424 protein-coding genes, 9 tRNA genes and 1 pseudogene (2 of these 434 running past the window's edge) are annotated in these 461,373 nt (G+C 38.0%); 201 read left to right on the forward strand and 233 right to left on the reverse strand.

The features are described 5' to 3' along the window. The 3 genes in view from BMW39_RS09835 to BMW39_RS09845 are tightly spaced (at most 47 nt apart) and all read right to left on the reverse strand, a layout consistent with a single transcriptional unit that may run on beyond the window. Positions 1-25: the beginning of a hypothetical protein gene (locus BMW39_RS09835; protein ID WP_034975003.1), read on the reverse strand. 959 nt of this gene lie to the left of the window's left edge; 25 of the gene's 984 nt are visible here — the first part of the coding sequence; it begins with the start codon at positions 23-25; its stop codon lies off the left edge, out of view. A gap of 20 nt (positions 26-45) precedes the next feature. After that, positions 46-573, reverse strand: coding sequence for a hypothetical protein (locus BMW39_RS09840; protein ID WP_034975005.1), 528 nt, complete (start codon positions 571-573; stop codon positions 46-48). A 47-nt stretch (positions 574-620) separates the two neighbouring features. After that, positions 621-1,319 (reverse strand): hypothetical protein, encoded by a 699-nt coding sequence (locus BMW39_RS09845; protein WP_034975007.1) that lies wholly within the window; start codon positions 1,317-1,319, stop codon positions 621-623. A gap of 168 nt (positions 1,320-1,487) precedes the next feature. Here BMW39_RS09845 and BMW39_RS09850 point away from each other — a divergent pair, with 168 nt between their 5' ends. Genes BMW39_RS09850 through BMW39_RS09860 form a run of 3 tightly spaced genes read left to right on the forward strand, consistent with a single transcriptional unit; the run spans position 1,488 to position 3,990 of the window. After that, the gene (locus BMW39_RS09850) at positions 1,488-2,879 is read left to right on the forward strand and encodes an APC family permease (RefSeq protein WP_034975009.1); all 1,392 of its coding nucleotides are present in this window, start codon (positions 1,488-1,490) and stop codon (positions 2,877-2,879) included. 15 nt (positions 2,880-2,894) lie between these two features. Next, entirely contained in the window at positions 2,895-3,338 is a 444-nt protein-coding gene (locus BMW39_RS09855) for a DUF6896 domain-containing protein (RefSeq protein WP_131474306.1), read from the forward strand. Between the two features lie 28 nt (positions 3,339-3,366). After that, positions 3,367-3,990, forward strand: coding sequence for an HD domain-containing protein (locus BMW39_RS09860; protein ID WP_034975012.1), 624 nt, complete (start codon positions 3,367-3,369; stop codon positions 3,988-3,990). Positions 3,991-4,091: 101 nt separating this feature from the next. Here the strand turns inward: BMW39_RS09860 and pheA are convergent, their stop codons facing one another. From pheA to gldB, 8 genes are all read right to left on the reverse strand, one after another. Further along, positions 4,092-4,940, reverse strand: coding sequence for a prephenate dehydratase (gene pheA, locus BMW39_RS09865; RefSeq protein WP_034975013.1), 849 nt, complete (start codon positions 4,938-4,940; stop codon positions 4,092-4,094). A 161-nt stretch (positions 4,941-5,101) separates the two neighbouring features. Continuing rightward, positions 5,102-5,893, reverse strand: a complete 792-nt coding sequence (locus BMW39_RS09870; RefSeq protein WP_034975014.1) for a DUF2490 domain-containing protein — start codon at positions 5,891-5,893, stop codon at positions 5,102-5,104. Positions 5,894-5,948: 55 nt separating this feature from the next. After that, the gene (locus tag BMW39_RS09875; protein ID WP_034975015.1) at positions 5,949-6,392 is read right to left on the reverse strand and encodes a hypothetical protein; all 444 of its coding nucleotides are present in this window, start codon (positions 6,390-6,392) and stop codon (positions 5,949-5,951) included. Positions 6,393-6,424: 32 nt separating this feature from the next. Continuing rightward, positions 6,425-7,495, reverse strand: coding sequence for an endonuclease/exonuclease/phosphatase family protein (locus BMW39_RS09880; RefSeq protein WP_034975016.1), 1,071 nt, complete (start codon positions 7,493-7,495; stop codon positions 6,425-6,427). Positions 7,496-7,503: 8 nt separating this feature from the next. Then, entirely contained in the window at positions 7,504-8,001 is a 498-nt protein-coding gene (locus tag BMW39_RS09885) for a GNAT family N-acetyltransferase (protein ID WP_034975017.1), read from the reverse strand. Positions 8,002-8,269: 268 nt separating this feature from the next. After that, the gene (locus tag BMW39_RS09890) at positions 8,270-9,424 is read right to left on the reverse strand and encodes a cystathionine gamma-synthase (protein WP_034976089.1); all 1,155 of its coding nucleotides are present in this window, start codon (positions 9,422-9,424) and stop codon (positions 8,270-8,272) included. Positions 9,425-9,508: 84 nt separating this feature from the next. Next, a complete protein-coding gene (gene gldC, locus BMW39_RS09895; protein WP_034975018.1) occupies positions 9,509-9,835 on the reverse strand; it encodes a gliding motility protein GldC in 327 nt (108 codons plus the stop codon). Between the two features lie 481 nt (positions 9,836-10,316). Then, positions 10,317-11,300: a gliding motility lipoprotein GldB gene (gldB, locus tag BMW39_RS09905; RefSeq protein WP_034975020.1), complete on the reverse strand. Its 984-nt coding sequence runs from the start codon at positions 11,298-11,300 to the stop codon at positions 10,317-10,319. A 46-nt stretch (positions 11,301-11,346) separates the two neighbouring features. Between gldB and BMW39_RS09910 the strand changes: the two genes are divergently transcribed. The 13 genes from BMW39_RS09910 (at position 11,347) to rny (ending at position 21,176) form a co-directional block, all read left to right on the forward strand. After that, a complete protein-coding gene (locus tag BMW39_RS09910; protein WP_034975021.1) occupies positions 11,347-11,871 on the forward strand; it encodes a GNAT family N-acetyltransferase in 525 nt (174 codons plus the stop codon). 92 nt (positions 11,872-11,963) lie between these two features. Then, the gene (locus tag BMW39_RS09915) at positions 11,964-12,311 is read left to right on the forward strand and encodes a hypothetical protein (protein WP_131474307.1); all 348 of its coding nucleotides are present in this window, start codon (positions 11,964-11,966) and stop codon (positions 12,309-12,311) included. Further along, complete coding sequence (gene nadE / locus BMW39_RS09920) at positions 12,311-13,105, forward strand: NAD(+) synthase (protein ID WP_034975025.1); 795 nt, start codon at positions 12,311-12,313, stop codon at positions 13,103-13,105. Before BMW39_RS09915 ends, nadE begins: the two co-directional genes overlap by 1 nt. A 21-nt stretch (positions 13,106-13,126) precedes the next feature. After that, positions 13,127-13,462 carry a hypothetical protein gene (locus BMW39_RS09925; RefSeq protein WP_034975027.1) on the forward strand — a complete coding sequence of 112 codons (336 nt, stop codon included), beginning with the start codon at positions 13,127-13,129 and terminating at the stop codon, positions 13,460-13,462. 18 nt (positions 13,463-13,480) lie between these two features. Then, complete coding sequence (locus tag BMW39_RS09930; RefSeq protein WP_034975029.1) at positions 13,481-14,137, forward strand: hypothetical protein; 657 nt, start codon at positions 13,481-13,483, stop codon at positions 14,135-14,137. A 20-nt stretch (positions 14,138-14,157) separates the two neighbouring features. Further along, a complete protein-coding gene (gene ribD / locus BMW39_RS09935; protein WP_034975030.1) occupies positions 14,158-15,210 on the forward strand; it encodes a bifunctional diaminohydroxyphosphoribosylaminopyrimidine deaminase/5-amino-6-(5-phosphoribosylamino)uracil reductase RibD in 1,053 nt (350 codons plus the stop codon). Between the two features lie 57 nt (positions 15,211-15,267). Continuing rightward, positions 15,268-15,843 carry a hypothetical protein gene (locus BMW39_RS09940; protein WP_034975033.1) on the forward strand — a complete coding sequence of 192 codons (576 nt, stop codon included), beginning with the start codon at positions 15,268-15,270 and terminating at the stop codon, positions 15,841-15,843. A 67-nt stretch (positions 15,844-15,910) separates the two neighbouring features. Next, complete coding sequence (gene ubiE / locus BMW39_RS09945; RefSeq protein WP_034975034.1) at positions 15,911-16,636, forward strand: bifunctional demethylmenaquinone methyltransferase/2-methoxy-6-polyprenyl-1,4-benzoquinol methylase UbiE; 726 nt, start codon at positions 15,911-15,913, stop codon at positions 16,634-16,636. Position 16,637: 1 nt separating this feature from the next. Beyond that, the gene (gene porT / locus BMW39_RS09950) at positions 16,638-17,438 is read left to right on the forward strand and encodes a type IX secretion/gliding motility protein PorT/SprT (protein WP_034975036.1); all 801 of its coding nucleotides are present in this window, start codon (positions 16,638-16,640) and stop codon (positions 17,436-17,438) included. Between the two features lie 116 nt (positions 17,439-17,554). After that, complete coding sequence (locus BMW39_RS09955; RefSeq protein WP_034975037.1) at positions 17,555-18,502, forward strand: C1 family peptidase; 948 nt, start codon at positions 17,555-17,557, stop codon at positions 18,500-18,502. Positions 18,503-18,685: 183 nt separating this feature from the next. Continuing rightward, entirely contained in the window at positions 18,686-18,988 is a 303-nt protein-coding gene (locus BMW39_RS09960; protein WP_034975039.1) for a hypothetical protein, read from the forward strand. Positions 18,989-18,990: 2 nt separating this feature from the next. Continuing rightward, positions 18,991-19,278 carry a cell division protein ZapA gene (locus tag BMW39_RS09965; RefSeq protein ID WP_034975041.1) on the forward strand — a complete coding sequence of 96 codons (288 nt, stop codon included), beginning with the start codon at positions 18,991-18,993 and terminating at the stop codon, positions 19,276-19,278. A gap of 326 nt (positions 19,279-19,604) precedes the next feature. Continuing rightward, positions 19,605-21,176 (forward strand): ribonuclease Y, encoded by a 1,572-nt coding sequence (gene rny / locus BMW39_RS09970; protein ID WP_034975043.1) that lies wholly within the window; start codon positions 19,605-19,607, stop codon positions 21,174-21,176. A 74-nt stretch (positions 21,177-21,250) separates the two neighbouring features. On the opposite strand, the gene ggt is transcribed toward rny, so the two are convergent. From ggt to BMW39_RS09985, 3 genes are all read right to left on the reverse strand, one after another. Next, positions 21,251-22,939 carry a gamma-glutamyltransferase gene (gene ggt / locus BMW39_RS09975; RefSeq protein WP_034975045.1) on the reverse strand — a complete coding sequence of 563 codons (1,689 nt, stop codon included), beginning with the start codon at positions 22,937-22,939 and terminating at the stop codon, positions 21,251-21,253. Positions 22,940-23,031: 92 nt separating this feature from the next. Beyond that, entirely contained in the window at positions 23,032-23,592 is a 561-nt protein-coding gene (locus BMW39_RS09980) for a pentapeptide repeat-containing protein (RefSeq protein WP_034975047.1), read from the reverse strand. Further along, positions 23,593-24,516, reverse strand: a complete 924-nt coding sequence (locus tag BMW39_RS09985) for a bestrophin family protein (protein WP_034975049.1) — start codon at positions 24,514-24,516, stop codon at positions 23,593-23,595. Between the two features lie 89 nt (positions 24,517-24,605). On the opposite strand from BMW39_RS09985, the gene BMW39_RS09990 reads away from it, so the two are divergent. Continuing rightward, complete coding sequence (locus BMW39_RS09990) at positions 24,606-26,033, forward strand: glycosyltransferase family protein (RefSeq protein ID WP_034975051.1); 1,428 nt, start codon at positions 24,606-24,608, stop codon at positions 26,031-26,033. A 306-nt stretch (positions 26,034-26,339) separates the two neighbouring features. After that, entirely contained in the window at positions 26,340-26,609 is a 270-nt protein-coding gene (locus BMW39_RS10000) for a YtxH domain-containing protein (RefSeq protein ID WP_034975055.1), read from the forward strand. A 51-nt stretch (positions 26,610-26,660) separates the two neighbouring features. Here the strand turns inward: BMW39_RS10000 and BMW39_RS10005 are convergent, their stop codons facing one another. From BMW39_RS10005 to BMW39_RS10030, 6 genes are all read right to left on the reverse strand, one after another. Further along, a complete protein-coding gene (locus BMW39_RS10005) occupies positions 26,661-27,644 on the reverse strand; it encodes an EamA family transporter (protein ID WP_034976091.1) in 984 nt (327 codons plus the stop codon). A gap of 130 nt (positions 27,645-27,774) precedes the next feature. Further along, a complete protein-coding gene (locus tag BMW39_RS10010) occupies positions 27,775-28,533 on the reverse strand; it encodes a T9SS type A sorting domain-containing protein (protein ID WP_034975056.1) in 759 nt (252 codons plus the stop codon). A gap of 74 nt (positions 28,534-28,607) precedes the next feature. Next, the gene (rpsA, locus tag BMW39_RS10015; RefSeq protein ID WP_034975057.1) at positions 28,608-30,413 is read right to left on the reverse strand and encodes a 30S ribosomal protein S1; all 1,806 of its coding nucleotides are present in this window, start codon (positions 30,411-30,413) and stop codon (positions 28,608-28,610) included. 194 nt (positions 30,414-30,607) lie between these two features. Beyond that, complete coding sequence (locus BMW39_RS10020) at positions 30,608-31,957, reverse strand: helix-turn-helix domain-containing protein (RefSeq protein WP_034975058.1); 1,350 nt, start codon at positions 31,955-31,957, stop codon at positions 30,608-30,610. A gap of 286 nt (positions 31,958-32,243) precedes the next feature. Further along, positions 32,244-32,813 (reverse strand): hypothetical protein, encoded by a 570-nt coding sequence (locus BMW39_RS10025; protein WP_034975060.1) that lies wholly within the window; start codon positions 32,811-32,813, stop codon positions 32,244-32,246. Between the two features lie 77 nt (positions 32,814-32,890). Further along, positions 32,891-35,197, reverse strand: a complete 2,307-nt coding sequence (locus BMW39_RS10030; RefSeq protein WP_131474310.1) for a hypothetical protein — start codon at positions 35,195-35,197, stop codon at positions 32,891-32,893. Between the two features lie 165 nt (positions 35,198-35,362). Between BMW39_RS10030 and BMW39_RS19160 the strand changes: the two genes are divergently transcribed. Beyond that, a complete protein-coding gene (locus BMW39_RS19160; RefSeq protein WP_139175295.1) occupies positions 35,363-35,545 on the forward strand; it encodes a hypothetical protein in 183 nt (60 codons plus the stop codon). Between the two features lie 17 nt (positions 35,546-35,562). On the opposite strand, the gene BMW39_RS10040 is transcribed toward BMW39_RS19160, so the two are convergent. Beyond that, positions 35,563-36,207 carry a hypothetical protein gene (locus tag BMW39_RS10040; RefSeq protein WP_034975066.1) on the reverse strand — a complete coding sequence of 215 codons (645 nt, stop codon included), beginning with the start codon at positions 36,205-36,207 and terminating at the stop codon, positions 35,563-35,565. A gap of 189 nt (positions 36,208-36,396) precedes the next feature. On the opposite strand from BMW39_RS10040, the gene BMW39_RS10045 reads away from it, so the two are divergent. Further along, positions 36,397-37,704, forward strand: a complete 1,308-nt coding sequence (locus tag BMW39_RS10045) for a DEAD/DEAH box helicase (protein ID WP_034975068.1) — start codon at positions 36,397-36,399, stop codon at positions 37,702-37,704. Positions 37,705-37,717: 13 nt separating this feature from the next. On the opposite strand, the gene BMW39_RS10050 is transcribed toward BMW39_RS10045, so the two are convergent. Further along, a complete protein-coding gene (locus tag BMW39_RS10050; protein WP_034975069.1) occupies positions 37,718-38,608 on the reverse strand; it encodes an SMP-30/gluconolactonase/LRE family protein in 891 nt (296 codons plus the stop codon). 160 nt (positions 38,609-38,768) lie between these two features. Here BMW39_RS10050 and BMW39_RS10055 point away from each other — a divergent pair, with 160 nt between their 5' ends. Together BMW39_RS10055 and BMW39_RS10060 are read left to right on the forward strand one after the other, a co-directional pair. Continuing rightward, positions 38,769-39,101, forward strand: coding sequence for a MerR family transcriptional regulator (locus BMW39_RS10055; protein WP_034965019.1), 333 nt, complete (start codon positions 38,769-38,771; stop codon positions 39,099-39,101). Between the two features lie 69 nt (positions 39,102-39,170). Continuing rightward, complete coding sequence (locus BMW39_RS10060) at positions 39,171-40,502, forward strand: helix-hairpin-helix domain-containing protein (RefSeq protein WP_034975070.1); 1,332 nt, start codon at positions 39,171-39,173, stop codon at positions 40,500-40,502. A 122-nt stretch (positions 40,503-40,624) separates the two neighbouring features. Here the strand turns inward: BMW39_RS10060 and rluF are convergent, their stop codons facing one another. The 8 genes from rluF to BMW39_RS10100 form a co-directional block, all read right to left on the reverse strand. Continuing rightward, entirely contained in the window at positions 40,625-41,347 is a 723-nt protein-coding gene (rluF, locus tag BMW39_RS10065) for a 23S rRNA pseudouridine(2604) synthase RluF (RefSeq protein WP_034975071.1), read from the reverse strand. 101 nt (positions 41,348-41,448) lie between these two features. Next, the gene (locus BMW39_RS10070) at positions 41,449-42,345 is read right to left on the reverse strand and encodes a T9SS type A sorting domain-containing protein (RefSeq protein WP_034975072.1); all 897 of its coding nucleotides are present in this window, start codon (positions 42,343-42,345) and stop codon (positions 41,449-41,451) included. 222 nt (positions 42,346-42,567) lie between these two features. Continuing rightward, the gene (locus BMW39_RS10075; RefSeq protein WP_034975073.1) at positions 42,568-43,158 is read right to left on the reverse strand and encodes a hypothetical protein; all 591 of its coding nucleotides are present in this window, start codon (positions 43,156-43,158) and stop codon (positions 42,568-42,570) included. A 10-nt stretch (positions 43,159-43,168) separates the two neighbouring features. Continuing rightward, a complete protein-coding gene (gene truB / locus BMW39_RS10080) occupies positions 43,169-43,867 on the reverse strand; it encodes a tRNA pseudouridine(55) synthase TruB (RefSeq protein WP_034975074.1) in 699 nt (232 codons plus the stop codon). After that, complete coding sequence (locus BMW39_RS10085; protein WP_034975075.1) at positions 43,868-45,409, reverse strand: choice-of-anchor Q domain-containing protein; 1,542 nt, start codon at positions 45,407-45,409, stop codon at positions 43,868-43,870. Positions 45,410-45,420: 11 nt separating this feature from the next. Continuing rightward, positions 45,421-46,239, reverse strand: coding sequence for an undecaprenyl-diphosphate phosphatase (locus tag BMW39_RS10090; protein ID WP_034975076.1), 819 nt, complete (start codon positions 46,237-46,239; stop codon positions 45,421-45,423). A gap of 78 nt (positions 46,240-46,317) precedes the next feature. Continuing rightward, positions 46,318-46,623 carry a DUF3098 domain-containing protein gene (locus BMW39_RS10095; protein WP_034975077.1) on the reverse strand — a complete coding sequence of 102 codons (306 nt, stop codon included), beginning with the start codon at positions 46,621-46,623 and terminating at the stop codon, positions 46,318-46,320. A gap of 2 nt (positions 46,624-46,625) precedes the next feature. Next, the gene (locus tag BMW39_RS10100) at positions 46,626-47,525 is read right to left on the reverse strand and encodes a cell division protein FtsX (protein ID WP_034975079.1); all 900 of its coding nucleotides are present in this window, start codon (positions 47,523-47,525) and stop codon (positions 46,626-46,628) included. Positions 47,526-47,687: 162 nt separating this feature from the next. Between BMW39_RS10100 and BMW39_RS10105 the strand changes: the two genes are divergently transcribed. Further along, positions 47,688-48,716 (forward strand): DNA topoisomerase IB, encoded by a 1,029-nt coding sequence (locus BMW39_RS10105; RefSeq protein ID WP_051879945.1) that lies wholly within the window; start codon positions 47,688-47,690, stop codon positions 48,714-48,716. On the opposite strand, the gene BMW39_RS10110 is transcribed toward BMW39_RS10105, so the two are convergent. Next, the gene (locus BMW39_RS10110; protein WP_034975080.1) at positions 48,708-50,195 is read right to left on the reverse strand and encodes a bifunctional ADP-dependent NAD(P)H-hydrate dehydratase/NAD(P)H-hydrate epimerase; all 1,488 of its coding nucleotides are present in this window, start codon (positions 50,193-50,195) and stop codon (positions 48,708-48,710) included. The two genes, BMW39_RS10105 and BMW39_RS10110, sit on opposite strands and share 9 nt — an antisense overlap. A 117-nt stretch (positions 50,196-50,312) precedes the next feature. Between BMW39_RS10110 and mscL the strand changes: the two genes are divergently transcribed. Beyond that, positions 50,313-50,693 carry a large conductance mechanosensitive channel protein MscL gene (gene mscL / locus BMW39_RS10115; protein WP_034975082.1) on the forward strand — a complete coding sequence of 127 codons (381 nt, stop codon included), beginning with the start codon at positions 50,313-50,315 and terminating at the stop codon, positions 50,691-50,693. A 35-nt stretch (positions 50,694-50,728) separates the two neighbouring features. On the opposite strand, the gene BMW39_RS10120 is transcribed toward mscL, so the two are convergent. Genes BMW39_RS10120 through BMW39_RS10135 form a run of 4 tightly spaced genes read right to left on the reverse strand, consistent with a single transcriptional unit; the run spans position 50,729 to position 54,937 of the window. Beyond that, the gene (locus tag BMW39_RS10120) at positions 50,729-51,577 is read right to left on the reverse strand and encodes a GLPGLI family protein (protein ID WP_034975084.1); all 849 of its coding nucleotides are present in this window, start codon (positions 51,575-51,577) and stop codon (positions 50,729-50,731) included. Between the two features lie 26 nt (positions 51,578-51,603). After that, the gene (locus tag BMW39_RS10125; RefSeq protein WP_034975086.1) at positions 51,604-52,440 is read right to left on the reverse strand and encodes a GLPGLI family protein; all 837 of its coding nucleotides are present in this window, start codon (positions 52,438-52,440) and stop codon (positions 51,604-51,606) included. A gap of 53 nt (positions 52,441-52,493) precedes the next feature. Continuing rightward, positions 52,494-54,578 (reverse strand): M56 family metallopeptidase, encoded by a 2,085-nt coding sequence (locus BMW39_RS10130; RefSeq protein ID WP_051879903.1) that lies wholly within the window; start codon positions 54,576-54,578, stop codon positions 52,494-52,496. Next, positions 54,578-54,937, reverse strand: coding sequence for a BlaI/MecI/CopY family transcriptional regulator (locus BMW39_RS10135; protein ID WP_034965001.1), 360 nt, complete (start codon positions 54,935-54,937; stop codon positions 54,578-54,580). The genes BMW39_RS10130 and BMW39_RS10135 overlap by 1 nt, the downstream gene beginning before the upstream one ends. Positions 54,938-55,148: 211 nt before the next feature. Here BMW39_RS10135 and BMW39_RS10140 point away from each other — a divergent pair. The 6 genes from BMW39_RS10140 (at position 55,149) to BMW39_RS10165 (ending at position 58,704) form a co-directional block, all read left to right on the forward strand. After that, positions 55,149-55,224, forward strand: a tRNA-Met gene (locus BMW39_RS10140). Between the two features lie 360 nt (positions 55,225-55,584). After that, positions 55,585-55,660, forward strand: a tRNA-Met gene (locus tag BMW39_RS10145). A 59-nt stretch (positions 55,661-55,719) separates the two neighbouring features. Further along, the gene (locus BMW39_RS10150) at positions 55,720-56,331 is read left to right on the forward strand and encodes an L-threonylcarbamoyladenylate synthase (RefSeq protein WP_034964999.1); all 612 of its coding nucleotides are present in this window, start codon (positions 55,720-55,722) and stop codon (positions 56,329-56,331) included. Between the two features lie 119 nt (positions 56,332-56,450). Further along, a complete protein-coding gene (gene yaaA / locus BMW39_RS10155; protein ID WP_034975088.1) occupies positions 56,451-57,212 on the forward strand; it encodes a peroxide stress protein YaaA in 762 nt (253 codons plus the stop codon). Positions 57,213-57,325: 113 nt separating this feature from the next. After that, complete coding sequence (locus tag BMW39_RS10160; RefSeq protein ID WP_034975090.1) at positions 57,326-58,354, forward strand: N5-glutamine methyltransferase family protein; 1,029 nt, start codon at positions 57,326-57,328, stop codon at positions 58,352-58,354. Positions 58,355-58,356: 2 nt separating this feature from the next. Next, positions 58,357-58,704, forward strand: a complete 348-nt coding sequence (locus BMW39_RS10165; RefSeq protein ID WP_034975091.1) for a DUF4180 domain-containing protein — start codon at positions 58,357-58,359, stop codon at positions 58,702-58,704. 276 nt (positions 58,705-58,980) lie between these two features. Here BMW39_RS10165 and BMW39_RS10170 read toward each other — a convergent pair whose 3' ends face one another. From BMW39_RS10170 to ychF, 6 genes are all read right to left on the reverse strand, one after another. Beyond that, positions 58,981-59,631 (reverse strand): rhomboid family intramembrane serine protease, encoded by a 651-nt coding sequence (locus tag BMW39_RS10170; RefSeq protein WP_034975093.1) that lies wholly within the window; start codon positions 59,629-59,631, stop codon positions 58,981-58,983. A gap of 12 nt (positions 59,632-59,643) precedes the next feature. After that, positions 59,644-62,220, reverse strand: a complete 2,577-nt coding sequence (locus BMW39_RS10175; protein ID WP_034975095.1) for a DNA gyrase/topoisomerase IV subunit A — start codon at positions 62,218-62,220, stop codon at positions 59,644-59,646. Beyond that, on the reverse strand, positions 62,220-62,720 hold the full coding sequence (locus BMW39_RS10180) for a hypothetical protein (RefSeq protein ID WP_034975097.1): 501 nt from the start codon (positions 62,718-62,720) through the stop codon (positions 62,220-62,222). The genes BMW39_RS10175 and BMW39_RS10180 overlap by 1 nt, the downstream gene beginning before the upstream one ends. A 55-nt stretch (positions 62,721-62,775) precedes the next feature. Then, entirely contained in the window at positions 62,776-64,650 is a 1,875-nt protein-coding gene (locus tag BMW39_RS10185; RefSeq protein WP_034975099.1) for a DNA topoisomerase IV subunit B, read from the reverse strand. 161 nt (positions 64,651-64,811) lie between these two features. Continuing rightward, positions 64,812-65,612, reverse strand: a complete 801-nt coding sequence (locus BMW39_RS10190) for a T9SS-dependent choice-of-anchor J family protein (protein WP_034975101.1) — start codon at positions 65,610-65,612, stop codon at positions 64,812-64,814. An 85-nt stretch (positions 65,613-65,697) separates the two neighbouring features. Beyond that, a complete protein-coding gene (ychF, locus tag BMW39_RS10195; RefSeq protein WP_034975103.1) occupies positions 65,698-66,789 on the reverse strand; it encodes a redox-regulated ATPase YchF in 1,092 nt (363 codons plus the stop codon). A gap of 203 nt (positions 66,790-66,992) precedes the next feature. Here ychF and BMW39_RS10200 point away from each other — a divergent pair, with 203 nt between their 5' ends. Further along, on the forward strand, positions 66,993-67,289 hold the full coding sequence (locus tag BMW39_RS10200) for a hypothetical protein (RefSeq protein WP_034975105.1): 297 nt from the start codon (positions 66,993-66,995) through the stop codon (positions 67,287-67,289). On the opposite strand, the gene BMW39_RS10205 is transcribed toward BMW39_RS10200, so the two are convergent. From BMW39_RS10205 to BMW39_RS10235, 7 genes are all read right to left on the reverse strand, one after another. Further along, entirely contained in the window at positions 67,267-69,294 is a 2,028-nt protein-coding gene (locus tag BMW39_RS10205) for a recombinase (protein WP_034975107.1), read from the reverse strand. The two genes, BMW39_RS10200 and BMW39_RS10205, sit on opposite strands and share 23 nt — an antisense overlap. Positions 69,295-69,310: 16 nt before the next feature. Continuing rightward, positions 69,311-69,958, reverse strand: a complete 648-nt coding sequence (gene mtgA, locus BMW39_RS10210; RefSeq protein WP_034975109.1) for a monofunctional biosynthetic peptidoglycan transglycosylase — start codon at positions 69,956-69,958, stop codon at positions 69,311-69,313. 205 nt (positions 69,959-70,163) lie between these two features. Next, positions 70,164-70,237: transfer RNA gene (locus BMW39_RS10215), tRNA-Arg, on the reverse strand. Between the two features lie 33 nt (positions 70,238-70,270). Next, positions 70,271-70,345, reverse strand: a tRNA-Pro gene (locus BMW39_RS10220). Between the two features lie 88 nt (positions 70,346-70,433). Then, positions 70,434-70,507: transfer RNA gene (locus BMW39_RS10225), tRNA-Arg, on the reverse strand. A gap of 32 nt (positions 70,508-70,539) precedes the next feature. Beyond that, positions 70,540-70,614, reverse strand: a tRNA-Pro gene (locus BMW39_RS10230). A gap of 21 nt (positions 70,615-70,635) precedes the next feature. Then, positions 70,636-70,722: transfer RNA gene (locus tag BMW39_RS10235), tRNA-Ser, on the reverse strand. Positions 70,723-70,856: 134 nt separating this feature from the next. On the opposite strand from BMW39_RS10235, the gene BMW39_RS10240 reads away from it, so the two are divergent. The 3 genes from BMW39_RS10240 to BMW39_RS10250 are packed head-to-tail and all read left to right on the forward strand — an operon-like array spanning position 70,857 to position 73,107. Continuing rightward, a complete protein-coding gene (locus tag BMW39_RS10240; protein ID WP_034975111.1) occupies positions 70,857-71,864 on the forward strand; it encodes an N-acetylmuramoyl-L-alanine amidase in 1,008 nt (335 codons plus the stop codon). Position 71,865: 1 nt separating this feature from the next. Beyond that, positions 71,866-72,411 carry a GNAT family N-acetyltransferase gene (locus BMW39_RS10245; RefSeq protein WP_034975113.1) on the forward strand — a complete coding sequence of 182 codons (546 nt, stop codon included), beginning with the start codon at positions 71,866-71,868 and terminating at the stop codon, positions 72,409-72,411. A gap of 30 nt (positions 72,412-72,441) precedes the next feature. Then, a complete protein-coding gene (locus tag BMW39_RS10250; RefSeq protein ID WP_034975115.1) occupies positions 72,442-73,107 on the forward strand; it encodes a hypothetical protein in 666 nt (221 codons plus the stop codon). Between the two features lie 40 nt (positions 73,108-73,147). Here the strand turns inward: BMW39_RS10250 and prmA are convergent, their stop codons facing one another. Further along, positions 73,148-73,975: a 50S ribosomal protein L11 methyltransferase gene (gene prmA, locus BMW39_RS10255; RefSeq protein WP_034975117.1), complete on the reverse strand. Its 828-nt coding sequence runs from the start codon at positions 73,973-73,975 to the stop codon at positions 73,148-73,150. Between the two features lie 130 nt (positions 73,976-74,105). Then, complete coding sequence (locus BMW39_RS10260; RefSeq protein WP_034975119.1) at positions 74,106-75,905, reverse strand: TonB-dependent receptor plug domain-containing protein; 1,800 nt, start codon at positions 75,903-75,905, stop codon at positions 74,106-74,108. A gap of 151 nt (positions 75,906-76,056) precedes the next feature. Between BMW39_RS10260 and uvrA the strand changes: the two genes are divergently transcribed. Continuing rightward, on the forward strand, positions 76,057-78,843 hold the full coding sequence (uvrA, locus tag BMW39_RS10265; protein ID WP_034975121.1) for an excinuclease ABC subunit UvrA: 2,787 nt from the start codon (positions 76,057-76,059) through the stop codon (positions 78,841-78,843). Between the two features lie 335 nt (positions 78,844-79,178). On the opposite strand, the gene BMW39_RS10270 is transcribed toward uvrA, so the two are convergent. Continuing rightward, positions 79,179-79,847, reverse strand: a complete 669-nt coding sequence (locus tag BMW39_RS10270; RefSeq protein ID WP_034975123.1) for a YceI family protein — start codon at positions 79,845-79,847, stop codon at positions 79,179-79,181. A gap of 398 nt (positions 79,848-80,245) precedes the next feature. Here BMW39_RS10270 and BMW39_RS10275 point away from each other — a divergent pair, with 398 nt between their 5' ends. Continuing rightward, positions 80,246-81,127, forward strand: coding sequence for a polysaccharide deacetylase family protein (locus BMW39_RS10275; RefSeq protein ID WP_034975125.1), 882 nt, complete (start codon positions 80,246-80,248; stop codon positions 81,125-81,127). A 141-nt stretch (positions 81,128-81,268) separates the two neighbouring features. Here BMW39_RS10275 and BMW39_RS10280 read toward each other — a convergent pair whose 3' ends face one another. The 3 genes from BMW39_RS10280 to BMW39_RS10295 all read right to left on the reverse strand — a co-directional run bounded on the left by BMW39_RS10280 (position 81,269) and on the right by BMW39_RS10295 (position 86,256). Further along, complete coding sequence (locus tag BMW39_RS10280; RefSeq protein WP_034975127.1) at positions 81,269-82,039, reverse strand: TIGR02757 family protein; 771 nt, start codon at positions 82,037-82,039, stop codon at positions 81,269-81,271. A 157-nt stretch (positions 82,040-82,196) separates the two neighbouring features. Then, entirely contained in the window at positions 82,197-83,843 is a 1,647-nt protein-coding gene (gene pafA / locus BMW39_RS10285) for an alkaline phosphatase PafA (protein WP_034975129.1), read from the reverse strand. A gap of 274 nt (positions 83,844-84,117) precedes the next feature. Then, positions 84,118-86,256, reverse strand: coding sequence for a TonB-dependent receptor domain-containing protein (locus tag BMW39_RS10295; RefSeq protein WP_034975131.1), 2,139 nt, complete (start codon positions 86,254-86,256; stop codon positions 84,118-84,120). A 127-nt stretch (positions 86,257-86,383) separates the two neighbouring features. On the opposite strand from BMW39_RS10295, the gene BMW39_RS10300 reads away from it, so the two are divergent. Together BMW39_RS10300 and BMW39_RS10305 are read left to right on the forward strand one after the other, a co-directional pair. After that, on the forward strand, positions 86,384-86,947 hold the full coding sequence (locus BMW39_RS10300) for a DUF4256 domain-containing protein (RefSeq protein ID WP_034975132.1): 564 nt from the start codon (positions 86,384-86,386) through the stop codon (positions 86,945-86,947). Between the two features lie 9 nt (positions 86,948-86,956). After that, entirely contained in the window at positions 86,957-87,334 is a 378-nt protein-coding gene (locus BMW39_RS10305; RefSeq protein WP_034975133.1) for a hypothetical protein, read from the forward strand. 3 nt (positions 87,335-87,337) lie between these two features. Here BMW39_RS10305 and BMW39_RS10310 read toward each other — a convergent pair whose 3' ends face one another. Next, complete coding sequence (locus BMW39_RS10310; RefSeq protein WP_034976097.1) at positions 87,338-87,712, reverse strand: Fur family transcriptional regulator; 375 nt, start codon at positions 87,710-87,712, stop codon at positions 87,338-87,340. 111 nt (positions 87,713-87,823) lie between these two features. On the opposite strand from BMW39_RS10310, the gene BMW39_RS10315 reads away from it, so the two are divergent. The 3 genes from BMW39_RS10315 to BMW39_RS10325 all read left to right on the forward strand — a co-directional run bounded on the left by BMW39_RS10315 (position 87,824) and on the right by BMW39_RS10325 (position 89,803). Further along, positions 87,824-88,726: an NAD(P)/FAD-dependent oxidoreductase gene (locus tag BMW39_RS10315; RefSeq protein WP_165569341.1), complete on the forward strand. Its 903-nt coding sequence runs from the start codon at positions 87,824-87,826 to the stop codon at positions 88,724-88,726. Between the two features lie 47 nt (positions 88,727-88,773). After that, positions 88,774-89,349 carry a Crp/Fnr family transcriptional regulator gene (locus BMW39_RS10320; protein ID WP_034975135.1) on the forward strand — a complete coding sequence of 192 codons (576 nt, stop codon included), beginning with the start codon at positions 88,774-88,776 and terminating at the stop codon, positions 89,347-89,349. Between the two features lie 64 nt (positions 89,350-89,413). Beyond that, positions 89,414-89,803: a RidA family protein gene (locus tag BMW39_RS10325; protein ID WP_034975136.1), complete on the forward strand. Its 390-nt coding sequence runs from the start codon at positions 89,414-89,416 to the stop codon at positions 89,801-89,803. 55 nt (positions 89,804-89,858) lie between these two features. Here the strand turns inward: BMW39_RS10325 and BMW39_RS10330 are convergent, their stop codons facing one another. Continuing rightward, positions 89,859-90,785: a malate dehydrogenase gene (locus BMW39_RS10330; protein WP_034975137.1), complete on the reverse strand. Its 927-nt coding sequence runs from the start codon at positions 90,783-90,785 to the stop codon at positions 89,859-89,861. A gap of 259 nt (positions 90,786-91,044) precedes the next feature. Here BMW39_RS10330 and pfkA point away from each other — a divergent pair, with 259 nt between their 5' ends. The 4 genes from pfkA to recA all read left to right on the forward strand — a co-directional run bounded on the left by pfkA (position 91,045) and on the right by recA (position 95,498). Further along, a complete protein-coding gene (pfkA, locus tag BMW39_RS10335; RefSeq protein ID WP_034975139.1) occupies positions 91,045-92,031 on the forward strand; it encodes a 6-phosphofructokinase in 987 nt (328 codons plus the stop codon). A gap of 57 nt (positions 92,032-92,088) precedes the next feature. After that, positions 92,089-93,093, forward strand: coding sequence for a type I glyceraldehyde-3-phosphate dehydrogenase (gene gap / locus BMW39_RS10340; RefSeq protein ID WP_034964956.1), 1,005 nt, complete (start codon positions 92,089-92,091; stop codon positions 93,091-93,093). A gap of 116 nt (positions 93,094-93,209) precedes the next feature. After that, complete coding sequence (locus BMW39_RS10345; RefSeq protein WP_034975141.1) at positions 93,210-94,406, forward strand: oxygenase MpaB family protein; 1,197 nt, start codon at positions 93,210-93,212, stop codon at positions 94,404-94,406. 90 nt (positions 94,407-94,496) lie between these two features. After that, positions 94,497-95,498, forward strand: a complete 1,002-nt coding sequence (gene recA, locus BMW39_RS10350) for a recombinase RecA (protein ID WP_034964953.1) — start codon at positions 94,497-94,499, stop codon at positions 95,496-95,498. A 52-nt stretch (positions 95,499-95,550) separates the two neighbouring features. Here the strand turns inward: recA and BMW39_RS10355 are convergent, their stop codons facing one another. The 9 genes from BMW39_RS10355 to BMW39_RS10395 form a co-directional block, all read right to left on the reverse strand. After that, positions 95,551-96,228: a porin family protein gene (locus tag BMW39_RS10355; protein WP_034975143.1), complete on the reverse strand. Its 678-nt coding sequence runs from the start codon at positions 96,226-96,228 to the stop codon at positions 95,551-95,553. Between the two features lie 104 nt (positions 96,229-96,332). Continuing rightward, complete coding sequence (gene sucD, locus BMW39_RS10360) at positions 96,333-97,205, reverse strand: succinate--CoA ligase subunit alpha (RefSeq protein WP_034975144.1); 873 nt, start codon at positions 97,203-97,205, stop codon at positions 96,333-96,335. Between the two features lie 26 nt (positions 97,206-97,231). Continuing rightward, positions 97,232-97,831: a hypothetical protein gene (locus BMW39_RS10365; protein WP_034975146.1), complete on the reverse strand. Its 600-nt coding sequence runs from the start codon at positions 97,829-97,831 to the stop codon at positions 97,232-97,234. 73 nt (positions 97,832-97,904) lie between these two features. Beyond that, positions 97,905-98,807 carry an LpxD N-terminal domain-containing protein gene (locus BMW39_RS10370; protein ID WP_034975148.1) on the reverse strand — a complete coding sequence of 301 codons (903 nt, stop codon included), beginning with the start codon at positions 98,805-98,807 and terminating at the stop codon, positions 97,905-97,907. Positions 98,808-99,036: 229 nt separating this feature from the next. Continuing rightward, complete coding sequence (gene efp, locus BMW39_RS10375) at positions 99,037-99,600, reverse strand: elongation factor P (protein WP_034964948.1); 564 nt, start codon at positions 99,598-99,600, stop codon at positions 99,037-99,039. Between the two features lie 27 nt (positions 99,601-99,627). Then, entirely contained in the window at positions 99,628-100,416 is a 789-nt protein-coding gene (gene lpxA / locus BMW39_RS10380; RefSeq protein WP_034964947.1) for an acyl-ACP--UDP-N-acetylglucosamine O-acyltransferase, read from the reverse strand. 3 nt (positions 100,417-100,419) lie between these two features. Next, complete coding sequence (locus BMW39_RS10385; RefSeq protein WP_034975149.1) at positions 100,420-101,814, reverse strand: bifunctional UDP-3-O-[3-hydroxymyristoyl] N-acetylglucosamine deacetylase/3-hydroxyacyl-ACP dehydratase; 1,395 nt, start codon at positions 101,812-101,814, stop codon at positions 100,420-100,422. Between the two features lie 48 nt (positions 101,815-101,862). Beyond that, positions 101,863-102,885 carry a UDP-3-O-(3-hydroxymyristoyl)glucosamine N-acyltransferase gene (gene lpxD / locus BMW39_RS10390; protein WP_034975151.1) on the reverse strand — a complete coding sequence of 341 codons (1,023 nt, stop codon included), beginning with the start codon at positions 102,883-102,885 and terminating at the stop codon, positions 101,863-101,865. Between the two features lie 73 nt (positions 102,886-102,958). Next, positions 102,959-104,173, reverse strand: coding sequence for an HD domain-containing protein (locus tag BMW39_RS10395; protein WP_034975152.1), 1,215 nt, complete (start codon positions 104,171-104,173; stop codon positions 102,959-102,961). A gap of 294 nt (positions 104,174-104,467) precedes the next feature. Between BMW39_RS10395 and BMW39_RS10400 the strand changes: the two genes are divergently transcribed. After that, positions 104,468-104,854, forward strand: a complete 387-nt coding sequence (locus BMW39_RS10400; RefSeq protein WP_131474313.1) for a hypothetical protein — start codon at positions 104,468-104,470, stop codon at positions 104,852-104,854. 132 nt (positions 104,855-104,986) lie between these two features. Here BMW39_RS10400 and BMW39_RS10405 read toward each other — a convergent pair whose 3' ends face one another. The 4 genes from BMW39_RS10405 to gyrB form a co-directional block, all read right to left on the reverse strand. Further along, a complete protein-coding gene (locus BMW39_RS10405; RefSeq protein WP_034975155.1) occupies positions 104,987-105,835 on the reverse strand; it encodes a diacylglycerol/lipid kinase family protein in 849 nt (282 codons plus the stop codon). 248 nt (positions 105,836-106,083) lie between these two features. After that, the gene (locus tag BMW39_RS10410) at positions 106,084-106,533 is read right to left on the reverse strand and encodes a DUF6526 family protein (RefSeq protein WP_034975157.1); all 450 of its coding nucleotides are present in this window, start codon (positions 106,531-106,533) and stop codon (positions 106,084-106,086) included. A gap of 1 nt (position 106,534) precedes the next feature. Then, complete coding sequence (locus tag BMW39_RS10415; RefSeq protein ID WP_034975159.1) at positions 106,535-107,320, reverse strand: RsiV family protein; 786 nt, start codon at positions 107,318-107,320, stop codon at positions 106,535-106,537. Positions 107,321-107,382: 62 nt separating this feature from the next. After that, positions 107,383-109,317, reverse strand: a complete 1,935-nt coding sequence (gyrB, locus tag BMW39_RS10420; protein ID WP_034975160.1) for a DNA topoisomerase (ATP-hydrolyzing) subunit B — start codon at positions 109,315-109,317, stop codon at positions 107,383-107,385. Positions 109,318-109,777: 460 nt separating this feature from the next. On the opposite strand from gyrB, the gene BMW39_RS10425 reads away from it, so the two are divergent. Then, positions 109,778-110,176 carry a hypothetical protein gene (locus tag BMW39_RS10425; RefSeq protein WP_034975161.1) on the forward strand — a complete coding sequence of 133 codons (399 nt, stop codon included), beginning with the start codon at positions 109,778-109,780 and terminating at the stop codon, positions 110,174-110,176. A gap of 73 nt (positions 110,177-110,249) precedes the next feature. On the opposite strand, the gene BMW39_RS10430 is transcribed toward BMW39_RS10425, so the two are convergent. The 8 genes from BMW39_RS10430 to BMW39_RS10465 all read right to left on the reverse strand — a co-directional run bounded on the left by BMW39_RS10430 (position 110,250) and on the right by BMW39_RS10465 (position 124,287). Further along, complete coding sequence (locus BMW39_RS10430) at positions 110,250-111,683, reverse strand: glutamate synthase subunit beta (protein WP_034975162.1); 1,434 nt, start codon at positions 111,681-111,683, stop codon at positions 110,250-110,252. Next, complete coding sequence (gene gltB, locus BMW39_RS10435) at positions 111,683-116,215, reverse strand: glutamate synthase large subunit (protein WP_051879946.1); 4,533 nt, start codon at positions 116,213-116,215, stop codon at positions 111,683-111,685. Before gltB ends, BMW39_RS10430 begins: the two co-directional genes overlap by 1 nt. Positions 116,216-116,828: 613 nt before the next feature. Continuing rightward, positions 116,829-117,347 (reverse strand): hypothetical protein, encoded by a 519-nt coding sequence (locus BMW39_RS10440; protein WP_034975164.1) that lies wholly within the window; start codon positions 117,345-117,347, stop codon positions 116,829-116,831. Then, entirely contained in the window at positions 117,344-118,636 is a 1,293-nt protein-coding gene (locus BMW39_RS10445; protein ID WP_034975165.1) for an AAA family ATPase, read from the reverse strand. Before BMW39_RS10445 ends, BMW39_RS10440 begins: the two co-directional genes overlap by 4 nt. 21 nt (positions 118,637-118,657) lie before the next feature. Next, positions 118,658-120,358, reverse strand: coding sequence for a lysine--tRNA ligase (gene lysS, locus BMW39_RS10450; protein WP_034975166.1), 1,701 nt, complete (start codon positions 120,356-120,358; stop codon positions 118,658-118,660). Positions 120,359-120,750: 392 nt separating this feature from the next. Further along, complete coding sequence (gene rlmF, locus BMW39_RS10455; protein ID WP_034975168.1) at positions 120,751-121,674, reverse strand: 23S rRNA (adenine(1618)-N(6))-methyltransferase RlmF; 924 nt, start codon at positions 121,672-121,674, stop codon at positions 120,751-120,753. After that, complete coding sequence (locus tag BMW39_RS19495; protein ID WP_034975170.1) at positions 121,674-123,812, reverse strand: glucoamylase family protein; 2,139 nt, start codon at positions 123,810-123,812, stop codon at positions 121,674-121,676. Before BMW39_RS19495 ends, rlmF begins: the two co-directional genes overlap by 1 nt. A 97-nt stretch (positions 123,813-123,909) precedes the next feature. Then, positions 123,910-124,287 carry a c-type cytochrome gene (locus BMW39_RS10465; RefSeq protein WP_034975172.1) on the reverse strand — a complete coding sequence of 126 codons (378 nt, stop codon included), beginning with the start codon at positions 124,285-124,287 and terminating at the stop codon, positions 123,910-123,912. A gap of 87 nt (positions 124,288-124,374) precedes the next feature. Here BMW39_RS10465 and dusB point away from each other — a divergent pair, with 87 nt between their 5' ends. The 4 genes from dusB to BMW39_RS10485 all read left to right on the forward strand — a co-directional run bounded on the left by dusB (position 124,375) and on the right by BMW39_RS10485 (position 130,686). Then, the gene (gene dusB, locus BMW39_RS10470; RefSeq protein ID WP_034975174.1) at positions 124,375-125,364 is read left to right on the forward strand and encodes a tRNA dihydrouridine synthase DusB; all 990 of its coding nucleotides are present in this window, start codon (positions 124,375-124,377) and stop codon (positions 125,362-125,364) included. A 54-nt stretch (positions 125,365-125,418) separates the two neighbouring features. Next, positions 125,419-127,047 (forward strand): M1 family metallopeptidase, encoded by a 1,629-nt coding sequence (locus BMW39_RS10475; RefSeq protein WP_034975176.1) that lies wholly within the window; start codon positions 125,419-125,421, stop codon positions 127,045-127,047. A 94-nt stretch (positions 127,048-127,141) separates the two neighbouring features. Next, positions 127,142-128,650, forward strand: a complete 1,509-nt coding sequence (locus tag BMW39_RS10480) for an FMN-binding glutamate synthase family protein (RefSeq protein WP_034975177.1) — start codon at positions 127,142-127,144, stop codon at positions 128,648-128,650. A gap of 317 nt (positions 128,651-128,967) precedes the next feature. After that, a complete protein-coding gene (locus BMW39_RS10485; protein ID WP_051879904.1) occupies positions 128,968-130,686 on the forward strand; it encodes a tetratricopeptide repeat protein in 1,719 nt (572 codons plus the stop codon). A 1-nt stretch (position 130,687) separates the two neighbouring features. On the opposite strand, the gene BMW39_RS10490 is transcribed toward BMW39_RS10485, so the two are convergent. The 21 genes from BMW39_RS10490 to BMW39_RS10590 all read right to left on the reverse strand — a co-directional run bounded on the left by BMW39_RS10490 (position 130,688) and on the right by BMW39_RS10590 (position 160,584). Beyond that, complete coding sequence (locus tag BMW39_RS10490) at positions 130,688-131,062, reverse strand: hypothetical protein (protein ID WP_034975178.1); 375 nt, start codon at positions 131,060-131,062, stop codon at positions 130,688-130,690. An 87-nt stretch (positions 131,063-131,149) separates the two neighbouring features. Further along, positions 131,150-132,679 (reverse strand): glutamine-hydrolyzing GMP synthase, encoded by a 1,530-nt coding sequence (guaA, locus tag BMW39_RS10495; protein WP_034975181.1) that lies wholly within the window; start codon positions 132,677-132,679, stop codon positions 131,150-131,152. Positions 132,680-132,697: 18 nt separating this feature from the next. Beyond that, a complete protein-coding gene (locus BMW39_RS10500) occupies positions 132,698-133,462 on the reverse strand; it encodes a methyltransferase domain-containing protein (protein ID WP_034975183.1) in 765 nt (254 codons plus the stop codon). Positions 133,463-133,938: 476 nt separating this feature from the next. After that, entirely contained in the window at positions 133,939-135,177 is a 1,239-nt protein-coding gene (gene purD / locus BMW39_RS10505) for a phosphoribosylamine--glycine ligase (RefSeq protein ID WP_034975185.1), read from the reverse strand. Between the two features lie 102 nt (positions 135,178-135,279). Continuing rightward, complete coding sequence (locus tag BMW39_RS10510) at positions 135,280-135,996, reverse strand: pirin family protein (protein WP_034975187.1); 717 nt, start codon at positions 135,994-135,996, stop codon at positions 135,280-135,282. Positions 135,997-136,124: 128 nt separating this feature from the next. Then, on the reverse strand, positions 136,125-137,393 hold the full coding sequence (ilvA, locus tag BMW39_RS10515) for a threonine ammonia-lyase IlvA (RefSeq protein ID WP_034975189.1): 1,269 nt from the start codon (positions 137,391-137,393) through the stop codon (positions 136,125-136,127). Then, on the reverse strand, positions 137,326-138,864 hold the full coding sequence (locus BMW39_RS10520; protein WP_051879905.1) for an ATP-binding cassette domain-containing protein: 1,539 nt from the start codon (positions 138,862-138,864) through the stop codon (positions 137,326-137,328). Before BMW39_RS10520 ends, ilvA begins: the two co-directional genes overlap by 68 nt. 256 nt (positions 138,865-139,120) lie before the next feature. Further along, the gene (ilvC, locus tag BMW39_RS10525; protein ID WP_034975191.1) at positions 139,121-140,602 is read right to left on the reverse strand and encodes a ketol-acid reductoisomerase; all 1,482 of its coding nucleotides are present in this window, start codon (positions 140,600-140,602) and stop codon (positions 139,121-139,123) included. 103 nt (positions 140,603-140,705) lie between these two features. Continuing rightward, positions 140,706-141,296, reverse strand: coding sequence for an acetolactate synthase small subunit (gene ilvN, locus BMW39_RS10530; protein WP_034975193.1), 591 nt, complete (start codon positions 141,294-141,296; stop codon positions 140,706-140,708). A 7-nt stretch (positions 141,297-141,303) separates the two neighbouring features. Beyond that, positions 141,304-143,046: a biosynthetic-type acetolactate synthase large subunit gene (ilvB, locus tag BMW39_RS10535; RefSeq protein WP_034975195.1), complete on the reverse strand. Its 1,743-nt coding sequence runs from the start codon at positions 143,044-143,046 to the stop codon at positions 141,304-141,306. Positions 143,047-143,260: 214 nt separating this feature from the next. Next, positions 143,261-144,946, reverse strand: a complete 1,686-nt coding sequence (gene ilvD, locus BMW39_RS10540) for a dihydroxy-acid dehydratase (protein WP_034975197.1) — start codon at positions 144,944-144,946, stop codon at positions 143,261-143,263. After that, complete coding sequence (ilvE, locus tag BMW39_RS10545) at positions 144,939-145,841, reverse strand: branched-chain-amino-acid transaminase (protein ID WP_034975199.1); 903 nt, start codon at positions 145,839-145,841, stop codon at positions 144,939-144,941. The genes ilvD and ilvE overlap by 8 nt, the downstream gene beginning before the upstream one ends. 470 nt (positions 145,842-146,311) lie before the next feature. Further along, on the reverse strand, positions 146,312-147,640 hold the full coding sequence (locus BMW39_RS10550; protein WP_034975201.1) for an SLC45 family MFS transporter: 1,329 nt from the start codon (positions 147,638-147,640) through the stop codon (positions 146,312-146,314). An 18-nt stretch (positions 147,641-147,658) separates the two neighbouring features. Next, on the reverse strand, positions 147,659-148,174 hold the full coding sequence (locus BMW39_RS10555) for a nuclear transport factor 2 family protein (protein WP_034975203.1): 516 nt from the start codon (positions 148,172-148,174) through the stop codon (positions 147,659-147,661). Positions 148,175-148,181: 7 nt separating this feature from the next. Further along, positions 148,182-150,029, reverse strand: a complete 1,848-nt coding sequence (locus BMW39_RS10560; protein ID WP_034975205.1) for a glycoside hydrolase family 13 protein — start codon at positions 150,027-150,029, stop codon at positions 148,182-148,184. 72 nt (positions 150,030-150,101) lie between these two features. Beyond that, positions 150,102-151,097 carry a bile acid:sodium symporter gene (locus tag BMW39_RS10565; protein WP_034975206.1) on the reverse strand — a complete coding sequence of 332 codons (996 nt, stop codon included), beginning with the start codon at positions 151,095-151,097 and terminating at the stop codon, positions 150,102-150,104. A gap of 238 nt (positions 151,098-151,335) precedes the next feature. After that, on the reverse strand, positions 151,336-153,492 hold the full coding sequence (locus BMW39_RS10570; RefSeq protein WP_034975208.1) for a glycoside hydrolase family 97 protein: 2,157 nt from the start codon (positions 153,490-153,492) through the stop codon (positions 151,336-151,338). Positions 153,493-153,658: 166 nt separating this feature from the next. Beyond that, a complete protein-coding gene (locus BMW39_RS10575; protein WP_051879906.1) occupies positions 153,659-155,095 on the reverse strand; it encodes a SusE domain-containing protein in 1,437 nt (478 codons plus the stop codon). 37 nt (positions 155,096-155,132) lie between these two features. Beyond that, positions 155,133-156,218 (reverse strand): SusE domain-containing protein, encoded by a 1,086-nt coding sequence (locus tag BMW39_RS10580; RefSeq protein ID WP_051879907.1) that lies wholly within the window; start codon positions 156,216-156,218, stop codon positions 155,133-155,135. Between the two features lie 19 nt (positions 156,219-156,237). Then, the gene (locus BMW39_RS10585; RefSeq protein WP_051879908.1) at positions 156,238-157,800 is read right to left on the reverse strand and encodes a RagB/SusD family nutrient uptake outer membrane protein; all 1,563 of its coding nucleotides are present in this window, start codon (positions 157,798-157,800) and stop codon (positions 156,238-156,240) included. 12 nt (positions 157,801-157,812) lie between these two features. Continuing rightward, on the reverse strand, positions 157,813-160,584 hold the full coding sequence (locus tag BMW39_RS10590) for a SusC/RagA family TonB-linked outer membrane protein (RefSeq protein ID WP_034975210.1): 2,772 nt from the start codon (positions 160,582-160,584) through the stop codon (positions 157,813-157,815). A gap of 440 nt (positions 160,585-161,024) precedes the next feature. Between BMW39_RS10590 and metG the strand changes: the two genes are divergently transcribed. From metG to BMW39_RS19310, 4 genes are all read left to right on the forward strand, one after another. Further along, a complete protein-coding gene (gene metG, locus BMW39_RS10595) occupies positions 161,025-163,112 on the forward strand; it encodes a methionine--tRNA ligase (protein ID WP_034975212.1) in 2,088 nt (695 codons plus the stop codon). Positions 163,113-163,214: 102 nt separating this feature from the next. After that, positions 163,215-163,433 (forward strand): hypothetical protein, encoded by a 219-nt coding sequence (locus tag BMW39_RS10600; protein ID WP_034975214.1) that lies wholly within the window; start codon positions 163,215-163,217, stop codon positions 163,431-163,433. A gap of 216 nt (positions 163,434-163,649) precedes the next feature. Further along, the gene (locus tag BMW39_RS19735) at positions 163,650-163,829 is read left to right on the forward strand and encodes a DUF4349 domain-containing protein (protein ID WP_083391928.1); all 180 of its coding nucleotides are present in this window, start codon (positions 163,650-163,652) and stop codon (positions 163,827-163,829) included. A gap of 33 nt (positions 163,830-163,862) precedes the next feature. Beyond that, on the forward strand, positions 163,863-164,039 hold the full coding sequence (locus BMW39_RS19310) for a hypothetical protein (RefSeq protein ID WP_175459332.1): 177 nt from the start codon (positions 163,863-163,865) through the stop codon (positions 164,037-164,039). A 53-nt stretch (positions 164,040-164,092) separates the two neighbouring features. Here BMW39_RS19310 and BMW39_RS10610 read toward each other — a convergent pair whose 3' ends face one another. The 13 genes from BMW39_RS10610 to BMW39_RS10670 all read right to left on the reverse strand — a co-directional run bounded on the left by BMW39_RS10610 (position 164,093) and on the right by BMW39_RS10670 (position 181,847). Continuing rightward, positions 164,093-164,362 (reverse strand): hypothetical protein, encoded by a 270-nt coding sequence (locus BMW39_RS10610; RefSeq protein ID WP_034975216.1) that lies wholly within the window; start codon positions 164,360-164,362, stop codon positions 164,093-164,095. A 94-nt stretch (positions 164,363-164,456) separates the two neighbouring features. Next, positions 164,457-165,977 (reverse strand): hypothetical protein, encoded by a 1,521-nt coding sequence (locus BMW39_RS10615; RefSeq protein ID WP_131474315.1) that lies wholly within the window; start codon positions 165,975-165,977, stop codon positions 164,457-164,459. 10 nt (positions 165,978-165,987) lie between these two features. Next, on the reverse strand, positions 165,988-167,160 hold the full coding sequence (locus BMW39_RS10620; RefSeq protein ID WP_034975220.1) for an outer membrane protein assembly factor BamB family protein: 1,173 nt from the start codon (positions 167,158-167,160) through the stop codon (positions 165,988-165,990). 382 nt (positions 167,161-167,542) lie between these two features. Next, on the reverse strand, positions 167,543-168,028 hold the full coding sequence (locus BMW39_RS10625; protein WP_034975222.1) for a hypothetical protein: 486 nt from the start codon (positions 168,026-168,028) through the stop codon (positions 167,543-167,545). A 466-nt stretch (positions 168,029-168,494) separates the two neighbouring features. Next, positions 168,495-169,259, reverse strand: coding sequence for a response regulator transcription factor (locus BMW39_RS10630; protein ID WP_034975223.1), 765 nt, complete (start codon positions 169,257-169,259; stop codon positions 168,495-168,497). A 234-nt stretch (positions 169,260-169,493) separates the two neighbouring features. After that, complete coding sequence (locus tag BMW39_RS10635) at positions 169,494-171,083, reverse strand: hypothetical protein (RefSeq protein ID WP_034975225.1); 1,590 nt, start codon at positions 171,081-171,083, stop codon at positions 169,494-169,496. A 143-nt stretch (positions 171,084-171,226) separates the two neighbouring features. Further along, positions 171,227-172,360, reverse strand: a complete 1,134-nt coding sequence (locus BMW39_RS10640; protein WP_034976113.1) for an HlyD family secretion protein — start codon at positions 172,358-172,360, stop codon at positions 171,227-171,229. 347 nt (positions 172,361-172,707) lie between these two features. Next, positions 172,708-174,018 (reverse strand): TolC family protein, encoded by a 1,311-nt coding sequence (locus BMW39_RS10645; protein ID WP_034975227.1) that lies wholly within the window; start codon positions 174,016-174,018, stop codon positions 172,708-172,710. An 88-nt stretch (positions 174,019-174,106) separates the two neighbouring features. Continuing rightward, positions 174,107-174,952, reverse strand: coding sequence for a helix-turn-helix domain-containing protein (locus BMW39_RS10650; RefSeq protein ID WP_034975229.1), 846 nt, complete (start codon positions 174,950-174,952; stop codon positions 174,107-174,109). A 228-nt stretch (positions 174,953-175,180) separates the two neighbouring features. Then, a complete protein-coding gene (locus BMW39_RS10655; protein ID WP_034975231.1) occupies positions 175,181-175,873 on the reverse strand; it encodes an AIM24 family protein in 693 nt (230 codons plus the stop codon). Positions 175,874-175,989: 116 nt separating this feature from the next. Further along, positions 175,990-177,387, reverse strand: a complete 1,398-nt coding sequence (locus BMW39_RS10660; protein ID WP_034975233.1) for an efflux transporter outer membrane subunit — start codon at positions 177,385-177,387, stop codon at positions 175,990-175,992. Positions 177,388-177,452: 65 nt separating this feature from the next. Continuing rightward, the gene (locus BMW39_RS10665) at positions 177,453-180,599 is read right to left on the reverse strand and encodes an efflux RND transporter permease subunit (protein ID WP_034975235.1); all 3,147 of its coding nucleotides are present in this window, start codon (positions 180,597-180,599) and stop codon (positions 177,453-177,455) included. Between the two features lie 99 nt (positions 180,600-180,698). Then, positions 180,699-181,847: an efflux RND transporter periplasmic adaptor subunit gene (locus tag BMW39_RS10670; protein ID WP_051879909.1), complete on the reverse strand. Its 1,149-nt coding sequence runs from the start codon at positions 181,845-181,847 to the stop codon at positions 180,699-180,701. Positions 181,848-182,358: 511 nt separating this feature from the next. Between BMW39_RS10670 and BMW39_RS10675 the strand changes: the two genes are divergently transcribed. Next, on the forward strand, positions 182,359-182,916 hold the full coding sequence (locus BMW39_RS10675) for a hypothetical protein (protein WP_131474317.1): 558 nt from the start codon (positions 182,359-182,361) through the stop codon (positions 182,914-182,916). Positions 182,917-182,934: 18 nt separating this feature from the next. Here the strand turns inward: BMW39_RS10675 and BMW39_RS10680 are convergent, their stop codons facing one another. The 9 genes from BMW39_RS10680 to BMW39_RS10720 form a co-directional block, all read right to left on the reverse strand. Next, positions 182,935-183,699, reverse strand: coding sequence for a class I SAM-dependent methyltransferase (locus BMW39_RS10680; protein WP_034975239.1), 765 nt, complete (start codon positions 183,697-183,699; stop codon positions 182,935-182,937). Between the two features lies 1 nt (position 183,700). Continuing rightward, a complete protein-coding gene (locus tag BMW39_RS10685) occupies positions 183,701-184,363 on the reverse strand; it encodes an NAD-dependent epimerase/dehydratase family protein (protein ID WP_034975241.1) in 663 nt (220 codons plus the stop codon). 11 nt (positions 184,364-184,374) lie between these two features. Further along, on the reverse strand, positions 184,375-185,184 hold the full coding sequence (gene map / locus BMW39_RS10690) for a type I methionyl aminopeptidase (protein ID WP_034975243.1): 810 nt from the start codon (positions 185,182-185,184) through the stop codon (positions 184,375-184,377). A gap of 87 nt (positions 185,185-185,271) precedes the next feature. Beyond that, the gene (locus BMW39_RS10695) at positions 185,272-185,703 is read right to left on the reverse strand and encodes a BT0820 family HAD-type phosphatase (protein ID WP_034976119.1); all 432 of its coding nucleotides are present in this window, start codon (positions 185,701-185,703) and stop codon (positions 185,272-185,274) included. Between the two features lie 162 nt (positions 185,704-185,865). Next, complete coding sequence (locus tag BMW39_RS10700) at positions 185,866-186,843, reverse strand: acyl-ACP desaturase (protein ID WP_034975245.1); 978 nt, start codon at positions 186,841-186,843, stop codon at positions 185,866-185,868. Between the two features lie 206 nt (positions 186,844-187,049). Further along, positions 187,050-188,417 (reverse strand): T9SS type A sorting domain-containing protein, encoded by a 1,368-nt coding sequence (locus BMW39_RS10705; RefSeq protein ID WP_034975247.1) that lies wholly within the window; start codon positions 188,415-188,417, stop codon positions 187,050-187,052. Positions 188,418-188,565: 148 nt separating this feature from the next. After that, positions 188,566-189,993 (reverse strand): helix-turn-helix domain-containing protein, encoded by a 1,428-nt coding sequence (locus BMW39_RS10710; protein WP_165569342.1) that lies wholly within the window; start codon positions 189,991-189,993, stop codon positions 188,566-188,568. A gap of 149 nt (positions 189,994-190,142) precedes the next feature. Further along, positions 190,143-191,669: a 2,3-bisphosphoglycerate-independent phosphoglycerate mutase gene (gene gpmI, locus BMW39_RS10715; RefSeq protein ID WP_034975250.1), complete on the reverse strand. Its 1,527-nt coding sequence runs from the start codon at positions 191,667-191,669 to the stop codon at positions 190,143-190,145. A 118-nt stretch (positions 191,670-191,787) separates the two neighbouring features. Further along, on the reverse strand, positions 191,788-192,219 hold the full coding sequence (locus BMW39_RS10720) for a hypothetical protein (RefSeq protein ID WP_034975252.1): 432 nt from the start codon (positions 192,217-192,219) through the stop codon (positions 191,788-191,790). A gap of 116 nt (positions 192,220-192,335) precedes the next feature. Here BMW39_RS10720 and BMW39_RS10725 point away from each other — a divergent pair, with 116 nt between their 5' ends. The 8 genes from BMW39_RS10725 to argS all read left to right on the forward strand — a co-directional run bounded on the left by BMW39_RS10725 (position 192,336) and on the right by argS (position 202,058). Next, positions 192,336-192,668: a translation initiation factor gene (locus BMW39_RS10725; RefSeq protein ID WP_034975254.1), complete on the forward strand. Its 333-nt coding sequence runs from the start codon at positions 192,336-192,338 to the stop codon at positions 192,666-192,668. 230 nt (positions 192,669-192,898) lie between these two features. Beyond that, positions 192,899-194,071 (forward strand): BaiN/RdsA family NAD(P)/FAD-dependent oxidoreductase, encoded by a 1,173-nt coding sequence (locus BMW39_RS10730; RefSeq protein WP_083391918.1) that lies wholly within the window; start codon positions 192,899-192,901, stop codon positions 194,069-194,071. Between the two features lie 267 nt (positions 194,072-194,338). After that, complete coding sequence (locus BMW39_RS10735) at positions 194,339-195,193, forward strand: nucleoside phosphorylase (protein ID WP_034975256.1); 855 nt, start codon at positions 194,339-194,341, stop codon at positions 195,191-195,193. A 248-nt stretch (positions 195,194-195,441) separates the two neighbouring features. Then, positions 195,442-195,780: a hypothetical protein gene (locus BMW39_RS10740; protein ID WP_034975258.1), complete on the forward strand. Its 339-nt coding sequence runs from the start codon at positions 195,442-195,444 to the stop codon at positions 195,778-195,780. A 95-nt stretch (positions 195,781-195,875) separates the two neighbouring features. Beyond that, the gene (locus BMW39_RS10745) at positions 195,876-197,036 is read left to right on the forward strand and encodes a M20/M25/M40 family metallo-hydrolase (protein ID WP_034975260.1); all 1,161 of its coding nucleotides are present in this window, start codon (positions 195,876-195,878) and stop codon (positions 197,034-197,036) included. 270 nt (positions 197,037-197,306) lie between these two features. Continuing rightward, a complete protein-coding gene (locus BMW39_RS10750; RefSeq protein ID WP_034975262.1) occupies positions 197,307-198,491 on the forward strand; it encodes a sigma-54-dependent transcriptional regulator in 1,185 nt (394 codons plus the stop codon). Between the two features lie 112 nt (positions 198,492-198,603). After that, a complete protein-coding gene (locus tag BMW39_RS10755; protein WP_034975264.1) occupies positions 198,604-199,968 on the forward strand; it encodes an MATE family efflux transporter in 1,365 nt (454 codons plus the stop codon). 326 nt (positions 199,969-200,294) lie between these two features. Then, entirely contained in the window at positions 200,295-202,058 is a 1,764-nt protein-coding gene (gene argS, locus BMW39_RS10760; RefSeq protein ID WP_034975266.1) for an arginine--tRNA ligase, read from the forward strand. A gap of 86 nt (positions 202,059-202,144) precedes the next feature. Here the strand turns inward: argS and BMW39_RS10765 are convergent, their stop codons facing one another. Beyond that, positions 202,145-203,038: a hypothetical protein gene (locus BMW39_RS10765; RefSeq protein ID WP_034975268.1), complete on the reverse strand. Its 894-nt coding sequence runs from the start codon at positions 203,036-203,038 to the stop codon at positions 202,145-202,147. A 376-nt stretch (positions 203,039-203,414) separates the two neighbouring features. Here BMW39_RS10765 and BMW39_RS19315 point away from each other — a divergent pair, with 376 nt between their 5' ends. From BMW39_RS19315 to BMW39_RS10850, 17 genes and pseudogenes are all read left to right on the forward strand, one after another. Next, complete coding sequence (locus BMW39_RS19315) at positions 203,415-203,570, forward strand: hypothetical protein (RefSeq protein WP_165569343.1); 156 nt, start codon at positions 203,415-203,417, stop codon at positions 203,568-203,570. A gap of 73 nt (positions 203,571-203,643) precedes the next feature. Further along, entirely contained in the window at positions 203,644-205,299 is a 1,656-nt protein-coding gene (locus BMW39_RS10775; protein WP_034975272.1) for a tetratricopeptide repeat-containing sensor histidine kinase, read from the forward strand. 12 nt (positions 205,300-205,311) lie between these two features. After that, positions 205,312-205,977, forward strand: coding sequence for a response regulator (locus tag BMW39_RS10780; protein WP_034975274.1), 666 nt, complete (start codon positions 205,312-205,314; stop codon positions 205,975-205,977). A gap of 240 nt (positions 205,978-206,217) precedes the next feature. Beyond that, complete coding sequence (locus BMW39_RS10785) at positions 206,218-207,522, forward strand: site-specific integrase (protein ID WP_078677376.1); 1,305 nt, start codon at positions 206,218-206,220, stop codon at positions 207,520-207,522. Then, entirely contained in the window at positions 207,519-208,472 is a 954-nt protein-coding gene (locus BMW39_RS10790) for a hypothetical protein (protein WP_028123572.1), read from the forward strand. The genes BMW39_RS10785 and BMW39_RS10790 overlap by 4 nt, the downstream gene beginning before the upstream one ends. A 196-nt stretch (positions 208,473-208,668) precedes the next feature. Continuing rightward, on the forward strand, positions 208,669-208,974 hold the full coding sequence (locus BMW39_RS10795; protein ID WP_028123571.1) for a DUF3853 family protein: 306 nt from the start codon (positions 208,669-208,671) through the stop codon (positions 208,972-208,974). A 47-nt stretch (positions 208,975-209,021) separates the two neighbouring features. Beyond that, positions 209,022-210,191, forward strand: a complete 1,170-nt coding sequence (locus tag BMW39_RS10800) for a VapE domain-containing protein (RefSeq protein ID WP_028123570.1) — start codon at positions 209,022-209,024, stop codon at positions 210,189-210,191. Positions 210,192-210,440: 249 nt separating this feature from the next. Next, positions 210,441-211,328, forward strand: coding sequence for a toprim domain-containing protein (locus BMW39_RS10805; RefSeq protein WP_028123569.1), 888 nt, complete (start codon positions 210,441-210,443; stop codon positions 211,326-211,328). 136 nt (positions 211,329-211,464) lie between these two features. Beyond that, positions 211,465-211,935, forward strand: coding sequence for a hypothetical protein (locus BMW39_RS10810; RefSeq protein ID WP_028123568.1), 471 nt, complete (start codon positions 211,465-211,467; stop codon positions 211,933-211,935). Continuing rightward, positions 211,932-212,786 (forward strand): relaxase/mobilization nuclease domain-containing protein, encoded by an 855-nt coding sequence (locus tag BMW39_RS10815; RefSeq protein ID WP_051259716.1) that lies wholly within the window; start codon positions 211,932-211,934, stop codon positions 212,784-212,786. The genes BMW39_RS10810 and BMW39_RS10815 overlap by 4 nt, the downstream gene beginning before the upstream one ends. A gap of 5 nt (positions 212,787-212,791) precedes the next feature. Beyond that, positions 212,792-213,355: a hypothetical protein gene (locus BMW39_RS10820; protein WP_028123567.1), complete on the forward strand. Its 564-nt coding sequence runs from the start codon at positions 212,792-212,794 to the stop codon at positions 213,353-213,355. 217 nt (positions 213,356-213,572) lie between these two features. Then, a complete protein-coding gene (locus BMW39_RS10825; protein ID WP_028123566.1) occupies positions 213,573-213,776 on the forward strand; it encodes a hypothetical protein in 204 nt (67 codons plus the stop codon). A gap of 53 nt (positions 213,777-213,829) precedes the next feature. Next, on the forward strand, positions 213,830-214,123 hold the full coding sequence (locus tag BMW39_RS10830; RefSeq protein WP_028123565.1) for a hypothetical protein: 294 nt from the start codon (positions 213,830-213,832) through the stop codon (positions 214,121-214,123). Further along, positions 214,120-215,268, forward strand: coding sequence for a hypothetical protein (locus tag BMW39_RS10835; protein ID WP_028123564.1), 1,149 nt, complete (start codon positions 214,120-214,122; stop codon positions 215,266-215,268). Before BMW39_RS10830 ends, BMW39_RS10835 begins: the two co-directional genes overlap by 4 nt. Beyond that, on the forward strand, positions 215,258-217,117 hold the full coding sequence (locus tag BMW39_RS19320) for a prenyltransferase/squalene oxidase repeat-containing protein (RefSeq protein WP_034975277.1): 1,860 nt from the start codon (positions 215,258-215,260) through the stop codon (positions 217,115-217,117). Before BMW39_RS10835 ends, BMW39_RS19320 begins: the two co-directional genes overlap by 11 nt. Beyond that, positions 217,117-218,292 (forward strand): zinc metalloprotease, encoded by a 1,176-nt coding sequence (locus tag BMW39_RS10845; protein WP_028123562.1) that lies wholly within the window; start codon positions 217,117-217,119, stop codon positions 218,290-218,292. The genes BMW39_RS19320 and BMW39_RS10845 overlap by 1 nt, the downstream gene beginning before the upstream one ends. A gap of 159 nt (positions 218,293-218,451) precedes the next feature. Then, positions 218,452-219,098 (forward strand): annotated as a pseudogene (locus BMW39_RS10850) (ATP-binding cassette domain-containing protein); the annotation flags it as partial. Positions 219,099-219,339: 241 nt separating this feature from the next. Here BMW39_RS10850 and BMW39_RS10855 read toward each other — a convergent pair. Then, positions 219,340-219,410, reverse strand: a tRNA-Gln gene (locus BMW39_RS10855). Between the two features lie 100 nt (positions 219,411-219,510). Here BMW39_RS10855 and BMW39_RS10860 point away from each other — a divergent pair. Beyond that, positions 219,511-220,539 (forward strand): AMP-binding protein, encoded by a 1,029-nt coding sequence (locus tag BMW39_RS10860; protein WP_034975279.1) that lies wholly within the window; start codon positions 219,511-219,513, stop codon positions 220,537-220,539. After that, positions 220,536-220,928 (forward strand): alternative ribosome rescue aminoacyl-tRNA hydrolase ArfB, encoded by a 393-nt coding sequence (arfB, locus tag BMW39_RS10865; RefSeq protein ID WP_034975281.1) that lies wholly within the window; start codon positions 220,536-220,538, stop codon positions 220,926-220,928. Before BMW39_RS10860 ends, arfB begins: the two co-directional genes overlap by 4 nt. On the opposite strand, the gene BMW39_RS10870 is transcribed toward arfB, so the two are convergent. Further along, the gene (locus BMW39_RS10870; RefSeq protein ID WP_051879911.1) at positions 220,918-221,445 is read right to left on the reverse strand and encodes a DUF922 domain-containing protein; all 528 of its coding nucleotides are present in this window, start codon (positions 221,443-221,445) and stop codon (positions 220,918-220,920) included. The two genes, arfB and BMW39_RS10870, sit on opposite strands and share 11 nt — an antisense overlap. A gap of 79 nt (positions 221,446-221,524) precedes the next feature. Between BMW39_RS10870 and cdd the strand changes: the two genes are divergently transcribed. Next, positions 221,525-222,004, forward strand: a complete 480-nt coding sequence (gene cdd, locus BMW39_RS10875) for a cytidine deaminase (protein WP_034975282.1) — start codon at positions 221,525-221,527, stop codon at positions 222,002-222,004. A gap of 363 nt (positions 222,005-222,367) precedes the next feature. Here cdd and BMW39_RS10880 read toward each other — a convergent pair whose 3' ends face one another. The 6 genes from BMW39_RS10880 to BMW39_RS10905 all read right to left on the reverse strand — a co-directional run bounded on the left by BMW39_RS10880 (position 222,368) and on the right by BMW39_RS10905 (position 228,738). Then, complete coding sequence (locus BMW39_RS10880) at positions 222,368-224,098, reverse strand: T9SS type A sorting domain-containing protein (protein WP_034975283.1); 1,731 nt, start codon at positions 224,096-224,098, stop codon at positions 222,368-222,370. A gap of 154 nt (positions 224,099-224,252) precedes the next feature. After that, positions 224,253-225,335, reverse strand: coding sequence for a DNA replication/repair protein RecF (gene recF / locus BMW39_RS10885; protein WP_034975284.1), 1,083 nt, complete (start codon positions 225,333-225,335; stop codon positions 224,253-224,255). Then, the gene (locus BMW39_RS10890; RefSeq protein ID WP_034975286.1) at positions 225,332-225,640 is read right to left on the reverse strand and encodes a type II toxin-antitoxin system RelE/ParE family toxin; all 309 of its coding nucleotides are present in this window, start codon (positions 225,638-225,640) and stop codon (positions 225,332-225,334) included. Before BMW39_RS10890 ends, recF begins: the two co-directional genes overlap by 4 nt. Continuing rightward, positions 225,628-225,939, reverse strand: coding sequence for a hypothetical protein (locus BMW39_RS10895; protein WP_034975288.1), 312 nt, complete (start codon positions 225,937-225,939; stop codon positions 225,628-225,630). Before BMW39_RS10895 ends, BMW39_RS10890 begins: the two co-directional genes overlap by 13 nt. 188 nt (positions 225,940-226,127) lie before the next feature. Beyond that, on the reverse strand, positions 226,128-227,933 hold the full coding sequence (locus tag BMW39_RS10900; RefSeq protein ID WP_034975290.1) for a hypothetical protein: 1,806 nt from the start codon (positions 227,931-227,933) through the stop codon (positions 226,128-226,130). A gap of 40 nt (positions 227,934-227,973) precedes the next feature. After that, on the reverse strand, positions 227,974-228,738 hold the full coding sequence (locus BMW39_RS10905; protein ID WP_083391919.1) for a UbiA prenyltransferase family protein: 765 nt from the start codon (positions 228,736-228,738) through the stop codon (positions 227,974-227,976). 153 nt (positions 228,739-228,891) lie between these two features. On the opposite strand from BMW39_RS10905, the gene BMW39_RS10910 reads away from it, so the two are divergent. Both BMW39_RS10910 and BMW39_RS10915 read left to right on the forward strand, forming a co-directional pair. After that, positions 228,892-234,798 carry an alpha-2-macroglobulin family protein gene (locus BMW39_RS10910; RefSeq protein ID WP_034975293.1) on the forward strand — a complete coding sequence of 1,969 codons (5,907 nt, stop codon included), beginning with the start codon at positions 228,892-228,894 and terminating at the stop codon, positions 234,796-234,798. Between the two features lie 205 nt (positions 234,799-235,003). Next, positions 235,004-237,256 (forward strand): zinc-dependent metalloprotease, encoded by a 2,253-nt coding sequence (locus BMW39_RS10915; RefSeq protein ID WP_034975295.1) that lies wholly within the window; start codon positions 235,004-235,006, stop codon positions 237,254-237,256. 369 nt (positions 237,257-237,625) lie between these two features. Here the strand turns inward: BMW39_RS10915 and BMW39_RS10920 are convergent, their stop codons facing one another. From BMW39_RS10920 to lpdA, 5 genes are all read right to left on the reverse strand, one after another. Further along, entirely contained in the window at positions 237,626-238,315 is a 690-nt protein-coding gene (locus tag BMW39_RS10920; protein WP_034975298.1) for a porin family protein, read from the reverse strand. Between the two features lie 145 nt (positions 238,316-238,460). After that, positions 238,461-239,507 (reverse strand): 3-dehydroquinate synthase, encoded by a 1,047-nt coding sequence (gene aroB, locus BMW39_RS10925; RefSeq protein WP_034975300.1) that lies wholly within the window; start codon positions 239,505-239,507, stop codon positions 238,461-238,463. Positions 239,508-239,522: 15 nt separating this feature from the next. After that, on the reverse strand, positions 239,523-239,828 hold the full coding sequence (locus BMW39_RS10930) for a type II toxin-antitoxin system RelE/ParE family toxin (protein ID WP_034975303.1): 306 nt from the start codon (positions 239,826-239,828) through the stop codon (positions 239,523-239,525). A gap of 17 nt (positions 239,829-239,845) precedes the next feature. Further along, entirely contained in the window at positions 239,846-240,067 is a 222-nt protein-coding gene (locus BMW39_RS19740; protein ID WP_034975305.1) for a DUF2683 family protein, read from the reverse strand. A 101-nt stretch (positions 240,068-240,168) separates the two neighbouring features. After that, positions 240,169-241,572 carry a dihydrolipoyl dehydrogenase gene (gene lpdA / locus BMW39_RS10940; RefSeq protein WP_034975307.1) on the reverse strand — a complete coding sequence of 468 codons (1,404 nt, stop codon included), beginning with the start codon at positions 241,570-241,572 and terminating at the stop codon, positions 240,169-240,171. A 250-nt stretch (positions 241,573-241,822) separates the two neighbouring features. Between lpdA and BMW39_RS10945 the strand changes: the two genes are divergently transcribed. Next, positions 241,823-242,476, forward strand: a complete 654-nt coding sequence (locus tag BMW39_RS10945; protein ID WP_034975309.1) for a YggS family pyridoxal phosphate-dependent enzyme — start codon at positions 241,823-241,825, stop codon at positions 242,474-242,476. Positions 242,477-242,537: 61 nt separating this feature from the next. On the opposite strand, the gene BMW39_RS10950 is transcribed toward BMW39_RS10945, so the two are convergent. The 10 genes from BMW39_RS10950 to amaB all read right to left on the reverse strand — a co-directional run bounded on the left by BMW39_RS10950 (position 242,538) and on the right by amaB (position 251,720). Continuing rightward, complete coding sequence (locus BMW39_RS10950) at positions 242,538-243,671, reverse strand: glycosyltransferase family 4 protein (RefSeq protein ID WP_051879912.1); 1,134 nt, start codon at positions 243,669-243,671, stop codon at positions 242,538-242,540. Beyond that, positions 243,671-244,459, reverse strand: a complete 789-nt coding sequence (locus BMW39_RS10955) for a polysaccharide deacetylase family protein (RefSeq protein WP_034975312.1) — start codon at positions 244,457-244,459, stop codon at positions 243,671-243,673. Before BMW39_RS10955 ends, BMW39_RS10950 begins: the two co-directional genes overlap by 1 nt. Position 244,460: 1 nt before the next feature. After that, positions 244,461-245,390 (reverse strand): glycosyltransferase family 2 protein, encoded by a 930-nt coding sequence (locus BMW39_RS10960; RefSeq protein WP_034975313.1) that lies wholly within the window; start codon positions 245,388-245,390, stop codon positions 244,461-244,463. Beyond that, the gene (locus tag BMW39_RS10965; protein ID WP_034975316.1) at positions 245,390-246,559 is read right to left on the reverse strand and encodes a glycosyltransferase family 87 protein; all 1,170 of its coding nucleotides are present in this window, start codon (positions 246,557-246,559) and stop codon (positions 245,390-245,392) included. The genes BMW39_RS10960 and BMW39_RS10965 overlap by 1 nt, the downstream gene beginning before the upstream one ends. 93 nt (positions 246,560-246,652) lie before the next feature. Further along, positions 246,653-247,465 carry a 2,3,4,5-tetrahydropyridine-2,6-dicarboxylate N-succinyltransferase gene (locus BMW39_RS10970; protein WP_034975319.1) on the reverse strand — a complete coding sequence of 271 codons (813 nt, stop codon included), beginning with the start codon at positions 247,463-247,465 and terminating at the stop codon, positions 246,653-246,655. 79 nt (positions 247,466-247,544) lie between these two features. Then, a complete protein-coding gene (locus tag BMW39_RS10975; protein ID WP_034975321.1) occupies positions 247,545-248,081 on the reverse strand; it encodes a C40 family peptidase in 537 nt (178 codons plus the stop codon). Between the two features lie 193 nt (positions 248,082-248,274). Then, positions 248,275-248,348, reverse strand: a tRNA-Ala gene (locus BMW39_RS10980). 127 nt (positions 248,349-248,475) lie between these two features. Next, complete coding sequence (locus BMW39_RS10985; protein WP_034975323.1) at positions 248,476-248,703, reverse strand: putative signal transducing protein; 228 nt, start codon at positions 248,701-248,703, stop codon at positions 248,476-248,478. Between the two features lie 65 nt (positions 248,704-248,768). Next, positions 248,769-250,091 carry an L-lysine 6-transaminase gene (gene lat, locus BMW39_RS10990; RefSeq protein WP_034975325.1) on the reverse strand — a complete coding sequence of 441 codons (1,323 nt, stop codon included), beginning with the start codon at positions 250,089-250,091 and terminating at the stop codon, positions 248,769-248,771. Positions 250,092-250,178: 87 nt separating this feature from the next. Beyond that, positions 250,179-251,720: an L-piperidine-6-carboxylate dehydrogenase gene (amaB, locus tag BMW39_RS10995; protein ID WP_034975328.1), complete on the reverse strand. Its 1,542-nt coding sequence runs from the start codon at positions 251,718-251,720 to the stop codon at positions 250,179-250,181. Between the two features lie 206 nt (positions 251,721-251,926). Between amaB and BMW39_RS11000 the strand changes: the two genes are divergently transcribed. Next, on the forward strand, positions 251,927-252,109 hold the full coding sequence (locus BMW39_RS11000) for a hypothetical protein (RefSeq protein WP_034975329.1): 183 nt from the start codon (positions 251,927-251,929) through the stop codon (positions 252,107-252,109). Here the strand turns inward: BMW39_RS11000 and BMW39_RS11005 are convergent, their stop codons facing one another. Beyond that, positions 252,110-252,535, reverse strand: a complete 426-nt coding sequence (locus BMW39_RS11005) for a DoxX family protein (protein WP_034975331.1) — start codon at positions 252,533-252,535, stop codon at positions 252,110-252,112. A 65-nt stretch (positions 252,536-252,600) separates the two neighbouring features. Beyond that, the gene (gene era, locus BMW39_RS11010; protein ID WP_034975332.1) at positions 252,601-253,476 is read right to left on the reverse strand and encodes a GTPase Era; all 876 of its coding nucleotides are present in this window, start codon (positions 253,474-253,476) and stop codon (positions 252,601-252,603) included. 187 nt (positions 253,477-253,663) lie between these two features. Between era and BMW39_RS11015 the strand changes: the two genes are divergently transcribed. From BMW39_RS11015 to BMW39_RS11030, 4 genes are all read left to right on the forward strand, one after another. After that, entirely contained in the window at positions 253,664-254,722 is a 1,059-nt protein-coding gene (locus BMW39_RS11015) for a T9SS type A sorting domain-containing protein (protein WP_034975334.1), read from the forward strand. Positions 254,723-254,815: 93 nt separating this feature from the next. Continuing rightward, positions 254,816-255,820, forward strand: a complete 1,005-nt coding sequence (locus BMW39_RS11020; RefSeq protein WP_034975337.1) for a DHH family phosphoesterase — start codon at positions 254,816-254,818, stop codon at positions 255,818-255,820. A 31-nt stretch (positions 255,821-255,851) separates the two neighbouring features. Further along, a complete protein-coding gene (locus BMW39_RS11025) occupies positions 255,852-256,376 on the forward strand; it encodes a hypothetical protein (RefSeq protein WP_034975338.1) in 525 nt (174 codons plus the stop codon). Between the two features lie 233 nt (positions 256,377-256,609). Beyond that, entirely contained in the window at positions 256,610-257,443 is an 834-nt protein-coding gene (locus BMW39_RS11030) for a GLPGLI family protein (RefSeq protein WP_034975339.1), read from the forward strand. A gap of 162 nt (positions 257,444-257,605) precedes the next feature. On the opposite strand, the gene BMW39_RS11035 is transcribed toward BMW39_RS11030, so the two are convergent. The 7 genes from BMW39_RS11035 to tilS all read right to left on the reverse strand — a co-directional run bounded on the left by BMW39_RS11035 (position 257,606) and on the right by tilS (position 263,834). Continuing rightward, positions 257,606-257,971, reverse strand: a complete 366-nt coding sequence (locus BMW39_RS11035; protein WP_034975341.1) for a DUF1304 domain-containing protein — start codon at positions 257,969-257,971, stop codon at positions 257,606-257,608. Between the two features lies 1 nt (position 257,972). After that, positions 257,973-258,755: an alpha/beta fold hydrolase gene (locus BMW39_RS11040; protein ID WP_034975343.1), complete on the reverse strand. Its 783-nt coding sequence runs from the start codon at positions 258,753-258,755 to the stop codon at positions 257,973-257,975. A gap of 3 nt (positions 258,756-258,758) precedes the next feature. After that, on the reverse strand, positions 258,759-259,256 hold the full coding sequence (locus tag BMW39_RS11045) for a hypothetical protein (RefSeq protein WP_034975346.1): 498 nt from the start codon (positions 259,254-259,256) through the stop codon (positions 258,759-258,761). 72 nt (positions 259,257-259,328) lie between these two features. After that, positions 259,329-259,847, reverse strand: a complete 519-nt coding sequence (locus BMW39_RS11050; protein ID WP_034975348.1) for an ExbD/TolR family protein — start codon at positions 259,845-259,847, stop codon at positions 259,329-259,331. 134 nt (positions 259,848-259,981) lie between these two features. After that, positions 259,982-260,365: a hypothetical protein gene (locus BMW39_RS11055; protein WP_034975351.1), complete on the reverse strand. Its 384-nt coding sequence runs from the start codon at positions 260,363-260,365 to the stop codon at positions 259,982-259,984. An 11-nt stretch (positions 260,366-260,376) separates the two neighbouring features. Then, positions 260,377-262,446, reverse strand: a complete 2,070-nt coding sequence (locus BMW39_RS11060; RefSeq protein ID WP_034975355.1) for a protein-disulfide reductase DsbD family protein — start codon at positions 262,444-262,446, stop codon at positions 260,377-260,379. An 83-nt stretch (positions 262,447-262,529) separates the two neighbouring features. Continuing rightward, positions 262,530-263,834: a tRNA lysidine(34) synthetase TilS gene (gene tilS, locus BMW39_RS11065; RefSeq protein ID WP_034975357.1), complete on the reverse strand. Its 1,305-nt coding sequence runs from the start codon at positions 263,832-263,834 to the stop codon at positions 262,530-262,532. 114 nt (positions 263,835-263,948) lie between these two features. Here tilS and BMW39_RS11070 point away from each other — a divergent pair, with 114 nt between their 5' ends. The 9 genes from BMW39_RS11070 to BMW39_RS11105 all read left to right on the forward strand — a co-directional run bounded on the left by BMW39_RS11070 (position 263,949) and on the right by BMW39_RS11105 (position 270,714). Continuing rightward, complete coding sequence (locus tag BMW39_RS11070; protein WP_034975359.1) at positions 263,949-264,785, forward strand: OmpA/MotB family protein; 837 nt, start codon at positions 263,949-263,951, stop codon at positions 264,783-264,785. A 294-nt stretch (positions 264,786-265,079) separates the two neighbouring features. Beyond that, positions 265,080-265,727 (forward strand): O-methyltransferase, encoded by a 648-nt coding sequence (locus BMW39_RS11075; RefSeq protein ID WP_034975362.1) that lies wholly within the window; start codon positions 265,080-265,082, stop codon positions 265,725-265,727. Positions 265,728-265,760: 33 nt separating this feature from the next. After that, positions 265,761-266,477 carry a C40 family peptidase gene (locus BMW39_RS11080; protein WP_034975365.1) on the forward strand — a complete coding sequence of 239 codons (717 nt, stop codon included), beginning with the start codon at positions 265,761-265,763 and terminating at the stop codon, positions 266,475-266,477. 121 nt (positions 266,478-266,598) lie between these two features. Then, positions 266,599-267,324 (forward strand): hypothetical protein, encoded by a 726-nt coding sequence (locus tag BMW39_RS11085; RefSeq protein ID WP_034975367.1) that lies wholly within the window; start codon positions 266,599-266,601, stop codon positions 267,322-267,324. 54 nt (positions 267,325-267,378) lie between these two features. Beyond that, complete coding sequence (locus BMW39_RS11090; RefSeq protein ID WP_034975369.1) at positions 267,379-268,464, forward strand: YARHG domain-containing protein; 1,086 nt, start codon at positions 267,379-267,381, stop codon at positions 268,462-268,464. Positions 268,465-268,494: 30 nt separating this feature from the next. Further along, on the forward strand, positions 268,495-268,623 hold the full coding sequence (locus BMW39_RS19605; protein WP_260261285.1) for a hypothetical protein: 129 nt from the start codon (positions 268,495-268,497) through the stop codon (positions 268,621-268,623). Between the two features lie 85 nt (positions 268,624-268,708). Further along, complete coding sequence (locus tag BMW39_RS11095; protein ID WP_034975370.1) at positions 268,709-269,161, forward strand: hypothetical protein; 453 nt, start codon at positions 268,709-268,711, stop codon at positions 269,159-269,161. Positions 269,162-269,251: 90 nt separating this feature from the next. Then, positions 269,252-270,157: a hypothetical protein gene (locus tag BMW39_RS11100; RefSeq protein WP_034975372.1), complete on the forward strand. Its 906-nt coding sequence runs from the start codon at positions 269,252-269,254 to the stop codon at positions 270,155-270,157. Next, a complete protein-coding gene (locus tag BMW39_RS11105) occupies positions 270,154-270,714 on the forward strand; it encodes a hypothetical protein (protein WP_034975374.1) in 561 nt (186 codons plus the stop codon). The genes BMW39_RS11100 and BMW39_RS11105 overlap by 4 nt, the downstream gene beginning before the upstream one ends. A gap of 28 nt (positions 270,715-270,742) precedes the next feature. Here BMW39_RS11105 and BMW39_RS11110 read toward each other — a convergent pair whose 3' ends face one another. The 7 genes from BMW39_RS11110 to BMW39_RS11135 all read right to left on the reverse strand — a co-directional run bounded on the left by BMW39_RS11110 (position 270,743) and on the right by BMW39_RS11135 (position 279,456). Then, positions 270,743-270,994 carry a hypothetical protein gene (locus tag BMW39_RS11110; RefSeq protein WP_034975377.1) on the reverse strand — a complete coding sequence of 84 codons (252 nt, stop codon included), beginning with the start codon at positions 270,992-270,994 and terminating at the stop codon, positions 270,743-270,745. 166 nt (positions 270,995-271,160) lie between these two features. Next, the gene (locus BMW39_RS11115) at positions 271,161-271,418 is read right to left on the reverse strand and encodes a hypothetical protein (protein WP_034975379.1); all 258 of its coding nucleotides are present in this window, start codon (positions 271,416-271,418) and stop codon (positions 271,161-271,163) included. A gap of 15 nt (positions 271,419-271,433) precedes the next feature. Next, a complete protein-coding gene (locus tag BMW39_RS11120) occupies positions 271,434-273,638 on the reverse strand; it encodes a TonB-dependent receptor plug domain-containing protein (RefSeq protein ID WP_375600489.1) in 2,205 nt (734 codons plus the stop codon). A gap of 442 nt (positions 273,639-274,080) precedes the next feature. Then, complete coding sequence (kdsA, locus tag BMW39_RS11125) at positions 274,081-274,890, reverse strand: 3-deoxy-8-phosphooctulonate synthase (protein ID WP_034975385.1); 810 nt, start codon at positions 274,888-274,890, stop codon at positions 274,081-274,083. A 199-nt stretch (positions 274,891-275,089) separates the two neighbouring features. Further along, a complete protein-coding gene (locus BMW39_RS11130; protein WP_034975387.1) occupies positions 275,090-275,617 on the reverse strand; it encodes a DUF1697 domain-containing protein in 528 nt (175 codons plus the stop codon). Next, positions 275,614-275,742, reverse strand: coding sequence for a hypothetical protein (locus tag BMW39_RS19610; RefSeq protein ID WP_262488120.1), 129 nt, complete (start codon positions 275,740-275,742; stop codon positions 275,614-275,616). The genes BMW39_RS11130 and BMW39_RS19610 overlap by 4 nt, the downstream gene beginning before the upstream one ends. Before the next feature lie 228 nt (positions 275,743-275,970). After that, positions 275,971-279,456 (reverse strand): glycosyltransferase family 117 protein, encoded by a 3,486-nt coding sequence (locus BMW39_RS11135; protein ID WP_034975388.1) that lies wholly within the window; start codon positions 279,454-279,456, stop codon positions 275,971-275,973. A 217-nt stretch (positions 279,457-279,673) separates the two neighbouring features. Between BMW39_RS11135 and BMW39_RS11140 the strand changes: the two genes are divergently transcribed. The 4 genes from BMW39_RS11140 to BMW39_RS11155 all read left to right on the forward strand — a co-directional run bounded on the left by BMW39_RS11140 (position 279,674) and on the right by BMW39_RS11155 (position 282,692). Beyond that, entirely contained in the window at positions 279,674-280,711 is a 1,038-nt protein-coding gene (locus BMW39_RS11140) for a PLP-dependent cysteine synthase family protein (protein WP_034975389.1), read from the forward strand. A gap of 75 nt (positions 280,712-280,786) precedes the next feature. After that, entirely contained in the window at positions 280,787-282,058 is a 1,272-nt protein-coding gene (locus BMW39_RS11145; protein WP_034975391.1) for an aminotransferase class I/II-fold pyridoxal phosphate-dependent enzyme, read from the forward strand. 114 nt (positions 282,059-282,172) lie between these two features. Further along, complete coding sequence (locus tag BMW39_RS11150) at positions 282,173-282,406, forward strand: hypothetical protein (RefSeq protein ID WP_034975393.1); 234 nt, start codon at positions 282,173-282,175, stop codon at positions 282,404-282,406. After that, positions 282,396-282,692 (forward strand): type II toxin-antitoxin system RelE/ParE family toxin, encoded by a 297-nt coding sequence (locus BMW39_RS11155; protein ID WP_034975396.1) that lies wholly within the window; start codon positions 282,396-282,398, stop codon positions 282,690-282,692. The genes BMW39_RS11150 and BMW39_RS11155 overlap by 11 nt, the downstream gene beginning before the upstream one ends. A 40-nt stretch (positions 282,693-282,732) precedes the next feature. Here the strand turns inward: BMW39_RS11155 and BMW39_RS11160 are convergent, their stop codons facing one another. From BMW39_RS11160 to BMW39_RS11175, 4 genes are all read right to left on the reverse strand, one after another. After that, entirely contained in the window at positions 282,733-283,449 is a 717-nt protein-coding gene (locus tag BMW39_RS11160; RefSeq protein ID WP_034975398.1) for a phytanoyl-CoA dioxygenase family protein, read from the reverse strand. Positions 283,450-283,467: 18 nt separating this feature from the next. After that, positions 283,468-283,602 carry a hypothetical protein gene (locus tag BMW39_RS19615; protein ID WP_260261302.1) on the reverse strand — a complete coding sequence of 45 codons (135 nt, stop codon included), beginning with the start codon at positions 283,600-283,602 and terminating at the stop codon, positions 283,468-283,470. Positions 283,603-283,721: 119 nt separating this feature from the next. Beyond that, positions 283,722-283,997 (reverse strand): hypothetical protein, encoded by a 276-nt coding sequence (locus BMW39_RS11170; protein WP_034975403.1) that lies wholly within the window; start codon positions 283,995-283,997, stop codon positions 283,722-283,724. Between the two features lies 1 nt (position 283,998). Continuing rightward, on the reverse strand, positions 283,999-285,534 hold the full coding sequence (locus BMW39_RS11175; protein ID WP_034975405.1) for a serine hydrolase: 1,536 nt from the start codon (positions 285,532-285,534) through the stop codon (positions 283,999-284,001). A 94-nt stretch (positions 285,535-285,628) separates the two neighbouring features. Here BMW39_RS11175 and BMW39_RS11180 point away from each other — a divergent pair, with 94 nt between their 5' ends. The 4 genes from BMW39_RS11180 (at position 285,629) to BMW39_RS11195 (ending at position 291,080) form a co-directional block, all read left to right on the forward strand. After that, positions 285,629-285,946 carry a MazG-like protein gene (locus BMW39_RS11180; RefSeq protein WP_034975408.1) on the forward strand — a complete coding sequence of 106 codons (318 nt, stop codon included), beginning with the start codon at positions 285,629-285,631 and terminating at the stop codon, positions 285,944-285,946. Positions 285,947-285,996: 50 nt separating this feature from the next. Then, the gene (locus BMW39_RS11185; RefSeq protein ID WP_034975411.1) at positions 285,997-286,548 is read left to right on the forward strand and encodes a DNA-3-methyladenine glycosylase I; all 552 of its coding nucleotides are present in this window, start codon (positions 285,997-285,999) and stop codon (positions 286,546-286,548) included. Positions 286,549-286,723: 175 nt separating this feature from the next. After that, positions 286,724-288,082 (forward strand): orotidine-5'-phosphate decarboxylase, encoded by a 1,359-nt coding sequence (pyrF, locus tag BMW39_RS11190; RefSeq protein ID WP_034975414.1) that lies wholly within the window; start codon positions 286,724-286,726, stop codon positions 288,080-288,082. A gap of 181 nt (positions 288,083-288,263) precedes the next feature. Next, positions 288,264-291,080: a M1 family aminopeptidase gene (locus tag BMW39_RS11195; protein WP_034975416.1), complete on the forward strand. Its 2,817-nt coding sequence runs from the start codon at positions 288,264-288,266 to the stop codon at positions 291,078-291,080. A gap of 73 nt (positions 291,081-291,153) precedes the next feature. Here BMW39_RS11195 and BMW39_RS11200 read toward each other — a convergent pair whose 3' ends face one another. Both BMW39_RS11200 and BMW39_RS11205 read right to left on the reverse strand, forming a co-directional pair. Continuing rightward, positions 291,154-291,924 carry a T9SS type A sorting domain-containing protein gene (locus tag BMW39_RS11200; RefSeq protein WP_051879913.1) on the reverse strand — a complete coding sequence of 257 codons (771 nt, stop codon included), beginning with the start codon at positions 291,922-291,924 and terminating at the stop codon, positions 291,154-291,156. 86 nt (positions 291,925-292,010) lie between these two features. Further along, entirely contained in the window at positions 292,011-292,739 is a 729-nt protein-coding gene (locus BMW39_RS11205) for a T9SS type A sorting domain-containing protein (RefSeq protein WP_051879914.1), read from the reverse strand. Positions 292,740-292,937: 198 nt separating this feature from the next. Between BMW39_RS11205 and BMW39_RS11210 the strand changes: the two genes are divergently transcribed. Next, positions 292,938-296,147 carry a hypothetical protein gene (locus tag BMW39_RS11210; protein WP_245750479.1) on the forward strand — a complete coding sequence of 1,070 codons (3,210 nt, stop codon included), beginning with the start codon at positions 292,938-292,940 and terminating at the stop codon, positions 296,145-296,147. 164 nt (positions 296,148-296,311) lie between these two features. On the opposite strand, the gene BMW39_RS11215 is transcribed toward BMW39_RS11210, so the two are convergent. Continuing rightward, positions 296,312-297,133: a sulfurtransferase gene (locus BMW39_RS11215; RefSeq protein ID WP_034976145.1), complete on the reverse strand. Its 822-nt coding sequence runs from the start codon at positions 297,131-297,133 to the stop codon at positions 296,312-296,314. A 186-nt stretch (positions 297,134-297,319) separates the two neighbouring features. Here BMW39_RS11215 and BMW39_RS11220 point away from each other — a divergent pair, with 186 nt between their 5' ends. Then, positions 297,320-298,285 carry an NAD-dependent epimerase/dehydratase family protein gene (locus BMW39_RS11220; RefSeq protein ID WP_034975419.1) on the forward strand — a complete coding sequence of 322 codons (966 nt, stop codon included), beginning with the start codon at positions 297,320-297,322 and terminating at the stop codon, positions 298,283-298,285. An 83-nt stretch (positions 298,286-298,368) separates the two neighbouring features. Then, complete coding sequence (locus tag BMW39_RS11225; RefSeq protein ID WP_034975421.1) at positions 298,369-299,121, forward strand: polysaccharide deacetylase family protein; 753 nt, start codon at positions 298,369-298,371, stop codon at positions 299,119-299,121. 246 nt (positions 299,122-299,367) lie between these two features. Here the strand turns inward: BMW39_RS11225 and BMW39_RS11230 are convergent, their stop codons facing one another. Beyond that, positions 299,368-300,573, reverse strand: a complete 1,206-nt coding sequence (locus BMW39_RS11230) for a metallophosphoesterase (protein ID WP_034975425.1) — start codon at positions 300,571-300,573, stop codon at positions 299,368-299,370. Between the two features lie 78 nt (positions 300,574-300,651). Continuing rightward, positions 300,652-301,731, reverse strand: a complete 1,080-nt coding sequence (locus BMW39_RS11235) for a 3-oxoacyl-ACP synthase III family protein (RefSeq protein ID WP_034975427.1) — start codon at positions 301,729-301,731, stop codon at positions 300,652-300,654. A gap of 178 nt (positions 301,732-301,909) precedes the next feature. Between BMW39_RS11235 and BMW39_RS11240 the strand changes: the two genes are divergently transcribed. Continuing rightward, the gene (locus BMW39_RS11240; protein WP_034975429.1) at positions 301,910-302,506 is read left to right on the forward strand and encodes an IMPACT family protein; all 597 of its coding nucleotides are present in this window, start codon (positions 301,910-301,912) and stop codon (positions 302,504-302,506) included. A gap of 3 nt (positions 302,507-302,509) precedes the next feature. Here BMW39_RS11240 and BMW39_RS11245 read toward each other — a convergent pair whose 3' ends face one another. Continuing rightward, a complete protein-coding gene (locus tag BMW39_RS11245; protein ID WP_034975432.1) occupies positions 302,510-303,217 on the reverse strand; it encodes a zinc metallopeptidase in 708 nt (235 codons plus the stop codon). Positions 303,218-303,328: 111 nt separating this feature from the next. On the opposite strand from BMW39_RS11245, the gene BMW39_RS11250 reads away from it, so the two are divergent. From BMW39_RS11250 to BMW39_RS11340, 19 genes are all read left to right on the forward strand, one after another. Further along, positions 303,329-304,456, forward strand: a complete 1,128-nt coding sequence (locus BMW39_RS11250; protein ID WP_034975435.1) for a GNAT family N-acetyltransferase — start codon at positions 303,329-303,331, stop codon at positions 304,454-304,456. 95 nt (positions 304,457-304,551) lie between these two features. Further along, the gene (locus tag BMW39_RS11255) at positions 304,552-304,737 is read left to right on the forward strand and encodes a hypothetical protein (RefSeq protein ID WP_034975438.1); all 186 of its coding nucleotides are present in this window, start codon (positions 304,552-304,554) and stop codon (positions 304,735-304,737) included. A 119-nt stretch (positions 304,738-304,856) separates the two neighbouring features. After that, positions 304,857-305,228 carry an NADH-quinone oxidoreductase subunit A gene (locus BMW39_RS11260; RefSeq protein WP_034975442.1) on the forward strand — a complete coding sequence of 124 codons (372 nt, stop codon included), beginning with the start codon at positions 304,857-304,859 and terminating at the stop codon, positions 305,226-305,228. A gap of 68 nt (positions 305,229-305,296) precedes the next feature. Continuing rightward, positions 305,297-305,857, forward strand: a complete 561-nt coding sequence (locus BMW39_RS11265; protein ID WP_034975445.1) for an NADH-quinone oxidoreductase subunit B — start codon at positions 305,297-305,299, stop codon at positions 305,855-305,857. Positions 305,858-305,862: 5 nt separating this feature from the next. Continuing rightward, entirely contained in the window at positions 305,863-306,357 is a 495-nt protein-coding gene (locus BMW39_RS11270; RefSeq protein WP_034975448.1) for an NADH-quinone oxidoreductase subunit C, read from the forward strand. 75 nt (positions 306,358-306,432) lie between these two features. Then, positions 306,433-307,656, forward strand: a complete 1,224-nt coding sequence (locus BMW39_RS11275; protein ID WP_034967044.1) for an NADH-quinone oxidoreductase subunit D — start codon at positions 306,433-306,435, stop codon at positions 307,654-307,656. 115 nt (positions 307,657-307,771) lie between these two features. Next, positions 307,772-308,281, forward strand: coding sequence for an NADH-quinone oxidoreductase subunit NuoE family protein (locus BMW39_RS11280; RefSeq protein WP_034975451.1), 510 nt, complete (start codon positions 307,772-307,774; stop codon positions 308,279-308,281). A 78-nt stretch (positions 308,282-308,359) separates the two neighbouring features. Then, a complete protein-coding gene (gene nuoF / locus BMW39_RS11285; RefSeq protein WP_034975454.1) occupies positions 308,360-309,712 on the forward strand; it encodes an NADH-quinone oxidoreductase subunit NuoF in 1,353 nt (450 codons plus the stop codon). Positions 309,713-309,836: 124 nt separating this feature from the next. Then, positions 309,837-310,709 carry a hypothetical protein gene (locus tag BMW39_RS11290; protein WP_051879915.1) on the forward strand — a complete coding sequence of 291 codons (873 nt, stop codon included), beginning with the start codon at positions 309,837-309,839 and terminating at the stop codon, positions 310,707-310,709. 95 nt (positions 310,710-310,804) lie between these two features. Continuing rightward, on the forward strand, positions 310,805-311,833 hold the full coding sequence (locus BMW39_RS11295) for a 2Fe-2S iron-sulfur cluster-binding protein (protein WP_034975457.1): 1,029 nt from the start codon (positions 310,805-310,807) through the stop codon (positions 311,831-311,833). 41 nt (positions 311,834-311,874) lie between these two features. Continuing rightward, positions 311,875-312,939 (forward strand): NADH-quinone oxidoreductase subunit NuoH, encoded by a 1,065-nt coding sequence (nuoH, locus tag BMW39_RS11300; RefSeq protein ID WP_034975461.1) that lies wholly within the window; start codon positions 311,875-311,877, stop codon positions 312,937-312,939. Between the two features lie 129 nt (positions 312,940-313,068). Continuing rightward, positions 313,069-313,626, forward strand: a complete 558-nt coding sequence (locus BMW39_RS11305; protein ID WP_034975464.1) for a NuoI/complex I 23 kDa subunit family protein — start codon at positions 313,069-313,071, stop codon at positions 313,624-313,626. Further along, complete coding sequence (locus BMW39_RS11310; RefSeq protein ID WP_034975466.1) at positions 313,626-314,123, forward strand: NADH-quinone oxidoreductase subunit J family protein; 498 nt, start codon at positions 313,626-313,628, stop codon at positions 314,121-314,123. Before BMW39_RS11305 ends, BMW39_RS11310 begins: the two co-directional genes overlap by 1 nt. A 4-nt stretch (positions 314,124-314,127) precedes the next feature. Then, positions 314,128-314,460 (forward strand): NADH-quinone oxidoreductase subunit NuoK, encoded by a 333-nt coding sequence (nuoK, locus tag BMW39_RS11315; RefSeq protein WP_034975469.1) that lies wholly within the window; start codon positions 314,128-314,130, stop codon positions 314,458-314,460. Positions 314,461-314,468: 8 nt separating this feature from the next. Beyond that, a complete protein-coding gene (gene nuoL, locus BMW39_RS11320; protein ID WP_034975472.1) occupies positions 314,469-316,382 on the forward strand; it encodes an NADH-quinone oxidoreductase subunit L in 1,914 nt (637 codons plus the stop codon). A 7-nt stretch (positions 316,383-316,389) separates the two neighbouring features. Further along, positions 316,390-317,883, forward strand: a complete 1,494-nt coding sequence (locus BMW39_RS11325; RefSeq protein WP_034975475.1) for a complex I subunit 4 family protein — start codon at positions 316,390-316,392, stop codon at positions 317,881-317,883. 86 nt (positions 317,884-317,969) lie between these two features. Continuing rightward, on the forward strand, positions 317,970-319,352 hold the full coding sequence (locus tag BMW39_RS11330; RefSeq protein WP_034975478.1) for an NADH-quinone oxidoreductase subunit N: 1,383 nt from the start codon (positions 317,970-317,972) through the stop codon (positions 319,350-319,352). 356 nt (positions 319,353-319,708) lie between these two features. Next, positions 319,709-320,557 carry a prolyl oligopeptidase family serine peptidase gene (locus BMW39_RS11335; RefSeq protein ID WP_034975481.1) on the forward strand — a complete coding sequence of 283 codons (849 nt, stop codon included), beginning with the start codon at positions 319,709-319,711 and terminating at the stop codon, positions 320,555-320,557. A 58-nt stretch (positions 320,558-320,615) separates the two neighbouring features. Beyond that, entirely contained in the window at positions 320,616-322,469 is a 1,854-nt protein-coding gene (locus tag BMW39_RS11340; RefSeq protein ID WP_034975484.1) for a CocE/NonD family hydrolase, read from the forward strand. Between the two features lie 37 nt (positions 322,470-322,506). Here BMW39_RS11340 and BMW39_RS11345 read toward each other — a convergent pair whose 3' ends face one another. Then, a complete protein-coding gene (locus BMW39_RS11345; protein WP_034975486.1) occupies positions 322,507-323,499 on the reverse strand; it encodes an LLM class flavin-dependent oxidoreductase in 993 nt (330 codons plus the stop codon). Positions 323,500-323,651: 152 nt separating this feature from the next. Between BMW39_RS11345 and aqpZ the strand changes: the two genes are divergently transcribed. Continuing rightward, positions 323,652-324,365 (forward strand): aquaporin Z, encoded by a 714-nt coding sequence (aqpZ, locus tag BMW39_RS11350; RefSeq protein WP_034975488.1) that lies wholly within the window; start codon positions 323,652-323,654, stop codon positions 324,363-324,365. Between the two features lie 49 nt (positions 324,366-324,414). Here aqpZ and BMW39_RS11355 read toward each other — a convergent pair whose 3' ends face one another. The 7 genes from BMW39_RS11355 to BMW39_RS11385 are packed head-to-tail and all read right to left on the reverse strand — an operon-like array spanning position 324,415 to position 329,510. Next, positions 324,415-324,963, reverse strand: coding sequence for a hypothetical protein (locus tag BMW39_RS11355; RefSeq protein WP_245750480.1), 549 nt, complete (start codon positions 324,961-324,963; stop codon positions 324,415-324,417). Positions 324,964-324,972: 9 nt separating this feature from the next. Continuing rightward, the gene (locus tag BMW39_RS11360; protein ID WP_221406034.1) at positions 324,973-325,692 is read right to left on the reverse strand and encodes a DUF5715 family protein; all 720 of its coding nucleotides are present in this window, start codon (positions 325,690-325,692) and stop codon (positions 324,973-324,975) included. A 34-nt stretch (positions 325,693-325,726) separates the two neighbouring features. After that, positions 325,727-326,710 carry a LuxE/PaaK family acyltransferase gene (locus tag BMW39_RS11365; RefSeq protein ID WP_034975491.1) on the reverse strand — a complete coding sequence of 328 codons (984 nt, stop codon included), beginning with the start codon at positions 326,708-326,710 and terminating at the stop codon, positions 325,727-325,729. 22 nt (positions 326,711-326,732) lie between these two features. Next, positions 326,733-327,497: a UDP-2,3-diacylglucosamine diphosphatase gene (locus tag BMW39_RS11370; protein ID WP_034975493.1), complete on the reverse strand. Its 765-nt coding sequence runs from the start codon at positions 327,495-327,497 to the stop codon at positions 326,733-326,735. A 20-nt stretch (positions 327,498-327,517) separates the two neighbouring features. Then, positions 327,518-327,718: a hypothetical protein gene (locus BMW39_RS11375; protein WP_034975495.1), complete on the reverse strand. Its 201-nt coding sequence runs from the start codon at positions 327,716-327,718 to the stop codon at positions 327,518-327,520. Between the two features lie 2 nt (positions 327,719-327,720). Then, positions 327,721-328,338, reverse strand: coding sequence for a DUF3575 domain-containing protein (locus tag BMW39_RS11380; protein ID WP_034975497.1), 618 nt, complete (start codon positions 328,336-328,338; stop codon positions 327,721-327,723). A gap of 2 nt (positions 328,339-328,340) precedes the next feature. Beyond that, entirely contained in the window at positions 328,341-329,510 is a 1,170-nt protein-coding gene (locus BMW39_RS11385; RefSeq protein WP_034975499.1) for a thioredoxin family protein, read from the reverse strand. Between the two features lie 395 nt (positions 329,511-329,905). Between BMW39_RS11385 and BMW39_RS11390 the strand changes: the two genes are divergently transcribed. From BMW39_RS11390 to abc-f, 4 genes are all read left to right on the forward strand, one after another. Beyond that, positions 329,906-330,622, forward strand: coding sequence for a DUF3822 family protein (locus BMW39_RS11390; protein ID WP_034966991.1), 717 nt, complete (start codon positions 329,906-329,908; stop codon positions 330,620-330,622). 139 nt (positions 330,623-330,761) lie between these two features. Next, positions 330,762-331,328, forward strand: coding sequence for an RsmD family RNA methyltransferase (locus BMW39_RS11395; RefSeq protein ID WP_034975502.1), 567 nt, complete (start codon positions 330,762-330,764; stop codon positions 331,326-331,328). 47 nt (positions 331,329-331,375) lie between these two features. Continuing rightward, the gene (locus tag BMW39_RS11400) at positions 331,376-331,789 is read left to right on the forward strand and encodes a glucosaminidase domain-containing protein (protein ID WP_034975505.1); all 414 of its coding nucleotides are present in this window, start codon (positions 331,376-331,378) and stop codon (positions 331,787-331,789) included. A 122-nt stretch (positions 331,790-331,911) separates the two neighbouring features. Further along, positions 331,912-333,498, forward strand: a complete 1,587-nt coding sequence (gene abc-f / locus BMW39_RS11405) for a ribosomal protection-like ABC-F family protein (protein ID WP_034976153.1) — start codon at positions 331,912-331,914, stop codon at positions 333,496-333,498. 33 nt (positions 333,499-333,531) lie between these two features. Here abc-f and BMW39_RS11410 read toward each other — a convergent pair whose 3' ends face one another. Further along, positions 333,532-333,819, reverse strand: coding sequence for a putative quinol monooxygenase (locus BMW39_RS11410; RefSeq protein ID WP_034975508.1), 288 nt, complete (start codon positions 333,817-333,819; stop codon positions 333,532-333,534). 16 nt (positions 333,820-333,835) lie between these two features. Continuing rightward, positions 333,836-334,456, reverse strand: a complete 621-nt coding sequence (locus BMW39_RS11415; RefSeq protein ID WP_034975511.1) for an NAD(P)H-dependent oxidoreductase — start codon at positions 334,454-334,456, stop codon at positions 333,836-333,838. Positions 334,457-334,557: 101 nt separating this feature from the next. Here BMW39_RS11415 and BMW39_RS11420 point away from each other — a divergent pair, with 101 nt between their 5' ends. Beyond that, positions 334,558-335,454, forward strand: a complete 897-nt coding sequence (locus BMW39_RS11420) for a LysR family transcriptional regulator (protein ID WP_034975513.1) — start codon at positions 334,558-334,560, stop codon at positions 335,452-335,454. Positions 335,455-335,584: 130 nt separating this feature from the next. On the opposite strand, the gene murI is transcribed toward BMW39_RS11420, so the two are convergent. The 5 genes from murI to BMW39_RS11445 form a co-directional block, all read right to left on the reverse strand. Beyond that, on the reverse strand, positions 335,585-336,415 hold the full coding sequence (murI, locus tag BMW39_RS11425; protein WP_034976155.1) for a glutamate racemase: 831 nt from the start codon (positions 336,413-336,415) through the stop codon (positions 335,585-335,587). A gap of 62 nt (positions 336,416-336,477) precedes the next feature. After that, complete coding sequence (gene hemW / locus BMW39_RS11430; protein WP_074719333.1) at positions 336,478-337,602, reverse strand: radical SAM family heme chaperone HemW; 1,125 nt, start codon at positions 337,600-337,602, stop codon at positions 336,478-336,480. Between the two features lie 50 nt (positions 337,603-337,652). Further along, positions 337,653-338,606 (reverse strand): PorP/SprF family type IX secretion system membrane protein, encoded by a 954-nt coding sequence (locus BMW39_RS11435; RefSeq protein ID WP_034975519.1) that lies wholly within the window; start codon positions 338,604-338,606, stop codon positions 337,653-337,655. A 34-nt stretch (positions 338,607-338,640) separates the two neighbouring features. Then, on the reverse strand, positions 338,641-339,708 hold the full coding sequence (locus tag BMW39_RS11440) for an RluA family pseudouridine synthase (RefSeq protein ID WP_034975521.1): 1,068 nt from the start codon (positions 339,706-339,708) through the stop codon (positions 338,641-338,643). 52 nt (positions 339,709-339,760) lie between these two features. Continuing rightward, positions 339,761-340,810, reverse strand: coding sequence for a PASTA domain-containing protein (locus BMW39_RS11445; protein ID WP_034975525.1), 1,050 nt, complete (start codon positions 340,808-340,810; stop codon positions 339,761-339,763). Positions 340,811-340,949: 139 nt separating this feature from the next. On the opposite strand from BMW39_RS11445, the gene hpt reads away from it, so the two are divergent. From hpt to BMW39_RS11470, 5 genes are all read left to right on the forward strand, one after another. Beyond that, on the forward strand, positions 340,950-341,504 hold the full coding sequence (gene hpt, locus BMW39_RS11450; protein WP_034975528.1) for a hypoxanthine phosphoribosyltransferase: 555 nt from the start codon (positions 340,950-340,952) through the stop codon (positions 341,502-341,504). 47 nt (positions 341,505-341,551) lie between these two features. Beyond that, positions 341,552-342,130 (forward strand): adenylate kinase, encoded by a 579-nt coding sequence (locus BMW39_RS11455; RefSeq protein ID WP_034966964.1) that lies wholly within the window; start codon positions 341,552-341,554, stop codon positions 342,128-342,130. Between the two features lie 72 nt (positions 342,131-342,202). Then, the gene (obgE, locus tag BMW39_RS11460; protein ID WP_034966961.1) at positions 342,203-343,186 is read left to right on the forward strand and encodes a GTPase ObgE; all 984 of its coding nucleotides are present in this window, start codon (positions 342,203-342,205) and stop codon (positions 343,184-343,186) included. A gap of 42 nt (positions 343,187-343,228) precedes the next feature. Beyond that, positions 343,229-343,714: a DUF6438 domain-containing protein gene (locus BMW39_RS11465; RefSeq protein WP_034975531.1), complete on the forward strand. Its 486-nt coding sequence runs from the start codon at positions 343,229-343,231 to the stop codon at positions 343,712-343,714. 104 nt (positions 343,715-343,818) lie between these two features. Beyond that, positions 343,819-345,066, forward strand: coding sequence for a DEAD/DEAH box helicase (locus BMW39_RS11470; RefSeq protein WP_034975533.1), 1,248 nt, complete (start codon positions 343,819-343,821; stop codon positions 345,064-345,066). A 50-nt stretch (positions 345,067-345,116) separates the two neighbouring features. Here the strand turns inward: BMW39_RS11470 and BMW39_RS11475 are convergent, their stop codons facing one another. The 9 genes from BMW39_RS11475 to BMW39_RS11515 all read right to left on the reverse strand — a co-directional run bounded on the left by BMW39_RS11475 (position 345,117) and on the right by BMW39_RS11515 (position 354,874). After that, entirely contained in the window at positions 345,117-345,389 is a 273-nt protein-coding gene (locus tag BMW39_RS11475) for a hypothetical protein (protein ID WP_034975535.1), read from the reverse strand. 22 nt (positions 345,390-345,411) lie between these two features. Beyond that, a complete protein-coding gene (locus BMW39_RS11480) occupies positions 345,412-346,182 on the reverse strand; it encodes a TatD family hydrolase (RefSeq protein ID WP_034975538.1) in 771 nt (256 codons plus the stop codon). 65 nt (positions 346,183-346,247) lie between these two features. Continuing rightward, on the reverse strand, positions 346,248-347,201 hold the full coding sequence (locus BMW39_RS11485; RefSeq protein WP_034975541.1) for a GSCFA domain-containing protein: 954 nt from the start codon (positions 347,199-347,201) through the stop codon (positions 346,248-346,250). 84 nt (positions 347,202-347,285) lie between these two features. Further along, the gene (locus tag BMW39_RS11490; RefSeq protein WP_034975543.1) at positions 347,286-348,257 is read right to left on the reverse strand and encodes a polyprenyl synthetase family protein; all 972 of its coding nucleotides are present in this window, start codon (positions 348,255-348,257) and stop codon (positions 347,286-347,288) included. A 136-nt stretch (positions 348,258-348,393) separates the two neighbouring features. Next, a complete protein-coding gene (locus BMW39_RS11495) occupies positions 348,394-349,536 on the reverse strand; it encodes an inorganic phosphate transporter (protein WP_034975545.1) in 1,143 nt (380 codons plus the stop codon). 23 nt (positions 349,537-349,559) lie between these two features. After that, on the reverse strand, positions 349,560-350,198 hold the full coding sequence (locus BMW39_RS11500; protein WP_034975546.1) for a DUF47 domain-containing protein: 639 nt from the start codon (positions 350,196-350,198) through the stop codon (positions 349,560-349,562). A gap of 151 nt (positions 350,199-350,349) precedes the next feature. Beyond that, complete coding sequence (locus tag BMW39_RS11505; protein WP_034975549.1) at positions 350,350-352,074, reverse strand: DEAD/DEAH box helicase; 1,725 nt, start codon at positions 352,072-352,074, stop codon at positions 350,350-350,352. A 113-nt stretch (positions 352,075-352,187) separates the two neighbouring features. Continuing rightward, positions 352,188-353,423, reverse strand: coding sequence for a glycosyltransferase family protein (locus tag BMW39_RS11510; protein WP_034975551.1), 1,236 nt, complete (start codon positions 353,421-353,423; stop codon positions 352,188-352,190). A 32-nt stretch (positions 353,424-353,455) separates the two neighbouring features. Continuing rightward, on the reverse strand, positions 353,456-354,874 hold the full coding sequence (locus tag BMW39_RS11515; RefSeq protein ID WP_034975553.1) for an L-serine ammonia-lyase: 1,419 nt from the start codon (positions 354,872-354,874) through the stop codon (positions 353,456-353,458). Positions 354,875-355,272: 398 nt separating this feature from the next. Here BMW39_RS11515 and BMW39_RS11520 point away from each other — a divergent pair, with 398 nt between their 5' ends. Both BMW39_RS11520 and BMW39_RS11525 read left to right on the forward strand, forming a co-directional pair. Next, the gene (locus BMW39_RS11520) at positions 355,273-357,426 is read left to right on the forward strand and encodes a prolyl oligopeptidase family serine peptidase (RefSeq protein ID WP_165569344.1); all 2,154 of its coding nucleotides are present in this window, start codon (positions 355,273-355,275) and stop codon (positions 357,424-357,426) included. 34 nt (positions 357,427-357,460) lie between these two features. Continuing rightward, on the forward strand, positions 357,461-358,006 hold the full coding sequence (locus tag BMW39_RS11525) for a cupin domain-containing protein (RefSeq protein ID WP_165569345.1): 546 nt from the start codon (positions 357,461-357,463) through the stop codon (positions 358,004-358,006). 6 nt (positions 358,007-358,012) lie between these two features. Here the strand turns inward: BMW39_RS11525 and BMW39_RS11530 are convergent, their stop codons facing one another. The 3 genes from BMW39_RS11530 to BMW39_RS11540 all read right to left on the reverse strand — a co-directional run bounded on the left by BMW39_RS11530 (position 358,013) and on the right by BMW39_RS11540 (position 360,053). Next, on the reverse strand, positions 358,013-358,654 hold the full coding sequence (locus BMW39_RS11530) for an alpha/beta hydrolase (RefSeq protein WP_034975557.1): 642 nt from the start codon (positions 358,652-358,654) through the stop codon (positions 358,013-358,015). Between the two features lie 69 nt (positions 358,655-358,723). Next, on the reverse strand, positions 358,724-359,290 hold the full coding sequence (locus BMW39_RS11535) for a YceI family protein (protein ID WP_034975560.1): 567 nt from the start codon (positions 359,288-359,290) through the stop codon (positions 358,724-358,726). Between the two features lie 178 nt (positions 359,291-359,468). Next, entirely contained in the window at positions 359,469-360,053 is a 585-nt protein-coding gene (locus BMW39_RS11540; RefSeq protein WP_034975561.1) for a hypothetical protein, read from the reverse strand. Between the two features lie 217 nt (positions 360,054-360,270). On the opposite strand from BMW39_RS11540, the gene BMW39_RS11545 reads away from it, so the two are divergent. The 4 genes from BMW39_RS11545 (at position 360,271) to BMW39_RS11560 (ending at position 363,935) form a co-directional block, all read left to right on the forward strand. Beyond that, entirely contained in the window at positions 360,271-361,638 is a 1,368-nt protein-coding gene (locus BMW39_RS11545) for a DUF1800 domain-containing protein (RefSeq protein ID WP_034975562.1), read from the forward strand. Positions 361,639-361,650: 12 nt separating this feature from the next. After that, the gene (locus BMW39_RS11550) at positions 361,651-362,847 is read left to right on the forward strand and encodes a DUF1501 domain-containing protein (RefSeq protein WP_034975563.1); all 1,197 of its coding nucleotides are present in this window, start codon (positions 361,651-361,653) and stop codon (positions 362,845-362,847) included. Positions 362,848-362,981: 134 nt separating this feature from the next. Then, positions 362,982-363,404 carry an organic hydroperoxide resistance protein gene (locus tag BMW39_RS11555; RefSeq protein WP_034975564.1) on the forward strand — a complete coding sequence of 141 codons (423 nt, stop codon included), beginning with the start codon at positions 362,982-362,984 and terminating at the stop codon, positions 363,402-363,404. 102 nt (positions 363,405-363,506) lie between these two features. After that, the gene (locus BMW39_RS11560; RefSeq protein WP_034975565.1) at positions 363,507-363,935 is read left to right on the forward strand and encodes a MarR family winged helix-turn-helix transcriptional regulator; all 429 of its coding nucleotides are present in this window, start codon (positions 363,507-363,509) and stop codon (positions 363,933-363,935) included. A gap of 57 nt (positions 363,936-363,992) precedes the next feature. On the opposite strand, the gene BMW39_RS11565 is transcribed toward BMW39_RS11560, so the two are convergent. Next, positions 363,993-365,015, reverse strand: a complete 1,023-nt coding sequence (locus BMW39_RS11565; protein ID WP_034975566.1) for a 3-oxoacyl-ACP synthase III family protein — start codon at positions 365,013-365,015, stop codon at positions 363,993-363,995. A gap of 523 nt (positions 365,016-365,538) precedes the next feature. Between BMW39_RS11565 and BMW39_RS11570 the strand changes: the two genes are divergently transcribed. Beyond that, positions 365,539-366,441, forward strand: coding sequence for a magnesium transporter CorA family protein (locus BMW39_RS11570; protein WP_034975567.1), 903 nt, complete (start codon positions 365,539-365,541; stop codon positions 366,439-366,441). A gap of 5 nt (positions 366,442-366,446) precedes the next feature. Continuing rightward, positions 366,447-367,358, forward strand: coding sequence for an endonuclease/exonuclease/phosphatase family protein (locus BMW39_RS11575; protein WP_034975568.1), 912 nt, complete (start codon positions 366,447-366,449; stop codon positions 367,356-367,358). A gap of 57 nt (positions 367,359-367,415) precedes the next feature. On the opposite strand, the gene BMW39_RS11580 is transcribed toward BMW39_RS11575, so the two are convergent. Together BMW39_RS11580 and BMW39_RS11585 are read right to left on the reverse strand one after the other, a co-directional pair. Then, positions 367,416-368,057, reverse strand: a complete 642-nt coding sequence (locus tag BMW39_RS11580; protein ID WP_034975570.1) for a DUF6266 family protein — start codon at positions 368,055-368,057, stop codon at positions 367,416-367,418. A gap of 221 nt (positions 368,058-368,278) precedes the next feature. Next, positions 368,279-368,548 carry a helix-turn-helix domain-containing protein gene (locus tag BMW39_RS11585; protein WP_034975572.1) on the reverse strand — a complete coding sequence of 90 codons (270 nt, stop codon included), beginning with the start codon at positions 368,546-368,548 and terminating at the stop codon, positions 368,279-368,281. Between the two features lie 259 nt (positions 368,549-368,807). Here BMW39_RS11585 and BMW39_RS11590 point away from each other — a divergent pair, with 259 nt between their 5' ends. Further along, positions 368,808-370,931 carry a Tex family protein gene (locus tag BMW39_RS11590; protein WP_034975573.1) on the forward strand — a complete coding sequence of 708 codons (2,124 nt, stop codon included), beginning with the start codon at positions 368,808-368,810 and terminating at the stop codon, positions 370,929-370,931. Between the two features lie 184 nt (positions 370,932-371,115). After that, entirely contained in the window at positions 371,116-372,561 is a 1,446-nt protein-coding gene (locus BMW39_RS11595; RefSeq protein WP_034976161.1) for an FAD-dependent oxidoreductase, read from the forward strand. A 60-nt stretch (positions 372,562-372,621) separates the two neighbouring features. Here the strand turns inward: BMW39_RS11595 and BMW39_RS11600 are convergent, their stop codons facing one another. The 3 genes from BMW39_RS11600 to BMW39_RS11610 all read right to left on the reverse strand — a co-directional run bounded on the left by BMW39_RS11600 (position 372,622) and on the right by BMW39_RS11610 (position 376,160). Continuing rightward, positions 372,622-373,335 (reverse strand): 3-ketoacyl-ACP reductase, encoded by a 714-nt coding sequence (locus BMW39_RS11600; RefSeq protein ID WP_034975575.1) that lies wholly within the window; start codon positions 373,333-373,335, stop codon positions 372,622-372,624. Between the two features lie 394 nt (positions 373,336-373,729). Next, positions 373,730-374,473 (reverse strand): glycerophosphodiester phosphodiesterase family protein, encoded by a 744-nt coding sequence (locus tag BMW39_RS11605; RefSeq protein WP_034975577.1) that lies wholly within the window; start codon positions 374,471-374,473, stop codon positions 373,730-373,732. 124 nt (positions 374,474-374,597) lie between these two features. Further along, a complete protein-coding gene (locus tag BMW39_RS11610; RefSeq protein WP_034975578.1) occupies positions 374,598-376,160 on the reverse strand; it encodes a M20/M25/M40 family metallo-hydrolase in 1,563 nt (520 codons plus the stop codon). A 311-nt stretch (positions 376,161-376,471) separates the two neighbouring features. Between BMW39_RS11610 and ligA the strand changes: the two genes are divergently transcribed. Further along, positions 376,472-378,472, forward strand: a complete 2,001-nt coding sequence (ligA, locus tag BMW39_RS11615; protein WP_034975580.1) for an NAD-dependent DNA ligase LigA — start codon at positions 376,472-376,474, stop codon at positions 378,470-378,472. A 95-nt stretch (positions 378,473-378,567) separates the two neighbouring features. Further along, on the forward strand, positions 378,568-378,933 hold the full coding sequence (locus BMW39_RS11620) for a DoxX family protein (protein WP_245750481.1): 366 nt from the start codon (positions 378,568-378,570) through the stop codon (positions 378,931-378,933). Positions 378,934-379,171: 238 nt separating this feature from the next. Here the strand turns inward: BMW39_RS11620 and BMW39_RS11625 are convergent, their stop codons facing one another. Both BMW39_RS11625 and BMW39_RS11630 read right to left on the reverse strand, forming a co-directional pair. Continuing rightward, a complete protein-coding gene (locus tag BMW39_RS11625) occupies positions 379,172-379,825 on the reverse strand; it encodes a DUF1349 domain-containing protein (protein ID WP_034975582.1) in 654 nt (217 codons plus the stop codon). Positions 379,826-379,841: 16 nt separating this feature from the next. Further along, positions 379,842-380,402: a sugar O-acetyltransferase gene (locus BMW39_RS11630; protein WP_034975584.1), complete on the reverse strand. Its 561-nt coding sequence runs from the start codon at positions 380,400-380,402 to the stop codon at positions 379,842-379,844. A 92-nt stretch (positions 380,403-380,494) separates the two neighbouring features. Here BMW39_RS11630 and BMW39_RS11635 point away from each other — a divergent pair, with 92 nt between their 5' ends. Further along, positions 380,495-380,983 carry a hypothetical protein gene (locus BMW39_RS11635; protein WP_034975586.1) on the forward strand — a complete coding sequence of 163 codons (489 nt, stop codon included), beginning with the start codon at positions 380,495-380,497 and terminating at the stop codon, positions 380,981-380,983. Further along, a complete protein-coding gene (locus tag BMW39_RS11640) occupies positions 380,980-381,741 on the forward strand; it encodes a response regulator transcription factor (protein ID WP_034975587.1) in 762 nt (253 codons plus the stop codon). The genes BMW39_RS11635 and BMW39_RS11640 overlap by 4 nt, the downstream gene beginning before the upstream one ends. Before the next feature lie 203 nt (positions 381,742-381,944). Here the strand turns inward: BMW39_RS11640 and BMW39_RS11645 are convergent, their stop codons facing one another. The 11 genes from BMW39_RS11645 to BMW39_RS11695 form a co-directional block, all read right to left on the reverse strand. Further along, on the reverse strand, positions 381,945-382,346 hold the full coding sequence (locus BMW39_RS11645; protein WP_034976165.1) for a hypothetical protein: 402 nt from the start codon (positions 382,344-382,346) through the stop codon (positions 381,945-381,947). Positions 382,347-382,464: 118 nt separating this feature from the next. Beyond that, on the reverse strand, positions 382,465-384,045 hold the full coding sequence (locus tag BMW39_RS11650; RefSeq protein ID WP_034975589.1) for a DHA2 family efflux MFS transporter permease subunit: 1,581 nt from the start codon (positions 384,043-384,045) through the stop codon (positions 382,465-382,467). A 79-nt stretch (positions 384,046-384,124) separates the two neighbouring features. Then, entirely contained in the window at positions 384,125-385,240 is a 1,116-nt protein-coding gene (locus BMW39_RS11655) for an HlyD family secretion protein (protein ID WP_034975591.1), read from the reverse strand. Between the two features lie 51 nt (positions 385,241-385,291). After that, positions 385,292-386,593 (reverse strand): TolC family protein, encoded by a 1,302-nt coding sequence (locus BMW39_RS11660; RefSeq protein WP_074719347.1) that lies wholly within the window; start codon positions 386,591-386,593, stop codon positions 385,292-385,294. 34 nt (positions 386,594-386,627) lie between these two features. Then, positions 386,628-387,260, reverse strand: a complete 633-nt coding sequence (locus BMW39_RS11665; RefSeq protein WP_034975597.1) for a TetR/AcrR family transcriptional regulator — start codon at positions 387,258-387,260, stop codon at positions 386,628-386,630. Positions 387,261-387,416: 156 nt separating this feature from the next. Further along, positions 387,417-387,905 (reverse strand): DUF1772 domain-containing protein, encoded by a 489-nt coding sequence (locus tag BMW39_RS11670; protein WP_034975599.1) that lies wholly within the window; start codon positions 387,903-387,905, stop codon positions 387,417-387,419. 83 nt (positions 387,906-387,988) lie between these two features. After that, positions 387,989-388,312, reverse strand: a complete 324-nt coding sequence (locus BMW39_RS11675) for a hypothetical protein (protein WP_245750482.1) — start codon at positions 388,310-388,312, stop codon at positions 387,989-387,991. Positions 388,313-388,450: 138 nt separating this feature from the next. After that, the gene (locus BMW39_RS11680) at positions 388,451-388,801 is read right to left on the reverse strand and encodes a DoxX family protein (protein WP_034975603.1); all 351 of its coding nucleotides are present in this window, start codon (positions 388,799-388,801) and stop codon (positions 388,451-388,453) included. Positions 388,802-388,876: 75 nt separating this feature from the next. Next, on the reverse strand, positions 388,877-389,632 hold the full coding sequence (locus BMW39_RS11685; RefSeq protein WP_034975605.1) for an SDR family oxidoreductase: 756 nt from the start codon (positions 389,630-389,632) through the stop codon (positions 388,877-388,879). 79 nt (positions 389,633-389,711) lie between these two features. After that, positions 389,712-390,275, reverse strand: a complete 564-nt coding sequence (locus BMW39_RS11690) for a TetR/AcrR family transcriptional regulator (protein ID WP_034975607.1) — start codon at positions 390,273-390,275, stop codon at positions 389,712-389,714. A 97-nt stretch (positions 390,276-390,372) separates the two neighbouring features. Beyond that, positions 390,373-391,479, reverse strand: coding sequence for a DNA polymerase III subunit (locus BMW39_RS11695; protein ID WP_034975609.1), 1,107 nt, complete (start codon positions 391,477-391,479; stop codon positions 390,373-390,375). Between the two features lie 333 nt (positions 391,480-391,812). Here BMW39_RS11695 and BMW39_RS11700 point away from each other — a divergent pair, with 333 nt between their 5' ends. The 3 genes from BMW39_RS11700 to BMW39_RS11710 all read left to right on the forward strand — a co-directional run bounded on the left by BMW39_RS11700 (position 391,813) and on the right by BMW39_RS11710 (position 394,820). After that, entirely contained in the window at positions 391,813-393,093 is a 1,281-nt protein-coding gene (locus tag BMW39_RS11700; RefSeq protein WP_034975611.1) for a membrane protein, read from the forward strand. 83 nt (positions 393,094-393,176) lie between these two features. Further along, positions 393,177-393,710, forward strand: coding sequence for an LPS export ABC transporter periplasmic protein LptC (lptC, locus tag BMW39_RS11705; RefSeq protein WP_221406038.1), 534 nt, complete (start codon positions 393,177-393,179; stop codon positions 393,708-393,710). Positions 393,711-393,764: 54 nt separating this feature from the next. Next, on the forward strand, positions 393,765-394,820 hold the full coding sequence (locus tag BMW39_RS11710) for an anhydro-N-acetylmuramic acid kinase (RefSeq protein ID WP_074719334.1): 1,056 nt from the start codon (positions 393,765-393,767) through the stop codon (positions 394,818-394,820). On the opposite strand, the gene BMW39_RS11715 is transcribed toward BMW39_RS11710, so the two are convergent. Next, entirely contained in the window at positions 394,821-395,207 is a 387-nt protein-coding gene (locus BMW39_RS11715; protein ID WP_034975614.1) for a hypothetical protein, read from the reverse strand. It abuts the gene before it with no gap. 37 nt (positions 395,208-395,244) lie between these two features. Here BMW39_RS11715 and BMW39_RS11720 point away from each other — a divergent pair, with 37 nt between their 5' ends. Then, on the forward strand, positions 395,245-395,856 hold the full coding sequence (locus tag BMW39_RS11720; RefSeq protein ID WP_034975616.1) for an NUDIX hydrolase: 612 nt from the start codon (positions 395,245-395,247) through the stop codon (positions 395,854-395,856). 21 nt (positions 395,857-395,877) lie between these two features. Here the strand turns inward: BMW39_RS11720 and BMW39_RS11725 are convergent, their stop codons facing one another. Next, positions 395,878-397,149: a UDP-N-acetylmuramoyl-tripeptide--D-alanyl-D-alanine ligase gene (locus BMW39_RS11725; protein ID WP_034975618.1), complete on the reverse strand. Its 1,272-nt coding sequence runs from the start codon at positions 397,147-397,149 to the stop codon at positions 395,878-395,880. A gap of 85 nt (positions 397,150-397,234) precedes the next feature. After that, entirely contained in the window at positions 397,235-398,839 is a 1,605-nt protein-coding gene (gene gldJ / locus BMW39_RS11730; RefSeq protein ID WP_034975621.1) for a gliding motility lipoprotein GldJ, read from the reverse strand. 160 nt (positions 398,840-398,999) lie between these two features. On the opposite strand from gldJ, the gene porU reads away from it, so the two are divergent. The 3 genes from porU (at position 399,000) to BMW39_RS11745 (ending at position 406,527) form a co-directional block, all read left to right on the forward strand. Then, positions 399,000-402,941, forward strand: a complete 3,942-nt coding sequence (gene porU / locus BMW39_RS11735; protein WP_034975623.1) for a type IX secretion system sortase PorU — start codon at positions 399,000-399,002, stop codon at positions 402,939-402,941. Between the two features lie 44 nt (positions 402,942-402,985). Beyond that, complete coding sequence (porV, locus tag BMW39_RS11740) at positions 402,986-404,116, forward strand: type IX secretion system outer membrane channel protein PorV (protein ID WP_034975625.1); 1,131 nt, start codon at positions 402,986-402,988, stop codon at positions 404,114-404,116. A gap of 155 nt (positions 404,117-404,271) precedes the next feature. Then, the gene (locus BMW39_RS11745) at positions 404,272-406,527 is read left to right on the forward strand and encodes an FUSC family protein (protein ID WP_034975628.1); all 2,256 of its coding nucleotides are present in this window, start codon (positions 404,272-404,274) and stop codon (positions 406,525-406,527) included. On the opposite strand, the gene BMW39_RS11750 is transcribed toward BMW39_RS11745, so the two are convergent. Beyond that, a complete protein-coding gene (locus BMW39_RS11750; protein ID WP_034975631.1) occupies positions 406,503-407,114 on the reverse strand; it encodes a 4'-phosphopantetheinyl transferase family protein in 612 nt (203 codons plus the stop codon). The genes BMW39_RS11745 and BMW39_RS11750 overlap by 25 nt on opposite strands. Before the next feature lie 141 nt (positions 407,115-407,255). Between BMW39_RS11750 and BMW39_RS11755 the strand changes: the two genes are divergently transcribed. The 8 genes from BMW39_RS11755 (at position 407,256) to fabF (ending at position 417,735) form a co-directional block, all read left to right on the forward strand. Next, on the forward strand, positions 407,256-407,633 hold the full coding sequence (locus BMW39_RS11755; RefSeq protein WP_051879918.1) for a hypothetical protein: 378 nt from the start codon (positions 407,256-407,258) through the stop codon (positions 407,631-407,633). Between the two features lie 152 nt (positions 407,634-407,785). Further along, positions 407,786-408,868, forward strand: coding sequence for an efflux RND transporter periplasmic adaptor subunit (locus tag BMW39_RS11760; RefSeq protein WP_034975634.1), 1,083 nt, complete (start codon positions 407,786-407,788; stop codon positions 408,866-408,868). Between the two features lie 94 nt (positions 408,869-408,962). Then, positions 408,963-412,157, forward strand: coding sequence for an efflux RND transporter permease subunit (locus BMW39_RS11765; RefSeq protein ID WP_034975636.1), 3,195 nt, complete (start codon positions 408,963-408,965; stop codon positions 412,155-412,157). After that, positions 412,135-413,580 (forward strand): TolC family protein, encoded by a 1,446-nt coding sequence (locus BMW39_RS11770; RefSeq protein ID WP_034976171.1) that lies wholly within the window; start codon positions 412,135-412,137, stop codon positions 413,578-413,580. The genes BMW39_RS11765 and BMW39_RS11770 overlap by 23 nt, the downstream gene beginning before the upstream one ends. Positions 413,581-413,764: 184 nt before the next feature. Continuing rightward, positions 413,765-414,358 carry a TetR/AcrR family transcriptional regulator gene (locus BMW39_RS11775; protein ID WP_034975638.1) on the forward strand — a complete coding sequence of 198 codons (594 nt, stop codon included), beginning with the start codon at positions 413,765-413,767 and terminating at the stop codon, positions 414,356-414,358. A 46-nt stretch (positions 414,359-414,404) separates the two neighbouring features. Continuing rightward, the gene (locus tag BMW39_RS11780) at positions 414,405-415,406 is read left to right on the forward strand and encodes an NADP-dependent oxidoreductase (protein ID WP_034975640.1); all 1,002 of its coding nucleotides are present in this window, start codon (positions 414,405-414,407) and stop codon (positions 415,404-415,406) included. Positions 415,407-415,416: 10 nt separating this feature from the next. Continuing rightward, on the forward strand, positions 415,417-416,175 hold the full coding sequence (locus BMW39_RS11785; protein WP_034975642.1) for an SDR family oxidoreductase: 759 nt from the start codon (positions 415,417-415,419) through the stop codon (positions 416,173-416,175). Between the two features lie 324 nt (positions 416,176-416,499). Then, the gene (gene fabF, locus BMW39_RS11790) at positions 416,500-417,735 is read left to right on the forward strand and encodes a beta-ketoacyl-ACP synthase II (RefSeq protein WP_034975645.1); all 1,236 of its coding nucleotides are present in this window, start codon (positions 416,500-416,502) and stop codon (positions 417,733-417,735) included. Between the two features lie 3 nt (positions 417,736-417,738). On the opposite strand, the gene BMW39_RS11795 is transcribed toward fabF, so the two are convergent. The 4 genes from BMW39_RS11795 to dnaA form a co-directional block, all read right to left on the reverse strand. Beyond that, complete coding sequence (locus BMW39_RS11795; protein WP_034975647.1) at positions 417,739-418,437, reverse strand: SAM-dependent methyltransferase; 699 nt, start codon at positions 418,435-418,437, stop codon at positions 417,739-417,741. 269 nt (positions 418,438-418,706) lie between these two features. Then, positions 418,707-419,984 carry a dicarboxylate/amino acid:cation symporter gene (locus BMW39_RS11800; protein WP_034975649.1) on the reverse strand — a complete coding sequence of 426 codons (1,278 nt, stop codon included), beginning with the start codon at positions 419,982-419,984 and terminating at the stop codon, positions 418,707-418,709. A gap of 39 nt (positions 419,985-420,023) precedes the next feature. Beyond that, positions 420,024-420,464 (reverse strand): low molecular weight protein-tyrosine-phosphatase, encoded by a 441-nt coding sequence (locus BMW39_RS11805; protein ID WP_034975652.1) that lies wholly within the window; start codon positions 420,462-420,464, stop codon positions 420,024-420,026. A gap of 96 nt (positions 420,465-420,560) precedes the next feature. Further along, complete coding sequence (gene dnaA / locus BMW39_RS11810) at positions 420,561-422,015, reverse strand: chromosomal replication initiator protein DnaA (protein WP_034975655.1); 1,455 nt, start codon at positions 422,013-422,015, stop codon at positions 420,561-420,563. Positions 422,016-422,149: 134 nt separating this feature from the next. On the opposite strand from dnaA, the gene BMW39_RS11815 reads away from it, so the two are divergent. The 13 genes from BMW39_RS11815 to BMW39_RS11875 all read left to right on the forward strand — a co-directional run bounded on the left by BMW39_RS11815 (position 422,150) and on the right by BMW39_RS11875 (position 436,327). Beyond that, positions 422,150-422,566 carry an acyl-CoA thioesterase gene (locus BMW39_RS11815; RefSeq protein ID WP_034975658.1) on the forward strand — a complete coding sequence of 139 codons (417 nt, stop codon included), beginning with the start codon at positions 422,150-422,152 and terminating at the stop codon, positions 422,564-422,566. 23 nt (positions 422,567-422,589) lie between these two features. Beyond that, positions 422,590-423,594, forward strand: coding sequence for a bestrophin family protein (locus tag BMW39_RS11820; protein ID WP_034975661.1), 1,005 nt, complete (start codon positions 422,590-422,592; stop codon positions 423,592-423,594). 68 nt (positions 423,595-423,662) lie between these two features. Further along, on the forward strand, positions 423,663-424,181 hold the full coding sequence (locus tag BMW39_RS11825) for a hypothetical protein (RefSeq protein WP_034967411.1): 519 nt from the start codon (positions 423,663-423,665) through the stop codon (positions 424,179-424,181). 7 nt (positions 424,182-424,188) lie between these two features. Continuing rightward, positions 424,189-425,949 carry a discoidin domain-containing protein gene (locus tag BMW39_RS11830; RefSeq protein WP_034975663.1) on the forward strand — a complete coding sequence of 587 codons (1,761 nt, stop codon included), beginning with the start codon at positions 424,189-424,191 and terminating at the stop codon, positions 425,947-425,949. A 233-nt stretch (positions 425,950-426,182) separates the two neighbouring features. Next, positions 426,183-427,307, forward strand: coding sequence for an alpha/beta hydrolase (locus tag BMW39_RS11835; protein ID WP_034975665.1), 1,125 nt, complete (start codon positions 426,183-426,185; stop codon positions 427,305-427,307). A gap of 84 nt (positions 427,308-427,391) precedes the next feature. Then, positions 427,392-428,798 carry a M17 family metallopeptidase gene (locus BMW39_RS11840; RefSeq protein WP_051879919.1) on the forward strand — a complete coding sequence of 469 codons (1,407 nt, stop codon included), beginning with the start codon at positions 427,392-427,394 and terminating at the stop codon, positions 428,796-428,798. Between the two features lie 115 nt (positions 428,799-428,913). Next, positions 428,914-430,119 carry an ATP-grasp domain-containing protein gene (locus BMW39_RS11845; RefSeq protein ID WP_034975668.1) on the forward strand — a complete coding sequence of 402 codons (1,206 nt, stop codon included), beginning with the start codon at positions 428,914-428,916 and terminating at the stop codon, positions 430,117-430,119. An 88-nt stretch (positions 430,120-430,207) separates the two neighbouring features. After that, on the forward strand, positions 430,208-430,921 hold the full coding sequence (locus tag BMW39_RS11850; RefSeq protein ID WP_034975670.1) for an alpha/beta hydrolase-fold protein: 714 nt from the start codon (positions 430,208-430,210) through the stop codon (positions 430,919-430,921). 90 nt (positions 430,922-431,011) lie between these two features. Continuing rightward, positions 431,012-431,962: an ATP-grasp domain-containing protein gene (locus BMW39_RS11855; protein WP_034975672.1), complete on the forward strand. Its 951-nt coding sequence runs from the start codon at positions 431,012-431,014 to the stop codon at positions 431,960-431,962. A gap of 211 nt (positions 431,963-432,173) precedes the next feature. Continuing rightward, entirely contained in the window at positions 432,174-433,277 is a 1,104-nt protein-coding gene (locus BMW39_RS11860) for a carboxylate-amine ligase (protein WP_034967396.1), read from the forward strand. Positions 433,278-433,378: 101 nt separating this feature from the next. Beyond that, positions 433,379-434,215 carry a type 1 glutamine amidotransferase gene (locus BMW39_RS11865; RefSeq protein ID WP_034975674.1) on the forward strand — a complete coding sequence of 279 codons (837 nt, stop codon included), beginning with the start codon at positions 433,379-433,381 and terminating at the stop codon, positions 434,213-434,215. 142 nt (positions 434,216-434,357) lie between these two features. Further along, positions 434,358-435,539 (forward strand): hypothetical protein, encoded by a 1,182-nt coding sequence (locus tag BMW39_RS11870; protein ID WP_034975676.1) that lies wholly within the window; start codon positions 434,358-434,360, stop codon positions 435,537-435,539. Between the two features lie 83 nt (positions 435,540-435,622). Then, on the forward strand, positions 435,623-436,327 hold the full coding sequence (locus BMW39_RS11875; RefSeq protein ID WP_034975677.1) for a DUF421 domain-containing protein: 705 nt from the start codon (positions 435,623-435,625) through the stop codon (positions 436,325-436,327). On the opposite strand, the gene BMW39_RS11880 is transcribed toward BMW39_RS11875, so the two are convergent. Continuing rightward, the gene (locus tag BMW39_RS11880; protein WP_034975678.1) at positions 436,324-436,977 is read right to left on the reverse strand and encodes an HAD family hydrolase; all 654 of its coding nucleotides are present in this window, start codon (positions 436,975-436,977) and stop codon (positions 436,324-436,326) included. The genes BMW39_RS11875 and BMW39_RS11880 overlap by 4 nt on opposite strands. A 132-nt stretch (positions 436,978-437,109) precedes the next feature. Then, positions 437,110-437,640: a HugZ family pyridoxamine 5'-phosphate oxidase gene (locus BMW39_RS11885; RefSeq protein WP_086045774.1), complete on the reverse strand. Its 531-nt coding sequence runs from the start codon at positions 437,638-437,640 to the stop codon at positions 437,110-437,112. Between the two features lie 247 nt (positions 437,641-437,887). Between BMW39_RS11885 and ahcY the strand changes: the two genes are divergently transcribed. Together ahcY and yiaA are read left to right on the forward strand one after the other, a co-directional pair. Then, on the forward strand, positions 437,888-439,201 hold the full coding sequence (ahcY, locus tag BMW39_RS11890) for an adenosylhomocysteinase (protein WP_034975682.1): 1,314 nt from the start codon (positions 437,888-437,890) through the stop codon (positions 439,199-439,201). A gap of 354 nt (positions 439,202-439,555) precedes the next feature. Further along, positions 439,556-439,948, forward strand: a complete 393-nt coding sequence (gene yiaA / locus BMW39_RS11895) for an inner membrane protein YiaA (RefSeq protein ID WP_034970531.1) — start codon at positions 439,556-439,558, stop codon at positions 439,946-439,948. Between the two features lie 87 nt (positions 439,949-440,035). Here the strand turns inward: yiaA and BMW39_RS11900 are convergent, their stop codons facing one another. Then, on the reverse strand, positions 440,036-440,830 hold the full coding sequence (locus BMW39_RS11900) for a T9SS-dependent choice-of-anchor J family protein (protein ID WP_083391922.1): 795 nt from the start codon (positions 440,828-440,830) through the stop codon (positions 440,036-440,038). A 125-nt stretch (positions 440,831-440,955) separates the two neighbouring features. Here BMW39_RS11900 and BMW39_RS11905 point away from each other — a divergent pair, with 125 nt between their 5' ends. The 5 genes from BMW39_RS11905 (at position 440,956) to BMW39_RS11925 (ending at position 445,917) form a co-directional block, all read left to right on the forward strand. Beyond that, positions 440,956-442,395, forward strand: coding sequence for an aminoacyl-histidine dipeptidase (locus BMW39_RS11905; protein ID WP_034975687.1), 1,440 nt, complete (start codon positions 440,956-440,958; stop codon positions 442,393-442,395). A 94-nt stretch (positions 442,396-442,489) separates the two neighbouring features. Next, the gene (locus BMW39_RS11910; protein WP_034975689.1) at positions 442,490-443,530 is read left to right on the forward strand and encodes a hypothetical protein; all 1,041 of its coding nucleotides are present in this window, start codon (positions 442,490-442,492) and stop codon (positions 443,528-443,530) included. Between the two features lie 15 nt (positions 443,531-443,545). Further along, positions 443,546-444,280 (forward strand): hypothetical protein, encoded by a 735-nt coding sequence (locus BMW39_RS11915; protein ID WP_131474318.1) that lies wholly within the window; start codon positions 443,546-443,548, stop codon positions 444,278-444,280. A 6-nt stretch (positions 444,281-444,286) separates the two neighbouring features. Beyond that, the gene (locus BMW39_RS11920) at positions 444,287-445,081 is read left to right on the forward strand and encodes a hypothetical protein (protein WP_051879920.1); all 795 of its coding nucleotides are present in this window, start codon (positions 444,287-444,289) and stop codon (positions 445,079-445,081) included. 62 nt (positions 445,082-445,143) lie between these two features. Continuing rightward, positions 445,144-445,917, forward strand: coding sequence for a hypothetical protein (locus BMW39_RS11925; protein WP_131474319.1), 774 nt, complete (start codon positions 445,144-445,146; stop codon positions 445,915-445,917). A 225-nt stretch (positions 445,918-446,142) separates the two neighbouring features. Here BMW39_RS11925 and BMW39_RS11930 read toward each other — a convergent pair whose 3' ends face one another. Next, positions 446,143-446,643 (reverse strand): FKBP-type peptidyl-prolyl cis-trans isomerase, encoded by a 501-nt coding sequence (locus BMW39_RS11930; protein WP_034975696.1) that lies wholly within the window; start codon positions 446,641-446,643, stop codon positions 446,143-446,145. A 153-nt stretch (positions 446,644-446,796) separates the two neighbouring features. On the opposite strand from BMW39_RS11930, the gene BMW39_RS11935 reads away from it, so the two are divergent. The 4 genes from BMW39_RS11935 to BMW39_RS11950 all read left to right on the forward strand — a co-directional run bounded on the left by BMW39_RS11935 (position 446,797) and on the right by BMW39_RS11950 (position 450,847). Then, positions 446,797-447,333: a hypothetical protein gene (locus BMW39_RS11935; RefSeq protein WP_034975698.1), complete on the forward strand. Its 537-nt coding sequence runs from the start codon at positions 446,797-446,799 to the stop codon at positions 447,331-447,333. 1 nt (position 447,334) lies between these two features. Beyond that, positions 447,335-448,678 carry a DNA repair protein RadA gene (gene radA, locus BMW39_RS11940; RefSeq protein WP_034975700.1) on the forward strand — a complete coding sequence of 448 codons (1,344 nt, stop codon included), beginning with the start codon at positions 447,335-447,337 and terminating at the stop codon, positions 448,676-448,678. A gap of 38 nt (positions 448,679-448,716) precedes the next feature. Beyond that, positions 448,717-449,295 (forward strand): acyl carrier protein phosphodiesterase, encoded by a 579-nt coding sequence (locus tag BMW39_RS11945; RefSeq protein ID WP_051879921.1) that lies wholly within the window; start codon positions 448,717-448,719, stop codon positions 449,293-449,295. Between the two features lie 91 nt (positions 449,296-449,386). Continuing rightward, a complete protein-coding gene (locus tag BMW39_RS11950; protein ID WP_034975703.1) occupies positions 449,387-450,847 on the forward strand; it encodes a tetratricopeptide repeat protein in 1,461 nt (486 codons plus the stop codon). A gap of 343 nt (positions 450,848-451,190) precedes the next feature. On the opposite strand, the gene BMW39_RS11955 is transcribed toward BMW39_RS11950, so the two are convergent. Together BMW39_RS11955 and BMW39_RS11960 are read right to left on the reverse strand one after the other, a co-directional pair. Continuing rightward, positions 451,191-451,562 carry a VOC family protein gene (locus tag BMW39_RS11955; RefSeq protein WP_034976179.1) on the reverse strand — a complete coding sequence of 124 codons (372 nt, stop codon included), beginning with the start codon at positions 451,560-451,562 and terminating at the stop codon, positions 451,191-451,193. A 103-nt stretch (positions 451,563-451,665) separates the two neighbouring features. Next, positions 451,666-452,172, reverse strand: coding sequence for a DUF6702 family protein (locus BMW39_RS11960; protein WP_311316406.1), 507 nt, complete (start codon positions 452,170-452,172; stop codon positions 451,666-451,668). A gap of 59 nt (positions 452,173-452,231) precedes the next feature. Between BMW39_RS11960 and BMW39_RS11965 the strand changes: the two genes are divergently transcribed. Next, the gene (locus tag BMW39_RS11965) at positions 452,232-452,798 is read left to right on the forward strand and encodes a HupE/UreJ family protein (protein WP_034975706.1); all 567 of its coding nucleotides are present in this window, start codon (positions 452,232-452,234) and stop codon (positions 452,796-452,798) included. A gap of 157 nt (positions 452,799-452,955) precedes the next feature. Here BMW39_RS11965 and BMW39_RS11970 read toward each other — a convergent pair whose 3' ends face one another. The 3 genes from BMW39_RS11970 to BMW39_RS11980 all read right to left on the reverse strand — a co-directional run bounded on the left by BMW39_RS11970 (position 452,956) and on the right by BMW39_RS11980 (position 458,636). After that, positions 452,956-453,324: a hypothetical protein gene (locus BMW39_RS11970; protein WP_051879922.1), complete on the reverse strand. Its 369-nt coding sequence runs from the start codon at positions 453,322-453,324 to the stop codon at positions 452,956-452,958. Between the two features lie 64 nt (positions 453,325-453,388). Further along, positions 453,389-453,859 (reverse strand): Lrp/AsnC family transcriptional regulator, encoded by a 471-nt coding sequence (locus tag BMW39_RS11975; RefSeq protein WP_028122725.1) that lies wholly within the window; start codon positions 453,857-453,859, stop codon positions 453,389-453,391. 127 nt (positions 453,860-453,986) lie between these two features. Beyond that, complete coding sequence (locus tag BMW39_RS11980; RefSeq protein ID WP_074719336.1) at positions 453,987-458,636, reverse strand: translocation/assembly module TamB domain-containing protein; 4,650 nt, start codon at positions 458,634-458,636, stop codon at positions 453,987-453,989. 5 nt (positions 458,637-458,641) lie between these two features. Between BMW39_RS11980 and tsaD the strand changes: the two genes are divergently transcribed. From tsaD to BMW39_RS12000, 4 genes are all read left to right on the forward strand, one after another. After that, positions 458,642-459,658: a tRNA (adenosine(37)-N6)-threonylcarbamoyltransferase complex transferase subunit TsaD gene (gene tsaD, locus BMW39_RS11985; protein WP_034975708.1), complete on the forward strand. Its 1,017-nt coding sequence runs from the start codon at positions 458,642-458,644 to the stop codon at positions 459,656-459,658. 23 nt (positions 459,659-459,681) lie between these two features. Beyond that, positions 459,682-460,095 carry a hypothetical protein gene (locus BMW39_RS11990; protein ID WP_131474320.1) on the forward strand — a complete coding sequence of 138 codons (414 nt, stop codon included), beginning with the start codon at positions 459,682-459,684 and terminating at the stop codon, positions 460,093-460,095. A 91-nt stretch (positions 460,096-460,186) separates the two neighbouring features. Continuing rightward, a complete protein-coding gene (locus BMW39_RS11995) occupies positions 460,187-460,591 on the forward strand; it encodes a hypothetical protein (protein ID WP_034975712.1) in 405 nt (134 codons plus the stop codon). Positions 460,592-460,678: 87 nt separating this feature from the next. After that, positions 460,679-461,373, forward strand: partial view of a DUF808 family protein gene (locus BMW39_RS12000; RefSeq protein WP_034975714.1) — the 5' portion only. The gene runs 208 nt beyond the window's last position; 695 of the gene's 903 nt are visible here — the first part of the coding sequence; the start codon lies at positions 460,679-460,681; the stop codon falls past the right edge of the window.

Genomic DNA, 461,373 nt, shown 5'->3' on the forward strand with positions numbered 1-461,373 from the left:
CATTCACAGATTGAAATTTTGTCATTATTTTTATTCTAAAATTAATTATTCTGTGCTGTAATCGCCATCTTTGCCATCCGTAGCAGCATCTTCCTGAGACACGCAAAACAACCTGTGATGGAACTCATAATCAGATTTTGTTCGCACCGTTGTTGGTGCAGGTTCTAATAAATAAGAGATCACACCTTTCGGGATCATCTGCGTAGCTTTTGGCAAGATCTCGACATCGATAGATTTTTCCTGTACTTTCTCCTCCGGGGGATTTCCGTAAACGTAGGTCACAATTCCTAAAACTTCTGTCGATTCATTGATGACGTAGCATTTCCCACTGCCATAAGTGAAACTTTGGGTAGGAAAAACCATCACTTTTTCCTCGCTGGTAGTACAATTTTTGATGACATAAATTTTCGGGCAGAACATGTAGATCAGGATTCCCAGCGGCACGATGACCAAGAATGATTTGCGTTTGAAATCTTCCTTGTCATATTTGTTTTCCACAAAAAGAAAGACACCATAAATAACAGCCGCCAAAACAGCCAGTGAAATGTAGAATGCAGTTGCAGTAATGATCATATTAAAATTGTTTTAGGTTTAGTTTTATTGAAATTTCTTTTCGAATGTTATAGTGAAAGAGGAATGAAAACCACTCCAGCTAGTTGATAGCCTTGGATCAGAGTGGTCCATTTTGGCATTTCTGCAATTTTTGAGTGCAATGCTTTTTCTGTTTCCTTAGGCAAAGCCAGAAGCGACAGATTTTGCAAAGTTGCTTTTCCATCACTATCAATTTCCAAAGTAAGAACGACATCTTTGGAAGCCAATGTTTTTCTTAAGATTGGAACAAGATTTTTCTCGGACCATTTATTCAACTCCGCAGTACCACCAGGAAATTCCGGATGAATTGGCTGGTTGTTTTTAAATTTTGGAGGCAGATCCTTCGGAAAATCAGCGAGATCAAATTCCTTTTTCACGAGCATCAATTTTCCTTTGTTGTTGGGAGCATAGACATAATGATTGAGTGTTGCAGGTGTTTTCGTTTGGTTGAATTCTATGAAATGTAACTCACTGTCGTTCTTTCTGTAAATGCCAAGATAAGTTTCCTTCGCCAACTTTTTGTCGAAAACCCTTGCAATATGTTCGATCTTTTCATTTTGCTTTCCAACGACTTGATATCTGGTTTGTTCCGATTTTTCATCATTTGAAGTGACATCTGATATTTTAAACGTTGCGCCATTCAAGGTCACTTCTTCTCTGAGATCTTGTGCATTGACATTAGCAATAAAAAAAGCTGAAACCAGGATAGTTGACAAGTATTTTTTCATTTGTGTATAAGTTTTTATCAAAAATAATATTTTAAACGATATTTATGATAAGAATTTCTTGGAAATATTATTTATTTGACATTAATAAAGCGTGTCAACAACTTTTAATTCACTCGCCGTCATCAAAATACCAAAGATGTTTTTATATTTGATGAAGAATAAAAAACTATGGAAAAGAAACTCAAACTTTGGGACGCAGTGATGATCGTGATGGGATCGATGATTGGGAGCGGGATTTTTATCGTGAGCGCCGATATTATGCGGAATCTTGGTTCTGGCTATTGGCTGATAGTGGTTTGGCTTATTACGACCGTGATGACCGTTGCGGCAGCAATCAGCTACGGCGAACTCTCGGCGATGTTTCCAAAAGCGGGCGGACAATATACTTACATCACGGAAATTTTTGGAAAACCGATGGGATTTCTCTACGGTTGGGGAATGTTTACGGTGATTCAAACCGGAACGATTGCAGCAGTGGCAGTGGCTTTCGGAAAGTTCACGGCTTATCTCGTTCCTTCGTTAAATGACGCTGCACCAATTTTCCAAAGTGGCGAATTTCAAATTACTTGGATTCAGATCCTGGCGATTGTCGTGATTCTGTTCCTGACTTTTGTGAATACGAAAGGTGTACAATTCGGGAAGATCTTGCAGAATGTTTTCACTTCTTCAAAAATAATTGCGCTCCTTGGATTGATCATTTTAGGTTTTATTTTGATCGATAAATCCAATTGGAGTTCGAATATGAGTTTTGGTTGGGACGCTTTTCAAAACCTGAAACAAACGGAATGGACGGGAATATCCGGCGCAACAATCCTTGGCGGAATCGCAGCAGCAATGGTTGGTTCCGTTTTTAGTTCGGTTGCTTGGGAGAATGTGACTTTCATTTCCGGCGAGATCGAGAATCCTAAAAAGAATGTTGTGAAAGCCATGATCTTGGGAACTTCGGCTGTGATGATCCTTTATCTTTTGGTGAATTTCGTTTACCTGAATGCGCTCGACAGAGATTCTATCGCCTTTGCAGCGAATGACAGAGTTGCGGTTTCTGCAGCGGAGAAAATGTTCGGAAATGCAGGAACGATCATCATCGCCATTTTGGTGATGATCTCGACTTTTGGTTGCGTGAACGGAATTGTTCTAGCTGGCGCAAGGGTTTTCCAAACGATGGCAAAAGATGGTTTGTTCCTAAAATCAGCCGTTGAAAACAACAAAAACGGCGTTCCAGAAAAATCCCTTTGGATGCAGGGAATTTGGGCTAGTTTGCTTTGCCTGAGCGGACAATACGGGAATCTTTTGGATATGGTTTCCTTCGTGATTGTTCTATTTTATATGTTGACCGTTTTTGGTGTGATTTACCTAAGAATCAAAAAACCTGAAATGGAAAGAGGTTACAAAACCTTCCTTTATCCTTTCACACCCGCACTTTACCTTTTGATTGGAACAGCGTTTTGCATTTTGCTTTTGATTTATAAGCCAGGTTACACGTTGCCAGGATTGGGATTGATCTTGCTTGGGTTGCCGGTTTATTTTTTTATTAATAAGAAAAGTGAGAAGCTTCAGTAATTGAATAAATATTTTATGCAGGAATTACAAGTAGCAATTATTGTCATACAAGCTTTTGAAAAGAAAGCTCTTGAAATGATAGAAAAATTAGCTAAAGAATTTCATATTGACTTATCTAACGAAAATCCATTTAAAAATCTGCTGAGTATTGAAAACAATCTCAGAAAGGGAAATCTGAAAGAAAGCTGGACTTACTGGTTTCATGGCGACGCCTGTGATTTCAAAAATATTGAAACAGGACAATTCCTCCACGTTAAAATTAATAGAGCTGGAAATTTTGGAACAATTGATGAACATTATCTATATGAATTTCTACAAACAAGCAAATCATTAATACACATAAAAGAACTAATAAAGACAGAAAAAAAATTCAGTGAGTTACTAAATAAATTAATAGAGAAAGGAATTCTAGTTAATATTGATGCATTCCCATTCAGAACAATAATTTTAAAACAGTAATATCTAAGTAGTTGATAATTTTATTTTTATGCCTAATAAACTTAATGATATTTATAGAGAACTAATCTCCAAGTTTTCCAATGACGAAAAACTGAAACTTGATTATTGGCAAGAAATTGAAAAATCATATTCTCAAAAAAACAGAAAATACCACAATTTCGCTCATCTTGAGAATATGATTTTTGAATTGGAAAATGTGAAAGATGAAATTTCAGATTTTGATGCTCTGCTATTTTCAGTCTTCTATCACGACATTGTCTATAAAGCAACATCAAAAGACAACGAAGAAAAAAGTGCCGAAATTGCAAAGAAATGCTTAGAAAAAATCAATATTTCTAACGAAAGAATAATCAAAATCTACAATCAAATTCTTGCCACAAAATCTCACAAAAAAAGTGATGATTCTGATACCAATTTTCTACTCGATGCAGATTTAGCAATTCTTGGAAAAGATTGGAATGCTTATGAAAATTATGTTCGACAAATCAGAGAGGAATATTCAATCTATCCGGATTTTCTTTATAAACCTGGTAGAAAAAAGGTTCTAACTCATTTTCTTGAATTTGAAGAGATTTTTAAAACGGATAATTTTAAAGAAAAATATGAGAAAATTGCAAGAGAAAATATCAAAAGAGAAATCTCAATATTGTGATTATTGAATGTACATAACAAAGTAATATGTCATTCTGAAAGAATCTCAACACACTGAAAAAACCGATTAGATTCCTACGGAATGACGATAGATTGAGTTTTCTACCCTTCCAACAAAAACTCTTTATAATTCCCCAAAAACTTCACATCAGCACCAATTGCTTTCAGTTCGTCCACGGAATTAATGTAAAGCACATCATCCCAACCGCCAACAACGGTCACAAAGAAGAAGTAATTTCCTAATTTGGTTTTCAAAGTTCGGGATTCAATTTTGCTAAGGTTCATATTTCGCCACGCAAAAACGGACAAAACCTGATGCAATCCTCCAGCGTGATCTTGTGGCAAAGTGATGAGCATCGCGGTTTTCTTCCCTATATTTTCCAGATGATTCTCGTAAGAATTCTCAGTTTTGGAAATGATGATGAAACGCGTGTGATTCTCCTCAACGTCGTGGATGTTTTCATTAAGGATTTTCAAACCGTATAATTCAGCCGCAAATTTATTCGCAACTGCTGCGATTTTTCTATCTGGATTTTCAGAAACACGCTTTGCCGCCGCTGCTGTGGAAGCAAAATCCTGTTTCGGAACGTCGGGATAATTTTTATTCAAAAAATGAAAACTTTGCGCAAGCGCCTGCGGATGAGAATAGATCTTCTCGATAGAATCTTGATTTTCCTGACCTGGATGTATCATCAAATGATGCGCAATCGGCATTACTGCTTCCGCTTCGATCTTGATTTCGGGAGTCTGATAAAGGTAATCCAAAGTCATAGAAACCGTTCCTTCTATCGAGTTTTCCAAGGGAACCACCGCTTTGTCCACTTCATTGTTCTGAACCGCCAAGAAGCAATCCAAAATATTGGCTTTTGGGATCAATTCATCATTTGGGAATAACTGCGTTGCGGTCAGCTGCGTAAAAGAAGCTTCGGGTCCGAGGAATGCTATTTTCATTTTGCGAAATTAAAGAATTTTTGAACCACAAAAGTCACAAAAGATATCGAAAAACAAAAATTTACCGAAGATCAAAAAAATTAAAACTTTAAAACAGACTCCTTTTTTAAACTTTTTTAGATTTAAGAAGGATAATAGCTTTTGTGACTTTTGTGGTTAAATTAATCTACAATTTTCTTAGAAAAATCAAAATTGAAATTGGCGCTTACGATAAATCCATTGTTGTACTGAAAAACATTCTTCCCTTCAATTTCCCGTCCAAATTGCACAATCTGATTCAAATATCCACCTTCTAACCTAACCAAATTATTGAATTTGTAACCCAGCAAAACGCCTATTCGATTTTGGTCAAAGATATTTTCACCGACATTTTTCCCAAATCCAATCATCAATTCATCATAAGCAGCAACGTAAGGCGTTTTGTCTCCAATCGAATTTCCCTTCAAAGGCATTTGCAAACGGATCATATATCGCGCTCGGTTCAGAAATGGATATTGGTCTTCGGAAGTCAGGTTGGCATTGGAATATCGCCCGACCCAACGCTGTTCTAGCATAAAACGGTGCGACAAATCTACCTTTCCGATTTTGTCAGTAATGGTTGCCATTTCGTAGATCCTGTGTTCTGTGAAATCTTTTCCCATCCCGTTGATCGGAATGTCACCATAAGGAAAAGTCTCTGCCCAAGCATAACCAACGCGCAATTGCAAATTTGGATTTACTTGATAATTAAGTCCCAAACGCAAAAGACTCTGTTGCCAAGTCGTGATGTAATCATTTCTTCGCCACTGATATTCTGTGTGAATGGAGAATTTCGAATCCAGCTTGAAAGTTCCGTTGTACGCGTACCAGCCGATATTATTGTGATCGCTGATTCGGTTTTGCGCTGAAAAAGATGTTGAAATTGAAATCAGAAAAACTGAACTGAGAAATAATTTTGCCTTGGTGAAAAACATATTTTTGAAATATCGATTTCAGCAAAAATAGAAATTCGGAAATGGATAGACAACCTTAATCGGTTTTTATCTTTAAAACGGGTGCGCTGTAATTGTTCGTTTTTTTGTCAGGATCGATGACGCTGGAAGTTTTCAAAAGATCTTCAGCAATCAGGATATTTTCGTCGTGCACAGCGATATCATTAAGGAAAACCAGAGCATTAGCAGGTAATTTGAATCTTTTCTTCGCTTCGGAGATCGTCAGACTTTCGATGGTCATTTTTTCTTTGAGCGTGATGTTGATCAATCCATTTTTTATCAGATCATCAAATTTTGCAGTTTCTGTAGAAGGTGTTTTGTAAACCTGAACCTGCTCGATCTTGTTTGGGTCCAAACTATTCAAAGTTAGATTTCCCATTACCACATTTTGGACAATGACAATTGGTTTTGGTTCCGTTGTCTGTGCGGAATTTAAAATAAATGCGAAGGAAAGTATTAAGCTAAAGATGATCTTTTTCATTATTAATAAATTTAATTTTAAAGATACAAAAATTAATTGGCATCACCTTTCTCGATGCCTTCTTCTATTTTTTCAACCACTTCCTGCTCTTCATCGTCGGAAATTTCCAGTTGATCTTCTGTATCTTCATTTCTAATGACGAGCGAGATCCAAATTGGAAAATGGTCAGAATCTACGGACTTTGTGACATTCATATCCACCAATCTGAAATGTGGACTCACGAAAAAATGATCTAATGGCCAACGCAAAAACCAATATTTGGCGTGAAAGGTATTGAACATGCCTCTGCCGCGTCGGGGATCCAACATTCCGCTGGATTTTAGGAATAATTTGGTGGTTTGTGACCAAGCGACATCATTCAGGTCACCAAAAACGATGGCTGGCTTCCCGTATTCTTCCGCTTTTTTTCCGACCAAAAGAATCTCAGCGTCACGTTCGGTACTTTCTGGATTTTCCTGAGGAACTGGCGGCGTGGGATGAATCCCGTATAATCTGACAATGCTATTGTTATATTCCAAGTCGGCGACGATGGACGGAATATCATCATCTATCAAATAATTGATCTCGTAATTCTTAACCGGAAAATGACTGTAAAACAACAGACCATACGTATTCGCCAATGGAACCTCGATCTTGTATTCATAATCTTTTGTGACCATTTCCAAAGCTTTTCTCCACTCTTCATCCGTTTCGAGAAAGAACAAAACGGTGGGATTATTTTCTTTGATCAGGTCAATTAGTTTCTGGTAATTTCGGTTGTGCTGATAGACATTACAAACCAAAATATCGAGCGTGGTCTCGTCGTCATTTGGCTTTACTTTATCGATCATTGTCTTTCCAAATCTTGTGTAAGGAAGAATGATATATAAAAGATAAAGTGCAAATACCACTTCTAACGCCAAGAGAACTTTGTCGTAATCCGTGGGTTCAGGAATGGCAAATTTCCATAAAACAATCAGAACTATCAGAATCACAAACTTCTGAAAACGAGGATAATCGAAAATCCTAAAGGTCCAAAATGTGTTTTTGACAGAAGGGATCAGAACAGAGAAGATCGCCAATATGGAAATGATCCAGTACAAACAATACGTGTAGTTTTCCATATATAAATTTAGTCTTTGATGGTTTTGCCTAAAATAATGAGACTTTGTTTTTCGTCATCGAGTTCAGCGATATTTTTGAGATTGGCCCAAAGTTCGAAACCGAATTTTTCAAATAAGGTCAAACTTGGCAAATTGTGAGCGAAGATAAATGCAAGGAGATTTTCGATACCTAAGCTCGGGCATTTTTCTATGGATAACTTTAAAATCTGTTGTCCGAAACCTTTGCCTCGGAAATTTTCATCAATGTAAATACTGATCTCAGCTGTTTTCTGATAAGCCGGACGTCCATAGAAATCCTGAAAACTGACCCAGCCAATTGTGTTGTCCTGAGAATCCTGAACCATCCAAAGCGGACGCGTTTCAGAATTGTGCTCATTAAACCAATCAAGTTTGCTTTCGACAGAAACAGGCTCCAGATCGGCAGTAACCAATCGCGACGCCACCGTAGAGTTATAAATTTCTACGATCTTGGGAAGATCATCTAAAGTGGCATCTCGAAAAGTCATATTTTTAATTATAATTGATGAATGATAATTGATAAATGATTATTTGCACTATTAATCGCAAAGCTTTAAAAAGTTGCTGTAAATCTTTTAGGCAGCGAAGTTTTTTATCAATTAAAATTGATTTTATGAAGCTTGCATTCTAAATTTTACGCTTCTTCAATCGACAATGTCGAAAATCTTTGCTTCCTTCTTTATTAAAATTTTATTCTTTAATCTTTGCTTTTTATTATGAGTGATATATAAAGGTTTGATCAATTATCCTCTATCATTAATCATTTATTGAACTAAACGCTTGTTCCAGATCAGCGATCAGATCTTCAGCATCTTCGATTCCGACGCTTAATCTTACCAAATCATCTGTGATTCCAAGGGCTGCTCTTTTCTCTTCTGGGATCGATGCGTGCGTCATCAAAGCGGGAAGATTGGCCAACGATTCTACGCCACCCAAAGATTCTGCCAAAGTGAAAACTTTGATGTTTTCCAAGAATTTAACTGCATCTTCCTTCTTGCCAGATTTGAACGTGAAAGAAACCATTCCACCAAATTCCGTCATTTGACGTGTTGCCAAATCATATTGTGGATGAGAAGACAATCCTGGATAGTAGATCTTATCAACCAATTCATTCGTTTCCAAGTATTTTGCCACTTCAAAACCGTTGTCTGAATGTCTTTGCATTCTCAGCGCCAAAGTTTTGATTCCTCTCAAGACCAAATAAGAATCGTGAGGACCCAAAATTCCACCACTTGCAAACTGGATGAAATGTAATTTCTCGCCCAATTCTGCATCTTTCGCGATTAAAGCTCCAGCGATGACATCGGAATGTCCGCCTAAATATTTGGTTGCAGAATGCATCACAATATCCGCACCCAGATCAAGAGGTTTTTGAATATAAGGCGTTGCAAATGTATTATCAACAGCTACCAAAATATCTTTTCCTTTCACAGTATCAGCCACCATTTTGATATCCACCAATTTCATCAATGGATTGGTTGGCGTTTCTAGCCAGATCAGTTTTGTTTTGTCTGTAATGACATTTTCAAGTTGCTCAACATTATCGAATCCAATGAACGTAAATTTCAATTGGTATTTTTCGAATAATCTGGTAAACATTCTGTAAGATCCACCATAAAGATCATCTACAGCGATGACTTCATCACCTGGATTCAGTAACTTCAAAACACAATCGATTGCGGCCAAACCTGATCCGAAAGCCAAACCTCTAGCTCCGTTTTCGATGCTTGCCAAAGAATCTTCCAATGCTTGTCTCGTCGGGTTTGCACCTCTTGAATATTCGTAGCCAGAGATCAATTGTCCCGGACTCTTCTGTGCGAATGTTGATGTTAAAAATACAGGAACATTGACTGCGCCAGTCGCTGGCTCGTGCTGTTGTCCGCCGTGAATAACTTTTGTATTGAATTTCATATTTCTAATATTTTGTTTGAAGCTGGAAGTTTGAAGCTGGAAGTTTTTTAACATCCATCTTTCAACTTCCAGCTTCCTTTTTTTTTACATTTTGATAGCCGATTTCACTGCAAATTCCTCAGCTACTTCTTCCAGCCAACCAGCAACATCTTCTTCGCCAGTTGCACGCAGATAAGTTTGTCCAAGGGAAACGATGATCTGGTGATAGAAACGTTTCATATGATCCACAGGCATATCTTTTGTCCAAAGATCAATTCTCAAAGCTTCGGAAGTTTTTTCGTCCCAAACGGAGATCATCACGGCTTTGGTTTCTTGGTTTTCTACGCCGCCGTCTTGTGCATTCCACATCATTTTTTCTGGCACGTGATTCTCGTCCAACTCTATATCTACTGTAATTTTTGTTTTACGCATTGTTATATTAATTAAAAAAATTTAAAGTTAAGAAGCAGAATCAATTCTACTCAATTTGTGTTTTTCTATTTTTACATATGATTATATTAACATTAATAATACAGAATAAAGCTATCCCAAAACTTACAAGGTTATATCTATCTATTTCGAATATTAAAACCTTAGCCATCCAATAAATAGAGTAAACTGAGGCTAATAAACAAAATGCAAATAAAATATTATTGGTTTTAATTGATTTAAAGTACACAATTATATTATATATCAAAATGAATATTATTGTTAAAAATAAAGGAAATAAAAAATTCATTAAAGTAAGTTTAGTACTGCTCTCAGGTCTTTGGTTTAAATAATTAAAAAAAAAATAAGCCAAAATTATGTACCAGATTGAATACATTGAAAATAATAAAATGATCAATCTGAAAAATATCTTTTTAATTAAGGCCTCGTTCATCCCAATTATTTTAAAACTCTCCAACTTTCCTTACTTCGGTCTGTATTCCGATCCATTGAAAATCTCTGTTGCGTTCTTCTTCAAAAACACGTCCAATTTTTCTTCGGGATGTGCTTTCAGATAATGTTTGCAAATTTGCCAGCCTGTCCAGATCGCGATCTGAGGCGAACTTTCTCTGTCAACTTCTGTGTAGAATTTTGAAAAAGGTCCTGGCGCAATGAATCTTTCCGATAATCCCGGATCTGCACTGAAGAGCAAGTCACCTTCTACAAAATAATTCCAGATATTGGTTTCGTTGGCAACTGCCCAATTATATTGTTCCTTGGTATAATTCATTTTCAAATGTTCTGGAACATTAGGCAGGAAAGCGTCCTGAAGGATTTGAACTTTCCCTTGATAGACCATTTGATCCAAAAATTTCTGTTGCTCTATCGGAGCAGGAACCAATCTTGCGGCAAAAAAGGCAGAGATCTTTGGAACCAAATTTTCCGGGTTCATCGATTTTTGAAAATAAAGGTCCAAGCCCTTGTAATTCTTATTTCCGTCACCCATAAATCCAGTAATGTCCACGAAAAGCATATTCTCATCTTCTCTCAAAAAAATAGGATCCGTCACATTTTGAGTATCGATCACAGATGAATAGAGATAAATATGAGGCGGCTGGAATTTCGGGAAATATTTTTTGATGTGTGAGAAAAGGTCAATCAAATCTTTATCCAGTTTTGTTTTGTTGATCTTGGAAATCGCTTCTTTGTAGATGCGAACTTCCATCGTATCTTTTCGTCTGTCACCGTAGTCGGCGTCTGGGACTGAACCTTGGAACCAAGGATATTTTTGTTTGAAATCTTCCAAGCTTACAGAAGAATTGTAGAATTCTCCAGAAAGATCGGTGACATTTATTTTCTTGACAGGATTCTTGATCTCAACATCCCATTTGTTTTCGTTTTCCTTTTTGCAAGCCGATAAACTGAAAACAATTATGGCCGAAAAAGAGATATATCGGAAAAACTTCATTATTTTTACATTAAGATTTTCGAAAAGCAAAAATACGATTTAATAGATGAAGCTACCAATAATTACGGAAAGATTAATTTTAAGAAAATTGACCAAAGCGGATGTTGATAACATCTTCCTTTTGGACAGCAATCCCGACGTGATGAAGTATGTAGGTGTTCCGCCTTCGACTAGTAGAGAACAGTCTGAAAAAATGGTCGAGAATATTCTGGATCAGTACGCCAAAAACGGAACTGGCAGGCTTGCGGTCATCGAAAAAGAAACTAACAGATTTATTGGCTGGAGTGGCATCAAACTTTTGACAGAGGAAGTCAATGGTTTCAAAAATGTCTACGAATTAGGCTACCGATTTCTCCCTGAATTCTGGGGAAAAGGTTACGCGACAGAATCTGCAAAAGCTTCATTGGATCTAGGTTTTAATCAACTGAATGCTGAGAAGATCTATGCTTATGCTGATGTTGACAATGAATCTTCCAATCACATTCTCACGAAATTAGGTTTCGAAAACAAAGGCGCTTTTCTTGACAATGGCGACAATTGCTATTGGTACGAATTAGAAAAAAATAAATAATGAGAGCTTGTAATCTATTATTTTTCTCGTTCTTATCGTTGATGTGCGTTCCAGTGTATTCACAAACTAAAAACCAAAACAACAAAATAGTTTTGAATAAAACATTCAGAACATCAGTAGGAAGTATGTGTGTGGAAACCAATACACCGAAACCCTGTGCTGGATATACCGTTTTTCTGGAATTAAATTTCAAAAATGATTTTGTCTTGGTTAATGAAAAGAATGAAAATGCTTGTGGAACCGTTTCTGAAAATAAATATAAAACGAATTACAGTACACAAGGAAATATTGTGAAAGTCGAAAAGTTGACCCGATATGGCGAACCGTTGAAAATCAAACAATTTTTGTACACAAAGAATAGTTTGATTGGAGAAGCAATCGATGTGGACGGACGCAAAACGGAATATGTCTTTGAAGAAATTAAAATAAAACAAAAATAATGCAGACACAAAAAGTAATAGATCATATCGTCAACTGGTTAAAAGATTATGCGACCAAAGCCAACTCAAAAGGTTTCGTAGTAGGTGTTTCGGGAGGAATTGATTCCGCAGTGGTTTCGGTTTTGGTAGCGAAAACGGGATTGCCGGTTTTGGTTTTGGAAATGCCAATCCGTCAAAAAGCCGATCAGGTGGACAGAGCTCAAGACCACATCGATTTTTTGAAATCTAATTTTCCAAATGTGGATGGTTTCCGAGTGGATCTGACGCCAACGTTTGAAAGTTTTGAAAAAACAACAGAAGGCTACAAAGACGACTCACCGAGCAAAAATCTGGCGGAAGCGAATACAAGATCGAGATTGAGAATGGTAACACTTTATTATTACGGTCAGATCAATGGATTTCTTGTGACTGGAACTGGAAACAAAGTGGAGGATTTTGGCGTTGGATTTTTCACAAAATATGGCGATGGCGGAGTAGACATCTCTCCTATCGCTGACCTTTACAAAACGCAGATCTATGAGATTGCCAAAGAACTAGGCATTCTCGAGAGCATTCAGAAAGCTAAACCTACGGACGGACTTTGGGAAGTGGAAAGAACAGATGAAGACCAAATTGGCGCCACCTACCCTGAATTGGAATGGGCAATGGAACAGCAAAAAGCTGGAAAAACCGAAGCTGATTTTGATGGAAGAGAAAAAGAAGTGATGACCATTTATCTAAGATTCAACAGAGCGACACAACATAAGATGAATCCGATTCCTGTTTGTGAGATTCCAGCAGAGTTGAAAAATTAGTTTTCAGAAATATTCTGGAAGATGAATTCAAACATTTTAAATAAATTCAAATTGATCGTCTGTATAATTATTGGTCCTTTAGTTATTTATTTCGTAGCTTCATTTTTGAGAAATCAAAGATTGAAAGAGGTCGATTTTACTAAGGAGAACTTTGGATATACAAAAGGTATTATAACCAAAAAAAGTACTCATAAAGGCAATTCTATTAGTGTAAGGTATCTTATAAACAATAAAATTTTCGAAGAGTCAGATGGCTTTGAAGAAAAATATAATTTTAAAGAAGGCGATAGTATAATATTAAAATATTCAAAAACTAAACCTGAATTAATTATTACAGAATATAATATTGATTATTAACTAAAACTCAAATATAATATGAAAATAAAAAATCTACTTTTTATCACAATTGGTCTGTCATTCACATCAACTTTTCATTCTCAAGAAAAACCTGTCACCGAAGAAATAACAGCTACAACTCCTGCTGAAGTGATTGACCGATTGAATATTGCCGGACCTTTAACCTTCCGTGAAAGTGAATATTTTCTGACCTGGAGCAAGCAAAATTCTCCAACTTGGGCGCAGCAGCAATACATTTTACGAGATGATGATTTCAAAAATTATAAAGAACTCATCAATTTCTCATACTTCGATAAAGAAATCGATATGGACACTGCTGTAAAACAAAAAGTGGAATATGTCGAAAAAAGAAAGGACAGAACGCAGGACAAATACTCTTTCGTAAGCGTTACGGAAAGTCCCGACGGAAAGGAAATAGTAGTAGATTACCTCGTGACCGTGGTTCCGCAAGAAGGCGAATCCTACGCTGAATATAATATCGATCGATTCAAAAGCTTTGACGCTGGCGGCAAAAAATCGTTCTTGATTTTCTCCTATTCCAAAAGACTTGCAGGCGATTTGAAATATGCGTCAAAATCCTTAACCAAAGAAAGAAGCCGACTGATGGAAGGCGTCATCACCATGGCAATTCCGCCGATCACTTACAAACCAACGGCGGTTGAAGCGAAGAAATAGATCTTAGAAGTTAGACATTCATGAAGGACGAAGAGTACATCAAACGCTGCATAGAATTGGCGGAAAAAGCTTTAGGAAAAACTTATCCCAATCCGTTGGTTGGTTCCGTGATTGTCCACAACGACAGGATCATTGGCGAAGGTTTTCATAAAAAAGCTGGCGAACCGCATGCAGAGATCAACGCGATCAATTCTGTAAAAGATGAAGACAAACATCTGATCCCGGAAGCTACGATCTACGTTTCTTTGGAACCTTGTGCGCATTTTGGGAAAACGCCACCTTGCGCTTTGAAAATTGTAGAACTCGGTTTCAAAAAAGTAGTGATCGGCGCAATGGACAGCCATGATAAAGTGAATGGAAAAGGCAAAAAGATCATTACCGATGCAGGAATCGAAGTTGTTTCCAGTATTTTAGAAAAAGAATGCCGAGAACTTAATAAACGATTTTTCACTTATCACGAGAAGAAAAGGCCCTTCATTATTATGAAGTGGGCGGAATCTGCTGATGGTTTTATGGACAAAGATTACAAACCGACGCAGATCAGCAATTCACTTTCGAAGCAGTTGGTTCATCTAATGCGAAGTGAGGAACACGCGATTCTCGTTGGAAAAAATACCGCACTTCATGACAATCCAAGTTTGACAGTCAGAGAAGTTGAAGGTCGAAATCCTACTAGAATTTTGATTGATTTTAATCTTGATGTTCCTAAGAACTTTAATATTTATAATGATGAAGCGGAAACGATCATCTTCAATTCCATTAAAAATTCTGAGGATAAAAATCTGAAATTCATTAAAATAGAAAAAGAAAATTCATTAAACAAAATCTTGGAAGCCTTGTACGAGTTGCAAATCCAGTCTGTGATCATCGAAGGTGGAAGATTTACATTGCAACAATTCATCGATCAAAATCTTTGGGATGAAACTGTGATCTTCAAAAATCCAAATTTGAATCTTGAGAATGGAACCACGGCACCAACATTCAATTTCAATCCAGAAAAAACGGAAAGTTTGAGAGATTGCGAAGTTTTGTTTTTCAGGAATCCAAGGCTTGACCAATATCAGAATGATTAAAAATCGACGCTCGGAAAAAAATCCGTAAATTCGCATCCTTAATAGATTTCAATTGATATGAAAAATCTGAGCGCCTCTACGAAAGGCTTGATTTTTTCTTTACTGGCCATGGGATTTGCGTTCGCTATTTACTTTTTGTTTTTGGCGAAAAAAAATTATTATCTGGTAGACAATCCTACGCCGGAAACTTTCTATTTCAAGATCAATAATGGCTCACAAAACATCCTTTCTGCAGGACAATACGTGAAGGTTGACCTCAATAAAGGAAAAAATAACATCGCCGTTTTTGACCAGAACAAAAAACTGCTTTACGATTCTGCTTTTACCGTCAGCAAGATCCGAGGTCTGTTGAACATTGCGAATAAAGATTACTACGTCAACCACCAATATTACGGATATGGCTTGAACAAAGATTCTCTAATGGCCGCAAAGCCTGGAATCGAGATCGATAAAAAGCACTATCTGGGCGACGTGAAGAAGATCAACAAGCTTTACACAGAAGATTTCTATTACAACCTGGACGAAGAATATGACCGCATCATCAAAAATGTAGCGAAAGTCGAAAGCCGATCCAAGATCTTCAGAAAACAGGATTTCATCAATTATTATAACAATTATTACAAGTTCAAATAGATTTAATAATTAAAAGATCAACCATCAATTATCGGTCGAAGATCATTTATCAACTCTCATCATCAAAATGGAACACAACAACGTAACACCATACAACTCCGAATACAGCAAAAAAAGTCAGGTAGAAGATATGTTTGACAACATTGCGCCAAAATATGACCTTCTAAATCACGTACTGTCTATGAAAATAGATGTGCTCTGGAGAAACAAGTTGGTGAATATGCTAAAGAAAGACCAGCCAAAATTGGTTTTGGATGTGGCCACAGGCACAGGAGATCTTGCCATTGCAGTTCAAAAAGGCACCAATGCAGATGTTGTCGGTCTGGACCTTTCTCAGCAAATGCTGAACGTGGGGATCGAGAAGATCAGAAAGCAAAATCTGGACGGAAAGATCTCTATGCAAAAAGGCGATGCGGAACAACTTCCGTTCGAAGACAATAAATTTGATGGCGTTACCGTTGCATTTGGAGTGAGAAATTTCGAAAATCTGGAAAAAGGATTATCAGAATTACGCAGAGTTGTGAAAGAAAACAAAAGTATTTATATATTAGAGTTTTCAAAAGTAGAAGGATTCTTGGGACCATTTTATATGTTTTATTTTAAAAACATTCTGCCTGCAATTGGGCGTTTGGTCTCCAAAGACAACCGTGCTTACACATATCTTCCGGATTCTGTGAACGCTTTTCCTTTTGGAGAGAAGATGAAAACGATTCTACTAGATACTGGTTTCAAAAAAGTAGAATACACCAAACTAAGTTTAGGAATAGCCACCATTTATAAAGCTACAAAATAGAATGAAGCAGCGAGTAATCAAGATCTTATCATTTGCAGTACTTCTGGGCAGCAATCTGAATGCTCAGACCTATAACAATCTTTTTAGGACCAAAGACAGAATGGACAATCTGGAAGATTTTGATCTAAAGAAATTCAGTTATGGATTTTTTCTGGCTGCCAACAATTTCGATTATAAAATGAATCTCAGCCCTGTTTTTGGGATGGACGGCAGCAAAAGTCTCGTGGAATCAAAAGCGACCTACAGTTTTGGAGCTGGATTGATCGGGAAAATGAGATTGAATGAATTCATGGACCTGAGACTGGAACCAGGCTTACACTTCGTACAGAGAGATTTGACCTTCAATACATTTGACCATGTGAATCAATACGCTGGAGGAACAAATTATAATTTGCCTTTCACACCAATCACCGAGCCAGGTGACGAAATGATCAACAAAATCGTAAAATCTACATACATCGATATTCCGCTACTTTTGGAAGTGCATGGTGATAGATGGTACAACTCTCGACCTTATGCTGCCGCTGGTATCAATTATTTGGTAAATCTGCAGTCGAACCAGACTTCGATGGACGACAATCAGCAAAACACTTTCCGTACGACCACGCATAACTTTGGTTGGAGCGCGGAAATCGGAATCCAACTGTATTTTAGCAGATTCAAGCTAACGCCAGCCATCCGAGGAACCTTCTTTACAAACAACGAATTGGTAAGTGATAAAGAAACAACACCACCTTACTGGACGCCTGCCATTTCTACTATGCAGACCCGCGCATTCATGCTAGTTTTGAAGTTTGAATAGAATAATAGGATACACTTCACTATCGTACAAGATTATACATTCTATACATTTTGATATAATAATATAAAAATAAAGCAATAATTGCTTTATTTTTTTGTTTATAAAAGAAAAATAACATGAGAAAGAATGTACTTTTAACAATCCTTTTTGTATTGATTATTACCGCTTGTGCACGTTTATTAGAAGGTGATCCGCTTCCAGTTGAAGTTGGAGACTACAAACCACCCATTAGCGATACTGTGAAGCTAACGGCCGATGTCGGCCTCAATGACCCAAAATCATTAGGTCTTGCAATTAATTGTAGTGTCAGTGATGGTCCAGAGTATAAGAAGATAGAAATCCTCGACTCACTACCGGTACGTTTTGACCTGAGCAAAGATATGCCTCCTGTGAAATCACAAGGCATTGTGGGCAGTTGTGCATCATTTGCTACAACTTATTACATGAAAAGTTATCAGGAAAAAATTCAGCACAAATACGAGTATAATAACTACGGCAAAGTCATGAGTCCATCATACGTCTATAACCAGGTGAAGGTGTCCGATTGTCCTAGTGGCTCTTGTATTATCAATAATCTAAGTTTATTGAAGCGTGAAGGTGCCGCAACATGGCAAGAATTCCCTTACGATGGCGTCAGTTGTTTTTTACAGCCAAACAGCCAACATAAAAAGCTGGCAGAAAAAAATAAGATAAAAGCTTATTACAATGTCAGCAGCACAGATAGCACGAACATCAATTACACAAAAATAAAAGCAATCAAGTCCTTACTTTACAATAAGATACCTGTTATCATCGGCATGAGTATCGACAAGGATTTCTCAGAAGGTAATAAAAAATCTGACAGCGTTTTCGTCTACAATAGTTATGATGCGTCGAAACCGTATGGAAGGCATGGAATGTTGATCGTGGGATATGACGACAGACTAAACGCCTTCAAAGTCATCAATTCATGGGGAACATCTTGGGGTAACAAAGGATATTCTTACATCAATTACGACTTCTTTGATAACACGAATGAGAATTCGCAGTACGTCCCAGAGATCTATTACGCCGAAGATCTATAACGAAGATGATAAGATTAAATAGTGCACGTTACAGTACTCATTATTGATAATTATCTGATTCTGCTTAAAGTTAATTCATTATAAATCAAACAGAAAGAAAGTCTGGCTCACAAAAGAGAAATATCGTGTTAAATCATCATTAATTTTTCCTATTTTTGTAAAAGTTAGAATTTAATTCTGGTTATGTTAGGCGAATTAGAAAACAACTTTTCTGTTTTAGAGAAAAAGATCCTCAATCTTTATAAGAAGTTTAAGAATCTTTCGGAGAAACATGCAGAGACGTCTGAGGAGCTTCAAAAGTTGAAGGAGGAGTACATGGAGGAGAAACGCAGAAACCAGATCTTAGCAGAAGAAAACAAAGAATTAAAACTTTATTCAGCAATATCCGGAAACGCAGAACACAACCGACTGATGAAAAATCACATCAACAGATTGGTAAAAGAAATAGACATGTGCGTTTCTGAATTACAAAACACCGGCCTATAACTATGGATTTCAGAAGAATAACTATAAATATTGCCGGAAGAAATTATCCGCTGAATGTGCCAGCAGCCGAGGAAGAGACCCTACGCAAGGTTGGCAAGCAGATAGAAACGATGATTAAAGACTTCGAAGCCAGTTTCGATGTAAGGGACAAACAGGATGCACTCGCCATGTGTGTTTTGAAACTCGGGACCAATGCAGAAGTTTATTCTTTAAACAATGAGAAAAATATAAAAAATACAAACGAGCGCGTTACCAAGATCAACGCACTCCTTGAGCAATTGGAAAAGTAAATTTTTCGAATTACAAGCTGCCTACAATAGTTCTAACACAAAGAAGTAAACTCAACAATTAAAAATTACCGGACGAAAGTTCATTCGATGGCGTGCTGCCTTGCGCAGATTACAGAGGATGAAAATCAGTTCAAATCGTGTTTTTATGGAGTTTACTCTATATCTGAACTGTTGTAGGTTTTTTTTATTTTTAAAAAGTACATTTTAAGATGTATCAATATTAAAACTAATAAATAGAATTAAATAAAAGGACTTTGGTCTTCATACAATGTAAGAATTGCATTGTAGTATGAATTAAAAACAAAACTCAACATATATATAAATTTATGGACACAATTACCATTATTATCGGTGTCGTTGCACTTATCGTAGGAGCGGTTGCAGGACTTTTCTTCGGAAAGAGTTCTTTGAACACAAAAGCGCAGTACGTAGTAGAAGATGCTAAAAAGACAGCCGAAAACATTATAGAAAAAGCCAATGTACAAGCCGAAGCTGTAAAGAAAGAAAAACACCTTCAGGCCAAAGAAAAATTCCTTGAACTAAAATCCCAACACGATGCGGACATCCAGTCGAGAGAAAGAAAAATGCAGGAAGCTGAGAAACGCACCAAAGACAAAGAAAACAAACTGAACGACGAGCTTAGCAAAGCTGGAAAATTAGAAAAAGACCTTGAAAGACAGGTTTCCGAATACAACAAAAAACAAGAGGCAGTTCAGAAAAAGCAACACGATTTAGAAGTTGCAACTGCCCAGAAAGTAGAAATGCTGGAGAAGATCTCTAACTACTCTGCTGAGGAGGCCAAATCGGAATTGGTAGAATCTTTGAAAGCCGAAGCAAAAACCAAAGCATCAGCACACGTTCAAAGCATCATGGAAGAAGCACAATTGAATGCGAAAAGTGAGGCTAGAAAGATTGTCATCCAAACCATCCAAAGAATCGGAACAGAGCAAGCTGTAGAAAATTCAGTTTCTGTTTTCAATATCGAATCTGACGAAATCAAAGGTAGGATCATCGGCCGTGAAGGTAGAAATATCCGTGCACTGGAAGCAGCAACCGGCGTAGAGATTATCGTAGATGATACACCAGAAGCAATCCTTCTTTCTTGTTTCGACCCTGTGAGAAGAGAGATTGCAAGATTGTCCCTTCACAGATTGGTAACGGATGGTAGAATCCACCCTGCGAGAATCGAAGAAGTGGTTGAAAAAACAAGAAAACACATCGAAGAAGAGATCATCGAAGTTGGTAAGAGAACCATCATCGACCTCGGGATCCATGGTCTTCACCCAGAATTGGTAAAAGTGGTTGGTAGAATGAAGTTCCGTTCTTCATACGGTCAAAACCTTCTACAACACTCCAGAGAAGTGGCGAACATCGCAGCAACCATGGCAGCTGAATTAGGACTGAATGTAAAAATGGCCAAAAGAGCCGGATTACTACACGATATCGGAAAAGTTCCTGAGCAGGAATCCGAATTGCCACACGCACTTCTTGGAATGCAATGGGCGGAAAAATATGGTGAAAATGCAGAAGTAATCAACGCGATTGGAGCTCACCACGACGAGATCGAAATGACCTCTCTCCTATCGCCGATCATCCAGGTTGCCGATGCAATTTCCGGAGCTAGACCAGGTGCAAGAAGACAGGTTTTGGAATCTTACATCCAAAGATTGAAGGACCTCGAAGCGGCTGCTTTGAGTTTTGAAGGCGTTTCTAGTGCTTACGCGATCCAAGCGGGAAGAGAACTTAGAGTAATGGTAGAAAGTGGGAAAGTGAACGACGAGAACGCACACCAACTATCTTACGATATCTCTGAGAAGATCCAAAACGAATTGACTTACCCAGGACAAGTAAGGGTAACAGTTATTAGAGAAACAAGATCTGTGAATATCGCAAGATAATTTTCAGTTTGATATGATAAGAAAGGCTTCCAGATTTTGGAAGCCTTTTTTATATCTTATATTATGTCTAAAAACTATTCGACTGCAACAGAATCATCGCCTCTCCCATCAGCAACAGCGTGAATCGTTTTATTATCATCGATCACAATCATTTCTGTTTTCCCGATTTGTTTGATCTTTTCGAATTTGTAATTCTTTTGCTCTAAAGCTTTGATGGTCGTTTCAGGGAAGTTATTTTCCACTTTCACGATTTCTGGTAACCACTGGTGATGGAATTTCGGCGCGTTGACAGAGAAGTTGGCATTTTGTTTAAAATCAATCACACCTACAATCGCCTGAAATACTGAGGTTGGAATAGTCGTTCCTCCAGGCGTTCCTACTACGATCTTTATTTTATTATCTTTTAATACTAATGTTGGTGTCATCGAAGACAGCATTCTCTTTCCAGGTTCAATTTTGTTCGCTTCTCCTCCAACGGCACCGAACATATTCGGAACACCAGGTTTTATGGAGAAGTCGTCCATTTCGTTATTTAAGAAAAATCCAGCGCCAGAAACTACGGTTTTACTTCCGTAATAGCCATTGAGCGTCGTCGTCACGGAAACGGCATTTCCGAACTTGTCCAAAATCGAGATGTGCGTCGTTTGCATACTTTCTTTTGGATTGGGATTGATGATATTTCCAACGTCTTTGCTTGGCGTCGCTTGTTTCGGATCATAAGATTTCCAACGGGTTTTCAAATATTCGTCAGAGATCAGCATTTGTGTTTTGTCTTCGATAAAATCTGGGTCACCCATATATTCCGCTCTATCGGCAAAAGCTCTGCGCTCTGCTTCTACCATAATTTGAACAGCCTCTGCGGAGTTTTGTTGATACTTGGACAGGTCTTCATAAGACGCCATTTTCAGCATTTGAGCCAACAAAGTCCCACCACTTGAAGGCAATGGCATTGCAACGATCTGATGTCCTTTATAATCGAAGACCAAAGGCGTTCTGACTTTCGTTTTATAATTTTTAAGGTCTTGAGACTGTACGATGCCGTTTCCAAGTTTCATTTCGGCAAGAATTAAATCTGCCGTTTTACCTTGATAAAATTCCTTTTCGCCACCTTTCTGAATCCTTCTTAAAGTCTCAGCCAATTCTTTTTGGATCAACAAGTCTCCTATTTTCCAATCTTTGTCTTTGACAAAAACTGTTTTATTCTTATTATTTTTAAGGAAATCTGCTTTGTGGGTATTCAGCAGCGTGGCTTCTGGTTCTGTGATGGCGAAACCTTTTTCTGCCAAGGCGATTGCTGGCTCAATTAATTTTGAGAAAGGCAGTTTTGCATATTTCAAGGTTTCAAACATTCCGGAAATGCTTCCTGGCACTCCGACCGCTAATCTTCCGTATTGTGAAAGGTCTGTATTAGCATTTCCGTTCTTGTCCCAATACATATCGAACGACGCCTTGGAAGGTGCTGTTTCGCGGTAATCCAAAGCGATTTTTTTTCCTTCCGCCGTTATCGCGACAAGAAATCCACCACCACCGATATTTCCTGCTTGAGGATAAACAACTGCCAAAGCCAGCTGAGTAGCGATCACAGCATCGAAGGCATTTCCGCCCTGTTTCAGCATTTGAGCTCCAGCTTCACTAGCCAAAGGATGCGCACAGACCACGACACCTTTGTTTTGAACTTTGACCTCTTTGATGATATTGATGTCTGTATATTGCGCAGAAACTGTGATGGATAAGAAGAAAGCTGCGTATAGTATTTTTTTCATATTGATATTTTATTCTAATGGTTAACCAACCTGGATTTCAAAATAAATTTTGATTTACCTTTCCAAGAGAGGGGATTTCTGGTTGGTGGAATTTATTCTATGATAATCTGTAATCGGTCTAATAATCCTGCAAGATTATCTTTTGCAAATTTGGTCTTTTTCAACTGATTTTTATTGGGATCGATGGAAAAATTGATAGCGTTTTTGAGATTGGCGTTGTCCAAAATTGTTCTGGCGAAGACCGCATCTGTCAAAATTGATTGGTCAAAAAATGAGTTTGACAGGTTGGCTTCTGTAAAATCCACTTCTTTCAAACTGGAATTTTTGAACGTTGTTTTCCGAATGTCCAATTGATAAAATGATGAATGATCCAAAATACAATCTTCGAACTTGAAAGAAATATTGAAGGAATGCGCATCCTCAAAACTAAGTCCAATCATCTTGCAATTTTTAAAAACAATATCCCGAAAAGCCGTCTGATGGATCTTCGCATTGCTGAGATCACAATCTTTGAAATCACAATCTGAAAATTTGAAATCGGACAGATTCTGACCAGAAAAATTGATGTCGGTGAAAACACAACTTTCGTAATCTGCTTTTTCAAGTTCAGAGAAATCTGTTTTCGTAAATTTTTGTTCTGAGAAATATTTCATTTAGTCTATAAAATAAGAGTTGGAAACTTCAAGTCTTGGTTGCGGAATGTGCGCCTGTTCGAAGATGGAAAACTCAATCGTTTTGCAAAGCGTGTTGAGTGCGAGATCATTCTCTTCCTCATCAAACGGATCCTGAATTTCATTAATAATTGCATCCAGCGCGATAAAGGTATAACTGATCAGCAAAACGATAATTGGCATCATCCAACCAACCGCATCCACCAAACCAAATGGCAGCCAAAAACAGTACATATAAACCGTCCTGTGCAGCAAAACATTGTAGGCAAAAGGCAAAGGTGTATTTGCAATCCTTTCGCAACCACCGATGATGTTTGATAACTGATTCAGTTGATGGTCGATGGAACTTAAAACAATCGTATCAATGTTCTTTTCCTGATTCTGAGTATTGATCCACTCGCCCATGATGTCAAGCAAAATAATCGGCTTGAATTTTTTATCTTTTATCTTCTCAAAGTTTTCAGGAGACAATAATCCTTCCAGTTTTTCATTCGCCTCTTTATTCCTGAGTTGGAAATTCAGTGCCCAGCAAACCGCTGAGATCATTTTGATGAATTCCTGTTTTTTAATTTTTGAATCGGGAGAATCATCATTAATTAAAGTCAAAACCTGACGCGTCAAAGACCTGGTTTCTATGACCAACAATCCCCAAAGTTTGCGGCCTTCCCAAAAACGGTCGTAGCTGGCAGAGTTGCAAAATCCCATGAAAATCGCTAAAGACAAACCAAGCAACGTGAAGATCGCAGGATTGAGATGGACTTTGTAATCGTAGATGTTCCCTTTGAAATAAAGAACAATTATTGAGAAAATTGTGATGACCAACAATTGTGGAATGATCTTTCGAAGAACAGAACCTTTCCAGACGAACAGCATTTTCAACCAATTGGTTCTTTCTCTAATGATCATGGTAAAATAAATTATAAAAAGTCCTATTTTAGACCTTTCAAAAAAGTATATAAAATTACTGAATAGTTTGATGAAGCCGAAATTCTTAAATGGAAAATTCTAAAAAAGTTTTAATTGTCACCTATTATTGGCCGCCTGCTGGTGGACCTGGCGTTCAGCGTTGGTTGAAGTTCGCCAAATACCTTCCCGAGTTTGGCTGGGAACCGGTTATCTACACGCCCGAAAATCCGAGTTATCCTTTGGTAGATGAGACTTTGACCAAAGAAGTTCCGCAAGATCTGAAAATCGTGAAGACCAATATTTGGGAACCTTATCAGATTGCGGAAAAATTCAGTAAGAGCAATAAGAAATTCAAAGGTGGACAGTTTGATGTTGGGAAGAATCAGTCTTTTGTTTCGAAGCTGTCGATTTTCATTCGAGGAAATTTTTTCATTCCAGATGCCAGGAAATTTTGGGTGAAACCTTCGATTAAATTTTTGAAGGATTATTTGAAAGAAAATCATATTGATACGATTGTCACGACTGGTCCGCCGCACAGTTTGCACTTGATCGGACTTGGACTGAAAAAGGAATTGCCAGATCTGAAATGGATCGCTGATTTCCGTGATCCATGGACAGAAATCTCGTATTATAAACATTTGAAACTGACTTCTGGTTCTGAAAGAAAACACAGATATCTTGAGAAATCGGTTTTTGAAAATGCTGATTTGACACTCGCAACGAGCTACACGGACGCAGAGAATTTCAGAAAATATGGAGCGAATGCATTTTGTATTACTAATGGGTTTGATAAGTTGGAGGATTCGAAAGTTGGAGAGTTGGAGAGTCAGAGCGTTGGAGTGTTGGAGAGTCAGAGCGTTGGAGTGTTGGAGAGTTTGAGCGTTGGAGCGTCTGAGAGTTCACTTCACGAAAGTATTGGAACTCTAAAACCCTCAAACTCTAAAACCCTCAAACCCAAATTTACTTTGAGTTATGTTGGCGTTTTGGAGCAGTTGAGGAATCCGGAGAATCTTTGGAAAGCTTTGATCACACTTTGTGAAAAACATCAGGAGTTTGCTGAGGATCTTGAATTGAAATTTGTTGGACGAGTGGACGATAAAATTTTGAATGAGATCGAGAATTCTGTTTTGAAAAATAACATCTTGAATCTTGGTTATCTGGCGCACGATGACTCTGTGCAGGAAATGGAAAATTCTAATCTTCTTTTGATCACTAATTTCCCGAATGAGAGTTCAAAAGGTATCATTCCAGGAAAGTTGTTTGAATATCTGGCGACGGGAAAGAAGATCATCTCTTTTGGACCAAAAGATGCGGATGTGGAAACGATTTTGGATAAAACAAAAGCTGGGAAACATTTTGATTATTTGGAGAGTTTGGAGATCGAAATGTTTATTTTCTCGCTATATGAGGATTGGAAAAGTGGAAAATCTATTACGAATTCGGCAAACATTAATGAATTTAGCAGACGTGAATTGACGAAGCAACTTGTGGCTAAGTTGGAGAGTTTGTGGGTTTGAGCGTTTGAGAGTTGGAGTGTTTGAGGGTTGGAGAGCTTGAGGGTTGGAGCGTTTGAGGGTTTTGGGAAACTTGTTTGGATGTGAAAGGGTTCTACTCTGCGCAGTGCGTGAGCGATGGTAACGGTTATCCTTTTTGTTTGGGCTGGGAAAAGCTGGGCAACAAAAAGATAATAGTGGACAGCGCGGTCCCAGCATTGGACAAAGCCAGGGAAAGGACACGCCCAAAAAAATATCTGAATATTAAATTGTTGGCACAAATTTTTCTTATCACTGGGTAATTAATATTAACAATAAAAAAATTACAAAATGGGAAATAAGACAAATGGCCTATTGGCATTGTTAGGAGTAGGAGCTTTGGCTTGGTGGAAATACAAAAAATCTTCTCCGGAGGATCAACAAAAGGTAAAAGACACTATCAACAACGCGAAAGATAATCTGACAAAATTCGGAAACGATCTGAAAGATAAAGCGACACAAACAGCAGAACAATTGAAAGATAAAGCTAATGATACAGCGGACCAATTCAAAAATAAAGCTGAAGAAGTGAAGACAGACGTTCAGAACGCTGCACAATAAAATAAAAAAACCGTCTCAGTAAAATAAGACGGTTTTTTTTATGTCAATTTTTTAGTGGTAAGCTTTGGCTGGCTCTACCTCATTTTTAGATGGTAGATTCATCAGGACAATGGCGAAAAGTATCAATACAATTCCGAACCATTGGATGAGAATGACCTCTTCTTTCAATAATACAAAAGCCATCGTGACAGAAACCGGAAGTTCCAGAGATGAGATGATACTTCCCAATCCCAAACCTGCTTTGGGAAATCCGATGTTAAATAAAATCGGTGGAATGATGGTTCCGAATAATGCCAAGACAAATCCGTAAGTCCAGAAAATCGAATAATCGAATGGGCGAATATATTGTGTATTCTCTGTGAAATTGAGGTAGAACAATCTCAGTCCTTCAAAATGCAACGGTCCGATCTGGGCGAAGAATAAAAATAACATTACGACGATCAAACCGCCCGTCAGCATTGTCATACTTTTTCTCAAAACTGGCAAATGCGTTGCAATCGTATTTGAGGTAAACATCGTCATCGTGAAAGATGCCGCGGCCAGAACGCCCCAGAAGATGCCGTGCCAATCGAGCTCGACTTTCATATTGATCAGGTTGGTTGCCAGAATTGTGCCTGCCAAAACGATGATCACAGCGATGACCTTTCTGGCATTCGGAAATTTCTTGGCGATAAAACTTTCAACAACCACGCTGAACCACACGGATTGCATCAACAAAACGATGGCGATGGAAACATTGATGTATTGAACCGCGATGTAATAGAATAAACTGGTGAAACCCATGGAAGTTCCTGCCAACATCAGCATTCTGATCTCTTTGGGAGTTGGTTTTGATAATTGTTTTTTTGAGGTTTTGGTTTGGATGAGATTCAATATCAACAATCCGATGAATCCTAAGACAAACTGTGCTGTCGTGACCTCGGAAGTGGTAAATCCATCTTTGTAGGACATCTTTACAAACGTTGCCAGCATTCCGTAGATGCTCGCTCCGATTCCCACAAACAGGACGCCTTTTAATATGTTTTTTTTCTCCATAACTAATTTTGAGCCGGCGAATTTACGATATAAATTTTTGTTGATAGATTTTGGAATATCCAAGACATTGGCAGAAAGAATATTTAAATCAAAAAAAAACCGCCTCGGAATTGCGAAACGGTTTCATATTTTACTTTTTTATCACTTTACTGTGATTTTTGCTTCCATCTTTATAATCGATGGTCAGGATGTAATTTCCTTTTTTCAGCTCCGATAATTTTATTTCCTTGGAAACGTTATTGATCGTTTTGATATTTTTTCCAGAGAAATCTGATACTGTAATCGACCTTACCGTTTCTGCTTTATCTATATAGATCACATCTGTGAAAGGATTCGGGTAAATTCTAGATTCTTTTTTGGTAACATCTGTGATTGACAGAACACTTTCCTGAGAAATTTTGAAATCATCCAGTAGTAACCAATAATCGCCTGATAACCATTGACCAGAAACACGAAATTTAAAATCAGCATTAGCTGGAATAGAACCTTGTGGAATAGAGCCAGACCAGGTTTTGCAAGAAGCTACAGAGTTTAAAGTTACGGTTTCCAAAGTCTGAAAAGTCTGTCCTCCATCCACAGAATACTCTAATTTCATTGTCCCATTTACCGATCCACCAGAGTAAATATGCGTTTTATATTGGAATGATAGGTTTAGCTTGCCTCCGTTAGAAGCGGTTGAACTATAAGTTGTTGAGCCAGCTGTGCCTCCACTCCAGAACTCCCTGTTCAAGGTGTAAGAACCGACACAGGCCGAGATGACACTGCTGCGAAAGAAGGATACATTGGTAAATGCTGGATATGTGGTATTTTCAAATCCTTCATTAGCATTGATCTGAGCTGAGGAAAAAATTGAAGCAATCAAGCTTGCAAATAGTAATTTTTTTTTCATTTGATAAAATTGTTAAAAATAAAAAGCCACCCAAAATATTTTGGATGGCTAATTTATTAAAAATGAATCAAGGATTACTTACCTTCTTCCATTTTTCTTTTCAATTCTGCCAATACATCGATATCACCAAGTGTTGATTTTTCTTCGTTGTTAGAAGAAGATGATGTGTTGCTGTTGTTGTTAGATCTGTTTGAGTTATCTCTTACATTCTTTTTCTCTTCGTCTCTGAAGATTCCTGTGTGAGAAACTACGACTCTTTTGAATTCTTTGTTGAATTCGATCACTTTGAATTGAGCATCGTCACCTTTTTTGATTTTAGATCCGTCTTCCTTCTCTAATAATCTTGATGGGCAGAACGCTTCTACTTCTACATCTTCGAACTGGATAGATGCACCTTTGTCGTGTACTTCAGTCGCTTTTCCAGCGTGTACAGTTCCTTCAGCGTATTTAGTTTCGAATTTATCCCAAGGGTTTTCAGTCAATTGTTTGTGACCTAGAGACAATCTTCTTGCTTGCGTATCCAATTCTAATACGATAACGTCTAATTTATCTCCAACTGCACAGAACTCAGATGGGTGCTTGATCTTCTTAGTCCAAGAAAGGTCTGAGATATAAATCAATCCATCGATTCCTTCTTCCAATTCTACGAATACTCCAAAGTTTGTGAAGTTTCTTACAGTTCCAACGTGCTGAGAACCTACTGGATATTTAGCTTCGATATTTTCCCAAGGATCTTTGTTCAATTGCTTGATACCTAGAGAGATCTTTCTGTCTTCTCTATCCAAAGTCAATACTTCTGCTTCTACCTCATCACCTACTTTCACGAAATCTCCTGCGCTTCTCAAGTGAGTAGACCAAGACATTTCAGAAACGTGGATCAATCCTTCTACACCTGGAGCGATCTCTACGAATGCACCATAGTCAGCAAGAACGACTACTTTTCCTTTTACTTTGTCACCAACTTTCAGGTCAGCAGAAAGAGCATCCCAAGGATGAGCTTCTAATTGCTTCATACCCAATTGGATTCTAGTTTTCTCATCATCAAAATCAAGGATAACAACTTTTACAGTTTGTCCGTCCTCTAAGATCTCAGATGGGTGGTTCACTCTAGACCAAGAAAGGTCTGTAATGTGGATCAATCCGTCAACACCTCCTAGATCTACGAATACACCGTAAGAAGTAATATTTTTAACAGTTCCTTCAAGAACCTGTCCTTTTTCTAATTGACCGATGATCTCTCTCTTCTGTCCTTCAAGATCCGCTTCGATAAGCGCTTTGTGAGATACAACTACGTTTTTGAACTCAGGGTTGATCTTCACAACTTTGAACTCCATAGTTTTACCTACGAACTGATCGTAATCTTTGATCGGCTTAACGTCGATCTGAGAACCTGGCAAGAACGCCTCGATTCCGTGAACATCAACGATCATACCTCCTTTAGTTCTAGATTTTACAAAACCGTTTACGATCTCTCCAGTTTCGTGAAGTTCGTTTACTCTATCCCAAGCTTTAAGCGTTCTAGCTTTTCTGTGAGATAACTGTAATTGTCCTGTTTTGTCCTCTCTTCTGTCAACCATTACTTCAACTTCATCGCCTACTTTAAGACCTTGGTTGTAACGGAATTCGTTTAGAGAGATCACACCTTCAGATTTGAAGTTGATATCTACGATTGCCTCTTTATCAGTCAATCTTACCACTTTCCCGATGATCACATCGTTGTCTGCAAGATTGTTTAGAGAACCGTTGTAGATCTCTTCCAATTCTTTCTTCTCGCTTCTGTCTTCTGCGTTAAGACCTGATTCGAAAGAATCCCAATCAAATTGTTCTGGTGTTACGTTTTGGTTCAATAGAACCTCTGCTGAATTTGTCTCTTTTGACATTTTCTAAAAAATTTGTATTCTTAATTTACTCAGACTTTGGCTTTGCTGTGAATCCTGAAAAATATGGAAGATGTTAATTGTTAATGTTTTACTTCGCCGAAAGTGCGTTCACAAAAGTGGTGCAAAATTAAGAAAAATATTTGAAACCAACAATGGATTATATTGAATAGAAATATTAAAAATAAAAACGCTTATCAAACTTCGGACAACCAAACATGAATGTCCATATCCGAAGGAATATTGAGTTTTTTTCTCAGTCGAAATTTTCTGTGTTGGGCAGCCTTTATCGTCACAAAGGTATATTCTGCAATGTCCTTGGTAGAGAATCCCAAAAAGATCATTGCGCAAAGCTTCATTTCCGTCATCAACAATTTGGGTTGGATGTTGCCTAGCTTTTGATAATAATCGGGATACACTTCCTGGAAACGTGTCAGGAATTCTGGGTGGTTGTCTTTCGCCAACTGTACGACTTCTTCGAAAGATTCGTTTACTTTTTGCTTGAGCTTTTGGTTTTCAAACTCTTTTTCTGTCAGTTGTATTTCTGTTTGATCAGCATCAATATTTCTTTTTCTCAAATACAAATAGATATAAACAGCGCTAATGAAAATGGCAAAAGATATTATCCAAATAACAAGTGAATAATTATTTTTAACACTCGAGGTTTCTTCTTCTTGCTTTTTAACCATATTGCTAACAGCCAAGTCTACACTTTTCTTCTGTATGTTTCTTAAACTATCATTAAACTTTGTATATTTTTCAAGATAATAACTCTGCTTGGAAGGTTCTCCTAGTGCTTCATAAGTGTCTGCCAAAACTTTGTTGACGTCATTATCATCACTAACTTTTGTTTTTTGTTGACTGACATTAACTTCTGCCTTCAAATAATATTCAAGTGCTTTTTGATAGTTTTTTTCCAGAAAATAATAATCACCGAAAGCCAGATATTCCCGCACTAGAATGTTGTGATTATATTTCTTTTTTAAATCAAACCCCTTATGAAAATAAAATAATGCGGAATCTTTTTTCTTTGTGTATTCTAAAAACACATACCCCTTGATATTGTAAATCTCAGACAAATTATTCACTACAATTTTTGTATGTTTTTTCGGAAATTGTTTCAAGATCGCCTCCTTTTTTTTATAGTAGTAGAAAGATGAATCGGTATTTCCTCCGGTGTAATAGTAATATCCTATGTCTCCATAGCTTTCGGATAAAAAGAATTGACCAGGATAGGTTTTGGTGTCATGCAAAACCTTGATAGCTTTTTGATTATAAGCTAAAAATTGCGTTTTTAATTGTAATACTTCATAATTAAATGCAAAAATCTGATAAACTCGGGCTTTGAATACTTTATCTTTCTTATCAAAATCCATTTTCAGGATCTTATTAAGATAAGACAAACTTTCTCTGTGAAACTCCAATCCTGACATCGCATCTGCCATTTGCAGATAAATATCTGGTAATTTTTGTTTATTGGTTTTTAATGCAAGAACTTCTGCATCTTTCGCATATTTTAAAGTCTTTAGATAATCACTACTAATCATCTCAACCCGAGATCTATAGATGAGAGCATCTATTTTTTTATCACTCTCCTTCGAAGGATCAGTACACGAAATGTAAAGTACAAACACAAAGAGTGACAGTAATTTTAAAGAGCTAGTTTTCTTCAATATCTTTCAGTTATTTGAGCAATCGATAGTCATCTAGATAATAAATAATGAAATGGAATGCTACATCACAAATATAATAAAATCAGCAAACACGTTTGAAAGCAATAAAAAAGCCGCAGATTCAAATCTATCCGCTTTCCCATGCTTTTGCTTTACTTTTCTAAGGTTTCCAGAAAGTCCATTTCTGCCCATTGAAAACGATCAACCGATGACCGGCTGCAGTTGTTCCCTGCAAGAATGCCATCATTCCTGGAGAAGGATTTTTGATCGCCGTATAACTTGATACGATGGGTAAAACCATGGCCTTATCGGGAGAATCCAGAACCAAAACGCCATCTGTCGTGGAATTAGGATCTCCAATGATCGCTTTCCCATTGGTTTGATCCGCAAGTGGTGAGGCTTGCGGTACTTTTACGATGCTTTCGACAGATTGAGAATATCCCGAAATTCCGCTAAGATCTGCCCAGCCTGCATTTTCATTCTTAATTTTCACTTTATACTCTGTGTTTGCAGAAACATCAAAAATGATGGTCCCGCCTCTGGCATTGTTAGCTCCCGTTGGTACAGTCTCTACATAAGGAAGAATGATCCCTTTGTCCCCATCGTTCCCAAATTCAAGTAAAATGGAATTATTGGAAATGCTGTTCACTGTATTTGCTGACCCGATTCTCACCTGCGAAAAAGCAGAAGCAGATATGAGAGCGGATAATATAATGGCTAATTTATTCATGATATTTTTTGGTATTTGTAACCTTCAGAGCTTGGAAGCCCTGAAGGTTTATATTAACATTAATTCAATTAGATCCGCTATGGACAACCGGCAGTGGTGAAACATTTCCAGCCATCTCCGGCTCCAGCTCCTGTATAAATTTTCATACATCCGGCTCCCGCATTTTCATCCGTATCGAAAACCATCATTCCGACTACCGGAGTTGCAATGGTTGTTTCCGGACTGCTGTTTCTCGTAATGACAAATCCTTTGGTTTTACTTTCCAGCACCGTGTAGGCAGAATTTCTTAGGGTTGGCCAATCTCCGTTGTTTGCACCTGCTCTTCCAAGGATAGTGATCCCGTGTTTCACAGGATAGGTTTGTCCTGCCACCAAAGTTGGATCCTCGTAGCAGACGCAACTATTTATAAGTGCGTTTTGAGCAGTTCCGATAGCTTGTCCAGTTCCCGCAATCGTTGGTACTCCATAATTTGCGGAAGCAATATTTGTATCAACATTATTTCCTAAGTTCTGAATAATAGGTTGATTGTAAGAACCACTCGTAGCTCCAGAGTTCCCGCCAGGCATAGAAGAATTGACCAGGTTTGAATTGGTGATTGTCGTCGACGCCCCTTCTATGGCATCAGAACAACCATCATTATCTGAATCAAGATCCAGGTTATTAGGAATTCCATCGCCATCCGTATCTGTTCCACAACTGAATCCCACTGTAGGCGCCTCGGAAAGGTCGCCCCAGGCGTAGCCGCTGGTTAAGTTAGAAACTGTACCTAAATTGGCACCTGTATCCGGATTGACTCGAACTAGATTCCCACTACTGCTCCCAATCAAATTTCCATTGGCGGCAAAAAACAACTGTGACCCACTAATTGGAGAATTGGTATTGATCGTCGTCCATGCAGATGATGGTGCAGTTGTGCTGAGATTTAAACTACTTAGATCAATCCTGTACAAATTTCCATTAGAAGTGATGTAGGCCATGCCAGTATGACTGATTGCAATATCGCCCAGATCAACTCCAACCACGGGTGGTAAAGCGACTTTAGTAAGTGTTGCCGGAGCTCCAGAAGCATTAAATGTCACTCTCCACAACCCTTGGGTATTTCCTGGGAATGCACCGCTTCCGTCATCATCATAAATATAATAATCATTATTGTACATCGCTGCTCCACCAGAGGAACTACCTAGACCGGAAAGAAAACCAGACCCGATGTTCACAACAGAATTGGTCGAGAATTGATAAGCGAAAAGACTCCCTTGTGCTGCACTGTTGGCAAACAATATTCTATTCCTGTAAGCATCTGTTGCCAGGTGATTTGCATCTGCACCGGACAGGATATCACTTGCGATCAATGACGGCGCGTAGGTTGCACCCGTGAATCCAATTAGATCCGCCTGACCAGATATACTTCTTATTCCAAAACCTCTATAGTTGTACACTGCGCCGCCAGCACATTCGGCAGAATCCAAGATCCCATCATTATCATCATCCAGGTCATAAATATCAGGAATGCCATCACCATCAGAGTCAAGTGCCATAGAAATCGTTACCACATTGGAAGTTGCCGTACAACCACTGGTCGTTACCACAGCTCTGTAGTACCTTGTAGCAGTCAATGTTCCTGGCGAGTAGCTTGCTGTATTTCCACCACTGGCAACGTTGGTAAACGTTACATTATCTGTGGACATCTGCCATTGGATTGCTCCTGATGAACCGGTCAAAGTCAGGGCAGCTGGTGCAGTACCCGATACTATTGTTTGGTTGTTTCCAGCTGTTCCTGCATTACAGGCTTCAACGATGCTGGAACCACAAAAGATCATTGTACTTCCTTGATATCCGCCAGCACCATTGATGGTCAAAGTCGTAAAATTGCTTGGTGAAGTGATCCGAAACAATCCACCACCTCCAGTCGGACTAGATTCGGCTCCTACTCCAGACAGAATTTCGTTTCCATTAATTGTTGAGAGACAATTGGCGGGTAGATTGGAAGAGATTGAAACTGGTCCACCGTTCGTATTGAAAATGAAATTTTCATTGCCGCTGTTGGTATTCGCACCCGTTCCAGCCAATGCTATAACAACATTATTAACAAACTTATTAAAAGTAAGGGTCACAGACCACGCACCTCCACTTCCCACAAAGAGTGCTCCTGAAAAAAAAGGTTGTCCGCTACAATTCGTATGGTTAAAGGGATAAGTTACAATGCTTCCAGATGAGCTGGAATTGATTGTGACGCCATTCACAGTAATTGTTCCGTTTGGTGGTATGTTGGCCTGGCCTCCACAACTAATTGTTTGCGCATAAGTCAGATCATGCATCATTAGGAGCAAAATTGCCGTGGTTATAAAAAGATGGGCTCGCCCGAGAGTTGTTTTAATTTTTTTCATTCGTTTTATGTTTTTTTAAGTATATATTGAGACCAATTCCTTTGATGAGAATCAAGCGTCTATTTTTAGGTTTAATATTTCATTCTTGAGCTTATTAGCATTAACATTGCGCTTCACGGCTCCAATCTTGAGGCTCAAAATCGCTTCTTTGACGCTCCATGCTCCATGGTTGGGGTTCACAACGTCATCTTTGAGGTTCAGAACGTCATCTTTGGGGTTCAGAACGTCATTTTTGAGGTTCAAGACGTCATCTTTGGGGTTCAAAACGTCATCGTTGGGGTTCAGAACGTCATCTTTGGGGTTCAGAACGTCATCTTTGAGGTTCAGAACGTCATCTTTGGGGTTTAAGACGTCATTTTTGGGGTTCAAGACGTCATGCTTGGGGAAAAAGGTGGAGGTCTTACCGCGTAAGAATCAGAATAGATCTTGCTATGACCTTGTAAAATGTAGGTTGGCATTTGTGTTTTAATCTGACGTAAAACACATATCTTAGAACAAGTGAAACCTACCTTGACAAAATAGTTCAGAACCTGGTTTTGCGTCTGAGCCACTGCGGTCTGATTGATATGTTGGATAGAAATTGTAATGTCAGATCCTCGCGCGGAAGAGAATGTTTCCTCCATTGGCGAATCGGTCTCGACCGATCTTTGCTTTGCAGACTTGGTCTTGTGTATTGTCTTTTTTTTGCTTCCACCCTTTTGGAATCTCGAGGCGATTATTTTTTTTGGATTTGAGACCCTTACCGTTTCGTAATCGGTTTCAGCATCCAGATCCGAAATATTCACATCAGATGAAAGATAGATTTTTGCATCAGACCTATTTTCATTAATAGAATAATCGGCATTATGATCCAGTACAAAATCCTGTTGTTCGGAATAAATGGTCAAGCCGCCGGAGAACGTAAGCTGTGCCTGGAAACTTTGAATCCAAAATAAAACAAGTGCAATGACGACCTTTTGTACGAAAAGCGGCTGCTGTATTTTACCATCATATGTATCTTTTATTTCCATTCGTATTCTTGCATATTATGCGGGCATAAAGAAACTAAGCTGTCATAAAAAATCAAAAAAAACAGATACTAAACAGATACTAAACTTTATTAAACACCTAGACAACAAACCTTTACATTCGAAAAACCGTAAAATATTTTAATTATTTTTTTCCATTCACAACCCGTTGGTTTCCCTTAAATTTGCAAAATGGAATTACAACCGATTTTTGAAAAACTGCAGATCCAGGATATGAATCAAATGCAGAAATCTACATACACCGCTTCTGAAAACGCAACCGACATTGTACTACTGTCACCAACAGGCTCTGGAAAAACCTTGGCATTTTTATTTCCGGTTCTTAGAAATTTGAAATCAGATGTTAAAGGAATTCAGGCTTTGATATTGGTTCCCGCAAGAGAATTGGCTTTGCAAATTGAGCAGGTTTTCAAATCGATGGGAACGGATTTCAAAGTTTCCATCGCTTATGGTGGTCACGATAAAAAAATCGAGGTCAACAATCTGATCCAGGCACCAGCAGTATTGGTTGGGACGCCAGGAAGGATCGCTTACCATTTGAAGAACGAAAACTTCGATCCGGAAACGATCAAGACTTTGGTTTTGGACGAGTTCGACAAAGCTTTGGAATTAGGCTTCCAGGAAGATATGGAATACATTATCGGCTCTTTGACAGGTCTTGAGCAAAGAATCCTGACCTCTGCAACCGTGATGGACAACATCCCGAGATTTGTGGAACTTAATAACGAAAAGAAGATCAACTTCCTCAAAGAAAACGAGTCAAAACCGAACATCCAGCTTCGCAAAGTGATGACGACTTCCGAAGACAAATTGAACACCTTGTTCCAATTGATCTGCAAAATCGGAAACAAAAGAACTTTGATCTTCTGCAATCACAGAGATGCAGTCGATAGAATATCAGAACTATTAAGAGAAAAAGGAATCCAAAGAGAAACCTTCCACGGCGGAATGGAACAGGATGAGCGTGAGCGGGCTTTGCTGAAATTCAGAAATGACTCGGCGAGAATATTGATCACAACAGATCTGGCTTCCAGAGGTTTGGATGTTCCCGAAGTAGAATCGATCGTTCATTATCAATTGCCGCCGAAAGAGGACGCTTTCATCCACAGAAATGGACGTACGGCGAGAATGAACGCGAAAGGTTTTGCTTATTTAATCATGACCGAGGACGAAAATTTCCCATTCATCAAAAGCAATACGCCGGAAGAAAATGTTTCGGAAAGCAACCGCGTTCCTGAGAGAACTCCAAACCAAACGATCTACATCAGTGCCGGAAAAAAAGACAAGGTGAACAAAGTGGACATCGTAGGTTACCTCATCAAAAAAGGAGAACTTGAAAAAGACGACATCGGTCTGATAGAAGTGAAAGACACCACTTCCTACGTTGCTGTCAATCGTAAAAAAACCATCGAACTGCTGAAAAAATTAGCCAACGAAAAACTGAAAGGCAAGAAAGTAAAAATAGAGATCGCTTATTAATAAGCGATCTTTTTTATTGGATTCCAGTAACATTCATCGGCAGAACATAAACTGAATTTGAGGCCGTGATAAACAAAGTCGAATTTTCTTTTCCACCAAAAGTCACATTCGAGGTCCACTCTTCATCAATCGGAATATTGGTTAATTTTTCACCCTTATTATTGAAGATCGTTACACCTTTTCCTGTTAAATAGAGATTTCCTTGGCTGTCGAGCGTCATTCCGTCCGAACCCATTTCGCAGAACAATCTTTTTTCGGAAAGTTTGCCTTTGCCAAGAATGTCGTAAACATAGGTTTTTCCGGCATCGATATCCGAAACATATAATTTTTTCAGTTTTTGAGAACCGATGATCCCATTGGGTTGCACGAATGTTTCCAGTTTTGTGATCGTTCCATTTTCATTTCGGTAATAAAGATTCTTCTCTTGGATCTCTACTTTGAAGTCTTTCCAATAATCCCTTTCGTACAAAGGATCCGTGAAATAGATGCCACCAAATTTGTCAATCCAAAGGTCATTGGGACCATTTAGCCTTTTGCCTTCAAAACCTTGTGATAAAACTTGGACCTCCTTATTCTTATTGATCTTCCAGATCTCGCCGTTGTCATCAGAACAAGTGATCAGGTTATCGTCTTTATCAAAATAAGTTCCATTGGCTCTGCCTGTTTTGGCAAGAAACAGCTCCACTTTGTTGGTTTTCCAATCCCAGAAATAGATCTTATCATTCGGTTGATCGGTGAAATACACATTTCCCTCTTTGTCAGAAGCAGGACCCTCGGTAAAAGTAAATTGACTCGAAAGTAATGTTGGTGGCACTTCAAATAATCTCCCACCTGTATTCTGAACCTTACAGCTCACCAAAATCAGCAAAAATGCCGCATAACCCAATTTCCAAAAACTTTTCATATATATCTATTATTTTTATTTACCATATGCGATCGCTGTATCTTTATCGTCGTTTCTATTTTCCAATAATGGCGATTTCATAGTGTAAATTCTAAAGTTGCAAGTTACAATTTGTGTAAAAGAATTAAAAATAATTATCTTTGAAAACTCGATACAAAGAATGAAACTTAATCTTCCTGACAAACTCTATTATTCGATTGGCGAAGTCGCAAAGGCTTTCGACGTCAACACTTCACTGATCCGCTATTGGGAACAGGAATTCCCGATCATCAAACCGAAGAAAAACAAAAAGGGAAACCGCTACTTCACACCTTCCGACATCGAGAATTTGAAGATCATCTACCACCTCGTGAAAGAGAAAGGTTACACTTTGGATGGAGCCCGAGTGGCGCTGACAACCAACACGAAGATCTCGGAAACCATCACCATCATTGACCGATTGGAATTCATCAAAGCAGAACTTCTGAAGCTTAAAAATTCCCTAAACGACTAGTTTAAAGTTTTTTTTATTCAATTAACAAATATTTGATTCATTTTATTTAACTTTGGTTAAAACACAAAGATGAATCAGAAATTACCTTTCCAGATCCGGAAAAGGCAGCTTCTCAGCCTTGCTATTTTCGGGATTCTCATTATTTTTTCGCAGTTTGCTTTTTCTATTTACAAGAAGAATCAGCACTACGAAAAACCTCAAATTACTTTCATCACCCCAAAAGTTGAAGAAATCATCCTCACTGAATTCAATCCAAATGATCTGGATGAAAATCAGTGGAAACATCTCGGTTTTAGCGAAAAGCAAATCAAAACCATTTTGAAATATAAAGAAGTAGTTGGTGGAAATTTTAAATCCAAAGAACAATTTAAAAAATGTTACGCGCTGACTCCAGAGAAGTACGAACAACTGAAAAACTACATCTTGCTTCCTGAAACAAACTTTGAAGCTAAAAAAGAGAACTTCAGTTTTAAAACTTTTGAGAAGAAAAAGCTGAACATCACAGGAAAGTTCAATCCAGATCTATATTCTCAAAAGGATTGGGAAAATCTGGGGTTTTCTGCGAAACAAGCGGCGGCAATCTTGAAATATAAAAATTATCTCGGCGGAAGTTTTATCAGTAAAGAAAAGTTGAAAGAATGTTTTATGATCAACGATGAACAGTTTGCGCAGATGTCACCTTATTTGACTTTGCCAGCTAGAACACCAGAAAATCTCATGGCAAAGTTTGAGAAAAAGAAAGAGAAAGAAACCTTTAAGATCACGCACCATTTTGACCCAAATGAATTGAATCTTGAGCAATGGCAAGCTTTGGGATTTTCTGAGAAACAAGCTACCTCGATTTTGAATTATAAAAACAAAATTTTGCGCGGAACTTTCAAGTCATTGGAAGACATTCAAAAATGCTATATGATCTCGCCAGAAAAATTCGAAGAGATGAAGCCTTGGATCAAACTTTCTGTTCCTGACAAAACGACGGAAGAAAAACCGGTGCTTGCAGAGAAGACAGATTTTAGCAAAATAAATCTCAATGATATCACTTTCAAACAATTGCGGGAATATGGTTTTACTGAAAAAGACGCTGCAGGGATATTAGCTTTCAGAAAGAAACTTGGCGGTTTCATCAACAAAAATCAATTGCTGGAAACTTATGAGATCGAAAGAGCTTTGGGAGAGAAACTGATCTTCACTGCAAAATTAGAAAACTCGAACGTCGCAAAATATTCATTATCAAACGCTCCTGAAGATTGGCTGAAGAAACACCCTTATTTTAAGTTCTCTGCCGATAGGATCATCTATTATAGAATCACCAATCCTGAAGATAAAAAGATCTGGAAATTTTTGAAATTAAAACCTGAGTATGAAGAAAAGATGAGACTTTATATTGTTAATGATAAATGATGATTGATAGTTGATAGTTGATAGTTGATAGTTGAAAATTAAGGATAAAAAATCTCGCAGATTTTAAAATCATCTGCTGGATTGGTAAATTTGCGAGAGTTTATCCTAGTTTTGAAATATAATTAATCGAATGTTTTGGTGGAATCTTCTAACAATCCGTTGAGTTCCGTCATTTCTTTAGCTGTGAGGTCGCGCCATTTTCCGACTGGCAGATCCAGCTTGATGTTCATGATACGAACTCGTTTTAGCTTCTTCACCTCGTAGTCCAGATGTTCGCACATTCTGCGGATCTGTCTGTTGAGACCTTGTGTTAGTACGATCCGGAAATTCATGGTATCGATTTTCTCGACTTCGCATTTTTTGGTCACGGTGTCGAGGATTGGAACGCCATTTCTCATTTTTTCCAGAAACTTTTCGGTGATCGGCTTGTTGACCCTCACAAGATATTCCTTCTCGTGATTGTTCCGAGCTCTCAAAATTTTATTGACGATATCGCCGTCAGAAGTCAAAAGGATCAATCCTTCACTTGGTTTGTCCAATCTTCCGATAGGGAAAATACGTTTTGGATGGTTGATGTACTCTATGATATTGTCATTCTCGCGCTTCGTGTCCGTGGTACAGACGATTCCTACAGGTTTATTGAAAGCAATGTACACAAACTCCTCCTCCACTTTTTTGATTGTTTTACCATCTACGAGGATCTCGTCGTCATCAGAAACCTTCGTTCCCATTTCTGGAACTACGCCGTTGATCGTGATCCTGCCTTCTTCCAAAAGTTTGTCGGCTGCTCTTCTGGAGCAAAACCCTACTTCTGACAAATATTTATTGATTCTAACTTTTTCCAATTTATTCTAAATCTTTTGCAAAAATATGTTTTATTAAAACCGAATACAAAAAAAAGCCTCACTTTGAAAGTGAGGCTTTAGGTTTTGTCTAAAAAAATCGATTATTTCTTGATCAATTTTTGAGTATGAGAACCAGTTTCGGTTTGAACTTTCACAACATAGTTTCCTTTGCTCAATGCAGAAACATCCAATGATCTAGCACCATCTTTGGCAGCTTTCACCAATTTCCCGGCAGCATCATAAAACTCCACAGAATTGATCTTTCCAGCTACGTCAAAGTTCACCACATCAACAGTTGGATTTGGATAAACTCGGAAGATGTCTTTTTTGGTAACTTCAGAAGTTGCCAAAGTCGCATCAGCAATTTGGATATTATCAAAGTAAGCATCACTTCCATAATTGTCTATCGCAAAATCCAATTCTGCAATTCCTGTACCTGTACCTTCAAAAGCTCCGCTGTAAACTTGTGAACCGTCTACGAAAACTTTATATTGTTTAGTTCCATAATCGATATCCAATTTTACTTTGTACCATTGATTAGCAGTAAAAGTACCTACTGTTGAGAAATCTTCCAAAGACGGTTTGTAAACATCAATAGTACCTTGATAAGTGAAATCTATTGCAGCTGCAATTCCTTCAGAATCATAAAGAATAAAATAATTATCAGAAAGATTCAATTCTGGAACGTAAACGTCGTAAGAAACTGATGTTTTTCCATAAGAAGGGACATTAGTAATAAAAATACCACCCATTTCTGTATCATCATAATTGATGATCTTTACAGAATTTGAGCCATCAGATGCAAACTCGGAAGTCACCTCGGCAGTTTCTGTAATAGAGACCTCAGAACTCCAGTATGTATCCACATTGTCATTTTGTCCTACAATATCTCCTAAGGTAAAACCTTCGGAAGTTTCAAATGAATACTTTGTTGTCTGTGCATTAGCAGAATAAAAAATTGCTGAAGTAGCAATTAAAGAAAATAGAATTCTTTTCATAAAATTGAAATTTAATTAAACGTTTATTTTAAAAGGATAGCTAAATTACGTAATAATCATGAATACCACAAGGAAATATAACAAAACCTTTAAATTAAACATTTCAAAAAATTTGAAGAAAAGACATTAAAAACAAATTACAGCAAAACGATATTTGGCACTATGGGACAAATTGATACAAAAAACATAAAAGTAAATATTTATTTTTGGTAATTACAGCCTTCAATCCCTACCATAAACTGTATAATTCCTATTGCTAAAAATAGTAGCACTCACAGAAATACCTATGAAATAAGCATTGGAAACATCAGAATTATAACGACAGATAAACAAACCACCTTCTTGGATCAATTGTTTTGAGAAAGAATCCTGATAGCCCAATTTTCCTCCAAAGTAATGGGTATTGTTGATATTCGAGGTGTTGAACTGCTTCCCGTATTCGAATTCGACAACAAACTTGCCTTCATCTTTTCCAAAGATAAATTTTGGCTGAATCGTCCAATTCAGAAGATGCAGATTGTCTGAGACATAATTATACTTCAGTCCAGTTCCTAAAGCAAAAAATGGTAAAAGATGATAGCCGCCGACCACGCCAACGCCGTAAGTAAAGTCATTGGGAAGATAAGGCGCGACGTATTGTTGATAGTATGGAGAATCTTGATTTTGACCATCTTTTATTGAATTTCCCAAATTGTAACCAACCTGAACATTCGGACTTACGTAAAAGCCCATCGTCTTACTTTTATGTTCTTCTGATTGTGCTAATACAGAAGTGGACAATAAAACAGTCAACACCAATAAAGTTTTTTTCATCAGCTATTTATTATTCTGAGATATTGAGATCATCATTGATAAAATCAGAGCTTGCATCTTCTACAGAATAGTCTCCGATCTTTGTCCGTCTTAGCTGTGTCAAATATGCGCCAACGCCTAGTTCCTGACCAATATCGTGCGCCAAACTACGGATGTATGTTCCCTTGCTGCAGCCAACCGTAAAGGAGACAAAAGGCAAATTGATCTCTATATCATTAAGATAATGGATCGTGGTTTTTCTGGATTTCATCTCGACTTCCGTTCCTGCTCTTGCCAGGTCATAGGCACGTTTCCCATCGATTTTGAGTGCTGAAAAAACGGGTGGTTTCTGGTCTATCTCGCCAATGAACTTGGCTAATGTTTCGTGAATCTGTTCCTCAGTAATGTGAGAATGATCGGTATGAAGAACCTCCGGTTTTTCGGTGTCGTAAGATTCGGTCTGGACGCCAATTTTTATTTCTGTCCAATATTCTTTTGGCGCATCTTGGATTTCGGGAATTTTCTTTGTGAACTTACCCGTGCAAACGATCAGTAATCCTGTTGCTCGTGGATCCAAAGTTCCCGCGTGCCCAATCTTGAATTTCTTCGGTAACTCTTTGAATTCTCTTTTGAGCTTATATTTCAACTTGTTGACTGCCTGAAATGACGTCCAATCCAAAGGTTTGTCCAATAGAAATATGTGTCCGGATTGTAGGTTTTCAGCGGTCATTTAATCAACATTAATTTTAATTACTTTATTTTCAATCTGTACAACATATAACCCCCTACTTAGATTAAGCTTTACAATATTACTCGCAATCTTATTTTCAATAATTTTCCGTCCTTGCATATCGAAAACTGCCATAGTTTTATTCACTAATTGTTTATCAAGAATAAGAATTGACTTATTAGATCTGCTGTAAATGAATTTGTTGCTAGTTTTGGCTTCATCACTTGCTAAGATTTCTTCAAATTCTATTGCTCCTAAGTCAACTATACCATTAACTATCCGATCATGTCCTAAAAAATCCTTCTCGTAACCTTCAACAAAAGTATTATTGCCTGCACTAATTGCTGGGGAATTATTTTTAAGTGAGTAATTATATGTAGACGCAGCAAAAGGAGCGCTGCTTGAACTACCGGGAGCTTTAAATAAAGGATCAGAGTCAATTACATTGATTCCTGTACTATATCCATTTTTAACGATTGAATTATATACGAGATTCTGCTGATTAACTTCCAAATTATTACCATTATCCCACACTATGCAATTATATATCATCATAGGACTTGCCTCAGGATATTTGTAAATAGTAGAGGCAAAACTATTTGAAGCACTATTACCAGCAATTGTTGAATTTATAATTTTCACAGCATTCTGCTTTACACTACTTGACGCCAACACATTTGCAGAAATTGCTAAATTACCGACTATCAAAGAATTACTAATTACAAAATCCTCAACAGCTTGTCCTACATTAATAATCCTCCCTTGAGAACAAGTATTTCTAGAGATATCACACCTATCCATTTCCAAATTTTTACCTTGAAAATCCAAAGCAGCACCCAGATTAGCAGAATTACGTTCAAATTGGGAATTACTAATCGACAGATCGGAATTACTACCTGCATAAATAGCACCAGCTAACATGATAGACGAATTCATTGAGAATAAACAACTAGTAGCATTGACACGAGAATTAAATATATATACAGCTGATTTTCGATAGGCCCTGCAGTTACTTACCATTATGTTCGTCAGGAAAATCTTAGCACTATTATTTATCAAAGAAATCGCTGTACCTCCTTCAATATTATCATCAGCCATATTATTTCCTCCATCAATCCTGAATCCATCGAATATGATATCAGCATTGATGCTTTCAAATCTCATTATTGTCTTAGAATTGTCAGAATTGTCATTTTTAACACCAATATCTCCTGATAATATGGTGAAATTACTAGTCTGGTCTCTGTCACTGATGTCAGATTCTACACCAACAAATCCCCCAAAAACATGGACTCCATTTTTCATATTAAATGATGCATCTCTGTCTAATGATGACGTAGGATAATAAGTGCCAGCAGCAACCCATATTTCATCACCTGAGGTCGCCACACCTAAAGCATTTTGAATTGTAGTAAACGCATTGCCCCACGAAAGTCCACTATTATTGCCTTCAGCATTCTGATTGACATAATATCTCTTGGCCGAGACTTTTGATAATGCCACGAAGCAGAAGATAAAGGTTAAAAAGTAATTTTTCATCATATTAATAAAATCTATTTAAACCAATAAAAATAAACCAACAGCGCGATTCCAACCACAATCCTGTACCAACCCCAAGGTTTGAAACCATATTTATTTAATAAACTAATGAAAGATTTGATAGCAATCCAAGCCACGACAAATGCTACAATGTTTCCAACAATGAAGATCGTAATGTGGTCCTGAGATTCCAAGATCATCTCATAACCTTTTTGTGGATGAAGTGTTTCTTTACCCCAAGTTTTCACGAAAACAGAATAAAGCGTCACCGCCAACATCGTAGGAACTGCCAGGAAAAATGAAAACTCAGCCGCAGCTTTTCTGGATAGGCCTTGTGCCATTCCGCCAATGATGGAAGCCGCACTCCTACTCGTCCCGGGCATCATTGCCAAACATTGCCAGAAACCGATGGTCACTGCTTTTTTGATGGTGATCTCTTTCTCATCGTGGATGACAGGATTCTTGAACCAACTGTCCGCGAACAACAAGACAACACCACCCAAAACCAAAACGGAGGAAATGGCGATTTGATTTCCCAAAACGGATTCTATCACGTCGTCTAAGAAAAAACCAATAATCAAAGCCGGCATCACCGCAAACGCCAATTTGTAATAGAATTGAAGATTGCTGAAATCAAAGAACTTTTTGCCATACGCTACAACCACGGAAAGTATTGCTCCAAATTGGATAGAAACCTGAAACATCTTTAGAAATTCGGTTTCCTCAAGTCCCATCAGATTGGCGGCAAAACCCATGTGAGCGGTTGAAGAGATCGGCAAATATTCGGTAAGACCTTCTATGATCGCAATAATGATCGCTTTGATTAAATCCATTGTTCTTAGTTTAATTAAAAAAAACTTTGTCTCAGTATAGAACCAAGACAAAGTTTGTATTTGTATTTTGTTTAAATTTTAATCTTTGTTTCTTTTCAATATCGCAACGATCTGGATCACAAATCCTGCGATGACAAATAACGGAGCTATTCTGATCCTTCTGAAAGAAAAAATATCTTCATTCCAATAGTTAGGGTCGAATTTACCATCTGGTGTTGTGTTCGCATCAGCGCCCATCATCAGGACAAATCCCAGGACAATCATTCCCAAACCGATCAACATCAATTTGAAATTCTTGTTTCCGAAATAGAACGTTTTTCTCTCCACAGTTTCAGTGGATTTGCCGTACTGGTCTGCAGAATATTTGTTTGTTTTTTTAGCCATTTTTAAGAATAATAAAGGTCATCCACGTTGCTTCTCAGGAATCTCCAGGTTGCAAAGATAGTACTTGCAACGGTAATGAAAACACCAACCAACAAAATGATGATCACAAGGAAAACATATTGGTTCGTATCCTGCACGAAAGGCGTTCCGATCTGGCTTGTAAAGTAATACCAAAGTCCACCCAAAGCCAATAGTCCAATAAAGGAACCTATCAAACCAAGAATCAAAGCTTCCTTGATGAAAGGCATTAAAATGAACCTTCTCTTCGCACCAACCAACTGCATTGTTTTGATAATGAATCGTTTAGAGAAAATCTTCAGTCTAATTGAATTATTAATTAAGACAATTGCTACAATCAAGAATAAAATTGAAAATGCTAAGATCCATGTCAGGATCCTGTTCAGATTGTTATAAACATCGATGGTCAACTGGTTGTCATTTGCGACATCTTTCACACCATTGATTGCTTTCAGTTGCTTTACAACTCCATCAATTTTTGCCGGATCTACAAATTCTGGCTTCAAGGTCACCTCTACAGATGCTGGAAAAATATCCTCTTCAAAAAGTGCGTCCGCATCGATTCCCAACTGTTTCTTCGCCAAAACAGTCGCCTGTTGTTTTGAGATGTATCTTGCTTGTTTCACGTAGTTCTGTTCTTTGATCTTGGCAAAAGTTTCCTCCTGGAATTTCAAAGTTTTTGCAGAATCGCGTGGATCGAGATACTCCTCGAAGTAAGCTTCCACAACCAATTGTTCCTTGATATAATCCGAATATTTCTGAGCATTGATCAATATTAATCCAAATAATCCTACAAGGAATAAAACCAGTGAAATACTGATGACCACGGTAATATTACTGGATCTGAGTCTGCTTTTATTAAAATCGTCAACTGTCTTTGGCATCAATAAAATTTTTGCTAAAATAGAAATTTTCGTTTAATAAGCGACCTTTCTCTTTGTTAATAAAATCATAAAAGCCTGAGTTCATCTTTATTTGATGAAGCCTATCGTTAAAATATCAAATCGGCATTTTAATTGTTTAAGGAAAATCACCAAATCAAAATCATGAAAGTTACACGACAGGTTTCCGGCAAGAGTTTTTCCTACATCACCAACAAACAGGAAAAACTAAAAGATAAGGAAAAGATAAAATACATCCAATCTCTCGTCATCCCACCAGCTTGGACCGATGTCGAGATCACCACTAATAAAAGTGCAAAAATCCTCGCCATTGGCAGAGATCAAAAAGGCAGGAAACAATACATCTACAATCCAAAATTTCGCGCACAGAAAGACGCTGATAAATTTGACAGGATCCTTCATTTTGCTGAAAATCTGGAACACATGCGACGCGTGACGGGACAACATCTCAGAAAGAAAAAAATGACACGTGAAAAGGTTTTAGCAACTATGGTAAGACTATTAGATTCTGCCTATTTCAGACCAGGAAGTCCGAAATACACTGAACAAAACCAAAGTTATGGATTGACGACCATTCGTAAAAAACATTTGACAATAGAAGGTGACGAAATGATATTTTCTTATAAAGGAAAATCGGGAAAATTTCAGGAGAAACACATTATCAATTCGAAATTGACAAAAGTGATCTCCGATTTGGAAGAATTGCCTGGCTACAGACTTTTTAAATATTATGACAAAGACAACAATCTGATCACGGTAGAAAGTCAGGATTTGAACGATTACATCCGGGAAATAATGGGTGCGGAATTTTCTGCAAAAGATTTCCGAACCTGGGCCGGAACGATGATCGCAGCTGGAATCCTGGACGAACTAGGAATTTGCGAAGAAAAACAGCAAAAAGAGCTTAAGAAAAGAATCCGAAATGCCATCGTTGGCGTCTCCGAAAAATTAGGAAATACGCCTTCCGTCGCAAGAGATTCTTACATTGACCCAAGAATTTTTGAACATTACAAAAACGGCCACACTGTTCATTACTTTCAAAAAGAGATCAAGAGACTTTTGAAGAAAAATGAAAATCTATCGGAAACGGAAGTCGGCGTCCTCTATATGTTGAAATCGAAAATGAAACCTTCGAAAACCCCACGAAAGCGAACTTCGAAAGCTTCAGCTTGATAAAGATTTGAAAACCTCTCCTATTTTATGGATGAGATCCGTTGGCAACATCGATTCTTTGGAGAATTGTTCAGCCGCAAGATCGCCTGCTTTTCCGTGTAGCCAAACACCGAAGATGCAGGCTTTTTCGATGTCATATTTTTGAGAAATTAAAGACGTTAAAATACCTGTCAGCACATCGCCGCTTCCGCCTTTTGCCATTCCGGAATTGCCAGTGATGTTGTAGTAAACCTTTTTACCAGGAGTGATGACCGCAGTGTGATGGTCTTTGAGAACGATAAAAATTTGTAATTCCTCAGCTTTTGTTCTAGCCAGTTTTAATCTTTCAAAGGAATTCTCAGTTTTTCCAAAGAGCCTTTCAAATTCCAACGGATGTGGCGTGATGACCGAGTTCTTTGGGATTAATCTCATTCCATCAGTTTCCGCCAAGATATTGAGCGCATCGGCATCCAGAACTATTGGATCGTGATAATTTTCTAAGAAATCAAGTAGCGCGTTTTGCGTTTGTTTTTCTTTTCCGAAACCTGGCCCAATGCCGTAAACTGCTTTGTCCTGGATCTCAAATTTTTCTATATATTTTTCTCCACAACCTATGAACATGGCTTCCGGAACTTGAGATTGCAGAATCAGATTTCCACATTCCGGAGCAATTGTGAAAGTCAAGCCACTTCCGGTCTTCAAAGCCGACAATGTTGACATGAGAATCGCACCGATCTTGCCATAACTTCCGCCAACCAAAATACTTTTACCGTACGTCCCTTTGTTACTGAAATCATCTCGTGGTCTATAAATTTCTTTGATTAAATCTTCGTCGATAACGAAATAATAAGTTTTAATGACATCAATAAAATCTTCATCAAGATTAATATCCAAAACGATGATCTTACCACAGGATTTTCCAGTTTCCGGATGGAGAAAACTCTTTTTGTAGAATTGGAAGGTCAAAGTGAAATCGGCTTTCAAAACTGTTGAATTTTCCTCAATGATCTTATCTGCAAACAATCCGGTTGGAATATCGATTGAAATTTTAGGTATTTTTATTTGATTGAGTTTCTCAACGATATTTTTTGTAGCGCCAGACAATCCACGATTCAATCCGTAGCCAAAGAGAGCATCGATGACGACTGTTTTATCATCTCTAATCATCAAATCAGAAAAATCCTTGATATCGACTCCGCTCATTTGCTTGATCTTTTTGAAATTGACATTGGCATCGGGAGAAAATTCCCTATTATTCTTATCAATGAAAACTTCGACGTTATAACCTTTTTCATACAACATTCTGGCGATTGCAAATCCGTCGCCGCCGTTGTTTCCTGTTCCGCAAAAGATCAAAAATTTCTGAGTTGACCTAAAATTGACCTCGATCCAATCTACACAAAATTTCGCTGCTTTTTCCATCAAGTTGATAGACGAAATTCCTTTTTCGATGGTTGCAAAATCGCATTCTTTGATCTGTTGAGCTGTCAGAATTTTCATAATCAATATCATTAATTCTAATCAAATTTAGTTAATAAAATGATTATTGGATGTCAAAAAATAAATCGATTTTAATAAAAAAATTATATTTTTGTCAATTAATATAAAAATACAACTATGGGATTTGTAAAAGAATTTAAAGAGTTTGCCTTCAAAGGCAATGTGGTGGATCTGGCAGTCGGTGTGATCATCGGTGGTGCATTTGGTGCAATTGTAAAATCATTGGTTGATGATGTGATCACGCCTCTATTACTAACGCCGGCTTTGAAAGCTGCTGGTGCAGAAAACATCAAAGAGTTGGCTTGGAATGGTGTGACTTACGGAAATTTCCTTTCCTCTGTTATCAGTTTCTTGGTCATTGCATTCGTTTTATTCTTATTGATAAAAGCGGCTAACAAAGTTAACAAAAAAGAAGAAGCTGCTCCAGCTGGACCGTCTTCTACAGATGTTTTGCTAGCAGAGATCCGCGATGAACTGAAGAAAAAATCATCCATTTAATATAGTACAAAACGCCACTTTCCAGTGGCGTTTTTTTATTTCAACAAATCGAGTTCTAGAATGTTGTTGTTCTTTTTCATTTGCTCTATTGCCTGTCTTTCTTGCGATTTTATCAATTCGGGACCACTCATTTTATTTCCTGCTTCGTCTGTCATGTAGAGTTCACCTTCGCTGGCTTTTCTTCTGAAATTTGCAGTTGGATCCTTTCTGTAATTTTTATAGATGATTTGATACTTTTTGTAGTCAATTGGAATTGGTTTTTCCCATTCGAATGCAAAAATATTTCTTTCAAGAATATTATTTTTAATTCCTTTCAGTTCAAACTTGTAATAGCCTAACTTGTCTTCTAATTTCACAATAAGTCCTGGCAAACCATGGAATTTATAAGGTCCGTCCTGAACAGGAATATCTGCTGAAAACCAAGCAATCCAATGTCTGCCCGCAAAATTTGTTTCTGCTTTCTGAACAGACCAGTTTCCAATACTGTTTTTATCAGCAAGAATTTTCCAATTCATTTTCACCTGTTGACTGGCATTATATAGCGTCATATCCAATGAAACGACATGATTAATTTTGAAATCCGGGTAAGATTTTAAAATTTTATGGGTCACAACACCTTCTTTGCCAGACATCGGAAAAGGCTCATCACTGTGCGTTGCCATATTTTTGCTAAAATGAGCATTCATCAAAGAGTCATTTTGATAGACATATTCGCTGTAATATTTGGAGCCTTTTTTATCAACATCCAAAACCATTAATTCTGATTTTTTTGTCTCCACATCTGTAGAATCTGTCTGGAATTGATAATCGTAATAAAATCTCTGATTCTGCGAAAAGCTTAGAATAGAAAGAAAAAGAAAGATTGATACGAAATGTTTTTTCATGGTTTCAGTTTTTGGTTATTGAAAAATCAATTGATGATATCCAGCTCAATCCTGTTATTATCCTTTTTGATCTGGGCTTTCAAACGATCTTCCTGCTCCTTTGCAAACTTTAAAGCGGTTCCATCTTTTCCTGTCATTATGATATTTGCGCCGCCCATCTGCATTTGTTTGATGCCTTTTGTAGGATCATTCTCATATTCCTTCAAAACTTTTTGAAACTGCTTTGAATTGATGGCCACTTCCTTAGCCTCAAAAACATTGATATCCAGATCACCAGTGATATTTCTGATGCCTTTCAGTTCCATTTTGTGAGAACCGGTTTTGTCTTCTATTTTCACGATCAATCCAGGCAAACCACTGAATTTGTATGGTCCATCTTGAATGGGAATTTCTGTAGAAAACCATGCAGTCCAATGTCTGCCGGCGAAATCTGCTTCTGCTTTTTGGGCATTCCATTCACCAATCTTTTCTTTTTCTGATGAGACCTTCCACTTGATCTTTCGATCGTCGGAAACTTTATAGGCATCCATAGAAAGTCTTCTGTGAATAAAAGTTTTATAATCCGGGTAAGTTTTAGTCACGGAGTATCTTACCACAGGCTTTTTCATCGGCGGCGTAATATTGATAGAACCCGTTGCCTTCAGCTGGCGTTCCAGATCTGCCTTCATGATAGAATCGGAGTTGAAGACCGTGTAGCTGTAATACTTGGAGCCATCTTTTGACGTGTCCAGATACATCATTTCGGTTTTGACATCGGAAACATCGGTAGAGTCCGGAATCAGTTTGTATTCGTAGATAAAACGTTTGTTTTGAGCGAACGTCAAAGTTCCTAAAAGAACAAAAAGTAAAAGTAGTTTTTTCATATTTTGAGATTAAAAAAGCCGGCGAACCGGCTGTAGTGTTATATATATTTGTCTTATTTTGTAGTGACTTCTATCGTTGAAATCCCATTAGGATTTGTTTTGAAAATTTCCATTTTGGAAATATCAGTGGGATTTAAAGATTCTAGCGCTTTATAATCCACTTTTTTTCCATTGACATAAACCTCGGCCGTTTTTGAATTAATTGGTAATGTCTGATTAGCTCTGACAATTTGTTGTGGCGGAGTTATATACAATATATTTTTGTTAGTGGTCAAAAGCTTCAGTTGATCAGGTCTTGAATTGAAAGTCACCGAATAAGGATTGTTTTTACGCGCTTCTTTGTTAAGCTCTTGTTGCTTTTTCTGAAGTTTTTTCTGCTCTTCCAACAATTCGTTTTGCTTCTTTTGCAACTCTTTTCTTTTTTTCTCCAGCTTTTTCAATTCTTTCGGGGACAAATTTGACTTGGCCGAATCTAAAGCACCGTCTGACCAACTAAAATTAAAGTTTTCAGTAAGACCGTCAACTTTTGGAAAAATATAATCGTCTTTGAAATACCTTACAGTACCATCCGAAAATGCATACTTTCCAAACTGATCTGTGATCATCTTTTGAAACTCTGCTTCACTGTAGACCTTTCCAATATCATCGGAAGCTATTTTAGCTAATTTCTCAGCGTCAGCAATTCTTTTTTTGAACTCTGGAGAATTGTAATATGCTTCTGTTTCTCTGGCTTTTTTTTCTACATCGGCGATTTTTTTCTTGAACTCTGGAGAACTGTAATACGCTTCTGTTTCTTTAGCCTTTTTCTCTACATCGGCAATTTTTTTCTTGAATTTCGGAGAATTGTAATAGGCTTCCGTTTCTTTGGCTTTCTTTTCTACATCGGCGATTTTTCTCTTGAATGCCGGAGAGTTATACATTTTATCTACCGCTTCCGCATTGTCCGCCAATCCTTTGATATTGTTTTTGTAATTGTCAGAGCCTACAATATTTTCCATTTGACTGGCAAGCGTTTCCATATCTTTCTCCAAAGCTTTGTATTCAGGTGTCTCCCCTTTCTTAGCTTTTTTAAGTGCTGATAATTCTTTGCCCTTGTCAGCCATTTTTTTACTGATTGCCGACATCTTCAAATGGTCTTCCTGCAAAGCATCGGAATAGACGCGAGTTTGTCTCTGATGCTCGGTCGACAAACTATCTAGCTCAGAAGTTTGAGGTTTAATTGTGTCATTTTTAAGCTCGTTTACCGCTATTTCTATAGCTTTGTTCGTTTCTGTGATCTCTTTATTTTTCGCATTTACCATATAGGCAAATACCATAAAGAATAAAATTGGTAGCGCAAAAAGTTTGCGTGCGTAGCTGTACTTGGTTTGGTTTTTTGTAAGCATTTTAAGTCTTTTTTTGAGGTTAGATGATAAAAAAGGACTCGTGACAGGAAGTACCGACCCGGAGAAATGACTCTCCAAAAGCATCTGCGCAAATGCTCTTGTATCGGATTTTTTCACTGCCTTGTTGTCCGCCAAGTATTCGTGAATAAGATTGATTTCTTTGTTGATAAAGTAAAAAACGGGATTGAACCAGAACACGGATTTTACAATCTGCATCAGGAGTTTGTCCCAACTGTGTTTTTGTTGGATGTGGACCATCTCGTGCTTCAAGATCTGCTGTCCTACAGGCGAGTCCAATTGGATGGATTGCTTCCAGAACAGATTTCGGAAGAATGAAAATGGTGCGTTGTTTAAGTTAGTCTGATAAAATTTGATGCCTTCTATCGTCTCGTTCGGAAACTTATTTTTGATAGACTGGATCTTCGCAATTCCTAATATTAATATAACTAAAAGAATGATTGAAACCACTCCAATAATTGCATAAAGAATTTGATAAATAGTGAGATCATTGGTTGAGTTTTGTAGTTGATTTTGATTGAGTTGACTTAGCAACAAGTAAAAATTCTGATTGGTCTCGATGGTGAAGTACGAAACCTTTATCAGTGGCAGGACCAAGCTGATAATAACCGTCAGTAAAAGGTAAAAACGATTGTAATGGTGAAATGTTTTATCCTTTAAGAATAACAAATAGTAAGCAAACATCACCCCTGAACCCAGGATCATCTTGCCCAAATAAAACATAAAAGCTTCCATTAGTCCTTATTTTTGAGTTCATCCAACAAAAGTTCCAGATCTTCTACGCTGATCTCATTTTTTTCTACCAAAAATGAAACAGCATTGGTGTAAGAACCTTCGAAATAGTTTTTCACGAGACTTTTGATCGATCTTCCGCTGTAGTTCTCTTTACTAATGAGTGGGAAATATTCGTGTTGTCTGCCAAAGGTCTTATGACTTACAAAGCCTTTCTCCATCAGGATCTTAAGGATTGTAGAAATGGTATTGGTGTGCGGTTTTGGCTCGGGAAACAATTCTAAAACGTCTTTCAAGAATCCTTTCTCTATTTGCCAAAGATATTGCATCACTTGCTCTTCTGCTTTGGTTAACTTATTCATAATCTTTACTTTTAAAAACAATCAATCTTATATCACTAAAAACTTAGTAATACAAATTTAGAATTAATTTTCTATCGTACAACTATTTTTATAGTTAAAAGAAGTTAAAAACCATAACCATTTGAAAATCAATTAAATTAATTATTATTTATAAATTTCGGTTGATAAACTTGACTTGTATCGAAAAAGATGTATCTTTGCACCACAATATCGCGAGGTAGAGCAGTAGGTAGCTCGTCGGGCTCATAACCCGGAGGTCGCACGTTCGAGTCGTGTCCTCGCAACCAAAAAAAGAGAATCAAATTTCTGATTCTCTTTTTTTTGCATTTTATAAAAGGATTTCTGTGAATTAATTTTTAGTCTAAAAAAATAAAAACCCCAATTCACTTGACTTGTATTAAAAAGCTAGATATTTTCACTATAATATCGCCAGGTAGAGCAATAGTTAACTCTTCCGGCTCAAAAGCCGAAGGTCGCACGTTCGAGTCTTGTCCTCACAACCAACTAAAAGAATCAAATTTTTGATTCTATTTTTTTATGCCTTCCACAAAAGGACTTCTGTGGATTTAATTTTTAGCCTAAAAAAAAATAAAAACCCTAATTCACTTGACTTGTATCAAAAAAGCTGTATATTTGCACTACAATATCGCGAGGTAGAGCAGTAGGTAGCTCGTCGGGCTCATAACCCGGAGGTCGCACGTTCGAGTCGTGTCCTCGCAACCAATCTAAGAGAATCAATTTTTTGATTCTCTTTTTTTTATTTAAAATTCGTAAATTTGACCATGGCAAAAACCCTAAAAATATATCCAGAAAACCCACAGGAAAACCTTATCAACGAAGCTGTTAAGGTATTGCAGAACGGTGGCGTTATCATCTACCCTTCCGATACGATTTACACGATCGGTTGTGATATTTACAATCACAAAGCGATGGAAAGACTTGCCCAGATCAAAGGGATCAAATTGGATAAGCACAAGTTCTCTATCATTTGTAACGACCTTAGCCATCTTTCCGAATTTACAAAACCGATAGAAACGGCAACTTTCAGATTTTTGAAAGCGCATTTGCCTGGGCCTTTCACGTTCATTTTGGAAGCCAATAGAAATTTACCGACATCTTATAAAGGTCATAAAACGGTTGGAATCCGGGTTCCTGATCATATTGTTCCGCAAATGATTGTCGAAAAATTGGGTCATCCAATCGTTTCAACGTCCATTCACGCTGATGATGAGATTTTGGAATATTCTACAGATCCAGAATTGATTGCTGAGAAATATGAAAAATTGGTTGACCTCGTCATCGATTCTGGTTATGGTGACAACACCGCCTCCACAATCGTTGACCTGACTTCTGGCGAACCGGAAATCCTGAGACAAGGGAAAGGGATATTATAAAGGTCTTCGAGAGCCTCAAACTGACAACTTTGGGAAAGGGATTCTCTAATTCCAAGTTCAAAATTCAAAGTTTTGAGTTAAAGACTTTGAATATTAAACCATAAACTTTAAACCATTCAATGAAATTCGTTACTTCTCCAGCAAAATTGATGAACATCGAAAATTCGACGGAATTTTTGAGATTTACAACTCCGAAATTCATCAAGGATTCTGAATTTATCCAATCCCATTTAAAAGAGAAATCTCCAAAATATCTTTCTGAATTGATGGAAATCTCTACCAAATTGGCTGATGAAAACTGGGAACGCAATCAAAAATGGAGCGCAAAACCTACGGCAAAAAATTCAGCGCCGGCAATGTTTGCTTTCACAGGCGAAGTTTACCGAGGTTTGGATGCCAAAACTTTGGACAAACAAGCGGTAGAATATCTTCAGAAAAATTACAGGATCCTGTCTGGGCTTTATGGATTGTTGAAGCCGTCAGACAAAGTGATGTTGTACAGACTGGAAATGGGACGACCATTCAAATTTGATTCTTACAAAAACATCTACGAATTCTGGACCGAAAAAGTGACGGAACAACTGAATTCTGAACTTAAAAAGGGAGAATTGCTCATAAATCTGGCGAGTACAGAATATTTCAAAGTCATTGACAAAAAAGCGTTGAAGGCGAAAGTCATCGATTTTGAATTCAAGCAAATACAGCCAGACGGAAAATTGAAAACCATTGTGGTCTACACGAAACACGCTCGTGGATTGGTTCTGCGTTTCTGCGCCGAGAAACAAGTGAAAACTTTGGATGAAATTAAAGCTTTCAATTACGAGAATTATTTGTTTGATGAAAAACTTTCTACTGAAACTAATTTGGTTTTTACGAGATAGAATTTTTCATCACAAGATTATAAATCGCATATCAATTAGAAGTCGCAAATTATTTTGCGACTTTTTCGTTTTGTCAATCAATTAATTTTTGCGACTTTGCGACAAATTCCATTATGAAGCTTTCCGAAATCAAGATTCTTTTTCAAGCAGAACTTTCTGAACTCTATTCCAAATCTGAGATTGAGGAATTGTTCTCGATTTTCTGTGAACATTATTTGGATTTGAATAAGATTGAATTGCGATATAGTTTGGAAAACGAATTATCAGAAAGCAATTCCAACAAATTTTCTGGAGTTATTTGTGAATTAAAAACAGGAAAACCTTTTCAACAGATCCTTGGTGAAACGGAATTTTATGGAATGAAATTCTTTGTGAATGAACATGTTTTGATCCCAAGACCGGAAACGGAGGAACTTTTGGAGTTGGCTATAAAAAGGATTCAAGATTCAAGATTTGAGATCCAAGAATCAAAGGTCTTCGACTCCGTTCAGACTGACAATTTAGAAACAGAAAGTCTTCGAGAATCTCAGGCTGACAAAGTGGAATCAGAGCTAACTCCTCAGCATGAAACTGATGACGATAATGAACGCTCTAACTCTCAAACACTCAAACACTCAAACACTCCAATAAAAATTCTCGACATTGGAACCGGAAGCGGAATTATTCCGGTTGTTTTGAAGAAACACTTTCCGGAAGCGGAAGTTTCGGCGATCGATATTTCTATTGATGCTTTGGAAGTGGCGAAAAGGAACGCGGAATTTCACAGGACAGAAATTAATTTCATCCACCAAGATTATTTGAATAAAGTCTTTGACTCCGCTCAGACTGATAGCGAAAGCTATGATGTGATCATCAGCAATCCGCCTTACATTGGCATTGAGGAAAATCCTGAGATCGAGGATTCTGTAAAAGGTTTTGAGCCAAACTTGGCGCTCTTCTCTCCTACTTCGGACGCTTTGATCTTCTACAAGAAAATTGCGGAAGACTGCAAAGATCATTTGGCGGAACATGGACTTTTGTTTTTAGAGATCAATCAGAAATTGGGGAAAGAAACTTTGGAATTGTATCAAGAAAGTTTTTCCGAAGTTGAGCTTTTGAAAGATATTTCGGGGAATGACAGGATGATCTTTGGGAGAAAATAAGGATGGAAATAAGAACACATATCACCAACGAAGAGAAAATTGCAGAAGTTGTTTCTGAGGAAATCATCATCAATTCTGTGGAAGATGCGCTGGATCTGGTGGGAAATCTTTATTATCAAGGTTTTGATAAACTGGTGATCTCTGAGAAAAATCTGACGCCTGATTTTTTTGATCTAAAGAACAAATTGGCTGGAGAAATTTTGCAAAAGTTTTCAAATTACAGAGTTCGTTTAGCGATTGTTGGTGATTTTGGAAAATATGAAAGTAAGAGTTTGCGGGATTTCATTTTGGAAAGCAATAAAGGAAGACAAATCAATTTTGTTGGAAATCTTACTGATGGACTTTCTTGATCGCTTGCAGAACTACCCCGTCAATTCGCCTTCTGCGCCTTGCCACCCCTTCATAGAAGGGGAATTTTTTTGATCTTGAAAGAAGGGAAAAGCGTGAACATAGCCCCGATGGGAACGGCATCCTTTTTCTCGGTGGCTAGGGCTGAGCTTTGGCACCGAGAAAAAGATATAGTGGACAGCGGGTTGGAAACGTGGAACAAAACTTTAAACGTCTTGCTCCTAAACCACCCTGTCAATTGCGCCTTCGACACATTGTCACCCCTTCAGGGAAGGGATTTATCCGATTCTCTTTTTCACGAAGATCTCGTACGCCAAATAGATCAGTGGTAATGCCATAATTCCAATGGGCAAAGCATTCTTCATCGCAAATTCTGGGTAGACGATCACCGCGTAGACCAATCCGAAAAATGCGCCACCGAGATGCGCTGCGTGACCGATATTGTCATTGGCTCTTGGATTGAGCATCATGTAAACAGAATATCCGAAATAGATGGCTCCGAAAAGATAACCTGGGATGAACCAGATCTCAATCTCTTTGGGCGCCAAAGCTACGGCTGCAAACAAAATCCCCGAAACGCCTCCACTGGCTCCAATTGCTGAATAAAATGGCACGTTGCGGTAATGGTACAGGCAAAATAGATTTCCCAGGATCATGGACCCGAAGTAGATGATCAGGAATCCGTAGACGTGAAATCCCATCAATGCAATCGGTGCGAAGATGTAGAGCGTGTACATGTTGAAGAACAAGTGCATGAAGTCGCCATGCAAAAATCCGGCAGACAGAAGTCTGAGATATTCTTTTCGTCTTTGGATGGCGCCGACCTCGAATTTGTACTTCTGGAAAAACTCCGGCTGCTGAAACCCAATGTAACTGATGACACAAGTGACTGCAATGATGATGACAAGGCTATATAATGAACTGTCCATTTTTTTTAGATTTTAATTGTTTTCTTCGTCAAAAAGACTTCCGATGGTTCCGCCGTCGTCGTCCAGATCTTCGTCTGATGTTTCTTCCATTTCCGGCTCTTCTTCTATGATTTCCGGTGGTTCTGGAATGGTGATGTTGATATTTTTGACTTTATCTTTTGTCAATTGATTTCCAATCGCTTTGATTCCTTTGACTGTGATAAATTCGTCCAGGTCTACTGTTTCTGGGTCTTTTTGTTTGTCTTTGATCTTCGGGAAAACGAGTTCTGCAATGGCTCCAACCTCCGTGGTGACAAATTCCAAGAAGGATTTCGGATTCTCATTGTTGAAGAACGATTGAATATTTGGTGTAGCTTCCAGTAGGAAACGTTTCACAAAATATTTGTCCTTTTCGCCATCGAAATAGATGCAGGTGATCGCTTGTTCGGGTTTCCATTTTTCGAGGATCAGATATTCGTCGTCGAAACGGTTCATGAGATCGAAGGAAACCAACTTGGCTTCGCCTTGAGAATTGATTGTCAAAATTCTGTCGTCGCCTTTGAAACTTCCGAGCAAAGTTCCGCGTCCGTCGGCATTGAGACGTCTTACGGAATCATCGAACCAGATCTTTCTTGGTGCTAATGTGGAAACGCCTTCTTCTTTCAAATCGACTTTCTTGACTGCATATTTTGTCACCAGATTTCCTTTGGAATCACGGCCTTTGATGGCAATTTCTGAGAAATCGATATCGATCTTGTTCTTTCTGACTCTGGCATTTGGTTTTAATAGAACAGAAACCACTTCTGCCTCGCCATTTGGATTGGCGGAGAAATATAGCATTTCCGAACCTTTCTTGTCAGACGCCAATTTGTAATCTGTATTTCTCGTAACGCCTGTTACAGAGAAACGTTTCATATAATAAGGACCTTCACGGCCTTCGCGATAGATCGAGTTGTAAACGGTGCGTTTATCATTCTTTTTCCAGATCGCAACGTGGACGATATTTTTGCCGATGAACGTTTTGCCTTCCACTTTCACCACCTTCATTGTTCCATCTTTTTGGAACGTGATGATGTCGTCTATATCAGAACAATCGAACAGGAACTCGTCTTTTTTGAGTGAAGTTCCAATGAAACCTTCCTCCCAATTGACGTAGAATTTTTCATTAGCGACCGCCACTTTACTCGCATCGATCGTATCGAAAATCCTTAATTCGGTTTTTCTTTCTTTTCCTTTTCCGTATTTTTTTTGGATATTGGTGTAATAATCAATTGCATAGGCTATCAAGTTTGCCAAATGGTGTTTGACCTGCTCGATCTTTCCTTCTAATGCGATAATATTTTCCTTGAATTTATCTAAGTCGAAACGTGAAATTCTTTTGATCCGAATTTCCGTCAATCTCAGAATATCTTCTTCTGTAACGGCTCTCAGCAAATGTTTGGTGTGCGGTTTCAAGCCTTCATCAATGGTTTTGATGACATCTTCCCAAGACTTGACTTCTTCAATATCGTGGTAAATCCTATTCTCGATGAAAATCCTTTCCAATGAGGAGAAATGCCAGTTTTCCTGCAACTCGTGCAGTTCGATTTCCAATTCTTTTTTCAATAAAGAAACCGTATGATCGGTATTGTGTTTCAGAATATCCGAAACTGAGAGGAACATGGGTTTGTCTCCAACGATTACGCAGGCATTTGGAGAGATCGGAACTTCGCAATCTGTGAAGGCGTAAAGAGCGTCTATCGTTTTGTCTGGCGAAACATCGGGATGTAGATGGATATTGATCTCCACCAGATCGGACGTGTTGTCCTCAATTTTTTTGATCTTGATCTTCCCGCGCTCATTAGCCTTAATAATACTATCGATCAGGTCGCCTGTATTTTTGGAGAAAGGCAATTCTGTAATCGTGAGTGTGTGTTTATCTTTTTGAGTGATTCTGGCTCTGGCTCGTATTTTTCCGCCACGTTTCCCATCGTTGTAATTGGTAACGTCCAACATTCCTTCTGTTAGAAAATCTGGGAACAACTCAAACTTTTTGCCTTTGAGGTGAAGAATGGAAGCTGTGATCAACTCGTTGAAATTGTGAGGCATGATCTTGGTGGAAAGTCCTACGCCAATTCCTTCAACGCCTTGTGCAAGCAGTAATGGGAATTTTACAGGAAGGTCGATCGGCTCATTGTTTCTACCGTCGTAAGATTTTGTCCACTGCGTCGTTTTTGGGTTGAAGACCACATCCAGAGCAAAAGGTGTCAGTCTCGCTTCAATATATCTGGCTGCCGCTGCAGAATCTCCTGTGTAGATATTTCCCCAGTTTCCCTGAGTATCGATCAGCAATTCTTTTTGACCCAATTGAACCATGGCATCGGTGATTGATGCATCGCCGTGTGGATGGTACTTCATCGTGTTTCCTACGACATTTGCCACTTTATTGTAACGCCCGTCTTCAAGCTCACGCATCGAGTGCATGATCCGACGCTGAACCGGCTTGAATCCATCAAAGATAGAAGGAATCGCCCTGTCCAAGATCACGTAAGACGCATAATCCAGGAACCAATCTTTATACAGTCCCGAAACTTTCTTCAGGCTTTCTTCGTGATGTGTACTTTCTTCCATTAATCTATTACTGTATTATCATCTTTACTGGTTTCACCATTGGTTTTTACAACTTTGTTCAGAGAGAATTTCAAATCTTTGATTTCCTTTTTTGTCATAAATGTAAGATCATATTTGAGAATGACAACATTGCTTTTCTTACTCGAAACATAAACATATAATGTACTGAACATCAAAACATTGACCACATTATATTTGATCAACTTATACTTTGGAAATTCATCTTTTGCATTGTTTTGTGAAAGTAGAAAAAGAATGTGGCAATTTCTAAAATTAAGCGCTTCGCCATCACTGTCATACTCAAAGATCGGCCTTCCGGATAAATATAAGAACAACAACATCACAGTCGGAATGAATAGCAACACCCAGGATTTATCGCCAAGAACATCAAACTTATTAATTTCAAGAATGAATGCAATCAACCATAATACTAGAATAATGCCCGCGAGTGAATAAATAAAACTATAAAAAGGCGTTTTATTCCTGTTACTTAATCTCATTTTTTTTCTTGTGTTGTGTTGTCTTATGTTGTGTCTTGAATGATGCTTGGTCCTGCTATTCTACAACCACTTCTTTCTTATCTATATCATTATCTTCGACGACCAAATTGTCCAAAATAAACAACTGTCTGTCGGGCGTATTCTTGCCCATATAAAATTCTAAAAGCTGCGCAATGGTTTGATCCTTCCCCAGAACAACAGGCTCCAATCTGATATCTTTTCCTATGAAATGCTTGAACTCATCCGGCGAGATCTCTCCCAAACCTTTGAATCGTGTGATCTCTGGATTTTTCCCTAATTCCTCCAATGCCTTCAATCGCTCTGCATCAGAATAGCAATATCTGGTTTCTTTCTTGTTTCTCACCCTGAACAAAGGTGTTTGCAAGATGTAAAGATGTCCATTCTTGATCAGATCGGGAAAGAACTGAAGGAAAAACGTGATCATCAACAATCTGATGTGCATCCCATCCACATCAGCATCTGTAGCGATGACGACGTGATTATAACGCAAATCTTCCAAACTTTCTTCTATATTGAGTGCCGCTTGCAACAGGTTGAATTCCTCGTTCTCGTAAACCACTTTTTTTGTTAATCCATAGCAGTTCAGTGGCTTTCCTTTCAATGAAAAAACAGCTTGTGTTTCCACATCTCTGGATTTTGTGATCGATCCAGAAGCAGAATCTCCCTCCGTAATGAAAATCACGGTCTCAGATTTTCTGGTGGCCTTCTGATCGTTGTAATGATGGCGGCAATCTCTTAGTTTCTTGTTGTGCAGAGAGACTTTTTTGGCACGTTCTCTCGCCAGTTTTTGGATTCCGGACAATTCCTTTCTCTCACGTTCGGAAATCATGATCTTTCTCAGGATCGCTTCTGCCGTTTCGGGATTTCTGTGGAGGAAGTTGTCCAGTTTATTTTTAAGTGAATCGATAATGAACGTACGGACCGTCATTCCACCTGGCTCGATCTCGTTTGATCCTAATTTTGTTTTGGTCTGAGATTCGAAAACAGGTTCTATTACCTTAATAGAAACCGCCGCGATGATCGACTTTCTAATATCGGCTGCTTCAAAACTTTTATTATAAAATTCTCTGATCGTTTTCACAAACGCTTCACGGAAAGCATTGAGGTGCGTTCCACCTTGCGTCGTATTTTGTCCGTTGACGAAAGAGAAATAGGTCTCAGTCTGAGATTTGTCAGAATGCGTAATGGCAACTTCGATGTCTTCTTCTTTCAAATGAATGATCGGATAAAGGATATCACTTTCCAATTCTTCTTCCAAAAGATCTTTCAAACCATTTTCGGAATAGAATTTTTCACCATTGAAAAGAATCGTCAAACCAGGATTCAGATAAGCGTAATTACGAAGCATTCGCTCCACATATTCTTTTCTGAATTTGAAATTGATGAAAATTTCCTCATCCGGAATGAAGCTGATCTCGGTACCATTTCTGTCGGATGAATCGGCTTCCGGATAATCTATTTTGATGATCCCTTTGGAGAATTCCGCCATTTTCACACGGTTTTCTCTTACAGATTTCACTCTGAAGAAACCTGACAAAGCATTGACCGCTTTTGTACCAACACCATTCAGACCTACAGATTTCTTAAAAGCCTTGCTATCGTATTTTCCACCGGTATTCATTTTGGAAACGGCGTCCACCACTTTTCCCAATGGGATTCCACGACCGTAATCGCGAATGGTGACTTTGCCTTCGTCCACTTTGATCTCGATACGTTTTCCGGCTTTCATCACAAACTCATCGATGGAATTATCGATGATCTCTTTCAGGAGAATATAGATCCCATCGTCCGCCGAAGAACCGTCGCCCAGTTTTCCAATGTACATCCCAGGACGCAGCCTGATATGCTCTTGCCAATCGAGGGTTCTGATATTGTCTTCGGAGTAGTTTACAGGATTAAGTTCGCTCATAAAGTGGATGCTAGCCTTGTTGGAAATCGGTAACTTACAAAAATAACGAAATGAAATTTAATTTGAAAGTTTTGTGAATTAATTTTAATCGATGTTGATAAATTTCTTACGGAAAAAAGCCAGACGATTTGCCTGGCTTTGATTCTAATTGAAATATAGATCTATTTTTTTATCAATTTTCTAGAGATCACTTGGTTTCCAGTGTAAACATTGATGATGTATTGCCCTGCAGGAAGTTCCTTAACGACAATTTCAGAACCTTTTGATTCTTTTACTATTTTTCCAGTCATATCAAAAACTCTTACGTTATCGATATTTTCGACGCCTGAAATTTTGACAAACTCTGTTGCTGGATTAGGAGAGATCTTAAGCGATAATGCTGCAGATTCAGAAACTGCCATTCCTGCATTATCCTTAATTTCGATATCATCGATTCCCATGTAAAAAACATCGGTGCAATCGTAATGTCTGAAGATCAATTTGACGTTCTGTCCTTTGAAAGATGAGATATCAACATTGATGACCTTTGCAACCTCAGTGTAACCTTGGTCAAAAGTCTCCTCGAAAACAGGCGTCTCAGTTCCCTCAAAAGTTGAATTCGCAGGAATTACATAGACCGCATAATGCTCCTGAAAAAGCTCTTCGTCTCCCGCTGCCGCTTTGAAAGACAAACTTAGTGCATCTGAATTGGGTAAGGTGATAGCACGACTTTCCAAAACATTGTCTGGCGTAAAGGCATCAATATACCAAGAAAAAGACACCGCAAGATTTCCTGAGAAATTTGGCAGTTCATTGAGTTCCGCATTTAGGATCTCCCAATTTTCACCATCTCCATCTCTATCATACAGTTTCCATTGCGCCACAGAGGCTTCATCTTCAAAATCTTCTATAAATACCGTTGTTTGTGCTTGACTATTGAACGCAAATGCTAAAGTTGAAGCAAATAGTAATTTTTTGATCATAAATTTTTTATTTAAATTTTGCTAAAAGTACAATAAAAAAACGCTTACATTTCTGAAAGCGTTTTAATAATATCTTCAAATGTCTTTAAACATTAAATCTAAAATGCATGATATCGCCATCTTGAACGACATATTCCTTACCTTCTACCGATAGTTTACCAGCTTCTTTCACTTTCGCTTCGGAACCGTAATTCATGTAGTCGTTGTATTTGATCACTTCCGCACGGATGAATCCTTTTTCGAAATCTGTGTGGATCACGCCAGCCGCTTGAGGCGCAGTCCAACCTTGACCGATGGTCCAAGCTCTAACTTCCTTCACACCAGCTGTGAAATAGGTTTGCAATTTCAAAAGTTCGTAAGCTTTTCTGATCAATCTGTTGACGCCTGGCTCTTCTAATCCAAGTTCTTCCAAGAACATTTGTCTCTCTTCAAAGGTTTCTAACTCATTGATATCAGCCTCGATCTGAGCAGCCAAAACAACAACCTCTGCGTTTTCAGATTTTGCCATTTCCTCGATCTTTGCGATCCAGTCGTTTCCGTTTTTGATGGAATTTTCGTCCACATTACAAACGTACAAAACAGGTTTGTTGGTCAACAGTTGAACTTCATCCAAGATTGATCTTGCAAAATCGTCTGCAGGAAATTCTCTGGCATTTTTTCCTTCTTCCACAAAAGTCTGAAGGTTTTGCAAAACCTCGTAAGTCAAAAGATCTTCTTTCTTACCAGATTTCAGGAATTTTTTAGCTTTATCTACCGCTTTCCCAATGGCTTCCAGATCTTTCAATTGAAGTTCGATATCGATGATCTCTTTATCTCTGATCGGATCCACAGAACCTTCCACGTGGATGATATTCCCATTATCGAAACATCTTAGCACATGAATGATCGCTTCACACTCTCGGATGTTTGCCAAGAACTGATTTCCCAATCCTTCACCTTTGCTCGCACCTTTTACCAATCCGGCAATGTCCACGATCTCTACGACTGCAGGCAAAACGCGCTCTGGATTGACGATCTTTTCTAATTCAAAAAGTCTAACATCCGGAACAGAAACAGTTCCAAGATTTGGTTCTATGGTACAAAACGGATAGTTTGCAGATTGCGCTTTGGCGTTGCTAAGACAATTAAAAAGGGTTGATTTTCCTACATTCGGAAGACCTACGATTCCACATTTCATAACGAAATTTTTATTTATTTGTTTGAGTTATGCAACCTTTCGGTTTCATAATTTTCTGTTCAATGTTGATGGTTTAATATTCTGAGTTTAAACCTTGAATTCTAAACTTTGAACATTAAATTTTAAGTGTGCAAATATACTGATTTTTGCGTTTGAATTTTCTACTTTTACAATCTTAATTAAGATCAGGAAACAAACTCAAAATGGCCAGGAAAAAACGCGAATATCTATCTTCGGAATTAGTGAATTCTTTCGCCAGAATCTATGGTTTTGAAGATAAATTGAAAGCTTTTGAGGTCAAGGATTTTCTTGAGGATTATCTTTCCAGTGATCTTTACGCCGAGATCGTGAGCGTGAATCTGAAAGAACAGGTCTTGATCATCAGAATAAAATCGCCACTTTTGAAGAACGATTTCCGATTGAGAAAAACTTTTTTTCTGAAAAAGTTTCGTGAAGTTTTGAAGGACGATTCTCTGATCAATGATTTGTTGATCCTGTAGTGATCTCATCGATCATCCGCTTGCTTCTCTCGTCCAATCTGGATTTTATCGGGAAGAAAAATCGGAACGGATTTCGCACAAAATATCGGAAGATCTCACTGAATATTTCCCGCGCCTCGCTCATCTCCACTTTTCTGGAACGGAATGCCAACAACATAGACAATCCAAAACTAACGGCAAAGTTGAAAAAACCGATCACGAAAACCGTGATGAATGAGATCCAAAATGCGTAGGAAGTGATCACAAAATCTTTACCATATAGTCCAAGTGCAAAGTTACCAGCTGCAAACGTAATATGCCTAATATCGAGATCCAATCCCAAGAAAAGTCCTATAGGCGCAGTGGCACCAAGAAAAACACCGAACCAGAAATTGGAAACGATCCCAGCCCAATTGTTGGAATAATAGACCGACAAACGCTTTGCGATCCGCTGCCCAAAGAAATAATTGATAAAAGGATTTTTTGCAATCCGCTTAGGAATCTGGAAGAAGACCGCATTGTTACTGATATTCCCTGAAATGACACCCGAAATAAATAGAAAAACCCCAGCAATACAAGCATGCAAAATAGCTTTGGATTGAAATGGATCCAGATCATAAAGCAATCTACTCGACTTATCAAAAGCAAAATTCTGTTTGAAAAGAATCTCCAGGCCGTAAATAATGATCAAGGAAACTGGAAAAGACATCAACACATTGCCTACAAATGCAATAAATTGAGATCTGAACAATTGGGAAACAACATGCGCAAACTCAATGTAGGTATTCCTGCTATTACCATCGGACAACACCTTTGCCATCGTAGCTGCAGTCATCGCCGGCTGTTTTGTAGCCAAAGTGAAATGCATCAAATAGATCATGACAAAACCCATGGCATAATTCATAGAATAGAGAAAAGCGTGGGCAAAATCACTGGCAGGAATGTAACTGTAAAGCATCTTCAAAACACAAAGCGCTCCAACGATGACGCCGCCGCCAGATGCTTTCCAAAACATTTTCATGTAGGCTCTAAGCGTGGAAGTAATATAATGAGTTCCTGTTTCTGCAGTGTGATTGGTGATCAGATGCGACATCAATCTTGTACTGTCCGAAACCAAATCGCGAAGATTGTTCTTATGCGATTTATACTTTAGAATATTAAAAAATAACTGCTTGGAATTGATCAAATAATCCCGGTCATCATCTATCACAAATAATTTGATAATGTCGGACATTCTATTCAGCTGTTGTCTAATCTTCAACAGTGCCTGATTGGTCTTGCTGGAAATCCCATATTTTGCAGAATTCTTGAATGCAATATTTACGAACTCCAGACATTGATCCATGTAGATCTTGGTCTGTTTGTAAACCTCATCTGTTGAAGTGAACTTGAAATCCGAATTTTGGTTGAAGTCGGCATTGATGACATCCAATTCATTTTGCAGAGCCAGAAAAGGATTGTCAAAATTACGATATTCTGGTGCCATCTTCATGACATCGACATCCAAAGCATTTCCGATAACTCGCCAAGCCAGGATATTAAGCGAAAATAAAAGTTCTTTCTTAACATGGGGATTGCTGATAAATCTATCGATCTTCAACAACTGAAAGAGTTCATCCAACTTATCCTCCGGCGAATTCTGGAAAAACTGAAGGTCCTTTTTCGGTGTTACCAAAACATTGTCCACCAAATACCAAATGGTGTTTTCGTTTTCTATTGGCGGTAAAACCTTGTTAAGAACTCTTTTTTTAAACTCAGGATAGAAAGCATTTTCGGATAAGATATCCGCTTCCGTCAATGACAGATTGAATGGCTTATCCTGAAAAATATTATGGATGTAAAAAGTCAGATTATCCTTTATGGTATCATTATCTTTGAGATACGCTGTGAAAACACCTAAGTCTTCTCGCTTGAGGCTTGTGATAATTTCGGATAAAGGCTGCAAAGACAAAGTCTCATTTCTTTCGCTGAAATAATTCTTTAAAATAGTACTGAAACTGTCTTTTCTAATTAATCTAATTGGCATCTTAGCACAAAAGTAATCATTTCAGAACAATGTTATTCATCTGTCTCATGATCCACTTATGTTTTTTGTTGAGATACGCACTTGGATTTTTAGGATCATATTTCTTGGGATTTGGTAAAACTGCTGCAATCCAAGCCGCTTCACTTTTAGTCAGATCTTTTGCTGGTTTGTTGTAGTAATATTGAGCAGCCGCTTCCACACCAAACACGCCTTGACCCATTTCTATGACATTCAGATATCTCTCAAGAATAATATCTTTTCCCCAAATCTTTTCGATGATGAAGGTGTAGATCGCTTCCAAGCCTTTTCGCAACCAACTCCTACCTTGCCAAAGGAAAACATTTTTTGCAGTCTGCTGAGAAACCGTACTTCCGCCACGCACGACTTTGCCCTTCTTATCATTCTTTTGCATCGCCTTTTCTATGGCTTTGTAATCAAAACCGTTGTGGTTGAAAAATGCTTGATCTTCGGATGCCAGTACCGCTTTTTTGATGTTGGTTCCCATATCATCATAGGCAATATAATCCCGTTGCATTTTCCCGTACTTGAAGACACTTCCCAACTGTGTCCATGTAACAGGCGGATTGAAAAATATACCAAAGATCACGAAAAGTATATTGGCTATAATAAGGATAAAGACCAGTTTTTTGATAAGCTTCCACATACTGCAACAAATTTTCAGCGAAAATAAAACAAAAAAATATTTTATCCGATCAAATCTCTACAAAGAATTTGAGATCTATTTACATTTAGAAATTGGGAAAATAAATCTTTATAATAAATAATGTCGGTAAAGTAACTTCGACAGGATTCAAACCTATAACCTTTTAAAAACAAAAAACCTCACAATAAAAATTGTGAGGTTCTTGTGAGCGCGTCAGGATTCGAACCTGAGACCGTCTGCTTAGAAGGCAGATGCTCTATCCAGCTGAGCTACGCACCCATTTGTAATTTTTTCGAAAATCACTAAAAATTGTCGGGGCGGCAGGATTCGAACCTGCGACCTCCTGGTCCCAAACCAGGCGCGATGACCGGACTACGCTACGCCCCGAAAATTAAAAATATTTAATATCACCTAGCGAAATAAATATCTAGCTTTGCGATATAAAAAAAAGAGACCAAGAATGATCTCTCTTTTGTGAGCGCGTCAGGATTCGAACCTGAGACCGTCTGCTTAGAAGGCAGATGCTCTATCCAGCTGAGCTACGCACCCATTTGTAATTTTTTCGAAAATTACTAAAAATGTCGGGGCGGCAGGATTCGAACCTGCGACCTCCTGGTCCCAAACCAGGCGCGATGACCGGACTACGCTACGCCCCGATAAGTCATCTTTTTTAGCTGCGGAGAGTAAGGGATTCGAACCCTTGGAACCGTTTCCAGTTCGCTTGTTTAGCAAACAAGTCCTTTCGGCCTCTCAGGCAACTCTCCTTGCAGTTTCAGTGATATATTCTATCCCGTTATTGCGAGTGCAAATATAGAAGACTTTTGCGTAACTACCAAAAAATTTTATTTATTTTTTTTCTTATTTTTGACTCATTAAATATAACCCAAAACAGACACGAATGCGTAATTCATTATATCTCATAACATTAGGATCATTAATCATTTCCTGCGGATCCCAACAAAAAACTGTAAAAAGTAAAACTCCGGTAAAATCTACCACGCCAGTTGCAGTTGTTCCTATAAAAAAACCAGAAATCAAACAGGATGAAGGCGACTATTACAAAGTCAATATTGCGGATATAACGAAAAATGACAACACGATAAGTTATGGTTCTATAGTAAGCGCCAATCCGGCAGGATACAAAGTGACCAAAACATATTTTCCTTCTGTCGGGCAGAATTTCCGCCAACGCTATGTAATTTTACATCATACAGTATTAAATGATGAAAAATCAATCTCAACTCTTACACAACAAGCTGTAAGCGCCCATTACCTTGTGAATACATTGCCAGATAAAGAAATCTATCAATTGGTGGATGAAAACAAGCGCTCTTACCATGCTGGAATTAGTTTCTGGAGAAAGGACCAACAATTAAATGATACTTCCATAGGAATCGAGATCGTGAATATGGGTTACACCGTCGATTCTACAGGTCTGCGGGTTTTCACGCCGTATCCAGAGGAGCAAATCAAAAAAGTAGCCGCTTTGGTGAAGGATCTTGTCGTTAGATACAACATCCAACCAACCAATGTTCTTGCTCATTCCGACATTGCCCCAACCAGAAAACAAGACCCAGGTCCACTTTTCCCTTGGAAGAGACTTTACGACGAATATCAAATCGGGATGTGGTACGACGAAACCGCGAAACAGACTTTCCTAAATCAAATCTTAACAACCAACGAAATTACTTTACAATATAATAATCCTGAATTTGTTTCCAGAGTTCAACAACAGTTGGCTCAGTTTGGCTACGCATTGAATGTGAATGGCGTTTGGGACAAAGCTACAAAGCAAACGATTGAAGCTTTCCAATTCCACTTCCGACCAATGAATTACAGTGGGATTATGGATGCGGAGACTTTGGCAATTTTGCAGGCTTTGATTCAGAAGTATCCGCAGAAGTAAGATGAATATTATTTTAAAAACTGAAAGATTAAATTTAAGACCGATTTCTGAAAACGACATTGAAAATATTTTTGAACTACAATCTTTAGAGCAAACTTCCAAATTCAATACTTCGAAATCCCCGAGTGACATTAATGAAACCAAAATTAATGTTGAGAAATGGATTGCGGAAAACAATAAAGAAAATATCAAGCATTTTACATTTGCAATCGAATTGATTGATGAGGAAAAATTCATCGGGTTAATTGGATTGCATTTAGGGAAAGAACATTATAAGAATGCCGAAGTTTGGTTTCAATTGGATTACAGATTTTGGAACAAAGGTTACGCAACAGAAAGCTTAAGAAAAATTATAGACTTTGGTTTTGAAACCTTGAAGTTGCACAGAATCGAAGCCGGTTGTGCTGTTGATAATATTGGCTCATTCAGCGTTTTAGAAAAAGTGGGGATGTTGAGGGAAGCACACATGAGACAATTATTACCTTTAAAGTCTGGTTGGTCGGATAATTACGGATATGCGATTTTATCAACTGATGAGAGGAAATAAATACTGTGAAATTTAAAAACTAATAACAAAATGAATTTTCTGAAAAAATTATTTACCTCACAAAAAGAACTGAATTTAGAATTTTATCAATGCGAAAATGGATTACATAAGCTAGGAGGGAAATTCCCATCTAACTTTATAATTCCAAAAAATGATTTCCTAAGTGGGTTTCAATATGTAGGTTTTATAAATAAAGGCGATAATTATTTTGATTGGATTCCTTTCGACATTCATCTTATTTGTCCTATTTATTTGGATATAGAAAATGTATTTTTAGATTATTCAAATCCTTTTGCTCCGATAATTATTGAGCCTAAAAACACAAGCGAAATAACTTCGGCTTTTGATGACTTAGAAAAAAATTCTATAGTTGAATTTCAAGAAACAAAACTCTCAATTCGAGAATTCGAAGGAATTACAGATGATAATGAATTTGATATATTAGGGGTTGCTGGAAAAGCAAATTTCTTACAACACGAAGACATTCCTATTTGTCCTAAAAGTGGAAAGAAAATGAGATTCCTATGTCAATTTTTAACTTTTAATAATATTGCAACCGAATTCACAAATGTAGAATGTGAGGATAAATATATGCAACAATATTTTGAACATATGAATTTCTGGTGCGATGGAAGTCTATATGTTTTTATTGAACCAGAAAGCAAAACTTTATGTTATTACATTCAAAATACTTAAAAATAAAAAGCCTCAGAAATTAAATCCTGAGGCTTTGTTTTTATTTACTCAACAACAAAGAAACCCACTCTTCTCTCTGGATTTTCTTTTCAAGCTTCAGATTTTGTTCTGTGCAAACTTCCAGAATATCTTCCACATCGAAGAAGCAAAGTCCGGACAACAGTAGTTTTCCGCCATCTTCCAAAACGGAAACATAAGTCGGGATATCGGAAATCAAAATATTTCTGTTGATGTTTGCCAGGATGATTTCGAATTTTTCTTTGCCAAGATTGTCAGCCGTTCCCAGCTCGATATCCAATTCTACATTATTTCGCACTGCATTTTCTTTGGAATTCTCTACAGACCATTCGTCGATGTCGATGGCAACGGTTCTCCCCGCTCCTTTTTGTTTGGCGAAAATAGCCAACACCGAGGTTCCGCAACCCATATCAAGCACTTTTTTGTCCGCCAAATCCATATCCAACATTTGCTGAATCATCAGGTGCGTCGTAGGATGATGCCCAGTTCCAAATGACATTTTTGGCTGAATCACAATCTCGTGCATATTCGGGTCGGAGTCGTGAAATTCGGCTCTGATAAGGACTTTATCTTCCACATTGATGGGTGAGAAATTCTTTTCCCATTCTTCGTTCCAATTGATGTTCGGCATTTCTTCGTAGGTGTATGAGATCTCGACATCATCATTTTGAAGGAGATAGATATTTTTCAACTCTTCTTCTTTGAAAAGGTCTTTTTGAATATAGCCCAGGATGCCGTCATACTCTTCTGTGAAGCTGTCAAAACCGATTTCTATCAGTTCTGCCATCAATATTTCGTTCCAGGGTTGTAGAGGTTTTATTTTAAAATTGAATTCAAGGTAAACTGCCATTGTTTAATTTTTTGCAAATTTAGGTTAAAACCACAAAGTCACGAAGTTTTTCACAAAGAACACAAAGAATTTTTACGTTTAGAAAACTTGTGAACCTTGTGCAGAACCTTTGTGTCTTTGTGGTTAAAAATTAATTCATTTTAATTTGATACGTAAATCCGACGTGAAACCACCTTCCCGGCATAGGAACCAAGTTTGTTTCCACATATTTTGTATTCGTCAGGTTGTTGATTAAAACATAAAAATTAAGGTCTTTGTATCGAAAATTGATTTGCTCATCCAAGACATTATAACTTCCAAGATTCACACGTTCCGAATATTTATAAATCAATTGATTGCTGAAATATTTTAAGAATTTCACATCCACTTGCGCTACAAACTGATGTCTCAAATTCTGCAAAGCGTATCTGGAAAGTTCCTCATTTTTATATTGATTATCAAGATAGGTGTAGCCCAAACGATAATTAAGGAATGAGAACAATTGATGTTTAAATTCAGTTTCAAAACCTTTAAGATGAATCTTTCCTACATTTTCCGCTTTCCAAGGACTTTCTGGCGTTTCTTTCAGCCAATCGATTCCATTATCTGTATTTCGGATGAAACCACTGACTTTCGCCAATATTTTTTCATTTTGAAATCGATATCCTAATTCCGATGAAATGGCAGACTCAGGAACCAAGTTTGGATTTCCAATTTCCGCCGGACTCACGTAATACAAATCGGTGAAAGTCGGAATCCTGAAACCTTTGGAAACTGCACCGAAAACTTTATGATTGGGATTGAAAATAAAACCAACATCCATTCCCGGATAGAAAAAATCCTGCCCTGAATAATTCGCCCAACTCGCGCCAGGATTGACTTCCAGTTTTTGATTGAAGAATTTGAACTGATGGTCAAAAAATACCTGCGTCACATCCCGTTCTCTGTCGCCGAGATTACTGCTCGCTAGATATTCTTTTCTGTAATCCACGCCAATTCCTGTGGTTCCAAGTGACGATTCGTAAGTCGCATTCACCGTTCCGCCGACATTATTTCCAATGTGCATATTTCTGTAATAGGACGGATTTTGACGGATAAAAAGATACATATCCTGCCCTCTCCGCCAATAAACACTTGAGTTCACAGACAATTTATCAAACCTTTGCTCATACTGTAAACTTACCACAGAAGCCTGTGTTTCCTCATATTGATTGATGGCGGTTGGCGATGCGTAAAATCCATTGGCTCCAAATTTCTTCTCAGAAAACCCAGCCTGCAAGCTTAGACTTCCATCATTCAGCTTTAATTTATTTTGATAAAAAAAGTTTCTGATTTGATAATCTGTATTGAACCGATAACCGTCCGAAGCGCCATTGCTAATGGTAAAAAGATTCGTGAATTTCTCAGAACCAAAGGTTGCAGAAGCTGACAAATCGTAAGTTTTGAAATCACCGCCTTGCGCTTTTATCGTCACTTGCTCTTCGGAAGATGATTTGGTGACTATATTAATAACACCTGCGTAAACATTCTGTCCATAGAGTTTTGCCGATGAACCTTTCATAATCTCTACCCTTTCCACCGCCGAAATATCAAACGGAAGGTTGAAAGTGTTATGACCAGTCTGAGAATCATTCATCCTGATACCATTTACCAAAATCAAAACCTGCTCAAACGAACTTCCCCGAATCGTAATATCGCTCTGAACACCGTTCGAACCTCGTCTTTTGATATCCAACCCCGAGTGAAATTGCAACAATTCATCGATGCTGGTCGCAGGACTGTTTTGGATTTGTTGCTTGGTAATGACCGTCACATTTTCGTTCACATCATTATACGGAATCGATAAAAACCGACCTTGCAAATTCACCTCATCGATTTCGTTTTCTTTGTTCTGCGCAAATCCATTGATTGACAAAACGACAACCGACAAAGCCACAATTATTCTCTTCATAGTTTATTTCCTTTCAGATAATCGGGCGCAAATATAGAGATTAGCCTGAGTTAAGTCGCTAAATTCATTAAGAAAATCTTAATAGTTTAAATCCAAAATCATATTCCAATTCGATATAATTTTCCGTAATTTTGTAGGTCTCATTTTTACTATGGCTACAACAACCGACATCGATATCAAGAAATTTCTTTTCGTTAAAAACGCGCACCTTAACAACCTGAAACACATAGATGTTCTCATCCCGAAGAACAAACTGATTGTGATTACGGGCGTCTCGGGAAGTGGAAAATCCTCACTGGCTTTCGACACCATTTATGCCGAAGGACAGAGGCGTTATGTGGAAAGTTTGAGTTCCTACGCGCGTCAGTTTTTGGGTAAATTAGAAAAACCAAAAATCGATGATATCAAAGGTTTGGCGCCGTCTATTGCGATTCAGCAAAAGGTGATTTCGTCCAATCCGCGTTCAACCGTTGGAACTTCTACGGAGATTTATGATTATATGAAGTTGTTCTTTGCGAGAGTTGGCCGAACTTATTCCCCGATTTCCGGCGAAGAAGTGAAGAAAGACAGCGTGACGGACGTCATCGATTTCATTAAAAATTCGAAGAAAGATTCGACGTTTCTGCTTTTGGCTCCTCTGTCATTTGATGCGGAGAATTTTGCCGAGCAACTGAAAACCCTGAAAGTTTCCGGTTTCACAAGATTAGAAGTGAACGGAAATGTAGCTGGAATTGAGGATTTGGAAAGTTTTGGATTTGTGCCCGAGAAAGATATGACGATTAATCTGGTCATCGACAGGTTCAGTTATGAGGAAGATGAGAGTTTCCTTCAAAGATTGGCAGATTCTATCCAGATGGCTTTCTACGAAGGTCACGGCTATTGTTCTCTGAAAAATACAGACACCGAAAAAGTACGGGATTTCTCGAATAAATTTGAATTGGATGGCATTGTTTTCAATGAGCCGACTGTACATTATTTCAGTTTCAACAATCCTTACGGCGCTTGCCCGACTTGCGAAGGTTACGGAAAAGTGATTGGCATTGATGAAGATTTGGTGATTCCGAACAAAAACCTGTCGCTTCACGAAGATGCAGTCGCGTCGTGGCGTGGCGAAAGTATGAGCGAATGGAAAAAGGATTTCATTAAAAAGAACAAAGACTTCCCTATTCATAAGCCTTACCACCAGTTGACCAAAGAACAAAAACAGTTACTTTGGAGAGGTGACAAAACGAAAACGTTCCCAAGCATTGATAATTTTTTCAAAATGCTGGAGGAAAATCTTTATAAAATCCAGTACCGCGTGATGCTTTCGCGCTACCGTGGTAAAACACTGTGTCCGACTTGCGAAGGATTGAGATTAAGAGAAGAAACGAGCTGGGTGAAAATCGATGGACACAATATCCAATCGTTTATCGAATTGCCTTTGGATGAATTTCTTCCATTAATAAAATCCTTAAAACTCAACGAGCACGACAGAGAAATTGCCAAACGACTGACCTACGAAATCGAAACCCGACTGGAATTTTTGACGAAAGTTGGTCTCGGATATCTAACCTTGAACAGAACTTCGAATACACTTTCCGGTGGAGAAAGTCAGAGAATCAACTTGGCGACCAGTTTGGGAAGTTCTTTGGTTGGTTCAATTTATATTTTGGATGAGCCGAGTATTGGATTACATTCCCGAGATACAGAAAATCTGATTGGCGTTTTGAAGCAACTTCGAGACCTCGGAAATACCGTAATCGTTGTCGAACACGATGAAGATGTGATGAAATCTGCGGACCATATTATTGATATTGGACCTGAAGCTGGTTACCTCGGCGGTGATTTGGTTTTCAACGGTAGTTATGACGAGATGATGAAATCCGATACGCTGACTGCTAAATATCTGAGTGGCGAGATGGAAATCGAAGTGCCTAAAAAGCGTAGAAAGACTAAAGAATATATTGCCATCAAAGGCGCTCGTCAAAACAATTTGAAGAACATCGACGTGAATGTTCCATTGGAATGTTTGACCGTCATCACAGGCGTTTCCGGAAGTGGAAAATCGACTTTGATGAAAGAAGTGATGACGAATGCGATTCAAATCCAACTCGGAATGGGTGGAAAAAAAGCGGATTATGACTCCGTGGAATTCCCTTCAAAACTGATTCAAAATATCGAATTGATTGACCAAAATCCAATTGGAAAATCGTCCCGTTCCAATCCAGTCACTTACCTGAAAGCTTACGACGACATCCGTGACCTTTTTGCGAAACAAAAATCAGCGAAAGTTCAAGGTTTGAAGCCAAAACATTTTTCCTTCAATGTGGACGGCGGACGTTGCGACGAATGTAAAGGTGATGGTGTAATCACGGTCTCAATGCAGTTTATGGCCGACATCGAGCTTGAATGTGAACACTGCCACGGAACACGTTTCAAGAAAGAAATCCTTGAAATCAAATACGACGAGAAAAACATTTCCGACATCCTTCATATGACGGTTGACGAGGCTTTGGAATTCTTCTCAGAAAACCACGAGGAAAAAATTGCGACTAAGATAAAACCTTTGCAGGACGTTGGTTTGGGTTATCTTCAACTCGGGCAATCCTCTTCTACCCTTTCGGGCGGTGAGGCGCAGAGAGTGAAACTGGCATCGTTCCTTGTGAAAGGTGTGACCACGGAGAAAACGCTTTTTGTTTTTGATGAGCCATCAACAGGATTGCATTTCCACGACATCAAAAAATTATTGAAATCGCTTCAGGCCTTGATAGAATTAGGACATTCGGTGGTCGTGATTGAGCATCAGCCAGATATTATGAAAACGGCAGACTACATCATCGACATCGGTCCGAATGCCGGAAAATACGGTGGCGAAGTTGTTTTTGCCGGAACGCCCGAGGATTTGGTGAAGGTGAAGGAGTCGGCTACGGCGAAGTATGTTGCGGAGAAACTATAAAACAACAGACTTATCCACAAAAAAATGTGGATAACTACAAAACTTTAACATTTAGTTTACATTTCGTATTGTTTTTCTTTCTAAATTTACATCAATAAGATTAAGGAAATCGTTATGAAAACTTATCTATTTTCAATCAGAATCACTCAAATTTATTTGATATAAAAATCAAAGGATAGCACCGTCGGCTATCCTTTTTTGTTGTTGTTTAACTAAAAAAATGAGATGTCTTTATCTACTGAGCCGGCTCCTAAAGGGTCGGTTCTTTTGTGTCTATCAAATAAAAAAGACTGTCTCTTTCGATACAGTCTTCTCCTTTTCACTTTTAAAATCTATTATTTAGCAGCATTTACGTTGATGCCAATTTCGATGTCTTTGCTAATCATCCATTCAGCTGGGTCGGTTTCGTCTGTCCCGAATTTAATTCCCCAATCGGTTCTGTTCACTGTAAATTTGGCTTCTACAGCCGCTTTACCTTCCGTCACAGTCACTTTTGCAGGGAAAGAAACGTTCAGCGTTTTTCCTAGTAAAGTCAAGTTTCCGCTCACTGTTTTGTTAGAACCTGCTACAGCATCTTTTGGAAGTTCTCCCGCCAAGTCCGCTACAGAAGTGATTTTGAAATCAGCAGTTGGATTTTTGGTCACGTTGAAGAAATCTTCATTTTTCAAGTGTGCTTCCAGGTCAGCCGGCTTTTTGTCCGCTTCAGTTACAGACGCTGGGTCTACTTTCAAAGTCGTCATATCGATTACGAAATCTCCGGAGGTTACAGCATTGTCAGCAACCGTTATTTCGCCAGATTTCAAGTTCAAAGTTCCCCATCTTGGTGCGAAACCACCTTTGTGGAAAGCTTTCCAGTTCACGTTGGACGTCGCCAAATCTACTTTGTAAGCATCTCCGGTTTTCGCTGCAACTTCTTGCGCGTCTTTCACAGTTTCTTTTTTGTCATTACAAGCAGTGAACAATAATGCCGCTCCTGCAAATGCCAATACGGTTAATTTTTTCATAGAAAATTATTTTGATTAAACTTTTTTAGTGCAGCAAAAATAAGACCTTAAACAAAGAACAGACGTTGATGTACATCAAGAAAGGTACTACTTATATTTATTTGGGCAGCTTTTCCGCCTTACACTCCCGCTATTTTTTGCCCTCGCCAGATTGCAGCCGCAAAAAAAATGAGCTCCGTTCAAGTCGGGCTGCGAAAGATTCCACGTTTTAAAGCATCTTAAATTTTAACACAATTTCAAAATATCAATAAAAAGCAAATACAAAAACATAAATAGTTGATTATCAATTAATATTTATTTTTAAAAACAGTCTAAACTAAAGGATTTCGGCATCCAATTTGATTCTAAATTTTAACTTAATTAACATTTTTTAACAACTTTAAATTCCATTATTTACAATGAAAAAAACTTTTGCGGAAAAATCAAATCTGTTGGTTTTTCTTGGGACTGCTGCCTTAATCTCTACAGCAGTATTTTTTTTGAAATCCTGTAACAAAAAATCAGAAAAAGAAGAGGCACAAATTTCAAAAGATATCAATTCAGAAAAAATCGTCCCCAACTCAGCAAAAGTTATCTCCGCAAAACCCGATGTTCCCGACGACCCTAACAAACGTTACATTTACTTGACGTTCGATGATGGGCCTAACAGAGGAACGAGCAACCTTTTGAAAATCACCGATAAATATCAAATTCCCATCACAGCTTTTGTCGTTGGAAAACACGCGTACGACAGCAAAACCCAATCAAAAGAATTGAAGGAACTGGAAAGTAACAAACTCGTTGAGATTGCGAATCACAGCTACACGCACGCCTTGAACCGATATTCTGACTTCTACAAAAATCCGGAAAATGTGATTCACGACTTTGACAGAGCAAGAGACAGCCTGAAATTCAAAAACAAATACGCCAGAACGCCCGGACGAAACATCTGGAGAACAGCAAACATAAACAATACCGACATCAAAACTTCAAAATTAGCAGCAGATGAATTACAACAAGCCGGCTATGTTTTGGTAGGTTGGGATTTGGAATGGAAACCAACGAACGCGATGAAACTGAAAGGCACTCACAAGGAAATGACAAAACGTGTGGACAGCATCTTCTTCAACGACTTGGAAAAGACTTCCCGACATCTGGTCTTCCTGACGCACGACCAATATCTTCAGGACGATGATTCGGTTCGGGAATTGGATTTGTTCATTTCAGATTTGCAGAACAGCAACCGTTTTGAGTTCCGGAAAATCTCGGAATATCCTAATATTAATGATATTTTGAAATAATTTTTAAACCACAAAGGCACAAAGGTCTTTGCAAGGTTCACAATTTTTATTCTTTATGTTTTAAATTGGTTTTATCATATTTCTATGACAAAAAAACTTTGTGTGCTTCGTGAAAAAACTTTGTGTCTTTGTGGTTAATCTTTATTCAAACTCTTTAGAAACGCCCAATCCAAACAAAGCAAAATCGTAAATCGCAGGGTCAGCAGAATTATATTTTCGAAGAATCAAATCCAATTCTTCCACAGCTTTCCAATCGTTTTGTTTTCGGGTTAAGATTCCTAATTTTCTGGAAATATTTGCCGTATGAACATCCAATGGAACAGATAAAAATCTGGCATCAATGTTTTCCCAAATCCCAAAATCGACGCCTTTTTTATCTTTCCGAACCATCCAACGCAGAAACATTATCAATCGTTTTGAAGCCGAATTTTTGTAAGGTGAACTCACGTGTTTCTGTCCGCGGTGTTGTTCTGAAACGAATTGGTTTCGGAATCGTTCAATCGAATGATAGAAATTGGTTTCATCTTCGTTGATGAGAAACGCGTCTTCGAGACTTTCAAATTGAGAATAAATGCGTCGGAAATTTCTCAGAAAAAAAATAAAATCTTCGTGGTTGAAAGTTCTGTGAATTGCTTTCTGTGGAATCTTATCCAAATCACTTTCTATAAAATTCATTACAAAATCGTAAGGTGAATTTCCCATCAATTCCATCATTTTATTAGCGTCATTGATGATTGATTTTCGATTTCCCCAAGCGATACTTGCGGACAGAAAACCTGCAATCTCGATATCTTGCTTCAAAGAAAAACGATGCGGAATCTGGATTGGGTCATCATTTATAAAATCCGGTGAATTGTAGAGTTCTGCTTTCTCATTGAGCAAATCGAAGATGTCTTTTTCTTTTAAATTCATAATCAGTTGCAAATTTCTGCAAAAAAATTGTCATTCTGCAAGAATCTCTACAAAGGCTGTTTAGATTCCTACGGAATGACAATATTGGGTTTTATATTTTATTTAAAAATTAAAGTTGTAAATTATAATCTAAATTATAATCATTAACTTCTATTTTCTATCTTCCAATCACTTCAGTAATAGGATTTCCGATATTTCCACTTGGGAATTCGATGTGAAGTAATGCGGAAACGGTTGGTGCGATATCGGTCATATTATAATCCTTGTTGCTTTCGCCGTGCTTGATTCCCCAACCCATAAAAATCAATGGAATGTGAGAATCGTAGGAATTCCAAACGCTGTGCGTCGTTCCTTTTTTAGCGTAGGTTGGTAGCATTCCGTCGTGGGAAACGATTTGGATATCGCCACTTCTTTGCCAGTTGTAACCATTGATGGCTCTGGTTTTTATAGGCTCTGGAATCGCAGATGAACCGATTTTTTTCAAATCAACGGCGTACAAAACTCTTGGGTCTTTGTTCAGACTGTTGATGATGGTGGTCTTGATATCATCTTCGTCCAGTTTTTTTTCCTTAATCAAACTTTGATTTAAATAGATTTGATAATTATCAATTCCCAAAATCACTTTAGAATTCGCATATTTCTTTTCTAATTCTGCACCGAGATTTTTTTCCATTCCGTCGTCATAGAAACCGCCGAGAATTTTGTTAGTTCTCAAGAAACCTTCTGCATTGGCGCCGCCGTGGTCAGCAGAAAGGAAAACCAGATAATTGTCCTTCCCTACTTTCTCATCCAACATTTTGAAAAACGCGGCCAAATCCTTGTCCAATCTGATGTAAGTATCTTCAACCTCGATGGAATTTGGCCCATAAGAATGTCCTACATAATCCGTCGAAGCTAAGTTAATTGCAAGGAAATCCGTTTCAGTTCCTTTTCCTAAAGTATAATTATCCAAAGCTGCCTCAGCAAACTTCAGAGTCAAAGTATTTCCGAAAGGCGTGGTTCTGATGACACCTTTCTTTGTCGCGTAATCCGTCAATAGATTTTTGTACGGAAAAACCGGGTCTTTCGCTGTTCCGACCGGATATTCCCATTCTACATTATCGGCTGTGCTTTCTGTATATTCACCAATTGGCAAAGTTGTTTCCCAACCGTTTGCCAATAGTTTTTCAGGAACTTTTTGACCATTAAAATCATTGACCCATTTTGGCAATTCGTTCATATAATATGAACTCGTGATAAAGTTGCCTGAAGAATCATCAAACCAAAAAGCGCCTGTCGGATTGTGTCCAGCCGGCAAAATAGAAGCTCTATCTTTCAAAGAAACGCCAACGACTTTTGATTTGAAGTTGCTTGCGATTCTCAATTGGTCTGTAACCGTAGTTGACCAAAGATTTTTGGGAGAGTGACTTCCGATTTTTTTGCTGTCCGACCCAACTGGATTCACACTGTCATCTGCTGTACAATAGACATTTTTTCCGGTTTCTTTATCCGTCCAATCGTTTCCTGCAATCCCGTGAATCGATGGAACCGACCCTGTGTAAATAGAAGTGTGACCAATCGCCGTCACCGTAGGAATGTACGGAATATGAACATTGTTGAGAGAATAGCCTTCGCCCAAAAGTCTTTGAAATCCACCTTTCCCGAATTTCTTTTCGAAGCGGTAAAGATAATCCCAACGCATCTGGTCAACGACCAATCCTACAACTAGTTTTGGTCTTTCTCCTGAATTGATTTTTGTTTTCTGAGCATTTACATTTCCGAATGTAGCCACCGCCAACACGAAAATCTGAATTTTTCTGAACATTTAATTTTACTTTTTATTGAGCCCAAATTTACGGCTTTCAAAAGTTTTGGGATGTGAAATTTTATTAAAGTTTCGTGATATTGTGAAAATTAAACACAAAGCGCGCAAAGCTTTTTTTGAACTTATTAAAAATATTTTTAAGGTTCGCAAAGACATTTCACTGAGCAAAGACTTGGATTTTATTCTAAACAAAAAGAACGAGCAATTGCCCGTTCTCATTAATCATAAATATTTTAAAAGCTAACAGCCAAAAGCCACTGCCAAAAGCTATCTGCTATTTGCTTCCGCCAGAGTTTTTCTCAACATCGGTTTTGGTATTTTCTTTTACTTTTTGGTTTCCGAAACGTTTTACGAATGTGAGCGAGAAACCGTACCAATCCCATTTGTTGCGGTTTTGGAATGTTCCGATTTGGCTGTAAGTCGTCATATCCATAGATGGTCTTTTGAAGATGTTCATCAACTGCAAACTGGTTTCAATCTGAGAGACCGGGAAAATCTTGGTGACAGAAATGTTGTGGAAGAAGTTGTATTGATTGGCTACAGAGTTTCCATTATTTTGATTATCAACACTCATCCAAGCGCTGATGTTGATGTTTTTATTAAACAAATTGGTGTACGACAAATTGGTAGAACCTGAGAAGTAATTGATATAATTGCTTTCCGGGCTCAATCTGTTTCTACTGTTGAAATCGCTGTTGTCAATGTAATACCAGCCAATTCCAAAGTTCACGTTCAACTTGTTTTTGAATAGATTCTGATTGGTGTTTGCAAAAACGTAAAGTTTCTCCACTTTCCCTTTGAAGTTGTCTGGAAAACTGATTGTTCTGCCGTCTTCCTCCAAATAATTAGTCCAATAATCCTGGTCTGTGAACATATATCTCGCGGAGATGAAGTATTTTTTATGAATCCCAAACTTCAAAGCAATCCTGTCGCTTGGATTGGGTAGAAGTTCGGTGTTTCCACGGTAATAAAACCCATTGTTTGAAGGCATTTCGAACGTGTTAAACTCCGAATACCACGGTCGCCAGAGATTTCGATTGTACGTCAAACTCAAGTCATAATTTGGTGAGAACGCATATTTTATCAAGAGATTTGGCAAGAACGTTCCGTAGGAATCAGTTCTCGCATCAACGCCATTTTGGCGGATTTTGTATTTGATATATTCGTAGCGAAGTCCGATTCTGGTTTCCAATTTCTCGAAAAAAGTCCGGCTGTAATTGGCATAAAGCGAGTTGATGTTTTCCGTGTATTTAAAAATATTGCTGTCGACCTCCAAGCCATTATCAAAAAAATAACGATAGTTGTTCGGAATCACATTGTTGTTGAAATTCGCTTTTCCGCCGACTTCAAAACTTCCGCCTTTGCCGATTGGCATTGTGTAATCCACCTTGGCGAAGTAATTTCGGTTTTGAGAATAATTGTCGATAAATCTCTGCTCGGTGAGAGAATTGCTTTCATCAAATCTATCAAAATTGGTCGTGCCTTTTTCAGAATCGTAGTTGGTTCCAATGTTGACGTCCAGAATCCGATTTTTCTCCTTGTCATAATATTTATAGAACAAATTGGTTCCCAAAGTATTATTGATTGTGGCCGAATTCAGATTTTGAACAAATCCATTCTGAAAAACGTCGCCCAGATAATTGTTGACTGTTGAATTGGTCGTAGCACCTCGGTCACCACGGAAATATTCTAAGACGAGACCGACGTTATTTTTGTCATTCAACTCAAATTCCGACGTGGAGGAAAACGATGGACTTTTCCCCGTGTAAGCACTTTCCGCATCAATCAGTTGCAAAGAATTGTCTTTGTAATAAGTGTTTCGGCTGGAGTTTGAGTTGATAAAAACATTGTCGCTGTAACTTCCTGTAAAGGTCTGCGTGAAGTTCTTTTTATGATAATTAAGGTTCAAACTTCCGTACTGGTTGTTCTTTGTATTCTGAGTATTTGTTAGGGAAATACTACCTTTCAAACCTTCATCATCACGCTTTTTCAAGACGATGTTGATGACGGAACCAGTGGCCTCATAACGCGAAGACGGACTGGTGATGACCTCGATTTTCATCAAGTTGTCAGCAGGAATTGTTTTAAGATATTCCTTAAGTTCCTTACCTGTGAAAACCGATTTTCTATCATTAATGTAAACCGTCACCGATTCGCCTTCCGCTTTCACATTATCATTGTTATCGATGCTCACCAAGGGCGTCATTCTCACGATGTCCCAAGTCGTATTTCCTGCAAGAATAGAGCTGTTTGCGACGTTGAAGACCGTTCTGTCGGCTTTGTTCTCGACAGTCGGTTTTCTGGCGACCAAAGTCACGGCTTCTATTTCTTTGGATTTGATGGTATCATTTGTAGTTTGCGCTAAAAAAAGCGTAGCTGTGAGTAATCCCAGAGAGGAAAACAATATTCTCATTTCATAGTTTTCTTATTAGACAACTATCGGAGCTGGAATGTTACATCGGAATTTCAATTTTTCTTAATATCGATATTTATTTTGATTAAATTTGAAGCAACGTTTTGAAAACTAAACCATTGAAAAAATGAGCATCAAAAATAAATTATCACCAGACGAACAATCAGAATTGATTGATATTCTAAAAACCCGTTTCGAAAAAAATCCAGCGCGCCACGAGAATATCAAATGGGAAAACGTTCAGAAAAAATTGGAATCAAATCCGGAAAAACTTTGGTCACTCAGTGAAATGGAACGAACCGAAGGCGAGCCAGATGTTGTTGATTATGATAAAAAGTCAGATGAATATCTCTTCTTCGATTGTTCCACAGAAAGTCCAAAAGGCAGACGAAGCCTTTGCTACGACCGAAAAGCATTAGATTCCCGAAAGGAAAACAAACCGGCAAATAACGCCATAGATTTGGCCAATGAAATCGGCGTCGAGATTTTGGATGAAGTACAATATCGCCATTTGCAATCTTTAGGAAACTTTGATTTGAAAACGTCGAGCTGGGTGAAAACGCCGGAAGATATTCGGAATTTAGGCGGTGCAGTTTTCTGTGACAAGCGATACAACACGGTTTTCCTTTATCACAACGGCGCGGAATCGTATTATTCGGCGAGAGGTTTTCGTGGTTTTGTGAAGGTTTGATTTTGATTGATGAAAAAGCCCATCGAATTTAATTATTCAGATTTTGATTTCGTGAAAAATATTGCGTTGACTTTTCCCGACACCGAGGAAAGTGTTTCTCACGAGGGAACGCCTTCTGTGAAAGTCCGTGGAAAGTTGATGTGCAGACTTCACGACAATGGAGAATTTATCCCAATCAGAATTGGTTTTGACTCACGGGATTATTATTTGGAAACTTATCCAGAGATTTTTCATTTGCCTGAGCATTTCAAAAATTATCCCTACATCTGTTTGTGGAAAGACTGTCACGACAGGAAATTGGTGATTGAAGTCCTGGAAATCGCGTGGCGTTCTTTAGCAACGAAAAAACAGATTAAGGATTTCGAAACTGGAAATTCTTTAGATTAATTATTACGCGCAATCCTTACAAACACCCGTTAACACACAATTCACACTTTCCACTTCGTAATCTGCTGGCAAAGAAAACTGAACCGGAACCGGCAGACATTCTATCGTTTGACAAACTGTGCATCGGAAATGAAAATGATGGTTAGCTAATTTTTTAGCGTCACATTTGATGCAAACGGCGAAGTATTGTTTCCCATCTTCCGCTACAATTCTGTGGAGAATTCCGTCTTCGCAAAATCGATTTAAGACTCTGTAAATCGTGGCTCTGTCCATTTCCAGATTGATTTTCCCCTCGATGGCGTCTTGGCTCATCGCCTTTCCTGTGGTCGTCAACAGATTCAAGACGGCTTCTTTTGCGGGTGTATTTCTTCTTTTCATTTTTATTAATGCGATTCTGTTGCAATAATAAAAATTAATCTTAACTTTGGCAAGAAATAATTGGCTTTTGGCAGTTAGCATTTAATTAAGGATATAAATAGAAAAATTAAAATGGAAAATCAATGCGATGTTATCATAATCGGAGGCAGTTACGCCGGACTGTCGTCGGCAATGTCATTGGGAAGGTCATTAAGAAAAGTTTTGGTCATCGACAGTGGAAAACCTTGCAATGCACAGACGCCACATTCCCATAACTTCCTGACGCAAGACGGAAAAACGCCGAAGGAAATTTCGACCATCGGGAGAGAACAAGTTGGGAAATATAAGACGGTCGAGTTTTACGAAGGTTTGGCGACAGCAGGCATCAAAACAGAAAATGGATTTGAAATCACAACTGAAAACGGCGAGAAATTCTCATCCAAAAAACTGATTTTCGCAACTGGAATTGTGGATGAAGTTCCAAACATCAAAGGTTTTGCTGAGTGTTGGGGAATTTCATTAATCCATTGTCCTTATTGTCACGGCTATGAATTTCAGAATAAAAAAACGGGAATCATTGCGAATGGCGACCGCGGTTTTCATATTGCATCTTTAGTAAATAATTTGACTAAAGATTTGACGATTTTCACAAGAGGAAAAGCCGACTTCACCGATGAGCAACTTGAAAAATTAAATAAAAATAATATTCAAATCATTGAAACCGAAATTGAGGAATTAAAATATCAAGATGGAATGGTAGAAAGCCTGATTTTATCCGATGGCAAAGTTTTGAGCTTCGAAGCGGTTTATGGTGCGTTTCCATTCACACAACATTCCATCATTGCCGAATCTTTTGGTTGCGAGATGACAGAAATGGGTCACATCAAAATCGACCAATTTCAGAAGACTAATGTTGCAGGATTATTGGCTTGTGGTGACAATTCCAGCCCGATGCGTTCGGTTGCCAATGCGGTTTACACAGGCAATCTTGCTGGCGCGATGGTGAACGCGGAGTTGACCGCAGAATCATTTTAGACCATTAAAATTGAATCTTTATATTCGCAAATCAAAACCTTAATGGAATGAACATCCTGCGAAATCACATCGAAAAAATAATCACCCTCACAGACGAGGAATTTGAGTTGATTGATTCCTGCTTTCATTCTAAAAAGTACAGAAAAAAGGATTTAGTCATCAAAGAAACTGATTTTGTAAGCCAAGTCTATTTCATTGTTTCTGGCTTAATGAAATTGTACATCATAGACCGCGATGCCAAGCAACATATCATCTCCTTTTCTATGGAAGACTGGTGGGAAACGGATTATATGGCATTTTACACCGAGAGCAAAGCCACGCAGTTTTTGCAATGTTTGGAAGATACGGAAGTGCTTTGTCTGTCATTTTCAGATTATCAAAAACTTAATGAGGCGATTCCAAAACTTGAACATTTTTTCCTCAAAAAAGCAATTGGAGGACATATTGCCAATCAGAAAAGAATTTTGTCTTTGCTCACTTTGACGGCAAAAGAAAAATATGAACAGCTCCTACATTCCTATCCAAGCCTGTTGCAGAGAATTCCAAAGACGGTTTTAGCAAATTATCTCGGCGTGTCTCGTGAGACCTTGAGTCGGTTTTTTGTGGAATCGAAAAAGATGTGATGTACATCACACAAGATATTTCGGGCATCGGCGGAACTTTGCTCCATCATTAAAATTATTTAAAATGGAAAAAAGAATCATCAATCCCTGGAAATGGCAAGACGCAAGAAACTATGCACAGGCGGTAGAAGTCAAAAATGTACATAGCACGCTTTACGTTTCGGGCCAGACTGCCATAGATGAAGATGGAATATCAAGTAATGCTGATATGCAAACGCAACTTATCAAAACCTTGGAGAATCTTGAAAAGGTTATCCACGAAGCTGATTTTGAATTGAAAAACATCGTTCGTCTCAATGTTTATACCACTGAGCATTCTGAATTGTTTGAAAACTTTGATGTTCTCCAAAACTGGATTTCCACGAATGGAATTCAACAGGCGACAACTGTGATGGAAGTCAAAACATTATTCGAAACTTTGAAGGTGGAATTGGAAGCCACCGTTGTAAAATAAAAAAAAAACCGTCCTAAGTAATCAGGACGGTTTTTTTTATATCAAAATCTAAAGCTTAGAACTTCAAATCTCCGTTCACATCTCTTACAGCTTTTGCAGCCTCCGTAAACTTCGCTTTTTCGTCTTCTGTCAATGTAATGTCTACAATCTTCTCAACACCATCTTTTCCGATGATTGCCGGAACACCAAGACAGATGTCGCTTTCGCCATATTCGCCGTCAAGCATCAATGAACAAGGAATCATTTTCTTTTGGTCGCAAAGGATGGACTGAACCATTACAGAAACCGCCGCGCCTGGTGCGTACCAAGCAGAAGTTCCTAATAACTTGGTCAATGTTGCTCCACCAACTTTGGTTTCTTCGATTACGTTGGCTTTTTGCTCATCATTTAAAAATTCTGAGACTGGAACACCATTTCTAGTCGCTTTGCTGAAAAGTGGTAACATTCCCGTGTCAGAATGCGCCGCGATCACCATTCCATCCACGTCTGAAATTGGAGATTCCAAGGCTTCTGCCAATCTGTATTTGAATCTGGCAGAGTCCAAAGCACCACCCATTCCGATGATTCTCTCTTTTGGAAGACCAGATGTTTTGTGCACCAAATAGGCCATTGTATCCATAGGATTGGAAACCACAATGATGATCACATCTGGCGAATGCTTTACCAAGTTTTGAGTCACCTCTTTCACGATTCCAGCGTTGATGCCGATCAATTCTTCTCTCGTCATTCCAGGTTTTCTTGGGATTCCGGAAGTGATCACAGCTACTTTGGAACCTGCAGTTTTGGAATAATCTCCAGTTGTTCCGGTAATTTTGGTATCAAAACCGTTAAGAGAAGCCGTCTGCAGAAGGTCCATTGCTTTTCCTTCTGCGAAACCTTCTTTGATGTCCACCAAAACAACTTCTGCTGCAAAATCTTTCATTGCAATGTATTCTGCACAACTGGCTCCTACTGCGCCTGCGCCAACTACGGTAACTTTCATAATGTATTTATTTGTTTGTTTTTTGATATTATGAATCGGTAGATCTCACAATATTATTATCTGATTACTTTAAAATTTCATTTTGTATTGTTCGTAAATATAATAAAACTTGGAAAGCCTGAGAAAAAATTAATTCTAATATTTGTCATATTTCGTATCAATAACTGATTAACCTATGATATAATTTACAGCATAATATTAAAGTCGTTCTTTAATGTGATTCCTATTTCGTAAATTTGCTTTGAAAAAAATTGAAAATATGTCAGAAAACAACATAAAATCTATTGCGGTTTTGACTTCCGGCGGCGATGCTCCTGGGATGAATGCTGCACTTAGAGCTGTTGTAAGAACAGCAAATCACTACAAGATAGACTGTTATGGTATCCGAGAAGGTTACAATGGTCTTATTGCAGGTGATATTATAAAGATGGGACCACGTTCTGTCAAAAATATTATCAATCAAGGTGGAACGATCCTGAAGTCTGCCAGATCAAAGGAATTTATGACGCCGGAAGGTAGAAAAAAAGCTTACGATCAATGTGTCAAATTAGGTGTTGACGCGATAGTTTGTATCGGTGGAGACGGAAGTTTTACAGGTGCAAAGGTTTTCAATGAGGAACACGGCATCAAAGTAATTGGTGTTCCAGGAACCATTGACAATGATATCTTCGGCACAGACAAAACCATTGGGTATGACACTGCGCTTAATACAGCGATGGATTCTATCGACAAGATCCGTGATACGGCAACTTCCCACAACAGAGTTTTCTTTGTGGAAGTGATGGGACGTGATGCAGGTTTTATTGCGCTTAACAGTGGAATCGCAACTGGCGCGCTTGATATCCTGATTCCAGAAAGAAAAGACAGCTTGGAAGATCTCTTCAACACGTTCAGAACTGCTGAAAAAGTAGGAAAATCATCCAGCATTGTAGTGGTAGCGGAAGGTGAAGAACTTGGAAACATCTACGATCTTGCGAAAGCGACCAAAGGAGAATTCCCAAACTACGACATCCGTGTAACCATTTTGGGCCACATCCAAAGAGGTGGATCACCGAGCTGTGCAGACAGAGTACTTGCGAGCCACTTGGGTTATGGTGCCGTGATCGGTCTAATGGAAGGACAGAACAAAGTAATGGTCGGAATGCAGTCGAACAAGATCGTCTACACACCAATAGAAGAAGCCATCAAAAAACATAACGAAATAGACAAGGACCTACTGAAAATAGCTGAGATTTTGGCGATGTAATTCCTTATTTTTTCGTAAATTTATAGTAACAAAAAAAACCTTAATATTTTAAATAATATGTCAACAATTAAAGTAGGAATCAACGGATTCGGGAGAATCGGACGTTTGGTATTCAGAGCAATGACTGAAAGAGAAAACATCGAAGTTGTAGGGATCAATGACCTTATCGATGCAGAATACATGGCTTACATGCTAAAGTACGATTCAGTTCACGGAACGTTCAAAGGAGAAGTATCAGTTCAAGGTAACAACCTTGTGGTAAACGGAAAAACAATCCGTGTAACTGCTGAGAAAGACCCTAACAACCTAAAATGGAATGAAGTAGGTGCAGAATACATCGTAGAATCTACAGGATTATTCTTGTCTAAAGAAACTGCACAAGCTCATATCAATGCTGGCGCTAAGAAAGTGATCCTTTCTGCACCACCGAAAGATGATACGCCAATGTTCGTAATGGGTGTAAACCACAAAGAATTGACAAGCGACATCGCTATCTTCTCAAACGCATCTTGTACGACTAACTGTCTTGCACCTCTTGCAAAAGTGATCCACGATAACTTCGGGATCGCAGAAGGTCTTATGACAACTGTACACGCTACAACTGCAACTCAGAAAACTGTAGATGGACCATCTGCAAAAGACTGGAGAGGTGGTAGATCAGCATTGAACAACATCATCCCTTCTTCTACAGGTGCTGCAAAAGCGGTAGGAAAAGTGATCCCTTCTCTTAACGGGAAATTGACTGGAATGTCTTTCAGAGTTCCAACTGCTGACGTTTCTGTAGTGGATCTTACTGTAAAGTTGGACAAACCGACTTCTTACGAAGAAATCTGTGCTGCTATCAAAACTGCATCTGAAGGTGACCTAAAAGGTATCCTTGGATATACAGAAGATGCTGTGGTTTCTCAGGATTTCGTAAGCGATTCTAGAACTTCTATCTTCGATAAAGAGGCTGGAATTATGTTGAACCCAACCTTCGTGAAATTGGTATCTTGGTACGACAACGAATGGGGCTATTCTAACAAATTGGCAGATATGCTTGTACATTCAGCTTCTTTGTAATCTGAATCATTCAATAAAACTGAAACCTTTCAATTCATTTTGGAAGGTTTTTTTATTTTAATCAATGATAAAACTCACCGTCCAATTTTGGAGCAATAATTGTAACTTTATCCTAGATGGACAAATCAATTCTACAACCTCGATTCAGAGATTCAGCACATTTCAAAAACTTTTGGGAAACCGGAAACGGCAAACAACTCATCGAATTTTCCGGCGCAGAAGTCAGCTTCAAAGATTTTGATAAATTTTCTAAATATTATTATGATGTTGATGAAATTGGAGATGAAATCGTTAAAGACATTTACTTCACACAACCATTTCCTGAAGCTTCAAAACAAATTGAAAATTATATCCGAAATGGCGTTTCTGAAAACGATGATGTTCCAGAAAGTGTCAAATCACTTTTTGGACAAACACAGTCAGTTCCAGATTGGGTAGATTTTGAATTGATAAAAAGTGGCGCCGAACTCTGTATGCGTTGCAATGTGGATTCTTTGATTTCACTGAGAGATTATTGCTTAATTGGTGGATATGATTACGCTTATCTCAACAAACCATTGATTGTTACTGAGGCATTGAAAAAAGGTGCCGTCAAACGCCTATCCGAGACATTGGATTTTTGGGTTAATGTTACCCGACCCGATTCACTTCTCACCCACCAAAAAGGTTATGAGTTTGCTATCAAAACAAGGCTCATCCATTCCTACGCAAGAATTTCCATCAAGAAACATTATAAAAATTGGGATACGAAAAACTGGGGAGAACCCATCAATTCCTGGGATATGATGGCAACTTACATTGGCTTCAGTCTGGTTTTTTTATACAGTTTGAAAAAATTGGGAAACAACTTTTCTGAGCAAGAGGAAAAAGGTCTTTTCCACCTTTGGAAATATGTCGGCTATTTGTTAGGAATTCCAGAGGAACTTCTACCCGATGACAAAAAGCAAGCGACAGAATATTTCTATCTATGGACTTCTGTGCAACCTTCAGCGGACAAAGATTCCGTTTTATTAGCACATTCTTTATTAAATGAATCTTTGGAAAATCCAATCCTTAAATTTGATTTTCAAAGACGAAACCTACGCTATCTGCACATCTGTTGCACTTGGTTTTTGTTAGACGATGAAGTTTGCGAAAGATTGGAAATTCCGAAAGTGAAGAACAAAAACCTATTTCCTGTTTCAAAAAAGATTTTCAACAAAATCTATGAAAAAACAATCAGCCGAAAAGCACGAATTAAGAAGGGAAACAAAGACCAAATGAAAGTTCTGACAGATTATTTGAACATCACAAAAAATTCGAATTTTCATTAATTTTCAATTGATAAATTAAAACCGCAAACTAAAATAATATTGGATTTTGATTTTAAAATTCCGTATTTTTGAGAATAATTTTTTGACATAATGAGTACAAACGACGATAAGAAAAAAGCACTACAACTGGTGCTGGAAAAACTAGATAAAACCTACGGAAAAGGAACCGTAATGACTTTGGGCGAGGATTCTGTGGACCACACGATAGAAGTAATTCCATCAGGTTCATTGGGAATTGACCTGGCTTTAGGTGTTGGTGGCTATCCGAGAGGAAGAGTGATTGAGATCTACGGACCAGAATCTTCCGGTAAAACAACATTGACCTTGCACGCCATCGCAGAAGCTCAAAAAACTGGTGGAATCGCTGCTTTCATAGATGCAGAGCACGCATTCGACAGAAGCTACGCTGCAAAATTGGGTGTGGATCTGGAAAACCTGATCATCTCTCAACCAGACAATGGTGAGCAAGCGTTGGAAATTGCAGACAACTTGATTCGTTCAGGTGCAATTGACATTGTGGTGATCGATTCCGTTGCCGCTTTGACGCCGAAAGCAGAGATTGAAGGTGAAATGGGAGATTCGAAAATGGGTCTTCACGCAAGATTGATGTCTCAGGCTTTGAGAAAATTGACAGGTTCGATCTCAAGAACAAAATGTACTGTGATCTTCATCAACCAGCTTCGTGAAAAGATCGGTGTAATGTTCGGAAATCCAGAAACGACAACTGGTGGAAACGCATTGAAATTCTACGCTTCTGTGAGAATTGACATCAGAAAAGCAAGTGCACCGATCAAGAATGGTGACGAAGCCGTTGGAAGCCGTGTAAAAGTGAAGGTTGTGAAAAACAAAGTAGCACCACCTTTCAAAATGGCTGAATTTGACATTATGTACGGTGAAGGAATTTCTAAATCTGGAGAGATCTTGGATACTGCGGTAGATCTTGCTGTAGTTAAGAAAAGTGGATCTTGGTTCAGCTACGAAGACACCAAATTGGGTCAAGGCCGTGATGCTGTGAAAGACGTATTAAAAGATAATCCTGAACTTTCTGAGGAGATCGAAGGTAAAATCAGAGAGATCATCAAAAATAAATAACATCAACGTTATTCAAGACAAAAGGCTGTGAAATTTCACAGCCTTTTGTTTTTTATTTGAAGAAATAAGTTAATCCCAAACTTATCACTTGTTCTGATTTTTTCTTTTGCGCATCAGGATCCATAGTCCACGCCTCTACGAGATTTGGATATGTATTTGATAAACCAATATCATATTTGAAGGCGATCTCTAATTGTCGTTTATAGCTGTAACCTATACCAGCACCAATTCCAAAATTGAAAGAATTCGCCTTCCCATTGATATCTGGATATTCAGGATTGATGACATTCGGATCATAATATTCTCTACCTACAGGAACATTTTTGACTTTTTGACTGAGCAAGAAATTAAATCGAGGTCCTATCAATCCATAGAACTCAGATTCAGCTTCCGAGAAGTAAGCTTTGAAGTTGAAAGGTACACTCAAATAGTTATTTGCATATACGCCATTGTACGAAGGACTTCCTTTGGCATCTTTTGCCTTTCCAGTTTCACCTGCACCAAAATATAAAGCCTCCGCTTGAATGTAAAACTGCTCGCCTGTTCCCATTGGTACCTGAGCTGTAACACCACCTAAGACAGAAAATCTTGGTCCTGACGGATTGTGCGCGTTTCTAACTCTGGAATAGGTTCCTCCGGCAACAATACCAAATTCAGTAGACCTGAGATCGATCTGAGCTTGTGATAATAAAGAAGAGAAAACTAGCGATGCAAAAAGGATCTTTTTCATGTGTGTGTTTTAAATATTTTCTGGCTCAAAATTAAACAAAAAAAATGAGAAGCTCAGATAGAGCCTCTCAAAATATATTTAATAAAAGATCTTAGCAGATCATATTATGCTAAAACTTTTGCTACAGTTACTCCAATTTCTGCTGGAGAATCTACAACGTGAATTCCGTTTTCTGCCATGATAGCCATTTTTGCTTGTGCAGTATCATCATCACCACCTACGATTGCACCTGCGTGACCCATTGTTCTTCCTTTTGGAGCCGTTTGTCCAGCGATGAAACCTACAACTGGTTTTGTAGAACCACTCGCTTTGTACCATCTTGCCGCTTCAGCTTCCAAAGATCCACCAATCTCACCGATCATTACAACCGCTTCCGTTTCTGGATCGTTGATGAACAATTCCAAAGCTTCTTTTGTAGTTGTTCCAATGATTGGATCTCCACCTATTCCGATAGCTGTAGAAACGCCGAAACCAGCTTTCACAACTTGATCTGCTGCTTCGTAAGTCAAAGTTCCAGATTTTGAAACAATACCAACTTTTCCTTTTTTGAAAACGAAACCTGGCATAATTCCGATTTTCGCTTCGTCTGAAGTGATGATACCCGGACAGTTTGGACCGATCAAACGAACGTCTCTATCTTGGATATAATCCTTAACTTTTACCATATCAGCAATAGGAATCCCTTCTGTGATACATACAATAACTTTGATACCTGCCTCAGCAGCTTCCATTACAGCATCTGCAGCAAATGCAGGTGGAACGAAAATAATACTCACATTAGCGCCTGCTTTCTCTACAGCTTCTGCCACAGAATTGAAAACTGGCTTACCAAGGTGCTCAGAACCTCCTTTTCCTGGAGTTACACCACCAACAACGTTGGTTCCGTAATCGATCATTTGACCTGCGTGGAAAGTACCTTCGTTACCTGTAAATCCTTGTACGATAACTTTAGAATCTTTGTTTACTAATACTGACATTTTTTATTGTAATTTATTATTTGTTATTATTTTTTGTCTTTGAGAGACTCATATTTTTTGATGATAGACTCCATCACATTATCTATGCTATTTTCAGCATTTCTTAGTGAACTGCTTTTAGTTTCTTCTATAAAACTTTCCATGTCTGGCTCGTCTTTTAAAAACTCTTGCAATTTCTTTTTTGGAATTCCTGTAAAATATCCAATTGGAATACCAGTATTTGTGGTCTTATTAAAAAGGAAATCAACACCAGTTTCCCCACCCGTACCAGCTGTATAACCTCTGTACCAATCTAAAACTTTTCCGTTGAAAAGATGCTCATTCAGAGATTTTTTATCTTGAGAATTATTAACAAAAACTCTTCTTTTTCCACTAAAATCTTCAAATGAAATTTCTTTTACGGTCGAAGCTTCAATATTTACTTTTTTATTGTCCTCAGTTATACTTTTGATCTTCGTTGTAAAGCTACTTCCGTAAATCAAAGTTGGGTCAAACATATTGGTAGCTACTTTTACTCTTGTCCGCAATGTATCGTTGTCTAAAGTAATAATTCTCGCATTCACAGTTTTTTGACCAAATGTGAACGAAAATACTAAAGATGATAAAAGACCTAGGTAAAATCTCATATGTTTATATTGAACCGTAAAAATAAGATTTTTAGTTTAATAAATTTTTATTTTTAGATTAATAAAATATGATTTACTTCAGATTTTTGAGTTTAACCTCTTTTCTGAGATAATCTCGGAATTCTTCGGCAATTGGGCCAAAGTAAGTTCCTTTTTTCAGATCTCTGTTCACTCCACATTTTGCTAGTAGAACAGTTCCTTTTTCGATTCTTACACCAGAAGCCATTCCGACTTGTCCCCAGATCGTCACTTCATCCTCTATGATGCAGCAGCCTGCGATTCCGGTTTGAGAAGCGATAAGACATCTTTTACCAATGATCGTATCGTGACCGATTTGGATCTGATTGTCCAGAATACTGCCTTCTCCAATGATTGTTGGATCCGTTACGCCTCGATCGATGGTGCAACCGTTTCCGATCTCTACATTATTTTCGATGATGACGTTTCCGACAGAGATCAGTCTATCGAAATTTCCATTGAGTTTTCTGTAATAAAATGCGTCACCACCTAAAACTGTATTGGCCTGGATGATCACATTATCACCAATAACGGTTCTGTCGCCAATCACAACATTCGGGAAAATGTGGCAGTTCTTTCCTATTTTTACATCGTTTCCAATGACGACTGAAGGATGAATAAACGTTCCGTCTCCCACTTCCAGGTCGTGAAGTTCTTCTCTGAAGTTTGAGATCCTTGTGAAGTGTGTATTGATCTTGTTAAAATCCCTGAAAGGATCATCGGAGACCAAGAGAGCTTTTCCGACCGGGCATTCTACTTCTTTGTCAATTAGAATGATCGTAGCGGCAGAATTGAGCGCTTTGTCGTAATATTTTGGATGGTTGACGAAGACAATTTCTCCGGCTTTTACCATGTGGATTTCGTTGGTTCCTAAGACTGGAAAATCTTCTGGGCCGATGTATTTAGCATTGATGATATCAGCAATGGTCTTGAGTTGTTGTGGCTGATTGAATGTCATAGTGAGATGTTAGAATTAAGACATTTGATATTAGATGGAAATCGTCTTTGTGGATACGAATCTGCAGCCCGACTTGAGTGGAGCTCTTTTTCTTTTTGCCTGGGACAAAGCCTGGGAAAAGAAAAAAGCGGGAACGGAAGGCGGATAAAGCTGCCCTAATAATTATTTGGTTTTAAAATAAAAATGGAAGTGTGAAGATCAACTTCAGACTTCCATCCTATATTTTGTTTTATTTTACTCTTTCAAGGTAAGAACCGTCCTCTGTACTGATCTTGATCTTGTCGCCTGGCTCGATGAATAATGGAACCATTACTCTTGCGCCTGTTTCTACGATCGCATTTTTCAGTGCGTTGGTCGCTGTGTTTCCTTTCACGCCTGGATCTGCTTCTACCACTTCCAGATAAACGGATTGTGGAAGTTCGGCAGAAAGTGGAGATTCGTCCGCTTCCTTCAAGATGATGGTGATCTCTTCGCCAGCTTTCATGAATTGTGCGTTTTCAATCATTTCCTTATCAAGGTAAAGCTGAGAGAAATCGTCGTTGTTCATAAAGTGGAATCCATTCTCGTCATCATACAGATACTGGAATTTTCTTGTGATCACTTTTACTTCGTCGATCTTGTGACCTGCGGAGAAAGTGTTGTCCAAAACTTTTCCATTGGTTACAGATTTCAATTTCGTTCTTACGAAAGCAGGACCTTTTCCTGGTTTTACGTGTAGAAACTCGATCACTTTGAAAATATCATTGCTGAATTCGATGCAAAGTCCTTTTCTTATATCGTTGCTTGTTGCCATTAGTTATATATAAACTTGTATTATTTTTTATTCTTTGTTAGATCCGTAACCTTTTACAATACCTCTCGGAGAGTTTTGGATGAATTGGATGATCTCATCTCTTTCCACCGTTGGAAGCATTTCTTTCTCGATGAATTCAATTGCTTGGGTTGTATTCATTTTCATTTGGAAGATGGCTCTGTAGATCTTTTGGATCTCGAAGATCTTGTCATTGGTAAAACCTCTTCTTCTCAATCCTACAGAATTGATTCCTGCATAAGAAATTGGTTCTCTTGCTACTTTTACATAAGGTGGAATATCTTTTCTGATCAATGAGCCTCCAGAGATCATCACGTGTTTTCCGATCTTTCCAAACTGTTGTACGGCAGAAAGTCCGCCCATTACCACAAAATCTCCGATCTCAACGTGTCCAGCGATCCCGCAACCATTTGCAATGATGACATTGTCACCTACGATGCAATCGTGCGCTACGTGTGAAGTTGCCATGATCAGGCAGTTGTTTCCAATTTTTGTATATCCCAAAGCTTTTGTTCCTCTGTTGATCGTCACACATTCTCTTAGCGTAGTACCGTCTCCGATAATCACCTGAGTGTCTTCACCATCGAATTTAAGATCCTGTGGAACGGCTCCGATCACGGTTCCTGGAAAAATCTTGCAATTTTTACCGATCTTAACATTTTCCATAATGGTCACATTAGGACCGATCCACGTATCAGAACCAACTGTAACGTTGGCACCAATGGTAGTGAATGGTTCTATGGTAACGTTTTTGCCGATCTTTGCGCGAGGATCTACTGCCGTAAGCTGATGAATCATAGATTAATTTTTTGTTTTTGCAACTTGGGCCATCAATTCTGCTTCTACAACAACGCTGTCACCAACGTAACCGTAACCCTGCATATGGACGATTCCTCTTCTGATCGGCTCTATCAATTCAATTTTGAATATCAGCTGATCTCCTGGAACTACTTTTTTCTTGAATTTCACATTGTCCATCTTTACAAAGTAAGTGGAGTAATTTTCCGGATCTGGCACATTTGCCAGAACCAAGATCCCACCAACCTGAGCCATGGCCTCGATTTGCAAAACACCTGGCATTACTGGTTCTTTCGGGAAGTGACCTACGAAAAATGGCTCGTTCATAGAAACATTCTTCAGTCCTACCACGTGGGTCTCTGACAATTGTAAGATCTTATCAACTAGAAGAAACGGTGGTCTGTGAGGCAATAATTTCATAATGCCATTGATGTCAAAAACAGGTTCTGCTTTGAGATCAAAATCAGGAACATTTTTTCTTTTTTGCAATTTGTATTGTCTGTTTAGTTTTTTCGCGAACTGCGTATTTACGAAGTGTCCAGGTTTGTTGGCAATCACCCTACCTTTGATCCTTACACCAACCAAAGCCAAATCTCCGATCACATCCAATAGTTTGTGACGGGCAGCTTCATTTGGGAAGTTAAGTGTAAGATTGTCGAGAATTCCGTTTGGACGGATAGAAACTTCGTCTTTACCGAAAGCTAATTTCAGTTTTTCTGTGGTTTCCGGCGTCAATTCCTTATCAACATAAACGATAGCATTGCTGATATCACCACCTTTGATAAGATTTGCATCCAGAAGTTGCTCCAACTCGTGCAAAAAACTGAATGTTCTCGCTGGTGCAATCTCGTCCTTAAACTCGGAAAGATTTTTCATACTTGCATTCTGAGTTCCCAAAACTTTGGTCCCAAAATCTACCATGGTCGTGATCTCGTAATCGTCTGCTGGAATGACTGTAATCTCGGAACCTGTGGAAGGGTCGATGTAGTTCATCACTTCCTTCACCACAAGATATTCTCTTGCAAGATCTTGTTCCTTAACACCAGCTTTCTCAATAGCTTCTACAAAATATTTGGAAGATCCATCCAAGATCGGTGGCTCTGCACTATTCATTTCAAGGAAGGCATTATCAATATCCATCCCGACCAAAGCAGCCAAAAGGTGCTCGCAAGTGTGGATTTTGACCCCTAACTTTTCCAGAGTGGTTCCTCTTTCTGTAGTGGTTACATAATTGACGTCAGCCTCTACCTGAGGATGACCTTCTAGATCTGTTCTTACGAAAACAAATCCGGTGTTTTCCTTAGCCGGTTTGATTGTAAGATTAACTTCTCTACCTGTGTGAAGACCGATACCCGAAAGTTTGATCTCTTCTCTGATTGTTTTTTGTTTATCACTCATTGTAATAGTTTTGAGGCGGGAAGAACTGTGTCTTGGCTCCTGATACCTTTACTCTGATTTTTTATTTTCTAAATCGTTTATTCTCTTGACTATGTCGGTAAAATTACGAAAATGTACGTAATTTCTTCTGTAATCGCTGTAATTGATTGCTGGCGAACCATAAAGTGTCTCACCATCTTTCGCCGCGTGGTTCACGCCACTTTGTGCTTGGATCTTGACTTGATTGCCAATTTTGATATGACCAACGATTCCAACTTGACCTCCAATTTGATTCCAGTCTCCAATGATCGTAGAACCTGCAATCCCAGCTTGAGCGGCAATCACATTGTTTTGACCAATCTTGACATTGTGAGCAATTTGAATCAAATTATCGATCTTAGTTCCTTTGCCGATAACCGTTGAACCAATGGTTGCACGGTCGATACTGCAATTGGAACCAATCTCTACATCATCCTCTATAATGACATTTCCTAATTGTGGAATTTTCTTGAAACCTTCTGCCGTTGGTTGGAAACCAAATCCATCGCCACCAACAACTGTATTGGAATGAATCACGCAATTATCACCAACAATACAATAATCGTAGATTCTTGCACCACTATCAATTTTACAGTTCTTTCCGATTTTCACGCCTTTGCCGACGTAAACGTGAGGAAAAATTTGTGTTCCATCACCAATATCTGCTTTTTCCGAAACATACGTGAATGCACCAATGTAAACATCCTCTCCTACTTTTGCAGTCTCGTGAAAGAAAGAGCCAGGCTCAATACCTGTTCTTCTGCCTTGCATTTCCTGGTACAGATTCATCAACACCTGGAAAGAAAGATAGGCATCTTCTACCGCAATAATTGCTGGTTTGTAATCTTTGTTTTCTACGATTAAGCTTTCTGAAACAATAAGAACTGCGCATTCTGTATTCTCCAAAAATTCTAAAAATCTGGATTGTCCAATGAAAGACAAATGTCCCTTCTCTCCATTCTCAATAGGAGAAACGCCTGTGATGACCGTTTCGGGATTTCCGATGATTTTCCCGTTTATAAAATTTGCAATTTGTTGCGCAGTAAATTCCATAGTTTGCAAAGATAAATATTTTATTAATTAACCATTAATTTTTTATGACGAATCAAACTTACTTTTACTTTACCTACAAAATCTCTCTGGGGAAATAAACAATGTATTTCTTGGTCGCATTTTCCATACAGCCAAACAAAATCTGATTTTCCGATTCTTCCAATTTGAACGTTTCACCCACTTTATTCATCAGATAAATCGGCTGTTTTTCAGTATCATACGGCAACAGCGTTCTGGAAATCTGGCCAACCAATTCTTCTGCATTATGGATATTAAAATGTTGATTGGTCTTGTCAATTTTTTCTTGAATAAATTCTTGAGAAAATGGTTTTGATGAAATGATACTTTTCGGAAAATCTCTATAAATTACCACTTTGCAAAGCTTAGCTAAAATAAAATCAGGATTCTCCGTCCACTCTTTTATCGCCTGGAAAACATCCATATCATCGAGCATTGTGAATCTTCTGATGTCTTCTTCCGTGGCTTCATCAAATTTATTTTTAATCAAAAAATATTTCAGGTTTGATGGCGCATCTAGTTCCAAATTCTGAGAAACCAGATATTTGGCTCTGTTTAAGATTTGGACCAAAACGTGTTCCGCCAACGCCGCCGTTTTGTGATAATAAACCTGCCAATACATAAACATTCTGGCAGTCAAATAATTTTCGATGGAATAAATTCCTTTTGCATCGATGACCAATTTTTCGTTGCTCACGTTCATCATTGAGATGATTCTTTCCACATTCACGTCGCCTTCCGAAACGCCTGTGTAAAAGCTGTCACGCTTCAAATAATCCATCCTATCAACATCCAACTGCGAGGAAATCAATTGGTTAAAAAACATTCTGTGGTATTTTCCCTGGAACATTTCTATCGCCAAATCCAATTTTCCATCAAATTCCTCATTCAGTCTGGTCATCAACAAAATCGAAATCTTCTCGTGGTGCCAATCGTCCATCAACATGTTTTCCAACGCGTGGGAAAACGGACCGTGACCAATATCGTGCATCAAAATCGCCAACATCGCCGCTTCTTCTTCCTCTTTTGAAATCTTGATTCCTTTCAGCTTCAAAGTTTCCAATGCTTTGAACATCAGATTCATTGCACCAAGAGCGTGGTGAAATCTGGTATGTTTTGCGCCGGGAAAAATCAGTGAAAGTAAGCCGGTTTGGGAAATGCGTCTTAGTCTTTGAAAATAAGGATGTTCTATGACGTCAAACAGAATCTCGTGTGGAATTTTGATAAAGCCGTGAACGGGGTCGTTGATGATTTTGAGTTTGTTCTGCACCTATTATAATTGATAAATGATTATTGATGAATGATACAAAAATAGGGAAATTGGATGATTTTTTTATAAAATTAAATTGTATTTGAAATTTCATTCATAAATTGATTTGTATATTTGAGTAACTCATCAAATAAGCAAAAATCAAATGTCCATAAGTTTATTGAACGTTTTAATTATTCAATCTTTCCAACTCTACTTGGAAGTTTATTTACTCTATATTTAACCGAAAAGGTAAAAGGACGAGTTAAAAGTAGTTTTGATTCAAAGTTGGAGAATATTAAAAACTCTAATAATATGGAACTTTCAAAATTTCAAGCAGAAATAAATTCTTTAAAAAGTCGTGAAAATTTTAAATTCACAAAACTTCACGAGAAGAGACTTGTTGTAATGGAAGTAACATATAAACTAATAAATGAGGTTTTGAATGAACTTCACAGATATGTGAATCCATTAAAAATGCTTGAACAAGGCAAAAATTTTGTGGAAAATGATAATATACTACAGGATATATTTTTAAAGAAACACTCTGAATTCACAACCCATTATATAAATAACAGGTTTTATTTTGACACTGAAACAAAAAAAATAATTGACAATTATTTGAGCGATGTTAGAGAAGCATACGATTTGTATAATGAGCAACATTCATTTAGACAAATGGGAGAAAGACCGGATAGATAAATGATGAGAAATGCTTCAAAAGCTTTTAAAAATATTGAACTAAAGATTAATCCAATAAAAGAAAATATAGAAAATAGATTTGCAGAAATTTTAGAGAAATAATTGAGAGCAATTAAGTAATTATATTAATTCTCAAACCAAAATCCTCAAACTCTTAGGCAAAACCTTGATAGAAATCGGGGATTTTATCTTTTTGAATTCGCCGTCGATGTGCCAATTTTTGGTGTTGACTTCAAATTCCACTTCTGAAACGGGAAGATAGGAAACGTAATCGTCGTCTTTCAAACGTTTTGTGAACATCCGATACGCGAAAAACGGTGAATAATAAAGCGGAAACTTTTTGACCAAAACCAAATCTACCAAACCATCACTTTTGCTTGCCATTGGCGCAATGTAGGCATTGTTCCCGAACTGGCGCGTATTGGCGACATTTACCATTAAGTAAGTTCCGTTATAGGATTGAAATTTGGAATCGAAAAACCTAATCGTGATTGGTTTATAATTGAAAAAAGTCTCGATGGAAACTTTTATGTAATTTTTGAAACCGCGATTGGTCTTTTCAAATTCCTTCACGACTTTTCCATCAAAACCAGTTCCTGAAACGTTGATAGAGAAATGTTCGTTCACTGTAAACGTATCGATTTCACGGAATTTCTCATTTTTAATTTTATCTAATAATAAGGAGATATTTTTGCTAAAATTAGTTTCGTTGGAAAATCCGTTTCCTGAACCTGCAGGGAAAACTGCCAGAATTTTTTCTGAATTAATGAGCTTCTTCGCCACTGTAGAAATCGTTCCATCGCCACCAACAGCCACAAAAACATCAACTTCACTCCAATGTTCATCAATGAAAGCATCTGTATCTTCCAGGGATTTTGAAACCAGAAACAGAGGATTTTCCACTTTTTTTGAAAGCTCGTCCAAAAAAGGCTGGTAGTTTTTCTTTGCGGAAAATGGGTTGATGATGAAGGCTACGTTCATAGGTTCAAAAGTAAAAATACTCCGAGGATTTCAGAGTATTTTGTTGAGTTATTTTATTTTTAATTTAAAAAATTGATCGCTCCTCTGGAGCTTTGCATATATTGTTCGGTTCTTTTCTACCAATGGTTTCTCCGCTCTGCGGTTCTATTTTTTAAGGTAAATCTAAGAGAGGTCCTTCTCTGGAACTTTGCTAGTTATTTTTACAAACACTCTCCGCTTTGAGATTCTATTTAGATAAAATATTTTTATTAAATCCTTCTATTGTCGGACTTCCAATGATTGATGTTTTCTTTGATTTTGGAAGCGGACCAATCGTTTTCGCTTGCTTTGCTCATTAATTCAACCAAATCTTCGTCTTCTGAAAATCTGAGTGCGAAAATTTGAGAATCAGAAAATTGATATGGTAAACTTTCAAGTCTCGTGCCTGTCAAAGTAAAATATCGAAGTTTGAATTCATTGATGATAATCCTGTCCTGCAGACCAACTGCATAATGTTGCCTCAACATATATGATATTAAAATTATCAAAATTGAAGCGAAAGAAATCGCAGTCCAAATCCATACAAACTCCTCGTTGACATTGATGTTTTTCCATAATCTGTAAAGTGAAAAAACAAGTAAAACTAAACCGGCCGGATAAATCACAAAATGATGAAGCGGATAAAACTTGCGATAATTCTTAAGATTTTGATTGCCCATTTTATTTGATTTTATATTGTTGGATGAACTCTGGTTTCAGTTGGTCCTTGATGTCTTTGAAATTTAAAGTGATGTAAACTACGCCAGCTGCATAAGCCGTGATTTCGTATTGGTTGTAAACGAATGTGATTTTATTCTGGTCAAAAAAGAAGTTATTATTTAGTTCAATTTTATCAACCAACAACATTTCTTTTTGCTCTGGCTCATCAAAATGATTTTGAAGAATCTTGTTCCAATTGACATCAGTAGGATTTTTGAAAATATCGTTTTGTGAAATCACTTTGTAATTTTTCAAATCAAAAGCTTTGTAACTTTCGAAATAATAGCCGTGTGCGCCGCCAGAATATCCGTTTCCTGCATATTGCAAAGTCAAGACATTGTCTTTGTTAGAAATCAGTTTCATTGCGGACATATCTTCCCAGGTCTGTTTGAACTCTGGCATAAAATCCTGTGATTCATCTTTTTTCAAAGATGCTGCTTTTAGTTTCTCAAGTACGGCTGACAAAGCTTGCTTAGAATACTCTGGAGAAGTGATATTGGCCGGTTTGTAAATACTGTCAAGCAGTGTTTTGTTGGTAATATCCGGGAATAATAAAATTTGTTTTTCGAAGGATAAAGTCAATGTTTTTGCAACTTGTACAGAATCCTGAACTCTCAGGGAATCGATTGCGAATTCTTTTTTGGTTTCAATGCTATCGGATTTCGTGTTGGAAACTTTTGTGTTTTCTGTTTTATTACAGGACGAAAGTAGAACTGCGAAAGATAAAATTGCGATTAAGTTTTTCATAAATTTAATTTTTAGAATGATAACAAAAAACCTTCCAAAATTGGAAGGTTTTAAATTATAACTTAAACGTCTATTCTTGCGTAGACTGCGTTCTTTTCTATAAATTCTCGTCTTGGTGGAACCTCATCGCCCATCAACATTGAGAACGTTGAATCTGCTTCTACTGCATTTTCAATCGTTACTTGTTTCAGGATTCTGTTTTCAGGATTAAGAGTTGTTTCCCAAAGTTGCTCAGGATTCATCTCCCCAAGACCTTTATAACGCTGCACCTCAACACCTTTTCCGTCCGGAGCCAATTCCAAAGTGAATTGTTCACGCTCTTTCTCGTTGTAGGCATAGATTTTTTTATTTCCTTTTTTCAAAAGATACAAAGGCGGTTGAGCGATGTAGATGTATCCATTCTCAATCATCTCATTCATAAAACGGAAAAAGAATGTCAAAATCAAAGTCGAGATGTGAGAACCATCGATATCCGCATCGGTCATAATGACGATTTTATGATATCTTAATTTACTCATATTCAAAGCTTTGGAATCTTCCTCTGTTCCTACAGAAACACCAAGCGCTGTATAGATATTTTTAATCTCCTCATTGTCATAAACTTTGTGAAGCATCGATTTCTCAACATTCAAAATCTTACCTCTCAAAGGCAAAATCGCCTGGAAATGACGGTCACGACCTTGTTTCGCTGTTCCACCTGCGGAATCTCCCTCGACAAGGAACAATTCTGACTCAGCTGGGTCTTTGGAAGAACAATCCGACAATTTCCCTGGCAATCCGGAACCACCCATTGGTGATTTTCTCTGAACCATTTCTCTCGCTTTCTTCGCTGCCTGTCTTGCTTTCGCCGCCAAAACAACTTTCTGAACGATGATTTTTGCTTCGTTTGGATTTTCCTCAAGGAAATTAGTTAGCATTTCGCCAACGATTTTATCAACCGCACCGGAAACTTCGGAGTTACCTAATTTGGTTTTGGTCTGACCTTCGAACTGAGGTTCCATTACTTTTACAGAAACCACGGCAGTCAATCCTTCACGGAAATCGTCGCCTGTAATCTCCACTTTTTCTTTTGCAGGAATCCCAAGGTCATCCGCATATTTTTTAAGCGTTCTTGTCAATGCTCTTCTGAAACCTGCCAAGTGCGTTCCACCTTCGTGGGTATTGATATTATTAACATACGAGTGCAAATTCTCTGTAAACGACGTGTTGTAACGCATCGCCACTTCCACAGGAATCCCCTCTCTTTCGCTTTCCATAAAAATCACGTTCTCCATAATGGATTCGCGGTTTCCATCGATGTATTCTACGAATTCTCTAAGACCACCTTCCGAATGGAAAATCTCTGACTGGAAACTTCCGTCTTCGTTTGGATGTCTCTCATCAATCAAAGTAATGGAAATCCCTTTGTTAAGGAAAGACAACTCTCTAAGTCTGTTCGCCAAAGTATCGTAGTTGTAAACCAATTCCTGGAAAATAGTTCCGTCCGGCTGGAAGAAAACCTCGGTTCCTCTTTCTTCCGTAGTTCCGATTTCGGCAACATCCGCCAACGCTTTTCCTTCAGAATATTTTTGTTGATACAGTTTTCCGTTACGGCTAACAGTTGCCACCAACAAAGTAGAAAGTGCATTCACACAAGAAACCCCAACCCCGTGAAGACCACCGGAAACTTTGTAAGAATCTTTGTCAAACTTACCTCCAGCTCCGATTTTGGTCATTACCACCTCAAGCGCAGACTTCTGTTCTTTCTCGTGGAAATCAACCGGAATCCCACGTCCGTTATCTTTTACAGAAATGCTTTCACCTTCGTGAATAGTCACTTTAATTGTGTCGCAATAGCCTGCCAGCGCCTCATCAATCGAGTTGTCCACTACTTCATAAACCAAATGGTGAAGACCTCTCACGCCAACGTCACCGATGTACATTGATGGTCTCAACCTCACGTGTTCCATTCCTTCCAGGGCCTGGATGCTACTCGCTGTATATTCTTTTTGACTCATATTTTTTATATTAAAGACATAAGACTCAATCTTTCAAATAGTTAGCTTGAGAATATTTCTTTTTAATTTGTTAAATTATCTTGTTAAAATGCTTACAAATATCGTGATTTTTTTCGAGATATGAAAGGATTAAATTGAGGCAGAAAGCAGAAGTTTTTAACAGGGAAGCTTGAGAATTAATTTAAATTATTAGTGTCAATTGGAAAACGAAAATCTAAAGTATATTCTTTTAATATCAATTTTTTATTACAAGAAATTTAATCATAATCATCAATTTAAATCACTAATCTGCCAATAATCTCTTTTTATTTAGAATAAAGTAAAGCAAGCGTTTTATTATTTACAATTATTAATCAAATAAATTATTTAAACAACAAATAAAAACAGAGTAAACTTAAATTTTTCACATTGCATATTGAAAAAAATAATATATTTACGAAACAAACAAAATAAAATTTTTATGAAAAAAGCAATCTTTTTATTAGGTGCTTTCGCAGCACTTTCAATGACTTCTTGCAAGAAAGAAGAAGTAAAAACGACCGAGCCGGCCGCAACCGTAGGTACAACCGAAGCAGCTGAAAAAGTAGAGAATGTTGTAGAATCCTCTGACCTTCCGAAATTCAGCGACCCTGCAATCACAAAGTTTGCTGAAGAGTACAACACTTACGTGAAAGATATGATGGCTGCAAGTAAAGCGCAAGATGCTACAAAAATCCAAGAGCTAACCGCAAAAGCGCAAGAATGGGCAACAAAAGCGCAAACAGCGATGGCGAAAATGACGCCGGAAGACCAAAAACTATGGACAGAATATTACACCAAACTGTCGCAAGATATGACCAACGCGGCGATGGGTAAATAATCTAACCCACTTCAAAAAATTAAGCGAGTCCAGAATCTGGACTCGCTTTCTATTTTAATTTTAACGCTGACAATCAGTTTTCCTGACTCAAAAACTCATCCACTTTCTGCGCACATTTCCGCCCTTCAGCAATTGCCCAAACCACTAGACTCTGCCCCTTTCTCGCATCGCCACAAGAGAAATATTTCGTCTGATTGGTTTTGAATTCCTTATCATTTCCGATGAGATTTCCTTTCGGGTCGAGGTTGATATCCAAATCTTCCACCAAACCCTTGTGCTCCACGTGCGTGTAACCCAACGCGATGAAAGCCAAATCGCAATCGATGACAAATTCTGAGTTTGGTTTTTCCGTATAGAGATTCCATTTTCCGTCGGCATCTTTTGTCCATTCTGCTTCTACCAATCGGATTCCAGTTAGATTTCCGTTTTCATCTTTCACAAACTCTTTGGAATTGACAGACCATTTCCTATCAACGCCTTCCTCGTGAGACGACGTGATGTGCAAAGTCATTGGCATTGTCGGCCAAGGCATCGTAGCATCACGTTCGGTCGGTTGCATTGGTTTATAATAGATTTGATAAACCACTTCCGCACCTTGACGATTTGAAGTTCCAATACAATCCGAACCCGTATCTCCACCGCCAATCACAACTACTTTTTTCCCTTTTGCATCAATATCGTTTTCATTAAATGAAATTCCACTGACTTTTTTGTTGCTTTGAGAAAGATAATCCATCGCGAAATGGACACCTTTCGCATCACGATTCGGAATCATCAATTCTCTCGGAACCGTACTTCCCAACGACAAAACAACAGCATCAAAATTCCGATTGAGGTCTTCCACAGAATAGTTGACACCGACATTGACATTCGTTTTAAATTCAATTCCTTCTTCTTTCATCCACTGAACACGGCGTTCCACGATATTTTTATCCAGTTTAAAATCCGGAATTCCAAACCTCAATAAGCCACCAATTTCAGGGTCACGTTCAAAAACCGTGACTTGATGTCCCATTTGATTTAATTGATAGGCCGAAGCTAAACCAGCTGGTCCAGAACCAACAACTGCCACTTTTTTATCTGTTTTGAATTTTGGAATAATTGGTTTCGCAAAACCTTTTTCGAAGGCAATTTCGATGATATTTTTCTCCACTTCTTCTATCGCAACCGGCAAACTATTGATTCCCAAAACACAAGCGCCTTCGCAAGGTGCAGGACAAATTCTTCCCGTAAATTCAGGGAAATTGTTGGTTGAAATCAATAATTGATAAGCCTTTTCCCATTGCTCCTTATAAACCGCTTCATTGAATTCCGGAATCATATTCCCCAGCGGACAGCCACTTTGGCAAAACGGAACTCCACAACTCATACAGCGCGACGATTGTTTGTGAAGATAATCTTCGGAAATCGGTTTGTAAAATTCTTTATAATGCTGAATCCTTTCTTCCACAGGAAGTTTTTTCGGCAACTCTCTATCATATAATAAAAATCCGTCTGCTTTTCCCATTATTTCAATTCATTTATTTTATTTTCAATCGCTTTTTTGTAATCTCGAGGATAAACTTTGATAATGTGTTTCAAATTATTTTCGAAGTCACTTAATAAATATGAAGCGAGTTCACTATTTGTCATTTCGAAATGTTCTTTAATCAAATCATTAATAATCAATTTATCGTCTTCCGTAATCTCTTCCAGGTTTGCCATATCAGGATTGAAATTCTCTTCCAAAGACCTTTCAATATCCCAAACATAGGCAATTCCGCCACTCATTCCCGCCCCGAAATTCCTTCCGACGCCACCAAGTATCAAAACTGTTCCGCCAGTCATATATTCGCACCCGTGGTCGCCAACGCCTTCCACAACAGCCGTTGCACCCGAATTCCGAACTGCAAAACGTTCACCTGCCATTCCCGAAACAAAGATTTTGCCCGAAGTTGCGCCATACAAAGCGACATTTCCGATGATGCTATTTTCGTGAGCTTTGATGACAGATTCCTTATCGTGATAAACCGCCAGCTTCGCTCCCGAAATTCCTTTACCAAAATAATCATTGGCATCGCCTTCGAGAATCATCGTGATTCCTTTATTACAAAACGCACCGAAACTTTGTCCGGCTGTTCCTTTAAAATTGAATTTCAAAGAATCGTCGGGCATTCCTTCTGAATGATATTTTTTGGTCAATTCGTGCGAGAGAATTGTTCCGACGGTTCTATCTGTATTTTTAATTTGGAAATCAGCTTCCGCAGTTCCATTTTCTTCGATTGCCAACTTCGAAGCTTCCAACATTTCCCAGGAAAGGGAATCATCGATACCGTGGTCTTGATTTTCATCTTTAATGATTGGCAAATCAGTTTCAGGCTTGAAAAGAATTGGACTTAAGTCAATATTTTTATGTTTCCAGAATGAGATATCTTTTTTCGTGGTCAGACATTGAGATTGCCCGACCATTTCGTCAATCGTTTTAAAACCTAAACTCGCCATTATTTCTCTAACTTCCATCGCCAAAAAAGTGAAATAACTGACCAAATGTTCTGGTTTCCCTTTGAACTTCTTGCGAAGTTCTTCATTTTGAGTGGCGATACCGACCGGACAAGTGTTGAGATGACATTTTCGCATCAGAATACAACCTTCAACAATCAGCGCAGAGGTGGAAATCCCCCATTCTTCCGCGCCAAGCAAAGTCGCAATCACAATATCTCGACCAGTTTTTACCTGGCCATCAACTTGAACTGTCACGCGCTGGCGAAGTTTATTTTTAATTAAAGTCTGCTGCGTTTCCGCCAATCCCAATTCCCAAGGCAAACCTGTATGTCTCGTCGAACTTAACGGAGAAGCGCCAGTTCCGCCGTCATAACCGGAAATTAAGATATGGTCAGCTTTCGCTTTTGCAACACCGGAAGCAATCGTTCCGACGCCAGCTTTTGAAACCAATTTGACCGAAATCCTTGCGTGGCGATTGGCATTTTTTAAATCAAAAATCAATTGTGCCAAATCCTCAATCGAATAAATATCGTGATGCGGTGGTGGCGAAATTAATCCAACGCCCGGTGTGGAATGTCGGGTTTTTCCAATCCATTCATCCACCTTGAATCCTGGCAATTGTCCACCTTCGCCAGGTTTTGCACCTTGCGCCATTTTGATTTGAATCTCTTCGGCTTCCGCTAAATATCTTGCTGTGACTCCAAATCTTCCCGAAGCGACCTGCTTGATTGCCGAACGCATATCATCGCCATTTTCATTAATGGTGTAACGATTTTCATCTTCGCCACCTTCGCCTGTATTGCTTTTCGCACCGATTCTGTTCATCGCAATCGCAAGTGTGGTGTGTGCTTCCCAGGAAATCGAACCGAAAGACATTGCGCCCGTTGCAAAACGTTTCAGAATATTTTCCAAAGGTTCAACTTCATCAATTGAAATCCCTTCTCGGTCATTTTTAAAATCCATCAAACCTCTTAATAAAGAAGCCTTCTCGGATAATTGATTAACGGTTCTGGAATATTTTTTGAATAAATCATAACGGTCATTCCACGTCGCCTGTTGCAAAAGATGAACAGATTGTGGATTGAACTGATGATATTCATTTTCCGGTTTCCATTGATAAATCCCACCTGGTTCTAATACTTTTTGCGGAAGTTTTGTTCCGAACGCATTGAAATGTTTAACTAAAGCTTCTTTGGCGATTTCATCAAAACCAACACCGTTTATTCTGGAAATTGCGCCTGTAAAGCAAGTATTGACAACGGTTTTATCAATCCCAATGATTTCGAAAATCTGTGCACCGTGATAAGATTGCAAAGTCGAAATTCCCATTTTGGAAAATATCTTCAACAATCCATCGCCGACTGCTTTTTTATAATTGTATTTTAATTGGTCTAGGTCTGCTTCTTCACCAAATTCATTCTTACGAAACATCTCTCTGATACTTGCCAAAGCCAGATAAGGATTGATAGCCGTAGCTCCGAATCCCAGCAAAGACGCAAAATGATGAACTTCCCAAACATCACCAACTTCCATTACCAAACCGACTTTTCTGCGAACACCTTTGCGAATCAAATGGTGATGAACAGCCGAACAAGCCAAAAGTGAAGGAATCGTCGCGTGACCAGAATCCATCGAACGGTCGGAAAGTACAATCACTTCAAAACCGTCGTCTACCGCATCTGTTGCGTAACGGCAAATCCTGTCAATCGCTTTTCTAAGATTTCCATCTTTTCCGTCAGACTTGAAATAAGTATAAATCGTTTTCGACTGGAATTTCCCTGTATCAACACTTCGAAGTTTTTCTAGTTGTTCATTATTAAGAATTGGATTATCGAGTTTTATAGAATGGGCAAAATTTTTATCCTCTTGCAAAAGATTTCCGCTCCCACCGATTATCGTCGTGAGAGACATTACCAATTTTTCACGAATTGGGTCGATTGGCGGATTTGTAACCTGAGCAAATAATTGTTTGAAATAAGAACTGAGATGTTGTGGCTTTTCACTCAAAACGGCCAAGGGCGCATCGAAACCCATAGAGCCAATTGGTTCCTTTCCGAATTCCGCCATTTCTTTGATAATGACATCCAAATCTTCTCTGGAATATCCAAACGCTTTTTGATATTTGAAAATATCTTCTGACTGCAATTTGTTGAAACGGATTTTCGGACTTGGTAATTCGTTGATATTGATATTCATTTTATCCAACCAATCTCGGTATGGTTTTGAAGTACAAATCTCTTTCTTCAGCTCTTCATCACTAATGATTTCGCCCTTTTTCATATCAACCAAGAACATTTTTCCAGGCTGAAGACGACCTCGCTTGATGACTTTTTGAGGGTCGACCGGCAAAGCGCCAGACTCAGATGCCATAATCACGCGGTCATCCGACGTAACACAATATCGCGAAGGGCGAAGTCCATTTCTGTCAAGCGTCGCACCGATGATGTCGCCATCGGTAAATGAAACGGAAGCCGGACCATCCCATGGTTCCATCATACAGGCGTGGAATTCGTAGAAATCTTTTTTGTAAGAATCCATCTGGTCGTGGCCATCCCAAGCTTCGGGAATCAACATCATCATTGTATGTGGAAGTGATTGCCCTGAATGATAAAGCAATTCCACCATATTGTCCAAATAAGAAGAATCGGATTGTCCCGGTTTTGTGATCGGCAAGATCATATCCATTTCCTGCGCTGTGAAATTGGGACTTTCAAATGTTTTTTCGGAGGACCGAAGCCAATTGAGGTTTCCACCAATTGTATTGATCTCGCCATTGTGCGCTAAAAAACGGAAAGGTTGCGCCAAACTCCAAGTTGGATTTGTGTTTGTGGCAAAACGGGAATGCACCATTCCAAAAGCGGAACGAAGTCGCGGATCCGTGAGATCTTTGAAATAATTCCTGATCTGAACAGAACGCAATTGTCCTTTATATATCAATTTTTTGCACGAGAACGAAGCGACATAGAAACCAATGGGATCATTGCTGGTCACACTCATGATCTGATGTGAAATATAATTCTTGAAAACAAAGAGTTTTCTTTCCAAATCTTTTTCCGTTTCAGTATCGTAAGGACGTTCTACAAAAAGCATTTCCATTACAGGTTCGACACTTTTCGCCAAATCACCAAGATCCAAATTGTTGACAGGAACCGGACGATAACCTAAGATCTTAAGACCTAACTTCTCAGCAGATTGCTCAATGATCTCTTTGCATTCCTGTCTGATGAAATTGTTCTGTGGAAAAAAAAGCATTCCGAGTCCATAATGACCAGGTTCCGGAAGGTCGATTCCGTAATTGAGCGCTTCATCGTAGAGCAACTCGTGTGGAATTTGAATTTGGATTCCGGCGCCGTCGCCAGTATTGCTTTCGTAGCCGGTTGCGCCCCGATGCTCCATATTTTCGAGCATCGTAATGGCGTCGCTGACAATCTTGAAACTTTTGACACCCTTAATATTAGCGACAAAACCAACGCCGCAGGAATCGAATTCTGTTTCGGGCAAATAAAGTCCTTGGTTTTTGGGATTTGAATTTTGAGAAATTTCCTTGGCTCTTTTCATCTTCATTCTTTTTGGATATTACCAAATTTAATGAAAAAAGAAAGAAAAATGATTTTAAATTACCAATTCAACAATTATATAAAACATAATTAGAATTAAAATCAACAAAATAATATAAATTTTATCGATAATTTACATTTAATTAATATTAGATGGTTATTTGTTAAAATTAAATTAATATTGAAAATATTTAAATGACTGAAAATGAATACATTATTCAAAAAGCATTCATTTTAATTAGAATATCTTCTAGAGAAACTCTTTAAAATGACAATAATTTTTGAGAATGAAATTAATTAAAACATACCCTTTAAAAATATGAGGTACAAATTTTAAAATTCAGTTTATCATAAAATTCCTATAACTTTTATGTGGTAGAAATTAAAAAAACTAAAAATTAAAACAGAAAACAAAAACGGTGTAGAAATTAACAAAATGCTAATTCAACATACATATCATCAAATTGATATTAAATCAATAAAAAACCCCACTTTTACAAGCAGGGTCATTAATATTATAAAGAAATCATTAAATTAATTTCATCCACAAAGCCTCATCAATCTTATCAACTTTTACCAAATTATTTTTAGTTAAAGTTTTTGAAGCCTTTAATTTAATCAAACAAAATATAATTACCTTCAAAAAGATCAATATTATATTTTAATTTGAACAATACTTTTTTTTCGGACGTACTAGACTGCGGAACTTTTCTTTTGGTATAACCTCTTGGATTTACACTTTCAAAAACTGCTAAAGCTTCTTTACGTTCAAAATTCTCTAAAAATTCTTTGTAATATTTAAAAGTATTTTCAAGCTGTTTATATATTTTCTTTCTATGGTTTGCTTTATTTTCTTTAGTAGCTTTTATTTCTACAAAATGAATTTTATTAGAATTGAAAACAACAAAGTCACATTGTCCATTTTTCTCACTTAACATTACACAATTATCATTTTGGACAAAATGATAACTTTCATTGATAGTATTTTCTATGTGAATGTGATAAATTTCATTAGCGCTTACAAAAACACCTTTCTTTGAAACCTCATCATCGTAAGCAAATTTATGTCTATCAGATATTTCTATAGAACATAACTCTTTCAAGGGAAATATATCATTAAACTCAGCTATCATAAAGCTAATAGTCTATCAAATTCATTTGAAAATTTGTCAGTCACATTATCTATAATATTGGATTTTATCTGCCCCAGACTATCATTCATAATTTTATAAGATTTTCCATTTCTCAACTCATACACATTAAAAAACTCGGGATTAATCCAAGATTCTCTTTTTATAATTTTATGAACTTCATTTGGTTTTTCTTTTCCTTTTTCGAAAGCTAGCAATAAATTATTAATTGATGCTAAGATATATGGACTATGAGTGGTCATAACCATTTTTTTTCTTTGATAATTCTTGACTTTAAAATCAAAAATATTTTTGACTAAATATTTAATTAGTTCATACTGTGTTTCCGGATAAATATTTAGCTCTGGCTCTTCCACAACATAATTGAAGTAATAATTTTCTTTTAAAGTATTTGCATACTCTATCAGCAAAATAATAGGTATAATACTCTGAAGCCCCGAAGCGGACTGAAGTAAGTCTGTTTTTTCTTCTTTATTATGATATATATAAGAGGTTTTACCTTCTCTTTTATAACTATATTTTTTATCTATTAAATTTAAAGGAATTTCCTTTACAACGTTTAGTGCTTTTTCATACTCTTGTCCAATTTCTAAAAGATGTTTTGGTATTTTAACATCATTATTAATTAAACCCAAGGTGTTTTCAGCTATGATATGTAGAAAATTTCTTTCTGATGGAATATATTGAGAATCATAATACTTATAAACTCCTTTATCCTCAAAGCTTTCTTCAATAATTTTAAATACATCTTCTATGTCACTTTCCGTGATCGGTGCACTTAAGCTCGTATCAATAGCTTCATAAAAAGCATCTAAATCAGGATGAGTTAATCCAGTAGCCAAGAGATCCATCATAATCAAACCTTTTACATAATCTTTAATCTTCTCCTTATCAACTTTTCCAGTTTTAGTATATTCTTTGACTATATTTTTTTTATATAAATTTCTGAAATTTATTTTATAATAACTTTTACTTTCATATTCAAAATGAAAATTATATCCAATATTTTTGTTTTGTTTTACAATTCCTTTGTAAAAACAGATAACAGTTTTTTCATTCAAAAACTTGTTCATTCCATATTTTGCCAACTCTTTTTCAAACAAGACATCTTCATTCTCTCTAAAATTTTCATCCTCAAAAATTGCAATTAATTTAGCAATAGTACTTTTACCAGTAGCTTGCTTGCCAATAAGACATAGGAAATCCCTGACCTCGATATCAACATCTTTCAGAGGTCCAAAATTTTTAACAATAAGTCTTGCTGATTGCATCTTGATTTTTTTACTAAATTACTAAACTAATTTCATCCACAAAACCTCATCAACTTTGTCAACTTTTACCAAATTATTCTTAGTTAAAGTTTTTGAAGCCTTGTCCCATTTCTTTCCGGACAATTGAGAACGGTTTTTAACTTCATTAAGCTCTAAAGGCTCTTCCTGAGAATTAAGAATCTCGAGAATCACTTTTTCGTCTTCTCCCAACTCCACTTTTGGAACCACTTTCTCTGGTCTCATTTGGGGGAAGAAAAGAACTTCCTGGATCGATGGATTATTGGTCAGGAACATGATCAATCTGTCCATTCCAATTCCCATACCAGATGTTGGCGGCATTCCGTATTCCAAAGCTCTCAAGAAATCTTCATCAATAAATTGCCCGGCTTCATCATCTCCTTTTTCAGCTAGTTTCAATTGGTCTTCAAAACGTTCTCTTTGGTCAATTGGGTCATTAAGCTCAGAATAAGCATTCGCAATCTCTTTACCGCAAACCATTAATTCGAAACGCTCGGTCAAACCTTCCTGCGTTCTGTGTTTTTTGGTCAAAGGCGACATTTCCACAGGATAATCAGTAATGAATGTTGGCTGGATGAAGTTTCCTTCACATTTCTCTCCGAAAATTTCGTCGATTAATTTTCCTTTACCCATTGTTTCATCAACATCAATTCCGATAGATTTGGCAAAATCGAACAATTCCTGCTCTGACTTTCCAGTGATATCAAAACCTGTATATTTTTGAATTGCTTCTGTCATAGAAACTCTTGCATAAGGCGCTTTGAAATCAATCTCCTGGTCACCAAATTTGGCTTTCGTAGTTCCGTTTACAGCAATTGCGCAATGTTCTATCATTTTTTCAGTGAAATCCATCATCCAGTAATAATCTTTGTAAGCAACATAGATTTCCATTACTGTAAATTCCGGATTGTGCGTTCTGTCCATCCCTTCATTCCTGAAGTTTTTTGAGAATTCATAAACACCGTCAAATCCTCCAACAATCAGTCTTTTCAGATATAATTCATTAGCAATTCTTAGATATAAAGGAATATCCAAAGCATTGTGATGCGTAATGAAAGGTCTTGCCGCAGCTCCACCTGGAATAGCCTGCAAAACAGGAGTTTCAACTTCAATATAACCAGCATCATTGAAAAACTGACGCATTGCGGTGTACATTTTTGTTCTCTTCACGAAAGTTTCTTTAACGTTTGGATTCACAATTAAATCTACGTAACGCTGTCTGTAACGTAATTCTGCATCGTTGAAAGCATCGTGCACGACTCCATTTTCATCAGTTCTTGGCTGAGGAAGCGGACGAAGTGTTTTGGTCAAGATTTGAAAATTGGTCACCTTCACGGTCATCTCGCCAACTTGTGTGTTGAACAATTCACCTTCCACGCCGATGATATCGCCGATGTCAAGAAGATGCTTGTAAACCTCGTTATACAAAGTTTTGTCTTCACCAGTGCAGATCTCGTCTCGGTTAAAATAAACCTGGATCTTGCCTTCGGAATCCTGCAATTCTGCAAAACTCGCCTTTCCCTGAATTCTTCTGGACATCAACCTTCCAGCAATCACCACCTTTTTTCCTTCTTGGAAATCCTGTTTTATAGACTTCGTGGAATCGGTGATTTTGTATTCAGCGGCCGGGAACGCATCGATTCCCAGGTCGGTCAGTTTTTGCAATTTTTCGCGACGGATAATTTCCTGTTCTGATAATGACATTTTAATTCAATTTTTTGGAATTGCAAAAATAGTGATTTTAAAATGTTTATGGAAGTTAAATTTTGGATTGACTCAAAACTGAATTTAAACGCAAAGCCCGCTAAGTTTTCTTTAAAATTATTGAAAACATTTTTAAGGTTCACAAAGACGTAAAACTCATCAAAGATTTATAACAAATTTTGTCATTCCATAGGAATCTAGACCGCTAAGATTGACTTCGTCGAACCACTTCGTTAGGTTTCCCACGAAATGACAAATCTTGAAGTTTATTTTAACTTTCGATTATATGTTGAATCTGCAGCCCGACTTGAGTGGAAATCCTTTTTTTGCGGCTGGAAATGCGATGGCAAAAAGATTGGGAACGGAAGGCGGATAAAGCTGCCCAAATAATTCTAAAACCAATCTTTCCTACTGTCTTTCGGGACAAATGTCCAAGCCAAAATCCGGCTGATTTTCTGACCTTGCGCCATATCGATGGTTTTGAATTCTGGGACATTCAGGTTTTTCAACAAAGTTGTGAGCTGGTGAAGATTGTCTTTCTTGGAAACCAATGTTGTGAACCACAAAACCTGCGACTTGAACTGGACACTTTCGTTTATCATTTTCTTGATGAAAGCTTCCTCGCCACCTTCGCACCAAAGTTCGGATTGGTTTCCGCCGAAATTGAGAATCGGTTTTTGAACTTTGTTATTTCTGAGATTTTTAGTTTTTCTGCGATTGCCTTGCATCGCGTCTTCTGCGGATTCGTGGAAAGGCGGATTGCACATCGAGAATGCGAATTTGTCTTCGGATGACAATATATTTTTAAAGATAAAATTAGAATCTGGTTGGAATTTCAAATGAATATTTTCTGATAATTCAGAATTGCTGTCTAAAATTTTTTGAGCGTTTTCCAACGAATCTTTATTAATATCTGTTCCCAAGATTTTCCAACCGTATGAACTATTGGCAATCAAAGGATAAACGAGATTGGCTCCCGTTCCAATATCCAAACCTTTCACTGAATTTCCAGCTGGAATTTCGCCATTTTCTTCTGCTAACAAATCCGCCAAATAATGAACGTAATCCGCACGACCAGGAATCGGCGGACAAAGATTGCCTTCCGGAATATCCCAATTTTTGACATTGTAATATTTCAAAAGTAAGGCTTTGTTGAGTAATTTCACGGCTTTTGGAAGACTAAAATTAATCGTCAAAGTATCGTAATCATTTTTGAAAACGTAATGTTTGAGTTCTGGAACGGAGACAATCAATTCTTCGAAATCGTAGGAATTGCGGTGGATGTTTCTGGGATGGAGGCTGGATTTTTCGGTCATTATTTTTCTTTATCTAATTTTTGGATTCCGGTTTTTACATCTGGGTGGCTCATAAATAGGTTCCAAATCAGACCAGTTCTGTGATTTTCTATCATCACGGTCATTGGCGCCTGATTGAGTCCTAAAAATATAGGCGAACACCAATTGTTGTTCAAATCAAACGAATCCCGGAAACCATATTCGCCCCAAAGGAAATCGCCGTAATTGAGGTAGAAATTCTTTAAAACCGCCATAGATTCGGTTGGTGTGTACGGAAAAGAGGCGATTGCTCCGGTTGGTGTCAACTTTCCTGTATCTTCTCTTTCGGTTGGTTCATCTGGATTGTAGCCTTTTGGACCGTCGGAAGCGGTCAAGCCCCAACCATCTTTGCCGTAACCTTTTTGTTTTTTCGGATTTTCGACGCAATATAGATAATTAATTTTGGCAATGTTCTGATTGTTCTTGAAATAGTTGGTGTATCTATCCGTCAAAGCGTGCGGGTCGTAGCCCATAAATGAATAATGTACAAAAAACAACGGCCCACCATTGTTGACCCCAACATCCAACTTGATTCCGTAGTAGGAATTTCCGTTGGTGTACATTGCGCCTTCGTTGGAATTTCCCCAATCTTTTCTATAATCCTGCGCAATTTTGCCCTGACTTGCCCAGCCGGAATAATATAGACTGGCAGGCACAGAATGCGTGGGAGAAGCAATAGCCATCAAGTAAGTCACCATCGTCTCATTCCAGCCAATCAGATTATGATTGATGACCCAACCTTGGTCTGGCGACCAGTGCCAGTATAGATATTTGCTGTCGGGCTTTTGGCGGAACCAATCCCACTCGATGCCTTTCCAGAATTTGTCGATTTTTGTTCTGATGTTTTTTTCCTCGGCGTTGTCTTTGTTAAAATATTGATGCGCCACCAATAATCCCTGAACGAAGAAAGAGGTTTCCACCAAATCTGCTCCATTATCTTTAGTTCCAAAAAAAGGTTCTGTCTTTCCGGTTTTTCCGTCGATGAAATGGGCAATCGCACCGTGGTATTTGTCGGCTTTCTCTATGAAGTTGACGATTTTTGTAAAACGTTCCACGGATTCTTTTCTTGAAATAAATCCACGTTCTGTTCCTGCAATCAAAGCCATCACACCAAATCCAGAGGCGCCGGTTGCAATCATATTTTCTCTTCCGTTTGTGTTTTCTTTCGACAGTCCGCTTACGGTTTCTGCGCCGTCCCAATAGTAATTGAATGAGGCTTCCTGAACCATCGTCATCAGTTCTTCATCGGTCATATTTTTGGTTTCAGTCGAGACAACTTCTGACAATTTTGATTCATTGAAAAACCTGTCGAGGAAACTGATTTTGTAGGCATATTTTTTTCCGGTTTCGTTAGTGAAATCTGCAAATCTATCGATATAAGCATCTTGGATTCCGACTGGTTTGAAATCTTTACCATTTTCGGAGCGGTAGATTTTGACATATCGGATATTGTCATTTGTTAGTGGATTCCATTTCAGGTCAACGTGTTTCATATAGCCTTTAGCTGATGAAATCGTAGGCGTTTCAGAAATGCTTTTCTTTTCTTTTGAATCGATGAAGGCAATATCATCCAGCCAAATTTTATTATTTGATTCAGAATTTTCGGATTGAGAAAAAACGAGCGCTTTTATCAATTTCGGATTATCTTTCACAGAAGCATCAAGGTTTGAAATATCGATTAGAATATGTTCCCATCGATTCTTTTTAGTCAATTTAATATTAATTGATTTCGAAAATGTTCCGTCGGTTTTTTGAAGTTTTAAAATTGGTAAAACATTGGCATCATTTTTTTCTGACTTGATCCAAAAACTTAGAAAATTAGCTTTGTTAAAAAAATCTTTTCCTCTGACTTCCTCATATTCTATCGATGCATCCCACTTTCCGTTTTTTGCATTTTTGTAATCCAACAAAAGAGAATTTCCCGGAGAATGGAATTCATTTTTATCCACCAACAATTTGGAATTCTGATTTTTTATGGCTGAATTTCCAGAAAATTCCACATTTCCATAAAAGAAATTGTCCTTCATCAGGCTGTTTGTGAACAAAGTATAATCGTATTGATGTTCCTGAGCGAAAATTGAGGCAGAAACAAAAAGAAACGATTTAAAAATAATTTTCATAAAATGTAATTTTATTAAAGTTAATCAAAATCTCGAAATGAGACATAAAAAAAGACAGCTGAAAACTGTCCTTAATTTTTTTTCTTGATTTCAAATTCTACTTTAAAGATAAAATATATTGCGCCATAAATTTCGCATTTTCCTTGCTGAATCCGTGCGCAGGCATTGGAACATTTCCCCAAACGCCAGAACTTCCATTGATGATCTGATCTGCAAGCAGTTCTACATTTTCGGGCGTGTTCTCATATTTTGCTGCAACTTCCTTATAAGACGGACCAATCAAGGTTTCGTTTACTTTGTGACAGCCGAGACAGTCAGAACCTTCTATCAAAGATTTCCCTTCTGCAATCGGGTCTGCAACCACTTTTGGTGCTGGCACTTCTTCCTCAACAAGAACATCTTTTTTGCCTGAGTTTTCGTTTTTGGAACAAGACAATGAGATCGCAAAAATCATCATTAACATTACCTTTTTCATAGTTTTCTATTATAATGACAAAGTTATTAATTAAGGAATTAAGATTCATTTTAAATTAGTCCCAAAATGAATCATTATCTTTGCAGAATGGTAAAAATTGGCAACATAGAACTTCCTGATTTTCCGCTTTTACTGGCGCCGATGGAAGATGTAAGTGATCCACCTTTCAGAAAACTGTGCAAAATGTACGGCGCAGATTTGATGTATTCGGAATTCATCTCTTCCGAAGGCTTGATCCGTGATGCGATAAAGAGCCGCAAAAAGCTGGATATCTTCGATTATGAAAGACCTGTCGGGATTCAAATCTTTGGTGGTGATGAGGAAGCAATGGCGATGTCAGCAAGAATTGTGGAGACAGTGGAACCAGATATTGTTGATATCAATTATGGCTGTCCTGTAAAAAAAGTTGTCTGCAAAGGTGCTGGCGCAGGGGTTTTAAAAGATATTGATCTAATGGTTCGATTGACAAAAGCTGTCGTGAATTCCACCCATTTGCCTGTGACCGTGAAAACGAGATTGGGTTGGGATACAGATTCTATCAACATTGATGAAGTTGCCGAAAGATTACAGGATGTCGGCATCAAAGCTTTGACCATCCACGCCAGAACGCGTTCTCAGATGTACAAAGGTGAGGCTGATTGGGAACATATCTCCAGAATCAAAAACAATCCAAACATAGAAATTCCAATTTTTGGAAACGGCGACATCGATTCTCCGGAAAAAGCTTTGGAATATAAAAACAAATACAACTGCGACGGCATTATGATCGGTCGTGGTGCGATCGGCTATCCTTGGATCTTCAACGAGGTGAAACATTTCTTCGAAACTGGCGAGATCTTACCGGAACCAACAATCTCTGAAAGACTGGAAGCTGTGAAAAATCACGCCCTTTGGTCCGTGGAGTGGAAAGGTGAACGACCTGGAATTGTGGAAATGAGACAGCATTACAGCAACTACTTCCGTGGAATTCCGCATTTCAAAGAATTTAAAACTAAGTTTCTTCAAGCATTGACACTTGAACAAATTGATGAGATCATCGAGGAGACCAAGCATTTCTATTTGGAAAATGCATTCTAATTGTAACTTTTAGTACTTAGGTCAACACTTATTAGACCTCAAAAAAAATTAAAAATGAAAAAGTTAATACTTCTTTCCATCCTTATTTCGGGCGTTTCGCAAGCTCAGTTTTTCGAAGATGCCAAAGCAACAAAAATTGATACTTTAAAAGGTTCTAATACAGAATTCCGAAATTTTTGGGATGTCAAGAAATATGATATCGTACTTGAACCCAATTTCCAGGCAAAAAGCATCAAAGGCAGCAACAAGATCAGCCTGACCATCGAGAAAGATGTAAAAAACCCTACCTTCCAGATCGATCTTCAAAAGCCGATGAAAGCCGACAAGATCACCGCAAGTTTTCCTATCTCTAGCCAAAAGGTGGATGGCGATTTCATTTTCCTATCAACCAAAAAGAACTTTAAAAAAGGAGAAACCTACACTATCGACATTGATTACTCAGGAAATCCTTTGATAGCGAAACACGCACCTTGGGACGGCGGATGGATCTTTACCACAGATAAAAACGGAAATCCATGGATGACAGCTGCAGATGAAGGCATCGGTGCGAGCATCTGGTTGCCTGTCAAAGATATTTGGAGTGATGAGCCGGACAATGGGATCACTTTCAAGATCATTACACCAAAAGACCTTGTAGGTGTTGCAAACGGAAGATTAATTAAACAAGAAAATATTGGCGACAAGAAATCCTGGACCTGGGAAGTGAAGAATCCTATCAACGACTACTCCATCATTCCATCTATCGGGAAATATGTCAATTTCAAAGATACCTTCGACGGGGAAAAGGGAAAACTGGACCTTGACTATTGGGTTTTGGATTACAACCTGGACAAGGCAAAAAAACAATTTGAGATTGTGAAACCCATGATGAAGGCTTTCGAATATTGGTTCGGACCTTATCCTTTCTATGAAGATTCTTATAAATTGGTAGAATCTCCACACCTTGGAATGGAGCATCAGAGCAACGTAGCGTACGGAAATCAATATCAGAATGGTTATCTAGGAAGAGACCTGTCTGGAACTGGTGTTGGTCTAAAATGGGACTACATCATCGTTCACGAGTCCGGGCACGAGTGGTTTGCGAACAACATCACGGCGAAAGATCAGGCCGACATGTGGATCCACGAAAGTTTCACCATGTATTCTGAGCCACTTTTTGTAGAGAAATTTATGGATAAGGCTTCTGCGGAAACCTATATTCAAGGTGTTCGAAAAGTGATTTCCAACGACAAGCCGATCATCGGAACTTACGGCATCAGAAACGAAGGCAGTGGCGATATGTATCCAAAAGGTGCGAATATGATCCACACAATCCGTCAGATCATCAATAATGATGAGAAATTCCGTCAGATCCTGAGAGGACTTAATAAAGATTTTTATCACCAAACAGTGACTACGGAACAAATTGAAAAATATTTCTCTGACAAATCCGGAATTGACCTTTCAACTATTTTCACCCAATATTTGAGAACGATCAAAATCCCGACTTTGGAATACAAACAAACCGGAAATCAACTGACCTACAAATGGACCAACGTGATCCCTGGACTGAAATTACCAATACGCCTGACGGACGGACAGGAATTGACACCAACCGAACAACCGCAGACCATCACTTTGAAATCTGACAAACCAGTGGAAGTCAACAAGAATTATTACATCAATGTGAAGCAAATCCAATAAGATTTCACTACATTTAAATCATCAAAACCATTTCAAATTTTATCTTTGGAATGGTTTTATATTTAAGACCAAATTAAAAACTCAAAAATTTATTATGAGGAATAAATTCATTTTCTGGGGAATCGTCCTATTAATTGTCACATGGACTACAGCTCTTTTGATTAAAGCCCATTATTGGATCCCAATACTGCTGACTTTTTTATACATCCTTGGAATTTACAACACGTACCAAACAAAACACGCCATTCTAAGAAACTTCCCTGTTTTAGGCTATTTCCGATACATCTTTGAAGAAATATCGCCTGAGATCCAACAGTACTTTATTGAAAGAGAAACGGACGGAAAACCTTTTCCTCGACATCAAAGATCTGCGGCGTACAGACGCTCTAAAAATGTAGGTGACACTGTACCATTCGGGACACAGCTGGAAATCAATCACAGGAAATACGAAGGCATAAAACATTCCATCTACGCAAAGCATCCGAAAGAAGAATTACCGAGAGTGACCATTGGTGGACAAGATTGCAAACAGCCTTACAACGCTTCGCTTTTCAATATTTCTGCGATGAGTTTCGGAGCATTGAGTGACCGTGCTCAGCAAGCTTTGAACCGTGGGGCGAAAAAAGGAAATTTCTATCACAACACAGGCGAAGGTGGCATTTCACCACATCACCTGGAAGGTGGTGACCTTTGCTGGCAGATCGGTACAGGCTATTTTGGCTGCCGAGATGATGAAGGAAATTTCAATCCGGAACTGTTCACCAAATATGCGAATCTTGAGAACGTCAAAATGATCGAGATCAAATTATCACAAGGCGCAAAACCAGGTCACGGTGGTGTTTTACCAGGCGTGAAAAATACGCCTGAGATTGCGAAAATACGTCACGTAAAACCTGGCATCACGATTCTTTCGCCACCGTCACACAGTGCATTTTCAAATGCTGAAGGTTTGCTGAAATTTGTACAGCAACTTCGAGATCTGTCTGGCGGAAAACCGACAGGCTTCAAACTTTGTATTGGCGATACACAGGAGTTCGAAGATATCTGTGAACAAATGAACATTCTGAACATCTTTCCAGATTTTATTACTGTTGACGGTGCAGAAGGCGGAACAGGTGCCGCGCCGCCAGAATTCTCAGACGGTGTGGGAATGCCTCTAGAACCTGCTTTGATCTTTGTCAACAGAACGTTGATCAATTATGAAGTACGAGATAAATTGAGGATCATCGCCAGCGGAAAAGTTTTGACGTCACTTGACATTCTGAGAGCTGTGGCAATGGGTGCTGACCTTTGTAATAATGCCAGAGGTTTTATGTTCTCACTTGGCTGCATCCAAGCTTTGCGATGCAATACCAACACTTGTCCGACGGGCGTGGCAACGCAGGACAAAATGCTGATCAAAGGCCTTGATACCAATGATAAAACGGAACGTGTTTATCAATTCCATAAAAATACCTTGCACACTTGCAATGAGTTGATAGCAGCCGCAGGAAGAGAAACTTATGACCAAGTTGATGCCTCAATGTTCATGCGAGGTGATGAGTTTGAGCATTTGTCTGACACTTACTTCCCAGATATTCTGGAGAATGTGAGAAAGAGATAAGCACATCTTTCACAATGAAGAACAAAGACCTATTCAAAACATGAATAGGTCTTTTTTTGGCTTCGGGAAATTCAGTTCTGTGTTTTGGGACAAAGATGAAGCTCTGATGGTTATTGTCTTTTCAAAACTATAGATTCATCAGAATATACACAAATAATAAGAGTGGACATTGGATGGACAAATTAGCAATACAAATAAACTCCACTGATTACCAAAACATTACTAAACATACTCTTATAAAAAAAGACAACTTATCATTTTAATTCTAAATAAAAAATGCTTGAAATTTTGTAGATTGCATTAGCATAAATCATTATTTGAAACACATCTATTTTTTCTTATTGCTATTTCTAATCTTCGAAAATCTATTTTCGCAGCAAATTGTCATCAAAAATAACCTAGATTCAAAGAGAAAACTAGAATCTGTCATTCTTCAAAACAAAAATTTTGGAAAGGACACGCTTGCTCTAAAAGCTTTCCTATCGCCACTCCTCAAATCATCTGACAAGGATTTGCACGTGATTTACTACAATCTCCTCGCCAGTGGTTTTGCCTCTGCCAATGAAGCTCTGAATACCAGCAGTAACCGTTACTTTTCAAAATCGCTAGAAATCGCAAAGTCTAATGTTAAGCCAGGATTGGAAATCTGGGTATTGGTCAATTATGCTTTCTACCTGTATGATTATAAAAAAACATCAGAAGCGCTACAGGTCTATCTGGATGCGGACAACAGGATCAGGGACACAGACCATCATTCTATCGTGCTACCAAGTGACTGTTTCAAAAAAATAGGTTTCTTTATGGGAACAATTGGCGACACTACCGAAGCCATCGACTATCTCAAAATGGCACAGCAATTTGCAGATCCTAATTCCAAAGAACTGGCCGCAATCATAGACAATATTGGGTTTTATTATTTAGAACTCGATCAATTTGAAGATGCAAGGAAATATTTATCCCAAGCAGACAAAATCTCTAGATCGATCAATGACCAGATCCGCTATGCAAAGGTTTTAGGAAATATGGGCTTGTTGGAATATAAAACAGGAAATCTTGAGAGAGCCATTGAGTTTTTAAAACAAGACCTTGCGATCTCAGAAAAATTTCAAAGTCATTACAATACCAATTACGCCAGAATATTATTAAGTAAAATCCTTATTGACAAAGATCAGATCAATGAAGCAAAAGTATTGTTGACTGAAGCTCAGAAATTTGCTGAATCAAAACCCAATCTAAAAAAAGATGTTTTTGAAATCGAAGAACTGAAACTGAAAATTGCGCAACGCGAAAACAATCCTCAAAAAGAGTTATTAGCCTTAAGAAAACTCAAGTTCCTAGACGAACAACTCATCAATAGTGACAGCAAAAAAAATCTGGAACGTAGTAACATCCGCGCCCAAAAGGAACGTTACGCGAGCAAACTGAGTCTTGCAAACGCTCAATTTGAAAAAGAACAATTCAAAAGCAAAGCGGTGATCGTGATCTCCATTCTCTTGTTTTGCCTTATAATCTTACTCATCATTTTCCACAAAAAGCAACTCAAAACAAGTCAGGACAAATATGACAAAACGGTTCTTCGACTGCAATTGGAAAAGGTGCAATCTGAACAAAAACTATCCGAGACCAGCAACACGCTATCATCCTACAGCACTTATCTCTACGAAAAAAATGAGCAGATCGAAAAGCTCAACAATGAACTCTCCAAAACCCAAAGATCCGCCTCCTATCTTTCTATCGAAAAGGAAAAACAGCAGTTGCAAAAACTATTGGATTCCCATCTGATGACGGACGACAACTGGCGAAAATTCAAGGAGGTTTTCCAGCAGGAATATCCAGTCTATTTTGAAACTTTGGTGAATGACTTTCCGAATCTCACAGAATCGAATCTGCGGATCATCACATTGATGAAATTGGGATTGTCCAACCAAGAGATCTCATCATTACTCGGAATTACAATCGAAGCGGTGAAAAAATCCAAGCAGAGATTGAAGAAAAGATTTGTTGAGAAATATGAAGATTTGTTTGTGGGGAATTAATCTATAGATTTCTCTTTTTTGGAATTTTGAATAATAAAATCAATGCCCAAATCTGCAAAACTGTCTGTAAAATATTAATGATTCCGACCACAGTATTGTTTTCCAAATTTTGAATAACAAACGGAATTCCCACGATTCCCAAAAATAAAATTACCGCAAGTAAAAACTTAATCCATTCCGTTCCTTTGCTAACAAGATAACCAATTCCAAAAACGAAACCGACAGAAATTAAAGCTGTAAATATCTTCAGTCCATTGTCTAAAGTATCATACATCCAAATTACATTTCCAATTCCAAGTGCTCCCGAGAGATAAATTAAATCTGCTGCTTTTTTATAATTTGGATGGATTTGGGATTCCTGATTACTTTCATTCATCAATAATAATTTTAAAGGTCAAATATAATATTACCACAAACAAAAAACCAGTAAATAATTACTGGTTTTGATATTTATTAATAGAATTTACTCCCACTCGATCGTCGCAGGTGGTTTTGAACTGATGTCGTAAGCTACTCGGTTGATTCCACGAACTTCGTTGATGATCCTGCTGGAAACTGTGTCCAAAAACTCATAAGGCAATCTGCTCCAAGTTGCAGTCATAAAGTCGATGGTGTTTGCAGAACGAACGACTGCTGTGTATTCGTAAGTTCTCTCGTCGCCCATTACGCCTACAGATTTTACCGGAAGCAAAACAACGAACGCTTGAGACACTTTTTCGTAAAGGTCATTTTTGTACAATTCCTCGATGAAAATATCGTCTGCTTCTTGTAAAATTCTTACTTTTTCTGCATCCACTTCACCCAAAACTCGGATTCCCAAACCTGGACCTGGAAATGGATGTCTGTAAACCAATTCGTGTGGAATGCCTAATTCCTCTCCTACTTTTCTCACTTCGTCTTTGAACAATTCTCTCAAAGGTTCCAACAATTCAAATTCCATTTCTTCTGGCAATCCGCCAACGTTGTGATGCGATTTGATCACCGCTGAAGGTCCTTTGACAGACTGAGATTCTATGACATCTGGATAGATTGTGCCTTGTGCTAAGAATTTTGCACCTTCAATTTTTTTGGATTCTTCGTCGAAAACGTGAACGAACTCGTTGCCGATGATCTTTCTTTTTTGTTCCGGATCTCCAACGCCAGCCAATTTGGATAAGAATCTTTCGGAAGCTTCTACCAATTTGATATTCATATGGAAATGCTTACCGTAATTTTCCATTACTTTTTTGTCTTCGTCTTTTCTCAAAAGTCCAGTGTCGACGAAAATGCAATTCAGTTGGTCACCGATGGCTTTATGAATTAGAACGGCAGCAACAGAAGAATCCACACCTCCGGAAAGTCCTAAAATCACTTTGTTGTCGCCAACTTTTTCCTTGATTTCTGCAACCGTTTTTTCAATGTAATTGGTCAGTTTCCAGTTCTTATCCGCTTTACAAATTTCGAAAACGAAATTCTCGATCATCTTTCCACCTTCCTCAGAATGAGAAACTTCAGGGTGAAATTGAACACCATATATTTTCTTTTCAGGATTAGAAATCGAAGCAATAACGCCAGATTTTGCATTGAGTTCAAAACCTGCTGGCAATTGGGAAACCTCATCGAAGTGGCTCATCCAAACGATGGAATTTTGGTAAACACCTTTCAGTAGATCATTTTCTTTTACGATTTCCAAATGTGCTTTTCCATACTCGCCTTTCTCGCCTTTAGCTACTTTTCCACCCAAAAGATGTGCGGTCAATTGCATTCCGTAGCAGATTCCAAGAACGGGAATTCCTTGTTCGTAAATCTCTTTTTCTACCAAATGGGCGTTCTCTGCATTCACAGAACTTGGTCCGCCAGAAAGGATGATTCCTCTTGGTTTTTTCTCCAAGATCTCTGACAATGGCGTGTTGAAAGGTAATATTTCTGAATAGACTTCCATCTCACGGATCCTTCTTCCGATGAGTTGATTGTATTGGGAACCGAAGTCTAAAATGATAATTCCGTTGTGCATATAGTTGTTGTAATATTTTTAAAATTTTGCGTAAATAACTGTTCTTTTGAATGGATAGAAAACCGGCGAACCTGGAAACACTTTTTTAAGTTCTGCCTTGTAATCCGCTTTGTAGTTTTCTCTCAATTCTTCTGGTAATTTTTCTAAAAAAGGAATGATGGCTGTTCCGGAAGCCCATTCGAAAACGGCATCTGAATTTTCCATCACGTGTGGATAGACTTTCTCAAACACATTGATGTCATTTCCGTGGTTGTCATATAAAATCTTGGCGTACTCATCAATATTCAAAACTGGATATTCTCTGACCCAAGCTTTGAATTCTTTTTTATACGGTTCCATTTCTGCTACTTTCGATAGCAATTGATGTACGATAAAATTATGATTGGAAGGTACCTGAACTGCCAATTGTCCGTCTTGATTTAGTTTTGAAATGAGGTTTGGAAAAAGTTGCTGATGTTCTGTGCACCATTGCAAACTGGCGTTGGCGATGATGAGATCAAATTTCTCATCCAACTCCAACTGTTCTTCGACGCTTCTTTGAAAGAAATGTAGATTTTCTGTGGAATGTTTTTCTGCCTTTGCCAACATCTCGGCTGAAGAATCGATTCCAGTAATGTTTGGATTCTCCAGATAACCAAAAATCCCCGAAGTCAGTTCGCCTGTTCCGCAACCTAGATCGATGACAGACAAATTCGGTTTTGAATCTACGAGATTCAAAAGGTCAAAAAAGGGCGCTGAGCGTTCTGTTTTGAATTGGTCGTATGTTTCCGGATTCCAGGGCATCTTTTTATGGTTGATGGTTGATGGTTGATAGTTGATAGTTGATAGTTGATAGTTGATAGTGAAGTTAATTCTTGTTTTTTTAAACGCAAAGTCCGCAAGATTTTTTTGAACTTATTGAAAACTTTTTAAGGTTCGCAAGGACACTTCGACAAGCTCAGTATAAACTACAAACTCATCAAAGCTTTTAACTCACCCTGTCATTCTGTAGAAGTCTCAACAAATTTTGGTTAGATTGCTACAGTGTGACAACATTATGTTTTGATTATAATTCTATAATTTTAATATCTGTAAATGTTCTATTGATTAACAAAACTTCAATTTTTGTAGAAACCTATAGCCCCGATTGCAACGGCATCCTTTTTTGCATCTTCAGGCTTCGACTTCGCTCAGTCACCAAATGCAAAAAAGATATAGTGGAAAGCGGGATCAAGCTCCTAAAAAAAAGAGACGTTAGTTGCCCAACATCTCTTTATATTTTAAAATTTCGCAATATCGTCTCGGTAAAAGGCGTAGTCGAACTGAACCGGAACGGCGTCTTCGTACACTTTTTTGCGTGCCTCGTCATAGGTGTCGCCCAAAGCAACGATGTTCAACACTCGTCCGCCTGTGGAAACCACTCTGCTTCCTCTGTAATCTGCGCCAGCATAGAGAACTTTGCTGTTCTTTACTTTTTCTACACCTGTGATCTCGTAGCCTGTCTCGTGGTTTTTTGGATAACCGCCAGAGCAAACGACCAAGCACACTGCTTTTTTGTCTTTGAACTTCAGATCCAATTCTTTTCCATTAAGACAATCCTCGATGACATCTACCAAATTGTTTTCCAAAAGTGGCAAAAGCACCTGCGTTTCCGGATCGCCCAATCTCATATTGTACTCCAAAAGGTAAGTTCCGTTTTTGGTGATCATCAATCCGAAAAAGATAAATCCTTTGAAGTTAAGGCCTTCTTTTTTAAGACCTTCCACGGTTGGATTCATAATATTCTGGATGAAATCCTGATTGTGAGCGTCTGTAAATTCCGGGCTTGGTGCCACAGAACCCATTCCGCCAGTGTTTGGCCCTTTGTCGCCGTTTCCAGCTTTCTTATAATCTTTTGCTGAAACGAAAGGGAATATCTCCTCACCGTTTGAAACTCCGATGATTGAAGCTTCAAAACCTTGAAGAAATTCCTCAATCACCACTTGGATCCCTGCATCTCCGAAGATCCTTTTGATCATAAAATCGTGGATCGTACCTTCTGCTTCTTCCAAATCCTCAGCAATCACAACGCCTTTTCCACCAGCAAGTCCACTTGCTTTGATCACGATAGGAAATTCCTGTGTCTGCAAATATTCTTTGGCTTCTACATAAGAGTCAAAAATAACGGCTTTCGCTGTTTTGATGCCGTAGGTCTGCATAAACTTCTTGGAGAAAGACTTGCTTCCTTCCAATGACGCAGCTTTCTTAGTTGGACCAAAAACTTTGAGATCAACTTTTTTGAATTCGTCAACAATCCCTTCTACCAAAGGTGCCTCTGGGCCAACAATCGTTAAATCGACTTTGTTTTTGATGGCAAAATCTCTCAATGCCAATATATCGGTTTCGTTGATATTTTCTCCTAATTTTTCGGTAGTGGCGTTTCCGGGCGCAAAGAACATTTTTGTAATCTTGCTATCTTCACTCAGCTTCAATGCTAAAGCCGAAGCACGGCCACCATTGCCAACAATAAGTAATCTCATTTGTTTCAGTTTAACTTTTTAAAGTGTCAAATTTAAGATTTTTTGAGGACAAATCTTATACCGAGTTCGAGGTATTTTTCTTAAAAAAATATAAAGTTTGGATTACTCTGGCAATTGCATCGGAACTTCCATCAATAAAACTTCTGAATCCTTGATGGCTTCCAAGACAAAACTTTCTGTGTCCCAAATTCCGAATCCGTCTCTCTCATTCAAAACCTGACCTCCAATTTTTGCTGAACCTTTGATGACAAAAGCGTAAACGCCGTTTCCAGATCTGTTGATCTTATATTCTTTGGAAAAACCATTGTCAAACTTTGCCAAATTGAACCAAGCATCTTGATGGATCCAAACGCCTGCGTCATCTGCATTGGGTGATAATATCTGCTGAAAGTCATTCTTAACAGAATTTTCTTCGATGCTCACTTGGTCATATCTCGGTGTGACGTCGGTTTTGTTTGGGATGATCCAGATCTGAAGAAACTTCACAGGTTGTTCCGTTGCATTTTCTTCGCTGTGCATAATTCCCGTTCCTGCAGACATTACCTGGATGTCGCCATTTTTGATGATCCCAGAATTGCCCATATTGTCACCGTGACGCAACTCGCCTTCCAGAGGAATGGAGATGATCTCCATATCGCGGTGCGGATGTCTTCCGAATCCCATTCCGCCTTGAACAAAATCGTCATTCAAAACGCGAAGGACGCCGAAGTTCATTCTTTCCGGATTTTGATAACCTGCAAAACTGAAGGTGTGTTTGCTTTTCAACCAACCGTGGTCTGCGTGTCCTCTGCTGTCTGATTTATGATAAACTGTTTTCATTTTTTTAATGATTTAATTTGTTAGACTTTTTTATTGACACAAATTTCCAGCTTTCAAAATCCTTGCGCATTGATGTACGATAAGAACGGAAAACTCCGACCATTGCCGGAGTTTTCTTTTTTTTAAAATTAAATCAACATATTAAGGACGTCAGGATTATCATTAAGGTACGATTCAAAATAACCGAGTTCTTGCATCCTTTGTTTTAAGCCGTCAAAATCTAAAGGATTGGAAAGCTCGATTCCGACGATAGCCAATGCGGTTTCCCGTGAGTTTTTCTTGGTATATTCGAAGTGCGTGATGTCGTCATTTGAGCCGAGGACATTGAGGACAAAATCTTTCAAAGAACCAGGACGTTGTGGGAATTTGACCATAAAATAATGCTTTAAACCATTGTACAGCAAAGCGCGCTCTTTGATTTCCTCCATTCTCGTAATGTCGTTGTTGCTTCCGCTTACGATGCAAACCACATTTTTCCCTTTGATTTGATTTCTATATTGTTCCAAAGCCGAGATAGAAAGGGCTCCGGCCGGTTCCAGAACAATCGCATCTTTATTATATAGTTGCAAAATCGTTTCACAAATCTTGCCTTCATCCACAGAAATACAATCTTCCAGTGCAGTTTTACAAATCTCAAAAGTCAAATCACCAACCCTTTTCACAGCCGCACCATCGACAAAACTATCAACTTCCGATAATTCTGTATTGATGTTGTTTTCGATGGATAATCTCATTGAAGGTGCACCTTTTGGTTCTACTCCAATCAACTGAGTTTCTTTTGAAAGTTCCTTGAAGACCGTTGATATTCCTGAAGCCAAACCGCCGCCTCCAATTGGAATGAAGATGAAATCGATATTCTCTTTTTGCTGTTCCAAAATTTCCAAAGCCAAAGTCGCCTGACCTTCAATAATCTGAACGTCATCAAATGGATGAATGAAAGCGGCTCCCGAAGTTTCTGCAAATTCAAAAGCTGCAGTTTTTGAAGCATCAAAAGTATCGCCAACCAATCTGATTTCAGCGTAATTGCCGCCAAACATTTCGACCTGTTCAAGCTTCTGTTTCGGTGTGGTGACCGGCATAAAAATCGTTCCTTTGATTTGAAGTTGCTTGCAGGAAAAAGCCACACCTTGCGCGTGATTTCCCGCACTGGCGCAGACAATGCCTTGAGAAACTTTGCCTTCGTTGAACAGCGTTTTGATTTTGTTATAAGCACCTCGCAATTTGTACGACCTCACAGGTTGCAAATCTTCTCTTTTAAGGAAAATATTTGCTCCAAATTTTTCTGACAATCTCGCATTATATTGCAAAGGCGTGTAGTTCACAACATTTTCAATACTTTTCCGGGCTTCTTTTACCGCTTCCAGCGTTGGAAATATGAGCGTTTCGTTCATCTTCATTTATATTTATAGATTCTTTGATTTTGGTTTTAATTTTTGTGGTTCCGTTTTCCAGAACGAGTTTGTGGCTGAGTTTTTTTGGCAATTGTGATTCAAAATGTCCGACGTAAATCAACGATTGTCCCTGACTTGCCAAATCATCAATCACCTGATTGAAATATTTCGTCTGTTCATTATCCATTCCCTGACAAGGCTCATCCAGAATCAGAAGTTTTGGCTTTTTAATCAATGTTCTTGCGAGTAAAGCCAAGCGTTGTTTTCCGAGTGGTAACGTATTTAACTTCTTATTTTTATCGGTCTTCAAATCGAAGAAATAGAGAATCTGTTCCAATTGTTGCTGTTGGTCAAAACTCAATTTCTGATACAAACTCATCGAATCGAAAAAACCAGAAGCAATGGTTTGTCCGACGTTCGCATTCATATCGAAATACCAGTGCAACTCGGGCGAAATCATTCCGATTTTTTGTTTAATATCCCAAATACTTTCTCCACTTCCCCGCTTCTGTCCGAAAAGATGAATTTCATTAGCATAAGCCTGCGGATGGTCGCCATTCAGTAAACTTAATAATGTAGATTTTCCTGAACCATTCTGACCTTGCAACAGCCACTGTTCGCCGGAATTCACTTCCCAATCGATGTTTTTCAGGACTTGTTTTTCGCCGTAGGAAATATTGACATTTTCTAATTTGATTAAGTTTTCTCTCTGACTTTCATTATTGTTTTGAAGAAAAAAAGGAAGTGATTTTGATGTTCTTTCCTTGCCTTTAGAAAAGTCTTTTGGCGAATTTCTGTGAACTAATTTTCCATTTTCTATCTCAACAAAATATTGAACATTTTCGGGATATTCGTCATCATTATTAATAAAAATCAGTGTGACATTTTCTTGAATTAAATCATCAAACGCCTGATTCAAGAACTGTCTTGATTTCACATCCAAACCTGTGTAAGGTTGGTCGATAATCAGAACCTGAGGTTTTAACCAAAGCGCCTTTAACAATTGTAATTTTTTATGCTCACCGCTGGAAAGTTCTATCAGTTGTTGATTTTTGAAATTTTCAAATCCAAAAGATTCTAAGTGTGATTCTAAAATTTTAAAATCCAGATTTTCTTCTTTTGCGAAATGATTGAGTTCCGCAAAAACAGTTAATGTATCATTTTTAGCAGATTGATTATAACGTTGTTGATAGTAAAAATTGCGGTCACCTTCCAGATTGCTGAACTGAAACCAGTTGGAAACGTACAGAATTTTCCTTGCCAACTTTGAAGTTTCATCAAAACTGACCTTAACTTTTCCTTCGAAATTTTTGATTTCGCCGGAAATGATTTTGGCTAAAGTTGTTTTTCCGCTTCCACTCAGACCGCCAAGCATCCAACATTCGCCGGAAGATATTTCCCAGTCAAAATCTTTCAGTACGACTTGGTTGCCGTACTGAAAGTTTAGATTTGAAATTTGGATGATTGGGGTTGACATTATTTTTGGATTAATTTTGAACACAAAGGGCGCAAAGATTTTTTTTTATTTTTATTGAAAATATTTTAAGGTTCACAAAGGCGTAAAACTCATCAAAGATTTTAATAGTCAGTTTGAATTTAGAACAAACTTTATTTTTATGACAAATCCCATAGCCCCGATTGCAACGGCATCCTTTTTCTTTTCCGTTAACTTCGGCTACGCTCAGGCAACGGAAAAGAAAAAGATATAGTGGAAAGCGGGATTAGCTCCTAATTTAAACTGTTTTGATAGACTTCATCGCCGTCATTGCCTGACGTAATTTTTTGCCGACAACCTCAACGGGATGATTTCTCAAAATATCGTTGACGTGAACCAATTGCGCGTTGTCAACCGATGTATTTTTCCCTTCGTTAAAGTCATTTCCGACCAAATCTGTGTCCACTGATTTCATAAAATCCGCCAGCAAAGGTTTGCAAGCCTGGTCGAAAAGGTAACAGCCGTACTCTGCGGTGTCGGAAATCACGCGATTCATCTCGAAGAGTTTTTTTCTGGCAATAGTGTTGGCAATCAAAGGCGTTTCGTGAAGCGATTCGTAATAAGCGGATTCCGGTTTGATGCCGGCTTCAACCATCGTTTCGAACGCCAGTTCCACGCCGGCTCTGATGAAAGCTGACATCAAAAGATAGTTGTCAAAATAGTCCTGTTCATCGATTTTCACATCGCCGGCAGGTGTTTTTTCGAAAGCAGTTTCTCCTGTTTCTGCACGCCATTTCAGGAGGTTTTTGTCGCCGTTTGCCCAGTCTTCCATCATTGTTTTGGAGAACTCGCCGGAGATGATATCGTCCTGATGTTTTTGGAAAAGCGGACGCATAATGTCTTTCAATTCCTCGGACAATTCGAAGGCTTTCAGTTTGGCAGGATTGGAAAGTCGGTCCAACATTCCGCTGACACCGCCGTGTTTCAGGGCTTCTGTGATAACCTCGACGCCGTATTGAACCAATTTGGATGCGTAACCTGCGTCGATTCCTTTCTCCACCATTTTGTCGAACGAAAGGATAGAGCCCGTTTGTAAAAGTCCGCACAAAATGGTTTGTTCGCCCATCAAATCGGACTTCACCTCAGCTACAAAAGATGATTTCAAAACGCCGGCTTTGTGACCGCCAGTTCCTACGCAATAAGCTTTTGCCTCTGCCCAGCCTTTGTCTTGCGGGTCATTTTCGGGATGAACGGCAATCAAGGTTGGAACGCCGAAACCACGCAGATATTCGGCACGAACTTCGGAACCTGGGCATTTTGGAGCGACCATAATTACCGTAATATCTTTACGGATTTGCATTCCTTCTTCCACGATGTTGAATCCGTGGGAATACGATAAAGTCGCACCTTGCTTCATCAAAGGCTGAACGGCATTAATCACGGAAGTATGTTGTTTGTCGGGCGTCAGATTGATGACCAAATCTGCTGTCGGAATCAGTTCTTCGTAAGTGCCGACTTTGAAGTTATTGTCGGTTGCATTTTTCCACGAATCTCTCTTCTGGTCGATGGCTTCCTGACGCAATGTGTAAGAAACATCCAGTCCGCTGTCACGAAGATTCAGACCTTGATTGAGGCCTTGAGCGCCACATCCTACAACTACGATTTTCTTTCCTTTCAAAGCAGAAACGCCATCAGAAAACTCTGAACTGTCCATAAAATCTGCCTGTCCTAACTGATGCAATTGGTCTCTGAGTGATAAGGTATTGAAATAATTTGCCATATTTTTTTTGTAAAATGTAAAAAGTACGATGTACTATGTAGTGAGAATTACTGTACTACTTTTTAGGATTAATATTTTTTTAATTTTAAATTTTTCTTTGAAACTACATTGTGAAGACGTCGTCTCGTTTGTCCAGGAATTCATTTTCTACGATTTCGGCGGAAGGTTCTCTTTTTTCAAATTCGAGGACTTTATCGTGGATTCCTTTGCTGTTTTTGATGATGGCGATTCTTGCGCCTCGTACAAATTCGATGAGTCCATACTTGTTGAGTTCTTCAGTTAATCGGTCGATTTCTTCACGATGTCCTGCAGTTTCGAAGACGATGTAATCCTGACGAATCACAACTGTAGATGCGCCGTATTGACGAAGCAATCTTTCGACGTAAACCTTTTCTGTCACCACACTTGCCGGAACTTTGTAAAGCGCCTGTTCCTGCCAGACAATCTCGTCGTCTGTGTTGAAATAAGCTTTCATAATGTCAATCTGCTTCTCGAGTTGTCGACAAAGTTTTCTTACGACCTCATCATTTTCATTAATGACAATCGTAAACCTGTGAATGCCATCCACCTCGGAAGGCGACGTGTTCAAACTCTCGATATTGATTTTTCTGCGTGAGAAAATTCCTGATATTCTGCCGATTAATCCTACAGAATTTTCGGTGTATAAGGTGATGGTAAATTCTTGTTTTTCCATTTCTTTTTTATTTAAGTCTGATTTCGGAAACCGATGAACCTTGCGTTACCATTGGGAATACATTATTTTCTTTTCCAACCATTACTTCCAGAAGATAAGCGCCGTCGTGGTTGAGCATTGTTTCCAAAGCAGGTTTTAGATTTTCTCTTTCAGAAATCCTTTGTCCATCGATGTAATAAGCTTTTGCCACTGCGACGAAATCTGGACTTGTGATATTCACGAAAGAATAGCGTCTTTCATTGAACAATTGTTGCCACTGCCTTACCATTCCCAGAAACTCGTTGTTGAGAATCATAATTTTGACCTTCGCTCCGAACTGCATAATCGTTCCCAACTCCTGCAAGGTCATTTGGAATCCGCCATCTCCGATAATGGCAACAACTGTTTTTTCCGGTGCGCCATACCAAGCGCCAATTGCAGCTGGCAAACCAAATCCCATCGTTCCCAAACCACCTGATGTTACGCTAGATTTTGATTGATTGAATTTTGCATATCGGCAAGTGACCATCTGATGCTGGCCAACGTCTGTTGCGATGATTGCGTCGCCGTTCGTTAAATCATTCAGAACTTTGATGACCTCTCCCATCGTCAAAACTTCAGATGTTGGATTGAGTTCTTCCTGGATAACTTCTTTGATTTCGTCTTTTTCCAATTCACGGAATTCGTTTAGCCAAGCTGAATGGTCATTTTCTGTGAGAAGCGCCGTCAACATCGGTAAAGTCTTTTTGCAATTTCCCCAAACCGGAACTGTGGTTTTCACATTTTTATCGATTTCGGCTGGGTCAATATCAAGATGAATGATTTTGGCTTGTTTCGCATATTTGTCCAAACGTCCCGTCACTCTATCATCGAAACGCATTCCGACCGCAATCAGAACATCGCATTCGTTGGTCATTACGTTTGGTGCGTAATTGCCGTGCATTCCCAACATTCCGACGTGTAAAGGATGAGTTGTTTCCAAAGCACTTAATCCCATTACAGTCGCTGCGGCTGGAAGATTTGTTTTTTCAATAAATGCTTTGAATTCCTCTTCTGCTTTTCCTAAAATCACGCCTTGTCCGAAAATGACAAATGGTTTTTTGGCTTGGTTAATGAGTTCTGCAGCTTGCTCGATATATTCGTTTCTAATTTCCGGTTCGGGGCGATAACTTCTAATATGATTGCATTTCTTATATCCCAGATATTCGAATAATTGGATTTGAGCATTTTTGGTAATGTCAATCAAAACCGGACCTGGACGACCTGTGCTTGCGATGTGAAATGCTTTGGCAATCGCTTCAGGAATTTCTGTAGCATCCGTGACTTGGTAATTCCATTTTGTGACTGGCGTTGTGATGTTGATAACATCTGTTTCCTGGAAAGCATCCGTTCCCAAAAGTGATGCGAAAACCTGACCTGTGATGCACACAATCGGATTGCTGTCTATCATTGCATCGGCCAAGCCTGTCACCAAATTCGTGGCGCCCGGACCACTCGTTGCAAACACAACGCCCGTTTTCCCAGAAGTTCTCGCAAATCCCTGAGCTGCGTGGATTGCGCCTTGCTCGTGGCGAACCAAAATGTGTTTCAGTTTGTCGGAATAGTCGTACAGAGCATCATAGATTGGCATAATTGCACCACCAGGATAACCGAAAACAGTATGTACATTTTCCTGCAACAACGCTTCTAAAACAGCTTTTGAGCCACTGATTTCTATCGCTTTCTGAGACTCTGATTCTGTGTTTTTTATTTTTGAAATGGTATCATTCATTTTAAAGTCTTTTTATTTTTACCGTAGATTTTCTCTACAATTACTTATCTTGAATCCTTTGAATTCTTTGAGATTAATTATTTTTAGAACGCCATACGATTGCAGCCCGACCTGAGTGGAAATCCTTTTTTTGCGATGGAAAAAGCCAAGGCAAAAAGATTGGGAACGGAGGGCGGAAATAGCTGCCCAAAATAATATTTCATCTATTATAATTTTACAAATCGGTGACGCAACCTTGTGATGCGTCTGCTACAGATTTGGCATATTTGTACAACACGCCACGTTTTACTTTATAGTCTGGTTGTTGGAATTCGGCTTTTCTTTTATTAATTTCTTCGTCTGAGAGAAGTGCGTTGATGGTATTTTTTTCCGCATCCAATTCTATCACATCGCCATCTTTTATCAAGCCAATCAATCCTCCAGAAAAAGCTTCCGGCGTAATGTGACCAACAACAAAACCGTGCGTTCCTCCGGAAAATCTGCCATCTGTAATCAAGGCTACATTTTTGCCTAAACCAGAACCCATCAAGGCAGACGTTGGTTTGAGCATTTCCGGCATTCCTGGTGCGCCTTTAGGACCTTCGTTTTTTATAACGACGACGTTTCCTTCTTTGATTTTTTTATCTTCGATGCCTTTGATGAATTCTTTTTCGCCGTCGAAAACGATGGCTGTTCCTTTGAAATAATCACCTTCTTTACCTGTAATTTTTGCAACAGAGCCTTTCTCAGCAATATTTCCGTACAAAATTCTGATATGGCCTGTCGCTTTGATTGGGTCTTTGATATCGTGAATGATATTTTGTTGTCTATCGATAATCGAAGTGACGTGTTCCAGATTTTCAGCAATTGTTTTTCCTGTTACTGTCAAACAATCTCCGTGAAGCAAGCCTAAATCCAACAGATATTTCATCACTGCCGGAACGCCACCAACATTATGAAGGTCTTCCATCAGGTATTTTCCGCTTGGTTTGAGGTCAGCCAAAAATGGTGTTTCATCACTTATTTTTTGAAAATCGTCTAAAGTCAAATCATAGCCGATGGACTTTGCGATGGCGATAAAATGGAGAACTGCATTGGTACTTCCACCAAGAATCATAATCAACCTCAACGCATTTTCGAACGCTTTTGGCGTCATTATATCGGATGGTTTGATGTCTTTTTCCAAAAGGATTTTTACGTAATGTCCAGCGAACTGGCATTCTTCTTTTTTCTCTTTGCTTAAAGCTGGATAAGATGACGAATAGGGTAAACTCATTCCGAGTGCTTCGATTGCTGAAGCCATTGTGTTGGCTGTGTACATTCCGCCGCACGCACCGGCGCTTGGACAGGAGTTTTTTATCACACCTTTGAAATCTTCGTCAGAAATTTTACCTGCGATTTTGTTTCCCAAAGCTTCGAAAGCGGAAACGATGTTCAAATCCTGACCTTTGTAATGTCCAGGCGCAATACTTCCGCCATAAACCATTATCGAAGGTCTGTCTAATCTCGCCATTGCCATCAAAGAACCCGGCATATTTTTGTCGCAACCCGGAACGGTAATCAATCCGTCATAATATTGACCGGCACAAACTGCCTCGATAGAGTCTGCAATGATGTCGCGACTTACGAGCGAATAACGCATTCCGTCGGTTCCATTGGTCATTCCGTCGCTAATTCCGATGGTGTGGAACATTAAGCCAACTAAGTTTTGCTCTTTGACTCCTTTTTTTACGATTTCCGCCAAACCATTCAGGTGCATATTGCAAGTGTTGCCGTCGTAGCCCATACTTGCGATTCCAATTTGTGCCTTGTCGAAATCCTCTTCTTCAAAACCGATTCCGTAAAACATTGCCTGAGTTGCAGGTTGCGTCGGGTCTTTGGTAAGTGTTTTGGAATATTTATTAAGTTCTACGTTACACATATTGCAGGTTTGATTTCAGGTATGAATAATCTTCTTCTAACACCAAATGACGATAAGCTGTCTGAACTTTCGATGCTAAACTCTCTTCCCAATTCAGTTTGAAAGGAACATCATCAAGAGAACCCAATGCTACAATTTCGGCTGCTGTTCCACAGAAAAAACCGGCGTCTGCACCTTTCATTTCTTCTGGTTTGAAGAATTTTTCCTCGTAAGGAATTCCCAGTTGGTCACAGATTTCAAAAACTGTTGCTCGTGTGATTCCGGGAAGAATGCTTCCTTTCGCAGGTGTGAAAAGTTTGCCGTCTCTTTCGAAGAAGATATTAGCGCCGGAACTTTCTGCCACATTTCCATCGGCATCCAAAACCAGAGCTTCATCGAAACCTTTGTCCTTTGCTTCCTGACAAGCCAAAATCGAGTTTACATAATGACCGCTCACTTTTGCTTCCACTTTGAAAGCTTTCGGATTTGGACGTTCGAATGATGAAGTCATAATTCTCATTTGATTGGCCATATAACCATTGTCCCAATTCCAAACTTCAATGACGAGAAAACTTTTTTGTCCCTTTGACAGAGCCATATTGGGAGAACAAATGACGAGTGGACGAATGTATGCGTTTGATAAATTATTAATTTCCAATAATTTGTAAGTTGCTTCCACCATTTCTTCGGTAGAATAATCGAAAGGCATCATCATCGTTTGGGCAGACCTTCTTAGTCTGTCGTAATGTTCTTCCGCTTTGAAGATTTTGGTTCCATTTGCGGTTTTATAAGATTTAATCCCTTCGAAAACAGCATATCCGTAGTGTAGCGATTGACCGTACAAATCGGTCTTGGCTTCTTTTGCTTTTACATATTCCCCATCAAAAAAGAGAACACTGTCGTCATTGTAATACATTTTGTATCGATTTTATATTTGTTTGTTAGATTTAGGAAAATAAAAAACCATCCTCGCAGTGAGAATGGTCTGTATTATTTCAATTCAATAATTAGTACAAGCCATCACTCACCACCGGAATCCGATAATGACAAGAATGACAAGAATAATGATTGTGCTATTCATCTGTTTGTTTTCAACGGTACAAATGTATAAACTAATTCCAATAAACATTGATTTTTTCACAAAAATTTCTTTTTAAAAGTATTGAAAATATATAAAATATTTGATTTTATACGATATTCGTCAAAACCGAAATCTGAGATAAAGTATTGATTTTCAAGTTTTGAAAGCTAAAAAAAATACGATGCCTAAAATTTTACTTTGAATCCAAAATTTTTGTTTTGAATTTTAATTTTTGATGAAATTTTAATCATTAAAAACGAAAAATCCACCGATTGGTGGATTTTTCGCTTTTACTTATATCAACTCTAATTATTTTCTTGAGGAATCTTATTTTCTCTAATAATAAATACACTAACAGCGCCTAAGAAAAGTAATGCTCCTGCAATGCCTAGCATTGCAATAGAGCTTCCCATCGCAAGATATTTAAACAAAATACCTCCCAATATTGCAGCAACAATCTGAGGAAGACAAATAGTTCCATTAAACAAACCCAAATATGCTCCCATGTTATCGCCTTTCAAAGCATTGGTCAAAAGAGTAAATGGCAAGGCCAACATAGCTGCCCACGCACATCCAATCAATAAATAGGGAATGAAAAGAAGATACTGATTGTGTACAAACATTGTGGAAACAAATCCAATTCCGCCTAAAACCAAACTCACAACATATGCCATTTTGTAAGATTTGAACTGTGGAATTACCATTGCCCAAATCACAGAACCAATTGCCTGAACCGCAAACACAACACCTACCCAGTTACCCGCTTCCTGATAAGCGGAAGATTTGACATCAGTCGTATTCCAAATAGTTTCCGCAATTCCTCCATTTGTGTAGGTCCACATATACATAAACGCCCCCCAACTGAAAAACTGAACCAAACCAACAGACCAAAAAGCAGATGGCGCTTTGGCTAGTAATTGGAAAACATTTGGTGATTTTTTGGTTTCTGATACTTCTTCGATGCCGTGGAATTCCGCATATTCTTTCGGAGGCATTTCCTTCACTTTAAAAATTGTATATAGAACACAAAGAATTAGAATCGCAGCTCCAACGTAAAAGGAATATATCACAGAATCCGGCACTACTCCTGCTTCCGCAATATTAGAAATTCCGATATAGGTAAAAATGATTGGGAACAGATAACCTACCAAACTTCCAGCATTACACAGAAAACTTTGAATAGAATAGGCTTTTCCTTTTTGCTTTTCATTAACCATATCACCAACCATCATTTTGAATGGTTGCATTGCCATATTGATAGATGTATCCAAGAGCATCAAGGATATAAGTCCAAAAACCATCGCCGCAGAAACAGCTAGTTTGAAACTTCCTGCATTAGGCAATAGACACATTACGATGACAGAAATGATAGAGCCAATTAACAAATACGGAACTCGTCTTCCAAGTCTATTCCACGTTCTATCGCTCATTACACCAACAATTGGCTGGACTAACATTCCCATCAATGGTGGTAAAATCCAAAAGTAACTCAAATTGTGTGGATCTGCTCCTAAGGTTGCAAAAATCCTGCTGATATTGGCACTTTGCAAAGAATACGCAATTTGAACTCCAAAAAATCCAAAACTGATATTCCATAGTTGAGAGAATGGTAAATCTCTTTTATTTAAATTCATTATTTTAATTGTATTTTTTTATTTTAATTTCTGAATCAACGCATCCTCAATTGGTGATTTGATTTTCACTACTTCGTCCACGACTTCATTTGGAACCGTTACCGACAGAACATATTGTTTCACTTTCCATTTTCCACCGATTTTTTCGACAACGCCGGAACCTCGGCAGATTTTCATCTGGGTATCAAGGATTTCATCAAACCAAGCGTAATTTCCGTCTTTGCTGAAATAGATATTTCGTTTTAAAGATTTGAAATTCCAAGTTGTTTTTTTATCGAAAAATGGTTTTGCCCAATCTTTGAATTCCTTTTTGTTCCATACTTCAGTCGCGTCTGTGCCGATGAAAGTAGATTCTTCCGCAAAGCAATCGAAGTATTTATCGAAATCTGCATTGGCGGCAAGGGTGTTAAAATCGTCTAATAATTTGTTGATATTCTTCTTCTGAACATTTTCGTAGAAACCTTTTTTCTGGGCAGAAAGTGAACCTGAAAATATTAAAAACGTGAGGATGAAAAGTGAAACTATTTTTTTCATTTTAATTTTATTTAAGTTCTAAAATTAATGAAGATTTTCCAGCGACAGACAAATTTGTTTTCAAATCAAAATCTTTGTCAGAAAGGATGTCCTTTCCTTTTGTCAAATTATTCAGACCTTCGGAAAAGCGCTTCAACTCCAGGTTTTGAGTTTCCTTATTATTATTGATAACCACCATTACTCTTTTGTTATCGGTGTAACGGAAATAAACATAGACATTATTATTCGGAATATAATGCAAGGTTTTCCCTTTGTGAATCGCTTCGTTTCCTTTTCTCCAGTTCAGGATTTTTTTGGTGTAATCGAAGTATTCACTTTGAGACGCCGTTCTACCGGATTTTGTAAAAGCGTTGTTTTTGTCGCCAGCCCAACCGCCTGGGAAATCCTGACGAATCTCGCCGTCGCCGCCTTTTCCTTTGTCGCCCGCCATTCCGATTTCGGAACCGTAATACAGTTGTGGAATTCCACGAACGGTCAGGATTAAACTCATCGCCAGTTTGTAATCTGCAACATTTGGATAAGTTTGATTCAATCTGTTCGTATCGTGATTTTCTGCGAAGACCAAGATATTATTGATGTCGGGATAAAGGAAATCATTCGTAAAATTGCCATAAACTCTTTGCATTCCTGCGTCCCATCCGGGTTCTTCTTTGAAAGCCTGACCAACAGCATCAAACAATGTAAAATCCATTACAGAAGGCAAATGGGAATTATAACCTTCAATCGCTGCGATTTTGGAATCCTTCTGCCAATACGCCATTTGAGCCTGGTCTTGCATCCAAACCTCACCAACGATATTGAATTTCGGATATTCGTCTGTGATGCGTTTTGTCCATTCTGCGATTCCTTTTTTGTCGTTGTAAGAATACGTGTCAACTCGAAGTCCGTCAAGTCCAGCAAATTCTATCCACCAAATTGCGTTCTGAGCCATATAATTAACAACCATTGGATTACCTTGATTCATATCCGGCATTGTGGTGTCAAACCAGCCGTCCATACAAGCGGCTTCGTCCACTTTTGCAGCGTTGGTGTCGAATTGTGTGGTCATTCTGTAATTGCTTCTCTGGAAACCGTTTTTCCCTTCTTCCCAATAATGAATCCAATCTTTGGAAGGCAAATCCTGAATAATCCAACTTTTTGAACCCCAATGATTGGTGACATAATCCATCACAAGTTTCATTTTGCGTTTGTGAAGTTCGTCCGCCAGATTTTTGTAATCATCATTGGTTCCGTAACGCGGGTCGATTTTGTAATAATCGCTTTGTGCGTAGCCGTGATACGAATAACTTGGTTCGTTATCTTCCAACAAAGGTGTGTTCCAAAGTGTGGTAACGCCCAGTTCGCTAAGATAATCGAGGTTTTTTACAATTCCGGCAATATCGCCGCCGTGACGGCCGCCCGTTTTTGTTCTGTCAGATTTCTCGGCTGTGTCTGGCGTGTTGTCATTCTTCGGATTTCCGTTGGCGAAACGGTCCGGCATTACCAGATACATTACGTCTGACGAAGTGTAAGAATCTCTGTTGGCAGAATTCTGTTGTCTTTGTTTGAATTCGTAATCGATGGTTTTGACGGTTTTGTTTCCGTTTTTGAAATTCAGTTTTGTTTTTCCGGGCTGAATTCCGCTTGTGTCGATGGTTACGAAAAGGTAGTTGGGATTTTCAACTTTTTTGACTTCTTTGATTTTGATGCCGTTGGAGAATTCTGGTTGAAGGTTGTTGATGTCTTTTCCGTACACCAAAAGCTGAAGTTCCGGATTCTTCATTCCGCTCCACCAGAATGCGGGTTCTACTTTCTGAACCTGAGAATAGAAAATGGAGGAAAGGATGATTGAAGAAAATGTGATTATTTTTTTCATAAAATAATTTTTAAGGTCTATATTAAATTTAAACAAAATTCAGATACTATTGAAAATTAAATTATTACAAATTTAAATTACAGAGACATCTGCTGTTTTTGCGATTTTGTTGGCGAGCCAACTGACGTAGAATAATTGGAAGCTGTGATAAATCATTACCGGCAGTAAAAACAAAACTTTCTGCTCATCCGGAATTCCTAAAACCAAGAGGAATAAACTTCCGTGAACCAATGATTTCTTTGAACCACAGAATGTAGTCGTGATGACATCTTTTGGTTTGAAGTTCAGTTTCTCGGCAATGAATTTCAAAATGTAATAGGTAGCGAAAAACAAAAAGACAACGCTTAAAGCCAAAGCAACAAAAACAAATGAAGGCACAGAAACGAAGATGTTTTCTATAAATGCTGTTGAAAAACTTTCGTAAACAATCAATAAAATTATCAGTCTGTCGAATTCTGAAATGACATTTGCATATTTGGTTACCCATTTTTTGAAGATTGGATTAAGCAAAATTCCTAAGATAATTGGGAGCAAAACTTTCAATAATAGTTGCTGGATGATTTCAGATTGATTGCCACCTTCTCCATTAGATGTCAAGAAAAAGCTCATTAAAAGTGGCGTCATCGCGATTCCGATAATTCCAGAAATCGATGCATTGAAAATCGCTGAAGTGACGTTTCCTTTTGCAATGGAAACCATAACGACCGATGATGAAACTGTGGAAGGTAAACTTGCCAAAAAGAATACAGAAAGCCAGATGTTGTAATACGATGTGTCTTTTAAAAACGGATAAAACATTAGCGCCAACAACGGAAAAATAATGAAAGTTCCCGATTGAATCAGCAAATGTAGTTTCCAGTTGGAGACGTCTTTTACAACTTCTTTTAGATTAAGTTTGAGTCCGTAAAGCAGAAAAATTCCTGCGATTCCCCAATCTATGAATCCGGCCAGATTGAAATACTGGTTGTAGGATTCGTGGAAGGGAATGACTTTCGCCAATAGGACCATTCCTATCAATAGGAAAAGAAAAATGTTTTGTTTGTTGAAAAGTTTGGAAATCCAATTCATATCAGAGGATTTTGAAAAAAAATTTAAGAAAAACTTTGTCAAAGCGTTAAACTCTGACAAAGTTTTGATTGAAGTAGAAACCCATAGCCCCGATTGCAGCGGTTACCCCACAGCAAGCCTTGGGAAAAGCTTTGGCGCGAGGAGTAATAGCGGAAAGCGGGAAATAGCTCCTAAAAAAACTACCCCCGAGTTCCGAACGAGTTCGAAAATCTCGCCTTCAGGGAAGGGGAATTTTTTATTATTTTATGGGTTTCAGGGAAATGGCGTAACCACCGCTTCTTACTAAGTGGATTGGAAGTTTGGTCTTGCTGTCCACTGTCTTTTTGTAGATTTTGTAACTCTGCGGATTGTTGATGTAATCGGCATCTTTACCGTCTTCGTAAACCGTTGCTTCGTACTTTTTGCCTTTGTCAAGAAATGAGAAATCTACGGTGTAATCTCTTGGATTTTCATCGGTCACACCGCCTACGAACCAGTTTTCGGTTCCTTTTGCTTTACGAGCCGTGTGGATGTAGTCGCCAGGTTCCGCTGAAAGGATTTTGGTATCGTCCCAATCTGCCGCAACGTCCTTGATGAACTGGAATGCGTCCATATGTTTGGCGTAGTTTTCTGGTAAATCTGCCGCCATTTGAAGAGGCATATACATCACGACATAAAGTGCCAATTGCTTAGCCAAAGTCGTCTGAACGAAACGCTTGTCGCCTGGGAAATAGTAGTCCAATTTGGTTTGGAAAATCCCCGGCGTGTAGTCCATAGAACCACCCATCCATCTTGTAAAAGGCAGAATTGTCTGATGGTCTGGCTTGTTTCCGCCGAACGCTTCGTACTCTGTTCCACGCGCGGCTTCAGCAGAAATATAATTTGGGTAAGTGCGGCTTTCTCCACCCGGACGAACGGATTCGTGGGAGTTGACCATAATTTTGTAGTCGTTTGCTTTCTCTACAATTCTGTAATAATGGTTGATGGTCCACTGCGAATAATGATGCTCGCCTCTTGGGATGATGTCGCCCACGTAACCTGTTTTCACGGATTTGTAACCGTATTTGTTCATCGTTTCGAAGGCTTTGTCAGACCATCTTTCGTAGTTTGAAGCGGAACCTGAGGTCTCGTGGTGCATAATCAAATCTACGTTTTTGGAATGTGCATAGTCATTCAACATCTTCAAATCGAAATCCGGGTAAGGCGTGATGAAGTCGAAAACGAATTCTTTGGAATGTCCAAACCAATCTTCCCAGCCTGTGTTCCAGCCTTCTATCAACAAGCCTTGGAAACCATTTGCCGAAGCGAAGTCGATGTATTCTTTAACTTTTGTATTGTTCGCGGCGTGTTTTCCGTTAGGTGTCAATTTAGAAAAATCGGTTTTTCCGATGTGAACATTTTCTGCTGTAGAGTACGCCCACTGGGATTTTCCGATAATCATTTCCCACCAAACGCCCATATATTTGGTTGGTTTGATGTAAGATGTGTCTTTGTATTTTGTAGGTTCGTTCAGGTTGAACATCATTTTGGAATCCATTAACACTTCCGCTTTTGGCGAAACGATGATGGTTCTCCAAGGTGTTGTAGAAGGTGTTTGGATGTAACCTTTTGCACCTTGTCTGTCGGCGGTCAAGTGTGTTTTGAATTTGAAATTCTGAGCGTCCACTTCCAAATGAGAAGCCGGATAATCCAGAACTGCCGCCTCGCCAACATTCACGTAAAGAGGTTCTTTGCCTTCTTTTTTCAACATCAAAGGTGACTGAACTGCATTTTTGATTAAAGTCTGAGAAGCGTTTGAGTCAAAAGCTTTTGGCCATTGCGTTGGAATCTCGGAGATTTTTGTAGTTTGATATTGGTATTCCTGAGAATCGTAATCTGCAACAATCCACCAAGCCTTCATATCTGTTGGGAAATCGATTTCGGAATCTTCCTCTCTGATGACGAAATAATTCAGGTTTTTCTGTTGAGGAAACTCATATCTGAAACCTAGTCCGTCGTTGAACAATCTAAATTTGATAACGATGCTTCTGTCAGACGAAGTTTGGTTAAGAGTTACCGCCAATTCATTATAATCATTGATGTAATTCTTTTTCTCGCCGAGAATTGGTTGCCAGGTTTCGTTTTTGGAATCTCTTTTTTCGGCAGTTTTTGTAAAGCCATTATTAAGGTCAAAACTTGCATCTTCCGGCTTGGCAATTTCGGAAGCGAACTTGATGGATGAGTCCTTGAAAAGTCTCAATCCTAATTTGGAATCTTCTACAACAACATTTCCATTGTATTTTAAATTATAAAATGGAACGCCGTTCTTCAGTTGAAAATTTGCTTCGAATTTGCCGTCCGGAGACTTCAAACTTTGGGCATTGATCCCTGTAAACATCATAGAGAGCAGAGCTGCTCCAATGGTGAATTTTTTCATTTGATTAAAATTATTTTTTAAGGCCAAATGGAATCGCTTGGAATCGTTTGCATTTCATACAAATTTGTCGTAGCAATCTCATTTTTTCTAAGGTTTATATATGTTCTACAATATAAAAAAAGTGTTGCAACTAGGCAACACTTTATGATAATTACTCAACTAAAAATTAGTTCATTTTTGTGAGTTTGTAAGTTCCTCTTTTCAAATCAACTGTAATGGTGTAAAAACTATCACCACCGTTGAATTTAATATTACCGTTGTGATCTTTTGGACCTATAAATCCGGTATTACCAGCTGATGTAATATTACCGTAATCCAAATTGCCCCAAGCCTGTTGCCCGATAAATTTAAATTCAGCATTATCAGGAATTTGTCTGATCATTTCAAACTTTCCATTTCCAATCGGATTGAATTGTTCTGCAACTTCTGGCTTCCAATCTTGTATAGAACCAACAAGATAAAGGTTAGGGATATCCCATTCTGCCGTAGTCGCTGTAACAGTCAAAGATTTAACTCCGAAATCTGCATCAACTACTACTTTGTAGATTCCCGCAGCTCCTGTGAATTTCATGTTTTCATGATCTCCAAACTCAACATTCGAGGATACCGTTTTGAAATATCTTTTTTCTGCATCCGTCGCAGGCAAATCAATACTGTAATTCAAAGGATTCCAATCTGCTTGTCCTAAAAATCTGAAGTTATCTGGCTGTAGATAAGTGTAGATCTCCGAGATATTATCGTGCTTGTACAAATTGATTGATCCTGCAGCATCCCATCCAGCAGCTGAAGCAGCTCCTACAAGGAAGAAATTAGGATAATCTACTTGGTAAGGTGTCACTTTGAAAGTTACAATTGCAGACTTCAAAACGATAGAACCACCTGTGGAAGTCGTAGAAGCAGTTACTCTAACATCGATATCGTTGGCCTGACTCATCGCTGCACCAGAGTTTACTACTGCAGTGTTCAGGTCTTTGTTTGTAACCGCCAAAGATTTAACATTGGTCACCTCTCCTAGTGAGGTAAAAGTTGTAGTCCCTGCTTTCGCTACTTCTACCAAATACTTAACATCGACGCCATAATTAGAATAGTCATTCCAAGTGATTGTCGTTGCAACCGCAGTTTGATCGGCAGAATTAAGTACCAAAGCACTTCCTGCTGTTGGCGCAGTGATGATCGGTCCCGCAATCGGATAAACAGTAACTGTAAAGTTGATCGCATTCGAAATTTCTGATCCAGATTCTACTCTTACATACACTGTCTTTGAAGCATAAGGTGAGAACCCAGCTTGAAGAAGCTTACCATTAAAGTCACCAACTGTAGTAAGAAAAGTGTTTGTTGAAGCTGTTCCTAAAGTTACTTTGTTTGCAAAATCCTCTGTTGAAGAAAAAACAACTGTGTATTCTGATGCACCAGTTTTGTCCCAAGTTAAAACGAAAGGATTGTTCTTCATAGTTTCATACAGCACATTGCTTCCTAGAGAAGTGTCATGCAATTTGAAGCTGGCCTCCGGTGTCGTCCAGTCCCTGTCGGCATCATTATCACAGGCAGTGATAACGAAAGCCGCAACTAGAGCCACTATAAAATATTTAAATATATTTTTCATAAAATGTTAATTATTATTTAATGGAATATTTGTGAGATTATTCAGTAGGGATCAACGTGTAATTTCCTGTAACATCATTGAAATAAACATCATAGGTCCATTCTGCTGACAACGGAATATCTGCTCCGCCAGCTACGCCTACTCCAAAATACTCACTGTTTGTACCCCAGTTCACATCCCAGGCATTATTAGCTCTGAATTTGAAAACGCCTGTTTTCATGCTTATTTTTTTCGCCATCCATAAGTGCGCATCAAAAGTTGATTTAGTAAGCTGAACATCCGCACCATCTGTAGAGGTTCCGATCATTGAAATTTTCTCGTAAGTTGTTCCAGGATTGGTTACCGGCACAAATGTGTACGTAAGATTCGCAGTATCCACAGTCAGTTTGTAGTAACCTTCTGTCAGAACTTTGATATCTCCCGATCCTCCATCTGTACTTAGCACACCTGTTGCTGAGCCTAGACCAAATTGAGCAGTCCAATCACCTTTAACTTTGATCATTTTGAAGCCTCCAGCTTTAAATAGTCCGGTAAACTCGTATTTGCCGGCTTCTGATTTTTTCAGCATTGGAAGCAAATTACCGTTGGTTGCAAAATTATCCCATCCACCAGCAGTTGCATCGCCGATCAGATAAAGATCGGTATAAGTATAAATCGGTCTGGCCAAATATGGTTTTACTGATAATGATGTAACATTTGATTTTTGCAACAAATCACTATTTGTTCCTGTAAACGATGATACTCGGAAATACATCTTTTGAACAACATCTGGAACCAAACCTATCAATTTTGCCGCATTATTCATTTCAAGCGTAGTAAATGATTTGAAAGTTTCTAATGTAGACACTACTAAAACTTGCGGATCTGTAAATGTTTCAGAAGCGCTTATTTCAACTTGGTATTTTACTTCTACAGGAACAGTAAAAGTAGCTGCGTCCCAATTGATCGTAAGTGCTGGGTTTGCTGGAAAATTGGAATCTAAAACCAAATTCTGAGCAGAAAGATCCATCACTATCGGAGCAGACTGATTTTCTATGGTTATAATTTCACGATCTTCACAAGACGATAATCCCAAAATGGTTACCGTCGCCAGAAAAAAGTGTTTTAATATATTATTTTTCATTATTTATAAAATTAAGGGATTAATAACCAGGATTCTGTTTCAGATTTGGATTTACAGCCAAATCATTATTAGGAATTGGGAAAATGTTACGGTATTCGCCAACAGCCGTACCTTCTTTAACATTTCCTTTCCATGGCCATAGATAGGCTGAAGATGTGAATTTTCCGAAACGGATAAGATCCGTTCTTCTTGTCATCTCCCAAGATAGTTCTCTAGCTCTTTCATCAAGAATAAAATCCAGATTAAGTACAGAAACCGTAGATGCGCTGGCTCTGGTTCTAAGTGCGTTCACATAACCAACAGCAGTACTCATACTTCCGCCACCGCCTCGGACAACAGCCTCTGCATACATTAGATAAACATCAGCAAGTCTGTACATTGGGAGATCTGTATCTACCCAGTTTAAATCTTGACCAGCAGAACCATTGCTTTTAATATTTTTATATTTAATAAATGCATAACCGTCGTTAAAGTTTCCTAAATCATTGATTTCCAATGTTTGTCCATCTGTATAGAAACGACCTCTCTTGTCACTTGGTTCAAACTTGTTCACAAACGCTTTCGTCGTTCTAAGACCACCCCAACCACCGTTTACGCCAAATTCGGACGGAACCATTGAGCCCCCGATTGAAGCGTGAACCAAATATGAAGTTCCACCATTGGTCTGTGTTCTTGCGCCATCATAGACCACTGAAAATATATTCTCAGGATTGTTAAGATTATTATCTGCTAAAAACAGATTGGCATACGTTGGATGTAAACTGAATCCTGCCGCAATCACTTTTTCACAATTAGCAATTACATCTGCATTTCTTTCGGTTCCGTTGTAAACTTTCGCATTGAGATACAAACGAGCCAAAAGACTCCATGCAGCAGCTTTATCCAGTCTGCCGTATTCATTTGTTCTTGGCGCTTTTAGTTCAGCTTCAGATTCTTTCAATTGTGCTTCCACATAGTTAAAAAGATCTGCTCTCATAATCTGTTTGGGTAATGTTCCAAATGTACTTTCATCTACAAATGGTACGTTTCCGTACATATCCAACAGATGATAATAAGACTGCGCTCTTAGAAATTTAGCCTCGGCTCTCATTGCTTTCGCTTCGTCCAGGTTAGCCCCGGAAATTCCGTTTGAACTGAGTTTTTCATCAGTGGTATTCTTGATAAATTCATTACAATATGCTATTTCAGTATATAATCTGAAATACATTGCATTATTAAATTCATTTGCAGGTGTCCATATCATTTTGTGGAACTCATGCAGGGAACCATCGTTCCAAGCTATCACAGATTCATCAGTCGTGATAACCTGCATCGTGTAAAGCAAACGTGTGTAGATAGAAAAACCACCATCGATACCAGAAATATCACCTGCACCGTCACCGCCTTCTTGTCCACCTACTGCTAATCCACCGTATAATTTTGCTAACAAATTTTTATACTTCCCAAAGTCCTTATATAAACTGGCAGCAGTTTCTTCTGTATTTGGTACTTGCTTCAAGTCGTCTACACAAGAACTTACAGTTAGTGTAAGAGCTAAAAATGCTGTTGCTATAGATGTTTTTTTTATTCTGAAATTTTTCATTTTCTTAAATTATTAAAATTGAAAGTTTAACCCTAATGAATAGATCTTTGGTCTTTGATAAAAACCATTATCAATATTTCCAAAAATCTCTGGATCTACACCATTATAATCTGTGATTACAAATACATTTTGAGCCATACCGTAAACTCTTATTTTACTTCCCTTGTTGAATACATCTCCAAAGTCATAGCCTAGAGTCAGGTTATCCATTCTGAAGAATGATGCATCTTCTACGAAAATATCGCTCCAGAATTGGACATTTTTAAAGCCATACTCTGCCGAAGTGGTAGAAAGATTCTGCATAAAATCATTGGAAGTGACACTTAGAACATTAGAGTTGGAAGCAGCATTGTTGTAGACATAATTTCCTAAAACTGCTCTTACTGATGTTGAAAGATCCCAATTTTTATATTTGAATTTTGTTGAGAAACCAAAAGTCGCATCAGGTGTCGTAGATTTATAATAATACTTGTCATTAACATCTGTCCTTCCATCGCCATTTCTGTCAACATATACACCTTCTAATGGTTTTCCATTGATATCGTAAGCTTGTTGATACACCTTAAAACTGAAAGGAGTGTAACCAACGGCATGAGCCTGCACTTGATTACCAACACCTCCGGTGATATCACCTGTTGAAATAAAATAACCTTCTGCAACATCATCAAAATGTTTAACTGTTGGATTGTAATGTGCCACATTAAAACTGAAGTCCCAAGTAAAATCCTGTGTTTTGATAGGGTTTACATTAATCAAAAATTCAATACCATCCGTTTTCAGAGTTCCTACATTCTTATAATTCCTGTTTGAAAACTCTCCCGCTGGTATGTCAATATAGGCCTGAAGTTTTTTAGTGTCTTTTTGAAACCAATCTATTGATCCTGTAATTCTGTTGTTCCAGAATCCAAAATCTAATCCTGCATTTACAGTTTCTGTAGTCTCCCAAGTCAATTGGTCATTGTATTGCGTTGGACGGTACATCAAATAAAACTGTTCTGCAAATCCATAAGAAGCGCCCGGATTAGAAACATTATAGGATGCAAATGAATTATAATAATCACCTATTTCTGCGTTTCCAGTTTGTCCCCAACCTCCTCTCAATTTCAAATCAGAAAAAAGATTTGAATCTTTTAGGAAAGCTTCATTTTTAATTTTCCATGCTCCGGATGCTGCAGCGAATGTTCCCCACATATTGCTGGTATCATCTGTACCATTGTAAAATCTTGAAGTACCATCCCTTCTTATAGATCCTGTTAAGATATATTTGTCTGCAATTGTGAAAATACCTCTTCCGTAGAAACTTAGCATCACAAGATCATCATTTACAACGTTGCTTGGCACCAATGGTTTTTCTAAATTGCCGTAAAAAGTGGTTGCAGTGGGCTTTTTAGTATTAAATGCTTGATACGAATATCCAGCCATCACATCCACTTTTGTATCAATAGCGGATATTTCTTTCACGTAATTTAGGTAAGTTTCTAAAAGCGTATTGGATTTTGTTTCTTGATAATCTCTGCGCGAGCTGATGTCACCAGATCTTACCACTCCAGCATAATTAGGGAACTGTGTTACCGCGCCATTTCCTTTCTGGTAATCATAGCCTGCATTTACATTAAAATGTAGATCTGGAAGGAAATGCAATTTATAATCAAGCTGTAGTCCACCAATTGCGCGGAAAACAGTTGAAACATCTCTCTTACCATACAACAAACCTAAAGGATTGAGAGTTCCATTTACGTTCATTGCATCGGTAAAAACACCATCCGATGTTGGTAGATACCATTCCCAATAGTTACGTACTCTATTGCCTTTTTCAGAATAATCATAAATAGATTGTGAAGGATCAAATTGTTGCGCTGCACGAACAACACCACCATCATTAAATCTATTCTCCGTCATAGATCCTTTGATATTAGCGTTCACACTTAAGTGATTATCGAAAAATTTGGGAGTCAGATTCAAACCAACAGATGTTCTTCTAAATTCATTGGTTTTTACAATACCATTTTGTTCTGTGTAACCTATAGACAATCTGTATGGCAACTTTTTGATACCACCAGACAATGAGATATTATTATCTGTTCCCCAAGCTGCCTGATAAATTTCGTCCTGCCAATTGGTATTAGCAGTACCAAGCATATTGATATATTTTTGCTGGGTCGCATTCTGTTTCACATATTCTCTGAATTCATCAGCTGATAACACAGATTGGTTTGCCATCTTAGTGGAAACAGATGCTACACTAGAAAAATTAACCTTTAATTTCCCCGCAGAACCTTTTTTGGTCGTAATTAAAATTACACCGTTAGAGGCTCTGTTACCATAGATAGCAGCAGCGGAGGCGTCTTTCAAAACATCAAATGATTCGATATCATTAGGATTGATTAGTGCTAAAGCATTGGAAGCTCCAGAAATACCTCCAAAATCCATCGGAATTCCGTCTATAACAATTAACGGATCATTACTAGCTGTTAACGAAGCACCACCTCTGATTCTAATGGTTGCTCCAGACCCTGGATTACCACCATTACCAGTTACAGTAACACCCGGCGCTTTACCAATGATCAACTGATCTGCTGATGTAGAACCACCATTAAAATCTTTTGAAGTAATCGAAGATATTGACCCTGTTAGATCCTCTTTCTTCTGCTTACCATAACCGATCAGCACAACCTGCTCGATCTCGGTTTCTTTTTTCGCCGTATCGGTGGTCTGTTGTGCATGTAGCATTGATCCGAGCAATAGGAATGCGGGAGCAATTTTTAGTACATTATAGTTTCTCACAAAAAATAATTTTTTTAAGGTTTATATTATTTTCAAATTTGTTTCAGAACCACACTGGATCCTGTTTCGCAATTTATAAAAAAAACAACATTCTGTTAAAATATTTTTAAAATTGTTATTATCACTCATAAAATATAATAAAAATCATCAAATAACAGACTTCAAAACATTAAAAATCAGCATTTTATAACAATTAACATTTTTTTATCAAATGTGAAATTTTAACATTTTTTCAAACGATTGTTTAACGTTTTCTTCTCCTAAATTAACCATTATTAATCCTATATTAATGAAAAATGAAATTAAAACCAACAAATGTTAAAATTTGAATTATTGATATCCAAACACTTTTTAATATTCTTGATCAAATTAATAATAAAAGAACTGACCCGATTTTTACAGGGAAAATTGTATTTTTGCAAATCTAATTTCAGATTATAATGTCAGACAGAAAATTGATCACCGCAGCGTTGCCTTATGCAAACGGACCGGTTCATATAGGACATTTGGCGGGAGTTTATATTCCAGCAGATGTCTACGCAAGATTCCAAAGAAGATCAGGGAAAGATGTTGCTTTCATTTGCGGAAGCGATGAGCATGGCATCCCGATCACCATTCGTGCAAAAAAAGAAGGCGTGACGCCTCAAGATATCGTAGACAAATATCATGGTATTATCAAAAAATCATTTGCCGACCTAGGTATTTCTTTCGACGAATATTCCAGAACGACCTCAGCAAAGCATTACGACGTCAGTCAGGATTTTTTCAAGACACTATATAATAAGGAGAAATTCACGGAAGAAGTTTCCGAACAATATTTTGATGAGCAGGCCAACGAATTTTTGGCAGACCGATATATCGTGGGAACTTGCCCGAATTGTGGCAATGTGAATGCATACGGTGACCAATGCGAAAATTGTGGTTCTACCCTTTCTCCATCAGAATTGATCAATCCACACTCGATGTTGAGCGGAAATGTTCCTGTACTGAAAGAAACCAAAAACTGGTATCTACCTCTGAATGATTACGAAACATTCCTAAATCAATGGATCATCGAAGGTCATAAAGACGATTGGAAAACCAATGTGTACGGACAGGTAAAATCTTGGCTGAACGACGGTCTAAAACCAAGAGCAATGACGCGCGACCTCAACTGGGGCGTTCCTGTTCCATTGCCGAATGCAGAAGGAAAAGTACTTTACGTTTGGTTTGATGCGCCAATTGGCTACATCTCTTTTACCCAGGAATGGGCGGAGAAAACCGGAAAGAACTGGAAAGATTACTGGCAAGACCCAAAATCTGACCTGATCCATTTTATCGGAAAGGATAATATTGTTTTCCATTGTATCATTTTCCCTGCGATGATGAAGGCGCATGGCGATTACATCATGCCAACCAATGTTCCCGCATTCGAATTTCTAAATTTGGAAAACGAAAAAATATCGACATCAAGAAATTGGGCGGTTTGGGCACACGAATATGTAGAAGAATTCCCTGGACAGCAGGACGTCTTGCGTTATGCACTACTTTCTTCGGCGCCGGAAACTAAAGATAATAACTTTACTTGGAAGGATTTCCAGACGAAGAACAATTCAGAACTGGTAGGAATCTTCGGAAACTTTATCAATAGAGTTGCGGTTTTGATCCACAAATATTACGACGGCGTTATTCCAGCTGGAAATGCAGATGCTGAAGAATTGTTGGAGATCAAACGATCAGCTGCAGAGATTGCTCAGTATCTAGAGAACTTCGAGTTCCGAAATTCTTTGACAGCGTTGATGAACCTGGCAAGATTTGGAAACCAATATCTTCAGGTTGAAGAGCCTTGGAAAACCATCAAAGACAATCCTGAGAAGGCGGCACATTCATTATTTGTTGGCGCTCAGATTGCTGTGGCTTTGGCTCAGTTGTCAGAACCATTCATGCCATTCAGTTCAGAGAAATTGCTGACGATGTTCAATCTTGAAAAACTCAACTGGAGTGATATTGAAACTAAAGATATTTTGATTGAAACTGGACATCAGATTAACGAAGCTTCTCTTCTTTTCTCAAAAATCGAGGATGCGACGATAGAGTTCCAAATTCAAAAATTGGAGAATACAAAAGAGGAAAACAAAAAAGCAGTCGCTCTTCAAACCGTTTCTCAATCGGAAGGCGCAGAAGCTGAGGCTCAAATTCCTAAAATTTTGTTACCTGCAAAAGATGAGATCCAGTTTGATGATTTTACCAAAATCGATTTGAGAACCGCAACCATTCTTACTGCAGAAAAAGTAGAAAAAGCAGATAAACTTCTGAAATTCACAGTTGATACTGGCGTTGACGTAAGAACGGTGGTTTCCGGTGTGGCAGAGAGTTTCAAACCAGAAGAATTGATTGGAAAGCAGGTGATGATCTTATTAAACCTTGCACCAAGAAAGATTCGTGGCATTGTTTCTCAAGGTATGTTTTTATTAACGACAAAAGCGGACGGAAAATTAACTTTTGTAACGCCTGACGAAGATGTTGCCAACGGCATTGAAATAGGGTAAAATTAAATTTTTACTGAATAAATTAAAAAGATCTTTTAGAATCACTAAAAGATCTTTTTTTCGAATAATTATTGTTATCAATTCACAAATTAAAAACAATCTATGCGAAATTTATATTTATTAACTTTAATTCTCTTTATTTCTTGCGGAAAACAAGATCAATATAATGAGGCATTTTCTATGGATGCTGCTCTAGTTTCTGTAATGGACGAAAAAGAAGTTGATAACCAACTTCCATCACCAATCGTATTTCAGAAAAATCAGCTTCTCCATCTGCACCTCAATCAACATCAAGCAAAATCATCAAGAACGGAAGAATAGAAATAGAAGTTGGAGACATTGATAAGTCTTAAAAAATAATTTCAGAAAATCTTAAAAAAAATAATGCCTACAAACAGGGCGAATTTTTCAACAACAGCGAAGATCAAGAAATGCTGAAGATGACGATCAGAGTTCCAAATCAGAATTTTGATAACCTTCTGCAATCGATGGATCATGGCCTTGGAAATATTATTTCAAAAAATATAGGATGTCTCTATCAGGCTTGAAAACAAATTAACATATTTAGAAAAGTACAGAGATCTTCTCAAAAAAAGCAATTCTACAAAAGACATCCTTGAAATACAAGAGAACATCCGTGCATTGGAAGAGGAAATAGAATCGTCAAAAGGAAGATTGAAATTCATAGATGATAAGGTAAAATACAGCATCATTTAACTGACTTTAATAAAAAACAAACCAAGAGATTCTGTGACTTCAAAAATTGGATTCGGAAGTCAGTTTGCAGATTCGGTTGCTGCCGGATGGAATAATTTTATAGGATTTGTTCTGGGATCGATTTCATATTGGCCATTTTTATTAATCATACCAATCCTGATCATCCTATTCAGAAAATGGAGAAAGCGAAAAGTACAATCTCCAAAATGAGATAAAAATTAAAATCGCTGAAGTTTTGAACCTCAGCGATTTTTTTAATTTTACTAATAAGGATGCGGACCAATATCTTCTGTATCTCTGGCAATCGGGACGCCTTCCGGATCTAGAATCATCGCTTCCTGAATATCTGTCTGATGAAGTGTAGAACCACTCGCGATCATCCTATAACCATTTTCATATTCTGTAAAATAGCCGCTGGGAAATGCATGGTAGCCATTTGGCAAAAGGACTTTTGTCTGACGCTGAAAACCCCAGCCGACAACCTTCTGATTAAGAATGTACTTTTGAAAAGCTTCATTGAAAGTCATATTCATAAAAATAGTTTTTATTTTAGAAATTTAGCCAAAAGTAATCTGAACTTCTTACTACTAGAATAACCTGATATTTTTACATATTAATGTGCTGAAATTACTTTTCCGGCCAAAAATTAAAACTTATACCTCCTGTATATTCTGGATTTTTCAAATTAACAAAGGACACACCACCATTGATGGCAATTCTTCGCCCCAGTTTTATCAGAAGCCCAACATCGGTAGAAGCTCCATAATACGATTCATCTATTTGTAACACTTCCGGCTTATTGTACTCCACCATACGCTGATTAGAAAAAGTATTCACTAATGCAAATCCAACTCCAGCATAAACAAATAAAGGCTTATAAATGTGATAGCTCGTACCAAGCGATAGCATAAATTTACCTTGTTCTTGTTTAGTTGCTTCACTAAGATATGTATATGTAGTTCCATTTCCGGTAGTGTAGACATCCCTATTCTTAGATACACCCTCACGTTCAGTGTAGGTAGTGAATGCTTTATCTGATAATCTAAAAAGCATAAAGAAACCGAAATTATCCGTTGTCTGAAAAAAACTCAGACCATAAGGAGAAATCTCGCCATACTGATAGCCTATAAACATTGCTTTTGGACTTTTACGCTCCAACTTCTTTTCCGCTTTAAAAAGAGAAGCATTACCTGTAGAATAAGCTAATTTTCTATAATATCTGGCATCTGAAGGGAATGAGTACTGGTAAGCTAAATAGATATCATAATAACTTTGATCGTCGCCATTTTTAGCCGCTTCTATTTTGCTTTCCAGCGATTTATCCAGTACTGCTTTATATTCCATTTTCTGAACATACTCTCTACTCTTCCTCTCTGACTCTTCAGCTGAAGGTGTGAAAAGATCGAACACACCTTTTACTACATCCTGATATGCTTTTTCTTCCTGTTGCTTTCTGGCAGCTTCTGCCAAAAATATATTGTTATAAATAGTAGCTTCGCTTTCAGACGAACTTGAAGATGTGGATGTGGAAGATGATGATGATGATGATGCCGAAGTCCCAGAATCAGCTGTTGAACTAGTAACGGATTCATTTTTTTGAGATTTTTTCTCCTGGGATTTTTTCTCGCTTTCCTTTTTACTTTTTATCAAGTCCTCAGTTTCACCTTCACCGCCCAAATTAGCATGAAAACTATTATAGCCGGAGGGCACGTTAAAATGACTCAAACTGTAATTTTTCACGTTTACCTTATCTATTATGTAGGTCCTATCACACGTTCCATTTGCATCACAAAAACCAGAAACATCATAATTATTATATCCATCTGTTACTGTAACAGCTACTTGCATAGCATAAGGGAGTTGATTGCTCTGAGGCCACGAAGAAAGACCAATATCACTCAAGGAATACATTTCTCCATAAAAGTTATACTTTGAGTAATTAGGCACACTGATTTTAGGATTGAAAAATCTGATATACACAAGTCTTTCGTCTTCTTCAAAAGTGTAAGAAACCTGCCATTTGACATCTGTATAATAAGAACCGGTTGATGATCCGCTATTTTTATATACACCGCTTAATGTCTGTGCATTTAGCATGCTTATAAAAATTACTAAACTCAATAAGGATAATAAGAATTTTGTCTTCATCGTATTTATTTTAATTTGTTTTTAACTTCTTCTGAATCTCCTTCGCTGCATCTATTTTCTCTTGGTCCGGCAGATTGCATTTGTAATGATTTTCAATCGCTTTTTCTCTTGCCATTTTTTCTGCAACTGCTCCATCGGACTCAAAATCCAAAGCGTAAAGCTGTCCGTCATTGGAGGAAATCAGCCAGATGGTTCTTTCATCTAAAATCAGTTGATACGGTTTCCAATTTGAGAGAGAGACATCGCGCAGAAGTTTTTTGTTTTTAAAATCATAATGGATAAGGTGATTTTGGTAGACTATCCAAATCGTTTCATCACCAACTTTCACAATCTTCCTTAACGCATGATAATCCTCCAAATCAGGGGAAACCAGAGTTTCCAAATCAAGATTCAAAACAACTTTCCGCCCTTTCCCTATAATCAAAAGACGTCTTTCGTCCAGTAGGACTGTATGCTTTTCTGTGCTTTCTTTTGTAAAATCCCAGCCACTCACTTTCTTTCTTCTTAAAAATTTTTCCGTGATTTCTTTGCCGTCGTGGGTAGGAAACTCATAGTGGTCAACGTTGTACTCCGTTGAATCGATGGTGATAGTTTTCTTGGACTTACTTGGGATTTGTTTCCCATTGTAATCCATTTCTGTCCATTGTTTATCCTCTACATCCAAAATGATTTTATCTTTCAAATAAACAGTTTGTGCAGTTCCCATACCCAGCTGTTTTTCCCAAACGATTTGGTTTTGATCAATATCGTAAGCCAGCATCTTAGCCCCATCCATCAAACCCGTGAAATACATTGTACCATTTACATAAAAAGGCTTTGACCAAATACTTTCGAATGGCAGCTCTTTTATCAGTTTACCAGTTTTAACATCGTACTGCGCCATACTGCTGCGCTCGCCCTTTTTTGTGGCGTAAAAAAAAGAATCTTTGTAGAAATAGGGAGATGTATTGGAGTCTAGTCCTACCTGAATCTCCCAAAGTGTTTCATAATTATTTTTACTTAAAGCCCTCAGCCGGTAGTTTGTCATATTGACAATAATCGCATTCCCCACCATCGTTATAGAATTGTAGATATCTTCATCTTTCGTACTACGAACGACTGGCTCAGATTTGTAGATCCGGGTCTGCGAAAAAGTTTGGGTAGCATAGAAAATCAAAATGAACAGAGTCAATTTAGTTTTCATGAGTATTAGTTTTAGTTCTAGCAAAGCTATGCAGTTACAAAACACAAAAAAATACTCCAAAAGGAGTATTTTTTAAGGGTTAATTATCCGTGGTTAATTGTTATGAAACTGTGAAAAATTTAGCTATAGAAGTATTTTACGACCATTATTTAATGATCCGCTGGTATTTGTAACATATCCGTCGGGGTCTTCTACTGGTTGGTCGGGGTTCTGAACCTTGCGTTCGGGGTTCAAGACCGCAACTTTGGGGTTGGACAACCCCGTCGTTCGGGTTGCGGACGGCAAAATGGGGGTTCGGAACCGCAAATTTGGGGTTAGACAACCCCACCGCCGGGGTCCCGGACCGCGAGCTCGGGGTTCGGAACCGCAACAGAGGCATCTTCTACACCTTTGGATAAACAGGTTTGTCTTTCGGTGCCGGTTTTAAGAAGAATTGCTTCAGCTCTTCCATCTTGGTTTCGAAACCGGGTGCGCCAGTTCCAGCCATAAAACTTGTGTAACCATAATCTGTAAGCGATGCCTGATAATTGTCGTAGTCGTGCAAGATCTTGGCATTTTCCAGTCTTTTCATCAGACTTGCAAGTCGGTTGATGATGTTTTCCATCAGAAGACGGCTGGCATAGTCGTCTGCAAACTCGTCCCAGTCTACCTGATCCGTATCAAGCTGAGGTTGGTTTTGGTGGAAATCATTCACTTTGTTGACAAGCAATTTATTCTGCTCATTGATGCTGCCGTATTTTTGACGGTCATCTGGCGTAAGTGATACATTGATGGTTGACAGTGCACTTTCCAATGCAGTGACTGCATCTTTTGCCGCAGTTACCTGTGCTGCGGAAAGGTGGTTGTTGTTTAAATTTGTAATTGGCATTTGCGTCATTTTTTAATGCTAATAATGATATCAGCTCGTCTGATATCTTGATTTTAAAATTAAAAAATATTACACTACAAACTAATTTTTACATATATTTTTCACCACAAAAACAATTATTAAAACTTATTTACCTAATAAAATCATCAAATAAAAAATAATATTTTTAATAAAAACCAGAACATAATTGAAAAACAAATGCATTGAAAAGTATTATTTTAGATTATGATTTATAAATTACTAAATCAAAAAAAAGTTTTTTTCCAAAAATTTTCTGTTCGCACACAATTCATTTGAATCATAAGTGTGAGTCATGCTATTATTACTAAAATGGCTTTAAAGATTAAAATAGCTGTATTAAAATTAAAAATTAGTAGATCTTATCACAAAGTTATATCGTTTTAAAAACAAAAAAAAATACACCAAAAGGAGTGTTTTTTCTGAAAATATTTGATAGAAAAATGAGTTACAGAATCCCCTGCTGAATGCAGTTTTTAATAAGCTGTGCGGTATTGCTACATTCAGCTTTTTCCAAAATATTGCTTCTATGTTTCTTCACCGTGAGCGGACTGATGACAAGTTCCTGACCAATTTGCTCATTGCTTTTTCCGTTACTTATGAGCCTGATAATGTCTATCTCACGTTTGGAAAATTCGATTGTATTCTTTCCGTTGTCTTCCAGACTGATATTCATAAAGGATGGCTCACCATTAAGACCAATTAATGAAATTTTGTAGGTATTATGATTACTCAGATGGTCGATATGGGTATGGATATTTAGCGATTTTCCGTAGCCGCCATCTTCATCCATCGTCAACATCAAAGCCTGATGGTTGAACAATCCATAATTTCCATTTCTCAACTTGGACCTGAAACAGTAACTGATTTTGTACGTGAGTAGTTTTTCACGGTGAATGTTATTAGAAAAGAATTTGGTCAAAAATGCTTCCGCTTTCACCACAAAATCCACGTCTTCAGGATGCATTGCTTTCAGAACATCATCAAAAGTTGCTTTCCGGCCTTCAATATCATGAATATCATAAATTGAATCACTCACATTGGAAATTGACATATCAAAAAAATCGATGATGTAATAATAAAAAGGACCACTGTTCATAATTGAGTTGGTCAATTCATCAAATTTGATTTTATTGTAAGCAGAGAATTTTTTAGGTTTGGCGACAGACCACACTTCGTGTAGATTCTCTAAGTTTTTTAGATTTTCTTTCATAATTTTAGTTTCAAGTAAAGATAATATTAATTATCTAATATTTCAAAATAAATTAAATTTAAATATTATTAATCATAAATAACATTAAAAACGAATTAATATGATAACGTATAATGATTATTATAAATTAAACAACAATTTAATATTTTAAATCCAACTTATCAATTTGCCTAAAAAAGTAAAGCCCCGCTTTGAAAAACAAAACGAGACTTTACGGGTAAAAACAAGGTTTCTTTATAAGGCCGGACCGGTGGCGCCTTTGAGGTCTTCTTCTAATTTTTTTCTTTCACGGGCTCTGCGTCTGGCGATAACCGATTTTCCGTTGAGGATTCTGATGACTCTTAAATATTCTGTCCGTTTTCCGAAATGATGGGTGATTACATACAACATCACTCCGAAACCGGCAACGATAATATAGCCAAATATCTTTTTGTTGGCGGAGATGATGGCGTTGAGCTGAATGGTTTTCATATTGATGGCAACCGTTTGTGGCGTGATGGTCATTCCGTCCATATAGACTGCCAAATCTCCTAAACTGACGATTTGAAACTGATACTGAAACCACGAAAACAGGGCTGAAAAAAATCCTACGGCAAGGAAGGTTCGCCATACCAAAACCAATCCGATGGCCGCCAGCATTTCGTTGAGTTCCAATTTGTCTAACGTGTAATACCAGACCGAGATGAAGAGCGAACACATTCCGTAGCCTTTCAGGAACATCGGTAAGTACCAGTTTTCGTAATTAAATTCCAATACCATTGAAAAATACATTATAATCGCATAAGCCGTCATTGATGCGAAGCCTGAAAAGATGAACATTTTGAGCGGTCTTTCTTTTTTAAACCAAAATACAGCGATAACTCCGGCTAAAAATAATCCGGGCGTCATCATCACATTCAGTTTGGCATTCGTCAGTTGGTCGTAGCCCAAAACTCCGACAGAATAGATGTTTTGAAGCGATGTTGTTCCCAAAAACATTCCCAGCCACAGGAGCATAAACAGTCCGTTCAGCACATTGCTTTTGGTAAAAATATGAAAGGAAATATACGGTCTTTTCAAAGTCAGCTGTCGGATGGCCAATAAAGCGAAACTCACAAATGCGGCGATGCTTGCGTTGATAATGTTTTTTGAATTGAGCCAATCCTGCTGTTTCCCAAACGAAAATACGTACGCGGAAAACATAAACGTTGAGACAAACAAAATGACGCTGAGCCAATCGATGTAATGCAACGGAACTTTTAAAGCAAAATATTTATCGTGCATCAAAATCCAACACAATAATGCCAGGACGAAACACAACACCGCTGCCAAAATAAAGAACTGCTGGAAGTTGTACAGTATTGAAACTTCCACGGCATAATAAGCGGAAACCTGATTTAATATTAAAACAAATGTATAGAAAACGCCGTAAAAAATCCCACGTCCGCCCAGCATTGCCATTAACGGTAAAAATAATTCAATGGTAATCATCATTTTTAAAAATCCGATAACCAAAGAGGTCATTACAATAACCATCGGTTCGAAAGTGGTTGCGTTGAAATAACTTAGTGCACCGAGAAGCACCAATAAAATCACCAATTTATCACGGACTTTGAACCGCATTTTCATTCTTAAAACCACAGGCATACACGCTCCCATCCCAATAGTGGTGGCATAATTTGCCCATAGGAAATATTCTTGCATCACGCCGGTTCCGCCCACCATAAAACTGATGTTTCCGGTGTAAACGCCTCCCAACGGCATCACCACGATAAGCAGTAAAACCATCATCAGAAGCTGTACGGGTTTCGGAACCCAATCGCTGAAAAGACCTTTATTATACATAGTTTTAGGTTTGTAAGAGCCAAGTAAAAAGGCAAAAGAGCCAGGGTGTTGGAAGTACTTAATAATTAAATCATCGATTACTAAAACTTTCTCTTTAACAAAATCTTTTTACTTCGACCGCACTACTTTTTACTTGATTCTTTTTACTTTTTACTTGCTACGCTCACATTCATATTCATCCCCGCGCTCAGTTTCGTCACATCTTCTTTTTTATTGGCATCTGTAAACTCGATTCTTACGGGAATTCTTTGTTGTACTTTGATGAAGTTTCCGGTTGAATTATCCGTTGGAACGCTTGAATATCTTGAACCGGTTGCGGCTGAAACTGCGGTGACTTTTCCTTCAAACTGTTTTCCGCCTAAAGCATCTGCAGTCATCATTAGTTTTTCACCGATTTTAATATTTGGCATCTGGCTTTCAAGGAAATTAGCGGTTACCCATTTTTGATTGTTTAAAACGATGGTAGCAACCTGCTGTCCAGGCTGAATTAACTGCCCTTCAGAAATTGTCCTTCTTCCCATCACGCCATCGTACGGCGCAGTAATTACTGTATATGAAAGATTGATTTTCGCCATATCCAAAGCAGCTTTTGTTCTTTTGATTTCGGCATCGTTGATGCCTAATTTGCTTTTCACTTCGGTTGTCGAAAGGTTGGCCGACTGCTTCTGATTGACCAAAGTTTCGTAGGCTGCTTTTTGCGCATCGTATTCTGTTTTGGCCTGGTCAAATTGCTGTCTCGTCACCGCTTCTGCTGCCAAAAGGTTTTTGTATCGGCCTAAATTCTGTTCGGCATTCCACAATCTTGCTTTTGCTCCGGCGATGTTGGATTCCATCACGCTGACGTTGTTGGAAACGGTATTGATTGAAGAACCTGTAGCCGAACGTTGAGCCAAAGCATTCTGATAAGCCGCTTCCGCCTGTCCGAGTTGCGTAATGATTTCACGGTCATCCAAAATGGCCAATGTATCGCCTTTTTTCACCTCCTGATGCTCAATGAATTTTATTTCTTTAATATAAGCCGAAACTCTGGTGTTGATTGGATTGATAAATTCTTCCACCTGAGCCGCTTCCGTATAGGTTTTGTCGCCGATGTGAAAGTACTGACGAATCAGCCAAAACAATCCGAAACCTATCACCGCAAAAACGATAACGTTTGAAATGATGGCTCTGATTTTATTCTTTCTGTTTTGTTTTTTCTTGGCTTCAGCACTTGAAACCACAGGTTTTACCGGCGCTTGTGGTTGTGTATCCTGAGTATTTTGTTCCTTGTTTTCCATTGTTTTTATATTTTTTTGAACATAAAGTTCAGAGAGTTTTTTTATTAAATGTTTTGAGCTTCGCAATGCTTTTTTTTAAAACGCAAAGATTTCATTTGAAACCGCTTAATTTTAAGAGTGCAAAGGCAAATAAATTTGCTTCGCGAAGCTTACGTACAAGCTTAGTAAAATCAACTTGTTGAATTTATGTTTATTTATTTTTTTCTATTATTACTTTTAGTCATTTAAAAATTGTTCAAAATTATTTCCCCAGCCCTAAAGCGTAATTTTGACCAATTTTCAAGAGAATTTTTCCTCCCTTTAGGGTTGGGGCAAAGAAAAATTCTTTTGAAAATTTACATTTGAAATCAAAGTGTTCCAGTAGATTTCAATAAGTTAAAGTATTGATACAGCACATTGATTTCCCCATTCGCAAAGTCTAGTTCTGACTGAAGTTTCTGGTTTTGCGCATCAATCATTTCTGCCTGTACCGCCAATTGATTGAGGTACTTTGCTTCAGTGATTTTATAGTTTTCTTCCGCCAGTCTTTTCGCATCATTTAATATATCGGCCTGCTGAATCGCCTCCTGATATTTTACATACGAAGCATTGACATTCATATCAATATTCTGTTGGGTCAAAGTCAAAGCGTCATTAGCCTGCATTTTCTGGAATTCGCCCAGCTTTACTTTTTCTTTGGTTTTATACAGATTATCGATGTTGTAACTTAAAGAAATTCCACCTTGCCAACCGCTCGCATACATATCCAATACAGGATTTCTATTGGTAATCGGTCTTTGCAGACTGTAACCACCGAAACCTGAAAGCGTCGGCATTCTGTCTGTTTTAATGATTTCAATATTCTTGTCCGCAACACCGATATTGGTTTGTGCAGATTTCAATTGTGGATTGCTGTCGTGAGCGAGATTTAAATAATAATCCATCCCAATTCCCGATTCTTTATTTTCTAAATTTTCGACCGGAATAATTTCGGTGTCGGCAGGCAATCCTAAACCGATATTTAAATTGTAATTGAGGATTTTTCTGTTGTTCGCTAAAGTCAAAATGCTTTGGTCTAGATTTTTAATAGCCAGTTCCCCACGGATGACTTCATTTCTTGTTACCATTCCCTGTTTGTAGAAATCGTTGATGTTCTTCAAACGTTGCTGAGCCAGTTTTTTATTATTATCAAAAACCGATTGTTGGTTGATGATTTTATAAACATCCAGATAATTTGAAATCACTAAAAATTTTACATCCTGCTCATTCTTTTCTAAATCCAGTTCAGAAAGCTGTTCACGAAGTCCGGCCAATTCGATAGATTTATTAACCAATCCACCTTTGAAAATCAGTTGAGTAGCCTGCACACCATACGTACTTCCGTAATGAGGCATCGGAATCGCGGTTGAGTTGGAAAAATCTTTGTCGATTGCCACCACATTTCCCAAATAAAATTGAGTTGTTGAAGCTGTGATGGAAGGGAGTTTCTGAAGTTTTGTAATATCAGTCTGTTGTTTGGCAATATTGATATTCTGTGCCGAAACCTTCAATTGGTAGTGGTTCTGAAGCGCCAGTTCGGCAACTTCATTTGCTGTCATCTGTTTTATTTCTTGTGAAAAAAACAGCGCGGGAAAGATAGCCATCACGAGTGACAGTGCTGTTTTTATGTTTTTTGTCATTTTACCTTGTTTAACGAAGCAAAGTTACGACGGATGCAATCTCAAACAAATGTTTGAGATTTGGAAAAAGATGTTCAAATGTAGTATTCTAACTTTCGAACTGATTTCGGTACTGTGAAGGACTTACTTCTAAATGTTTTTTAAAAAAGTGGGAAAATGAATACTGGTCGCTGAAACCAAGGATGGTAGAAATCTCTGAAACAGGCTTATTAGAAGAGTTCAATAACACTTTTGCTTCATTGATTACAATTAAAGCAATAATCTGACTCGCCGACTTTCCTGTAATAGTTTTTACCACTGACGAAAGATGTCTGGTTGTAATCGACTGTCGTTCGGCGTAGAACTCTACCGTTCTGTCATTATGATGATGAGAAGCCAAATCATTGAGAAAAACGAAAACAATTTCCTCCTGTCTCGACATCTGATTCATTGAGTTGCTGTCCTCACTGGATATAATTCCTGCCATTTGGTAACAGAAAACCGAGAAAAGGTGCTCCACCATTTCCTTTTTATATGTCATCTCTGTCTGAGAATCGAGAATATATTTTAAAAAATTGACACTTTTCCAAACTACATCCATATCATCCTGATGAAAAGGAACGCCCACATTCATCTGCTGACGGAAATATCGGTACGTTATTAACCGATTAAATTTCAAAGACAAAGCCGAAATAAATTCCCGTTTGTAAGAAACCATCCTCGACTGAAAATCGTCGCTTACAGAAATGAGTTCGTAAACGGTCTGCGGGTCGGTCACCATAAACATATTAGCCGACAGTTCGAGGTCGCTGAAATGCTGTCGCAGTTTGATAGAACCGCTTCTGATAAAGATAAAAGCAGGATTATCGGGACGGAAAGGTTTGTCGGCGGAGATTCTTTCAAAGATATTGTGTTGCGTAAAAATCTCAACCCCGAATTTTTCTAAAGCAGACATAGGGCAAATTTAACGATTCTAATTTTTAAAAGAAATTAGAGATTAGATTTTAGAAATTAGAGAATTCATTTGTTTTAATAAGAAAAGTCAAACAAAAAACCTCAGAGAAAATTCCCTGAGGTTGTAGTCATTCATAGCCCCGATAGTAACGGTTACCCCACAGCAAACCTTGGGAAAAGCTTTGGCGCGAGGAGTAATAGTGGATAGCGGGATTAAGCTCCTAAAAATTTATTTTGTTACGATGTAAACTTCCTCGTATGGCTGAATCAACACCCAACCGTTGCCGGAAAATTTCATTTGGAATTCTTCGCCACTTCCTCTGCCGATGAGGCTTTTGAGGGAAACGTTGGTTTTAAGTTCTGGTGTCAGGTTTCCGGACCACGCGACTGTTGCGTTTGGGTCTGTGAAAACTGGCGCATCTGGCGTTACCAAAAGCGTCAATGGATGGCCGTGCGTGGTGATGGCGATGTGGCCGGTTCCCGTAAGTTTCACTTGGAAAAGTCCGCCTGCCATTACACCTGCAATGCTTTTCAGCATTTTGATGTCGCTTTTGATGCTTTGGTCGTGCGCCAAAACGTCGTTTCCGTTGACGGAGATGGATTCATTTTCTAGGTAAAGGATTCTCACTTTTTTGCCGTTGTCTGCAACGTACAATCTGCCGGTTCCTTCGGCTTTCATCAGTTTTGTGCCTTCGCCCGAAATTGCTTTTTTGAGAAGGTTGCCCAGTCCGCCGGAAAGCATTCCTTGTCTTTCGAAATTGACGTTTCCAACGTAGCCGACCATACTTCCGGCCTTGGTCCAAACCGCCTGATTGTTTAGGTTGATTTCCAAAAGTTCTGGTTTCTCCAGCTCGAAATAGTCTTTTTCCTGTGAATTTTCTTTGGTCTCGTTGACGAAAGCTTCGATTGAAAATTTGCTCATACTTTATTTTTTTTGGTCTTACCAAACTACTGATTTTTTTGATAGGATTGATATTAAATAAAGAAAAACCCAACAAAACTGTCAGGTTTTAAATATAATAGGTAAAAATTTGGTCTCTAAAATTGTCCGCCACCAAGCGCTCTGTAGAATTCGGTAACGGCTTGCAATTGTTGTAATTTGTCATTCACGCCGGAAAGTCTTGCTTGTAATAAGGATTGCTCGGACGTCAACACATTCACGTAATTGGTATTGGATGAGTAGGTTAATAACTCCTTGTTGTATTCCAACGCTTTTTCCAAAGACTGGATTTGAAGTTGTCTTGTGGTTTCTTTTTCTTTTGCTTTTTGATAAGACAGTAATGAGTTTGAAACTTCGGAACCAGCCGTTAACAAGGTCTTTTCAAATGTATAATAGGCCTGCATTTTTCGGGCTTCCATTATTCTGACCTGGGCTTTTCTGGTTCCCATTTGGAAGATATTCTGCGTTACCGTTCCTCCAAGCGTGTAGAACAAAGAATTGGTGAAAAAACTTTCCAAGGTTCTGGATGACAAGCCCAAAGTTCCTGTGATGCTGATGGTAGGATAAACCTGTGCCATTGCCATATTTTTGTTTTCGAAAGCTTGTCGGAAGGTCAATTCTGCAGCTTGAACATCGGGACGGTTTTTCAGTAATGATGCCGGAACGCCGGTTTTCAAATCGGTGTAAACGACTTGGGAATCGATGGAATTTCTCTCGATGGATTGCGGATTGTCATTCATCAAAATAGTCAAGGCATTTTCTGTCTGCTGGATTTGCAATTCCAAATCCGGAACGGTCAACTGCGCTGAATAAAGATTGGCCTTGCTCTGCTCCACGTCTGCTCCAGTCAAATAAGCGGCGTCCATCAAAAGCTCGACAGTTTCCACATCTTTTTTACGGAGTTCGATGGTTTGTTTTGTGATTTCCAATTGTTTATCCAAAGAAATCAATTGATAATACAAACTGGCGGCCTGAGCAACCATTTGTGTCTGGACAGCACGTTTCGCTGCGTCGGTCTGAAGAAATCCTGCGTACGCTGAGTTTTTAAGCGCTTTGATTCTTCCCCAAACATCTATTTCCCAACCAGTGGAAATCCCCAATCTGTAAACCAACAAATCAGGCATTACAAAATTACCACCTTGCGCTGCGCCACTATTTTTAGTTTCCGTGATAGAAGCAATACCATCTACACTTGGAAGATTTTGAAGTTTGGATTGTTTAAAAACTGCGCTGGCTTCCTGAATCCTGGTCACGGCTATTTTTAAATCCAGATTGTTCTGAATGGTTTTATTGATAATCCCTTGAAGTTTTTCATCGGTGAAAATCTGCTTCCACTGCACATTTGCGACAGACGTGCTGTCGTTGTTGGTTTTTTGTCGGAAGAGATTGTCTTTTCGGCTTTGCTCGACCTCTGGAGTTTTATAAGTATCTGTGACTTTACAAGAGTAAAAGAAACCAGCGACACCTGCTAATATGATTAGATTTTTTAAATTCATCTGTTAGATTTAATTTTAAAGAGGTCATATGGAACGCTATGCGTTTCATTGTTCTCAACTTTTGGTTATTCGCTTAGTTCGCCTTCGTATTTATCAGACACTTTTTTGCTGCTCACTTTCTCTTGCAAATACATAAAGATTGCAAACAAAATCGGAATAAAAAATACCCCGAATATAGTTCCGAAAAGCATTCCTCCAATCGCTCCAATTCCGATGGATTGGTTACCTACCGCTCCTGCTCCAGTTGAAATCGCCAATGGAATCAAACCGAAAATGAACGCGAATGAGGTCATCAAAATCGGACGAAGCCTTTGTTTAGCGCCACTGATTGCTGCGTGTGCAATGGTATAACCTTTTTTCCTTGCATCTAGGGCAAATTCTACAATTAGAATCGCATTTTTCGCCAAGAGTCCGATTAGCATTATTAATGAAATCTGCGTGTAGATATTATTAGAACCACCAATCCAGCTGCTGAACATCATTACACCAGCCAAACCAACCGGCAATGACAGCATTACCGCAAAAGGTAAAATATAACTCTCGTACTGCGCTGCCAAAAGGAAATAAACGAATACACAACACAAGATGAAGATGTAAACCGTTTGTCCTCCCGCGGTAACTTCCTCTCTCGTCAATCCAGAAAACTCGAAGCCGTAACCTTGAGGTAAAGTTTCCTTCGCCACTCTTTCTACGGTGTTGATTGCGTCTCCAGAAGAGAAACCAGGATTTGGTGTTCCGTTCAGAGAGATTGCTGTAAATAGATTGAATCGGCCGATTGCCTGCGGTCCGTAAACTCTTTTTGCTGTGATGAATCTGCTCAAAGGAGCCATTTCGCCATTTGCATTTCGAACCTGAATCATATTGAAACTTTCCAGATTTTCTCGGTCTTCGAAAGGCGCTTGATAAATCACACGATATTGTTTACCGAAAAGATTGACATTGGAAGCGTAAACACCACCGTAATAACCTTGCATTGTCGTCAAGATATCATTAACAGAGAATCCTGCGGCTTTCGTTGCGGCAATATCAATATCAATCATATATTGCGGATAGTTCGGATTGAAAGATGTGAACGTTCTTTGAATGTCCGGTTGCTGATTCATTTTATCGATGAAATCATTGGTCACTTTGGTCAAGTCGGCGATGCTTCCACCTTTCTGGTCCTGAATCTGCATTTCGAAACCGGCGGCATTACCAAAACCTTGCAAAGTTGGTCTTCCGAAGAAGGTCATTTTTGCATCCTTGATTCCTGCAGTTTCTTTGTACATTCTCGCAACGAAAGATTGAAGGTCGGTGCCTTTATCGGTTCTGTCTTTCCAGTCTTTTAGTTTTACGATGAGCATTCCGTTGTTGGAACCACTTCCACTTATCATTCCACGACCAGAAACTTTAAAGATGTGAAGCACTTCCGGTTGTTTTTTGACGATGTTTTCCACCTTTTGCATCACTTCCTTCGTCCTGTTTTCATTAGAACCGATTGGAAGCGAGATATCCATAAAAATCCCACCCATATCTTCACTTGGAACGAAGGATTTCGGTGTCGTATTCATTAACCAAACGAAGATTCCAGCGAAAACCGCGAGACCTGCGAAAGCAATCCATTTTTTCTTTAATAAAAATAAAATCCCTCTCGTATATTTCTTGACCATCGCATCAAAAATGATGTTGAAATTGGTAAAGAATCTTTCGAGGAAATTCTTTTTTTTCTCTTCGTGAGAATGAGGCTTAAGGAAAATCGCACATAGAGCCGGACTTAATGTCAATGCATTTACGGCTGATAAGATAATCGAAATCGCCAAGGTCAATCCAAACTGTTTGTAGAAAACCCCGGCCGAACCAGAGATAAAACTCACCGGAATGAAAACCGCCGCCATTACCAACGTAATACTGATAATCGCACCACTGATCTCGTCCATCGCAGTTACCGAAGCTCGAAGTGGTGATTTTTCGCCGTTTTCAAGTTTACTGTGAACGGCTTCTACGACCACAATCGCATCATCGACCACAATACCTACCGCCAAAATCAAGGCGAATAGCGTCAATAGATTAATGGTAAATCCGAAAATACTTAAAAAGAAAAACGTTCCCACAATCGCCACCGGAACCGAAATCGCCGGAATCAAAGTCGAACGCCAATCCTGAAGGAAAAGGAAAACCACGATGAATACAAGGATAAACGCTTCAAACAATGTGTGAATTACCTTTTCAATGGACGCATCCAAAAAGTCGTTGGCGTTGACTAGTGCAACATATTTCACACCTTTCGGAAAAGATTCCTGTGCTTTATCAAGAACCGCAATCGATTGGTCGATCACTTCCTGCGCATTGGAACCCGCCGTCTGCGCCACTGCCATACCGATGGAAGGACTTCCGTCTGTAAAACTGCTTCCTGTATAATCCTGCGCACCGAGTTCTACTCTGGCAACGTCTTTTAACTTTAAAGTTTGTCCGTTCTCAGTCGCTTTGATGATGATATTGTCAAATTCTGGAAGTTCGGTCAATCTACCTTTATATTTCAAGGTGTATCGGAAACTCTGGTCACTTTCGTCACCTAAACTTCCCGGCGCGGCCTCGATATTCTGTTCAGCCAAAAGTGTGCTGATATCGGAAGGAACCAAGCCATAGGAAGCCATCTTGTTTGGGTCCAGCCAAATTCTTATCGAATAATCCTTGGAGCCGAAAACCGTCACATCACCAACACCCGTTACCCTTTTGATCTGTGGAACGATGTTGATATTGGTGTAATTTTGAAGGAAGGTCATATCGTAATTCGGGTTCTCACTATAAAGCGAGAAGATCAAAACGTTGGAACTTTGTCTCTTCAAAACCGTAACTCCCGCTTGCGTCACCTCTCTTGGTAAAAGTGAGTTGGCTCTGGAAACCCTGTTCTGAACGTTTACCGCCGCGATATCTGGGTCAACACCCTGCTTGAAATAAACTGTCACCGAACCAGAACCGTCATTGGTGGCGGAAGAGGTCATATACGTCATTCCCTCTACCCCATTGATCTGCTCTTCCAGCGGAACAATAACACTTTTGAGAATAACATCGGCGTTTGCACCTTGGTAACTTGTATTCACCACGACCGTTGGCGGTGCAATATCTGGATATTGGGAAACCGGTAAGGTCACAATCCCCAAAACACCGAGAATCACGATGATAATGGAAATTACGGTGGATAATACCGGACGTTCTATAAATTTTTTAAACATATTTTTTAGACTAAAAGAAAAAAGAGGAAAGATAAAAGACTTCCAAAATTAAAAGCTTTCAAATTCTCACTTTAGACATTGATGAAATAATTTGAAAGGCTACTTTCTCGCGATCACGTTTTGAAGCGTCGTTTCCTTTGGGACAACCACGGTTTCATCTTTCAGAAGACCAATGCCTTCTACCACGATCTTATCACCTTGTTTCAATCCTGAAGTCACGGCGTAAGTCATTCCGTCTGGAAGATCTTCAACTTTGATCTCGGTAGATTTCACTTTGTTATCAGCGCCGATCAGATAAACCAAAACTTTACCTTGAAGTTCGTACGTCGCTGCTTGTGGAATGATGATGACATTCTCCATATTGTTCGGCAATTGAACCGTTGCACTGTAACCACTTCGGATCAACCCTTTTGGATTTGGGAAAGTGGCACGCATTGAGAACGAACCTGTGTTCGGGTCTACCAATCCGCTGATGGATTCTATTTTACCTTTTTCGTCGTATTTGCTTCCATCGGAAAGAAGCAATTCTACCAATGGAGAATTTTTCAATTTTTCCTTAATTGTCGCACCTTCTGCGTGTTTGAAGAATTCCAGCTGTTGTTTTTCATTAATTGAAAAATAAGCGAATATTTTTGAAACATTCGAAACCGTAGTTAAAGGTTGTGCTGTAGCTGTGCTGATGTAACTTCCAGCCTTGTACGGTAAAGTCCCAACCACACCACTCACAGGACTGTAAAGTTTCGTGTAACCTGCATTCACTTGAGCGTTAGTCAATTGAGCCTGAGTCTCTGCCAATGAGGCTTTCGCAGATTTGAGCGCCAATTCTGCAGACTGTAGTTCGTAAGCGGAGATGATCTTTTTGTCAACCAAAGGTTTGGTCTTAGTGACTTGCATTTGTGCGGTCGCAACTGCTGCTCTTGCGCTGTTTACTGTTGCCTGTGCTGCTAAAACTGATTGTTCGTACTGAGGATTTCTAATGAGAAAAAGCAATTGTCCTTTGCTGACCTGGCTGCCTTCATCGACGTAGATCTTTTCTACGAAACCGTCTATTTTCGGACGGATCTCTACATTTTCAATCCCTTCCAGTCTGGCAGGATATTGTGTCAAATTTTCAGCGGGACCACTTTTTGCAACGATATATTGATATGGTTGAGGCGGTAATTCTTTTTTCTCGTCTTTGTTCTCTGACTTGGAACATGATGTCAAAAGACCTAAAACAACAAAAAAGCTAAGCGCGATATTCCTCATAAATACTAATTTTTTAGATGTGTTTTCAAACAAACGTTCAAATTTATTGATTAAATATAAAATACACATTATGTATCCAATAATAAAATCTATCAAATATAATCAAGAAAAACTATTATTACTGAAATCCAATCAGTTAAAAAAATATTTTAATGAATATTTAACATAATACAATCAAACAAATGTTTGAAACACTTTTGTCGATTTGATTTAAATGGTAAAGAAAAACAACTTTGGTTTGCTTCAAAAATGATCTCAAACGTGCATCACAAATTTGGTACTTTTAATTACAACAAAAATATGTTCTAATTTTCACAAGCAACTTACCTGAATTACAGACTGGATTACCAATTCTACTGATTAGTTTTTACTAAAAATAGATTGCAAAGTAAGTGAATTGGTGGAGTCGAAATTTATTTTGATATTTGATACCATAAAGATTTATGATAACTTTGACATAGTAAGAAAAGTAATTTTCGTAATTTGACTAAACAGAAAATCTATGGCAGGAATGAATAAGAAAAATAAATATTTACCAATCTTCTACACGCTCAATTCCTTCTACCTTTCCTTCCTTTACTTCAGGTTATTCTGGACCTCTGATGGAGAGGAAACGCCGGAATTATTGATCTACAAGTATATGTTGTACTCGGTATTTTTGGTTTATCCGCTTTTTATTTTTTCCATTCTAATTTTCTCGAAAAGCTTCAAAGGCGGAATGTTTCTGAAATTTCTAATCTTTGGTCTGGTCTCTTTGGGTGCAATCGGCTACTTCTACACATTTGATCTTTTCCAGCAAGAAGAATTGACCTGTGGCTATCTTGTGATGTTGATACAATGTCTGATCCAATCTCAAACGGTGAAAGATGAGGAAATGGTTGCCAGAGTTGCAGGCGTTTATGCGGGAAAATTGCTCTTGTGGTTTTTCATCCTTCTGTTGTCCATGCTCTACCTCATCAACTCAGATAAAGATATTTTGATGAATATGATGTTTGGCGGAATCTATTATCTATGCGTCGGGATCTTCGATTATTGGGTCAACCGTTCGACGTTTCTGACAGAGAAGTAATTAAAGTGAAAACAGTGACTATTTCCTTACGACAGGAAGAATCTCATTTTTGTTAAGACCAAATCTCTTGATCTCCGCGTCCGAGTATTTTTGAGAATAGAAATTAGCATCAGCTTCAAAACCAACACTTTTCAATCGATCGAAATAATCCATTCCATACCAACGCACGTGATCGTACTGCCCAAAGTGCTTTTGACGTTCCTTAGGATCTGTAATTGTGAAATCTTCGTAAGTTGTTTCGAGCGAATTTTTCATCGGAACTTGCACGATTCCCCAGCCTTTTGGTTTCATCACTCGGTAAAGTTCGGACATTGCTTTTCTATCATCAATAATATGTTCCAAAACGTGGTTGCAGATGATGACATCATAAGTATTATCTTCAAAAGGCAAATCCAAAATATCCGCTTTCACATCCACAATTGGCGAGAAAAGATCGGCCGAAGTGTAATCCAGATTTTTCATTTTTTTGAATTTTCTCAAAAATTCCTGCTCTGGTGCAATGTGAAGAACCTTTAATTTCGCTGTAAAAAAATCAGTTTCGTTTTGAAGATAAAGCCACATTTGGCGGTGTCTTTCTAATGACAAAGTTCCTGGCGAAAGCGCATTCGCACGTTGTTTTCCGTAGCCGTACGGTAAAAATTTGCGGTAAGATTTACCATCGATCGGATCGGTGAAATTATCACCTTTGAAAAAGAGAACAATCAACGGACGCAAAAAAATGCTTAAGTTAATAAGCATTGGTCTTGGGATTTTGTTCAGTAAAAACTTGGTGAATTTTTTCAATTTATTTTTTCGATAACGATTTAATATCAGCTACTTCCAGAATATTTTTATAATAGCCTTTTGTAACACTGTTCACCATTGCTCGTCCAACTTCATCGAGTGTACAAACGGATTTTGGTAAGATTAATTTGAAAATCGGAGTCAGCAGCAACAAGATCTTGAAAAATGGTTTGATATTTTTCTGTCCTTTTACAGGCTCCATAAAACCGGGACGAAAATTATAGACCGCTTTGAAAGGTAATTTCAACAAGTCATTTTCAGTTTTCCCTTTTACTCTAGCCCACATTATTTTTCCGTTTTCGGAACTGTCGGTGCTTTGTCCAGAAATATAATTGAAAACCAGGTCTGGATTTTGCTTGGAAAGAAATTCGGCAACAGATAATGTCATGTCGTAAGTCACTTTCGTGTAATCTGCTTCGTTCATTCCAACAGAACTTATACCAGCACAGAAAAAACACGCGTCAAAATCTTTTACCTTCTCAATTATTGAATTTAAATCAAAGAAATCTTTAATTAGAATCTCTTCCAATTTTGGATCAGAAATCGAATAGGATTTTCTGTTGAGAATCAATACTTTTTCTACATCCGAATTTTGAAGACATTCCAAAAGAACACCTTCGCCAACCATTCCTGTAGATCCGGTAATTATAACTTTGATTCCCATATATTTTGAAATTAAAAATCCAGCTGAAACGCTTTTTCCTCATCCGATTTAATTCCCAAAGCTTCGTAGATGTAATCGTAAGTGGAAAGCAAAACCGGTTTTCCGTTGATGATGCAAACGTCGTGTTCGAAATGTGCAGATGTTTTGTTGTCCAAAGTCGTCACTGTCCAACCGTCATTGTGAAACTTCACTTTCTCGGTTCCAAGATTGATCATGGGTTCGATAGCAAGTGCAATTCCGTCTTTAAGAACTTTTCCACTTCCAGGTTTTCCGTAGTTTGGAACCTGAGGATCTTCATGCATTTTTCTACCAACGCCGTGACCGACCAATTCACGGACCACGCCGTAGCCTTCTTTCTCACAATGTTTTTGGATCGCGTTGGAAATATCACCAACACGTTTTCCTCTCACACATTGTTCTATGCCTTTGTACAAAGATTCTTTCGCAACTTTTAACAATTTTTTGTCTTCAGCAGAAACTTCCCCGACTTCAAAAGTGTAAGCATGATCGCCCACAAATCCGTTCCAGAAAACGCCGCAATCTACAGACAAAATCGTCCCTTCTTTTACTGGTTCTGTGTTTGGAATGCCGTGAACAACTTGGTCATTCGGAGAAATGCAAAGCGAGGCAGGAAATCCGCCATAACCTAAAAATGCTGGTTCTGCACCGTGATCTTTGATAAAATCGTAAGCTAATTTGTCAAGATGTAAAGTTGTAACGCCCGGCTTTATTTCCTTGGCCAACATTCCCAAAGTCTGGGAAACCAATCTTGCACTTTGCTTCATCAACCGAAGCTCCTCTATTGTTTTGAGTTGAATCATTGTTCTTTAATATACCAATGTATGAATGTAATAGTGTAACAATTTTCCATTGGTAGATTGTTACATTATTAAATTGTTAGATTTATTTTACCAAAAAAGACCTTTCTTCTTTTCTTTTTTCATTTTTGAGTAAGCAAAGACTTCGCCTCCAGCTACTTGAAACTCAATTTTCTCATTGATGATCTGGTAGATCTCGCCCCAACCTGGGAATCCGCCAAGATTTCTATCGTCTATGAAAAGGTCGGCGTCCAATTTTCTGGATTGTGTTTCGTGGTCGAAAACTTCACCTTCGAAACTTGAGTTCACTGCGTAAAATTCCAAGCCGTTCTTTCTGCAGAATTCTACAGCATCTTCTAAAGATTTACCGTGTCTGTACGTCCAAAGAATCAGTCTATAACCTTCACCTTGAAGTTTTTTCAGGGTTTCGAATGCAAAGGTTTTTGTTTTGCCAATTCCCGGATAAGCGTCGTCCACTATGGTTCCGTCAAAATCGATTGCTAATTTTTTATTACTTTTTATCATCGTTATTATTAAAAAAAATAAGTCTGCAAATATACGAATTATATAAATTCCTTTTGAAGATAGAAACTAAGATATTAAACCAAACAAAATACATCGATTGTAATCTTAGTATTATTGCTCATCATTCATGAAAAATGCGCTGAGACAGCGCATTCTATTTTAACTTTTCACCCATTTGAAACTGTAAGGCAGTTCCGGTGTTTTGATCCTGTCTGAGATCCTTTGCAATCTGTCTGGCAGTTTCATCAGATAATCTCTCGCTCTTTCTGCTTGGTCATTCAGGTTTTTCATTTGGTCGATTTTCCATTCATCCAAAAGATCAGATAGAATATTGATATAATCTTGCGCTGTGTAAACCATAGCTCTCTGAGCAGCATCGGAAAAATGTTCCCAAAGTTCGCCGGCTTTTTGACCAGATTCCCTGAGCAGATGTGCTGGCATCACGATTTTCCTTTTCATCATATCTTCGAAGGCGAGCATCATTCCGCTGGCGTCCATCTCGAAAATCCTTGATGAGAAATCCTTGTAAGCCTTGGCGTGTCTAGCTTCATCTGCTGCGATGACGCCACACATTTGTGCTAATTTTTTATTTCCGGACTGCTTTGCCAAAGTCCCTACTCTTCTGTGCGAAATATTGGTTGCGGTTTCCTGAAAACTGGTGTAAACGAAATTTTTATAAGGGTCTGAACTGGTTCCGATGTCGAAACCATCGCTGATGAGATGTTGTGTTGTGATCTCCATCTCGCGCATATTCACGCGACCGCAGAGGTAAAGATATTTTCCGAGAAGGTCGCCGTGACGGTTTTCTTCTGCGGTCCAGGCTCTGATCCATTTGGTCCAGCCTGTATTTTTTTCTTGATTTACGCCATCGAGGTTCATCAACCAAGATTCATAAGTTGGTAATGCTTCTTCTGTGATGCAATCGCCTATCAATGTTACGAAAAGATCATAAGGCATTTCTCTGGCAAACGTTTGCAGTTCCTCGATTTCATCTTTGAAATTATCGCTGGAACTGTCCGGAAGGAAATCCGAAGGTTGCCATATTTTCTCGATCGGTGTAAGATATGACGCGATGAACTCGTCCATATTCTTTTCCATCGATCTCATTACCTCTATCTGTAACTCTTTTTCGTGCATTAAATTGAATCTTATTTTATGGTTTCAAATATAGCAAAATCATACCAATGCCTATTGATCTACCGAAGTTTGTGATACTTTAAGAAATTAATTAGAAGGTGAAAATAACTTTAAATTTATAAATAATTTTAAAAAATTACAACTAATAATATAAATAAAAACCAGCAAAAATGCTGGTTTTTATTAAAAGATTATGTGTAAACAAATTATTGTTTTATAATCTTTACGGACTCTGTTTTACCGTTTTTAAGCATCACTTTACCAATATAATTACCTGAAGTAAGATTTGATACATTAATTTTATTGTTACTAACCGTAGCATCTTTCACTAGCTGCCCTGCGGTGTTGTAAATCAGAATTCTTTCTGCTTCTTGGTTGGAAACGATTGTCATTTCATTCTTCACAGGATTTGGATAGAAACTGAAATTGTTTTTATTGAAATCATTTACTGCCAAGCTAGATTTGGAATATCCAATCGCCTGAAAAACATAATTATATCCATCATTGATCTCCCAAGATTCTCCGTCGTCATAAGAAGTGTAAGAATATCCGCCGATGCCATCTTGAGACGTGGCTTCCCACTGCAGATAATCCGTGAAAGGAACCTGCTTTGCCTTAACCTCAACAAAATATTTTCCTTGGGTCAATTCCACAGCCTGAGGCAATTCGAAATCCAGATCCACAGCAACCACTTCCAATGGATATCCTGGAACTGGCCAATAACCGAAATAATTCTCAGTCTTCGGACCAATATTATCAAAAGAAAACAAAATTTCTCCTGGCGCATCCTCTACAGAAGAACGGATGTTAATTGTCGCATTCTCAATATTTCCTAATTGTAATGTTGAAATTTTAAAGTTTGTAAGCGTAAACTTTGTATTGTCGGGAACAATGATATCATCTGCCAGTGATCTTCCCGGCATGCTGGCTCCGACTTCATGCGCTTCGGAAACATTGCCTTGACTGATTGCTGTGCCATAATCGGGTTGAGTTTCGCCAGTGGAAGTACAAATACCTGAAACCTGGAAAACATGATCATAATAAGAATAACCGCCAAACCAATCGTCGGAATCAAATTTCGAATAGCCAAATCTGCCTAACTTGGTAGTTTCCTGATTATTGATTTCCCAGCTTGCAGAAGTAGCATCTCCAGGCTTCGCTTTTACGGACAGGTAATATTTTCCTTTCGGCAGATCGAATGTTGAAGGAAGATTCACACTGATCTCATACGCTGAATTATTTTCCAATGTATATTTGAAAGTTTGAGAAGCGGGAACCACATTTTCAAATGACTTGATGAGATCTCCGGGCCTGCCAGCATTGTCTTTATAAAAATAAAGATTGACATAAGTGAGATCGGCCGAACCTTTCAGCGCATTAAACTTCACATTATTCACAGTGAGGATCTTCCCAAACTCCACATCAAAATCTGAAGCAGATGTATATTCGTAGTTTCCGCCTGTGGTAATATTTTCGCCATTTCCAGTAGTGTCAGATGAAACACCATAAACGCAGTTTTGAGAAAATGACATCACACCGGACAGCATCATCAAAAAAATCAAATTTTTCTTCATAAAACAGATATTATAATTATTAGATGCTAAACTAGTTTACATTATCATCAAATCCAACGACAAGGCTTTCAAAATCCTTGATTTTTAAAGTGGAAATTAACTTTAAATAACTGATTTAATATTACTTAAAATTTAAAAACTCAATTTATCAAGTTTGAGATTTCGAAGCTTCACGGATGAAGACGGAAGGTGAGATCCCGGTGATATTTCTAAAAACGGTCGCAAAAGAACTGTGCGAAGCGAAGCCACATTCCTCCGCGAGATAACTTATTTTATAATTTTGATACTCCTTATGATTATAAATTTTTTGACAGATGTAAGCGATTCTCAACTCATTAATGTAAGTATTGAAATTCTTGCCTTTGTATTTATTGATGACTTCGGAAAGATAACTCGTATTGGTTTTCAGCTGTAGGGCAAGACTTGAGATCGTGAGTTTTGGATTGGTAAATTTTTCTGATTCCTCAAATTTCTTGAGTTTGTCCAACAGGTCCTGTTCTACCGAATTAGGAATCTGGAGCGTTACTTCTTTGGGTGTCTTCTCCAGAGATTCTGGCAACCTGCTTTTTTCCGCGTTATCAGATTCTAATTTACTAATGATATTCTCAAAAACCTTCCTTTCCTTTTTTCTGCGATATAGCAAATAAATAATCGCTCCAGCCAGAAACAAACCAAAGATAATTGCTATGACAACGACGCTCTTTTTAGAACTATCTGCGTACGAAATAGCTTCCTTGTAATCTTTCTGCTCTGCATCGATGGCAGAAGAGATTGCCTGCATTTCTTTTTCCTTGGTTGACTTGTCCAGCTTAATATATGCCTCATTGTAGAAAGAATATTGAGATTGGTCTTCCAAAAATTTGTAATTCTGCGAAAGATTATAGTAAATATCAGAAAGAAGACGCTTGTCCAGATTATTTTTATGTTCCAAGACAACCTTCAAAGTATCAATTGCCCTTTGATATTCTTTCCTGCCAGAGTAAACCTGAGACAACGAATTATATATAAAATGGTCAAGCTCTTTGTTATAATTATTTTTAATAGCCAAAGCCTTTTTCAGATAGATCTCTGCAGAATCATTTTTCAGATAATGATAGGAGTTTCCGATATTGTACAAAGAGCGTCTGTGGTTGTAAACAGCCTGATCATCTGGATTTTTCACCAACTCAATTTCGTGTAGAGATTTTTTGTAATATTCGTTAGCTTTTTGATAGTTTTCTTCGTCAAAATCGATATTTCCGATTTCCAGATAAGAGAGTGTTTTCAGAGATCTTTTCTTATCACTTTCTGGCAGTTTATTAATTTGTTTGATGGCATTGTCCAGATAGAATTTGGCTTTATCATTTAAATTGAGTTGCACATATTGGTGAGCGATGGATCCATTCATCCTTGCAATCAGTTCATAATCGTCGGTTTTCTCTGCATATTCTTTGGCTTTGAAAAGCAGTTCGGTCGATTTTTTCAGGTCATTATTTTTGAAATAGGAAACCGCCGAAGAAGCCAATTCCTCACTTTTCTTTTTATTGTAAGCATCATCATTGGACAAAATATTTTGGCCGGATGCTAGACTTACCATCAAAAAACAACAGAAAAAAAATTTGTTGAACATCTTCATTTTATGAATTGACGAAACTAATTTACATCAAAAAAGCCGGCTGTAAAAACCGACTTTCTATTTTAAATTTTCTTTGCCAACCCTACCGCGAGGAAAAGTTATATTTTATTTTAATTGGCTAGAACATTTCCTGTCATCTCTTCTGGAATATCAACGCCCATCACTTTCAAAATGGTTGGTGCAACGTCGCCTAATTTTCCTGGTGTCAAATTCCAAGTATGTTCTTTATCCATCACGATGAACGGAACCAAATTGGTGGAATGTTGCGTGTTTGGAGAGCCATCTGGATTGATCATCACATCCGAGTTTCCGTGGTCTGCCAAGATGAAAACCGCGTAACCATTGTCGTAAGCCGTAGTTGCTACTTTTTGGATGCACTCGTCCACAACTTCCGCTGCTTTGACAGCCGCCGAGAAAACGCCTGTGTGACCTACCATATCTGTGTTTGCAAAATTAAGAACCACAAAATCTGCTGTTCCATTTTCCAATTCTGGAACAATTGAGTTTGTGATGTCGTAAGCGGACATTTCTGGTTTCAAATCGTAGGTTGCCACGTCTTTCGGACTTGGGCAAAGCAATCTTCGTTCTTGAACAAATTCTGCCTCGCGACCGCCTGAGAAGAAAAACGTCACGTGTGGATATTTTTCTGTTTCAGCAATTCTGATCTGGGATTTGCCTGCAGATTCCAAAACTTCGCCCATTGTTTTTTGAAGGACATTCTCATCGAAAACAACTTTTACATTTTGGAAGGATTTATCGTAGTTTGTCAAAGTCACATAATACAGATCCAGTTTTTTCATTCCATATTCTGGGAAATCGTGTTGTGTCAAAACTTCTGTGATTTCGCGACCTCTGTCTGTACGGAAATTGAAGGAAATCACAACGTCGTGGTCCTCAATCTTACCAATCGGAAAATGGTTTTGAATCGCTACTATCGGTTGGATAAACTCATCCGTCACATCTTCGTTATAAGAATCCTGAATCGATTGTACAAAATCTTTGGATTCTTTCCCAACGCCGTTTACCATCAGGTCATATGCCAACTTCACGCGCTCCCAACGTCTGTCTCTATCCATCGCGTAGTAGCGACCAATCAAAGATGCCAGTTTTCCCGTGGTTGCATTCATATGCGCCAAAAGTTCCTCGATGAAGCCTTTTCCAGATTTTGGGTCGCAATCTCTGCCGTCTGTGAAAGCGTGAACGAAGACATTTTTGTCCAAGCCAAACTCGTGCGCGGCGGTCAATAAACCTTTCAAGTGATTGATATGAGAATGCACACCACCGTTGGAAACCAAACCGATGAAATGTACTTTTTTATTGTTTGCTCTTGCGTATTCGAAAGCGTTTTGGATGACGTGCTCTCTGCCTAGACTTCCCGTTTCCACCGCCATATTAAGTCTTACCAGATTTTGGTAAACGACTCTACCGGCGCCAAGATTCATATGTCCAACTTCGGAATTTCCCATTTGTCCGGCGGGAAGACCAACGGCCAAACCACTTGCTTCGAGGGTTGTGCTTGGAAAAGTTTGAAGGGCGTAATCTATAAAAGGCGTTTTGGCTTGTTTGAGAGCGGAAACTTCGTCATTGAGACCGATTCCCCAGCCGTCTAATATTGCAAGGATTGCTTTTTTTGACATTTTGATTTCTTATTTTGTTTATACAAATTTACGAAATGAAAATGCGTTCTAATAAATTTTTGAGGATTTTTTTGGATTGATTAATTTAAAATTCAAATATAACTAAGACCAGCAAAGTCTATTTTTTATATTTAGTAAAAATCAAAATTCCTTCAAAATTCCCTCTTTTTGTTCCTTGTAAAATAATAGAATCTTTATTCATAAAAAGGATTTTTCTATTAAACTTTTGATAATAACCAGTCTTAGTATTTAAGACAGATTCAATAGAAACAGTAGAATCGCTTGTCACAAACCATCTTTCTGTATTCCACATATTATCTTTTGGTAGTAACTCTAATTTACCGGTCGAACTTACATTAATATAATCTTTCATTTTTCCATCACTGTAAAATTCACGAACACGATATGGATAAAATTGATGAGAACTATCAATTGAATAACAATACCATTTTTTTCCTTTAATATCAGAAAATGTTGTGATTATTTTATCTTCTTGTGATTCACACGAAGAAATAATTAGCAATAAGATTAAAAGAGTAAATATTCTCATCTTTTTTGTCTCGTTAAATATGATTTGATTTCAAATTTACATAATCAAACTAATATATTTAATTTCCCAGAATAATAATTATCACTACCTTTAAAACCCTTATTTAAATTGACATAATGGACCTAAGAGACCAACTGAAAAACCTTTTTCCTGGGCACGACGAGCAGGATTTTGAAATGCCAGATGAAGAAAAAGAAAACTTCAAACAGAAAGAACCGCTCGTTTGCAAATTCGAGAAGAAAGGCAGAAACGGAAAACCCGTCACCATCATCGAAGGCTGGGAAGGCGACGACGAAGGCCTGAAAGAAATCTCCAAAAAAATCAAAACAAAACTCGGCATCGGTGGCTCGGAAAAAGACGGCGTCATCATCATCCAAGGCGACAATCGCGACAAAATAATGACCATCCTAAAAGAAATGGGCTACAAAACAAAACGTGTCGGAGGTTAATTTATAAACGATAAATGATAGGTGATAAATGATTTTTGCTATGTGGGTTAAACACAGAGGCACAAAGATTTTTTTCACAATCAATCACTTTTTAAGGCACAAGGAAAATCTTTGATTTTTATTTTTAGCGAAGCTAAACTTTGTGCCTTAAAACACAAGACATTCCTTAAAAAAAACTTGTGCCTTCGTGTAATTTTCAAACCCCTAATCTCCTTAGAAAAAACTGTCTTTTGAAACAAATTCCTGATAATCATATCATCATTATTGGCGCTGGTCCAGCGGGATTGATGGCATCACAAATCCTTGCTGAGAAAGGCTTCAAAGTTCAAATTTTCGAGCAAAACAAAGCTTCGGGAAGGAAATTTCTGGTGGCTGGAAATGGCGGTTTCAATCTGACACATAGTGAGGAATTAGAATTTTTTATCGAAAAATATGATGCGCCGGAAATTCGGGAGATTGTAAAAGGTTTTGATAATAAAAAGGTGGTGGATTGGCTTTCCGATTTGGGAATTACGACTTATGTTGGAAGTTCTGGGAAGATTTTTCCTACTAAGAATTTCAAGCCGATTCAGGTTTTGAAAGCTTGGCTTGACAGGTTGGAGCAACTTGGCGTTGTCATTCATTACGAACATACTTTTATTGATTTTGACGAGAATTTTGTGACGCTTAAACATAAAGAGAACGAACTTAAAGTTGACTATTCAAAATTGATTTTGGCGATGGGTGGCGGTTCCTGGAAAAAGACAGGTTCTGATGCGAAATGGATTGAGATTTTAAAATCCAAAAATATTGAAATCACGCCTTTAGAATCCGCAAATTCTGGTTACAACACAGACTCTAAATTTCATCAACTGCAAGGTCAATATCTTAAAAACATAAAAGTTTCTTTTGAAGGAAATGATAAAATCGGAGAAGTGGTTTTTACAAAATATGGCATCGAAGGCAGTCCGATTTATTATCTGAATCGCTTCACGAGAAAACACGATTTCCCATTAATCATCAATATCGATTTAAAACCAAATCTCTTAGAAGCAGAAATCCTCGAACAATTGAACGGAACTGAAAAGATAAGTCAGGTTTTGAAACGGAAACTAAAACTTTCAACAACCGCGCTCAACCTTCTGAAAACTTTAGACAAAGAAACTTACACAAACATAGAAATTCTATCAAAATTAATAAAGAAATTCCCGATTGAGATTCTAAGCTACAGACCAATCGATGAAGTGATTTCGACTTCTGGCGGTGTTTCATTTTCAGAATTGAATGACAAACTTGAACTAAACAAATTCCCAAACGTTTTCTGTGCCGGCGAAATGATAGATTGGGAAGCACCGACTGGCGGTTATCTTTTGCAGGCTTGCTTCAGTACAGGATTTTGGGTGGCAAATGAGATTTCTAAATAGTTATAATTAAACCACATAGACACATAGTAAACTACATACAAAAAGAGAAAATAGAAATTTCTTAAGACTATTTTTCCTTTCAAAACTATGTGCCTATGTGGTAAAAATATCTTTGAAAAGAAATATAATTTGTTTTTTGCAAAATTAAAAAGCGTCAATCCTTTTGCGGATGGAGAATTTTGTTAACTTTAAAACCTTTTTAATTTCAAAAATTAATGCCTCTTACAATCATTAATTTTTTAATCTTTTAAATTATAAATCAACAATATGATCAACAAATTAGCAGATTCCGAACTGGTCCTAAACGACGACGGAAGTGTTTATCACCTCAATCTTCTTCCCGAAGACCTTGCCGAAAAAGTAATCTTGGTGGGCGATCCGGACAGAGTTCCAAAAGTTTCAAAGTATTTCGACACGATTGAAATCAAAAAGAATAAAAGAGAATTCTACACGCACACCGGAACTTTGCGTGGCGAAAGAATTACCGTGATGTCAACCGGAATCGGGACTGAGAATATCGATATCGTGATGAACGAGCTAGATGCTTTGGTGAATATCGATTTGAAGGCGAAGGAATTCAAGACAGAACATAAGGCTTTGGAACTTTTCCGTTTGGGAACTTGCGGAAGTGTGAACCCGGATATCGAGGTCAATAATATGTTGGTGACAGAAAATGTGGTCGGTCTTGACGGACTTTTGCATTTCTATCAGGATTACGCCTTTGAAAATGAATTCAGCAAAAACTTCTTGGCAAAATTCCCTTACGAGAAAATCAAACCAATGTTGTATTTCTCAGATTGGGCAGAGGATATTTCTGATTATTACGCCGATGCAAAATACAGAGGAAACACCGCGACTTTCCCAGGTTTCTACGCACCACAAGGTCGCCAGTTGAGACTGAAAGCTTTGGACGACCAATTCCTTGAAACATTGAATGACCTTGGCGTTTCCAACTTCGAAATGGAAACTTCCGCGATCTATGGTCTTTCAAAATTGCTAGGCCACAAAGCTTTGACCGTCAACTGTGTCATCGCCAACAGAAGACGTGGAGAATTTGCCAGCGACCACCACGCGTCAGAGAAAATGATGATCGAATGGGTTCTTGAGAGAATCATTAAATAGAAAATGAAATTCGTTTTACCCCAGCCCTAAAGGGAGCCGAATTCCATTAGCGCAAATTTTTACCCTTTAGAGATGGGGGAAAAAAATTTCTTATTACAAAGCAACATTCAGAAATGAGTGTTGCTTTTTTCGTATTTGGTTTTATTTATAATTACTTTAACGTTCGTTAAGATTTTGCGGCATTCAAATTGAATAATTGATAGCATCAAATCAAATTTTTCAATTTTTAACTCACAAAATAAATTATTATGAGCACTCAAGATCAAAATTATAACGACGCAGAAAGAGCAGTAAACAAAACAGAAAACTCATTAGAGAACGCTGCAGACAAAACAAAAAACACAGTCAATGAATATGCTGACAAAGCAAGAAATTACATTGATGAACAAAAAAGGAAAAATGAAGAGCCAACAAGAGACGGCTTCTTCGAAAATCTAAAAGCAAGTGCATCTGAAGCTTGGGAAGACACAAAAGACTTCGCAGAAAAAGCTTGGGACAGCACAAAAGATACAGCCTCTGACGCTTGGGAAAAAACCAAGGATGCTAGCGAAGACGTAAAAGCAGAAGTTAGAAAAGCAACGAATTAGTTTTAAGTTAGTAATAGTTTTTCAAAACGAAAGGAGAAGACATTTATCACGTCTTCTCCTTTTTATTTTATATTTGCACTTTATTAAGATGTAAAATGAAAAACTTACTTTTCTCCATATTATTCGCAGGAATATTTGCAAATTCTCAAACATTCAATCAGAATTACGCCGATGTCAGCAATTTGGTCTCACAAACCAACGTCAACACGTACTTGCAAGAGTTTGAAGGCTTGGGCGTGAAAACCACAGGCTCTACCGCCAACAACAATGCCTACAATTGGCTGAAGAATAAGTATCTCTCTTTCGGATATTCAGAAACGGAAATCACGAGAGACAATTTTACTTACAACGGTAATTCTACCTCCAACCTGATTGTCACAAAAACAGGAACAAAATATCCGAACACCTACATCATCGTTTGTGGCCACTACGACACAATCACCGGAACAGGAACCAATGACAATGGAAGCGGCGTTTCGGTCATTCTCGAAGTTGCCCGTCTTTTGAAAAACGTCAATACCGAGTATTCCATCAAGTTCATCAATTTTTCTGGCGAAGAGCAAGGTCTTCTTGGTTCCGCACATTATGTTTCAAATGTTGTGAACGCCACCAATCCGAAAATGAACATCCGCCTCGTCCTCAACATCGATGAAGTCGGGGGCATCAAAGGACAGACCAACGATACAATCACTTGCGAAAGAGACGAGTCTAGCAATCCTAGCGCCAACAACGCGGCTTCCAATACTTTCACGCAACAATTGATGAATTGCGTCACGCTTTATTCAACTTTGAAGACCAATCTCAGTTACGCTTACGCCTCAGATTATATGCCGTTCCAAGCCAACGGCGAGATCATCACAGGCTTGTTTGAGTACAACGAAACACCTTACGCACACACGGCAAACGATACTTACGCAAATCTAGATCCGGTCTACATCTACAAAATCGCAAAAGCCACAGTCGGCGCGGTCCAACATTTCGCGGTTGCTGGCCAAACTTTGGACACTTGCACGCCAAAAGAGATTGCGATGAGTTTCAGATTTTACCCAAATCCAGCAAAGGATTATCTCCAACTCGAATTCCTGAACAGCAAAACCCAACGTTTCACCTTTACCATCACAGATTTTGAAGGCAAGACCTTGAGCAAGACAGAAAATCAAACCAGAATCGACATTTCATCACTTCCAAAAGGAATCTACTTGGGAACTTTCAAAGTCGAGGATCAGGTGATCACCAAGAAGATCATTGTAGAATAAAATTACCACCTTTTCAGTTCGAAATGATTTGGGCAATTCCCTCGCCTATCCTTTGCCACAGCTCGGGTCGCGCTATCCGCTATTATCTTTTTCTGCCCTCACATTCCCCGGGCCATAGAAAAAGGATAACCGCTACTATCGCTATTGCAAGGCCGTTTTGTTGGAAATTTACACGTTCTCTTTTTTAGAACATTTCTACATTGCAATTTTCAGAATAAACAATCATAATAATTTCGTATTACGAAATCAAAAATTTGTATCTTTGCAACTATGCAAAAAATCTTAATCGTAGAGGACGAAAAAGCAATATCCGGCGTTCTACACAGTATTTTATCGGACGAACTTCCTGAATACCAATTCGAAATAGCCGAAGATGGTCTTGAGGGTTTCAAATTTATAGAGAAAGAAGATTTTGCTTTGGTAATTTCTGATATCAAAATGCCAAAAATCTCCGGAACAGAACTTCTGAAACAAACTCTTGCCATCAAGCCAGAGACGACGTTCATTATGATATCCGGACACGCAGATATTGATACTGCAGTTGGCTGCTTGAGAGAAGGCGCTTATGACTTCATCTCAAAACCAATCGATATCAACAGATTGATCACCAGTGTAAAAAACGCTTTGGACAAAGGCAATCTTCAAAAAGCAAACACAAATCTGAAGCAGGAAAATTCCCAGCTGAAGAAAAAAGTCAATAAAAAATACCAGATGATCGGGCAATCGCCTGCACTTAAGAAGATCCAGGAGATCATCGACAAAGTGGCGGTTTCCGACGCAAGAGTTCTTGTGACCGGACCAAACGGTGCTGGTAAAGAATTGGTAGCTCACGCGATCCACTCCCAAAGTGAAAGATCAAGAGGACCAATGATCGAAGTGAACTGTGCGGCAATCCCATCAGAATTGATCGAAAGTGAATTGTTCGGCCACGTGAAAGGTTCTTTTACTGGCGCGATCAAAGATAAATCCGGAAAATTCGAGCAGGCAACTGGCGGAACTATTTTCTTGGATGAGATCGGTGATATGAGTCTGGTTGCTCAGGCAAAAGTACTTAGAGCTTTGCAGGAAAGCAAAGTTTCTCCTGTAGGAAGCGACAAAGAGATCAAAGTAGATGTCCGTGTTATCGCTGCGACCAACAAAAATCTGGCTAAAGAAATCGAGCAAGGAAAATTCCGTGAGGATCTATACCACAGGCTTTCTGTGATCGAGATCAGTGTTCCTTCCCTTAACGACAGAGCGGAAGATATTCCATTGTTGGTAGAGCATTTCACCAATTCAATTGCTTCAGAAAACGGTTCTGCAGCTAAGAAATTCGATGACAAAGCAATCAAATCATTACAGCAATATGACTGGACCGGAAACATCCGTGAGCTTAGAAACGTTGTAGAAAGGTTGATCATCTTAGGTGCTGATCCTGTGACTGCTGACGACGTTGCTAGTTTTGTAAAGAAATAAACTTAATTAAATATTATATTTAACCGCAGTTTATTCTGCGGTTTTTTTTTGGAAAAAAAATGAGATTCTATGCGGTAGAATCCTTCATTTAAAAATAAAATAAGATAAACAAATGAAATTTTTAGATAAACAATACACACAGCAAGGGCTGAAACTGGCGCTTCCTGTGATGTTGACACAAGTCGGGCAAGTGTCCGTGAATCTCTTCGATAACATCATCGTAGGGAAACTTTTGGGCGCGCAGGCTTTGGCTTCTGTGTCTTTGGGAAATGCTTTGTTCTTTTCCATTTTCGTTTTGGCGTTGGGATTTTCTTTTGCGATTCCGCCGCTGGTTTCTGAGGCCAATTCTCAGGGAAAGCACGACACGATTAATTCGGTTTTCAGACACGGATTTGTCATCAACCTTGGGATTGGGATTTTGCTGATGATCTTATTATTGGCTGGACTTCCATTGATCAAACATATGGATCAACCGACGGAAATCATTCCAGATACGATCAGCTTTTTGAGCATCATGGCATTTACGATGATCCCATTTATGATGTTCCAGACTTTGAGAGAAGTTTCGGAAGGTTTGTCTTTCACGATTGGTGTAACGAAAGCCACAATTATTGCGAACGTCATTAACATCGCTTTGAATTATGTCTTCATCAAAGGCCTTTTTGGATTCCCGGAAATGGGCGTTCAAGGTTCGGCTTTGGCAACGTTGATCGCAAGAATCTTTATGGTGGTTTTCTTATATTTTGTTTTGGTAAAAGAACCGAAAACAAGAAGATACATCAAAGAATTCTCTTTAAAGATTGCAGAATTCAGCAAAGAAATGTTCAACAAAATGTTCAAACTTGGATTGCCAACCGCCTTGCAAATGTTCTTTGAAGTGACCGCTTTTGCAGCTGCCGCTTTCATCTGTGGATTGGTAAGTTCACAGGATATTGCGTCGCATCAGATCGCTTTGTCGATGGCCTCATTCACGTTTAATCTTTGTATTGGTTTCAGTGTCGCATCAACGGTGATGATCGGGAACAAAATGGGCGTAAGAGATTTTGAAGGTTTAAGAAAAATCGGGATCAATAATTTTAAATTGACATTGATCTATATGGGATTTTGTGGCATTATGTTCATCGTTTTCCGAAACGTTCTGCCTCATTTCTTCACCAAAGAAAGTGATGTTCTCGTCATTGAATTAGCTTCAAAATTAATGATCATCGCAGCGCTTTTCCAATTGTCTGACGGAATCCAAGTGACTGCTTTGGGTTGTCTGAGAGGAATCCAGGATGTGAAGATCCCGAGTGTGATCACGTTTTTGGCATATTGGGTTTTCACGATCCCGGTTGGTTATTTCCTTTGTGTGACGATGAAAATGGGTGCATTCGGGATGTGGATCGCTTTGGGAATTGGACTGACAATCTCTGCGATTCTTTTGGTCATCAGATTTTTGAGGTTGAGCAAGAGGAAAGCTTTGGCTGTAATCAACTAATATTTTATCGCAAAGGCGCATTTTTTTATATTGATAACGTTAAAAGTCGCTAAGCTGCAATCTGTGAAAATCTTCGACTCCGATTAGATTGACATTGGAACAAACTTTTGGCGACAAAGTGATATAAGGAAACCAAATCTGCAGCCCGACTTGAACGGAAATCCTTTTTTGCGTGGACTAAAGTTCTATTTAAACTGAGATCGTCTGCAAAAAAGATTGGGAGTGGAAGGCGGAAATAGCTGCCCAAATTTTACCAATTATATAATTTGTGACTTTGTTCCGAAAACATATTTTAAATTTTTAAATTTGCAACACAAAATTCTGAAATGAATATCATACAACATATACAATCAAAAATATCCGAGATCATCCCGAAACTTTATGACGTGGAAGGCGTGAATCTGGATGTTCAAAAAAATAAAACCGAGTTCGAAGGTGATTTTACCATCGTCATTTTTCCATTGGTAAAACTGGCTAAGAAAAGTCCTGATGCCATTGGAAACGAACTTGGAGAAGCCATCAAAAACGAGATCGATTTTATTGAAAGCTTCAACATCGTGAAAGGTTTTCTGAATCTTAAATTGAAAGACGTAGTTTTTGCGGATCAATTGTCTGAACTTCAGGATGATTTTGAAAATGTAACGCCGAAAAATGCAACGGTAATGGTGGAATATTCTTCGCCAAATACGAACAAACCTTTGCACCTCGGACACGTTAGAAATAACTTGTTAGGTTTCTCGGTTGCCGAGATCTTGAAAGCTGACGGTTACAATGTCATCAAATCTCAAATCATCAACGATCGTGGAATTCACATCTGCAAATCGATGTTGGCTTGGGAGAAATTTGGAAACGGCGAAACACCTGAATCTACCGGTTTGAAAGGCGATAAACTGGTCGGAAATTACTATGTTGAATTCGATAAATTATACAAATCCGAGATCAAAGCGATGGTTGCCGATGGCGTAGATGAGGATACGGCGAAAAAGCAAGCTCCAAGCATTATCCAAGCTCAAGAAATGCTCTTGAAATGGGAAAACAATGATCCGGAAGTTCGAAAACTTTGGGCGATGATGAATGAGTGGGTTTATGCTGGTTTCAATGAAACTTATTCCCGATTGGGCGTTAATTTTGACCAAGTTCAGTATGAAAGCAATACCTACATTCTTGGGAAAGATCTCATTCAAAAAGGGCTTGACAGTAGGATTCTTTACAAGAAAGAAGACGGTTCTGTTTGGTGTGACTTGACGGATGAAGGTTTGGACCAGAAACTACTTTTGCGTTCGGATGGAACTTCAGTTTATATGACTCAGGATCTTGGAACTGCGGTTGAGCGTTTCAAAGAAAATGACATTCAGAAATTGATCTATACGGTTGGAAATGAGCAGGATTATCACTTCCAGGTTCTCTTCAAGATCCTGAAAAAATTGGGTTATGAATGGGCAGATCAGCTTTACCACTTGTCTTACGGCATGGTGGAATTGCCGGAAGGAAAAATGAAATCCCGAGAAGGAACCGTGGTAGACGCGGACGAATTGGTCGAAGAAATGATTTCCACTGCAAAAGAAAAATCTGAGGAACTTGGCAAGTTGGAAACGCTTTCTAACGAAGACAAAGTCAAATCTTACGAAACGGTTGGATTGGGTGCTTTGAAATATTTCATTTTGAAAGTAGATCCGAGAAAGAAAATGCTCTTCAATCCTGCGGAAAGTATTGATTTTAATGGAAATACCGGACCATTCATTCAATATACTTATGCGAGAATCCAGTCACTTTTGGCTAAGGCCGAATATGCTGGAAAAGGAAATTTTAGCACTTACGTTCCAAATGAAAGCGAGAAAGAAGTGATCATACTTTTGGCTGAATTCAAAGAAGTTATTGCACGATCTGCTGAATCTCTAAGTCCAGCTTTGGTGGCGAATTACGCCTATGAATTGGTAAAATCTTACAATTCTTTCTACCAAAATAACCCGATTGTAAAACAGGAAGATCTGGATGCGAAACAATTCCGCCTCCAAGTTTCTGACCTGGTTGCGAAGACAATCAAGAGAGCTTTATCAATGCTTGGAATCAATGTGGTGAATAGAATGTAAATGGCTGATGGCGATTGGTTTTTGGCTTTCAATTCGAAAATAAAATTAAAACTCTGCTTCGGTGGAGTTTTTTTTTGTTTCTATATTTATTCTCTTTTTATATACTTATCAAGCATATGTGCTGATAATTCGTGTAGCTCCTTTCCATTCTCAGGATTAACACCATCCGCAGTGAAAAATTCTACCACATTTTGATGTTTCGAATACCAGACACTTTTAATTGAGGTAATTGTGTCTGGCGTTGTGATTTTTTTGAAATTATCTACTAACTTCCTATCGAGTGCAATCAGACCGTTTTTCGTATCGCTGCAATGTGCTTGGATATATTCTTTCCCATCCCAAAACATACATTGCAACTCTTCTTCTTTAGGAGATTCTTCTTTGACATCCTGATCCTTGGGAGTAATTTCACTTTCTTTCCAAGTTACAATTTCTTTTGAAGGAACTCTTGCTGTTTGGTCATCGTTTTTAACCTCTGCGAATTTCACAGCCGGAGTTTCTTCTTTCTTAAAAAAATTATTAGTTAAAAACCCGCCTAAAATTATTAATCCTATCAATCCAAATCCACTTTGTTTTGCTAAAAATTCCTGAAACTTCAGAATTGGATTTGTTGTGATGTTAACGGTAATATTTGGATGTTTTCTTTCAGGATCATTTTCATCATCAATTCTTACACTCACGCTGGTACGAGACGAATCTTGATTGAATTTTGTAAACTGCTCAGTTTTGCAAAAATCTTTATAATCTCTGAATTCTAAGTATTGACTTAATTTATCAAGCGTTTGATTATCAATATTCTTATCCTCATTATCTATCAGAAATGAATCGTAATATCTTACAAAAGTTCTTTCTGATATTTCGAATTTCCACTCATCATAAAAATAGAGACTAAGATACATTGCAATTCCGCTCTTGCTATCTTTCCCCGACTCTCTTTTTCCTTTCTCAAAAATTTCACGAATTAGTAGTTTTTTGGACATAGTTGGCTTTTAGTTCTTACAAAATAGATGATTTTTTGGCACTTTCATTTACGGAAAACCGTATTTCATAATTTCTATCTGTCCATTCGTGTCCAAGAATTGTCTAACATCTGCTTTCATTTCCTCCGCATCTTTGCCTCAGAAATCAGTGATACACAAAACATTACAAAAACAAAGTTACAAAACTGATTTCCAAAAAACAACCAAATAAAACGGAGAGAGATCTCTGGCTTGGGAAGCAGATGTTTCTCTTCCGTTTTTGAAGGTTGGACTTCCCAAAAATTTAAGAAGCGCTTCTTTTTCATCACTGTGTCAACTACTTGCAATCTGTTTTGTGGGCAAGAACACGAATGTAAATTTTTAAATTTTTACGAAAATGCTAAACTTAATTTTAATACTATTGGGATTGGCCTCAAATCCTGCAAGCTCAAATACATCTAACAATGCAGACGGAACCACGACTACCACTTCAGCTCCACAATCCAATCCTGGAGACACTGGAGGAGAAAATGGACAAACACCTAAAAAATAAGACTCATTATTTAATCAAGCGGAAGGTACACCTTTCGCTTATTTTTTATAATTTCGATGGAAACTAAAAAACGTTGAAAAAATTTTCCTTTTTAATACTCATATTGATTTATTCTTGTTCAGAAAAAAAAGTTCCGGAGGCCATATCGACAAATGATCATTACGAAAAAGCTTGGAAATCTCTCGACGAAAAACAGAACACTCAGGCTTTTATCGAGTTTGATAAAGCAAAAAATCTCTTTCTCAAAAACAAAGACAGTCTTGGTGTAGGCAAATGTCTCATGAATATGGCCATCATCCAGGAACAGATGGGAGATAATTTCGGAAGTCAGGAAACTGGTTTGAACGCTCTAAATTTTTTAAAAAAAGAAGATAAAGAAAACGCCGACTACTTGTCTGCAAACTACAACAGCCTTGGCATTAGTTCCATCAATCTCAAGGAGTTTCAAAATGCTATTAGCTTCTACAGTAACGCTATAAATTTCAGCACAAACGAGCTGGATAGGAAAATATATTCCAACAACTTAGCAAACGTCTATAAGAAGTTTAGAAACTACAATGAGGCGATAAAGATCTACAACAACATCCTGGAAGAAACGCCAAAAGATAACATCGAATATGCGAGAATATCATCAAATCTCGCTTTTACAAAATGGCTGCAAAATCCAGATTACAACCCAGTTCCTGAATTTCAAAAAGCTTTAAATATCAGATCTAAAGAAAAAGACGATTGGGGGCTGAATTCCAGCTTTTCGCACCTCGCAGATTATTACACGCACAAACAAAAAGACTCGGCACTGCTGTACGCCGCAAAGATGTATGAAGCCTCAAAAAAAATAAAAAGTCCAGATGACCAAATTGAAGCTTTACAGAAATTGATCCCTCTGGAGAATCAAGAAAACGCCAAACAATATTTCAAGGTTTTCCAGAATCTGAATGACAGCCTGCAGACTGCAAGAAACAAGGCCAAAAATCAATTCGCTTTCATTCGCTACGAAACAGAAAAAAACAAGGCGGATTTTCTAAGGTCCAAGGCGGAAAGTACGCAGAGACAAAACCACATCATCAAACAATATTTTGGACTGGGAATCCTAGTGGTCGCCCTGCTATTAAGCTATCTATGGTTTAGAAAAAGACAAAAGGCACTTCGCCAGGAAAAACTACTAGAGGTCAAAAACACAGAACTGAAATATTCCAAAAAAGTTCACGACCGTGTTGCAAACAAAGTCTACCAAGTGATGTCGGAAGTGGAGAACATCAAGGATCTTGGCAGAGAAACATTATTGGACAAACTGGAGGAAATCTACGAGATCTCACGAGACATTTCCTATGAACAAGAGGAATTTGAAGCAAAAAATTTCCGCGATCAACTTTCCAAAATGCTGGTCTCGTACTCTTCTGATCTAGTGAAAATATTCATCATTGGAAACGAAGATGACATATGGAAAGAAACCTCCCACACGCAAAGGAATGAAGTTTTCTGCATCCTTCAGGAGCTGATGACGAATATGAAAAAACACAGCCAGGCAGACAAAGTTTCAGTGAGATTTACCAAAGAGAACAACGATGTCAAGATCGCGTACACAGACAATGGTATCGGAATCAAACATATTCCTCCAAAAAATGGTTTGCGAAATACGGAAAACCGTACAAAAGCTATCAACGGAACTATTACTTTTGACACAGAAATAGATAGGAACTTGAAAATCAACATTTCATTTCCATTATAAAAAATTACACAAATGTTCAAAAAAATTTTAATTGCAGAAGATTATGAAAGTTTTAATATCTCTGTCCAAAAAGTGGTGGAAGATTTGAAAATATCTCAACCAAAATTTGATAGTTATTGTGACACAGCATTTGACCGAATCAAAATGGCACTCCAGGAAAACGCGCCTTTCGAACTACTGATCACAGACCTCTCCTTTGATGCAGATCACAAAAAACAAAAGCTGGAGACCGGACAACAGCTCGTGGAAGCCGTGAGAAAGATCCAGCCCGATTTGAAGGTCATTGTATTCTCCGTGGAAAAAAGACAAGAGATCATCGATAAACTCTTCAATGATCAAAAAATAAATGCCTACGTCAAGAAAGGACGGGAAGATGTCACCGATCTAAAGCGCGCTATAAAATCCGTTTACAACAATGAGAGGTTTATTTCCTATGACCTAAAAAAACCATCGAAAGACAAAAATGCTTTTGAGTTCTCTACATTCGACACGCAATTGGTTTCCTTACTTGCTAATGGAATGCTGGTAAAAGAAATCCCTTTGTATCTAAAAGAAAAACAGATCAAACCATCCAGCATGAGCTACATCGAAAAGAAATTAAGCAACATCCGGGAATCACTGGATGTCAAAAGCAATGAGCAACTGATATCGGTATGTAAGGATTTTGGAATCATATAGAAAAACAATTAGCTTATATCAAAACAAAAAAAACAACCAGTTGAATTTCAACTGGTTGTAATTTTACAATTGTAGACCCACAGGGATTTTCACCTACCATTGCTTAAAGCCTCAATAAATATATAAATTGTACATTTTCAATGAATTACTATTTTTATTAATTTTATGATATTCAATAAATCTATTTGGATATCATAAAAAATGGCTGTAATTTTGGCTGTAATTTATTTTAATATTGAGATGATAAATATAAAAAGAAAAATCAACATTGTTTTGGAGAAAAGAAAAAAAGACGGTGTAATAGTTAATCATAATGTTCCGATTTTCTTCCGTGTAACTTTCAATTCAAATAGAGTGAATCTTTTTACAGGTTTTCGTGTTGATAGAAATAATTGGGACGAGAAATTATCTCAAATTAAGAAAGGTATTTCTAATATTAATGGGGAAACTATTGAAGAGATTAACACTAAACTGAGTAATCTTGAGAATGATTTACAGGCTTTTTTCATTAAATGTCAGGTTGAAGATAGAATTCCTGATCTAGATGAATTGAAAATTAGTTTTGGACAGGTTAAAAATAAAGGCAATACAAAAGAGAAAAAAGCTATCAAAACTGATGAAAAGGAAATGGAAATTGAAACTTTTTTCGATACCTTTGATAAATTCACAGATTATTCTGGAAAAGTAAATAATTGGACGATTGATACGTATAAAAAATTTGACGCACTAAAAAATCATTTACTTTCATTCAACCCAAATCTTACTTTTGACAATCTCAATTCCGAAGGTCTTCCAAAATTACTTTCTTATTTTTCTAATACGTTGAAGTTAAACAATGTTACAACGAAAAAGTATTTGAAAAATCTAAAATGGTTTTTGAGATTCGCTGTGAAAAATAATTATTGTGATAATCAATATTTTCAACAGTTTGCACCAAAAATAAAAACGGCGGACAAAGTTGTGGTTTTCTTGTCTGAAGAAGAAATTCTTAAAATTAAAAATTTAGAAATCTCTCAAACCAAAAAATATCTCGAAAGAGTACGTGACGTCCTTCTCTTTACGTGTTTTACAGGATTGAGATATTCCGATGTTCAAAAACTAAAAAAGACAGACATCAAAAATGATAAACTTTATATTGTTACCAAGAAAACGTCTGATTCCATCACAATTGAGTTAAATGATATTTCCAAAGAAATATTAGAAAAATATTTAGAAATCGAAACAGAAATGGCGTTGCCAGTAATTTCAAATCAAAAAATTAATGAATATTTAAAAGAGTTGGGACGTTTAGCCGAAATAGATGAACCGATAAATCACACTTACTTTATCGGAAATAGTAGAAAAGATGACACCAAACCAAAATTTGAATATTTTTCTTCACATATTGGCAGACGTACATTTATTTGCCTTTGTATTTCAAAAGGAATTCCAATTCACGTCGTTATGAAATGGACAGGACATTCGGACTATCAATCGATGAAACCTTATATTGATGTAGTAGATTCCACAAGAGAAGTTCAAATGCAAAAACTTAACATCATATGAAAATATCTGAACACCTTGATACAACACTAAAATTAGAAAAATCACTAAATAATTTAAACAGAGATAATCTATCAAAATCTTTGATTGATAATCTATTTGAATATTCAAAATCTTTGAACGAAATTGAATTTAGTGAATTATTTGAACACAAAAGACCTGGTTTAATTTACAAAGAATACAAAAATTCCATACAGAGATTGAAATTTCTTATTCATTATAAAAAGGATGTTTTAGGATTTAATAAAATTTCAAATCTAATAGATAAAGAATCTGCGAAAGAAAAAAGCGAATATGATTTTCACTATAAGCAATTACGTGAAATTAGTTCAGAAGAAAGAGAACTGAATTCCAAATTAGAAAGTTGGGCTTACAAATATGCCAATGATTCAATTGAAATTAAGCAATTAAATGATGAATACGAAATAGTTAAGAAAAAATACAACAATGAACAAAATATTAGTTCTTCTTTGTATCAAAAATGGGAATCTAAAAAACGTGGTTTGTCTTATCTTTTAAACATTAATCCTATTGAAATTACCAATCAAATTAATGAGATTGAAAATCAACTTTTAAGACTTGATCATTTCGAGAAATATTCCGAAAAATTGTTGAAAGAAGAAAGATTGGTTTATTTTATCCATAAAATTTTTGTCGAATTAAAATTAATCAAGCATATCGGCTATGTGGAATTTTCTAATCAACTATTAGAAAGTAAAATAATGACATTGGAAAAAGAGCAAAAAAAAGACAGAAATATCGCTTATGCAATCAATTGCATTGCAAATGAATTTATTTTACCTGAATCAGCCACTAATTGGAAAAAAGATATGGTAGATTATTTTGAAATAAAAGATTTTGAAAAGAAAATCAATCCTTCTGAAGAAAATAAAAACGAAATTGACAAGGAAATTGACGACATTATTTCTCTCGCAAAAATGAACTCCTTTTAATCTCATAAAATTGATTAAAATCAATAAACATTTCAAAAAATCACATTTTGACACACTTAGAATTTTATAGAATCTCAAAATAGTTTAAAATATTATAATTTATTGAAAATCAGCACAAATAATTGTGCTGATTTTTATTTTGAATTTTTCTGAATTTCAAAAACTTCCAAATTTTGTATCAGAAAATTTTAAAACAATGGATACACAAAATTTATTATCAAAGCCTATTTGGCAAATGACGGGGGAGGAATTTTTGACACTAACAAAAACAGAAAACCAGAACAAAACAGAAAAGATTCAGTCTGAATCATCAGCGAAAGCAAATCCAAAATTGGTTTATGGTATTCGTGGAATTGCAAATCTTTTTGATTGTTCTATTGCAACTGCAAATCGAATTAAAAAAAGTGGTGTAATTGATGGGGCAATTTTCCAACGAAACAGAACCATAGTCGTAAATGCAGACGAAGCCCTCAAATTATTTAATGACAGTGAGAAAAAATAAAACTCAGGTTATTCATTAAAAAAAATCAGGCTGTTAAACTGAAGTAGATGGGAAAAGCTCAAAAACGGTATCAAACAGAAGCAGGTTCAGTCACGGTCTTTGATAAGGTCATCAAATATCTGAACCAAAAATACAAAGTCCGGTACAATGAAGTTGCTTTAGAATTTGAAATCCGTACCGAAAATGAAGATTGGGACGAACTCAATATCAATTCCTTGTTTATTGAGTTGATTCAATTTGGGATTAATATCACTTTGAATAAGTTGGAGATTTTGCTGAAAAGTCATTGGATAGAGAAATACAATCCGATTGAAAATTACTTTAAAAATCTACCAAAATGGAACGGTGAGAATCATATTCAAAAGTTAGCAAATTACATCACGACAACCGATAATGCATCGTTTCAAAATCATTTTGAAAAATGGTTAACGAGAGCGGTTTTGTGTTCACTAAAGAAAGGGTACGTCAACAAACAATGTTTCGTTTTGTTCAATACCAAACAAAATTCTGGAAAGACAAGTTTTTTGAGATTCCTGATTCCAACCGAATTAGAAAAATATTATACCGAAGATATTGGAATTGATAAAGATGGATTGATTTCTCTTTGTAAATCTTTGATTATCAACATTGATGAACTTTCGGTGATGTCTAAAATTGATGTGAATACGCTGAAATCCTTTATTTCCAAAAATACTATTAATGCAAGATTACCTTACGACAGAAAATCGTCATTAATGCACAGAACGGCTTCTTTTTGTGGTTCCACTAATCGTTCTGATTTTTTAACCGATGAAACAGGAAGTGTGCGTTGGCAAATTTTTGAAGTGTTGGAAATTGATTTCAATTATTCTAAGGAAATCAATATTAATCAAGTTTGGGCTCAAGCATATTTCAATGCTTTTGAAAGAAAAAACTACAATCCGGAACTCACTGCTGAAGACATTCTGGAAAACGAGAAACGGAATGAAAAATACAAACAAATCAGTTTGGAGCAGGAAATTATTATCACTCATTTTGAAAAATCTGAAAATAAAAATGAATTCCTCACTGCAACTGATATTATGTTGGCGATGAATAATGCTTTGGGAGTTCGGTTAAACATTATAAAAATCGGAAAAGCATTAACGGTTTTAAATTATGAACGGATAAAACATTCCAAAAGACAAGTCTATGGTTATGTAATCAAACGAAAAATCGAAGAATCAAAAAACGAATAGTAGCAAATCGACTTACCTCAATTACCAACTTACCTAAAATCTTTTAAAACTATTATTAATAAAGGTTTTTCTAATAAGGTAACATTAAAATTTCTTCTTACCTAAGTTACCAATTTATAAACTTTGAAAAGGTAAATAGGTAGAAAAAGGTAACTGACAAAAATTAACCAAAACTCTTTCTAACAAAGACTTTGGTAGAAAGGTAAGAAGATTCTGAAAAAACTTACAAAACTTTAAAATATTAAAAAAATGAACTGTAAAACCGCAAACGAAAATATTAATATTAGAGAGATTTTGGATAGTTTTTCTCTTTTTCCAAGCAAAGAAAATTTGAAATCAGCATTTTATTTTGCTTTTGACCGAAAAGAACGGACACCAAGTGTAATCGTCAATTTTGGAAAAAATACAGCTTTCGATTTTGGAACTGGCAAACAATACGATAATGTTTCTTTGGTTCAAGCCATTAAAAAGTGTTCGGTTTCTGAAGCATTGGAATATCTGAGACAATTTGAATTTTCAAGTTTTGATAGAAATGACAATTCGAAAAATAAACAAAATTCTGATAAAAAGTCAAAAACCAATTATGAGATTTTGGAAATTAAAAATGTAGAACGTTCTTCACTTTTGAGTTATTTAAAATCCCGAAATCTGGAAAGTCAAAAATCGGATTTAAAGGAAATTTATTATTTGCTTCATGACAAAAATTACTTCGGACTTGGTTTCAAAAACAATTCAAGCGGTTACGAAATCCGCAATAAATATTCAAAAATCTGTCTCGGAAAAAAGGATATTTCTACGATTAAAAACGGAAGTGAAACGTTGAGAATTTTTGAAGGATTTACGGATTATTTATCATTCAAAATTTTGGAAAAATCACTCGAAAAAGAACCTTCGGATTACCTGATTTTAAATTCGGTTTCTATACTTTTCAAAGCTAAAACTGAACTTGAAAACCATCAAAAAGTTGAACTCTATTTTGATAATGATGAAGCTGGAAATTTGGCAACCGAACAATTAATCAATCTACATAAAAATATCACAGACGAACGTTTGCTCTACAAAAATCACAAAGATTTGAATGCGTTTTTGATGAATAATGAAATTAAAGAAGAACGTCGTCCAAAATATGGCAGATAGTGAGTGCAAAAAGTACCCAATGTTTACAAAAAGCGTGGACGCTAATTGTAAAATTGGAACTTTTTGGTTTTTTCCTATCGTCAAAAACGTCTTGAAAAACAAACTGAATGTTGATAAATAATAAATACACAAAAATATGGAGAATGATTTTTTGAAAAGTTTTGTCCTGAAAGTCTCCCGTGAGCAGGAACAAAAAAAAGAGACGGAAAAAAGGAAACAATACTTCCGTGAACTCGGAAAAAAAGGAGGGCTGAAAAAGAAAAGTGCGAACCATCTTTTACGAGTTGTTTCCGTGCGATTTACCGAAAAGGAATTTAAGTTTCTGGAGGACGAAGCTAATAAATACAGTTTGAAAATTTCGACCCTTCTTCGAATGGTAGCAACAAAAGAGGAGTTGAAAGCTAAGGAATTTGAAACTGATAAAATCCTTTTGGAATATGGCAATAACTTTATCCGAATCACCAACCTTTTGCGAAATTCCGAATGGTCTGCTTTTGAAAATAAAAAAAATATCCTGCTGGAAATCGAAACCGTTTTGACATTGATAAAACAATACCTCTATCAAAAGATTCACGAACGGGAGAATCTGATGAATGAAGAATTATGAATAATTCGGCAACAACAAGACTGATTTCCAAAATCGCTTTGGAATACAACGGAACTGACAAAGGAACGGCGAAGATGCTTGGAACAAACAATCTTCTCGGAAGCAGTCCTGAAGAACAATTTTTGGAAATGAAAGCAATAGCAAAAAGAAATTCCAATGTCAAAAAATGGGCTTTGACAGGTTATATCTCACCACCAAAAGAAACAGGCGACCAACTTTCTGATGCAGAACTGGCGAAAATCACGATACAGGCTCTTGCAAAAGTCGGAGTTTCGGAAAACAACCAATATCGCTTGGATGTCCACAATTCTACGAAACAAAAGCATATTCATTTCGTGGTAAACCGGATTGACACTTTTGGAAAATGTACGGTCAAATCCCACAATATCGGGGAGAATTTCGGTAAGGCTGTAAGGGAAATCTGTAGAGATTTGGGTATAAAGACAGACATCGAAACAGGCATTGATAAAAGAAATGAGATGTATGAGAATCTGGTTGCCAGTATCGGAAATTCTAAAAATTTTGAAGAGCTGGTTTTGGAAATGTCGAATCGGGGTTATTTGGTTTCATTGTCGAGCAATGTCAAGGTCGGGATTTCGGGAATGAGAATCGTTCTTAAAACAGATATCAACGATGAAACCTCACGTCAGTATAAAGCAGGATACAAGCTTTCGGAAATTACTAGCAAGCTGAAAATATCGGAAATAAAGAAAATCTTTGAAGATAAAACAAAACGCTCGGAACAATTGAAAACATCAAATGATTCGGAATTTCTTAGACAAAATAAACGGAATGAGGATTTGAGAAATAATGAAATGAAAATAGAGAACAATAAAAAATTTAAACGTTAAAAATTATGGACAATACACAAAAAGACGGAATGGAGATTTTGAATCAAGTTATAGAATCCTGTAAAGCAAATATTGAATCTAACACAGAAACTAAAGCTTCAGTTGAAGATTATATGAATGTATCTTCAGAACTTGAACAATCTGTATCGGCTTTGATAAATATAATCGATGAAACATCAAGAACTTATCAAAAAGAAAATGAAATATTTAAGAAAACCGTAAGTCAAATCCCGAAAATAATTATTGCGGAATTATCTCAGCAAAGTATTGAAGCTTTACGAAAATCGAATCTTGTTTGGGGTATTTTTGGTGCAATTTTACTGTCATTTTCGACAATTCTAATAAGTGGAAATCTTGCATTCAAATGGTATTCCGAAAGTATCCGTTCCAAAAGCGAGCTTAGAGAGGAAATCCTTTCCGAATTTGAAAAGGATGGAAAACTGCTATATCCTAAAGACGACATTCAAAAATTAGAAAACAACACCGAACTTGTACAAAAATGGATTAATAAAAACCCGAAAGATGCGGAGAAATTCCTGAGATTCAAAGATGGTTACGAAGCTAAATAGGTCTATTGTCTTTATTTTTTTTAAAGTTTGGAAAACAAAATAGTAAGTGGGTTGGAAAATATTAAAAATAAACAGAACCAAAAGAGTAGATTAAAACGGTAAATATTTGAAAATTTATTCTTAATAGTCTTAAATCATACATAATAATTTATATAAAAATTGCACAATTAAAAATTTATTTTAAATTTGCTATAGTCAAATTTTATAAAAAAATATTATGAATGCAGAAAATTTTACTCAACTAGATCAAGAAGTTGAAAAAAATGAATTATTAGAAAATTTCCAAATGGAAGAATTGGAACAAAGATTTGAAATGAAGGCTTGGGACGTAAGTGTATCTGCACCTACAATGTTTGATGCTGGTGAAACAATTGAAACCAATACTACTGCCGTTGGAGGTAGTGCCACTTGGACATTTTAAAAAGTAACAGCTAATACAATCTATGTATTAGCTGTTTTTATATTTCAATTTTTATGAGAGTAGTTTTTTTTACAACAATTTTGTTGATATCCTCACAAATTAACGCACAGTTACTTCCAAAGTATACTGATTCTCTTAAATATAAAAAAGATACTGCAATATTAGGATTAAGCAACAAAAAAGAAATAGTAATAGATTTTAAAAAACCACAAAAAAAGAGTGGTTTTAATTTTTCTCTTGGAAAAGAAAAAGAAGTTATTTACAGAGATAATTTTACAAATCGGATTTATTTTCAAAATGGATTTGATAGAACATTAATATATCAAAGAGATAATACAACTAAATGAAGTCCATATTATTTTTAATAGCCTATTTGGGGTTATCATTACAATTTTATTTTCCTCAAAATATCAAAGTAAGAATTATTGATTCTGAAGAAAACAAACCTCTTCAAAATGTTAGAATTATGTCTGATAATGTGGTGCTGTATAGTAACGATGATGGGGAAGTAGAACTAAAAAATGATAAGAAACCACTGAATATTTTTGCTCAAGGATATGAAGAGTTAACATTGGAGTCTTTAACTCCTATTATAAAATTAAAGCCATTATATAAAGATATTGAAGAGGTGAAAATATCCAAAATAGATATAAGGCAAATGTTTCAAAATGCTTTAAAAGATTATCTAAGCATATATTACAGTAAGCCCTCTCTATATCAATCTACAATAAAGCAAAAAGGTTATATTGATGGGAAAATGATTAACCTTTTAATAGCCAATATTGACATATGGGCTTTAGCAAATGCCTATAATTTTAAGGCACAAGATAATGTCGACTCTTTTGTCCAAATCGGCTTTAACAACATTAAATATTTTAAAACTAAAGTATCTTCTAATGATTATCCCTTTAATACAGATATTCAAATAACTCCCAAAAACTTTATTCAGAAGTTATTTTTTAATAGTGAAATTATTGGTTTTTTAAATGATACAAAAAATAGTGTATTTGTTTCAAAAATACTTTCAGAAAACCAGAACATTCAAATTATTTATTTTGAAACAAAAGATGAAATAAATACATATAAAGGAAAATTTACATATAGCAAAACAGACAAAGTCATTAGTAGTTTTGATCTTTATATAACAAATATGTCTCAGTCGTTCAAGAACAAGAACAAACGAGGAGAAGCTTACGAAGGTGTAGCCACTTCAAATAATATCAAATATGATTTTTATAAAAAAGACGGAAAATATCTACCAGCTTTAGTTTATACCGAAATTAAAGGTTATGCGCTATACAAAGAAAAAAAGTATCCCGTTTCATTTATTCAAGAAATAAATTTTCAAAAATTTTTAGAATCAGATAAAAAAGGATTGAAAAATAAAATTGATTTAAATAAAAATCTAACCGAAAATATTGCTAATAAAGAGATTAAAGAAAATAATACTTTACTTTCCAAAGAAGAACAGAAATTTATTGATGAGCCATAAAAAGAAATCTCCAGAATTTTACGAATATTATCCTAAACTATTTCACGATTATTTTCCAGATATAGATAAGGTGACAATAGACCTGCTTTCAAAAGCAGGCTTTTATTTTTATCAATCTATTTTGCAATTAGATGCTGTTATTGATAATCAAGAAAATCATAGAATATTTAATGTTTTAGATTTACAAGAGAATGCAATAAAAATTTTATCCACAATATATGAAGATGGTAACAATTTTTGGAATCTTTGGGAAACAAGAAAAAGAGAGTTTCGCAAGGCAATATCATTAGAAAAAAACCTTTGGAATAATCCAAGTGAAGAGAATTATAATAAAGTTGCAGATATGAAATCTGCCTTTGGAAAAGTAGCTATTGATAGTTTATTTATTTTTTCAGAAAATAGTAACAATAGCGAAATTTATAATTTACTGCTCGAATCTCATAAATATTTTTCGATAGGGTTTCAATTATATGATGATATTATAGATTTCACAGAGGACTTTAACAAAAAACAATTTAATTGGGCGGTATATGAATTATCCAAAACATTAGACTTTTCCAAATATAAATATGATGTAAATATTTTAAATAAGTTGTTTTATATAGATGGAACAAGTGTTATTCTTTTTGAAAAATCAATTTATTATTTGGAGAAGGCTAAAAAAGTAATTGAAAAATTGCCACCGGATAGTTTGTGGCTGGATACAATCTGCGACTTTGAAAAAACAATTCTTCAAACCAAGGATTCAGTTAATGGTTATGTCAAAACAATAGAAGAAAAAGCAAATACAAAAAGAAAATTAATTCAAGAAGATTACTTTTTTGATTTTAATAAAGTCACAATAGACTTTTTTTTTAAAGGCTTGCAATTCATTAAGAGTGATTTTCTTCAAAATTATGTTGATTTAAAGCATTTTATGTATTTAGGAGGTATGGAAGGATTCGAGAATGAAATTGATATCCATTCTTCAGATACTTTTCAAAGAGCATTATTGAATGATTGTTTGTTGGAAATTGCACATTCTTTTAATCTTAATCTTCAAGTTTTTATTGAAAAAGAAAATCAATATATAGAAGGAAGACAAAATAAGGACAATATTGGAGCTTGGTCTTATTTTCCAACTGTTCAGGAAATAGCAGCAGATATTGACGATCTAGGGCAAATTATGCAACAGTTTATCAAAACAGGAAATGGGAAATTGGTAGATAAATATTGTATAAAAGCAATTAGTATTGCCGTATCTGAAAGAACACAGCCTAGTGGTGGAATAGAAACTTGGATTCTTCCTAAAGTAAATCTTACTGAAAAACAGAAAAAACAGGATTTATTCAATTCTACCAAATGGGGAAAAGGGGCAGATGTGGAAGTTGTAGCCAACTTTGTATATGCTTTAACCTTATTAGATTCAGAAAAATACAAGTCCACCATAGAAAAAGCAATCAAGTATATTATTTCAGAGCAAAAAGAGCAAGGGTATTGGGAGAGCAGATGGTACTATGGTAAACTTTATGGTACATATGTTTGTCTGAGGTTGCTTAATGAGTTTCCTACACAATATGGAGCTGTCAAGCAGAAAATAAAAGACTTTTTGATTGGTTTCCAAAATGCTGATGGAAGTTTTGATGAGAATCAATATAAAAATTTGTCAACTTCTTTTGCTATTTTTTGCATGAATTTATTAGAGTTTCCTGAACTTGAGAAAATGAAAAATAGCGCACAACAATTTTTAATAGAACATCAGCATGAAAATGGTAGTTGGAAGGCGGAAAATTTTATTAAACCTAAAGCCCATGAGCCTTACAAAAGTAAGACGCTTACTACTGCTTACGCATTAAAGGCTTTACTATAATGGAGGAAAGCCCTGTATATAAACTATCATCAGATATTGAATTTTCAAAATTCAATGAAAGTGAATATTTACTGCATAATGTAAAACTTAATAAATATACTAAACTGAATCAGAAATACTATGATTTATTAAGTTTAGCAGATGGGAGCAGAACAGTATCACAAATTAATATGGATTTTCAAAAAAGCCATAAAGTACCTATTTCAGATTCACAAATTATATTGCTTTTTGGTCAGCTAAAACAGTATGGAACTTTTGGTCACGATGATTCAATAAAAGAACAATCAAAAATTCCGGACTATATAAAATATGGTTTCATTTTTCTTAAACCAGAAGTAATTTCAACAATAGTTCCCTTCTTGAAACTATTGTTTGTCAGGAAAGTTTTTTATTCGGTTATTTTTTTTTCAATCATTATTTTTGGATATAGTATTTATACAAATTATTATAATAATCCGACTCTCAACTCTAATACTTTTGTGCCATATTTTATATTGCTACTTTTTATAAGTACTATTTTTCATGAGCTGGGACATGCAAGTGCATCCCATTTTTTCAAGGCAAGACATGGAGGAATTGGCTTTGGTTTTTACTTGTATTTCATACCAGCATTTTTTGCAGACGTGACGGATATATGGAGATTAAGTAAGTGGAAAAGAATTATAGTAAATAGTGCAGGTATTTATTTTGAAATTATTTTTTGCTTATTACTATTAATTATTGGTTTTTTTATAAAATATCATATACTGGAAATTTTGGCATTGGCTATTTCAGTAAAAGCATTATACAATCTAATCCCATTTTTGCGAGCTGATGGATATTGGATATTGTCAGACTTGTTGAACAAGCCTAATCTTAATTTCCATGCCATGAACAACTTAAAATTGATTCTATTATCTACTTTTAAAAATGAAAAGTCTATACTAACGAAAAAGGATTATCTTATTGCTTTATATGGGGGCTTTAACATTGTAATGATAGCTCTGTTTTTCTATTATCAAATATTTTTAAATTGGTATTCAATTATAAATTTTCCCATAACAATTTATAAAATAGTTATCTCAATCTTTCAATGGAAGTTTAATTTAAGCTTTAATGAATTATTCAAACTATTATCAGTCTTAATTTTTTACATTATAAGTGTCAAGATAATTTTAGGAATAATGAAGAGATAATTATTGTTTTTCAAACACACTAAATAATTGCACAATTTAAAGTTATAGAATTGACTTTTAAAATGAAATTTCATATAGAAAAATTAGCACCTAAATTAGCACCCGAAAATTAAAAAGCCTATAAACACGTTGTTTATAGGCTTTTTTTGCGGAGAGTGAGGGAAAGTAACTGCCTTAGTAGGAGCTTCCGGAAGTTGTAAACCACCATAATGAAATTGCTTCTTAAATTTTACAAACCTGTTAAGGGAAGTATCTTTTACAACTATGATGATTTAGAGATCATCTCACCGAAAAGTTTGAGAGAGAATTGTGGCGTAGTGATGCAGGACGGGTATATTTTTTCGGATACTATCGAAAGAAATATTGCAACAGGAGATGAAGAAATTAATAGGGAAAGATTACAAAATGCTACAAAAATAGCCAATATAGAAGGATTCATCGACAGTATTCCTTTAGGATATAACACCAAAATCGGAGCATCAGGAAATGGAATTTCAGGAGGACAAAAACAACGTATTCTGATTGCACGTGCCGTTTATAAAAATCCACATTACATCTTTTTTGATGAAGCAACTTCGGCATTGGATGCGGAAAACGAAAAGACAATTCATGACAACTTACAATCGTTCTTTAAAGGAAAAACAGTCCTGATTATAGCACATCGCCTTTCAACTGTAAAAAAAGCCGACCAAATCATTGTTCTAAAAAATGGACAAATTGTAGAACAGGGAAATCATCAACAATTGACAGCAAATAAAGGTGAATATTATAATCTTGTAAAAAATCAATTGGAATTAGGAAGCTGAATAAACTGTCTTGATTTTATAATTATGGCGTCTTGATTCATAAATCAATACAAAATAAGGGCTAAATCATTTTAGAAGAAGAAATAAATCAAAACCCTGTAAGTTAAAACTCACGGGGTTTTTAATTATGTTTCCTAAAATATCTTGAAATATCAAAAAAATAAAAAAGCCAATTTTACATTGCTTTTGGCTGTAAAATTGGCTGTAATTAATTTAAATCACTGATTATCAAGTGATATTGTAGACCCACAGGGATTCGAACCCCAGATGACTGCACCAAAAACAGTAGTGTTACCGCTACACCATAGGTCTGTCCTTTATTGTGGTGCAAATTTACAGCTTTTTTCTAAACTTCCAAACTTTTTGTAAAAAAAATTGCATAATTTTATAAAATAAATTTTCGCTCAGCCTAATGTTAATCGACCTTTCCAAACCTTCACCCAATCAAGGAACAACATCTAACGAATTTGAAACCAAAGTTTTAGACTTCATAAAAGAGTGGTTTTCGGACTCAAAAACAGTCAAAATTCAGAGTTCTGGCTCTACCGGAATTCCGAAAATTTTTGAAGTAGAAAAATCAAAAATGTTGAATTCGGCTGAGATGACTTGCAACTTTTTGGATTTAAAAGAAGGAAATGTCGCATTAATTTGTCTTCCGATAGAATATATCTCGGGGAAAATGATGGTCGTAAGAAGCATTCTTAGAAAATTAAAACTGAAAATCGCTGAACCTTCCACAAATCCACTTCAAAACATCAATCAAGAAATAGATTTTTGTGCAATGACGCCTTTGCAGGTCGAAAATTCATTAGACAAACTTCATCTCATCAAAAATCTCATCATCGGTGGTGCTTCAGTTTCGGAAACTTTAAAAAATAAAATCGCTCAATCGCTCAAACCCTCAAACTCCCCCACTCGAATCTTCGAGACTTATGGAATGAGCGAAACGCTTTCTCACATTGCACTCAGACAGCTTTTCCCACATCAGGAAGATTGGTTCGCCATTTTTGAAGGCGTGGAAATATCTTTGGACGAGAAAGATTGTCTGAAAATATTTGCGCCTAAATTAAATTCTGAAGTTTTACAAACCAATGATTTGGTTGAAATCAATAATCAAAACCAATTTAGATTTCTAGGAAGATTGGATAATGTCATCAATTCCGCAGGCGCAAAGATTTTCCCAGAAGAATTGGAAAAATTAGTCAAACAAAACATTCCAAATGAAGTTATTTTCCTAGGAATTGAAGATGAAACATTAGGACAAAAATTAATTCTAATAATCGAAGGAAGCGAATCCGAATCCATCAAGCAAAAACTTTCAACCATCAACTACGAAAAATCATTTCATAAACCAAAAGACATTATTTTTGTAGAACAAATCCCAAGAACGCCAAACGGAAAAGTCAACCGGCTGGCGTTGAAAAAATCAATCGAGAAATGAAAAACTTCACGTCCGAAATCACCTACAAAACTTCCCGCTCTTCCGGCGCTGGCGGACAAAACGTGAACAAAGTGGAAACCGCTGTCACGGCGATTTGGAACGTCTCAGAAAGTTTTTATTTCTCAGATGAAGAGAAAGTTAGAATATCCGACAAACTCAAAAACCGCATCAATTCCGAAGGCCTACTCCAAATGACCTCATCAGAAAGCCGAACGCAACTCGCGAACAAAAAAATCGTGACTGAAAAGATGCTGGAAATGGTAGAAAAGTCGCTTTTCATTCCAAAGTACAGAGTCAAAACCAAACCTTCAAAACGCCAAGTTCAAAAGCGAATCGATAACAAAAAGAAACTCTCGGAGAAAAAAGACAACCGGAAATTTAAATTTTAAAGTCCGACAATTCTTCTATTTCTTTATCAATTTTCCGAGAATATTCGTACTGTTTATCACGAATTCTACCGTGATTCGTCACCGTTTCATAATCCTGCTGATAAGCTTTGTAATCATCATAAATCCGCTCGTAATACTTCTGCAAAGCTTTAGCATCTAGATTTTTATCGCTAATCAACTTCCTGAATCTTCGCGCAAACAACTCCGCAATATCAAAATGACTTTGCTCGTGCATCAAAATAACATCGGTTTTGTGCTCCAGGTGCGCCCAAGATTTGGATGGAACAAAAAACGACTGTATTTTCACCTGCTTCGAAGTGAATTTCTTCGTCGAACTATTCAGCAAGTAAGAAATCCCGCAAAAAGTAGTCGCCGCCGTCTTGGAACCATTTGGTTTCACACCAGATTGAAAATCCGTCCATTCCAACTTCCGATTTTTATCCCAAAAAATTTTGTCCTGAGCATTTGCAAATCCTAAAATCAACACAAAACTCAAAACCAAAAATCGCTTTATCATAAGGATTAGATGTTTTTTTTCGCCAAATGTTAATTTGTTTCCATAAAACTTGTATTTTTACCTCCCCTCATTCTAAAAAATGGAAAAAGAAATAAAGATAAATTTTCAGACCTACCCAAGTTACAACGACTTGCCAGAACTAGAAAAAACACTATTCGACAAAGCCAAATCCGTCCGCGAAAATGCCTACGCGCCCTACTCCAACTTCTTCGTCGGTTGCGCGCTTCTTCTGGAAAATGGCGAAATCATCACCGGAAGCAACCAAGAAAACGCCGCGTATCCATCCGGATTGTGCGCCGAGAGAACCGCAATTTTCTGGACTTCCGCCAATTATCCCGACGTCAAAATCAAAAAAATATTCGTGGTTGGAGGCCCAAAAGACGTCCTCAGCTCCACACCCATTCCACCTTGTGGCGGTTGCCGACAATCGATTCTGGAGTACGAAGCCAAGCAAAAAGACGAAATCGAAATCTATTTTGCCTCACCAGACGGAGAAATCATCAAGACAAAATCCATCCGAGACCTGCTCCCATTCTCATTCGACGGAAGTTTTTTATAAATAATTAGGAGCACGACGATTGGTCTATCGGCAGACGATTCCAACCTGCTGTCCACTATATCTTTTTTGTCATTGCGAACGACGGGAAGCCATTTCAATTGACGTTTTCATCGCAATGCCAAAAAAGGATGCCGTTCCCATCAGGGCTATGTTGACGTTTTGTATTTCTTTTCACTTTTTAAGCTTGACTAAAATCCATCGTTGAATGTCAAAATAGTAGAAAAAATCTGTTTACTCTGCAAAATCTGCGAGATAAATATTTCAATAAAATTTAAAGATAACATCAATAAAATCGAAAATCCCATTCAGCAAGTGAATGGGATTTTCTTGTAAAATGTAGATATGGATATGAAAATTTGGTTATTAGTTTTTTATTATTTTCTGAGTCAGTTTTTTCCCATTTTCCAACTGAATTTCCAACACATAAATTCCTTTTTCAAGACGAGAGAAATCTATGGTTTTGTCCGAAATCAGTTTCGAACTCACAACTTGTCCTGAAAGATTGTAAACTTTATGCGTTTTGATTTTGCTGGCTGTTTTTACATTCAGAACATCTTTCACAGGATTTGGATAGATAGAAACCGCCTCATTTTTGGAATCCGAAACCTCCAAAACAGAGAACTCTTTCTCCTGAGATTTATCCGAATATTTCTTCGAAGCATCGATGGCTTTCACACTCCAAAAAATCTTCGAAGGCAAATTGGCTTTATCCAAATACCAGCTTTTCGTCGTAACGATATATTTTGCGATGTCCGACTTTCCAGCTTCCGAACCAACCGTCAATTCATATTGAAGCGAATTCTCCAAAGTCTTGTCATCACTCGCACCAGACCAACTGAAATTGATTTTGTTATTATTTTCAGTCGCGGTCAAGATTGTTGGCGCATTTGGTTTTTGATTGGAAACCGTTGTCGTATTTCTAAACAACTTGGTGTAAGGCATCAAATCCGCGTCAGCCCAATCAAAACCATTGGCGAGAATATCCAGATTTCCGTCGTTATCGTAATCAAACAAAGCCAAAGTTCCGCCACTTCCAAGATTGTATAACCCAGAATCTTCCGACTTTTCAAACTTCTGAAGCTGTGGATTGTAAAGATAAATATTCGTGTAACCATCGTAGTTGTCATCATCGCCCATCACTACGAAATCGTAATAACCATCATTGTTCAAATCGCCCACTTCTACATTTCCAGCCGAAAGTCCTTCGCCTTCAAACTTGCTTTCTGTAAAATTACCTTGTCCATCATTGGTGAAAACCGCCAAATAAGAATCGAAATTCTCATCCTGACCAGTCACCACAAAATCCAGAAAACCATCACCATTGAAATCAGCAAAAGCCATTTTGCTATCGCTCACCGGCGGAAGCTGAGATTTCTGAACCAGCGTTCCATTCTCATTAATATAAATATTGAAAGTTCCTTCGTAATCAGAATTGAAACCATTGACAACAGCATCCAGCTCATTATCATTATTCAAATCCACAATCTTGAAACTACCGTTCTGCGTTCCCGGCAACCAAGCTTCCGTCTTTTGAAAACCGTTGGAATTGTTCGTGTACAAATCCAAATCTTGAGAAAATCCAACGTTTGCAATGTACTGCGTTCCGTTGATGGCATAATCCTGTTTACCATCGTGACTGAAATCGAAAACGTCCAATCCACCGTAGATTTTTCCAGGCGCATTATCTATCAACGTGAAAGCTGAACCTGTATTTTTCCATCTGTATTGCTGATAATTCACAATATCGTTATAACTAAGTCCAGTCGTTACAACATCCAAAAGTCCGTCATTATCAAAATCGATAAACTTGACCGCACTCAAATGAACCGAATTGTCTCCAAAATTTTGAATGGATGAGAAATTTCCATTTGTGTTTTTATAGAAATCGTTGGACGTGACATCTACGTTTGTATCACCGTCAGAATCGATGGCGCCAGTGAAAAATATATCTTGAAATCCGTCATTATCAAAATCTGCCACCGCGCTCGCTGAGTAAAAGTAATTTTGAAGCGCAGGTTGAGAAACCTCTTCAAAACTTTGAGCTTTGGTAATCATAGCCGACAAAGCCAAAATTGAAATATAAAACTTCTTCATATTATTTTTATTTAGAATGATTAAAAATTACTTCGCAAAAGTAAATAGTTATCCATTCCAAAAGTGAATCTGGAATATGACATTTGTCTTGTTTCGGAAAAATCTAGTTTTAGATTATAATCAAGTTATTGATTTGCAAAAGAATATGATGCTTTTATGAAATTTCAAAAATCTTACTTTCTTCGTGTATTCTCTTTACAACATTTTCTGTACGCTCTTTGTGCGTGTCTGTGATAAAAATCTGTCCGAAGTTTTCTTTGTTGACTAACTCAATCAATTGTGAAACTCTGGTGTCATCCAACTTATCAAAAATATCATCAAGCAAAAGAATCGGAGATTTTCCAGTCAGTTCTTTGATTCGGTTGATTTGAGCGAGTTTTAAAGAAACCAAAAACGATTTCTGCTGACCTTGTGAGCCGATTTTTTTAATGGAATTTCCATTCATTTCGAAAATCAAATCGTCCTTGTGAATTCCTTTGGAAGTGTAGGTCAAAACTCGGTCTTTATCAATGGAGCTCGACAAAAGTTCTTGAAACGTGTTGTCAGAAAGATGAGATTCATAAACCACGGAAACCTTTTCTTTTCCGCCAGAAATGATGTCATAATAATGCTGAACAATTGGATTTAGATTCTCAACAAATTCCTTTCTTTTCTCGAAAATCCGCGTTCCAAAGTTTGAAATCGGGTCATCGTAGATTTCCAAAGAATCCTTATCAAAATATCGATTTTTGGCAAAATTCTTCAACAACGCATTTCTCTGCTGAATGGTTTTTTGGTACTGAATCAAATCAAAAAGATAAACCGAATCCGTCTGAGAAATCATCACATCTAAAAACTTCCTGCGACTTTCCCCTGAATCTGAAATCAAATTGGAATCGTACGGCGAAATCATCACACTCGGCAGATAACCAATGTGGTCGGCTAATCTGTCGTAAGCTTTATCATTTTTCTTGATGACTTTTTTGGATTCTCTCGGATGTAGGATTTTGATAACATCTCCCTTCTCATCATTTTGGATTTCGGATTCAATCGTAAAGAAATCTTCTTCGGATTTGATATTATTGAGGTCAGAATTTCCTAAAAAACTTTTGCCAACAGACAGGTAATGAAGCGCATCCAAAATATTGGTCTTCCCTACGCCATTGTTCCCAACGAAACAATTGATTTGTGGCGAAAAGTCAAACGAAACTTCGGAGTGGCTTTTGAAATTGATAAGTGATAGTTTGTTGATAATCATAATCCTAAAATATTTTCGAGCGCTTCAGGATTCTGATGGTTTTCCCAAAATGAAATGATTGAAATGGTTTCCTGTTCTATATTATAAATCAAACTATAATTTTTGAAGACTAACATTCTCTTGGTTTCATTGATAGTTTTCTTTCCAGAAAATAGTTGAAATTTTAATTGACTGGTTTTCTCTTTGATGACCAGATTTAATTTTTTAGAATAAGAATTACTTTTGTTTCTATTGTTCCAATATTCGAAAATCTCATCTCTTTGTTTCTTTGCAAAATGGGTCCATTCGACTTTTATTTCAGCCATTCTTCATCCATTTTATCCATTTCTTCCTCTGTATAAACCCTTCCATTTTTTACATCATCCATTCCTTGTTCTATCATCTTCAGGACATAATCTGGAAGAACGACTTTTTCTTCTTTAAAATATGCATCAACTTCCTCTTCCGTCATTGGTCTTTCGGATTCGTAGACGGATTCTGGTTCTGCGACGATGTTTGTGGACTTACTTTCAAAATTTTTGAGAAGTGAAGACAACAAATAATAATTCTGGGATTCGCAGATTTTCTGAATCAGTTTTATTTTAATGTCGTTTATATTTTCCATCACTCAAAATTTATGTAAAGATAAAAAAACGGTTTTAGAATTAATTTTAAATCAAAAAAGAATTGAAAAATTTAGAATAGATTATTTTAAATCAATTTCTTTTCCCCAACCCTAAAGGGCGGAAAATTGATTTAAAATTTCATCAAAATTACTCCCTTTAGGGCTGGGGAAATAATTTTGTTGAAATTTTAGTTTCCAAAATTCACAAAATGCGGAATATCTGCGCCGAAACTGTTCAGCGGTAAAACATTGTTTCGATTGCTGTTAAAATCAAAAACAGAGTTGTTATCAAATGGAACTCGTGGATAATACGTAAACGAAATCTGAATCCTATTGAACACCAAATATGGATTATTAATCAAAACGCCAATCCCGATTTTCGTGTTTGCATTCGTTTTCATCAAGCTGTCATTCGGCATCGCCAACCAGCCAACAGCAGTCGTCAAATATGGACTGAAATGGAAATTTTTCCAAGTCTTGTTCACAAAAAGTTGAAGCTGATATCTCAAAACCAACTTCTTCGTTCCAATGTAATCTGCGTTGTAAACCGGAAACTCGTCGCGGGCAGAAAGATTGATTCGGTCTCGGTAAGAATAATTGTGCTGTGGATTGCCAAGCGCTAAAGTTGGTGCAAAAAAATGTCTGACTTTAGCAAATTTCCAATCCATCAGATTTGTAAAATAAGTTCCGTCCAATCGGAAAGATTCTCTGTTTTGGCTGTCTTCATTGAAAAATCTTCCAAACTGCGCTTTCAAAGTGAAATAACCGATTTTTGTAAACTCCCCATATCCAGCAGAGATTCCAGCGTAAGGCATCACTTCTTTGCTTCTGGAAAGTACGCCGGCGGTAACGCTTAATGAATTTCCGTAAGAGATATCTTCGGGCAATTCGTATTGAAAAATATTTTTTTCGACCGCAAATTTCCTTTGGATAAAACCAACGGAACCCAACAAACTGCTGTAAGTTTTGAAGTAATCAAATTGGTCAATCCCAGGACTATCTTTGTACTGATAATTCTGGAAACGCCCGATGAAAGCGATGTTACTGGAAACCCTTTCCTCTGGATTCGCTGAAACCGGAATCTGATAACCGCCCCACAAATCCTGGCTATAAACCTTGATTTGAACTTCTGGCAAAGCACTTCTGTCCACCATTGGCAAAGCGACATTTCGCATAAAATATTCAAATGAAAAACCACCAGCCCACTTCGTCAAAGGAGAGAAAAAATCTCGTCTCGCATTCACATTGATTCGCTCATTCCGCCAAAAATCGCGTTCGCCCAAAACCTGCGCATTGATGTAGGAACCGAACAGATTGTAAGCCGTGTAACTTCCCATCAAATAATCCTGATTCTGCTTGGAATCGTTTCTGTAAAGGAAGTTGGCTTCGTGACCTAAACCAAGGAAATTCTTTTCCGTAACGCCCATTCCGATTTTGCTTCCCGAAAAACTTCCGCGCGGTTTCAAACTCCAGGAATCGAGAACTTGTACGACGACATCTATCGAATCTTTGGTAGAAGTGCTGTCTGCAATACTGATTTTCACTCGGTTGACGAACGGCATTTCCCGGAGAAGACGTTCGGATTCGTAGAGTTTTTGGGCGTTATATTCTTCGCCTTTTTTGAAAAGAAGATAATTATTGACCGTCGAAATTCTGGTGTTGGAATGAAGATGATTTGTGAACCAATCGTACCATTTGGCCTTTTCCTTTTTTTCTTTTGTGTTGTATCCAAAAGGGTCAATCGTTTCGATTTTTATATTTCGGATGTGCTTTCCGTCGTAAGAGGCTTGCGTTTCCTTCTCAGTACGGGTTTTCACAGAAACAGAATCTGCTTCCCGACGAAAGATGAAACGGTGAATAAATTTGGTGAATTTTCTTTTGTCAGAGTATTTTTCAATCTTGTAATAGATAGAATCCTTTTTCTCTTTCTCCTGCGCAGACACAAAAGAAACGCTACATAAAAACAGAATTAACGCAAAAATATTTTTATGCATCAGATTACAAATACTTCAAAAATTAATTAGTAAAATCCTTCTAACAATTTACAAGCCAATAAAGCAGAATCACCAACAAAGGCAATCCGCTACAAGATTCTACCCAAAAGGAAAAGTAAGTTCCTTTATTATCATTTTCAGAAAAATAAATTAGAAAAAATGTGAAAACCGTTGTTAATAAAAAACTTAAGGCAAATTCTCTATCAAGAAATATCACACTTAATAAACAAGCAACGAAAACTAAAAGATAAGCCAGATATTTCGTCTTCTGAACACCGATTAATATGGGGAAAGTCACCACATCATCACTTTTCATATCACGAATATCGAAAGGTAAAACCAAAGCCGAAATAAACAACCACGAAATCCAGAAAATCTCCCAATTGAATTCTGGTAGAATTAGCCACGCATTAATCAAAGCCCAAGTCAGGCCAACGTAAAAGACTTTTAATAAAGGGATTTTACGAATGAATTTCTCCAGGAAAAAAGAATTGTAAAGCAAACCAATGATGACAATCACAGCCCATTTCAACAATCTAATTTCGTTATGATTAAAGACAATCAAACAAAAACTTAAAATGCCACAAATGAAATTAAAAACCAAAATCTTGATAAAAATCTTTCTACGACTCTGATATTTGGTGTATAGATAACCGCTGAAATACGTGATAAAAATCAACAGCAAACTCGGCCAACGGAATATGTTTTGCTCTAGCATAAAAAATCCAGCCATCAACGTTCCCATCAGCGAGACAAAAATCTGGCTGTCAATCACATATTTTTTTGCTAAATTTAAAATCGACATTTTACTTTTAACAAATGTCCGAAAAATTGTTCTAAATCAATAAGATTTCGAAAGTGTTAATTTTTTAAAAAAGATTTTAATCTTTCCAACCTTTGCTAAAATAATGCATCTTTATACAGTGAATCATTCACTCAAAAAAAATAAAAGTCAAATATGAAAATCATTAAATCAGTCTCAGTTTTCTTGCTGATGCTTTTCTTCATCAATGTTTCGGCGCAGAATTACTACGATTCTCAATGGAAAAAAGTGGAGGAAAACAACAAGAAAGGAACTTACAAAAGTAATCTTCCGATAATTCTGGACATTCAAAACCAAGCGATGAAAGACAACAACGCCATCCAAATCATCAAATCTCTGAAAGCGGAATTCAGCATCCTGAAGCAAACGCACGATGATACGCAGAATGATGAAAGCTCCAAATTCTTTTCGAAACTTCAAAGCACGGAAACCAAACTGAAAGGCGATGAGAAGCAATTGTTTCATCTTCTGACGTTGGAATTCATCAATGATTATTACGATAATAATTCTTGGAGAATCAATCAGAAAACGAATATCGATAATCAAAATCTGTCACAAATCGAGACCTGGAGCAAACTGGATTTCAAGAATTTCTTGACTAAGAATTATTCAGATTTGGAGAAAGAAAATTCGGTTTTGAAGAAAATTCAGACTCAGAAATACAAGGAAATTTTTGATGCGACAGAAAATTTGGATTACTTCCCTACGCTTTCGGATTGGTCAAACTTCAATTACATCGAGTTTTTGAGAAATCAAAATCTGTTCACGCCAAACGAACTGAAAATTAATTCGAAGAAAATCAATGACATTTATGATTCGGAAATTCTGGCTAATTCTGGGAATTCAAAACTGTATTTCCAACATCAAAAAATCAACTATAATTGTCAACTTAACAATTGCAAAGACAAATTTGCTCAACTTGAAAAATTGGTTGGCGATGAATCTTCGAAAGGTGATTACAAAGTTCTCATCATCGATGAAATGATTGAACTTCTTCAACAAAAAGAAGATAATAAAACTGCTTTGGTTTGGGTCAATAAAGCGAAAGAATTATATCCAAAATCAAAGTTCATCAATAATATTCTTAATAAAGAAAACGCGATAAAAAATCCGCAACTTAATTTATTCTACGAGAAAGAAACACAACCGAACAAACCGATTCACATCGTTGCGGAAGGTAGAAATGTGAAGCAATTTTCTTTGAATATCTATGAAGTAAAGGATGATTCGCAAGGTTTTCTGAATCACGTTTTCGATTCTTACAAAACGCCTTTTTCTAAGGTCAAAAAATCTTTGGTGAGAAAAGATGAATTCAGTTTACCAGCGTCTTCGGATTTCAAATCTCACAAAACATCTTTAGAGCTGAAAGCACTTCCAGCAGGGATTTATTTGGCGGAATATGTGGTTGAAAATTCGGTTCAGGGGAATTATTATTTCATCGTTTCGGATTCGAAAATCATCTTCTCCAAAAAAGATGACAACAATCCAAAAGCGAATATTCTGAAACTCGTCAACAACGAAAATGGAAAAGCTTTCATCAATGAAAACCTTGATGTTACCGAATATGTTCGTGGAAAAGCGGTTACAAAATATACTGTGAAAACGGATAAATCGGGTAATTTCCAGTTTCCAAATTCTGCGAATCAGGAATATTACAGAAATTTCCTCGTGAAGAATGGAAACAACTTTTCGATGATAAATGTTTATGGCTACGATTACGGCAACCGAAACAAATCTGAAAATCAGGAAAGTGCACAGATTTTCCTCGACAGAAAAATCTACAGACCTGGACAAATTGTTTATTTCAAAGTGATTGCAACGGGAATCAATGGCGAAACTCAGAAAATGAAAACGCTGGAAAAAGTAAAGTTGAATATTACTTTGAACGACACCAACGGCGAAGAATTACAGACTTTGAAACTGACAACCAATGAATTTGGTTCTGTTAATGGCAGTTTTACTTTGCCAAAAAACAAGTTGAACGGAAATTTCAATATCGAAGTTGATGACGATAATAATTCCGCTTACAACATCAGTGGATACGCAGATTTTCAGGTTGAGGAATACAAACGCCCAAAATTTGAAGTGACTTTTGAACCGATAAAAGACGAGTACAAATACGGCCAAACCATAGAGCTGAAAGGAAAAGCGATGATGTTCTCTGGCGTTGCATTGAGCAATTCGACTGTGAATTATGAAATCAAAAAACAGAATATCCGTTGGCGTTATTTCTGGTGGTATCCGCGTGGAAACGATAATGAAAATTCAATTCTCGGAACTGTGAAAACCAATGAGAAAGGCGAATTTACCATCAAAGTAGAACTTAAAAAAGATGAAACTTTAGAAGGAATTCAGATTGATAATTACGCTATCAACGCTTCTGTGACGGACATCAACGGCGAAACGCAATCTGCGGATACGAACGTAAAAGTGGCTTCGGTTTCTCACTATATTTCGGCAGACAATGTTGACAATATTTTCTCTGATGAAGCTGTAAAACTGACTGTTTCGACGAAAAATTACAACGACCTAGTTCTTGCGAAATCTTACAATGCAAAACTGGAAAAGCTGGAAGAACCGAAGCAGATTTTTAGAAGTCAATTTGAAAATACAATTCAGGATTTGCCGAAACTTTCTAAAGAAGAATTTGTGCAAAAGTTCCCGCACGATAGATTTGATAAGCTTGATGATGTGAAGAACTGGAAGGTGGAAAAAGTTGTTATTAATAGAATCGAGAATCAAGAGTCAGGAAGCAAGAATGCAAATCCTGAATCTCGAATCTTGAATCTTGGCTCTTTAAATGCGGGAACTTACAAGCTTCAACTTTATAATATCGAAGGAAAAGACACGATAAAAACGGAGCAATTTTTCAAAGTTTGGGATAAGAAATCGCTTGGACAGAATCAAAAACCTTTCTTGGAAGTCATTAAGCAAAAACAGGATTTCAAACGTGGTGAGAAGGCAAAAGTGTTTGTTTACTCCGCCGTTCCGGATGCTTTGGTGAATGTTTTTGTTCAAAACGGAAAAGGCGAAACGGTGACGGAAACGCATTCTTTCAAAAATGGAATTTTGGAATATGAGACTTTGATTCCAAAAGATGAAACTGTGTCGAGAGTTAATTTACAATTTCAGTTGGTTGCATTTAATGATGTGAAAACGGAGAATGTGGATTTGAAAATTGCTGATAGTAAAGATGATTTGAAAATTGAAACGGTGACTTTCCGCGACAAACTTCAGCCGGGACAAAAAGAAAAATGGACGGTGAAAGTTTCTGGCGCTGGGAATGAAAAAATCAATGCGGAAGTTTTGGCTAGTATGTATGACAAATCGCTTGACCAATTTGCTTCTAATAGTTGGAACTGGCAGGGATTTTATTCTCAGTTTTTTCAGAGTTCTTATGATTTGAGAAATGGTTTAAATCAAGAAAGTTTCGACAAAAATTTTAAGTATTTAAAAAATTATAATATTGATAATCCTCAATTTAATTGGTTTGATGGTGATATTGAATTAGAAGGCGTTGTCATCAGCGCAATGAAACTTGAAAGACAGGCAAAATCATTAGGTTATGCTTCTTCACCAGCTCCTATGGCAACAAAAGAAATGATGTCGGACAAGGTTGAAGTAATACAAAATGTAATTCCAGAACCTAAAAAAGCTCCTAAAATTGACCCTAATTCAACGGATAAAAATGATTTAAACAAAATCCCAGTTCGTCAAAACCTCAACGAAACAGCATTTTTCTATCCGAATCTTTTGACGGATAAAGATGGAAATGTGAGTTTTGAATTCACTTCTCCGGAAGCTTTGACACAGTGGAAATTGTTATTTTTGGCTCATACAAAAGATGCGCGTTCTGCGACTTTGGAAAAATCCGTGGTGACGCAGAAAGAGTTTTCTATTACGCCAAATTATCCGAGATTTTTGCGTGAAGGTGATGAACTGAATCTTCAATCTAAACTATCGAGTTTGGTGAATCAAAAACTCAGTGGTGTTGCACAATTGCAGATTTTGGATGCGTTTACAAATGAAGATATTTCTGAGAAATTCGGGATTAATCAATTGACTGCGGTTTCTGGCTATAATAAAGAACAAACTTTTTCATTGTCGGAAAACGGAAATTCTGTCGTGAACTGGAAAGTGAAAGTTCCGAATGATGTTTCATCAATTATTATTAAAATCGTTGCCAAAGCTGAAAACTTCTCTGACGGCGAACAAAAAGCAATCGCAGTTTTGCCGAACAGAATGTTGGTGACGGATGCGCTTCCGATTTTTGTGAAAGAAGGACAGACGAAAACTTTCACTTTGGAAAATCTGAAAAACTCGAATTCCAAAACTTTGACCAATGTTTCCAATACTTTGGAATTGACGACAAATCCGATTTGGGAAATTATGTTTGCGCTTCCAAGTTTGAAAAATGATATGAACAATTCTGCGGATGTCATCTTCAACAAATGGTTTGCGGATGTTTTGGCTTCGGAAATTTTCAAAGCCAATCTGAAACTGAAAACTGTTTTTGATGAATACCAATCGAAAGGTTTATTGACTTCGAATTTGGAGAAAAATCAAGAGTTAAAACAATTGTTGCTGGAAGAAACGCCGTGGGTTTTGGAATCGAAAAATGAGACAGAACAAATGGAAAAATTGGCGAGATTGTTTGATGCGAATACGATGCGAAATTCCATTCAAAACGATTGGAGTGAATTGCAGAAATTGCAAAATCCTGATGGCGGTTTTTCTTGGTATCAAGGCTATCCGAGTTCGTATTACAATTCACTTTACATCTTGAAAAATCTTGCAAGAATCAATGATTGGCTGAAAGAAAATGTCGCGGATTATCAAAGTTCTGAGCAGAAAGAAATGGTTGCAAAACTGGTTTCTTATGTTGATAATGAAGTGAATAAATATTGGAAAACAGACAAAGACAATGTTTGGAACAATTTCGTGATTGATTATCTCGACACCCGAAATTATTGGGAAAAAGAATATCCTTTGAAAAATAAAGGCGCGACATTGAAATCTTTGGTCACAACCAAAGCAAAAACTGCAAAAATTACCGATTTCACTTTCTTCGGATTGTATCGTTCGGCTTTGTTATTTAATAATTATGGATTGAAAGACGTTTCGAAAAAATTAATGACTTATCTGAAAGAAACTTCGACGGACACGGAAACTCAAGGTGTTTATTGGAAACAAAACCTTAACGATTGGGGTTGGTATTCTTCCAAAACAGTGAATCACGCAGGAGCTTTGGAAGCGTTTAACAAATTGACGCCGACGGATGAAACCTTCATTGAAGAAATGAAAATCTGGCTCGTAACTCAAAAAGAAGTGAATTCCTGGGGAAGTTCGCGCGGAACTGCGGAAGTGATTTTCACGATTTTGAATTCAGGGAAATCTTGGACTTCAGCGGAATCTGATAAAGCGGAAATTACATGGGGCGGAAAAGCTTTGAAGCCTCAAACACAAGCGACAGGTTATGTGAAACAAGCGATTACTTCTGATAATTTGGATAAAAATCTGGCAACGGTTTCCATTAAAAAAGACAGTCCGGGAATTGTGCAAGGTGGTTTGTTCTGGCAATATTATGAGGATTTGGATAAGATAAAATCTTCGGAAAGCTATATTTCCATTACGAAAGAATTGTACAAAAAAATGAAAACTGAAAACGGTGAACAATTAATTAAAATCAATGAAAATTCGCCATTGAAAGTGGGTGATAAAGTGACGGTGAGAATGATTCTGAACACGGACAGAAATATGGAATTCATTCACTTGAAAGATATGAGAGCGGCCGGTTTTGAACCTTTGGATGTGATTTCTGGATACGAATGGAAAAACAATCTGGGCTATTATCAATCGACAAAAGATGCTTCCACGAACTTCTACATCGAATATATGCCGAAAGGAAAATATGTTTTCGAGTATGATTATGTAGCGAATGCAACCGGGAAATTCAGCAATGGAATTACCACTTTGCAGAATTATTACGCACCACAGATGAATGCTCATACTCAGGGAACTAAAGTGATTATTTCGGAATAAATACAAGCATTAAAATGTTAAAATGACAACCAAATAGAAATATTTGGTTGTTTTTTTATATTTTTACTCCTTATTAAATAGCTCATAATTTTTAATTAGTTTTAATTAATAAACAAAAAAAATTAAGCTATATAAAAAATTTAGTATCAATTAATAAAATTTTTAAATAATATCTCAAAAAAAATCATCATCTAATTTTATAATAATGGTAAAACAATTATTCACTGTCACTGGCATAATGGCTTCTATGATGCTAAGTGCACAAAAAAACTTTTGGAATCCGGTTCAAAACAAATCTTCCTTAGCAACTGCTAAATTGATGGAAAGAACCACAACACCAAATGATTACAAGATCTACAGCTTGAACTTGCAAGGCATAAAATCTGAATTGGCGAAAGCTCCAAACAGAGAATCTGGCAATGAGAGTTTTGTCCTGAAATTCCCAACAGCATCTGGAAAGCTGGTTGATTATGTCGTGAAAGAGGCAGCTGTGATGGCGAAAGAACTATCTGACAAATATCCAGGAATCAATTCCTATGTTGGATACCAGAAAGAAAGTCCGGAAAACAGCATCAGATTCAGTATCTCGCCGTACGACGGACTCAATGTGATGTATTTTGACAATACTAAAATCAGTTACCTGGATACTTATACAAGTGACCTTAATAATTACATTGTGTATGAAAGAAGCAGCTTGCCTGTAAATCCAGAAAAATTCAACTGTGATTATGGCAAATATAATTTTGAGAATCCGCCAGTTGAACAGCCGGTTTCTCTAAAAGCGCCTTTCGTACAAGATGGCAAACTGAGAACTTACCGTCTGGCTTTGGCTGGAAACTTTGAATATTCCAGATACCATTACAACAGAGCTGGTCTTGCAACCGGAACAGTTGAACAGAAAAAAGCTGCTGTATTAGCTGCTATGAACGCAACAATGACAAGAGTAAATGGTGTTTATGAAAAAACAGTTTCTCTTACAATGGTTATGGTTCCAAATAATGATCAAATCCTATTCGTCGAAAATACCAATGATGGATACACCAACGGTAGTGGTGGTACCATGTTGGGAGAAAATCAAACCGTTTGCGACTCAAAAATCGGAACTGCAAATTACGACATCGGACACGTTTTCAGTACTGGTGGTGGTGGTGTTGCATATTTGCAATCTCCTTGTAGCTCGATCAAAGCTGGTGGTGTGACAGGATCTTCTGCTCCTATCAATGATGCTTTCAACATTGACTACGTAGCGCACGAAATGGGACATCAGTTCGGTGGAAACCATACATTCCGTGCCAATACAACAGATGCAGGATCCTGTAGTGGTAATTCCAATACAGTTACTGCTGTAGAACCAGGAAGTGGATCAACCATTATGGCCTATGCAGGAATCTGTACTTCAGTATACAATTTACAAAACAACAGTGATCCATATTTCCATTCTGTAAGTGTGAATGAAATGTATAACTTCATTACACGTGGTACGGACTGTTCTGTAAAGACTGCAAACAACAACTCTACACCAATTGCTGACGCAGGTTTAGATTACACTATTCCTTACGGAACTGCATTTGTTTTGACAGGCGCAGGAAGTGACCCAGATGGTGATGCTGTTACTTACCTATGGGAACAGACCAATGCTGCTGCACTATTCTACAATCCACAACCACCAACAGCTACTACGGTTCAAGGAACGGTTTTCAGATCATACAATCCTAAAACGACTCCTGAGAGATATTTCCCTCAGATGAGTTCTATCGCAGCAAATAACTTGACGCCAACTTGGGAAGTGATTCCAAGTGTTGCAAGAACATTGAACTTCTCATTGTTAGTTAATGACAACAAGGCTACAGGAAACCAATCTGCGAGAGATCTAATGGTTGTAACCGTAGCTAATACAGGACCTTTCAAAGTGACCTCTCAGACAGCAGCAGCTAATTATGTAGGAGGAAGCCCGCTTGCGGTTACTTGGGATGTTGCAGGAACCAATGCAGCACCGATCAATACTCAAAATGTACAGATCTACATCTCTTCCGACAACGGACTTACGTACCCTACGCTACTTGCAGAAGTACCAAACAACGGATCTGCTTCTGTAACACTTCCGAATGAGGAAAATGGAAATGCGAGAATTATGGTAAAAGCGGCCAACAATATTTATTTTGCAGTCAATTCTGCTAGATTTAACATTACTAAAAACCTTGCAGTAAATGAATCTGCTTTCAACAAAGGTTTTGCATTGTATCCAAATCCAGCAAAAGGAGAAGTTAATATTTCACTTACCAACGCTGCGAAAGGCGCAACTTACCAGATCGTAGATCTTTCTGGAAAATTGATCTCTAATGGCTCTTTGGAAAATGATAAAACCAAAGTGAATATCTCTACTTTGAAAACTGGAACTTACAGAATTGTAATTTCTAACAACGGAGAAACAACCAGTAAAAACCTTATCGTTAAATAATTTAGTTTAATGATATTCCATAAAAAAGGCCAACGTAATAGTTGGTCTTTTTTTTATATAATTCTAAAATCCTTATTGCAATACTATTTGCAACGCATGTTTAGAAGTTATCTGTCAACTGGATTCTGATTTTTTATAGCTGTAATGTTTGCAACATAACTTGCATCAACCGTGGTATTATTTACGTACAAACCTACTCCAACCTCAACAGCCATGTAAGAATTATTGTAATTGGACCAAATTCTACATTTTTTAATATCAATGAATTTCCTTTCTCTTTTAGTTTAGAATCTTATCTATAACTATCGTATATGAACATAAAAAAAGACCGAATGATCGGCCTTTTGTAATATTTAAGATTTTGTAATATTAGAATTTGTAAGACAAACCAACTTGGAAAGTATTATTTCTGTTTTTGTTGTCATTGTTCTCCAATGATGTATTACCATTCTCATCATTGTTCTTTTTGTTGATATCAGTAAATCCTGCAACATATCTTGCATTGATCCCTAAGTTCGGTGTAAAGTTAAATCCTAAACCTAGAGCTGCTCCCATATTGAAACCACTGAAGTTGTCTTTCATCTCTCTAGAAGAATAAGATTCGCTAGATGTAGATGTTGATCCACCAATAGTTGTAGATGTGTCAGTGTCACCTTTAGCTTTAGCTCCCACTAGGAATCCGAATTCTGGACCTGCTTCCAAGTAAAATGCTGGAGTTGCGTGGAATTGGAACATTACCGGTACAGTAATATAATCCAAATTAAGACTTGCAGAGTTTCTTACTGTAGAACTAGCATTTCCGATTGTGGTTGTGTAAGTATCTACTGTTTTCGCTCCCATTTGGCTATACAAAACCTCTGGCTGGATGCTGAACATTTCTGATACTGGTGCATTCATGAAGATACCACCATAGAAACCTGCTTTAGATTTTGAATCTTCATAACCATCATCTGAGATTGAAGAAATATTAAGACCTGCTTTTAAACCGAATGTTGGACTTGTTTGAGCGAATGCAAAAGTTCCTGCTACCAAACCTAATCCTAAAAATAACTTTTTCATAATATCAAATTTTAATTTTGTTTTACGGGAAGCATACTTCCAAATACTTTGCCAAAAAATTAAATATTATTGATAGCTACTCATTAAAATTATTCAAACTATTAATTGTCAACAAATTAAAAAACCTATTCATAGAATAGCATCATTAATTTGTGCCGATATTTTTGTAGAAATCCAGGGTTAAATTGATCTGGTCTGCGTGCAATTTCTGGTCAAATGCGCAAGTTCCAACACCATTGATCAAAGAAAAGTTGATATCGCCGTCCTGATTCTTCTTGTCGTTGAACATCAGGTTCACAATATCCTCGTTACTAAATTCGGAAATATCGATGTAAGGAAAAAAACGCTGGATCTTGGTAATGATCGTTGATGAATCATCTACATCTATCAAACCTGCCAAGAAAGCCAAATGCGTTTCACAGATCATTCCCAGTGCCACAGCTTCTCCGTGCGGGATCAGGTTTCCTTTTTTCAGAAAAAGACTTTCCACAGCGTGACCAATGGTGTGACCAAAGTTGAGGATCTTTCGAACATTTTCTTCTTTAAAGTCCTTTGTCACCACATCATTCTTGATCTCCATACTTCGGTTAATGAATGGCGCCACGTCGGCAGGTGTAATTTTAAATAATGAACTCAATTCATTCCAATGGTTTGCATCGGCAATCAAACCGTGCTTCAGCATTTCTGCAAATCCACTTCTGAGTTCTTCAAACTTCAAAGTTTCAAGGAATTTTGGATAGAAGAAAATCCCTTCGGGCAATGCAAAAGTCCCGATGATGTTTTTTAGAAATTGATGATCGATCCCGGTTTTCCCACCAATCGAAGCGTCACACATTGCAAGCAAAGTCGTAGGAACATTGATGAATTTGAAACCTCTTTTATAAGTTGAAGCCACAAAACCGCCCATATCCGTCACTACTCCACCGCCAAGATTGATCAATAATGATTTTCTATCCGCTTCCATTTCTGAGAATATTTCCCAAAGCTGAGTTGCGGTTCCAATGTTTTTATTTTCCTCACCCGCTTCGATCTCGATGATTTCGAATGGCGCGTCCGTTTCCAAGTTGGGCAACAAAATTGGCAAGCAATGGTCGTGTGTATTTTCATCTACCAAAATGAAGATCTTGCTCGGCGTAAGTTGACCGATATATTCATTAAGACTACTGAAATCTTGATCAAGTTCCTTTATCATAATAACTTTTCTATTTTAAATAAGTCCAACATTTTTCAGCATCTGAAGAATGACGTTTTTGGGAATATTTTCAAAATCACCTTTATCGAAGATGTGGATCAGATAAATCTCACTGTCTTCTGACACAAAAAAATAAATTACTCTTGCACCACCAGATTTGCCTTTATTTTTGCTCTCGATCGCCAGTCTGATTTTGAATAAATTATGACCTAAAGAAATTCCCGCTTCAAAATCATTTTCGAGAATCTCAATCATCTTAATCAAATCATCCTTGAGTGAAGTAAATTTCTTGTAAAGCTTTTTAAAATTTTTTTTTAAAATCTGGTGTTAAGACAACATTATATTTCATCAAGAAATTCTCTTGCAGATTGCTTTTTCAGCTTGCCTTCTTTTATTTTTCTCACTTGAGAAAGGCTTTTCGTGATCTCATCCAAATGCAATAAAGTCTCATCTGATTTTTTCATTTCAAATTTTATTTTGAATGATTTCATTACTGATTTTAATGCTTCTACTTGTTCAGCATTTTTAGGATGTGCAATAAAAATATTTTCAGGCGACATTTTTGTGATTTTGATTTAAAACAAAAATACAAAATTTTTAAACAAAAAAAGAGAAGCAAAATTGCTCCTCTTTATATATTTTAATCTTTTGAACTCTAAGATTACATATGGATTGCTCGCTTTCCAGTTGCGTCCAAAGCAGCTTCTTTTACAGCTTCTGCATAAGTTGGATGCGCGTGAGAACTTCTTGCGATGTCTTCCGCACTTGCACGGAATTCCATAGCGATCACGCCTTCTGCAATCAGATCTGCTGCTCTTGCGCCGATCATATGGAAACCTAAAACTTCATCAGTTTTCTCGTCAGCAATGATTTTCACAAAACCGTCTGTGTCGCCACTTGCACGGCTTCTTCCTAACGCTCTGATTGGGAAACTTCCCACTTTGTAAGCCACGCCTTCTTCTTTCAATTGCTCCTCGGTCTTACCAACGCCAGCAACTTCCGGCCAAGTGTAAACTACGCCTGGAATCAAGTTGTAATTGATGTGAGGTTTTTGTCCAGCCAAAATCTCAGCAACCAAAGTTCCTTCCTCTTCCGCTTTGTGGGCTAACATTGCACCTTTGATCACGTCACCAATGGCATAGATGTTAGAGACATTCGTCTGCAAATGGTCGTTGGTTTTCACTCTTCCTCTTTCGTCCAATTCTACACCGGCTTTTTCCAATCCAAGTCCGTCTGTGTAAGGTCTTCTACCTACAGAAACCAGAACGTAATCACTTTCATAAGTTACCTCCTCACCTTTCTTGTTTTTAGCCGTTACTTTCACAGAATCTCCGTTTCTCTCAACTGCCGAAACAGCTGTAGAAAGTTCGAATTTCATTCCTTGTTTTCTAAGAACTTTTTGCAATTCCTTAGACAAACTTCCGTCCATTCCTGGAATGATCTTATCCATAAACTCGACCACAGTCACCTGAGAACCTAATCTCAAATAAACAGAACCAAGCTCAAGACCGATAACACCTCCACCAATTACAACCAAATGTTTTGGGATTTCTTTAAGATTCAAAGCTTCTGTGGAAGTGATGATTCTTTCTTTATCAAGATTGATGAAAGGCAAGCTGGATGGTTTGGAACCAGTTGCGATGATTGTATATTTTGATTCGATCACTTCGGAAGAACCGTCGTTTTTGGAAACTTTGATCTGGGTTGCAGATTCGAAACTTCCAAGACCTTCAAAAACGGTGATCTTATTTTTATCCATCAAAAAGTTGATTCCCTTGGTGGTTTGATCCACCACTTCGTTTTTGCGGGCGATCATTCTTGCGATATCAGCAGTAGGCTCATTGATGATGATCCCGTGATTTGCAAAGTCGTGTTTTGCCTTTTCGAAATGCTCAGAACTATCAAGCAAAGCTTTTGAAGGAATACATCCAACATTAAGACAAGTTCCGCCTAAGGTTGAATATTTTTCAATAATTGCTGTTTTGAAACCCAATTGGGCAGCACGGATTGCCGCAACATATCCACCAGGACCAGAACCGATAACGGTTACATCAAATTGACTCATATATTTTTGATTATTATTCGAATAAAAATTTCCTCAAATTTACGAAAATTCAGTCAAATTAAAGATTGATTATGTATGAGATTTCTCAAAGAAGAAAAGTGTAGAAAAATGTAAAGTTAAGTTGGACAGATAAACCAGAATTTAAAACCCATTTCTTTTTTCTTAAAATAATAAAACATATGTTTCTATATGGTTTCAAATTTAAAGATCCTTACTTTTGTTAAAGTTTTAATTTAATAAACTGATCCCAATGTCACTACAATCAAATTATCAAAATATCCTTTCCCAACTTCCCGAAAATGTAAAACTGGTCACGGTTTCCAAAACCAATCCGGCTGAGAAGATCAAAGAAGTTTATGATTTGGGACAACGCGCTTTCGGTGAGAATAAAGTTCAGGAATTGTTGGAAAAGCAACCTGTTCTTCCAAATGATATTGAGTGGCATCTGATTGGACATCTTCAAACCAACAAAGTGAAATTTGTGGCCGGATTTATCTCAATGATAGAGAGCGTGGACAGCGAAAAACTTCTAAAAGAAATTGACAAAGAAGCTCTGAAGAACGAAAGAAAAATCAACGTTTTGCTTCAAGTAAAAATCGCAAAAGAGGAGACAAAATTCGGATTGACAGTGGAAGAAGCCAAAGATATTTTCAATAAATTCTTAAACGGAAACTATCCTAATATTGACATCAAAGGCTTGATGGGAATGGCGAGTTTTGTGGATGATGAAACGCAGATCCGTGAGGAATTTGGTGTTTTGAAGCAACTTTTTGATGAACTTTCCAGCTTAAAACCTTTGGAAACTTTATCAATGGGAATGAGTGGTGATTTTCCTTTGGCGATTGAATGTGGCTCAAATTCTGTGCGAGTTGGATCGGCAATTTTTGGCGAACGGAATTCTTGATTGAGTGCGTTTTCAAATACTAAGAGCACTAAGTTTTTTCACAATGTGCACAAAGTTTCTTTTAATTAGTGTTCTTTGTGATAGCCTTTGAATCTTTGTGGTTCAACAAACTTTCATAAACCTTCATCACCTCTTTCGCAATCACCCCATCATTGAATTTCTGGACAAACTCCAAACCTTTCTCAGCACGACGTTTTCGTTCGGGCTCATTGTTCCAAAGAAAATTAATTTTTGATCTGATGTCCGCCACATTTTGAGGATCAATATAAACAGAATCTGGTCCACCTGCTTCGGGAAGGCAGCTCGTATTGCTCGTGATGACAACCGTTCCAGAGTACAAAGCCTCGATCACGGGAATCCCGAAACCTTCGAAGAAACTTGGATAGATGAAGATTTCTGCAAGTTTGTAAATGGCCGACAATTCTTCCATCGAAACGCCTTGAAGAAATTGAACTTCAACTTTGCCTTTCTTGATCTCTTTTTCTATTAATTTAAAATATTTTGGCTTTTTGGTTCCAACTACAACTAGCGGAATCTGAGTTTCCTTCAAAGCTTTGACGATGTTCAAAAGATTTTTTCTTGGTTCTATCGTTCCAACATTCAAAATAAATTTCTCTGGAAGTTGGAATTTTTCTTTGACCTGATCTAGAAATTCAGCGGGTTGTTTTTCTTTAAAGCTTTGATGACAGCCTTGATAAACCACTTCAATTTTACTTTCAGGAACTTTAAGATAATCTATAACATCCCGTTTGGTCTGCTCAGAAATGGCAATGATCTTGTCCGCAGCCACCGCCGCTTTCTTGAATTTCCAAAAATGGATTCTGCGATCCAACCACGTGTAATATTCTGGATATCTTTCAAAGATCAAATCGTGGATGGTCACTACTTTTTTGGTAGGTCTCTTGTTCCATTTCAATGGTAGTTCACCAGACAAACCGTGGAAGATATCAGCACCCAAATTTTGCGCATCAATTCCCATTTTGAATTGTCGTGACAAAGTTCCTTTGGAAGTTTTGACGTGCGAAACGTTGGAAAGTTCTACTATTTGCTTTCCTTTGTCAGACGTCTTTTTGCTGATCAAAATATATTGATTCTCAGGAAAAACCTTGGAAAGAATCCTTACCAGATCTCTGGAATAATTTCCTAATCCTGATACGCTGGAAAAAACACGTTTGGCATCGTAGGCAATCTTCATTAATTCTTATTTTTTTGTGTCCAATCTTCCAAAAATTCTCTGGTCGTAGAAAACTGATAATTATTTTTTTTTGCCCATTTTATAAAATCATCGAAGCGATTGACCATTTCTTCATTCGTATTTTTGAAGGTGAAAGAAGGCAATTTATATTTTGGATTCGAAATATCCGCAAATTCCCAAGGGTGAAAATAGATGTTCAAAAATCCTGTGGAATTGATTGATAATTTGGATAGCAATTTGTAAACCGAAAGTGGAAAGTTATGGAAACTTAACCAAAACAAAGGAATCCTGAAAATCGTAGAAACCGAAGCTGGAAACTGCAAGCTTCTCTTTTGCCAAAACGGTTGTCTGCTGACATTGAAATTGTTATATCTTCCGGGCAAATAAGTCGGATTGATGGAAGAATTATAGAAATATCCTGCATCGGAGACGGCATCTTCTGAAACCGCCATCATTCTCGGCATTCTGAGTCCAACGACTTTCGTATCGAATAATCTTTCTAACTCTTGCTTCGACTCTGCTAGATGTTTTTCTTCAAATTCCGAGTGAAACCAAGTGTGTGATGCCAGTTCGTGACCTTCCTCCAATAGTTGCCGCACCAAATCCTGATTATTCTGAGCAAAAATTACCGTCGAAAAAAAAGTAGCTTTGACTTGATTTTGATTCAAAATCCTGAGAATATTCTGCAGACCTTTTCTGGAAACCGCCAACTGCTCATCCAAAGGAATCTCGCCATTGTACTCCAAAGGCATATCAAATTCTTCGATGTCAAAACTTAATAAAATCATTTTAGAAATTTTTATTTTTGATGATATAGTTCGGCCTTTGCTTCACTTCTTTGAAGATTTTCCCCAAGTAAATCCCGATAATTCCTAATATTATCAATTGTAATCCGCCAAAGAAAACGATGGTCATAATCAACGATGCCCAACCGGAAATTTCTGTTTTTTCAATGAAGGAATAAAGAACATAAAGACCATAGCCGATGACGGAAAGTCCTGAAAATAAGAACCCTAAATACGCCGCAATGGATAATGGTTTGACACTAAATGCCGTAATTCCCGTGAACGCAAATGTTATCATTTTCTTCAAATTATAACTGCTTTCGCCCGCCTGTCTTTCGTTGGCAGTAAACTCGATTCCGGTTTGTTTGAAACCCATCCAACTTGTCAATCCTCGGAGAAACAAATCATCCTCGTTGAAATTTCGCATCACTTCTACCGCGCTAGCATCCATCAAGCGGAAATCCGAACCGCCACCTTTTGTCAAATTGACATCGGAAAGGCTGGATAATAATTTGTAAAAAAAGTCAGACGTTTTTCTCTTAAAAAAAGAAATTTCTTTGGGATAAGTTCTGATGGTAAACACAATATCGTTTCCTTCTTCCCATTTTTTAATTAATTCGGGAATCAACTCTGGCGGATGTTGCAAATCGCCATCCATCGAGATTACCGCGTTTCCATCTGCATTATCAATTCCAGCTTTTACAGCGGGTTGATGACCGAAGTTTCTGGAAAACTCTATGAATTTGACTTCACTATACTTTTGGGAAAGTTCTTCCAGCTTCTGCTGTGTGTTGTCTCGGCTTCCATCGTTGACAAAGATGATTTCGAAGTCATAATGATTCAATCCATCAAAAACTTGTTTTATTTTTCGATGAATCAAGGCAACGTTTTCTTGCTCGTTGTGCGCGGGAATGACTATGGAAATTTTTTTCATCAATCTAACTTATAATCTTTCTCAAAATCTTTTGTCAACAATTCGTACATCACTCTGAACCAAATGACTATACAAGGAATTGCTTTGGTTGAATATTTTATGAAAACACCTTCTTTGATAGATTTTGGAAACAAATCCGAGAATGCAAAACAAGTGAAAATCATGACGAAAACCAACAAGACAATGTCAATCTTTGAAATTTTCTTTTGCATCAAAAACCAGATCATCACACCCGCAATTGCAATGATGTATGTAGGACTTTCTGAACCTGAACTAAATAGAACCAAAAACAGTAATGTGGAAGCCAAGACCATTAACTGAAACGGGAGAAATTTGTACTGCTTCATTCTAAGATAAGGTGTCATAAACAAAACAAATCCTGGAACTACGAACAAAAGATTCGATAGATCTGCTCTTCCCAGAATCCTTCTCACAACGCCCATCAAAGAGTAATCCTGACGGCTTGTCAAAGATTGGTTAGACAAATTCTTCTCTGACAAAGAAACATACCAATCAATGTACGACTGGATTCCAAATTCCTTACTAGAAATGAGCATTGGCAATATGAAGAAAATGACGGCTATAACAGCGAAAGAGATGATGAACTTGATTTTATTTTTAATGAAAAAGAAAGCGGACAGACCTACAATGCCATAAACTTTCACAAAAGTTCCAATGAGAATTGCAAAGGCTGATTGCGCTTCTTTTCTTTCATAAATAAAAACAGCAGATAAGATCAGCAAGCCTGTCAAGATGATATTAAACTGAAAATAAGTGGCCGCAGTGATAAATTCCTGAAGACAAAGCCAGGCAAAAAAAGATTTTTTAGCATCCGAAAAAGGAAGTTTGTAAATCGCAAAAAGGAAAACCAAAGTGCTGGCAACATTCCATAAAACAGAACCAAAACCATCCGGCATCATCGCAAAAGGTGCAATGATCAAACTAAAAAACACACCGTAATGGTTGCTGTCGAAGAAAAGGTCGGGATATTGTAAGAAAATGTTTTTCTCCTGCAATGTATTATAAAACACACCTTTGAAAATCAGATAATTGTTGTAGCCTCCAGTTCCTCTTTTATATTTGCTGTAAGCAGTGACCGCGGCCACAATAATATAGATCACAAAGATGATACGATAATCAGAAATAAATTTTAAGAACTTCTGTTTCACTGTTTTCGTAGGTTTAGTTTAAAAAAAATGTCATTCTAACGAGAAGTTAAGTTCTCATTAGAATGACAAATATAAGTTTAAAATCTCTATCTATTAAACCGCTACATTATTTTCTCTCAAAGCATCATTCAGAGAGGTTTTTTTGTCTGTAGATTCTTTTCTTTTCCCGATGATCAAGGCACAAGGTACTTGGTACTCACCTGATGGAAATTTCTTGGTGTAACTTCCAGGAATTACTACGGAACGTTCTGGAACGTAACCTTTCGTTTCGATTGGTTCTGGGCCTGTAACATCAATGATTTTAGTTGACATTGTCAGACAAACATTAGCTCCAAGAACAGCTTCTTTACCTACGCGAACACCTTCTACTACAATACAGCGTGAACCGATGAAGGCATCATCCTCGATAATGACCGGCGCTGCTTGCAATGGCTCCAAAACACCACCAATTCCTACACCACCACTCAGGTGAACATTCTTGCCAATCTGTGCGCAACTTCCAACCGTAGCCCAAGTATCAACCATAGTTCCAGAATCTACGTAAGCACCAATGTTAACGTAAGATGGCATCAAGATCACACCGCTTGCTACGAAACTTCCGTGTCTTGCGATTGCGTGAGGCACTACTCTAACGCCTTTTTCTGCATAATTTTTCTTCAAAGGAATTTTATCGTGGAATTCGAATGGACCAACTTCTATGGTTTCCATTGTCTGGATCGGGAAGTACATTACCACACCTTTCTTCACCCACTCGTTGATCTGCCAACCGTTTTCTGTAGGTTCTGCGGTACGCAATTCGCCTGCGTCCAGTTTTGCAACGACTTCTCTAACGGCATTCTGATATTCTTCTTCTTTCAAAAGTTCGCGGTTATCCCAAGCTTTTTCGATTTTTTCCTGTAAAGACATATTTTTATAAATGATAATTGATTAATGATAATTGATCTCCTTTTTGACATGGAAATCGTGTTCCGCAAAAATAATAAATCTAAAGCACACTTCTTGCAAAAAGGAAAGCTTTGTTCCAATAGGTTTCGTTGAGAGAGGAGATGATAACACCTTTGGAAGTCGAGGCGTGGATGAAGGTCACTTCGCCACTGTTCATAACATCATGCACGATTCCTACATGCGTGACGGATGATCCGCCAGCTGTTGCAAAGAAAAGGAGATCGCCAGGTTTGGCTTGTGAAATATTGATTGAAACCCCAGACTTCCCCTGATCCTGAGAACGTCTTGGCATTTGAATCTTGTTCTCATCAAAAACCTTACACACCAATCCTGAGCAGTCGAAACCGGCTTTTGTGTTTCCAGCGTATTTGTACGGCGTTCCCAGATAATTTTCAGCGTCGGTCAAGATGGAGGCTCTGGTCCCGGAAACATTGCCTGAATAGGTGGAACTTAGCTTTTTGAGATTGGTAGATTTGGTGGTCGTTGGTTTTTTGTAAGAATACTTTTTTGTGGGTTTCGAAGCGCCACAAGACACCAGAATTATTGAAAATAGAATTACCAGTACAGATCTTTTCATTGAGGAGATTTTAAACAGTAATTTTTTTTCGATAGGAATAGTTTGGTTTGTTTCACAAAAATAGGACAGTTATCCAAATTAAACAAGAGTTTGAATTAAATTAATCATAAATATCCTTATCTCGAAAATACTTGCAGCATAAATACAATGTGCCTAAAACAAAAGATCCTTACTAAAAATAGTAAGGATCAAGTGGAGAATACGGGGATCGAACCCGTCACCTTTAGACTGCCAGTCTAACGCTCTAGCCAGATGAGCTAATTCCCCTTTTGTTGTGCAATGATACTGATTTTGTAGATTATCAACAAAATAAAATTCAAATAAATCATAAAAAATCGGGCTCAAATAAATTTGAACCCGATTTCTGTAAAACGTAAAATTTAAAAATATGAAATCAATTTTGGTTTGATTTTAAATACTCGTCGATGATCTCAAACGCTTTTTTCTCGTCTTTCAGATCAACTTTAATAAAAGTGTTGGTTGCAGTGGGAGTCGAAAGAAAACTAAGATAAGAGTTCTCAACATCACATTTTATTCCTGCATCTTCCAGCTTAGACTTCATCAGCTGGATCTCCTGGGGGCTACTGCTTTCGTAAACAGAGACTCTGGTTGTTGCATCCATAATTCAGATTTTGATATTTATTAAGCATAGCAATTTATAAAAAAAATATCAAAATCAAAAATTCTTTATATTAAATTCTCAAATATTGAATTAATCTTATCTAAAACAATCTGAATTTCTTCTTTTGTTACATTAAGATGTGGACGGAATCTAATAGACTGGTCACCGCAGGTCAACACGATGATTCCTTCGTCATAAAGCTTCTCTCTCAGCCAGTTTCTGGTGTCGTGGTCTTTCAGATCAAAAGCACACATCAAGCCTTTTCCTCTCGATGCAAAGATCTGTTCTGGGAATTTTTGTTCTAATTTTAATAATCCTTCTAATAGAAATTCTCCTACCACTTTGGAATTCTCTACCAAATTTTCATTCTCTATAATTTCTAAAACCAATTGAAAACGAAGCATATCGATAAAGTTTCCACCGAAAGTAGAGTTGATTCTGGAACTTTCTACAAAAACGTGATGTTCTACTTCGTCCAGCTTTTCTTTGTTGGCCAAGATTCCGCAAACCTGTGTTTTCTTACCGAAAGAAATGACGTCTGGAATTATTCCCAGATCTTCGTAAGCCCACATTTTTCCCGTCATTCCGATTCCGGTTTGAACTTCGTCGAGGATCAGAAGGATTTCGTTTTCGTCACAGATCCTTCTTAGTTCGGCGAAGAATTCGTTTCTGAAATGGTTGTCGCCACCTTCTGCCTGGATCGGCTCAATAATGATACAAGCCACCTCATCCGGATTTGCCAAAATCGCTTCCTGAATATTAAGCAAGGCCATTTGTTCGTGCTTGATGGTTTCCTCAAGATTCTCTTCCGTAATCGGGAAATTCAGTTTTGGATTGGTGATTCTTGGCCACTCAAATTTTGGGAAATATTGGTGTTTTCTTGGGTCCGAAGTATTTGTCAATGACAATGTGTAGCCACTTCTGCCGTGGAAAGATTGTTTGAAATGAATGACCAAACTTGCTTCCTTGTCAATATCTTTTTGCCAGTTCTTTCTGGTCTTCCAATCGAAAGCGGTTTTCAAAGCATTTTCTACAGCCAATGCGCCACCTTCCACGAAAAAGCAATAAGGTAACTCTTTAGGAATCGCCACTCTCGAGAAAACGTCCATAAAATCTGCAAATTCCTGAAGATAAACATCGCTCAAAGTTGGTTTGTAGATTGCCATTTTTCCCAACCAATTGGCCTTTTCCAAAATGTAAGGGTGATTGTAACCGACCGAAGCCGACGCAAACATCGAGAACATATCGAGATATTTTTTGCCTGTCAATCGGTCGATAATGTAGGAACCGTGGGACTTTTCGAAATCCATTACAAAATCGAAACCGTCTGCAAGGATATGTTTGCCTAGGGTTTCTTTTACTTTATTTTCGTGTACAATTGTGTTCATTTTTATAAGTGATAAATGGTGATTGATAAATGATAAATGCAGAATTTTAAAAAACTTCCTACATCTGAATTCCAGCTTCCGGATTTATTAATCTAAATCGAATTTGATTCCCTGAGCCAAAGGCAAACTGGTCGTATAATTGATCGTGTTGGTTTGTCTTCTCATATAATATTTCCAGACATCGGAGCCTGATTCTCTTCCGCCTCCGGTTTCTTTTTCGCCTCCGAAAGCGCCACCGATCTCCGCTCCAGAAGTTCCGATATTCACGTTTGCAATGCCACAATCCGAACCGCCGTTTGAAAGGAACAATTCTGCTTCTCTCAGGTTTTGAGTCATAATTGCAGAACTCAAACCTTGTGGAACATCATTTTGGATTGCAATCGCCTCGTCCAAAGTTTTATATTTGATCAAATAAAGAATAGGTGCAAAAGTCTCGTGTTGAACGATCTCGTAACTGTTCTCAACCTCAGCAATGCAGGGTTTTACGTAACAGCCGGAAGTATAATTTTCACCTTCCAAAACGCCACCTTCAACGACGAATTTCCCGCCTTCTGCTTTACATTTTTCGATGGAATCCTGATATTGTTTCACGGCAGATTTGTCAATCAAAGGACCAACGTGATTGGATTCGTCAAGCGGATTTCCGATTTTCAATTGTCCGTACGCTTTTACCAAACGGTCTCTCACTTCGTCATAAACAGATTCGTGGATGATGAGACGTCTTGTGGAAGTACATCTTTGTCCAGCCGTTCCGACCGCGCCGAAAACCGCGCCGATGATACTCATATTGATATCGGCATTTTCTGTGATAATGATGGCATTATTTCCACCCAATTCCAAAATCGATTTTCCGAAACGTTTGGCCACATTTTGCCCAACGATTCTTCCAACTTTGGTAGAACCTGTGAAAGAAACTAAGGAAATTCTTTTGTCATTCACCAATCTATCACCAATCTCGTGATCAGCGATCACCAAACTTGAAATTCCTTCCGGAAGTCCATTTTCTTTGGCTACTTCAGCAAAGATATTTTGACAAGCGATTGCACAAAGTGGTGTTTTTTCTGACGGTTTCCAAACGACAACATTTCCGCAGATCCAAGCTAATGAAGCGTTCCAAGCCCAAACCGCCACCGGAAAGTTGAATGCTGAGATCACGCCTACAATTCCAAGCGGATGATATTGCTCGTACATTCTGTGACCTGGTCTTTCGGAATGCATCGTGTAGCCGTGAAGCTGACGTGATAATCCAACTGCAAAGTCACAGATATCGATCATTTCCTGAACTTCGCCAAGACCTTCCTGGAGGGATTTTCCCATTTCGTAAGAAACAAGTTTTCCTAAGTCATCTTTATATTCTCTCAATTTGTTTCCGAATTGGCGCACCAGATCGCCACGTTTTGGAGAAGGAATTTGTCTGAATTCTTTGTAAGCTTCCTGTGCTTTTGACAACACTTTTTCGTAGTCATTGGCGTCTGAAGTTTTGATGGAAGCAATCAATTTTCCATCAACGGGAGAATTGCTCTCTATATTTTTTCCAGAAGAGAAAAATTCCAATCCTGTGGAAGTTCCGTTGTTTTCGGTGGAGATTCCTAATTTTTTTAAGCTTTCTGATATTGAAATTGAGGACATATAATTTTTTATTTTTAGAAGTCTCTAAAGATAAAAATATATTTTGACGGACAAAATTTAAAACTAACAATCGTTAGTATTCGAGTTGAAAAATATCGAAGTTATAGCGTTTTGAGTGTGGGAGAATTGAATAGTTAGCCGAACATAAAATTATTTTGAACGAATCTAAATTGGATAATTTTCCTTAATTTTGAAAAAAATAAAAAATGGAAGAGCATATTCAGACGGAGGAGAAAAAATTACCGAAGTGGAAGATCTTGCTGAAAAAGTTTGGCATCGGCGGAATCATTTTCTTTACTGTGAAAGGAATCATCACTTCTACCCTTATCTATTTTCTTGGTAAAAACTTCTGGATCATCATCCGCGATTATTTTGCCAATCTGTTTTAATTAATAAAGTGCTTCTTTCTTAGAAAATAGCCAATCCAGGGAAAACTTGCCTGAGCCTAAGACAAAGATCGTCAGGTAAAAGAAAAAATACACCAAACTCAATTCATTGGTCGCGTACGGATCTGAACTGTGAACCACGAAAAACGCAATGAGCATGGTGACCATCAAAGGAATGGTGGCAAATCTTGTGAGAAATCCAAGCATGATGAAAACGGAACATAAAAACTCCGCAAAAACAACAAGCACCAGAGAAATCGCTGATCCCAGTCCAAGGAAATTCATAAATTCTATCTTGTCATTCGCAATCAACTTGTCCAATTTTGGCAAACCGTGCGTCAACATTGATATTCCCACGAATAATCTTATTACCAATATCAATCCGTTTAAAACCGTGTCATTAACTTTAGATGAATTAAAATTTCTCATTTCCAGAATCAATTTCTATCAAAGCTAACAAAAAAATCCTTTATAGAAAAGGATTTAGGAGGTTTTTAACGGTAACCGAAGTTTTTGAGATCTCTGTCATTTTTTCGCCAGTCTTTTTTGACTTTTACGAAAAGGCTGAGATGTATTTTTTTACCAAAGAATTTTTCCAGGTCGATACGCGCTTCTGTACCCACTTTTTTGATCATCTCACCTTTGTGGCCAATGATGATCCCTTTCTGCGTATCACGTTCCACGTAGATGATAGAATCAATAACGATCGCACCCTCTTTTTCTTTGAACTGTTCCGTCACCACTTCTACAGCGTAAGGAATCTCTTTTTCGTAATTCAACAAGATCTTCTCGCGGATTGCTTCATTTACGAAGAAACGCTCTGGTCTGTCCGTGTACATTTCCTTGTCGTAGTAAGGTGGATTTTCCGGTAACATCTCTTTCAGTTTCGGAAGGATCACGTGTGTGTTGAAAGAGTTTAAAGCAGAAATTAGAAGAATCTCAGCTTTAGGGATTTTCTCGTGCCAATCGGTCGCTATTTTCTCCAGCGCTTCTTGATTGGTCTGGTCGATCTTGTTTAATAACAATAAAACAGGAACAGGAATTTTGTTCAATTTATCAATCAAAAATTCTGATTGTTCCGCTTTGTCCGTCACATCGACAATGAAAAGGAAAACATCTGCATCCTGTAAAGAATCTTTCACAACGTCCATCATTTTTTCCTGCAAACCGTATTTGGGGTCCAGAACGCCTGGCGTGTCAGAAAAAACGATTTGAAGGTCTTCTTCATTATAAATCCCGAAGATCCTGTGTCTTGTGGTTTGTGCTTTTTGGGTTACGATTGCCAGCTTCTCTCCCATCAATTGATTGAGAAGGGTTGATTTTCCGGCGTTTGGTTTCCCAACGATGTTTACGAATCCTGCTTTGTGCATTAACTTGAATTAAAATTAAAAGGTTGAACGACCAAAAGATTTGAGCATTCAACGATTAGAAATGATTTGCAAAGTTACGGAAATTTTTGCAGGAAGATTTTTAAAATCGTAATATTAAATCTATCAGTGAGTTATAAAAATTGTAAAAATAATATTAACTTTATGATCAAATAAAAAATTACTAACTATGAAAAAACTTTACATTTTAATTTTCAACTTTCTATGGCTTTTGGGATTCTCACAAAACAGTTTGTTATTTGAAAGGAATTGGAAAGTGGAAAAAGTGAAAGTCAACGGTTCCACGATTGACATTTCTGCTGATCAGACTGCTTACTTTATGACATTCTATTCAGATTCTCTTTTCAATTATGTGAGTAACATCTGCTCAGAAAATTTTGGGAAGGTCAACTTTAATAGTAATACAAACGATTTTGTCATTACACAAGCCAATGCGTCCGTAGGGAATTGCCAACCTACTGATCTCAACACCAACTACTCTTTGTTTTTTACAAAGAATTCTAATACTGTCAACAAGATCACGTACGATATTGTTCAGAAATCAAATGGTTATGATCTGATATTAAGCAATATTTCTGGTGACCAATTGACTTTTGCTTATTATACGCCACCTACAAACCTCAGCTCGCAAACTTGGGTTATAGAATCTCTTAACATCAATGGGATCAACTACCACAAACCGACCCAACATCAGGCAGGAAACACCACAATAAATGCGAATGGTGATATCCAGAGTAGTTATTTCAATAGTGGCCAAGGAAGTGTTGGCTTTTATTCTGACAATAGATTTCGTCTTTTGAGTTTGGCTGTAACCCTTGCAGTTTCTGATGACCCTCAGATATCACAATTCGACGGCTTATATTTTGGTAATTTTTTCAGCGGCGACAGAACCTTTCCATATTCTTACGATATCTCAAATGGCAGTCAAACATTGGTGATCACAAAATACAATGGAGACAAAGCAACATATTCTAGAAAAGTTTTAGCCACGTCTGAAACTTCGAAATCACGGATCTCAGTTTATCCAAATCCAGCAATTGACATTGTAATTGTAGAAAACCTGAAACCAAATGCTTCTTTGGAATTAATCGATAACTCGGGTAAAATCGTTAGGTCTATTTCTAATAGTAAATCTACGAAAACCGAGATCAACATCAAAAATCTGCCTTTAGGAATCTATTATCTGAAAGTTGATGGACAATCTGTTCAGAAGATCATCAAAAAATAATGAGTAATTCATAGTAAAAAAATCGGTTCAAATTTGAGTCGATTTTTTTATTTAAAGTTTTAACTTTGGAGCCTCACTTTTCAATCATCATTTATGTTTACAGCCAAAGAGATCTCAGAGATCAACGCCCTTCTCGTTCCGGGAAATAATATCGTCATCGTATCACATCACAATCCCGATGGCGACGCGATCGGCTCTTCTCTTGGTCTGAAACATTATTTGAAAACAAAAGGTATCGAAGCAACCGTGATTGTTCCAAACGACTTTCCAAAGTTCCTAAAATGGATGCCGGAAGCAAAGAAGATCGTGATCGGCGAGTACAAAAGAAAAGTGGCTGGGGAAGCGATCTACAATGCGGATGTGATCTTCTGTCTTGATTTCAATTCACCGTCGCGAATAGGAATTCTTGGCGATTGGGTAACGAAAGCGAAAGCAAAGAAAATCTTGATCGACCATCATCAAATGCCGGAGCAATTCGATTATGTGTATTCTGACACAACGATCCCTGCGACTTGCCAAATGGTCTATCACTTCATCCAAGCCAACAATGATGAAAAATCTGTGAATCTGGATATTGCACAATGTCTTTACACTGGAATCATGACCGATACAGGCGGTTTTCGTTTCCGTTCTACAAGCGCTAGCACACATAGAATTGTTGCCGATCTGATCGAGAAAGGTGCAGATCCAGCAATCATCACTTCCAACACTTGGGACACAAATACAATTTCTCGACTTCATCTCCTTTCTCTCGTTCTTAGCAGGATCGAATTGACAAAAGATGGAAAAGTAGCCATCCTTTGGCTAAAACGTGCTGAATTGAAAGAATACGGCTTTGACAAAGGCGACACAGAAGGTTTCGTGAATTATGGTTTGAGCGTTCTCGGTACCAAAATGGCGGTTTTCTTTATGGAAGATCTGTACGAGGATTTCATCAAGATATCTTTCCGTTCCAAAGATGCTGTGGACACCAATCAGTTTGCGAGAAAGCACTTCAATGGTGGCGGACACATCAATGCTTCTGGCGGGAAATATTTCAAATCTATGGAGGAGACGATTGAGGATTTTAAAGAGAAGATCGAGACTGAAGATTTTTAACTGTGATTTGCCTGAAGAATTACTTTCCAATATGAAAACTTATCTTACAATAGTAATTTTCTCAGTTCTTTTGATTTGTTGTGAATCGAATAAAAATTCTGAATTTATTGGAACATATAAAATTGAACATACTTCTGATTCAGTCTTATTTTCTTCTGCAACATTGAAAATTACTGCGGAAAATAATTATGAATATCTTGGAAGAGATTTGCAAATGAATAAATCTTATTTTTCAAATGGAACTTGGAAAATTAAAAATGATACATTAATTCTTAAAACTTCTGAAAATAAGAATTGCTATTTCGTAAAAGAAACAATATCATTTCAATGCGAAAATTTCGCAAATGATGATCTCCCTACAATTACCATTAGACCTTATATCGAATCTAATCTCACGATTAAAAATTGCACACCAAAAGACAGTAGTACACTTTACACAAACCTTACTGATGAAAAATTTTTCTTGAAGAACAAAGAATTGAATTACAAAAAAAGAAAAAACGATTGCAGTAAATATTTTCCAGAAATAAAAACCGAAATTAAAAAACAAAATTGAGTACAACCCACACGTCATTTGACAAACTTGAATCAGGCGATGTGAAATGCAAAAACTCGAGCGTAGTTTTAACAAGTCTAATAAAGATTTAAATTCTTTTACCCCATCAAACAATCAATTGTAAGCAGATTAAAGTCATCTAGCGTTTTATCACTAAAATAATAGTTGTAAACTAAGAAATTAATCTTAATATTGTATCACTACAAAATTAGTTTTAATTTAAATTTTACGCTATGAAATTTCACCACCTGTTTTACCTAATTTTTATATGCTTAGTTCAATTTTCTTACGGACAATCTCATAAAATCATCTATGAACTGAAATGGAAATCAACAGAAACTGACAAAGATTATCAATCTGAACTGACCGCTCTGATCAGAAATGAAAAAGAATCTTATTTTGAATCGTTGACAAAATTCAAGTATGATTCTTTGAAAACCTCTTTGGTCTCGCAAGGTTACAGAAATTTTCCCAGTCCAAAAGAAGAATGGAAATTACAACAACTTGTCATCAAAGATCTGAAATCCCAATCTACCACTGTAGAATATGAATTCTTCGACAAAGTTTATTTGACAAAATATGATTGTAAACCGAAGTGGACCATCAAAGAGATCAAAAGTAAAATCTTTGGCTACAGTGTACAAAAAGCAGAAACCGACTTTGGTGGAAGAAAGTGGATCGCGTGGTTTACCAACGAAATCCCGATCAATGATGGTCCGTACAAGTTTTTCGGATTGCCTGGACTAATACTGAAGATCAGTGATTCTGACGATAATTTTATTTTTGAGATCAAAGGTCTGACAAAGGAACAAAGCAACATCGAAAAACGCAACGCCTACACTGCAAAAGTAAACCTGTCTCCAAAACAATGGGATACTTTCTGGGATAAATATCAAAAAGAACCATCAATGATCTTTTCTAATCTGAATGACCCGAAAGCCACTTTCAGTTATGTATACAATGGAAAAAATGTAGATTCCAGGGAAGCAAAAGAATCCTATGACAAGTCGGAGAAAGTAAAAATTGATAGGTTCAAAAACCCGATTGATTTGAAAAGTTGCGAGTAATGATTGGTTGAAACTTTAATCTTTTGACAACTTTTGGTAGACAAACAAAACCCCTAGCCCCGATGGGAACGGCATCCTTTTTCTTTTTCTTTAACTTCGGCTTCGCTCAGGCAACGGAAAAGAAAAAGATATAGTGGACAGCGGGATCAAGCTCCTAAAAATCTATCTCAACAACACGAAAACCAAAGCGATGATTGCCGGCAACGCCTGAACGAAAAATATTTTTCTCGAAGCTGAAAGTGCTCCGTAAATCCCGGCTACGATAACGCATCCAAGAAAGAAAATCGCCACATTTTTTGACCAAATGACGTCGCAAATAAACAAACTCCAAATGAGTCCAGCGGAGAGAAATCCGTTGTACAAGCCTTGGTTGGCGGCGAGTCCTTTCGTTGGTTTGAAAAGCTCGTCCGGAAGCGAACCTTTGAAGGTTTTCTTGCCCAAGGTTTCCCACGCGAACATTTCCATGTACAGGATGTAAAGATGCTCTAGCGCGACGATTGCGATGAGGATTTTTGATAGGATTTCCATTTTAGAGAACGAATTTTTTGGGTAGATGATGGAGCAATTCTGTGTTGATGATCGAGGCGCAAACTTCCGGTTTTTCCCAATGTCCGTTGTGTCCGCAATCCAAAACGTAGGATTTGATGTTGGTATTATCGGGCAGATTTTTGATGGTTTTTTCTGAGTTGACCGCCGAATCGTGTTTGCCAGATAAAATGAGGATCTTGCCTTCGAAGTTTTCTAAGACCTTGGAGCGGTCGGGACGTTCTATCATTCCTTTTTGCGACGCAAGAACGCCGTCTACGGAAGATGTGTAGGCGATTTCCTTCGCAAGTTTTATTTTGGATTCCAGAATGTCGTGCTCGTTTGGATTGAAAAGATTGGGAACGCCGGCGTTTACGAAAGCTCTCAGATTTTCTTTGATGATCCTCAAGCCTTTGGTTCGGGTCTGTTTCTTCTCCTCGTCGTCTGCGAAATAAGTTGAGAAAAACAGCGTGCATGATCTCAAATCTTCAGGATATTTTTCTGCAAAAGCCAAGGCAATGTAACCGCCCATCGAATGTCCGAGCAAATGGAATTCATTTAATTTCAAATGGTCTGCCACTTTTTTAAGTTCTTCAGCCATCAATTCCATCGTTTGAACTTCGGCAATCACTTCTGACTTCCCGAATCCTGGCAGATCGATTTTTATCAATTTGAATTTCTCGGACAGATGCGGTTTCAAATCTTCCCAAATCGAGATATTTTCCATAAATCCGTGGAGCAACACCAAGTTTTCCGTTCCGTTTCCTTCTATTTCGTAGTTGAGCATAAATTACATTTTGATTATGATTTTGTCAGCAAATCCCGAGCTGTTGATGGATTCGTGCAGTTTAAAAGTTTTGCCGCCGTCTGTCGTAGAAAAATTTTTCTTTCCGCTTCTCACATCCACTTTTCCATTGTCGTTATCGGAAATGCTTTGTTTGATGTCGCCTTCAAATTTAAGGTTTTTGGACGAAGTCATTCTTGCGGTTCCATCTATGGTCAGATATTGTTTGCCATCAGCTTGTTTTCCTGAGATTTGATATTCGTCCTGACCAATTTTCTTAAAAGTTATTTTTCCTGTTCCTTTCAGCATATCGTGCGTCAAACTGTGTGTGCCTTCCAGATCTTTGAAACTACGGCTGCTGAGAATGCTATCATTGATCTTAGTTCTCGCAACGTTTATGGAATCGATGATCTTGGCGCTGTCAACTTTAGAAACATTGGTCTCTTCAGTTTTTTTACAAGAGATGACTGACAGTAAAATAAGAATTGGAAAAAAGTTTTTCATCGGCTAAATTTTCCTCTAAAATAAATAAAAAAGAGCGTCCATCAGACACTCTTTACATTAATTTGGTATTTTTTATTGAATTTTTTTCTCGTACAATTCTTTTTCCTTGTCGTTCAATTCTGACATTCCATAGCGTTCAGATCTTGTGATGGTCATTTCATCTAACATGTCTACGACTGATTTGTATTCAGCATCATCTGTTGGTTTGATGATCACGGTGAAAATATCTTTCTTTGGAGCATTGGCTTTAGCAGCTTCAATTGTTTTGGATATTTGTGCTTTATCGAACGAAATTAGTTTTAAGCTGTTGTCGTTCAAATCTTTCTTATCTGCCTGATAGTAGAAGACCTTTCCTTCCTTTCCAAGGATAAAGGTGATCTGGTTTCTGTAATCGATTTCTGTTGGTTTACCAGTGTTTTCCGGTGGATTTGAAAAATTGATGGCATTCGGTTTTGAGAAATTGGTCGTGAACATAAAAAATGTGATGAGTAAAAATCCCAGATCCACCATTGGCGTCATATCGACTCTTATCGGTTTTTTGTTTTGAGTTTTCTTTCCGTTAGATTGCTCTTTGATTTGAATTTCGGCCATAGCTTTAAAATTTAGTAGTTAGTATTAAAAACAATAAATCCATAACGATTTGTCATCACTATGGATTTTTGGATACAAATTTTGTACCTATTATTTAAATTAACTATAAAAATACTATTTCAAACATTGTAAAATTAATCATCCAGATTTCTTGTATGAATCGTTTTACTTGAACCTTGGAATATTATTAATCCCGCCAAGAGCAAAACCACTTTGGGAAAATAATTAAGAATGTCAAAATACTCAAAACCATTTGCCAAATCCTTCAGCAATCCACCTAATACAAATAATCCAAATCCTAAAATTAAAAATACCGCACTCCAAATTTGAAGTAGTACCTTAATATATTGATGTCTCACGAAAACCAAAAATAACAAAGTTACTTGAATGATGATTGGAATAAAGAGGAAAGCCTCAAATTCAAAAAGTAATGCGTACAAATTATAAAGAAGAACTATAATTATAAAAAAAACTAATCCGTAAAGAAAAGTTTTATTAGTAAAAATTGCCTTTCCCATAAAATCTCTTTCTACCTATTTTTATAAAAATCAATACCACATTTCAAGAACTTTTTAAAATCCTCTTTTGGCATATAACCCGAAACAGGGATGTTGATCACTTTTTGATCCGGCGTTACCAAAACATAATGTGGCTGGGAATTATTATTAAAATTAACTTGCTGAAACAAACTCCATTTGTCACCAATCGTTTTGATCTTTTTCATCTGACCTTCGCCCATATCGATTTTAATCTGCTCATTCGCTGGCAATTCTTCCTTGTCATCAACATAGACAGAAGCGATAATCAAATCGTTTTGAAGGATTGGCAAAATATCATCCTGACTCCAAACGAACTCCTCCATTTTTCTACAGTTTTCACAACCGTAGCCCGTGAAATCGATCAAGACAGGTTTGTTTTCTTTCTTCGCCACCTCAATCGCTTCGAAGTAATTGTGATAAGGTTTCAAACCAAGGATTCCGTCTTTTTCGTCGTGGAAATAACTCACATTCAACGGCGGCAAAATTCCGCTAAGCATCTGTAATTTTGGTTTTTCTGAAGGTATCAATCCCTGAATCAAATAGACCACAAAAACAATCCCGAAAACACCAAGGATCCTTCTTCCTAAACTGATCTTCGGCTTCTTGTCATCGTGTGGAAATCTGATCTTCCCGAATAGATAAACAACCAAACCAATTGCAATGATGATCCAAAGCGCGATGAACAATTCTCTTTTTAGCAAGAAAGTTTTGGAAACCAGATCTGCTTTCGATAAGAATTTAAGAGCCAAAGCCAACTCGATGAAACCAAGAACCACTTTCACCGTGTTCATCCAACCACCAGATTTTGGCAAACTTTGAAGCGCCTGAGGAAACAATGCCAACAATCCAAAAACCAATGCCCAAGCCAATCCGAAACCGCCCAAAGCAAAAGTTAAAAGCGTCGGAACATTCGTCGCGCCGGCAACAACTCCACCAAGCAAACTTCCTAAAATTGGACCTGTACAAGAAAACGATACGATGACCAACGTCAACGCCATAAAGAAAATCCCGATCATTCCGCCCGCTTCCTCAGCTTTGGAAGATTTATTCGCAATCCAGCTTGGCAAGGTGATCTCGTAATAACCGAAAAAGCTTAAGGCAAAAAATAAAAATATCGCAAAGAAGAATAAATTCAGCCAAATATTAGTCGAGATCTGATTGAAAATATTCCCTGAGATCCCATCAATAATATGAAATGGAATACTTAATAAAACGAAAATCAATAAGATAAAAAATCCGTAGATGAACGCATCTCGTTTTCCTTTTGCTTTGTCTTTGTTGCCTTTGGTAAAGAATGAAACCGTCAATGGGATCATTGGGAAAACACACGGCGTCAGCAATGCGATCAATCCACCTAGGAATCCAAGTCCGAGAACCAACCAATTGTCGTCATTCGGTTTTTGCGCCACAGTTCCGCAATCTGTCAATGGATTTTTGAAATCTAAGGAATTGACACGCAAGCCCTCTTGTTTTGCTGCTGAAGTTTGTTCAATATTTGTCGGTTTCAAGATCGTTCCTACTTTTCCTGCAGGAGCGACTTCGTAAATAGTATCTTTTGCTTTTTCAACATTTTCGTCGGTAGCAACAGCAGTCGCAGTTCCAGCAATTTGCTTTTCAAATTCTAATGTATTTGGCGCCAGACAAACTCTGTCATTACAAGTTTGATACATGATCTCAGCTGTGATCGTCGCAGGTTTCGAAGCATCTTTCGGCTTGAATTTCTGCTTGAAAACCACTTTGTCCGAATAATAAACGATCTGCGCTCCGAAAGCTTCTGAAAACTCGTCGTGCTTTTTACCAACTTCGGTCACCTTTCCAATCAATTGGATTCCTTCTTTCGAAGAAATCTTGAACTCGGTCGGGATTCCAGAATCTGGTGGAAGATCTTTGGAGTAGATGTGCCATTTATCTTCAATAGTTCCGGTTAGAACCGCTTCGTATTGATCATTGCCAACAGAAACCACATCAAATTTGAACTTGACAGGATTCTTGATCTGCGCGTTGAAAATGGTGATGATGAATATAAAAAGTGTGGATAACACTAGTTTTAAGTCTTTCATTTTAGATATATTTTTAAACGCTATTTGTCATTCCGTAGGAATCTCAGCATTGTGGAGATTCCTACGGAATGACAAAAATATGTTTACAATTTTATTATTAATTGATTTATCAAATTATCGTTTGATGCAAACCTCCCATCTTGTCGAAAAGGTAAAACCCCGATAATCTGCTTATTAGCATCACAAAGAAGCCAGATTTTTTGCTTGGCTAAAATAGAGATTTTTTCGTCCTTAAAAAACTTCGAGACCTTCTTTTTGCCAATCATTCCGATAGGAAAAAACACATCGCCTTCTTTCTTTTTTCGTAGTTTCAAAGGCAACTTGATTTTGTTTTCATCGATTTTCCAATTGCACTTTCCGAATTCTTGGATTTCGTTTTTAATATTTTCTGGAATTAAAACGTTCCTCTCAAAGATTTCAAGAGCAATTTCTTCATCTTCCGTCATCCATCTTCCATCTTCCATTCTTTGATTCAAAATCAACTCATTCCTATTAATAGTCAATTGATATTCTGAATTGAAAAATGAACTTCCAGTTTGTGCCGTGAAGATCTTTTGCATTTCTTTTTCATCATTAAAACCAAATCGTTTCAAAATCTCAAAACGAAGTAGATCGGATTCTTTCGAGAATTTCTCTTTATCAATGATAGTTTGTCCGGTTTCAATATTACTTTCAAAACCATTGATTTTTTCATTGACCAAATCATTTAAAACATCTTTGGTCTGATTCAGAATCTCTATACTTTTTGAAAAATTCTGAAGAAAATTCTCATTGATTTTCTCTAACTCCGGAACAACATGGTGCCGAACTTTATTCCTCAGATAATCTGTTTTTTGGTTTGAAACATCTTCCCGATATTCAATTTTATTTTCTTTCGCAAACTCATAGATCTCATCTTTAGAAAAATTAAGAAGCGGACGAATGATATTATTTTCATTCGCAGGAATTCCACTCAAACCTTTTATTCCAGAAGCCTTCGAAAGATTAATAATAAATGTTTCCAACTGATCATTCAAATGATGGGCTGTGACAAGATATTCGAGATTTTGTTCCTTTTGGATTTTCCGGAAAAAACGATAACGTAATTCCCGCGCCCAATTTTGGATAGAATTTTCCGGCTTTTGATCCTTCGCCGAAACTTCGTAAAGATGAAAAGGAATTTTGCAACGCTCACAAAAGTCGGAAACCAGCTTCTGGTCGAGCTTAGAATCCTCATTACGAAGATGATAATTAATGTGCGCGACCTGGAATTTCACGCCCGAAACTTGGAACATATCAGCCAAAACCATAGAGTCAACGCCTCCACTTACCGCTAAAAGGTATGTTTTTTGCTGCGACTGAGGTTGTAATTGCTCAAGAACGTTTTGAAATTTTAAGAGACTTAACACAATTTTATAACGAAATATTAAGTTATAAACACAAATATACGTTTATTAATTCTTACTTTTGAAATGTTAAAATCACGAGCAGAACTATTATTTAAACAAATAAATATTTAAAATATGAGGTTATTTAAGATTCTGACAATTGCAGTAATGGGACTTTCCCTTACCTCTTGTGTCAGCAAAAAACAATTTGACGCACTTAATCTAAACTACAAACAATGTATTGAAGATGCTGGCGAAAGAATGCGCCAGATCCAAGACCTGAAAGGCGAAAACTCTTCACTTAAGGGTCAGAATGATCTTTTGGTTGGACAAAACAGCGCACTAAAATCCAGTCTGGACGCTTGTCTTGCCAATGCAGGAAAAGGTTCTATGAACATTGATAAATTGGTAGGCGAGATCAACGCTTCTAACGCTTACATCAAACAATTGATTTCTGGAAAAAGCAGAAACGACAGTTTGAACATGGCTTTGTCCAACAAATTGAAACGTTCTCTTGACAACATCGCTGATCAGGATGTAGACGTGAAAGTGCTGAAAGGTGTGGTATTGATCTCATTATCAGACAAAATGCTTTACCAAGTTGGGAAGTACGAGATCCAGCCAGCTGCAGCAGATGTTTTAGCAAAAGTTGCGAAAGTGATCAACGATTATGATACTTACAGTGTTTTGATCGAAGGTAACACAGATAACACGCCACTCAACAGCGCCAACGCACCGAGAGACAACTGGGATCTTTCCGCGCTTAGAGCGACAGCCGTTGCTAAAGTTCTGCAAAATCAATTCGGCGTGAATCCTAACAGAATCACAGCTGGTGGTAGATCGGAGTACAATCCGAAAACGACCAACGCATCAGTTTCTGGAAGAGGTGAAAACCGTAGAACGGAGATCATCATCATGCCAAAATTGGATGAATTTATGAAATTGATGGACATTGCTCCAGTGAAGAAATAAATGATAAACAATGAATGATAAATGATTCATTCAGAGTTCAGAATTAAAACCTTGTCAGAAATGGCAAGGTTTTTTTGTGTTTATATTTTGGGCAGCTTTTCCGCCTTCCACTCCCGCTTTTTTGTCATTGCGAAGAGAGCTAGGTCGTAAGTTGAACTTTTCTAGAATCGCAATGACAAAAAGAGCTCCGTTCAAGTCGGGCTGCAGATACGACCTTCAATCACGTTTGGTTTATCATTTCAAATTACATTAACTTTGAATATTGAACTTCAAACTTTAAATCTTGAATTCCGAATGAGTTATTTCGAAGAATTAGACAAAGAAATGGACCGCTACCTGGAAGACAACGCTTCCCAAGAACCAGCGATCCTCAAAAAATTAAGAAAAGAAACGTATCAAAAAACGACACAGCCGCACATGATCTCTGGCTATTTGCAAGGCAGATTGTTGAGTATTTTGTCGCATATCATTCAGCCAAAAAATGTTTTGGAGATCGGCACTTTTACAGGTTACGCCGCACTAAGTATTGCGGAAGGTCTTCCGAAAGACGGGAAAATCTACACAATCGATAAGAACGAGGATCTATCTTACATTCCAAAAAAATATTTTGCTGAAAGTGATTACAAAGACCAAATCGAATTCATCATCGGAAACGCAAAGGAAGAGATTAAAAAACTGGATAAAACTTGGGACCTTATTTTCATCGATGCGGACAAAGAAAGCTATCTGGAATATCTGAAACTCATCAAACCAAACTTGCGTTCTGGAAGCATCATCCTTATAGATAACGTGCTTTGGTACGGAAAAGTCCTGGAGAATAATCCAAAGGACAAGCAGACAGAACAGATCAAACTCGTGAATAAAATCGTGACCGAAGATCCCGATTTCGAAAATCTAATCTTACCTTTGCGAGACGGATTGCATCTCATTAGAAAGAAATAAAATTCGTACTTTTAAATTCGTAATCCACAACAAATGAACAAAGGAATTTGCAACGTTTCCATCGCTCCGCTGAGAGCAGATTGCTCCGACAAAAGTGAGATCGTAACACAACTTCTGTACGGCGAATCTGCCGACATCATCGATGTTTCCAATAATTGGACAAGAATCCGCACGCATTACGACAACTACGAAGCTTGGATGGATACCAAGCAGATCACGCCCGTTTCCGACGAATATTTAGCCTCGAGAAAAACCAATCTCATCAAGGAAGCTTTCCAATCGACGATGACGGAAAGTGGAAAAGTACTTTTATCAATGGGCGCTGAAGTGACTTTCGAAACGAGTTCTCCTACACGTGGCCACGACCTCAGCGAAAGTATTGTGAACTGCGCGAAAGAATTTCTCAACGTTCCTTATTTATGGGGCGGAAAAAGCTTTTTCGGGATCGATTGCAGTGGATTTACACAGATCATTTACAAAATTCATGGCATCAAAATCCCGAGAGATACTTATCAGCAAGCGGAACACGGCGAAGTTTTGACTTTCATAGAAGAAGCAAAACCTGGTGATCTGGCATTTTTTGAAAACTCAGAAGGACGAATTATTCACGTTGGATTTATTTTGGCCGATCAAAAAATTATTCACGCGCACGGAAAAGTGCGGATTGACAGTTTGGATTCTTCAGGGATTTTCAACAAAGACCAAAATAAGCACACGCACAAATTGAGATTTATCAGATCTTATTTTTAGGGATTTTTCCAAAGACAAATCATTTTATTTTTATTTTCTCATAACATTCTGAAAATCATTTCTGAGTGGAACATATCTTGTTGTAAATTTGAAATAACTTCAAATAAAATCATCTGATAATATGAAAATATTATTATTTATTTCTCTTCTTTTCACTGGAGTTTATCAAGCGCAACTTTGCATCATTGATGATAATGATGGCTACACCAATGTGCGAGAAAAAGCGGATCAAAACTCCAAAATCATTGGGAAAATTGTAGATCATCAAGTTTTTGCGATTGACAGTTATGTGCAGGATGAAGAGAATAAATCGAAGGATTGGATTGCTGTAAAATTTCCCGTTAACATCAATAAAAAATCGGACTTTTTGAAGTTTGAAGGTGAAGAGAAAACAGGTTATATTCACAAAAGCAGATTGGTAGAACTGGAAAGTTTGCCAAAATTTGAAAGTAAAGAATTGAATCCACACAAAGTTAGTCATCAAAATAAAGATGTTGAAATTATTATAGAAACCCAAACTTTCAATAAATCTAAACATCAGATAACCCAATCTGACAAGGGATTTTACGAAATTGATGGCGAGAAAGTTTTTAATTATTATGGCGGAGACACAACGGAAATTAAAAATATAACTGTCAAATCAAAAAATCGAACTTACAATTTTCCGAAAACCAGCTTCAAAAATCTGATGGGAATTGAAGTTACTAATTCGGTTGTTTACAATGGAAAAAAAGGTGATTTGTACATTACTTTCAATGCGGGCGACGGTGGAGATAGTTACAATATTATCTTTTGCGTGAAGGATAACAAACTAATTTCCAGAACCATCACTTCGACAATTCCTTAGAAAAACATTAAAGCAAAAGAAATTTTTGATATATTCATTAATCAAAACAAAAGAATGAAAAATCTTGCACTCTTAATTTTATTAATGCTTTTGCCCAATTTAATCCTGGCAAATGATGGTGCGTTTTTCGCCAAAGGAAACCAACTCATTCCGATTTCTGAAACCGATATTTCGGTCAAAAAAGAAATTCTGACTTTGAAAAAAATCAAGAATCAATATATCGAAGTGACGGTTTACTACGAATTTTTCAATCCAAAAGAAGCCAAAACATTGACTGTCGGTTTCGAAGCTTTCTCTCCGCAAGGCGATGTGGAAGGCGCTCCGAAAAATGGGAAACATCCTTATATGAGCGACTTCACGGTGGAACTTAATCAAGCAAAATTAAACTACAAAGTCGCCTATGTTTTTGACAGTTTGTACAATAAATCTGGGAAAATCAAGGCTATCGATTTTAAGAATTTTGAAGGAAACAAAAGCGGAAACTACGTGGATTTTTTCTACGTCTATCATTTTGAAGCCCATTTCAAAAAAGGGCTGAATATCATCAGGCATACTTACAAGTACGATGTTTCTGGTTCTATTGACTACAATTACGATTTTGAGTACGCACTTTCTCCGGCGAAACGTTGGGGAAACAATCAGATTGATGATTTCACACTAATCATAGACAATGGCGATTTTGAAACGTTCTCCATCAACAAAAGTTTTTTTAAAGATGCCAGTGAATGGAAAATCGACGGCGTTGGAAAAACTGAAAATGTAAAAGGAGCACCGAACTCATTCATAGAAAGAGATGCTTTGAAATTTCACATTCAAAAAGGGAAGGTTATTTTTAAGAAAATTAATTTTAAGCCAAATGGAGATTTGTTTGTGTATGCGGTCAATTCTATTGGCGTTCAGGATTTTGCATATTTGCCACATTCCTATTATCAATCTGGAAATATTGCCGAGCCAAAAACGGAGTTTCAAAAAAAGCTTCTGAAAAATCTTCCGTTTGCAAGACGAGGCTACATTTTCCAAAATCCTGAATTGAAAAGTTATTATGAAGACCTCGACTGGTATATTCCTGACCCGAAATATATTCCCAACGTGAATCTACTTACGCCAGAAGAAAAAAAATGGTACGAAAAGTGGAAATAAATTGATGAATGAACTAAAAAAAATTCAAAGATGAATATCACAGATTATCAAAAACAATTTACCGAAGATGAAGCTGCTAGTTGGGATGTCATAAATGCAGAATCAATGAAGGTGTATTTCGACACATTCTGCGCCAAATCCCAAAACCTACAAAACTGAAAAAATCATCGAAAAACTGAAACTCAACAACGAACTTTTGATCACTGACCTATCAAGAAAATAACCCATTAAATAAAACCAGATCATGACACTAAACGAAATTGCGTGGAGCTTTTCAGACAAAACCTACACCAACCAAAAAGAATTCAATCAAGAAATAATCGATTACCAAAAAGCCATTTACAAAACCGATGAAAAATGGAAACCGAATGAAATTGTCTTTGACTTTCCAGAACTCCAAATCCATTACGAAGCGTGGATCACTGACGCCTCACAACTTTTGGACAACGAAACTTTACTTGATGAAGAAGATGCCTTTGATGAAGAAAACAGCGACGAAGGAATGTTTCAGGTCGAAATCACATCCCATCTGAAAGCTGATAATGGAGAAAATTTCACAGCCTTGGAGTTTCTTTTCAAGACCCATAATCAACAAGCCAATAAGGAACTTGGTGACAAAGTTTTCTTTGAAGGTACCGATGAAGATCCGGACATAATTGATGGTTTGCCCTTGTGCTACATCGCGTGTGGAAGTTAGATATCCGATACAGATGAATTCGCGAAGTATGATCCACAACTTGATGGTTGGGAAGAACTTTAACCTAAATCAATCTTAAAATAAACAAATATGGAAAATTTACAAAAAGACTTAATTAATTATTTAGAAAATGCAACGAGATCTGTACAAGAGATCCTGTTTGTTCCTACCACTGTTCATCCAGTTTGGGAAGATAATGCAGAGATTCTAACATTGGCCAATCAGCAAATATTGCAACCCGCAGGAATTCTCCCGAATGAAGAAATTCTAGCCTTTATAGGAATGCATGCGCAAACAATCTTTACGGGGACCAGAGACAGCGTTGGTTTTCTCATCACCAATCTCAGAGTACTGATTCAAACAGATTATTCCGTCATAGGGAAAGCTGAAACTGCGCAAAGTACATCATTCACCAAAAGACAAAATGTGGACGACATTGTACCATCAATCTGGGAAGATTTCATCAAAAAAAATCAATTATCTATTCCTGGTGAGCAATTATCAGGTATGCAAACGGCTTTGAAAAACGTTTTGGACCTTGTACTTCCAAGTTTACAACAACTGAGTTCTTTGCCTGATGAAATTCTGAAATCAACCAATGTAAATGATAGGATAAGAGACTTGGGATTGCAACCTGCTTTGAAAAGCTATGCTCAAGACGAGAAAAAACTGAAAAAATTTGCTGAAAAATACAATCTTTCCAATATCCAATTTGGTATCGTGGACAAGCCTTTTTTTGGTGGTGTTTATGGATTGGTGATCACTAAGGAAGGCATCGTAAGTAGAGATTCTATGGAAGACAGTTTCGCGAGTTCCTGGCAAGAAATCAGGAATGAGCCAGCAAAAATTGGAGAAAAAAACGATGTCATTCTCGCTGGCGGGAAAAGGCATGTCATCCCAACTTTTCAAACAGAATCTGCATCAAATCTCATTATTCTGATCAATGAACTGGCAAATGGAGAGGTCAGTTTAGAATTTAAAAATCAAATTGAATGATTAAACGGATCATCTTAATTGCCATCTTCTACGTCATTATCATCGTAACAGCTACTTTGGCAATGGATTCGACAAGCGATAACTATCTGATCATAATCTTGGCCGCAGGACTTATTTTTTCGGTTCTAATTGTTCGACAGATCTACAAAAAGTACTTTATGAACTTCAAACCGAGAAATCAAAATATCGTTTACGGCAATTCCAACATCAACAATTTAAATAAAATCTCAACAAGCCCATTTCTATTCGGATTGGAAAAAAAACTATTGAGTGATGATGAATTTTACTTCGACAATGATTATTTCTATGCCATCAACCCAGAAAATAAAACGGCAAAGTTCAATTTGAAAGACATCACGGAACTGAGCAGAACTGCAATCAATATTAACAATAGAACTATTTGGCAGGTCAAAATCAAGACTGAGAACAGAGAATTAATTTTCAAATTCGCTCACAATTATACAATCTGGAACAAGAGTTTTCTTGACTTCTATAATAAAATCAAAGCTTTGAATCCATCTGCCATCAAATCAAAATGGAGTCTTTGGAGGATGTAAAAAACTTTGATCTCTAAAACGATAAGAATTACATCAATTTTCTGATTTTCGCCTCCTGCTTAATTTTTCCATAATTGAAAATATTAGCAATGATGATTGGAATGAAGATGACAGGAACCATCGTATAAATCCCAAATCCTTTGGTAATCGTGAAATAGTTGCAACCAACCACCAGCAACACAAAAAATATCATAAAGCCAATAAACTGGTTTTTTGCATTTTTCAGGGTTTTCAGCAGCGCTTCATTTGACAATTTCGAAAGGTTGTCTGAGTTTTTCATTTGGAAATATTTCACGACATACTACAATTTGAAGTCCAACTTTGCGGTGAAGAATTTTCTTATCGAAATCGCTGTCTCTGAAAAGTTCAATTTGAAATACATTTGATCTCAAATTAAAAAAGCTTCCACGATTGGGAAGCTTTTTTATATTATTTAGAAACAAAAATTAAATAGGTAAATTCCTGCTTTTCATCTCTTCTTTTAACTTGGTAAAATTGGTAATATTACTCATCAAAACCGACATAAAAATGATTGGCAAAATTGTAAAGACACCAAAACCTTTTTTAATGGTAATGAAGATAGCTGTAGCAAACAGCAAAACGAAAATAACGATAAATCCTATCAAAATACCTTTCGCTGTCTTATAACTTTTTGTCAACACTTCATCGCTCAAATGAGCCAGGCTTTCCGGTTGTTTATTCATTTTTTAGAAGATTTATTACAGTTTAAATTCTAACTTAACGTTGAAGAATCTTCCTGTCAATCTAACTGGCACTGGATAATACAGCTGTGGCGAAGCATTTACATCGCTGATCCATTGGTTAGCGATCGTATTGTTGATATTGAACGCGTTGAAGATCTGAACACCCAAAGTCAACTCTTTGAATTTGCCCCAGAAATTTCCGCTGGCCTTGTTGTCTTTTTGGTCGATGAAAACCTTCGTCAAACCAATGTCAACACGCTTGTAAGAAGGCAAAGTCTTCTGATAACGGTAAGCAGCCAAATAATCCGGTAATCCGTTCGCATCAAACAAAACCGGCGTTCCTGATGGCAATCCGCTCGCATAGGTCAAAGTCAAATTCACTCTCATGCTTGGGAACTTCGGCATGTAATCCTGATAGAACATAGAGAATTTGAATCGCTGATCCGTTGGTCTCGGGATGTAACCCATGCCTTCGATGTTTTCGTAAACTCTGGCATAACTCGCAGAAACCCAAGAATCGATCCCCGGAACGAACTGTCCGAATAATCTTGCATCCACACCGTAAGCATAACCTTCAGAATTATTTTTACCAGAATACCTTACTCTCACGTTGTTCATGTAATATGGGATCAGGTTTTCCATTTTTTTATAGTAAGCCTCGGTTGTCAGCTTGAAGTTTCTTTCTTTGATCTTGAATTCGTAATCGTTGGCAACAATGATCTGATAAGATTTCTGAGCCGTGATATCAGAATTGAAAGCACCTGTCAGATCCTTGATCTCTTTGTAAAATGGCGCTTGGTAATACACACCACCCGCAACTCGGAACAACATGTCCATATCCCAATTTGGTTTGATGGCAAACTGCGCTCTTGGGCTGAACAAAGTCTCCTTGTTGAAACTCCAGTTTTGGATCCTGGCACCTCCATTCACAAAGATCCTATTGCTTCCCCAATAGAATTTTTTGGAGAATTGTGCATAAGCAGAAACTCTTGTTGGATTGATGTCGTTTTGTCCTGCGATATAATATCTTAAATTTAAAGCTGAAGTGTCCAGATTTCCAGGGATCACAAAATCTCTTGGATTGCTGTAACCGATAGAATCTACAAACTGCCACTCGTTCGTGAAATCTTTGATGGTCTCTCTCTCGTACTTCACACCAACTTCAAAGTCTGTGTTCACGTCTGGAGAAAACTTAGTTCTGAACTGTGAACCCGCGACTCTTACTAATAAGTCATTTCTCGCATGATCGATCTGTCCACCTGCGTCGTAGCCTGCGACTGGATTTCCTTCCTCATCAAAAGCTTCCAGGATGTAACCAGATGCGATGGAATAATATTCTCTCTCTCTGTTCTGATACGCAAAGTTATCCAACGAGAACTGCCATTTTTTGCTAGGCTTGAAGTTCACACTTACCGTTCCCATCATGTTTTTGTACTGGTCATCCTCTTGACCGTTGTAGAAAACCGTCAGTTTCAAAGGCTGCAGAACACTTCCAAAATCCACTTCTTTCTCTTTCGGATACATCTGATAATCGTTCTTTGCATAATAGCCTAAGAAAGACAAAGACCATTTGTCATTGAACTGATAATTCAGATAGGTCTGAAGATCCATGTATCTCGGGTTGAAATCTGTATCCTCGTTCAAAGTGTTAAGAACTAGATTCGTATTTCTGTATCGGCCAGAGATTATTCCTGTGAATTTTTTATCCTTTGATGCAAAACCAGTGGTCAATCTTCCACCGATCAAACTTGCTTCACCAGAAACTTCGAAGTTTTCTGGTTTTCTGTAATAAATATTCAGTGCAGATGACATTTTATCGCCATATCTCGGCTCGAATCCACCAGCAGAGAAGTTGATCGTGGAAACCATATCCGGATTCACAATACTCATCCCTTCCTGCAAAGAGTTTCTAATTAAAAATGGACGGTACAACTCGATATCATTAATATAGATCAAGTTCTCATCGTAACTTCCACCTCTTACCATGTATTGCGAACTCAATTCAGCATTGGAGTTCACGGATGGTAAACTTTTCAAAAGGCCTTCCACACCACCAGATAATGACGCTACTTCTCTCGCCTCTTTTGCAGAGATCTCCACAGAAGTGATATCATTGGTTCGTTTTGCTTTTTTCTGAAACACTACTTCCTGTATCTCATTTTCCTTTCCAATAGGGAAAAACAAAACGTTGACACCTTGGGTTTTCGGAGAGGTTTTGATGACTTTGGAAAAACCTTTGAAGTTCTCTTTTTGTACAGTTAATGTCTGTTCAGAATCTGAAAGCGGCACTTTGATGAAACCATTTTTATCCGTTTGATAAGATTGATTGTTGTAGGTGACGTTGGCTTCGGAAACTGGTTTCCCGTCTTCGTCCAGAACTTTTAGATTGATTTGAGAAAATGCCGCAAGTGGCAAGAAGAAAAGAATGAAGAGAATATAGTTTTTCAAAGTTGTAATTTTTTTTCGATTTATATTTGAAAATTGAATCTTAGAAAGGCAAAAATAACAATTAATCTAAAGAACGAAAGAATATTTATAATTGTTGTACAAAAAATTGAATTGTTTGTAGCTAATTATCTATCAATTATGAAATTTTAAGTAATTATTTTAAATTTCCCACCAAACTGCCAACAAAAAAGTCCGGAATTACCGGACTTTCATTTTATAGAATTGCTTCTCTGATTCTCGTTAGCTTACCAAGCAGGCCATCAAGAAGGTCAAGCTTCAGCATATTGGCACCGTCTGATTTCGCGATGGAAGGATCCGGATGTGTTTCGATGAACAAGCCATCTGCTCCAACAGCAATTCCTGCCTTCGCAACCGTCTCTATCAATTCCGGGCGTCCACCTGTGACACCAGAATTCTGATTGGGTTGTTGCAAAGAGTGCGTCACGTCCAAGATCACTGGCGAATATTCTCTCATCGTCGGGATCCCACGGAAATCAACTACTAGATCGGAGTAACCAAAGGTATTTCCCCTTTCGATGATCGCAGTTTTGTCATTCCCGGAATCTTTCACCTTTTGAACTGCAAATTTCATCGCTTCTGGAGAAAGGAATTGTCCTTTTTTAAGACTCACGGCTTTCCCCGTTTCTGCCGCAGCAATCAAAAGGTCAGTTTGTCTTACCAGAAAAGCTGGGATTTGCAAAACGTCCACATATTCTGCTGCCAAAGCCGCATGAGCATTCTCGTGAATGTCTGTAGTTGTAGGTACGTTGAACGTCTCTCCTACTTTTCTCAGGATCTTCAAAGCTGTCTCGTCGCCGATACCACTGAAAGAATCGATGCGGCTTCTATTTGCTTTTTTGAAACTCCCTTTGAAGATGTAAGGAATATTATATTTATCAGAAAGTTTCACGATGTGTTCCGCGATCTGCAAAGCCATTGTTTCGTCTTCGATGGCGCAGGGTCCAGCGATCAGGAAGAATTTTTTGGAATCTTTGTGATGAATGTTATCTAAGTATTGTATCATTATTCTTTGATTTTAAATTAAATTTTAGAATAGAAAATTTTCTAAAATTTGATTACAAATATACGGATTAAAGAGAAAACTTTTGCTCTGTGATTTAATCCTTACTTGGTTTTTGTCATTCCGCAGGAATCTCAACGGTGCTGATCGAGATTCCTACGGAATGACAAATCAACTTTAATTATTGCTAAGTATGATAGTTCTAAAATTTCTTGATGATCTTTTCAAAAGTATTGATATTCCGGCTGGTCATTTTATCCTTTAAACTTTTTCTGCCAAGGATCTTTCCGAATGTCGAATCCAAGGTTTGTCCTTTCGGAACTTGCCAGTAGAATATGTTGTTGACGATTTTACCTTTCTCACCTTCAGCCTTACTTGATTTTTCAAATTCTTCCAACAAAGTCTGTTCTACGTTTTCACTTCCCAGGAAAACATAATTGTGGAAATCATCGATGACGGGAAATGGATCATTTTGGAAAATATCGCTGATCTCTTTTTCATTTTTGATGAATAGAAAAGCGTCATAACTGAAATGCTCAGACATTTCCTTTTCCAAAATCGACTTCAACTCCACCGCATCTTTCTCTGACTGAAATAAGATATTGCCTGAAGCCAAAACGGAGGAAACATTCTCGGCACCTGCGTTTGAGAAAACTTTGCAGACGTCGGCCATTTTCATATTGGTTCCTTTGACGTTGACGCCGCGGAGAAAAGCACAGAAGTTTTTCATAATTGATGGTTGATGGTTGATAGTTGATGGTTGATGGTTGATGGTTGATGGTTGATGGTTGATGGTTGATGGTTGATAGCGAAATTACTACTTCCTGTCGTAAAATTTCTATTGATGGACAACATTTAATTTGAAGTCGAAACCCATAGCCCCGATTGTAGAGGAAATCCTTTTTTGCTTGTACTTCGGTGAATATTTTGACAAAACCTGATGCAAAAAAGATTGCAACGGAAAGCGGGAAATAGCTCCTAAATCTTTCCATTAATCCTATTCGACAAAGTCTTAAAGCTCCTAAATTATTTTCAACATTATAAAATAAAAACGTCCCGAAAATTCGAGACGTTTGATTTTGTTTATTGTGTAACCTTCATCAATTGTTTTGTGATCTGGTCCATCTTTTCGGCTTCGTAGGTCGTGTCGTAATCCTTCATGATATCGAAGAGATAAGAGTAGAACGAAGTGACTTTCTGCACATCTTCTGCCTTTTTGAAAGCCTTCTCTTTGCCCATCTCCTGAAGGTCCTTGATGAAACCATTGAATCTTTTATCGATCACATTGAGTGAGTTGACAAGGTAAGCATAGCCTTTTTCCTTCTGTCCGATCTTGTTGTACGCATCGGAAACCGCACCTACTATAAGTGAATATTCCATTGGTTTGGTCCTCATCTGGCGGCCTGCATAAACCTGGAACTTAGGTGACAATCTGGTGTAGTAATCATACTCTTCAAAGATCCCTTTTTTGAGTTCTTCTGCCAGTTTGAGACCTTTCTGCTCCTGTCCAGCTACGATGTAAGCGTAAACGATGGAACTCAATGATCTTGGGTCGTTATACTTTGAAACTGGGATCTCGCGGTTTGCCAGGTCTAATATTTCGATGGCTCTTTTCTTGTCACCTTTCAAGACCAATGCTTCTGCAGCACGGCTTGCGGATGATCTGTAGCTCACGATATTCTGGGTGCAAGTTTCGTCGAAATGGGTTTTCAGGTCTTTGAAATTCCCCCATCTGTAATTCTTCACCGTTTTGTAAAGTTCGTCTGCATTCACCATTCCAAGTTCGCCATCTACGGATTCCTCGGTTTTTATAGGCACCAATCTGTAGCTGTGACCATCATATTTTAAATAATTGGAAAGGAAAAACAGGTTGCTTGGGTCGTAGATCCCGCCGCTTGAGAAGTTGATCGGGCGTTTCCAATCGAAGTTAGCAAGTATGTCCATCATCAACATGTTATTTTTGAACATGCTGGTTCCTTTGTAATTGATGACGATCTGCTTCTCTGCTCTCTGAGCTTCTGCTGGTGTGATGATGCCTGCTTTCACGGCGTTATTCACATTCACAGGAAGCACGAATTTGGAAACCGGAAGGAAGTTGAATTTCTCGTAACGCTCTTCTCCAAAGATCATCTTCACGATCTCATCTTTCTCAGGTGATTTCATTTTCAAGAAGTTCACGGCTTCTTTCAAAGTGATCGAATCCTGGGTCAGGTATTTTCTGAACTGTGCAAACTGCGTGTCTGGAGCACCAGCATCTTTCATATTTGCAAAGATATTGGCCCAATCGTCTTTTGACATTAGGAAAACCTGATCATTGGAACCTTCACGATAATCTTCGTGCGCCAATGTGGACGGAACCGCCATCGCATCGTAGGTTCTTCTCTTCACTTGGTCAATATTCCAAGGTGTGGAAAGCAGGGTGAAATTCACCACCTTCACATCTCTACGGAACTCCTCCGTTTCTTGGATTGCCCAAACTGGATAAGTATCGTTGTCTCCGTAAACGAACATGATGCCGTTCTTCGGAAGGGATTTAAGACTTGAATAGGCGTAATCGTAAGCGGCATATCTCTCGCTTCTGTCGTGGACATTGTAGTTTTGGAAGCCCATCATCAAAGGAATTCCTAATAGCACCACGCCAATCGCAATCTGCGCACCTTTGTTTTGAACTTTCTTCTGAAGCAACCAATAGATCGCGGCAACTCCTAATCCTATCCAGATCGCAAAGGCGTAGAAGGAGCCTACCATGGCGTAATCTCTTTCACGCGGCTCGAACGGTTTCATTCCTGTGTAGAAGACGATCATCACACTTGTTAAAATGAATAATGATAATATTGCGTAGAATCTTCCGAAATCTCGATTTAGTTGGAAAAAGAATCCGATCATTCCTAAGATCAATGGCAACATGAAGAACTTCACGGTACTTTCATTTTGGAACTTGGCAGGCATCTCTGACTGATCACCCCAAAGATTATTATCTATGAACGGAATTCCTGTGATGAAGTTTCCGTTGGTATTTTCCATGTGACCTTCGACATCATTTTGTCTTCCGGAATAGTTCCAAAGCAAATATCTTACGAAGTAGAAATAATTCTGGAATGTGATAAAATAATCGATATTCTGAGCCAAAGTTGGACGCTGAACATTGATAATTCCGAATTGCTTGGCCTTGAGATAATCGTCCATCTTGATGGTTCCATTCTCATATTTCTGACGAAGCTCATCAAAGAATTGTTTGGCCTCTGCACTTTCTGACACTTGTTCATTTCCATAATTGAAGGTGAAATCTGGCGCGCCATACATGGAGATGTAATTTGGCATCACTGATTTGTCTTCGCTGAACATCCTTGGGAAAAGACTCACTTGTTCGGGGCTGAAAACATAATTGAACTTCTCTCCTACCAAGCGATATCTTCCTGTTACAGGATCCTTCTCATAAGTATCACCCGTTTTTACTGTTTTGTAACTTCCATCCTCATTTTTCTGAATTCCGTTTGGATCGAGATACGCAGTGTAGTTTTGGCCGTACAAAGTTGGCCAATCACCGTATTGCTCACGGTTGTAGTAATCCAACATTCCTAAAGCATTGTCGGGATCATTCAGGTTCATTGGTGGATTTGCGATTGCACGGATTGGAATCACCAACCAGCAAGAGAATCCAATCATCATGTAAACTACGGACAAAGCAATGGTTTGATAAAGCGATTTTCCTGTTTTTCTTGTATAAGTGATCAATAAATAACAAAGAACGATCAAAATCACAAAGGCAAAAACTGTCCCTGAGTGGAAAGGCAATCCTAAACCGTTCACAAAGAACACCTCAGATTTCCCAAACAAGGTCATAATCACAGGGAAAATGATCTTGAAAACGATGATCAATATTAATAAAGTTACTGCATTGGCAATCAAAAATGACTTCCAAGTGAACTTGTAATTTCTTGTGTAATAGATCAGACAAACCGCTGGCAAAGCCAACATACACATCATGTGAACACCGACTGACAATCCAATGATAAAGAACAATAGGATGATCCAACGCTCATTATCTTTCTCCAGATATTCGTTTTCCCATTTAGTGATCAGCCAAACGATTAAAGCAATGAACATACTTGCCATTGCATAAACTTCGCCTTCTACAGCTGAGAACCAGAATGAATCCGAAAATGTAAAACACAAAGCACCAACGGCTCCGGCAAACAATGTTGCGATCTCTTCTGCAATCGTGATGTTTTCGAATTCTCTGTTTAATAATCTTCTTACAAGATGTGTGATCGTCCAGAACAAAAATAAAATGGTGAACGCACTACACAACGCAGACATCGCATTGATGACCAAGGAATAATTTTGCCCGTCACCGAAAGCAAACAAGGCTGCCACAGCGCCAACCAATTGAAACAAAGCTGCTCCAGGTGCGTGCGTTACCTCCAATTTTACGGCTGAAGAGATATATTCTCCACAATCCCAAAAACTAAAATTAGGTTCGATGGTTGATAGGTAGGTAATGAATGCAATTGCGAAAACGACCCATCCGAGAATGGTGTTCCATTGTTTAAAAGCCCAGTTCTTCATATTGTAACAAGAAATATCGGCGAAATTAACATTTTTGAATTAGTTATCGATGCTTTTAACAAAAATTAAACTTTAGAATTTAATATAAAATAAGGATTTTTCACGGATTAAATTACAATATATCAGACTTATACCATATTAGTATGTGAAAACTAAAAAACATTGCAATTTTTTTTTTATTTTTGCAGACAGTTTTTGAGAGAAAAAATGATATAAAATGACGAATGTATACGATAATATTCTTGGTTTGATTGGCAACACCCCGTTGGTCAAATTGAATCACGTTACCAAGGACATTCCTGCGACAGTATACGCTAAGTTGGAGTCTTATAATCCAGGCCATTCTACGAAAGATAGGATTGCCCTTCACATCATAGAAAATGCAGAAAAGAAAGGGTTGATCAAACCCGATTCTGTCATAGTTGAAACCACGTCCGGCAACACCGGATTTTCTATAGCGATGGTTTGTATCGTAAAAGGTTACAAATGCATCCTTGCCGTAAGTGATAAAACAAAAGCGGAAAAGATCGCCTATCTTAAAGCTTTGGGAGCAACCGTTTATGTTTGCCCAGCTTCTGTTCCGGCAGATGACCCAAGGTCTTACTACGAAGTTGCAAAAAGAATTGCAAGAGAAACGCCTAACTCAGTTTACATCAATCAATATTTCAACGAATTGAATATTGATGCGCACTACCAAACGACTGGACCTGAACTTTGGAACCAGACTGATGGAAAAATTACGCACGTTTTTGCTTGTACAGGTACTGGAGGTACACTTTCCGGAACTGCAAAATATTTGAAAGAACAAAATCCTAACATCAAAGTAATCGGTGTAGATGCAGATGGATCGATCCTGAAAACTTACCACGAAACAGGAAAGATAAACAAAACAGAGATTCACCCTTATCAAATAGAAGGTCTTGGAAAAAACCTGATTCCAGGTGCGCTTTTGTTCGATAAAATTGATGAATACATCAGAGTAAATGACGAAATGTCCGCTTACAGAACCCGCGAAATAGCTTTGAAGGAAGCAATTATGGGAGGTTACACTACAGGCGCAGTAACTCAAGCTTTGATTCAATATGCGAATTCACACGAATTCAAAAACGATGACCTGGTTGTATTAATTTTTCCAGATCACGGTTCACGCTACATCACCAAAGTTTACAGCGACAAATGGATGGAAGAGCAAGGTTTTATCAACAATTGTTTCCACAATTACGATGAGATCTTCAAAACAGAAATTATCAAATAACAATTCAAAATATTAATAAACCTTTTGGAAAGACAAAAGGTTTTTTCAGTAAATCAAAAAATATCAGTTAGAAAAATGGACATTTTTGAAAGAATAAAACAGAATCCAGGTCCTCTAGGACAATTTGCAGATTATGCAGAAGGCTATTATATTTTCCCACGATTGGAAGGTCCAATTGGCCCGAGAATGAAGTTCCAAGGGAAAGACGTGATCTTCTGGAGTGCCAATGATTATTTGGGTCTTTGCAACCATCCTGAGGTTTTGGAAGCCGATGCAAAAGCGGCTGCAGAATACGGCATGTTTTATCCAATGGGCGCGAGAGCAATGTCTGGCGAGACCGATCAGCATTTGCAGTTGGAAAGAGAATTGGCAGAATTTGTTCAGAAAGAATCAGCATATCTTCTGAATTTTGGTTACCAGGGAATGGTGTCTTGTATCGATGCTTTGGTTTCCAGAAATGACGTAATCGTTTACGATGTAGATTCTCACGCTTGTATCGTGGATGGTGTAAGATTGCACTCTGGAAAACGATTCACTTACAGACACAACGATATCGCTAGTCTTGAAAAAAACCTTCAAAGAGCTCAAAAAGTGACCGAAGAAACTGGAGGTGGAATCTTGGTAATCACAGAAGGTGTTTTCGGAATGAGAGGTCAGCAAGGGAAATTGAAAGAGATCATTGCGCTTAAAGAAAAATATGGTTTCAGAATTTTGGTGGACGATGCGCACGGATTCGGGACACTTGGTGCAACTGGCGCTGGTGCTGGAGAAGAGCAAGGTTGTCAGGATGAGATCGATGTTTATTTCTCTACTTTCGCAAAATCTATGGCTGGTTTCGGAGCGTTCCTAGCAGGAAACAAAGAAATTATCCGTTATCTGAAATTCAACCTTAGATCTCAGATCTTTGCAAAATCTTTGACAATGCCAATGGTAATCGGAGGTTTGAAGAGATTGGAACTTCTAAGATCGAGACCAGAGATCAAAGCAAAACTTTGGGAAAATGTCGAAAAACTTCAAGGTGGACTTAAGAAAATCGGATACAATCTTGGTGACACCAACACTTGTGTAACACCAGTTTTCATCCAGGGAAATCCTGTTGAAGCAATGCTTTTGGCGAGAGACCTTAGAGAAAACTACGGGATTTTCACATCAGTTGTTTCTTATCCGGTAATTCCAAAAGGAATGATTTTGCTAAGATTGATTCCAACCGCTTCTCACACAGATGCTGAGATCAACGAAACACTTGAAGCTTTCGAATCAATTTATAAAAAACTGGAAACTGGTTATTATAAAGAGTTGGAAGCGCAACAAATCAAAGAGCAGAATTTGCAGTTTAAAGAGATTTAAAATTCTTAAATTCAACATAACAAAAGCCTTTCGGAGTTAAAACTTTGAAAGGCTTTTTGATTTAATAAAAAATTGTAATTTTGATAGAAGATGATTCACTGAAAATTCGGAACAATGAAAGCACAAGTAATCGAAGACCACAACGGCTTACCAACGGGCGTTTTCATCCCCATCAAGGAATGGGAAAAATTGAAAAAACAATATCCAAATATTGCTGAGGAAACCAGTATATTCGAACTTTCCGAAGAACAAAAGAAAATATTGGATGCCCAAGAAGATTTGCCTATCTCAGAATATCAGGACAATGATGCTTTCGTAGCTGAATTGAAAAAAGAATATGGCTTATAATGTCAAAATTTCACCTGTAGCAAAAGCCGAAGTAAGAAAAGCTGTAGCTTATTACAGAAAAGAAGCTTCTTTAAAAGTGGCTCAGAATTTCGTCGCGGATTATGAATTGACTTTAAAGAAAATTGTACAAAAACCTTTTTTCCAAATTTATTACAAAGATTTTCGAGGTCTTACGTTTTCAAAATATCCGTACATTATTTTTTATCAAATTGATGAAACCAACAAATTCATTTTTGTAAAAGCAGTTTTCAATGCTTCACAAGATATTGGCAAAAGACCAAAATAAAAGCCAGTTTTTGTAAACCGACTTTCTTATATTATTAATTTCAATTCAATCTTTCCGACCAATTGATTTCCTCAGGCAATTCCATATTAGAAAACTCAATGTGGATGACTCTGCGTTTTTGATTGTTGGTGGTTCTGTTTGAACCGTGAAGAATCAATGGTTTCATAATCATAATTCCGCCTTTGTTTACGGAACAGATTTCCTCGGTTTCTACGTTCCAATCGATGGTTTCCGGTCGGTAGATTTCTTTGCTGTGGGAATTTGGAACGACTTTCAACGCGCCGTTATTCTCATCAGTGTCATCCAAATGGATTCTAATCGTGAAAATATTTTTCAAATAATCAATCGGCGGTTGAACGGCAAATTGATTTTGCTTCGTCGTCCACGGTCCAAAACCATTTAAATCCAATTTCTTATCGACCGAAATCGTCAAATCCTGATGATAGGAAACGTACCAATTGGATTTTTCAGGTTTATCAAAATAGATACTTTTGACCACGAAATAATCATTTCCAAAAACTTCATTAATGATTTGCTTAATGTTATCATTAAAGATAAATCGATGACTTTCTGGAACTTCCTTCAAGAATTGTCTAATCGCAAAAAGGTCTTCCGATTTTCTGAAAGTTTCTTTTGAAGTATCGATGGAATCAATGACATTAATGATTTGATTGATTTCTTGCTTAGAAAAAACGTCATTTATGAGTGTGAATCCTTTTTCGGAGATTTCTTTTTTGTGGTTTTGTAAATTTTCCATTAATTTTAGAGGGCATCTTTAAATAATTATTGTTCCAAATTTTAAAAAAGTAAGCTTTGCTCCATTTATAAAATCCTCATTGGTAGTATTTTCATCTGAATTTTCATTTTGCAGTTCAAAATAATATTCACTCGGATTAGCAAGACCAACCATCAATGAATTATTTTTCGACGAATTATAAATCCAAAATTTATATCTTTTTGTACGTGGATTCGGATTTAACAATACTAGTTCATCTATGATTGAAATGGTCAAATTAAAACTTCCGTTAATTAAATATGGGTCAAGTAAACCATGACACAAAATAATTTTGTAGTTTCATTACTATGTTCATCAAACTTTATTGATTTAATCTCTCCCAAAAAGACTGTATCATTTTCTATTCTAATTTGATTTTTTGGAAATCTTGCAAACTCTTGTTTTTGATAATTACTTTCAAATATTTCTTTCGCAGGATGATATTTTCCACTATTAATATTTTCAGTCTGTCCAAAAATATTAAGTGGGAATCCTATTAAAAATAAAAATCTGAAATTAAATTTTAGCATATTAATTAATCTTCTTCAAATCCAAATCCTCGAAATCAAAACTAAAATCCGTCACATCAGAGATTGGTTTCATCTTCGCAGAAACCGCTTTTCCATTTTCATCAAAATTTAAAATGAAAAAAGAATCGGCATCGTAACTTCTGTCATCCCATTTTGCCACAAAAGAATTGGCAGAATATGGAATCAAATCGCCTTTCAGCCTTGGAGAAGATTTAGAAATAATTCTGTAGCCTTTTCCAACTTTGGAAACCTCAACAATCCCAAACCATTCGTCTTTGTACCAACCGATGAATTGGTCATCCTTCAACTCAGATTTGAATTTTGAAGCTTTATCGTAAATCTCTTTCTTCTGCTTTGCAAAACGCTCATCATTTTTCTTGCTTCTCTCGCCATAAAGCTTCAGCCAATCACGGTTTTCAACTTTCAAATATGCATCTTTCACCGAGTTTGTAATCGTGGAAAAAGCGGCACCAGATTGTTGATTGGTCAAAACCACAATTCCCAGTTTCATATCTGGAATCAAGGTAAAATGTGTTACCGTTCCAATCAAACCACCGCTGTGCTGAACTTGCAAATGGCCTTTCACATCACTCAAAAACCAACCCAATCCATAGCCGTAAAACTTCGTATCGTAAGGCGAAGTCGCTCCAACTTTGTCAGCAATCTGAAGGCTCCAAAGTTCGTGTGCATTTTTCTCAGAAACCAAGCGTTTTCCATCTTTCGTCACAAAACCATTCAGAAGGAAATCTGCCCAGGTCGTCATATCTTTGATGTTGCTCATAATGCCACCTGCCGCGTTCGCAGTTTCGTTCCAATCGTGTGGAACCGCAATCGCTTTTCCATCCACTGGCGCGTGTGCATCGATGATGTTTTGGGAATTTTTTGCTCGGTTGTAAGAGCCGAAACTTGCCGTCATCCCGACAGGTTTCAGAATTTTTTGCTCGATGAAATCTGCCCATTGCAAACCAGAAACCCTGTGAATTACTTCACCAGCAACGATGAACATTATATTGTTGTAATCCAAAGTCGTTCTAAAAGGATTTTCAGGTTTCAAATATCGAACATTATGTACGATGTCATTCACGGTCAAACTGCCGCCTTCTGGAAAAAACATCAAATCGCCTTGTCCTAAACCAAGTCCGGCTCTGTGCGTTATCAAATCTTTGATGGTCACATTTTGAGAAACGTAAGGATCCGCCATTTGAAACTCCGGAATATATTTGCTGACTTTATCGTCCCAGTTGATCTTGCCTTCATCTGCCAGAATCGCCAAAGCGGTGCAAGTGAAACCTTTGCTGTTAGACGCAATTCCGACCAAAGTATTCTCGTCCATTGGCTGATTATTTTTAAGCGAACGAACACCGAAACCTTTGGCATAAATCACTTTTCCATCTTTCACAATCCCGACCGACATTCCTGGAACGTCAAATGTTTTAAGAGAGTTTTGAATCAGTTCGTCGAGTTTTTTCTCCTCGATTTGAGCATTGAACAAGACGAAAGCGAAAAGGAAAAAGGAAGAAATTAGTGATTTGTACATTTTAAAAAAGCTTTGGACGAAGATAAGGATTTTAGGAAAATGGAACTTAAATCCATCAATTTTGTTTGTATTTTTGTTTTAAATAATTACAAAAATGGCAAATGATAATTTTAATGAAATCATAGAACGGTCAATCAAAATCCGTAAATCATACCACGAGCTGGAACTCAAACAAAACGGTAAAGTCTGGACAATAGAACAGGATGCTTTGGGATTTTTGTCCGATGCAGGATTGGTTGGAAGAAATACAATGTCTCACGAGAAAACTTGGTCCAAAGCTAATTCTGATGAAGAATTGGAACATAAACTTGCTGAATCAATTTGGTGGATCATCAATCTTTCCGATAGAATGGATATCGATATCAAAGTAGCAATGGACAAGTTCCTTACTAAAACTGAAAACTTATTTTAAAGATGTTTTTATTCTAAATTCTAAAACCTAACTTCTAACCTCTATAACAAATGTCATACTGCGCCACCATAGAAACAATGCAACCTGAAGAAAGAAAAGCATTGCACAAAAATTACCACGACAACCACTACGGTTTTCCGATTCATAATGATGATGAGCTTTTCGGAAGATTGATCATGGAAATCAACCAAGCGGGACTGAGCTGGGAAACGATTTTAAAAAAGGAAGATTCTTTCCGAAAAGCTTACAGCAATTTCAGTATCGAAAAAATTGCGGCTTATACGGAAAAAGACCGCGAAAGATTGTTGTCCGACCCTGGAATCATCCGAAATAAATTAAAAGTAAACGCTGCGATTGAAAATGCTAAAACCATTTTGGACCTGAAAAAGGAATTTGGCTCTTTCGAAAAATGGCTGGAACATCACCACCCGAAAACCAAGGAAGAATGGGTGAAATTGTTCAAAAAAACTTTCAAGTTTACTGGTGGTGAAATTGTTGGAGAATTCCTGATGAGTATTGGCTTTCTGAAAGGTGCGCATTCTGAGAATTGTACAATCAATGAAAAGATTTTTGCATCAAATCCGAAGTGGAAGCAAATTTAAACCACAAAAGTCACAATAGAAATTCAAAATGAAAGACTTTTAAAAGAGCAAAAAAGCTGACTTGCAAAACCTTTTGCTTTTTTGCACTTTTGATAAACTTAGAAATAACTATAGCTTTTGAGCCTTTTGTGGTTTAAAAAATAGCCTTAAATTTGTAGAAATCTAAGAAAAGTAAATGGAAAGTAAAAAAGAATTCTTCCTCGAGTGTTACACACTTGGGATCATCAAATTTGGGCGTTTTACCCTGAAAAGCGGGATTGAAAGTCCGTTTTACGTGGATCTTCGTCCGCTCGCGTCTGACCCAAAGATCTTGAAAAAATTGGCCAATTATCTTTTGGAAATGCTTCCTTTGGATAATTTTGATATCATCTGTGGTGTTCCTTACGCTGCACTTCCAATGGCGACAGCAATGTCTTTGGAAAGTTTTATCCCATTGATCATCAAAAGAAAAGAAGCTAAAGCTTACGGCACCAAAAAACTCATAGAAGGAATTTATGAGAAAGGACAAAACTGCTTATTAGTAGAGGATGTTATTACTTCCGGAAAATCACTTGTAGAAACCATTGACGAGGTAGAAAATGAAGGTATCAAAGTTTCCGACATCGTTGTGGTTTTGGACAGACAACAAGGCGGAAAAGAAAAATTGGAAGCCAAAGGTTACAAAGTGCATTCACTCTTTAATATTTCTGAAGTCGTTGAAATCTTGAGAGAAGTGAATTATATTGATGAAGATGAAGTGGCTAGAATTCAGGATTTTGTGAGTGGAAATCAAGTTATTTTTGAAGAGAAAAAACGTTTGTCCTACGAGCAAAAATTGGAAGTTGCCGAACATTCTTTCGCCAAGAAAATCCTTGAAATTGCGATTGAAAAAAGGTCAAACCTCATTGCGTCTGCAGATTTCATTACTACAAAAGAATTATTGGACTTTGCAGATTTTGTTGGTCCTCACATTGTGGCTTTGAAAACGCACATCGATATTCTGAATGATTTTGATGCCGACGAAACCATTCTTCCACTAAAAGATCTGGCAACGAAACATAACTTTCTATTGATGGAAGACCGCAAGTTTGCAGACATCGGAAACACGCAGGAATTGCAATTTTCTTACGGAACTTATAAGATTTCCAACTGGGCAGATCTGGTAACTTCTCACGTTATCGGCGGAAGCAAAAGTTTGGATTGTTTTATGAATGTAGGCGTCGTAGCAATCTTAGGAATGTCTTCCAAAGGAACTTTGACCGATTCTCATTATCGTGAAGAAGCTTTGAAAGTAATTGAAACTCATCCAAGCATTATCGGTTGCGTGGCTCAGAATGAAATCTCTGACCAACTTTTATTGTTTACGCCTGGCGTTAATCTTGGAGAAACTGGCGACGATAAAGGTCAACAGTACAATTCGCCGGAACACGTGATCAAAAATTACGGAACCGATTTCATCATCGTTGGACGTGGCATTTACAAATCCGAAGAACCAGAACAGGAAGCTTTGCGTTATAAAAACGAAGGCTGGAAGGCGTATTTGGAAACGCTGTAAAAAAATATAAATCTTCTTATTATAACCCTTTCAGAGTTCAAAACTCTGAAAGGGTTTTTAATTTCTGTCAGTCTGTGAAGGTCTTCGAGAGCCTCAAACTGACAGATGAAAAACTTTAACAACCATCTATCATCATTCATCAAAAAAAATCATTAGTTTTGATAAGTACTGATTGTTCCTGATGAAGCGTCTTTTTTGTGTCTTGGTTTCGTTTTCCTTTAATTTCTGGGCGGTTGCTCAGCAAGACAGCATTCGGTTGAATGTGAAACTAAATGACGACCAAAAATCGATCTCTGTGGAGCAAACTTTGGTGTATCATAATCCGCATCAAAAATCCATTGATCAGATCAAACTTCTGAATTGGGTTTCGGCTTACCAGAAACGGAAAACTCCACTTCTCAAAAGGAAAATTGAGGATAGAAAAAATGACCTTTACTTCGCAAAAGACGAACAACTGGGAAAATTGGAAAGTCTGCAATATTCTTTAAAAAATACAACTTCCGAAATACTCAACACGCAACAGGAAAACATCTTCATTCCACTTTCCGAAGCTTTGAAGCCTGGCGAGAGCGTTACCATTAATTTAAAATATAAAATCAAACTTCCTGACGCACGTTTCACAGGCTATGGAATCAATACGAATCATCTTCTTCTGAAATATTTTTTCCTTGTTCCAGAGACTTTTGAGGATGAAAATCAGAGCAATTCTTTCTATCGCGACACCGAAGAAACCGCCAACGCTGGCTCATTTTGGAAAGTGAATTTTGAAATTCCAAAATATTGGAAAATCTATTCTAACTTGCTTCAAAACAGTGAACTTGAGTTTGAAGGGAAATCCATCAATGATCCTGAGTTTCAAATCTCGAAAGAAATCTATCCTGAGTTTTCTCTAAATGTTGATGGGCAAAATGTAAAAGTGGATTTGGGATATCAAACCAATGAATATCAACGCCAAATCTTAAGTTCTGTCCTGACCAATCATTTGAAATTCATCAAAACAAAAACCGGAAATCTTCCCGAAAAGCTTTTCATTACTGATAAATTTATGAAGAAGGAAGAATTTATCGGGATTGATGACATCAAGTTTTGGAAATTCAAATTCCAGATGTTTACGGATTATGAGAAGACGGACCTGGATTACTTCAGCACCATTTCAAAGAAGGTCATGGATGAATACTTCATCAGTAATAAAACAAAAGACCACTGGCTGAAAAACGGTTTGAAGTCGTATCTCGAGATCCAATATCTTAAACAAAATTATCCAAACCACAAACTGATTGGAAATCTGGCAGACAACGCCAACATCTTCGGAATCAAACCATTGAAAATATTCCACGCTTCGAAGTTGAAATTGAACGAGCGTTATGGCTTGGCGTATCATTACATTTACACCCAGAATCTCGATCAGAAGATCACCACGCCATTTGACAAATTGAGCAACTTCAATACGACGGCCATCAGCCAGTTTGAGACGGGAAGTTTGCTTAATTATATTTCGGAATATCAAGGAAATGAAACTTTTGATGAGTTCTTGAAACAATATTTTTCTCAGAATTATAAAAGTAAAATTACTGGTGACGATTTCTTGAAAGAACTTGAAAATCAATCTAATGGAAAATCTGCTTTCCTAAAAAGAATGATGGACGAAAAGCACAGGATCAATTTCAATCTCAAAAATTTCGAAGAAAAAAATAATGAATATTTAGTTAAAATAAAGAAAAGTAAGAGTGAGATCATTCCACTGAAACTGGAGACCGAGGCCAAAGATTCCGAGAAAACGACTTATTGGAAGGATGGGAACGAACTGACAAAAGACAGCGCCTCTCTTCCCACAAACCAAGTTGAAAAGATAGTTTTGAATGACGATTATGTTTTCCCTGAAACCAATTTCCGGGATAATTATCTTTATACAAAAGGAATTTTCTCGAATATGAAGAAAATCAGATTCAAGTTGATCAAGGATATTCAGAATCCGGAATATAATGAGATTTTCATCACGCCGAGGCTGACCTTCAATGCGTACGACAAAGTTCTATTTGGAATGAATTTTAAAAACCAGGGAATTTTTGATCAGAAATTTGATTATTCTGTGACGCCGTATTACAGTTCAGGTACAGGAAAATTGACTGGTTCAGCTGGTTTGGGCTACTCTATTTTGCCACCAGATAGTTTCTTTAGAAGCTGGAATTTTGGCGTGTCTGGATCCTATTTTCATTATGATAATAATTTGGCCTACACGCGATTTGGAGCATCTACATCACTCAACTTCAACAAAAATCCTAGAAGTGCAATTGGCAGAAGTTTGTTTTTCTCATACAACTATTATGAGCGTGAACTCTCTCCTCTTAGGATTTTGAATAACGAATATGCGAAGTACAACCTTTGGAATTTGGGCTATGCATACTCCGACAATCAAATGATCCATGAGAAATATATCGGGACCAATATCCAATGGATGGAGGATTTCCAAAAGATATCAGCAGAGGCCTTTTACCGTTGGGAATTTGCAAAGAATAAGAAGATCAGTTTCAGATGGTTTGCCGGTTATTTTGTGAAGAATGAGACCAAGAATAATCTTTTCAACTACGGAATTTCACGGGTTTCCAACTATTCTTTTTCGTACGGATTGCTGGGACAAAGCGCCACATCCGGGATTCTTTCCCAGCAGTTTATCCTGGCAGAAGGCGGCTTCAAATCACTTTTCAACACTTCCGTGAATGAATTCATCACAAGTGTCAATGTGGATTCTCACTTATGGAAGTGGTTCAATCTCTATGCAGATGCTGGCGTTTATAAGAATAAAAATCACGCTGCAAAGTTCATCTGGGACTCTGGCATCAAGGTAAAAGTAGTTCCTGATTTCTTGGAGGTTTATTTTCCCGTCGCATCTAGCTTAGGTTTCGAACCAGGTTTTAAAAATTATGGTTACAGGATCCGATACACTTTGGTTTTGAATTTGGGTGCTCTTATCAACAATTTGAGAAGAGGTGTATTTTAAGAATTTCATTATTAATTATAATAAAAAAGGCTTCCTGAGATCAGGAAGCCTTCTATTTTTCAGAAAACTAATATTAGTTTTTGATCACTTTTTGAGATACTTTAGTACCGTTTACTGTTCCAGTTACGATGTAAACACCTTTTGCAAGTGCAGAAACATTCAATGTAGAACCTTCTGTTACTTTAGCAGCTTTTACAACTTGTCCAGCAGCGTTGATGATCTGGATATCTGCAGTCTTAGCGAAAGCGATAGATTCACCTACTGAAGTATTTTTTACCAAAGTAGAGTTAGCTTTTGTAAAATCAGCAACTGCAAGAGCATCTGTGTAAGTTACATCAAAAGAAAGAACTCTGATCTGAGCAGAAGCAGCACCTTGGTTACCATTTTTGATAGTAATGTTAGATGCAGGCGTTGCAGCAACTACCAAGTAAGTAGCATTTGTAGCATCAGCAGGATCATAAACTGTAGGAACAACTGCTCCGTCAACAGTTACGATAGCACTTGATGGTCCGTAGTTATCAGATCCAAGAGTACCTGGAGTTTTGATTTTCACAGAGTTGATCTTTGTACCAGCAACAGCGATGATAGAAAGAGAGTTTCCGTTACCATCTGCATTGTTTGAATACATTCTTAAAGCACCACCTCCAGCAGTGTAAAATTTAGGACCATTGCTTGCTCCATTCTTTTGTACGTCGTAAGTCAATTTGCCAGCAACGATATTTCCAGTTGTAATATCTTGTGCATTTGTAAATCCTTGGTTGTTATAAACATAACTAAAAGTAGTTTGAGCTTGTGCAGTAAAAGCCAAAGCTGAAACAGCTAAAATTGTAAAGATTTTTTTCATTTTATTGAAATTTTAAAATTAGGTTACAAAAATAAGTAAAAAATCGCTCTCATTTGCAGAGAGCAATTTTTTAACATTTTTTATTATTATTTTTTGATGATTTTCTGAGATACAGCTTTTCCGTTTACTGCACCAGTCACTACGTAAGTTCCTTTTGGTAAAGCAGAAACATCCAATCTAGAGTTGTCAGAAACCTCAGCAGTTTTCACGATTTGACCAGCAGTGTTGTAAACTGATACTTTCGCAGAAGCTCCGAAGATTAATTCGTTAGAAACGATTGTGTTCTTCACCAAGTTAGCTTTTCCTTTTGTAGCATCACCAACTGCCATTGTCGGTACAGTATAAGTTACAGAAATTGACGTAGTTCTCAACTGTGCAGACGATGTATTCGCATTTTGGAAAGTAAAAGAAGCATCAGCTGATAAACCTGAAACTGTATATGTAGTTCCAGTTAAAGTTGCAGTTTGACTAGCAGCTCCGTTAACACTATATTTTACTGTTGGTGTATTTCCTGTTACCGCATTGATTGTAACACTTGAGATAATTGCACCATTTTTTGGTGTAATCGTGAAACTTCCTCCGTTTCCATTTGCAGAGTAATAAAATCTCGCATTTGTTCCACTAGTAAAATACGCAGGAGGATTGCTTGCATCATTCTGAGCTGCAGAATAATCTAGGTTTGTATCGATTGCTCCCGAAGAAAGTGCCTGACCATTTGTAAAACCTTGGTTAGCGAACACAAAATTTGTCGTTGTCTGCGCACTTACGGTTGCTGTAACAGCTACTGCCGCTAACAAAGAATAGAATTTTTTCATAATATAAAGTTTAAAATTGTTATTGTTATTACTGTTTCGTTTTGTCTGTCGCAAATATAAAATATTATCTTTAACTACAATTTTAACATCACCTTTCCCGTTTTAAATAATTGTTAATTCGTTCCATAGCCTATTATTAGTACATTTACACATCATTACAAAAGGGTGCCTAAGATAAACAAAATTTTTCTGTTAACATTGATTTTTTTTGCGTTAAATCCCTTTAACGCACAGATTTTCAGTTGGAAGAACCCCAATATCCCACAAGATTCCCTTAAAAAAGACAGCATCTTCATCTCCCGAATTAACCAGGATTTTTTCACCAAAGACACGCTCGACTTCGTTAAAAAACAGAATAAGATCATTTATGATGAAGAAGTACTCGTAAAAAATGACAAGAAAAGAATCCTCGGAGAACTCAATTCCAAAGGCTCAATTATTAGAGGGATCACCTTCGGGAATAACCAAGGCTCCTCAGTCCAAAGTTCTATGGATATGCAGATCTCCGGAAAGCTGAGTCCTGATGTTTCCATCCTAGCTTCAATTTCTGACCATAATCTTCCGGTTCAAGCAGATGGTTACACACAGACTTTGCAGGAATTCGATAAAATCTATCTCCAGCTCAATATCAAAAACCACAGCATCATACGAGCCGGACATCTGGATCTGAATGACGAAACCACCTATTTCGGACGTTACCAAAGAAGAAGTATGGGATTGCAATTCCTCACCGCGTGGGAAAAGAATGGTAATAAAACCTCGGTTGATGTTTCTGGCGGCGTTGCGCGAAGTGAGTTTTTCCGAATGCGCTTCCAGGGAATCGAGGGAAATCAAGGACCTTACAGACTGACGGGGAAAAATGGAGAATTGTTCATCACGATCATCTCCGGTTCGGAACAGGTTTTCATTGATGGTGTCCTCATGAAACGTGGCGAAAATCAGGATTATGTCATTAATTATAACACGGGCGAGATTACCTTCACGAGTTTCCGACCGATCTATAAACAGAACTTTATCAATGTTTCTTATAATTATACGAATAGAAATTACACCAGATTCCTCATCACAGGGAACATCAAACATCAGCGAGAAAAACTGAAAGCAGGCTTCAGCTGGTTCATGGAAAATGATAATAAGAACGCACCACTTGCCCTTAATCTAAGCGAAGAAGATCAGCTTCAGCTCGTGAATGCAGGAAACGACCCCACTTTGATGTATTCACCGTCTGGAATAGAGACAGAATATGATGTCAACAAGATCCTTTACAAAAAGGTTTTCGCTGGCGATTCTTTCCACTATGAGTTTTCTACGAATCAGACGGAAGTGCTCTACCAGGTTTCATTCACCTACTTTGGAAACGGCAAAGGTGATTATCAATTACAGCAAACCACCAACAACGGTCGGGTTTTCCAATACATGGGAACTGGTCTGGGAGATTATCTCGCGGTTAGGAAATTACCTGCTCCGGAAAAATCCCAGGTTTATTCCGCCAACGTGGAATATGCTTTGAACGAAGGTGTCGTCGGGACAGATGTTTCCTTAAGCAATTATGACCTCAATGCATTTTCATCGAGAGACAATGATCAGAATATAGGTTACGCCGCAAGGATCTACGCCAACAAAACATTTAGAAAAAATACTTGGACCGGAACGCCGATGGTTGAATACCAAGTGATCCAAAAGAATTTCCACATTCTGGACAGGATCAACAATGTGGATTTTTGGCGTGACTTCAATTTGACCAATGAGTTCAATCAGATTACGCAGAACCGTTTCATTTTTTCTTTCCTTAATGACTTCAATAAAACCTCAAAGATCAATTACAAGATCAATTACCTTGAGGAAAAAGACTCTTACAAAGGCATCAAAAACGATTTGGACGCTGTTTGGAAAATTGGAAAATTCAACAATCTTGCAGCCATTTCTTATCTTGACACCAAATCGACAGACCTCAATACCAACTTTGTCCGCGGTGCAGTTTCTACAGAGTTGGCTGGCAAAAAAGGCAGCTGGATGTTGGGCGCGGCTATGGAACACAACGAGAAAAAATACAACACGACCCAAACTTTAGATTTGACAAGTTTCAGCTGGAAAGAACTTTTCATCCAAAAAAAGATCGCTGACTCGGCCAGAACGAAATTATTGACCAAACTTTATTTCCGAAGCAACGATTCTGTTCAGGACAACCGTTTGCAAAAGATGAACAACATTGTGGGGATCATGGCGGAAAGTCAAATTATTAAGAATGAGAAGACACAGCTCTCAACCTTGGTCCACTACAGGAAATTCTTCTACGAAAATCAAAGTTTTGCCACTGACCAGAATCAGGATTTTGTGGTTGGAAATATTCTTTATAATCAGCAGCTCTTCAACAATGGGATGCGCCTGCAATTCTTCTACGAACTTGGCAATGGACAGGAAGCGCAGCGTGAATTCCAGTACATCAAAGTGACAGACGGACAAGGTGTCTACAAATGGACAGATTACAACAATGATGGCGTGCAGCAATTAGATGAGTTCGAGGCGGCAGAGTACGCCGATCTGGCCCAATACATCCGGGTTTATACCAACAGCGTGAATTACTTGGCATCGAACAAAAACAAGCTTCAGTTGGCGTTATTCGTCAATCCTTCCGCTATCATCAGTTCAAAGAATGAATTCTTAAAACGTTGGAACTTCAACCTTTCATTGCTTTCACAGAATTCATATCTCAAAAATGATCAGGTTTTGGTTTGGAATCCATTCAAAAAAGAAAGTGACCAGTTGCTGAGAACGCAAAATATCTTAGCATCGGCCATATTTAATTCTAATGACAAATCGGGTTGGAACGGGAGTTATCGATATACAGACAATGATAATTTGGTCAACGCCAATTTCAGTAATGAAGCGCACGGCCAGAAATCACACTTCCTGAATGTAGGCTACTCCTTCACCAAATCTTTCCGTACGGATTGGGAAAATTCTATTCAAAATGTGACGAATAGTTCACAGGTTTACGATTCGCGAAATTATCTTCTTCAAAACTGGGAAACCAAACCAAAAGCGACTTACAAACTGTCCGAAAGTCTACAAACAGAACTCTTCGGTGCGCTCCGTCAAAAGAAAAGAACCGATGGTGTAGAGCTATTGAAAACGTATGAGATCTCCGGAACACTACAGTGGGAAAAGGTGAAAACGTCGGTTCGCGCTAATTTCTCTTTCATTAATAATGATTTCACCGGAAATAATTACAGCATCGTCGGAAATCAAATGTTGGAAGGTTTGAAAGTGGGAAAAAACCAGGTTTGGTCACTATTCATCCAGCAAGCCATCAATTCCTTCATCCAACTGAATGTGAATTACGAAGGCAGAAACTCCGGCGAAAGAACGATCCACATTGGAAGTATGCAGATCAGAGCGAGTTTTTAAGTTGGAGTGTCGGGGAGTTGGAGAGTTTGAGAGTTTGAGAGTTTGAGAGTTTTAAAGTAATATAGTTGGAGCGGATGAGTGTTACATAGGTTTATAGATGAAATTGTACATTACGTTATTCTAAATCTCAAATCTCAAACTCCCCAACTCTCAAACTCTCCCACTCAATTCCTGCTCCACTCGCTCCAGCTTCCAACATACAGATTCGGAATTTCGAAACCAGCGTGATCCAAAGCCAAAAGTGAATGACAAGCCGTCACGCCGCTTCCGCAATGGAAAATGATTTTGTCAGAATTTCTATTTTTAAAGAACTCTGCATATTTTTCGTGTAAGACCTCAGGCGATTTGAATAGGCCATTTTCATCAAGGTTATCGGAGAAAGGGAAATTTTCTGCGTTGGGAATATGTCCGGCAATCAAGTCGATTGGTTCGGTGATTCCTTGGTAACGCTGAGATTCACGGACATCCACAATTAGAAATTCGGGATTTTCTGTTGCTACCTTCACATCATCAATCCAAACTTGTGGCAATTGCCAGTCTTTAAATTCAGAAATATATTCGGTTTCAGGATAACTGTCATCGCCAGAACTTACAGAATAATTTTGACTTTCTGCAAATTGCAAACCGCCATTCAGAACGCGTACATTCTGATGACCAACCGCTTTCAGCATCCACCAAAATCTTGCGCCAGCATTTGCGCCATTCTTATCATCATAGATGACAACTTCAGAATCCTTATCGATTCCCAATTTCCCTAAGGTCTTGATGAAATTTGAAAACGCCGGCAGTGGATGTCGACCACCATTTTTTGGATTATCAATTTCTGCCAGATCCGTATTCAAATCTACAAATACAGCATTCAACAAATGTTTTTTTAGGTATTCTTCTTTAGCACTCGGGCCAGTTCGAACATCAAATATTTTTAGATTTGGATGATTAGAAATTTGACAAAGTTCGTCGGTATTGATTATGGAATTCGTTTTCATAGGATTTGAGATTTTGGAACTGAAATTGTAAGTCTTTGTGAACATAAAATTAAACTAATACCACAATCTCACAAAGTATTTCAACTATTTTATTTTGTCAACTTAAACAACAAAAATCTTTTACAGTTGAAAAATTGTACTCAAATATTTAAATTAATTAGATTTGCGAATCAATAAAAGTAAAAAATGGAAACACCACAAGAAAAAATCCTCATTACGGGCGCACTAGGACAGATCGGAACAGAACTCACGGTAAGACTATGTGAAATGTACGGCAAAGAAAACGTGATCGCATCCGGACTTGAAAAATGGAAGGAAGGCATTACAGAAGCTGGCTACTACGAAAGATTAGATGTCACTAACTTCCAAGCTGTTACCGAAGTGATCAAAGAACACAACATCACAACGGTTTATCACTTGGCATCTTTACTGTCTGGAACATCGGAAAAACAACCAATGTTCGCCTGGAAACTGAACCTTGACCCATTGATCCATCTTTGCGAGTTGGCAAAGGAAGGAAGACTCAAAAAGATATTCTGGCCTAGTTCCATCGCTGTATTTGGCAAAGGAATCCCGAAAGAAAATGTAGGACAGGAAGTGGTATTGAATCCAAAAACAGTGTACGGCATCTCAAAAATGGCTGGAGAAAAATGGTGCGAATATTATTTCGAAAAGTACGGTGTTGACATCAGAAGTATTCGCTATCCTGGTCTTATTTCTTGGAAAGCGCCAGCCGGAGGAGGCACTACAGATTACGCCGTAGAGATTTTCTATGAAGCGGTAGAAAATGCAAAATATACGAGTTTCATCAAAGAAGATACAGCGATGCCAATGCTCTATATGGATGACGCGATCGATGCAACAATTAAGCTGATGACCGCGCCAAAAGAGCAAGTGAAAATACGCTACTCTTACAACCTCGGTGGCATGAGATTTACACCTTCAGAATTGGCGACTGAAATCAAAAAAACAATTCCAGATTTTGAGGTAAAATACGAGCCAGATTTTCGTCAAGAGATTGCAGATTCTTGGCCGGCAAGCATTGATGATTCTGCTGCGAAACAGGATTGGGGATTGGATTACAAATTCGATATTTCATCCATGTCGATAGATATGATAAATAATCTAAAGACGAAATTAGGCAAATCATAAAATTTAAATCATCAATTTAATTTAATATGTTTTTAACATTTGATTCTTAAATATTTATAAATAAAATTAAAAATTTACTTTAAGTGATTTTACTTACGTTCAACATAGCAATTTCGGAAAAGGGCAGAGAATTTAATAAGAAATTTTCTGAGAATGAATTGATATCGTCTATCGAAGAAAATACGAAAATCATCTTATTGTTGTTGGAGTTGCACGAGTATAAAGCTACTTTTTTTGTTGAAGTTTCCATTGCTCAGCAACTCCAAAAATTGTTAAAAAGCCTTTCACTTTCAGGTCATGAAGTTGGACTTTACAATGTCAATTCCGACACCGAAATGGTAACCAAAACCAAGCAAGATCTGGAGCAAATTTTAGATAAACCCATCAAAGGTTTAAGACAAAAATCACATCGCCTTCTCTACTCCGAGATCAAGAAAATGGACTTCACTTACGTCTCGAATATCGAAGATTCCAAGATCGATTTTCTTTGGCGAAAGTTGACTGCAAAAACTGAAATCTACACAGAAAATGACTTGACGATCGTTCCGGAAAGTCAGTCGCCTTATTCGCAACTTCCATTCAACGATTATGTGCTCCAAGTAACGCCGATGAAGTATTATGAAAGCATGCTTTTGGAAAGTCTGAAATCGAATGAATATGTAATGATCTATGCAAACGCTTGGCAACTTTTCAGCAAAGACAAGTTGCCTTTTGTTTTGCCATTTTATAAAAAGATCAACCTTAGTAGAAGTTTTGAAGACCGATTGGAAGAACTCTTTCAGTTCATGGACGAGCACGAAATTGCCGTTTCCAGGATGAAGGATTATTTGTTTTAAAGCTCACACAATTCTTGCATAGAGTGGCAAACATGTTATAGCAATCAGCTTTAAAACAACTATAATTCAAAGTCTGTTGATTTTTAATTACTCAAACAAAATTTCATTTTATTTAATTAATCATAATCTCGATAAAGTAAGATCCGCTTATAGGAACGGTATAGCGACCGTATAGAAACGACATATAAAAGCCTGTTATCATTTTTGTGATAAACAGGCTTTATTTTTATTAAAACATCAAATTAATTAACTCAGCTCAAACACAGTGATCTCTGGTAAAACACCTACTCTACCAGGATAACCTATCACCCCGAAACCACGGTTGACATAGAGGTATTTCCCTTCGCTTTCGTAGAGATCCGCCCACTTTGGATACTTGTACTTCACAGGTGACCATTTGAAGTTTTTGAGGTCGATTCCGAACTGCATGCCGTGTGTGTGTCCAGAGATTGTCAGTTGAACGTTTTTAGGATGGTTTTTGACAATCGCATCGAAATGTGAAGGATCGTGTGACATCAGGATTTTCGCAGCGTCTGCAGGCACATTTTGGGTCGCCTTGTCCAGATCTCCAAATTGTGGAAATGGCGCAATTCCCCAGTTCTCTACTCCCAGAATGTATAGTTTTTCTCCGTTTTTCTCAATGACCCTATGTTCGTTACGAAGCATTTCGAAGCCTGCTTGTTTCTCGTATTCAATCAATTGAGGGATGTTTAGAGCTTTTTCTTCCTTGGTTTTAAAGTCGCCATAGTCACCATAATCGTGATTTCCAAGAACTGCAAACTTCCCATCTCTGCTTTTGATCTGTGAAAACAAATCTATGAAAGGCACGAACTCATCTGCATAATTATTCACCATATCTCCAGTAAATAATATCAAATCAGCATCTTGCTTATTGATCAGATCAATGGCGTGTTGCAAATGTTTTGGATTTTGGAAACTTCCACTGTGTACATCGGAAATTTGGACGATCTTATAACCTTTGAAAGCTGCAGGTAAGTTTTTAAGTTTCAATCTGACAACTCTCGCTCTGTGACGGTATTTCCCGAACACAATGCCATCCAAAACCAGTCCAGCAATAACGGCAGCAGAACCCAAACCAACCAAACTCACGAACTTTCTCCTGGATGGATAATCGTGGTTTTCTGTCGCCACATAATGGTATCCAAAATTGAACAACCTGAAAATATCTTCCACCAAAAGAAATAAGGCAACCAGAATTTTTGGCAAAACAAAGATCAAAATAGTTGAAAACACGATTTGAAACCTCAGATATTCGTGCGAAGCTCTGTTGAAAGTGAAAACGGAATAAAGTAAAAACCCGTACATAAGAACCGTCGGAATCCAATAGATGAATTTTGCATTCTGACTGGAATAAACAGTTTTAAAGGCCTGATAAACATAAACTTCCAGCACCAGAAAAATACCGAGAAGAAATAAAATATTCTTTTGCATACTCATATTTTGAAAAAACAAAAAGGAATAAAAATTTATTCCTTTTATAATTATAAACGTTTAAGTTTCGATTTTACTTTAAAGTTTCCCTTCTGGGAATTTGTAGATCACACAATTGATGTTCATTCCTGCTCCAACGGACGTGAAAAGAATGTGAGAACCTGGAATGAATTCCTGGCCTTCCATTTTCCCTTTTCTGATAAGATCAAACAAGGTTGGAACTGTTGCCACAGACGAATTCCCAAATTCCTGGATCGTCATCGGAGAGATCGCGTGGTCATAATCCTTTTGTCCATACAACTTGAAAAGTCTGCCGATCATCGCATAATCCATTTTTGCATTGGCTTGGTGGATCAATATTTTTGTAATGTCCGAAATATCAAGGCCTGCTTTTTCAATGGTTTTCTTGATCGCATCTGGAACGTTTTTCAAGGCATATTCGTAGATCTTACGGCCTTTCATTTGGATATATTGTCTTGCTTCTTTGGATTCAAGATTCAGACTTGGTCCATTTGCAAGATAATTAAGTTCCTCACCATTGTCACAAAGCGTACTATCCGCCAAAACACCGACGGTATTATCTTCTGTTGCCGTCACTACAACTGCACCAGCGCCATCTGCGAAGATCATTTTATTTCTGTCGAATTCGTCCGTTACTCGGCTCAACGTTTCACCGCCGACGACAAGGATCGTCTTTGCCTTTTTAGCTTTGATCAATGTATCTGCAAGGATCAAAGACTCTACCCAGCCTGGACAACCGAATATCATGTCATAATTGACACAAGATCTGTTCTTGATATCCAATTTGTTCTTCAATCTAGCTGATAGCGAAGGCATAAAATTAGGAATTCCATCCACATCTACTTCCCCAAAATTGGTCGCGTAGATGATATAATCGATCTCCTCTTTATCAATACCAGCATCTTCGATCGCCTCCAAAGAAGCTCTGAGACCAAGGTCCGAATTGAAATCCTCAGGATTTAAATATCGTCTTCTTTCGATCTCTGTGATGTCCACAAACTTCTGAATGATCTCGTCCGTCGGTTTCTCAATCAGTTGATTATTATCATCATAGAAAACAGAATCCTTGAAATGTGAACCTTCTATTATGTTTTCCGGAATGTAACATCCGGAGCCAATGATCAGTGTATTAGGCATTGATATTAATAAATTTTAATATGCAAAATTACATAAAAATTAATAGTTGGAATTTTTATTTTATTAAATTTTAGGACTCTTGTAATTAATCAATTGTAAATGTGAAGTATAGACGATCAATTCCGCTTTTCCGACTTGATATTTGAATTTTTTATGATAGAATTTCTATTTTTGAAAAATGTTTGAATTCCAAACCATAGATAAAGCAATCGAGGACGTTCTGATGAGGGAAAAAGGAAGCAAATTCATAGGTTTTGCTTATCCTGTCGATTCTGAATCTGAAGTCAAGTCGAGACTTAATCACCTTCAAAGCATTCATCCGAAAGCCACACATCATTGTTACGCGTACAGATTAGGAATCAATGGAGAAAATTACCGCGCCAATGACGATGGCGAACCATCTGGAAGCGCAGGCCTGCCAATCTACAATCAACTTTTAGCGCATCAAATCACGAATGTTCTGGTCGTAGTTATCAGATATTACGGTGGCACAAAATTGGGTGTTGGCGGATTGGTAAAAGCTTACAAAGAATCTGCGAAATTTACTTTAGAAGAAGCCAAAATCATCACAAAAGAATTAGAGTCTAAAATTGAATTGAAGTTCAAATTCTCTCAACAAAATCTGATTTTCACCTTGCTAAATAAATATGATGCAAAAATCATCTCCTTCGAAGCTGAGGATATTTGTACCATTGAGGCCAACTTCAAAACCTCAAAAAAAGAAAGCATCTCAGACGAGTTGTCCGAGATGCTTTTGGAATTTAATATTTCATAACTTTTATCTTCGACTTCCCAGCAACATCGATGCAAAATAAAGTAGTTGTGCTAATGAACCCAAAGCTGCAACAACATAAGTTCTTGCTGCCCACTTTAGTGAATCCTCTGCGCCTGCATACTCTTCTCGAGAAACGGTTCCTGTAGTTTCCAGCCATTTCAAAGCGCGATTGCTCGCATCATATTCAACCGGCAAAGTGATGAACGCAAATAGCGTTGTAATGGCAAATAAAATCACTCCAATTGCCAAAACGGTCGTATTCCCATTCGGATTATCAATGCTTCTTGTACCAGCCATAATCGCAATACCAGCAATCAAAACAAACTGTAATAGATTTGAGCTAATGTTCACAATCGGAACCATTTTGGACCGCAATTGTAACATAGAATAGCCAACAGCGTGCTGCACAGCGTGACCACATTCGTGAGCCGCAACCGCAGCAGCAGCGGCATTTCTCTGCATATAAACCGCTTCGGAAAGATTAACAGTTTTGGTTTCAGGATTGTAATGGTCGGTCAATTGTCCTGGAACGGAAACGACCTGAACATCATTAATCCCATTATCTCTCAGCATTTTTTCGGCGATTTCTTTTCCGGAAAGTCCATTTCTGAGGTGAACTTTGGAATAATGCTCGAATTTGGATTTCAATCTTGATGAAACAATCCAACTCAGCAGCATAGAAATCCCAATAATTAAATAGTAACCAGTCATTATATTTTCAATTTACATTAAAATAAATTACATCTTTTGATGTAAAAATCGTACCAAAGCCTTGCTTTTTTTTCCTTAAAAACTATCTTTGTCTAATCTATAAACAAGAATATGGGAAAAATCAGTATAAAGCAAGTAGTTACGGAAAAAGACCAAATGGATTTCATCAAATTCCCGATGGAACTGTACAAAAACAACCCGAATTACGTTCCGCCATTGATTAATGAAGAAAGAAATATCTGGAAAAAGGAAGAAAATCCCGCGCTAAATTATTCTGAAGCGAAGCAGTTTTTAGCTTATAAAAATGATAAAATCGTTGGCAGAATTGCTGTTTTGATTAATAAAAAAGAAGAGAAAGAACTTGGTATCAAAAAAGTGAGATTCGGCTGGCTGGATTTCATCGATGATGCAGAAGTTTCCAAAGCTTTGATTGATATCGCCATTAATTTTGCAAAGGAAAATCAAATCGATAAGATTGAAGGTCCAATGGGATTTACGAACTTGGACAAGGCTGGAATGTTGACTTTCGGGTTTGATAAATTGGCAACGATGATTGGACTTTACAACAATGAATATTACCCAAAACATTTGGAAAATCTTGGACTTGTAAAAGAAAAAGAATGGGTAGAATTTGAACTGCAATTTCCAGAAATATTGCCAGAAAAAGTGGAGAAATTCAGTTCATTGATTGCTCAGAAATATAAGCTGAGAACTTTAAAATTCAATCATAAAAAAGAGATTTTGCCTTACGTAGAATCGATGTTCAAATTGTTGGATGAGACTTACAAACACCTTTCCACTTACACACCGATTTCTGACGAGCAAATCAAAACTTACAAAGAGAAATATTTTGGTTTTATAGACAAGGATTACATAACCTGCGTGGCGGACGAGAATAATCAATTGGTAGCGTTTGCGATTACGATGCCTTCCTATTCAAAAGCGCTTCAAAAATCAAACGGAAAACTTTTCCCATTTGGCTGGTGGCACTTTTTACAGGCTGGAAAGAAAAATGAGCGCGCTAATTTCTATTTGATAGGAATCCATCCAGAATATCAACGAAGAGGTGTGACGTCAATGATTTTCAAAGCAATCCAAATGAACCTTAAAAATAAAGGCATCAAATATCTGGAAACCAATCCAGAATTGGAGGAAAACAAGAGCGTACAGGTTCTTTGGCAAGATTATCACCCAGTGCATCACAAGAGTAGAAGAACTTATTCACTACAACTAAAATAATTGATAAGTGATAGTTGATAAATGATTTATCAAACAATTGTTTAGCAAAATATAAATTTGAGAAAGTGCATTAATCTTTTAAAAATCAATTCCCATTGAAAAAGCAACTATACATCTACGTTGGTCTGATTATCCTGTTTGTGGCTTATAATTTCTACAAACCTATTAAAGACGACAGAATGGACACAGCCATCAACATTCTGTTTGCCAGTGTGTTGTTTCTCTACATCGCTTATATTGCTTATCTCGTTCTGAAGCGGATAGGCAAAAAAGACAAATAGATTCTTATTTATAACTGTTCTAAATTTACTAAAACAGACTTTTCTCTTGTTTACATAAGCCTCATAATTTACTATATTAAATCTTTATTTAGTATTTTTGCATAGTTAAATTTGACCTTATGAATTTACCCGAAAATTATATCCCAATACTAATTCAGGCCGCAGTCGGTCTTGGATTCGTAGCTATTTCTTTGTTAGGTGCTCATTTCCTGGGTCCTCAGCAGAAGAAAGGGAATTCTGTAAAAAACCAAGCTTGGGAATGTGGTATTCCTAGTGAAGGTAACGCTAGAACACCATTCTCCATCAAATATTTCTTGACTGCAGTTTTGTTCGTATTATTCGATATCGAGATTGTATTCTTTTACCCGTACGCGGTCAACTTTAGAGAGTTTGGAATGGAAGGCTTTGTTGCCGTACTTACATTTGTTGCAATTTTCTTTGTCGCTTTTTTCTACGTTTGGAAAAGAGGCGCTTTGGATTGGGACAAATAAATTAAATTAATTACGTTTTGGATTTAAAATTGAATCAATTAAAGTCTAAAATTTAAAATCTAGAAAAAATGTCAGATAATAAACCAGTAATAAAAACAGATGCGCCCGCTCCTCCAGGATTTGAAGGAGAAGGATTTTTCGCAACCAACTTGAGCAGTGTGATTGGGATGGCAAGAAAGTTTTCACTTTGGCCTCTACCTTTCGCGACATCTTGTTGTGGAATCGAATTTATGGCGACATTGAATCCAACTTACGATGCGTCAAGATTTGGGATGGAAAGAAACTCTTTCTCTCCAAGACAGGCAGATATGTTGATGGTTTGTGGAACGATTGCTAAGAAATTAGGTCCCGTTTTGAAAGAAGTTTACACCCAAATGGCTGAGCCAAAATGGGTAGTTGCTGTTGGCGCTTGTGCTTCCAGCGGTGGTATTTTTGATACTTATTCGGTTCTTCAGGGAATTGATAAAATCATTCCGGTTGACGTTTACGTTCCAGGATGTCCGCCAAGACCGGAACAAATCATTGAAGGTGTAATGCAGGTGCAGGCTTTGGCAGAAAGCGAAAGCATCAGAAGAAGAGATATGCCTGAATATCAGCATTTATTGGATTCTTACAATATTAGTAACTAAGGAAGATGACGAACGAATTTGTATTAGAAGCAATCACGAGAGAATTTCCTGAGTCTGTGATTTCAAGTTCAGAACCTTACGGAATGCTGACGGTTGAAATCAAGAAAGACGATATCAAAAAGGTGATTCATTATTTGAAAGATTCAACTTTAGAAATTAATTTTTTGACGGACGTTTGCGGGATTCATTATCCTGAAACACCTGAGAAGGAAATCGGCGTTATCTATCACTTGCATAATATGATGACCAATTTCAGAATTCGTCTCAAAGTTTTTATGACGAGAGAAAACGTTGAAGTTGATTCTTTGACAGAATTATATGCCGGCGCAAACTGGATGGAAAGAGAAACTTTTGATTTCTACGGAATTAAATTCAAAGGCCACCCGGACTTGAGACCAATCCTTAATATGGAAGACCTGGGTTACCATCCAATGCTGAAAGAATATCGCTTGGAAGATGGAACCAGAACAGACAAGAACGATAGTATGTTCGGAAGATAAAATTAATATAAATGATAAATGATGATAGATAAATGATTATCGATTATCACCTATCAATTATCAATTATAAAGAATATGAAAGATAACTCATTATCTAATATACTTAACCAATACGACAGCAAGGAACAAATCGACGGGCAATTATACACCCTGAATCTTGGACCTACGCACCCTGCAACTCACGGGATTTTCCAGAACGTTCTTACAATGGACGGAGAAAGGATTCTTCACGCTGAGCAAACTGTAGGTTATATCCACAGAGCATTCGAAAAAATCTCTGAGAGAAGAAACTTTGCACAAATCACGACACTTACCGATAGAATGAACTACTGCTCTGCCCCCATCAACAATTTGGGTTGGCATATGACAGTTGAGAAATTGCTTGGAATCAAAGTTCCAAAACGTGTCGATTATATGCGTGTGATTTTGATGGAGTTGGCAAGAATTGGTGACCACTTGATTTGCAACGGTGTAACAGGAATGGACGCCGGCGCAATCACAGGATTGACTTATATGTTCATCGAAAGAGAGCGTATTTATGATATGTACGAGCAGATTTGCGGTGCAAGGATGACAACCAATATGGGAAGAATCGGCGGTTTCGAAAGAGACTTCACACCGAAGTTCCACGAGTTGTTGAAAGACTTCTTGAAAACTTTCCCGGCAAGATTTGCAGAATTCGGACAGTTGTTAGAAAGAAACCGAATCTTTATGGACAGAACCATTGGCGCAGGCGCAATCTCAGCAGAGCGTGCTTTGAGCTACGGTTTCACAGGTCCAAACCTACGTGCAACTGGCGTTGATTATGACGTGAGAGTTGCACAGCCTTATTCTTCTTATGAGGATTTCGATTTCATCATTCCGGTTGGAACTGCGGGCGATACTTACGACCGTTTTATGGTTCGTCAGCAGGAGATTTGGGAATCTTTGAAAATCATCAACCAAGCTTACGACAATCTTCCAGAAGGACCATTCCACGCGGATGTTCCGGATTTCTATCTTCCAGAGAAGGCAGATGTTTACAACAAAATGGAAGCCTTGATTTACCATTTCAAAATCGTGATGGGAGAAACGGATGTTCCTAAAGGCGAAGTTTACCACGCTGTAGAAGGTGGAAACGGCGAATTAGGATTCTATCTTGTGAGCGACGGCGGAAGAACGCCTTACAGATTGCACTTCAGAAGACCTTGTTTCATTTATTACCAAGCTTATCCGGAAATGATTACGGGCGCAGTAATATCTGATGCAATCGTGACGATGTGTAGTATGAACATCATTGCGGGAGAATTAGACGCATAATTATTAGACAAATAGATGAAAGATAAAAGACTTTCATTTCAAAAATAAAATTGAATTTAGAATACAGAATTGTGAGTCTTGACTCTTTGTTCTTGGTTCTTTAATCTTAAATAAGATGAGCGAAACAATTGCTTTTAAACCTGAAAGCTTAGCGCAGGTTCATAAAATTATGGCGAGATATCCGGAAGGCAGACAAAAATCTGCGTTGATTCCTGTCTTGCACATTGCACAGAAAGAATTTGATGGTTGGCTGGCTGTTCCAGTGATGGACTATGTTGCAGAATTATTGAGTATCACGCCGATTGAAGTATATGAAGTTGCGACTTTCTATACAATGTTCAATATGAAGCCGGTGGGGAAATATGTTTTGGAAGTCTGCAGGACCGGACCTTGTATGCTGAACGGAAGTGATAATATTCTCGACCACATCAGAACAAAATTAAATATTAAAGACGGCGAAACCACAGCAGATGGACTTTTCACTTTAAAACCTGGAGAATGTCTTGGCGCTTGCGGATATGCACCGATGATGCAGTTGGGTAAATTCTACCACGAACATTTGACCATCGAAAAAGTTGACGAAATCATTGACCTTTGCAGACAAGGCGCCATCGATTTAGGTTAAGAATAAATTTAAATTAATTAAAAAAGGCGTACAGCAAATAGCCAAAAGCTAAAAGCCATTCGCTAAAAGCATATAACAATGAGTAAAAAACTTTTACTTAAAAACGCACATATAGAAGGCATTCGCTACTACGAAACTTACCGCAAACACGGTGGTTACGAGTCGGCAGAAAAAGCCTTTAAAATGAAACCTGAAGAAATCCTGGAGGAAGTGAAAATCTCCGGACTTCGTGGTCGTGGTGGCGCTGGTTTCCCAACGGGACTTAAATGGAGTTTCCTTGCAAAACCAGAAGGCGTTCCAAGACACTTGGTCGTAAATGCCGACGAGTCTGAACCGGGAACTTTCAAAGACAGATATTTGATGGAGTTTCTTCCTCATTTACTAATTGAAGGAATGTTGATTTCATCTTTTGTTTTAGGGTCCAATGTTTCATACATCTACATCAGAGGAGAATATTCTTGGATTCCGGATATTTTGGAAGAGGCAATCGAAGAAGCGAAAGCAGCAGGTTTTCTTGGAAAAAATATCTTAGGAAGTGGTTTCGATTGCGAGATTTATGTTCAAAGAGGTGGCGGCGCCTACATCTGTGGCGAAGAAACTGCTTTGCTAGAATCTCTTGAAGGCAAAAGAGGAAACCCAAGACTGAAACCACCTTTCCCAGCGGTAAAAGGACTTTGGGAAAGACCAACCGTTGTAAACAACGTAGAATCTATCGCCGCTGTTGTTCCTATTATCGAAATTTCTGGCGCTGAATATGCAAAAATCGGTGTTGGAAAATCAACTGGGACCAAATTGATTTCGGCTTGTGGAAACATCAACAAACCAGGCGTTTACGAAATTGATATGACCATTACGGTTGAGGAATTTATTTATTCTGATGAATATTGTGGTGGCATCCCGAACGGTAAAAAGCTGAAAGCTTGTATTCCTGGTGGAAGTTCTGTTCCAATCGTTCCTGCAAACTTATTACTGAAAACCATCAATGGTGAACCAAGATATATGAACTACGAATCCCTTGCTGACGGTGGTTTTGCTACCGGAACGATGATGGGTTCAGGTGGATTTATTGTTTTGGACGAAGACCAGTGTGTGGTAAATCATACAATGACATTAGCAAGATTCTACAACCACGAGAGTTGTGGACAATGTACACCTTGCCGTGAAGGAACAGGTTGGATGTACAAAATATTGAAAAAAATAGAAAAAGGGGAAGGCAAAATGGAAGACATCGATTTACTTTGGGACATCCAGAGAAAAATTGAAGGTAATACCATTTGTCCTTTGGGAGATGCTGCTGCCTGGCCGGTTGCCGCTGCTATCAGACACTTCAGAGATGAGTTTGAATGGCACGTGAACAACCCAGAGTTGAGCCAAACCCAAAATTATGGAATTGCAAATTATGCAGACCCGATTCCAGCAGTAGCCAAATAAAAAAACACAAAGAACAAACTTTCAAAAAACAGATTAATAATGCTTTACCAGCATATCAGAGTTTATAGTGCGAAGCACAAGAGAAGCGTTCTTAAAAAATGGATATCGGTATCCAAATAGAATAATGAAGAAGATATTAAATGCTTTTTTTGTAACTATCATAGGATTAAATCTTATAGTAGGACAGAAAATAAAAAAAGATTCTTTGATTGAAAGTGGTTCTGTTGACTTGCTTCCAATTAATAAATCAACATTCACTAAAGGAACAATGTTCGGCTTTTGGGGATGGAACAGAGCGGGATTCAGCGATTCTGATATTCGATTCAAGGGGAATGGTTATGGTTTTACGCTTCAAAATGTAAAAGCACACGATAGACCTTCGGAATTGACTTGGGATTACATCAATCCAGGACAGATTTCCAAACCTCAGTTCAATTTCAGATTTGGATATTTTTTCAAAGATGATCTGGCTTTGGTCGTTGGAACAGATCATATGAAATACGTCATGGATCAGGACCAAACGGCAAAGTTTAACGGAAACATCTCAGACCCGACTTATGCAGCGATGGTTCAGAATGGCCAAGTAGATTTAAGTAGCGCTGAGTTTCTTACCTTTGAGCACACGGACGGACTAAACTACGTGAACGCTGGGATTGAGAAATATAAAAATATATTATCAAGAAAGAACTTTGATATCCACTGGGCTTACGGAGCCGGCGCAGGTGTTCTTTTTCCAAAAAGCAATGTGAAACTTTTTGGAAATGAAAGAAGTGACAGATTTCACGTGGCTGGATTTGGATTGGACGCAAGAGCCAACATCAATCTTGTTTTCTGGAATCATTGGATGGCAAGAATAGAAGGAAAATTTGGTTACATCAATATGCCAGATATCAAAACTACACTTAACAATAAACCTGATAAAGCCAGTCAGGACTTCGTATTCTACCAAGTTAATTTTGGAATCGGATACGTTTTTAATAGAAAATTAAAGAACTAAAATATACATCAAGTTATATTTTAAATATAAATAGAATTGACAAAGATCTAGGACAAAGATTTAATCTAAAATCCGAAAATCTAAAACCTTGAAATATGAGCGAAGAAGTCAAAAAATTTAAAGTTACCATAGACGGACAAACGACTGAAGTTTTGCCTGGTACTTCTATTTTGGAAGCTGCAAGACAAATCGGTGGTAAATCTGTTCCGCCAGCTATGTGTTATTATAGTAAATTGGAATCCAGTGGAGGCCGATGCAGAACGTGTTTGGTAGAAGTATCAAAAGGTTCTGAAGCAGACCCGAGACCAATGCCAAAGTTAGTCGCAAGTTGCAGAACTGGCGTGATGGACGGAATGGAAGTGAAAAACCTTAGTTCTGAAAAAGCACAGGAAGGTAGAAAGGCGGTGACCGAATTCCTTTTGGTCAATCACCCTTTGGATTGCCCGGTTTGTGATCAGGCGGGAGAATGTCATCTTCAGGATCTTGGTTACGAACACGGAAACCTTGAGACCAGAACTGAGTTCGAAAGAAATACCTATGATGCAGACGACATCGGTCCAAACATCAAATTGAATATGAACCGTTGCATCCTTTGCGCAAGATGTGTATTGGCAGCGAATCAACTAACGGAGAAAAGAGAGCACGGAATCCTTTACAGAGGAGACCACGCAGAGATCTCTACAATGTTGAACAAAGCTCTGGACAACGATTTCATCGGAAACGTGATCGATGTTTGTCCAGTTGGAGCTTTGACAGACAGAACAGCGAGATTCACCAGCAGAGTTTGGTTCACAAAACCTTACAACGCAACTTGTTCTTGTACAAAATGTAGCGGAAAAGCGGTCGTTTGGATGAAAGGTGATGAAGTGGTGAGAGTAACGGCTAGAAAAGACCAATATGGTGAAGTTGAAGAATGGATCTGTGACGAGTGTCGTTTCCACAAAAAAGACACTGCCCTTTGGAACATCGAAGGACCAAGACACATCGACAGACATTCTGTGATCTCTCTAAATCATTATGAGAAAAAAACAGAAAGCTACAATGTTTTAGAAAATTTTGAAGCCAAAGAAATTGGTGTTTCAGACGAAAAAGAAATTGAAAAATTAGATAATGAGACGATTTGATATTGAGAATTTCTCAAGAATCAAAACTCAAATAAATTGATATGGAATTACTGACTTTTAAAATCATATTGGTACTTGCTCTATTCCTTCTGGCGCTTACAATCGCTGCCTACTCTACTTGGGCAGAGCGAAAAGTGGCGGCAATTATGCAGGACAGAATCGGACCAAACAGATCGGGACCTTTCGGATTGTTGCAACCGTTGGCAGATGGTGGTAAATTTTTCTTCAAAGAGGATTTTACGCCACAACACGCTGAGAAATTCCTATTTATATTAGGACCTTCTTTGGTGATGTTTATTTCATTGATCACTGGCGCAGTGATTCCTTGGGGAAAAACATTGAACATTGGCGGAACTTCTTTTGATCTTCAAGTTGCAAATATCGATGTTGGCGTTTTGTTCATTATCGGAATGGCTTCCATCGGTGTTTACGGAATTATGATCGGAGGTTGGGCTTCGAATAATAAATATTCATTGCTTGGCGCGATCAGAGCTTCTTCTCAAATGATCTCTTACGAGTTGGCAATGGGATTGTCTTTGTTGTCAATCATTATGATGACAGGAAGTCTTGACCTTAAAATGATCTCTGAAGTACAGGCAACTGGAAAAATCTGGGGATTCATTCCTGCTATTTCCGGGATCAACTGGAATATTCTTTATCAACCTTTGGCTTTCTTAATATTTTTTGTTGCAGCTTTGGCAGAGACCAACCGTCACCCTTTCGATCTACCAGAATGTGAATCTGAATTGGTAACAGGCTACTCTACCGAATACTCATCAATGAAATTAGGATTGTATATGTTTGGGGAATACGTGAATATGTTCATTTCAAATGCATTCATCGTAGTTCTATTCTTCGGAGGTTACAACTATCCTGGAATTGATTGGGTAACTCAGAACTGGGGAGAAAATGCAGCTGGAATCTTGAGTATCGTCGCTTTCCTAACTAAAACAATCGTGGGAATCCTGATCTTTATGTGGATCAGATGGACACTTCCAAGATTTAGATATGACCAATTGATGCATCTTGGATGGAAAACTTTGATTCCATTGGCATTGGTAAATCTGATGATAACGGGTGCTGTGATTTTGGCATTTGGAAATTAATAGGTTGGAAGTCTGAAGACTGATGTGAAAATATAGAAAAATTTGAAAATGAGCTGATGCGAAAATGCGACGACGGAATTAACTTCCATCTCCCAGCTTCCATCTTCTAACATTTAATTATAAAAAATAATGAAACTTACTAACAGATCAAAAGTTGTTTCGAACAAAGAAATGACCTTTTCTGAGAAGATCTACCTTCCGGCGATTTTCAAGGGAATGGGGATCACTTTGAAGCACGCTGTGAGAACCGTTGTAAAACGCGCTCCAAACGTATATTCTTATCCTGAGGTTCAAAAACCAAGAGCAGAAATCTGGAGAGGCCAACACGTTTTGAAAAGAGACGAGGAAGGGAGAGAAAGATGTACAGCTTGTGGACTTTGTGCAGTGGCTTGTCCTGCAGAAGCGATCACAATGACAGCTGGCGAAAGAACCAAGGAAGAAAAACACCTTTACAGAGAAGAAAAATATGCTGAAATCTACGAGATCAATATGCTTAGATGCATCTTCTGCGGAATGTGTGAAGAGGCTTGTCCTAAATCTGCAATCTACTTAACAGATAGATTGGTGGATGTGGAACAAAACAGAAATTCTTTCATCTACGGAAAAGACAAACTGGTTGAGAAAATCAATGCAAGGATTGACATCACAGAAAGACAATCTGAGAAACAAAAAAATGCAGTAAAATAATGGATCAGATTTTATTTTTTATCGTAGCGTTTTTAGCCATCGCAAGTGCAGTTTACTTTGTATTTGCAAAAAATCCAATGTACGCAATCCTTTCACTCATCGTGACGATGTTTTCCATCGCGGGAATGTACATTCTTCTTAATGCTCAGTTTCTTGGTATCGTTCAGATCATCGTTTATACAGGTGCGATCATGGTATTGTTCCTTTATATCTTAATGATGTTGAACCTTAATAAAGAAGACGAAAGCAAGAAAGACAACCTTCCGAAGTTCATCGGGATCTTCTCAGTTTGTATTTTATTTGTTGGAATGCTAGGTGCTTACAAAGGACTTAGCGGAAAAACAGTAGCAGAAGGCAACATCGATTATTCTGTAGGATTGACAAAAAATCTTGGAAGATTATTGTTTAACGAATATGTATTGCCATTCGAATTGGCTTCTATCCTTATTTTAGCAGGGATTGTAGGTGCTGTTCTTATCGGTAAAAAAGATTTATAAGATTATGGGAGGAGACGTAAATACATTTATACAGCAAGTGCCTTTGGAATATTTCATTATGCTGTGCACACTTCTGTTTTGTCTTGGTGTTTTAGGAGTTTTGCTTCGTAAAAATGCCATCGTAATATTAGGATGTGTAGAATTGATGCTTAATTCCGTAAATCTTTTACTGGCAGCATTTTCAGCTTACAGTGGCGATGGCAACGGTCAGCTTTTGGTATTCTTCATTATGGTGGTTGCCGCTGCGGAAGTAGCTGTAGGACTAGCAATTATCGCTATGATGTACAGAAATACAAAATCTGTGGACGTGAGTATTTTTAATAAATTAAGAGGATAATAAAAGGAATGGAAAATTTAGTTTACGCGATCGTACTTTTACCTTTAATTGGATTCATCATCAACGGACTTTTCGGGAAAAACCTTCCGAAGATGGTTGTTGGAGGATTGGCAACATTGGTAGTTTTCGCTTCGTTTGTTATCACAGCAAGTATATTTTTTGGATTCAAAAATGATAGCGCACCTGTTATCATCAAAGCTTTCGAATGGTTTAGAGTTAATGGTATTCAGGTTAATTTTGGATTCCAAGTTGATCAGTTATCCTTAATGATGGTGATGATCATCACAGGAATCGGTTCATTGATCCACCTCTATTCTATTGGCTACATGAGCCACGACAAAGGATTCTATAAGTTTTTCACTTACCTGAATCTCTTCATTTTCTCGATGTTGCTTTTGGTTTTAGGAAGCAATTATCTGATCTTGTTTATCGGTTGGGAAGGTGTTGGACTTTGTTCTTATTTACTAATTGGATTCTGGTACACCAACGAAGAATATGGAAAAGCAGCAAGAAAAGCTTTCATTATGAACCGTATCGGTGACCTTGGATTATTGATCGGAATCTTTGCCATTGCAGCAAACGTGAACGCTATAGATTATCTTTCTGTAGCTCAAAACGCTTCAAGCTTTGAATTGGATGGAACAGTGATCATCTTTATCACTGCAAGTTTATTCATTGGAGCGACAGGGAAATCTGCTCAGGTGCCTTTGTACACTTGGTTGCCAGACGCGATGGCTGGACCAACACCAGTTTCTGCATTGATCCACGCTGCGACGATGGTAACAGCTGGTATCTATTTGGTTGTAAGATCTAACTTCTTGTTTGTTCTTGCGCCAACAGTTCAGGACGGAATTTTATTGATTGGATTCTTGACTGCAGCATTGGCTGGTTTCTACGCACTTCGTCAAAACGATATCAAAAAAGTACTGGCATATTCTACAGTTTCTCAACTTGGATTTATGTTCATCGCTTTAGGTTTGGGTGCTTATTCTACAGCAATGTTCCACGTGATGACGCACGCTTTCTTCAAAGCTTTGTTGTTCTTAGGTGCAGGTTCCGTAATCCACGCGATGAGCAACGAACAGGATATGCGTTTTATGGGAGGCTTGAAAAAATATATTCCAATCACCCACATCACATTCCTGATCGGAACTTTGGCAATCTCAGGATTTCCATTATTATCAGGGATGATCTCCAAAGACGAAATTTTGGTGGCAGCTTACGCTAAAAATCCAATTTATTGGGTGATGTTATTCATCTTGGCGGCCATCACAGCAACTTATATGTTCAGATTGTACTATTTGACTTTCCACGGCGAATTCAGAGGGACAGAAGATCAAAAGCACCATTTGCACGAGAGTCCTGCAAATATGACTTTGCCATTGATTGTTTTGGCTGTCCTTTCAGTAGTTGGAGGTTTTATCAATCTTCCTCACTTTATCGGTCACGGTAATTATGCTAAATTAATGGAATGGCTGAAACCTGTGTTGACGGAAGAAAGTTTCAAACAAATGGAAAACACACTTTCGGGGGTTCAATTCAACACAGAAATGATCCTTTTGGGAGCAACAATCTTAATGTTTTTCACAGTCTGGTTCTTTGTTAAAAACACTTACGTGAAAAAACAGAAAAGAGCACTTCCGGAAGATCAATATACAGGTTGGGAAAAATTATCAGCTAAGAAATTATTCGTTGATGAGATCTACAACGCCTGCATCGTGAGACCTTTCGAGGAAGCTGGTAAAGCTGCGGCGATGTTTGACAAAGCAGTTCTGGATCCTATCGTGAATTTCATAGGACTTGGCGCAGCAGATTCTGGAAGAGCGGCAAAACGCCTTCAGAACGGAAATGTAGAAAACTATGTGCTGATCATGTCGTTGGCTGTAGGTATCGTATTAATTGTTAACTTTTTATTGAAATAAATAGATAATGTCTTATTTACTATTAACATTATTACTTTTACCTCTTGTAGGTTCGGGTTTACTCTTTTTCTGGAAAAATGTTTCCAGTAAATATATCGCATTGGCCTTTGCCCTTGCACAGATGTTTTTGGCATTTTACATGTTGGGAAGTTTCGATTTCAATCCAACGGTGGATGCGCCATTGCAATACGAGATCACCTATCCTTGGTCCAGCTACATCAAAAGTAGCTTGAATTTCGGGATCGATGGAATGAGTATGCTGATGGTTTTATTGACGAACATCTTGGTTCCATTGATCGTTTTGTCTTCTTACAATGAATCAAAAGGTTACCCAAATTCTTTCTACGCATTAATCTTGTTGATGCAATTCGGATTGTTGGGTGTCTTCACGTCTTTGGATGGATTACTTTTTTACATCTTCTGGGAAGTTACTTTGATCCCGATCTGGTTGATTGCCGGAATCTGGGGACAAGAAGATAAGAGAATCAAATTCACAACTAAATTCTTTGTGTACACATTCGTAGGATCGTTGTTTATGTTAATCGGATTGATCTATGTTTACAACCACGCAGCGTCTTTCGCCTTGACAGATCTTTATAATGCCAACCTTAACATCAACGAGCAGAATGTGATTTTCTGGTTCATCTTCTTTGCATTTGCAGTGAAGTTGCCAGTTTTCCCTTTCCATACTTGGCAGCCTGACACGTACACCTACTCTCCTACTCAAGGATCGATGTTGCTATCAGGAATTATGCTGAAGATGGCTGTTTATGGTGTATTGAGATATCTATTACCAATCACACCATTAGCAATTGGCGGAATTTCCGGCGAAATCGTGATCATACTTTCAGTAATCGGAATTATCTATGGTGCATTGATCGCCATGATCTCTACAGACAGCAAACGATTGATCGCGTTCTCATCTCTTTCCCACGTTGGATTGATTGTCGCAGGTATTTTTGCCTCAGCAGTTGTAACAATGAGAACAGGATTGACTTTCGAAGGTGGACAAGGCGCGATGATCCAGAGTTTTGCTCACGGGATCAACGTTGTAGGATTGTTCTACTGTGCAGATATTCTTTATAAAAGATTCAAAACAAGAGACATCAGAAAAATGGGAGGTCTGGCGAAAGTCGCTCCTAGGTTTGCAATCTTGTTTATGATCATCTTGCTTGGTGCAACAGGAGTTCCATTGACAAATGGTTTCATCGGAGAATTCATCTTGTTGAAATCAGTTTATACCTACAATCATTTGATGGCAGTTTTAGCTGGATTGACAATCATTCTTTGCGCCGCTTATATGTTGAGATTCTACGGAAAAGCAATGTTCGGTAAAGGTGACGATTCAGTTTTGGCCACTACGAAAGATGTAAGCAATGTAGAGTTCACCGTATTGGCAAGTTTATCAGTTTTTGTAATCGTTTTGGGCGTTTATCCTCAACCGGTTATAGAAATGGTGACAAGCTCGATCAGCTTCATTTATTCATCAATGATCAATTAATTTAAAAATTAAAAATTAGCAGATCAAGAAATGGGAAATATTAATTTAAGTCTCATATCTCGTGTCTCGCTTCTCAAATCTATATTATGAGTGTTTTAATAATTTTATTCCTTACGGCTGTTCTTGTATTATTCTCGGGTGTTTTCGAGAAAGGAAAATACGCAAGATATATTGGGATCGCAGGATTGATCGTTGGTCTGTATGTCAGTTTTCTTCCAGAATGCGAGTTTTTCGACCAGTACAAATCGATGTACGAATACGGAAACAACGCCGCTTTGTTTACTAAGATCTCAGTGGTTGTTACGATGCTATTGTTATTTTTAGGAGGCTTTGCATTCAGCAATCACAGAAGTCATCAGTCAGAATTATATGCTTTGATGTTGTTCGCACTTTGTGGTGGCGTTGTATTATTCGGTTTCCAAAACTTGGTAACATTATTCTTAGGAATCGAGATTCTATCCATTCCATTGTACGTAATGGCCGGAGCCGATAAAACAGACCTTAGATCGACAGAAGCTTCTATGAAATATTTTCTTTTAGGTGCATTTGCAACAGGATTCTTGCTATTCGGAGTCGCTTTGGTTTATGGAAGCGCAGGAAGTTTTGATTTGTATGCAATCCACGATTTTGCCATCAACAATCCAAAGAATTTGATGCTGATCATGGGAGCTATCTTGATGCTTTGTGCATTGGCTTTCAAAGTTTCATTGGCACCTTTCCACATGTGGAGTCCGGATGTTTACCAAGGTTCACCTTCTTTGATCACCGCTTTCATGGCGTCAGTGGTTAAAATCTCAGGATTCTTCGCACTATTCAAATTAATGACCATTGCTTTCAACGGCATTGCTGGAGATTGGATCAACGTCCTTGGCGTTTTCATCATCTTGACATTGTTACTTGCAAACGTAATGGGATTGGTTCAGACCAATGCGAAAAGAATGCTCGCCTACTCTTCCGTTTCCCATGCAGGTTACATCGCTTTGATATTCTTCGGCATCAATAATTTCTCAACTTACATTTTAGGATATTACTTGTTCGCTTATTCATTAGCAACTGTGGGTGTTTTCATCAGTTTGCTTTGGGTAGAGAAGATTAAAAAAGAAACCTCATTCACAGCCTTCAACGGATTGGGAAAAAGAGAACCAGTTTTGGCAGTCGTTTCCACAGTTTCTATGTTATCCATGGCTGGGATTCCGTTAACTGCTGGTTTCATCGGGAAATTAGGGATTTTCAACCAAGCGATCAGCGGACATTATGAGTTCCTGGTTTTGATTGCAGTTCTTGGTTCAGCGTTGAGTATCGCTTACTATTTGAGATTGATCATCGCCATGTTCTTCTACAAAGAAGACAACTTCAACACAAAGGAAAGAGCGAGCATCACGTACAACATTGTTTCCGTGGTCATTATTTTAGCTTTGGTTTCAATGGGAATTGTCCCCGATTTATTCGCAAAAATATTCGGATTGTAAATTCACATCCAAAAAACAAATACAAACCTGATTCTAATAGAGTCAGGTTTTTTTATAAATATAACTCAAAACTTTTTCTAAAAACCCACCAACTCTCCAACTCTCAAACTCTCTAACTCTCAAACTCATTCATGGCGCCTATATCCGCGCTCCGTTCCCGCTTTTTTCTGTTATTGCTTTCCACCATTCACCATTGATAGGAAATTTAGTACATCGCAATAACAGAAAAAGAGCTCCACTCAGCTCGGGGCGCGCTTCGCTAATTAGAAACTTGAGTCATCAAAACAAATTATCCAACAAGTTTCAACCATCAAATTACAAAAAAAACTAAATTCGTAATTCCAATCTTCAAGATTATGAATCATATCTTATTATTCTTATTTATAATTTCTCTTTCCGGCTGTTCTCCTTCAAAATTAGATGGAACAAAGCAGCTAGAACTTACTGATGTGAAATACGGAAAATATGAAAGGAACCAAATGGATATTTACTTGCCACCCAACAGAACCGCAAATACTCCATTTGTTATAAACATTCACGGTGGCGCGTGGACAGTGGGTGATAAAAGTTTCGATACTTCTTTCTCAAAATATCTCTTATCAAACGGAATCGCCGTTGCCAACATCAATTATAGATATGCCACTTCAGACACGCATCTTCCCGAATTATTGGATGATGTCGATAACGTTTTCAAATATCTCATTGCACATTCCAAAGAATGGAATACCAGAAGCACCGGTTTTTCAATCACCGGTCAAAGTTCCGGCGCGCACGTTTCGCTGATGTATGCTTACACCAAAACCGATAAGATCAAAGCAATAGTTGACCGCTGCGGACCAACGGATTTTACAGATGCAAGCACACTTTGGCAATTCAGCAATCAGCAATTGTTGGATGCGGTCAACAAGATGTCCGGCAACAAAACGATTTGGAAAGAAGGCGATCCTATTCCGGAACTTTACATCAAATCCAGTCCGGTGAAATCTGTAAAGAATATTCCAATTCTAATCATCCATGGCGATCAGGATCCGGTTGTTCCCATTAAGCAATCTTATAATTTGATTGATGAACTCAAGCAAAAAAACTATCCGCACAAATTATTAATTTTCCGAGGAGCAGACCATTCTCTGGACGCATTGCCTGGTAATTCGGTCAAAAAAATCACATCAACCGCTGAGTGGATCAATAAATATGGGAAAAATTAGCGTCAAAGTAATTTAATTCTCACTATCAAACTTTATCTTTATTCAAATTTTTAAGTCAATGAACAAATTACTTTTTCTGCTCGTTGTTATCACATCCACATTTGGATTTTCGCAAGCAACTTCTGTCGAAGACAACTTCACCAAAAAAGAAGTCTACATCCCAATGCGTGACGGCACAAAACTGTTTACCATCATCTACACACCAAAGGACATTTCGAAAAGCAACAAGTATCCGATGATTATGAACAGAACTTGTTACAGCATTGCACCTTATGGAGAAACGAATTTTAGAAAAAAATTAAGTCCAAACAAATTCATTGAAAATGAAAAATACATCTTCGTTTTCCAAGATGTTCGCGGAAGGTACATGAGCGAAGGCACATTCACCAATATGACACCTCAGGTAGATCACAAAACAAAAAAAGACATCGACGAAAGTACAGATACTTACGACACTGTGGATTGGTTGGTAAAAAATGTACAATACAACAACGGAAAGGTTGGTCAATATGGAACCTCTTATCCTGGATTTTACACCGCAGTGGGAACTTTAGCCAATCATCCGGCTTTGGTAGCATCTTCTCCACAGGCTCCAATCTCTGACTTTTGGTACGACGACTTTCATCACAACGGTGCTTTCCTGATGGGTTACTTCAAAACTTTTCCTGTTTTTGGTGTTAACAAAACCAAGCCTGAAAAAGAATCTTGGTTTGCGGACAAAATGATCAAACCTACGTCAGATGACGGTTATCTTTTCTATAAAAATATGGGAACTTTGAAGGAAGGTGTGGACAAATATTACAAAGACAACTTTTTCATGCAGGAAGTCGTAGAACATCCAAACTACGATGACTTTTGGCAAAAAAGAAATCTGCTGCCACACCTTAAAAACATCGATCATGCGGTGATGACTGTTGGCGGTTGGTTCGATTCCGAAGATCTGCGTGGACCTTTGGAAATCTATAAAACCATCGAAAAATCTAGTCCAAAAGCTAAAAACACAATTGTGATGGGGCCTTTCTCTCACGGCGGCTGGAATTATGATAGCGGAAAGCATTTTCATAATGATATCTATTTCGGAGACAGCATTGCCACTTTCTATCAGAAAAATATTGAGCAGCCTTTCTTCCATCATTATTTGAAAGAAGATTCTAAAACAGCAGCAAAACTTCCAGAAGCTTACATGTTTGACACCGGGAAAAAAGAGTGGAAACAATTTGAAAACTGGCCACCAAAAGAAACTTCAAAGCAAAGTTTTCACTTGAATAGTTCTGGTACACTTTCTTCTACAGGAGAAAATCCGAAAACCTTTGCATCTTACATCTCTGACCCAAACAAACCAGTTTTGAGCAGTGAAAATTACAAGGACATGAATGGTTTTACACCAAAGAATTACATGAGCGAAGATCAGCGTTTTGCAAGCTATAGACCAGATGTTCTTACTTATACAACTGATGTTCTTGAAAACGACCTGTCTTTGGCTGGAGAAATCCTGACCAAACTAAAGATCATCTCTTCTTCCACCGATGCAGATTTTATCGTGAAATTAATCGATGTCTATCCATCAGACGAGAAATCGAATCCGGATAAACCAACTGTCGTTTACGCCAATTACCACCAAATGATAAGAAGTGAGATCATGCCGGCAAGATTCCGCAACAGTTTTGAAAAACCGGAAGCATTGACACCAAGCAAGGTAACGAACGTTGATGTCAAACTGCAGGATGTTTTCCATACCTTTAAGAAAGGACACAGGATTCAAATCCAAGTTCAAAGTACCTGGTTTCCTTTGATGGCTATCAATCCTCAGAAGTTTTTAGAAAATCCTTACAAGGCAACAAAGGATGATTACGAAAAAGCCGATATCAAAGTTTCCAGTGGAAGTACCATAGAATTCGATGTTTTGAAATAAAAAAAAGAAAGCACAAACTTAAGTTTGTGCTTTTCTTTTATAACGATTTAATGACCTCGGAAGCAATCTCGTAAGATCTTTGTTTTTTATCGAAATCATAAATATTTCCTGAAACGATAATCTCATTTGGTCGATAATCTTTCGCAAACTTCGAAAGTTTTTCTTTCAGTGTTTCCTTGTCACCGACAAATGTTTTTGCAGCCATTCTGTTGAGATGCAACGCCACATCATCGCCCATATTTGCTAGATCTGTCTCATCTGGCGGTAACAGTGGTTGTCTCTGATCCGTCAAAATATTAACAAAAACCTGAAAATGCGAAGTCGAAAGATAGTGCGCTTCATCCACAGAATCTGCTGCGATAATATTAATACAAATCATCACGTAAGGCTCATCCAAAAACTCGGAAGGCTGAAAATGTTCTCTGTAGATTTCCAAAGCCACCTCCAACTGCGACGGTGCAAAATGGGCTGCAAATGCATAAGGCAATCCAAGCTTCGCTGCCAAAAAAGCAGAATCAGTCGAGCTTCCTAAGATGTAAAACGGAACATCTGCACCTTCTCCAGGAATTGCTCTTACTTTAGCTTCAGAGTTTTCCTTCGACATATATTTTTGAAGTTCTTTGATATGGAATTCAAAATTGTAATTTGGGCTGAAATTATTTCCTCTCAGCGCACTCGCTGTAAGTCCATCGGTTCCTGGCGCTCTTCCCAAGCCAAGATCGATCCTGCCAGGATACAATCCGTCCAACGTCCCAAACTGCTCTGCTACTGATAGTGTGGAATGATTAGGAAGCATGATCCCACCGGAACCAACTCTTAGAGTTTGCGTCTGCCCAGCAACATGTCCAATCAAGATAGAAGTTGCCGCACTCGCCACATTAGGAAAATTATGATGTTCTGAGAACCAATATCTCGTGAAGCTCAACTTCTCAGCGTGTTGAGCAGATTTCACAGATTTTTGAAATGTTTTATTGATATCGTCACCTTTGACAATCGTCGCAAGGTCTAGAATTGAATATTTGATTGACATAATATGAAAGTTATACAACTGTTTAATTCAAAAAATAAACCATACTAAAATCGTATACTTAATCAGAAATTTTGTCCGTATTTAAGAAACATTTAACAATTGAATGAAAAAATTATTACATTTGCGACAATAAAAAACAAAAAACATTACAAATGGTATCTACAACTTCAAAATTTGTTGCCGAAATGATCGGCACCATGGTTCTTGTATTGATGGGCTGCGGAAGTGCGGTGATTGCAGGAGCTGACGGAACGACAGGCGTTGGCCTTCTAGGAATTTCTTTTGCATTCGGACTCAGTGTGGTCGCTATGGCTTATGCTATTGGTCACATTTCTGGCTGTCACATCAATCCTGCCATTTCTATCGCTATGGTAGCAGCAGGCAGAATGAAAATGGCAGAAGCAGCTTATTACATCGCCGCTCAAATCGTTGGTGCAATCATTGGTGCTGGGATTCTCTATGTTATATTCACCAATCATCCAGGTGCTGAAATGGGACCTTGGGCTTTGGGATCCAATGGCTGGGGAACAGGTTATCTAGCCGAATACAACACTTTGGCAGCTTTTGTGGCTGAATTTGTTTTCACTTTTATCTTTTTGTTGGTGATCCTTGGATCGACTTCTACCAAGAATATCCACGGTGGTTTCGCAGGTTTGGCCATTGGACTTTCATTGGTTCTGATTCACATTGTTGGGATCAAGATCACAGGTGTATCTGTAAATCCGGCGAGAAGTATTGGTCCTGCGATCTTTGCGCAAGGTGCAGCACTTTCTCAAATCTGGCTTTTCGTTGCGGCGCCGGTTTTAGGTGGCGTTTTTGCAGCATTCGTCTATAATCTTTTGATTGAGAAAAAAGAATTAGCATAAATAATTTTCATTCATAAATTAAAAATCCTGTCAAGTCTCTTGGCAGGATTTATTTTTTACTTTTTGCTTCGAAGAAATTTTTGAAGATCAACTCCTCTTTTTTCCCTTTCAACTCGAATTTTTTGAAGAGCAAACTGCGGGCGAGGTTTCTCATAAATTGATCTTTGTCGCAAAGTTTCCAGTACGAATCCGGATGAATTGTTTTCGGTCCACGGATCTTATAAAATGTGGTTTCCCAATTGTCCTCATCGTGGTAAAATTCGATGATGCCGCAGTGGTCCGGAATCATTTTGTGGTCGACCATTCCCATTGGTAGAAGAAAACTGAACGAATTGCAGATGTAGTCGCCGCAACCGATCTTGTCGTGTTTCAGGAATTTTTCGCCAGTTCTTTGGTTGGTATATTTTTTTTTGAAATCGTTTTTGAAATCTGATTTTGATAGTTTGATTTCAATTTCGTGACTGAAACCTTCGGTGCTGATGGACAAAATATCCGCTTCCCAATCGGAGTGGAAAAAATTGGTCAGCACAATTTCCTTATCAAAATCGCAATTGGCATTGATAAAGCTGTGAACGAGTTCTTCTATTTTCAACATCATTATTTTGATCTAATATCTACGAACTGTCACGTGGTAACAGCTTTGTTGTTTTTCCTTGATGTAAAAGATGCGCCCGAGATTTTTATACGATTCCAGGACTTTTTCCAATTCTTTTTCCAGTTTTGTATTGACCTTCAACTTGTGATCAAAACGGACATAGGAAATATCAAAAGAATTTCCATAGTTGTGCGAACTGATCCCCAAAGAGGCATTGGAATTGACTTTTCTCAGTCTGCATTGGTCTTCCAAAGTTCTGGTGACAGAGGAAACCACGAAGAAACTTTTGGTCTCTGTAGCGAATTTGCCCGCCATATTTTCCAAGGTCGTTCTTGCTTTTTTGACCAAATACGGTCGGCTATATTCCAAGGTTTGCAAACGGTAGCCTCTGGATTTCTTCTTGACCTTCACGAATTTTCCTTTCGCAATATAGCGGTCTACAGATTTAGCATTTTCTAAAATATCCACTCCAAAATTCTGTGAAGCTAACAGATGAGCTCTGTACAAAGGTGTGGGTTCAACTTTGAGAACTTGCTTCAGGTCATAACATTTTTGTGATTTGAAAAATGAAAAGCATAATAAAAAAAATATGCAGAGAGAACGTGAATTGAAGGACAAATGTGTTTTGAAAGGGAAAGCCCGCAGCCCGGCTTGAGTGGAAATCCTTTTTTTTGCAAGGGGAAAAGCTTTGGCAAAAAAAGATTGGGAACGGAAGACGGATAAAGCTGCCATAATTTTCATTTTTCTAAGTTTAAAATCGGAATATTTACGAGACCAAAAGGCTGCAGCCACGAATATCGGAATGGTCTATCCTGCCCAAAACCTGAAAAGTGCCGTTCTCGCGCCTGCCCAGATCTTGTGTGGCGATGAAGGCGCAGGAATTCCTATTTGCCAGATCGATGATGTTGATCGCGCCAGTCCTACCTTCTTCAACGTAGGAAAATGGGTCTTCCGTATTTCTGATGAGAATACGCATCCAATTTGGACTTTTATAAATATTTTCACCCAGAGAATAAGCTTGGGAAAGCAGTTCTGTCATCGAATATTCTGAGTAGATCTTGTCGGTTTTGAAGCCTTGTTGGAAGATCTTCAGCAATTCATCTTTGGTCATTTCCTCTTTTCTGCCTTTCATTCCGCCGGTTTCTATCACCGTGAGAAAGTTGGAGAGTTTGAGGGTTTGAGCGTTGGAGTCGCAGAAATCTAAAAAATCCAGTAGGGCAAACGAAACGCCGAAGAGGATAACTTTTTTGTCGGTCAACGTTTGCATCAAATCGAATAATTCCTGATGGTTGTAGAGGAAATATCCGTTCTCTGGTTTGTCTGATTTTTTCATCAGAAAATCGACCATATAAATCAATGACGAATGCGTGTTTTCTGAATAATTTGGAAGAAGCCCAAGGAAAATATAATCTTCTGGTTTTCCAATGAACTCTTCAAAACTTTTGTAGATGCTCTCTTCGTAAAGTGAAAAATCGGCGATGTAATGCTTGGAACGGTTCATCTGAGTGGTTCCGGAACTTTGAAAATAATGTTCTGCCTTCGAGTTTTTGTTGAGCACCAAATGGTTTTTGAACATCTCGATGGGAAGAAAAGGAATGTCCTCTACTTCTTTGATCAATGAGAGATCGATGTTCAAATAATCGACAAATTTTCTGTAAACCTCCACATGGTCATATTGATAACGAAAAGTTTCCAAACAAGCTGCCTGGAAATCTGATTCTGTTTGTATGTTGAAAATATTCTGCTGCATCAATTAAGTCAATTTTGAAAATTTAACCTTCGAAAGTCTTCACTTCAAAAGATACGCCATCAAATACACCGTACGTGAAATAGACGATCCAGTCGCCAAGGTTGATATATTTTGCGCCTTTTTCCAGATCGAAGATCAATGGCAAATGGCGATGTCCGAAAACGAAATAATCCAGATTCTCGGTCTTCAGTTTTTCTTTGGAATATTGGATGAGAAATTCTTTGTCTTCACCAAGAAATGCTTTGTCTTCTTCTCCAGAGATCAATTTGTTTTTCTGAGACATGTAGTTGGCAATTCTCATCGCAATGTCTGGATGCAACCATCGGAAAGCCCATTGCGCTAAAGGATTGGTGAACACTTTTTTCATTCTTTTGTAGCCTTTGTCGCCAGGTCCAAGTCCGTCGCCGTGTGCGAGAAGGAAATTTTTGTTGTTGATCTTGTAATATCTTTTATCGAAGTAGACTGGAATTCCCAATTCTTCTTCAAAGTAATTCTTCATCCAGAGATCGTGATTTCCAACGAAAAAATAGATGTCAATACCAGAATCTTTCAGCTCAGCAATTTTTCCTAAAACTCGGATGTAACCTTTTGGAACGACGTATTTCCATTCGTGCCAGAAATCGAAAAGATCACCCATCAAGAAGAGAACCTGTGCATCTTTCTTAATGGAATCCAGCCAACGGATGAACTTCTCCTCCCGAATTCTGCTTTCTTTTAGATTAGGTACACCAAAGTGTTGATCGGAAGCAAAGTATATTTTTTTCCCTTGTATTAAATCGATTTGCATAAAGCTTTTGAATTTGATCTTTAATCAAAATGATTACGTTCGTCGTTCTGATCTCTTTTGCTGTAGATCCACATTCCAACTCCTAAGCCAATTACGGCTGCAGAAGCTGTTAACAATGCTCTTGATAATTTATCTGGTGCATCATTTCCGATGTAGTTCATTAGAAAGATGATGACAAATGTGATAATGCCGATCAGCAAATATTTGATTTTTGTGTTCATCTTTACAATTTATAAGATATCATGACACCACCTTTGAAAGGGATGATCTCTCCACTCTTGTCCCAGTTTTCCACACGATCATATCTGTTTTCCTGAGTTTCCGGAAGACCTTCTACGTAGCCTTTGTAAAAACCTTGTTGGTTCCCTATTCCCAAAAATATATCCATGTTCCAACGCTCACCCAATTGAAACTGATAACCTGCAGTAGCACCGATCATGTAAGAAAATCCTTTCTGATAAAGTTGATTCTTTCTGTACGGAAGAACCTCACCTTCTTTGGTCACATAAAGATCATTTTTCCAATAATTCCATTTTTGAACATTGAAAACCCCAAAACCAATACTTGCTCCTACATAAAAATGTTTGAAGGCTTGATCAAAATAATATCTACCTTCAACGGTTCCTATTCCAAACTCAGCTCTATGTCCGCCAAACGATTTCCACGGTGAAACAAAAATATCTGCTTGTCCCGTGATATGTTCTGTAAAACCGTGTTCTACGCCTACATTTATCATTCCTACTGGAAGAAATAAGGCGTTAGCTTTGATATAGGTTTCTTTCTTTTGTGAAAAGCTAAAGATGGATAGACAGAATAATGTGATTGATAATACTTTCTTCATTGTTATTTCTTATTCAGGATTTCGTTCATTTTTGTGGCATCTTTGTTTTCTTCTTTTGCGAAATTGGCTGCCATTCCTGCGAACATTTTTGCTTCGTCTTTTTTTCCTAATTTATCGTACAAAGTTGCCAGGATGCTGGTAGAATCATAATTCTCCGATGACATCACGACTTTTTCTGCCCATCTTGCAGCGCTTTGCAACGATGTTTTTGTGGAGACTTTGTCTGCGAAAACACTTGCTGCTGCCAACAATTCTGAATTGTTGAACTCATCCGGATTCTTGTAATATTCCAAAGCGGTTTTTTCGTAAGCTGGAAAGTTTTCGTGAGTAATGTAGTAATTCAATTTATAGATGTTCAGGCTTTTGGCAAGGTCTTCTTTTGGAAGCAAACCTTCGCCTTCTTTCAGAACTTTCGCGTCGTCGATGGTTTTAGTTTTATCATCGGTTGCAGACGTTACGATTTTCATTAATTTCAAATAATTATCGAACTGCGTGTAATTTTTTTCGGTTAATAATTCTACGATTGCAGATTTATTTGCCGTAAAAACTTTGTAATTAGCGTCATCAACAGATTGTGTGAAATTCAGAAGAGCGTTGATTTCTTCGCCTGTGAAAGTCTTGTCTTTTTTGTTGGCAAAATATTTCTCTGAGGCTTGCTTAGCTATGATTGGGTCTTTACTGGCATAAAGACTGATGAAATTCAACAATGCTGGCTGGTCCAATTTTCCTTTCTGAAATTCGTCTTTCAGATTGGTATTGACCAATTCAGGCTTGTTGTTTTTCTTTCCTAAAGCCAGGAATTCTTCGGTTTTGAGATATCCCAATTCTTTTCCAACGATTTCGCCTTCTCCATTCAGGAAAAGCAAAGTCGGGTAACTTCTGATGCCATATTTTGCAGCAAGAGCAACACCTTCGCCTTTTTCCATATCAAAATGGGCGTTGATGAAATTTTTGTTGTAATAATCTGCTACATTTGCATCGGTGAAAACGTTGCGTTCCATCAGTTTACAAGGTCCACACCAAGCCGCATAAGCATCGAGAAAGATGAGTTTCTTTTCGGTTTTGGCTTTGGCAAGTAGAGTGGCAAAATCTGAATCTTCGAACTTGATGTTTTGCTGTGAAAATCCAAGCTGAATGGCGAATATTAAAAAGAAAAATGATATTTTTTGCATTCTGAGAATAAATCGAATTATCTTGCGAAGATAACCAATTCTGTAAGAATGGACAGAGTTTGAAATCCTAAAGTTTTAATTTTTTAACTTTGCAAATCGCAAGGGAGATTTTGAGATTAAAGACGAATAGACAATAGACTTCAGAATTCGTTTTAAATTGAAAACTTAGTTTTGTCATTTTGTAGGATTGACAAAATGGGATTATGCATTGAATGGTTCAACTCTGCGAAGCGCAGCCCGACTTGAACGGAGCTCATTTTTTTGTGGCTGGAAAAGCAAAGGCAAAAAATAGCGGGAGTGGAAGGCGGAAAAGCTGCCACAAAAATTATTGGTAAATAGCTTTCGACATCAAGTCAAATAGCTGCCCAAAAAATTAATTTTATTGACTTTAAAATATGAGGAAATTATCCTTGCTTTTTACGAAAGATGGCTTGCAATGGCAGATTTCTAAATCCAAAAAGGTTTTGGAAGAGAAAATCTGGCTGAAGGATGAGGAAACACCGGCGAATTTGGTGACAGAAAAACTGGATGAAGTTTTGGCTTCGGAAAAGTTTTCTGAAATCTCCGTGGTCTCGGCTATCAACCATTTTTCTGTGGTGGAAGAAGGTTTTGACCAGCACGATTTGGGCTACGACCTGATTGCTTACAATGCGGACGTGAAAAAGGATTCTGAGGAATTGATGTTGTCTGTGAACAAAAAATTCGGCGTTCAGTTTTACTACAGTTTTCCAAAGGATTACTATCAGAAAATCAAGGCGTTGGAAGTTCCGGTTCATTTTAATTTTTCTGGTGAAAAATTTCTTAACTCATTAAACGTGAAAAATCGAAAGGAAATCCACGTGAATCTGTATCATCAGCAGGCGGAATTTTTTGCCATCGAGAATAAAAAAGTGGTGCTTTATAATAATCTGGATGCGACTTCGGAGGTTGATTTTCTATATTTCATAATGTTTACCTTGAGTAAAATTGATTTTGGAATTACGGAAACTTACTTCTACATCTACGGAGAAACCACGGAAAATGAAACCTTTATCTCTGAAATGCAGAAATTTGTGCCGAATTTGAAAATCGTTTTCGATAATTTGCACAAGAAGAACTTCGTTTTGAGTTAAAGACTTTTTATTGTTTAAATCTCTCGCAGATTATGCAAATTTCGCAGATTCAATAAAAAATCTGCTGAATATGTGAAATCAGCTAGAAAATAATTTTAACTCTAAGAAATTAGAGAATATCATTTATCAACTATCAATTATGTATCGAATCATATCCGGAAAATGGAAAGCGAAGAAAATTGCAGCTCCAAAAAACTTCGAAGTAAGACCAACCACAGACTTTGCAAAGGAAGCGCTCTTCAGCATTCTTGAACATCGTTTTGACTTGGAATTCTGCTCCGTTTTGGACCTTTTTGCGGGAATTGGTTCCATCACTTTGGAATTTGCTTCCAGAGATTGCCAAGATATCACTTCCATCGAATTGAACCCAAAACACGCTGGATTCATCAATTCAACCGCACAGGAATTGGGAATGGGATTGCAGGTGAACACACAACGTTTTGATGTTTTCGATTGGCTGAAAAGAAAGAAAAACCACGAGAAAAAATACGATATTATTTTCGCTGATGCGCCTTTCGAAACAGACGAAAAAAAATATAATGAACTGATTGATTTGGTCTTGTCTAATGAGCTATTGAAACCAAACGGACTCTTCATTTTGGAACATCAAAGCAGACAAAAATATCCGCATCCGAACTTGAAGGACACCAGAAAATATGGGAATATCAACTTCTCTTTCTTCGAGGCTCAACCCGTTTCTGAATAAAATTTGAAGTGAATATTAGGAATTTCAATATCAAATTTTTGAGCTTAATGATTTTATTTTTCAGCTTAAAAATCTCTGCACAGAATTCTTACATCAACCAACACAAACCGCTAGCGACGGAACTTTCCAAGGAATTTGGGATTCCGTCGGCCATCATTCTTTCCATCGCCTATGTGGAAACTGGCGGTGGAAATAGCAAACACGCTCAGACTTTGAACAATCATTTTGGAATGGTTGGGAAAAACACGGTGAACAGTTCCAGATTCAAGAGTTTTGAGAGTTCCAAGGAATCTTTCCGTGCGTTTTGCGAGATGATTTCCCGAAAAAAGTATTATCAAAAAATGAAAGGAAATCTGGATTATTCCGAATGGCTGAATGCGATTGCTTCTGCTGGATACGCTGGAAAACCGACAGAATGGAAGCAGAAAATCAATACCGTAATTAAGAAATTCGGACTTTAAAAATAATTTCTAACTTTGCACCAATAATTATTCTCAAGATTAAAATGTAAAATTTAATTTCTTTTCAGGCAATCTTCCGCAGGCAAACTTGTCTGCTATTGTTCAATTCTAAAAAAGAAATTATGCTAATCTTACAGGATTTATCCTATCAACTTCCCAATAAAGATGTTCTTTTTTCAAACATCAATCTTACACTTCATTCACAGGAAAAATTAGCCTTAATCGGAAATAACGGTTCCGGAAAATCGACTTTGCTCAAAATAATTGCTGGACAATTACAACCAAAAACTGGATTCGTAAAATCGGATTCCAATGTTTATTACATACCTCAAATCTTCGGTCAGTTCAATGATTTGAGTATTTCGGAAGCTTTGGGAATCGATAAAAAACTAATGGCTTTAAAGGAAATTTTGGATGGTTCTGTCACCGAAGAAAATATGGAAATTCTGAACGACGATTGGACCATTGAGGAAAGAATCAAAGAAGCTTTTGAATATTGGAATCTTCCCGATTTTGAATTAAATCTGAAATTGGAAAGCCTAAGTGGCGGACAAAAAACCAAACTTTTTCTCGCCGGAATGATGATTCATCAGCCAGATTTGATTTTGATGGATGAACCGACGAATCATCTGGATTTTACGAACAGAAAATTACTTTATGATTTCATCCAATCAACTTCAAAAAGTCTGCTGATTGTGAGCCACGACAGAGTTTTGCTCAATCTTCTGGATAAAACCTGTGAACTTACAAAAAATGGAATTTCGGTTTATGGTGGCAATTATGATTTCTATTCTGAACAGAAAAAAATCGAAAATAACGCACTCGAGCAGAACATTCAAAACCGAGAAAAGGAACTGAAAAAAGCCAAAGAAAAAGAGCGCGAAACGATTGAAAGACAAAACAAACTGGACGCTCGCGGAAAAGGCAAACAAGAGAAATCTGGCGTTTCCAGAATTATGATGAACACGCTCCGCAACAAAGCCGAAAACAGCACTTCAAAGTTGAAATCGATTCATCAAGATAAAATCGAAAACATCAGAGAAAACCTTCACGACCTTAAGGGAAACCTTTCTGGCATTGATAAAATGAAAATTAATTTTGATAATTCTCAGCTTCACAAAGGAAAAATTCTGGCGAAAGCTGAGGAAATTAATTTCTCATATAACCAAGAAAATCTTTGGGAAAACAACTTGGATTTTCAAATCATAAGCGGAGAAAGAATTGCGATAAAAGGCGACAATGGTTCCGGAAAAACGACTTTGATAAAGATGATTTTGGGCGAAACCAAGCCAACTTCTGGAAATCTTTATTTAGCCGAAAAGAAAACCGTATACATCGACCAAGAATATTCTGTGATTGAAAATGAACTTTCGGTGGAACAACAAGCGCAGAAATTCAACCTTACAAACCTTGAAGAACACGAGGTCAAAACGATTTTAGCCCGATTTCTTTTTTTCAAAAATGATTGGGACAAAAAGTGTGAATTCCTCAGCGGTGGCGAAAAACTAAAGCTTCTACTCTGCTGTCTTTCGATTCAAAATCTTTCTCCAGATATGATAATTTTGGATGAGCCGACGAACAATCTCGATATTCAGAATATTGAAATTTTGACATCGGCCATCAATGATTATGAAGGAACTTTGATTGTAGTTTCTCACGACAATCAGTTTTTGGAAGATGTTAATATTAATAAAATTATCAGCCTATAAAAAACGCCTCGAGCAATTTCGAGGCGTTTTTCATTAAACTGATTTTGCAAGATAAATCTTCGCAGGTTCTTCTAATAATTCAGGTGCTTTTTCCGCAAATTCTTTGATGTAAGATTGTTGATTATGAGCATCCAAACCTTCTTTGCTTTTCCAAATTTCGTGAAAGATGAAAACTGTTTCGTCCTCCAAACCTTGCTGTAATTCGTACTTTTCGCAGGCTTCTTCTTTTCTGGTATTCAGAACCATATTATCAAGGATGGATTTCAAATCCTGAATTTTATCTGTTTTCGATTTTAAAATCGCTGTTAAATAGATTGACATTTTTGATTATATTTAATTAATTCAACACTTTTAGATTCTCAGTTTCCAAAGTATTTTTGAGATAATTCTTGTACTCAACTTCGTAATTATCAATACGTTCCTGAGTTGCCGATTTTTCCATATCGTGGAAATGGAAACTTCCCAAATGTTTCATTCCGGTGAACGCATTCATCCTGTGAAAACCGAATAAAACGCCTTCATCTACCGAATGTTGGTTGAAAAATTCGCCTTCCAAAGTGAAAGCCGTTTCGGGTGCATTCCAACTTGTCGTAACGAAATAATGTTTGCCGTGCATCAAACCGCCAGTTCCGTAATTGATGGCGGGATTCACTCTGGAACGGCCGTCACTTTTGTAAAGTCCGTTGTTGTGACCAGCTGTGAAAACTTCGTCGATATAAAGTTTCAAACGATTCGGAACCTGAAACCACCAAACTGGAAAATGATAAACCACAATATCCGCCCATTTGAAATTCTCAGCTTCCTGAACTGCATCAAATTCATCATTGACGTTTGTGATTCTGATTTCAAAATTCTCGTTTTCAAGAACTTCTTTTGTCCAGTTGGTAATGGTTTTGTTGAAGCTTCCGCCAGAATGCGCAAAGGTCTGTCCGCCGTTGATTACAAATATATTTTTCATTAATTGATTATTTAAATTATTGATACTGCAAATTTCCGATAGAAAAACGAATTATAAAAATAATTTAAATCATACATTTGCATTATAATTATGATGACAAAATGATAAATCTAGAATGGCTCAGAACTTTTAAAAGTGTTTACGAAACCCAATCTTTCACGAAAGCGGCGAAGGAATTGTACATTTCACAGCCCGGCGTAAGTCTTCACATTGGCTCGTTGGAAGCTTATGTTGGTTATACGTTGTTCGAAAGAATTTCTAAAAAATTGATTCCGACAGAGAAAGCAAAGATCCTTTACAACTTCACGCTGGAACCACTTTTGAAACTGGAAACTGCTGAACAAACTTTCCATAAAACGACAAAAACGGAACGTTCAACCGTAAGCATCGGAATGTGTTTTGAGACCTTTCAATTCACTTTGGAAAAGCATATTCCTAATTTTGATTTTAATGTCATTATTCGTTTTGGGTTGTATGAACAGATGTTTTCGGATTTGGATAATGGCTTGTTGGATTTGATAATTACGCCACGAAAAGCAAATTTGAAAAACCTGAATTTCGATTCATTCTCCAAAGAAAAAATCGTTTTGATTAATGGAACCGCAACGGACACTTCGGAATTCAAAAATCTGATTAAGAAAAATAAAATCGAAGAAGCAGAAGCTTGGTTGAAACAGCAAATCTGGTACAGCACAGCGGCGGATATGGAACATTTGAACAACTTTTGGAAAGCCAATTTCAATCGTCATCCCGACTTCAAACCAAATTATATTGTTCCCAATATTTGTTCGATTGTTCGCTGTTTAAGTAGAAATTCCGGATTCTCAATCGTCCCCGATTTCCTCTGTAAAAAAGAGATTGCCAGTGGCGGAATCGAAATTGCTTGGGAAGGAAATAACAAAATTGAGAACACTCTTTATTTTGGCGAACGTGTGAAAAATAATGTTCAAAACGAGATAGACAAAATCAAAGAGATATTCCGAAATGAGAATTTCTAATTGGGTTAACCACATAGGCACATAGAAAATTGTGTTAATACTGAAAAAAAAGAAAAAATAGTAATTCGACTATTTTTTCTCAAATTTTATCAAATAAAAAAACTATGTGTCTATGTGGTAAAAATCTTGATTAAAGAACTTTATGCTCCAAATCAATTGATTTTCCGAAGAATTTCTTTGAGATTTTTTCGAAATTTTTGGTAATATCAGATAAGAAAAATTGATACGTTGGCTTGTGATTTTCCTCGTTGAGAAGATTATGCTTGTCCAAAATCATTTTCAATTGGTTGGCAACGATATTTGGAGAATCGATGACACGAACGCGGTTTCCGTAATATTGCTTGATTTCGTCTATCAAAAGTGGATAATGTGTACAGCCGAGAATCAAAGTTTCAATATTTTTTAATTTACTATTACTCAAATAATTATAAATAATTGAGTGCGTAATCGGATGATTTTTAAAACCTTCTTCGATGGCCGGAACCAAAAGTGGCGTTGCCAACTCATCAACCTTGATGAACTTGTTATGTTTACGGATTGATTTTTTATAAAGTCCTGAATTCACGGTTGCTTTGGTCGCAATGACGCCAACGTTGTTGTGAATTTCGTACGACACTTTTTCCGCCACAGGATTAATCACATCAATCACGGGAACTTTCTCCTCCACCAAATCCTGAACTTCCTTCAAGGCATTTGCCGTCGCAGAATTACAGGCAATGACGATGGCTTTGCAGTTTTTCTCCAATAGAAACTGTGTGATTTTGGTTGAATATCCGACAATCGCTTCACGGGATTTTTCGCCGTAAGGAAGATGTTTTGTGTCGCCAAAATAAATCAAATCTTCGTTTGGCAACAGTCGTTTAATTTCCTTTGCAACCGTCAAGCCCCCAACGCCGGAATCAAAAATTCCGATGGGCTGATTGGCTGAAAGATGGGTGTAGTCGGCTTTTTTCTTTTTCAAAATGAAAAAATGTTTTTGCAAAAATAGTGAATAGATTTTAGATTTCTATCTCAAAATATCTTTTAAACTATAAACAAATCAGAAGCAATTCCGTCTGCTAAGAACCAATGTTTTTCGGGAATGAGAAGATGATTATTTTCGATTTTCAGAATTCCGGATTCTAGTTTTGGATTGATTTCTTTGTGAAGATAATCGATTATTTCTGAGGAAAAATTTTGATTAATTTTATTCAAATCCACGCCCCAGATTGTTCTTAAACCAATCATCATCATTTCGTTGAAACGGTCTTTCTCTGATAGGATTTCGGTTTCTTTCGGGATGATATTTTGATTGATATTCTTGATGTAAAGTGGATTGTTGGATACATTCCAACTTCTTTCGAGATTACCGTTGTAAGAATGTGCGGATGGACCAATTCCTAGATAAGGTTCAGATTTCCAATAAGCCGAATTATGTTTGGAATGAAAACCTGGCTTTCCGAAATTCGAAATCTCGTAGTGGTCGAACCCATTATCTTTCAGAAAATCAGACATATAATAAAACTCTTGGTTCTGTTCGGCTTCTTCGGGGGAATTGACTTTTCCGTTTTCAATCCATTTTTCCAAAGCTGTTTTTGGTTCGACAGTTAATGCGTAAGAAGAAACGTGTGGGACTTGTAATTCAATGGTTTTGTTGAGATTGTCTTTCCAGATTTCGAAGTTTGAAGTGGGTGAACCGTAAATCAAATCGATGCTGATGTTTTCCAGTCCAAAATCCTGAGCGCGCTTGATGGAACTTTCTGCTTCGGAAGCGTTGTGCGCGCGATTCATCAATTTCAAATCTTCATCAAAAAAACTTTGTGTTCCGATGGACAATCGATTAATTTCTGTTTGGGATAATTCTTTCAGGAAATTTTTATTGAGGTCGTCTGGATTGGATTCCAAAGTGATTTCAATATTCTCATCAAAATTGAAATATTTTTGAAATTCGTCTATTAAAGATTTTATTTCATCAACACTGAGAACTGAAGGCGTTCCTCCACCGAAATAAAGCGATTTGATGGTTTTATTTTCGAGCTCGTGATGTCTTAATCCTATTTCTTTTTTGATGGCCAGAAGCATTTCATCTTTCAAACTAAACGAAGTCGAAAAATGAAAATTACAGTAACTGCATTTTTGCTTGCAGAAAGGAATATGAAGATATATCATTAAAAAAGCCCTGAAAAATTCAGAGCTCAAATTTATTTAAATTAAATTAATTATCTGTATCGGTAACCTCGCGCATTGATGAAATTCTCGATATTGAAACCGATGGACAACATAAAGCTGTTTCCAAAATTCTCAGTCAATTCTGACACGCCAAAGTTGTAAACACCACCAAATGTAAAGCTTCCTACGCGACCTCTGATGATAGGTGATAATCCCAGATTCTGGCTTCCAACGGCGCTTTTGGCACTACGGAAACTGATTCCAGCGGAAATATTGTTCTTCTCACCAAATGCGGTTGCCATCAAGTTATAATCGAATATCCTTGAAGAATTGGTATTAAGATTCATCATCAATGACGGCGTTAGAAAGATACCATCTGTGAAGTGCCAATCGTAGCCTGCGTTCAGATAAAATTTTGTCGGAGACGGCTCTATTCCGTTGACAATTGGAAGATCATTGCTGATCGGAATATCTGTCACCGATAATCCGGCGAAGAACTTTTTGAATTTCACAGCAGCTCCTAAATTGGCATAAGCTATAAAAATATCGTTGGTATTCTCACCTAAAAGTTGATCGCCTTGTTGTGCCGCGTTGATCTTGCCGTAATCGATGTTCATGTTATAAAGACTAGTGCCAACACCGAAAGAGAACTGGTCTTGACGGTCTTCCTCATCGCTCAATGGAATGAAGTATGATGCACCCAAGGTCAATCCATTCGATGAAATGGGACCATTCTGATCTCTGAAAAATGAGATCCCTGCACCTACCCTGTCGAATACATTAGCATGCAAACCTATGGATTGGACGTTTGGCGATTCACTCAGCTGTGAAAATTGCTTTTGATAATTGAGATTCAGAACCACGTCATCTGTCTTTCCCAACAATGCGGGATTGAACAGAAAATCACCATCAACAAGATATTGCTGATAAAAAGGCAATGTTTCCTGAGATTTTAATCCCATGGAGCAAACTGCAAGTAGTAGTAAAAATATTTTATTTAGCATGTAATTTCTGTTCACAATGCAAAGATATAAAACTCTAGTTATTATCGAGATATTTTCTCCAACGTTCGGAAGCTTCCTGCATATCCTTTGGCATCGGGCTTTCAAAAAACATTTCCTCTTTTGTCGTAGGATGGATAAATCCCAATGTGTGCGCATGCAGAGCGTGTCTTGGTAAGACCTCAAAAACATTTTGTACAAATTTTCTGTACTTCGGCAGATCAACACCTCTCATTGCAATATTGCCTTCGTATCTGGCATCATTGAATAAAGTATGCCCGATATGTTTGAGATGCGCCCGGATCTGGTGCGTCCTTCCTGTCTCCAATTTGCATTCTATCCAGGTCATGTAGCGGAATCGTTCTAAAACCTTGTAATGGGTTACCGCGTGTTTGCCGTGGCTGCCATCATCATAGGTGTACATCTGCATTCGGTTTTTTGGATGTCTGCCGATGTGTCCAGTTACAGTTCCTGTATCATCTTTCACATTGCCCCAGACAAATGCCCAATAGAGGCGTTTGGTAGTTCTATCAAAAAACTGTTTTGCCAAAAAGCTCAAAGCATATTCTGTTTTAGCAATCACCAATAATCCTGAAGTATCTTTATCAATCCTATGCACCAAGCCCACTCTATCGAGGTCTGAGTTATAATTTGGGTCTTTTGAGAAGTGATAAGCCAAAGCATTCACCAATGTGCCGTCCCAATTCCCAAATCCTGGATGCACAACCATTCCTGGATCCTTGTCCACAACCACCAGATCATTATCCTCATAAACAATATTGATCGGAATATCTTGCGGAATAATCGTGTTTTCTCTTGGTGGATGTGCCAATAGAACGCTGATCTCGTCACCAGGTTTAACTCTGTAATTTTGTTTTACAGGATTTCCGTTCACGATGACGTTTCCAGCTTTGCACGTTTGGGCAATTTTGTTTCTTGAAGAATTCTGACGGAAGATCAATAAAAACTTGTCTATCCTAAGTGGTTCTTGTTTCTTATCCACTGTAATGTTGACGTGTTCAAACAATCCGCTGTTTTCTTCATCAGCAGAAATGTCTTGATTAATTAATTCGTCTTCCAGAAAATCTTCGGTCTCGTCTAGCATATTTTAATTCTAAAAAGGCTTCAACAGATGTCGAAGCCTTTTAATTTTTTATTTATTCAATCACCACCTTTTTTGGCTTTGGTTTCTCTACAGGTTTTGTAGATGATGGCGTTGTTGTACTTTGTTTCACAGGTGTTGCAGTGTTTGCAGGCTGTGTTGTTGTCGGTTTTGGTTTCGGCGTTGTCGTCGCAGCTCCCGAAGTTGATGGCGTGTTAGAAACCGGCGGTTTTACAACTGCCGGTCTCTGTTCAATCGTTGGTGGCGGCACTTCATTGTATTGAATTGGAGCCAACGTGGTGTCAATCTTCGGACGGTACATGTCATCCAACTGCTGTATTTTGCTTTGCATCTCGGCTGGCGTCTTTTTACTTGCCCAGAGATCGATCTGCATGCCTTGATCTCGAAGAGAACCAAAACTTGGATCTTGGTAATAAACAATATCAGAATCATCTTTTCCGCCATCTTCATGGTCTACGATCCCAACCTCAAACAATGCTTTTCCAATGATCTGCTTAGCTTCCTGAACGGTTCTTCCCACCACATTAGGAACTGAAACATTTCTCAACGGTCCAGAACCAATGACCAGATCGACGCTGGAGAACTTTGGTAGCAGGGTTCCAGGTTTGATGCTTGATCCATTAAAAATAATTCTAAGAACGGCATCTCTCTGGATACTCGGTTCGAAAAGTGTATCGCCAACCTTTAATCCAACAAGCGTCAATTGATTAAATGCCAAACCTTTATATCTGTCAATAATGTCCGGAACGGCCACTTTTGCCCAAGTTCTAGGATTGACCTTCAGAACGATTGCTCTCCCGCTTTTCACACTTGCTCCAGGCGATGGGAAAACTGCCAATACCTGAAAAGGACGGAATTTTGGGTCATATTTGAAACTATCGACCTCATATTCCAAACCGGAATCATCAAGGATCTTGATAGCATCGTGCACCTTCATATTCATCACATTGGGTACAGGAACTTCATCTCCGTGGTGGGTATGATACTCCAACCAACGGAATGTAAGCCAAACCAAACCGGCGAAAAACGCCATTGCCAATACGATATTAAGTAATACTTTCCAGTGGAAAAGCGATTTGAACATAATTATTCTTTTTCAGAAACGTAACGCAAATATAGATAATTAAATTGTATTACCCTTTTCTATGAATTGTAAAAAGCGATTAAAAAAAGAAAATGGGAGGTTTGGTTTAAAAATCTTATTTTTGCACTTTGAAATACATATGGAGTCTATACAAGTTCACGACAAAAGTTTCGTACCATACCTGAAACACGATGAAATTCAGGCAATTATTAAAGAATTAGCAGAAAAAGTTTACGAAGATTACAAAGATGAAACCCCAATTTTCATTGGTGTTCTGAATGGTGTCATCATGTTTTTCTCAGATTTTTTAAAATATTATCCTGGTAAATGTGAAATTGCCTTTTTGCAAGTAAGTTCTTATTCTGGGACGCAATCTACAGGAATTGTTTACAAAAAAATGGAATTGACAAAAGATGTTATGGATCGTCATATCATTCTTATGGAAGACATTGTTGACACTGGAAATACATTAGAAAATCTCTTTGAATATTTCAAAAACACGCAACGTCCTAAGTCTTTGAAAGTGGCATCTTTACTTTTAAAACCAGATGTTTTCAAAAAAGATTTCATCGTGGATTATGTTGCTAAAGAAATTCCAAACAAATTTGTATTAGGCTACGGATTAGATTATGATGAGTTGGGAAGAAATTTACCAGACCTATATCAATTGGAAGAAGGTAGAATCAATCATTAATCTCTACTAAAAATAGAAAGAAATAAATCTAAATAAATTAAAGTAATATGATCAATATTGTTCTCTTTGGCCCTCCAGGAAGTGGAAAAGGAACCCAGGCTCAGCATCTCATCGAGAAATTCAATCTGAAACAAATTTCTACCGGAGATCTTTTTCGATTTAATATGAAAAATGATACAGAGCTCGGAAAATTAGCAAAATCATACATCGATAAAGGACAATTGGTTCCCGATCAAGTCACAATTGACATGTTAATTGATGAGTTGAGAAAACCGACAGAAACCAACGGATTTATTTTTGACGGATTCCCTAGAACTGCAGTTCAGACAGAAGCTTTGGAAACCATCGTGAAAGAAGAATTGAATTCGGAGATCAGCATTTGTCTTTCATTAATTGTAGATGATGCAGTTTTGGTGGAAAGACTTCTAAAAAGAGGAGAAACCAGCGGAAGAACAGACGATTCTAATGAGGACATCATCCGAGATAGGATCACAGAATATTATACAAAAACTGCAGAAGTTGCAGAATTATACAAAAAACAAGGCAAATATGCAGAAGTGATCGGCGTTGGCGACATCTCCGAGATCTCTGAAAAACTTTTTGCTGAAGTAGAAAAAATTAAATAAGCCGGAAGATGGAAGTCGGAAGCGGGAAGTTTTCCCATCTTCGGACTTCCATCTTCCATTAATAAAAATATTATGTCAAATTTCGTAGATTACGTAAAAATCCACTGTAAAAGCGGTCACGGCGGTGCTGGATCGGCTCACCTTCGTAGAGAAAAATATATTCCTAAAGGTGGCCCGGATGGTGGCGATGGCGGACGCGGTGGCCACGTGATCATGAGAGGAAACGCTCACGAATGGACGCTTTTGCCATTGAGATACACGCGTCACATCAAAGCAGAACGTGGACACAACGGTCAAAAAAACCAGTTGACAGGTGCTTACGGCGAGGATGTTTACATCGATGTGCCAATGGGAACGATTGCCAGGAATGAAGAAGGTGAGATCGTAGGCGAAATCCTGGAAGATGGGCAAGAGATCATCTTGATGGAAGGTGGAAAGGGCGGAAAAGGAAATGAGCATTTCAAATCCTCTACCAACCAAACACCAAGATTTGCACAACCAGGAATGGATGGACAGGAAGGTTTTGTGACTTTCGAATTGAAATTGCTTGCTGATGTTGGATTAGTTGGATTCCCGAATGCTGGAAAATCTACGCTTCTTTCATCCGTTTCTGCAGCAAGACCAAAGATCGCTGATTATGCTTTCACCACGTTGAAACCAAATCTTGGAATCGTAGAATGGAGAAATTACAAATCTTTCGTCATGGCCGATATTCCTGGAATCATCGAAGGTGCTGCGGAAGGGAAAGGTCTTGGCCACAGATTCCTAAGACATATTGAAAGAAACTCAATTCTATTATTTTTAATTCCGGCCGATTCTGAGGATCATTTCCAGGAATTTAAAATTTTGGAAAACGAACTTAAGGAATACAATCCTGAACTTTTGGACAAAGATTTCCTTCTATCCGTTTCGAAAGCTGATCTTTTGGATGATGAATTGAAAAGAGAGATCGCAGCAGAATTCCCAGAAAACAGACAACCATTATTCTTCTCCGGTGTGACTGGCGAAGGACTTCAGGAATTGAAAGATGCTATCTGGAAAAAATTGCACGGATAATTTTCGGAACAATTATTGAAAGTCTAAACACAAAAAAATACGATGAAATACTTATTCAGCTTACTGTTTATTTTAGGATTAATGTCCTGCACGACTTCTCAAGTTTCAAAATATTCTGCGATAGAATATCAAGTTGGACCTTGTTTCGGATTCTGTCCAACCTACAAGATCACCATCGATTCCAATCGAAATGCAATCCTGGAAGCAGAACATTTCAACTTTTCCGAAGGTGGATCCAAGGATGATTTGAACAAACCAAGAGAAGGCACCTTCAAAGCGAACTTGAGTACTGAAGATTACAAGAAATTGGTGGATGCGACAGATGCCGCAAACATCAAAACACTAAATGAGAGTTACATCGACAAAAGAATCATGGACGCTTCGAAAGTAAATCTAAGAGTTACTTTTGCTGACGGAACCAAAAGAGATATCGCAATGTCGGCTGGTGAAAAACCAAAAACATTGACCGACCTGACTACGTTGATCGATGAAATTAAGCAAAATCAAAAGTGGGTAAAAGTTAAATAAGACTTAATCTCGACTTTATTTTAAATAAGTTACCTTTGCAACATATTAATTCCTCCTAATATACGGAGGAATTTTTACTTTATTAAATTAAAAAAATATTCCATTTGAATTTTGACGAATTAGGCTTGATCAAGCCAATATTAGACGCCTTAAAAGCGCAAGGTTACGAACAACCTACACCAATACAAGAAAAAGCGATCCCATCTATCCTGCAAGGCAGAGACCTTTTGGGAAGCGCACAGACAGGAACAGGAAAAACAGCGGCATTTGCCATCCCTATTCTACAAAATCTTTCTTCTGCCAAAGAACCACACAGAAATCAGATCAAAGCATTGATTCTAACGCCTACGCGTGAATTGGCAATCCAAATTGAAGAAAACTTCCAAGACTACGGAAAACATCTGAAACTGAGATCACTTGTGGTTTTCGGGGGTGTGAAACAGCACGCACAAGAACAGCAACTTAAAAGAGGCGTTGATATTTTGATCGCGACGCCAGGAAGATTGTTGGATTTTATTTCCCAAGGCATTGTGAAACTTCATCACTTAGAAATTTTTGTTCTGGATGAAGCGGATAGAATGTTGGATATGGGATTTGTTCACGATGTTAAGAAGATCCTGAAATTGATCCCAGCAAAAAGACAAAACCTTTTCTTCTCTGCAACGATGCCGAAAGAAATCGCAAAGTTGGCTTCTGAGATCTTGATCAATCCGGTAAGAGTTGAAGTAGCTCCGGTTTCTTCGACAGCTGATACGATCCAGCAAAGTATTTATTTTGTTGATAATAACAACAAGACCGATCTTTTGATCCACCTTTTGGAGGATCCGAAATTCGATCAGGTTTTGGTTTTCTCGAGAACTAAACATGGCGCAGATAAGATAGTCAAGAAATTGTACCAATCAAACATTTCTGCAGAAGCAATCCACGGAAACAAATCTCAGAATGCAAGACAGAACGCACTTTCCAACTTCAAATCAAAAAGAACGAGAATCTTGGTAGCGACAGACATCGCAGCGAGAGGAATTGATATCGACGAGTTGAAATATGTTGTGAATTACGAATTGTCCGACGTTTCCGAAACTTACGTTCACAGAATCGGAAGAACTGGTAGAGCCGGATCAGAAGGAACTTCTTTCTCATTCGTAGATGCTTTGGATCTTGCGAATCTTAGAAATACCGAGAAATTGATCGGGAAGAAAATTCCTGTTGTAACGGATCATCCTTTTCACACAGACAATCTTGTAGAGCAAAAGAGAGACAGCAACAACAAGCCTTTCACACCGAGACCAAGAACAAACGGTCAACGCTCCGAAAAAACTAAGAATAAAAGCAATTTCTACAGAAAAAAATAAAAAGAAAACCGGAAGCAATTTCCGGTTTTTTTTATTTTAAGTCGAATAAATTATGCTGGTTTCTTTTTCACCAAATTGATGATCGATATCACCGTAATTGCACCGCCCATTCCGAGTAAAAAAAGCGCTATCGAATTACCTCCGACCTCACTCCTATTATTCGCAGAGATCTGTCTTGCTGCTTCTTCTGCGCTGGTAGCTGTTGTAGCAATTTCTATATTTTTTTGATTGACCGCGTCACCATCAACTTGAAAGTAAAGATATCCGCCAATGACCAAAGCAATGATGCCTATGATCAGTAAAATTTGAGGTTTGTTTTTCATACGTAGACTATTAGATTTATTATTAGTCTAAAGTACTAAAAATTTTATTGGCATTTTCAGTCGTAATCCTATCAATCTCAGCAAAGTCTTTACCGTAAATATCAACCAACTTTCCAGCAACTAACTCTACGTAAGAACTTTCGTTTCGTTTTCCACGGAACGGAACTGGCGCCAAATAAGGTGAATCTGTTTCCAGAACGATTTTGTCTAATGGAATTTGATTCAAGAACTGATCGATCTTTCCATTTTTAAATGTCACTACACCTCCGATTCCTAAAACAAATTGAAGGTCGATTGCCTGTTTTGCTTGTTCCAGATTTCCCGAAAAACAATGGAAGATCCCGCGTAATTTCGGATGTTTCTTTCGCTCCAAAACTTCAAAGGTCTCATCAAAACTTTCTCTGGAATGGATCACGATGGGAATATCTTTCTCAATCGCCCAATCGATCTGCTGTTCGAAAGCTTTGACTTGAATATCCAAAGTTGATTTATCCCAATACAGATCGATCCCGATTTCGCCAATGGCCACAAAGTCGCGCTGGGAAAGATAATTCTGAACGAGATTCAATTCGTTTTCCCAAGATTCTGGCTGTACGGAACAAGGATGCAATCCCATCATCGAAAAAATTTTGCCCGGATATTCGGTTTCGAGAAGGAGCATTTTCTGATGTGTTTCGGAGTCAATTGCCGGAAGGAAGAATTTCTCCACGCCTTTGTCCAAAGCCCGCTGGATCATCTCTGTGCGGTCTTCATCGAATTGTTCGGAATATAAATGGGTGTGTGTGTCTATCATTGTTAGTTGTTAGTTGATTGTTGCTGGTTGTCAGAAGAATCCTATCAACTAAAAACCATCAACTATCAACCGAATATTTTATGTTTTACTTTCTTCTGCTGATAAAGGATCTTTTGATTGATCTTTTCCAAGAATTCCTGATATTTTGGATTCTTTTCATCGGCTGTTTTGTGATTCAGCGCAGTGAGAATCTTATTATTTTCATTAATGAAAAGCTTGGTCTCATCGGTAAAATAAGCATTCCCGAATTTTTCCCAAATGTATTGAACAGCCTGAGAATTCGGATGGATCATATCTTCCTTGTAAAATCTGTACTCGCGGAGATCATCCATCATCAATTCGTAGATTGGAAGATAATGGCACGTTTCTTTTCCAGAAATCGATTCGTGGATGGCCGTTATCAATTTTGATTTGCTTAATTGATTTTCGACAATACCATCTTTGGTGTGACGAACTGGCGAAACCGTGAACAGGATCTTCACATCTTTTTTACAAATATCCTTCAGAGTATCAATAGTTTGATTGATGGATTCCGTCAATTCCTGATTGGACAAAAATCGTTTCTCGAAAAATTTCTGAGGAATCTTGTGACAGTTGGCAACCAACTTTTTCTTTGGAAGAAATTCATAAATGTAAGATGTTCCAAATGTGATAATTACAAAACTCGTGTTCTGCAAAAACTGATTCGCTTCTTCAATATTTTTGTTGATCTGCTCCAACGATTGTTTCGCAAACCGCGAATCGAAGGACGAATGATGATCGAGACTGATGTAACTTTCATTGGCCAATATCAAATCACTTTCTTGATATTCCTTCGCATCATAGATCTGCTGGATCGCATTATTGATCGAATACGGATTGAAGATTGTCCCAAATGGATTGTTCAAAGATTGGATTTGGCCTTCAGAAAATTTGTCGTGCATCTCCGTCGCAAAACACGATCCTATGGAAAAGATGCAATCATCTGTCCCAATTTTTCTCTCACTTGCATTAATATCTACTTCTGTTCTGAATTTCATTTTTTTAAATGTAGCAATTTATCAATGTAAAAATTTACCAATATCTGAGATTTTATGAGACTGGTAAATCGGTACATTGTTATATTAAGATTCTCTTCTCAAAAGATAATTCGCCAGTTCTCGGAAAGGCAATTTTTTCTCGTCTGGAAGGTTGATCTGATCAAGATAACTTTGACCAATTTCGTTGTGTTTTTGAATCAGTCTTAGAACTTTGTCATCCACTTTTGTTCTGCGGAAGATCTTCTCGACGCTATAAACCTTGTCGACATTGTCAGTTTTTTTGGAATACCAATAATTCAGTTCAGATAATTCCTCTGGATTGGCGTGCTCTAGGGCCAAAAGATAAAGAATGGTTTTCTTATTCTCATAAATATCACCAGCATGTTTCTTCCCAAATTGTTCCTGATTTCCGAAAACATCCAGATAATCATCCATAATTTGGAATGCGATCCCGATGTGTTTCCCGAAGTTATACATCGCTTCTGCATCTTCTTCTGATGCTCCAGCGATCAATGCTCCGATCTGGAAAGATGAGGCACTTAGAACACCCGTTTTGAAAGTGATCATTTGGATGTAATCGTCGTAAGAGACATTTGACATATTCTCAAAATTGATGTCAAACTGCTGACCTTCGCAAAGAACGGCGCCAGTTTCAGAAAATATCTTGATACACTTTTTGAATAATTCCGGTTCCAGATCTTCGAAGAATTGATACGCTTTGATCAATAAAGCATCTCCGGAAAGGATCCCAACATTGATTCCATGAAGAGTATGGATCGTTGGTTTATTTCTCCTCAATGGCGCTTCATCCATAATATCATCGTGGATCAAGGTAAAATTGTGGAAAAACTCAATGGCCAAAGACGGTTTCAATGCTTTTTCCAAATCGCCTTGGAAAAGATCGCAGGCCATTAGCAACATGATCGGACGAAGCCTCTTTCCACCATGAGAAATGATGTAATTCATCGGGTGGTACAACTCGTCTGGTTTGTTGGTAAACGTATGTTTTTCGATAGCGTCTGCTACAATTTTCTGATACTGATCTAGGAATTCCATTTAAAAACTTGTTTGAGGCAAAAATACGTTTTTTACAATTGTTCTACCAAGATTTTGAATCTTGTTTTATGAGAATTAATCATAAAAAAAGCTTCCCAAAACTGAGAAGCTATATGTTTTAAATTTAATTTCAAAATTAAAATACCAATATAAAAAGCAGATAAGTAATTCCTGCAACGATGGCGCTGATCGGAATCGTAAGGATCCAAGCCCAAAGCAAACTTACGGTAATTCCCCATCTTACAGCCGAAACCCTTTTAGTCAATCCAACCCCGATGATCGCACCTGTAACAGTGTGTGTCGTAGAAACTGGAATCCTCAATTGTTCTGTGATGAAAAGCGTGATAGCACCTGCTGTTTCCGCAGCTACACCTTCCAGTGGCGTTACTTTCGTTATCCTGGTTCCCATCGTCTTGATGATCTTCCAACCACCACTCATCGTACCCAAAGCGATTGCTAAGAAAGACACAACTGGTACCCAAAGGTAATGTTCTGCAAAGAAGTTAAAACGGTCAGCTTCCGGAATGTTCAGATACAAAGGATCTTTCATCATATTCACGTGGAAATAGATCATCGCTGCTCCAATGATTCCCATTACTTTTTGCGCATCATTGGTCCCGTGTCCAAGACTGAATAAAGCTGAAGAAACCAACTGTAATTTCTTGAAAACACGTTCCGCCTTATGTGGATTTGCTCTTTTACAGATATTAACGATGATCAAAGTAATGATAATTGATATCGCCATACCGATAAGCGGCGCCATAAAGATGAATAGGAAAATTGGGATCACCACTTTGTACTTCACAACATTCTGTGTAAAAAGCTGCACAAATGCTTGGTAGGCCTTTTCGAAGAAAGAATAATCTGGATGTGTGATGGCGATGACATGATAATCGGTGATCAAAGCGTGCATCAATGCTGCTCCGATGAATCCTCCAATCAAGGTATGCGATGATGAGGACGGAATCCCGAACCACCAAGTGAGCAAGTTCCACGCGATCGCAGCGATAAGCCCTGCAAAAATAACCTCAAGTGTGATGAAGTTCTCATCCACGGTCTTGGCAATCGTGTTACCAATTTTGAATTCGCCTACAACGTAAGCAGCTATGAAAAACGCGGCAAAATTCCAGAATGCTGCCCAAAGAACAGCTTGAAAAGGCGTCAGTACTTTTGTAGAAACAATGGTTGCGATAGAGTTGGCTGCATCGTGAAAACCATTGATGTAATCGAATATTAACGCAAGCGCGATAATGACAATTAGTAGAATTGGAAATTCCATTCGTATATTTTTAGATACTGCTTTTATGCGTATTTGATAACTATGCTCTCCATCGTGTTGGCAACATCTTCTGCTTTGTCTGTAACGATCTCTAGATAATCCAAGATCGATTTTTGCTTGATGATCAAAAGCGCGTCATTGGTTTCAAACAACTTTACAATTGCCTGGCTCAAAACATCGTCAGCAATATTCTCGTAAGAATTGATCTTGATGCAAGATTCTCTCACCTCGTTTGGATTTTTGAAATCTTTCAGGTTCTCCAACGCTTTCTTGATCTCGATACAACATTTGTGGATCAAAAGAGAAAACTCAGAATACACTTTGTTCTCCGGACTTTTATATAAATAAATATATTTTGCAGAAGCGTAGATGTAATCAGCAATATCATCCAATCCAGAAGCCAGATAGTTGATATCCTCTCTGTCAAACGGCGTAATGAAGTTCTCACCTAGTTGTACATAGATCTCGTGAGTCAAATCATCCAATTTATGTTCGTAATCACTCATTTGATTCAACAATGTTTCATCATTGATATCAAAATCCAGCAAACCGTCGTGAAATGTTTTTGACATCTCCACCAAGTTATCTGCTACACGAAGAAACAGTTCAAAAAAGATTTTATCCTTAGGCTGAAACGCTCTGAAAAGATTACCTATTCCCATTATTTTTGTTTAATTTGTGCAAATATGACTAAAAAACAAAAGGCAATGGAAATTTTTATGTTAATTAATTATTAAGATTAAATAACACAAAAACCTGCTGATTAGCAGGCTTTTACGTTTTATAAATTTTATAAATTTTCGGCTTTTTTGACTATTGAGCTACTTCTGCTCTCATTTCTTTTCCCCGAAACTTCATACTAGTTAATCCATCCATAACTTCATTCTTGTACGACTTTTCAATTTCGAAGAAACTGAATTTGTCCAAGATCTCGATCTCACCAATATCCGCTCTTTTCTTAGATTTAGAAGTCGCTTTGTTTATGATCTCCAGCATGTCCACTTTTTTCAATTGGTCTCTTTTTCCAAGATTGAAGAAGAATCTTACCATATCTTCGTTGTTACGTCTAGGCTTACGGTCTCTACCGCCATCTCTAGATCCACCACGATCTCCTCTGCCATCTCTGTCTCGGAAAGAACCGCCATCTCTAGAACCTCTATCTCTGTCTCTGCCGTCTCTATCTCTTCTTCCTGGCTTGTCGTCTCTGCTGTTACCGAATTTCTGATCTGCAAGATCATTGCTATTCTGATAGTAAGTAGCCATTTCCTTCAATTGGAATTGCAATAGTTGGCTTACCAACTGCTCCTTAGTGAAAGCTGAAAGATCCGGGATCAAACTCTCGTCAAAATCGATAACGTCTACGTGCTCCGTCAATAACTTTTCGAAAACACCGCCAACTTGCGCTTTAATAATTTCTTTTCCAGTAGGGATTTTTTTCTCAACGATTTCGATCTTGGTTTCAGCCTTGATCTGCTTCATTTTTCTGCTTTCCTCTGGTTTTGCCAACGTCATCGAGATTCCGTTTTTACCTGCACGTCCTGTTCTTCCACTTCTGTGAACGAAAACTTCCGGATCATCTGGTAAAGAGAAATGGATCACGTGTGTCAAAGAATCCACATCCAATCCTCTAGCTGCAACGTCTGTCGCTACTAAAATATCGATGTTTTTCAGTCTGAATTTCTTCATTACTGTATCTCTTTGCGCCTGAGAAAGATCACCGTGAAGTGCATCTGCCGCGTAACCATTCTGCATCAAGAAGTCTGCAACCTCCTGAGTTTCCATTCTTGTTCTACAGAAAATAATGGAATATTGGTTTGGATTAGCGTCGATCAGTCTCTTAAGAGCTTCTTTCTTCTGTCTGTAACCAACCACATAAAATTCGTGCGTGATGTTTTTCTTCACTTCATTGACAGATCCGATAGTAATTCTATGAGGATTAGTCAAATAATTTTTAGAAATACGTTCCACTTCTTTGCTCATTGTAGCAGAGAAAAGGAAAGTTTGTTTTGTATCTGGCGTTTCTCTCAATATAGTTTCCAAATCATCTTTGAAACCCATAGAAAGCATTTCGTCAGCTTCGTCTAACACTACCCATTGAGCTTCAGAAAAGTCCAATGCTTTTCTGTTGATCATGTCGATCACACGTCCTGGAGTTCCCACGATGATCTGTGGTTTTTCTCTAAGAGATTTGATCTGATCCATAATACTGCTACCACCATAGACTGCAGTAGTCTTGATGTCTCTAAGGTATTTAGTATAATTCTTGATGTCTTTGGTAATCTGGAGGCAAAGTTCTCTAGTAGGGCAAAGCACCAATAATTGGATTTTACGACTCTTGTCGTCTATCATATCCAAAATCGGAAGCGAAAACGCTGCTGTTTTGCCTGTTCCTGTTGCCGCAAGTGCGATAAGATCGCGAGTATCTGTAGAGATAAAAGGAATAGTCTGTTTTTGGATTTCTGTCGGCTCTACGAAGCCGAGGTCGCCAATCGCCTGAAGAACTTCAGCGCTAAGATTGGATTCCGTAAATAAATTCATTTAAAAAGATCGTCTAATAATTGGTGCAAAGATACACTTTTTATTTTTGATAACAAAATGACTTCTTTTTTAACGATTCCTTATTACGGAAAATTAATATTGGAATATTCGATTTATAAAGTCTCGGTCTTTTTCAAATACAAATTCCTATTCGTTTTAAAATAGATAAAATAGGCGACCAAAAAAAGTTGGTACCATTCAAAATCAAGTTTGAATCTGGTCATGGCCGCATGTCCTATCGTGTAAGGTAAAGTAAAATTAGCAAATAAGACAAGTGTAAAGATCAATAGAAACAAATGACGTCTTTTATACATTTCTATCATGGCCAATATTGACATAATATTAATAACAATCACGTAGAGTTTGCGACCTAGTAATATCGATAAAGAATTGTCATAAAAATATCTGGACGGCACATACCACAACATCAATGCATTTGCGAAAGCCTTTCGAACAGAGATATATCGGTCATTTTTTTCAAGTTCCTTGACTTCCTTTTTGTAAAATGCCTCCATCGTGAATTCATCTGTTTTGGAACGTCGTCTTTTGATCTCCTCTCCTTTTTCAAATGGTATTTTTTGCAAAGATTCGAAAATTTGCACTTCGGAAAAATAACCAAAATGTATGTTTTGCCACACTGGCGTCTTTGCAATGATCAACTTATCAAAAACGACATAATTACGGATCACCCAAGGCGAATATAAAATACCAACGGTGCAAATTATAAAGAAGAACTGTTTCAATTTTACCTTCTTAAAAATCAACAAAGAAAACAATAAAACAATTGAAAACGGAACTGCAATGACCTGAGTCAGGAAAAGCAAAGTTGTACTGATAGCTAGAATTATTGATCTTCTGCTCAAACTCCCTTTTTCCCAGATAAGCAAAAACCAGAACAGAAAATTGAGAAAAATAATGATAAAAACATTCGTGATCTCCAGAGTATTGGAATAGAAAAAGTAAGCTGGCGATAAGATAAAAAGATAGCTCGTGACAAGACCGATCATTAGCTTATCAAAGATCTTCGAAATCGAAATGATCAATAATGGAATCAAAAAATAAATGAGATGCTGAAAAATGATGACAGCCGCCATCGCATGATCGCCAAAAATTTTTATGAAAATCGACAATAAAATTGGATACAAAGGAAGCTTGTAAGCCGTAGGACCAAGATTGATATATTCAGAATAGACATTGTATTTCGCTAGATTGTTGGCGATGCTCCAATCTTCAAAGGTCAATCCTTCAAAACCATGCAATGACGAATAAAATATTTTGGCGCACAGAACCAGAATATTGAATAAAATAAATATTTTTTGCTGAAGGAAAAATCGAATTACTTTTTTCACAATTTAAATTTAGCCAAAAAAATTCAAATATATTAGCATTCCGCAACATTCACCGCCACAGCCAAACCACCTTCCGAGGTTTCTTTGTATTTCGAATTCATGTCCAACGCCGTTTCCCACATTGACTTGATAACACTGTCCAAAGAGACTTTCGCTTTCGAAGGATCGCCATCTAACGCCAAAGATGCTGCTGTGATTGCTTTCATCGCACCCATAGAATTTCTTTCTATGCAAGGAATTTGAACAAGTCCGCCAATTGGGTCGCAAGTCAGTCCTAGATGATGTTCCATTGCGATTTCTGCGGCCATCAAAACTTGGGCTGGTGTTCCACCCGAAATCTCTGTAAGTCCAGCTGCTGCCATTGCGGACGAAACGCCCACTTCTGCCTGACAGCCACCCATTGCAGCAGAAATAGTTGCATTTTTTTTGAATAAAGTTCCAATTTCACCTGCAACCAATAGGAATCTGATAATATCTTCCTCAGAATTAAATTCAGTAAAAACCTGCGAATACATCAGAACTGCTGGAATCACACCACTTGCGCCGTTTGTAGGTGCCGTGATAATTCTTCCGAAAGAGGCATTTTCTTCATTGACAGCGAGTGCAAAACAAGAAACCCATTTTGTCACAGAACTGAAGGTTTTCTGGTCGCTTTTCACCATTTCGAACCACTCGTTCTTGTTTTTGTAAATCTGGGTTCCTAGGAGTTTTTCATTCATTTCAGAAGCTCGTCTTGTGACGTTGAGTCCGCCTGGTAAAATTCCTTTTTTGTTGATGCTTTTGTAAACGCAATCTTTGATGTTTTCCCAGATTTCCAATGCTTTCTGGCGCGTTTCTTCGTGCGTTCTCCAGGATTCTTCGTTTTGAAAAACCAAGTCTGAGATTTTATTAAGCTTGAGTTTATCAATATATTTCAGAATGTCGCTACCGTGATGACAAGGATAAAGCGTGCGGACACAACGGTCTTCCATCGAATTATCTTCGGTAGTGGCAACAAATCCGCCTCCAACGGAATAATAATCCTGACTGAAAACTTCACCATTTTCGAAAACCACTTTGAAAATCATCCCGTTTGGATGAAAATCGAGGGATTTTTCTTTGTTAAGGATTAAATGATGACCATAAATAAATGGCAACCAAATCTCTCCGCCAAGATGGATTTTTTGTTCTGATTTTATTTTATCAATTTTCTCATCAATCTTATTGGTATCAATCGTTCGGAAGTTTTCTCCGCTGAGGCCGAGCATTCCTGCAATATCGGTTCCGTGACCAACGCCAGTTTTTGCCAATGAGCCGAAGAATTCCACAAAAACTTCCTTCACTTCCTGCAAAGAATGATTGCGCTTGACCAAATCCAAAAACATCTTGGATGCGTTCCAAGGTCCCATTGTGTGGGAAGATGATGGTCCGATTCCGATTTTTATAATATCAAAAACACTGATAGATTCCATTAAGAAAAATTGATTGCGGTAAAAGTAATTGATTTTTGAAGTCTATGCAATTCGTCGTAAAAAATAGCGTTAAATCAAGCATCAATTAAAAATTACGATTTGAATATTAATCAACAAAATACATTATTTAAATGAATATAAAATATCAATTAGCCAAATATCATGAAAATAATTTAATTTTCATTTTATCGCATCAATATTTTATTTAACTTAGATAAGCGTTTATTTTTCAACGACTTCACTTGAGTAAATTATATTTTTCACCTTTAATTCTAAGTTTTATTGATTCAAAAATCAAATTATCATTAATGAAAAAAAATTAGAAATAGAAGATGATGTAAAATCGAATGCAAAAAGTGGGAAAATCACTTCAAAAAAATAACCATAAAACTAAACCAATGAAAATTCAAATTCTTGCTTTCTCTGCTATCATAGTAGCAACAAGCACCTTAAAAGCTCAATATCAATATCCCAAATCAAAAACAGTGGATGTTGTAGAAACGCATTGGGGAATGAAAATCAATGACCCGTACCGTTGGATTGAGGATATCAAAAATCCTGAAGTCATCAACTGGTTCAAAGCGCAATCGGAATACACCAATTCTCAATTGGCAAAAATGCCAGGGCAGGAAAAATTAGTCCAAGAATTCCGAGACCTGGATGCGATGCGCTCTGTGCGTTACAATCCTGTTGCAAAAGCTGGCGGACTGTCCTTTTATGATAAAAGTCTGCCCGGCGAGCAGGTGAATAAGTTTTATTCTAAAGACATCAAAACAGGAAAAGAAACCTTGATATTTGACCCGCAAACCCACGTGGCAGGTAAGACATTTGACTTTGAAACCTTTGTTAGCAATGATGGTTCGCGCATTCTATTTTCTCTGAGTGAGGCGGGAAATGAAGTGAGTGATTTGCATATTTATGATGTGAAATCAGGAAAATTTTTACCCGAAATCATTCCTTTGGCGCTTGGCCCATCGTTCGTTTCGGGAAGCAACGACCAAATCACGTACACACAACTGAAAAATTACGATGTGCACGACCCAGAAACGATGCTGAATATGCCGTGTAAAATTCACATTGTTGGAACGCCGGTTTCATCGGACAAAATTGTAATCAGCGCAACGACGCATCCAGATTTTGGTCTGCAACCGCAGGAAATGCCGAGCTTGATGACTTTTGAAAATTCTCCTTATCTATTCTTGGTAAAATTAACGGTTGAAAAAAATCTCACCATCTATTTTGCTCCCAAATCTGAACTGAATCAAACCAAAATCAATTGGAAACCTCTGACCTCAGCGTCTGACGAAGTTCAAAACATCATTGCTTACGGAAACGATTTGTACTTGCTTTCGGCCAAAGGAAATCCTCATTTTAATATTCTCAAAACCAATTTACAAAACCCGGACTTGAAGAAGGCAGAAATTGTTTTCAAAGGAAATCCAGAATGGAAAATTTCCAAAATATATTCGGCCAAAGATTTTATCATCATCAATAAAAGTAAAAATGAATTAATCATCAAACAATCCTTTTATGATTTGAAGACGGGAAAAATCTCATCACCAGAAATCAATTTGCAAGGAAATATCAAAGCGAGAAATATCTCCACGCAAGACAATGAAATATTGCTTGTGAACAGTGGTTGGAATATTCCCAATCAATTTTCAACCTTTGATTTGGAAACAGAGAAGATGACCAAAAATCCATTTGAAATCATTTACAAAATGCCCTTCGTCAAAAATCTGGTTGTGGAAGAAATTGAGGTGCGTTCACACGACGGCGCGATGGTTCCTCTGAGCATCATCTACGACAAAACCAAGGTACAGCGCGACGGAAAGAGCATCGGCTATATGTATGGCTACGGTTCTTATGGCACTTCGCTCACGCCGACTTTCCGTACGGAATTCATTCCACTACTAACAAAAGGAACCGTGATTGCCGTTGCGCACATACGTGGCGGTGGTGAAAAAGGCAACGACTGGCATTTGGGCGGAAAGAAAACGAACAAACCAAATACCTGGAAAGATTTCAATGCCTGTGCAGAATATTTGATTCAGAATAAATATGTTTCTGCTAAAAAATTGGCAATTACTGGCGGAAGCGCAGGCGGAATATTAATCGGGCGTGCAATAACAGAGCGACCAGATTTGTACAGAGTTGCAATCCCAGAAGTAGGAATGATGAACACCTTGCGTGCTGAATTTGACCCCAATGGTCCTGGAAATATTGCAGAATTTGGAACAATCAAAGATGAAACGGAATTCAAATCTTTGTTGGAAATGGATGCGTACCACCACATCAAAAAAGGTGAAAATTATCCTGCAATTCTGGTTACAACAGGTTTCAATGACCCAAGAGTGGCAAGTTACAATCCAGCAAAATTTGCAGGTAAAATGCAAAATGAAAATGGCTCCAAAAATCCCGTTTTCTTAGATGTGAATTACAATGCTGGACATTTTGGAGGCAGTACAAAAGATGAATATTTCAAAGAAGAATCTAAGAAAATCGCTTTTATCCTTTGGCAATGTGGACATCCGGATTTTCAAATTAAATAAAAAAAAAAATCTTATAACCCTAAACTCAAACACAATGAAACGAAAAAAATTTATCGCAAGTGCTTTGCTGGCAATACCGACACTTTCGTTTGCTGGCATCATCAATTTTGACCGTAAAAAAACCAATATTGACCAAGCTCCAAAAAAAGGAATTGTCATACGAGCGGACGAAAGCAGGTTTAATGGAAAACTTACAAAACCCAAAGATGCTTTTTTGCATTGCAAGGTTTCCTCGGTGGACACGCAGGAAGGCTTATTCATCCAAACCTCGACGCCCAAGATTTTCGAACGGATTGGCGGTCCGCCACCGCATATTCACAAGTACGAAGACGAAACCATTTACGTCGTTTCGGGTGAATTTGTCGTGCACATCGAAGGCGAGGATTTCAAAGTGAAAACCGGCGACACGGCTTTTATTCCGAGAGGAACTTTGCACACCATCATCAATCCAATTGAAAATAATCCTGGAACTGTGGTCGTCATTTGTTCACCGGCTCCTAAAAAAGTGGAAGATTTCTTCGGTTATATCAGTGAAAATGGAACCATTTCGCCAGACATTATTCCGGAAGGTTGGGATTAATTTTCATCAAACAAAAATCGTCTTCAAAATCTCGGACACTTCTTTCGGTTTGGTGGCTGGGAAAAGGTGTGTTGCATTTTTGATAACGAAATCTGGTTGGGAATTTTTAATCGGAAAAACGATGTCTTTGTCCGCCAAAATCTGAATGACATCGGGAATTTTATCGAATTTCCAATGCGCGACCTTGTCCATAGACCATTTGAGGTAATAGGGGTCTTTCACTCGGAAATATTGATTTAATCTCGGATTTTTCGGGTCGAATAATTTTCTAAAAAATGAATAAAACAGAGTCGTGTTGCCATTGAAAACCCTCGTCGGAATGTATTTGATAGCGTTGGTTTTTTGGCCAGCTTTTATTAGCCTTGACTTTTCTGCATCACAACGAATACTTCCCAGAATGACGATTTTTTTTGCAGGTTTCAATTTGTGAATTTCCTGTACGATGATTCCGCCGAAAGAATAACCTAACAAATAAAATTCCTCGGAATCGTCTATGGATTCTGACATTCTTAAAATATATTCGTAGAAATCTTCGTTGAGATTCGGAATCAGCCAAGGAATGTGAACGACCTCAATATTTGGATTGAAGGTGAGTTTTTCCAGGACTTTTTCGTCTGCACCGAGACCGCTGATGGTGTAAAGTTTCATTAATCAAATTTAATAACAAAAAAAGAGCAGAAAAAATCTGCCCTTCAAAATTATCTATTTTAGGTAAAATTATTTTACGCTGATTTTCACTTTCATATCAACTTCGTCTTTTACCATTACATCTTGCATTGTAGATTTGTAAGCCACGTCAAATTTCTGTCTGTCGAAAGAGAATTTGTCAGACTCCAAAGTCACAACACCGTTTGCAGAAGTGATTTTTGCAGGGAAAGAAACTGGTGCTGTTTTACCTTTCACAGTCAAGTTTCCGTTTACCACAAAGTTGTAATCTTTGTTTGTGTTTTTCTTTACAGAAGTGATTTTGTAAGTCGCAGTCGGGAATTTTTCAACTTCGAAGAAATCACCATTTTTCAAGTGACCGTTCAGTTTTCCTTGGTATTCGCCAGTCAAATCTGTAGCCGTCAAACTTGTCATATCCAATACGAAAGTTCCACCTACAACTGCTCCATTTTTAAGAACAAGGTTTCCAGATTTTACGTTTACAGTTCCATCGTGAGAAGATGCTTCTGTTTTAGCGATTTTATATCCCCACCAGTGTACGTCTGAGCTTGTCAATTTTTTTGTTTGTCCGAAAGCCAATCCGCTAACCAATACTGCAAGTAATGCTACTTTTTTCATTATTTTTTTAATTATTTAATGATGCAAATCTACTTAGAATCATTCAAAATAAATATTGATGTATGATAAGTTTTTAAAAAATAAAGCCCACATTCGAAAATGAGGGCTTTAATTGTACATAGTTTATTGAAAAATGTTTTGATTTCTCCGGTTCATCAAAGAACGAAAAAATTAGAATCTACTTACCTAATGGAATGTTGTAGCTAAATCCTACACCAATCGCGCCAGCGTTATATTTCTGGTCTGCAATCTGGCCTTTGTCACCAGTAAAAGTCTTGTTGTACTGTGCAAAGAAGTTCCAATCACGGTTGTGGTAACCAATTTCTGGTTTGATGTAGAAACCTCCGTCTGGTCTTGTAACAGCTACGTTTTCTGCAACATAATCATCTCCAACGATGAATCCGTAACCAACATCAGCTCCGAAATAGAATCCCATTTCTTTTGGATACACTCGGAAAAGTGCTGCTACTGGAATTACTCCAAAGTCATTGTTTCTCACATCTACGTTCACGCCGTTGATGGCTACATTTCTATCTTTTCCAAAATAGTTGTTGTAACCAGTGGCGATACCCAAACCAAAACCTGGCGTCACCAAATGTTGGTAAGATAAATCTACACCAAGGTTTGCAGCCGTGTTACCACCTGTAGAAACACCGCCATTCAAGCCTACTTTTAACATATTAGTCATATTTGCACTTTGTGCAGACAATAATCCTCCTGCCAAAATTCCGGCTCCTGCTATTAATTGTTTTAAAGACTTCATATTTTTAAATTTTAAATTTTACAAAGGTCTTACTTGTAAATACCGTGCCAAAGCTGAAATATTGTTTGACCAATCTAACATTAGAAAAATCAATCGTCTAATTTTCAATCCATTAAAATCACAATTAAATATTAAAACTTATTCACAAACCGATGTTTTCATAATTTTTGATGTCATCATTACTTTCAAATTTCTGTAATGGAAAAAATTGACAGATATGAACAACTTTCTTAAGAATAAACATTTGGCTTCCAGAGCGGGTTTTGGCGTTCACCACAACAATATCGAGAAACTGAAGAGCAGCAATCAAAAGAAACTTTATGAGCAATTGAAGTCAACTTCCAACTATAAACCGATTGAAATTGAAGCTTACAAAATCTCTTATGCTCAGTATCAAGAAATGTCCAAAGCGACTGATAAAAAGCCAGTTAATCTTTATAATAAAAACCACAATGCAGCCATAGGAAAGGCTTGGCAGGATTTGATGATTAACAGTCCCAATCAGCTTCAGGAAAAGATGGCGCTTTTCTGGCACGGCCATTTTGCCACGAGGATTCAGCAATCTCTTTTTAATGTTGATATCATTAATATTTTCAGGAAGAATGCCCTGGGAAGTTTTCGGGATTTGGTCTTCGAAGTTTCAAAATCGCCGGCTATGTTGAATTTCCTTAATAACCAACAAAACAAAAAAGCCAAAGCCAACGAGAACTTCGCCCGGGAATTGATGGAACTTTTCACGGTTGGCAGAGGAAATCTTTACACTGAGAAAGACATCAAAGAATCTGCAAGAGCTTTCACAGGCTGGAGTTATGACGAAAATGGAGAATTCCGTGAAAACTTAAAACAGCACGATTCCGGAGAAAAGGAATTTCTTGGAAAGCGAGGAAACTTTACAGGAACCGATATCATTAATATGATTCTTGAAAAACCTGAATGTGCGGAATTTATCACCAGAAAAATTTATAAATATTTGGTCAATGAAACGCCGGAAGAGAAATTAATCAAATCCTTAAGCCAGAAATTCTCCGAATCGGATTACCAGATTTTGACTTTGTTGGATGAGATTTTCCTTTCCAACTGGTTTTATTCTGAGAATAATATTGGCGCCAGAGTCAAATCCCCGATTGATTTGATTGTCGGAATCCGCAGAATAATGCCAATGGACACGAAAGACGGAAATATGATTTACAACTTCGAAAGACTTCTCGGACAACATCTTTTACAGCCACCAAACGTCGCAGGTTGGCCATCCGGAACTGAATGGATTGACAGCTCTACCCTATTATTAAGGATGAAAATCCCATCTGTAATGGCTGGCTACAAAACGCTTGACGTAGAACCAAAACCGAACGACGACGTGAATATGGGAAGAGGCGAAAACAAAGTGGTCGTGAACAAAAATCAGAATAAAATCAGCATCCACTGGGAAAGTATTAGTAACATTTTGGATGAAGACCTGTTCAGTTTGCTCCTGCCAAATCCCACCGAAAAACTCAGAAATATGATTAATGAGTTCAATACGGATAAGAGCAAACAACATTTGATGATTAGTATAATGTCGACGCCGGAATATCAACTTTGTTAAAAATAAGCCGTTATGATTATCAATAGAAAAACGTTTATACGAACCAGCAGTCTTGCCGCTGCCTCATTTCTGTTCCCAAATTTCCTAAGTGCGCTGACACTTCCGGAAGCGATTGAAATGAATGGAAAAACGCTCATCATTCTTCAACTTTCTGGTGGTAATGACGGACTGAATACCATTATTCCTATTAAAAATGATATCTATTACAGCTCAAGAAATCAAATCTCCATCAAAGAAGAAACGGCGCTCTTGCTGACGGATGATGCAGCCATCAATCCGAGTTTGAAATATTTCAAAAACCTCTACGATAATGGCGAATTGGCGGTGATGAACAATGTTGGTTATCCTGAACCGAACAAATCGCATTTTCGAAGTATGGACATCTGGCAATCCGCAAGTGGGAGTAACGAATTCATCAATTCCGGCTGGCTTGGACGATATCTGGATGAGGCTTGCCACGACTGCACCAATCCGACGCAAGCGATTGAAGTTGATGACCTGCTAAGTCTCGCAATGAAAGGCGAAAACAAAAAAGCAATCGCTTTGAAAGACCCAAAAAAGTTATTCGATAACAGTCAGGAATCGCTTTATAAAAAACTGGCCGCGGACAATCACGACCACGACCACGATTTGGCAAGTTATCTTTACAACACGCTGGGAAATACGGTCAACAATTCAGAATATGTCTTCAAAGAAAGCAAAGCTAAACCGACGGACAAAGTTTATCCAAGCACGCAGATTGGAAAAGACTTCAAAACAATTGCGTCCTTGATTAAATCGGATATCAATACGCAAGTCTATTACCTTTCTGTTGGCAGTTTTGATACGCACACCAATCAGAATCAAAGACAGAATCAGTTGTTTAAAACGATTGATGAAGCGGTGGAAGTTTTTGTGAAGGATATGAAGGAGAACGGGAAATTCGATGATGTGATGATTATGACCTTCTCAGAATTCGGGCGACGCGTGGCGCAGAATGCAAGTAACGGAACCGACCACGGAACGGCCAACCAAATGTTCTTCATCAGCGGCGGACTCAAGAAAAAAGGACTTTTGAATCCACTTCCGGACTTAACCAAACTTAATGACGGTGACTTGATTTACACTGAAGATTTCCGAAAAGTTTACGCCACAGTTCTGAAAAGATGGTTGAATACCAATGACCAGAAAATACTTGGAAAGGATAATGGTTACTACGATTTTATTTAATTTCTAACTTTAAAAAGCATCTTTATAGTTTACATCAATCATTCATTTTGATGTAAACTACATTTTATGTTGCACACAATATAATTTTACACCATACATTTGTACCATCAAATAATAATTAAATCATCAACAAAATGAAAACATTGTACAGCATTGGCGCTACAGCCACAGGAGGCAGAAACGGAAACGTAAAAAGTGATAACGGAATTCTTGACCTAGAAGTGAGAATGCCAAAAGGATTAGGTGGCGCAAACGACGATTTTGCCAACCCAGAAATGCTTTTTGCAGCAGGATATTCAGCTTGTTTTGACAGCGCACTGAACTTGGTCATTAAACAAAGTAAAATAGAAACTGGCGAAACGACCGTAATAGCAAAAGTTGGAATCGGACAAATCGAGAACGGTGGTTTTGGATTGGAAGCCGAATTGCACGCGAACATTCCAGGTGTTTCTTTGGAACAAGCTCAGGAATTGATTGAGAAAGCACATCAAATCTGTCCATATTCCAATGCAACAAGAGGAAATATGGAAGTGAAATTGACGGTAAGCAACGACTAAAATTTGTTTGTCCAAACTCGTCCTCAGACTCAGTTCAGGATGACACAGAAATAAAATCTGTTATCTTTGAAAATTGCAAACGATTAAATTAAAAAGACCAATATGGAAGATCTACTAAAACTCGACAAGCAATTATGTTTCTCCGTTTACGTTTTACACCGCGAAATAATGCAGTGCTATCGATCAATCCTAAAAGATATTGGCTTGACTTATCCGCAATACATTGCAATGATGACACTTTGGGAAAAGGACGATTTGACCGTCAACCAAGTTGGAGAAATCTTGCAATTGGATAATGGAACTTTGACACCGTTGCTGAAACGTTTGGAATCCAAAGATTATCTGACTCGCAAACGAAGCAAAGAAGACGAGCGTGTGGTGAAAATCCACCTTACAGAAAAAGGCAGAAAGCTGAAGGAAAAAGCCATTTGCATTCCCTTCGAATTGGCGAAAGCAATGAATTTGAGTGTCGAAGAAATGACGCAACTGAAAGCTTTATCCGATAAAGTCGTCAAACAAATCTATGAGTAACAAAAAGTGCTATTTGGAAATCCGAATAGCGCTTTTTTTATTTTTAATGGAATTGAATTAATATTCAAAAAGGACACTTCCCCAAGTGAAACCACTTCCGAAAGCGGACATACAAACCAAATCGCCGCGTTTCATTCTGCCTTCCAAGATGGCTTCACTCAAAGCAATTGGAATAGAAGCAGCGGTTGTGTTTCCATATTTTTGGATATTCACGAAGACTTTCTCGTCTGGCAAATGCAACAATTGCTGAACGTATTGTGCAATTCTGATATTCGCCTGGTGTGGAATGAGTAAATCCAAATCGTCAATCTTCTTACCTGCTTTTTCCAAAGCTTCCAATATCGTTTCTGGGAATCTTGTCACAGCGTGTTTGAAAACGAAGTTTCCATTCATTACTGGATAGATATCTTCTGAGGTTACAGAGTCTGGGTTTGTCAGTAAGGTGTCGCTCCAACCCAATTTGGTTCCAGGGAATTTCACGGCCAGTTCTTCTGCATATTTCCCTTCGGAGTGCATATTGACAGACAAGATTCCTTTCGCATTGGCATCTTCACTGGCTGATAAAACCACTGCCCCAGCGCCATCTCCGAAGATGACAGAAACACCTCGGCCAGCATCAGAAAAATCCAGTCCGAAAGAGTGGATCTCTGCACCGACTACCAAAACATTCTTGTACAATCCAGATTTGATGAAAGCATCTGCGACGCTCATTGCATAGACGAATCCTGAACACTGATTTCTAACATCCAAGGCGCCTATCGTTCCACAACCCAACAAATCCTGCAAAAGAACACCTGAACCTGGAAAATAGTAATCCGGAGAAAGCGTTGCAAAAACAATATAATCAATGTCTTGGGCGGTGAGGTTGGCATTTTTCAGAGCGATTTCTGATGCTTTGAAACCGTAGAAAGAAGTCGTCTCTTCGGAATCGACGCGGTTCTTGCGGTGTCTTCTTTCTTTGATGCCTGTTCTCTCGGTGATCCACTCATCGTTGGTGGTCATCAGTTTGGAAAGGTCATCGTTGGTCACGATATTTTCAGGAACGTAATGGCCTACGCCTGAGATTACACTTTTGATCATTTTGGTATTTTAAAAGTACCTGCAAAAATAATTATTTTATTTGTTACATAGGTTTTTTTATTGGAAGTTAGAATTGAGAGGTTAGATATTAGACTGATTCACAAGCAAATAAATAACACAAAATGGATAGTTCTTTTGTCTTGACACAAAAGAACCAAAAAGTCAAGACGGGGAAACTCAGCTAAAATTTTAAATAAATTCCTAAAAAATCCAAACTTGCCGCCAGCGCATTTCCAGCATCAGCTTCAAACAGTGGATTTTTCTTAACGTAATTTCTTTAAAATTTCTTAACGCTTCCGTTTCCTATGTCGAAGTAGGTGAAAGCTTCAATGGATGACAAATCTTGATTGTTGCGAAGCGCAGCCCGGCTTGAACGGAAATCCTTTTTTGCTTTGACTTAATGTTCTCCTTAAACCGAAATGGTCTGCAAAAAAGATTGGGAGTGGAAGACGGATAAAGCTGCCCAAATAATTTGAATGACCGATTTGTATCAAGTGATTGTAATTTTATTTAGTTTTGCGATATGCCAATCGAACAGAAATACAAATCAAAGCACTGGGAATGGGTGGATGTCACGGCTCCCACCGAGGAAGACCTGCAGTTCCTGCATCAGCGTTATCATATCAATTACCTGCTTTTGGAGGATACGATAGACCCAAACCACCTTCCAAAATACGAGGAAGTGGGCGATGTGAAGTTCTTTCTGACCCGCGAATCCACCGACCTGGAGAAGAGAACGCTGAACACCATCAGTGATATCAGCAGTAAGCTCGGCATATTCTTGCTGCCAAAACTCATCATCACCACGCACCGGACCAAGAGCAAAAGCATCAATGAACTATGCTCGGAACTGGACAAGGAAGATATCGATTCGGTCAAAATTGATGATCTGGCCTTGCGATTGGCTCTCAAAATCATGAAAAGTTTTGACGACGAAAGTGCCAGTCTGCTGGAGGTGATGGATGCGATGGAGAACGAGATCTTCCTGAAAAACACCAACGATTCTGTACAGATCAGAAGACTCTATAAACTGAAACGCAAGTCTGGCCTCAATACCAGGATCCTGAATATGTCCGGCGAATGGATCTCAAAATTCAAAACCCTGGATCTAGAGGATGTGCAGGTGATGGACCTCATCGACAAGCAGAAGGATGTGATTGCAGATTTTGACCACCTGAATGCGCAGACGACCAACTTGATATCGATGTTCCTGGCGCTATCTGACCAGAAAGCAAACCAGGTGATGAAGCTTTTGGCCATCTATTCGGTATACTTTTTACCGATCACCTTCATTGCAGGTGTCTACGGGATGAACTTCGATAATATGCCGGAACTCCATCATAAGCATGGTTATTTCATCACCATCGGCGTGATGCTGACCATCGTTGCTGTCACCTTTATCTATATGCGTAGAAAACGTTGGTAGCACCTATGGATTCAGAATTGATGATGTTCTACAATGTGGAGAATCTCTTTCCGCCCGATTCTGGAGCTGATGAAAAGCCTGCTTCCGGATTTCGCAATTGGGACAGCTACAAGTACAATCTGAAGATCCGAAAACTCAGCAATTTCTTTCGATTCGTAGAGGAAGATCATGGGCAATTGCCGTCCATCATTGGTTTGGCAGAGATTGGCGACAGGTCGGTCTTAGAAGATCTGCTTAATGAAAATTCACCGATTCAGAATTATGAGATCATCTATCAAAAATCCCAGGATTCCAGAGGATTGAGTGTAGCGCTGTTGTTTGATCAGGCGAAATATACCTTGGTACAATTCAATACTTTGAAGTTTCTGATGGATGAAAGTGTGGCATTCGATACCCGAGACATTCTTCATGTTGAACTCTTATTTGAGGGGAAGAAGCTTCACATTTTTGTTTGCCACCTACCTTCCAAAAGAGAGAAAGATATTAAGAAAGCACAACGGAATTATATCATTAACCAACTACATTATACCATTCAGAATTTTGTTGACAAAGGAGAACCAATCATCTTGATGGGTGATTTTAATGAGAATCCTGATGCTGAGGAATTGCAACAATTCCTAACTAATGATAATGGCAAAAAGATGCTGAGCAATCCTTTTGAAGCGCTGTTTCTTGATGGTCAATTCTCGACCTATCACGGCAAGAAAGGTCTTTGTTTTGACCAGATCTTCTACAGTGAGAATTTGCTTATCGAACAATTTAAATTTCAAACCATCTCTGCTGAAATCTATAACACTCCCCGACTTCGAAACAAAGACCGCAAGAATAGCAACTATCCAATGAGGACTTATTCCGGGTCGAGGTATATTGGTGGGTGGAGTGACCACTTTCCGGTGGTGGTGAAGCTTAGCAAGTAGATAACACTCCAAATATGTACATTAAAAAAATCCACTCTCTCAAGTGGATTCTTCATTCTAAATCACGGTATGCTCGCCTAGATAGAAACTGTTGCTTGCAAAGGTCTGCCTCTCTGTATTGAGATAGGCCCAGACCTCTATGCTTTTGCCAATGCAGAAGCTTGGGAGTGTGACACTGGCTAGCAGGTCTGAGCGTATCGCGATGCCTTCAAAGATTTGAAAATCGTTCAGTTCTTTGCAGTAGCTTACCAGATTGACTTGGTCTGATGCCGACGCATTGCCTTGTGCACTATTGTCTTCCCACTCCAGATCTAGAACACCGCGTGCCTGGGGCGTGAGCACCGCATTTTGAAAGCCCGTGAGTTCACCTTTAGTGATCATGACTTTGTTGTAGATCAGTTCTGGAATGCCAGCCACCACTTGGATGGCTTCATTGATGGTGTACGAGGTCGCCAGATTCACTCTGGATTTTACCCCACTACTCGACCCAAAATACTCAGACAGGATGGTTTTGAGCGGTTGTAGAAAAGCCACCGCCAGTTTGAACCTGGCCTGTTGCAGAAGCTGTTTCTCGGTGGGTTCTTTCTGTGATGGTTTTGGAAGACTTCGCATGATGTCTTTGCCACGCCAGTTGGCGCCCACTACAGTCCCTACTTTTCCTGAAAATCCGCCAAGGATCCCTTTGTTGAATGTTGCCATACCTAATAATTTTTAATGTTTGGTAAGGCGAAATTAAAACAGAAAACAATCGCTTGTACATGCCTGACGGGCTTTGACCGATTTTGACTGGATTTGGTAGGAAATGACTGGTTGCTTTTGGTTTCCTTCGGGTCATCCAGCACTTTTATTCGGGTCTTGTTCGGAAAAAAGATGTTTTTTCCGAACAAGACCCGAAGGAATGCCGAAGATGATCCGAAGCTTTACCTCTTTTTCTTCAGCACAGAAGAGATGTCGTAATAAATTTTGCCCTTTCTGATAACAAAATCTATCAGACCTTCCTTGCGCCAACGATAGAGGGTGCTGTCGCTTATTTTCAGTTCACGTTTTGCGTCAGCGGCATCTTTATAGTCGGTCTCCTGATGATTGACTGGTATTGGAAGTCGTTCTTTTAGTAGATCTGTCAATTCTTGGTAGGAGTTAGCAATGTAAAGGAACAGATCCTCCAATGTAAAATTGTTTTTGTTTTTCATAATTTGTGGTTTTTGATGGGATTAAATTAATAAAAAAAACAAAACAATAATCTCCATAAGTCACAAAAATTCAATACTTTAAAGACTTAATAATGATAATAAAATATATTTTTAATTTGTTCAAAAAACAGTTTTGATGAGGTCACCAACTACCATTTTAACTTCAGTCAATTTCACGGTTCCTATTTTGAAAATTTTGGGATGATGCAATCTTCAGTTTTCATTACAAAACACTATTTTCGCTTTTCAAAACTTAGAGATGACTTCTTCAGACTTTATACAGAAACAGCTAAATATATCCTCCAAAAGCATAGATAGCACCCTTCAGCTCCTTGCAGAAGATTGCACCATTCCCTTCATTGCCCGCTACAGAAAAGACCGCACCGGTAATCTGGACGAGGTGGCGATTGAAAATATCTTCAAGCTAAACAAACAGTTTGACGAGATCACGAAACGGAAAGAAAGCATCCTGAAATCCATCGAAGAACAGAATGCGCTGAGTCCTGAACTCAAACAAAAAATAGAACAGAGTTTTGACCTTCAGGAATTGGAAGACCTCTATCTGCCTTACAAAAAACGAAAGAAAACCAAAGCGGATTCAGCCAGAGAAAAAGGTTTGGAACCGTTGGCTAAAATCATTATGAGTCAGCGCAATGACGATGTGGAATTTCTTGCTTCAAAATACCTCAACAAGGATGTGGCAAATGAAGTAGAAGCTTTGCAAGGCGCGAGAGACATCATGGCAGAATGGATCAATGAAAATCTGTACATCCGAAAAAACCTCCGAAGACTTTTTCAAAGAAAAGCAATTATTACTTCGAAAGTTGTAAAGGTTAAAAAAGAAGATGAAGCCGCTCAGAAATTCTCCCAATATTTTGAATGGCAGGAAGCACTGAACCGAATCCCAAGCCACAGATTGCTGGCAATGCTCCGAGCAGAAAATGAAGGTTTTGTGAAAGTTTCTGTCGATGTTGACAAAGAAGAAGCGCTAGAACTGATGGAAAATGCCGTCATCAAAAGCAACAATTCCACGACTAAACAAATAGAACTCGCCATTGCAGATTCTTACAAACGACTGTTGGAACCAGCCATTTCCAATGAAACGTTGCAGGAATCCAAAGAAAAAGCGGACATCAAAGCTATTGAAGTTTTCTCTGAGAATCTTCAGCAATTATTGCTAGCGTCGCCATTGGGAGAAAAAAGGATTTTGGCCATCGACCCAGGATTCAGAACCGGTTGCAAAGTCGTCTGTCTAGATGAAAAAGGCGACCTGCTAAACAACGAAACCATCTATCCACACGCGCCACAGAACGAAACCGGAATGGCGATGAAGAAAATCCGCTCGATGGTGAATGCCTATAATATTCAGGCCATTTCCATTGGAAACGGAACGGCAGGACGAGAAACGGAATTTTTCATTAAGAAAATCGCTTTTGATAAACCAATTCAGGTTTTTGTGGTGTCAGAAGCTGGAGCCTCCATCTATTCGGCTAGCAAGATTGCCCGAGATGAGTTCCCAAATTATGACGTCACGGTTCGAGGTGCAGTTTCCATCGGACGAAGATTGGCCGACCCGTTGGCAGAACTCGTAAAAATAGATGCCAAATCCATTGGTGTTGGGCAGTATCAGCACGATGTGGACCAGACCAAACTGAAAGAGGAATTGGACAATACGGTCATCCGCTCCGTGAACTCAGTTGGTGTGAACCTGAATACAGCCAGCAAATCGCTATTAAGTTATGTTTCTGGAATCGGAGAGAAAATGGCCGAAAACATCGTTAACTATCGAACAGAAAATGGCGCCTTCACGGAAAGAAAAGAACTTAAAAAAGTACCAAGATTGGGCGAAAAAGCATATCAACAAGCTGCAGCTTTTGTCAGAATCAAGAATGCAAAAAATCCTTTGGATAATTCGGCGGTGCATCCGGAAGCTTATAAGACCATTGAGAAAATGGCGAAAGACCTAGGCCTTAAAACCGAAAATTTGATTTCAAATAAAGAAAAAATCGCCCTCATCAATCCAGAAAAATACATCACGCCAGAAATAGGAATTCTAGGAATTAAGGATATTTTGAAAGAATTAGAAAAGCCAGGATTAGACCCAAGAAAAGCAGCTAAAGTTTTCGAGTTTGACCCAAATGTAAAATCAATTAAAAATCTCAACCCAGGAATGATTCTTCCAGGCATCGTGAACAACATTACGGCGTTCGGTTGCTTCGTAGACCTTGGAATCAAAGAAAGTGGATTGGTTCATATTTCACAATTGAAAGACGGTTTTGTTTCGGATGTGAATGAAGTGGTGAAGCTTCATCAGCACGTTCAGGTGAAAGTGGTTGAAGTGGATGAGGCGAGGAAAAGAATCCAGTTGACGATGATTTTGTAAGCGTTAACCACAAAAGTCACAAAAGAGAAATCTACATTCATCATTGCAGAAGAGCAAAAAAGAAAACTACATAACTTTGACCTTTTTTCACTTTTGAATAACTTACAAAGAATTACAACTTTTGTGACTTTTGTGGTTATAAAAATTGATAAAGTTCAAATCCTATCAGAACGACTATAATAAAATGCAAACCAAAACACCTTTTTTCACCACCTGCACAGACTGCCTAGGCCTCGGAAAGAAAAAGCGGAGAATCAAGAAAAGTGCGCGCTTTCATTACCAAAAAGCCTTGTTGGAATTTGAGAAAGCAGGCCGTGATGGAATTGAACCCACACCACCGGAAGCGCATTGGTATGTTTGCCCAACTTGCTCTGGCTCAGGATTGATTGCTTCGGATAGTTTTCCTGTTCCAGATACAGAGAATCTTCCGCACGTTGCCATCATTGGTGCTGGGATTGGTGGCGTGGCATTGGCCGTGGCTTGTCTGCACCGTGGCATTCCGTTTACCATTTATGAGCGTGACAATAGTTTTAATGAACGGTCGCAAGGTTACGGGCTGACTTTACAACAAGCCAGCAAAGCAATTGAAGGTTTTGGGATTTCAAAGTTGGAAAAAGGTGTGGTCTCCACAAGACATCTTGTTCACACACCCGACGGAAAAGTGGTTGCTGAATGGGGAATGCGAAAGTGGCTTCAAAATTCCGAAAAGCAATCTCCTAAAAAGACCAATATCCATATCGCCAGACAATCGCTCCGTTCCGCATTCATAGAACAATTGGGCGGAAATGACAAGATAAAATGGGGACATCAACTCATTGATTTTAATGAAAATAAAGAAGGTAAAATTGACCTAAACTTTCAAGTCAATGGCGTATCAACAATTGAAAAAGCAGATATCATAGTCGGTGCAGACGGCATCCGAAGTGCGGTTCGGAATATTTTAATTGGTGAAGAAATTTCCCCTTTGCGCTATTTGGATTGCATCGTTATTTTAGGCATTTGCCCGTTGAGTGCGTTAGAAAATCCAGACCATCACTTACTAGACTCAGCAACGGTTTTTCAGACAGCCAATGGGAACGAAAGGATTTATATGATGCCATTTGATGCTGATTCCATAATGTGGCAACTCAGTTTTCCAATGTCTGAGAACGAAGCAAAAAACCTTAGCAGTAAAGGTTCAGAAGCATTTAAAGAAGAAGCCATTAAAAGGACCAATTGGCATTCTCCTATTCCCGAAATCATTAGTTCCACATTGGCAAGTCAGATTTCTGGATATCCCGTTTATGACCGCGCGTTGCTATCATCAGAATTAATGAAAAACTTCGGAAAAGCCACGTTGATTGGTGATGCCGCACATCCGATGAGTCCTTTCAAAGGGCAAGGTGCCAATCAGGCTTTGTTGGATGCGCTGTCTTTAGCTCGTGAAATCTCAAAAAAATGCAGACCATTATCGCAATGGCGAACCGATGGAATCAGGAAAAGTGTCCTATCCGATTTCGAATCAGAAATGATACAGCGAAGTTCCATTAAAGTTGAAGATTCTGCGGCCGCCGCACAGTTCCTTCATTCCGAAATTGCGCTCTATGAAGGGAATGAGCCACGGGGGAAAGTCTTGAAAAGGAAAGATTAATCCAATAAAAAAGCGGTTCTACATTGTTGTAAAACCGCTTTTTGCTTTTTTATTCTAAGCTTAAGGATTTGTTGAGAAAATAGAACCGTTGGCAATCAATGCACGTCTGTTCATTTTCAGGATATCTCTTACCCATTCTGCAAAATCTTCCGGCTGAAGGACTTTGTCTGGATTGCCGTCCGTCAAACCGCCGTTGATGCTCATATCCGAAGCAATCGTGCTTGGCGTCAAAGTGATGACACGGATGTTTTCCTTTCTCCATTCCGCCATCATCGATTGTGATAATGAAACCACTGCGGCTTTCGAAGCGGCGTAGGCTGACATATTCGGTCCGCCTTTCAAACCTGCTGTGGAAGCTACATTTACGATATCGCCCTGACCTTTTTCTTTCAAGAAAGGATGAACCGCTTTCGCCACGTAATAAACACCGAAAAGATTGGTTCTAATCACTTGTTCCCAAGTCTCAGAAGGCATTTCCTCGATGCTTCCAAAGTCGCCTATTCCAGCGTTGTTGACCAAAATATCCACACCGCCAAGTTGCTCTGCCAGCGACTCGATTCCGGCTTTCACTTCCAATTCGTTGTCAACATTGAAAACCGCGTAAGCTACTTTCACACCAGTTGCTTTCAGTTCGTTTGCTGTTATTTTAAGATAATTTTCGTTTCTTCCTGTGATGCCGACGTTCACGCCTTCATTGGCTAGGATTTGCGCAACCGCTTTCCCAAGGCCTCTTCCACCACCAGTGATGATGGCGTTTTTTCCTTTTAAATTCATTGTAATCGTTTTGAAGGTGCAAATTTACCAAACGATTGTTTAGAAAAGAAACATTGCAATTAGATTTAATGAAATCTTATCATTTGGTAAGTCGATAATATATGTCTTCGAGAGCCTCAGAATGACATCTTTGCAATCAAACAGTAATAAGAGTTGTCACACTGAGGCTCTCGAAGTGCATTAAAATTAAAATTTCTAATTTATCTGAGTTCGATTATAATAATCAATTGCGTCGGGCTTTAGCCCGATGTAGTATTTTTTGAAAAAAAAGGCTTTAGCCGAAAATTATTAATATGTTTTGGCTAAAGCCAACTATCCACTACTCTTTTTTAAAACGGGCTAAAGCCCGTTCCTATTGATATTCGAAAATGATTTAATAATCGAACTCAGTTTATTAATCTTTCAATTGGTCAGGAACATTCGTGGTGACGAATTTCAAGCCTTGTTCTTTTAGTTTTTTATAAACTTCAAGGTCATTCACAGTCCAGGAATTGGTGATTAATCCTAATGAATTCGCTTCTGAAATCCAAGTTGGATTCTTTTCGAAAACGCTGTAATGATAATCGATGCCGTCCAATCCTTCTGCTTTTATCTGTTGAGGCGAAAGATTGCCTTCCAGATATTGTACTTTGAAGTTCGGTTCTACTTTTTTGATTTCCTTACAAACATTAAAACTAAAAGAGATGAATTCGCTCTGAGATTCCAGCTTCAAATCCTTGATGGTTTGAATGGTTTTCTTCACAATCTCGTTTTCAAGTTCTGGCGTTTTTGCAGGTTTGATTTCAACAATTAATTTGAGAGACGAATCTTTTTTACCTTGTTTCAAATAATCTTTCAAGGTGGGAAACTTCTCGCCATTGGAAAGTTTGAGTTTTTCCAATGTTTTGAAATCCGTTTCAGAGACTTCCATTTTCCCGTGGTGCTCATCGTGGTTGATGACGAGAACGCCATCTTTGGTCATTCTCACATCGAATTCTGCGCCGTAGATTTTCAGCTTTTGCGCATTCTCCAAAGCCTTCAAAGAATTTTCAGTCGTTGGCGGATTGGTTTGCCAATAGCCTCTGTGCGCGATGATTTGAGTTTGGGCATTCATTATTATGGAACTTAAAATCGTTAATCCTAGAATTAGTTTCTTCATTTTTAATATTATTGAGAATTGAAATTTAACGCAAAGGCACTAAGATTTAATCATATAAAACTTATGATTTTAAGGCACAAAGTTTAACTTCGTTAAAACCTCAGCTTAGCACAATTGGAAATTATTATTCGTCGTTGCTCGTTCTTTTCGGCTCGCGTGCAACTGGCCATTTCATTGGTTCGCCTTTTTCGTCATTTGGCATCACTCTTTTTTCACGGCTTGTAAATTCTGGGTCTTCGGAAGCCATATAAGCTAAAGTGGCTGTCAGAATCACATTGTTCTTCAATTCATCAAAAACAATTTTGTCATAAGTGTCTTTGGTCGTGTGCCAAGTGTAACCGAAATAGCCCCAGTTAAGTGAACTCAAAGAGAATCCGGGAACGCCAGCCGAAACGAAAGAAGCGTGGTCGGAACCGCCTCCACCAGGCATTCCAGGGAAGTTGGTCTTAATGTTGTCCTTCACTTTTTTAGGAACTGCCTCCAGCCATTTTCCAATGTACGCGTAGGAATCTTTGAAACCTTGCCCGCTGATGTCCACCACTCTACCCGTTCCGTTGTCTTGATTGAAGACCGCCTGTACGCCTTTGATGATTTCAGGATTGTCGGCAACGAAACCACGTGAGCCGTTCAGTCCTTGCTCCTCGCTTCCCCAAAGTCCGACGATGATGGTCCGTTTGTTATTTGGATAATATTTTTTGAGGATTCGCATTGTTTCGAGCATCGTCAACGTTCCCGTTCCGTTGTCCGTCGCACCTTGTGCGCCGTCCCAAGAATCGAGGTGAGCAGAAAGAATGATATATTCGTTGGGTTTCTCTTTTCCTTTGATGATTCCGATGGTGTTGAAGGATTTCGCTTCTGGTAGCACTTTGGATTGCGCATCGATTTTGATTCTCGGTTTCGCTCCTTTTTCTGCCATTCTGTAAAGCATTCCGTAATCTTCCAAATCAATATCGAACATTGGAGTCTTTTTGGTCTTGGCTCCGAAAATACGGTTGGTGCTCATAATTCCCGTCCAGTTGGAAATGGCGATGCCTGATGCACCCGCTTTTTCCAAAGCTTCTGGCAACGTGTTATTATCGTAACCAATATTTTTAATGTATTCTTGGAAATCTTTGGTCGCCTGTTGTTTTTCAGCTTTCAGTTTGTCGTACAATTCTGGCGTTGCAAATTCCTTGATTTGCTCATCGGAACGACCAATTTTCTGATATTGCGCCATCAAAACAATTTTTCCTTTCACCGATGGCAACCATTTGTCAAACTCGGCTTTGGAAGTCACTTTCGGAAGAATTACCAATTCTGCTTCAACTGCTTTTTTGGTTGATGGACTCCAAGCCAATTGCGTTGCCGACAATGTTTTAGTTCTTGGAAAAACCATATCCACGTGCGTGGTTCCACGTTGCCAACCTTTCCACGTTCCAAATTGCTGAAGATTCGCTTCGATGCCCCAAGATTTCAGTTTATCGGCGGTGTAATTATTGGCAGAAAGCATTTCGGGTGTACCTACCAATCTTGGTCCTATGCCGTCCAAAAGTTCGTAGGCCATATCCTCGAGTTGGGAATTGTTGTTGGCCTCGTTGACAAAACTTTCGACAATCGGATTGAGTTTTTCTGTTGATTTGGTTTGAGCGTTAGAAAATTGGACTGCAAAGAAAACTGCAGACATCGTGAACAAAGTGTTTCGCTTCATATCTTTTTATTTGATTCCGATAAAGATAGGAAAATCGGGAGAAAACTGGACTTGGCGCTGGCTCAAAAATGACAAAAAAGTCTTAAACCATAAAAGTCACAAAAGAAAAATTAAAAATGCAAAGACTTTCAAAGATTAAAAAAGATTACGATTTTTATTCTGAACATTTGATAAACTAAAAAAATACAGCGTTTGTGAATTTTGTAGTTTTTAAAACAAATTAAACAAGCTCTTAATCTTGATAAAATTTTGATTTAAAATTATCAACTTGAGGTTTTCATTAATTACTTTTGCTTCAAATAAATTTTCCGATGTCCGAAAACATTCAGCAAAAGATAGAACAGCTCCGCAAAGAACTCAACCAGCATAACGAAAATTATTATCTGATGGATGAGCCGAGCATCTCTGACCTTGAATTTGATTTATTATTAAAAGAACTTCAGGATTTGGAGGCCAAACATCCCGAATTTCACGATGACAATTCTCCGACTGTCCGTGTGGGTGGCGGTGTGACAAAAATTTTTCCGACCGTTCAGCATCAGTTCAGAATGTACTCTCTGGATAATTCTTACGATTATGATGACCTGGCAGACTGGGAAAAGCGAATCATTAAAACCATAGATGAACCTGTAGAATTTGTAGCTGAATTAAAATATGACGGCGCTTCGATTTCAATTCTGTATGAAAACGGAAAATTGGTTCAGGCAGTAACCCGTGGCGACGGTTTTCAGGGTGACGAAATTACTTCTAATGTGAAAACCATTTCAGATATTCCGGTAAAACTGACCGGAGATTTTCCTGAGCGCTTTTTTATGCGTGGAGAAATTTATTTAACAAGAAAAAACTTCGATAAAATCAATAAACAGCGTGAGGAAGAAGGTCTTGACCTTTTTATGAACCCAAGAAATACGGCAAGCGGAAGTCTGAAAATGCAGGACAGCGGTGAAGTGAGAAAACGCAGACTGTCTTCCGTTTTGTATCAGTTTGTTTCGCAGGAAGTTCCGGCAGAAAGTCACTGGGAACTGCTTCATCAAGCTCACGACTGGGGATTTACCATTTCAGAACAGGCAAAACTCTGCAAAAATTTAGATGAAATAAAAGAATTCATCAACTTCTGGGATACAGAAAGACATAATCTGCCTTTTGAAATCGATGGAATTGTTTTGAAAGTCAACTCATTAAAACAGCAGAGACAGCTAGGTTACACTGCAAAATCGCCACGTTGGGCGATGGCTTATAAATTTAAAGCTGAAAAAGTTGAAACCGAACTTGAAAAAGTGACTTATCAGGTCGGAAGAACCGGAGCGATTACGCCTGTTGCGAATCTGAAACCTGTTTTGCTCGCCGGAACGACCGTAAAACGTGCTTCTCTTCACAATGAAGATATTATAAAAAAACTCGGTTTGCACGAACACGATTTTGTGTATGTGGAAAAAGGTGGTGAGATTATTCCTAAAATCGTCGGCGTTAACGAAGAGAAAAGAACTTCTGACAGCAAAGAAATTGAGTACATCAAAAACTGTCCGGAATGCGGAACTGAACTGATAAAATTGGAAGACCAGGCGATTCATTTCTGCCCGAATGATTTGCACTGTCCGCCTCAGGTGGTGGGAAGAATGATTCATTATGTTTCGCGAAAGGCTTTGAATATTGATAATCTGGGAAGTGAAACCATCGAGCAGTTATATAAAGAAAGACTGATTGAAAACCCAGCAGATTTTTATGCTTTAACAAAAGAGCAGATTTTGCCTTTAGATAGAATGGCAGAGAAATCGGCTCAGAATATCATTGACGGCATTGAAAAATCGAAAGAAATTCCGTTTGAAAAAGTGTTGTTTGGAATTGGCATCAAACACGTTGGAGAAACAGTTGCCAAGAAATTGGTGAAGAATTTCAACACGATTGAAGATTTGAAAAAAGCGACTGCAGAAGAACTGTGTCAGGTGGAAGATATCGGGATGAAAATCGCGGTGAGCATCGTTGATTTCTTTAATAATCCTGAGAATATTCTGATGCTGGAAAGATTAAAATCTTACGGCGTTCAGCTGGAAAAAGGAGAAAATACCAACGAAGTTCTATCGAATGCCTTGGAAGGAAAAACTTTTCTCTTTACCGGAAAACTATCACTTTTCACAAGAGAATCTGCTGAGGAAATGGTTGAAAAACACGGCGGGAAAAACATTTCTGCGGTTTCTAAAAATTTGAATTATCTGGTGGTTGGAGAAAAAGCAGGGAGCAAACTGAAGAAAGCTCAGGATATTGGAACGATTACTATTCTTGATGAGCAGGAGTTTTTGGATTTGATTGGATAGAGTTTGATTTGGAGAGTTGATGGGTTTTAGAGTTTGAGGGTTGAAAGAGATTGATTTAACCTGAAATTTTGCTTAGACCGAGGAAGATTTTAATAATGAACACATTTAAATTGATGAATTTATATTATTGGCTTACGACGGCACTGGTGAGCGGATTTTTGCTGCTCAGTTCAGGAACCTACTTTTTTCACAAAACCACGATTGATGGTGTGAAAGCCTTGGGTTTTCCACAGTTTTTCATTGTTCAGCTTGCAGTGCTGAAGATTTTCGCAGCCATCATTTTACTAATTCCAAACATTCCGATGGCGCTGAAAGAATGGGCGTATTGTGGGACAATGCTCTTTTTTTTGACGGCTTTGGTCGCTCATATTTCGCACAAAGATTCGGTGGGAATTTCCGTGATGCTCGTGATTTTGATGGGAATCCTGTCTGTTTCGTATGTGTTGCTGAAAAAAATGTGAAAATTTCAATTGAAGACTGACTTTCTTTGACAGACTCAACCCTAGCCCCGATGGGAACGGCATCCTTTTTTGTCTTATGCGAAAATTTGATTTTGATGACAAAACTTCTGAGACAAAAAAGATACAGTGGACAGCGGGAAACAGCTCCAAATAAGAAATGTCAAGTTGATAATCGACGTAGTCAAACTGCTCCTAAAAACAAAACTCTCAGATTAGATGTCCGAGAGTTTTTTTATTTCTAATTCTGATTTTTCTTCAGCCATTCCAAACGACGCTGGTCGGGAAGATGTTTGACCGAGAAGTTTTCGAAAGTAGCCTTGAAGCCGTTTCCATCCGGACTTGCCGCCATAAATCCGACTTGTACAGGTGTGTTGTCCTGCAGATAGGCGTTTCTCATCATCACATAATCTTTGTCGTCGAACGAATAGAAAATCTCGACCGCATCGAGTCTTCGTACTGCTTTTATCCATACAAAAGGTGGTGTTTTTTCTAAAACGATAACGCTCCAGTCGCTGGTTTTGTGCGTCACGACGGTGCTGAGATTGAATTTCCCGTCCACGAATTCTACGCCGGCTTTGATGTAATTTTGTTCATCGATTCTCAGCATCAGTCCCATTTGGTCGAAGCGGGCTTTGTAATCGCCGGTGATTTTCACTTTGGTTTCGAATTCTCCGCCGTAGGTTGAGTAATAAAATGGCGCATCATCAACAGTGAAACCGTAGTGTGAAATCCGCCAGTAGTCACTTTGTGGCGTGACGTTCATGAACAGTTTTTTATCTTTGATTTCCCACTGAGAAGGTTCGTTGAACCAAGTCATTTTTTCAAGAGATTGGGCTTTCAGTCCTGAGAACAAATTCAGAAGTATGATGGAGGAAAGTATTATTTTTTTCATTTTAATCTTGATTGATTTATAGTTCGCGGATGACTTTGCACGGATTTCCGACCGCCAAAACATTGGCAGGAATATCTTTTGTCACCACGCTTCCCGCTCCTATCACCGTATTGTCTCCAATCGTTACGCCGGGAAGAATGCTACACCCTGCACCAATCCACACATTATTTCCAACGGTAATTGGGTAGGCGTATTCCAACGCTTTGTTGCGTTGCTCTACATCGAATGGATGACCAGCTGTGTAGAATCCGCAGTTGGGTGCAATCATCACGTTGTCTCCGAAAGTGACTTTTGCACAATCGAGAATCACGACGTTGACGTTGGTATAGAAGTTCTCGCCAATCTCTATATTGTAGCCGTAATCGCAGTAGAAAGGTTGCTCGATGTGGAACATTTTCCCGGTTTTGCCGAAGAGTTTTTTGATTAATGCTTTTCTTTCTTTGAGCTTGGAAGGCTGAAGGTGATTGTACTCAAAACAAAGGTCTTTGGCGATATTTCTTTCTTTGATGAGATGTTTGTCTGACGCGTCATAGATTTCTCCGCTCAGCATTTTTTCTTTTTCGTTCAGATTATTCATTGTATTTTTACTTTGATAATGGGCAAATTTATGGTGTTTGGCTGTTTTTATCAATACTGATTTATAACCAATTTGTTACAACTTGTAATTCAATGAAAAATTACATTCTAATATTTTCAATAATTTTATTCAATTCCTGTGAAAAGAAAGTTGCAGATAACTTTCCAATTCTATCTGAATTTAATCAAACAAAAAATCAATATCGTGTTGATTCCACAGCGTTAGAAAATGTTTCAAGTGAAGGTGGAGAAATAATTTGTTATCAGAATAATTCCGACAAACTTGTTTTTGATTTTTTCATATATGGTGAAACAGGAAAATTAAATTACACTTATTTTACAGATAAGACTTTAAAGTATCAGTTTGTTGTTAAAAGAAACTATGAATATGATAGACCGATAATTGAAAAAAACGTGAAAATTGATTCTACAATTAATTACATAAACTACAAACCAAATAAAATTCTTTACGATGAAAATTCAAACGAAATAAAAGACATCAAAAAACTTAACACTACTCTTTCAGAAATAGACTCTTTCTTTAAAAATACATTAAAGAATAATGTAACTATCAATAAATGAAAACCATCCAATCCGACCTCAACGAAAAACTCCTCCAACAGGAATTCTCTTCCTCTTTAGAAAGCGAAAATCTACAGCTCCAAAAGTGTCAGGAAATAGCTCAAAATTTTGTGGAATTAGAAAACGGCATTGCAGTTCTCAGCGACCTTCAAAATAATAGAAGTTATGTTTACTCGGGCAAATTAGCGGATGCGTTGGACATTTTTCAGGAAGAAAGTAAGCAGGAAATTGAGAGCATTTGGGAGGAAGAACTTTTTGCGAAATTAAATGCTGAAGATGTTTTGCAGAAGCATTTGCTGGAACTTCAGTTTTTTCAGTTTATCAAGACCATTCCGTTTGAGGAACATAAAGATTATTGTGTGGTCAGCAGATTGAGAATTGCTGACAACCCCAATCAGAAAGCGCTTTTGCACAAAATGTTCTACTTCACCAATCCTGATGATAAAAATGTGGAACTGGCGCTTTGCCTTTATCATTTTGATTTCCTGAATTCTTCTCTTCATCACGGGATGATTATCAATACCGCGAACAGTTCGGTCATTCAGCAGACAGAGGCCGGGAATTCTGCGTTTCTATCGGGTCGGGAGAAGGAAATTTTGAAGATGATCCAGGATGGGAAACGAAGTAAGGAGATTGCGGAGTTGCTTTTCATCAGCATCAATACCGTGAATCGGCATCGGCAGAATATTCTGGAGAAACTGCGTGTTGGAAATATGACAGAGGCTTGTGTGATGGCGGCGAAGTTGCGGTGGATCTGATGAGTTGGAGGGTTTGGGTGTTGGAGGGTTTGGGTGTTGGAGGGTTTGAGAGTTCTTTTTGGTTGTAAAAATTGGTTAAAGGTTGAAAATCCCTAGCCCTGATGGGAACGGCATCCTTTTTCTTGGTAGCCTTGGACTATGCTCAGGCACCGAGAAAAAGATATAGTGGACAGCAGGTTCCCGGCTCCTGATGATTTAAATCATTACTTTTCGCTTTCCAGTTCTTTGAGGTCGATGTCTTTGATGTTGGCTTCTATCTTCTCGACTTTCAGGCTTTGGCGCAGGTAGCCGAAGAGACTCATATACCAATTGGCAACCCAAACCAGTGCAAAAAATGCCAGCAGGTAACCGCGCCAATCGTCGTAAAGCAGCTTGTACTGCGTGATGACGAGAAATATGAAACTGATGTAATGGCTGAAACAGTACTCGCAGGTGAAGAGGTAGAAGAATTTTCGCTTCGCCAGAGACTTCGTCGTGCCGCAAACATTCTGGCAATATTCCCTCGGTTCGCGGAAAATTTCCTCGTGAGTGACCGTCCAGGCGACGCAAGCGACGGGAAGTGCGATGACGAACAGATAGATCAATTGAGAAGCGAGAGGCAGCATAAGATTTGGTTTTGAGGTGATTGTGCGATAAGCGATCAGCAGAAAAATCAGTGCCAAAAAAAACTCAGAACCATTTCTGATCCTGAGTTTTTACACAAATAACTAAAAAAAATAAATATTAATGCGCTGAGCTAAGGTCGATCTTCTCGCCCTTGCCTTTGCGTTCTCTTACGAATAATACGAACGGGATACAGATGAGGAACATCAATCCTAAATAAAGGAAAACGTCCATATAAGACAGTACTGTAGCCTGTTTCGTAACGCCATAATCGAGAATCTGATAGGCCGACTGAAGCGCTTTGTCCGGCGCCATTCCTTTTGCGATGAAACTTGCCTTGAGTCCGGCAACTCTCTGTTGAACATCCAGATCGTTGACATCTAAATGGGCGACAAGCGTGCTTCTGTACAATTCACTTTTGTTGGCGATGAAAGTCGTGATCGCTGCAATCCCGAATGAACCACCGAGCTGACGCATCATCCCTGTAAATGCTGCACCTTGACCGATCTCGGGACCTTTCAAAGTACTTAATGATAATGAGGTGATTGGAATGAATAACAGTCCCAATCCCATTCCACGGACAATCAACATCCAGAAGAAGGCGTCTTTGCCTGTGTCTGGTGTGATGATCTTATATCCCCAGAAACTGTAGACGAAGAATATCAATAATCCTAAGGCTACCAAGATCTGCTGTTTGACACCTCTTGTCAATAATTGTCCAATGATCGGCATCATAAAGGCGGTCGTCAACGCTGCAGGAATCATCAAAGCTCCGGATTGCAAGGCTGTCCAGCCGAGAATACTTTGCGTATAAAGTGGCACAATGAACGTGGAACCATACAAACCAAATCCTAAAACGAAGGACATAATGGTTCCGATCCTCAGGTTTCCGTTCTTCAAAACTCTAAGTTCTACGATCGGATATTTGAAGGTGAGTTCGCGCCAAATGAATAGGATGAATCCTACAACTGCTGTGATGGTTAAGAAAACGATGGCTTTACTCTCGAACCAATCGTCCTCGTGGCCTCTTTCCAAAATATACTGCAATGAACCTACGAAGGCTGCCAACAATCCAATTCCTGCCCAATCGACATCGGAAATCGAACGTTTCTCGGAGTATCTCGGACTTTTTACAAACTGTATCGTCAATAATGTGGCGATGATCCCCAAAGGAATATTAATGTAAAAAATATAAGGCCAGCTGTAATTATCAACAATGTAACCTCCCAAAGGCGGACCTAAAGTTGGCCCGATGATAACACCCAGACCATAGATCGCCTGCGCCATACTTCTCTTCTCTACCGGATAGGACTCTGTAATGATCGTCTGCGAAGTCACCAAAAGTGCTCCACCTCCAATTCCCTGCATCAATCGGAAAAATACCAATTCCCAAATGTTGGTGGCATTACCACAGAGAAAAGAAAAAATCGTGAATATAATGATGGACGCCGCAAAATAATTTCGTCTTCCGAACTGCTGAGACAACCAGCTTGTCATTGGAACGATGATCACGTTACCAATGGCATAAGCGGTGATGACCCAGCCCACTTCGGAGAGTGTGGCGCCAAGATTACCTTTCATTTCATTAAGGGCCACATTCACGATCGTGGAATCCACGATCTCCAGAAGGGCGCACATAATGGCGGTGATGGTAATAATGGTTCTGCGGAATCCATATTCTACTAATGAATCGTCTTGCATAATTTCTGAGTTGGAAGACAGAGGCTGGAAGATGGAAGTTTAAAACTTCGTGTTTCCCTTTTCCGGCTTCCTTATTTTATTATTTTAATGAAACCGTTGTTTGAACATTCATTCCAACGCGTAGTTTCTTCATAATATCTTCATTAAGATTATCAAACGTGATCTTCACCGGAAGTCTCTGAACTACTTTTACGAAGTTTCCACTGGCGTTGTCCGGCGGAAGCAATGCGAATGCAGAACCTGTTGCCGGAGAGAAAGAGCTGATCGTTCCCTGGAATTTCTGATCAGGATAAGCATCGATCTCGATCTCTACTTTTTGTCCTTCCAACATTTTTTCAACCTGTGTTTCTTTGAAGTTGGCAACCACCCATTTCTGATTGCTCAATACCACACTGAACAATTGAGATCCAGCCTGGATAAACTGTCCTGCCTGAACTGGAATTTTAGAAACATAACCACTTTCTTTCGCCGTGATCACTGTGTAGGAAAGGTTCAATTTAGCCGTTTCCACTTCCACTTGTCTTTGTTTCAAAGTAGAATTGGCGATGCCGATATTCTGATAAGTTGCATTGGACTGAGAAGTCACCACGCCAGTCTGAACATTGGCCTGATTCTTTTGATCTACCAAAACCTGAAGTTGTTTCTGAGCGGTTTGATAAGCTGCAGAAGCTTGCTCGTATTGTTGTTGCGTGATCGTGTGGTCTTTTACCAATTCAGAATATCTTTTCATATCCTGCTCTGTTCTCCAAACATTAACCTTTGCAGCTTCGATCTGTGCATTGGCTGTTTGAACGGCTGCTCTGGAATTATTGATGCCTGAAGCTGCTGCCTCTGAACCTGCGTGCGCGGAAGCGACATTACTTTGAGCCGTTCCCAAAGCTGCTTCTGCCTGAGAAACCGCCATTGTCTGATCTCTGTTATCCAGGATGATCAATGTATCTCCTTTTTTCACGAATTGATTGTCTTTCACTTTAACCTCAGAGATGTAACCTGAGATCTTGGAGATCACTGGACTTACGTCTGCTGCGATTTGTGCATCATCGGTCTCTTCGTGAGCCTGTCCGTACTGGTATTGTCTGAAACCGAAGAAAGCCGCTGCCAAAACTGCAACTGTAAGAACGATGTAGAAAACCGGACTTTTTTTCTTTTTCACAGGAACTTCGCCCTTCTCGAATTTTATATTGTCTTGTGCCATTATTTTTTTTATTTAAAGTTTTTTATGTTCTAAGTTTAGAGTTCTTTTTTATCAATTATTATTAATTGTTCCTGTAGTTTGTAATAATTTTTTGTGAGCCAATGCTGCATCTGCTTTTGAAGTGACAACGTTGACATTCGCTGTAATTTTTGCTGTGTCAGCATCCAAAAGGTTGGTGATGGTTTCCAATCCTGCATTGTACTTGTTAAGTGTAATTCTGTAATTTTCCTCTGCCTGCTCCAACGCTCTTTGATAGACATCAATCTTCTTGTGGGCATAAAGATCGTTTTGATAATCACGTCGCACTTCCAAAGTCACGTTGTCATTAAGCAAATCATTGTTCGCTGCCAATTCCTGTTCTCTAGCTTTCGACTGGATGTAACTGGAATTCTTTTTCCAAATGTTGGAAAGATTGTATTGCAAACCAACGCCAACATTTACAGCATTGTAAATCGTTAAAAGTTTCGGAACATCCGCGGCTACATAACCACCTGTGAAAGCAATCGAAGGAAGATTTTCCGCTTTTGCAGATTTGCTTCCAAGCGCTGCTGCTTTTCTTTGATAGTCCAAAGCTTTGAGGTCATTTCTGTTTTCTCTGGCCAAGTTCAAGTAATAATCATCCGGTTTTGTAAGGTCATCTTCTCCGATGTAATTGGAATCCACCTCGATCTCTGTGTTGTCAGGAAGTCCTAATAGTAGATCCATATTGATGTTGGCGATACTGTAATTGTTCTCAGCTTCCATCAATTGTAATTCGATGTTAGAAGTTTGAAGTTGTGCTTTCAAACGGTCATTTCTTGCGATCACACCATTGTTTTCCAACTTGATGAAGGATTGATCTCTCTTTTGAGATGAGGTCAAATTTTCCTTCAGAAGTTTTACCACTTCGTTCGCTTTGAACAAATTGTTGTAGGCTTGAGAAATGTTGTAGGCAATGGCATTCTTATCGTTTTCAGCATTCAGTTTTGAAGCTTCAACCAGATATTCTGCAGATTTGATCCCGTATTTGATCCTTCCACCAGAATAGATTGGCACTGAGACATTAGCAGAACCGTAAAGCACGTTGCTCACTTTTGGTCCGCCGCCGGCCATTCCCTGGATCTTCAGGTCCACGTGTGGTTCTAGTGGTAAATACAAATAACTGCCAGAAACCGTCAGTTCCGGTAGTTGTTTGTTCTTCGCTGCCAAAAGGTTGGCTGTAGATTCTTCGATCTGAGCGCGGTCTATTTTTAGATTTTTGCTGTTCTCGATCCCTAATTTAACCGCTTCTTCCAGACTAATGGTTCGTTTTTCCTGAGCAGAAAAGAAACCGAAAGTTCCGACAAGAATAATTGCTGTTAAAAATTGATTCATTGTTTGCATTATTGTTGATATAATTGAGTGTAGTTTAATTTTCTTGATAACCGATGAGTGCTCTCACAACCGTTTTCACGTGAGCAGCAGCTTCTTGAAAGTACTGGCTTTCGTAAAGTTTTTCGTCAAAATTGGCGTTGTTCTTTTTCAGATATTCCTTGTACATTTTGATGCCATGCATCGCATTGAAGATGGTTCCGGAAATCGTGCATTGTAATAGGTGGAAAGATGGTCTTTTGGTAAAAATGCCTTTCTCCAATCCTATTTCTACGATTTTCTGATTAATTTCTATATAATTGATCTTCGAAGCTCTTAGAAAATTCTGAATATTTTTGTTTTGGCTGATGACCTGCTGTGTGTGGATCAACAAATAAAAATCCCGGAATTTTTGCACACGATTCACAAAATTATCCACAAAGGCGTCAATCTTTTCGATCTCTGTAAGGTCATTGTTTTCTACGATATTCTTGGCGAAGTTGAGACCTTCTTCCATTCTCCATTTGAAAAGCTCCTCCATCAGGTTTTCTTTGGACCCGAAATAGTAAGAGATCATCGAGACATTCACTTTCGCTTTGGCAGCAATATCTCGCACAGAAGTTCCATTGTAACCGTTGGCAGCGAAGAGTTTTTCCGCAACCATCATGATATGTTCTTCTTTTGTTGGCATATTCTTGATTTTAGCGCTGCAAAGTTAAATCAAAAAATACATTCAATCAAACATTTGTTTGATTAATTTTTTATGAACAAAATTAGAGGCTAAATCTTAGAATTCAGAAGTTAGATTTGATAAAGGTTTGGAGAATTATTGCAGCTCGAATAAAATTTAAAGATTTGAATTTCGGTTAGGAGCATAAACTTGATCAACAGCAAGAAATGAGAAAATAACACCAACGAGAAGTACGAAAGACCGCACCCAATTCATAGAGCTCCATTCCGATGAAATGGTTTTGAGTGTTTCTGTATCGAGAATCGGTTGGGAAAGATACATCAGATCATTCCGAGGATGGAAATAAGTGAAAGCCAAAATGTCGCCCAAAATTGAACACAGCAAAGCAATCCCAAGAAACAATCGAACAGACTTTCCTGTCTTCCAAAATAAAATCAAAGATAACAAGGCAAAAACTTGTGTCAGTGGAGAAAATATCTTGAAGAAATCACCAGGATTTACGGTTTTGAAATACTCTCTCGCGGCTACGATGGAATTTGGAATATCACTTCTTGCAGCATCAGAAATGACCAAAGAATTAAAAACATTTGCGAAAAGAATTCCACTCGCCAATGCAACGGAAGTAAAGAGGATCGCTTTTTTCATTTTCTTAGTTTTTAGTTTATTTAAATTTAATAAAAATCTGTAACAAACAGTAAACTAATGACTTTAAATTTAAAAAATGAAAATCATTTCGTTTGTCCAATATCCAATCTTTCAATTTTTCCTTCTTGATCGACATGGAAATTGAAGTACGTTCTGAAAGTTCCCCATTGTCCGGCAAAGAAATTTCCTTGCAGATTTTTCCCGTCGTTTTCTACTTTGTCGATGCTGAGAAATTTTTCTTTATGATTAAAAGCGTTATCGAAAAATGATTTTAAATTTAGTTCATTTCCGTCGTCGGTGAAAACAGCGTCTTTTGCAAAGTACGAATACCAAAGTGTTCTGTCGTTTTCTTGTAACGCTTCGATTGCTTTTTTTACGGTTTCGTTGGTGATTTTATTTAAATCCATAATTTGTTTTTTTTCGGTTTTTGTGGGTTGAGTTTTGTCGGTTTTTTGTGCGCAGGAAGTGATGCTTATTGAAAGCACTAATATGAAAAACAGGCGTTTCATTAATAACAGTTTAAAGAATTAATTGTCATTTATCAACTATGCTTTCTGAAGCGGATGTTGTAGATAAATAATCACTAGATTTAATAGTAGAAACGGGATTTCTATCGCCGCTCCTTTTAAATCTTTGTTTAATAATTGAAGGCAGATAATCATTAAAATCCCGGCTGCCATTAGGAAATTTCCCCAAACAAAGGTTTTTGGAAATAGAATTAAAAGTGCTGCAATCATCGTGACAGCGCCGTTTATCATGACGGCGGTGTTAGAAAAATTCCACTTGCTGAACATTTCGAGCATTTCTGGTTTTCCGGAAAACATGGCGTAACCTTGCTTGAAGCCCATAAAAACAGCAACAAGAATCAGGACGGAATTAATTAATTTCAAGATCATAAAGTGTTTTTTTAATTAAAAAAAATGGATCATTGAAAAACAATCATCCATTTTAATTACGCTAATTTAATAATTTTATCTTGTTGTGTAACCACCATTAGCAAAAATAGTTTGTCCAGTGATCCACCATCCGTCGGTTACCAAAAACTCCACCAAAGGCGCTATGTCTTTGATATCGGTCAATCCGCCCAAAGCTGAAGCCGACTTGTGATAAGCGACTGCATCTTCACCTTCTTGTCCGTAGAAAAATGGTGTATCCATTGGTCCTGGAGCGACTGCGGAAACTGAAATTCCTCTTTCGCCAAATTCTTTAGAGGCCATTCTCGTGAAATGCTCAACCGGTGCTTTTGCACCTGCGTAAGTGGAATACAAACCTGTGTAAGCGGCTAATAATGAAGTGACTATGGTGTTGATCTTTCCGTTTTCGTTCAAATGTTTCCCCGCTTCTTGAATGAAAAAATATGCGACTTTTGAATTGATGTCGAACATCGTGTCATAATCAGCTTCTGTGGTTTCCAGGAAAGGTTTTTTCAAGACCATTCCAACAGTGTTGATGGCGATATCGATACCACCGAATTTTTGTTTTGTAGCTTCGAAAAGTTTGGAAATATTTTCAACTTTGGTCAAATCTGCCTGGAAGATAAAGGCCTCTCCTCCTGCGTTGGTAATATCGGCCAATGTTTTTTCGGCATCAGCTTTTGTGCTATCGCTGTTGTAATGAACGGCAACTTTTGCTCCTTTAGCTGCAAAGTTACGGCTCAGCAATCCGCCTAAGTTCTTTGCTCCACCTGCGATTAACACTACTTTTCCGTTTAAGTCGTTTCTTGACATTTGTGTAATATTTAAAAATTAGTTTGCAAAACTAAATATACTGAATGAATATTCAGTCAGTAAAAAGCCTAAAAAAAAGTTAAATTTTTATGGAGTCCCAAGACATCTTTAGAAACAGCTGAATCGTAGCATCCGTGAATGGAATTTGCTCGTCTTTCGCCCAAAGAATCCAACCGTTGATCGTGCTGAATGTGAATAATCTGAGATGATTTGCTTTCAAAGGTTTGAATAGATTTTGCTTTAAACCCTCTTCATAGAGTTCATCAAAAACAAGAAATCTTTTCATTGCAATGCTGTTTATCTCTTCGGTCAATATATTCGAAGAGGCAAATTGATAAGAAAAATAATATTCAGTAGGATGTTCAATAAAATAGCGAACGACCCTTTCCCAAAGGAAAAAATACTGCTCCTGCACAGAAAGATCTTCTGCCGAATAATTATTGAAAATGTAATCCGCTTCCTCTTTTTTCTGCCAAATCCAGATCTGTTGTACCAGATCCTCTTTGTCTTTGAAATGTTTGTAGAAAGTACCGATTCCCACTTTTGCCTTGGCTGTAATTTCAGCAACGGTAATGGCGTGCAAACCTTTTGAAACAAGCAGCTCTATGGAAGCGGAAAGGATATTTTCTCTTTTGTCATTCATTACACATCGGTTGGTAAATTTCGTTTCAAAGATAGGGATTGTTTTAAAAGTCAAACAACGATCATATTATATGTCTTCGTTCGGATTTTCCTAAAACTTAACTAGAAGCCTTGTGAATATATCTGGTCAGTTTGATTCCCATATCCGTCAAAACGATCTTGGAATTGGCATTTCTGGAAATGTGATAAGAAGCATCTGTGATTTCTTCTACGATCGAAACAATATTAGCTCCGTGAATGAACTTCGAGAAAGCAGACCAGTTGAAGTTGCCTTCGGAGAGTTTCTTATAGACCAGATCGTCATTCCCATAATTTTGAAGCATGGCCAAACGGAAGATCTCGATACAGTAATTTAGGAATTTCATTTGCTTCTCGCGGTCCCATTCGGAGATTTGGCGTGCCCATTTTACAATCTCTCGGAGAACCTCTGGCTTCTTTTTGGCCTGAAACGCATTACGCACCCATTGAATAAATAAAGTCTCAAATTCGGAAGTTCCTAGATTATTCTCAGACAAAAACTTGGCAAGATTCCAGTCACCTTGGGATTGATAGGCAATTTCCTTGGCCGTTTCTTTATTCGAAAGACTTTGTAGAATATCTTCGTTATCGATTCTCGGTACATTTACGATTTGACATCTGGACAAAATGGTTGGCAAGATATCGTTGGCACTTGGCGCACAAAGAATGATGTAGGTATTTTTGGGTGGTTCTTCCAGGAATTTCAGGATCTTGTTGGCTGCAGAATCGTTCATTTTGTCAGCGCGCCAAATGATGAGGATCTTGCTTCCGCCTTCAAAACTTTTGAGCATAAAACGCTGCCCGATATCCTCGGCCTCGTCTGCAGAGATAAAGAATTGCTTGTTCTCTGATTCCAGGAAACTGGTCCAGTCGTCAAAAGATGCATAAGGATTTTCCAAGACCATTTCTCGCCACTGTTCGAAATAGCGTTTGCTTAGGGAAATATTCTTCTCCGTAAAAACCGGGAAACTGAAATGCAGATCGAGGTGATTCAGATTCTCGACCTTGTGGACAGAGGATGGATTTTCTTTCTCAAAGATCTCCTGAGCCATCGCCAACGCCAACGGTAAAACGCCGTAGCCTTCTTCTCCTAGGAAAAGCTGCGCGTGCCCAACTCTGGAATTTTGGATGCTGTCTTGTAAAACATTTTTGAGTGCCTGCTGGCCAATGATCTGTTCCCATTTCATGACAGCAAATATAATATTTTAGTCAGGATGAGAGATGTTGGAAACTGGAACTTTTTCAAATTTTGTTGATTTCACCTCTCGTTTTTGATCATATGAATGAGATCTTGAATTCGATCAATCTAACAATATGCACGATCAGTCGCAAAATAACCATCATTCATCGAAATTACTTAACAAACTTTAACCGAAATATATTTTTGCAATTCATTATTAATTAAGATATTTGCGGATTGAAATTTTAAAGGTTAACATCGCCAAAATTCAAGTTATCAAAACACAGATGTTTGAACAGCGGTAGCACATGACCTTTAAAAAAACGATCAATATCTACATATGAAAAGAATTTTTGTTTTATCATCATTGGTTGCAGGATATTTCCTGAATGCGCAAAGTATTGGAAACTCACCTTACGGCGCTTATGGGATCGGAGATGTGAAATATGATAATACAGTTGACATTAATGCAATGGGAGGTATCTCTACAGCGTATGTTTGGGATTTTAACAACAGTTTCAATTTCAAAAACCCGGCTGCAAATACCAATTTGGAACTTACGAGCCTCAAAGTAGAAGGCACGAACGAGAACAATTATTACAGATCGGACTTCAACAATCTTAAAAGTGATAAACACTCAACATATCTTTCAAACGTAAGTATTGCTTTTCCAATTTCCAAAAAAGTGAAATTTGGGATGGGATTCCAGCCATACAGTTCTAAAAGTTACAACATCCAGACAGACAAGACCTTGAATCAAACAGAAAGTCTTTTGGAACGTCATAACTTCCGTGGTGAAGGTTCTCTGAACACCATTCAGGCAGCAGTTTCCTATCAGATCACGCCAGCATTTGCTTTGGGTTTGAGGTCTAATTTTTTCTTCGGAAAGTTATCTGATATTGAAGAAGTTAGTTTTACATCTGCTGAATTGGTAAGTGGCTACGCTAATAGCTACAAAGTGAAAGCTTTCAACTTCACATTAGGAACCACTTATCAGCACAAATTAGCAAACGACCACAAATTAACAGTAGGTGCAACTTATACCATTGGAAACAGTGGAAATCTGAAAAACAGTTACACAAACAGTACTTACTACTACACCGTTGGCGAGACAAAAGCTTACGAGACCATCATCGAACAAAACACCAATTTTGATAAAAAATTCCTACCTCAGGAAGGATCGCTAGGTCTTGGCTATGGTAAGGACACAAAATGGTTCCTAGGTACTCAGTTTGATTATAAAAAAGGCGAAAGTATCAACTTCCTTGGTAAGCCATTCTTTTATCAAGATTCTTACAGATACGCAGTGGGAGGTTGGTATCTACCAAACTTCAACAACTTCCGTTCTTACTTCTCAAGGATCATCTACAGATATGGTGCTTACTATGAGACAGGTGGCCTACAAGTCAATGGAACCAACATCAACAAATATGCGATCACGGCAGGTGTTACACTTCCTTTCCAAAAAAGTGTGATCAACCGTATGAGCAGTTTGGACCTTGGACTGGAGATCGGAAAAAGAGGAACTTTGGATAATCAATTGATCCGTCAAAATTTTGTGAACTTGAGAATTGGCGTTAACTTTGCTGATAAATGGTTCAACAAGCGACTTTACAACTAAGCAAGGAAGATAAATAATCTATGAAAGATTATTGTTTCAAAATATTCAACTTAAAAACATCACAACATTTCTTTTTGTTGCTGATGTTTTTTCTTATTCAGTCTTGTGAAGAAGATCTGACAAAGATCAACAGCAACAAGAAAACCAATTTTGCCTCACAGATCATCTACGATGCCGACATTCTGCAGAAGGATTCCGGCCGCGTTACAGTAAGATTCAAAGCGCCACTGTTGGAAAGTTATGAGCTGATAGATTCGCCGTACGTAGAAGCAAAAAAAGGGATCTATCTAGAATTTTTTGATAAGAAGAATCCTAAAGTTCCAGGCAAGATCTGGGCAAAATATGCGAAGAACAATATCAAAAAGGATTTCTATTTTGCAAAAGGCCGCGTGAAGATCATCACGACGGAAGGGCAAACCTTCGTCACCGAAACCATCAACTGGGACAAAAGAAAAAATAAAATGTACACCAAGGACACTGTTTTCGTTTCTGACAAAGACGGCAACATCTTGGTCGGTGCACACGGAATGGTTGCCAAAGACGACTTCTCCGAGTACACATTCTTCAATAATTCTGGAAGTTTCAACTCTACCAATTTACCGGCAACCAGCAAGTAATCAGCTTTTGGCTATAGGATTCTGGCTGTTCGCTTTTAAAATAAAATTTACAAAGTGGAAGATCAAAGTTTTTACACCATCGGTCTAATGTCGGGAACCAGCCTTGACGGTCTTGATATTTGCTATTCCAAATTTACAAATGATGGCTCTGACTGGGATTTTGAGATCCTGAATTGTGAGACGATCCCCTACTCTTCCGTTTGGGAAAATCAATTGAAAGATGCGATCCAATTTTCCAGCGAAAAACTTTTGGAACTGAATTCCGAATTTGGTTTTTACCTTGGCGAAAGAACGCAAGAATTCATTACTAAAAATAACATCACAGCATTAGATCTGATTTCCTCTCACGGACACACCGTTTTTCATCAACCAAAAAATAAATTCACATTGCAAATTGGTGATGGACGAGCCATCAAGATCAAAACCAACAAAACCGTGATCTATGATTTCCGAAGTCAGGACGTTCTTCTTGGCGGGAATGGTGCGCCACTGGTTCCGATTGGTGATGAGTTATTGTTTTCGGAGTTTGATGCCTGTCTCAATCTTGGTGGATTTTCCAATATCTCCTTGAAGCGAGACGGAAAGCGAATTGCCTTTGACATTTGTCCCGTCAATATCATTCTGAATGATCTCGCTCTGAAACTCGGAAAGAAATATGATGAAAATGGCGATCTAGCCAGGTCTGGAAATATTGATTATGAGCATTTGAATGAGTTGGATCAGCTACATTTCTATCAAGAAAAAGCACCAAAATCTTTAGGTATCGAATGGATCAACGACCAGATTTCACCATTGATCCGGAATCAAAAAACGGAAGATCTTTTGGCGACCTTCACGGAACATGCTGCCGTTCAAATCGCGAAAGTATTAGAAGAATTTGAAATTAAAAATGTGTTGATCACCGGCGGCGGAACTTACAACAGCTATCTTATCGAAAAGATAAAAGCAAAGACCAAAACCGACATTCATATTCCAACAAAAGAAATCATTGAATATAAAGAAGCTTTGATCTTCGCTTTTATGGGTGTTTTGAGATCATTGAATCTCAACAATATTTTGTCATCAGCCACCGGAAGTTCGCATGACCACTCGTCCGGAATCGTGTGCTAATTAAAGTTGCTCAATCTTATCTGTCAAAGAATTGATAAAATTCTGAAGCGGTTTCTCTACCATCATTTTGATAAATGGATTGAATTTCCCCTCGAATAACAGCTGAACCTCGGTTTGTTTTTCGTTCAATGGATTCATAGAACCGGTCAAAGCGAAATCTAGACTTGAGCTTGCAGACCTCAGAACGACTTCTTTATCAGACACATTATCGATTTTCAAAGCGATTTCCGGCATTCCCTTCAATCCGAATTTGAAACCATCTTCTCTCGCTTCGAAACTTTGAAGACCTTCTGGCATCAGGTCTTTGTAATCCTCAGGATTCTTCAGCATTCCTGCCAATTCTGATGAAGATTTATTTACTATAATTTTTCGTCCTTCTAAATTCATTTTTTATATTTTTGTATTAATATCAAAAGCCTTACAAATGTATAAAGTTTTTATCAATGAAAAAAAAATAGTTTTGAGTCAGGAGCCTCAGGACAGCCCGAAAACATTGAATTACGATGGAACGCATAGCTTTGACTTCGCCATCGATCTGCTTACTAATACACCATCGCAAGGCTTGAATATTTACCATCATGATATCGACCAATTATGGGCAGACTTCAAAGGCTTTTTCAGAAACATCGAAGCGGCAGGCGGCATTGTCCTTGATCCTGAAAATAAGATCCTCTTCATCCACCGTTTGGGAAAATGGGACCTTCCGAAAGGCAAAATTGAAAAAGGAGAATCCAAAGAACTCGCTGCTGTGAGAGAAGTGGAGGAAGAATGTGGCATCTTTGATCTGGAACTGAAGGATTTCATCAATTCCACTTATCATATCTATACCGAAAGAGACGGCCAGAAAGTACTGAAAACAACCTACTGGTTTGAGATGTTCTACGCTGGAACAGGAACGCCAATACCACAAGTAGAAGAAGGCATCACGGAAGTTGGCTGGAAAAATGAGGCAGAAATCGAAAGCGAGATCTTGCCTTCGACCTTTCAAAATATCAAGTTGATCCTTAACGACTTTAAAAATAAAAAACCTCAATGACAATTGAGGTTTTTCTTTATCTTATAAAAAATCAATGACCTTTTCTAACGCTATTCCACGCGATGCTTTGAGCAGGATATTGTCTTTTGTGATTGGAACCAGCTGCAATCTTTCAATCAATTCTGCTGTATTGAGAAATGCATTGACCGATTGATGAACGGCTTTGAAATGTGGTCCAACCGTGATGATCTCATCAAACCCGCAAGACTTTGCAAAATCGATGATGTTTTGATGTTCTATCGAACTCTCTTCGCCCAACTCCAGCATATCTCCGATGATGATTGTCTTGCTTCCTTCAAACGATTTGAAATTCTCCAGAGAGACCAACATACTGCTTGGATTGGCGTTGTACGTATCCAAAACCAAAGTTTTTTCGCCCTTCTTCTGAACCTGTGAACGCATGTTGGAAGGGAAATAATTTTCGATGGCCGATTTTATTTCTTCAATATTTAAATCAAAATAAAGTCCCAAAGCTACTGCTGCAGAGATATTATCGTAATTATATTTGCCTGTGAGATTGGAGAATATTTTGGCTCCTTGGTACTGAACACCAACAAAATTATCTTTATAAATTGGTTCAAAACTGTACTCAGAATTGGAAGTCCCAAATGTTATTTTAGAACTATAATCTTTGGTCTTTTCGTTTTGGATCGGATCATTTTCATTGACCAAGATCTTCTGACCATTCTTGATCAAATAGTTGTACAACTCTGATTTACCTTTGATCACGCCTTCGTAACCACCAAAACCTTCCAGATGCGCTTTTCCAAAATTGGTGATGTAACCGATATTTGGTTTTGCAATTTCGCAAAGCATCTCGATTTCTTTCTGATGATTGGCGCCCATTTCGATAACCGCGATCTCGTGTTCTTTGCGGATGGAAAGCAGAGTCAACGGAACACCAATGTGATTATTGAGATTACCAAAAGTAAATTGCGTTTTGAATTTGCTGGACAAAACTGTGCTGATCAATTCCTTGGTCGTTGTTTTACCATTGCTTCCCGTGAGACCAATGATCGGAATATTGAGCTGGTCCCGATGCAAAATGGATAAGCGTTGAAGAAATACCAAAGTGGAAGGCACGTAGAAAATATTACTCTCTGGTTCGTAGTATTTTTCATCTTCTACGATAACTGCCAAAGCGCCTTTTTCTATGGCCTCTTTAGCTTTCTCTGCCGCGTTGTAACTTTCTCCTGAGAATGCGAAGAAGACACTTCCCGACTCCACATTACGGCTGTCGATCACTACATTCTTGCTTTGTAAATAAATGGGATAAAACTCGCTGATATTCATAATTCAAAAATAAACAAATGAGACGATCTGAAATAAAAAAAACAGCAGAAAATTCTGCTGTTTTTGATATCGTTGTGATAATTAATTATCTTTTTGTACGTCCGGTTTTGCTGTTCTTAGCATCTTGTGCTACACGGAAACCGATCCATCCGTAACCTTTCATTTGGTTTTTGAATCTTCTTTGTCCCGGATCTAGCCAGTAAGCTGAATCCAACCAAGAACCTCCTTTTACCACTCTACTATAATCATTGATCTGAGAAGTAGCTTTGGTCTTTTCTTTCTGTAAAACCACGTTTCCGTTTTGATTGACAACGAATTTTGGTTTCACTGAGTTGTACATGTTGAATTCTGTACTATCGCTTGGTGGCGTTCCTCCAGCATCCAATGAAGATTGGTAATCACCATCTCTGTAGTTTCTGTTATCCTCTACCACTTTTTTCTCGAACTCCCCAGGAAGACCTTTGTAAACCAAACGGCCATCTGCAAGCGTGTCATATTTGATATCTACGTTACCTACTTTTTTGTAAGTTCCATCTGCATTTTTCACAGACTGCACAACCACATTACCTCTGAAATAGTTGAAATCACTGAATTCCTCATCGATCATTGGTCTGTAGATATCGGCAACCCATTCTGCAACGTTACCATACATTCCGTAGATCCCTAGATCATTGGAAGGATATTGCTTAACATCCGCAGTTGTAGGTGATCCATCATTTTTCCAACCAGCAACCCCAGAGTAATCGCCTCGTCCCATTTTGAAGTTTTCAAGGTACATTCCTCTGTTTCTTCCTTTGGTGCCTTTGATTTTATCTAGCTGAGTATTTTTACCCAAGTAATTGTTGTACTCTCTTTCCTTTTGAAGGCCAAGTGCTGCAAATTCCCACTCCACCTCTGTTGGAAGTCTGAATTTTTCTACGATTCCTGAAGCTGCATTTCTATTAGCAGCCGCAATTCTTTCGTTTGCAGTTTTGATACCACTTCTTTTTTGAAGTTTTTCTTTGTCAACATAAGCGTCCAGTTCTGCATCATTGGATTTGAACTTGTCCATGTTGAAAGTAGAACCTGCTGTTGCAGCTTTATCTCCGGAATAGATATCTTTTGAAATCACCCCTTGCTTCATAAGCGCTCTTTCGTTTGCTCTCTCTGTCAACCAGTCACAGTATTTTGTGGCTTGCAACCAGGATACACCTACTACCGGATAGTAGTCGTACTCTGGAGATCTGAAATAAGTCTCTGCATAATCGTTACGAGAAAGCTTGTTGTTCCAAACCAATGTATCTGGCAAAGAGCCTGTGTAGATATGTTTGAAGCTAGGATCAGAAGAAGGGAACACAAACTTGAGCCAAGTTGTATATTCTCTATATTCAGAATTGGTAATTTCTGTATCACCTATGAAGAATGAACTAACCTGCATTCTTCTTGGCGTGTTATTCCAATCATGCATTACGTTGTCCTCTACCAATCCCATGGTAAAAGTACCTCCTTCCACATAAACCATTCCTGGCCATCCTTTTTGCTTTTGTTGCTTACCAGAAAAGAACCACCCGTCTTTTTCGTTTGGCTTCCAACCGGTCTTACTTACAAAACCTTTTGTACCACCACCTTTTTTCGAGTTTCCTCCTCCACAACTTACCAAAAACATTGTCGTGCTTAGAGTAATTATAGAAAACAGCCTGATTTTTTTCATAATAGATATAGAAATTTTCAAAGTACAAAGAAAAAATAAATTCTTTGATTAATCAAATATTGTTTGTCTTTTTTTGATAAAACGCAATTAAATTAATTTTATTATATACCATTTTTTTAAAAAAATCGTTTATTTTGTAATCTTAATTAAAATAACGTTGATGAAATTCAAAATTTATATTTTAGCTCTTTGTATTTTCTCTATATTCGGACATGCTCAAAAGATAAATCTTACTTGGGACGGCTACAAAGAAATGGATTACGGCACTGAAAAATTCACCTATCCATTCTTTAGCAATTATAATTATCAGGTAGATGCAAGCACTATTTTTGCAAATCTAACCATCAAAACAAATAACCAGGTAAAACTGGAACAGTTTGTTTGGGAAGAACTGCCAGCAAAGGATATAAAAGACCTGAAGATCAACTCTCTTTCTGGATCCCCAAGAAGTAGCATCAATTATTTCTTTAGCGAAACTGAAAATGCGGAAAGTGCCAATATCAGCGTTGAGACCATAAAATCTGAGAACGGTAAGATCTACAAATTGGTTTCCTTTACCATCAGCCAGACCAACAAAAAGACAAGCGACCTTTACAGAAACAACAACAAATTCGGGACTTCTGAAAATCCTTTGAAATCCGGAACTTTTTATAAAATAAAAGTTGATAAGTCGGGAATCTTCAAGATCACAAAACAATTTTTACAACAAAACGGGATCAACGTTGCGAGTATCAACCCGAAAAATTTCCGAATCTATGGTAATGGCGGATTGATGCTTCCTGAGGTAAATCAGGATACACGCTACGATGCATTGCAACAAGATGCGATACAAGTGATCGGCGAGGAAGATGGCGTTTGGAATGACAACGACTATGCATTGTTCTACGCACAAGGGCCAAATGGCTACAATATCTTCGATTTCTCCAATGGAAATGGAAACAAAAAGACAGACTACAGAACAGACAGACCTCAAAATGTGGTGAATATCTATGACGACTTTTCTTATTATTTTATAAATTTTGATATTGGTGAAGGTCTGCGAGTACAGTCACTTGATAGCAATCTACCTTCGGAATTGATCACGCGATATGACGAATATCAAGTCATTAATGAAGAAAAATTCAATCTTGTAAAACTTGGAAGAAACTGGACGGGAGACGCTATTCCTAATAACAAAGAGATTGTTTTCAACACAAAAAGTCCAATAAGAGGGGATGACCCTATCAAATTCAGGACGAGGGTCATTCCTTTCAATGCACAGTCTGGAAAATTTACGACGACTTTCAATGGCGATGTACAATCGACTTCTATCGCTAGTAATGCGGAAAGCTACCTTAGTAACATTGTTCACGCCAAGACCTTGTTCAACCAAAGTGGTACGACTTTAAAGTTCAATTACACGACAGACATCAGTGGCAATCCAAATGCTTCCTTTTATTTTGATTATGCAGAGGTGCAGTACAAAGAAGACCTTAGCTTCAACAATACCCAAATGAACTTTAGAAACTTTGACATTTCGGAAGGTTCTGGCGAATTGTATGGATTCTCTATTGCCAATGCCTCAGGCATCGATCAAGTTTGGGATGTGTCGGATGTTACCACGCCTAAAAAGATCATCAACAAAAATGGTCAGAATACAGTTTTTAATTTTGGATACACTGCCAATAGCACCAATTTTAACAACGAGTTTACAGCCTTTAAAAACAGCTCTGCCTACGACCCTACCTTTGTTGGTAGAATAGACAATCAGGATCTTTCATCTTTGAGTGGTGTAGATTATCTGATCATCACTCAGCCAGCTATGATAGGTCAGGCTCAAAGATTGGCAACTTATCATCAATCAAAAAATGGTTACAATGTGCAGGTTGTAGATGTCAACAAGATCTACAATGAGTTCAGTAGCGGTAGCAAAGATATTACGGCAATCAGGGATTTTGTGACTAAACTAAATACACCAGCTGGTTCTCTTAAATATGTCCTGTTATTAGGCGATACTTCCTATGACTTCAAAAACAGGATCGCAAACAACACTGATATCATTCCAAGTTACCAGAGTGAGAATAGTGCAGATGTAAAAGGGTCGTACGTTACAGATGATTATTTTGTAATGACAAAAACCCAAACCACCAATGAGATCTATCAGATCCTACCAGACCTACCAATCGGTAGATTACCTGCTGACAATGTACAGGAAGCAAAAGTTCTGATTGATAAAACCTTGGCTTACTACAATGCATTGCCAGGACAATCCAGTCCTTTCGGCGAATGGAGAATGAAATTGGACTTCGTTGCAGATGACGATTTTGAAGGCAGCGGACCAAGAATGGCAAACGGACAAGATGTTCTACCACCTTTCCACCATCTTGTGGATTATACCATTAAGCAGAATTTCGAAGTCAATACAGATAAACCAGAATACAATATCAAGAAGTTATATTTGGATGCATATCCTGCGGTAACTGGTGCTGGTGGACAAAGATTTCCACAGATCAATCAGGCCATTACGAATGATATGGGCAACAGTCTTTATCTATTCTACTTCGGCCATGGTGGTATCAATGGTTGGGCACAAGAAAGAGTCCTGAGCTCGACAGAAGTACAAGGCTTCAACAATTTCACATCGGTTTACAGTAGATTCCCATTGGTGTCCACTATCACATGTGAGTTTACCCTTTGGGATGAACCAAATACCAATTCTGTTGGTGAGCAGCTGATGAAACATACGACTGGTGGTGCAGCAACGATGATCACATCTAGCCGTGCGATTTCTGTAGATTATGGTAGAAAATTCACTTTGCTTTTTACAGATAATGTTTTCAAATTGGATGCTGATGACTTCCAGAATCTAGGCGATACACATCTGCGTGCAAAGAGAATATACAACAGCATGTACAATTCCAGCAGTTCGGCCATCGATCACCTTAGAGTTAATTTCTTGGGAGATCCTGCGATGAAGCTGAGCAGACCAAAAAGATTGTTAAAAATCGATAATATAGAGCCTGCTGGAAAGATCAGAGCTTTGGATTTTGTGAAGATCACAGGACGTGTTGTGAAAGCTGACGGAACAACAACTGATGATACCTTCAATGGTCGTGTGGCAATCAATATCTTTGATAAAAAAATAACCAAAACAACACTTAATAACGACAACGTACCGGAACTCAATGCTAAAATGACCTTCACTGAAGAACCAAGTGCGATTGTAAAAGCATCAGGAACTGTGGTCAAAGGACTTTACACAGTGGAATTCTATGTACCAAAAGACATCAATTATGAAGTGGGGAATGGAAGGATCCTAGCCTACGCTGATAACAAAAGTTTTGACGTTTTCACCAATCAGGTACAATCCGTGGGAGACATCAATCCAGAAGGTATCAATGATAATGAAGCGCCTGGTGTCAACTTATATATGAATAATACCAACTTCGCAAACGGCGGTATCACGGATCAGAATCCAATGTTGTTGGCTTGCGTTAAAGATAATTTTGGGATCAATTCCACAGGTGCAGGGATCGGGCATGACATCACTTTTGTTTTGGATGGAGACATTATCAACACCACTTCTGTGAACGATTACTTCTCTTCCGGAGATGGTAACGGTTGTAGTTTTACAGATCTTAAGGACTATCAGAAAGGCTCTGTCACTTTCCCTCTGAAAAGTCTGACTCCGGGCGAACATCAATTGGTCTTTAAAGTTTGGGATATCAACAATAATTCGACATCATCCACGTTAAACTTTGTAGTAAAAGACGAATCCGAGAAAAAACTGACAGTCAACAGACTTCTCAACTGGCCAAATCCTTTTACCAACAAAACCTATGTTCAATTCGAGCATAACTGTGATGATATTTTGGATGTCAACGTTCAGATCTACACCATCACTGGAAAAATTGTAAGAACATTGTCAACCAGTATCACGGCAGAACCTTTCCTACAAGGCTTCAGAACACCAAGACAAGCTATCGAATGGGACGGGAAAGATGATTTTGGTGACACAGTAGCAAAAGGTACATATATTTTTAAGATATTTGCACGCAGCCAAAATCAGGAGAAATGTTCTGGAAGCGCAACAGCAGTTGAAAAAATGGTTTTATTAAAATAACAAGCACATAATATATCGGTAAACTTTACCTTAAAAGAACAAAAATGAATTTAACAAAAAGATTATTTTTAGGATTAGGCATTGGCGCAAGTGCCCTTGCTTTTTCTCAAAACATTCAGCCGGTGCTTACCGGTGCTCCGTTCCTGAGGATCTCTCCAGATGCTAGATCAGGTGGTATGGGAGATCAGGGTGTGGTGACATCTACAGATGTTTTCTCTCAATTCTGGAACGCTGCGAAATATCCTTTCGCGAAGGTGTCTTCTGGATTTGGGGTCAATTATACACCTTACATGAGTAAATTGACGAGTGATGTCTTCTTACTTTACGGTTCTTACTACACTTTCTTGGGAGATGATGAGCGTTCTACTTTGAGTGCCAGTATCTACTACTTCAATATGGGAGACGTGGATTTGACAGATTTCGTAGGGAACGAGGTGATCCAAGGTGGTACTGCAAAACCGAATGAATTCTCCATCGACGTTGCTTATGGTTTGAAATTGACAGACAACTACTCCATGGCCGTGACTGGTAGATTCATCAGATCGGACATTGGTGGTGGTTTCAACTCCAACAGTACTTTGAAGCCTGCTAATACTTTTGCAGTAGATGTTTCCGGTTACTATATGTCTCCAAAACACGAGAGCATCAGTGGCTACGAAGGTAGAGTGAAAGCTGGTTGGGCTGTACAAAACTTAGGTCCAAGATTGGATTACACAGGTGATGAGGAATCCAGATCTTACCTTCCTACAATGGCAAGATTAGGTCTAGGTTATGACCTATTGATCGATGACCAAAACCGTTTTAGTTTAAGTGGTGAGGCTTCCAAAATTTTGGTTCCTGGACCAGATGAGACGACAGGCGATGTACCAAATGTTGGTGTGATCGAAGGAATCGGTAAATCTTTTGGAAACAAAAAAAGTATCATGTTCAGTGGAGCAGCAGAATATTCTTATGACGAGACTTTCGCCTTGAGAGCTGGTTATTTCACAGAAGCGCCAGAGCAAGGAGCTAGACAATACGCAACTGTTGGTGTTGGTTTCAAATATGCTTCTTTTGGGTTGGATCTTTCTTACCTGATCAATACTTCCAAGATCAACTCTGCTTTGGATAATACCTTGAGATTTGGCTTGACGTGGAACATCGGTAGCGAAACTTATAACGCACAGGATTATTAATCAAAATTGATCTTATAATCCTTTCAAATAAATTTTGCCAGAGCTTTTTGCTTTGGCATTTTTTTTATTAATTATTTTAAAATTTTCATCAAACTTAATATATTGTACTTTTTACATGGTACAATTTCCCTGATACTTTCTGTAAATTTGCAAATATGAACTACAGTTCCGAACTCAAAAAATTTCTCACCAGCCAATACATCTATTCCGGAGCAAGGATCGCTTTGGCAATAGTGATTCCAAGCATTATCTTGGCGCAGTTTGGTTTGCTTAAGGAATACTTTCTCTTCCCGCTCGGAACCAGTTTTGTAGGATTGACGGATCAGCAAGGTCCATTTATACGTAGAAGAAATACATTAATACTTTCCATTTTTTCTTTCTTTCTCATTGCACTTTTAGCAAGTTTGGTGAAGGAGTTTCCGATTGCCGTGTATCTGGAGATCATCATTTTCGGATTTTTCTTTTCGATGATCGGCGTTTACGGTCTGAGACTCGCCACCTTCGGATCCATTGCGCTTGTAGTTCTGAGTATCTTTATTGATGGACATTTGACTGGTGAGGACATTCTCAAAAGCACCTTCATCTTTTTCCTGGGATGCGTGTGGTTTTTTGTGATTTTTATGATTGTCTCCAAGCTCCAGCCTTACAAGTTGGCAAGTCAGGTCGTAGGGGAAAATTACCTGGAATTAGCAGATTATCTTAGAATTAAAGCTAAATATTACACGAAAAATCCTGATTTCAACGAGTTATTGAATCAACTGATCACTCAACAGATCAAGATCAAAAACCATCAGGAAGACACGCGAGAGATTGTTTTCAAAACCAGACAGATTGTGAACGAATCTACTACGCAAAGTAGAATTCTAATGTTGATGTTCCTCAATTCCTTCGATCTGTTTGATAAGCTCTTGACTTCCGAAAACGACTACAAAAGGATGACGCAGGTTTTTGGAGACACAACGCTGTTTCACAAGATCCATGATTATCTTTTGGCGATGGCAGATGAGATCACCAACCTAGGAATTTCACTTCAAAGCGGTTTGACATTTAGACAAATTACTAATTTTGATAATGAGCTGAAGAAGATCTACGACGATTTCTTCGACCATAGATCACAAAGATTTTCATCAGAAACCTTGGAAGATTTCATGATGATGCGTCAGGTTTTGATGAGAATCACAGAGATCACAGATGAGGTGAAAACCATTATGACGGTACATTCTCAAGATAAAAAACTCGCCAAAAGTTTATCTTCCGGATTGGATTATTCTAAGTTTTTACCGAAAGAGGAAAAGATGAATTTGAAAGTTCTATTTTCTAATTTCTCACTTAATTCTGGACATTTCCGTCACGCAATAAGAGTGACGATTGCGTTATTGATCGGTTACATCGTCTCAAGATTTGAGATCCTTGGAATTGGGCATTCGTATTGGATTTTGATAACAATTATTGCGATTCTTAAACCCGCTTATTCCACCACCAAACACAGGAATCTTCTCCGATTGTTTGGAACCATTGCCGGCGGAGTGATTGCTTATATTATTTTATATTTTGTCAAAGATCCAGGCGCTATTTTGGTCATTCTTTTATTAAGTATGATCTTGTGTTTCAGTTTATTGAAGTCAAAATATTTCTGGGCAGTTTTATTTATGACAATCTACATTTTCTTGTCTTTCAATTTCTTAAGACCTGGAAACGTGAATGTTATTTTTAAAGATAGAATTCTGGATACTTTAATTGGTGGTGCAGTGACTTTTCTGGTAGCCTACTTTATCTTGCCAGTTTGGGAGCATACGCAGAATTTGGATCTGATGAAAAAATCGTCCAAAAGCAATCTCGATTATTTCCGATTGATCATGGATCATTTTATGAAAAAAGAACTGCATGATCAGGATTTCAGGATAAGCAGAAAAAATGCGATCATCGATCTGGCGAATCTCTCCGACAACTTTCAAAGGATGATATCAGATCCAAAAAATCAGCAAAGAAAATTGGAAACGGTCCACCAGTTCGTCACAACAACGCATTTGATTACCGCTTACACCGCATCATTATCGCAATATGCAAAGTCTGGCCATGAGTTTCCGGAAATCGATTTTCAAAATTGGAAGATCAAGATCTCTGCAGAGTTGTTGCGCACTTCTTCCCTACTCTTCCAGCAAGATCTGGATGAACAGACGAGAACGGAAAGTCACATCAAGCCGGAAGATCAGGTTTTTGACCTATTGGAAAAACGAAAAGCGGAATTGGAAAACCAAGCGATTTCAAATGAGCGAACGTTTACTGTCAGCCATTTGACCGAGATCAAGAACATCAGAGAACTTTTGGCACTGATTTACGACGTTGCGAAAGACCAAAGAAAGATCATCGAGGAATATCGCATCTATCAATCCACAACTGCGAAACAGTAATTATCAAAGAAATTGATTCTTGCTTTGAAGAAATCTTCATTCTGATCATCATAAACTCTGCATTTTACAGACAGTTCTTCTTTTAGATTGAACGGCAATACATCGTAATGCTTTTTCAAAGACCAATGTTTGCTGTGATGGATCTTGTAAAGCGCTTCTTTCACGCACCAGATTGCCGTCAGGAAATCCACTTCCTCTGCGTCATCGATGAAATTATTTTCGTGAAGGATAAATTTGTGTCGGATATTTTTGATCTTCTCTTTTCGCTTTTCGATATCGATACCGATCTTGTTTTTTGAGATCGCCAAACCTGCCAGCGGAAAAGAATGACTCACAGAGATCTGAAGATCATTGGGGAAAAGGTAAGGTTCGCCATCTTCTTTGTAAAGGATCTTGTGATTGGGAAGCACAGATTTCAGCATTTTTCTCACCATCAGAACCTCAGCGATCTTGTTCGGATGATAGTTCAGGATCTTGTTTTGATTTTCTGGTTCCAGCAAGATCTCAGGGTCCAACTCTTCATCCTTATCAAATTCCCAAATGAGAATGGTGGCAACATCGTCGGAAAGATCTTTGTAAAGTGGCATTGGAAATTATTGTTTTGCTAATTTAATAAAAACAAAATGATCACCAAAAATAAACCAACAATGCGCTCAACTTAAAAATTCCTTAAATTTTTATATTTAAGATGTTGTTAACAATTAAGCAAGTAAATTTGCAGTATCAAAATGAGAAATGGTATTATATATTTACTGATGTGCATTTTTCTACTGTTTACGGTAGAGAACAAGCAATCTCTTGATTTCCAGCCAGATTTCGGAAGTCAGAATATCTCATCTCAATTTTTTTCATTTGCAAAAAAGCATCGCTCCACTCATTCTTTGGAGAGAACCTCTTTGCAGCAGATCAATGATTCTTTGGATTCTCCGGAAGAATTTGATCTTGGTCTTTCAAATGCCTTCAATGCCATTGCTGTTCTAACTGTTTTTGGCCTAGGTTACCTTTTACATCTGTATTTCAAACGTAATAAACAGAAATTCCACGAGCCGGAAACAATTATCTATTCGATAAGAAGGTTCATTCTGCTGCGTTCTATCCGTATTTAAACATCACGTTTTCAAAGACCTTATTACCCTTATTCCAAAGTGGTAACATTCCTTGTTGTCTTTGAGATTTCCCGTATTCAACATTTCACTGAATTTGATGGTCTTATGATCATTGATTCAACATTCAATTAAAAAAATAAAACTTATCAAAAATGAAAAGAGTCACATTTTCTGTTGCTCTCAGCGCCTTGCTGATTATCTTTAGCTGTAAAGACAAAAAAGAAGAAAAAGAAGAAAAGGTCGTGTATCCAACTACCACAGCGGTAAAAATGGATACGGTCATCACCAAAGAATTCGTTTCCCAGATCAGATCGGAAAAGAACATCGAAATCAGAGCCCAGGAAAAAGGCTTTCTGGAAAAAATATATGTGGATGAAGGTCAGCACGTACAGGCCGGACAAGTCTTGTTCAAAATTATGCCTCAACTTTATCAGGCTGATGTTTTAAAGGCTAAAGCAGAAGTGGCACAGGCCGAGATCGAGTTACAGAATTCCAGCACGCTAGCCAACAGCAATGTCGTTTCCATCAACGAAAAAAGAATGGCGAAAGCAAAACTGGATGCTGCAAAAGCTGAATTGAATCTTGCTCAGACGCACCTATCATTCACCACCATCAGAGCGCCATTTTCCGGGATCATCAACCGTCTTCCACTCAAATTAGGAAGTCTTGTAGATGAAGGTGATTTACTCACAAGCCTTTCCGACAACGGTGGGATCTACGCTTATTTCAATGTTTCGGAGCCAGAATATATCAATTACCAAACACACTCTGCTGAACGTGGCAACAACCAAGTTTCCCTGCTAATGGCCAATGGCGAAGCGTTCCCAGACAAAGGTATCATCCAAACCATTGAAGGTGAATTTGATAATGAAACTGGAAACATCGCTTTCCGAGCCAAATTCCCAAATCCAAATCAGTTATTGAGAAATGGCGAAACGGGAAAGGTACAGATGACAATGCCGTTGAAGAATGCGCTCATCATTCCACAAAAAGCAACCTACGAAATTCAAGATCAGATCTATGTTTTCGTGGTGGATAAGAACGGAAAAGTAAGTTCCAAAAACGTGAAGGTGGCTTACAATCTTCCAGATCTTTATGTGATCTCCGAAGGTCTTAATGAAAACGATAAGTTCCTGTTGGAAGGTGTCCAAAAAGTGAAGGACGACCAGAAAGTGGAAACCAAATTCCAAGATCCAAAGAAAGTCTTGAACTCTCTGAAATTACAGGCAAACTAAGATAAAAATGATAAATGATGATTGATAAATGATTCCGACTCCTGGTCTAAAATCTTTTTCGTCTATCATCTATTGTCTAAAAAAATAATTTTTTATGTTTAAGAAATTCATTCGCAGACCAGTTCTGTCTATCGTGATCTCTTTGATCATCGTATTTTTAGGGATTTTATCTTTGGTAAAATTGCCTGTTACCCAGTTTCCATCGATCTCACCGCCGAAAGTCAACATCACGGCAGAATATCCTGGAGCCAACAACGAATTGCTCATCAAATCCGTCGTTATTCCTCTGGAACGTGGACTCAATGGCGTTCCCGGAATGAAATATATGACTTCCGATGCAGGTAACGATGGCGAGGCTTCCATCCAGGTCGTGTTCGATCTGGGAACCGACCCGAATGTTGCAGCAGTCAATGTTCAGAATCGTGTTTCATCGGTTGTCAATAAGCTTCCGCCATTGGTCGTGCGTGAAGGTGTGAAGATCACCCGTGAGGAACCGAATATGCTAATATACATCAACCTTTACAGTGACGACCCAAAAGCTGATCAGAAATTCCTGTTCAATTATGCCGATATCAATGTGATGTCCGAACTCAGAAGGGTGAATGGTGTTGGTAATGCCGATATCCTGGGAACCAGAGAATATGCGATGCGTATTTGGCTGAAACCTGATCGAATGACAGCCTACGACATTTCGGCTGACGAGGTGATGGAAGCTTTGAATGCGCAAAGTTTGGAAGCATCGCCCGGAAAAACAGGTGAAAGTTCCGGAAAACGCTCTCAGTCATTTGAATATATCCTGAAATATCCAGGCCGTTTCAACAATGAGAAAGATTATGGGAACATCATCCTGAAAGCCAAAACCGATGGCGAATTTGTAAGGCTGAAAGATGTAGCTGATGTAGAATTTGGCTCATCGATGTATGATATCTACTCTACTCTAAACGGAAAACCTTCTGCAGCAATTACATTGAAGCAATCTTACGGTTCTAACGCAAGCGATGTTATCAAAAATGTCAAATCATTAATGGCGGATCTTCAGAAAACAAGCTTCCCAAAAGGAATGCATTATGAGATCAGTTATGACGTTTCCCGCTTCTTGGACGCATCCATCGAAAAGGTAATTCACACTTTATTTGAAGCGTTTATTCTAGTGGCAATCGTGGTTTTCCTATTCTTGGGAGATTGGCGTTCTACGTTAATACCGACGATTGCGGTTCCGGTTTCATTGGTAGGAACATTCGCCATTATGTCCGCTTTCGGAATCACATTAAATTTAATTTCACTATTTGCCTTGGTAATGGCAATTGGAATCGTGGTCGATGATGCAATTGTCGTCATAGAAGCCGTCCACGCCAAGATGGAAGAAAAGCATCTCTCGCCGCTCAAGGCAACGGAAGAAGCCATGCACGAGATCAGCGGGGCAATTATTGCAATCACTTTGGTAATGGCTTCGGTGTTCATTCCGGTAGCATTTATGTCTGGTCCGGTTGGGGTTTTCTATCGCCAATTTTCCATTACAATGGTTTCCTCAATCATTTTATCAGGCGTTGTGGCTTTAACTTTAACACCAGCTTTATGTGCTTTGATCCTCAAAAACAACCACGGCAAAGAGAAAAAGAAAACGCCGATCACCAGATTTTTGGATGGTTTTAATAACATCTTTACTGTTGGAGCAACCAAATATCACGGTTTGCTTAATAAAGTGGTGACCCGAAAAATGGTGACACTTCCACTACTCGTTCTTTTCTGCATCGGAACTTTCTTTTTGAGTAACAAATTACCAACAGGATTTATCCCAAGTGAAGATCAGGGAATGATCTATGCCATCATCCAAACGCCTCCTGGATTCACGCTCGAAAGAACCAATCAGATCGCATTGCAATTGCAGAAAGCTTCCGAAGATATTGATGGGGTTTCGTCTGTTTCATCTTTGGCTGGTTATGAGATCTTGACCGAAGGAACTGGATCCAACTCCGGAACGTGTCTGATCAATTTGAAAAGTTGGGACGAGAGAAAAGAATCTTCTACCGAGATCATCGAGCAATTGGAACAAAAAGCAAAAGAAATTCCCGGAGCAAATATCGAGTTCTTCCAACCGCCGTCAATCCCAGGTTATGGTGCTGCAGGTGGTTTTGAACTGAGACTTTTGGACAAAGCCGGAAGTGGTGATTATCACAAAATGGAAGAAGTAAGCAACGATTTTGTCAAGGAATTGAAAAAACGTCCGGAACTAGGTTCTGCATTCAGTTTCTACTCCGCGAGTTTCCCTCAATATATGTTGAAAATCGACAATGATCTGGCCGAACAAAAAGGCGTAACGATTGAAAAAGCAATGGACAATCTATCAACTTTGATCGGTTCCAATTACGAAACAAGTTTTATCCGATTCGACAGACCTTACAAAGTGATCGTCCAAGCAAGTCCGGAATATCGCGCAATGCCAACAGACATCCTGAAACTCTATGTGAAAAACGACAAAGACGAGATGGTTCCCTACTCCGATTTTATGCATCTGGAAAAAGTTTATGGACTGTCAGAGATCACGAGACATAATATGTACAACTCTTCCGAGGTCAGCGGAACGCCAGCGCCAGGCTACAGTTCTGGAGATGCAATCAAAGCTATCCAGGAAGTGGCGGACAAAACGTTGCCAAGAGGTTTCGGTATCGATTGGGCGGGAATTTCCAAAGATGAAGTTTCCAGAGGGAATGAAGCGATCTATATTTTCTTAGTTTGTCTGGGATTTGTTTATCTGATCCTTTCCGCACAATACGAGAGTTTCATTTTGCCTTTGCCAATCATTTTGTCGTTGCCAACGGGGATTTTCGGCGCATTTTTATGCTTAAGTCTTTTCGGATTGGAGAACAATATCTACGCACAAGTTGCGATGGTGATGCTCATTGGATTACTTGGAAAGAACGCCGTTTTGATCGTAGAATTTGCGGTTCAGAAGAAAGCGGAAGAAGGACTTTCGACCAAAGAAGCCGCGTTGCAGGGAGCATCTTTGAGATTCCGTCCGATTTTGATGACATCATTCGCATTCATTGCCGGATTGATTCCTTTGGCTTTGGCAACTGGACCTGGCGCCGTTGGAAACAGAACGATTGGAACAGCTGCAGCTGGCGGAATGTTGATCGGAACTATTTTCGGATTGATGATCATCCCAGGATTATACTACATTTTCGCCAACATTGCTGCGAAGTCCAAACTGACCTATTACGAAGAAGAAAATCCTTTAACAGAACAAACCGAACCTTACCAACACGATGGAAAATTTGAAGACCAATAAAAATATAATCGCCACTGCATTTATTTCATTAATGTTAATTGGATGCAAAGCACCGATGGCAACCAAAATTCAGGATCAGGTGAAAAAAACGATTCCTCAGAATTTTGATGACCAAGATATAGCCGAAAACAATTCCGGGATAACACCTTGGAAACAGTTTTTCACAGATTCGAATCTCGTCAATCTAATTGATGAAGCTCTGAAAAACAATCAGGAATTGATGATCACATTGCAGGAAATAGAAATCGCAAAAAGCGACGTGATGTACAAAAACGGAAAACTGAGTCCAACGCTTGCCGCAAAATTAGGCGCTGGCGTAAGCAAAGCCGGAAGATACACTTCTGAAGGTGCCGGCGACGCGACGACCGAAATAGAACCTGGAAGAGAAATGCCGGAGCCATTAGGAAACTTCGAAGGTGGATTGATGGCGAATTGGGAAGTCGATATTTGGGGCAAACTCAGAACTGAGAAAAAAGCGGCTGTTGCGCATTATCTTTCAACCGTTGAAGGCAAGAATTTCGTGCTGTCAAGTTTGATTTCCGAGGTGGCTGACAATTATTATGAGTTATTGTCGCTTGATAATCAGCTCGATATCATTCATCAATATATGGAATTGCAGAAAAAAGCATTGGACGTGGCGAAAATTCAAAAGCAAGCGATGGCAGCAACCGAATTGGCCGTGAAGAAATTCGAGGCTGAGTTGGCAAAATCCAGCGCGACCGAATACGACCTCAAACAACAAATCACAGAAAAGGAAAATTCAATCAATGCTTTATTGGGCCGTTATCCGCAACAAATTGTAAGAACGAAGGAAAGTTTTATGTCCATCGTTCCGCAAACGGTTTACACGGGAATTCCGTCCCAGTTGTTGGCCAATCGTCCCGATATCAAGCAAGCCGAGCTGGAATTGGAAGCGGCAAAACTGGACGTGGATGCAGCGAGAAAAGAATTTTATCCGAGTCTGGAAATCAATGCGACACTTGGTCTGGAAGCTTTCAATCCGACCTATTTGGCGAAGTTGCCGGAATCTATTGCATTCAACTTGGTTGGCGAATTGGCTGGTCCGCTTATTAACAAAACGGCGATTCAATCCAGATTCAAAACCGCGGATGCTAAACAAATCCAGGCTTTGTATGAATATGACAAAACCATTTTGAGTGCTTACATCGATGTGGCCAATCAAATGTCGAAAATCAAAAACCTTGATAAATACTATGAATTGAAAGCGCAGGAATCAAAAGCGTTGGATGACGGAATCGGCATTGCGAACCAATTGTTCCGAAATTCCCGAGCCGATTATCTCGAGGTTTTGATGAATCAACGTGACGCGTTGGACGCCAAAATGGAACTCATCGAAGCTAAAGAAAGACAATTGAGTTCAGTTGTCAATATTTACAAAAGCTTGGGTGGCGGCTGGAAGTAAACCGCTGATGGCTATTTGCTAATTGCATCTAGCTTTGAGTCTAACATCTAAATTACACTATTTTTTACTTGAAATGCTTTCGGAATTTTCCGGGAGCATTTTTTTATCAATTAAAAATAACAAATAAAATATACCGATTGGTATTTAAAATTATATATATTTGCAAAGTCAATTCAACTTCAAAATGTCAAAAGCAGAGAAAACCAGACAGTTCATCATCGAAAGTACAGCAGAACTTTTCAACAAGAAAGGTTATGCTGGAACGTCTCTGGCCGATATTTCCGAAAAAACGGGATTGACGAAAGGAAGCATCTACGGAAACTTTGTGAACAAAGATGAAGTGGCCAAAGAAGTTTTCCGCTACAATGCAAAACGCCTGTCGTCTGCTATAGAAAATCAATTGAGTGCGACAATGACGACGCGTGAAAAGCTCATCGCATTTTTGGATTATTACAGAAATTCCTGGGAGCATAATTTTTCCCGCGGCGGTTGCCCAATGATGAATACAGCGATAGAATCTGACGATACAATGCCTTTTTTGAAGACCGAGGTCGCCACGAGTTTTGTAAATTGGTCCACCAAAATCACTGGAATTCTAGAAGATGGAAAAACCAAAAACGAAATTATAAATTCTATCAACGCTTCAGAATATGCTTATTTGTTCATAATGTTGATAGAAGGTGGCATTCTGCTTTCAAAAACGACCAACAGTCCAAACCACCTATATCAGGCGCTAGACAGAATCATCAAAATCATCGACACCGAATTAATCAAATAAAATTTTTTATCACAAAATATACCGATTGGTATTTTAAAACCAAATTATGAAAGCATTTATCACAAAAAATTACAGCAAGACAGACAAATTGGAACTTACCGAAGTTCCCAAACCAAGCATCAAAGTAAACCAGGTTCTGGTAGAGATTCACTCAGCAAGTGTCAATCAACTCGACAGCAAACTCAAAAGTGGCGAATTTAAAATGATGTTGCCTTACAAATTACCTTTGATTCTTGGACACGACGTTGCAGGAATCGTCATCGAAGTGGGTTCAAAAGTCAAAAACCTAAAAATCGGCGACGAAGTTTTCTCCCGTGTTCCCGACTTCCAAATTGGCGCATTTGCAGAATACATCGCGATAGATGAAGATTTTGTGGCTCCAAAACCAAAGAACATTTCGATGGAAGAAGCCGCTTCTATTCCACTCGTTGGCTTGACGGTTTGGCAGGCGTTCATTGAAAAAGCAAATCTTAGGAAAGGTCAGAAAGTCTTTATCCAAGCTGGCTCAGGTGGCGTTGGGACTTTTGCGATTCAGCTGGCGAAACATTTGGGTGCCTTCGTAGCGACCACAACCAGTGAGAAAAATATTGAATTCGTGAAACAATTGGGAGCAGATTTGGTCATCGATTATAAAACTCAGGACTTCGAAAATATCCTGAAAGATTACGATTTGGTTCTCAACAGCCAAGACCAGAAAACATTGGAAAAGTCCATTAGAATATTGAAACCTGGCGGAAAGGTCATTTCCATCTCAGGGCCGCCGGATGTAGATTTTGCAAAGACAATCGGACTGAATTTCCTTTTTAGAACGGTGATGTTCCTATTGAGTTTCAAAACCAAAAAACTAGCGAAAAAGCAAAACGTAGATTACGCATTCCTCTTTATGCAAGCCAATGGAAAGCAACTCACAGAAATCTCAAAACTCACAGAATCCGGAATCATCAAACCAACCATCGACAAAATATTTCCTTTCGAACAGACCAATGACGCAATGAATTACGTGGAAAGCGGACGAGCAAAAGGAAAAGTCGTCATCAAAATAAAATAACAAATCCATTATGAACACAAGCAACAACACCATCCTCATCACCGGCGGAAGCGCAGGAATCGGTTTCGAAATCGCAAAATTACTTAGCGAAAAAGGAAACAATGTCATCATCACCGGAAGAAATGAAGAACGCCTCCACCAAGCGGCGTCCAGACTTACAAACGTCAAAACCATCGTTTCAGACGCTTCAAAAGCAGACGATGTCGAAAAATTGGTCACTCAAATCAAGCAGGAATTTCCCCAACTCAATATCGTCATCAACAACGCTGGACAGGCTTTTGTGTTTGACATCACAGCAGAAAACGCCGGCGGATTCGAAAAAGCAGAAGCCGAAATGCTGACCAATTATCTCTCCGTCATCCGTCTCAACGAGAAACTTTTACCATTATTGAAAACTCAGGACAACGCTGCGATTGTCAACGTTTCCTCCATCACAGCCTACGTTCCGAGCGGTTTGGCAACCTATTCCGCGAGCAAGGCCGCACTCCATTCTTACACCCAGGCGTTGCGTTTTGCATTGGAAAAAGACACATCCATCAAAGTTTTCGAACTCGTACCGCCATTGGTCGACACCGAGTTTTCTGCACCAATTGGCGGAAAAACAGGAATATCTCCCACTATGGTTGCCGAAGAATTGATTACAGCTCTGGAAACTGACAACTTCGAAATCCGCGTCGGGCAGACCGAAGACATCTACCAACTATCATTAGCCGCTCCAGCAGAGGCTTTCAAAGTGATGAATCAAACCAGAATCCAGGAAGTTTTGTAAATCATTGTAATTTGGGCAGCTTTTCCGCCTTCCACTCCCGCTATTTTTGCCAAAGCTTTTACCAGCACCAAAAAATGAGCTCCGTTCAAGTCGGGCTGCAGATTGAAGTATAGAACAAGTTTTGTCAAAAAAATTGGGAATTACCTTTCACAAGGAACATCCAATCAATTTAAAAACTGAAATTAGAAAATCAAATGCCTAAATTTGCGGATTCTTATTCCTTACATAATAGTTCAGGAACAGAAATAATGGCAGAAACCTGAGAATATTCTTTTCTCTAAGTTAATCTGCCGACAAAATATTTAAAATTTAAAAATCAGATAAATGAAACGAGTTGTAATCACCGGAATGGGAGCCGTAACACCTTTGGGAAATGACGTCGAAACCTTTTGGAAAAACAGTTTGGCTGGAGAAAGTGGCGCTGCAACCATCACGCACTTCAATCCGGAAAAATTCAAAGTTCAGTTCGCTGCGGAGGTCAAAAACTTCACGCCCGAAAAATATCTGGACAGAAACGAAATCAAACGAAGCGACCTTTTCACACAGTTCGGCATCTATGCCGCAGCCGAAGCAATGGAAGATTCCGGTTTGGACCTTGCAACAATCGACCCTTTTGATATTGGTGTGATTTGGGGAACAGGACAAGGCGGAATGCAAACCTTTGAAGATGATGTGGTCGCCTTTGCTACAGGCAATGGAACACCCAGATTCAGTCCGTTCTTTGTCCCGAAACTGATTGCCAATATGGCTTCTGGAATGATATCGATGAAATATGGACTTCGCGGAATCAATTACACAACAGTTTCCGCTTGTGCTACTGCAAATACAGCGTTTATGGATGCTTTCAATTACATCCGTTGGGGAAAAGCAAAAGTCATCGTTAGCGGTGGTTCGGAAGCTCCGATCACGCAAGCTTCTGTCGGCGGATTTTCATCAATGAAAGCAATGTCGACCAGAAATGAAGACCCAAAGGCAGCAAGCCGACCTTATGATGTAGAACGTGACGGTTTCATAATGGGAGAAGGCGCAGGCGCATTGATTCTCGAGGAATATGAACACGCCAAAGCAAGAGGTGCAAAAATCTATGCAGAACTGATTGGTGCTGCAATGACCGCCGACGCGTATCATATGACCGCGCCACATCCGGAAGGAATCGGAGCAGCAAAATCTATGGAATTGGCTCTTGAAGACGCCAACATCACTTCCGACCAAGTTGATTATCTGAATCCACACGCTACTTCTACACCACTTGGTGACTTGGCGGAACTGAACGCCGTTACCAAAGTTTTCAAAGGAAGTTCGAACCTGAACATCAGCGCCACCAAATCTATGACAGGCCATTTGTTGGGAGCAGCTGGCGCGGTTGAAGCCATCTTATGTATCAAAGCGATTCAAAACAGCATCATTCCGCCGACCATCAATATTTCAAATCTTGATGAGAATATTCCGGAAGGCATCAATATCGTGACTGAGCCGAAGCAAAAGGAAATCAATATCGCGATGAGCAATGCTTTCGGTTTTGGAGGACACAACTCCACGGTGATTTTTAGGAAGATTTAGACCTTATTTACCAATCAGAAAGACAGCCGGAATTTTATGAAGTTCCGGTTTTTGTTTTTTCCAATCGTTGATGGTCTTGGTTTGGATGAATTCGTTTTCCGGATCATTGATATTCGCAGCGACGCAGAGTTTTGTATTGGGATTCAGGAACTTGGTCAAGTCTTCGAAAAGAGGATTGTTTCGGTAAGGCGTTTCCATAAAGATTTGCGTGAATCCCGTTTTCTCGACCAAACTTTCCAACTGTTGAATTTCCTTTTTCTTCTTATCTTTCTCGATTGCCAAATAACCATTGAATGAAAATTGCTGTCCATTAAATCCGCTTGCAATCAAAGCCAAAACGAAGGAACTTGGTCCGTTGACTGGAATGACCTTTACGTTATTCTTATGAGACCAACCGACGATGATATTTCCCGGATCGCCAATGCAAGGCAAACCAGCTTCTGACAACAATCCGAAATCCACGCCTTCTTTCATCAGTTTTTGCGCTTCTTTCAGATCCGCCGTTTCGGAATATTTGTCAAGGAGAAATAATTTGAGTTCTGGTTGTTTTTTCTCCGGAGCGAAAAACTTAATGACTTTTCTTGCCGTTTTTTCATTTTCCACAAAATAATGGTCGACATTCATAATGATGTCTTTGATCGTTGGGGCGAAATAATCGATTGGAGAATTCTCGGAAAGGTAAGCTGGTAGAAGGTAAAGCATATTTTTTGTTGTAAAAAGTATAATGTAAAATGTATTTACGAATATTTCTTATTCCGTAGAAATCTCAAGGGTTTAGATTGAATTGGTCGAACCACTTCATTTGGTTTCCTATGGAATGACAAAATTACATTTTAATGTTGACACTTGATCTATGTTGGATCTGCAGCCCGACTTGAACGGAGCTCATTTTTTGGTGCTGGTAAAGCTTTGGCAAAAAATAGCGGGAGTGGAAGGCGGATAAAGCTGCCCAAAAATTTTTCATTAAAACTTCAATTCAAAACATCTTTCAATCGGTCTTTGTCGAGGCGATTTTCCCAATTGGAAACCACGACTGTTGCAACGGCATTTCCAATGACATTGGTCAATGCGCGACATTCGGACATAAATTTGTCGATGCCGAGAATCAAGGTCATTCCCGCAATCGGAACTTCGGGAACTACCGCCAAAGTGGCTGCCAACGTGATAAATCCCGCGCCAGAAACGCCCGCCGCACCTTTGGAACTCAACATCGCGACCAAAAGCAAACCGAGCTGATGTTCCAAACTCAGATCGATGTTGCAAGCCTGGGCGATGAAAAGCGCTGACAAAGTCATATAAATATTGGTGCCGTCGAGGTTGAAGGAGTAGCCAGTGGGAACCACCAGGCCGACAACGCCTTTTTCGCAACCAGCATTTTCGAGTTTTTTCATCAATCCTGGAAGTGCTGGTTCTGATGAACTTGTGCCGAGAACCAAGAGGATTTCGTCCTTCAAATATCTTAGGAATTTGAAAATATTGAAACCGTTGTACCAAGCGACACTTCCTAAAACCAAAATTACGAATAAAGCGGAAGTGGCGTAGAATGTGCCGACGAGCATCGCCAGATTTTTGAGCGATTCCAGACCATATTTCCCAATCGTGAAAGCCATTGCACCGAAAGCACCAATGGGCGCGAGTTTCATCAGAATTTCAACTATTTTGAAAATCGGGATTGTCATGGTTTGAAGGAAATCGTAAATAGGATAACTTTTCTCGGAAGTGATCGCCAATGCGACTCCGAATAAAATCGCGACCAACAAAACCTGCAGAATATTGTCGCCCGTCAAAGGACTGAACAATGTTTCGGGAATGATGTTGAAGATGAAATTCACCATCGAGTTGTGGTGCGCGGCTTTGACATATTGATCAATCTCTGCACTGTTCAAAGTACTTGGATCGATGTTGAGTCCTTTTCCAGGTTGAACGACATTACTGACAATCAAACCGATGATCAACGCTAACGTGGAAAATGTAAAAAAGTAGATGAAAGCCTTTCCCGCAACTCGTCCGACTTTCTTGAGGTCGCTCATTCCGGCAATTCCTGTGGAAACGGTGAGGAAGATCACGGGCGCGATGATCATCTTTACCAACTTGATGAAGCCGTCGCCCAAAGGTTTCATTTTCTCGCCTACATCTGGATAAAAATAACCGAGTAAAACGCCGAAAATAATGGCAATCAAAACCTGAATATAGAGATGCTGATAGAATCTTTTGGGCTTTAGCGGTTTTTGTTCAATGTCAAAATTCATAAGAAAATGTTGTCTTACAAATTTAGAATTGTTTGCGAGTTATATGCTATTGTTCTTGATCTTTTCGGCAATTATTTCGCAAGATTCGTCGAGCATATTGTAAACTTTATCAAAACCGTCGATTCCTCCGAAATATGGATCTGGAACTTCGAGCTCATTATCCAAGATCAATCTGACCTTATGTTTCTGAGAATCGTCTGCGAGTTTCAGAACGTCTTTGTAATTGTTTTTGTCCATACAAAAGATCAAATCGAATTTATCAAAATCTGATTTTGTGATTGGTCTGGATTTTTGGGTAGATATATCGATTCCATTTTTGGTTGCAGTTCTGATGGAGCGTTCGTCTGGCTGGCTTCCTTCGTGGTAATTGATAGTTCCGGCGCTGTCTACAAAATAATCGTCTCCTAATTTATGTTTCAAAATCCCTTCTGCCAAAGGACTTCTACAAATGTTTCCGAGGCAAACCATTAAAATCTTCATAATAATAAAACTGTAAAATGTGTATTGTAAAAAGTAAAATGACTTTAAATTTAAAAATAAAAAAAGGATTTAAAAAAATTTAAATCCTTGTATTTGTTATTGAGCGATCTTTTCTTTCAGATCCTTGATGTATTTTTTCAATTCTTTGTCGATCTTCGAAACGTCTCGAATGGTGTCGCAAGCGTACATCACTGTTGAGTGGTCTTTTCCGCCCATTTCCTCACCAATTTTCGTGAAGGTTGCGTTGGTATATTCTTTTGCGAAATACATTGCCAACTGTCTTGGTAACGCGATTTCTCTTTTTCTAGTTTTAGACAATAACTGCTCTCTTTGAATTCCGAAATAATCACAAACAATCTCTTGGATGTAAGGAATATTGATGGTTTTCTTCTGAGTAGTCGCTAACTTATTGATGGTGTCTTTTAATAGGTCAAGACTGAAATCAGACTTATAAACTGTAGAGTAAGCGATCACGGCATTTACAACGCCGATTAGTTCTCTTACGCCGTTTGTCTTAACTTCAGATGCTAGATAATCCAACATATCGTCTGTCAATTCGATTCCGTCGCGGCTCAACTTGTCAACGATGATCTTTCTTCTCGTATCGAAATTTGGTGATTTGATCTCTGCAGAAAGTCCCCATTTGAAACGGGAAATAATTCGCTCCTGTGTATCAAGAATATCAGCAGGTGCTTTATCAGAAGTTAGAATGATCTGTTTTCCATTCTGATGTAAATAATCAAAAATATGGAAGAAACTATCTTGTGTCGCCGCTTTACCAGACAAAAACTGAATATCATCGATGATCAAAACATCGATCATCTGATAATAATGTTGAAAATCTGTCTTGTTCTGAGACTTCGCCGCTTTCACAAAATCCTGAATGAATTTTTCAGAAGATTGATACAAAACCACTTTCTCCGGATAAGCCGATTTCACTTCCAAACCAATCGCTTGGGCCAAATGCGTTTTCCCAACACCGTAACCTCCGTAAACAAACAATGGATTGAAGGCCGTAGAACCTGGTCTCTTCGCAATCGATCTCGCAACGGTTGAAGCAAACTTGTTACTTTCTCCCTCGATGAAATTATCAAAAGATTGGTCGGCTTTCAGGTTAGAATCAATGTTGATCTTTTTGATGCCTGGCACCGCAAAAGCATTGACATTATTTTCTCTAAGAACTGGTCTCGCTTCCTGGATTTTAGGTTGTTGTGTAGAAATCCCTTTTACGTTCATTGTAATTGGTTTTTCCTTCCCAGATGGTTTGTTTTCCATCACAGAATACCACAATTTCACCCCTTTACCGATATTTTTTTTAAGCGCAGCAGACAGTAAAGACAAGTAATTGTCCTCGATATATTCTTTGTAAAAATCACTAGGAACAAGCAACGTAAGATTATTGTTCACCAAAGAAATTGGCTGAACTTTATCAAATAACAAGTCGAAAGAGTTTTCTAACTTTTTGAGGTCTGTGTTGTCCTCCGCTGCGTTTAGATTGTCCCTCATAAATTGGAGACACCTATCCCAGATCAATACTAAATTTTCATTCATTTTCTGCTGCTATTTTCTGCGGGATTTTAGTTTTTTTAGAAGACAACAAATATCTAATTATTAATTTTCATAAAAAAATTTTTTCTCTATTGATTATTAAAAAATATATTTGTATGAATTATTAAGCGCTTCAAATGATACACACAAACACCTCAATACGAGTACGTTACGGAGAAACAGACCCTATGAAATATGTCTATTATGGCAACTATGCAGAATATTTTGAGGTCGCCAGAGTAGAACTTTTTCGCAGCCTTGGAATGTCTTATGACGAAATAGAAAAAAGGGGAATTTTCTTGCCAGTTTCGGAATACAAAATTAAGTATTTGAAACCAGCACTTTATGATCAACTTTTGGAAATCCGGACTTACGTCAGAAAAATTCCGGGAATCAGAATTGAGTTCGACTATGAAATTTATAACGAAGAAAATGTAAAAATTACAGAAGCTTCCACCACTTTATTTTTCCTCGATTCACAAACCAATAAGATCGTCAAATGTCCAGATTACCTCATGGAATTAATTGAGAAAAAATGGAATCCCGAACTTTAAAATTAAATTAATAAAAGACACAAATGAACGCATCAAATCGCTACAAAGTTTCCCACTTCATCATGTGGAGTCGCGAGAAAATCATCAAAATGCTCATCATCAGCACAATCCCAACATTGCTATTTTACTTTTTGGGCTGGAAATGGCTGGCAATTCCGTGGGTTCCCATTGCACTTTTGGGAACGGCGACCGCTTTTATTTCCGGATTCAGGAATACACAGACCTATGGCAGACTTTGGGAGGCGAGGCAAATCTATGGCTCCATCATCAACAACAGTCGGAGTTTTGGAATCATGGTCAAAGATTTCATCAGACAAAATAATTCTGATGAGGAAAAACGCTTGCACAAAGAATTGTTCTATCGTCATTTTGCTTGGTTGACCGCTTTGAGGTTTCAATTGCGGGAAGTGAAAGCTTGGGAAAATGTGAAAACACGACCTTACAACAGACGTTATCTTCAATATTATAAAGTTCCGGAATGGGAATCTGAACTTGGCGAAGAATTGAAAAATTACATTGATCAAAACGAAATCAATTTCCTCCTTGAAAAGAAAAACCGAGCAACACAACTCATTACCTTGCAATCCGAAGCCTTGAGGAAACTGCATGAGTCAGACTTTGTTAATGATTTTAATTACACGGCTTTGGAAAATCAGTTAAGAGATTTTTATGACCAACAAGGCAAATGCGAGAGAATCAAGAATTTTCCCTATCCAAGACAGTTTTCCACGATCAATACGTACTTCACAAATCTTTTCTGCATCCTCTTACCTTTGGGTTTTCTGAATGAATTTGCAAAATTGGAAAACAATTACATTTGGCTGACGATTCCCTTCAGCATGTTGTTGGGTTGGGTCTTTTTGGTTTTGGAACAGATCGGCGAAAGTTGCGAAAACCCTTTTGAAGGCGGTGCGAACGATGTTCCGATTTCCCAGATCAGCCGAATGATAGAGATCGATATGCGTGATATGTTGAATGAGAAAGACCTACCACAAGCAATCCAACCTACAAACGGACTATTGTTGTAAAAGATTTCGATGATTTTAAGAATCAAGTTTCAGCATTTTTATATAACTTACAATAAATCTTTTCCTTAATGAAATCTATCCTCTATTTCCTAGTTGCAATCTGCTTGGTTTCCTGTATCAGAAGTGATATGGACCTCAAAACTTTGCAAAGTCTCATCAGCAAAAACAGCTTTACCAACAAGCTAAATGTCAACGACGAGATGAAATTCTACCGACCAGACGGCGTTCAGGATATAGAGTTCGAAGATTTCTTGAGTGACAATGAGGTCGTCGCAATTGACCAAGGCGATTTCAATCAAGATGGCGAGGAAGATTACATAGCCAATGTCGTCAACAATTTTAACCGAAGCTCTGTTGCACCGCCAGAATTCTTCCCTATTGTGATTACACTGAAAAACGGAAAATACTTCATCTACAAATTAGACAAGTTCTACGACGCAAAATCTGCAGGTAAAAAACTGACGATAGACGACAAAGATTACGTCCTCTTTTTCCATCGAGAGCCAGAGGAAAATATGAAAATCAAACAGGATACTTTCAGATTCGTCAATAATATTTTGGAACAATACAGTAAAATTCAAGAATAAAATTCAAATGAAATTAAAAACAATTTTTACGTTCGTAATCTTACTTTTCATTGGTCAGATTTCTGCGCAACAAAAAACCTATTGCAATCCCATCAACATCGATTATGGCTACACGCCTTTCGAAGTTTTCTCAAGACAAGGGAAACACCGCGCAACGGCCGACCCGGTGATTGTCAATTTTCAGAAAAAGCTTTTCTTATTTTCCACGAATCAGGAAGGCTATTGGCATTCTGATGATATGCTGAATTGGAAATTCGTTCACAGAAAATTCCTTCTCGATAACAAATACACCCACGATTTGAACGCACCCGCAGTTTGGGCGATGAAAGATACTTTGTACGTTTTCGGTTCCACTTGGGAACAGGATTTTCCGATTTGGAAAAGCACCAATCCAACCAAAGACGATTGGAAAATCGCTGTCGATACTTTGAAGGTTGGTGCTTGGGACCCAGCTTTTCATTATGATGAGGACAAAAACAAATTGTATTTATACTGGGGTTCGAGCAACGAATGGCCACTTCTAGGAACCGAAATCAAAACCAAAACAATGCAATCGGAAGGTTTCGTAAAACCGATTTTAAGATTGAAACCAGAAGACCACGGCTGGGAAAGATTTGGCGAATACAATGACAATGTTTTCCTTCAACCGTTTGTAGAAGGTGCCTGGATGACGAAGTACAAAGACAAATACTATATGCAATATGGCGCGCCAGCTACAGAATTCAGTGGATATTCTGACGGTGTTTACGTTTCTAAAAATCCATTGGAAGGTTTTGAATATCAACAACATAATCCATTTTCGTACAAACCCGGTGGATTTGCAAGAGGCGCTGGCCACGGTGCAACTTTCGAAGATAATTTTGGGAATTGGTGGCACGTTTCCACGATTTTCATTTCGACCAAAAACAATTTTGAAAGACGTTTGGGAATCTGGCCAACTGGCTTCGACAAGGACGACGTGATGTACACCAACACAGCTTACGGCGATTATCCGACTTTGCTTCCGCAATATGCGCAAGGAAAAGATTTTACCAAAGGATTGTTCCCAGGTTGGATGCTTTTGAATTACAACAAACCCGTTCAGGTTTCCTCAACTTTGGGCGGTTATCAGGCCAATCTTGCGGTCGATGAAGATATTAAAACCTATTGGAGCGCTAAAACCGGAAATTCCGGTGAATGGTTTCAAACTGATTTGGGCGAAGTTTCCACGATTAATGCTATCCAGGTGAATTATGCTGACCAAGATGCTGAGTTTATGGGAAAAACGCTTGGCAAAATGCACCAATACAAAATCTATGGTTCCAATGACGGCAAAAAATGGACGGTGATTGTCGATAAATCAAAAAACCAAACCGACGTTCCACACGATTACATCGAACTTGAAAAACATGCAAAAGCAAGATTCCTGAAAATGGAAAACCTGAAAATGCCGACAGGAAAATTTGCATTGAGCGGATTCCGAGTTTTTGGAAAAGGCGCCGGAGCAAAACCTGCGAAAGTTCAAAACTTCGTTCCACTGCGCGCTGACCCGAAAAAATATGGTGAAAGAAGAAGCATTTGGTTCAAATGGCAACAGAATTCTGACGCTGACGGCTACGTTATCTATTGGGGAAAATCGCCAGACAAATTGTACGGAAGCATTATGGTTTACGGTAAAAATGAATACTTTTTCAATGGAGCCGACAGAACCGATTCCTATTATTTCCAAATCGAAGCTTTCAATGCCAACGGAATCTCTGAAAGAACAGAGGTTGTAAAATCGGAATAAATTTTTAACTTTTTTAATCAAAAATTCAAGCTTTCGGAGTCATTCTTCGAAAGCTTTTTTATTTTTATTAATATGATTTCGAAATATTAAATTTTCATTAATTCAATGATTTTTAATTTTAGATTAATATTCAATAATAAACCGATATTTTTAAAGAAAAAAACTCAACATTATTCGATTAATAGAAATAATTTTATAAATTTATAACTCATTAAAGAGAATTAAAAATAAGAATGGAGTTTTTTCTGAAGTCAGAAGACAATGATGACCGAGCGATTTTCATTACCGGAAATTTTAACAAGTGGAATCCGCGCGATTCCAAATTTGAATTGGAAAAATTGGATGATAGCAATTATTACATCCACATTCCCGATGAACAACTGAGTGATGAGATAGAATTTAAATTTACAAAAGGCGGTTGGGAAAATGTAGAAATAGACAAATATGACAGCATTACGCCCAATAGAAAAGCAAGAAAAGAGGACAAAAAAGTCCAGGTCAATATAGAAAAATGGCGACTGAACTGGGGACCTTTCAAGAAGGAATTTTTCCCGACGGTGGAATTGGTAGATGAGGCGTTTTACATTCCTCAGCTCGATAAGACCAGGAAAGTTTGGGCGCTTTTGCCTTTTGATTATCACAAATCTGAGAAAACTTATCCTGTGCTTTACCTTCAGGATGCGCAGAATTTGTTTAATGAAGGCTCGGCTTATGGCAATTGGGAAATTGATAAAAAGTTAGCGCTTCTGGCAGAATACGGACGAGGCGAACTCATCGTCATCGCCGTAGAACACGGGAACAACGACAGAATCAAGGAATATATTTTTGACAATGATGCCGTCACAAAAGATGCGGAAGGCAAAAAATATCTCAGGTTCATCACAGACACGTTGAAACCTTGGATTGACAGAAATTACAGAACCAAAAAAGACCGTGAAAATACGGGAATCGGCGGAAGTTCTTTGGGTGGTTTGATTAGTATTTATGGTGGATTTCTCTATCCGGAAGTCTATTCAAAATTGTTGATTTTTTCACCGTCGCTTTGGGTGGAACCAGAGAATGACTTTCCGATGATTAGCTTCAGTAATCCTTATAAAATCAAGGTTTATCTGTACGGCGGACGGCAAGAAGGCTCCAGAATGGTCGGAAGAATCAGGCTTTTCGAGAAATCTTTGAAACGACTGAATGCTCAGAAATTGTTTGATTTTGAAGTGAAAACCAATATCAACGAGCAAGGAACGCACCAGGAATTCTATTGGTCCCAGGAATTCCCAAGAGCTGTAGAATGGCTGTTCATCGACAGTTTGGAAAGTCCAGTGAAAGCAAAAGATGAATTAGGAAATGACATCAAAAACTAAAACCCTACAAGTCCCATCGGGACGAAAAATTTTTTAGCATAGGAATTTATTCCTATGGATTTAATGTGAAATGATGAAGTAATTATGATTAAAATCTACAATAAAAAAGAAACAACCACACAAAATATATTCCTGTTCAGCGAAGACGATTGGGAGCAGGAAAAATCGAATTACCCGAATACGGAACATTTCTTCAATGGAAAAAAAAGCGAGGTTTTCATAAAAACGGATTCCAACGAAATCAATTTTTTCATTGGAATCGGGAAAGATTCAAAAGGTTTTGAAATCCAGGCTGTAGCGAACAAATTTGCGAACAATTATAAAAAAAATCTGCAAGCTGTTCCGACTTCTGTTCATTCAAAATTAGGATTTCATTTGATTGAAGAATTTGTAAAAGGTCTGTTCTTGGGAACTTACCTCTACCCTTTTGAAAAATCGCATCCATTTTGGCAAGAAAATTTTGAACTTCATTTTGAAAATATTTCGGAAGAAGAAGCCAAAAATTTAGCCTTAAAAACCGAAGCCCTTTGCAACGGACAATTTGCCGGAATGGAATGGCTGAACAAACCTGCGAACCACAAAAAGGTCGACCAAATCTCAGAATTTCTGAAATCTACCGCAGAAAAATATGGTTTGAATTACAAATCATTGAACCGAGAAGCATCCATCAAAGAAGGTTTGGGCGCGTTTGTATCAGTCAATCAGGGAAGTTCGCAGGAAGCTTCTTTTACGATTTTGGAATATAAATCTGAAAAAGAGAACGCCAAAACCATTGGTTTGGTTGGAAAATGCGTCTTGTTCGACACGGGCGGAATTTCCATCAAAGGTTCTGCAAATCTGCATTATATGAAAAGTGATATGGGCGGAGCGAGCGCTGTGATTGGTTCTTTGATTACAGCTTCGGAACTCAAACTTCCCGTGAATATCATTGCAATCCTGCCGATTACGGACAATGCGGTTTCGGAAAAAGCGTATTTACCAAGCGACGTGATTACGGCTTACAATGGAAAAACGATTGAAGTCTTGGACACCGATGCGGAAGGCAGAATGACGCTTGCAGACGGACTTTCGTACTTGTCAAAGAATTATGAAACCGATGTTCTGATTGATTTGGCAACCTTGACTGGAAGTTCCGTTCGAATGTTCGGTTACACTTGTGGCGCCTACTTTTCCAACAATGACGATTTGAAAAAATCATTGGAAAAGTCTGCAGATAAAACCAATCAGAGGATTTGGAATTTGCCACTTTGGGATGTCTGGAAAGACGATTTCACTTCGGATGTTGCAGATTATAAGAACATTTCGATGAAGCCTTTTGGGGATTGCATTGTTGCTGCAAAATTTTTGGAGCAATTTATAGAAGGTCATCAGAATTGGGCGCATCTCGATATTGCTGGCGTCGCTTTTGGAAATGTTGGTTATGCGAAAGATAAGGCAGCGACAGGTTATGGCGTGCAATTGCTTTTGGATTTTATTGAGAATTATAATTAGCAAAATGCGATTAGCTTATTGCGTTTTGCTTTTAACTAAATTAAAAACTAATCACAAATAAGAATATCAGACTTCGGACATCCGACTTCTGACTTCCGACAAAAAATAAACGAATATGGAAAAAACAATTGTCTGCATCTCCTGCTATTACAAAGGTTACGACTTTATGGACGAGTGCAAAAAGCTTGGAAACAAAGTTATTCTCATCACATCAGAAAACCTGAAAGAAAAAAACTGGCCTTGGCACGCGATAGACGAGGTTTATTATATGCCGGAAATAGAAGCTTCGGTTTGGAATCTGGACCATCTGGTACAAGGTTTCGCATATTTGATGAAAAATCATCAGATAGATGCAGTGATTGCTTTGGATGATTTTGATGTGGAAAAAGCGGCGATGATTCGTGAAACCTACCGTATTCCGGGAATGGGACAAACGACGCACCGTTATTTCCGAGACAAGCTGGCAATGCGCCAACAGGCAAAGGACAACGGGATTTCCGTACCCGAATTTTCATCGATTTTCAATGATGCAAAATTGCATAAGTTCACGCAGGATGTTCCCGGACCTTGGGTTTTGAAACCACGTTCCGAAGCTTCTGCCAGTGGCATTATCAAAATAAATTCTGCCGAAGAACTTTGGCCAGCGGTGGAAAATCTGGGCGACGAGCGTTTCAAATTTTTGCTGGAAGCGTTCAAACCTGGCGATGTCTACCACGTGGATTGTTTGGTTTACAACAAAGAAATCGTGTTTTCCTGCTTCTCAAAATACCTTTCTCCACCGATGAAAGTGTCACACGAAGGTGGTGTTTTCCGAACCAAAACTTTGGATAAAAAATCTGAAGAAGCGATTGGTTTAGAAAAAATCAACAAAGAGGTTTTGGATAAATTCGGGATTCAAAATGGGGCAACACACAGCGAATATATCCGAGGAACTGATGGTCAATACTACTTTTTGGAAACTTCATCCAGAGTGGGTGGCGCGCACATTCCCGATATGGTGGAAGCAGCAACTGGTGTCAACATTTGGAGAGAATGGGCAAAATTGGAAAATGCATTATTGGACGGCGAAAAATACACGGTTGAAGAAACTCAGAAATTATATTCCGGATTGATTGTTTCGCTTGCCAAAGAAAAACACTCGAACACGGATGATTTGAATAATGAGCACGTGGAAAAATTCTTGCCAATCGACTATCACATCGGAATTGTTTACAAGGCCAAAACAGCTGATATCATTGAAGAAAGATTGGACGAAGCGGCCTTAATCGTCACCGAGCAAATTTTGAATATTCTGCCTCCCAAAGACAAACCAACGAATTAAAATTTCAGTTAAGGCTTCGAGAACCTCAGCCTGACAGCAGGTTTAATTAATCATTCATCAATTATCATTCATCATTTATAAATAAGGTATGCCTCAAATTACACATACAGATTACTACTCACATATTCTTGGGATGAGCCTCCAGGTGGAAGTTACCGGACATTTTGGAACTCCGGTGATTATGTTCCCGACTTCACAGGGTTCTTACACTCAGAATGCGGATTTCCATCTCAACGGAAGCATTTCTCATTTTACAGACAATGGAATTTTGAAATTATTCAATATCCAAACCATCGACAAATTCAGTTTTTACGACAAAGGGATTTCACCTTACGAAAGAATCCGGAATTACGAAATGTACGTTCAGTTCTTGGTTCAGGAGTTCATTCCGTACATTCAGAGAACGCATAATACGCATCGTGTAGTGGTGGCTGGCGCAAGTTTCGGTGGTTATCACGCCGCCAATTTCGCATTCAGGTTTCCAGATTTGGTTTCTCACCTTTTCTGTCTGTCTGGCGCATTTTCTATCAGAAGTTTTATGGATGGTTACGACGACCAACTTATCTATTTCAATTGCCCAGACGAATTTATCAAGAATGATGAAGCTTGGAAGTACAAACACATGCACATCGTCCTCAGCACTTCCGACCGTGATATTTGCTTGGAACCAACGAGAAAGATGGCGGGAATACTGACCTCAAAAGGCATCAACCATTGGTACGACGAACAAAAATGGATAGACCACGATTGGGTGCTTTGGCGAATGGTTTTCCCGAAATTCATTGGAAGATTTTTCGGATAGTCAAAACTCAAATCAAATTTAAAATAACAACAAATCACAATAACTTCAGATTTCCAACATCGGATTTCTGACAATCAAAAAACAAAAATTATGGCAAAAAAAATTGGAATTTTATTCGGAATGGAAGACACTTTTCCGTGGGCATTCATTGATAAAGTTAATGAGCTTGGCAAAGGCGAATATATCGCAGAACCCGTTCAAATCGACAAATTGGAACAAGGCGCAGATTATGGCTACGCTGTGATTATCGACAGAATTTCGCAAGACGTTCCGTTCTACAGAGCTTATTTGAAAAACGCGGCAGTGAGCGGAACTTACGTCATCAACAATCCATTTTGGTGGAGCGCAGATGAGAAATTCTTCAACAATGCCTTGATGCTGAAAATCGGAATTCCATTGCCAAAAACGGTGTTGCTCCCTTCTTATGAAAGACCGACTAACACTTCGGAAACTTCATTCAGAAACTTGAAATTCCCGCACGATTGGGAATATATTTTCGATTACGTTGGATTTCCAGCTTATATGAAACCGCACGATGGTGGCGGCTGGAGAAATGTTTACCGAGTTGAAAGTCCGGAAGATATGTGGGCAAAACACGCTGAGACAGAACAATTGGTAATGATGGTGCAGGAAGAAATCGTTTTCGAGGATTACTATCGTGTTTATTGCTTAGGCAGAAAATACGTTCACATTATGCCTTACGAGCCGAGAAATCCACACCATTTGAGATATGCAACCACGCATCAAACCGAAGGCGCTGCAAGAGAAAAATTGCTTAAAACCATCACAGATTACACTTTGAAAATGAATGAAGCTTTAGGCTACGATTTCAACACCGTGGAATTTGCTGTGAGAGACGGCATTCCTTACGCGATTGACTTCTGTAATCCAGCGCCGGATGCTGACAAAAATTCTGTGGGAGAAGAGAACTTTGCTTGGATTGTAGAACATTCTGCAAAATTGGCGATTGAAAAAGCAAAAGATTACAAACCAGGAAAAGTAAATATCAACTGGGGAAAATTTGTGACCAATAAACTTTAAAACTGAACTAACTAATATTTAGTGACACAATTTGGAACGCCGAATCGTCGCAGCCCGACTTGAGCGGAAATCCTTTTTTGCGTGTACTCAAGTTCTATTTAGAAGGAAATCTTGGGCAAAAAAGATTGGGAGCGGAAGGCGGAAAAGCTGCCCAAATTGTATCATTAATAAAGTAACGACTAACTAACTTTAACTAACAAACACAAATAATATGCACAGATTTACGATAGGTGTAGAAGAAGAATATCAAATTATAGACGCCGAAACGCGGGATTTGGTCTCGCACGTTTCAAAAATCATCGAAGGAGGAAAAGCCGTTCTAAGTGAAAACTTAAAACACGAAATGCACGAATCTGTGGTGGAAATGGAAACTGGAATTTGTGAAAATATCCAGCAAGCGCGCCAGGAACTTACCGACCTGAGAAGACATCTTGTAAAAACCGCTCACGACCAAGGTTTGCGCGTTTCTGGTGGCGGAACTCACCCATTTTCGCACTGGAAAGACAACGTCATCACAAAAGATGCGCGTTACGACAAAATCGTGAGTGATATGGGCGATGTGGCGAGGTCCAACCTGATTTTTGGACTGCACGTTCACATCGGAATTCCAGACCGTGAAGAAGGGATTAGGATTCAAAATGTGATGCGCTACTTTTTGCCGCACGTTTACGCTTTGTCCACAAATTCCCCTTTTTGGGTTGGCAGATTGACGGGTTTCAAATCTTACAGACAAGAAGTCTTTGCTAAATTTCCAAGAACTGGATTGCCAAGTTACTTCGGAAGCGTTGCCGAATTTGATGCTTATGTGAATCTGATGGTAAAAACCGGAACGATTGACAATGCCAAAAAAATCTGGTGGGATTTAAGAGTGCATCCCTTCTACCCGACTATCGAATTCAGGATTTGTGATATGCCAATGACGATTGACGAAACTGTTTGTCTTGCGGCGATCATGCAGTCTTTGGTTGCAAAAATCTACAAAATGCACCAGCAAAATACGAGTTACAGAAGTTACAGAAGATTATTATTGACCGAAAACAAATGGCGCGCTTCTAAGGACGGAATCGATGCACATCTGATCGACTTCGGGAAAGAAGCGAGCGTTCCTTACCGTGACCTTTTGGAAGAATTATTGGCATTCATTGATGATGTTGTTGACGATTTGGGTTGCAGAAAAGAAGTTGAATACGCGAGAGAAATTTGCAAAATGGGAACTGGCGCAGACCGACAATTGAAAGTCTTCAACGAAAGTGGCGGTGACCTTAAAAAAGTCGTGGATTATATGATCTATGAAACTGAGAAAGGATTGATTTAATTATAAATGATGAATGATTAATAATAAATGATTTTGGTATCATTAATCATTCAAAATTAACTCAAATTTAAAATTCTTAATTTTGTAGAAAATTTATGAATATGAGTAAGAATGATGTAAGAATTGCGCTTTTGGATATGAATAACAACCATCCGAATCAAGGGATGCGCAATATCAGAGAATTATCTCAAGCTTTTCAGGAGCAATCTGATGATCATGTTTCGGTAGAGATCTTCGACGTTCGTTACAAAAACGAAATGCCAGATATTAATGATTTTGATATATTTCTATCTTCCGGAGGACCAGGAAATCCGCACCGTGAAGGCTATGAATGGGAAAACAAATACGCTGATTTCCTAGACCAGATTTGGAATCACAACAAGAAAAGTGAACAGAAAAAATATGCATTTCTAATTTGTCATTCTTTCCAGTTGGCAGTGATCCATTTTGGAATTGCGAATGTTTGCAAGAGAAAATCCTATTCTTTCGGTGTGATGCCCATCCACAAATCTGAAGAAGGCGAGAAAGAATTCCTGTTCAAAAATCTCCCCGACCCTTTCTACGCTGTAGATTCCAGAGGTTACCAATGTATCGAACCCAATCAGGAAAAAATAGATGAGCTCGGAATGAAAGTCGTGGCTTTAGAAAAGTACCGTCCGACAGTTCATTTGGAAAGAGCATTGATGGCGGTTCGTTTTTCTGATGAGATCTTCGGAACTCAATTTCACCCGGAAGCAGATCCAACTGGGTTTGTGAAGAATCTTGAAGACGCCAAAAATAAAACAGCAATGATAGAAACCTTCGGAATGGAAAAATATCTTGAAACCATCGATAGAATGAATGATGATGACAAGATTGTTCTGACACAAGCGCAGATCGTTCCAAGATTCTTGAAATTTGCATCTGAGCAGATCGCAAAAAATTTAGCTTACAGTTAGATTTTAACGCAAAGTCGCAAATGTTTTTTTAAATAATAGTGAAGAAAGTCGCGAAGCAAAGCTCTGAAAATTTGCGACTTTCAACAACATACTAAATAATATTTTTCCGCCTTTGCGATAATTTAAAAATATACTTAAAACTATGATTCCAAAATACAGAACTCAATTCAACAAAGAATTTTCTCAGGAAAAATATCAGAAAACAAATGAGCTAATCATAGAGAAATGCGGTCAGGAAGCCGCGTTTCGTCTTTCTGAAAGTCCGATTTTCCTCACTAATGATTTTTGGAACAAGCTGGATGACGCTTCACAATCCATCATTTCGCAGATCAAAAATATGTCTGATGAAGAATTAAGCAAAGCGATTCCCGACAATTGCAAAGTTCCGAATGACACTCAAAAACCACATTTCCTGGCGATAGATTTTGGGATATGTCAAGATGAAAATGGCGAGATCATTCCGCAATTGATAGAGCTGCAAGCGTTTCCAAGTTTGTTTGGATTTCAAAGGTTGTTCGAGGAAGTGATCACAGAAGTTTATCCTTTTCTTAATGATTTGAAGAAGTCACTTTCACAGGAAGAGTTTATAGAAAAATTGAAAGCTGTGATTGTGGGAGACGAGAATCCAGAGAATGTGATTTTGCTGGAAATCTATCCTGAAAAGCAAAAAACAGCTGTTGATTTTGTATTGACAGAACAACTGTTGGGAATCAAAACGGTTTGTCTGACGAAAGTTAAAAAAGAAGGCAAAAAATTATTCTACGAACAAGATGGAAAATTAATTCCGATCAATCGTATTTACAATCGAGTGATCTTTGATGAATTGGATAAGATCGAAGGATTGGAAACAGAATTTGATTTTCGTGAAGATGTAGATGTGGAATGGATCACGCATCCGAATTGGTTCTTCAAAGTTTCAAAATATATTCTTCCAAAATTGAAACACGCGTTCGTTCCGAAAAGCTATTTCCTGTCTGATTTTCCAGAAAATGAAATGCTTGAAAATTTTGTATTAAAACCACTGTTTTCTTTCGCAGGAAGCGGTGTCAATCTGAATCCTACTCAGGAGATCATTGACCAAATTGAAGACAAAGAAAATTACATCCTTCAAAGAAAAGTGACCTACGCACCACTTTTCGAAGACATCAACGGCGAATTTTCCAAAGCGGAGATCCGTTTGCTTTTTGGTTGGGATCCGAAAAAAGAAGATCCGGAGTTGTTGGTCAATCTTGTGAGAATGACGAAAGCAGCGATGGTGAATGTGGATTTTAATAAGAAAGATGCGATTTGGATCGGGAGTTCTATGGCGTTCTTTGGGAATTAATTAAATAGTTTTTATGATTGAATGATACTAAAACTATCAATTCCCCTCTGGCGTATTTTTTGACATAGCTTCTCAAAAAAACTATGTTGCTAGCCAGCGATTCATTCGACCTTAAACAAATTTTACTCGGTTCCGAAGAATGGAGTTTTCTTTTGGAGACTGTTCTGAGAACGAGTATCATGTTCTTCATCATCATCTTTGGGCTTCGACTTTTGGGGAAACGAGGTGTGAAACAACTATCTGTTTTTGAATTGGTCGTCGTGATCGGATTAGGTTCTGCGGCCGGAGATCCAATGTTTTACAAAGATGTTGGAATCATGCCAGCCTTAGTGGTTTTCACAATGATCATCAGTCTTTACAGCATTATTACGTACATCATCAGCAAAAGTAAAAAATTCGAAAAACTGGTTGAAGGAAAGCCAATTTGTTTAATAGACCAAGGCGTTTTCTGCATACAGGATTTTAAAAAAGAAGCACTCGGCGAGGATGAATTTTTCGCAGAATTACGACTGAAAGGTGTTTCCCATCTTGGTCAAATTGAAAAAGCAATCGAGGAAATCTCGGGTGAGATCAGCGTATTTTATTATGAGGACAAGGACGTCAAATATGGTTTGCCTATCATGCCAGATTCTTTGGACAAAGCCTTCACGATCTTTGACAGAAATTCACATTATTCCTGCACATTCTGTGGCTACACGCAGGAATTTTTAACGCACGAAAAAAGCACCTGCAAAGTGTGTGGCAAAGATGAATGGGTAAAATCTTCTAACAAAAAGAGAATTTCTTAAAGTAGCTTCAATTGGTCAACATCCAATTCATTAAAATGATGGATGACCAAGTCTGCAGTTTCGTAATTTTGATTTTTGCTGTTGGCACTTTTGTAACCGACACAATATATTTCTGCGCCGTTGGCCGCTAAGATTCCGTTTGTACTGTCTTCTATCACGATGCAATTGGATTTATCATTTCCTGAAAGTCGTTGCGCTTCTATGAAAATCGCAGGATGTGGTTTCGACTCCGGGAAATCCTCACCACTTACAAGATATGAGAAGAACGGAAATAGGTCAAATCGTTTGAAAACCCTGTCAATCGTCGTTTTAGCGGCAGACGACGCCAAGATCAATTGAAAATTCTGAGAATGAAGTTCATTGATTAAAACCTCTACACCATCCAACAATTGAAGTGCTGGATCTGTATCGAAAAGGTCGTAAAATATGGTTCTTTTTCTTTGGATCAATTCTTCAGTTTCAGTGTCAATCCCGAAAATATCTTTGACCATTTGATAGACATTGCGCGTAGATTTGCCAGTGAATTGGGAGAATAATTCTGCATCAACTGCAATGTTCAATTCTGCGAAATGTTGGTAGTAGGCTTTTTTGTGAAGCGGTTCTGTGTCCACTATCACACCATCCATATCAAAAATAACCGTATTTTTCATCTGCAAACTTCATTTAAAATTCGGTGCAAAAGTATGGATTCTAAAAGTTTGGTCAAATTAAAGCGCAACTAAATTCATTAATGAAAAGAGAATCAAAGAAAAAGGCCTAGTAAAAACTAAGCCTTTCATTATTTATTTTGTCTGGTGATTTTGGTCATTTCTATGTTCCATGATCTCAAGATTGGCATCTACAAAATAAGCACTTCCGAAACCATTCACGTACGCACCTTTCACAGGGTGAAGTGCCACTAAGATGAAATCTGTCATTTCGTTCAAAACATCTACGATTTTTCCGTGTCTCTCTTTCAATTGTCCTACCACGTTGGTCCACTCGGCAGAATCTCTTTCGATCTGAGAAGTAGAAACCTCAACAGTCAGTCTTTCTCTTGCATAAACTTGCTTTGTAGCAGACTCATCCTCGATGAACATTGCAGAAACTTTTCTACCTTCCGAAAGATTCTTCGTGTGTTTTGCCATAAAAGAAACCAGGATATAGAATTTGTTGTCAATCTCCACAAACGGCGCGTAGCTCGCATTCGGCGTTCCTTCTGCATCTACTGTTGCCAAAGTAACGCTTAATGTTTTAGCAATTAATTCTTTTACTTTTGGTGCAACTGGTTTTGCTTGTCTTTGGGCATCTTGCGTGTGTGTACTTTCACTCATAATGTAAATTATTTTTAATAGATATTAATTTTAATGTTGATGAAAATCGATTAAGAAAGATAAGTTCAGTGTTTATCAGTCCTAACTACTTTGCAAAAGTAACTATTTAGAATTAGAATAAATAATTTTTACTAATGTATAATTTCATATAATGGTTCCGGTTTCTTAATTTTTATATCTTAATTATATATTGTAATTTTGCGCTTTAGTTTAAAGAACTGATTTTTAAATTTATTTCATTATAAATATGAGTACAACAACACAATACGTTCCTTATAAAGTTAAGGATATTTCCTTAGCAGAATGGGGAAGAAAAGAAATCACTTTGGCAGAAGCTGAGATGCCAGGTTTGATGTCTATCCGTGAAGAATTCGGACCATCTCAACCACTTAAAGGGGCAAGAATCGCAGGATGTCTTCACATGACGATCCAGACTGCAGTTTTGATCGAGACTTTGGTAGCATTAGGAGCTGAAGTGACTTGGTCTTCTTGCAACATCTTCTCTACTCAGGACCACGCTGCTGCGGCAATCGCTGCTGCTGGAATCCCGGTTTACGCTTGGAAAGGTCTTAACGAAGAAGATTTTGACTGGTGTATCGAGCAGACTCTTTTCTTTGGTGAAGACAGAAAACCATTGAATATGATCCTTGATGACGGTGGAGATTTGACCAATATGGTTTTTGACAGATACCCAGAATTCACAAAAGATATCAAAGGACTTTCTGAAGAAACCACAACTGGCGTTCACAGATTGTACGAAAGAATGAAAAACGGAACTTTGGTAATGCCTGCGATCAACGTGAATGATTCTGTTACCAAATCTAAATTTGATAACAAATATGGTTGTAAAGAATCTGCAGTAGATGCTGTAAGAAGAGCGACAGACCTTATGCTAGCTGGAAAAAGAGTTGTAGTTTGCGGCTACGGAGACGTTGGAAAAGGAACTGCAGCTTCTTTCAGAGGTGCCGGTTCTATCGTAACTGTTACGGAAATTGATCCAATCTGTGCACTACAAGCAGCAATGGACGGATATGAAGTTAAAAGATTGGACACTGTTGTTGACAATGCTGATATCATTATCACGACAACTGGAAACTTCAATATCGTAAAAGGAAACCATTTCCTTAAAATGAAAGATAAAGCGGTAGTTTGTAACATCGGTCACTTCGACAACGAGATTGATATGGCTTGGTTGAACGAAAACTACGGTCACACAAAATCTGAAGTGAAGCCTCAAGTTGACATCTACACCATCGAAGGTAAAGAAGTCATCATCCTTGCAGAAGGAAGATTGGTAAACCTTGGTTGCGCAACTGGCCACCCAAGTTTTGTAATGTCTAACTCATTCAGTAACCAGACTTTGGCTCAGATCGAACTTTGGACCAACTCTGCAGCTTACGGAAACGAAGTTTATATGTTGCCAAAACATTTGGACGAAAAAGTAGCAGAATTGCACCTTAAGAAATTAAGCGTAGAATTGGAAACCCTTACACCAGAACAAGCAGATTACATCGGCGTTGACGTGAAAGGACCTTTCAAACCAGAATATTACAGATATTAAATGCTGGAAGTCAGATATCGGAAGATGGATGACGAAAATATACTAAAAACGCTTCAGAATTTTCTGGAGCGTTTTTTTATCCCCAAAACTCACAAACCATCAAACCCTCAAACTCTCCAACTCTAAAACTCAATCAGGAGCTATTTCCCGCTATCCGCTATTACTCCTCGCGCCACCGCTCTCCATCCCCAAACCCTCCAATTCTCCAACCCAACTGTGGGGTAACCGCTACTATCGGGGCTATGGGTTTTCTCTTTTGATAGAAATTTTTCTCAACAAATTCCAACGACTTCAATTGATTTATCAAAAAAAGAATATATTTGATATTATAAAATCATTAAAAAACAAAAACTAATGGCAAAACAAAAAGTATCAAACGCCTTCGTCGCGGCATCTTGGGTAGCCTTGGGCGCAGGAATGATTGGTTTCATCGTAGGACTTGCACGCGCCGAGATGGAACTGAACGAGAAAGGCTACTACTTCACCATCCTACTCTACGGCTTGTTCGCAGTCGTTTCTTTGCAGAAAGCCGTTCGTGACAAGATGGAAAATATCAAAGTGACCGACATCTATTACGGACTTTGTTGGTTCGCCACATTATCATCGATTGTTCTACTCGTGATTGGACTGTGGAACGCCACGATTCTTCCAAGTGAAAAAGGATTTTATGCCTTTGCATTTTTGCTCGCCCTTTTCGGAGCGATTGCCGTCCAGAAAAATACGCGTGATAATATGCTGGAAGATTAAATTCTAATTATTCTCATCAAACTTCAGAAATAATTAAAGCCTTCAAAATTGAAGGCTTTAATTATTTAAATTATCGAAAAGGAAAATTTAATCCTTGATGATCTTCACAGTTTTAGCACCATCTTTTGTGGCAACTCGCATCATATAAACACCTTTTGTCAACTTAGAAACATCCAGTTTTACATTTTTGGTGTTCGGTTTTGCATTCAAAACGTTCTTTCCAGACAGGTCGTAAACCGTAATATCTGTTACCTCTTTTGCATGATCTACATTCAGGATGGTCTTAGCAGGATTGGGATAGAAAGAAAGCGTTGATGCATTAGCGCCAGAAGTTGACAGCAAGCTTTGTTCGATTTTGATATTATCCAAACTCAAATAAAACTGGTCCGGATCCGAAAACGCTCTGAAAGCGATGTAATAAACGCCATCACTTGGTACTGTAAAATCTACAGAAGCCGTTTGATAAGGATAATTAATGATTTCCTCATCAACCCAGATCTGTTGTGTCATTCCAGCAACCGTTGGATTTGTTCCTACCAAAACTTCCATTTTCTCCGGAAAATACTCGGCGATTCCCATATAATCAAATTTCAAATTGATCGTCTGTCCAGCTTTCAAATTAAGACCTCTTGAGAAAAGATAGGAATTGGCCGCATTCTCGTGGAAGTAATACAGCATGTAATTTTCGCCTTCGGATGGGTCTGGCGTTTCGCTGGAAGCTTGAGCCACTTCCCAATTATTCCCTGTTCCAGCGTTGAAGACGGTCCAGCCATCAAGACCTGGCGTTTCGAAACCATAAGAATATGGTAGATCGGTCGCATTTTGGGCATTCATCAAAGACATTCCAACTAATGCAATGCTACAAAGTAAAAGTTTCTTCATTGTAAAAAATTTCTTATTTGTCCCAAGATAGACAAAATTAAATTGACGCAAATTCGAGCAGACCTAAATTCTGTAAACAATAATAGATTCATTAAATTTGTCTTATAATTTATACAATTCAAAAAATGGAATATTCTCAACTGGAACCAAAAGTGATCTGGAAAAACTTCGAGGCGCTGAATTCCGTTCCAAGACCTTCAAAAAAAGAAGAAAAAGTTATAAAATTCATAAAGGAATTCGGTGAAAAACTGGGATTGCCAACAACCGTTGACGAAGCTGGAAATGTCATCATCACAAAACCTGCAACAGCAGGAATGGAAAACCGTCAGCCAATCGTGATGCAATCGCACCTGGATATGGTTTGCCAAAAAAACAACGACGTCGATTTTGACTTCGAAACGCAAGGCATTCAAATGTTTGTGGATGGTGATTGGGTGAAGGCAAAAGGAACAACTCTGGGCGCTGACAACGGTTTGGGCGTTGCAACGATCATGTCGATCCTAGAAAGTGATGGTATTGCGCATCCAGATCTGGAAGCACTTTTCACAATCGATGAAGAAACTGGAATGACTGGTGCGTTGGCTTTGAAACCAGGACAGTTGAAAGGTGAAATCCTATTAAACCTAGATACCGAAGAAGACGACGAGATTGACATCGGTTGTGCTGGTGGCGTGGATGTGACAGCTTCTGCAAAATTCAATTTGAATGATTCCAAAGGTGAAACTTTCAAGATCGAGATCAAAGGTTTGCAAGGCGGACACTCTGGAATGGACATCATCAAAGGATTGGGTAATTCTAATAAATTATTGGGCAGATTTTTATTCTCAGCTTTAGAAAATCAAATTCAGCTAAGCTCAATTGATGGTGGAAGTTTGAGAAATGCCATTCCAAGAGAGGCGACTGCAACTTTTACAGTAGAAAATACTTCGGACTTTTTGAAGAATGCAGAACAATTGAAAGCTGAGATATTAGAGGAATTCACTTCATTGGAAAAAGATCTGATCATCAATATCGAAAAAGCAGATCCATCAGAAAAAGTAATTTCTGTTGACGATTCAAAGAAGATCATCTACGCGATCAATGCGGCTCACAACGGTGTTTTCCGGATGAGTCCAGATGTGGAAGGTCTTGTAGAAGCCTCCAACAACGTTGCACGAGTTGAACTTAAAAATGGAGAGATCAAAATCCTTAACCTTACAAGATCATCCGTAGAATCTACGAAATGGGAAGTTGCCAACCAACTGAAATCCGCCTTCGAAAGCAACGGTTTAAAAACTGAGTTTGGTGGTTCCTATCCAGGCTGGAAACCGAAGCCAGATGCAGAGATCATCAAAGTGATGACGGATCTTTATGAAAACAACTTCGGCGAAAAACCAATGGTGGTTGCTTGCCACGCGGGTTTGGAATGTGGCATCATCGGAGCAAATTATCCAAAAATGGAAATGGTAAGTTTCGGACCGACGATCAAAGGTGCACATTCGCCAGATGAGAGAGCTAGCATCTCATCAACCCAAAAATTTTGGAAATACACACAGGAAATATTGAAAAACATTCCCCTAAAATAAGCTTAAAAACTCTCAATGATTTGAGAGTTTTTTTTGTTTGTGATTTTGAGATTTCTTTATGTAATTTTAAATTATAAATAAAAACCAGATAGCTATGAATTTCATCCAAAAATTGAATGTCAGTTTTTTGCTTTGCATTTTCCCACTTTTGGTTTTTGGAAATATGGCGAAACCGTGGGTCGATGGCTCGCAACATTCGGTTTTGTTTGGCTCGTCCAATGCTGTGGTGAAAAGGGAAATCATTGATATCCGCTTGATCAAAGAACCTGTAGACCAATATTATTACGCTGAATACAAGATCAAATATTTCATCCATTCCGATGAAAAGCAAACGATTCCTTTGGTCTTTTTAGCGCTTGGTATTAGCGCCGAAAAAGAAATTAAGATCAACAATCGTCCAGCTTTGATTCAAAAATTGGATTTTGAGAAGAACGATTATTCTTTCATTGAAAAGAAAAAAAACGGGATGTTTTTAAAATATGCCGAAGACTCGGAAGTCATGGTCAATCCAGAAGAATTAATTTATTTCTCAGCAAATCTCGAGAAAGGCGAAAACATCATAGAAGTCAACTATGATGCGTTTCTGCAATACAACACTTCTGGTTTCATTAGGAATTACAAATTGGAGTATTCTCTTTATCCATCGAAGTTTTGGAAATCTTTTGGACGCATCGAAGTCAATTTGAAGATTGATGACGATGCGGAAATCACAGAATCAAATCTTGGGGATCTTGACATCAAAGACAATCTCGCAAAATGGATCATCAAATCTGGAAATCACGAAAATATTAAAATCGTCATCTCAGAGAAAACTTCAATCTTATCAAAGATTTTGATGTTCATCAATCCGTTGGGAATCGCATTTTTAGGACTGATTGGACTGTTTTTCATCAATTTAAAATTATTAAGAAGAAATCCGAAAACCTATATTTTCGTTTTAGGAATCATTTTGGTTCCCATTCTTTTTTATGTGATCTACTTTTTCTCTTATGATCTGATCAACCTCAGTCTAGGAAAGAAACACACGAAACACGGCTCCATCGTTTTCATCGTGTTAACTTATCCTTTTTTGCTTCTGATCTATTGGTTGGCAATGTGGCTAATTCGAAAAGAGATCAAGACTCAAAGTCATTAATTAAGATTTAAAATTATGAAAAAACCACTCACTCCATTTCTACCATTAATAATGTTTCTCTTCATTTTTCAGGCTTGTGAAAAAAAGATTGAAAATCAATCGAAAATAAATTCAACTCAGAAAAATAGTGATGTAGAAAAAACACCCACAGAATTCAAAAGTTTGTTGAGACCGAATGAAAATATCGAGCTCGGTAAAATCTATACAGACACGGTGAATTTTGTAGATTTTATGGATTATACAGATGATTATTACTTTGTTGTGAAGAAAAACAAGGATACAATGCATTTGATCTTCAACAAAGACAATCCTAATTTCACAAGAGGTAACAAGCTGGAAATCAAATGGAAAATGGACAGTTTGCGACCGGCAGGCGACCCAGATTTCTTAGATTATCAGGAATTTTTGATTTCTTCAAAAAAGCTTAGTAATGAAATTTCGAAAAGAGATTTTTCTAAAATCAAGAATCAATCCTTCGTGATCAGTTGTGGAACTGGCTGTGCGATGACCCACAATATCAAAAAAGTTGAAGAAATCAATCCAAAATCTATCAAAGTGACTTTTGAAATAGATACGTACATCGACCAAGAACAGACTGAGACGTTTGATGAAATTTATACTTTCTATTATGACAATGCGAAGGTTCTTAAAAAAATCACCAGAGAAGGCGAAACCGAAAATGTGCTTGACAACTTGATGGGAAGCGCAAAACAATCTTTTGAGGAATTCGCAGTGAAATTGGTTAATTAAACAAAAATGAAAAACACGCACAATATATTTTTATCCTTGATTTCGTTTGTCATCATTTTGCAATCTTGTGAAAAGAAAACGGACAAAGAAATCCTTCAGGAAACCAAAATTGAAATACCAAAAGACAGTTCAAATCTAAAAACAACGTCGATTGAAAAACTTGAAAAAGACATTATTTATGATTTCACGGTTGAGAAAATTGATTCCTTAGAATATCGTTTTATAAAAAGGAAAACGACACCAATCAAGAAAAAGCTGGTAAAAATAACGGACATCAATCAAGCTAAAAAATTATTGAAAGGCATTGTTGAATTTGATGAGAATCCAGATTTTGGAGTAAATCCTGCGGTCAAAAAAATACATTTCAGAAACGGAAAGACGTATGGAAATGACAAAGAATTTGACTACTATTTTTTCATCGCTTATTATCCTGAAGAAGATATTTTGCTTTGCGAAGGCGGACATTCGACCGACATTAGTTTTAATCTGAAAAACGGAAAAGAAACCGAGGAAACTGGAAATCCAGACCTCATCAATTCTTCACCAAATGAAATTTTCAGAATCAACGGAAATTATGATGGGCAGGAATGTTTGGGTTATTTCATCCAAAAGAAAATCAACGGCGAATTTGTGAAGATCATCGATTTGGAAAAGGAATTCAAGCAGAAAACTTCTATGATGCTGTGCAACATCCGTGATGGTTTTTGGATTGATGACCACACATTTTATCTGGAAAAATATGAATTCGATTATGAAACAGGAAAGTATAAATTTTTCAAAATAAAGATTATCGAGAAGTAAATATTTCAAAAATAAATGAAAATTGATTTGACCTAATGATAAACCTTACTTAAAACTCAAATATGAAAAACACAAATATTTGCATTTTATTTCTAATGATTTCGTTTGGTTTCGCCCTTCAATCCTGCAAAAAGGAAACTGAAATCATTAATGCAAATAAATCCAACACAGCAATTACAAAAGCAGATTCAACAGGAATAGATTCAGGAGAAGAATATGAGGAACCTGATGAAGACCCTGCTTATGACTTTCCAAAAACCGGAAAGCAAGCATCAGATTTTCTGATTGAACCAGATGTTTTTGAAATCCAATACGAGGCAGAAGGCGATTTGAACAACGATGGATTGGATGATATCGTCTTTGTCAGAAAAGATAAAAAAAGCAAAATGGATTCCCGCTCTGTACTCGTGCTTTTGCAAAACAAAGACAAAAGCTATCGCCTTGACAAAGTTTCGAATATTGCAATGCCAGATGAATATACCGAAAGTGGTTACAAAATATATGAAACGGAAACGATCAGCATCGAAAAAGGCGAGCTTGACATCAACTTGTATGGAATTGGCCCGAGTGGAAATCTTTTTAGCACCTTCAAATATTTTGGAAACCAATTGCTTTTGACACATATCGAAACTTACAATATGGGCGCAGGAAGTCATCAATCTCTGAATTATGATTTGGTAAAAGGTGAACTGACGCAGGAAATCATCAACACGATGAAAGAAGAAATGCCGTCTGAGGAAAAAACATTTCATCTAAAAAAAGAAAAGCACGAGTTTGAGAACAGCGCTCCCGATCAGATCATCCAAGATGCTTACAAAGTCATTGACAGAAGATAAGCCTAGAACCTGTTTAAATTTCATCAAAATTATTTCCCCGACCTAAAGGGAGTAATTTTGAAATTTTCAAGGCGTTTTTCCACCCTTTAGGGTTGGGGAAAAGAAAAAAGCTTTGAAAATTTTATTTTTTAATCATTTTTAAACAAGCTCTCAGGTTTTGATTTTTATTTAAATAAAAAAACTACCCAAGCAATTGAGTAGTTTTATATTTTCAGAAAGAACTGATTAGTGTCCGGAATGACCGTCTTCGCCGTGAGCGTGACCGTGAGCCAATTCTTCTTCTGTTGCAGGACGTGCGTTCAGGATCTCAACATCGAAGAACAAACTTTTCCCCGCCATTGGATGATTCAAATCTACAGTGACAGCTTCTGGAGTCACTTCCAAAACCATTGCCTGGAAATTGTTTCCGCTATTGTCAGAAAGTGGAAGGACTGCTCCAACTGGAGGCAACTCCTGACCTTCGAACATATCAACAGGTAATTGCGTCACGGCTTGAGGATCTCTCTCGCCATAGCCTTCGCCTGGTGCGATCTCGAAAGATGCTTTGTCACCAATTGTCAGATCTTTGATCTCTTCCTCGAATTTTGGGATCATCATTCCTACGCCATAAAGAAACGTCAAAGCATTCTCAGCAGAAGTCTCTTCTACAAACACTTTCTCTCCATTTTCATCATTAGTATGTAGCACATATTTTAGAGTTACTACATGATTTTTGTCTAATGCCATTTTAAATTATTTAATATTATAAATTTTTGGGTGATATCATTCTTGATGTATCGCACTGCAAAATTAAGCTTTTGAAAATTAAGTGTTGAAAATTGGAAATAAAACTTCTTTTTAATCTTTTTCTTTTCCAAAATTTTTCTTGAACTTAGCAGAATGGCAAAACTAAATAGTCAGATTATTGTTTTTATTGCTGTGATTTCTTCAATCATAATTAGCTGTGAAAAAAATAAGAAGCGTAACATTCTTGAAACAAAACCCACTTCGTCTACTCACTCTTTCCAAAAAGACTGGGCCAGAAAAAATATTCCACAAAAATGGATTGAAATTAAGAAAGATGAAAAAGGTTATCTCATCTATCAACCGTGTGAGGGAAATACTGTAACCATAGATTTTAATGCTAATTCTGGCATTGAAATTATAAATCAGTTAGAAATAAAGAAAATTGAGTATGATATAAGAGATGAAATCAATAGCGATGCTAAATTTTTCATTAACTTTTCTAAAAATAAAAAACAAGTTTTTGAGATTGAAGCAACAGAATATGACTCAAAAAATCAAATAGCTTTATTTAAGATAGAAAATCATTACTTCCTCATGACGCCCTTTGAAAATAAAGACTCTTTTAGAAAAATCCAAAACATGTGTGTAAAAGAAAAAGTTGATGAATTAGAATTCCTACCTATTAATTGAAATGGCAAAACTCAAAACTCTATATTTCTGTCAGAATTGTGGCGCACAATATTCCCAATGGCACGGGCAATGCAAAACCTGTGGCGAATGGAACACACTCGTGGAAGAGATCGTTGAAAAATCCACGAAATCTGTATCGACAAAATCCAAATCTTCCATCATCAACATCATCGAGGTGGAGGCCATAGAAGAGCCAAGGATCGTGACACCTTCCGAAGAACTCAACCGCGTTTTGGGTGGTGGAATCGTCTTAGGTTCTGTCACACTGATTGGAGGTGAACCAGGAATCGGGAAATCGACTTTGCTTCTTCAACTTGCCTTGAAGATGAAGAAAAAAATCCTTTACGTTTCGGGTGAAGAAAGTGCGTCTCAAATCAAAATGAGAGCCGACCGATTGGCAGAAGTCAAGAATCCGAACTGCTTCCTTTTCACAGAAACTTCTTTGGAAAAGATTATCCACGAGGCCACGAAATTGATGCCTGATTTTGTCATCATCGACTCCATTCAAACCTTACAATCGCAGTTGATAGAAAGTTCGCCAGGAACCGTTTCACAAATTAGAGAATGTTCCAATGAGATCATCAAGTTTGCGAAAGAAAATAATATTCCGGTATTTCTTGTGGGACACATTACGAAAGACGGACAGATTGCCGGACCAAAGGTTTTGGAACACATGGTGGATGTCGTGCTTAATTTTGATGGCGACAGAAATCATCTTTTCAGATTGCTGAGAGCGAATAAAAACCGTTTCGGTTCCACTTCAGAGATCGGAATCTACGAGATGATCTCCACCGGTTTGAAAGAGATCAAAAATCCATCAGAAATTCTCATCACCAAGAAATTTGAGGAACTTTCTGGTAATTCTGTTGCGGTAACCTTGGAAGGCAATCGACCGATGTTGCTGGAAATTCAGGCTTTGGTTTCCACGGCGGTTTATGGAACGCCACAAAGAAGTTCGACAGGTTTTGATTCCAAAAGACTGAATATGTTGCTAGCCGTTCTGGAAAAACGCGCAGGTTTCCAACTCGGTTCCAAGGATGTTTTCCTTAATATCACTGGCGGAATCAAGACGGATGATCCAGCTTTGGATTTGGCTGTTATCGCTTCAATTTTATCAAGCAATGAAGATATTGCCATCTCGGAACATTATTGTTTTGCAGGCGAAATAGGTTTGAGTGGCGAAATCCGTCCTGTTGCGCAAGTGGAACAACGCATCACTGAAGCAGAGAAATTGGGTTACGAGAAGATATTCATTTCCAATCTTAATAAATTGCCGAAGAAAAAATTCGGGATCAAAGTTGAGGAGATAAGCAAGATTGAGGATTTTGTGGAATCATTATTCTAATTTAATTCTGTACATTTATAAGATAAATCATTTTCCATTTGAACTACCTCGCCCACTCCATCCTCTCATTCACCAACGGACAACTCGTTGGCAATATGATTGCGGATTTCATAAAGAATAATGAGCGGGAGAATTTCCCATTGGAGATTCAAGAAGGCATTAAACTTCATCGGGCAATCGATACTTTTACGGATTCTCATCCGGCCGTTTCGGAAGCTAAGAAAATATTCAGTCCTTTGGTAAGGCTTTATTCTGGGGCATTTGTGGATGTCGCGTTTGATTATTTCGTTGCTCATCTTCACTCTGAGGAAGAATTAAAATCACATTCTGCCAAAGCTTATAAGATCCTTTGGGAAAATGAAAAATGGTTGCCAGACCATTACAGAAAAATGCTGGTAAGAATGGAACAGGATGATTGGCTTAGCAATTACAGACAGGATCAAGGTATCAAATTCAGTATGCAGAATGTGCTGCACAAAGCAAAATATTTAGATAAAAACCTTCCTGTGTTTAACATTTTCCTGCAGAACAAACAGGAACTTCAGTTGTATTTCGATGCTTTCTTTCCCGCTATTCTACTGGAATGTGAGAAGAACTACAAGCCGATCCAGAGATAATACTCAGCATCCAGATATTAACGAATAAATAATTGTTATTAATAGGCAATTATCTTTGAATTTTTAATATTTTTGCGGCTATTTCAGAGCTGTGGGACTTACAAAAAGATTAATATTAATTTCGTTATTAATTTCGTGCATATTACAAACGAAAGCGCAACAATACACGCCTGAAAAAATCGATAATATACTGACCGCAACTTTCCAACTCGCGGACAGAAACAAAGCTCTACGAATTGGGCTGGATACCTACAACACTTCGGAGAATCTTGGTTACTATCTTGGCAAAGCAAAATCCTTAAAAGTCATCATCAATGCCTATCTTGGACTTGGAGAACAACAAAAAGCGCTGGAATCTGCCGATAAACTTTTGGAATTGGCCAATAGTGAGAATGATGATTACCATTCCGTCCAAGCACTCATTGCCAAGGCGCTAGCCTACTCTTACCTTGGTTTTTTTGAAAAGGCCAATGAAACCAGCAAAAGCGCAGAATCACTTTGTAAACAAGTCAAGGACAATGACGAGTTCTACAGCTCCATGGGTCAGATCTATGCTGGTAGGTCGGAGATCATGAATCTTCAATATCTGCCACCTGAAAACACGATCAAAACAGATTTGAAGAGCGTAGAATACTACAGCAAGATTAAAGATGTCAAAAAACGAAATGGCTGGTTGGCAATCCAATACTCCAGCGTCGGTTACACCTACATCGACCTTGATAAACATACGGAAGCGCTCTACTATAGCAGAAAAGCCTACCTACTGGCAAAGGCTGAGAATGATTCCATCAACCAGGCTTTTGGGCTCTACGGAATCGGCAACACTTATTTGGAAATGAAGCAGAACGACAGTTCCATCTACTACTACAAGCAAGCCTTACCCATTTTCGAGAAGGCACAGGACATCTACAGACTTCAATACATCTATGATGACCTTGCGACGATCTACGAAAGATTGGAGGAAGACAAACTGTACGGCTATTATTCCAAAAAATCAAAAGAGCTGTACGACGTCATTAGAAAAAAAGAAAAAGCTGAGACGGACAACATTTCAAAGAACATCATCGACATCGAAAAGACAAGCTGGTACAAAAGCCTGGCACTGATCATTGCTGGCGTGGTGGTATTCTTTGCCGTGAAAATGTATTTTATCATGAAATACTTCAAACGATTCCGGACAGAAAGACAAAAGAGGGTAAAAACAAAGATCAACCTCATCGCAAAAGAAAAAGAACTTGACAATCTGGAATCCAAAGTCAACGATTCTTTTGCAGAATTGCTAGAACTTGCAAAATCCAATGATTCTTCTTTCCTTAGCCGTTTCAAAGAAGTATATCCTGACTTTTACCATAAGCTGAATATGACCTATCCAGATATGACCACTGGACAATTGCGTTTTTGCGCCCTTCTAAAGCTCAACTTCTCTACCAAAGAGATCGCACATTGCACGCATATCTCCGTAAGAAGTGTCGAAATGAAAAAGAGCAGACTTCGGAAACAACTCAATATTGCATCTGATATTGACCTCAATAACTGGATGATCAATTTCTAAAAATCATTTTTAATCAATATTTTAACAACTGACATTCAGACACTTAACCGAATGTAGTATATTTGTAGTAGTAGAATTTTTGCTTATATTATGTTAAATAGCAAACTTTGCACTTGATTGAAAAACAGTATTTATTACTAAAAATTTATTGCTTTAAGCAAGTGCGCTTAAGATTCTGAAAACACAGAGTGGAATATAGATCTGCAAGGATTTATTTCTTGATTTTACAGGTTATTATCAGCCGATTTTTCAAAACTGATTCAAATAATATCAACAGCTGATAAAAGAACAAAGCTTTAGATCCATTGGTCTTAAGCTTTTCTTATTTTATAACGTCAAATTATTATCGATGCTGGTCGATGAGGATCTTGTTCCCATCCGGATCAGTGAACTCGATGTACGCTGGACCTTTTGTCTTTTCGTCTGCTTCCGTGTTTAGTTTGATCTGGTTGGCCTTTAATGTTTTCTGAATCTCACGGACATCAGTGAAAGGATTGACCTCTTTTGCATTCTCGTCCCAGCCAGGATTGAAGGTGAGGATATTCCCTTCGAACATGCCTTGAAAAATCCCAATAATTGTCGTTCCATTTTTCATGATCAGGTAATTCTGCTTCATATCACCACCCATCTTGGCAAAACCCAACTTCTCATAGAACTCTTTCGACTTCTGAAGATCTTTGACATTGAGACTGACTGAAAATGCACCCAAACGCAGCTTATCCATCGATTCTTTCTTTTGAGAAAAAGCGCTTACAGAAATCGACATCAATAAAATAAAGTTAGTTTTTTCATATTCGTATTTTTAAGATTAATCAAAATCAAAATTGCTGGTAGAGATAACGGTCCGGATAGTTCAGTTTTTCACTTTTACGTTTGCCATCGATCACTATGTGAATGATGTTCATCTGGTCATCAAACAAATTGTATAGAAAACTCACAGCGGCCTCTACTTTTTTGGGAACAGCCAAAGTTTCAGATTCCAAATAAATATTGACGCTTTCGTGGTCTTCTTCATAGCCGACGTAATTAAGCTTAATGAATTGATTGTCAGATTTTAATCTGATATATTCTGAGGCGTACTTCTCTAATTCCTTATTGATATCCGATTTGTATTTAGGATTAAGAAAATGAACTGATCTTCCATATTTTTTGTTGAGTGCATTCTCCAGATCATCCATGAAAAAACGGCCAGTGATCTCGAATGTCTTTGACTTAGAATTATAATTGAATTCCACAGACCCGACATGGTAAGGATGAACCCTGAAAGATAAAAGGCAAAAGACAAACGAGCAAAGAATGAAGACTGCAAAGGACTTTTTCATCATTAAAAAGAATTGAAGTCAAAATTAATCATTATTTTCGTACGGTTTTCAGAAATTGAACAATGAAGGATTTTCTATTTTATCTGCAACTGGGTTGGGATCACATTATTTCTTTGGATGCTTTAGATCATCAGCTATTTATTTTAGCTTTGATCGCGGCTTACAGCTTCAAGGATTTTAAGCGATTGCTGATTTTGATCACCGCTTTTACCATTGGTCATTGCATCACGTTAGCTTTATCAAGTTTTGACATCATCCGCGTGAAAAGTGATTGGATAGAATTCCTGATTCCTTGTACGATTGTGATTACCGCTCTGGACAATATTCTTTTCAGGGGGAAACATCCTTATCAATATTATTTTGCGTTGTTCTTCGGATTGATCCATGGAATGGGATTTGCGAACACCGCACGAATGATGTTGGCGAAAGAGCAAAGCATCACGGTTCCACTTTTGGGCTTCAATATCGGTTTGGAATTGGGTCAGATCGCAATGGTCTTGATCATCCTGACCATCTTCACCATCCTGACCAAACTCACAAAGCTGAACCCACGAGAATGGCTTCTGATCACCTCATCTGCTGCTGGAGCGGTCGCACTTCAAATGGCGCTGGAAAGAATGCCCTTTTGATTTGCACAATAAATAAAATCTAAAAAGACAGATCGTCTTTGATACTGAAAGCTTGCAGCCCGGCTTGAACGGAGCTCATTTTTTGTGGCTGGAAAAGCAATGGCAAAAATAGCGGGAGTGGAAGACGGAAAAAGCTGCCCTAATTTTATATCATATTTTATCTTAAAACATTCCAACGCGGAATGATTGCCAGTAAACCAAGTCCGATGTAAAGGAATAAAACCGTGACATCCGAGTACAAAAAGGTACTGAGAAAATAGTTGTGCAATGCGAAATGCATCGCTACGAAAATGGGAAAAAGGATGACGCCGATCTTTCTGTACAATAAGATCAAGATCCAACTGATCACCACCAAAACATCGACACCAAAAGTGTAATAGAAAAAGTTACCTGGAATATTGATCTTCTGATGCAACGAATATTCTGCATAATCTGTATTGATGCTAAGAAAATACACCAAGATGATCAATCCGAAAAAGAGGTAATAATCTTTGTTGCTTTTGTAACTTCTGTCTACTGAATCCATGGTATAAAAATATAAAAAAAGAGCTTACGAATAAGCTCTTCCTATAGAAATTTCTATTAACTAACTATATACTAACCGCGTTGATCAAACGGTTCTTATCACTGATGTACTCTTCCATAGAGATCATACTTTCTGTTCTCATCACATCCTGGATGTCATCGATCTGATAGATGATCTTCTTAGCATCTTCTGTGTTCTTTGCTTTCATTTTGCAGAAGATGTTGTATTTTCCGGAAGTTACGCTAGCTTCCACCACATTTGGAATAAGAGCCAATTGCTTCAATACTTCCTGAGTGTGGTTTGATTTTGTAAGCAAGATCCCGATGAATGCGGTGAAGTTGTAATCCAACTTGCTGTAATCAATGCTTAGAGATGATCCCAAGATGATCCCCGCGTCTTCCATTTTCTTAACTCTTACGTGGATCGTTCCTGCGGAAACGTCCATTTGCTTAGCAATTTCCGTAAAAGGCATTCTTGTGTTCTCTACTAGGAAATCAAGAATTTTTTTATCGATATCGTCTAATTGATAGTTCATTATGATTTTATTATTTATTTAAAATATATCTAATTTTTTTGCAAATTTAAAAAAAATTAAATTAACTAAAAACAAATATTAAAACATTAACAGCTTTTAACAATCTGCATGAAATCTATGATAATTATCATTTTATCGGCTTATTTTTTAGGGAATCTTCTTTATTTGGCTCGACATCGGCAGAGTCTCTTTTTATTCTTTCACGTCTTTTGAAGATATATTTGAGAGAATTAAAACTTTTACTGTACACGACCCCAACGCCATAACTTTGATTAAGGACATTCCCAGCGCCCAAACCAAGATTGGATGGTTTGGAATAGGCTCTCAACAATCTGCTGCCATCATTGAGTCTGCTCCAGTCATACTCTATCGTTCCTTCTGCAGACAGATAATTGCTATTGGTATTATCCACTCTTGTCACTGGTACTCCCAAACCTGTCTTCAATTTTACCCTTGGAGACAAAGCGAGACTCACACTGGTGTTGGCACGGTCACCAGTATTGGAATTGATATCACCGCTGATGTAATCCAAATTGACCTGGAATGCGCTACTGATCGTATTGAGCACAGAACCCAACTGCTTGAACAACATATTGTAACCAGTATTGATCGCGGTATTCTGAAGGTTAAAGTCCAATCCACCACTATTCACCACATTGAAACTATTGAGCACCAGAACCGACCCAAACTGAATCGTACGTTCGTCCTGATTGGTCATTTTGGTGGCCAAAGTCTCTCTGACCTCCGAAGAGCTGTCCGGAGCGGAAACTCCAAATGCGATATCAGGTTTTGTAAGTGTATTCGTGATCTTGGTTGTCAACACCACATTGATCGGCTGTGTAAGCGACATTCCCAGATATTCGCCAGCATTGGTAATAGGTCTTGTGTAATTTGCCGTGATGTCCAGATCTGGTGTCATAGGACTTCCACTCCATCTGATGATACTGTTTTTTGCGATAAGGAAAGTTCTGTCCAAGATCGCTTTTGATACAAAGGTTCCGTTGTCTACAGTGTATGTTCCATTCATAGAGATGGTACCACTTCTTTCCATTCTGAATTTCAAATGGTCGGCATCACCTTTCACAGCGATACTTCCTACTTCATCACCAACCAAGACATTTACCAAAGTATTTTTATCAATACTGATATCAAAATCGATGAGCATATTGGCGCCAGACCTTTTCTTTTTCTCAACAGATATTCCTCCTGCGTCATCACGTTTTAGGAATCTCAAGATCTTGAACTCATCCACATTGGCTGTAGATGCACTGTTGAATGTGAATGTACTATTTCCGATCACTTTCAGACCGTCATTTGGTGTACTGATCTCCAGGCCGGAAACCGGTCCACTCACGTAGATATCGCCTTGCCCATAGACACGCCCCCAAAAAAGGTCATTGTCTTCCTGACTATTATTGATGACCAAAAGATTATCTGCTCGCATAATTAAGTTGATCCCCAATGATGACAAAGTTTCAAACTGAATGGAACCAGAGATATTACCTTTGGAGTTGGAACGTCCGTCGCGGATCCCGATATTATTGAGAAGTGCCAAACCTCTTGAAAGGTTGATTACCGTATCATCAAAAGAATAATCGACACCAGTGAACAACAATTTGAGTCCGAAACCTTTCAATGCAAGGTCGCCACTGTAATCGATATTGTTCATAGGTCCCGATATCTTGAGGTCGCCAGTCGCTTTTCCTCGGAAATTCCCAAAGATCTCCTTCACAAATTGTTGCGCGAATGCCAGATCGAACTCATTCATTTTTGCATTGACATCGAAGACCGGAGATGCTGGATTGTTGTCAATCGTTCCGGAAACATCTAGCGTATTCTGACCCAAAAAGTCCGATGACAAAGCTTTTATGCTGACATCGAAGACATTTGGTTTTTCACTTTTGGTAATGTTAGCATCCAGATTTCCCATGGCCTTTCCATTCATGAAAATATCATTCACGGTAAGGTTGACCAGAGGTTCCAAATTATTCTCAGATTTTTTGATTTGAATCGTTCCATTCGCGGTTCCTTTGATGTCCATTGGATTTTTACCGCTGCCAAAAGCCAAGAGTTTGGAAATATCCAGGTTTTTGACCTCTGCATCAGCCGTGAAATTCTTTGCTGATTTGAAGTCTGCATCTTTGATCAGAAGTTCACTTTCGTCTGAGTAGACCCGCAGGTTTTTTATCAAGAAATCCTTTTCTTTTTTTCTATAAGTAATGGAATGGTCGAGTTCCGGACTTGTATCGATGCTCCAGGCCACTTCATTGAACTTCACCGTTGTCGGCTCAAAACGCAAGACATAATCGCCCGCTGGATTGGTCGTCTGGTTGATATTCACTGCATATTCCTTCATTTGTTTCGCCGTCTCATCTTCCAAACTTCCCAATTTGAACACTGTTCCGATATGTAGAACTTGTAAATTCTCATTATTGGCGGTCAGTTTCACATCTTGTAGAACATTCTTTCCGTATTGCGCTCTTTTGACACTGGCAAGAAGTTGTTGATTGAGGTCAGCTGTATTCACCCGAAGACTGATGCTGTCCACCATCGCACTATCTCTCGTTTTACTAAGGTCGGGCTGATAGGTCGCGTCTGTTTCGGCAAGGAATTTTTCCGCTTCGGTCAATTCTTTTTTGCTGGTCAGTACATATTTGATGTGAGACGCATCGGCATTCAAAATCAAGTCGTTTGTATTTCCGATGTAATTGCCGGCCACCTTAGCGCCGTTTTTCAATTCCAGATCAGGGACGAAGAAAGAAACCAAACCTTGCTTCACATCAAAGTCGAAGTCGAAACTTTGTCCGTTGTATGTTTTCTTTGGCGGATTACCAACCAATATTTTGTTGATACTATTGGTGACCATATTCCCAATATCTTCGAGATCAAATCTTCCTGATATTCTTCCCGTGATCGTACCTGGCGCATCTACGGAAACAATTCGGTTTCCGTTTTCGAAGAATGCCTTTAGTTTGGAATCTGGAATATTAAGTTTTTGCGTGGTCGAATTAAGTGTCAGACCTTTGATATCTGCATCCAGATTCAGGTCGTTCAGATTGGTCATCGAGACTTTTCCATTCACAACGCCGCTTACAGAATTGGTGTCGCCCGCATTGATCCCGAAATATTTTAAATTAACATATTGAATATCGGCCGCGAAATCTGCGAACAGTCTTTTGGTAGAAAAATCCACAACGCCTTTGAAGGTTCCTTTGGCATTGGGATCATTGGCAACCACATCTCCAGTGAATCTTCTTTTATTAAGAACACCTTCTATCGCAATATTATTGAGACTTTTTCCCATCAGGTCAATATGCGCGACATCTGATTTTGTTTTGATGTACAATGTATTGACATCGAAACCTTCACCTTGCACATCGAATTTCCCAGAGATCAATCCAACCTGTTTGTTCTTGGTCAAAGCGGTGACGTTCAGATCTTTCACATCCACATAACCTCTGTATTTAGGACGTTTTGTACTGTAATCTACAAGATTGAAATCCTTCATTTTCGCCTGTCCGATTCCTGTCACCACTTCTCCGGTCGCAAAGATCTGTTTTTGATTCACCTTCACAGAACCGTTGTATTTCATCCTTCCAAAATCATCAGCGATATTTCCCAACTTCGAAGCAATGAAATTTGGTAAAGACGCCTTTAAAGCTTTATAAGTAAAATCCGCAGAGACATTTTTACTTTCGATGAAAAATTTTTTATCGATAACGCCATTGATCGTCAGTTTTTTGGTATTCAGATTGACATCCTGCGAGCGGATGAGAAAATTATTCAAAGCAAAATCATTCAGTGGTCCTGTCATCGTTCCAGAAATATTGATCGGCGTGTAATTATCCCAATCGGTCACGAAATAACTGAGGTCATAACCACTGATCTGACTTCCAGGAATGATCTTCAGATCCCAACTTACCTTCTTTCCAAAATCTGCAAATCTGGTTACCGGATCCAGATTCATTACCGCTTCACCTTGTAATAGTGAATGATCGGTATTGATTGTCAGATTCCCGAACTTCAAATGTTTTTTCGTGATCTCGAAATTGGTGGAAAATGTATCGACAATGTGTTCTTTGCCGTATCGTTTCGTGATCAAACTGAAGTTTCTGATATCCGCGAAAACATCTGCACCTTCAACTTTTAAGGAAGTGACGTGCATATTGATCTTCCTTGCGTCCAGCCATCTTCCTGCTTCTCCCGGACTATTTTCATTCACAATCGTAGAAACACCGTTGATCAGATCGATCTTCATCCCCATTTTGAAGGGTTTCTTTTTCGGGTCACGCGGTTTTCCGTCATTGAAGTTATCCACGTATCGGATAAAATTACTAATGCTATCACCTTTATAAGTAATCACTCGGATCACGGGATCGATGATCGTTGCTTGATTGAACTTGATATCTCTCGTGTTAAAAGCCAAAGCAAACCAATCAGAATCAACACGCAATTCTCTTGCTTTCACGAATTCGTAATCTTTGTAATCCCTAATTCTAAGGCCTTTGATCTTCACATCGCCAAAGAAATTGACCTCGACATTCTCGACAGACATTCTCATATTGAGGTCTTTGTTCAACATCGTGATGGCCTCATCTGCGATATATCTTTTGGTAACAGGAAGATTGATAGCAATGAAAAGCAGAACCACCAGTCCGATGATCCCGAAAAATAGGTAGTTGAGAATCCGCCAGAAAAGTGGTGTCCTTTTCTTCTTGACTGGCTGGTCAATGTTCGGATCTTCGTTTGTTGTGTTTTTATTTTCTAAATTTGCCATCTATTATGAGTGCATCTATTATTCTAGGTATCGAGTCTTCTTGTGACGACACTTCTGCAGCCATCATCAGCGGTAGCAAAATCCTGTCCAACATTGCCGCCAACCAGGCCATCCACAACGAGTATGGCGGTGTGGTGCCCGAGTTGGCTTCCAGAGCGCATCAGCAAAACATCATCCCTGTGGTGGAAAAAGCATTTTCCAAAGCAAATATACAACAAAATGATATTTGCGCGATCGGTTTCACGCGCGGTCCCGGACTTTTGGGATCACTGCTCGTAGGAACTTCTTTCGCCAAATCTCTGGCGATGAGCCTGGACGTGCCTTTGATCGAAGTGAATCATTTGCAGGCGCATATTTTGGCACATTTTATAGACGATGCCAATCCAACGCCGCCGACTTTTCCTTTCCTTTGTTTGACGGTTTCTGGTGGTCACACGATGATTGTTTTGGTAAAAGACTATTTCGATATGGAAATCATTGGAAAAACGATAGACGATGCAGCAGGCGAAGCGTTTGACAAAATCGGAAAGATCTTCGACCTCGATTATCCAGCAGGACCAATCATCGACAAATTGGCAAAAGAAGGAAATCCTGATGCATTCCAGTTCAACAAACCGAGAATGGAGAATTACGATTACTCCTTCAGTGGGATCAAGACTTCTGTACTCTATTTTATACAGAAAGAAGTGCGGAAGAATCCGGATTTCATCAAGGAAAACCTGAATAATCTTTGCGCATCTGTCCAAAGATCGATCATTGAAATCTTGATGAACAAATTGGAAAAAGCTTCTGTTGACCTTAATATAAAAGAAGTTGCAATTGCCGGCGGTGTTTCTGCCAATTCAGTTTTGAGAAAAGCAATGGAAATTAATCAGGAAAAACTGGGTTGGAATATCTTCATCCCAAAATTTGAATATACGACAGATAACGCAGCGATGATCGCGATTGTTGCCAAATTGAAATATGAACGTGGCGAGTTTACTGATATTAGGACGACGGCGACGGCGAAGTATGATTTATGATATATTGGCATAAAAACTTCGCAATGAAAATAGTTAAATCATCATTTATCATTTTCTTAGGAATTGTAATTATTACATCGATAAAAACGTACTTCTTTTCCGAATGGACTTTTACAGATAGGTTATATTATAATTTATTTTGGGCAACACATTATTCATCATTTGTCTTATGCTTTTTTAGTTTATTAATAATATTTTTAAAGCAAACACCTCCAAAAATTTTATGTGTCTTAACTGCAATTATAATTTCATATTTTATTTTTGACATTCAATTTAATCCGATTGACACTAGTAAATATCCTATTGATAAAAAAGTTCTCTTTAAAAATGAAAATAAAAAAATTATTGTTAGAGAAATGAACAAAGGAAAATCAAATGAAATGATAAAAGATACCGTTAATGTAAAAGACATTTTCATCTTCCGAAAAATACTGTAAAAACTTCCACTGATCCAATGTCAATATTACTAAAACACATATCTGGGAAGTTTACAGATATAAAAATTAAAGCTAACGCTACATAAAGTCTATGAAAATATTATTAGAAGAAAAACAACTCGGAACACATTCCAAAAAGAATTCAAAATATTACTGGATTTTAGAAACGATTACGGGGAAAAATGAAAACGCAGAAGGATCTGACGAATTTGAACTGACAAGCTCCGAGACTGGCTATATTCAAAATATCAAAGAGGAAATTCTGGAGACGATCAATTCTGAAAATGTTTTCAGCTTTGCCTACGAACCAAAAGAAGGTGACTTCTTGTCCATCAAAAACAACTTGCGAAAATTTGAATATCTGAATCTTATTTTCATTAATGGAAGTTGGAAAGAAGAAGTCTATATGTGTTCTCTGCGGGAGTGTGATACAGATATTTACACGACCATGAAAACAGGTGTTGCATTTCTGAGTGAAAATGAAATCGCATTTTAAAACATCAATTATAAAATCTTCGCCACCATCATTTTTCGCATTGAATTTCAAACTATAAAACTTATTTTTGCATCAAAATAAAAAGTTATGGCTTCAGGATTCTTCGCAATCTTAGATGATATTGGTGCATTGATGGACGACATCGCAGTCACCAGTAAACTCGCAACAAAAAAAACAGCCGGAATCCTCGGCGATGACCTTGCAGTCAATGCGGAGAAAGCAACCGGTTTCCTTTCATCTCGTGAAATCCCGGTTTTGTGGGCAATTACCAAAGGTTCTTTCATCAATAAGCTGATCATTCTTCCTCTGATTTTTCTCCTGAAGTGGCTGTACGAACCAGCCATCAACTATATTCTGATTCTTGGCGGTGTCTATTTGGCTTACGAAGGCATGGAGAAGATCGTTGAATTTCTATTTCACCGCGAGAAAAAAGGTCACGAAGTAGTTCAGGAAAGTACTTTGCCGGAAGAGGACGAGAATTCGGAAAAGTCGAAGATCAGTTCGGCGATCAAGACCGATTTTATCCTTTCTTTGGAGATTGTCATTATTGCTTTGGGAACTGCGCTGGAAAAACAGCATCCTTTGATTACCCAGATCATCAGTGTTTCTTTTGTAGCTATCATCGCAACAGTCGGTGTTTACGGACTTGTAGCATTGATCGTCAGAATGGATGACGCCGGATTTTTCCTTCAAAAAAAATCTAACAACCAAGGTTTTCTGAACGGACTTGGGCAGGTTCTTATCAAAGCTTTGCCAATTGTCATCAAGGTTCTTGGCGTTGT

The organism is Epilithonimonas lactis, assembly GCF_900110605.1.
Lineage (GTDB): Bacteria > Bacteroidota > Bacteroidia > Flavobacteriales > Weeksellaceae > Epilithonimonas > Epilithonimonas lactis.

What these genes read in the sequence shown, in the direction of transcription:
- BMW39_RS11665 (WP_034975597.1), bottom strand. Translation starts at nt 387,260, where the DNA reads ATGCCAACAAAAGAAGAACATATCATGATGGTTGCGGAAAAACTCTTC.
- BMW39_RS10835 (WP_028123564.1), top strand. Translation starts at nt 214,120, where the DNA reads ATGAAGTCCATATTATTTTTAATAGCCTATTTGGGGTTATCATTACAA.
- BMW39_RS10475 (WP_034975176.1), top strand. Translation starts at nt 125,419, where the DNA reads ATGAAAAAGTTAATACTTCTTTCCATCCTTATTTCGGGCGTTTCGCAA.
- BMW39_RS11040 (WP_034975343.1), bottom strand. Translation starts at nt 258,755, where the DNA reads ATGCTCAACTACGAAATAGAAGGAAACGGAACGGAAAACTTGGTGTTG.
- BMW39_RS10465 (WP_034975172.1), bottom strand. Translation starts at nt 124,287, where the DNA reads ATGAAAAAGGTAATGTTAATGATGATTTTTGCGATCTCATTGTCTTGT.
- BMW39_RS10960 (WP_034975313.1), bottom strand. Translation starts at nt 245,390, where the DNA reads ATGAAAAAAATTTCCATAGTCATTCCCGCGCACAACGAGCAAGAAAAC.
- BMW39_RS11760 (WP_034975634.1), top strand. Translation starts at nt 407,786, where the DNA reads ATGAAAAGAGTCACATTTTCTGTTGCTCTCAGCGCCTTGCTGATTATC.
- ligA (WP_034975580.1), top strand. Translation starts at nt 376,472, where the DNA reads ATGTCCGAAAACATTCAGCAAAAGATAGAACAGCTCCGCAAAGAACTC.
- lpxD (WP_034975151.1), bottom strand. Translation starts at nt 102,885, where the DNA reads ATGGAATTTACTGCGCAACAAATTGCAAATTTTATAAACGGGAAAATC.
- yiaA (WP_034970531.1), top strand. Translation starts at nt 439,556, where the DNA reads ATGGCAAAACAAAAAGTATCAAACGCCTTCGTCGCGGCATCTTGGGTA.
- BMW39_RS11915 (WP_131474318.1), top strand. Translation starts at nt 443,546, where the DNA reads ATGAAAAAACCACTCACTCCATTTCTACCATTAATAATGTTTCTCTTC.
- BMW39_RS10630 (WP_034975223.1), bottom strand. Translation starts at nt 169,259, where the DNA reads ATGAAAGAAAATCTAAAAAACTTAGAGAATCTACACGAAGTGTGGTCT.
- BMW39_RS10110 (WP_034975080.1), bottom strand. Translation starts at nt 50,195, where the DNA reads ATGAAAATTCTGACAGCTCAACAGATCAAAGAATGCGATTTTGCAACC.
- BMW39_RS11655 (WP_034975591.1), bottom strand. Translation starts at nt 385,240, where the DNA reads ATGGCACAAGACAATATAAAATTCGAGAAGGGCGAAGTTCCTGTGAAA.
- BMW39_RS10070 (WP_034975072.1), bottom strand. Translation starts at nt 42,345, where the DNA reads ATGAAAAGAATTCTATTTTCTTTAATTGCTACTTCAGCAATTTTTTAT.
- ggt (WP_034975045.1), bottom strand. Translation starts at nt 22,939, where the DNA reads ATGAAAAAAATACTATACGCAGCTTTCTTCTTATCCATCACAGTTTCT.
- BMW39_RS11650 (WP_034975589.1), bottom strand. Translation starts at nt 384,045, where the DNA reads ATGCAAGACGATTCATTAGTAGAATATGGATTCCGCAGAACCATTATT.
- BMW39_RS11960 (WP_311316406.1), bottom strand. Translation starts at nt 452,172, where the DNA reads ATGATGAAAAAGTCCTTTGCAGTCTTCATTCTTTGCTCGTTTGTCTTT.
- BMW39_RS11560 (WP_034975565.1), top strand. Translation starts at nt 363,507, where the DNA reads ATGGAAGATCTACTAAAACTCGACAAGCAATTATGTTTCTCCGTTTAC.
- BMW39_RS11170 (WP_034975403.1), bottom strand. Translation starts at nt 283,997, where the DNA reads ATGCTAAAATTTAATTTCAGATTTTTATTTTTAATAGGATTCCCACTT.
- BMW39_RS10310 (WP_034976097.1), bottom strand. Translation starts at nt 87,712, where the DNA reads ATGAAAAGAAGAAATACACCCGCAAAAGAAGCCGTCTTGAATCTGTTG.
- BMW39_RS11995 (WP_034975712.1), top strand. Translation starts at nt 460,187, where the DNA reads ATGAAAATATTATTAGAAGAAAAACAACTCGGAACACATTCCAAAAAG.
- BMW39_RS11480 (WP_034975538.1), bottom strand. Translation starts at nt 346,182, where the DNA reads ATGATAGACACACACACCCATTTATATTCCGAACAATTCGATGAAGAC.
- BMW39_RS10675 (WP_131474317.1), top strand. Translation starts at nt 182,359, where the DNA reads ATGAATAAGAAAAATAAATATTTACCAATCTTCTACACGCTCAATTCC.
- BMW39_RS10085 (WP_034975075.1), bottom strand. Translation starts at nt 45,409, where the DNA reads ATGATGAAAAATTACTTTTTAACCTTTATCTTCTGCTTCGTGGCATTA.
- BMW39_RS10095 (WP_034975077.1), bottom strand. Translation starts at nt 46,623, where the DNA reads ATGGCTAAAAAAACAAACAAATATTCTGCAGACCAGTACGGCAAATCC.
- BMW39_RS11640 (WP_034975587.1), top strand. Translation starts at nt 380,980, where the DNA reads ATGAAAACCATCCAATCCGACCTCAACGAAAAACTCCTCCAACAGGAA.
- BMW39_RS10150 (WP_034964999.1), top strand. Translation starts at nt 55,720, where the DNA reads ATGGCAAAAACCCTAAAAATATATCCAGAAAACCCACAGGAAAACCTT.
- BMW39_RS11550 (WP_034975563.1), top strand. Translation starts at nt 361,651, where the DNA reads ATGATTATCAATAGAAAAACGTTTATACGAACCAGCAGTCTTGCCGCT.
- BMW39_RS11770 (WP_034976171.1), top strand. Translation starts at nt 412,135, where the DNA reads ATGGAAAATTTGAAGACCAATAAAAATATAATCGCCACTGCATTTATT.
- BMW39_RS11840 (WP_051879919.1), top strand. Translation starts at nt 427,392, where the DNA reads ATGATTAAAATCTACAATAAAAAAGAAACAACCACACAAAATATATTC.
- BMW39_RS11860 (WP_034967396.1), top strand. Translation starts at nt 432,174, where the DNA reads ATGCACAGATTTACGATAGGTGTAGAAGAAGAATATCAAATTATAGAC.
- mscL (WP_034975082.1), top strand. Translation starts at nt 50,313, where the DNA reads ATGGGATTTGTAAAAGAATTTAAAGAGTTTGCCTTCAAAGGCAATGTG.
- BMW39_RS11110 (WP_034975377.1), bottom strand. Translation starts at nt 270,994, where the DNA reads ATGAAAAACTCAGACAACCTTTCGAAATTGTCAAATGAAGCGCTGCTG.
- lptC (WP_221406038.1), top strand. Translation starts at nt 393,177, where the DNA reads ATGTTTTTTCTTATTCAGTCTTGTGAAGAAGATCTGACAAAGATCAAC.
- BMW39_RS11370 (WP_034975493.1), bottom strand. Translation starts at nt 327,497, where the DNA reads ATGCAAATCGATTTAATACAAGGGAAAAAAATATACTTTGCTTCCGAT.
- BMW39_RS10020 (WP_034975058.1), bottom strand. Translation starts at nt 31,957, where the DNA reads ATGATTAGTAGTGATTATCTAAAGACTTTAAAATATGCGAAAGATGCA.
- BMW39_RS10045 (WP_034975068.1), top strand. Translation starts at nt 36,397, where the DNA reads ATGGAATTACAACCGATTTTTGAAAAACTGCAGATCCAGGATATGAAT.
- BMW39_RS11220 (WP_034975419.1), top strand. Translation starts at nt 297,320, where the DNA reads ATGGAAACACCACAAGAAAAAATCCTCATTACGGGCGCACTAGGACAG.
- BMW39_RS11075 (WP_034975362.1), top strand. Translation starts at nt 265,080, where the DNA reads ATGAGTTATTTCGAAGAATTAGACAAAGAAATGGACCGCTACCTGGAA.
- BMW39_RS19610 (WP_262488120.1), bottom strand. Translation starts at nt 275,742, where the DNA reads ATGTTGTCCATCAATAGAAATTTTACGACAGGAAGTAGTAATTTCGCT.
- BMW39_RS11090 (WP_034975369.1), top strand. Translation starts at nt 267,379, where the DNA reads ATGAAAAATCTTGCACTCTTAATTTTATTAATGCTTTTGCCCAATTTA.
- BMW39_RS10490 (WP_034975178.1), bottom strand. Translation starts at nt 131,062, where the DNA reads ATGAATGAAAGTAATCAGGAATCCCAAATCCATCCAAATTATAAAAAA.
- ychF (WP_034975103.1), bottom strand. Translation starts at nt 66,789, where the DNA reads ATGAAATGTGGAATCGTAGGTCTTCCGAATGTAGGAAAATCAACCCTT.
- BMW39_RS11020 (WP_034975337.1), top strand. Translation starts at nt 254,816, where the DNA reads ATGTTTACAGCCAAAGAGATCTCAGAGATCAACGCCCTTCTCGTTCCG.
- nuoL (WP_034975472.1), top strand. Translation starts at nt 314,469, where the DNA reads ATGGAAAATTTAGTTTACGCGATCGTACTTTTACCTTTAATTGGATTC.
- ilvA (WP_034975189.1), bottom strand. Translation starts at nt 137,393, where the DNA reads ATGAAGATGAACGAAACGCTCATATTTCCAACGCTGGAAGCGGTAAAA.
- BMW39_RS09965 (WP_034975041.1), top strand. Translation starts at nt 18,991, where the DNA reads ATGGATTTCAGAAGAATAACTATAAATATTGCCGGAAGAAATTATCCG.
- porU (WP_034975623.1), top strand. Translation starts at nt 399,000, where the DNA reads ATGAAATTCAAAATTTATATTTTAGCTCTTTGTATTTTCTCTATATTC.
- BMW39_RS10055 (WP_034965019.1), top strand. Translation starts at nt 38,769, where the DNA reads ATGAAACTTAATCTTCCTGACAAACTCTATTATTCGATTGGCGAAGTC.
- BMW39_RS09845 (WP_034975007.1), bottom strand. Translation starts at nt 1,319, where the DNA reads ATGAAAAAATACTTGTCAACTATCCTGGTTTCAGCTTTTTTTATTGCT.
- gldJ (WP_034975621.1), bottom strand. Translation starts at nt 398,839, where the DNA reads ATGAAAAAAATCAGGCTGTTTTCTATAATTACTCTAAGCACGACAATG.
- BMW39_RS11865 (WP_034975674.1), top strand. Translation starts at nt 433,379, where the DNA reads ATGAGTAAGAATGATGTAAGAATTGCGCTTTTGGATATGAATAACAAC.
- BMW39_RS10650 (WP_034975229.1), bottom strand. Translation starts at nt 174,952, where the DNA reads ATGTCTGCTTTAGAAAAATTCGGGGTTGAGATTTTTACGCAACACAAT.
- BMW39_RS10905 (WP_083391919.1), bottom strand. Translation starts at nt 228,738, where the DNA reads ATGTCGATTTTAAATTTAGCAAAAAAATATGTGATTGACAGCCAGATT.
- BMW39_RS10890 (WP_034975286.1), bottom strand. Translation starts at nt 225,640, where the DNA reads ATGGCTGAAATAAAAGTCGAATGGACCCATTTTGCAAAGAAACAAAGA.
- efp (WP_034964948.1), bottom strand. Translation starts at nt 99,600, where the DNA reads ATGGCAACAAGCAACGATATAAGAAAAGGACTTTGCATCGAATTCAGC.
- BMW39_RS11465 (WP_034975531.1), top strand. Translation starts at nt 343,229, where the DNA reads ATGAAATACTTATTCAGCTTACTGTTTATTTTAGGATTAATGTCCTGC.
- BMW39_RS10655 (WP_034975231.1), bottom strand. Translation starts at nt 175,873, where the DNA reads ATGAGCAAATTTTCAATCGAAGCTTTCGTCAACGAGACCAAAGAAAAT.
- BMW39_RS10820 (WP_028123567.1), top strand. Translation starts at nt 212,792, where the DNA reads ATGGACAATACACAAAAAGACGGAATGGAGATTTTGAATCAAGTTATA.
- BMW39_RS10355 (WP_034975143.1), bottom strand. Translation starts at nt 96,228, where the DNA reads ATGAAAAAGATCCTTTTTGCATCGCTAGTTTTCTCTTCTTTATTATCA.
- BMW39_RS09875 (WP_034975015.1), bottom strand. Translation starts at nt 6,392, where the DNA reads ATGAAAAAGATCATCTTTAGCTTAATACTTTCCTTCGCATTTATTTTA.
- BMW39_RS11725 (WP_034975618.1), bottom strand. Translation starts at nt 397,149, where the DNA reads ATGAATATCAGCGAGTTTTATCCCATTTATTTACAAAGCAAGAATGTA.
- BMW39_RS11540 (WP_034975561.1), bottom strand. Translation starts at nt 360,053, where the DNA reads ATGAAGTCTTTAAAACAATTAATAGCAGGAGCCGGAATTTTGGCAGGA.
- BMW39_RS11590 (WP_034975573.1), top strand. Translation starts at nt 368,808, where the DNA reads ATGACTTCTTCAGACTTTATACAGAAACAGCTAAATATATCCTCCAAA.
- BMW39_RS11620 (WP_245750481.1), top strand. Translation starts at nt 378,568, where the DNA reads ATGAACACATTTAAATTGATGAATTTATATTATTGGCTTACGACGGCA.
- BMW39_RS10200 (WP_034975105.1), top strand. Translation starts at nt 66,993, where the DNA reads ATGGCCAGGAAAAAACGCGAATATCTATCTTCGGAATTAGTGAATTCT.
- lysS (WP_034975166.1), bottom strand. Translation starts at nt 120,358, where the DNA reads ATGTCATTATCAGAACAGGAAATTATCCGTCGCGAAAAATTGCAAAAA.
- BMW39_RS11715 (WP_034975614.1), bottom strand. Translation starts at nt 395,207, where the DNA reads ATGAATTTAGAAGGACGAAAAATTATAGTAAATAAATCTTCATCAGAA.
- BMW39_RS10185 (WP_034975099.1), bottom strand. Translation starts at nt 64,650, where the DNA reads ATGAGCGAACTTAATCCTGTAAACTACTCCGAAGACAATATCAGAACC.
- BMW39_RS10725 (WP_034975254.1), top strand. Translation starts at nt 192,336, where the DNA reads ATGGACCTAAGAGACCAACTGAAAAACCTTTTTCCTGGGCACGACGAG.
- uvrA (WP_034975121.1), top strand. Translation starts at nt 76,057, where the DNA reads ATGGCTACAACAACCGACATCGATATCAAGAAATTTCTTTTCGTTAAA.
- BMW39_RS11485 (WP_034975541.1), bottom strand. Translation starts at nt 347,201, where the DNA reads ATGAAATTCAGAACAGAAGTAGATATTAATGCAAGTGAGAGAAAAATT.
- BMW39_RS11265 (WP_034975445.1), top strand. Translation starts at nt 305,297, where the DNA reads ATGTCAGATAATAAACCAGTAATAAAAACAGATGCGCCCGCTCCTCCA.
- BMW39_RS10345 (WP_034975141.1), top strand. Translation starts at nt 93,210, where the DNA reads ATGGACAAATCAATTCTACAACCTCGATTCAGAGATTCAGCACATTTC.
- BMW39_RS11515 (WP_034975553.1), bottom strand. Translation starts at nt 354,874, where the DNA reads ATGGAATCTATCAGTGTTTTTGATATTATAAAAATCGGAATCGGACCA.
- BMW39_RS10975 (WP_034975321.1), bottom strand. Translation starts at nt 248,081, where the DNA reads ATGAAAAGATCTGTACTGGTAATTCTATTTTCAATAATTCTGGTGTCT.
- pyrF (WP_034975414.1), top strand. Translation starts at nt 286,724, where the DNA reads ATGGAAAGTAAAAAAGAATTCTTCCTCGAGTGTTACACACTTGGGATC.
- BMW39_RS10670 (WP_051879909.1), bottom strand. Translation starts at nt 181,847, where the DNA reads ATGAGGAATATCGCGCTTAGCTTTTTTGTTGTTTTAGGTCTTTTGACA.
- BMW39_RS10945 (WP_034975309.1), top strand. Translation starts at nt 241,823, where the DNA reads ATGTCACTACAATCAAATTATCAAAATATCCTTTCCCAACTTCCCGAA.
- BMW39_RS10615 (WP_131474315.1), bottom strand. Translation starts at nt 165,977, where the DNA reads ATGAAGACAAAATTCTTATTATCCTTATTGAGTTTAGTAATTTTTATA.
- BMW39_RS09980 (WP_034975047.1), bottom strand. Translation starts at nt 23,592, where the DNA reads ATGAAATATTTCTCAGAACAAAAATTTACGAAAACAGATTTCTCTGAA.
- BMW39_RS10920 (WP_034975298.1), bottom strand. Translation starts at nt 238,315, where the DNA reads ATGAAAAAGTTATTTTTAGGATTAGGTTTGGTAGCAGGAACTTTTGCA.
- BMW39_RS09850 (WP_034975009.1), top strand. Translation starts at nt 1,488, where the DNA reads ATGGAAAAGAAACTCAAACTTTGGGACGCAGTGATGATCGTGATGGGA.
- BMW39_RS10180 (WP_034975097.1), bottom strand. Translation starts at nt 62,720, where the DNA reads ATGAGATTAAGTAACAGGAATAAAACGCCTTTTTATAGTTTTATTTAT.
- BMW39_RS10665 (WP_034975235.1), bottom strand. Translation starts at nt 180,599, where the DNA reads ATGTTTAAAAAATTTATAGAACGTCCGGTATTATCCACCGTAATTTCC.
- BMW39_RS10745 (WP_034975260.1), top strand. Translation starts at nt 195,876, where the DNA reads ATGAAAAACTTACTTTTCTCCATATTATTCGCAGGAATATTTGCAAAT.
- prmA (WP_034975117.1), bottom strand. Translation starts at nt 73,975, where the DNA reads ATGGCAGTTTACCTTGAATTCAATTTTAAAATAAAACCTCTACAACCC.
- era (WP_034975332.1), bottom strand. Translation starts at nt 253,476, where the DNA reads ATGCACAAAGCAGGATTCGTAAACATCGTTGGGAAACCAAACGCCGGA.
- BMW39_RS11490 (WP_034975543.1), bottom strand. Translation starts at nt 348,257, where the DNA reads ATGGAATTCCTAGATCAGTATCAGAAAATTGTAGCAGACGCTATCGAA.
- BMW39_RS10915 (WP_034975295.1), top strand. Translation starts at nt 235,004, where the DNA reads ATGGTAAAACAATTATTCACTGTCACTGGCATAATGGCTTCTATGATG.
- BMW39_RS10480 (WP_034975177.1), top strand. Translation starts at nt 127,142, where the DNA reads ATGAGGAATAAATTCATTTTCTGGGGAATCGTCCTATTAATTGTCACA.
- BMW39_RS10895 (WP_034975288.1), bottom strand. Translation starts at nt 225,939, where the DNA reads ATGGAAAATATAAACGACATTAAAATAAAACTGATTCAGAAAATCTGC.
- BMW39_RS11365 (WP_034975491.1), bottom strand. Translation starts at nt 326,710, where the DNA reads ATGCAGCAGAATATTTTCAACATACAAACAGAATCAGATTTCCAGGCA.
- nuoF (WP_034975454.1), top strand. Translation starts at nt 308,360, where the DNA reads ATGAGTAAAAAACTTTTACTTAAAAACGCACATATAGAAGGCATTCGC.
- BMW39_RS10955 (WP_034975312.1), bottom strand. Translation starts at nt 244,459, where the DNA reads ATGATTTTATTAAGTTTTGACATCGAAGAATTTGATATGCCTTTGGAG.
- BMW39_RS11535 (WP_034975560.1), bottom strand. Translation starts at nt 359,290, where the DNA reads ATGAAAAAAGTAGCATTACTTGCAGTATTGGTTAGCGGATTGGCTTTC.
- BMW39_RS09890 (WP_034976089.1), bottom strand. Translation starts at nt 9,424, where the DNA reads ATGAAATTCAATACAAAAGTTATTCACGGCGGACAACAGCACGAGCCA.
- BMW39_RS11155 (WP_034975396.1), top strand. Translation starts at nt 282,396, where the DNA reads ATGGCTTATAATGTCAAAATTTCACCTGTAGCAAAAGCCGAAGTAAGA.
- BMW39_RS10295 (WP_034975131.1), bottom strand. Translation starts at nt 86,256, where the DNA reads ATGAGAATATTGTTTTCCTCTCTGGGATTACTCACAGCTACGCTTTTT.
- BMW39_RS11585 (WP_034975572.1), bottom strand. Translation starts at nt 368,548, where the DNA reads ATGAAAAACAAAAACAATTTTACATTGGAGGATCTGTTCCTTTACATT.
- BMW39_RS11750 (WP_034975631.1), bottom strand. Translation starts at nt 407,114, where the DNA reads ATGCCACTTTACAAAGATCTTTCCGACGATGTTGCCACCATTCTCATT.
- BMW39_RS10010 (WP_034975056.1), bottom strand. Translation starts at nt 28,533, where the DNA reads ATGAAAAAAAAATTACTATTTGCAAGCTTGATTGCTTCAATTTTTTCC.
- BMW39_RS10400 (WP_131474313.1), top strand. Translation starts at nt 104,468, where the DNA reads ATGGAACTTTCAAAATTTCAAGCAGAAATAAATTCTTTAAAAAGTCGT.
- BMW39_RS11245 (WP_034975432.1), bottom strand. Translation starts at nt 303,217, where the DNA reads ATGACTGGTTACTATTTAATTATTGGGATTTCTATGCTGCTGAGTTGG.
- BMW39_RS10640 (WP_034976113.1), bottom strand. Translation starts at nt 172,360, where the DNA reads ATGGAAAACAAGGAACAAAATACTCAGGATACACAACCACAAGCGCCG.
- BMW39_RS10845 (WP_028123562.1), top strand. Translation starts at nt 217,117, where the DNA reads ATGGAGGAAAGCCCTGTATATAAACTATCATCAGATATTGAATTTTCA.
- BMW39_RS10735 (WP_034975256.1), top strand. Translation starts at nt 194,339, where the DNA reads ATGATCAACAAATTAGCAGATTCCGAACTGGTCCTAAACGACGACGGA.
- BMW39_RS09910 (WP_034975021.1), top strand. Translation starts at nt 11,347, where the DNA reads ATGAAGCTACCAATAATTACGGAAAGATTAATTTTAAGAAAATTGACC.
- BMW39_RS11330 (WP_034975478.1), top strand. Translation starts at nt 317,970, where the DNA reads ATGAGTGTTTTAATAATTTTATTCCTTACGGCTGTTCTTGTATTATTC.
- BMW39_RS11835 (WP_034975665.1), top strand. Translation starts at nt 426,183, where the DNA reads ATGGAGTTTTTTCTGAAGTCAGAAGACAATGATGACCGAGCGATTTTC.
- BMW39_RS10710 (WP_165569342.1), bottom strand. Translation starts at nt 189,993, where the DNA reads ATGGTAAGTCTAGCATCCGGCCAAAATATTTTGTCCAATGATGATGCT.
- BMW39_RS19740 (WP_034975305.1), bottom strand. Translation starts at nt 240,067, where the DNA reads ATGTCGCCTGAAAATATTTTTATTGCACATCCTAAAAATGCTGAACAA.
- BMW39_RS11530 (WP_034975557.1), bottom strand. Translation starts at nt 358,654, where the DNA reads ATGAAACTTTACACCATCAGCGGTCTCGGTGCAGACGAAAAAGTCCTG.
- ribD (WP_034975030.1), top strand. Translation starts at nt 14,158, where the DNA reads ATGAAGGACGAAGAGTACATCAAACGCTGCATAGAATTGGCGGAAAAA.
- BMW39_RS10250 (WP_034975115.1), top strand. Translation starts at nt 72,442, where the DNA reads ATGAATTTTCTGAAAAAATTATTTACCTCACAAAAAGAACTGAATTTA.
- BMW39_RS11800 (WP_034975649.1), bottom strand. Translation starts at nt 419,984, where the DNA reads ATGAATTTTGACATTGAACAAAAACCGCTAAAGCCCAAAAGATTCTAT.
- BMW39_RS19315 (WP_165569343.1), top strand. Translation starts at nt 203,415, where the DNA reads ATGCTAAACTTAATTTTAATACTATTGGGATTGGCCTCAAATCCTGCA.
- BMW39_RS11875 (WP_034975677.1), top strand. Translation starts at nt 435,623, where the DNA reads ATGTTGCTAGCCAGCGATTCATTCGACCTTAAACAAATTTTACTCGGT.
- BMW39_RS11200 (WP_051879913.1), bottom strand. Translation starts at nt 291,924, where the DNA reads ATGAAAAAAATCTTTACAATTTTAGCTGTTTCAGCTTTGGCTTTTACT.
- BMW39_RS09855 (WP_131474306.1), top strand. Translation starts at nt 2,895, where the DNA reads ATGCAGGAATTACAAGTAGCAATTATTGTCATACAAGCTTTTGAAAAG.
- yaaA (WP_034975088.1), top strand. Translation starts at nt 56,451, where the DNA reads ATGAAATTCGTTACTTCTCCAGCAAAATTGATGAACATCGAAAATTCG.
- BMW39_RS11235 (WP_034975427.1), bottom strand. Translation starts at nt 301,731, where the DNA reads ATGCCTAATACACTGATCATTGGCTCCGGATGTTACATTCCGGAAAAC.
- BMW39_RS11410 (WP_034975508.1), bottom strand. Translation starts at nt 333,819, where the DNA reads ATGTCAATCTATTTAACAGCGATTTTAAAATCGAAAACAGATAAAATT.
- BMW39_RS11970 (WP_051879922.1), bottom strand. Translation starts at nt 453,324, where the DNA reads ATGGATTCAGTAGACAGAAGTTACAAAAGCAACAAAGATTATTACCTC.
- BMW39_RS10365 (WP_034975146.1), bottom strand. Translation starts at nt 97,831, where the DNA reads ATGAGATTTTACCTAGGTCTTTTATCATCTTTAGTATTTTCGTTCACA.
- BMW39_RS11105 (WP_034975374.1), top strand. Translation starts at nt 270,154, where the DNA reads ATGATTAAACGGATCATCTTAATTGCCATCTTCTACGTCATTATCATC.
- BMW39_RS10750 (WP_034975262.1), top strand. Translation starts at nt 197,307, where the DNA reads ATGCAAAAAATCTTAATCGTAGAGGACGAAAAAGCAATATCCGGCGTT.
- BMW39_RS10025 (WP_034975060.1), bottom strand. Translation starts at nt 32,813, where the DNA reads ATGAATAAATTAGCCATTATATTATCCGCTCTCATATCTGCTTCTGCT.
- BMW39_RS10270 (WP_034975123.1), bottom strand. Translation starts at nt 79,847, where the DNA reads ATGAAAAAATTAACCGTATTGGCATTTGCAGGAGCGGCATTATTGTTC.
- BMW39_RS10425 (WP_034975161.1), top strand. Translation starts at nt 109,778, where the DNA reads ATGAAAAAAGCAATCTTTTTATTAGGTGCTTTCGCAGCACTTTCAATG.
- BMW39_RS11135 (WP_034975388.1), bottom strand. Translation starts at nt 279,456, where the DNA reads ATGAAGAACTGGGCTTTTAAACAATGGAACACCATTCTCGGATGGGTC.
- BMW39_RS11380 (WP_034975497.1), bottom strand. Translation starts at nt 328,338, where the DNA reads ATGAAGAAAGTATTATCAATCACATTATTCTGTCTATCCATCTTTAGC.
- BMW39_RS11920 (WP_051879920.1), top strand. Translation starts at nt 444,287, where the DNA reads ATGAAAAACACGCACAATATATTTTTATCCTTGATTTCGTTTGTCATC.
- BMW39_RS11055 (WP_034975351.1), bottom strand. Translation starts at nt 260,365, where the DNA reads ATGGGAAAGGCAATTTTTACTAATAAAACTTTTCTTTACGGATTAGTT.
- BMW39_RS19615 (WP_260261302.1), bottom strand. Translation starts at nt 283,602, where the DNA reads ATGGTTGGTCTTGCTAATCCGAGTGAATATTATTTTGAACTGCAAAAT.
- guaA (WP_034975181.1), bottom strand. Translation starts at nt 132,679, where the DNA reads ATGCACAACGGAATTATCATTTTAGACTTCGGTTCCCAATACAATCAA.
- BMW39_RS11930 (WP_034975696.1), bottom strand. Translation starts at nt 446,643, where the DNA reads ATGGCATTAGACAAAAATCATGTAGTAACTCTAAAATATGTGCTACAT.
- BMW39_RS11025 (WP_034975338.1), top strand. Translation starts at nt 255,852, where the DNA reads ATGAAAACTTATCTTACAATAGTAATTTTCTCAGTTCTTTTGATTTGT.
- BMW39_RS10860 (WP_034975279.1), top strand. Translation starts at nt 219,511, where the DNA reads ATGTTAATCGACCTTTCCAAACCTTCACCCAATCAAGGAACAACATCT.
- BMW39_RS11060 (WP_034975355.1), bottom strand. Translation starts at nt 262,446, where the DNA reads ATGAAAGACTTAAAACTAGTGTTATCCACACTTTTTATATTCATCATC.
- BMW39_RS10090 (WP_034975076.1), bottom strand. Translation starts at nt 46,239, where the DNA reads ATGGATTTAATCAAAGCGATCATTATTGCGATCATAGAAGGTCTTACC.
- BMW39_RS10315 (WP_165569341.1), top strand. Translation starts at nt 87,824, where the DNA reads ATGGAAAATCAATGCGATGTTATCATAATCGGAGGCAGTTACGCCGGA.
- ahcY (WP_034975682.1), top strand. Translation starts at nt 437,888, where the DNA reads ATGAGTACAACAACACAATACGTTCCTTATAAAGTTAAGGATATTTCC.
- purD (WP_034975185.1), bottom strand. Translation starts at nt 135,177, where the DNA reads ATGAGATTACTTATTGTTGGCAATGGTGGCCGTGCTTCGGCTTTAGCA.
- BMW39_RS11765 (WP_034975636.1), top strand. Translation starts at nt 408,963, where the DNA reads ATGTTTAAGAAATTCATTCGCAGACCAGTTCTGTCTATCGTGATCTCT.
- BMW39_RS10755 (WP_034975264.1), top strand. Translation starts at nt 198,604, where the DNA reads ATGAAATTTTTAGATAAACAATACACACAGCAAGGGCTGAAACTGGCG.
- BMW39_RS10795 (WP_028123571.1), top strand. Translation starts at nt 208,669, where the DNA reads ATGGATACACAAAATTTATTATCAAAGCCTATTTGGCAAATGACGGGG.
- ilvB (WP_034975195.1), bottom strand. Translation starts at nt 143,046, where the DNA reads ATGAATGATACCATTTCAAAAATAAAAAACACAGAATCAGAGTCTCAG.
- BMW39_RS19605 (WP_260261285.1), top strand. Translation starts at nt 268,495, where the DNA reads ATGAATATCACAGATTATCAAAAACAATTTACCGAAGATGAAGCTGCT.
- BMW39_RS11015 (WP_034975334.1), top strand. Translation starts at nt 253,664, where the DNA reads ATGAAAAAACTTTACATTTTAATTTTCAACTTTCTATGGCTTTTGGGA.
- BMW39_RS11695 (WP_034975609.1), bottom strand. Translation starts at nt 391,479, where the DNA reads ATGAAATGGGAACAGATCATTGGCCAGCAGGCACTCAAAAATGTTTTA.
- rpsA (WP_034975057.1), bottom strand. Translation starts at nt 30,413, where the DNA reads ATGTCAAAAGAGACAAATTCAGCAGAGGTTCTATTGAACCAAAACGTA.
- BMW39_RS11820 (WP_034975661.1), top strand. Translation starts at nt 422,590, where the DNA reads ATGAACGCATCAAATCGCTACAAAGTTTCCCACTTCATCATGTGGAGT.
- BMW39_RS11250 (WP_034975435.1), top strand. Translation starts at nt 303,329, where the DNA reads ATGGGAAAAATCAGTATAAAGCAAGTAGTTACGGAAAAAGACCAAATG.
- cdd (WP_034975282.1), top strand. Translation starts at nt 221,525, where the DNA reads ATGGAAAAAGAAATAAAGATAAATTTTCAGACCTACCCAAGTTACAAC.
- BMW39_RS11845 (WP_034975668.1), top strand. Translation starts at nt 428,914, where the DNA reads ATGGAAAAAACAATTGTCTGCATCTCCTGCTATTACAAAGGTTACGAC.
- BMW39_RS10700 (WP_034975245.1), bottom strand. Translation starts at nt 186,843, where the DNA reads ATGCACGAAAAAGAGTTACAGATAGAGGTAATGAGATCGATGGAAAAG.
- BMW39_RS11325 (WP_034975475.1), top strand. Translation starts at nt 316,390, where the DNA reads ATGTCTTATTTACTATTAACATTATTACTTTTACCTCTTGTAGGTTCG.
- BMW39_RS10260 (WP_034975119.1), bottom strand. Translation starts at nt 75,905, where the DNA reads ATGAAGAGAATAATTGTGGCTTTGTCGGTTGTCGTTTTGTCAATCAAT.
- map (WP_034975243.1), bottom strand. Translation starts at nt 185,184, where the DNA reads ATGATTCAACTCAAAACAATAGAGGAGCTTCGGTTGATGAAGCAAAGT.
- BMW39_RS10810 (WP_028123568.1), top strand. Translation starts at nt 211,465, where the DNA reads ATGGAGAATGATTTTTTGAAAAGTTTTGTCCTGAAAGTCTCCCGTGAG.
- BMW39_RS09840 (WP_034975005.1), bottom strand. Translation starts at nt 573, where the DNA reads ATGATCATTACTGCAACTGCATTCTACATTTCACTGGCTGTTTTGGCG.
- BMW39_RS11045 (WP_034975346.1), bottom strand. Translation starts at nt 259,256, where the DNA reads ATGAAAAACTTTTTTCCAATTCTTATTTTACTGTCAGTCATCTCTTGT.
- BMW39_RS11335 (WP_034975481.1), top strand. Translation starts at nt 319,709, where the DNA reads ATGAATCATATCTTATTATTCTTATTTATAATTTCTCTTTCCGGCTGT.
- BMW39_RS09885 (WP_034975017.1), bottom strand. Translation starts at nt 8,001, where the DNA reads ATGACTTTTCGAGATGCCACTTTAGATGATCTTCCCAAGATCGTAGAA.
- BMW39_RS11095 (WP_034975370.1), top strand. Translation starts at nt 268,709, where the DNA reads ATGACACTAAACGAAATTGCGTGGAGCTTTTCAGACAAAACCTACACC.
- BMW39_RS11360 (WP_221406034.1), bottom strand. Translation starts at nt 325,692, where the DNA reads ATGGCAGCTTTATCCGTCTTCCGTTCCCAATCTTTTTTTGCCAAAGCT.
- BMW39_RS10040 (WP_034975066.1), bottom strand. Translation starts at nt 36,207, where the DNA reads ATGGAAATAAAAGATACATATGATGGTAAAATACAGCAGCCGCTTTTC.
- BMW39_RS11520 (WP_165569344.1), top strand. Translation starts at nt 355,273, where the DNA reads ATGAAAATTCAAATTCTTGCTTTCTCTGCTATCATAGTAGCAACAAGC.
- ubiE (WP_034975034.1), top strand. Translation starts at nt 15,911, where the DNA reads ATGGAACACAACAACGTAACACCATACAACTCCGAATACAGCAAAAAA.
- BMW39_RS11685 (WP_034975605.1), bottom strand. Translation starts at nt 389,632, where the DNA reads ATGTCAAGAAACGACTTAAACGGAAAAGTAGTGTTAATCGCAGGTGGA.
- BMW39_RS11205 (WP_051879914.1), bottom strand. Translation starts at nt 292,739, where the DNA reads ATGAAAAAATTCTATTCTTTGTTAGCGGCAGTAGCTGTTACAGCAACC.
- BMW39_RS11345 (WP_034975486.1), bottom strand. Translation starts at nt 323,499, where the DNA reads ATGTCAATCAAATATTCAATTCTAGACCTTGCGACGATTGTCAAAGGT.
- BMW39_RS11855 (WP_034975672.1), top strand. Translation starts at nt 431,012, where the DNA reads ATGGCAAAAAAAATTGGAATTTTATTCGGAATGGAAGACACTTTTCCG.
- BMW39_RS11830 (WP_034975663.1), top strand. Translation starts at nt 424,189, where the DNA reads ATGAAATTAAAAACAATTTTTACGTTCGTAATCTTACTTTTCATTGGT.
- BMW39_RS11825 (WP_034967411.1), top strand. Translation starts at nt 423,663, where the DNA reads ATGAAATCTATCCTCTATTTCCTAGTTGCAATCTGCTTGGTTTCCTGT.
- recF (WP_034975284.1), bottom strand. Translation starts at nt 225,335, where the DNA reads ATGATTATCAACAAACTATCACTTATCAATTTCAAAAGCCACTCCGAA.
- BMW39_RS11905 (WP_034975687.1), top strand. Translation starts at nt 440,956, where the DNA reads ATGGAATATTCTCAACTGGAACCAAAAGTGATCTGGAAAAACTTCGAG.
- BMW39_RS11595 (WP_034976161.1), top strand. Translation starts at nt 371,116, where the DNA reads ATGCAAACCAAAACACCTTTTTTCACCACCTGCACAGACTGCCTAGGC.
- aroB (WP_034975300.1), bottom strand. Translation starts at nt 239,507, where the DNA reads ATGATAAAGGAACTTGATCAAGATTTCAGTAGTCTTAATGAATATATC.
- aqpZ (WP_034975488.1), top strand. Translation starts at nt 323,652, where the DNA reads ATGGTATCTACAACTTCAAAATTTGTTGCCGAAATGATCGGCACCATG.
- BMW39_RS10105 (WP_051879945.1), top strand. Translation starts at nt 47,688, where the DNA reads ATGAAAGTTACACGACAGGTTTCCGGCAAGAGTTTTTCCTACATCACC.
- BMW39_RS10280 (WP_034975127.1), bottom strand. Translation starts at nt 82,039, where the DNA reads ATGAATTTAAAAGAAAAAGACATCTTCGATTTGCTCAATGAGAAAGCA.
- BMW39_RS11005 (WP_034975331.1), bottom strand. Translation starts at nt 252,535, where the DNA reads ATGAGAAATTTTAATTCATCTAAAGTTAATGACACGGTTTTAAACGGA.
- BMW39_RS10175 (WP_034975095.1), bottom strand. Translation starts at nt 62,220, where the DNA reads ATGGAAGAAAGTACACATCACGAAGAAAGCCTGAAGAAAGTTTCGGGA.
- BMW39_RS10585 (WP_051879908.1), bottom strand. Translation starts at nt 157,800, where the DNA reads ATGAAAAATTTCAGAATAAAAAAAACATCTATAGCAACAGCATTTTTA.
- BMW39_RS10075 (WP_034975073.1), bottom strand. Translation starts at nt 43,158, where the DNA reads ATGAAAAAAACTTTATTGGTGTTGACTGTTTTATTGTCCACTTCTGTA.
- BMW39_RS11160 (WP_034975398.1), bottom strand. Translation starts at nt 283,449, where the DNA reads ATGGAAAATTTACAAAACCACAAAAAAGAAATCTCCGAAAAAGGATTC.
- argS (WP_034975266.1), top strand. Translation starts at nt 200,295, where the DNA reads ATGAATATCATACAACATATACAATCAAAAATATCCGAGATCATCCCG.
- BMW39_RS11910 (WP_034975689.1), top strand. Translation starts at nt 442,490, where the DNA reads ATGAATTTCATCCAAAAATTGAATGTCAGTTTTTTGCTTTGCATTTTC.
- metG (WP_034975212.1), top strand. Translation starts at nt 161,025, where the DNA reads ATGTCAGACAGAAAATTGATCACCGCAGCGTTGCCTTATGCAAACGGA.
- recA (WP_034964953.1), top strand. Translation starts at nt 94,497, where the DNA reads ATGAGTACAAACGACGATAAGAAAAAAGCACTACAACTGGTGCTGGAA.
- BMW39_RS10125 (WP_034975086.1), bottom strand. Translation starts at nt 52,440, where the DNA reads ATGAAAAAACTACTTTTACTTTTTGTTCTTTTAGGAACTTTGACGTTC.
- BMW39_RS11240 (WP_034975429.1), top strand. Translation starts at nt 301,910, where the DNA reads ATGTTTGAATTCCAAACCATAGATAAAGCAATCGAGGACGTTCTGATG.
- BMW39_RS11150 (WP_034975393.1), top strand. Translation starts at nt 282,173, where the DNA reads ATGAAAGCACAAGTAATCGAAGACCACAACGGCTTACCAACGGGCGTT.
- BMW39_RS11185 (WP_034975411.1), top strand. Translation starts at nt 285,997, where the DNA reads ATGTCATACTGCGCCACCATAGAAACAATGCAACCTGAAGAAAGAAAA.
- BMW39_RS09930 (WP_034975029.1), top strand. Translation starts at nt 13,481, where the DNA reads ATGAAAATAAAAAATCTACTTTTTATCACAATTGGTCTGTCATTCACA.
- BMW39_RS11625 (WP_034975582.1), bottom strand. Translation starts at nt 379,825, where the DNA reads ATGAAAAAAATAATACTTTCCTCCATCATACTTCTGAATTTGTTCTCA.
- lpdA (WP_034975307.1), bottom strand. Translation starts at nt 241,572, where the DNA reads ATGAGTCAATTTGATGTAACCGTTATCGGTTCTGGTCCTGGTGGATAT.
- BMW39_RS10985 (WP_034975323.1), bottom strand. Translation starts at nt 248,703, where the DNA reads ATGGATGCAACAACCAGAGTCTCTGTTTACGAAAGCAGTAGCCCCCAG.
- BMW39_RS11805 (WP_034975652.1), bottom strand. Translation starts at nt 420,464, where the DNA reads ATGAAGATTTTAATGGTTTGCCTCGGAAACATTTGTAGAAGTCCTTTG.
- BMW39_RS11180 (WP_034975408.1), top strand. Translation starts at nt 285,629, where the DNA reads ATGGCAAATGATAATTTTAATGAAATCATAGAACGGTCAATCAAAATC.
- BMW39_RS11780 (WP_034975640.1), top strand. Translation starts at nt 414,405, where the DNA reads ATGAAAGCATTTATCACAAAAAATTACAGCAAGACAGACAAATTGGAA.
- BMW39_RS11680 (WP_034975603.1), bottom strand. Translation starts at nt 388,801, where the DNA reads ATGATCTTGAAATTAATTAATTCCGTCCTGATTCTTGTTGCTGTTTTT.
- BMW39_RS11085 (WP_034975367.1), top strand. Translation starts at nt 266,599, where the DNA reads ATGAAAATATTATTATTTATTTCTCTTCTTTTCACTGGAGTTTATCAA.
- BMW39_RS11435 (WP_034975519.1), bottom strand. Translation starts at nt 338,606, where the DNA reads ATGCTAAATAAAATATTTTTACTACTACTTGCAGTTTGCTCCATGGGA.
- BMW39_RS11420 (WP_034975513.1), top strand. Translation starts at nt 334,558, where the DNA reads ATGATAAATCTAGAATGGCTCAGAACTTTTAAAAGTGTTTACGAAACC.
- BMW39_RS11980 (WP_074719336.1), bottom strand. Translation starts at nt 458,636, where the DNA reads ATGGCAAATTTAGAAAATAAAAACACAACAAACGAAGATCCGAACATT.
- BMW39_RS11605 (WP_034975577.1), bottom strand. Translation starts at nt 374,473, where the DNA reads ATGAAGAAACTAATTCTAGGATTAACGATTTTAAGTTCCATAATAATG.
- BMW39_RS11580 (WP_034975570.1), bottom strand. Translation starts at nt 368,057, where the DNA reads ATGGCAACATTCAACAAAGGGATCCTTGGCGGATTTTCAGGAAAAGTA.
- BMW39_RS09880 (WP_034975016.1), bottom strand. Translation starts at nt 7,495, where the DNA reads ATGGAAAACTACACGTATTGTTTGTACTGGATCATTTCCATATTGGCG.
- BMW39_RS10245 (WP_034975113.1), top strand. Translation starts at nt 71,866, where the DNA reads ATGAATATTATTTTAAAAACTGAAAGATTAAATTTAAGACCGATTTCT.
- BMW39_RS10005 (WP_034976091.1), bottom strand. Translation starts at nt 27,644, where the DNA reads ATGGAGAAAAAAAACATATTAAAAGGCGTCCTGTTTGTGGGAATCGGA.
- BMW39_RS11935 (WP_034975698.1), top strand. Translation starts at nt 446,797, where the DNA reads ATGGCAAAACTAAATAGTCAGATTATTGTTTTTATTGCTGTGATTTCT.
- BMW39_RS10550 (WP_034975201.1), bottom strand. Translation starts at nt 147,640, where the DNA reads ATGAATTTAAATAAAAGAGATTTACCATTCTCTCAACTATGGAATATC.
- sucD (WP_034975144.1), bottom strand. Translation starts at nt 97,205, where the DNA reads ATGTCAGTATTAGTAAACAAAGATTCTAAAGTTATCGTACAAGGATTT.
- BMW39_RS10030 (WP_131474310.1), bottom strand. Translation starts at nt 35,197, where the DNA reads ATGAAAAAAATTAAAACAACTCTCGGGCGAGCCCATCTTTTTATAACC.
- BMW39_RS10785 (WP_078677376.1), top strand. Translation starts at nt 206,218, where the DNA reads ATGATAAATATAAAAAGAAAAATCAACATTGTTTTGGAGAAAAGAAAA.
- rny (WP_034975043.1), top strand. Translation starts at nt 19,605, where the DNA reads ATGGACACAATTACCATTATTATCGGTGTCGTTGCACTTATCGTAGGA.
- BMW39_RS10170 (WP_034975093.1), bottom strand. Translation starts at nt 59,631, where the DNA reads ATGGACAGTTCATTATATAGCCTTGTCATCATCATTGCAGTCACTTGT.
- BMW39_RS09955 (WP_034975037.1), top strand. Translation starts at nt 17,555, where the DNA reads ATGAGAAAGAATGTACTTTTAACAATCCTTTTTGTATTGATTATTACC.
- BMW39_RS10765 (WP_034975268.1), bottom strand. Translation starts at nt 203,038, where the DNA reads ATGTCCAAAAAACTACTAATTCGTGAAATTTTTGAGAAAGGAAAAAGA.
- BMW39_RS10500 (WP_034975183.1), bottom strand. Translation starts at nt 133,462, where the DNA reads ATGCCCTGGAATCCGGAAACATACGACCAATTCAAAACAGAACGCTCA.
- BMW39_RS10570 (WP_034975208.1), bottom strand. Translation starts at nt 153,492, where the DNA reads ATGAAAAAATTCACCATTGGAGCAGCTCTGCTCTCTATGATGTTTACA.
- BMW39_RS11630 (WP_034975584.1), bottom strand. Translation starts at nt 380,402, where the DNA reads ATGAATAATCTGAACGAAAAAGAAAAAATGCTGAGCGGAGAAATCTAT.
- BMW39_RS11395 (WP_034975502.1), top strand. Translation starts at nt 330,762, where the DNA reads ATGTATCGAATCATATCCGGAAAATGGAAAGCGAAGAAAATTGCAGCT.
- BMW39_RS10000 (WP_034975055.1), top strand. Translation starts at nt 26,340, where the DNA reads ATGGGAAATAAGACAAATGGCCTATTGGCATTGTTAGGAGTAGGAGCT.
- hemW (WP_074719333.1), bottom strand. Translation starts at nt 337,602, where the DNA reads ATGATATATCTTCATATTCCTTTCTGCAAGCAAAAATGCAGTTACTGT.
- fabF (WP_034975645.1), top strand. Translation starts at nt 416,500, where the DNA reads ATGAAACGAGTTGTAATCACCGGAATGGGAGCCGTAACACCTTTGGGA.
- BMW39_RS11385 (WP_034975499.1), bottom strand. Translation starts at nt 329,510, where the DNA reads ATGCAAAAAATATCATTTTTCTTTTTAATATTCGCCATTCAGCTTGGA.
- BMW39_RS10050 (WP_034975069.1), bottom strand. Translation starts at nt 38,608, where the DNA reads ATGAAAAGTTTTTGGAAATTGGGTTATGCGGCATTTTTGCTGATTTTG.
- BMW39_RS10165 (WP_034975091.1), top strand. Translation starts at nt 58,357, where the DNA reads ATGGAAATAAGAACACATATCACCAACGAAGAGAAAATTGCAGAAGTT.
- BMW39_RS10275 (WP_034975125.1), top strand. Translation starts at nt 80,246, where the DNA reads ATGAAAAAAACTTTTGCGGAAAAATCAAATCTGTTGGTTTTTCTTGGG.
- BMW39_RS11990 (WP_131474320.1), top strand. Translation starts at nt 459,682, where the DNA reads ATGAAAATAGTTAAATCATCATTTATCATTTTCTTAGGAATTGTAATT.
- BMW39_RS11375 (WP_034975495.1), bottom strand. Translation starts at nt 327,718, where the DNA reads ATGAACACAAAAATCAAATATTTGCTGATCGGCATTATCACATTTGTC.
- BMW39_RS10620 (WP_034975220.1), bottom strand. Translation starts at nt 167,160, where the DNA reads ATGAAAACTAAATTGACTCTGTTCATTTTGATTTTCTATGCTACCCAA.
- BMW39_RS10555 (WP_034975203.1), bottom strand. Translation starts at nt 148,174, where the DNA reads ATGAAAAAAATAGTTTCACTTTTCATCCTCACGTTTTTAATATTTTCA.
- hpt (WP_034975528.1), top strand. Translation starts at nt 340,950, where the DNA reads ATGGAGTCTATACAAGTTCACGACAAAAGTTTCGTACCATACCTGAAA.
- BMW39_RS10305 (WP_034975133.1), top strand. Translation starts at nt 86,957, where the DNA reads ATGAAAAAGCCCATCGAATTTAATTATTCAGATTTTGATTTCGTGAAA.
- arfB (WP_034975281.1), top strand. Translation starts at nt 220,536, where the DNA reads ATGAAAAACTTCACGTCCGAAATCACCTACAAAACTTCCCGCTCTTCC.
- BMW39_RS11505 (WP_034975549.1), bottom strand. Translation starts at nt 352,074, where the DNA reads ATGAATTTATTTACGGAATCCAATCTTAGCGCTGAAGTTCTTCAGGCG.
- BMW39_RS10330 (WP_034975137.1), bottom strand. Translation starts at nt 90,785, where the DNA reads ATGAAAGTTACCGTAGTTGGCGCAGGCGCAGTAGGAGCCAGTTGTGCA.
- BMW39_RS10510 (WP_034975187.1), bottom strand. Translation starts at nt 135,996, where the DNA reads ATGAAAACAGTTTATCATAAATCAGACAGCAGAGGACACGCAGACCAC.
- BMW39_RS11115 (WP_034975379.1), bottom strand. Translation starts at nt 271,418, where the DNA reads ATGAATAAACAACCGGAAAGCCTGGCTCATTTGAGCGATGAAGTGTTG.
- BMW39_RS11690 (WP_034975607.1), bottom strand. Translation starts at nt 390,275, where the DNA reads ATGAATGACAAAAGAGAAAATATCCTTTCCGCTTCCATAGAGCTGCTT.
- BMW39_RS10325 (WP_034975136.1), top strand. Translation starts at nt 89,414, where the DNA reads ATGGAAAAAAGAATCATCAATCCCTGGAAATGGCAAGACGCAAGAAAC.
- BMW39_RS11260 (WP_034975442.1), top strand. Translation starts at nt 304,857, where the DNA reads ATGAATTTACCCGAAAATTATATCCCAATACTAATTCAGGCCGCAGTC.
- BMW39_RS10415 (WP_034975159.1), bottom strand. Translation starts at nt 107,320, where the DNA reads ATGAAAAACTTAATCGCAATTTTATCTTTCGCAGTTCTACTTTCGTCC.
- BMW39_RS11230 (WP_034975425.1), bottom strand. Translation starts at nt 300,573, where the DNA reads ATGCAAAAGAATATTTTATTTCTTCTCGGTATTTTTCTGGTGCTGGAA.
- BMW39_RS11525 (WP_165569345.1), top strand. Translation starts at nt 357,461, where the DNA reads ATGAAACGAAAAAAATTTATCGCAAGTGCTTTGCTGGCAATACCGACA.
- BMW39_RS10705 (WP_034975247.1), bottom strand. Translation starts at nt 188,417, where the DNA reads ATGAAGAAAAATTTGATTTTTTTGATGATGCTGTCCGGTGTGATGTCA.
- BMW39_RS11600 (WP_034975575.1), bottom strand. Translation starts at nt 373,335, where the DNA reads ATGAATTTAAAAGGAAAAAACGCCATCATCACTGGTGGTGGAAGAGGC.
- BMW39_RS10205 (WP_034975107.1), bottom strand. Translation starts at nt 69,294, where the DNA reads ATGCCAATTAGATTAATTAGAAAAGACAGTTTCAGTACTATTTTAAAG.
- BMW39_RS11445 (WP_034975525.1), bottom strand. Translation starts at nt 340,810, where the DNA reads ATGTTCAAATCGCTTTTCCACTGGAAAGTATTACTTAATATCGTATTG.
- BMW39_RS11555 (WP_034975564.1), top strand. Translation starts at nt 362,982, where the DNA reads ATGAAAACATTGTACAGCATTGGCGCTACAGCCACAGGAGGCAGAAAC.
- BMW39_RS10385 (WP_034975149.1), bottom strand. Translation starts at nt 101,814, where the DNA reads ATGAGTGATAAACAAAAAACAATCAGAGAAGAGATCAAACTTTCGGGT.
- BMW39_RS11030 (WP_034975339.1), top strand. Translation starts at nt 256,610, where the DNA reads ATGAAATTTCACCACCTGTTTTACCTAATTTTTATATGCTTAGTTCAA.
- pheA (WP_034975013.1), bottom strand. Translation starts at nt 4,940, where the DNA reads ATGAAAATAGCATTCCTCGGACCCGAAGCTTCTTTTACGCAGCTGACC.
- BMW39_RS10780 (WP_034975274.1), top strand. Translation starts at nt 205,312, where the DNA reads ATGTTCAAAAAAATTTTAATTGCAGAAGATTATGAAAGTTTTAATATC.
- porT (WP_034975036.1), top strand. Translation starts at nt 16,638, where the DNA reads ATGAAGCAGCGAGTAATCAAGATCTTATCATTTGCAGTACTTCTGGGC.
- amaB (WP_034975328.1), bottom strand. Translation starts at nt 251,720, where the DNA reads ATGTCCTCAATTTCAATATCAGAAAGCTTAAAAAAATTAGGAATCTCC.
- BMW39_RS11455 (WP_034966964.1), top strand. Translation starts at nt 341,552, where the DNA reads ATGATCAATATTGTTCTCTTTGGCCCTCCAGGAAGTGGAAAAGGAACC.
- BMW39_RS10060 (WP_034975070.1), top strand. Translation starts at nt 39,171, where the DNA reads ATGAATCAGAAATTACCTTTCCAGATCCGGAAAAGGCAGCTTCTCAGC.
- BMW39_RS10610 (WP_034975216.1), bottom strand. Translation starts at nt 164,362, where the DNA reads ATGAATATGACTTTCAATGAAGCTTTTCAAAAGTACATTCTTAATCAG.
- BMW39_RS09940 (WP_034975033.1), top strand. Translation starts at nt 15,268, where the DNA reads ATGAAAAATCTGAGCGCCTCTACGAAAGGCTTGATTTTTTCTTTACTG.
- obgE (WP_034966961.1), top strand. Translation starts at nt 342,203, where the DNA reads ATGTCAAATTTCGTAGATTACGTAAAAATCCACTGTAAAAGCGGTCAC.
- BMW39_RS11390 (WP_034966991.1), top strand. Translation starts at nt 329,906, where the DNA reads ATGAGGAAATTATCCTTGCTTTTTACGAAAGATGGCTTGCAATGGCAG.
- BMW39_RS09925 (WP_034975027.1), top strand. Translation starts at nt 13,127, where the DNA reads ATGAATTCAAACATTTTAAATAAATTCAAATTGATCGTCTGTATAATT.
- BMW39_RS11645 (WP_034976165.1), bottom strand. Translation starts at nt 382,346, where the DNA reads ATGCTGCCTCTCGCTTCTCAATTGATCTATCTGTTCGTCATCGCACTT.
- BMW39_RS10970 (WP_034975319.1), bottom strand. Translation starts at nt 247,465, where the DNA reads ATGTCTTTACAGGAAAAAATCGAAAAAGCTTGGGATAACCGCGAACTT.
- tsaD (WP_034975708.1), top strand. Translation starts at nt 458,642, where the DNA reads ATGAGTGCATCTATTATTCTAGGTATCGAGTCTTCTTGTGACGACACT.
- BMW39_RS10560 (WP_034975205.1), bottom strand. Translation starts at nt 150,029, where the DNA reads ATGAAAAAAATAATCACATTTTCTTCAATCATCCTTTCCTCCATTTTC.
- BMW39_RS10300 (WP_034975132.1), top strand. Translation starts at nt 86,384, where the DNA reads ATGAGCATCAAAAATAAATTATCACCAGACGAACAATCAGAATTGATT.
- BMW39_RS11795 (WP_034975647.1), bottom strand. Translation starts at nt 418,437, where the DNA reads ATGCTTTACCTTCTACCAGCTTACCTTTCCGAGAATTCTCCAATCGAT.
- lat (WP_034975325.1), bottom strand. Translation starts at nt 250,091, where the DNA reads ATGAACACAATTGTACACGAAAATAAAGTAAAAGAAACCCTAGGCAAA.
- BMW39_RS09960 (WP_034975039.1), top strand. Translation starts at nt 18,686, where the DNA reads ATGTTAGGCGAATTAGAAAACAACTTTTCTGTTTTAGAGAAAAAGATC.
- BMW39_RS10815 (WP_051259716.1), top strand. Translation starts at nt 211,932, where the DNA reads ATGAATAATTCGGCAACAACAAGACTGATTTCCAAAATCGCTTTGGAA.
- BMW39_RS10635 (WP_034975225.1), bottom strand. Translation starts at nt 171,083, where the DNA reads ATGTATAATAAAGGTCTTTTCAGCGATTGGGTTCCGAAACCCGTACAG.
- BMW39_RS11495 (WP_034975545.1), bottom strand. Translation starts at nt 349,536, where the DNA reads ATGGAATTTCCAATTCTACTAATTGTCATTATCGCGCTTGCGTTAATA.
- pafA (WP_034975129.1), bottom strand. Translation starts at nt 83,843, where the DNA reads ATGTTCAGAAAAATTCAGATTTTCGTGTTGGCGGTGGCTACATTCGGA.
- BMW39_RS11610 (WP_034975578.1), bottom strand. Translation starts at nt 376,160, where the DNA reads ATGAAGCGAAACACTTTGTTCACGATGTCTGCAGTTTTCTTTGCAGTC.
- BMW39_RS11850 (WP_034975670.1), top strand. Translation starts at nt 430,208, where the DNA reads ATGCCTCAAATTACACATACAGATTACTACTCACATATTCTTGGGATG.
- BMW39_RS10580 (WP_051879907.1), bottom strand. Translation starts at nt 156,218, where the DNA reads ATGAAAAATAATATATTAAAACACTTTTTTCTGGCGACGGTAACCATT.
- truB (WP_034975074.1), bottom strand. Translation starts at nt 43,867, where the DNA reads ATGACCGCTGAAAACCTACAATCCGGACACATATTTCTATTGGACAAA.
- BMW39_RS11720 (WP_034975616.1), top strand. Translation starts at nt 395,245, where the DNA reads ATGTATAAAGTTTTTATCAATGAAAAAAAAATAGTTTTGAGTCAGGAG.
- gpmI (WP_034975250.1), bottom strand. Translation starts at nt 191,669, where the DNA reads ATGTCAAAAAAAGCAATCCTTGCAATATTAGACGGCTGGGGAATCGGT.
- BMW39_RS11925 (WP_131474319.1), top strand. Translation starts at nt 445,144, where the DNA reads ATGAAAAACACAAATATTTGCATTTTATTTCTAATGATTTCGTTTGGT.
- BMW39_RS11195 (WP_034975416.1), top strand. Translation starts at nt 288,264, where the DNA reads ATGAAGCGTCTTTTTTGTGTCTTGGTTTCGTTTTCCTTTAATTTCTGG.
- BMW39_RS11310 (WP_034975466.1), top strand. Translation starts at nt 313,626, where the DNA reads ATGGATCAGATTTTATTTTTTATCGTAGCGTTTTTAGCCATCGCAAGT.
- BMW39_RS10600 (WP_034975214.1), top strand. Translation starts at nt 163,215, where the DNA reads ATGCGAAATTTATATTTATTAACTTTAATTCTCTTTATTTCTTGCGGA.
- BMW39_RS10740 (WP_034975258.1), top strand. Translation starts at nt 195,442, where the DNA reads ATGAGCACTCAAGATCAAAATTATAACGACGCAGAAAGAGCAGTAAAC.
- BMW39_RS09870 (WP_034975014.1), bottom strand. Translation starts at nt 5,893, where the DNA reads ATGTTTTTCACCAAGGCAAAATTATTTCTCAGTTCAGTTTTTCTGATT.
- gyrB (WP_034975160.1), bottom strand. Translation starts at nt 109,317, where the DNA reads ATGAGTCAAAAAGAATATACAGCGAGTAGCATCCAGGCCCTGGAAGGA.
- BMW39_RS11565 (WP_034975566.1), bottom strand. Translation starts at nt 365,015, where the DNA reads ATGATCAAAAGTGTAATCTCAGGCGTAGGCCATTACGTTCCTGAAAAT.
- BMW39_RS11900 (WP_083391922.1), bottom strand. Translation starts at nt 440,830, where the DNA reads ATGAAGAAACTTTTACTTTGTAGCATTGCATTAGTTGGAATGTCTTTG.
- BMW39_RS10800 (WP_028123570.1), top strand. Translation starts at nt 209,022, where the DNA reads ATGGGAAAAGCTCAAAAACGGTATCAAACAGAAGCAGGTTCAGTCACG.
- gldC (WP_034975018.1), bottom strand. Translation starts at nt 9,835, where the DNA reads ATGCGTAAAACAAAAATTACAGTAGATATAGAGTTGGACGAGAATCAC.
- BMW39_RS11050 (WP_034975348.1), bottom strand. Translation starts at nt 259,847, where the DNA reads ATGGCCGAAATTCAAATCAAAGAGCAATCTAACGGAAAGAAAACTCAA.
- radA (WP_034975700.1), top strand. Translation starts at nt 447,335, where the DNA reads ATGGCAAAACTCAAAACTCTATATTTCTGTCAGAATTGTGGCGCACAA.
- BMW39_RS11775 (WP_034975638.1), top strand. Translation starts at nt 413,765, where the DNA reads ATGTCAAAAGCAGAGAAAACCAGACAGTTCATCATCGAAAGTACAGCA.
- BMW39_RS10910 (WP_034975293.1), top strand. Translation starts at nt 228,892, where the DNA reads ATGAAAATCATTAAATCAGTCTCAGTTTTCTTGCTGATGCTTTTCTTC.
- lpxA (WP_034964947.1), bottom strand. Translation starts at nt 100,416, where the DNA reads ATGATTCATCAGCTTACGGCAGTAGATCCTCGCGCAAAGATCGGCAAA.
- BMW39_RS11440 (WP_034975521.1), bottom strand. Translation starts at nt 339,708, where the DNA reads ATGCTAGACGAGACCGAAGATTTTCTGGAAGACGAATTAATTAATCAA.
- BMW39_RS11570 (WP_034975567.1), top strand. Translation starts at nt 365,539, where the DNA reads ATGCCAATCGAACAGAAATACAAATCAAAGCACTGGGAATGGGTGGAT.
- BMW39_RS11815 (WP_034975658.1), top strand. Translation starts at nt 422,150, where the DNA reads ATGATACACACAAACACCTCAATACGAGTACGTTACGGAGAAACAGAC.
- BMW39_RS10805 (WP_028123569.1), top strand. Translation starts at nt 210,441, where the DNA reads ATGAACTGTAAAACCGCAAACGAAAATATTAATATTAGAGAGATTTTG.
- dusB (WP_034975174.1), top strand. Translation starts at nt 124,375, where the DNA reads ATGGTAAAAATTGGCAACATAGAACTTCCTGATTTTCCGCTTTTACTG.
- BMW39_RS10625 (WP_034975222.1), bottom strand. Translation starts at nt 168,028, where the DNA reads ATGCCAATTACAAATTTAAACAACAACCACCTTTCCGCAGCACAGGTA.
- BMW39_RS11355 (WP_245750480.1), bottom strand. Translation starts at nt 324,963, where the DNA reads ATGATGTTGAAAATAGAAGAACTCGTTCACAGCTTTATCAATGCCAAT.
- BMW39_RS10320 (WP_034975135.1), top strand. Translation starts at nt 88,774, where the DNA reads ATGAACATCCTGCGAAATCACATCGAAAAAATAATCACCCTCACAGAC.
- BMW39_RS10900 (WP_034975290.1), bottom strand. Translation starts at nt 227,933, where the DNA reads ATGCATAAAAATATTTTTGCGTTAATTCTGTTTTTATGTAGCGTTTCT.
- BMW39_RS11340 (WP_034975484.1), top strand. Translation starts at nt 320,616, where the DNA reads ATGAACAAATTACTTTTTCTGCTCGTTGTTATCACATCCACATTTGGA.
- BMW39_RS11175 (WP_034975405.1), bottom strand. Translation starts at nt 285,534, where the DNA reads ATGTACAAATCACTAATTTCTTCCTTTTTCCTTTTCGCTTTCGTCTTG.
- BMW39_RS10685 (WP_034975241.1), bottom strand. Translation starts at nt 184,363, where the DNA reads ATGGGAATCAAAGTTATAATTACCGGATCTACAGGAATGGTTGGCGAA.
- BMW39_RS10445 (WP_034975165.1), bottom strand. Translation starts at nt 118,636, where the DNA reads ATGCAATCAGCAAGACTTATTGTTAAAAATTTTGGACCTCTGAAAGAT.
- BMW39_RS10720 (WP_034975252.1), bottom strand. Translation starts at nt 192,219, where the DNA reads ATGAGAATATTTACTCTTTTAATCTTATTGCTAATTATTTCTTCGTGT.
- BMW39_RS10565 (WP_034975206.1), bottom strand. Translation starts at nt 151,097, where the DNA reads ATGAATTGGATTTCCAAACTTTTCAACAAACAAAACATTTTTCTTTTC.
- BMW39_RS11000 (WP_034975329.1), top strand. Translation starts at nt 251,927, where the DNA reads ATGGAAGAGCATATTCAGACGGAGGAGAAAAAATTACCGAAGTGGAAG.
- BMW39_RS11415 (WP_034975511.1), bottom strand. Translation starts at nt 334,456, where the DNA reads ATGAAAAATATATTTGTAATCAACGGCGGACAGACCTTTGCGCATTCT.
- BMW39_RS10190 (WP_034975101.1), bottom strand. Translation starts at nt 65,612, where the DNA reads ATGATCAAAAAATTACTATTTGCTTCAACTTTAGCATTTGCGTTCAAT.
- BMW39_RS11070 (WP_034975359.1), top strand. Translation starts at nt 263,949, where the DNA reads ATGAGGTTATTTAAGATTCTGACAATTGCAGTAATGGGACTTTCCCTT.
- BMW39_RS10370 (WP_034975148.1), bottom strand. Translation starts at nt 98,807, where the DNA reads ATGACATTCAATCAGCCACAACAACTCAAGACCATTGCTGATATCATC.
- BMW39_RS09985 (WP_034975049.1), bottom strand. Translation starts at nt 24,516, where the DNA reads ATGATCATTAGAGAAAGAACCAATTGGTTGAAAATGCTGTTCGTCTGG.
- ilvD (WP_034975197.1), bottom strand. Translation starts at nt 144,946, where the DNA reads ATGTGTAACGTAGAACTTAATAAATATTCCAAAACACTTACCAAAGAC.
- BMW39_RS11400 (WP_034975505.1), top strand. Translation starts at nt 331,376, where the DNA reads ATGATTTTATTTTTCAGCTTAAAAATCTCTGCACAGAATTCTTACATC.
- BMW39_RS11100 (WP_034975372.1), top strand. Translation starts at nt 269,252, where the DNA reads ATGGAAAATTTACAAAAAGACTTAATTAATTATTTAGAAAATGCAACG.
- BMW39_RS10240 (WP_034975111.1), top strand. Translation starts at nt 70,857, where the DNA reads ATGCGTAATTCATTATATCTCATAACATTAGGATCATTAATCATTTCC.
- BMW39_RS19495 (WP_034975170.1), bottom strand. Translation starts at nt 123,812, where the DNA reads ATGAAAATTATTTTTAAATCGTTTCTTTTTGTTTCTGCCTCAATTTTC.
- ilvN (WP_034975193.1), bottom strand. Translation starts at nt 141,296, where the DNA reads ATGGAAAAACAAGAATTTACCATCACCTTATACACCGAAAATTCTGTA.
- BMW39_RS11305 (WP_034975464.1), top strand. Translation starts at nt 313,069, where the DNA reads ATGAAACTTACTAACAGATCAAAAGTTGTTTCGAACAAAGAAATGACC.
- BMW39_RS11785 (WP_034975642.1), top strand. Translation starts at nt 415,417, where the DNA reads ATGAACACAAGCAACAACACCATCCTCATCACCGGCGGAAGCGCAGGA.
- BMW39_RS11755 (WP_051879918.1), top strand. Translation starts at nt 407,256, where the DNA reads ATGAGAAATGGTATTATATATTTACTGATGTGCATTTTTCTACTGTTT.
- BMW39_RS11670 (WP_034975599.1), bottom strand. Translation starts at nt 387,905, where the DNA reads ATGAAAAAAGCGATCCTCTTTACTTCCGTTGCATTGGCGAGTGGAATT.
- BMW39_RS11295 (WP_034975457.1), top strand. Translation starts at nt 310,805, where the DNA reads ATGAGCGAAGAAGTCAAAAAATTTAAAGTTACCATAGACGGACAAACG.
- BMW39_RS11700 (WP_034975611.1), top strand. Translation starts at nt 391,813, where the DNA reads ATGAAAAGAATTTTTGTTTTATCATCATTGGTTGCAGGATATTTCCTG.
- BMW39_RS10645 (WP_034975227.1), bottom strand. Translation starts at nt 174,018, where the DNA reads ATGACAAAAAACATAAAAACAGCACTGTCACTCGTGATGGCTATCTTT.
- BMW39_RS11500 (WP_034975546.1), bottom strand. Translation starts at nt 350,198, where the DNA reads ATGGGAATAGGTAATCTTTTCAGAGCGTTTCAGCCTAAGGATAAAATC.
- BMW39_RS10100 (WP_034975079.1), bottom strand. Translation starts at nt 47,525, where the DNA reads ATGCCAAAGACAGTTGACGATTTTAATAAAAGCAGACTCAGATCCAGT.
- BMW39_RS10120 (WP_034975084.1), bottom strand. Translation starts at nt 51,577, where the DNA reads ATGAAAAAACATTTCGTATCAATCTTTCTTTTTCTTTCTATTCTAAGC.
- BMW39_RS11965 (WP_034975706.1), top strand. Translation starts at nt 452,232, where the DNA reads ATGAAGGATTTTCTATTTTATCTGCAACTGGGTTGGGATCACATTATT.
- BMW39_RS11635 (WP_034975586.1), top strand. Translation starts at nt 380,495, where the DNA reads ATGAAAAATTACATTCTAATATTTTCAATAATTTTATTCAATTCCTGT.
- BMW39_RS11675 (WP_245750482.1), bottom strand. Translation starts at nt 388,312, where the DNA reads ATGGATTTAAATAAAATCACCAACGAAACCGTAAAAAAAGCAATCGAA.
- BMW39_RS11545 (WP_034975562.1), top strand. Translation starts at nt 360,271, where the DNA reads ATGAACAACTTTCTTAAGAATAAACATTTGGCTTCCAGAGCGGGTTTT.
- BMW39_RS11975 (WP_028122725.1), bottom strand. Translation starts at nt 453,859, where the DNA reads ATGAACTATCAATTAGACGATATCGATAAAAAAATTCTTGATTTCCTA.
- BMW39_RS11660 (WP_074719347.1), bottom strand. Translation starts at nt 386,593, where the DNA reads ATGAATCAATTTTTAACAGCAATTATTCTTGTCGGAACTTTCGGTTTC.
- BMW39_RS11130 (WP_034975387.1), bottom strand. Translation starts at nt 275,617, where the DNA reads ATGAAAAACTTCTGTGCTTTTCTCCGCGGCGTCAACGTCAAAGGAACC.
- BMW39_RS11145 (WP_034975391.1), top strand. Translation starts at nt 280,787, where the DNA reads ATGGACATTTTTGAAAGAATAAAACAGAATCCAGGTCCTCTAGGACAA.
- dnaA (WP_034975655.1), bottom strand. Translation starts at nt 422,015, where the DNA reads ATGAATGAAAATTTAGTATTGATCTGGGATAGGTGTCTCCAATTTATG.
- BMW39_RS10440 (WP_034975164.1), bottom strand. Translation starts at nt 117,347, where the DNA reads ATGATAGCTGAGTTTAATGATATATTTCCCTTGAAAGAGTTATGTTCT.
- BMW39_RS09860 (WP_034975012.1), top strand. Translation starts at nt 3,367, where the DNA reads ATGCCTAATAAACTTAATGATATTTATAGAGAACTAATCTCCAAGTTT.
- ilvC (WP_034975191.1), bottom strand. Translation starts at nt 140,602, where the DNA reads ATGGCAAATTATTTCAATACCTTATCACTCAGAGACCAATTGCATCAG.
- BMW39_RS11215 (WP_034976145.1), bottom strand. Translation starts at nt 297,133, where the DNA reads ATGAAAACGAATTCCATAATCAATACCGACGAACTTTGTCAAATTTCT.
- BMW39_RS11885 (WP_086045774.1), bottom strand. Translation starts at nt 437,640, where the DNA reads ATGAGTGAAAGTACACACACGCAAGATGCCCAAAGACAAGCAAAACCA.
- BMW39_RS11140 (WP_034975389.1), top strand. Translation starts at nt 279,674, where the DNA reads ATGACGAATGTATACGATAATATTCTTGGTTTGATTGGCAACACCCCG.
- ilvE (WP_034975199.1), bottom strand. Translation starts at nt 145,841, where the DNA reads ATGTATTACAATGACGACAGTGTTCTCTTTTTTGATGGGGAATATGTA.
- BMW39_RS11275 (WP_034967044.1), top strand. Translation starts at nt 306,433, where the DNA reads ATGAAAGATAACTCATTATCTAATATACTTAACCAATACGACAGCAAG.
- BMW39_RS11880 (WP_034975678.1), bottom strand. Translation starts at nt 436,977, where the DNA reads ATGAAAAATACGGTTATTTTTGATATGGATGGTGTGATAGTGGACACA.
- mtgA (WP_034975109.1), bottom strand. Translation starts at nt 69,958, where the DNA reads ATGTGGAAGCTTATCAAAAAACTGGTCTTTATCCTTATTATAGCCAAT.
- BMW39_RS11080 (WP_034975365.1), top strand. Translation starts at nt 265,761, where the DNA reads ATGAACAAAGGAATTTGCAACGTTTCCATCGCTCCGCTGAGAGCAGAT.
- BMW39_RS11290 (WP_051879915.1), top strand. Translation starts at nt 309,837, where the DNA reads ATGAAGAAGATATTAAATGCTTTTTTTGTAACTATCATAGGATTAAAT.
- BMW39_RS19320 (WP_034975277.1), top strand. Translation starts at nt 215,258, where the DNA reads ATGAGCCATAAAAAGAAATCTCCAGAATTTTACGAATATTATCCTAAA.
- BMW39_RS19160 (WP_139175295.1), top strand. Translation starts at nt 35,363, where the DNA reads ATGGTTGGGGTTCACAACGTCATCTTTGAGGTTCAGAACGTCATCTTT.
- BMW39_RS11270 (WP_034975448.1), top strand. Translation starts at nt 305,863, where the DNA reads ATGACGAACGAATTTGTATTAGAAGCAATCACGAGAGAATTTCCTGAG.
- BMW39_RS10660 (WP_034975233.1), bottom strand. Translation starts at nt 177,387, where the DNA reads ATGAATTTAAAAAATCTAATCATATTAGCAGGTGTCGCTGGTTTCTTT.
- BMW39_RS10830 (WP_028123565.1), top strand. Translation starts at nt 213,830, where the DNA reads ATGAGAGTAGTTTTTTTTACAACAATTTTGTTGATATCCTCACAAATT.
- nuoH (WP_034975461.1), top strand. Translation starts at nt 311,875, where the DNA reads ATGGAATTACTGACTTTTAAAATCATATTGGTACTTGCTCTATTCCTT.
- BMW39_RS10950 (WP_051879912.1), bottom strand. Translation starts at nt 243,671, where the DNA reads ATGAAGATTGCCTACGATGCCAAACGTGTTTTTTCCAGCGTATCAGGA.
- BMW39_RS11575 (WP_034975568.1), top strand. Translation starts at nt 366,447, where the DNA reads ATGGATTCAGAATTGATGATGTTCTACAATGTGGAGAATCTCTTTCCG.
- BMW39_RS11745 (WP_034975628.1), top strand. Translation starts at nt 404,272, where the DNA reads ATGAACTACAGTTCCGAACTCAAAAAATTTCTCACCAGCCAATACATC.
- nadE (WP_034975025.1), top strand. Translation starts at nt 12,311, where the DNA reads ATGCAGACACAAAAAGTAATAGATCATATCGTCAACTGGTTAAAAGAT.
- BMW39_RS09990 (WP_034975051.1), top strand. Translation starts at nt 24,606, where the DNA reads ATGGAAAATTCTAAAAAAGTTTTAATTGTCACCTATTATTGGCCGCCT.
- BMW39_RS10870 (WP_051879911.1), bottom strand. Translation starts at nt 221,445, where the DNA reads ATGATAAAGCGATTTTTGGTTTTGAGTTTTGTGTTGATTTTAGGATTT.
- BMW39_RS10405 (WP_034975155.1), bottom strand. Translation starts at nt 105,835, where the DNA reads ATGAACGTAGCCTTCATCATCAACCCATTTTCCGCAAAGAAAAACTAC.
- gap (WP_034964956.1), top strand. Translation starts at nt 92,089, where the DNA reads ATGTCAACAATTAAAGTAGGAATCAACGGATTCGGGAGAATCGGACGT.
- BMW39_RS11475 (WP_034975535.1), bottom strand. Translation starts at nt 345,389, where the DNA reads ATGAAAAACAAACCTCAAATTTTACTGATCATAGGCATCATTGCTTTG.
- BMW39_RS10135 (WP_034965001.1), bottom strand. Translation starts at nt 54,937, where the DNA reads ATGAATAAGTTAACCAAAGCAGAAGAGCAAGTGATGCAATATCTTTGG.
- rlmF (WP_034975168.1), bottom strand. Translation starts at nt 121,674, where the DNA reads ATGACCGAAAAATCCAGCCTCCATCCCAGAAACATCCACCGCAATTCC.
- BMW39_RS11035 (WP_034975341.1), bottom strand. Translation starts at nt 257,971, where the DNA reads ATGGAAATCCTATCAAAAATCCTCATCGCAATCGTCGCGCTAGAGCAT.
- BMW39_RS10520 (WP_051879905.1), bottom strand. Translation starts at nt 138,864, where the DNA reads ATGTCAACCCCAATCATCCAAATTTCAAATCTAAACTTTCAGTACGGC.
- BMW39_RS10790 (WP_028123572.1), top strand. Translation starts at nt 207,519, where the DNA reads ATGAAAATATCTGAACACCTTGATACAACACTAAAATTAGAAAAATCA.
- nuoK (WP_034975469.1), top strand. Translation starts at nt 314,128, where the DNA reads ATGGGAGGAGACGTAAATACATTTATACAGCAAGTGCCTTTGGAATAT.
- gltB (WP_051879946.1), bottom strand. Translation starts at nt 116,215, where the DNA reads ATGAAAAGAGCCAAGGAAATTTCTCAAAATTCAAATCCCAAAAACCAA.
- BMW39_RS10825 (WP_028123566.1), top strand. Translation starts at nt 213,573, where the DNA reads ATGAATGCAGAAAATTTTACTCAACTAGATCAAGAAGTTGAAAAAAAT.
- gldB (WP_034975020.1), bottom strand. Translation starts at nt 11,300, where the DNA reads ATGAAGTTTTTCCGATATATCTCTTTTTCGGCCATAATTGTTTTCAGT.
- BMW39_RS10410 (WP_034975157.1), bottom strand. Translation starts at nt 106,533, where the DNA reads ATGGGCAATCAAAATCTTAAGAATTATCGCAAGTTTTATCCGCTTCAT.
- abc-f (WP_034976153.1), top strand. Translation starts at nt 331,912, where the DNA reads ATGCTAATCTTACAGGATTTATCCTATCAACTTCCCAATAAAGATGTT.
- BMW39_RS10160 (WP_034975090.1), top strand. Translation starts at nt 57,326, where the DNA reads ATGAAGCTTTCCGAAATCAAGATTCTTTTTCAAGCAGAACTTTCTGAA.
- BMW39_RS10880 (WP_034975283.1), bottom strand. Translation starts at nt 224,098, where the DNA reads ATGAAGAAGTTTTATATTTCAATTTTGGCTTTGTCGGCTATGATTACC.
- porV (WP_034975625.1), top strand. Translation starts at nt 402,986, where the DNA reads ATGAATTTAACAAAAAGATTATTTTTAGGATTAGGCATTGGCGCAAGT.
- BMW39_RS10575 (WP_051879906.1), bottom strand. Translation starts at nt 155,095, where the DNA reads ATGAAAAATATATTTAAATATTTTATAGTGGCTCTAGTTGCGGCTTTC.
- BMW39_RS10130 (WP_051879903.1), bottom strand. Translation starts at nt 54,578, where the DNA reads ATGGAAGCTTTTATGTTTTATTTGGGCAAGATGATCCTGGGTTCAGGG.
- BMW39_RS11280 (WP_034975451.1), top strand. Translation starts at nt 307,772, where the DNA reads ATGAGCGAAACAATTGCTTTTAAACCTGAAAGCTTAGCGCAGGTTCAT.
- kdsA (WP_034975385.1), bottom strand. Translation starts at nt 274,890, where the DNA reads ATGATACAATACTTAGATAACATTCATCACAAAGATTCCAAAAAATTC.
- BMW39_RS10430 (WP_034975162.1), bottom strand. Translation starts at nt 111,683, where the DNA reads ATGGGAAAAGCAGACGGATTTTTATTATATGATAGAGAGTTGCCGAAA.
- pfkA (WP_034975139.1), top strand. Translation starts at nt 91,045, where the DNA reads ATGTCAGAAAACAACATAAAATCTATTGCGGTTTTGACTTCCGGCGGC.
- BMW39_RS11870 (WP_034975676.1), top strand. Translation starts at nt 434,358, where the DNA reads ATGATTCCAAAATACAGAACTCAATTCAACAAAGAATTTTCTCAGGAA.